Origin of the sequence: Enterobacter cloacae complex sp. FDA-CDC-AR_0132 (assembly GCF_003010695.1) — a bacterium.
GTDB classification, from domain to species: domain Bacteria; phylum Pseudomonadota; class Gammaproteobacteria; order Enterobacterales; family Enterobacteriaceae; genus Enterobacter; species Enterobacter ludwigii.
Genome location: NZ_CP027618.1, coordinates 2,243,761 through 2,705,133, shown reverse-complemented (window position 1 = coordinate 2,705,133; position 461,373 = coordinate 2,243,761). Strand labels below are relative to the sequence as shown.

Sequence of the window (461,373 nt, the reverse complement as noted above, 5' to 3'; positions counted from 1 at the left end):
GGCAGTCTTCCTGAGCAATGCGCTCTTTGACCAGAGCGATAACCAGCTCGTCGGTCACCAGCTTGCCTGCGTCCATGATGTCTTTCGCTTGTTTACCCAGCTCGGAGCCAGATTTAACAGCGGCGCGCAGCATATCACCGGTGGAGATTTGCGGAATACCGTATTTCTCCATGATGAACTGAGCCTGAGTTCCTTTACCCGCGCCCGGAGCGCCAAGCAGAATAATACGCATTGCGAAAATCCCCTCAAAAGTCGATTCAATTTTTCAAAAGCGCTAAACAATACCACCAGAACGGATATGGCTCAAGGAAGGCAGGCGGGCTGAAACGGTTAATGAAGGGAGATTAACGGGAAGGAGCGGTCTGGTGCCCTCCCCCGGTCCTCTCCCATAGGAGAGGGAGAAGACCAGGGGGAGGCGGGTCAATTACGCCAGCAGCAGCGCATTCACACGTTTAATGAACAGGTTAGGATCTTCCAGCGTGCCGCGCTCGGCCAGCAGAGACTGATCCAGCAGGAGCTCAACCCACTCGGCAAAGCGTGCTTCGTCCTGCGTATCCGCCGCGCGTTTCACCAGCGGATGATCCGGGTTCAGCTCGAAGATATATTTCACTTCTGGCATCGCCTGGCCCGCCGCAGCGAACAGTTTCGCCATCTGGGTGCTCATTTCATCCGCATCCGTGGTGACAATGGCCGGGGTATCGGTCAGACGGTGAGTGAAACGCACCTCTTTCACGCGATCGCCCAGCAGCGTTTTCACGCGCTCAACGAAAGGCTCCAGCGCCTTCTCCGCTTCTTTCGCGCTTTCGTCCACTTCATCGGCCAGTTTATCGATCGACTCATCGGCTTTGGCGACGGACTGGAACGCCTTACCGTCGAACTCGGTCAGGTAGTTCATCATCCATTCGTCGATGCGGTCAGAGAGCAGCAGTACTTCGATGCCTTTCTTACGCAGCAGCTCGAGGTGTGGGCTGCTCTTCGCCGCGGCGTAGCTGTCGGCGGTGATGTAGTAGATCTTCTCCTGCCCTTCTTTCATGCGGGAGACGTACTCTTCCAGCGACACGGTCTGCGCAGAGGAGTCGGTGTGAGTGGAAGCGAAACGCAGCAGTTTAGCAATGGCTTCTACGTTGGATGTATCTTCCGCAGGGCCCTCTTTCAGCACCAGACCGAACTGTTTCCAGAAGGTCTGGTATTTTTCTGCATCGTCTTTCGCCAGTTTTTCCAGCATCTGCAGCGCACGTTTGGTCAGTGCATTACGCAGGTTGCGGGTGACGGTGCTGTCCTGCAGAATTTCACGGGAGACGTTCAGCGGCAGATCGTTGGAGTCAATGAGACCACGCACAAAGCGCAGGTAGTTCGGCATGAACTGCTCGGCGTCATCCATGATAAACACGCGCTGGACGTACAGCTTCAGACCGTGCTTGTGATCGCGGTTCCACATATCCCACGGCGCCTGAGACGGGATATACAGCAGGCTGGTGTACTCCTGCTTACCTTCCACACGGTTGTGGCTCCAGGTGAGCGGATCGGTAAAGTCGTGGGCGATGTGTTTGTAGAATTCGTTGTATTCGTCGTCTTTAATTTCAGACTTATTGCGCGTCCACAGCGCCTGCGCCTTGTTGATTTTCTCCCAGGACACCACGGTTTCACCGTCTTTCTCTTCCTGTTTTTCAATCTCAACCGGCAGGGCAATATGGTCGGAGTATTTGCTGATGATGGAGCGCACGCGCCAGTCATTCAGGAAATCGTCTTCGCCTTCACGCAGGTGAAGGGTGATTTCGGTACCGCGGTCCGCTTTGGTGATGTCATCAACGGTGTATTCGCCTTCGCCTTTAGATTCCCAGAAGACGCCGTGATCCGCACTGTCGCCTGCTGCACGGGTACGTACGGTAACTTTGTCCGCAACGATGAACGCCGAGTAGAAGCCCACACCGAACTGGCCGATCAGCTGGCTGTCTTTCGCCTGATCGGAGCCCATTGATTCGAGGAACGCTTTGGTACCGGATTTAGCAATGGTCCCGAGATGGTCGATGACCTCGTCGCGGTTCATACCAATGCCGTTATCGGCGATAGTCAGGGTACGGTTCTCTTTATCAAAAGAGACGCGCACGCGCAGCTCTCCGTCGCCTTCGTACAGATCCGGGTTAGACAGGGCGCGGAAGCGCAGCTTGTCCGCCGCATCGGAGGCGTTGGAAATCAGCTCACGCAGGAAGATTTCTTTGTTGGAATACAGGGAATGGATCATCAGGTGCAGAAGCTGTTTTACTTCTGACTGGAAACCACGGGTTTCTTGTCCTTTCATCTATGTCGACCTCAACAATGCCATTTAATGGGGTTTTAAAACGTTGAGGGAGAGATGGGGATAAGAGGGGAGAATTTCAAGCGGAGGCCGCGATTGCAGCCTCCGTTTGGTCAGAAAATAATCTTGTGACGTCCAGCCAGAGAGTGGGACAGCGTGGTGCCGTCCACCATCTCCAGCTCACCGCCCACTGGCACGCCGTGAGCGATGCGGCTGGCGTCAACGCCATACTGTGCGCACAATTCGGCGATGTAGTTAGCCGTAGCTTCCCCTTCCACCGTTGGGTTGGTGGCGAGGATCACCTCTTTGATCGTTTCGGACTCAAGACGCTGTTCAAGGCGATCGAGACCGATATCGTCCGGGCCAATACCGTCCAGTGGGGAGAGATGCCCCATCAGCACAAAATAGCGGCCAGAAAACTGCCCGGTCTGTTCGATGGCGTAGATGTCCGCCGGACTCTCCACCACGCAAATCTGACCATTTTCCTGACGACGCGGATTAGTGCAGATGTTACACACGTCCTGCTCGGTAAAGGTACGGCAATCCGCACAGTGACCAATTTCTGACATGGCACGGGTCAAAGCCTGCGCCAGGCGCATCCCGCCGCTGCGGTCGCGCTGCAATAGCGTAAACGCCATGCGCTGCGCCGACTTCGGGCCGACACCCGGCAGACAGCGCAGTGCTTCCATTAACTGCGTGAGCAGCGGACTGGTTTGCATCAGAATGGCATCTTGAAGCCAGGCGGCAGTTGCATACCGCTGGAAACAGAGGCCATTTTCTCTTTCTGAGTTTCATCGATACGGCGCGCAGCATCGTTAAACGCGGCTGCAACCAGATCTTCCAGCATGTCTTTGTCGTCTTCGAGCAGGCTTGGGTCGATTTCAACGCGACGGCAGTTATGCGCACCGTTGATGGTCACCTTGACCAGACCGGCACCGGATTCACCCGTGACTTCCAGCTGAGCGATCTCTTCCTGCATCTTCTGCATTTTTTCCTGCATCTGCTGAGCCTGCTTCATCAGGCCACCCAGACCGCCTTTTCCACCAAACATAGGCTTCTCTCTTCTTTCACGTTTAAGGATTACAACCGTAAGTCAGACTCACGATCAAATGGGGCGAATACTCTCTTCATCCAGATCGGCGTCGAAGAACCGGCGCAGAGTCTGGATATTGTTATCCGCGATAATCGACTCGCGCGCTTGCGCGAGCTTCTCTTCATAAATCGCCTGACGCCATTCCAGTGGCGTTCGCACCGCCGGATTATCATCTTCAATGATAGTCAATTCAACCGGTGCACCGTGTAATGCGGTGAGCGCCTCGGCCAGCGCTTTTTGCGCGCCAGGGGAATTCAGGTGCCGCTGACCCGGTCGCAGGTGTAAACGTACCTGATGACCGTCCTGCTCTTTCCAGGCATTCAGCGCGACCTGCTCAACCAACTTCGGCAACTGCAGTTTACTGACCTCTGCGGCCCACGCGTCACGCTCAATAGACTCTTCGGCAAGTTTCGCGGAAAGCTCAGGTGTTTTTTCATGCTCCAGCGCCTTTTTTAGCGCTTTCGGTGTGGCAACTTCTTCTTTCACCTCTTCAACGAGGGTTGTTGCCTTCCAGCGGTAAGCCTCTTCTTTCACCGGGGCTTTTTGCTCGAGCGCGGACGGTGCAGGGCGCGACTGAACGCGCTCCGTAACCGAAGCCAGTCGTTCAAGCGCGGCGTTGTTCACCGGCCGCGCTCTTCCTGGCGCTGCCGGTTCACTCTTTTTTGGTTTGGTTGCTCCCTGAGCACGTTGCAACTGACTTCGTGCGGCAAGCACCGAACTGGTGGCCTCCGGCAGCGGTACGTTCTGCTGCGGGGGAGCCGTCGGCTGCGGTGGCACCTGCTGAGGCGACATCACCGCAGTGGGGGCGACCGGAGCAAAAGACTGTCGGGGCACTTCCGGCTCCGGCAGAGGCATGCGCGGATGGAACGCCAGCGCACGCAGCAGGGTCATTTCAACGCCCATCCGGGGATCCGGCGCAAACGGCAGCTCTTTGCGGCCAATCAGCAGCGTCTGGTAATAAAGCTGCACGTCAGCCGGTGGGACGGTGCGCGCAAGTTCACGCATCCGGTGTTCAATAACCGCCATATCGGCACCGATGGCGGACGGAGAAAGCTGCAGCATCGCCACGCGGTGCAGCAGACTCAGCATCTCAACCAGCAGCGCTTCCCATTCAATGCCCCGGGCAGCCGCGGCGTTCACCAGCGACATGACGCGTTCACCGTTGGCGGCGATCATCGCTTCGATGAGAGAGAGCGCCTGATCGTCATCCAGCGTGCCGAGCATGGTGCTGACCGCGTCGGTCGAGAGTTTACCGTCACCGCTGGCAATCGCCTGGTCGGTGAGACTTAAGGCATCACGAAGGCTGCCGTCTGCCGCGCGGGCCAGCAGCTGCAGGGCGCGCGGTTCGTGGACAATCTTCTCTTCATCAAGAATATGTTCAAGCTGAGCGCGGATCTGCTCGACGTCCAGCGCCTTCAGATGGAACTGCAGGCAACGCGACAAAATAGTGACCGGCAGCTTTTGCGGATCGGTGGTCGCCAGCAGGAATTTCACATGCGCGGGCGGCTCTTCCAGCGTTTTCAGCAGGGCGTTGAAGCTGTGGCGTGACAGCATGTGCACTTCATCGATCAGGTAGACCTTGAAGCGGCCACGCGCCGGCGCGTACTGCACGTTGTCGAGCAGATCGCGGGTATCTTCCACTTTCGTGCGCGAGGCGGCGTCGATCTCAATCAGATCGACAAAGCGCCCCTGCTCAATTTCACGGCAGTTGTCACACACGCCGCACGGCGTGGCGGTGATCCCGGTTTCGCAGTTGAGACCTTTTGCCAGCAAACGGGCAATAGAGGTCTTACCGACGCCGCGGGTGCCGGAGAAAAGATAAGCGTGATGGATGCGACCTAGCGACAAGCCGTTCGCCAGGGCCGTCAGCACATGCTCCTGACCGACAACGTCAGCAAAGGTTTGTGGTCGCCATTTACGGGCTAACACCTGATAACTCATGGGCAGGCTCTGCAACGCTGGAAGGTGAATTTATGGAGGGGAATGCTATCACAACCTCACCCATTGAGCGAGGTTGTGAAAACCGGGATTAATGACCCGGGAAAGGCACCAGGCTGTAGCTGGTAATGCCCTGTTTTTCCAGGCGCTGTTCGCCACCCAGATCGAACAGGTTAATGATGAATGCCGCGTCGGTCACTTCACCACCCAGACGACGGATCAGCTTCACGGTCGCTTCAATCGTGCCGCCGGTCGCCAGCAGATCGTCAACCACCAGCACTTTATCGCCAGGCTTGATCGCATCAACGTGGATTTCCAGCTGATCGGTGCCGTACTCCAGTTCGTAGCTCTCTGCGATGGTTTCACGCGGCAGTTTGCGCGGTTTACGTACCGGCACAAAGCCAACACCCATTGCCAGCGCGACCGGCGCGCCAAACAGGAATCCACGGGCTTCGGTACCCACTACTTTGGTGATCCCGACGTTTTTATAACGCTCGACCAGCAGTTCAATGCTGAGCGCGTACGCTTTCGGGTCTTCCAGCAAGCTGGTGACATCACGGAAAAGAATGCCAGGCTTTGGATAGTCCTGGATACTTTTGATGCTGTTTTTCAGATATTCAAGCTGCTGTGCAGTTGCGGTCATCGGTTTGTGCCTAAATGAAACAGTGTTACTCACAGCGCGCAACGAGTCGGCCAGGGTAACAATTGTTTAACCTTTGACCAGGCGCAGCTGTGCTCGAAAACGGTCGAATTTACTGGCTGCGCGCAATAATTGCAACAGCCATTATAAGGCTTCAGTGCTTTTGTTGCTTTTCATCAACCACGGGGATCCGCCACATAAAGAAAAGCAGACAGGCGAGGATCGTCAGCAACAGAATGCGCACCCACATCATTTTCACCAGCCATAATGAAATGGCAAAGGTAATCAGGATCACCGCGATCGCACGCGGCTTCGCACCGGGCGGCATTGCCCGATGTTTTTGCCAGTGGCGCAAATAGCCGCCAAACCAGGAGCGGTACAGCAGCCAGTGGTGAAAGCGCGGCGATGAACGGGCGAAGCACCAGGCTGCCAGCAGGATAAAAGGTGTGGTGGGCAATAAGGGCAAAACCACGCCCAGCGTGCCTAACACTACCGCGAGCCAGCCAATGATGATTAAAATAGTACGCTGCATAATGCGAATCGTTATCAAACTGAACGGCTACTTTACCACTGGAGAGCGTATTGAAAACAGCCCTGCTTCTGGAGACGCTGCAAAATCAGCTGTCCACCCTGCGCGCGCAGGCTACGCCGTTAATGGGGCATGCTACGCTGAAGCCGCGCTTTGACCGGCAGCTTTTTCGTACCCGCAGCACGCGCATCCAGGATTATGTTGCTGAGGCGCAGACGAATCTTGATGAGTTGCGCCACGCGGTTGAGAACAATCAACAGCAACAGGTCGCCTGGCTTGCGGAACATCTCACCGAGCAGATCACCGCCCTGCACCGTGAAATGACCGCCTGGCCGCTACGCGTCTGGGACAGCGCGTCGCCGGGTCTCGGTAAATGGCAGCGCAAGCGGCTGGAGAACCAGGAGTTTGCGCGCCGTCTGTTTGAGATGAAGCAGGAGCGGGAAACGCGCCTGAACGCAAGCGAGACGCTGGAAGAGCAGCAGTTATTAATGCGAGAGATTAGCGCCCTCGAGGGCCGCATCGTTCGTTGCCGTCAGGCACTGGATGAAATTGAACGCGTCATTGAACGTCTGACCCGTTAACAGGAGCCGTAAATGTCACTGGAAAATGCACCCGATGAGGTCAAGCTGGCCGTCGATTTGATTATGCTGCTGGAGAATCATGACATCCCTGCCCAGACGGTGCTGAAAGCACTTGAGATAGTGAAGACGGATTTTGAAGGCAAGATGAAGGCCAGTCGCCTTCACCCTGCCCCTCTCCCACCGGGAGAGGGAACCTGAATTACGCCGGGGTAGGATCGTCACCCTGAATCTCGCGCTTCACTTCCGTATGCTCGTCACCTTTCTCGTTACGCAGGTGAACTTCAAGCTGGTTGAAGGCGATGTTAATGTTGTTTTCACGGCACAGACGATCGATAGTGCGGTTCAGCTCATCCACGGTGTAGCTGCGATCGCGCAGCTCACGCACGTATAACCGCAGCTCGTGATCCAGCGTGCTCGGCCCGAAGGTGGTGAAGAACACATCTGGGGCGGGCTCGTGCATCACCTTAGGATGCGATTTCGCGGCTTTTAACAACACCTCTTTCACTTTATCCAGATCGGAGCCGTAGGCTACGCCCAGTCGAATGACGACGCGCGTTGTGGTGTCGGAGAGCGACCAGTTGATCAGTCGCTCGGTGACGAACGCTTTGTTCGGGATGATCACCTCTTTGCGATCGAAGTCGGTGATGGTGGTAGCACGAATACGGATCTTGCTGACCGTTCCCGAGAAGGTGCCGATGGTGACGGTATCACCGATACGCACCGGACGTTCGAAGAGAATGATCAGGCCGGAAACAAAGTTACCGAAGATCTCCTGCAAGCCAAAACCGAGACCGACAGAGAGCGCGGCCGCCAGCCACTGCAGCTTATCCCATGAGACGCCAAGCGATCCAAAGACCGTCATCGCCCCGACAATAATAATGACGTAGTTGAGGATGGTGGTGATGGCATACGACGCCCCCTGACGCAGGTTCAGACGCGACAGCACCAGCACCTCAAGCAGGCCTGGCAGGTTTCGAATCAACGCCCAGGCCACCACTGACGATACCAGGGCAAAGAGCAGGCTGCCCATGGTCACGCTTTTCATTACCGCGGCGCCCGCTTCGGTGCCGTTGTATTGCCAGAGGGTGATACTGTCGAGGTAGGCGAAGACGGTGATTAAATCAGACCAGATCGCCCAGAACATCACCGCAAACAGCGCGATCATCACCAGCATGGTGATACGCAGTGTCTGCTGGTTAACCTGCTCCAGCGCGATGGTTGGCTCTTCCTGTGGCTCCGCGCCTTCAGCCCCCTCTTTCACCTGATGCTGGCGACGCGCGATGGCACGACGATAAGCGATGCGGCGAGCCGCCACGCTCAGGCCGCGCAGTACGGTCTGATAGAGCAGGTTCCAGACGATCACCAGATAGACGGTTTCAATCCAGCGTCCGGACAGGCGCAACGTGGTATAGAAGTACCCCGTCGCCGTGAGCACCATCAGTGCCAGCGGAATAATCGCCAGTACCGTCACGGTGGCCAGACGAATGTTGTGAGACTCTTTATCCCGCCAGCTGTCGCGGCACATCGGCCACATCAGGATGGCAATGAGCAGCAGGTTCAGCAAAATAACCAGCTGGCCCATGACATCGTCCATCAGGTGCAGCGGAGACAGCTCAGCGACAACGGACCAGAAGTGCAGCGGCAACAGCGCCAGGCTGACGCGTACAATCTGACGACGCCAGTGGCTGGTCAGTTGCGCAGGCATGTTGAAATGACGCACCGCAACGCCGTCTTTTTCCAGCACTTTCCAGCACACGCCAAACACCAGCCAGAACAGGGCCAGTTTTTTACTGAACGCCCACAGCAGGTCGCTGATGTTGAGCTGCATCGTCAGCAGGATAAGCCCCACCGCCAGAATAATCAGGCAGACCGGCAGCGCGCGGATCAGATCGATCAGAATCGCTTTTGGCGTGTGCAGCTGACTGTCGTTACGCAGTTGCCCCACTTCAGACGCCAGCTTATCCTGGTATTTCTTCAGCCAGCCCAGACGCCAGCGGATCAGGCCGGCAATCAGCAGCAGCGGGAGCCCCGCCAGGAAGGCAATCATCACCGCAGGCCAGGCTTTCTCCCAGTTTACGGTGATTTTCATGCTCTTAATCTGCGCCTTCAGCGTTTCAGGGAAGGATTTAATCCAGTCCCAGTCCATCGGCTTATTGCTGTTAACCCAGAAAATCTGCTGGGTCAGGATCTCCTGCAGACTTTTCGACACGCTCACCAGCTGTTGCTGGTTGATCTGCAGGTTAATCGCCATCATCAGCTGGTTGCCGAGCTGTTTGTTGAGCTGGTCGAGCAGCTCGCGGCGCATATCCACAACCTGCAGCAGGGCGTCGTGAACTTCCGGGTTCACTTCACTGGAATGGCCCTCTTCCAATTTGGCGACAAACGTATCGCTCTGGAAAAGGGCGTCGCGCTGCTGGTTCACATCGAATTGTTCCAGACGCAAATCCGCAATGCGGTTGGTCATGTCCTCGAGCTCATCGGCGGACGGCAGCGTCTGCTGTTGCTGGTAGAGAATACGCGACAGCAGCAGGCTGCCTTTCAGAACCGCAATCTGCTCTTTAATGTTGCGTTCAGCCTGCAGCGCGCGGTCCAGCCAGTTTTTCACTCTGATATTTTGCTGAACCAGCGAGTTCCCGCTTTCTGTTGCCAGTATCAGGCGCTGGCTCAGCTGATGGTTAGCCTCGAGCTCCTGTTTCACCAGCGGGTTCGCCTGAATGCGGGCAGTTTCGTCCGGTGAGACGGCTTCCTGAGCCGTTTTCTCCGTCAGCGTAAGGCGCTTACTGTTAACCGCCTCCTGCAACAGCTGAAGCTGATGTTCCAGACGATTAATGTTCGCCGTTACGTAGTCGCGCTGCTTCTGGAGCGTATCCTGCAGCACCGTATTCCCTTCCAGGCTTTTACGCTGCTGTTCGATTTGCGCATTCAGTAAGGCCTGCTGCACCAGCAGCAGCGTTTGCTGCGTTGGGCGCAGGGTGCCTTCGCCAACCGACGTACCGTTCAGACGGTTGCGGATCTGCTGCAGCTGCTGAGAGGCGGCGTACATCGCATTTTGCACGCGCTCGGGCTGGGTTTGCAGGGAGACAAGCTGGCTGTTGTACGTGCCGAGATCGGACTGCGCCGTTTGCAGATCGTCGAGCAGCTGTGCGACGCGCGATTCCAGCTGACGCAATGACAGGGTCGCGAGCGTTTTACGGGTTTCGTCGTCATTATCCACATCGCTCAGGGCATTCAGCGATTCCGTGGCCTTACGCATGTTTTCAGGCGCCTGCGCCACTTTCTGCCGAAGCTGTGTGGTTTCCGCTTTAACACGCTCAATTTTATCAAGCGTTTCCAGCGTCTCCGTCAGATCCTGCTGAACGAGCTTATCCAGAGCAGAGAGATCTTTTTGTTTATTCAGGGTGTCGAGTTGCGACTGAACATCACTGCGTGAAGGGATGTCATTGTTGTTATCGGCGCGGGCCCAGGAAAGCGGTGCCGTTGCGAAGAAAAACAGCGTCGCCAATAAAAATACAAGAACAGGATGTTGCGAGCGATTGGTGTGCAGCATAGTTGTGAATGATGTCAGAAGATGACCGAAAATAGTCCGGCGTGCAGGATATCACGCTCGCCTGAAGCAGAATAGCGCGAACGTGAGCCTCTAAGAGAAATCCTGGAATCGCGTCAGGCTGTTAGCGAGCCTGACTTGCCATGCAGCGTCGGGGAGAGCTGGCACATCTCCAGGAAAATAGCGACATAGCTGCGGGCTTCGTTCTTCAGGTCAAAGGAGTCCGGGGCGAAAAGCCAGTTTTCCATCAGGCCGGAAATATAACTGCGCATCAGGACTGCCGCCCGTCGGGTCATTAACGTCGCCGGCAGCTGGTTCGCCTGCATGCACTGGGTGAGGACCTGTTCAATGCGATCGTAGCTTTCCAGACACAGGCTGCGCTGCGCCTGCTGGACGACCGCCATCTCTCCGACCAACTCGCATTTATGGTAGATGATTTCCATCATTAACCTGCGACGTTCTTCAACTACCGTTGCTTCAAGGATATATACTAATATTTCTCTTAATACTGAGAGTGGATCCTCGGGGAATTTTGCCCGATACTCAGTCTCAAGATCGCTAATGCTGGACTCTGAGAGTTGCCAGATTTCACTGAACAGATCTGTCTTGTCTTTAAAATGCCAGTAAATCGCTCCCCGCGTGACGCCCGCGGCCTGAGCAATCTGCGCCAGCGAGGTTGACGAAACACCCTGCTGAGAAAACAAACGCATAGCCACATCCAGAATGTGTTGTCGGGTTTCAAGCGCTTGTTGTTTGGTTTTTCGTGCCATACGTTAGTGAATTTACAGGAGTCAGATTTACATACATTTGTGAATGTATGTACCATAGCATGACGATAATATAAACGCAGCAATGGGTTTTTGGACTCAGGACCATTGATCAATTTGAAATCGGACACTCGAGGTTTACATATGAACAAAAACAGAGGGTTAACGCCTCTGGCGGTCGTTCTGATGCTCTCAGGCAGCTTAGCGCTAACAGGATGTGACGACAAACAGGCTCAACAAGGAGCTCAGCAGGTGCCAGAAGTTGGCGTGGTGACGCTCAAGTCCGAACCTCTCCAGATAACGACAGAATTACCGGGCCGTACCAGCGCATACCGCATCGCAGAAGTGCGTCCTCAGGTGAGTGGTATCATCCTGAAACGTAACTTCACCGAGGGTGGTGAAGTGAAAGCTGGCGAGTCTCTGTATCAGATTGATCCGGCAACCTACCAGGCCTCCTATGAGAGCGCGAAAGGCGATCTGGCGAAAGCAGAAGCTGCAGCCAAAATCTCCCAACTGACGCTGAACCGTTACAAAAAACTGCTCGGTACCAAGTACATCAGTCAACAGGATTATGACACTGCCCTGTCTGATGCACAGCAGACCAACGCCGCCGTGATTGCCGCGAAAGCTGCAGTGGAAACAGCGCGTATCAACCTCGCCTATACCAAAGTGACCTCCCCCATCAGCGGTCGCATCGGTAAATCTTCCGTCACGGAAGGGGCGCTGGTGCAGAACGGTCAGACCAACGCGTTGGCCACCGTGCAGCAGCTTGATCCGATTTACGTTGACGTGACCCAGTCCAGCAACGATTTCCTGCGCCTGAAACAAGAGCTGGCAAACGGCACGCTGAAGCAGGAAAACGGTAAAGCCAAAGTGGAGCTCGTGACCAATGACGGTATCAAGTTCCCGCAGGCAGGCACACTGGAATTCTCCGATGTGACGGTCGACCAAACTACCGGTTCCATCACCTTACGTGCGATTTTCCCGAACCCGGATAAGACACTCTTACCTGGTATGTTCGTTCGCGCGCGTCTGGAAGAAGGCACCAACCCAACCGCACTTCTGGTGCCTCAGCAGGGTGTCACCCGTACGCCACGTGGCGACGCGAGTGCACTGGTTGTCGGGGCTGATGACAAAGTCGAAACGCGCAACATCACTGCCACGCAGGCGATTGGCGATAAATGGCTGGTGACGGAAGGTCTGAAAGATGGCGATCGCGTGATTATTACTGGTTTGCAAAAAGTTCGTCCTGGCGCGCAGGTCAAAGCACAGGAAGTGAAATCTGACGATAAACAACAAGCTTCGGCCGCTGGCCAGTCAGAACAAACCAAGTCTTAACTTAAACAGGAGCCGTTAAGACATGCCTAATTTCTTTATCGATCGCCCCATATTTGCATGGGTGATCGCCATCATCATCATGCTGGCTGGGGGACTTGCGATCCTGAAGCTGCCTGTCGCGCAATATCCAACGATTGCGCCACCGGCGGTAACAATTTCCGCAACCTACCCCGGGGCTGATGCAAAAACGGTGCAGGACACCGTGACACAGGTTATCGAACAGAACATGAACGGTATCGATAACCTGATGTACATGTCCTCAAACAGTGACTCAACCGGTACGGTACAGATCACCCTGACCTTCCAGTCAGGTACTGATGCTGACATCGCGCAGGTTCAGGTCCAGAACAAACTGCAGCTCGCCATGCCGTTGCTGCCACAAGAAGTACAACAGCAGGGTGTGAGCGTCGAGAAATCGTCCAGTAGCTTCCTGATGGTTGTTGGCGTTATCAACACCAACGGCACCATGACGCAGGAGGATATTTCCGACTACGTGGGCGCCAACATGAAGGACGCCATCAGCCGTACGTCTGGTGTGGGTGACGTTCAGCTTTTCGGTTCTCAGTACGCGATGCGTATCTGGATGGATCCGAACAAACTGAACAACTTCCAACTGACGCCGGTGGACGTGATCAACGCCATCAAAGCGCAGAACGCCCAGGTTGCCGCCGGTCAGTTAGGCGGTACCCCGCCGGTGAAAGGCCAGCAGCTTAACGCCTCGATCATCGCACAGACCCGTCTGACCTCCGCCGATGAGTTCAGCAAAATTCTGCTGAAGGTGAATCAGGACGGTTCGCAGGTTCGTCTGCGCGACGTGGCGAAAGTGGAACTGGGTGGCGAAAACTACGACATCATTGCGAAGTTTAACGGCAAGCCGGCTTCCGGTCTCGGGATCAAACTGGCGACAGGTGCTAACGCCCTGGACACCGCAACGGCTATCCGTGCGGAACTGAAGAAGATGGAACCGTTCTTCCCGTCAGGCCTGAAGATCGTTTATCCGTATGACACCACGCCGTTCGTAAAAATCTCGATTCACGAAGTGGTTAAAACCCTGGCAGAAGCGATCATTCTGGTATTCCTGGTCATGTATCTGTTCCTGCAAAACTTCCGCGCGACGCTGATCCCAACCATCGCCGTACCGGTCGTATTGCTCGGGACCTTCGCCATACTGGCCATCTTTGGCTACTCGATAAACACCCTGACGATGTTCGGGATGGTGCTCGCCATCGGCTTGCTTGTGGATGACGCCATCGTGGTGGTAGAAAACGTCGAGCGTGTCATGGCGGAAGAAGGTCTCCCGCCGAAGGAAGCAACCCGTAAATCCATGGGCCAGATCCAGGGCGCGCTGGTCGGTATCGCGATGGTACTGTCTGCGGTATTTATCCCAATGGCCTTCTTTGGCGGCTCTACCGGTGCAATTTATCGTCAGTTCTCCATCACCATCGTCTCGGCGATGGCGCTGTCAGTACTGGTTGCATTGATCCTGACGCCTGCACTGTGTGCCACCATGCTGAAACCTGTTCAGAAAGGCGGTCACGGCGAGCATAAAGGGTTCTTCGGCTGGTTTAACCGCATGTTTGATAAGAGCACGCATCACTACACCGATAGCGTGGGTAACATCCTGCGCAGCACCGGTCGTTACCTGCTGCTCTATATCATCATCGTGGTGGGTATGGCCTATCTGTTCGTTCGTCTGCCAAGCTCGTTCCTGCCAGATGAAGACCAGGGCGTGTTCCTGACGATGGCACAGCTGCCGGCGGGTGCCTCGCAAGAACGTACCCAGAAGGTGCTGGATGAAGTGACGGATTACTACCTCACCAAAGAGAAAGCTAACGTTGAATCCGTGTTTGCGGTTAACGGCTTTGGCTTTGCGGGTCGTGGTCAGAACACCGGTATTGCCTTCGTTTCTCTGAAAGACTGGTCAGAACGTCCGGGCGAAGAGAACAAAGTTGAGGCGATTACTGGCCGTGCAATGGGCACGTTCTCACAGATTAAAGATGCGATGGTCTTCGCCTTTAACCTGCCAGCGATTGTTGAACTGGGGACAGCGACAGGTTTCGACTTCCAGCTGATTGACCAGGGCGGTCTGGGTCATGAAAAACTGACGCAGGCACGTAACCAGTTGTTCGGTGAAGTGGCGAAACACCCTGACCTTCTGGTCGGCGTGCGTCCTAACGGTCTGGAAGATACGCCTCAGTACAAAATCGACATCGATCAGGAGAAAGCACAGGCACTGGGCGTTTCCATCAGTGACATCAATACCACGCTGGGCGCGGCCTGGGGCGGTAGCTACGTCAACGACTTCATCGACCGTGGTCGTGTGAAGAAAGTGTACGTGATGTCAGAAGCGCAATACCGTATGTTACCGAACGATATCAACAACTGGTACGTTCGCGGCAACAACGGTCAGATGGTGCCGTTCTCATCCTTCTCTACGTCGCACTGGGAATACGGTTCGCCGCGTCTGGAACGTTATAACGGGCTGCCATCCATGGAGATCCTGGGTCAGGCCGCACCAGGCCGAAGCACCGGTGAAGCCATGAACCTGATGGAAGAGCTGGCAGGTAAACTGCCTGCGGGTATCGGCTATGACTGGACCGGTATGTCCTACCAGGAACGTCTGTCCGGTAACCAGGCCCCTGCCCTGTACGCCATTTCACTGATTGTGGTCTTCCTGTGTCTGGCGGCACTGTATGAGAGCTGGTCGATTCCGTTCTCCGTTATGCTGGTGGTGCCACTGGGGGTTATCGGTGCGCTGCTTGCGGCAACGTTCCGTGGATTAACCAACGACGTGTACTTCCAGGTGGGCCTGCTGACAACCATTGGCTTGTCGGCGAAGAACGCGATACTTATCGTTGAATTCGCCAAAGATCTGATGGAGAAAGAAGGTAAAGGCCTGATTGAGGCGACCCTTGACGCGGTGCGTATGCGTCTGCGCCCAATCCTGATGACATCACTGGCATTTATCCTCGGGGTAATGCCGCTGGTTATCAGTACCGGTGCGGGTTCCGGTGCACAGAACGCCGTCGGTACAGGCGTTATGGGGGGTATGGTTACCGCAACCGTACTTGCTATCTTCTTCGTTCCGGTATTCTTCGTGGTGGTTCGCCGCCGCTTTAGCCGCAAGAATGAAGATATTGAGCACAGTCATTCGGTAGAACCGCACTGATACCGGTTTCACATGATAAAAAGGCCGCATTAGCGGCCTTTTTCTTTTTCAGAAAAAAATCATAAAATAGGCTTATTGTGCTTCTATTTATTTCCTGCCGCCTACAATGACATATCATAATTAACTGATAACGTAATCGCTGAATTCAGGATTTTTTTAATTTCATTTCCCTGCTTAAGTGATTAGGAATATTCCTAACCATATCTTCAGACAAAGAGAACTCCGGATTTGGACATCTTAGGATTGTTTACGCTAAGCCAATGAAACGTAAGGGAGCGAAAAAAGTTCCGCGTTAATCTGGATAAAAATGTTTAGTTCTGAAGGCACATTTGCGTAAAGGCTCGCAGTCAGTGCTTTTATTTGTAATTTTTCGTAATAGCGCGGTGAAATCTTGATCAGAGTGGATTATAGTTAGAGTAATCAGGAACACAGCACCCGTGCGGCTAAGTATGTTGTATCCATCCCGACATGATGTTCGGTGAGTAAGAAATCACTCAGAAGGGGATGCGCTATGGACGAGTACTCGCCAAAAAGGCATGATATCGCGCAGTTGAAATTTCTCTGCGAATCCTTGTACCATGACTGCCTTGCCAATCTTGATGAAAGTAACCATGGCTGGGTAAACGACCCAACGTCTGCCATCAATTTACAGTTAAACGAGTTGATCGAGCATATTGCAACCTTCGCACTTAATTATAAAATTAAGTACAATGAAGATAATAAGCTGATTGAGCAAATTGATGAATACCTGGATGACACCTTTATGTTGTTCAGCAGCTACGGCATTAATGCGCAAGATTTGCAGAAATGGCGTAAATCGGGCAACCGACTATTTCGTTGCTTCATCAACGTGAGCAGAGCTAACCCCGTTAGTCTTTCCTGTTAAAATTATTACAATTAGTAAGGTAAATTTATGTCTGAAAAACCACTCACAAAAATCGATTATTTGATGCGTTTGCGACGCTGTCAGTCAATAGACACGCTTGAACGTGTAATTGAAAAGAATAAATACGAGCTTTCTGATAATGAACTGGCGGTATTTTATTCAGCGGCTGACCACCGTCTTGCTGAACTGACCATGAATAAGCTGTATGACAAAATCCCAACGTCCGTGTGGAGATTTGTCCGTTAATCTTTGAAGTGTGTCTGTAGAGGTTCTACGCCACTTTCTCAGCTGTATTCAACTTTCTGGCTATACCCTCCTGCCCCAGTGCAGGTCTCCGTGTAAAACGTGCTCATCCGCAATATTATTGTGATTATAGTCACAGTGGTTTTCCGGGAACGTTCCCCTGTTATCCTGTTCCGATTACCCTACGGTAAAGACGACCAGTGAGGTTCCCAATGAGCATAGAAAAGCAGAAGATGATTGCAGGTGAACATTACCGCCCTGGTGATGAAACATTACGGGCCGACCGATTACGCGCCCGACACCTGGTTCACCGTTATAACCACACTGCACCTGATGAGAAACTCGAACGCCAGAACATTCTGGCGGAACTCCTCGGGCAAAGCGAAGGGGCCTATATTGAGCCGAGCTTCCGCTGTGACTATGGATATAACATTTATCTGGGCAAAGAATTTTACGCCAATTTCGATTGCGTTATGTTGGATGTCTGCCCGATACATATTGGCGACAACTGCATGCTCGCGCCAGGGGTGCATATTTACACGGCAACCCATCCGCTGGACGCCGACGCGCGTAATAGCGGCGTGGAGTTTGGCAAGCCGGTGACCATCGGCAACAACGTCTGGATTGGCGGACGTGCGGTTATTAACCCGGGCGTTACGCTGGGTGATAATGTGGTGGTGGCCTCCGGCGCTATCGTAACGAAAGACGTCCCGGCGAATGTCGTCGTCGGCGGCAATCCGGCAACAATCATTAAACGGCTGTAAAGTGACGGGGAGTCAACTGTTATGGTCTTTTAGCGCCTGACTGTTACTTTTTTCAGCCAAATGGCTCCCCTAAAATTGGCAGACATCCTGTATTGTCAATTCTCATAAAGGCAAAAAATGACCGAGATACAGCGCCTGCTTACTGCCACCATCGACGATCTTAATCACCGCGAAAAGCGCGACAATCGCCCGCGCTTTAGCATCAGCTTTATTCGCAAACACCCTGGACTGTTTGTCGCAATGTATGCCGCCTGGCTGGCGACACTGATTGTGATGCTGAAGTCCGAAACTCTGGTGGACTCCGTCTGGCTGCTTGTCATTCTGTTTGTGGTGTTTAACGCCTTTTTCTTTTTTGACGTTAATCCCCGCTACCGCTACGAAGATATCGACGTCCTTGATTTCCGGGTTTGCTATAACGGTGAATGGTATAACACGCGTTACGTGCCGCCGGAGCTGATAGAAAGCATCATGCACTCCCCCGCGGTTGAAACAGTGCAAAAAGAGAAGCTGCAGAAGATGGTATCCACCAAAGGTCAGCTCTCTTTTTATGATGTCTTTACCCTTTCCCGTCCTGCTGCTGTGTGATTAAAGCCTGTATGCGTCGGATACCCGACACAAACTGAGAAGCAGAGGTATTGCCGTAACCTAACACCAGACCGGTTTGCCCCTGCTTCGGCTCCAGGTAATACCCGCTCAGTGCAGCGGGTGCCAGCTGAAACGCCCTCGCCTGCTCGACCACTTTTTGGTCGTCGATGCCGTCTATTGACAGCGTCAGATGCATCCCCCCTTCACCCGCCAGAATGCGATGCGGAGTATGAAGCTCAGCACTCAGCACCTCACGCAGCTGTCGGTAGCGCTTACGGTAGAGCCGGCGCATGGCGGCAAGGTGGCGGGCATAATGTCCTTCCTCAATAAACAGCGCCAGGGTTCGCTGTTCGGCGCGATGCCCGCCACGCAGCAACGCGCCAATGGCCGGACGGGCCGCGTTTGCCAGCGCCGGGGGTAACACCATGAACCCCATTCTCAGCGACGGAAAGAGGGTTTTGCTGAAGGTACCGAGATAGACAACCGGCGCATTGTTGACCATTCCCAGCATTGCGGGCACGGGCTCACCGGAATAACGAAACTCGCTGTCGTAATCATCTTCAATAATCCAGGCGTTATGCTGCCGGGCCAGATCCAGCAGCGCCAGGCGTCGCCGCGCACTGAGCACGCTTCCGTACGGAAACTGGTGCGAAGGTGAGGTGAAAATAAGCGCAGGGGACGGCGTATCCAGCCCTTCCCAGAACATGCCTTCGTCATCAACCGGCATCCCCGTCATGACTAAGCCCGCTTTGGCAAAGGCGCTTTTAGCCCCACCATAGCCAGGATCTTCCACCCACGCGACGCTGCCGGGTTCGCTCAGCAGCATCGTGCAAAGGTTTACCCCCTCAAGCGCACCTTCGGTCATTACTATCTGACTGGCATCGCAGTCAATGCCGCGCGAAAGGGCAAGGTGGCGAGCAATGGCCGCCCGCAGCGACGGCTCTCCGGCAGGATCGCCATACCCTAACAGCGCGCTGCCCTCTTCGCGCAGAACCCGGTCGTACAAGCGCCGCCACAGCGGCAGGGGAAAGTAGTTGATGGCCGGTGTTCCCGGCGTAAATGCCGGAACCGGGGTATCACGCGGCACCGGCGCAGGCAGCGAGGCGACCCGGCTGCCGAGCGCGACGGCAGAGTCCGGCAATGCCTGAACGAGCGTACGCTGCGCCAGCTGCGCCACCCGCGTCCCCTGGCGGTTACGCAGCAGATACCCTTCGAGCGTCAGCTGTTCCAGCGCCGCATTGACGGTATTCCGTGAAAGCGAGAGCTGCTGAGCCAGCATTCGCGAACCGGGAAGCCGGCTCCCGGCGTGTAGCCGGCCGCACAGTATCGCCTCACGCAATGCATGATACAGCGCGCGCTGCAGCGTCTCTTCCCCCCGCGCTTTCAACGCGGCATTCAGCAAAGTATAAAATTCATCGCCCGGTATGTTCATCTCGCCTCCCGTGGTACCACCAAAACATAGCTGAGTGGCACTTTTTAAGGAACCAGTAATTCACTAGTCTGGCGTTCTTATCAACGTCACGGACAGTAAAATGAAAACATTCAATGAGTTTGGACAGCCAGTAGGCGAAGCACTTATCGACTGGCAACCCCGCCAGCACCCTTCACGTGTGGTGCTTCAGGGCCACTATTGTCGCCTTGAGCCGCTGCGGGTGGAGCACGCTGAGGCGTTGTTCAGCGCGTATTCTCTGGCCGAAGATACCCGCAGCTGGACGTGGCTGTTGCGTGAGCCGGATGCCAGCGCAGAGGCGTTTGCAGGGTGGGTAGAGAGCGTGCGTGACTTATCCGATCCGATTCACTTTAGCGTTATCGACAACCAGACCCAGTCTCCGGTCGGCACGCTGGCTCTGATGCGGATCGATCCAACCAACGGCGTTGTGGAGGTGGGACATGTTCATTTCTCCCCGCTGCTCAGCCGCACGCCGATGTCGACGGAAGCGCAATATCTGCTGATGCGATACGTGTTCGACACCCTTGGGTATCGTCGATACGAGTGGAAGTGCAACAGCCTGAACGCGCCTTCGCGCAAGGCGGCACTGCGTCTTGGCTTTCAGTTTGAGGGGCGTTTTCGTCAGGCGCTGGTCACGAAAGGTCATAACCGGGATACCGACTGGTTTTCAATTCTCGACAAAGAGTGGCCGGCGCTGGCGAGTGCCTTTGAAGGCTGGCTTGCCACCGACAATTTTACTGCCGATGGCAACCAAAAAAGATCCCTGGAAAGCTGGCGCGAAACACGCGTCTAGCGTCTTTTCTTACGTCCCTGAACCGCCTTAAAGCGCGGATTGGATTTGCAAATCACGTATAAGCGTCCCTTGCGTTTGACTATCTGGCAATCCGGGTGACGCTGTTTTGCACTGCGCAATGAGTTAAGTACCTGCATGGTTATCCCCGCTTCGCATTAAGAAAGCCGCCGAAACGCTTACGGAAGCGCGCCGCACTGCCATCCGTCGAGAACGTTTTCTGCTTGCCGGTGTAGAACGGGTGCGATTTTGAAGAGACCTCGATGGTGATATACGGATATGTTTCACCGTCGAGTTCAATTTCGCGGTCGGTCTTAATGGTTGAGCCGACTTTAAAGTATTCATTAGCACTGGTGTCGTGGAACACCACGGTGCGATAGGCTGGGTGGATATCTGGTTTCATCGTAAACTCTTTATGTTTTGTTATAACATAACAAAATAATATCTAACCCCTGCTGAAAAAACAACCCCTCTGCCCCGACGATATTTTCTGTTGTGCCGTAAATCATGACCTGCGCGTGCTATAACTTTATCATTTAGCGGTAAAATCTTTCTCCTCTGGCAGGTTTTTCAGCGCCCAGGAGCGGGCATAAGAGGAAGGAAACAGCACCATGAAAACCCGACATCTGGTCAGTCTGGTGACCGGCGTACTTATCATTGCGGTGCTGGTTCCGATTAGCCTGAGCATCTGGCTGGCACATCGCCAGGCGGAAGATAAGTTTGTCGATGCGCTGGATAGCTATGCCTCACGCGTGCTGATACGTACCGCCAGGGTGGTGGATGATGCTAAAGAAGCGCTCAACAGCCTGCAGACCTTTAAAGGGATCCCCTGTAGCGTTATGCATTTAAGGGAGATGCGGCGGGTCGCTTTTTCATGGCGTTATGTTCAGGAAGTTATTTATATCAACAATCTTGAACCCCTTTGCTCGTCCCTGGAACAAACCAGTCAGTCGGCCCCTTTCCCGCCGCCCATGCGAATCACGGAAGATGGTTATGGCGCATGGCTCACCACGCAAAACGATCTCGGTTTTAGCCGCTACATGGCGGTCCTGGGTCGGGGCCACTATCTGGTGCTGGTGGATCCTGCCTCGCTTGTCGATGTGATCCCTTTTGGTGAGATCGCCACAGATGCCGCCCTGGTGGGCAGCAAATCACATCTCATTTTTGCCAGCAGCAGCAAGCTCGATCCGCATATCCGCAATCTGGTTAAGGACCAGGGCGTCACCCGTATTCAGTACAACGGCTCGATATACATCATGAAGCCTGTTCCTGAACTGGGGTTTACGGTGGTCGCCTGGGCGGCGTTAAAACCGCTGGCTGAAACCTGGCACAAGCAACTTCTTATCTGGCTGCCGTTCGGCATACTGATAAGCCTGCTTGCCGCACTCTTTGTTTTGCGACTGCTGCGTCGCATCCAGTCGCCACGCAACCGCCTGCTTGACGCCATCAATAACCGGGAATTTGTGGTGCATTACCAGCCCATTATTGAACTCTCTAGCGGGAAGATTGTGGGCGCAGAGGCGCTAACCCGCTGGCCCCAGCCTGACGGGAGCAGCCTTTCACCGGATATTTTTGTGCCGCTTGCTGAGCAAACGGGGCTCATCTCGCAGCTGACGCATTTGGTCATTGAAAAGGTGTTTGAGGATATGGGCTACTGGCTGCACCTTCACGCCGGGCAGCATATTTCCATTAACCTCGCGCCGGCCGATTTGACCTCGGGAAAACTCCCGCCACTGCTGAGTCACTTAATGAATAAGTGGAAAGTCCATCCGCAACAGATCGCCCTTGAGTTAACCGAGCGCGGCTTTGCCGATCCTAAAATCAGCGCACCGGCCATCGCCGCCTTTCGTCATTCAGGCCACGCAATCTATATTGATGATTTCGGTACGGGCTATTCCAGCCTGAGCTACCTGCAGGATCTGGATGTCGACACGCTAAAAATTGATAAAGCGTTTGTGGATGCACTGGAATATAAAAACGTGACGCCACACATTATTGAAATGGCAAAATCGCTGAAGCTGGCGATGGTTGCGGAAGGCGTGGAGACCGAAGGGCAACTCGCCTGGCTACGTCGTCACGGCGTGCAGTATGGGCAGGGTTGGTACTACAGCAAGGCGTTGCCGAAAGCGGACTTTATTCTTTGGGCGGAAGATAACCTCAAAACACATCCTACTTAAGATAGGATTTGATCACCTGTAACACGACGCCAAGATCGGCTTCGCGCTGAGCTTCTTCAGGCTCTTTCACCACATGATCGGTGAGATGACCTTCGATCACCTGCATCATCATGCCGTTTACCGCGCCGCGGATCGCCGCCAGCTGTTGTAACACGTCGGCGCATTCGTGGTCGCTATTGAGCATTTTTTCCAGGGCAGCGCTTTGCCCCTGAATTTTCTTCAGGCGAGTCAATAACATCTTCTTGTCGCGAACCGTATGTGACATCTCTGTCTCCCTCATCGTATGGCTTTTAAAGCATATCATGCTCTACTCCCCCTGAGTATTTTTCTACTGGGGGGTAGTATTAGACTACTGGGGGGGAGTAGTATCTGAACACGCTTTCCACTCCGGAATTTTCCATGAACGATTTTGCTTCACTCCTCCAGCAGGGCAATGCCTGGCTGTTTGTACCCAGCGCTATCCTCCTCGGCGCGCTGCATGGCCTGGAGCCGGGCCACTCCAAAACGATGATGGCCGCGTTTATTGTGGCTATTCGCGGTACGCTGAAACAGGCGGTGTTGCTTGGTCTGGCGGCAACGCTTTCCCATACGGCGGTGGTCTGGATCATTGCCATGGCAGGATTATGGTTTGGCCGGGGCTGGGATGCGCATACGTCTGAGCCCTGGTTCCAGCTGGTCTCGGGGATACTGATCGTGCTGATCGCCCTGTGGATGGCCTGGCGAACCTGGAAGGAGAGTCGGCCACACGATCACCACCATCATCACGATCACCATGACCACCATCATGATCATCACGACCATGGGCATCCACTGGTTGAAGAAGAGTGGCAGGACGCCCACCAGCGCGCGCATGCGCAGGATATTAACCGCCGCTTCAACGGCCAGAACGTTACCACCGGACAAATTGCACTGTTTGGTCTGACCGGAGGGCTTATCCCCTGCCCGGCCTCAATCACGGTCCTGCTCATCTGCCTGCAGCTGAAGCATTTTGCCCTCGGCGCAACGCTGGTATTCAGCTTCAGTATTGGTCTGGCGTTAACGCTGGTCGCTTCCGGTGCGATTGCCGCTCTGAGCCTTAAGCATGCGACAAAACGCTGGCCGGGTTTCAGCGAGTTTTCACGAAAAGCACCGTGGATCTCCGCTGCCCTGATTACTGTGGTCGGGATTTACATGAGCCTGCACGGCCTGAGCGGTATCCTGGCGTAAGCGAGGCGGCCACTGCTGTGGCCGCCTCTTTGCTCAGTCAGGGTTCTGCTGCCAGCTGAAGGTATAGCGAAGCTGGCGTTTCTGCAGAATAAATTCCGGCGAGACGCTGGGGCTCCACGAGTCATCACCGCCCACGCCCATATGGAACGCGTCCAGGTTAAGCCAACACCCCGGCTCCTCGCGCAACAGATGATGGTGAGTTGTCTCATGCAACTGCTGCTGGCTGTAGCGGCTGACGGAGAAATGGAACAGGCCATTCAGCCGATGCGCGCCCAGCAGCAGTTCACGGGTATCACAGCGCAGACCATTTTCTGTCGGGAAGATGTAAGGCGTGTGCATGGCTTCCAGCGGTAATGTCCAGCGCCCCTGCTGAGCCGCCAGCGTTCTGTCCGGGTAATTTTCATGTGGCCCAAGCCCCAGCCACTGAACCGTTTCCGGCGTTGCGGCAAGGTGAACACTCAGGCCTACGCGTGCCGGTTCCGGGATATCAGACGCAATATCGACCTGAATATCGCCATGCAAAACGCCCCTATCGTCCACCCGCCAGACTTTACGGCTCAGGAACAGCGCCTTACCGCGATACTCCCAGACATGCAGGGTTTTCACCACCGCCTCGGCTGCATGCTGCTCTCCTTCACAGTGCAGTAATCGCGAGGTGAGCTCGTACATGCCTGCCGCTTTCCAGCGCTCCACCCACGCATTCGGATCGATTCGCGTGGCCTCGCTCACGCCAATATCATTGTCCAGCGGTGCGCGGCTGACGTTATCCGTCAGCGGTGAGAGCAGCGTTTCAACGCCATTGCGCCACCATTGCGTCAGGTGTCCTGACGCGCGGTTGAACTGCCAGCGTTGCTGCTGATGCACCAGCTCAAGCACGTCGCCAGTTTGCGTTAACACCGGCGGTACACCTTCCGGTGCTGGCGGGGCGATATACAGGGGAGTCGGAACCGGCCACTGCTCCCACGCGCAGCGATGGTTTGCCGGTGACCACGGCGTCGCCCGCGGCTGGTGCACTTCAACGTTCAGCCAGACGTCACCCGCTTCAGGCGCCAGCGCTGGCAGGTCGATGTCCAGACGCTGTGTGCCCTGGGGAGCAATGGAGAGCGTCACGTCCCCCCTGGCCAGCACGCTGCCGTCACGGACAAGGGTCCAGCGCAGCACCTCGTTATCGGTATGACGGAACAGGTAATCGCTGTGGACTTCAAGCACCAACGGAGACGTACTTATCCGCGTAAACGTGAAAAACTGCTGAGCGCGCTGGGCTTCATACAGTGCCGGATGCGGTGTGCGATCGGGAAAAACCAGCCCGTTAAGGCAGAACTGGCGGTCATTGGGCGTGTCGCCAAAGTCTCCCCCGTAGGCCCAGAACGGTGTGCCATTTTCGTCTTTTCTGGTCAGCGCCTGGTCAACCCAGTCCCAGACAAATCCCCCCTGCAGGCGAGGATGGCGGCGAAACGCCTGCCAGTATTTGGCAAAACCACCGAAGCTGTTCCCCATCGCGTGGGCGTATTCACAGAGAATAAGCGGACGCGTTTCATCCGGCATGCCGATCCATTTTTTAACAGACCATTTCGGTACCGCCGGGAAGGGCTGATCCTGATCGACCCGGGCATACATCGGGCACACGATATCGGTCGCTGCCGTATTCGCCCCACCGCCTTCGTACTGCACCGGACGCGTCGGATCGGTGGTTTTCAGCCAGCGATACAGTGCGTCATGGTTCGCGCCATGGCCGGACTCATTCCCCAGCGACCAGATGATAATCGAAGGATGATTGCGGTCGCGCTGCACCATGCGGGTGACGCGTTCGCTCATGGCAGGGAGCCAGCGCGGATCGTCAGCAAGGCGACTCATCGGCACCATGCCGTGGGTTTCAATATTGGCTTCGTCGACGACATACAAACCATAGCGGTCGCAAAGCGTGTACCACAGCGGATGGTTCGGATAGTGCGAGCAACGCACGGCGTTGAAGTTATGCTGCTTCATGAGTTCGATATCGCGGCGCATCGTCGCTTCATCCATCACCTGACCGTTTTCCGGGTGATGCTCATGCCGGTTAACGCCGCGGATCAGCAGGGGTTTACCGTTGAGCTTCAGCAGGCCATTGCTGATCTCTATGCGGCGGAACCCCACATCGCAGGCCTCCGTTTCCAGCACCTCACCCTGCGCGTTCAGAAGGGTCATCGTCAGGCGATAAAGTTCCGGCGTTTCCGCACTCCACAAGGCGGGCGCTTCAACGGGGAGCGTCACCGTTAGCCGCTCGGCCCAGCCGCCGCGCTCATCGACAACGGCAGTGCCCGCCCGCCCGGTGGCACTGGCGCATTTTTCGCCGTTGCGCCACAGGGTAAACGCCACCTCACACTCCGCAAACTGTGCGCCTGCGAGCGCGAGATCCACCTTCAGCACCGCGCGATCCCGCTCCGCATTCAGGTCAGTCACAACCTGATAATCGGCAATGTGCGTCTCTGGCTTATGCAGCAGCGACACATCGCGGAAAATCCCGCTCATGCGCCACATGTCCTGATCTTCCAGATAGCTCCCGTCGCACCAGCGCAACACCATGACCGCAATGCGGTTCTGGCCAGGACGCAGCACCGTAGAAAGATCGAATTCGGCGGGCAGTCGGCTGTCCTGTGAATAACCGATCCACTGACCGTTACACCACAGATGAAACGCCGAATTCACGCCATCGAAGATAATGCGGGTTTGGCCGCTCAGCAGCCAGGCATCATCCATCTCAAATGTGAGCGAGTAACAACCTGTTGGGTTTTCTTGCGGCACAAACGGTGGGTTTACGGGGATCGGATAGGTCACGTTGGTGTAGATGGGCGTGTCGAACCCCTGCATCTGCCAGTTAGAGGGCAGGGGCATCAGCACGGCATCGGCGCAATCTTCACTGACCCATACCGAAGGAACCTGCTCTGGTGCAGGAAAGAAGCTAAAACGCCACTCCCCGTTAAGGAGGCGCCGGCTGACGGTTCCCCCGTCTTCTCTGGCGGAGTGTTCGTCACGCCAGCTGTGCAAGGGAGCATGTGCTGCCAGGCGGTTCCACTGGGTGACTCCGGGATTTTCCCAGTCCCGACGAGCCAGAAGTGCGCTGAGAGTCAGCGATGGAGTATTGGACATATTAACCTCTTTGCGAAGCGCTCACAATTTTAGCTAACATGCCCTGGCTACCGGGTGCGGTAAAGCGTCGGATCGCGGGGTAGCGAGTCAGATCACAAAAGTCTTACCGGCGGGCAAGTTGCTCAGCCGCTAACGCCAGGCTCCTGAGCTGCTGTGCCAGTTCCTCGCGTTCGATCTGCTGCGGATCGTGGCGAGCGGTAGAATGGCGGGTCACCAGCGTCACCGGAAGCTGAACCTGCCAGCATGCGTCACCCTCAACTGGCGCCAGCAGCCACTCCACGCTTCGCTCGCCGGCCTCGCGAAAAGCCTGGCGAATAGTGGTCAGTGGGGGAGAAAACCAGGCGCTGTCTGCCGTATCGTCGAACCCGACAACCGACATCTGGCCCGGGATCGCAGTCCCTTTTTCAGCACAGGCGCGCATCACCCCCAGCGCCATTTGGTCGTTCGCGACCACTATCGCATCCGGGAGTTGCGCGGCAGATAACAGCAAATGTCCTTTCTCATAGCCGCTTGCCGCACTCCAGTCGCCGTGCGCCACCGCGACAGCCTCAAGCCCGGCCTGTGCCAGCGTGGCGTTCCAGCCTGCGAGACGTGCCCGGGCAGAGACAGAGCTCTCCGGTCCGCTCAGCAGCGCTATACGCTCATGCCCCAGCGAAAGCAGATGCTCAATCCCGAGACGAGCCCCCTGCTCTGCATTAAACACAAGGCTGTTTACCTGAGCCGAGGGCGAGACATCCAGAAACAGCACCGGAATGGGCGATGCGAGGGCTTTCAGCGCTTCAGCATGAGGATCCTCCAGCGGCACATTCACCAGCAGAGCTTCCACACGCTGCGCCAGCAACGCCTGAAGGGCAGACTGGCACTGCTGTGGATGTTCCACCATTGAGATAAGCACGCTCGCCCCCTGCTCAACCGCCCGGGATTTTACCGCCGAAACAATTTGCGAAGGGGCGTGCAGCGCCAGATCGGTAGTAATAAGACCAAGCGTACGGGTACGTTTACCCGCCAGCTGTTGTGCCCTGAGATTGGGGACGTAGTGCAGTTCCGCCATCGCCTGCTGCACCTTTTCCCGCGTGCGGGCAGAGACATGCTCCGCGTCGTTAATCACACGGGAAACGGTCTGATAAGAAACCCCCGCAAGGAGGGCAACATCATAAAGAGTGATTGCTTTCATGCATTCTGGCATCGCGTTATTCGAAGGCCACTATTCTGACACAGCGACGCCATGAAAACATGTGAGCGCTTCGCAGAATTAAACAACCCGCTCCGGCTGGGGAGTCTTCTCAACGCGCGGCTTATAACGGAACAGAGGCAAGCAGATCTGGATAAGCGGGCCAATGGTCAGAGCATACGCGACGGTGCCTATCCCGAACGTTCCGCCCAGCATGCACCCAATCAGCAGCACGGACACTTCAATCGAGGTACGTACACTGCGGATGGACCATCCCATACGGGCATGGATCCCGGTCATGAGACCGTCGCGCGGGCCCGCCCCGAAACCGGCACCGATATACATACCGGTGGCTATCGCGTTCACGACAATTCCGGCCACCAGCAGCGCGATACGCAGGGGCAGCGAGGTCACCTCGGGGATCAGGGCCATGGAGGCATCAGCCGCCAGGCCAATAATAATCACGTTACTGAGGGTTCCCAGACCAGGCATCTGACGCAGCGGGATCCACAGCAGGAGTACCGCCGCACCGGTTAAAATAATCACCATCCCAATGCTCAACCCCAGCTGGATCGCCACGCCCAGGTGGAAGACGTCCCACGGATCGAGCCCCAGATCCGATCGAATAAACATCGTGGTTGAAAGCCCATACAGCCCTAAACCGACATACAGTTGTAGCAGACGACGTACCATTTTTTATCTTCTCCAGTGAACCAGGCTTTCATCTTGAGCGAAAATGGCATTATGATTAATGTCCAGTTTTCAAATAGTGGACTGCACATGTCATCTCGCCGCTTCGGAAGCCAGTCATTGGTACGCCTGTTAGGCCACTGGCAACAAACCTCGTCCCGAACCCCGCTCTGGCGTCAGCTGGCGGATGCGTTACGCCTGTTAATTCTTGATGGCCGGCTGGCGCTTAACACCCGTCTACCCGGCGAGCGGGAGCTGGCCACTGCGCTGGATGTGAGCCGGACCACCATCAGCAGCGCGCTCGCCCATCTGCGTGAGGAAGGTTATCTTGAAAGCCGCCACGGCAGCGGTTCACGCGTGATCCTGCCCGACACACGCGCCGTGCCAACCCTTTCAGCAGCCAGTGCCGCGCTGGATCTCTCCACCGCGGCGCTCAATGCCGGGCCTGAGATCCACCAGGCCTATACCCATGCGCTCACGGCCATTACGCAACATCTCTCGCTTACGGGTTACGATCAGCTTGGGTTGCCGGCGCTGCGGGAAGCCATCGCCGCACGCTATACCGCGCGGGGGCTTCCGACCCGGACAGACGAGGTAATGGTGGTCAATGGCGCGGTCAGCGGTTTTGCGCTGGTCCTGCGGATGATGACCGGCCCGGGGGATCGCGTCGTGGTCGATCATCCCACTTACCCGCTGGCGATCGCCGCCATTCAGGGGGCGCAGTGCCGTCCAGTGGGCGTGTCGCTGCCGGAAACGGGCTGGGATACCCATGGGTTTGCCGCAACGCTTGCCCAGACAGCGCCGCGCCTGGCCTACCTGATGCCCGATTTTCATAACCCTACCGGGCGATGCATGGATATTCCCACCCGTCAGGCAATCACCGAGATTGCCGCGCAAACCCGCACGACGCTGGTAGTAGATGAAACGATGGTGGATCTGTGGTTTGACTCGCCCCCGCCGCCGCCGCTGGCGTCATTCAACCCGCAGGCCACCGTGATAACGTTAGGCTCTGCCGGAAAAAGTTTCTGGGGCGGCCTTCGTCTTGGCTGGATCCGTGCCTCCTCGCGCACCATCGCTACGCTTGCCCAGACGCGGGATACCCTGGATTTAGGATCGCCCATGCTCGAACAGCTGGCGACGCTGTGGCTTATCAATAACAGCGAAACGTTTTTGCCCGCTCGCCGGAAGATGCTGGCAGAACGGCGAGATCAATGCGGCGCGCTGTTGCGCGAGCACTTCCCTGAATGGACATTCCATGAAGCGGAAGGCGGGCTTTCCTACTGGATTGAACTGCCGGGGATGCTGGCAACACAACTTGCTGCACGCGCAGAGATACTGGGAATCAACCTGGGGACCGGCACGCGGTTTGGTTTATCGGGTGCGTTTGATCGGTATTTACGTATGCCCTTTTCACTCGATCCGGCTGAGCTTGAACAGGCGTTTCTGAGAATTAAACCCTTGTGGCTCGCCCTGAATAAAAACGTGCCATCAATAAAAAGAAGTCTGGTTTGATATAAAAAATTTGAAGTGGATCATAAAATAAAAACTGCTGACTGTCACAGATACAGTCAGCAGTTTTCACAATTCAGGATTTAGTGCTGAGGAGGAATAGGAAAACCTTTCAGTGAAATAACGAAATTTTCACCGTCTTTCTTTATTTTTGCGCCGGTATCACACCAGTCAGACGCAATACGAAAGAACTCATCACTTCCTACATTCCAGCCAAGACGTACATGCTTCACGTAGCCTGAACGCAACAGATCGCAGGCCTCGTTGTAGTCACTGGCAGTTGACAGTTGTTGTTTCATTTTCTCTTCTTAAGAATTTTACGTAGAGCCTTGATTTCTTTAGGAGTAAATGGAGAAACACTCTCTTCTTCCGTATGCTGGTTATCAATATCCTCTTCCGATACTCCCGCCTCTTCTACCGCTTCGAATGCCAGCAGCAGCAGTTTCTCTGTCGTCACGCTTAAATTCTCGTTATTAACTTCAGCATAGTGGCGAAGTCTTTCTTTTAGCGCTTGATCAATCTTAACGTTTAACACCGCAGTAGCCATGTTTGTCACTTCCCTTCGGAATAAGTACTTTATTTAATACACGAACTTACCAATGTTATCCAGATATATATTTTTAAGTTATGACAGAAAAAAGACATCCGATATTAAAATGACAGTCTATTATTACAGGTTTATGACAGTAATATTTCAATGCAATGAAATATATATTACATGCAGTCAGTAAAGTCCTAATAACGTTGTGGATTAAAGGCTATTCGAAGCGAAGAGAAACAGGGAGAGTGTTGATGAGAGCAGAAATGGGTGGGGGCCCTGCCAGCTACATCCCGGCACACACGTCGTCTGCCCTGGCTGCTTCCTTCCGGACCTGACCTGGTGAACAGAGTAGCGTTGCGGGAGAACCAACAGAGCCCCCATTGAGAGCGTTGATAACCAACGCGCTGGCGCATTATCTCTGTGCTTACCGCCAATTGCAAGCGACCCGCAACTGGATGCTGGTTTCTTGCGCAAACTGGCGCAGCAATTGGGTTTATCTTCGTTTAACATGACTGTCCAGACATTCCCCACAGGTAGACGTATGGACGAACATGACTCCTTTCCACAACGCGTATGGCAAATTGTGGCCTCTGTGCCGGAAGGTTATGTCACCACCTATGGCGACGTAGCGCGTCTGGCCGGTTCCCCGCGTGCGGCGCGGCAGGTCGGTGGCGTACTGAAAAGGTTGCCGGAAGGAAGCACCCTGCCCTGGCATCGGGTGGTAAATCGTCATGGGGCGATCTCGTTGACCGGGCCGGATTTGCAGCGCCAGCGTCAGGCGTTACTGTCAGAAGGGGTGCAGGTGTCGGGATCAGGGCAGATTGATTTGCAAAAGTACCGCTGGGTGTATTAAACCCTCTCCCGAAGGAGAGGGTTTAAAGCGTTACATCTGGGTCGGAGGGGTTGGCAGAGACGGTTGGTTAGTCTGTGGCGCAACCGGCACTTCGGTTTGCTGTACCGGAACCAGGTTCAGGTCAACTTTTGTCCCGCCGTGGTTAATCGCTTCCTGCACCGTATCGGTGATAAACACCAGTTTATCGTTGATCGTTACTGCTGCGCTCAGGAGGATACGGGCATTAGGCTGCACGTCTGATGGGTTATACGGCAACACGAAGCTAAACGGTGCCTGCTTACCTTCCGTACGCACGGCACGCTGGGCCAATACTTTAGACGGCGCGTCTGCCAGGGAAGCATCAGACAGGGTTACCGTTAATACCGCATCTGGCGGTAACGCGACTTTCTGTTTAATCCAGATAGTCCCGGAAACGTTAGGCTGCTGAATGGACTGCTGTGAGAGTGTATTAATCCCGTTTGGATCTGCTGCTGGCACCGGCACCTGGGCGCTCTTTCCTGCACAGGCGGACAACGCCACCGCAATTGCTACACCACTTAGCATGGGCACGAGTTTCATTGAAGTCTCCTTATCATCAATGCACCAGCGGGATCGATCCCATCCGATGTCGTTTCAATCACATAACACAGGTAAGTTTGGCACAGATCACTGATTTATGCCTAAAATCGTCCAGATATTCAGATTATTCTACCCATCGGACCACTTTCATTTCTGCGTTATACTCTGCCTATCTTTCGCTACGGCGTTTATTGAGGACAACTATGAGTCAGGCACTGAACAATCTGCTGACATTACTGAATCTGGAAAAAATTGAGGAAGGACTCTTTCGCGGACAGAGCGAAGATCTCGGCTTACGCCAGGTCTTCGGCGGGCAAGTCGTAGGACAAGCGCTCTACGCAGCAAAGGAGACCGTCCCTGCAGACCGTCTGGTGCACTCATTTCACAGCTACTTCTTACGCCCTGGTGATAGCGCGAAACCCATCGTATATGACGTTGAGGTATTGCGGGATGGCAACAGCTTTAGCGCGCGTCGTGTCGCGGCGGTTCAGAATGGCAAGCCTATCTTTTACATGACCGCCTCGTTCCAGGCGCCGGAACCGGGTTATGAGCATCAGAAAACGATGCCACCCGCGCCGTCGCCAGACGATCTCAAATCCGAGACCGATATCGCTCGTGCGCTGGCGCATCTGCTTCCACCGCAGGTAAAGGAGAAGTTTCTCTGCGATAAACCACTTGAGATCCGCCCTGTCGAATTCCATAACCCGATGAAAGGCCACACGGCCGAGCCAAAGCGCCAGGTCTGGATCCGCGCTAACGGTACCGTACCCGCGGATTTCCGCGTTCATCAGTATTTGCTGGGTTATGCTTCAGATTTCAACTTCCTGCCGGTGGCGCTGCAGCCGCACGGCGTGGGCTTCCTTGAAAAAGGGATGCAGGTGGCCACCATCGATCACTCCATGTGGTTCCATCGTCCGTTCGACATGAACGAGTGGCTGCTCTACAGCGTGGAGAGTACCTCGGCGTCAAGCGCGCGCGGCTTTGTGCGCGGTGAGTTTTACACTCAGGATGGCGTGCTGGTCGCGTCGACGGTGCAGGAAGGGGTAATGCGTAACCGCGGGTGATGCTGTACTGCGGCCCTCTCCCGACGGGAGAGGGAACAAAACGAAAACGGCAACCCTGGGTTGCCGTTTTGCTTATCAGGCGTTGTACGCATTCTCGCCGTGGCTGTTGACGTCCAGACCTTCGCGTTCCTGCTCTTCCGGAACACGCAGACCGACGGTCATATCCGCCAGCTTATAGCCGATGAAGGCCACAACGGCAGACCATACGACGGTGATGGCAATACTTTCCAGCTGCACCAGCACCTGGTGAACCATGGTGACGCCTTCTGCGTAACCCACGCCGCCCAGCGATTTCGCCGCGAAGATACCGGTCATGATACAACCGACGATGCCGCAGACGCCGTGTACACCGAAGACATCGCACGGGTCATCGACGCGCAGAACACGTTTCAGCGCCGTCACACCCCACAGACCCGCCAGACCAGCAACCAGCCCGACAAGCAGCGCGCCGCCAACACCAACGTAGCCACAAGCTGGCGTGATACCAACCAGACCGGCAATTGCACCTGAACAGGCACCCAGCAGTGAAGGCTTACCGCGTACCGCCCACTCACCAAACACCCATGAGAGGATCGCACCCGCCGTGGCCACAACCGTGTTCACGAAGGCCAGCGCGGCGATTTCGTTTGCTGCGCTTGCTGAACCGGCGTTGAAGCCGAACCAGCCAAAGTAAAGGATCGCTGTACCGGTAAAGACCATCGGCAGGTTGTGCGGTTTGAACGCTTCTTTACCGAAGCCCACGCGTTTGCCAATCAGGTATGCCCCTACCAGGCCCGCCACCGCGGCGTTGATGTGTACAACAGTACCGCCTGCGAAGTCCAGCGCGCCATGGCTCGCCAGCAGACCGCCACCCCAGACCATGTGCGCAATCGGCACATAGGAGAGCGTCAGCCAGACCACCACGAAGATCAGTACGGCGGAGAAGCGAATACGCTCAGCCAGCGCCCCGACGATCAGCCCGACGGTGATACAGGCGAACGAGCCCTGGAAGGCAACGTGAATATATTGATAGAAACTGCCCATCAGTGCGGTCAGTTCGATGTTTTTCAGCATGACCCAGTCAAAGTTTCCGAAGAACGCATTGCCCGTGCCGAAGGCCAGAGAGTAACCGTAGACCACCCACAACACGCAAACCAGCGCGAACGTGACGGCAACCTGCGTCAGCATGGAGAGAACGTTTTTGCCACGGATCAGGCCGCCATAGAACAGCGCAATGCCCGGAATGGACATGAACAGCACCAGCGCGGTGCTGATCATCATAAAGGCGTTATCGGCTTTGTCTGCCACCGCAGGGGCAGCCAGTGCCAGGCCCGGCAGCAGTGCCAGCGAACCCAGACCCGTTTTGATTGTTGCTATCTTCATTTTCTCGATCCCTATCACTGTGTGCCAGGAGTTACTTACAGTGCCGCTTCGTCAGATTCGCCGGTACGGATGCGAATGACGCGCTGCAATTCGGCAACGAAAATTTTGCCGTCGCCAATTTTGCCGGTGTAGGCCGCTTTGCTAATGACATCAATAACTTCATCAAGCTGGTCATCAGCAATCGCGACATCAATTTTTACTTTTGGCAGGAAGTTAACGCTGTATTCTGCCCCGCGGTAAAGCTCGGCATGACCCTTCTGACGACCAAAGCCTTTCACTTCGGTGACAGTCAGTCCCTGAATACCCATGGAAGACAATGCTTCACGCACGTCTTCGAGTTTGAATGGTTTGATTACAACCGTAACCAGCTTCATAGATCCCCTCCAGTCAGAATTCGGTAATGGCCGCCGCTAATACGCAGAAGACATTGCAAGGGGTGTGCCAGAAATGAAAACCTGAGGGAAACGCGCTGCAATGAGCATTACACGAGCATGTTTAACGAACCGGTGAAAAAAAACGCACCATGACAGTGCACGGTGCGTTTCAGTTTTGCACCAACAGTAATGACTGTTAGCGCGCTGCCTTATTTTGGTGCATCAGGCGCTGAGGGATTCGTCCTCACGCACGCTGGCGGCCAGCTCTTCACCGGCCAGCTGCAGCTGATACATCTGCCAGTAGCGCCCTTTTGCTTCGAGCAGCTCCCGGTGCGTACCGCGTTCAACGGCCTGACCACGGTGCAGCACCAGGATGGTGTCTGCGTCGACAATCGTTGAAAGACGGTGTGCGATAACCACCAGCGTCGTGTGGTCACGCACCGCGGCCAGCGCCAGCTGGATAGCCTGCTCAGTACCAGAGTCGATGCTGGCGGTCGCTTCGTCGAGTATCAGCACCTGCGGCGTTTCAATCAGCACCCGCGCCAGGGCCAGAAGCTGCTTTTGTCCCACCGAGAGGTTATTCCCCTGCTCACCAAGCCGGGTATTGATCCCATCGCTAAAGCCGCGCGCCAGCTCTGCCAGCTGCACGGTTTCCAGCACATCCCACACCTGTTGCTGGGTATAGTCCCGACCGAGAGTGACGTTGGCGTAAAAGGTATCGGCCATGACTACCGGGTCTTGCTGCACCATTGCAACGCCTTTGCGCAACACATTGTGGCTCAGTGATGCGAGCGGACGACCATCAATGCGGATTTCACCCTGACTGACCGGGTAATAGCCCATCAACAGGCTGGCGAGGGTACTTTTGCCGCTACCGGTGTGCCCCACCAGCGCCACAAAGCCGCGCGACGGCACATCAAGAGAGATGTCCTGCAACACCAGACGGTCTTCACGGTAAGCAAACGAGACCTTATCAAACGTAATCTCTCCGCTTTGCAAAGGACGCTCGTCATCGCCGTAGGTCTGACGTGGCCGGTCCATCAGTTCGAACACGCGCTCCCCCGCCACCACGGCCTGTTGCAACATAGATTGCTGGGTGGTGAGTTCTATCAACGGTTCATTAAGGCGTCCCAGATAGCTGATAAAAGCGTACAGAACCCCAACTTCAATTGTTCCGTTCGCGCTCATCCCGAAAAGCATCAGCAGGCCACAGAGAACCAACGCCGAGAAGAGGCTCAGCAGCGGACGCAGCAGGAAACCGTCCAGTCGCAGCGTCTGCATACGCGCCATATAGTGCGACCGGCTGGCTTCCCCCATGCGTTCACCAAAGCGAGCCTGCTGGCGGAACTGCTGAATGACGCTCATGCCGTTGATCACTTCGTTGAAGCCATCGTTGATATCGGCCAGATAGGCGCGCACCCGACGCACAATCGGCGTGCTGTAGCGTTGATAGATGACCATTACAATCAATACGGCCGGGAAGATGGTGATCGCCACCAGAGCCATACGCCAGTTGAGGCTGAACATCGCCACCAGCATGGCGCCAATCAGCGCTGCGCTGCGCAGCACGGTTGCCACGACGGTGACATACAGATCGCGGATCACCTCGGTATCGTTGGTCACCCGGGATATCACCTGCCCAACCGGCTGGGTATCAAACTCGCTCAACGGCTGGCGCAGTGCCGCATCCATCACATCCGTACGTAACTTCTGCACCACGCCCACGGCCGCCCGGTTAAAGAGCAGAGACTGGGCGTAATGCAGTGACGCCGCAGTCAGCTGTAGCCCAACGTAGGCCACACCTAACCCCGCGACGAGCCCCAGCGGCAAATAGCTTTTCGCCACCATATTGTCGATAAAGTAGCTGATGAGCAGCGGACCGCTCACTTCTGCAATCGCGGCAATCCACAGCAACAGCACGGCAAGTGAAAGCGGTTTTCGCCACGGAGAACCATAGGCCAGCAGGCGTTTTAGCGTCGGCCACTGCGTCACGGTCTTACGCATTAGCGTTCTCCTCATCCTGTTCCGGGGCGTCGTCTAGCGCCGCTTCAAGCTGCTGATAACGATACATATCGCGATACCAGCCCGGTTGCTCCGCAAGCTGTTCATGCTGTCCGCGCTGGGCAATGTGCCCGTGCTGTAATACCAGAATTTCATTGGCTTCCGTCAGCGCCGACAACCGGTGTGCACTGATGATCACCGTCCTTCCATCCCCCCACTGTCGCAGGTTATGCAGGATCTGGTGCTCGGTGCGGCCATCGACGGCGGAGAGCGCATCATCAAGGATTAGGATTTCGGCATTCAGCAGCAGCGCGCGGGCAATCGAGAGACGCTGTTTTTGCCCGCCGGAAAGCATAACGCCACGCTCACCCACTTCCGTTTCATAGCCCTGTGGCAGACGCAGAATATCGTCATGGACGCTGGCCAGGCGCGCGACGTGCTCAATCTCTTCCTGAGTCGCCGCCGGGCGTCCGAGGGCAATGTTATTCGCCACGGTGTCAGAAAAGAGAAACGGCGTCTGGCTGACCACCGCCAGACGACCGCGCCAGTCATCGAGCAGCAGGTTCGTCAACGGAATATCATGGAAGCGAATATCGCCCTGCGTGACGTCAAAGTGACGTTGAATCAGGGAGAGTACGGTACTTTTCCCGGCGCCTGTCGGACCGCAGATACCGAGCATCTGACCCGGTTTGAGCGTAAAGCTGACGTTCTCCAGTACCGTATGTTCCGTTTGCGGATACACAAACTTACGGACGTCGACATTCATCACGCCGCGCCCTTCCGGTACCGATTCGCTACCGTCATTCACCACTGGCGCTTCGGCAAGCATCGCGCGAATACGGCTGTAGGCGGCGCTGCCGCGCTCTACAATGTTAAACATCCAGGCCAGTGCCAGCATCGGCCATATCATCAGCCCCAGGTACATGGCAAAGCTGGTCAATTGCCCGAGGGTTAGCGAGCCCTGCACCACCATCCAGCTCCCGCCACCAATGGCCAGCAGGTTTGCCATGCCAATCGCGACATAGATTGTCGGGTCAAACCGCGCATCGATACGCGCAACGCGCATGTTCTTCGCACCCGTGTCGGCGGCATCGGCTGCAAACAGCGCGGATTGTCGATCTTCCAGGCCAAACGCTTTGATCATGCGGATGCTGGTCATGCTCTCCTGCGTACGGTCATTCAGCGAGGAAAACGCCGCCTGCGCCAGCTTGAAGCGCTCATGAAGCTGTTCGCCATAGCGGTTGATCGCCAGCGCCATCAGCGGCATAGGCAGCAACGCCAGCAGCGTGAGCTGCCAGCTTATCTGGGTGGACATCACAATCAGAACCGCACAGCCCATCACCAGAGAGTCCACCAGCGTTAACACCCCTTCCCCGGCGGCAAACACGACGCGGTCAACGTCATTGGTGGCGCGAGCGATAAGATCCCCGGTGCGATGACGCAGGTAGAACTCGGGATGCTGGCGGCTCAGCTGACGATAAAAATCTTCACGCAGTTCGACGGCCAGCTGATAGGACGCGCCAAACAGCAGTACCCGCCAGACGTAGCGCAGCAGATAGACAATGATGGCCGTCAGCACCAGCGTGCCGACCCACATCAACACCCGTGCGGTGGTGTAATGCTGTTCTGTAACGCCATCCACCACGTATCCCACCACTTTCGGTGGAATTAACTGCAGGATAGCAATGATAATAAGCAGGGCCACAGCGCCGAGGTAGCGTTGCCACTCCCGACGAAAGTACCAGCTTAATTGGGCAAATAATCGCACGCGGTTTGTTCCTGAAGGTATGGATCCGGCTAGGCCGGGAAGTTATTCAATTAATCAATGGGTAGAGCTGTGGTGTATTTAATCTGTTCCATGGCGAAGCTCGAGGTGACGTCCGACAAGCCCGGTACGCTGTTCACCAGCCGCTTGTAAAAATCATCATAACGCTTCATGTCTGCCACCTGGACGCGCATCAGATAGTCATACTCTCCCGCCATGCGCCAGAAACCGAGCACCTCCGGCATCTCGGAGACCTGTGTTACGAAGCGGCTGTACCACTCGCTGCTGTGATGTTGGGTTTTTATCAGGACAAATGCCGTCAACCCAAGCCCCAGTTTTTCGGGATCTAAAAGCGCGACTCGCCCCAGAAGGATGCCGTCATCTTCAAGCTTCTTGAGGCGCTTCCAGCACGGCGTGGTGGTCAGATTAACGGCATCTGCCAGTGCCTGCAAAGAGAGGGTACAGTCACTTTGCAGTAAAGAAAGCAGCTTACGGTCTATTTTATCTAGCATACCCACCTCACAGAGAAAAATTTTCTCCCTTCATTCTATTTTAAAGGCCATATAGCAACAATTTTTTCTGTGCTTTTCGCTATGCTGGGCACAAAATGACAAACGGATAAATACGATGAGTAGCGCCTGGGTTAAACATGCCATCAGCGAAATCAATGCCGACTATCAGCGCTCGGCGGACACCCATCTCATTCGCCTGGCTCTGCCGGGTTTTGCTGGCATCCAGCTGTACCTGAAAGATGAAAGCACCCATCCCACCGGTAGCCTGAAGCATCGCCTGGCGCGTTCGCTCTTTTTATACGGTTTGTGTAACGGCTGGATTAAGGAGGGAACCACGATTATTGAATCCTCCTCCGGTTCAACCGCCGTATCCGAAGCCTACTTTGCCCGCCTGCTGGGCCTGCCGTTTATCGCCGTGATGCCCTCCTGCACCGCGAAACGAAAAATTGAGCAGATCGAATTTTACGGTGGACGCTGCCACTTTGTGGAAAGCGCCTGCGAAATTTACGCCGCGTCTGAAATGCTGGCCCGTGAGCTGAATGGCCACTATATGGACCAGTTCACCTTTGCGGAGCGAGCCACAGACTGGCGCGGCAATAACAACATTGCCGACAGTATTTTCCGCCAGATGACCCACGAACCTCACCCTGTTCCGTCGTACATCGTGATGAGCGCCGGTACTGGCGGCACCTCAGCCACCCTGGGGCGTTACATCCGCTGTCAGGGCTATGATACGCAGCTGATGGTGGTTGATCCGCAGAACTCGGTGTTCCTGGACTACTGGCAAAGCCGCAATGCGGATCTGCGCAGCCCGGTGGGCAGTAAGATTGAAGGAATTGGCCGCCCGCGCGTGGAGCCTTCATTCATTCCGGACGTGGTGGATGAAATGCTCCGCGTGGCGGATGCCGCCAGCGTGGCAACCGCGCACTGGCTGGAGACACAGATTGGCCGTAAAGTCGGTGCATCTACCGGCACCAACATGTGGGGAGCCCTGCAGCTTGCGGCTCGCATGCGTGAAGAGGGGCGCACCGGCTCTATCGTCACCCTACTCTGCGACAGCGGTGAGCGCTATCTTGAGACCTATTACAATGCGCAGTGGGTTCAGGCAAACATCGGCGATATTGAGCCGTGGAAAGCGCAGATTACGCAGCTGGTGAAATAAAAAAAAGCCAGACCGGGGTCTGGCTTGCTGGAAGGGTCTCACTATTCGGGGGAATATGGGAGGTTGTTGTTGTCCAGCCAATGCGTCAAAAAATGAGACACTGCTTCATTACCGCAGTGCCCGATAACCGGTAGATGGGGAAGCTCTGCCTTCAACTGCGGCATCGCATTTCCCATAATCAGACCGCGACCAACGCTGCCCAGCATTTCGCGGTCGTTCATGGCGTCGCCAAACGCCATACATTCCTGCATCGTTAAGCCTAAGTGATCGCTCAGTACCGCCAGCGCCGATCCTTTATTACACCCAACCGGCAAAACCTCGAGACAGTCCACCGCTGAAAAGGTCAGGTGCGCCCGGTCGCCTAACGCGTCATTCAGCTGAATGCGTAAGCGACAAAGATCGTCATGATCGCCGCAGAAACAGATCTTCGTCACCGCGTGAGCCGGAATACGGCGCAGATCGATAAGCTGATAGCGGAAACCACTGTAGACATGGGCGTGCAGCAATGCCGGAATGTCATGCCCGGTAAACCAGCCGTTATCGTTAAAGACATGAACGCTGGCCCGGGTGTCCCAGGTGCTGTGCAGGACGATATCTGCCACTTCCGGGTTGAGATCCTGACGGTGGAGAACATCGCCTTCGACAGAGTGAATGCGCGTCCCATTGCCGGTAATAAGAAAAGCATCCAGGGAAAATGCCCCCAGCAAATGGCGCATCTCCAGCACATGACGGCCGGTGGCAAACGTCAGGGTGACATCACGTTCATGCAGGCGCTTCAGGGTACTCAGGGTTTTCTCACCCAGACGGTGATCCGGCATTAACAACGTACCGTCCATATCAAACGCAGCGAGACGAGCCATGATTACTCCTGAAATGTGATGCGGTTAACTTGTGCATCAGTATTGCGTGAGATATACGGAAGTAATAGTGAATAGATGACAATTATTGTTCAGGGTTTCTCATGCGCCAGCTTAACCGACTCAACCAGTACCACCGTTTGTGGCAGCCTTCCGCTGGCGCGACGCAGCAGGCCACCATCAGCGAGCTGGCCGCCCGCTGTTTTTGCAGCGAACGGCATGTCCGTACGTTACTGCGTCAGGCGCAGGAGGCGGGCTGGCTTAGCTGGCGAGCGCAGTCTGGCCGCGGTAAGCGTGGGGAGCTGACTTTCCACGTCACCCCGGAGTCACTGCGCAATGCGATGATGGAAGAGGCGCTGAAGCGTGGGCAGCAGCATAACGCGCTTGAGCTGGCCCAGCTGGCACCGGAGGAGCTGCGGTCACTGCTTCATCCGTTTTTAGGCGGCCAGTGGCAAAACGATACGCCGACGCTGCGCATTCCCTATTACCGCTCACTGGATCCACTGCATCCCGGCTTTTTACCCGGTCGGGCGGAACAGCATCTGGCAGGACAGGTCTTTTCCGGGCTGACGCGTTTTCACGGTAACAGCAGCGAACCGACGGGCGATCTTGCCCATCACTGGGACGTGTCGGAGGACGGGCTGCGCTGGCATTTTTATATTCGCTCCACGCTTCACTGGCATAACGGTGATAAAGTCGAAACGGTCCAGTTACAGGAGAGTCTGAATGCGATGTTGACGCTCCCGGCCATGCACAGGCTTTTTCAGAGCGTGCTGCGCATTGAAGTTACCCATCCGCAGTGTCTGACGTTTATTTTACACAAGCCCGACTACTGGCTGGCACATCGGCTGGCAACCTATTGCAGCCGTGTGGCGCACCCGGCACAACCGATGACAGGCTGCGGACCTTTCAGGCTCACCGCGTATAAGCCGGACCTGGTTCGTCTGGAAAGCCATGAGCAGTATCACCTTAGCCACCCGCTACTGAAGGCCATCGAGTTCTGGATCACCCCTCAGCTATTTGATCAGGGGCTTGGAACCAGCTGCCGGCATCCGGTACAAATCGCCATCGGAGAGCCTGACGAACTGACCCGTTTGCGGCTGGTGAGTAACAGCATCAGCCTGGGGTTTTGCTACCTCACGCTGAAGCGCAGCCCGCGTCTTAGCGAAATGCAGGCAAGACGCCTTATCAACATCATTCACCTCTCAACGCTTCTGCATACTCTTCCTCTGGATGAGGGGCTTATCACCCCAACGCAGGAGTTGCTGCCGGGCTGGCGTATTCCTGAGTGGCTTGATCTCACGGATGTCCCTTTGCCTGAGACGCTGACCCTGATTTACCATCTGCCCGTCGAGTTACATACCATGGCAAGTCAGCTAAAAGCGTATCTTTCCCGCCAGGGCTGCGCGTTAACGGTCATCTTTCACAATGCCAAAACGTGGGACGGATGTCAGCATCTTGCCGACGCGGACCTCATGATGGGAGACAGGCTGATTGGCGAAGCACCGGAATACACCCTTGAGCAGTGGCTTCGCTGCGATGCGCTATGGCCGCACTTGCTGAGCGCGCCGCAATATGCCCATCTGCAGGCGACACTCGATGCCGTTCAGACTCAGGCTGACGAGCATGCCCGGCATCGCGGGCTGAAAGCTATTTTCACCCAACTCATGGAGAGCGCGGTGCTGACGCCGTTGTTTAACTACCAGTACCAAATCAGCGCGCCCCCGGGAGTCAATGGCATACGGCTTAACACCCGCGGCTGGTTCGATTTCACCGAAGCCTGGCTCCCGGCCCCCAAATCGTGAAGAAGCTGGTCGTCGCCGTAGTCAGACGGTAACATGATGTTTTTACCGTAACTGTCGAGATGATTTATGAAACGTGCCGTCGTCGTGTTCAGCGGAGGACAAGATTCCACTACCTGCCTGGTTCAGGCGCTTCATCAGTACGATGAAGTTCACTGTGTCACTTTCGATTATGGTCAGCGACATCGCGCTGAAATTGACGTCGCCCGTGAACTGGCGCTGAAACTGGGCGCGCGCGCGCATAAGGTGCTGGACGTTACGCTGTTAAATGAACTGGCCGTCAGTAGCCTCACCCGCGACAGTATTCCCGTTCCTGACTATGAACCTGATGCCAGCGGCATTCCGAACACCTTTGTGCCAGGCCGCAACATTCTCTTCCTGACGCTGACGGCGATCTACGCCTACCAGGTGAAAGCCGAAGCGGTGATCACGGGCGTGTGTGAAACCGACTTCTCCGGGTACCCTGACTGCCGTGACGAGTTCGTGAAGGCTCTCAACCACGCCGTGAATCTGGGGATGGCAAAAGAGACGCGCTTTGAAACGCCACTGATGTGGCTTGATAAAGCGGAAACCTGGGCACTGGCAGACTACTGGGGCAAACTGGACATGGTTCGCAGCGAAACCCTTACCTGCTACAACGGCATTAAAGGTGATGGTTGTGGTCAGTGTGCGGCCTGTAATCTGCGCGCAAACGGACTGAATCACTATCTGGCCGATAAAGCGGGCGTGATGTCGGCGATGAAGAAAAAAACCGGGCTCAAATAAGCCTCTTTGACCGTGCTGGCGAACAGAATATCGACAGCACGGGTCATGAACACAACGCGCTTAGACGATCATCAACTGCAGTTTTTCCCGCAACTCCCCTTCCAGCGGCAACGCTTTCTGGGTTTTCAGATCGATACAGACAAAGGTGATCAGCGCGTCGGCAACGGCCTGGCCTTCAGGATCCAGCGTCACCGCCTGGGTTAACACGCCGCTCTTGCCGTTTAACTGTTGAAGCTGGCTGGTGATGGTCAGCACATCTCCCAGCACGGCCGGGCGACGGTAGTTGATATTGATGTTGACGACCACGAACGCGATGTTGTGCGCGGTCATCCACTGAAAGCTTTCGCTGCTTTCCAGACCGTCCCAGCGCGCTTCTTCAAGAAACTCAAGATAACGGGCGTTGTTGACGTGCTGGTAAACATCGATGTGGTAGCCGCGTACTTTGATTTTTGTCTGCATAGCGCAATAGCCTTTACTGTTGTTATAGGATAAGAGGTCATGACTGGTATGACCTCTTTATCCTGGCAAAATTTTGCCGCCGTGCAAGTAATTATGTGATTACAACGTCAGGTGTGAGAGGTTGCGCTCAACCAGCGCCCCGCCCATACCGGGCACTTGCTTAAGATCGTCAACCGTTTTGAAAGGACCGTACTCTTCGCGATAGCTGACTATCGCCTGCGCTTTTTTTAGCCCTACGCCATTCATCACCCGGGCGAGATCCTCTGCCGATGCCGAATTGATACTGACTCGCGTACCGTCATCATCCGCGCTTTTTACGGCATCCGTGGCTTTCGTCTGGCCAGCTGCGGGTGCCGCTGCGTCAGGCCTGGTTTGCACCGCCGGTGTTTTCGCCGCAGGTGTCGTCGCCAGCGCACCTGTGCTCATCCCGGTGGTGGCAATCGCCAGAGTAATGAACAGAGCCTTGATTCCACATTTCATGCTGTTATCTCCTTGTTTGTTGACAGCCAGGCCACAATATCCAGCGTTATAACCCGGCACAAACGGCAGATTGCAGAAATGGAAAAGGCCGCGAAAGCGGCCTTTAGTTATTGCAGAGCGTTACGAAAATATGCGAGCAAATACGTAATTATTGCTGCTGAGTCATCACGTCACCGAGCTTGATTTTGGCTTCTGTGCGCAGGTTGCTCATCATCGCTTCGAAAGCAATCTGGGCATTGTTCTGGGTAATACCCTGCACCATCGCTTTCTTCTGCTCTTCAGGCATCGTGCCTGCTTTCACGTCGTCCAGTGCGAGCAGAACGACGTTACCCTGCATATCGGTAGTGGTACCGAAGCTTGGTTTGTCCTTCGCAGGCAGGCTCAGACCGAACGCTGCCTGACTGACAGGATCCTGACCGGTACGGCTCAGCGTTTTTGGCTCACCGAAGCTCAGACCTGCCGCTTTCAGCGCATCCTGTTTACCCGCTTTCAGGTCAACCAGAATCTTCTCAGCATCCAGTTTTGCCTGCTGTTCCGCTTTGTTGTGCTTAACCTGAGCAACCACCTGATCTTTCACTTCTGCCAGCGGTTTAATCGCTTCTGGTTTGTGCTCGCTGACGCGAAGAACAAACGCACGATCGCCGTCGACGGTAATGATGTCAGAGTTGCTGCCCGGCGTGCCGTTCTCGCCAACCAGACCACCGTTGAAGATGGCATCAGCAACCGGTTTGAAATTCAGCTCTTCCGGCAGGTTGTTACGACCGAACCAGCCGGTCTCAACCGCTTTCACCCCTGCAGCCTGCTCAGCACCCGCCAGAGATTCGTTGTCGTTGCTGGCAGCATCACTGACTTTCTGTTGCAGCGCGTAGTAAGCATCCAGCGCTTTTTCCTGCTTCACTTTCGCTGCGATATCATCGCGAACGTCAGCCAGCGGCTTGGTTTTCGCGGCCTCGATGTCATCCAGACGCGCCACCAGGAAACCAACGGAAGATTTAATGACACCCGAAAGCTGGCCTTTGTCTTTCAGACCGGCATTTTTCAGTTCGTCAGGCGTGGTGCTCTCTTCCAGCCAGCCCATATCACCGCCGTTTTTAGCAGAGATAATATCGGTGGATTTTGCTTTCGCGAGGGAGGCGAAATCAGCGCCCTTATTCAGCTCATCCAGCACGGCTTTGGCGTCTGCCTCAGTTTTGGTCTGGATCACGCTGTAGCGGTTACGCTGCGGCTGAGTGAACTGATCCTGATGCTGATCGTAATAAGACTGAATTTCCGCGTCAGAGGCTGTTTCCTGCAGCGCGGCAGCATCCAGCTTGATGTAGCTCACACGGAACTGTTCTGGAGCAACGAAGTTATTCTTGTTCTGCTCGTAATAGGCGTTAATGTCCGCGTCGCTAACCTGCTGCTTCGCCGCCAGAGCATTCACATCGATGGTCGCTTCACGTACTACGCGCTGCTGTGCAACCAGGGCTGCTAACTCTTCCGTCTCACCTTTGAGCATGAAATCAGTGCCAACAACGGCATTGATAAGCTGTTGGGTTGTCAGTTGATTACGCAGAGCCTGAGCGTATTGATCGGCAGTCATGCCCATCTGATTAATGATGCCGTTGTAACGCGCATTGTCGAATTTGCCGTTAGACTGGAAAGCCTGAGTCGATAAGATGGCTTTTTTAACCTGCTCATCGCTGATGCCCAGGCCCAGTTTTTTCGCGTATTGATCCAGCAGCGCTTCGTCGATCAGACGGTTCAGGGTCTGTTGGCGCAGGGATTTCATATACCCTTCGTTTGCCGCGAGTTCAGAGAATTGGTCGCCCAGCTGTTGCTGCATACGGTTACGTTCACCGGCAAAAGCATTCTCGAACTGACCGCGGCTGATCTCCTGGCCATTCACTTTTGCGGCATAGTTCGCGCCACCGCCGATAAGGTAACTGCTCACGCCGGTCAATATGAACGACACGATAATGATACCGAAAATAATCTTGAGCACGAGACTGTTAGCAGCCGTGCGTAAGCTGTCCATCATGGTGTAACAACACTCCGCTGTAGGTGACTGGTTACCTGACGCTAACGGAAAATCCTGCCCGTCGCGCGTAAAGGCGTATTGTGACAAGAAAACGGTGCGATTGTCAGCCCACAACTCGCATAAACTCGCACAAATCAGGCCTGGACAAACAAAAAAGGCACATCAAATGATGCGCCCTTGTACTATTCGGCTTCCCTGAGATGGGAAAGCAATCAGTTTACTGCGTCTTTCAGCGCTTTACCTGCACGGAAACCCGGCACTTTAGCGGCAGCAATGGTGATCTCTTTACCGGTTTGAGGGTTGCGGCCAGTACGGGCAGCACGCTCTTTAACAGCAAAAGTACCGAAGCCTACCAGTGCAACGTCGTCCCCAGCCTGCAGAGATTCAGTAACAGAAGCAATTAATGCATCTAACGCACGTCCAGCTGCAGCTTTAGAAATATCAGCACCAGCAGCAATTTTGTCAATCAGTTGAGATTTATTCACTGTTCTCTTCCTCTCTTTATAATTTATATCGCGCCTGAATCCTTCACAACGCGACCGCGCAGCAGTTATATCAGGCCTGCCATGACCTTACAACACCCGTTGTTGATGGCTGGCCTAATCAGCAATCTAAATTAGCTATACAAAAAAAGGCTGGCAAGTGCGAAATGACTTACCAGCCTTACTTTTATTGACGCTCTTTGCGCGAGGTCACTATTTTGCGGTTACAACCTGCATTCCGGAAGGTTCATTCTGCAGGGCGAGAGTCAGAACTTCCTCAATTCGCTTCACAGGATGAATCTGCAGATCGGCAATCACGTTGTCCGGAATCTCTTCCAGATCGCGTTTATTTTCGTAAGGGATCAATACGGTTTTGATCCCACCACGGTGTGCCGCCAGCAGTTTTTCTTTTAACCCACCGATTGGCAGCACCTGGCCACGCAACGTGATCTCACCGGTCATTGCCACATCGGCACGCACCGGGTTGCCGGTAAGGCAGGATACCAGTGCGGTACACATGGCGATACCTGCGCTTGGGCCATCTTTCGGCGTTGCCCCTTCAGGCACGTGCACGTGGATATCGCGTTTCTCGTAGAAATCAGGGTTGATGCCCAATTTCTCCGCGCGCGCGCGTACCACGGTCAGCGCGGCCTGAATCGACTCCTGCATCACTTCACCCAGAGAGCCGGTGTAGGTCAGCTTGCCTTTACCCGGGACACAGGCGGTTTCAATGGTCAGCAGATCGCCACCCACTTCCGTCCATGCCAGACCGGTGACCTGGCCCACGCGGTTTTCATTGTCCGCGCGACCATAGTCAAAGCGCTGAACGCCCAGATAGGCATGCAGGTTGTCGCCATTGATCACGATGTGTTTCAGGCTCTTATCCAGCAGCAGCTGTTTAACCGCCTTACGGCACAGTTTAGAGATTTCGCGCTCAAGGCTACGCACGCCCGCTTCACGGGTGTAGTAGCGGATGATGCCAATAATCGCGCTGTCCTCAACGGTCAGCTCGTTGGCTTTCAGCGCGTTACGCTCAATCTGCTTCGGCAGCAGGTGCCGTTTCGCAATGTTCAGTTTTTCGTCTTCGGTATAACCGGAGAGACGAATCACTTCCATACGGTCCAGCAGCGGCGCCGGAATGTTCATGGAGTTCGAGGTCGCGACAAACATTACATCGCTCAGGTCGTAATCCACTTCGAGGTAGTGATCGCTGAACGCCACGTTCTGTTCTGGATCAAGAACTTCCAGCAAAGCAGACGCCGGATCGCCACGCATGTCCGAAGACATTTTGTCGATTTCATCGAGCAGGAACAGCGGGTTTTTAACGCCCACTTTCGCCATCTTCTGGATCAGTTTACCCGGCATAGAACCGATGTAGGTACGACGGTGACCGCGGATCTCCGCTTCATCGCGTACGCCACCCAGCGCCATACGGATATACTTACGTCCGGTCGCTTTGGCGATGGACTGACCCAGAGAGGTTTTCCCTACCCCCGGTGGTCCCACCAGGCACAGAATCGGGCCTTTGATTTTGTTCACACGGCTCTGGACTGCGAGGTACTCAAGAATGCGGTCTTTCACGCGCTCAAGGCCGTAGTGGTCGGTATCCAGGATCTCCTGCGCCTGACGCAGGTCTTTTTTGACCTTGCTGCGGGCATTCCAGGGAACCTGAACCATCCATTCGATATAGCCGCGCACGACGGTCGCTTCAGCCGACATTGGAGACATCATTTTCAGCTTCTGCAGTTCTGCTTCGGCTTTCTCTTTGGCCTCTTTCGGCATTTTCGCCGCGTCGATCTTACGCTTCAGCGCTTCGTTTTCGTCCGGCGCGTCATCCATCTCGCCGAGCTCTTTCTGAATGGCTTTCATTTGCTCATTCAGATAGTACTCACGCTGAGATTTCTCCATCTGCTTTTTAACGCGGTTACGAATACGCTTCTCAACCTGCAGCAGATCGATTTCAGACTCCATCATCGCCATCAGATATTCCAGACGTTCGTTAACGTCGGACATCTCCAGCACGGACTGTTTGTCTGCCAGCTTCAGCGGCATGTGTGCAGCGATGGTGTCCGCCAGGCGCGCAGGATCGTCGATGCTGTTCAGCGACGTCAGCACTTCTGGTGGGATTTTCTTGTTCAGCTTGATATAGCCTTCGAACTGGCTAATCGCGGTGCGCACCAGCACTTCCTGCTCGCGCTCATCCAGCTGAGGTGATTCAAGGTACTCTGCCTTGGCAGAGAAATGCTCGCCATCGTCAGACAGGGTGGTAATACGCGCACGCTGCAAGCCTTCTACCAGCACCTTAACGGTGCCGTCAGGCAGCTTCAGCATCTGCAAAATAGAGGCCACGGTCCCGACGGTGAAAAGATCGTTTACACCCGGCTCATCCGTTGATGCTTCTTTCTGAGCCACCAGCATGATTTTTTTATCATGATCCATGGCGGCTTCGAGGCAACGGATAGATTTTTCCCGCCCTACAAATAAGGGTATGACCATGTGCGGATAAACCACCACATCGCGCAACGGCAATACGGGGATTTCAATGCGTTCAGAACGCTCAGGATTCATAGAGCTCTCTCTTAGTTTAGTGTCCGCCAGGTAAACTGGTCATGTCACTGTGCTTCACATAACCATTAACATGTATCCAGTATATGGGGATGTTTCCCACACATTCAACGCCGCGTATACGGAAAAATAAAAGGGGAGATAAAATCCCCCCTTTTTGATTAACTGCTTGTATGATTTGGTGAATTATTCGCCAGATGCCTGTTGCGCTTCCGGCTTGCCATAAATCAGCAATGGCTTGGTCTGGCCGCTAATGACCGACTCATCAATCACCACTTTCTCAACATCTTCCATCGACGGCAGATCGTACATGGTGTCAAGCAGCGCCGCTTCCACGATAGAACGCAGGCCACGTGCACCGGTTTTACGGATCATCGCTTTCTTGGCAATCGCGTCCAGCGCTTCGTCACGGAATTCCAGCTCAACGCCTTCCAGATTGAACAGCGCCTGATACTGCTTGGTCAGCGCATTTTTCGGCTCTTTCAGGATCTGGATCAGCGCGTCTTCACTCAGTTCGTTCAGCGTTGCCACAACAGGCAGACGGCCAATGAACTCAGGAATCAGACCAAACTTGATCAAGTCTTCTGGCTCAACCTGTGACAGCAGCTCGCCTTCGTTCGGCTTTTCGGACGAGGCTTTCACCGTCGCGCCAAAACCAATGCCGGAGCCGGTTTCAACACGGTGAGAGATCACTTTATCCAGACCGGCAAACGCACCACCACAGATGAACAGGATCTTGGACGTATCAACCTGCAGGAACTCCTGCTGAGGATGTTTACGGCCACCCTGCGGTGGAACGGCTGCAACCGTACCTTCAATCAGCTTCAGCAGCGCCTGCTGCACGCCCTCACCCGATACGTCACGGGTAATGGACGGGTTGTCAGATTTACGGGAGATCTTGTCGATCTCATCGATGTAAACAATCCCGCGCTGCGCTTTCTGTACATCGTAATCGCATTTCTGCAGCAGTTTCTGGATGATGTTTTCTACGTCCTCGCCCACATAACCGGCTTCGGTCAGGGTGGTGGCATCGGCCATTGTGAACGGAACATCCAGCAGACGCGCCAGCGTTTCAGCCAGCAGCGTTTTACCGGAACCGGTTGGACCGATCAGCAGAATATTACTTTTACCCAGTTCTACGCCATTGCTGGTATCACCGTTACGCAGGCGTTTGTAGTGGTTGTATACCGCCACGGCGAGCACTTTTTTCGCCTGCTCCTGACCGATGACATAGTCGTCAAGATGATGACGAATTTCATGCGGCGTTGGCAGCGCGCTGCGCTCGCGGTGAGGTGCTACTTCTTTAATCTCTTCGCGAATAATGTCGTTACATAAGTCAACACATTCGTCGCAGATATACACGGACGGCCCGGCAATCAGTTTACGCACTTCATGCTGGCTTTTGCCGCAAAAAGAGCAGTACAGCAGTTTGCCCGAACCATCTTTGCGTTTATCTGTCATGAGTCCAAACCTCTTTTTAAGTTCTTTGTGCCGCACATGACGACGCAAATGCCATTTTCAGACGCAAGCTGCTTTTAGCAACATGCCGCCCTACCTGAGTATAGCGGCACACTCGCGTCACGGGCATCAATTACGATGGGTCAAAACGGAGTCGACTAAGCCGTACTCAACAGCCTCAGAGGCAGAGAGGAAACGATCGCGCTCGGTATCGCGCTCGATCTGCTCAAGAGATTGACCCGTATGCTGCGCCATAAGTTCATTCATGCGCGCTTTTACTTTCAGAATTTCGCGGGCGTGGATTTCAATATCCGTCGCCTGCCCCTGATAACCCCCCAGCGGCTGGTGAATCATCACGCGGGAATTTGGCAGGCAGAAACGCTTACCTTTAGCCCCTGCGGTTAACAGGAACGCACCCATAGATGCAGCCTGACCCATACAGATAGTGCTGACATCTGGCTTGATGAATTGCATGGTGTCATAAATGGACATACCTGCCGTGATCACGCCGCCCGGGGAGTTAATGTACAGGTAAATGTCTTTTTCCGGGTTTTCCGCTTCCAGAAACAGCATCTGCGCCACGATCAGGTTAGCCATGTGGTCTTCCACCTGGCCGGTCAAAAAGATAACGCGCTCCTTGAGCAGACGGGAATAGATATCAAAAGAACGCTCACCACGTGAGGTCTGTTCAATAACCATTGGCACCAGAGCCATATGGGGTGCAAAGTTATCTCGTTCGCCACTGTATGACATTTCCGTCTCCTGGATCAAAATTGAAAACACCTGCTGTACTGATTGTAACCTTACGGACGGATTATCAGCCAGTCTCAATCATCGTGATTACACACTTATGGGGTTCATACTGCCCTATTTCAAGCATAACAACCTTTTGTTGTTACGCTAACACTGAAAGGGCGTTTTAGCACTCTTCCTGGGGTAAAGCCGTGATAAAAAAAACCCGTCGCCGGAAGGCAACGGGTTTTTTGTTCAAACTTTAAACCCTGGGGGCGAAATTACGCCTGCTGGTTCATCAGTTCGTTGAAAGAGGTCGCTTTTTCGGTCACTTTCGCTTTCGCCAGTACCGCTTCAACAGCCTGCTCTTCCAGGGCAACATTGCGCATGTTGTCCATCAGCTCTTTGTTCTTACCGTAGAACTCGATCACTTCTGATGGATCTTCGTATGCAGAAGCCATCTCTTCGATCAGGCCTTTCACACGCTCTTCGTCAGCTTTCAGCTCGTGGGTACGAATCACTTCGCCCAGCAGCAGGCCAACAACAACGCGGCGTTTAGCTTGCTCTTCGAACAGCTCGCGTGGCAGTTCCATCGCTTGCTGCTGGTTGCCACCGAAACGCTGTGCAGCCTGACGGCGCAGAACGTCGATTTCGCTGTCAATCAGGGCAGCCGGAACGTCGATTTCGTTCGCTTTTACCAGACCATCGATCGCCTGAGATTTCACACGGTTACGTACAGCGCCGTTCAGCTCACGTTCCATGTTTTTACGCACTTCGGTACGCAGACCGGCTACAGAACCATCTTCCACGCCGAAACGCTTGATGAATTCTTCAGTCAGTTCAGGCAGTTCGCGCTCTTCAACTTTCTTCAGGTTGATAACGAACTTCGCTGCTTTACCTTTCAGGTTTTCAGCGTGGTACTCTTCCGGGAAGGTCACGTCGATGGTGAATTCTTCGCCCGCTTTGTGACCTTTGATACCGTCTTCGAAGCCTGGGATCATACGACCCTGGCCCATTGCCAGTACGAAGTCAGACGCTTTACCGCCTTCGAACTCTTCGCCGTCTACAGAACCGGTGAAGTCGATGGTCACACGGTCTTCCGCGTCAACAGCACCTTCTTTCTCTTTCCAGTTCGCCTGCTGCTTACGCAGAGTGTCCAGCATGCCGTCAACGTCTTCGTCAGTCACGGAAACAACAGGTTTTTCAACTTCGATAGATTCCAGACCTTTCAGCTCAACTTCCGGGTACACTTCGAACTCTACGGAGTAGGTGAAGTCTTCGCCCTGTTTGTATTCGCCTGGAACGTAATTCGGCGCACCGGCCGGATTAATTTTTTCTTTGATGATCGCATCAATAAAGTTGCGGCTCATCAGTTCACCCAGCACATCCTGACGCACGGAAGCGCCATAACGCTGAGCAACAACATTCATCGGTACTTTGCCCTTACGGAAGCCGTCAATACGTACTTTTTTTGCTACGTTGACCAGCTCGCTTTTCACAGCAGTTTCGATGCTGTCAGCAGCGATAGTAATCGTTACACGGCGGCCAAGGCCTTGAGTGGTTTCAACTGAAACTTGCATCTTGTTACCTCAAAAAAATCACAGTGCTCGGTCAACTCTGAATCTGTCTGTTATACCGGGATGCTCTCTTAGTGCAGATTCACATTCCCTGTCGCCAGAATCATCCCGAAGACATTCATTAAGACGCGGCATTATAGCGGCATCACTTAGGTGAGTCGAGAACGGTTGGGGCATGTTGCTGCGGCTTTTTTCACACTTTAAGGCTATTTTTAGCCTTAAAAACGCACCATCCGCTCAAAACTCAGACAAAACAAAACGGCCCGGAGGCCGTTTTGAGGAAATCTGTATGCAACATACTGGAAAAGCTCCAGCCGTTGCAAATCCGATTTATCAGGCGATGGTGCCTGCGCCGCGACACGGCGGCGATGCAAATACCGTATCCTGCAAGCCTTCCCATTCCTTAATGGTATAGGTGTGCAATGCCAGCGCATGTACGGTTGTGGAGAGTTCTTCCGTCAAGGTGCTGTAGATCAAGCGATGTCGGTTCAGGAAACGTTCTCCCGTGAAGCGATCGCTGACCAGAACCACTTTAAAGTGGCTTTCAGAACCTGCCGGCACGTTATGACGATAGCTTTCGTCGACGACTTCGAGGAACACAGGGTTGAACGCTGCCCTTAATTTATCTTCTATCTGTTCACGTATCATCATGAAATCACTCCTCCGACAACGCCAGGATGTCACCCATCCCTTTAAATATTAGCCGCTTTTACCGTTTCCATTACAACAAGACAACAAATATTTAGCTTTCGTCTTATTTTCTCATTCAGACGAATGAAGTTCACTGTGAGACTCATACCTTTTGACCTTCGCGCGTGGAGAAAAAGGCGGGGCTGGTCAGTTTTCGGACAAGGCGATGAATTTACATGCGTTGACCACTTCCCCTGGCCGTTAGCGATGTTATGATGGCGGCAATTTTTCTCTGTAATGCTTACGATTCGTTGAGAACCTGAAAATGTTAAAAAAACTCTTCTTTCCGTTGGTAGCACTTTTTATGCTGGCAGGCTGCGCTACCCCGCCTACAACCATTGATGTCTCCCCTAAGATTACCCTGCCTCAGCAGGATCCTAGCCTGATGGGCGTAACCGTGAGCATTAACGGTGCCGATCAGCGTCAGGATCAAGCCCTGGCTAAAGTGACCCGCGACAACCAGCAGGTGACGTTGACCGCCTCACGCGACCTGCGCTTCCTGCTGCAGGAAGTGCTCGAGAAACAGATGACTTCCCGCGGCTATATGATTGGCCCAAGCGGTGCGGTTGATCTGCAGATCATCGTGAACAACCTGTACGCTGACGTGTCCCAGGGTAACGTTCGCTACAACATCTCCACCAAAGCGGATATCGCCATCATCGCGACCGCGAAGAACGGTAACAAGATGACCAAAAACTACCGTGCGAGCTACTCTGTTGAAGGCGCGTTCCAGGCGTCCAACAAAAATATTGCTAACGCGGTTAACAGCGTGCTGACTGACACCATTTCCGATATGGCGCAGGACACCAGCATCCACGACTTCATCAAGCAAAACGCGCGTTAATCCCGCTTCCTGACCCGGTGTTTCACCGGGTCAGCTTTATATGAACATGTCGAGTCATTACTTACGCATTTTCCAGCAACCTAAATCAGCCATCCTGCTGATCCTTGGTTTCGCCTCCGGTTTACCTCTCGCCCTCACCTCCGGCACGCTGCAGGCCTGGATGACCGTCGAGAATATCGATCTCAAAACCATTGGTTTCTTCTCCCTCGTCGGCCAGGCTTACGTCTTTAAGTTCCTGTGGTCGCCGGTGATGGACCGTTATACCCCGCCGTTCCTGGGCCGTCGTCGCGGCTGGTTAGTGATGACCCAGGTCCTGTTGCTGATCGCAATCGCGGCGATGGGCTTTCTTGAACCCACGACGCAGCTTCGCTGGATGGCCGCCCTTGCGGTGGTAATCGCCTTCTGTTCTGCCTCGCAGGATATCGTTTTTGATGCCTGGAAGACGGACGTGTTGCCTGCAGAAGAGCGGGGAGCCGGCGCAGCCATTAGCGTGCTGGGCTATCGTCTGGGGATGCTGGTATCCGGTGGTCTGGCGCTGTGGGTGGCCGACCGTTATCTCGGCTGGCAGGGCATGTACTGGCTGATGGCCGCCCTGTTGATCCCCTGTATTATTGCCACCCTGCTCGCCCCCGAACCGAGCGATGTGATCCCGGTTCCACGTTCTCTGGAGCAGGCCGTTGCCGAACCTCTTCGCGACTTCTTTGGCCGCAACAACGCCTGGCTTATCCTGCTGTTAATCGTCCTTTATAAGCTCGGCGATGCCTTCGCGATGAGCCTGACCACCACCTTCCTTATTCGCGGGGTCGGGTTTGATGCTGGCGAAGTCGGCGTAGTGAACAAAACGCTCGGGTTGTTTGCGACTATTGTCGGGGCCCTGTACGGCGGCGTATTAATGCAGCGTCTGACGCTCTTTCGCGCACTGCTGATCTTCGGCATCCTGCAGGGGGCATCGAACGCCGGTTACTGGCTGCTGTCGGTGACGGATAAGCATATGATCAGCATGGGCGCCGCGGTGTTTTTTGAAAACCTGTGCGGCGGTATGGGGACAGCAGCGTTTGTTGCCCTGCTGATGACCCTGTGCAACAAATCGTTTTCCGCGACGCAGTTCGCTCTGCTCTCGGCGCTTTCCGCCGTTGGTCGCGTGTATGTCGGGCCGATTGCCGGCTGGTTTGTTGAAGCCCATGGCTGGCCAACGTTCTACCTCTTCTCCGTGGTAGCGGCAGTGCCTGGGCTCTTATTGTTACTGGTCTGTCGCCAGACGCTGGAATATACCCAGCGAACAGAACACTTTATGCCACGCACGGAATATCATCGCGCTTACCGTTTTGCGTTACGACTGTTAATGGCGGGTTGCTTTGCCCTGGTGCTGTGGCTCGTGGTGCTCATTATTAATGCCACCACCTCTCTGGTACTGCCTCTCGAAGCGATTCTGCTGGATGCAGGCGCGCTGCTGGCGGTTGCCGGGATCCTGACTGGCGGGCTGCTCGATTTCATGGCGCTGCGTAAAACGCAGTTAACCTGAAGTAAAATCCGAAAGGTTATTTCCCGTTGTAATCACGAACCGAAATTATAACGGTGAAATAGCCGCCAGCCGCTAAAAAAAATATTTGTTGTTTTGTGCGGGATAGGATTCGGAAATTATTGGAGTCAATTGCAGAACGCTATTTTTCATTAAACGATTCAGCATCAGAGAGTTTGATTTTTCGTTTTTTAGTTGTCTTTTTATTGATAATTAATTGTTAATTTTTTGTTTATTTTTCACAATGGTTATACCAATTGCCCCTTTTAGGGTATGCTTGGGGGTCCTTTCGTTATAAAGCCCATGCCATGCGGCTTACGTCTTAAAAAGCGACATAATTTGCAACACTTGTGACATGTGCGGCAGAACCCGGTAACACCTTCCTGACACAGGTCTAATGATGTTTACAGTAATGTAACCTTCCCGTAAAATGCCCCCACACTTTAAACGCCACCAGACTCCCGTGGAATTGAGGTCGTTAAATGAGACTCAGGAAATACAATAAAAGTTTGGGATGGTTGTCATTATTCGCAGGCACTGTATTACTCAGTGGCTGCGATTCTGCACTACTTGACCCCAAAGGACAGATTGGACTGGAACAACGTTCACTGATATTGACGGCTTTTGGCCTGATGTTGATTGTGGTTATTCCAGCCATTTTGATGGCTGTTGGTTTCGCCTGGAAGTATCGTGCGAGCAATAAAGATGCGAAGTATAGCCCTAACTGGTCACACTCCAATAAAGTGGAAGCTGTGGTCTGGACGGTACCTATCCTGATCATCCTGTTCCTTGCCGTACTGACATGGAAAACCACTCACGCACTTGAGCCAAGCAAGCCGCTGGTTCACGATGAAAAACCGATTACCATTGAAGTGGTCTCCATGGACTGGAAATGGTTCTTCATCTATCCGGAACAGGGCATTGCCACCGTGAATGAAATCGCCTTCCCGGCGAACACTCCGGTTCAGTTCAAAGTGACCTCCAACTCCGTAATGAACTCCTTCTTCATCCCACGTCTGGGTAGCCAGATTTACGCGATGGCCGGTATGCAGACTAACCTGCACCTGATCGCGAATGAAGCAGGCACCTATGATGGTATCTCCGCCAGCTATAGCGGCCCGGGCTTCTCAGGTATGAAGTTCAAAGCTATCGCGACGCCAGACCGTGCCGCTTTCGACCAGTGGGTTGAAAAAGCGAAGCAGTCTCCAAACACCATGTCTGACATGGCGGCGTTCGAAAAAGTGGCAGCACCTAGCGAATATAACAAGGTGGAGTACTTCTCTAACGTGAAACCCGATTTGTTCAAAGACGTTATTGGCAAATTTATGGATCACGGCAAGAGCATGGACATGACCCAGCCTGAAGGTGAGCATAGCGCACACGAAGGTATGGAAGGCATGGACATGAGCCACGCGGAAACCGCTCACTAAGGGGCCGAGGAAGAAAATGTTCGGAAAATTGACACTGGATGCAGTGCCCTACCATGAACCCATTATCGTGGTTACGGTTGCTGCAATTATCATCGGTGGCGCAGCCTTACTGGCCTTGATCACTTACTTCGGTAAGTGGAGCTACCTGTGGAACGAGTGGCTGACTTCGGTTGACCACAAAAAACTGGGTATCATGTACTGCATCGTCGGTATCGTCATGTTAATTCGTGGCTTTGCGGATGCGATCATGATGCGTAGCCAGCAGGCACTCGCGTCTGCGGGTGAAGCCGGCTTCCTGCCGCCGCATCACTACGACCAGATCTTTACCGCCCACGGCGTTATCATGATCTTCTTCGTGGCGATGCCGCTGGTTATCGGTCTGATGAACGTTGTCGTTCCGCTGCAAATCGGCGCGCGCGACGTAGCGTTCCCGTTCCTGAACAACCTGAGCTTCTGGTTCACGGTTGTCGGCGTTATCCTGGTTAACCTGTCACTGGGTGTGGGCGAATTTGCTCAGACCGGCTGGCTGGCTTACCCGCCGCTTTCGGGAATTGAGTACAGTCCGGGCGTTGGCGTCGATTACTGGATTTGGGCACTTCAGCTCTCCGGTGTCGGTACAACCCTGACCGGTATCAACTTCTTCGTGACCATTATCAAGATGCGTGCCCCTGGCATGACCATGTTCAAGATGCCGGTATTTACCTGGGCATCTCTGTGCGCCAACATCCTGATTATTGCATCATTCCCAATTCTGACCGTCACCATCGCGCTGCTGACCCTGGACCGCTACCTGGGCACCCATTTCTTTACCAACGATATGGGTGGCAACATGATGATGTACATCAACCTGATTTGGGCCTGGGGTCACCCGGAAGTGTACATCCTGGTTCTGCCGGTCTTCGGTGTGTTCTCCGAAATCGCAGCAACCTTCTCGCGTAAACGTCTGTTTGGTTACACCTCTCTGGTGTGGGCAACCGTGTGTATTACCGTTCTGTCGTTCATCGTTTGGCTGCACCACTTCTTCACCATGGGTGCTGGCGCGAACGTAAACGCCTTCTTCGGTATTACAACCATGATTATCGCAATCCCTACCGGGGTTAAGATCTTCAACTGGCTGTTCACCATGTACCAGGGCCGTATCGTGTTCCACTCAGCAATGCTGTGGACTATCGGCTTCATCGTCACCTTCTCCGTGGGTGGGATGACCGGTGTACTGCTGGCGGTACCGGGTGCTGACTTCGTTCTGCACAACAGTCTGTTCCTGATTGCGCACTTCCATAACGTTATCATCGGTGGTGTGGTCTTCGGCTGCTTCGCTGGCGTAACCTACTGGTGGCCAAAAGCGTTCGGTTTCACCCTGAACGAAAAATGGGGTAAACGCGCATTCTGGTTCTGGATCATCGGCTTCTTCGTTGCATTTATGCCGCTGTACGTGCTGGGCTTCATGGGTATGACCCGTCGTCTGAGCCAGCAGATTGATCCACAGTTCCACCCAATGCTGATGGTTGCAGCGGGCGGTGCCGTGCTGATTGCTTGTGGTATCGCGTCTCAGCTGATTCAGTTCTACGTTTCTATTCGCGACCGCGATCAGAACCGTGACCTGACCGGTGACCCATGGGGTGGCCGTACGCTGGAGTGGGCAACCTCTTCTCCACCACCGTTCTATAACTTCGCTATTGTGCCGCAGGTCCATGAACGCGACGCATTCTGGGAAATGAAAGAAAAAGGTGAAGCGTACAAGCAACCTGCTCATTACGAAGAGATCCACATGCCGAAAAACAGCGGTGCGGGCATTGTTATTGCCGCCTTCGCAACGGTATTTGGCTTCGCAATGATCTGGCACATCTGGTGGATGGCGATTGTTGGCTTCGCCGGCATCGTAATCAGCTGGATTGTGAAGAGCTTTGACGAGGACGTAGACTACTACGTACCAGTCCGTGAAGTCGAAAAACTGGAAAACCAGCATTTCGATGAGATTTCTAAAGCGGGGCTGAAAAATGGCAACTGATACTTTGGCGCACTCTACTGCCCACGCGCATGAACATGCGCACCACGATACAGGACCGACAAAAGTCTTCGGTTTCTGGATCTACCTGATGAGCGACTGCATTCTGTTCTGCTGTCTGTTCGCAACGTATGCCGTTCTGGTGAACGGCACTGCGGGCGGCCCGGCTGGCAAGGACATCTTTGAACTGCCGTTCGTTCTGGTAGAAACCGCGCTGCTGCTGTTCAGCTCCATCACCTACGGCATGGCGGCTATCGCCATGTACAAAAACAACAAGAGCCAGGTTGTCTCCTGGCTGGCGTTGACCTGGCTGTTTGGTGCTGGCTTTATCGGGATGGAAATCTATGAATTCCATCACCTGATTATGGAAGGCTTCGGGCCGGATCGTAGTGGCTTCCTGTCTGCGTTCTTCGCACTGGTAGGGACCCACGGTCTGCACGTAACGTCTGGTCTGATCTGGATGGCAGTACTGATGTTCCAGATCTCCCGTCGTGGCCTGACCAGCACTAACCGCACGCGTATCCTGTGCCTGAGCCTGTTCTGGCACTTCCTGGACGTTGTGTGGATCTGTGTGTTCTCTGTTGTATATCTGATGGGGGCGATGTAATGAGTCATTCAAACGATCATGGCGCTTCCCACGGTAGCGTAAAAACCTATATGACAGGTTTCATCCTGTCGATCATTCTGACGGTGATCCCGTTCTGGATGGTGATGAGCGGTTCTGCGTCTAAGCCGGTTATTCTGGGTGCAATCCTGGTAACCGCGGTGATTCAGATTCTGGTGCATCTGGTTTGCTTCCTGCACATGAACACCAAGTCCGATGAAGGCTGGAACATGACGGCTTTCATCTTTACCGTGATTATCATCGCTATCCTGGTAGTCGGTTCCATCTGGATTATGTGGAACCTTAACTACAACATGATGGTTCACTAAGAGCGGCGAGTATGTTTAAGCAATACCTGCAAGTCACGAAACCAGGCATCATCTTTGGCAACCTGATCTCCGTAATTGGGGGGTTCCTGCTGGCCTCTAAAGGCAGCATCGATTACACCCTCTTTATCGCTACGCTGGTCGGTGTGTCGCTGGTTGTTGCATCCGGTTGTGTATTTAACAACTACATCGACATGGATATCGACAAGAAGATGGAAAGGACTAAAAATCGGGTGCTGGTTAAAGGCCTGATCGCCCCTTCCGTCTCGCTGGTGTACGCCACCTTGCTGGGTATTGCTGGCTTTATGCTGCTGTGGTTTGGCGCTAATCCTCTGGCCTGTTGGCTGGGGGTGATGGGGTTCGTCGTCTATGTGGGCGTTTACAGCCTGTATATGAAACGCCACTCCGTCTACGGAACGCTGATTGGTTCTCTCTCCGGCGCTGCGCCGCCGGTGATTGGCTACTGCGCCGTCACGAACGAGTTCGACAGCGGTGCGCTGATCCTGCTGGCTATCTTTAGCCTGTGGCAGATGCCGCACTCCTATGCCATCGCGATTTTCCGCTTTAAGGATTATCAGGCAGCGAACATCCCGGTTCTGCCGGTCGTGAAGGGCATTTCCGTGGCTAAAAACCACATCACGCTGTACATCATCGCCTTTGCCGTGGCAACGCTGATGCTCTCTCTGGGCGGTTACGCCGGGTACAAATACCTGGCGGTAGCGGCTGCGGTGAGCGTCTGGTGGCTCGGCATGGCCCTGCGTGGCTACAAAGTGGAAGATGACAAGGTCTGGGCACGTAAGCTGTTCGTGTTCTCCATTGTCGCTATCACTTCGCTGTCGGTGATGATGTCCGTGGATTTCATGGTGCCTGATTCACACAACCTGCTGACTTACGTCTGGTAAGTCACACCAGGTGAATAAAAGGGTGCTTCGGCACCCTTTTTTATTCATCGAATCCATTAATAACGCATGTAATATTTGTTAAATAACCCTTTATTTACCCCGCCCCTTCCCCGCACTACACTATGGCCTGCTTTTGAATTGAGGTGGTAATGAACGATTATAAAATGACGCCAGGCGAATTGCGCGCGACCTGGGGTTTAGGGACTGTTTTCTCGCTACGGATGCTTGGCATGTTTATGGTCCTGCCTGTTCTGACCACGTACGGCATGGCGCTACAGGGTGCCAGCGAAGCGCTGATTGGCCTGGCGATTGGCATCTACGGTCTGGCTCAGGCGGTATTTCAGATCCCATTTGGCCTGCTCTCGGATCGGGTTGGTCGTAAACCGCTGATTGTCGGCGGCCTGCTTATTTTTGTGCTCGGCAGCGTGATAGCCGCCCTCTCCCACTCCATCTGGGGAATTATTCTTGGTCGCGCCCTGCAGGGCTCTGGCGCGATTGCCGCCGCCGTGATGGCGCTGCTGTCAGACTTAACGCGTGAGCAGAATCGCACCAAAGCGATGGCGTTTATCGGGGTGAGCTTTGGCGTCACTTTTGCGATTGCAATGGTGCTCGGGCCTATCATCACGCATAAACTCGGTCTGCATGCGCTGTTCTGGATGATTGCCGTGCTGGCGACCGTCGGTATTGCGCTGACCCTTTGGGTGGTGCCGGACAGCAAAAACCACGTCCTTAACCGTGAATCCGGGATGGTGAAAGGCTGCTTCAGCAAAGTGCTGGTGGAACCGCGCCTGCTTAAACTTAACTTCGGCATTATGTGTCTGCACATCCTGCTGATGTCGACCTTTGTCGCCCTTCCCGGTCAGCTTGCCGCCGCGGGCTTCCCTGCCGCGGAGCACTGGAAAATCTATCTGGTGACCATGCTGATTTCGTTCGTTTCGGTCGTGCCGTTCATCATCTACGCCGAAGTGAAACGCAAGATGAAGCGCGTCTTCATTGGCTGCGTGGCGGTGCTGCTGATTGCCGAGATTGTGCTCTGGGGCTCCGGCCCGCACTTCTGGGAACTGGTGGCCGGCGTGCAGCTCTTCTTCCTGGCCTTTAACCTGATGGAAGCCCTGCTGCCATCGCTGATTAGCAAGGAGTCCCCGGCCGGCTATAAAGGCACAGCAATGGGGATCTACTCCACCAGCCAGTTTATCGGCGTGGCTATCGGGGGCTCGCTCGGCGGCTGGGTGGACGGCCTGTTTGATTCGCAAACCGTGTTCCTCGCAGGCGCACTGCTGGCGATGGTCTGGCTGCTGGTCGCCAGCAGCATGAAAGAGCCGCGCTACGTCAGCAGTCTGCGGGTCGAAATTCCTGAGGATGTTGAGATTACCGACGCGCTAAAACAGCGTCTTGAAGCAACGGAGGGGGTAAGTGAAGTGCTTATTGCCCCACAAGAGCGCAGCGCTTACGTCAAAATAGACAGTAAAGTGACTAACCGCTTCGAAATCGAGCAGGCTCTCAAAGCCTGAAAAAATGCCCGGTAAAACCGGGCATTTTTGTCTTAATCGCGGAAGTTCTTGAACTGGAACGGCTGCCCCAGATCGCCGCCACGTACCAGCGCCATAACGGCCTGCAGGTCATCGCGGGATTTACCGGTCACACGAATTTCTTCACCCTGGATTTGCGCCTGAACCTTCAGCTTGCTGTCCTTGATGAGCTTAACGATCTTCTTCTGAACCGCGCTCTCAATACCCTGCTTCAGTTTGGCTTCGACAAACCAGTTTTTACCGCTATGCACAAACTCGTCTGGTACATCCAGTGAGGTGCCTTCAATACCGCGTTTAAGCAGCTTGGCGCGCAGAATATCCAGCAGCTGGTTAACCTGGAAATCAGATTCGCTCAGGACCTTAATGGTCTTATTCGCATCGTTCAGCTCGAAAGTTGCCTCAACGCCACGAAAGTCGAAACGTGACTCAACTTCACGGCTTGCGTTTTCAACGCCGTTGCGGACTTCCTGGATATCAACTTCGGAAACAATATCGAAAGATGGCATCTTTTCTTCTCCCTTCATTTTTGTTGCGTTGCATAATACCCGCTACAAGGCAGATACCCCAAATAATTCGAGTTGCAGCTATCCCTGGCCGTTCACGTGAGGAAACACCGCACAGATGTCACAGGGTTTACTCAACAGAAGCTTAGCTGACGGCGCTATACTTAGGCCGTAACACCTGGCGCAGTTGCAGGTGAGGAGGAACAATGAAAATTACAGTGCTCGGATGCGGAGCCCTTGGACAGCTATGGCTGACCGCGCTTTGCAAGCACGGACATGAGGTACAGGGCTGGCTGCGCGTGCCCCAGCCCTATTGCAGTGTGAACCTGATTGACGAAGACGGAAGTATATTCAACGAATCACTCACCGCGAACGATCCGGATTTTCTGGCGCAAAGCGATCTGCTGCTGGTCACGCTCAAAGCATGGCAGGTTTCAGATGCGGTAAAGACGCTGGCCGCGCAACTTCCCCCAGACTCCCCCATTCTGCTGCTGCATAACGGCATGGGAACCATTGATGAGCTGAAAAGCATCACGCATCCCTTGTTGATGGCGACCACCACGCACGCTGCACGCCGCGATGGCAACATTATCGTGCATGTCGCCAGCGGCGTAACGCACATGGGCCCCGCCCGTACGCAGGATGGTGACTACAGCTATCTGGCGGATGTTCTGCAGAAGGTGCTGCCGGACGTGGCCTGGCATGACACTATCCGCCCGCAGCTGTGGCGCAAGCTGGCGGTTAACTGCGTGATCAATCCGCTGACGGCGCTGTGGAACTGCCCGAACGGGGAACTGAAAAATCATCCGCAGGAAATTGCCACCCTGTGCGCGGAGGTCGCCTCGGTTATCGAACGTGAAGGCCTGCATACCTCGGCGGAGGATTTACGCTATTATGTTGAGCAGGTAATTGAAAGTACTGCAGAAAATATCTCCTCGATGTTGCAGGACATTCGGGCGTTACGCCACACAGAGATTGATTACATCACGGGCTATTTGCTTAAACGCGCCCGCGCCCACGGCATTGCCGTGCCGGAAAATGCCCGTCTGTATGACCTGGTTAAACGTAAGGAGAGTGAATATGAGCGCGTCAGCACTGATCTGCCTCGCCCCTGGTAGCGAAGAGACAGAAGCCGTCACCACCATTGATTTGATGGTGCGCGGCGGCATTAACGTGACCACCGCCAGCGTCGCCAGCGACGGTAATCTGACCATCACCTGTTCACGCGGCGTAAAAATCCTCGCCGATGCACCGCTTGTGCAGGTGGCCGACGGGGATTACGACATCATCGTACTGCCGGGCGGCCTGAAGGGCGCGGAGTATTTTCGCGACAGCCCGCTCCTGGTCGAAACCGTCAGGCAATTCCATCTGTCGGGGCGCATCGTTGCGGCAATTTGTGCCGCAGCCGGCACGGTTCTGGTGCCGCATAACATTTTCCCGATCGGGAATATGACCGGTTTCCCGGGACTGAAAGAGACCATTCCTGAAGAGCAATGGGTGGATAAACGTGTGGTCTGGGATCCACGCGTCAATCTGCTCACCAGCCAGGGGCCGGGTACCGCGATCGATTTTGGACTGAAGATTATCGACCTGCTGGTCGGGCGTGAGAAAGCCTACGAGGTGGCGTCGTCGTTAGTAATGGCAGCGGGGATTTATAATTTTTACGAAGCGTAGCGTGTAAAGAAAGCCGGGTAAGCGAAGCCGCCACCCGGCAAACGGTTAAGGGCGATAGACCTTCACATTTGCAAAGCCCTGCTCGCGCAGATACAGTGCCTGCAGACGGCTCATCACCCCGCGCTCGCACCACAGCAGATACGTTTTGCTCTGGTCGAGATCGCCGAATTTGGTGCTCAGCTTGTAGAACGGCAGGGAAACCACGTCCACGCCTTCAACCTGCAGCGGTTTGTCATCCTGTTCATCAATGGAACGGATATCCAGAATCGCATCGTTGGCACCGAAACCGCTGACGGTTTCAACTTCAACCACTTCCTGCTCGGTCTGCTGGGCGATCTCGCGGATATCGATGTTGGTCGCTTCCGCCACCACCTTCTCCAGAATGCCGAAATCGAAGTTCTCTTCTTCGGCTTCGATTTTCGCCTTCACCGCTTTGACGGTCGGGCTTTTTGAGATCACACCGCAGTATTCCGGCATGGTGCGGGCAAAATCTTCGGTACCGATTTTACGCGCCAGATCGATGATGTGCTCTTTATCGTAGGAGATCAGCGGACGCAGGATCAGGGTATCCGATACGTTGTCGATAAGACGCAGGTTGGTCAGGGTCTGGCTGGAGACCTGGCCCAGCGCTTCACCGGTGACCAGCGCCTGCACGCCGTAGCGCTCTGCCACTTTGGACGCTGCACGCACCATCATGCGCTTCAGCACCACGCCCATCTGACCGTCGTCCACTTTTTCAAGGATTTCGCCGACCACTGGCTCAAAGTTGATCGCCACAAAACGCACGCGGTGGGAGCTGCCGAAGCGGTTCCACAGATAGTGCGCAACCTGACGTACGCCGATTTCATGCGCCGCACCGCCCAGGTTAAAGAAGCAATAGTGTACGCGGCAGCCGCGGCGCATCAGCATATAGCTGGAAACACCGGAGTCGAAACCGCCGGAGATCAGCGACAGGACATCTTCCTGCGTGCCGATTGGGAAACCGCCGATACCTTCATAACGGCCTTTCACCAGCAGCAGGCGATCGTTTTCGATCTCCAGATTAACGGTCACGTCCGGGTTAGTCAGGCGCACGCGGGCGCTCTCAACGTGCTGATTGAGGCCGCCACCCACATAGCGCTCCACTTCAATGGAGCTAAACTCATGCTTACCACGACGCTTCACGCGCACGCAGAAGGTTTTGCCTTCAATCTGATCGCGGTACTGCACCAGCGCTTTTTCAAAAATGTCATGCAGGGAGGTGTAAGGAACGTCTTCCACTTCCAGAATATGGTGAATGCCCGGAATACGGGTCAGCGCGTCGCGAATATCCTGACGTTTGTTTTCATCTTTCGCGCGAACCTCAACGTGGTCCCAGTGACGCACCACGGCGAGCGTTTCGTCGTAGTGTTTTAATACGTTACGAATGTTCCCGGTGAGAATTTTAATAAAGCGCAAACGCACAGATTGGCTTTTGATGGTGATTTCAGGGAACAATTTAATGATAAACTTCATGGCGGCAATGTTTCTTAGGCAAGCTTAAGGCTTGTAATGGAAAATGAAATATACACAAAATCATTCAGGTGGCATCAACGCGGCGAGTTACAGCCCCCCGCAAGCTTACGCGAGTAAGTAACGGAAAGGCGCAAACGTAGCCCAAACAGAGACAACCTGAAGGATGACGTGTATAGCAGCCCACACCCGTGGCTGCATCCAGGCGCGCAAGTATATCATCTTCACGCCGCTCCTGTGCACATTGCGCGTTATTTGATAATTGCCCCGAGTCCGTTACCATGTCGGGGCTGAGAATATAAGAGTCAATTCACTATGCCGAAGAAGAACGACGCACCGGCCAGTTTTGAAACTGCGCTGAGTGAGCTGGAGCAGATTGTCACCCGCCTTGAGAGCGGCGATTTACCGCTGGAAGAGGCGCTCAATGAATTCGAGCGCGGCGTGCAGCTGGCGCGCCAGGGGCAGGTCAAACTGCAGCAGGCCGAGCAGCGCGTGCAGATCCTGCTGTCCGACAGCGAAGATGCTAAAACTACGCCATTCACACCGGACGCCGAGTAAATGGATTTCGCCAACGAGCTTCAGGCATGCGTCGCGCGTGCCAACGATGCGCTGCGCCGTTTTATTGAGCCACAGCCTTTTCAGAACACTCCACTGGTTGAAGCCATGCACTATGGCGCACTCTTGGGTGGAAAGCGCCTGCGTCCGTTTCTGGTCTACGCCACGGGCAATATGTTTGGCATCAGCGCTAACACGCTGGACGCCCCGGCGGCGGCCGTTGAGTGCATCCATGCCTACTCGCTGATCCATGATGATTTGCCAGCCATGGACGACGACGATCTGCGTCGTGGCCAGCCTACCTGCCACATCAAGTTTGGCGAAGCGAATGCCATTCTGGCGGGGGATGCCCTGCAAACCCTGGCGTTCTCGATTTTGAGCGATGCGCCGATGGCCGAAGTGGCCGACCGTGACCGTCTGTCGATGATCTCTGAACTGGCAATGGCCAGCGGCGTCGCCGGTATGTGTGGCGGTCAGGCACTGGATCTGGAAGCGGAAGGACGTCAGGTTAATCTGGAACAGCTGGAGCGTATTCATCGCCATAAAACGGGCGCATTGATTCGTGCAGCCGTTCGTCTGGGCGCCCTGAGCGCGGGTGAACAGGGGCGCAAAGCCCTGCCGATACTGGACAGATACGCAGAAAGTATCGGTCTGGCATTCCAGGTTCAGGATGACATTCTGGATGTGGTGGGCGATACTGCAACATTGGGTAAACGTCAGGGTGCGGATCAGCAGCTTGGCAAAAGTACCTACCCCGCCCTGCTGGGTCTTGAGCAAGCCCAACGTAAAGCCCGGGATCTGATAGAGGATGCCCGCCAGTCGCTGAATCAGCTGGCCGCGCAATCACTGGATACTTCGGCACTGGAAGCGCTAGCGGACTATATAATCCAGCGTGATAAATAAACACACTATCTCGATGAGCCTTTGATGAGTTTTGATATTGCCAAATACCCGACACTGGCGTTAGTTGACTCCACCCAGGAGTTACGCCTGTTGCCGAAAGAGAGCCTGCCGAAGCTGTGCGATGAGCTGCGTCGCTACCTGCTCGACAGCGTAAGCCGCTCCAGCGGCCATTTCGCCTCCGGGCTTGGCACGGTAGAGCTGACCGTGGCGCTGCATTATGTCTATAACACGCCGTTCGATCAGCTCATCTGGGATGTCGGCCACCAGGCCTATCCGCATAAAATTCTGACCGGACGTCGCGATAAAATTGGCACCATTCGTCAGAAAGGCGGCCTGCATCCGTTCCCATGGCGTGGCGAGAGCGAGTACGACGTATTAAGCGTTGGGCACTCCTCCACCTCGATTTCTGCGGGTATCGGTATTGCGGTGGCAGCCGAAAAAGAGAATAAACAACGTCGTACCGTCTGCGTCATTGGCGACGGGGCGATCACTGCCGGTATGGCCTTTGAGGCCATGAATCACGCGGGCGATATCAAGCCAGACATGCTGGTTATCCTTAATGATAACGAAATGTCGATTTCCGAAAACGTGGGCGCGCTGAACAACCATCTGGCGCAGCTGCTCTCCGGCAAGCTTTACTCCTCGCTGCGCGAAGGCGGCAAAAAAGTCTTCTCCGGCGTACCGCCAATCAAAGAACTGCTTAAACGCACCGAAGAACACATCAAAGGCATGGTCGTGCCGGGTACGCTGTTTGAAGAGCTGGGCTTTAATTATATTGGTCCGGTGGATGGGCATGACGTTCTGGGACTTGTCACCACGCTGAAAAACATGCGTGACCTGAAAGGCCCACAGTTCCTGCATATCATGACCAAAAAAGGCCGCGGATACGAACCGGCGGAAAAAGATCCCATCACCTTCCACGCGGTACCGAAATTCGACCCGAGCAGCGGTTGCCTGCCTAAAAGCAGCGGCGGCATGCCGAGCTATTCAAAAATCTTTGGCGACTGGCTGTGTGAAACCGCCGCTAAAGACAATAAGCTCATGGCGATCACCCCGGCCATGCGTGAAGGTTCTGGCATGGTGGAGTTCTCCAAAAAATACCCGGACCAGTATTTTGACGTTGCCATTGCCGAGCAGCACGCGGTGACCTTTGCGGCAGGCCTGGCGATTGGCGGTTATAACCCGGTTGTCGCCATTTATTCCACCTTCCTGCAACGCGCCTACGACCAGGTGATCCATGACGTTGCCATCCAGAAGCTGCCGGTCCTGTTTGCTATCGACCGCGCAGGCATTGTGGGTGCTGACGGCCAGACGCACCAGGGGGCATTTGACCTGTCGTTCCTGCGCTGCGTCCCGGATATGGTCATCATGACGCCAAGCGATGAGAACGAATGTCGTCAGATGCTGTTTACCGGCTACCACTATCAGGATGGCCCTAGTGCGGTGCGCTACCCGCGCGGCAATGCCGTCGGCGTTGAACTGCAGCCGCTGGAAAAACTGCCAATAGGTAAAGGTCTGGTGAAGCGTCGCGGTGAGAAAGTGGCGATCCTGAACTTTGGTACGCTGATGCCGGAGGCCGCGAAAGTGGCTGAAGCGCTGAATGCGACCCTCGTGGATATGCGCTTTGTGAAACCGCTCGACGAGGCCCTGATCCTGAGCATGGCGGAATCTCATGACGTGCTGGTCACGCTGGAAGAAAACGCCATCATGGGCGGTGCGGGCACCGGCGTAAACGAAGTGCTGATGGCTAACCGTAAAGCCGTGCCGGTACTGAACCTTGGTCTGCCGGATCATTTCATTCCGCAAGGTACGCAGGACGAAGCCCGTGCGGCGATTGGCCTGGATGCGGCCGGCATTGAGTCGAAAATCCGTTCCTGGCTTGCCTGATCCCTCCCCTTTTCCGCTCCTGCTATGCTTAAACGTATTGTTTAAAAAAGCAGGAGCGGAACCATGCAATACACGACATTAGGAAAAACAGACCTTCAGGTTTCCCGACTTTGCCTGGGATGCATGACCTTTGGCGAGCCAGACCGGGGAAATCACGCCTGGACGCTGCCGGAAGAGAGCAGCCGCCTTATCATCAAACGCGCACTCGACGGCGGGATTAACTTTTTTGATACTGCCAACAGTTACTCCGACGGCAGCAGCGAAGAGATTGTCGGCCGCGCCCTGCGCGATTTTGCCCGCCGTGACGATGTGGTCGTCGCCACCAAGGTATATCACCAGGTGGGTGATTTGCCTGAAGGCCTTTCCCGTGCGCAAATCCTGCGATCCATTGATGACAGCCTCCGGCGCCTGAATATGGATTATGTCGACCTGCTACAAATCCACCGCTGGGATTACAACACGCCGATTGAAGAGACGCTGGAAGCCCTTAACGATGTGGTTAAGGCCGGGAAGGCACGTTACATCGGTGCATCGTCTATGCACGCTTCGCAGTTTGCCTCAGCGCTTGACCTTCAGGCGCAGCACGGCTGGGCACGGTTTGTCACCATGCAGGATCACTACAACCTTATCTATCGCGAAGAAGAGCGCGAGATGCTGCCGCTCTGCTATCAGGAAGGCGTAGCGGTGATCCCATGGAGCCCTCTGGCGCGCGGACGCCTCACCCGACCTTGGGGAGAGACCACTGCCCGCTCGGTGTCGGATGCGTTCGGTAAAACCTTGTACGAAGGTACGGAAGCCAGCGATGCGTTGATCGCCGAACGTTTAGCGGGGATTGCCGATGATACCGGTGCCACGCGTGCGCAGGTAGCGCTGGCGTGGTTGCTGAGCAAACGCGGAGTCGCGGCACCGATTATCGGTACATCGCGGGAAGAACAGCTGGATGAGTTGTTGAGTGCCGTTGATTTAACGCTGACGCCTGAGCAAGTCGCCGAGCTGGAAACGCCGTACCAGCAGCATCCGGTGGTCGGGTTTAAGTAAGCCCTCGCCCTGCCCCTCTCCCAAAAGGAGAGAGAACAAAACCCATCGGCCGGGTAAGCGCAGCGCTACCCGGCAGACGAATCACGCAAAGTGGTCGTAACCCTTCCAGTCAAGCGTAACCGGCGCGCCATCACGCACAAATTTCAGCCCTTCGCTTTCCGGCATAATCTGTCCGATACAGGTAAACTTCGCCCCAAGGTGAGCTAGCGCCACGTCCAGCGTTCCCCGGTTCAGCTCCGGTACGGTAAAGCACAGCTCATAATCTTCGCCGCCGGAGAGCGCCCAGCGCAGAGCCTGCTCGGGTTCCACATGGCGAAGCAATGGCTCTGACAGCGGGAACAGATCCAGATCTACGCGCGCGCCCACACCGCTGGCCTTCAGAATATGGCCGAGATCGGAGATAAGCCCGTCAGAGAGGTCGATAGCCGAGCTTGCCCGCTCGCGCAGCGCCTGGCCGTGCAAAATACGCGGCGTTGGGCGCAGATGGCGTTTCACCAGATATGCCGCATCGTCGGCATCCTTGACGCGTAAGCGGTCCTGGAGGATCGCCAGCCCTGCGGCGCTGTCGCCCGGCGTGCCGGTCACGTAGATCCAGTCACCCGGCTTTGCGCCCGAGCGTTTCAGCGCCCGGCCCAGCGGGACATAGCCGTGGATCGCAAGCGTCATCGACAGTGGCCCGGCAGTGGTGTCACCGCCAATCAGCTGCATATCGTAGTAGTTGAGCTGATCAAACAGCGCATCGCTAAAGGCTTCAAGCCAGTCTTCATCCACCTCGGGCAACGTCAACGCCAGCGTCAGCCACGCGGGATCGGCGCCCATGGCCGCTAAATCGCTTACGTTGACCGCCAGCGCTTTATACGCCAGATCGGCGGGATCGATATCAGGTAAAAAATGACGTCCGCACACTAAGGTGTCGGTGCTGATTGCCAGCGTCTGTTTTTCGGGAATATTGAGAAGTGCGCAGTCATCGCCAATGCCGGTTTCAACATCAAGACGAGAGGTTCTGACACGGTCGAAATAACGGGCAATCAGGGAGAATTCGCCGCATGCCATACGTTATGCCTCAGCAAATTAAATAAAAAAACCGGAGCCGCACTGCCCGGCAGGCAATGCAAAACTCCGGTTTGCGGATCACTTTTTGTGGGGACGGATCGCAGGTGCGGCTTTATCCAGCACGCCGTTTACAAATTTATGGCTGTCTTCAGCGCCGAAGGTTTTCGCCAGTTCGATCGCTTCGTTGATGGCCACTTTGTACGGCACATCATCACGTTTAGACAACTCAAACAGCGCGATACGCAACACTGCTTTCTCAACCTGACCCAGCTCTTCGAGCAGACGGGACAGGTATGGCTTCATCAGACCATCGAGATACGCGCTATTAGTCGCCACTCCCGACAGCAGTTCACGGAAGTACAGAACGTCAACGTCTTTCACGTCCTGTTCTGACAGGAACTGGTATTCAACATCAGCGATGTCGTTCTGGGACAACTGCCAGGAGTAAAGTGCCTGGACGGCACATTCACGGGCGCGGCGACGAGCAGCAGGTTTCACGGAATTCCCCTTACAAAAAAATCAGGCCTTAATGGCTTTCAACACATTGATCATTTCAAGCGCGGTCAGTGCAGCTTCTGCACCTTTGTTACCGGCTTTGGTACCAGCGCGCTCAATGGCTTGTTCAATACTTTCGGTAGTCAGCACGCCAAACGCGACAGGAATTTCTGCATCCTGCGCAACGTGTGCCAGACCATTGCTTGCACCGCCTGCAACGTATTCGAAGTGTGCAGTGCCGCCACGAATAACGGTACCCAGCGCAATCACCGCGTCGTATTTACCGGTTTTCGCCAGCGCGCCCGCTGCCAGTGGCAGTTCATAAGCACCTGGAACCCAAACAACGGTAATGTTGTCATCTTTAACCTGGCCGATACGTTTCAGGGCGTCAATGGCGCCTTCCAGCAGGCTGTCGTTGATGAAGTTGTTGAAACGCGCAATGGTGATGGCGACGCGAGCGTCCGGGGTAGCTACAGCAGCTTCAATAATGTTCATACTCTTCCTTTACGGGTTCATTTGGCCCCGCAGGGGGGCGGATTTTATCATAATACTTTGCGCACTGCTTCCCTATTTCAGGAGCAATTACGCTGGCGTTAAATGGAGGCAGACATCCGGGCCCACCGGACGAATCTCGCTAAATTTGAGTTGCGGTGCATCACCAAGTTTTTCAAGACCCGGCAGCACAAACAGACCACGCGCATCGTTACCCAACAGTTTAGGTGCTACGTAGACAATCAGCTCATCCACCAGCCCGGCCTGCAGCAGCGCGCCGGCCAGCGTCGGCCCCGCTTCTACCCAGATACTGTTCACCTGTTGCTTACCAAGCAGCATCATCAGCACCACTAAGTCGAGGTGCCCGTTATGCTCTGGCACCATGATGCTGCGTACGCCTTGCGGCCATTCACGCGCATCGTCCTGCGTGCGTGCAATCCAGGTTTCGCCCGGCTGTTGCACGATGCGGTGCGCAGGCGTGATGCGATTCTGGCTATCGATGACAATACGCAGCGGCTGACGCAGGTTTTCCTGCGGGTAGCACGCCTGGGTATCGGCATTCAGTTCATCCCAGCGCACGGTCATGGCAGGATTATCAGCCAGAACCGTTTCACTGCTGGTGAGGATAGCATGGCTTTGCGCGCGCAGACGTTGCACATCGCGCCTTGCCTGCGCAGAGGTGATCCACTGGCTCTCGCCGTTCGCCATCGCCGTACGACCATCCAGTGAGGCCCCAAGCTTAAGCTGAATGTACGGGAACCCGGTGCGCATGCGCTTCAGGAAGCCTTTGTTGATCGCTTCTGCATCCTGCATCATCAGACCGTGACTGACATCAACTCCTTCCTGCTGCAGTCGATACAGGCCGCGTCCGGCAACCTGCGGATTGGGATCCTGCATCGCCGCGACAACGCGCGCGACACCCGCCGCAATGAGTGCTTCGCAGCACGGCGGGGTACGGCCGTGGTGGCTGCAGGGTTCCAGCGTCACGTAGGCCGTTGCACCGCGCGCCTTTTCGCCGGCCATGCGCAGGGCATGAACTTCGGCATGGGGCTCACCGGCGCGGTAGTGAAACCCTTCGCCCACAATCTCGCCATCGTTGACAATGACGCACCCGACGTTAGGGTTGGGATGGGTGGTAAAACGACCGCGCTGCGCCAGCTTCATGGCTCGCGCCATGTAAATCTCATCCTGCATGAGCTTAATCCTGTAAGCGGGCGATCTCTTCGCCAAACTCTTTGATATCTTCGAAACTGCGGTACACAGAGGCGAAGCGGATATAGGCGACCTTATCGAGCTTTTTCAGTTGCTCCATCACCAGGTTGCCAATCATCTTGCTTGGCACCTCGCGCTCACCCAAACCACGAAGGTAAGATTTTATGTGGTTTAACGCCATTTCGACGTCATCTGCACTGACAGGGCGTTTTTCCAGCGCCTTGAGCATCCCGCTGCGCAGTTTCTCTTCGTTAAACGGCTCACGCACGTCGTTACTTTTTACCACGCGCGGCATTACCAGCTCTGCAACCTCAAAGGTCGTGAAACGCTCGTTGCACACCAGACATTGCCGGCGGCGGCGTACGGAAGACCCTTCGCCCACAAGGCGAGAGTCGATAACTTTGGTATCCACAGCGGAGCAGAATGGGCAATGCATACGGTATCCCTGATATGTGGTTAACTGATTTTCATTTTACCCTGATCTGGCCTGACAACAAAGGAAGAGCTTTTTGAGACAAAGGATCTATGCCTGTTGATGCGATGCTGGCTACCATTACGGAGATCCGTTATTTCAAGGAAATAAACGCAATGACAAGACGTTACCTGAAAATATTGCTGGTGGGGAGTCTGTTTACCCTTAGCGCCTGTGCACAGCAAACCGAAGTCCGTCAAATGAAACAAAGCGTGAATACGCTCAATACCGCGATGGACAAACTGAACAAAGAAACCGTGAAGATCACCCAGCAAAACGCGCTGAATGCCAAATCCAGTAGCGGGGTTTATCTGCTGCCCGGGTCTAACACCCCGGCGCGCCTTAACAGCCAGATTGGCACGCTGAAAATGTCGCTGGTTAACGTGGCGGCCAATGCGGATGGTACTCGCGCAACATTACGCATTCAGGGGGAATCCAACGATCCTCTGCCAGCCTTTAGCGGCACCGTAGAGTGGGGGCAGATTCAGGGCACCACCGAGAACTATCAGGAAGTGAACGTGAAGAGCCAGCTGTTCACCGCTCCCGCCAGCGTGCTGGCCCCGAGCGATGTTGACATTCCGATCCAGCTGAACGGACTTACGCCGGATCAGTTAGGTTTCATCCGCATTCACGATATCCAGCCCGCCGCGCAATAATCCCCTTTCAGCGGAGTGCAATGTCACTCCGCTAACATTTACAATCCGCAAAGATTGGCAACAGAAATCATTGCCGCTACAATCCCCGCCGTTTAAAGTACGCAAACGTGAACGCAATCGATTACGCGTGTGAGAGATATGTGAAACAACACATATTTTTGTGAGCAAGGATTCCTATAATAGGCTCCGCAGAAACACGAAATATTTAGAAACGCAATTCGCGCATTTTTCACTCCCGGAAGGGAATTTCAATCAGTGGCATGATTATGAAAAAAACATTACTCGCGGCTGGCGCCGTGCTGGCACTCTCCTCCACTTTCACTGTTAACGCAGCGGAAAACGATAAACCACAATACCTCTCCGACTGGTGGCACCAGAGCGTTAACGTGGTCGGCAGCTATCACACCCGTTTCGGACCACAGATCCGCAACGATACCTACCTGGAGTACGAAGCCTTCGCCAAGAAAGACTGGTTCGATTTCTACGGCTATATGGATGCACCGGTCTTCTTCGGCGGTAACACCGATGCGAAAGGTATCTGGAACCACGGTTCACCCCTGTTCATGGAGATCGAACCCCGCTTCTCCATTGATAAGCTGACGGGCACCAGCCTGGCGTTTGGTCCATTCAAAGAGTGGTACTTCGCGAACAACTACATCTACGACATGGGCCGTAACGCGTCCGGTCGTCAGAGTACCTGGTATATGGGTCTGGGTACCGACATCGACACCGGTCTGCCAATGAGCCTGTCCCTGAACGTCTATGCGAAATACCAGTGGCAGAACTACGGTGCCGCGAACGAAAACGAGTGGGATGGCTACCGTTTCAAAGTGAAATACTTTGTGCCAATTACCCAGCTGTGGGGCGGTAACCTGAGCTATATCGGTTTCACCAACTTTGACTGGGGTTCAGACCTGGGCGACAACGACTTCCGTGACCTGAACGGTAAGAAAGCGCGTACCAACGACTCCATCGCCTCCAGCCACATCCTGGCGCTGAACTACGATCACTGGCACTACTCCGTTGTTGCGCGTTACTGGCATAACGGCGGTCAGTGGAACGATGACGCAAGCCTGAACTTCGGCAATGGCGACTTCAGCGTACGTTCTACCGGCTGGGGTGGTTACCTGGTTGTCGGTTACAACTTCTGATGTGAAAGAAGGCAAAAACGGACAAAGCCAGCTGATATGCTGGCTTTTTTATTGCTTCACCTTGCGCAGAAAATCCGCCAGCGATCGCTCCGCGCTTTCGCTAAAACGCCTCTGCGTGAGCGTAATATTCAGACACCTGTCGAGCCGGAAGCAACGGTAGTCATCACGCCGTTCACACCACGCGGCCAGCAGCCAGTGTTCTCCCCAAAAGAACAGCCCCAGCGGCTGAATGTCGCGCCATGTCAGATGCCCGGCTTCATCACGATAATGCAGCGCCAGTACGCACTGGGCAGAAATAGCCTGATGAATAATATCAAAGTCGCTGCGCGAATGCGGCTGAAGCGCAATATCCGGCGCATATATCCGCGTCTGCTCCGCCTTACGTCGGCTCTCCTCGGGCAGGATCGCCAGTACCTTCTCCTGCGCCGACTCAAGCTCACGCGAGAGCGAGTCGCCCCCCCAGGTTTTCAGCAGACGGATGGCGACCATCAGCGCTTCAGATTCTTTGTTCGTCAGCATCAGCGGAGGTAAGTCAAAACCCGACATCAGTCGATAGCCGCTTCCCGCCTCCCCTTCCACCGGCACGCCGGAAAGCGACAGGTCGCGGATATCACGGTATACGGTCCGTTCCGATACGCTCAACCTGTCCGCCAGATGCGCTGCCGTTGTCAGACGCCTGCCTCTCAGGATCTGCACAATCTGAAACAAACGGTCAGCGCGTCGGGTCATATCGTATTCAGCTCTCAGGCAGGTTGATGGAGGCCGACGCGATTACCTTCGCTGTCGGTAAACAAGGCTATGGTGCCAATGCCACGCGGCAATTCCAGCGGACCAAACACGCACTCGCCACCCGCAGACGCGATGCGATCGAGCGTTGCCGCCAGGTTGTCAGTATGCAGGTAAATAATAGCGCCCTGTACGGACGGTGTAATGCCCTCAAATTTTGCCAGCGCGCCGCCGGTGGCCGGATCGTCATGCGGGAAAACGGCTAACTCAGCCACATCCATTTTCTCTCGTCTCAGCTGTACCTGCATCACGGGTTCATAAAATTTGATAGCGCGATCCATATCGGCGACCGGAATTTCAAACCAGTTAATCACACTTTTCATACATCCTCCTGCCTGTTGTTTGGGTTCGAAAAGAGTCTACGACAGGGCTCCTGACAGCATACTGTCAGGAGTGTTTGGCAGGAGCAGATAAAAAAAATCCCGGTCAACAGACCGGGATTTCGGGAACGAACGACACGTCGTCTTACGGCAGAATAGACGGCTGATCCGCCCCTTCTTTCTCGACTTTCTGCTGGAGCAGGTGCTCGCGCTTCATGCCAAGTTTCAGAGCCAGTGCGGAGGCGACGTAGATAGACGAAGCCGTACCGATAGAGACACCGATCAGCATGGTCAGCGAGAAGCCTTCCAGTACCGGGCCACCGAAGAGGAACAGCATCAGGATCACCATCAAGGTGGTTCCGGATGTGATCAACGTACGGTGCAGCGTCTGTGTCAACGACACGTTAAAGATTTCGTACGGCGTACCGCGACGGATCTTACGGAAGTTTTCACGAATACGGTCAGATACCACGATACTGTCGTTCAGTGAGTAACCGATAACGGACATCAGGGATGCCACGATTGTCAGGTCAATCTCAATGTGGAACAGAGACAGTATGCCCATGGTGATCACCACGTCGTGCGCCAGGGCGATAACCACACCCGCCGCCAGTCGCCACTCAAAGCGGAAACCGACGTACACCAGAATGGAGATCAGAGCCACCAGCAGCGCCATCGCACCGGTTTGCGCCAGGTCAGCACCTATGCTTGGCCCGACGAACTCGATACGCTTAACCGTCGCATTCTGGTTGGTTGTTTCGTTAACCACGTTAACAACCTTGCTGCCCAGCTCCTGGCTGCCGTTCGCATCGTGCACCGGCGGCATACGCACCATGATGTCACGGCTGCTGCCGAAGTTCTGCAGCAACGGCTCTTCAAAGCCCGCTTTCTGCAGAGACTGGCGCATCTGGTCCATATCGACCGGTTTTTCCAGGGAGATCTCAATTACCGTACCACCGGTGAAATCAAGACCCCAGTTAAAGCCTTTCACGCCCATCACGATAAGGGAGAGGATCAGCAGTAAACCTGAAATGCCGAAAGCCCAGTAGTCCCAGCGCATAAAGTCCCAGACTTTACGGCCGTGGTTCAATTGTTCAACAGTATATTCCTGTGCCACAACGCACTCCTCAGATAGACAGCTTTTTGACGCGCTTGCCGCCATACAGCAGGTTCACGATGGCACGGGTGCCGACAATAGCGGTAAACATTGACGTTGCAACACCGATACCGGTGGTGATCGCAAAGCCTTTGATAGCGCCAGTCCCCACTGCATACAGGATAAGAACCTTAATCAGTGTTGTTACGTTCGCATCGAAGATGGAGCTGAATGCCCCTTTGTAGCCTTCGTCAATCGCCTGCTGAACAGAGCGACCGTTGCTTAACTCTTCTTTGATACGTTCGTTTATCAGTACGTTGGCGTCGACCGCCACCGCAAGGGTTAAGACGATACCGGCAATCCCCGGCATGGTCAGCGTCGCCCCCGGCAACAGAGACATGATGCCGATAATCAGCACCAGGTTCGCAACCAGTGCGCTTGTCGCAATCAGACCAAACTTCTTATAGAAGAAGATCATGAAGAGGATGGAGACCACCAGACCGGCCAGACACGCTTCCAGACCCTGCTTGATGTTTTGCATCCCCAGCGTTGGACCAATGGTACGTTCTTCAACAATCTGAATCGGTGCAATCAGCGCACCGGCACGCAGCAGCAGTGAAAGCTGACGCGCTTCGTTCGGGTTGTTGATACCGGTGATGCGGAAGCTGTTACCCAGACGAGACTGGATGTTGGCGATGTTAATCACCTCTTCCTCTTTCACCAGCACCGCGCGGCCGTTTGCGTCTTTCTTACCGCTGTCTTTGTACTCCACGAACAGGGTTGCCATCGGTTTACCGATGTTGTCCTTGGTGAAGTTAGACATGATGTTACCACCCGCGCTATCCAGCGAGATGTTAACCTGCGGCTGGTTGTATTCGTCCTGGCTGGATGTGGAGTCGGTGATGTGGTCACCGGTCAGGATCACGCGTTTGTACAGCACAACTGGCTGACCTTCGCGGGTCTGTTTCACTTCCGAATCGCCCGGAATACGGCCAGCGGCGGCAGCGGACTGATCGACGTTGGAGTTAACCAGACGGAATTCCAGCGTGGCAGTTGCCCCCAGAATCTCTTTCGCACGTGCCGTGTCCTGAATCCCCGGGAGTTCCACCACGATACGGTCAGCACCCTGACGCTGTACCAGTGGCTCAGCAACACCCAGCTGGTTTACACGGTTACGCAGAATATTGATGTTCTGCTGAACGGCGTATTCACGGGCTTCTTTCAGGCGAGCATCGGTCATCACCGCGCGCAGCTGGTTGCTGCCCTGAGAGGTGATCACGAGGTCACGGTGACGTTGAGTCAGGTAATCTACAGCCTGATCGCGCGCCGCGCTGTCGCGGAACGTGATGCTCATACCGTAGTTATCTTCTTTACGAACGGTAGTGTAAGCGATGCCTTTTTCGCGCAGATCGCTGCGCAGGCTGTCAATGTTTTGTTCCTGCAGTTTGCCGAGCGCGGTATCCATATCCACTTCCATCAGGAAGTGAACACCGCCACGCAGGTCAAGACCGAGTTTCATTGGCTCTGCATTCAACGCAGCCAGCCAACGCGGGGTTGCAGGAGCAAGGTTAAGCGCCACGACGTATTTATCACCCAGCACGCCCATCAGCACTTCGCGAGCGCGGAGCTGCGTGTCGGTGGTGTCGAAGCGAGCAAGAATTGCGCCCTCTTCCAGAGCCACAGACTTAGCGGTAATTTTTTCTTCTTGTAACGATTTCTGGACCTGGATCAGCGTTTGCTCACTGGCGGCGACACCGCGCGCGCCAGTGATTTGAACAGCCGGATCCTCACCATACAGGTTGGGAAGCGCGTACAGCAGGCCGACGAGAATCACGGCGACCAGCATGATGTACTTCCACAAAGGATAACGGTTTAACACGGCAGTTCCCTTTGGGAAAAGTTGGGATTACAGCGCCTTCATGGTGCCTTTCGGCAGAACGGCAGCTACGAAGTCACGTTTGATAACCACTTCAGTGGTGTCGTTCAGGGCAATAGCAATGTAGCCACTTTCAGCCACTTTGGTTACGCGACCGACCAGACCACCGTTGGTCAGCACTTCATCACCTTTGGCAATGGAGTCCATCAGCTTTTTGTGCTCTTTGGTACGCTTCTGCTGTGGGCGCAGGATCATGAAGTAGAAGATCAGACCGAACACAACCAGCATCAGAATCAGAGACATCGGGCTGCCCTGCGCCGGAGCACCTGTTGCCGCTACCGCATCAGAAATAAAAAAGCTCATTCAAATTCCCTCATTATTAAAATTAATCAACGTTCAAAGGTGGAACGGTTCGACCCTGACGTTGGTAAAAATCGGTCACGAAGCTCTCTAATTTACCCTCTTCAATAGCCTTGCGTAAACCAGCCATTAAGCGCTGATAATAACGAAGATTATGAATGGTATTGAGACGCGCGCCCAAAATCTCATTGCAACGATCAAGATGATGCAGGTACGCGCGAGAATAATTGCGACAGGTGTAGCAATCGCACTCGGAATCGAGCGGGCTGGTGTCACTCTTATGCTTCGCGTTACGGATTTTCACCACGCCATCGGTCACAAACAGATGACCGTTACGCGCGTTGCGGGTTGGCATAACGCAGTCGAACATATCAATGCCGCGGCGCACACCTTCAACCAGGTCCTCAGGTTTACCCACACCCATCAGGTAACGGGGTTTATCTGCCGGGATTTGTGGGCAGACATGTTCCAGAATGCGATGCATGTCTTCCTTCGGTTCACCCACAGCCAAACCGCCGACAGCGTAGCCATCAAAACCTATCTCTACCAGACCTTTAACAGAGATATCGCGTAAATCTTCGTAAACGCTGCCCTGGATAATACCGAACAGCGCATTTTTGTTCTGCAGGGAGTCAAAGCGGTCACGGCTACGCTTCGCCCAGCGCAACGACATCTCCATGGAGCGTTTCGCGTAATCCCAGTCGGCCGGGTATGGCGTACATTCGTCGAAGATCATCACGATATCAGAGCCGAGATCGTACTGAATCTCCATAGACTTTTCAGGATCGAGGAAAATCGGATCGCCGTTGATCGGGTTACGGAAGTGTACGCCCTGCTCGGTGATCTTACGGATGTCGCCCAGGCTGAAGACCTGGAAACCACCGGAGTCGGTCAGGATCGGGCCTTTCCACTGCATGAAGTCATGCAAATCGCCGTGCAGCTTCATGATCTCCTGACCAGGACGCAGCCACAGGTGGAAGGTATTGCCGAGGATAATCTGTGCGCCAGTGGCTTCCACTTCTTCCGGCGTCATCCCTTTTACGGTGCCGTAGGTGCCCACAGGCATAAACGCGGGGGTTTCCACCACGCCGCGATCAAACACCAGGCGGCCGCGACGTGCGCGACCATCGGTGGTATCGAGTTCAAATTTCATTTTTTCTCCGACGTCAGAAAAACAGTCCAACGTTGTAAAACGGTGCCGCGGACTTATTCCCCGACACGCTCATTCAAAGCCTGCGGATTGTACGTGATAAACATCGCGTCCCCGTAGCTAAAAAAGCGATATTTTTGTTCTACCGCAGACTTGTACGCCGTCATGGTGTGCTGATAACCCGCAAAAGCGGACACCAGCATAATCAGCGTTGATTCAGGCAGATGGAAGTTGGTTACCAGGGCATCAATCACGTTGTACTGATAGCCCGGGTAGATAAAGATCTGCGTATCGCCAAAGAAAGGCTCAATCAGGTCATTTTTGGCGGCCTGCGCGGCGCTCTCAAGGGAGCGTACCGACGTGGTGCCCACTGCCACAACGCGGTTACCGCGTGCTTTGGCGGCCAGAACAGCATCTACCACCTCTTGCGGCACTTCGGCATATTCGGAGTGCATGATGTGGTCTTCGATGCTGTCCACGCGCACCGGCTGGAACGTACCCGCACCGACATGCAGGGTCACGAAGGCCATCTCGATACCTTTCGCGCGCAATTTTTCCAGCAGCGGTTCATCAAAATGCAGACCCGCCGTCGGCGCGGCGACCGCGCCAGGTTTCTGGCTATAGACGGTCTGGTACAGCTCGCGGTCAGCCTCTTCGTCCGGGCGCTCGATGTAAGGGGGCAGCGGCATATGGCCGATCGCATTCAGAATGTCGAGCACCGTGCGCTCGTCATTGAACGCCACCTCAAACAGCGCATCGTGACGCGCGGTCATGGTTGCACGGATGCTCTCATCATCGCCAAGCAGCAGCTCTGCACCCGGCTTCGGCGCTTTAGAGGCGCGAATATGTGCCAGAATACGTTTATCATCAAGCATACGTTCGACCAGCACTTCAATCTTGCCGCCGCTGGCTTTACGGCCAAACAGACGCGCCGGGATCACGCGGGTATTGTTAAAGACCAGCAGATCGCCAGGGTTGAGCTTGTCGAGCAAATCGGTGAAAGTACCGTGCGTCAGCTCGCCCGTCGGCCCATCCAGTGACAGCAAACGACAGCTACTGCGCTCAGGCATTGGGTAGTGAGCAATCAGGGATTCAGGTAGTTCAAAGGAGAAATCGGCGACGCGCATGACGTATACTCGTGACTTAAAAACAGGCGGCATAGTCTAGTGCTCACACCCTTTTGCTGCAACAACTAGCCGCCCCTGGACAAATAAAACGCATGAATTTTCTCGCTCACCTGCATCTTGCTCATCTCGCTGACAGCTCTCTTTCCGGCAATCTGCTGGCCGATTTCGTGCGCGGTAATCCCGCCGACGCGTACTCCGCAGAGGTTGTCGACGGGATTTTTATGCATCGCCGTATCGACGTACTGACCGATAACCTGCCAGAAGTCCATGAAGCCAAAGCGTGGTTCCGCCCTGAAACGCGGCGCGTTGCGCCAATCACGCTCGATGTGATGTGGGACCATTTCCTCTCGCGGCACTGGGAAACACTCTCTCCTGAGATGCCCCTAAACGCGTTCGTGCGTTATGCCCACCAGCAGGTGTCCATTATTTTGCCGGACTCGCCGCCGCGCTTTGTGAATCTGAATAACTATCTCTGGTCAGAACGCTGGCTTGAGCGCTATCGCGAGATGGACTTTATACAGAATGTGTTAAACGGGATGGCGAGTCGTCGACCGCGACTCGACGCGCTGCGCGACTCCTGGCATGACCTGGACGCCCACTACGAGGCGCTGGAGACGCGGTTCTGGCAGTTCTACCCGCGTATGATGACCCAGGCGAAAAACAAACAGCTATAACAGAAATGCCATTGATAGGTGAAAGCTTGCTGAACGATTGTTAGCGCCTCTTTGTCTTATCAATGAACACTCTCTATACTGGGCGGCGTTGCGTTCCAAATAACCTTAGTATCTACAGGAGAATCACATGGTTCTGGTAACTCGTCCGGCTCCGGATTTTACAGCTGCAGCAGTTCTGGGCAACGGTGAAATCGTTGAAAACTTCAACTTCAAACAGCACACCAACGGTAAAGCGACCGTTCTGTTCTTCTGGCCAATGGACTTCACTTTCGTTTGCCCGTCTGAGCTGATCGCATTCGACAAACGTTACGAAGAATTCCAGAAGCGTGGCGTAGAAGTTGTAGGCGTCTCCTTCGACTCTGAATTTGTACACAACGCATGGCGTAACACCCCTGTCGACAAAGGCGGCATCGGTGCGGTGAAATACGCAATGGTTGCGGACATCAAACGCGAAATCCAGCAGGCTTACGGTATCGAACATCCGGACGCTGGTGTTGCACTGCGCGGTTCTTTCCTGATCGACGCAAACGGCATCGTTCGTCACCAGGTTGTTAACGATCTGCCACTGGGTCGTAACATCGACGAAATGCTGCGCATGGTTGACGCGCTGCAGTTCCACGAAGAGCACGGTGAAGTGTGCCCGGCTCAGTGGGAAAAAGGTAAAGAAGGTATGAACGCGTCTCCGGACGGCGTTGCTAAATACCTGTCTGAGAACGTATCCAGCCTGTAATCGGCACGGTTTACGGAAAAGGCCCGCATCAGCGGGCCTTTTTGTTTTGTACGATCTCACTCTTCACATGTTAAAACGCGAAGCACGAACACCCCAGCACGCCCCAGAATGCCTGGTCATCAGATACCGGGATATCCGATTGCCGCGCAATGCCGTGCGCATGGCCATGCACTCCGCAGCTACCAATGCACTGGTGCATCTGTACCACCGCCCCCACTTTACTGGCTGCAGGCGGCGCAGAGCGGTAATGCCCCGGGACTTTCACGACCGGTGACCACGACGGCACAACCGGGATCGGCGGCGGTGACAGCGGACTGAAATGACCGGCGGCATACACGACCTTGCCATCCACAACGGTCAGCACCGATTCAATGCCCTTGATCTCCTCTTCCGTCACGCTGAAGTAATCTTTCGACAGCACCACAAGGTCCGCAAGCTGCCCTTCAACCAGACGGCCTTTTTTACCCTGCTCGCTGGAAAACCACGCGCTGCCTGCGGTCCACAGCTCCAGCGCTACCTCACGCGGCAGGCGGTTATTGTCGTCATACATCGCCAGGCCGCCGACGGTTCGCCCGGAGACCAGCCAGTAGAGCGCCGTCCACGGGTTATAGCTCGCCACACGGGTTGCGTCGGTTCCTAACCCAACCGGCACGTCCAGTTCCAGCATTTTCGCCACCGGCGGCGTGTGTTTCACCGCCTCTTTGCCGTAGCGGTCGACGAAATATTCGCCCTGGAACGCCATACGGTGCTGCACCGCAATACCGCCCCCCAACGCTTTGACGCGCTCGATATTACGCTCGGTAATGGTCTCCGCATGGTCAAAGAACCAGTGCAGGCCGTTAAACGGAATCTCACGGTTCACCTTCTCAAAGACATCCAGCATCCGGCTGATGGATTCGTCATAGGTGGCATGCAACCGGAACGGCCAGCGGTTTTCCACCAGGTGGCGCACCACGCGTTCCAGCTCGTCTTCCATCCCTTGCGGCAGATCCGGGCGCGGCTGGAGGAAATCTTCAAAATCCGCCGCCGAGAAGACCAGCATCTCTCCTGCCCCGTTCGCACGATAAAAGTCTGTGCCCTGCCCCGGTTTGAGCATATCGGTCCAGCGCTCAAAATCCTCCAGCTCCTGTTTAGGGCGCTGGGTGAAGAGGTTGTAGGCAATACGCACCGTCATCTGTTCTTTGGCGTGCAGTTCGGCAATTACCTCGTAATCTTCCGGGTAGTTCTGGAAGCCGCCGCCGGCATCAATGGCGCTGGTCAGCCCCAGACGGTTAAGCTCACGCATAAACTGGCGCGTGGAGTTAACCTGCTGCTCCATAGGGAGTTTCGGTCCTTTTGCCAGCGTGGCGTAGAGGATCATCGCGTTAGGTTTAGCGATCAGCAGCCCGGTCGGGTTGCCGTGGTTATCACGCACAATCTCCCCGCCCGGCGGGTTTGGCGTCTCTTTGGTGTAGCCGACAGCTTTCAACGCGGCGCGGTTAAGCAGGGCACGATCGTAGAGGTGCAGGACAAACACTGGCGTATCCGGTGCCGCCTCGTTAAGCTCTTCGATGGTCGGCATCCGGCGTTCGGCGAACTGAAACTCGCTCCAGCCGCCCACCACCCGAACCCACTGAGGTGAAGGTGTACGATCGGCCTGATCTTTCAACATCCTTAGCGCATCCGCCAGCGACGGTACGCCTTCCCAGCGCAGCTCGAGGTTGTAGTTCAGCCCGCCGCGGATCAGGTGCAGGTGCGAATCGTTAAGCCCGGGGATCACCGTACTTCCCTTCAGATCGACAATCTGCGTTCCCTGCGTCGCATAGCTCATAATGCGATCGTGGTTGCCCGTCGCCAGGATCTTGCCGTTAGCAATAGCCACCGCTTCCGTGAGCGGGTTTTCGCGATCGAGGGTATGGATCTTACCTTTGGTTAAGATCAGTGTGGCAGTTTGAGACATAACGTACTCCTTTCAGCCGAATCAGGCTTTTTTGAGCCATCCGGCAAACAGACGGGTCACGATGGGCATCCACAGCCAGACCACCAGCGCGACCACACAGGCATCGTTAATCAGATGCAGCAACAACGTACCTTTCAGGCCAGGAAGCAACGCACCGGTCACCAGCGGCACCAGGTTGGTACTGGGGAAGATAACCAGCAGGGTAATGAGAAACTGTTTCCACTGTTTAGGCTTACGCACATGAGGCTCCGGTGGAGTAAACCAGAACGCCGCCTCGGTACGCACTTCGGTTTTATCGCCTTCCGCCAGCAGCGGTTCAATCTCTTTTACCAGCGCATTACGGGTATCGGACTGGGTCCATGCAGAAAGGTGTTCGAGGGTGTCGAAACGGATTATCACCGTCCACAGATGTTGTCCGTCGGTCGGGCGGATGACGTTCGCGCCAAGATGCCCCGGAAATTCCGCCGCGATGGGCATGATCTTACCCAGCCACTGTTCGTATCGCTCAGCCTGACCCGGCAGCAAGGTGTGGGTGATCACCAGCGTGACATGCGATGTGTGCGCCATAATAGTTTCCTGGTCATTAATGGGCGGGAGAACCCCGCCCTGAAAGGTTTACGCTTTGCGTTCTGGCGCGCCGTGAACGAGGGTGTAGGCATAGTCAACGCCCATGCCATAAGCACCGCTGTGCTCACGGACCAGGTCCATGACCGCGTCGTAAGTGCCTTTGCGAGACCAGTCGCGCTGATACTCAAGCAGCACCTGCTGCCAGGTCACAGGAACCGCGCCCGCTTGAACCATACGGTCAATCGCACGTTCATGGGCATCTACGGAGGTACCGCCGGAAGTATCGGTCACTACATAAACTTCAAACCCTTCATCCAGAGCCATCAGCGCCGGGAAGGTCAGGCAAACTTCGGTCCACAGGGCTGAGATGATAAGTTTCTTGCGGCCCGTTGCTTTCACTGCCGCAACAAACGCATCGTCTTCCCAGGAGTTCATAGAGGTACGTTCAATCGGTTTAACCTCCGGGTGAACCGCCAGCAATTCTGGCCAGATGTATCCGCTAAAGCTTTTTGTTTCGACAGAGGTGTAGATAACCGGAACATCAAAAATTTTGCCTGCTTTTGCCAGAGCCACCGTATTATTCTTTAATAACTGACGGTCAATATTTGCCACGCCAAAAGACATTTGCGGTTGGTGATCGATAAAAATCAGTACGGAATTGGACGGGTCAATCAGTTCACGAATAGACATAAAAGTACCTTTTAATCAATGTGTTAAAAGCCAACGTTTTGGTGTGCTATATGAGAAAGGGCCCTGACTGATAAAGCAATTTGAGTATAGCGAGAATTGATTGAGCGGATAGTAAAGATATTTGTCCCCTCTGTTGAAATTAACCGAACAACTTAGGGGAATTTTCAGCAACCGGGAAATAAACCGGTTGCTGATGACGATTAATTTCCGAACCAGACGGAGGCGGAAATGGCCGGTAAGGAGAGAATGCCTTCCTGAATCGTGCCTTTACCCTCTTTGCGTTGCCACGCCTTCACGTGCAGCAACGGAGAGTCATCCAGCACCACTTCACAGGCTTCTCCGCGGTTGATGGCGACCAGCACGCGTTGCTGGTTGTAGACGCGGGCAAACACCACCACGTTATCGTGGGCATACACCACCTGACAGCCACCGTAACGTAGCGCCTGGTTCTGTTTACGAAGCTTAGCCAGACGCTGGTACAGGGTGAGCAGCGCCTTGTCCTGCTTCGCCGGATCCCAGGGGAAGGTTTTGCGGCAGAAGGGATCGTTGTTCCCCTCCAGCCCCACCTCATCACCGTAGTAAATGCACGGCACGCCAGGCCAGGTGAAGAGCCAGGTAACGGCCAGCGGCAGACGTGCCACATCCTTGCCAAGCAGGGATTTAAAACGTGCGGTATCGTGGCTGTCCAGCTGGTTAAACATCCGCAACTGCTGCTGATGCGACAGGCTGGCGCGGTAGTTATCCATCCATGCCATACAGGTTTCGGCGTCGATATGCTGCGGATCGTAAGAGATATCGGTGTTCGCCAGAAATCCCCATAGCGGGAAGGTAAAACCGCGGTAGTTCATGGCCGAATCTTCTGCATCGGCTTGCAGCCACTGGCGTGCATCGCCAAAATGCTCGCCAAAGACAAAGGCCTCCGGCTGCGCGGCTTTCGCTGAGCGGGTGATACCTGCAACGTGCTGAAGGTTATTACGCGCTCCGCCCGCTTCACCCAGCATATGCACCACGTCAAGACGCCAGCCGTCCATGTTCCATGGCGCCTTAAGCCAGTGGCGGACAACGCTGTCTTCACCGCCGTAGATTTCGTTGACCAGAGAAGGCGACTGGAAATCCAGCTTCGGCAGGCTTGGGTAGCCCAGCCAGTCCAGCGCGTAGCCCTCTTCATTAAAGCTGTACCAGTTACGCTGCGGCGAATCCGGGTTATGGCATGCCCCGCTCATCGACTGGTTATGACGGTCAAACCACGCGTGCGAATCCCCGCTGTGGTTGAACACGCCGTCCAGAATCAGGCGCATCCCTTCGTTTTTAGTGTTCTGTCGCAGGCGCAGCAGCGCGGCATCGCCGCCAAACTGCTCATCAACATGACGATAATCTTCGGTGTCGTATTTATGCACGCTCGGGGCTTTAAACACCGGGTTAAGGTACAGCGCCGTCACGCCCAGTTTTTTCAGGTACGGGAGTTTTTCGCTGATCCCGTCGAGATCGCCACCGTAAAACGTCGAGCCACCTGCCTGCGCGGTCAGCGGTTCATCCCATGCTTTGAGGATAATGTCGTGACCTGCTGCGTGGTGGTAATAAACCTTGTCCTGGTCTGCAGTGCGCTTTTCGCTGCGGGCAAAGCGGTCCGGGAAAATCTGGTAAAACACCTGATCGTTAACCCATTGCGGGCCATTGTCCGGGTAATCGACGGCAAATTGCTCCAGCCGGGCCGGCGGAAAACGGCTAAACCCCTGCGGGGTAAACCACAGCTGGCGGTTATTCCACAGCAGTTTAAAACTGTAGCGACGACGCGGCTGTCCACGGGTTAAATCGATGTTTGCCCGCCACGCCGTGATCCCGGGCTGCGGCTGGCTGCGCTGCTTATGCATTTTCAGCGCGGTCTCTTCGTTATCAATTTCGGCGCGTAGCGTCACGCGTTCAGGCTGATTTTCCCCCGCCAGCCAGAGCGTAATCACAAGGTTGTCTTTGTTTTGCTTAACAAATGGGGCAACCGGAAGGTGCCAGGCGTTTAACATCACGAATCCCCTTTGATGAAATTGACGTCACCTTGCCACAGGGGGGTTAAGGTTAGCTCATCATGACGAGGTTTATTGAGGGAGGAGGACGGGGGAGGAGGCATCAGCGAGAGCGGATGCCTCCTTCCAGTCCCTCTGCGGGGAGAGGGAAGATTACTGTGCCTGCGCCAGCTGACGGTCGCGGCGGCATTTAAACATCCAGCCCAGCAGCAGCAGGACGATCCACGCGCAGCCCACATAAAGGGAGATACGGGTATCCGGATGATAGCCAATCAGGGCGATGATAAAGACCAGGAAGACCAGACCGACAGCGGTTGTCACCACCCCACCCGGCACTTTGAACTTCAGCGCTTTCGCCTCTTCCGGTGACAGACGGCGACGGAACGCAATCTGCGACAATAGGATCATGATCCACACCCACACGGTCGCGAAGGTCGCCAGCGACGCAATCACCAGGAACACATTCTCCGGCATGATGTAGTTCAGGTAGACCGACAGCAGCAGGGCTACGGTCATTACCATTACCGTCACCCACGGCGTGCCGCGACGAGAGGTTTTGGCAAACACCTTAGGCGCACTGCCCTGCTCCGCCATTCCGTGCAGCATGCGGCCCACGCCAAAGACGTCACTGTTGATTGCCGAAAGCGAGGCGGTCAGCACCACAAAGTTCAGGATGCTGGCGGCAAACGCGATGCCCATATGCTGGAAGGTCAGCACAAACGGGCTGCCGTTAGTGCCCACCTGGTTCCACGGGTAGATGGACATAATGACGAACAGCGTCCCCACATAGAACACCAGAATACGCATTGGCACTGAGTTGATGGCGCGCGGAATGGATTTCTCCGGGTCTTTCGCTTCCCCGGCGGTAATGCCGATAATCTCGATCCCGCCGTAGGCAAACATGACCATCTGCAGCGACATCACCATGCCGAGCCAGCCGTTGCTAAAGAAGCCGCCGTTGCTCCAGAGGTTATGGATCCCCGTTGGCTGACCGCCGTTGCCGATACCCCAGATGATGATCCCGAAGCCCGCGATAATCATGATGATAATGGTGGCAACTTTGAAGAAGGAGAACCAGAACTCCAGTTCGCCAAACACCTTCACGCTCATCAGGTTGACGGCACAGATGATCAGCACCACGCTCAGCACCCAGATCCAGTGCGGAACCGCGGGGAACCAGACGCCCATGTAGATGCCAAAGGCGGTAACGTCGGCAATAGCCACAATCAGAATTTCGAAGCAGTAGGTCCAGCCGGTGATGAAGCCCGCCAGCGGGCCTAAGTTTTCCTGCGCATAGCGCGAGAACGAACTGGCAGACGGATTGTGAACCGACATCTCCCCGAGGGCGCGCATGATGATATACGCGGCCACGCCACCGATGATGTAGGCCAGCAGAACGCTGGGACCGGCCATTTTAATGGCATCTGCCGAGCCATAAAAAAGACCGGTACCGATAGCGGATCCCAGCGCCATAAAGCGAATGTGGCGGGTACTGAGTCCACGTTTGAGTTTGTTAGTGCTTTCCATTTAAATCTTGCCATTCAACTCGAAAAAAACAAAAAACCACGGGGCCTTAAGCCCCGTGGTTAAACAGTTTGTTGCCGTTGATTAATGGGCGTTCGATGCGACCTGACGCCCTGCAGCACGATCCCAGATAATGGCCAGAACCAGTGCAACAACGGTAGGCATCAACCAGGCCAGGCCTTGCTCGGACAGCGGCAGACGCTGTGTCCAGGCTGGCAGTATTTGCGCAAAGGCGGATGCTTTAATCCCGTCAAGGATACCAAAAATCAGGCTGATAAACATGGCTGGCGCAATAATTCGCGACGAGTTGTTCCACCACGGGCGGGTGAAGCTCAGCACCACCAGCACGATACACGGCGGATAGATGGCCGTCAGCACCGGGATAGAGACCTGAATCAGGTGGCTCAGACCGAGGTTTGACACCGCCATGGAGAAGATGCCCAGGATAAAGACCAGCGTACGGTAAGAGAGCGGCAGATACTGAGCAAAGAACTCAGCGCAGGCGCAGGTCAGCCCCACGGCGGTGACAAGGCACGCCAGGAAAATCAGTACCGCCAGCAGCAGGCTACCCGCACCACCAAAGGTGTGCTGTACGTAAGCATGGAGGATCGCCGCGCCGTTGGCATTTTGATCGACCAGTATGGCGCTATCTGAGCCCAGGCGGAACAGCGCCAGGTACAGCAGCGTCAGCCCTACACCGGCCATCAGGCCAGCCCAGATGGTGTAGCGAGTCAGCAGACGCGCTTCCGTCACGCCGCGGGAACGTGCGGCATTCACGATAACAATACCAAACACCATTGCGCCCAGCGTATCCATCGTCAGGTAGCCGTTCACAAAGCCGTTGGAGAACGCGGCGTTTTTATAGGCGTCCATCGCATCGCTAATCGGGCCTGCGGGCCAGACGATGGCTGCAACCGCCAGCACAATCAGCGCCACGATTTTCAGCGGAGCCAGGAAGTTACCCACGGTATCCAGCAGCTTGCCCGGATAGAGGGAAACCAGAATCACAATCGCGAAGTAGATCAGGCTGTAGATAAACAGCGGCATCGCGCCATCGCCAGTGAGCGGGGCAATCCCCACTTCGAAGGATACGGTCGCGGTACGCGGGGTCGCAAACAGCGGGCCAACGGCCAGATAGCAGACGGTCGCCAGCAGAATGCCGGCCACTTTGCCAATCGGGGTGCTGAGGCTATCAACGCCACCACCGACTTTCGCCAGCGCGACGACGGTCAGTACCGGCAGACCCACAGCAGTAATCAGGAAACCAAACGCAGCGGTCCAGACGTGTTCACCCGCCTGTAAGCCAACCATTGGGGGGAAAATGATGTTGCCTGCGCCAACGAACAGCGCAAATGTCATAAAGCCCAGCGCGATGATGTCACGCGATTTTAAGTGATGGGTCATAAAACCTTACTGCCTGTGGATGTGGTGTTGAAAACATTGAGATTTTCGCTATCCCTGACGGGACGATACAGCGGAAAATTTGCTCAATTTCAGCGGGATATGCTCCCGTCCTGGCGTGGAGAAGAATAGTTTTTCGATTTACCACGCAAATACAGTCGGTATGACAGTATCTGGGGCGCAATTTAAACGCTTATAACGTTTAAAGGCAAGATGGGATCGTGAAACCAGAACAATATGCCAGCATCAAAAATCAGACCAGCACAATACGCTAATTATAAGAAAAACCCATGGCTAATCATGCGAACAAAAAACAGCCAGCCGTATAATATTCAGCCGCGTTTCGCTTGACTGCAAAGCAAACGGGCCAGCAAACGCTGGCCCGTGGAAAGGTAAACTGACACGCCTGTCGTCAGGCGATCTTTTTGGCAATTAATCGTTCCGGGATAACGAAACTGAAGCGGGTTCCCTTACCCAGCGTGCTTTGAATATCGAGACGGCTTTCATGATGATTTACTGCATGTTTCACAATAGCCAGCCCCAGACCGCTGCCGCCGGTTTGCCGTGAGCGCGCTTTATCCACCCGGTAGAATCGCTCGGTCAGACGCGGGATGTGCTCAGGCGCGATCCCCGGCCCGTTATCCTCTACGCTGAACTCAGCGCCCGTTGGCGTGTGCTGCCAGCGCACCACGATCTCCGTCCCCGCTGGCGTATGATTCACCGCGTTATACACCAGATTAGAAATGGCGCTGCGCAGCTCATCTTCGCTGCCAAGCACCTTGAGCGTGTTGTCGACCTCGAAGGTCAGCTGATGCATTTTATGGCTTAACGTCTGCGCTTCGCGCTCCACCACCCGCAGCATCATCGGAACATCAATGGTGTCATTCAACGCCAGCGAGGGGGCGGCCTCAATTTTCGAGAGCGTCAGCAGCTGTTTCACCAGCCCTTCCATACGGTGCGTTTGTTCACGCATCGTATGCAACGCTTTCTCGCGCGGCGCGCCTTCCAGCGTTTGCTCCTGCATCATCTCCAGGTACCCCTGAAGCACCGTCAGCGGAGTGCGTAATTCGTGGCTGACGTTGGCAAAGAAGTTGCGTCGCGCCCCTTCCAGCTGGTGCATCTGGGTGACATCACGGGCAACCATCAGCCACTGCTGGTCGCTGTAAGGCATCACACGGATTTCCAGATGGCGCCCATTATTGAGCTTCAGGTTGTGGGGGCGGGTAAAATCACGCTTTTTCAGGTACAGCGTGAACTCGGGATAACGCAGAAGGTTGAGGATGTTCTGGCCATTATCGTCCGGCCAGCGCAGGCCCAGCAGCTGTTGCGCGAGGCCGTTACACCAGAAGATCGTCCCTTCTTCGGTCGTCAGGATGACAGCATCCGGCAGCGACTCAGCGCCGCTACGGAAGCGTTTGATCAGGCTTCCCAGTTCGCGACGCCGCTTTTTGTTACGCATCTGCATCTGGTGCAGACCGTACAGCAGCGGCTCCCAGCTTCCGCTTCCCGGCGGAGGCGTCATACTTCGGTCAACCCACAGCCACCATGAGAGGCGCAGCAAATTCCAGAAATGCCAGATCAGAAGCCCGGTAACCGACGCCAGCAGAAACCACGGCAAATATCCAAGAAAGGCCCCCAGAATGAAGGCCGGAATACAGCATAAGATCAGTTCAAAGACGAGCCTTTTCCATGACAGACGTTCCAGCACGCGTCACACTCCTGTCATTGTTCAGAAACGGGTTGAAAAACGATAACCCGTGCCGCGGACCGTCTGCACCATGCGATCGTGGCCGCTCAGTTCCAGCGCTTTTCGCAGGCGGCGGATATGTACGTCAACCGTCCGGTCTTCGACATACACGTTAGTTCCCCAGACGTTATTCAGCAACTGTTCGCGGCTGTATACGCGCTCCGGGTGAGTCATAAAGAAATGCAGAAGTTTAAATTCGGTAGGCCCCATATCGAGGGGATTTTCACCGGTCATGACGCGGTGTGAGGTAGGGTCAAGGCTCAGTCCCTGCATCTCAATCACCTCTTCCACCGCCATCGGTGAAATGCGGCGCATCACGGCTTTAATGCGGGCAACCAGCTCTTTCGGTGAGAATGGTTTGGTAATGTAATCGTCCGCCCCCGTTTCCAGACCGCGTACGCGATCCTCTTCTTCACCGCGCGCCGTGAGCATCACAACCGGTATGTCGCGGGTTAGCGCTTCACGTTTCAGGTGTTTGATAAACTGCAGCCCGGAGCCGCCAGGCAACATCCAGTCGAGCAGAATCAGATCGGGCCAGGGTTCATTCAGCTGGTTCACCGCGCTGTCATAATCTTCCGCCTCAACCGGCTGGAAGCCATTTTGCTCGAGCACGAAGCACACCATTTCACGAATCGGAGCTTCATCTTCTACGACCAGAATACGTCTCGCCATACTTTGCCCTGTTTTATCTTATTTAAGTTACAAGTTTGTAATGCGGCGTCATTATGCGTCAGATTTATGACAGATTTATGAAAAACAGTACCACTATAAAGGGCAAACTGTTGTTTTATTACAGCGGTTATTTTCTGTTCCCTGACAGTTTATAATCCTGCTTTCTCTTTTTCGCCACGGATCAGCAATGCGCATACTACACACCTCTGACTGGCATCTGGGTCAAAATTTTTACAGCAAAAGCCGGGCGGCTGAACACGAAGCGTTCCTGAACTGGCTGCTGGATACGGCCCGCTCTCATGAGGTGGACGCCATTATTGTGGCGGGCGACATCTTCGATACCGGCTCGCCCCCCAGCTATGCGCGCGAGTTATATAACCGTTTTGTCGTCAATCTGCAGCAAACGGGCTGTCATCTGGTGATTGTTGCCGGCAACCATGATTCCGTCGCAACGTTAAATGAATCCCGCGATATTCTGGCGTTTCTCAATACTACCGTGGTGGCCAGCGCAGGACATGCGCCGCAGATCCTGAAAAAGCGCGACGGGACGCCGGGTGCGGTACTGTGTCCGATCCCATTTTTACGCCCGCGCGATATTGTCCAAAGCCAGGCGGGGCTTTCCGGCGCTGAAAAACAGCAGCATTTGCTGCAGGCTATCACCGACTATTACCACCAGCAGCATGCCCAGGCCTGTGCCCTTCGCGGTGACCAGGCGATTCCGGTGATTGCCACCGGGCACCTCACCACCGTTGGGGCCAGCAAAAGCGACGCGGTGCGTGACATTTATATTGGCACGCTGGATGCTTTCCCGGCACAAAACTTCCCGCCCGCAGATTATATTGCCCTCGGGCATATCCACCGGGCGCAGGTTATCGGCGGCTGCGAGCACATTCGCTACTGCGGCTCGCCCATCTCGCTGAGTTTTGATGAGACCGGCAAAGCCAAAAGTGTCCATCTGGTGAGCTTTAGCGACGGCAAGCTCAGCGCCGTCGACACGCTGGAAGTGCCCGTCACCCAGCCGCTGGCGGTGCTGAAAGGCGATCTGGACGCCATCACCGCCCAACTTGAACAGTGGCGCGGCGTGGAACAAAACCCGCCGGTCTGGCTGGATATTGAGATCGCCAGCGGCGACTACCTGCATGATGTGCAGCGAAAAATTCAGGTGCTCACGGAAAACCTGCCGGTAGAGGTACTGCTGGTGCGCCGCAGCCGCGAGCAGCGCGAGAAAATTCTGCTCGGCGCTCAGCGCGAAACGCTCAGCGAACTCAGGGTGGAAGAGGTCTTTGAACGCCGGCTCTCCCACGAGGAGATTGACGACGCGAAACGCGCACGGCTGAACGAGCTGTTTACGCACACCCTGCATGCCCTGAACGATGAGGAAGAAAACGCATGAAAATCCTCAGCCTGCGCCTGAAAAACCTCAACTCACTGAAGGGTGAGTGGAAAATCGATTTTACCGCGGAGCCGTTTGCCAGCAACGGACTGTTTGCGATTACCGGGGCTACCGGCGCAGGAAAAACGACCCTGCTCGACGCCATTTGTCTGGCGCTGTATCACGAAACGCCGCGTCTGCAGAAAGTCTCCCAGGCACAAAACGATTTGATGACGCGCGACACGGCCGAATGCCTTGCTGAAGTTGAGTTTGAAGTCAAAGGTATTGCCTATCGCGCTTTCTGGAGTCAGAACCGCGCGCGAAATCAGCCCGACGGTAATCTTCAGGCCCCACGCGTCGAGCTGGTACGCTGTGAGGACGGTAAAATTCTGGCCGACAAAGTGTCGGATAAACTGGAACAAACGGCTGCCCTCACCGGGCTGGATTATGGCCGTTTTACCCGCTCAATGCTGCTCTCTCAGGGGCAATTTGCCGCCTTCCTCAATGCCAGACCTTCCGACCGCGCCGAACTCCTGGAAGAACTGACCGGAACCGAGATCTACGGTCAGATTTCCGCCATGGTGTTTGAGAAACACAAAGCCGCACGTAACGCCCTTGAGGTGTATGAAGCACAGGCTGCAGGCGTCGTGTTGTTGAGTGAAGAACAACAGCAGCAGTTACAGCAAAGTTTGCAGGCACTTACTGACGAAGAAAAAACGCTGCTGGCGCAACAGCAGAATCAACAGAAAGATTTTCAGTGGCTTACGCGCAATGACGAGCTTATACGTGAGCAGCAGCGCGTTGCCACCTTGCAGCAACAGGCGCAACAGGCACTGACCGAGGCTGCGCCCGAGCTGGCAACGCTCCAGCTTGCTCACCCCGCCGCCCAGCTGCGACCATTGTGGGACAGCCAGCAAGAGCAAACCACCCGGCTGGGGCAAACGAAGCAGCGCATTGTTGAAGTAAATGCTCGCTTACAAGCAAAAACCGCGCTGCGCTCGCGTATCCGTAATACGGCCCTGCGTAGCCATGCGCAACTGCAGACCGACCTTACGGCGCTGGCACAGTGGCTGGCAGAGCACGAGCGGTATCGTCAGAGGGGCCAGGAGATAGCAGGCTGGCGCGCCCATTTTGCACAGCTGAATCGCGATAAACATCAGATCGCCACGCTTTCCACGCGCATTGCTGAATTACGCCAGAAGCTGGCAGAGATGCCAGAAAACGCCCTGACGCTCACGGCTGACGAGGTCAGCGTGGCGATGGATCAACAGGCTCAGTCACGGACTTTCCGCCAGCGGCTGATGTCGCTTCAGGCCCGTTATCTGCCGCTGCAACAGCGTCTGCGCCAGAACGGTGAAAGCCTGCAGAAAGCCCAGGCAGAGCAGGTAAAACTCAATGAAACGCTGACGCTGCGCCGCCAGCAGTACAAGGAGAAAAACCAACATTATCTGGATCTTGAAACGCTCTGCAGACAGGAAGAGAAGATTAAAAGTCTGGAGGCAGAGCGTGCGCAGCTGCAGGCGGGACAGCCCTGCCCGCTGTGCGGCTCAACCTCGCACCCGGCGGTCACTGCCTATCAGGCGCTGGAGCTGAGTGCCAACCAGCAGCGTCGCGACCAGTTAGCCAAAGAGGTCGCTGCGCTTAAAGAGGAAGGATTGTTAGTTCTCGGCCAGGTGAATGCCCTGACCCGGCAGATCCAGCGTGAGACAGACGACGCTCAGACGCTCTCTCAGGAGGAGCAAGCGCTCACTAAAGAGTGGCAATCCGTTTGCGCGTCCCTGAATATCACTCTGAATATTCAGGAAGATATTGCCCCGTGGATGAACGAACAAGAGCAGTATGAGCGTCAGCTTTACCAGCTGAGCCAGCGTCTGACGCTGCAGCAACAGCTGAATGAACAGGACGCGCAGGCGCGTCAGTATCAACAGCAGCTGACGGCCACGCGCCAGGGGCTGGAAACAACTCTGCTTACGCTGTCACTCAACGTCCCGGAGGAAGGCACAGAGGCTGCCTGGCTGAACGAACGTGAAACCGAGTTCGCACAGTGGCAGGAAAAACAGACACAGCATAGCGTCATGCAGGAACGCATGACGGCTCTGATGCCGCTGCTCGACACCCTGCCCGCCACAAACGACACAGAAACCGAACCGGCCATTCCTGATAACTGGCGCGAAACGCACGACGAATGCGTTTCTCTTCAGAGCCAGCTTGCCACATTGCAACAGCAGGAGAACCTTGAAAGCGAGCGGCTGCAGCACGCCACGACGCATTTTACCGCCGCATTGACCGCAAGCTGCTTCGCCGATCGGGAGGCCTTTCTGGCTGCACTGCTTGATGAAGAGACTATCCGCCGTCTTGAACACCGTAAGCAGACCCTGGAAAACCAGCTTCAGCAGGCAACCGCGCTGTTCGCACAGGCAAACCAGCAGCTGCAGGCTCATCAGACGCAGCGACCGGAAGGGCTGGAACTCGACGCGCCAACCCTGCAGTTGCAGCTACAGCAACTCGGGCAACAGCTTCGGGAGAACACCACTCATCAGGGTGAGATCCGCCAGCAGCTTAAACAGGACAGCGATAACCGTCAGCACCAGCTGGCGCTCATGCAGCATATTGAAGAGGCCGCGCGGCTGGCCGATGACTGGAGCTATCTGAATTCGCTGATAGGTTCCAGCACCGGCGACAAGTTCCGTAAGTTTGCCCAGGGGCTCACGCTGGATAATCTGGTCTGGCTTGCCAACCAGCAGCTAAATCGCCTGCACGGGCGCTATTTGCTGCAGCGCAAGGTCAGCGATGCGCTGGAACTCGAAGTGGTGGATACCTGGCAGGCGGACGCGGTGCGCGATACCCGTACCCTCTCCGGCGGCGAAAGCTTCCTTGTTAGCCTGGCACTGGCGCTGGCGCTTTCCGATCTGGTGAGCCACAAGACACGCATCGATTCGCTGTTCCTGGATGAAGGCTTCGGCACGCTCGACAGCGAAACGCTGGATACCGCCCTGGATGCGCTCGACGCGCTGAACGCCACCGGGAAAACCATTGGCGTGATTAGCCACGTCGAGGCGATGAAAGAGCGGATCCCGGTGCAGATCAAAGTGAAGAAGATTAACGGGCTGGGGTATAGCAAGCTGGATAAGGTGTTTGCGGTGGAGTGAGGGTGCCCTGCGTTAGGGCACCCTCATCCCGCCCCTCTCACGTAGGGAGAGGGAGAATGGCTATAGCGGCCAGAGCCACGCGGCGCCGCGCACGCCGCTGGAGTCCCCGTGCACCGCTTTGCGGATCGGGGTTTCACACTCACCCCCGAAGACCCACTGCTTCACCAGATTCGGCACCGTGGCATATAAACGGTCGACGTTGCTCATCCCGCCGCCGAGCACAATCACGTCAGGGTCAAGGATATTCACCACGTGCGCCAGGGATTTCGCCAGCCGCATTTCATAGCGGCTGAGAGCCAGCTCAGCCACCGGATCGTGTTCCCCGACCCGGCGCATAATTTCGTTCCCCTTGAGTGGCTGGCCACTCAGGCGGTGGTAATCGGTGGCAAAACCGGTGCCGGAGATAAACGTCTCAATACAGCCCTGCTTGCCGCAATAGCACGGCACCTCGGCGCGGTATTTAAGTTCATCTTCATCCATCCACGGCAAGGGGTTATGTCCCCACTCGCCCGCCGTACCGTTGCCGCCAATATGGGCACGCCCGCCCAGGGCCACGCCTGCGCCACAGCCGGTCCCGATAATGACCGCAAAAACGGTCTGGGCCCCTGCGGCGGCACCGTCAATGGCTTCGGAGACGGCCAGACAGTTGGCGTCATTTGCCAGACGCACTTCCCGGTTCAGGCGCTGACTTAAATCTTTATCAAAAGGCTGACCGTTGAGCCAGGTGGAGTTGGCGTTTTTAACCACCCCGGTATAGGGCGAGATTGAGCCCGGGATCCCCATCCCAACGGTGCCGGTCTGCCCTGTCGCCTGCTCAGCCATGTCGACCAGCCGGGCAATCGTCTCGATAGTCTGGTGATAATCATCGCGCGGCGTAGGCAGACGGTGGCGGAACAGTTGCTCCCCCAGCTCGCTCAGTGCGATGACTTCTGTTTTGGTGCCGCCCAAATCAATCCCAATACGCACAAGACACTCCTCATTATTTTGATTATCAACAGAGTAGAAGCCCGCTTCCCGATTAGCAATGCAAGCGATGCGACAATTCGTTATCATGCCCGCTGATTTAACGACAAGGCCGTGGAAATTATCATGCTGTGGTTCAAAAATTTGATGGTTTACCGTCTCAGCCGCGACGTTTCGCTGCGTGCAGAAGAGATGGAAAAACAGTTAGCCGCTTATAGCTTTTCCCCTTGCGGTAGCCAGGATATGGCAAAAACCGGTTGGGTTCCTCCAATGGGTTCACAAAGCGATGCATTGACCCACGCCAGCAGCACGGGTCAAATCATCGTCTGCGCCCGCAAAGAAGAAAAAATTCTGCCCACGCCGGTGGTCAAGCAGGCGCTCGAAGCGAAAATTTTCAAGCTTGAAGCCGAACAGGGTCGCAAGCTGAAAAAAACCGAAAAAGATTCGCTGAAAGACGAAGTTCTTCACTCTCTGCTGCCGCGCGCCTTTAGCCGTTTCAGCCAGACAATGATGTGGATCGATACCGTTAACGGGCTGATCATGGTGGACTGCGCCAGCGCCAAAAAAGCGGAAGATACGCTGGCCCTGCTGCGCAAAAGCATCGGATCGTTACCGGTCGTTCCGCTGGCGCTGGAAACGCCGATTGAACTGACCCTGACCGAATGGGTGCGCAGCGGTACAGCGGCCCAGGGCTTCCAGATCCTTGATGAAGCTGAGCTCAAAGCCCTGCTCGAAGATGGCGGCGTGATCCGCGCGAAAAAGCAGGATCTGGTGAGCGACGAGATCGCCGTACACATTGAAGCGGGCAAAGTGGTGACCAAACTGGCACTCGACTGGCAGCAGCGTATTCAGTTTGTGATGTGCGATGACGGCTCGGTGAAGCGTCTGAAATTCTGCGATGAGCTGCGCGATCAGAACGAAGATATCGATCGTGAAGATTACGCACAGCGCTTTGACGCGGACTTTATCCTGATGACCGGAGAGCTGGCAGCGTTAATTCAGAATCTGGTAGAAGGCCTCGGCGGCGAAGCGCAGCGGTAATGCCTGCAGTGACCCTCTCCCGACAGGGAGAGGGAATAAAACGTTTTATTTCAGGTAGCGGCACAGATAAGAGGTCGGTTCAGCAACCTGCAGATGGAATTCGCTGTGGCCAGGGACGTTGAACGCTTGTCCGGCAGAGTAAACTTTCCATTCTGTTTCCCCCGGCAGTAAGACGTTGAGCGCACCGCTGATCACCGTCATCTCTTCAGCTTCGGCTGTACCAAAGGTGTATTCCCCTTCAGCCATAACGCCGACACTGGCGCGGCCAGTGCTGCTGCTGGTAAAACCAATGGATTTCACTTTACCGGAAAAGTATTCGTTACTTTGAAGCATGAACTGGCCCTTATATTTTTAGATAAAAATTCACTATAGGGGCCATGATCATCACCTGTCACGCAAAATCATTAGATCAACAGCTCTGCGGCCAGCCGGGCCATCAGAACATTGGACAACAGCACCGGGACATCCAGCGCCTTTTGCAGTAAGTCACGGTGGTGCTGGTGGAATCCAAGGCAGTCCAGAATCAACACATCGGCCCCTCTCTCCAGCAGTTCCCGTCCTGCCTCAATCAGCGCAGCCTCGCTATCCCAGAAGGGATTGGCCAGCGCATACAAAGGCATTTTTTCGAGTACGTGCCATTTTGCCGTCTGGTTGTCCATGAGCTCTTCAATGGGAACAATGACCCCCACCTGATGCCCGTCAACAATGGAGGCCACCAGCGGCGGAATGATCCGCATCGGCTCCAGCAAAATCGCATTACGCGCGATGAGTCCCTTAACAGGTGCAGTACTCATCAGTAAAATAACGTCATAGCCTTGATTATCGAGCACTTCTATTACGCTCTGCAGCGAGCGCTCGATTTTCTGACGCGAAACATGCGCCAGTTTACCGTCACTTAATAACGTCGCCAGGGGATCCTCCCCCGCCTCTACAGCGTAGTCTTCCATGACCTCTTCCCGACTCATCTTCCCCAGCAGGCTTAGATGCGTTATCTGTTGTTCAGATACATGCTCGGTTAAGAGCGGTAACACTTCGCTTACAGGGACCACACCAATAGTGAGGATCGCCAACGTCGCCTTCATCTTCATCGCCTTCCATTACCGCTAAATCTTTCACACAGGTACAGGCTCACTACGCTGCACAGTTCGTTTTTTCAACAAAACAGCACCAAGCGTAGCAGGTGATCCCCATCGCGAAATGTAAAGATCGCCTGCCCGTTACGGAGTTACCTGTAATAACTAAATATTAACCCCTGCTTAACATTTGCGATGAGTAAAAAGTGTGATTCAGGCACGGTATTTAGCCCTTTAGGAATTCATTCACGACTTATCAGGATCTTCGTAGCGCCGTTTGGCATCCAGCGCTTCCTGTTCAGTTTCATGTTCACTGATCAGAGAGTCTGGTTTGGGGTGATCGGCACGCAGCTGATACCAGGTGACGGTTTGATCGCCATTGCCTTTTTCAACGGTAACGATGCGTGCTTCACGTGGATAGGGAGGTCTGGTTGGCATAGCTCATCCTTTTTTTATGTCTGAGCTATAAGTATAGACGCCGCTTAGCTGGCACAAGCCAAACGCAGGGCGGTAATAATCTGAATTACCACGTCCTCGGGTGAAGCGGAAGCATCCACAACGTGGTGTGCCGCTTCGCGGTATAACGCATCGCGCTCGGCCAGCACTTCGCTCACCTCTTCGCTGAGCGGCCGGGAGGTCAGCGCAGGACGTTGTCCCTCTTCCGGAAATGCTTCCAGCCGCCTTACCAGGGCCGAAACGGGTGCGCTGAGGTAGATGACAATCCCTTTTTCGCGCATAAAGCGACGGTTACACTCGGCGAGAACAATGCCGCCACCGGTTGCGATAACAGCAGACGGCGTGGTGACCGCCTTCAGCGCGGCCGTTTCACGGGCGCGAAAGCTCTCCCACCCCTCTTGCTCAACGATTTCCGCGATGCTTTTCCCGGCTTCGGTTTGCAGCCAGTGGTCGGTATCAACAAACTGACGATCGCACGCGCGTGCCAGTTCCAGGCCAACGGTGGTTTTCCCACAGCCGCGGGGGCCAACTAAAAAGATGGGTTGGGTCATAACCAGGTGTTCCCCTTGATGCCGGATGGCCGAAGAGCGTAAAGAAATAATTGCAGAAGATGTTGCGTTTACTTTACTGCAAAGCGGTACGGGATGACAACCCTGCGGAGGCCATACTGTACCACAAAGTGACAATGGTTATCATTACGCAGTGCGACGCTTGACTTCGAGTAGCCACTTATCAAGCTCTGCGGCGAACTGCTGGCGATCGCGCTGGGACAGGCTGTCTGGCCCGCCGGTCTGCACGCCGCTGGCGCGAAGCGTATCCATAAAATCACGCATGGTGAGTCTTTCACGAATGGTCGCCGACGAATAACGCTCCCCTCTCGGGTTCAGCGCCGCCGCTCCCTTTTCAATCACTTCCGCGGCCAGCGGGATATCCGCCGTGATCACCAGATCCTCAGGGCTACACAGACGCACAATCTCGTTATCCGCCACGTCAAAGCCGGCCGGAACCCGCAACGCGCGAATAAATCGGGAAGGTGGTACGCGAATATTCTGGTTCGCCACCAGCGTAAGCGGCATCTGCACGCGCTCGGCCGCGCGGAATAAAATCTCTTTAATCACATTCGGACACGCGTCCGCATCAACCCAAATCGCCATATTGTCTCCCCATAATGATTCTGCCGACTATTGTCGCCTGCATTTCGTTGTTAAGCTATCAATCAGAGAAAACAACGCATAATGACGGAGAATCGTGATGGATAAGAAAATCGGGTTTATCGGCTGCGGTAACATGGGCAAAGCCATCCTGGGTGGCCTGATCGCCAGCGGACAGGTGCTGCCGGGTCAGATTTGGGTCTACACCCCATCACCGGACAACGTCGCCGCGTTACGCGATCGGTACGGGATCAACGCAGCCGAAAGCGCCCAGGAAGTGGCTCAGGTAGCCGATATTGTCTTTGGCGCCGTCAAGCCGAACATCATGATCAAAGTGCTGAGCGACATCACCACCAGCCTGAACAAAGAGACGCTGGTCGTATCGATTGCCGCGGGCGTCACGCTCGATCAGCTGGCGCGCGCGCTGGGTCATGACCGTAAAATCGTACGCGCTATGCCGAATACCCCGTCACTGGTCAACGCCGGCATGACCTCCGTCACGCCTAACGCGCTGGTGACGTCGGAAGACGTGGCGGATGTCCTGAACATCTTCCGCTGCTTCGGTGAAGCGGAAGTCATTGCCGAATCCATGATCCATCCGGTAGTGGGAGTGAGCGGTTCAGCGCCTGCGTATGTCTTTATGTTTTTAGAAGCGATGGCCGACGCCGCGGTGCTTGGCGGCATGCCACGAGCGCAGGCGTATAAATTTGCTGCGCAGGCCGTGATGGGCTCTGCCAAAATGGTGCTGGAGACCGGTAAGCATCCGGGTGAACTGAAAGATATGGTCTGCTCGCCTGGCGGAACCACTATCGAGGCGGTGCGGGTGCTGGAAGAGCGCGGCTTCCGTTCGGCCGTTATTGAAGCGATGACAAAATGCATGGAAAAATCAGAGAAACTGAGTAAATCCTGATTATCTGCGCCGGGCGTCAGGCAGCCACCTCGGTGCGGCCGCGTCCGGCATTTTTCGCTTTATACAGCGCCACATCGGCCGCTTTTAACCACTCCCGATAGTGCCCGAACTGCGGTCCCCAGGGCGCGACACCGACGCTAATACGCAGAGATTCCTTGGGCGCACACGGTAACGACAGCGTTTCCAGCCGCTCATGCACGCGTGACATCACGGCGATGGCACTGTCTGCCGCCGTCCGGGACATGATCACCGCGAACTCATCCCCGCCGAAACGGCCTATCGCATCCCCGGAACGCACCGTTAGCTGCAGTTGCCGCGTCAGGGCAATGATCGCTTCATCACCCACATCGTGGCCCCAGGTGTCATTGATATTCTTAAAATGATCGATATCGATAAGCAAAATCGTGGCGGTGCAGTGGTTGCGGCGACAGTGTTCAAATTCATTTCTCAGCAGCACTTCCCAGTGCCGGCGATTAAAGACGCCGGTCATGCCGTCGCGAGTACTCATCAGCTCCAGCCGCCGTTTATGCTCTGCAAGCCTGATGGCAGTACGATGGCTGAGCCAGGCAAAAAGCATCGGATATAACACCAGCACGGGAAGCGTTAAGCCCCATGCCAGAGGCTCCGGGTTAAAGACAGCCACCCGGCCCACGACGGGGAGCGTCACCAGGGAAGACAGAAGGGTTAACATCATGCCGGTAAAAAACAGCCGACAGCCGCCGGCCCCCATCATGTTCATTCCCACCATCATCAGCAGCGCTGCCGTAGGTAGCGCATTGATCCCCATCATGCCGATCCAAAGCCCGGCAATAATGGCATCAATCTTCAGATTAAAATGTTCCTGCTGATGAGGAGAAGCAGCGCGGCAGGACCACTGCCAGGCGAAATGGGGCCAGATAAATGCCCACCCCACTAGGAACAACCACCAGACGCCGGATACAGAAAAGGTGACCAGCACGCCAGAGAGGGGGAAGAACATCGCTGCCAGTCCGACAACACGCGCCAGCCGGGCTCGCCGGGCAAACGGGATCCCGGTACGGTGTGGGTCATCCTGAGAAAGGGTCATATTCCACTCTTCCCGAATGCGCTTTATATTGTAATAAGATTCATCATTCATCATTTTTGGGAATATTCTGAAATATTTCCCAAATTATAGAGAGGGGGCTTACGGGGAAAGTATGAAATTTCGGGTGAGCCGCCGGGGCCACTCACCCGATAGGACTACACGTTTTTCTTCAGACAGGCACTCATGAACTTGCTGCGATCGTCGCCTTTCAGGGACTGTTCGGTCGCTTTCGCATTACACTCGCGCATTTTTTGCTGCTGCGGCGTCAGGCTTTTCTCACCCGGTTTCGCGGCACCGTTTTTGAGGCAACCGCTCATGTAGGTCTTACGGGCATCGCCCTTCAGGCTCTGTGCGGTCGCCTGTTGATTACAGGTGGTCATGCGTTGCTGCTGCGGCGTTAATGTTTTCTCTTCCGCGTTCGCCGATGAGATCAGGAACAGACCCGAGAGCAGAGTAACCAGTAATGTTGTTTTCATTGCACCATCCTTTTGTGAACATTCACTGTAAGTCTGGTTCGTGACAGGAAAAAAACCACCCGGCAGATGTGATTTCCGCCGGGCTTTTATTATTTCAGCCCTAAAGCCGCTTTCATGGTGTAGAACAGATCCGTTTGATCGGTCAGCCCTACCACGTTTGCCGCATGCGGACCGTATGCTGCGATGCGCAGCTGGGTTCCGGTATGCTCCATGGACTCTTCTTCAGAGTTGCCATAGCTCAACACCATCACCGCGCCATCTTTGGTGTTCAGCGCCTGCGTCAGGCCCGGTGCTTTGGTATCCGCTGGGATGATCTGGCTGGCGTGCGCATGGTCTGCAGTAACGACCACCAGGGTATTGCCGTCTTTCTTCGCGAACTCAAGTGCCTTCTGCACTGCTTCGTCCAGATCGACCGTCTCGCCAATCTGACCGCACGGGTTAGCCGCATGATCCTGTTTATCGATCGACGCGCCTTCCACCTGCAGGAAGAAGCCCTTTTCACTCTTGCTCAGCAATGAGATCGCTTTATCGGTCATCGCCGCCAGCGTCGGGATGCTGTCGGTACGTTTTGGGTTTGGCGCACAGGTTACGGCAGGTTTATCAATGTTGCCGTGGTAGGACGCTTTTGGCCCTTCCCAGCGCACCGGCATGTTGCCATCAGAGAAAAGACCCAGCAGCGGTTTATCCTGGCTTGCTTCGGTGATCGCCGCCAGAGAAGATGCATCACTCACCAGCTGATAGCCGCGAGCCTGCGCCTGCTCACGCAGCGTTTTGCCCTGCCATTCGCCCGCCGTTGCGGTTTCCGCGAAGGTTTTCGCCCCGCCGCCCAGCGTCACGTCAGGACGTGTGTTCAACAGTTGTTCCGTAATCGAGCCTTTACCGCCCTTTTCCAGCGCGTTAGTGGGGCATTTTTCGCTGGTCACAGACGGGCCGTAGCATTTACGCGAGGTGACATGCGCTACCAGCGCCGCTGGCGTTGCATCCTGAAGTTCAGCCGTAGAGACGTTGCCGGTAGCCAGTCCCGCCGCTTTAGCCATCTCCAGAATGGTCTGGTGATCTTTTTCGTGAATATCTACACCCAGCGCACCATTATAGGTTTTCACACCGGTGGACCACGCAGTGGCAGAGGCAGCAGAATCCGTCACGTAATCGGGTTTACAGGTTTTTTTATCCAGCGCGTAATGGGTATATTGTCCGGTGAGAGGCAGTGCGTCGATACCTTTAAAAAAGCCGCCCGCGCCTTCGGCATAATTTCGTGCTGCCGTTATTTCGGAATCGCCCATCCCGTCGCCAATCAGCAGAATAATGTTTTTAGCGGGTTTCTCATTCAGCGAAGCGCGAATGGCGGCGGTTTGATCTTCAGTCAACCGACGCGCGCCGCCTGGCTGGGTGATATCCCCTTTGGCCGCACGATTATCCAGCACGCTGGTATTGTGAGTGTCGGCATAAATAGCGGGTGACATTAACAGGGGAAGTAATGCGATGAAAAGTGCGCTCTGTTTCAATTTATTTTCTCCATGTACAAATACATAAAAAATAAAACAGAGCGACTATAGGCATCCTGCATGACAATTCTATGACACGCCGTCAGGTTCCGTGATGGTTTAGTTGCGAGGATGCCTTAACAGCTTTTTTACGTACTGGCGGAGCATTTCAGCATCCTCAACCGGCACCTGGGAATCGGGTCTGACGCTTTCCAGCGCGCCTTCAACGTTCTCAATCAACGTCTGTTGTTCGTTTTTCGCCATTTGTCGCAGCAGCGCGGTGACCACAATTTCCAGCGCTTCAACCTGGGCGACCAACTCTTTTGACTCTTCTTCCTTTTGTGCAAGCTTGACCAACAACTCAGCAATGAGATTTTTCATGGTGCTATTTCCTTATCCGTTTTGTCTGAACTTAGCATTCTGAATCCATTATGCAAAGAGAAGAAATTTATTATGTTATGCAAAAGTGATGCGGCAGGAAAAATAGATTCCTCGCGGCTTTCAGCGAAACGTTTTTCTATAAAAAACGCCGCATTTAGTTATATAAAAATGCGGCGACCATAAGAATATATAATACATCTACGAAACGGCTATCGCGCCGACTTCGCCTCTGCCATTTGTCTGCGGCGACGCAGTGCAATAGCCAGTTGAATTATATTTATCAGCACCACAATAGCGGTAGCAGCAAATACCCAACGGAAACCGGCCATTGCCGAAACAGCGGCTCCCATAAGCGGACCGGCAACGTTACCTAAATACATAAACGACTGGTTATAGCCAAAAATACGGCCCGTTACCTGGTCACTGGAATATTTCACCAGCAATGTTTGCACCGCGGGTAACATCGCACCATCGGCAAAGCCCAGCAGAAACCGCAGCACGCCAAGCTGAAGCGGAGAAGTGACAAACGACATTGCGAAAAAGAGCACCACCGCAAAAATCAGCGTGGCCATCAGGATACGCGCCGTGCCGATCCTGTCGCCCAGTTTTCCAAGACGTGGTGCCGAAATGAGGGCTGATACACCCGGGACGGCGGCAATCATCCCGCTGAGGAAAGCAATATTATTGCTGTCTGGCTCCATCGACTTAATAAACAGCGCCAGAATCGGGCCGACCGAACCGTTGCAAAGCTGGATCACCATGGTGGTCACAAACAGGCTGATCATCAGGCCCGGATAGGGCAGCGAGGCGAAGACGGCCTTGCCGCTCAGGCGTTCAGCTTTGCTGATGACGGGGCGTCCTCCCTCTTTAATGAGGAAGAGCGTGACCAGAAAACTGACCACCAGCAGGATGGCCGTAATGATAAACACCGCGCGCAGCCCCACATGATCGGCGAGGAAGCCCCCTAGCAGCGGGCCGCCAATGACCCCGCTTATCTGAGCAGTAGAGAGCGTACTCAGCGCCCAGCCGCTGCGTTCACGGGGCACCTGCGAGGCCACCAGCGCCATGGCATTCGGAATATACCCGGACGTCAGCCCCATCACCGCTCGCAGGAAAAAGAGCTGCCATACGTTAGTGGCAAAGGCCTGCAGCAGAATGGCTATCGCCATCCCCAGCGATGCGCGCAGCAGCATCAGCTTGCGCCCTTTGCGGTCGGCCAGACTGCCCCACATCGGCGAGACAATGGCAGAGACCAGAAACGTGACGCTGAACGTCAGACCTGACCACATGGAGAGCGCTTCATGGGAGGTAACGCCCAGCTGCGACACGTACAGCGGCAGGAAGGGCAATATCTGGCTGATGGCCAGCCCGGTAAAGAAGCACCCGAACCAGACCGAGATGAGATTAACTTTCCAGGATTCCATAAAAGAAATAGTCTTCATTTTTAGGCGAATTCGCCGACAGATTAGCAAGTTACGCGTTATGACGTCGCACCAGAGATGCGCCCTTGCCGACTTTGGTGTTTTATCTTCCCAGTCATCATATTTGTGAAATAAGTCACAAATCATCCATTTTCTGACGGAATATTATGCTTCAGCGGCAGAGACCAAAACCGCGCATCCCCAGGTGAAAGTGGCTGGCATGGGCAGCGTTATACTCTGGCCCCAGGCTGTTGCCGTAATAGCTGCAGCTCGCCGCCAGCATGCCTTTCAGCCATGGCTGCGTTTTGGTCGCCTTCCAGCCGTTTTGTACCGTGACCTTCTCACCGTTCGCCAGCACAAACGCCGTGATATCCAGTGCCTCTGCCGTGGCATGTTCACTGCGTCGCGCGTCGGGGCGATGGTAAATGTTGCGGCAGGCAAAGCTGCCGAGATGCTCAATACGCGTCAGCTCACTTCCCGTATAGCTTCTGGTGAGTGGCCGGGCCTGCTGGCTGATAAACAAGGCAGAACTGAGCGCCAGCGGGCAGCTCGCAAGGAAACTGCTGTTCAGGCTGACCGGACCGAAGTTACGTACCCGGACGACGTTACGGAGTGGACACTCCCCACCGCTGTCTGCGACCGGTTGTGTGCGGATAAGCGCGCGTTGATTGGCCTGTGATAACAGGCTCGTGCACGCCTGGGGCGTTAAGTTCCGAAGCTTATACTGGGTAATGCGGCCTGGCGGGTCGTCGAGATGTAGCGGCGTGAAAGGGTTGTAGTAAGACGGCAACCAGCGATACCCCACCGTTGCGACAGCCGCAATAATGAAAACGGTCAGCAGAGTTTTTCCTTTCACGCTCCCCCCTTAACATTCCCCAAAACATTATGGCAGAAGGCCGCGAAACCCGCTGGGCATCGTGGTATGTTATTGGTTTTTCGTCAGACTGGAAGAGAGTGAGATGGCAAAGCAGCGCGTAGGTATTGTCTTTGGAGGAAAATCAGCGGAGCACGAGGTTTCATTGCAATCGGCCAAAAATATCGTCGATGCAATCGATAAAAGCCGTTTCGACGTGGTGCTGCTGGGCATAGATAAACAGGGGCAATGGCATGTCAACGATGCCAGCCAGTATCTGTTAAATGCTGACGATCCGGCGCATATCGCTCTGAATCCTTCTGCAATCAGCGTCGCGACCGTACCCGGCGTGGTGCAAGGGCAACTCATCGACGCCGGTAATGCGCAGTCTCTCGCCCAGATTGACGTGGTCTTCCCTATCGTTCATGGCACCCTTGGCGAAGATGGTTCGCTGCAGGGGATGCTGCGCATGGCCAACCTGCCGTTTGTCGGTTCTGATGTGCTGGGTTCCGCTGCCTGCATGGATAAAGATGTCACCAAGCGCCTGCTGCGTGATGCAGGGCTGAATATTGCGCCGTTTGTCACCCTCACCCGCGCCAACCGTGACCAACACAGCTTCGCTCAGATTTCTGGTCAGCTGGGCCTGCCGCTGTTTGTGAAACCTGCAAACCAGGGTTCTTCCGTCGGGGTCAGCAAGGTGACAAGCGAAGCGCAGTTCACACAAGCGGTCAGCCTGGCGTTTGAGTTTGACCATAAAGTGGTGGTCGAGCAGGGCATCAAAGGCCGCGAAATTGAGTGCGCCGTGTTGGGCAACGATTTCCCACAGGCAAGCACCTGCGGAGAAGTGGTGTTAAACAGTGATTTCTACTCTTACGACACCAAATACATTGATGATAAAGGCGCCCAGGTTGTTGTGCCTGCGAATATCGATCCGGCAATCAACGATAAGATCCGCGCGATCGCGATTAACGCTTATCAGACGCTCGGCTGCAGCGGCATGGCGCGCGTGGATGTGTTCCTGACGCCTGAAAACGAGGTGGTGATTAATGAAATCAACACTCTGCCGGGCTTCACCAACATCAGCATGTATCCCAAGCTGTGGCAGGCCAGCGGGCTTAGCTACTCAGCACTCATCACCCGCCTGATTGAACTGGCGCTGGAGCGTCATGCTGCGGACAGCGCCCTGAAAAGCTCCGTAAACGGTTAATCGGGACTCTTCGCCGTTTCCGTCTCATCCGCTGTCGTCTCTTCAGGACGACGGCGGATAATCATCCCCGCCAGCCAGAAGCTGATAACCCAGGTCACCAGACCCACGGCATACGTTTGCCACCCTTTTGCTTCAAATCCCAACAGCCCCACGACACCGTTAAGAATAAAGATCAGCCCGATAGCAAAGGCGTAGTAATGCCAGTCACGGCGTAGTTTGGAAGTGAGCTTCATGACAACTCCGGCAGGAAAAAAAGATATCCTCTCACAGATTTATGACGAGGTCTGTGGCTGATGCGGAAATTCTGAAACACGCTGTTGTTTCAATTAAGTTAAGAAATTGTGATGCGCTGCAGAATTCGACAATCCAGGAGAATTCCTTAGGGTAAATTAACACGATTCTGATATTGACAAATGCTATGACCTGTCAAACTCACCTTGTAAGACGCATATAAAACAGAGTGATTTATCGGGAGGTCGTGATGGCTGACTTTACATTGTCGAAACCGATTTTTGGCGGTAAACAACCAAAAACCTCCACGGCGGGTAATATCGCTTATGCCCTGTTCGTCTTGTTCTGTTTCTGGGCGGGTTCGCAGCTACTCAATATGCTGGTTCATGCACCAGGAGTCTATGAACACCTGATGCAGGTGCAGGATAACGGACGCCCGCGAGTGGAAATTGGCTTTGGCGTAAGCACCCTGTTTGGCCTGATTCCTTTCCTCGCAGGGTGTATGATTTTAGGCGTTGTGGCATTAGTACTGCGTTTTCGCCGTCGCTTTTAAAGCCCCATACAGCGAGCCCGGCGGTCATCCACGCGTTTTGCGAACCAGGCGGTTGTCAGGTTACGCGTGATCTTCGGGCTTTCCAGCTGAATACCCGGCAGGATTGCCCTCGGTAACGTTTTCCCATTTTTCTGTTCTGCAAGCGTAAAGACTTTCTTGTAGAGATCGGTTTTCTCAAACGCCAGACTATCGCCTTTCTCAAGCTGATGGCGAATGTCGCTGTCACTCATGCCAAGCCTGTTCGATAATTTCCGCACCGCCCGCTCCGTGGTGCCAGCCTCGCTGCTGCCGTAGGCAATAAGATCGCCATCCAGTGCCAGCTTCACGCCGCTCGCGCGGCTGACCGCATTCTGAAACGCCGCGTTACGGCTGGCATACCAGCCTGCGTTAAAGTCCGCAAAGCGGTACAGCGGCTCACTGTAATTCGCCGGATAGTTCAGCAGATGATAAGTGCCGAACCACAAGCCGCCACGCAGGGAGAAGACCTCCTGACGCACCGTACCGTCGATTTTCCACGGGTAGCCGTCGGTATGCTTTTCCGCAAAGGCAATGCTGACCTGCATCGGCCCGCCGGTGTGTACCGGGTTAAGTGAGCCAAACAGTGTCTGCCCCATCGGCACCATGCTGATGAAATCATCAAAGATGGCGCTGAGCTGTTTCTCGGTTTTTACCGTGTCCAGCCGTTCGCTGTAGCTTTTTCCATTTGGCGAGGTGATCTTAAACGCGGTATGCACGAGAAATACCGGGATATGCATCGATTCCGCACGGCGGTCGATCTCTTTCCAGGCTATTTTGTTCAGACCCGGCACGACCGGGTCTGACTGGTACATTGATTCCTGCTGCGCCACCGCCAGTACCGAGCAGATATTCTCCTCGGTAGGGGCAATCTTCTGGCTTTCAAAGGTTTTTGCCAGCGCATCCGCCCATGCATTGCGATCTTTCACGCTGGCGGGCATTTTTTGCCGCACAACGCTTGCCACATCAACAGGCTTCTCCCCTTCTTTAAGCGGAGCGGCCCCTTTTTCGGCACACCCCACCAGCACCAGAGCGGCCAGTAAGGACAACGGTAACGCACGCGGTACGGCAAAGGTCATAGCAACTCCCTGTATTAGCTAAATGTATTGGTGACTTCCTGCAGTTCCTGGCCGTCCAGCTCACGCTCAAAACTGCGTAAACGTTTATAGATGGACATCAGTTCCACCAGCGTGGTCCAGGAGCTGATCAGGTACTGAAATGAGCCACGCACCTGACCAAAAACGTTTGTTATCTGGGTCATCAGACCGAGCGTAATCGTACCCGCAACGATGGACGGGAACAGCAGGAACAAACCGAAAACGTTATCGACCTGCAGATACAAAATGCGCGCAATATTGAAATACATATAGTGGAAGTAGAGACGGAAGTAGTTGCGACGCACGGCACCAAACAGCTCGCGTACGGTTGGTGGCGAGGCACGATTAGCATCATCTTCACCGTAGACCAGCTCTTTACGATAAGCCGCTTCCACGCGTTGATTTTTAAACTCCAGCCCCGGCAGCTTAATCCCGACCACCGCCAGCAGCCCCGTCCCCATCAGAGACCAGACAATCGCCGCAATCACCAGCCCATACGGCAGATGACCGACAACAGGCAGATCCGGCACGTGAGCCGAGAGCGTCACCAGCACCGGCAGGAAGGCAATCAGCGTCATGATGGCGTTGATAAAGCTGACGCCCATGTCTTCAAGGGTGGAGGCAAAACGCATGGTGTCTTCCTGCACACGCTGTGCTGCACCTTCGATATGACGCAGGTGTTGCCAGTGCGCCATATAGTGTTCGTTCATCGCGGTACGCCAGCGGAAAACGTAGTGGCTGACGAAGAAATTGTTCATCACCCCGATCACCACCGCAATCAACGCGATACCGAGGAAAATGCCCACCTCATGGTAAAACTGGTTAATGGTTACCTTATGCGGCGAACTCAGCGCGGTCTGGATAAGGTCGTAGAACGGGGCATACCAGGCGTTTACTGCCACCCCCACTTCCACCAGAAACCAGGTCACAAAGATAATCAGCGAGGTTCCCAGAATCGACCAGTATTGCCAGCGGTGCGGCGCATAGACAAACCAGAACAGGGCAAACAGGCCAACGCATACCATGTAGTAGGCGTAAAACAGCAAATAGCTAAGCGACCAGAAGCGAGCGGCGCTGATCGGGACGTCACCCGTTGCACCCGTTATGCGGGCCAGCCACGCCCCGCCGCCAGCCTGCCAGAAAATGACAGCGATCAGTGCCCAAATAAATGCCGACAGGAAAAAAGGCCCCGGCTTTGGGAAAAAAGACTTAAACATAATGCTTCCTTCTTGTTGTTATGGCTGTTGCTGTGCTCAACACATCACCACACGAAAATCTCGCCTGAGCCAGACGGCGCAGGCAAAAAGGTCAGACCCGAGGGTTAATTATTAGTTCGCTTTCCAGTTTTCGAGAATTGTTTCGGTGCGTTTCACCGCGAGAGGATTAGCCGGCGCAATAAAGTCACGCCAGACGTCGTTGTAATGATTAATCAGAATGGGCGCGTCGGCTGCCGGACGATTAGCCGTGGTATGGGCATCTTCCGCCACGGTAATGTGATAGCCACGGCTGACCCCGTTCTTGATGGTCGCGTCGACACAGTAATCGGTGGCACAGCCGCAGATGACAAACTCGCGAATACCTTGCTCGCGTAACACCGCTTCAAGTGCGGTGTTATAAAATGCATCGCAGGCAGTCTTGGTGACGTAAAGCGCGTCAGCGGGCTGATGGAGTTCAGGCAGCAGCGCAAACCCTTCGCTCCCCTCTTCCAGACCGCCTTCACCGGTATGCTGAATAAAAATCACCCGTTCGGCGGCCTGCGTGAGCTGATTGATAAGCGAAACACATTTTTCGCGCTGGTAACGCGGCGTTGCAAACACCCCTTGCTGCATATCGACAACCATAACCACACGCTTCACTGACATATCGTTCTCCGCAAGATTGAGTGACACTGGCCTCTATCATACGGCCGATGTCACAAAATGGGAGACTGGTCGCCAGGAAATTATGCTTATTTACCCATGGTTACGTTTTTCTCGCTATCGTTATGCAATTCGGGGCATTGCACCGTGCGCTTTAGTAGTATAAATACCCATTACTTTTCTCATTCAATTCATGGATGCTTTTCGTTGAAACGTTGTCTGCTCTCTTTTGCCGCGCTGTGTGCGGTGAGCTTCTCCACCGCCCAGGCAGCTCAGCCGCTGACGGCCCCCGTTTTGGCTTCAGATATTGCCGATCGCTACGCGAACCTTATCTATTACGGCAGTGGCGCGACCGGGATGGCGATGGTGGTCATCGATGGCAACCAGCGCGTATTTCGCAGCTTTGGCGAAACGCGACCGGGAAATAACGTTCACCCGCAGCTGGATTCCGTGATCCGCATTGCGTCCTTAACCAAGCTGATGACCAGCGAAATGCTGGTGAAATTACTCGATCAGGGCGTGGTCAAGCTCGACGATCCGCTCAGCAAATATGCGCCGCCAGGCGCACGCGTTCCAACCTATCAGGGCACGCCCATCACGCTGGTAAACCTTGCCACCCATACCAGCGCGCTGCCTCGCGAACAACCCGGCGGCGCGGCGCACCGTGACGTTTTTGTCTGGCCAACGCGCGAACAGCGCTGGAACTACCTGAGCACCGCCACGCTGAAATCGGCCCCGGGTTCACAGGCATCTTACTCAAACCTGGCGTTTGACCTGCTGGCAGATGCGCTCTCGACGGCAGCAGGCAAACCTTACCCGCAGCTCTTTGAAGAGCAGATAACGCGCCCGCTCGGCATGAAGGACACCACCTTTACCCCTTCTCCGGATCAGTGCCGACGCCTGATGGTGGCAGAGAAAGGCGCAAGCCCGTGTAATAACACCCTGGCAGCCATCGGCAGTGGCGGGGTCTATTCAACGCCAGGCGACATGATGCGCTGGATGCAGCAGTTCCTCTCATCAGATTTCTATGCGCGCAGTCACCAGGCCGATCGTATGCAGACCCTGATTTACCAGCGTAGCCAGTTGCACCGCGTGATCGGCATGGACGTACCGGGTAAAGCCGACGCGCTGGGCATGGGCTGGGTCTATATGGCACCCAAAAATGGCCGACCGGGCATTATTCAGAAAACCGGTGGCGGCGGTGGATTCATCACCTATATGGCGATGATCCCGCAGTCCAACGTGGGCGCGTTTGTGGTCGTCACCCGCTCTCCAAATACGCGTTTCGTCAATATGAGCGATGGCATCAATAACCTGGTGGCTGAGCTGAGCGCCAATAAAGCCCAGGTGCTCACCGCCTCCATCCAGCCTTAATATTCCGTGGGCAAACGGTTGATACTGACCAGTTTGCCCCGGCTCATATTGATGTAGTTGCCTTGTCGCAAAGCGGCGAGCACTTCGGCAACGACAGAGCGTGAAATACGCGTGCTTTGCTGTATATGATTCATCACACCAATTTTTGAACGCAGTGTTTCATCCCACTCGGCCATATTCAGCAGCATTGCGCGGATCTGGTGATAGGAGTTATTTCCCACCAGCTGTCTGTCGCGTTTGCCCAGAATGTAATTTATCCAGGATAACCAGCAAAACGCGTCTTTCCAGAGCGAATGCTGTTGAATGAGTTGACGGGTGGTCGCCGCGGGCAAATAAAAACCGGTACAGGCCGTTTTGGCAGTGACTCTGTATTCCTGACTGTGATTAATCACTACGGCAGACAGGCCAAAAATAAAAGGGGCTGACGCAATGCCAACCAGCAGATCGTCTGAATGACGATAAACTTCAATAACGCCGGTCTGGAATACGTAGGTACAAGGCTCACTCCCCTTGCCCGAGGTAATTAATTGCTGTGGAGCAGATTTAAACGGGGTACTGGCTGCTATCAAACATGCTTCGAGCCGGCTTAATTCAGAAAGTGGTTTCGCATTAACGTTCATGCAGACCTCAAGACATCCGTATTTGTCGGTTCACTATTATTTTTTATTGTCATCTATAAAAAAGCGGGGGCTTATCCCCCGCTTTTATTCATTACCAGGTATATTTCACACCCAGATTTGCGCCCCAGTTCTGGTCAACGTCACCGCCGCCCAGATAAGTGGCATCAGTGTAAGCACTGAAGTTCTTCGTAAAGCTAAACTGGGTACCCAGACCAACCCGCACTGCGGAGCCTTTCACGCCATTATCAATGCTGTCACCGTTAACATCGGCATCGTTACCAGCGTCGTCATAGACATAAGCGAGTTTGAAGTAAGGCGTAAGCGCCTGGTCACCGCCGTAGTTAAAGGTGTAACCGGCATCCACACCCGCTTCGTAACGCAGGCTGTCATAGGATTGACTATCCATGCGCATGTCGTTGCTGAGGCGATAGTCATCACCGGACTGGAACAGACCCGACACGGCCGCGTATGGCGTCACATAACCAGAGAGGTTTGGTTTCCAGTCATAGCCCAGTTTCAAGCCAAAACCAACGGCGTCGGTGGTGGTGTTACCGTCAACATACTGACCATTGCTCATGGTCGCGGAGAGATCGTTGTTGAATCGGGTGTAGCTCAGGGAACTGTCGATGAACAGATCGTTCGCAAACTTCGCGGACGCGTACATCATTGCCGTCTGGCTGTCCTGATCCACCTGACCGGTGCGATCGCTGATATCGCCTTTGGCGAAACCTGCCGCGCCACCGACGATCCACTTCGCATTATTACCGTCAATCAGGGTATCCAGACCAACCATGATACCGCTCACGTCCTGATCGTAGCTGATAACGCCATTATCGCCGTCGAAGTTGCCGCCAACGTAGCTTACCCATGCGCCGCCGTTATCCGCCAGGCCATGACGGCTGTTGGTCAGACGCGCACTAACTGCATCCTGCTGCAGATTCCAGATGTTGGTGTTGGCAGACGGGATGCTCAGCGCCATGTTGGCATAATCGGTCAGCGCTTGCTGTTGTAGAACAACAGTGTCGCCTTTCTGCTGCGCCTGATAAGTATATGCGCCTAAATCGGCTTTATTTGCCGCAGTGAAGCTGGCGCGGGTCTCCGTGTTGTTGTCATAAACACGGATAATCTCCTGGCCTTTATAGTCAGCAACAGAGCCGGCGCCGGTGGCGTTGTCGATACGCACGGCGTAATTCCCTGCCACGTCACCATTCACGGCCAGATGGCCGTCAGCGTTGAGTGCCACAACGCCGTAGTCGTAATCGGCTTTGCTCATATCATTGGTGATATAGCGGGCGTTGTTCAGATCGCTGTTCAACACGTAATCACGGCTGGCCACGTTCAGCACGCCGCCATCCGTCAACACCATATTGTGCGTATCCACCTGGCCGAGGCCGAGAGACAGCTCCGCACCGTTGTCCACGGTAATGGTATTGGCATACAGCTCCGCGGTTTCCTCTGTCAGGGCCGCACGGCTGTCGCTGTCCAGATAGAGGCTGTCGGTTGCCACGGCACCCTTGTCACCGATGTTCAGAGATGAAGCATTGGACAGGGTGATGGAATCAGCCAGCAGGCCCGAGTTTTCAACATTGACCTGCGAATGATTATTCACCGTCAGCGTGTCGATGTTAGAGAGCTTACGGGTATCCCACTCAGAGCCGTTATCCAGCGTGACGTTGAACAGACCGCTCTGATAGACCGCTTCACCCGCGACATGTCCATTATTGTCGAACGTGGAATCCGGCCAGATGCTATCTGGAGAGAGGGTGCGCCAGTCAACGTCACTGTAGCCCTGGCCATACATCTGCGCGGTGCCGATGGCCTCAACGCTGGACTGCGCTGCGCCGACCCATTTGCTGCCATTGGTCAGCGTGACGTCCAGCTTATCGGTGTCATCCCAGCCGTTGGTGGTTGGGTTGTATATACCGTCAGCCGTCGTATCGGTTGCCGGATCGCCGTTCGGGTAGAAGTTGTTATCGAAGGTACTGGAGAACAGGATATCGCCGGTGATCGTGGAGTGATCGAACATGGCGGTGGTCTGCATCGCGTTGTCAGACGCGCTGGCAGCAACAATCAGCGCCGCGTCGTCAGCCGCAGTGGCATTGGTTTCACCGTAATCACTCGGCTTCGCGGTTTGACCATAGAACCCGCTGGTGCCCAGGTCACTGTATGCGCCAGAGGTCAGCACCGAGTCTTTCACCAGCAGCGTGTCGGTAAAGACATTGCTGCTGTTCGCCACACCTTCCACACCGTCATACGGGGTATTATCCCGTTCCTGATACCCCTGAGTCAGGGTAATGCCGGCGATGTGAGAGTTATTCTGAATAACAATATCCGATTCCACATCCAGGGTAATTGCATTGCCCAGCGCATAGGTGTCCAGATAGTGCGTTTCCGTATTTTCCCCGTTCACAACGTTATACGCATAATGCTCGTAAGTATCATTGATCGTGGAGTTATCGACGGTCAGGCTAAAACGGTCGTATTGAGAATGGGTTGTGCCGTCCGTATCCACGCCATCAGCACATGACGCGGTCATGCATTCTGAAGTGATCATGCCATTAATGGTGCTGTTGGAAATGCTCAGCGCATTCGCCCGCCCATTGATACCATCATCCAAATAATAGGTTGATATAACACCATTCACGGTGGATTTATTAATCACCGGATAAATATCACCATCGTGCGTCGCATCAGAGTAATCCCAGTCAGCGTAACCATAATACCAGGGAGCAGCTGCCGTATTATCATATCCGAAGGTATTATATGTCGTACCAGAAATATCCTTCGCATTGGCCTGAGAAGCGATAGCCAGGGTGCAGGCTAATGCAAGTTGTGATACAACCAGTTTCTTTTTCCATGTTTGCATTGGGTCATCCCTCCTCAGGGACGTAAGCAAGTTTGTCCATCTAACGATTTTGCAATACTTAATTGCGGAGGGAATTATGCATTTTCAATCTGAAAAGGTTCAATGAATCATTCCATTAAGTCCGCATTCAGACAAACAACATGAAAATAATGCAGAAGCGATACAATGCCATCAATAATCATTATAAAACAGGCAGTTAAAACACCCCTTATAAAGATAAAAAATATAATAAAAATAAATAGATCATTTTCAATGATATATTTACTTCATCATAGAAATAAAACCAATATTTCGTGAACAATTAACGCAGTGGAAGGGAGGATATTATTGATCGCGTGACGCGTTGGCATCGGGATTTCCCCCTCGACAAAATGCCCACTTTGGTAAAACACCTTCTTTCACTTTGAGGTACACTAACCCTCTTTGTTCCACAAACCTCAGGCATACCATGACCGATTTAATTGCTCGTCCCCGTCGCCTGCGCAAGTCACCCGCACTACGCGCTATGTTTGAAGAGACAACACTGACCTTAAACGATCTGGTGTTGCCGATTTTTGTTGAAGAAGAGATTGACGACTACAAGGCCATCGAAGCCATGCCTGGCGTGATGCGCATTCCTGAAAAGCATCTGGCGCGTGAAATCGAACGTATCGCCAATGCAGGGATCCGCTCGGTGATGACCTTCGGCATCTCCCATCATACCGACGCCACCGGCAGCGATGCCTGGAAAGAGGACGGTCTGGTCGCCCGTATGTCGCGCATTTGCAAAGAGACCGTGCCGGAAATGGTCGTGATGTCCGACACCTGTTTCTGCGAATACACCTCTCACGGCCACTGCGGCGTGCTGTGCGATCACGGTGTGGATAACGATGCTACCCTGCTGAATCTTGGTAAGCAGGCGGTGGTTGCTGCTGCTGCGGGTGCTGATTTCATCGCGCCATCGGCTGCGATGGACGGGCAGGTGCAGGCTATCCGCCAGGCGCTGGATGCTGCCGGTTTTACCGACACGGCCATCATGTCCTACTCCACCAAATTTGCCTCCTCTTTCTACGGCCCGTTCCGTGAAGCAGCCGGTACGGCGCTGAAAGGCGATCGTAAAACGTATCAGATGAACCCACTCAACCGTCGGGAAGCTATCCGTGAATCCCTGCTCGATGAAGCCCAGGGCGCAGACGCCCTGATGGTTAAACCAGCGGGAGCCTATCTCGACATCCTGCGTGATATTCGCGAACGCACCTCGCTGCCGCTGGGCGCGTACCAGGTCAGCGGCGAGTACGCGATGATCAAATTCGCCGCCATGGCGGGTGCGATCGATGAAGAGAAAGTGATCCTGGAAAGCCTGGGTGCGATCAAACGCGCGGGTGCGGATCTGATCTTCAGCTACTTTGCGCTGGATCTGGCTGAGAAGAAAATTCTGCGCTAAGGCGCAACGGTGCCGGGGGGCGGTTTCGCCTGACCCGGCCTGCTCTCCCTGCCTCACGAAACTTCACCAAACTGCAATACAACCGACATCTCCCCCTTCTACTGTCATCGCAAGACGGCAGGAGGAGTGATCATGTTTAGTCTCGATAGCGTTCTCGATGACCTTTGGCCTCAGGCGAGGCCGGCACCCTGGCAAAAAAGTCTGTTAAAAAGGCTGTTTTACGAAGAAGAATTCCAGCAATTTGCCGCAGCACACCGCCACCTGAAAGGACTGGATATGGTGGAGCAAGTTCTGGAGCACCTTGATATTCTCTGCACCGTTTCCGCCCGCGATCTCGAACAAATCCCCGAACATGGCCCTCTGGTTATCATTGCCAATCACCCGACAGGTACTCTGGACGGGCTGGCGCTGATGTACGCCGTCTCGCGCGTGCGACGCGATGTCAAAGTCGTGACCAACCGGATGCTGACCCACCTGGAGCCGCTAAGCTCGCTGTTTATCCCGGTCGATAATATGGGCGGCAGAACGGCAAAAACGTCGCTGGTACAGATGGAACAACATCTGCAAAACGCGGGCGTGCTGATCTTCTTCCCGGCGGGTGAAGTTTCCCGGCCGACGCGAAAAGGCATTCGCGATAAAAAATGGCACTCGGGATTTATCAAACTCGCCACCAAACTGCGCGCCCCGCTGCTGCCGGTACATATTCAGGCGCACAACAGCCTCCTCTTTTATGCCAGCACGCTGGTATCGCCGACGTTATCCATGCTGCTGCTGATGCAGCAGATGTTCCGCCGTCGCCATAGCCAGCTGCCGATTACAATCGGTCAGCAGATTGCCTGGAGTGACTGGTATAGCGCCACCCTTTCGTCGCGTGAGATGGCCGAAAAGTGCCGTCAGCACGTGATACGTCTTGGCAAGGGAGTGCCTGGCGTCTTTAAAACCCAGTGCGCCATTGCCCGTCCGGAAGACCGGGCTACGCTAAAACGCGAGCTGGCGCAGGCTGAATGTCTGGGCAAAACCGGCGATGGAAAATCCATCTATCTCTGGCAGCGTAACGGCCAGGAAGAGGCGCCACTGCTACGCGAACTGGGCCGCCTGCGTGAAATTGCGTTTCGCGCGGTGGAAGAAGGGAGCGGTAAGCGCCGGGACACTGACAGCTACGATGATGATTATCTGCATCTGATCTTATGGGACGATGAAGATCTGGAGATTGTCGGTGCGTATCGCTTTATGCCCACCGCCAGACAAGTGGAGCGTCGGGGGCCGGAAGGACTGTACAGCTACAGCCTGTTCCACTACGACGACAAAATGCAGGATGTGCTGGAGCACGGCATTGAGCTCGGGCGCAGCTTTATTCAGCCTCGCTACTGGGGACGCCGCGGTCTGGACTATCTGTGGTCAGGCATTGGTGCCTATCTGGCGCGTTATCCCCGCTACCGCTATCTGTTTGGTCCGGTCTCAATTTCCGGAGGCTTACCGCCTGCCGCGCGGGATCTGCTGGTGGCGTTCTACCGCCTCTGGTTCCCGGCAAGCCATCCGCTCGCGGCGTCACGCCAGCCCTACCCGGCATCGCTTCCGGACGTGCTGGCGCAGTTTGGCGGCGTGGATTATGTCGACGATCTGACGAAGCTAAAATCCCTGCTCGGCAATCTGGGCTGCGGCATTCCGCCGCTCTACAAGCAGTATTCCGAGCTGTGTGAACCGGGTGGCGTACAGTTTATTGATTTCGGGAGCGACCCGGCATTCAACAACTGCGTTGACGGCCTGGTGCTGGTGGATTTGTGTTATCTGAAGGCGAACCGCTATCAGCGCTATATTGAGGCGCATTTGTAACCCTGCTTTCCCCTCTCCCGTCGGGAGAGGGTCAGGTGAAGGCATCAGCCCGCACGGTAAAACGGTTTATCCCCTAAAATCGTCGCCCGCTGCATAATCCGACGCTGCGGCAGATAATCCGCGTTCGCATAGTGTTGCGTCACGCGATTGTCCCAGATCGCCAGATCGTTCTCCTGCCAGCGCCAGCGCACCTGAAATTCCGGCCTGGTGATATGGGCAAACAGGAAGCTTAGCAGCGCATCGCTCTCTTTTTCCGTCACGTCTACGATCCGCGTCGTAAAGCCTTCGTTCACAAATAATGCCTGCTTACCGGTCACCGGGTGCGTACGCACTACCGGATGCAGCAGCGGCGGATGTTTCGCGACCGCGTCCTGCCAGCGCAGATGTTCCTCTTCGCTTTTCCGGTACTTGTACTCCTGGAAGGATTTTTTGAAGTCATGTTCGGCCCGCAAGCCGCTCAGCAGCGTCCGGAACGGCACGGACAGCGCCTCGAAGGCGGCGATACCGCTGGCCCACAGCGTATCTCCACCGGTGTCCGGCAACAGTTTCGCCGCCAGTATCGCCCCGGCAGGTGGCGTTTCGATAAACGTCACGTCGGTGTGCCAGTTGTCGTTGTCCGGCGGATTATCGTTATGGGTATCCAGCACGATGATCTCCTCCACGCCTTCCGCATGGGGATAGACCGGGTGGATATGCAGATCGCCGAAGCGCAGGGCCAGCGCACGCTGCTGCTGCGGGGTGATCGCCTGTTCGCGCAGGAACACCACCTGATGGCGCAGCACCGCGTGGTACAACTGCTCGAACTGGTTATCGCTCAGTGGACGGGTCACGTCCAGGCCGGAGACCTGCGCACCAATATATGGCCCCAGCGGGGTGATGGTCAGACGTTCACTCATTGTATTTCTCCATGCCAGGGCGTCAGACGTCGCTGTAGCGCGCGCAACCCCAGTTCTAATCCAAAGGCGATCACGGCGATCACCGCGATCCCTGCCAGCACGACGTCAGTCGCCAGAAACTCTCCCGCCGACTGCACCATAAACCCTAATCCGCGCGTGGCGGCGATCAGCTCAGCCGCCACCAGCGTTGACCAGCCCACCCCGAGGCCAATGCGCAACCCGGTTAAAATCTCCGGCAGCGCGCCCGGTAAAATCACAAACAGCAGCACCTGAAGACGGCTGGCACCAAGCGACTGCGCCGCGCGGATACGCACCTGCTGTGCACTCTTCACCCCAGCCAATGCCGACATAGCAACCGGGGCAAAAATCGCCAGATAAATCAGCAAGATTTTCGAGGTTTCCCCGATGCCAAACCAGATCACCATCAGCGGCAGATAGGCCAGCGGTGGAACCGGACGGTAAAGCTCAATCAGCGGGTCGAGAATACCGCGCACCGTAGGGCTCAGCCCCATCGCGATACCCACCGGGATGCCAATCACTACCGCCGCCAGCAGCGCCACCAGAATACGCGCCAGACTGGCACCTAAATGCTGCCAGAGCGTGGCATCCATAAAACCCTGCGGCCCGGCGATAGTGATGAGTTTCGCCAGCACCTGTCCCGGTGGCGGAAGGAACAACGGGCTAACCCACTGTTGCGCTGCCACCGCCCACCAGACCGCGAGCAATACCAGCAACGTGCCCGCACTCAGCGTGATCTGGCGAGAGAACGGCCAGCGTAACGCGAGACGAGGGCGGCGCGTTTTTTCACTGAAGACAATGCTCATGAGAATGCCTCCCGTTGTTCAAATACGCGGCTTAAAACATATTCGCGCTGTTCAATAAACAGCGGATCGGATTTGATACTGCGGACCGGTTCACCGGCCACATAGCGACGGGCAAAGCTGAGCGGCAACCGCTCCAGCACACGACCCGGCCCCGGCGAAAGCAACACCAGTTCGGTCGCCATAAACACCGCCTCTTCGATATCGTGGGTAATCAGCAGTACCTGCTTGCCCGTTTCGTGCCACAGGCGCAAAAGCAGCGTTTGCATCTGCTCACGGGTAAAGGCGTCCAGCGCACCAAACGGCTCATCCAGCAGCAACAGCTGTGGGTTTGCCGCCAGCGCGCGGGCAATCCCGACCCGTTGACGCTGGCCACCGGAAAGCTGCCAGATAAAACGTTTTTCAGCGCCCTCCAGCCCCACCTTTTTTAGCATCTCACGCGCGGTCGCCAGCCGTTGTTCACGGTGAATCCCCGCAAGCTGCAGGCCGAAGGCGACGTTTTCCTGCACGTTGCGCCACGGAAGCAGCCCTTCACTCTGAAAGACCACGCCGCGCTCTGCACCCGGACCCTCGACCCGTTTCCCTTCCAGCTGGATGGAACCCTGCTGATACGGTACAAACCCGGCGATCAGATTCAGCAGCGTGGTTTTGCCGCACCCGGACGGACCCAGCACGACCAGCAATTCACCGCTGTCCAGCGTCAGGTTGATCTCCTCCAGCACAGGTTTACCGCCGTAATCAGCAGACAGATTTGTAATATTCAGCATCGCTTCCCCCTTATTTCACAAAGCGATCGGTCACGTACTGGCTGTAATCTGTCGCCACCGCAGGCACTTTGCCCTGCTCTTTCAGAAACGTAGCGGTATCGACAATCGCTTTATTGACCGGCCCATTGAGCTGCTGGACCTGTTGTGCAGGCGTGAGATAGGTATTGCCTTTCACCAGCCCCGGCACGTCCGCTTCCGGAACGCCGCTCAGGCGCGACAGTTTTTCCAGATTGCCCGTCTCTTTCAGCCACGCATCGGGGTTGCTGAGATAAGGCTGTTGGGCGTCAATGGCGCTTTTAGCAAACGCCTTCACCACGTCAGGGTGTTTCTCCGCGAAGTCTTTACGCACGACCCACACGTCAAGCGTCGGCGCGCCCCACTGCCCCACCTGTTCGGAATCGGTCAGCACGGTGCCGTCTTTTTCCAGCTCATTCACGGCAGGTGCCCAGACGTAAGCGCCGTCGATATCCCCACGCTGCCAGGCGGCAATAATTGCGGGTGGCTGCAGGTTGATGATCTGCACCTGGCCCGGCTTGATGCCCCAGTGTTTGAGCGCCGCCAGCAGGCTGTAATGGGTGGTGGAGATAAACGGCACGGCGATGCGCTTGCCAATCAGATCTTCCGGCCGGGTGATGTTTTTCTTCACGACCAGGGCTTCAGAATTCCCGAGCTGTGACGCCAGCAGGAAAACCTCAACAGGCACCTGCTGGCTGGCAGCCACTGCCAGCGGGCTGGAACCGATATTGCCAATCTGCACATCGCCGGACGCTAATGCGCGCACGACGGCCGCCCCGCTGTCGAATTTACGCCAGTCCACCTTCGCGCCGCTTTCTTTGGCGAAGGTGTTATCCGCCTGCGCAACTTTTGCCGGTTCCGCAGAGGTTTGATACGCGACGGTAACGTCTACCGCCTGTGCCTGAAATGCCCACAGCGCCAGCGCGCCGAGAAGTGTAATTCGCGATGAAATTGCCATTGTGACTGCTCCCCTTGTTGTTATGAGGGCAGTATTTCCGGCGCAGGAATTTTGATAAAGGAATAAAAAAGAATCGTTAATTCCGATTCGTTTTTAGAAAAAAAGTGGCAAAGGATAGTGAATTTTGTGAGGTTTATTCTGGCTCCCTCTCCCGACGGGAGAGGGATGAGGTGAATGCATCAGACGACACACGGCATCAGCGCTGCGCCTTTAGCTCCGCAATGTCTTTCGGCGTGGTCCGGCAACATCCTCCAATCAACTTCGCCCCGGCCGCCAGCCACTGGGGTAAATAGCCCGCCAGCGTTTCGCAGGCTTCGCCATGGTGATGCCAGGTTTTGGTCACGGCGTCATAATGCTCCCCCGAATTCGGGTAGACCACCAGCGGCAGTGCGGTGAGGCTGTGAAGATGTTTCAGTGCCGCGGTGGTATTTTCCAGCGCGATACAGTTGATCCCCAGCGCCACAATTTGCGGATAGCGTTCCAGCGCAGAAATCACCTCGCGCAGCGGCGTGCCGTCGCTGAGGTGCTCGCTGTCACGCAGGGTAAACGAGAACCATCCCCGGGCCCGGGGATACTCGGCAAGAAGCGCCGCCAGCGCCTTGATTTCAGCAAAGGATGGCAGCGTTTCGCAGGCCAGCAGATCTGCCCCGGCATCCAGCAGCGCTTCCACGCGCGGGCGATGGAAATCGGTAAACGCTTCTGCGCTTCGCACGTAGTCACCGCGATACTCAGAACCATCCGCCAGGTATGCACCATACGGCCCAACCGATCCCGCGACCAGCAGCGTGCCTGCATGAGGGTTTTCCGCGAGATACGCTTCGCGCGCCTTACGCGCCAGCTCCACGCTTTTGCCAATCAGCGCACGGGATTGCGCCTCATCCAGGCCTCGTGCGGCAAACCCCGCAGGCGTGGCCTGATAGCTGGCGGTGATCGCCACCTGCGCGCCCGCCCGGTAGTAGTCCAGATGAACGTCGCGGATAAGATCCGGGTTTTCAACCAGCACTTTGGCAGACCACAGGCTGTCTGCAAGATTACAACCGCGCGCTTCCAGTTCCGTCGCCATCGCGCCATCCAGCACCACAAATGGCTGTTTTTCAAGGATGGCGGTAAGCGGATTATTCTGCGACATGTTCAGGCTCCTGCGATGTCATGTTTCGGGTCAGGTAGTAGGCACCATAACACAGGGCAACAAACGGAAGCCCGCAATAAAGGGCAATACGCTGACTCGGGTCAAACGCCAGACCAACACAGGCCACCACGCAGAGGATAAAGCCGAGCACCGGCACCAGCGGATACCACGGCGCGCGATACTGCAGAGCGGAAAGCGGCTGACCAGACTGAAGATGGCGACGACGGAAGACAAAATGCGACGCGCAGATGCTGATCCAGACCGCCACCACAGCAAAGCCTGAGATGGCGGACAGTGCGACAAACACCGTGTCCGGTGCCACCACGCTTGAGAACAGCGCCAGTACGCCGCCAAGCATTGAAACAGAAATCGCCGTCATGGGTACACCGTTTTTATTAACGCGCGCAAAGCAACGCGGCAGCGTTTTTTCATTCGAGAGTGACCAGAGCATGCGGCCAGAAGCGTACAGGCCCGAGTTCGCCGCCGACAGGATGGCCGTCAGGATCACGAAGTTAAAAATATCAGCCGCGTACGGAATACCGACCTTTTCGAACACCAGTACAAACGGACTTTTTTCCACGCCCGCCTGATGCATCGGGATCAGCGCGGCCAGCACAAACACGGTACCAATAAAGAAGATGATCAGCCGGGCAATGGTGGTACGAATGGCAACCGGAATCACCTTGTGCGGGTTTTCCGTCTCACCCGCCGCGATACCGATAAGCTCTGTCCCGGAGAAGGCGAAGTTCACCGCGACCATGGTCATCAGGATGGGCAGGCCGCCGTGCGGGAACCAGCCTTCGGCGGTAAGGTTGGTTAAGCCCGGCGCGGGAGAACCGTCCTGCATCGGGATAAAGCCAAACACCGCAGCGCCGCCAAGAATAATAAAGGCAATAATGGTGATGACTTTCACCAGCGAGAACCAGAACTCGCCTTCGGCAAAGAAGCGCGTGGAGATGACGTTAAGGCCGAAGATCACCACGCAGAACACCACGCACCACGTCCAGACGGGCACCTGCGGGAACCAGTACTGCATACAGAACCCGGCGGCGGTAAAGCTCGACCCGAGCGCCACCGTCCAGGTAAGCCAGTAAAGCCACGCCACGGTATAGCCTGTTGCCGGGCCAAGATAGCGGGCGGCATAGACGTGAAACGCGCCGGTTTCCGGCATCGCAACGGAAAGTTCGCCCAGACACTGCATCACCAGCCAGACCACCAGCGCGCCAATCAGGTACGCCAGCAGCGTTCCCGCGGCCCCGGTCGTTGAAATGATATAACCAGTATTGAAGAATAGCCCTGTCCCAATGACCCCACCCAGCGAGAGCATAATCAGGTGGCGTGTTTTCATGGTGCGCTTAAGCTGCCCATTTTCTTGTTGTGTTTGCATATTACCTTCTATACGTATGGACATCTAAACATCCAAAGAAGGTGTGTTATACCGCGATTGTTAAGAAAAAGCTAGACGACCAGACGTAATCGGGCGCGCCGCGCGCTGAGTCTGGGGTGGGTTGTGAGGATCACATACAGGAACGGACGCCAGGCCATAAGCACCTCCGCAAGCAGATACTTACAGCATGGCGCGGCCCCTGGCGTTCTTCGGTCAGTCGAAAGTGGTATCCGTAAGGAGCGGGTTCATACGCGGGATTTTACAGTGGCGCAATTCTTGGTAAATCCCTCAATCAGTTCTATAGTCGACACAGTTTCATCGTTACAGGATCAACTGATGCGCTTTAACGGACTGACCAAAGGTTTCTTTATCTTCATACTCGCCCTTGTCACCTGGGCTTTCTTCGACGTGCTCTCCCCCTACTTCTCCGCGATTTTATGGGCCGCCATTCTTACCGTTATCTTTAACCCGGTAAAAAACAAGCTGCGCGCGGCGATGGGCGATCGCAACGGACTGGCTTCGCTGTTAACCATCGGCATTATCTGCCTCATCGTCTTTATCCCGTTGATGGTGATCTTTTCATCGCTCGCCATTGAACTGAACGTGGTGTACACCAAGCTGCAAGCGAACAACACCCAATTCCCGGAAGTGGTGGCGAGCATCTTTAACCACCTGCCAGGCTGGGCCAGCGGCTTCCTTGCGGACCACAACCTGACGAACGCGGCGCAAATCCAGAAAAAACTCTCTGATGTAGCACTGCAGGGCGGACAGTATCTGGCCGGCAGCGCGTTTCTGATTGGTAAAGGGACGTTTGGCTTTGCGATCAGCTTTGGCATCATGCTTTATCTGCTGTTCTTCCTGCTAAAAGATGGCCCGTATCTGGTACGCCAGATCCTTGATTCGCTTCCTCTGTCTGATTTTGCCAAACAGCATCTGTTCGCCAAATTCGTCGGCGTCTCGCGGGCAACGGTAAAAGGTACGGCGGTAGTGGCGGTGGTTCAGGGCACGCTCGGCGGGATTGCATTTGCCATCGCTGGTATTGACGGTAGCGTACTCTGGGGCGCGCTGATGGCGTTCCTTTCGCTGGTTCCGGCCGTCGGCTCGGCCATTGTCTGGGTGCCGGCCGCCATCTTCCTGTTCGCCACGCATCAGCTCTGGCAGGGTCTCTTTATCGTTGGCTTCTTCGTCATCATTGTCGGGCTGGTGGACAATATCCTGCGTCCATTGCTGGTGGGGAAAGACACCAAAATGCCGGACTACCTGATCCTCATCTCAACCCTTGGCGGGATGGAGCTGTACGGCATTAATGGCTTTGTGATTGGGCCGCTGATCGCCGCGCTGTTCATCGCCTGCTGGAACCTGTTCTCCGGTCGCGATCACGCGGGTAACGCCGAAGAGCTGGATGCGGATTTCATCGAGGAAGGAAAAAACCCTCCAGATTTGTGATGATATGACGATAAAGACCACACCAGGCGGCACTGTGCCGCCTTTTTTTTCGCCTTAAATCAAACGTTTTCTATAATTTGAAAGAACGCCATCCTTCTCATGTCGTAAAAGGATCCACAGGTGCGAATCGCAACGATAACTAACTGGGCCTATGGTGCCACGGTCTGCCTGACCCTTGTCTCAGGCATCATCATGCTGATGGCATCCAATGCCGACACCGTGGAACGTCACGCCGTTGAACAGCGGCAGCGCTTTGATGAGCTGACGGAGGATATTGAAACCGACGCCTGGGCGCAGTCCGATTTAGCCCGCCTGTACGTGATAAAAAAAGATCCGCAAACCCTCAGACAATACAGCCAGTCAGAAAACAACCTGAAAAATGTCGAGCTGAGGCTGGATAAACTGCGCGATAACGGCGCGTCTGATGAGGAGCTGGCCCTGCTGCGGGAAGGTCTCAAGATTATCGATGCGCTACAGGATGAACAGCAGACGGCCCTCACCAATACAGAACGGGGAGAAGGTGCCCAGGCCATTGCCCTGCTTTATGGTGCCCCCTATGAGCAGGCGCTGGAACGCGCGCAAAACCAGATTGATCACTTTCGCCAGATCCTCGACAAGCGGGTGATTGCGTCCGTGCAGGATGCCACCAAAAAATCGAAAGCGCTGCGTACGGCCTCTGAACTGATGGTTGGCCTGACCGCCCTGCTGTTTCTGTTTGTCCTGGGCTTTATCCTGAAACGCCGCGTGCTGCGCCCCGTGGTGCGTCTGAGCGACGTGGTACACCGTCTGGCGTCGCAGGATTACGCCGTCGAAACGCCGAATTTTAATCAGATTGATGAGATTGGCGATATGGCGCAGGCGATCCGTATTTTTCGTGAAAACGGCCTTGCCCGGCAACGGCTGGAAAAAGAGCGCGACGCCGACTGGGCTGTCCGCGAACTGCTGGCCCGCATGACGCAGCGGCTGCAAGGGTGTGAGAACTTTACCGATGTTATCAACGTGGCGGAGCTGTTTGCCCCCAATATCGCCCCGGGGGTCCCTGGCCGGCTCTATGTCCTTGACCGCGATCCCTGGCAGATGCGCTGCGTTGCCCAGTGGCTCTCCCCCACGGGAGAGGAGATGACGTTTCATCCTGACGAATGCTGGGCAGTAAGGCGTGGTCAGAGCCATCCCCCGTTCAGCGGTAAGCCGGATATCGCCTGCTATCATCTGCCAGAATCACTGGCGTATCGTTCGCTGTGCGTGCCGCTCATTGCCCAGGGCGAGGCCATTGGTCTGCTCTCATTCCAGAATATCACCGCGGAAAATGCCCCTGCCCGTGCTTATCTCGAACTGATGGCCGAAGCACTCGGTCTGGCGCTGGCAAACCAGCGGCTACGCGATGCGTTGCTTGAAAAAGCATTGTTCGACCCGCTGACCGGCTTGCGTAATCGCCATCATCTGGAAGATACGCTTCATACCCAAATGACACAGGCCATTCGTAACGGCGAACCACTGAGTTGCATGATGATCGATATCGATCACTTCAAGAGCATTAATGACCGGTTTGGCCATGAAGCGGGTGATCAGGTTATTAAAAGCGTAGCGACGATTGTTCAGCGGGCTACCCATGACAACGGAATGGCTTTCCGCTACGGCGGGGAGGAGTTTTTAGTACTGCTTTCCGGTGCTGATGAAGAAGAAGCGCATGACTGTGCTCAACAGATTTACAACGGCGTACAAGGGTTGTCGCTACGTTATGGACTCACGGAGATTGGGCCAGTCGATGTTTCGATTGGTATCGCCAGCTATCCGCAGCACGCCCAGAGTGACAACCTGCTGCGTGCAGCCGATGTGGCTTTGTACCGGGCTAAAGAACTGGGCCGATCGCGGATTGTAAGTTTTGGGATGCTGGAGGCGGGCTAGACGTCATGTTGCGCCACTGATGCTTTCCCCTGTTCATGAGCGCGTGATAGCCCAAAGCACCACGATACCCAGCGCATTACTGCGTTTTTCAACATATAAGGTGTTATCGAGTTGATAGTCGCCCATCGGGTGACAAATACGTATCTTCTCTTTCAGTTCAGGTTCATATACTTCAGCCCCTTCACAATTATATCTGCCTACAGATTTATATTTGTAAGGAGCACTCCAGGACGACACTTTCCCATCCAGTAAATAAACCGCCGTAAAGACGACGAAAATGGCGAGAGGCATGCTGATAATAAAGGTGCCAATGAACACTTTTAGACGCTCAGAAAACGGCCAACCTTTCAACCGTCCCTTCCAGATAAAAATGACCATCAAAGCCAGCGACAAGAGCAATGAGCCGGTCGCGATGTATTGCATTGCGAGAGCGTTAATAAATGTCACACGGTAAATTTCTACGCGCCAGGTAATAAAACAAATTACCAGCGTCAATACCCCAACAATCGCTGGAATCAAAAACGAATAAGACGTTTTTTTCATATTGCACCCTTCCCTTGTCGTTATTGCGTGGTCAGGAGATCAATCATCGCGCGGGTGGCAGCGGACTGGCGCCGGTGTGGCGCGAAGATCACCGAGAACGGCCGCGAGCGTCCGCGAAGGTGAGGAAGCACCTCCACCAGCTGACCGCGCTGTATCCTGTCCCGAACGATAAATTCATAGCTCTGGCAAATCCCCATACCGTGTTCAGCCAGGGAGACGACGCCAAGCACATCATCCGATGTTTCGATAGGTGAAACGGGTAGCCAGTCCACATCGCGTTCGTCTTCCCGAAACACCCACGGAGCGATGCGACCGGTGCGCGGCAAAATAAACGGCAGACACATGTGTCGGTGCAAATCATCCAGCGTTTGCGGAGTCCCCATCCTGTGAAGGTACGCGGGTGATGCGACCAGCAGCAAAGCGGCATCCTCCAGTTTACGCGCGACTAAACCACTGTCGGGCATCTGACCCAAACGAATCGCCAGATCGAACCCTTCAGCAATCAGGTCGACGTTGCGGTTGGTGATGTTCAGATCCACCTGAACGCGCGGGTAGTGTTGGGAGAATCGCGCCAGCAAGGGCGGCAGGCGATAGTGCCCGTAGGTAGTCGGTACACTCATGCGCACGCGTCCGGTCAGGTCGCCTTCCTGGCCCTGCCCATCACGTTCGGCTTCATCCAGCAGGGAAAAAGCAGAGCGCGCCTGCTCCAGATAGACTCTCCCTGCCTCGGTCAGGCCTACCCGACGGGTGGTTCGCTGTAAAAGCTGTCGTCCCAGACGCGTCTCAAGGCGCGAAACTGCACGACTCAACACCGAGGGCGTGGTGGACAGGGCGACGGCAGCAGCAGTAAATGAGCCGTGTTCTACGACAGCGATGAAGACCTCAACATCGCCAAGATAATCGAATTTTCTGCTCATTATGCTCTTTCAGGAACAAATGTTTTTCAATTCCGCTAATTTATCTCCAGTTGGGCGATGAGTAAAGTGTGCGCATTCATCACCAGAGGGTAAAATCATGGATCTTCAACTCACCGGTAAGACAGCACTCGTTACTGGCGCAACCGCGGGGATTGGTCTGGCCATCGCCCGCACGCTGGCGCGCGAAGGCGTGGCCGTCACCATTACTGGTCGTGACCACGCGAAATTGCAAAACGCCGTGGCAGACATTACCGCCGCTCAGCCTCAGGCGCAGGTCACCGCCATCGTTGCCGACCTGGCAAGCGCTGAGGGGGCAAAAGCCCTGATCGCGGCCTGCCCTGACACCGATATTCTCATCAACAACCTGGGCTTTTATGAAGCCCGAGACTTCGCCGACATCACCGATGATGAGTGGCTGAACATGTTCAACATCAATGTCATGTCCGGCGTTCGCCTGTCACGGCATTACTTCCCGCGCATGCTGGAACGCAACTGGGGCCGGGTGATATTTATGTCGAGCGAAGTCGGCGCGTTCACGCCGCCAGACATGGTGCATTACGGCGTCAGTAAGTCGGCGCAACTCGCCGTTTCGCGCGGTATGGCCGAACTCACGAAGGGGACGGGCGTTACGGTCAACAGCGTACTGCCTTCAGCGACCCGCTCCGACGGCATTATCGAATACCTGCGCCAGACCGCGCCTGCACCGGGTATGACCGACCAGGAGATCGAAGCGAATTTCTTCCAGACCTACCGCCCCAGCTCTCTTATCGCGCGAATGATCGATGCTGATGAGATAGCCGCGATGGTCGCGTTGCTGGCAAGCCCGTTGGGCGCTGCCTCTAACGGTGCTGCGGTGCGCGTCGAAGGCGGCACCTTCCGCTCCATTCTTTAATGCAGCAGCCGTCATGACCTGAGGGGAATCAGTGTCCCCTGCTTTCCCCTATTTACCGGAGCATAGAAATGTTCAAACGTACCCGTAATATGTCCGCCATCGCGATGGCAATGTTGTTCTCTTTTGCGAGCGGAGTCAGCGCAGCAAACCAGGCCCCTCTTGAGCGCTGGCGCAGCTATACCGGCGTAACCTGGAATACGCCTGAGAAGGGGGAAACGCCGACGCCGTTTTCCGGCTCGGTTAACGCGCCCATCGCAGGCATCCACTTTGATACAAAGGGAAGAGCCTTTGTCAGTACCCCTCGACTGGTTTCAGCCGGTGCGCCCGCGACGTTAAGTATTCTTGATACGACCGTGCAGACCGGACCGGCGCGCCTCACGGCATTTCCGTCCCGCGAGGGTAATGCGGTGGAAACCGCTCCCGACCAGAACCTGCGTAACGTGCTTGGCTTCTATATTGACCGTAAGAATGGCTGGTTGTGGGCCCTGGATATGGGGTTCGTCGCGGGAGAAGCGGAATCCCCCGTGGGTTCGCAGAAACTGATGGTGCTGGATCTGAATACCGGCCGCACGATCAAACGCATTCCACTGGATGGCGTGGCAGACCGCAAGGCGAGTTTCCTCAATGATGTGGTTGTTGATGAAACGCGCCGTGTCGCTTACATCTCCGACAGCGGCTCGCGCAGTGCGCCTGAGAACCGCGTCGGTCTTATCATCGCCGATTTCGCAACCGGCACTGCCCGACGTGTGCTCGACCGTCATCCAGACCTGCAGATTGAGCCGGGTGTGAAAGTCGTCTCGCACGGGGCTGAAGTCTGGCCAGGTCATCCATTACTGATTGGCATCAACGGTATTGCGCTGTCTCCGGATACCGGCACGCTCTACTGGACGGTGACAACAGGGACCCATGCGTTTGCGGTACCGACTGACGTTTTGCGAAAGCCTGGTGCTGACGATACACAGATTGCGGCGCAGATCCGGGATCTTGGTTCGGTGGGAGGCAATACCGACGGTATCGTGACCGATGCCGAAGGCAACCTCTATATCACCGATGTGACACACAACGGTATTGTCAGGTATGAACCGAAGAGCGGCTCAATGACCCTGATGGCGTCAAACGACGGCGTACACTGGCCGGACACGCCGGCCATCAATCCGAACGGGGATCTGATCTTTACCTCCAGCAGCCTGAACGACCATTTTGCTGGCGCGGTCAAACCTGGCCAGGAGCGCTATGACGTATGGCGTTTACCCCTGAAGGCGTTGCAGGATAAGCACCAGTAACGCGACTGCGCATGCTCAGCACTGGAAACACTACACGCTCACAGGGACTCTCCTTGTGGGCGTGTACATTACTGACGCCGGTGTATGCGAGATAACCGGTGCAGCCAGAAGCAAACGGGCAATGACAGCAACAGAAAAAGGCAAAATGCGGCCAGGAATGCATCCGTTGTAGTAAAATGCAGGACTGAAGCCGCCAGTCCCCCTGCGATTCCACTGAGCACTATCAGGCCAAAAAACACCCACCCGGTAGAGTACCAGAGAATATTGTTGATTAGTCTTCTTATCATCTGCTGAGTTCTGCGAATAATATTGGAATGAATAAGATATCGGTTTGAGAACGCCGGACATAATCCCTGCCGCCATATCAATGGGGCTGAAATCGCTGTATCCGAAACGACCCGTTCTTACCGGTATACATTGACGCTGAAACTGCCGGTATTATCAGAGTATCCAGCCTCTGTATCGGCAATATACAGATGTAGGGTACCGCTCTGGGGAGTCGCCCATTTGTATACTCCACCGCCTATATCATAACCTTTTCCAGAGGTATCAAATCTCGCCTTCAGCACCTTATCATTGCAGGTAATGAGTCCTTCTTTCACCCTGCCATCCGGCACCGCCAGCGCAAATTCTTCTTTACCGTATTTAATCCAGCCAGAGGCCATTATCGTTATCTCATCACCGGCATTCAGTTGCAGGCCTGTATTAATACCGGCAGGAATATTTGCAGGAACTTCTCCGGACCATTCTGGCTTAGCCGTCATGCTATTCTCCTTTATCAAACTTCATTAACATTACATTTGATGCGTGCTTTGCATCAATCAAAGACAAAACTCCCCTGCATGTGACAGACATCACATTTATTATTCATAACATTTCATCATGGATGCATATGAATATATTTATCTTTTCCAGAGTTATGTCGAAAGAATAATGCGATTTCTTTTTTTACGCCGCGATTTATATAAACACACCAACACAACCAACCACTAACACATTGATTTGTAGTTGATTTTAATGTTAACTATAGGAGTAATCGCACTTTTAATCATGACTGTAATTATACCTTTAGTAAATTAATTACCATGCCTGACTGGCGGTAATAATAGGTACGCGAAGCAGTGAAAGGGCGCCTTACAGCACAGCCTACTGCGATATCCGCCCAATAAAAAACCTCTACTTCTCCACTTAATTTCTCGCCTCCCCGACGGAAAAGGAATGGGTTAACAAATATCCACTTAGTTACCCTGTGTATTACTTTTTTGGTTTCAACATATACCTCTCACGCGGACGCATTACCGCTCTGGAGTAACAAAACACAGCATGAGATTAATCCTAATATTTAATTCGCAGAACTGCAGCAGACGGGAGACGAACGGAAATCATCAGCATCATTTCCAGAATATTATTTGCTGAGTGGCATATCTGTTTATATTCTGATTGTGAATGCCGTACCCCTTAGTAACAAAAAACATTATCTGTAGGCTATTTATTACCTCATACCACTGACAAGTTGGACGCTCTACGCTGTCACGATTACGGAGAATTATATGACTGTTTCACCTGCATGGTCGGGCAATATTGATGCAACTGCTGACACGGGCATTAATACCGGACTTAAAATAAAAGCCGGGCAAAAAATCAGTATTATTGCGGAAGGATGGATTAAATACGGTAAGGAAGACTACGCCCTGGCATCGCCATACGGCAGGCTAAAAGAGGGCTTTGTCTTACGGAACGATAAGGTGCTGAAAGCCCGATTCAGTGCATCCGGAAAAAGCTATGACGTTGGCAGTGGTGTTTACCAGTGGTCGGTACCGGAAGACGGTGAGCTGATTCTCGTGGTCAGTGACTCTTCACATCGCGACAACAGCGGCGCTTTCAGCGCGGTTGTGTATATCGCTGAAGACGAAAAGAAAGCGGCGGCTCAAAAGGCGGACTGGAAAGGTCATGTTCCCGCAACGCGCAGTGACTGGACCCACACCGGCGTATCCGTGAGCAAAGGGGACAAGGTGATGCTGATTGCTGCCGGTACTGCTCAGTACGACAGCCGCGGTCGCAGCTTTGGACCTGACGGCGACAGCCAGCATCCGTCAGCGCAAAAACCGGATCCCACTTTTGTCCTGCCAGAAGCACTGGCGGGGAAATTACTGATCAAAGCGGGTGAGCATATTTACGGTATCGGAAGCGGCGGTAGCGACTGGGAAGTCCCTGCTGATGGCGAAATTTCATTCATTTTTAACGATACAAATGTTGCGTCTGAATACGCCAATAATACGGGAGGCTATGACGTCAGGTTTGTTGTGCTCGGTTGAAATGCCCGCAGGGAGGCAACATGCCATCCACTGCCTTCCCTGCCGGTTCACTGGAAAACAAAAATGAACATTAATGGAGCCCCTGATATGAGCATTATGGACAATAAAAAAGTTGATTTGGTTTTCATCATCGACAGCAGTCTTTCAATGAAGGATGAAGCGGAAGCGCTCTGTGCAAAACTTGAGAGCGCCATTGAGGAGGCCAGAAAAGCCTGCCCTTCGGATTTACGAACTGATTTTCTGGGTATCGAAGGCGTTTTTGCCGGCACCAAATTTAATAAAACGGTCCGTCAGTTCCTGACGAGCGAGGCCGGAGCTAACCCGTCCGCCCTGAAAGGCAGAGAGTATGTCAAAGAGGGGAACCCCGCTCAGGAAGATGTGGCGCCTGCTGCGGAGGACGTTATCCGTCATTACAACTGGCGTGACGGCGCTGAAAAGAATGTTTTTGTGCTGGGAGACGAAAGTCTGAAAGGCGGGGAGATGACCCTGGATGCGGGCCGCATCAAAGCCTGCGATGATGCCATTGCCACCGCCCTGGAGTACGGCGTCAAAATCCACTCCTATCTGGGCACGCCTCATGTCTCATTACCTTATCCCACCCCGGATGATGAGAAAGCCATGGTTCGGGAATACAAGCGCCTGGCGCTTCGTACGGGTGGTGAGCATTATATCTACACCTCCGGCATTGCCGATTTTGCCTCGGTTTTAAAAAGCACCATTTGCGCCAGTAAGGCCACGCAACAGGACAGCGTGGCGAACAAAAAAGAAGAAGCAGATGCGCTGGAAGGTAAAACGCCAGCGAAGACGCCTGGTAATGGCAGCGATCTGTGCGCACAGGCCCCTGAAATTGTCCGGGCGGTGAATACGCTTGCTGATGTACTTAAGAACCTGATTGACGCTTGCGCCAGCGACTGTCGTTGCAAAGAGAAAACGCCCCCTTGCCCGTGTCAGGAACATCACAACAAACCGGTGCCCCCCTCCCCCCCCGCTGCGCCGGACACTTCCCCTGTCAGTCCCGAGCCGCCAGCAAAACCATTCCTGGATGAGAGTAAGTTTACGAATAATCATCTGAATCACTGGCAATTCGGACCGGCAACGCCTGAGCATGAGTTTTACTCAGAAGGTGGCGCGACCATGATTCGTTTTCCGACCACCAATGTTAAAGGCCGGACACACAATGGTGTGCTGCTTTATAAACATTATTCGGAACTCCAGCCGGGGAAACGCTATCGCTTCAGCCTTCAGGCTCGCAGGGACAATGACTATAAGGTGATACCCGAACTGTCACTGCGGGTGGCAGGCCAGGATATTACCTCGGTTACAGCACTTGCCGTGAAAGGCGAGTGGGTCACGCTGTCAGGTGAGTTTACGGCGGCACAGGGCGATAATGTGCTGGAAATTTTCAGCCATAAAGCCAGCGGCGATGGTAACGATTTCAGCATAACTGGAATCACAGTAAAATCAGACGATTGATTTTGTTACGCTGACTTCATTTCAGATATGAAGTGATGCCGGTTTGGCTACGCGTTGGTTAAACCAGGCATCACTGCTTAGCCAGTGTGCGTCACGCTTGAGATAACATTGGTCTGGCCCGGTAATACACGGTGGGCATGATTACCCTCGTCGACAGGTTTACCTGAGCAGTTAAACCCGCGTGTTACCAGGGAAGCGCAATTTTCTCATCATTCGCTTTCTCGCCGTAATACAGAGAAGGCAGGAAACGAGACAAGAACGTGAACTCTGTATAACAGTGTCGCATAAGCGCTAATCCAACGTCATCGGCAGGTTCAGCGTGGTCGTCATTACTCATACCCAGAATAAACCGGCTACGCAGCACACACCCAAAAGGCGTATCCCGGACAACATGTAGCATTTGTCCGTCCAGCGGGTCGCCCTGACTATCCAGTTCAGTTTTTTCACCGAAGCCTATCCTTGCGGCAATGATTGCCGAGACACTCCCATCCGCCATTGCCTTGTCGACAGCCATTTCGCCAAATACCGATGCAGGGTGATGGAATTTAAGGCGCGCGGGAATGGGAGGAATTTCAGCTAATGATTCAACGGCATGGATGCTTGCGCCGTAAAAACTTTCCCCACGCTTCCAGTTGGCGTCCCATCCACGATGTTCAACATGATCAACGGGATGCCACCATTTTATATGCTGCGTCGTTTCAAAGAAGGTAAACCACCAGTTAATCATACGTCCTTTGCAGCCATGTAAATCAGTGCGTACGGCGACCAGCAGACTCCCGTCATCCAGACGTTTAATACCTGTCTCCAGCGGCATGGGAGAAGGATCAAGCAATGCCGAATAATCCAGCCAGGGCCTGGCAATATCGTGTTGTCGCATTTTTTTCTCCATTAGGATCGGGAAGTTCGCACCATTTAAGAAACGAAGTGCGTTTCCTAAACATTACCGATAGAATGGTCATATGACAAGCGAAAAGGAATCTCAAGGATGACCTCACCAACTAAACCACGCGGACGTCCATCAGTCCCTGAAGAAGAGGTGAAGAAACAAATCATTGGTAGCGCGATGGCCTTGCTCTTTGATAAAGGCTATGACGCCACAACAATTGAGGCGGTTGCATCGCATGCAGGCGTTGCCAAAAAGACCGTCTATCGCTTTGCGAAAAACAGGGAGGAATTGCTTGGCCTTTCGGTTCGAAACTGGACGGATAACTACGCCCCACTCCTGCAGAGCGATCCGACAGATAAGAATGACGTTTTACCGGCGCTAAGAAAATTACTGGCTGCGATTTGTGGTCAGGCGCTATCAGTAACCGCCGTGAAAATGTTTCGTCTTCTCAATACTGAATTTCCTGGTAAAGATGATCTTCTCAAGAAATACAATGAAAATGGCATAGCGCGCGGCCAACAATTACTCACTGAGTGGATTACACGACAGCAAAAACAGGGCTGGTTGCCGATGTTACCTGCAGATACCAGTGCCAAAGTCATACTCGCCATGTGTGTCGCCGAACCTCTTCGGCAGGCGGCGATTGGTTTAACTCATCCCATTGAGAAAGCAGATATTGAGGCACATTTGGATTCTTGTATGCCTTTTATTTTACTTATATTCAGGCAAGGTGATGAATGACATAGTACCTGGCGATTCGATAATAGGAATGAATCACACCTAGCAAATCATTGATTTATAAATGAATTATATAATTCATACCTTGAGATACCCCCATAAGTACCCCCACCTACTTGTATCGATATACTTTCAATGAATTTGAACGCAAATGTTATTACCATTTCCTGGATTAATGAAATCAGTTGGAATCACAGAGGTATGAGTCCTTAAGGGTAATATTACGATACAGTTTAGCTTATAGTATAATACCAGATGAACGTTATTTAAGATAAACATAAGCTGATGAGAACCACTTCACTGGCTTCCCATCATATGTTTTATTGATAAGATTACCACTACTGTCCATTGCACTAGCTGTGAATGTAATGTAATACATACCAGGATAGTTTGTTTGCACAAGGTAATTAAATTTACGCTCTGCACCTATAGGAATTGTTATATTTGAAAGAGGGGCTTTACCGTCTTTAGTAATTGTTTGATAAAAAATTGGATTGAATGTTTCTAAGGGGATAGGTTGATCTCCCTTAGCAACCACTCTCGTTACAGATAATGAGTCTTGGTCAAGCTTAACATATATAGCGGTATTGCTATTATTTTTTACTGTCACAGTCGGTGTAATATAAAAAAAACCATCACCTTTTATAAACGGAGCTTCAACTTCAAATGAGGTTGATTCTGTATCTTTTATGCGGTTCTTTAAATCAATAAGCTCAGCTTTGGCCTTATCTCTTTGTTCTAATGCCCCGTAGGTGAACAAACCCCATGCAACAGTCGCAATAGCACCAAGCGCCACAGCTATCTTATTGAAATCATCAGCTGAAATTTTTCTAGCTGAATTTGAATTTACTGAATTTGAACACAATATTCCTATTATGAAAATAGCCCCTAGGGATAATATAATAAATGCAACAACCTCTATTATTGTCATAAACATTTTAATTACTCACTATAGGAGGATCGATATCCTTAGGAATATCTCCTTCATCATAATCATTGGGATTTGCCTCAACGAATTTGTTGTTCTGCTTTTTAGTTTCAAGCATTAACTGGGATTTCATTTTATCAATATTAATCCCTTTCATAATAACATCTGAATGTTTCGCGATTATAGCCTGTGCTACTGGAACCTCTGCTTTATAAGCTTCACTTGCGAATGCAACATTGTCTATTTCTCCAACAATCATTGCCATTAGCAACAAGAATATTACACCAGATCTTTTTGATTTTGTCTTTAATCCAAGCCAGAAATCCCCAGGAGACATCAACATTTGTTGAGCAGTAAGAGTTAGCTTACCTTCTTCATACATCTTTTCCATTTGCTCTTGCAGATACTCAAGAGAAATATCATCGTTCAATTCGCTATTTTCAGCTAATAATGATATTACTTGAATCCTATCAATTACTTCGGATAATGTTTTTAAAGCATGATGATTGATTGAATCTTTCTGCTCGATCCTCAAACTACTATAGTAACCATCTTCATTAATAAAGAATGAAGAAAGCCAGTGGAAAACCTCTGTTGAGTAATCACCTAATGAGAATACGGCCTGGTATGCAAGAAAACTTCTAGAAATTGTGAGAGGAACATCCTTTCTGTCTATTATAGAGCCCCACTCAACATCTCTTCTAATTGAAAATGTTTCGTCAGTGTTTTGTTGGAATCTAATAGTAGTAGGATCAAAATATGCTTCAGACTTAATAACACCAGGAATGATCTGATTGGATGTCATTGTGAAAATGACATCTCCAACGTTCATATCATCTATAAAATTAAGCACTTGCGACTTTACATTTCTTGTAAACCTAGGGGAGTTAATGACTTCATCAATTGTTTGAAGATCTTGAGCAGATGAAATTTCCCTTTTCTCTCCAAACAAATATCCATCTAAATGGCCTATTGCAACAAAACTTTCTGAAATAAACTCTTTAGCAAACTTATAACGCGTCCCCGGGCGCACAACCCAGCATTTAGCATTGAGGTTAACTGACTCAACTCTTATCTTCCGTTGCATTGTAGTTTCCAATAGTTTTTTTCTTTTTATAGTACATAAACTGCAAAAAAGAAAGAAATTAAAAACTACCTAAAATCATAGTATTAGTACATTACTATTATTAGCCATACAATATTTAATGTTATCAAAGCAATAACTGCGGTTAAAAAAAACTTTGTTATTTCCCACCCTATGCTTGAGAGCTAACTTGTAGAAGTTAGACATAACGCAAATCCTACGATTTAACTCCCTAGATCAACTGTAAATTAAAGCTTTAACAGCCAAAAACTCTCACTGACGGTGCCGGTTGGTGAAAAATTTTGACAACTCAATCTGAACGCCAGCTTCCGGGCAAACCAGAACAGCGATCTGAAAGAGGCTCGAGGATGGTTGCAAAGGGGGAGTGCTAAACACCTCCCCTCCTGTGTTCCCGCAGCTGAAGCTTTCTGAAGCAGTAGCAGTTGACACTTTCCCCTAGTAAGGCATAACAAACCATAACAGGCTGACACCTGCCCTGCTTCGCATCAGCCCTTTACGCGTTGGCTGCAGCTGTTGTGCGTGAGCGTTAGGATCCGTTAGGTTGGGTTGACACTTTTCCCTGTTTTTCACGAAAAAGTGTCAAGTTAGAGGAGCTAGGTTTGGCCGGGGGTTTACAGTTTTTCACCTGCCAGCAGACAGAGTGCCTTTAATCCTGTTTCGCTCCAGTCATCCTGGGTGTCGGGATGCATTGCGGCCACATAGGCCAGCTCGGAACGCAGGAAACGCAGACCACCAGCCATGTGATCTTTGCCATAGAAGCTGTGGGTTTCTTCATCCGGCCGGAAGAGAATCAGTAGTTGCTCTTCCGGCTCGTGCTAAACATCAAAACCCAGCTCAGCGGCAGCTGCCTCTATCCGCTGGCCAGCATCCATATCTGCCAGCAGCGCTTTCCCGCCGTCATGCTCCCATACCCATGCGGCGACCTGCGCCCACGTCATTTCAGTCAGGTCTTCGCCAGCACCGGCGGGATTTTGTTTAGTCTGCGATGCTTCGACATCCACTTTATCGCCTGAAATAACAATTTCACCGCGGGATATCCAGCTGTAAATCTTCTGCCGACTAACCCAGCTTCTCTATACTGGCTACATGATATTTTAAGCGCCAGTATTTGCCGCCATAAGGTTTGATCAGAAAATACCGACCATCACCATCGGACAACTTGTAGGCCTTCTCTTAGTGGCATTTAGTTTCACCTGGAGATACCTACTTAAGACCGAACTACAAGTACCCTTGTACCAACTGACCATTGATTATCAGGGGATTTTAGTAGACGTGGAGATACTAAAAGGGTTTCAAAGCGCAGGATATAAGGGATTTTGGTGAACTTTAGTAGACTTGGGGAGACGTTAGAATGGTGCCGATAATAGGAGTCGAACCTACGACCTTCGCATTACGAATGCGCTGCTCTACCAACTGAGCTATATCGGCCCTGAAAGGCCGGTTACGAGCGTAACCACGGGGCAAAAGGTTAGATCTAACCGGGTGATGCGTCAATGCCCTTTTGAATCAAACGGCTATTTTTGCATCACCCGTGATTATTTACGCACGAATCGTATCATCACCGAAGCCGATCCACTTGTAAGTGGTCAGTGCTTCCAGGCCCATCGGGCCTCTTGCATGCAGTTTTTGCGTGCTGACAGCAACTTCTGCGCCCAGGCCGAACTGGCCACCGTCGGTGAAGCGGGTTGAGGCATTCACGTACACGGCGGAGGAGTCCACCTCATTCACAAAGCGATCGGCATTGCGCAGGGTACGCGTCAGAATCGCATCCGAGTGCTGGGTACCATGTTCACGGATGTGAGCAATGGCATCGTCAAGACTCGCAACCACCTTCACGTTCAAATCCAGCGACAGAAACTCGTCGTCATACTGTTCTGCTTTCACCGGTACCACCGTCGCCGGGCCGTCTTTCAGCAATGCCAGCGCATTGGCATCCGCATGCAGCGTCACGCCGCTTTCGGCCATCTGTTTGCTCAGAGCAGGCAGGAAGGTATTGGCGATGCCCTGATGCACCAGCAGCGTTTCAACCGTATTACAGGTGCTTGGACGCTGGGTTTTGGCATTGACGATAATCTTCAGCGCCGGTTCAATCTCGGCACTGTCATCGACCACGATATGGCACACGCCGATACCGCCCGTGATCACAGGAATGGTCGACTGCTCACGGCACAGCTTGTGCAGGCCCGCGCCACCGCGTGGGATCAGCATGTCGATGTATTTATCCATACGCAGCATCTCGTTCACCAGCGCACGGTCCGGGCTCTCGATTGCCTGTACGGCACCTGCCGGCAGGCCGCACTCCTCCAGCGCCTGCTGGATAACGTTTACGGTCGCGGCGTTGGTACGCCAGGTCTCTTTCCCGCCACGCAGAATGGCGGCGTTGCCGGTCTTCAGGCACAGGGAAGCGACATCAACCGTAACGTTGGGACGGGCTTCATAGATCACGCCAATCACGCCCAGCGGCACGCGACGACGCTCAAGGCGCAGCCCGCTGTCGAGCAGCCCACCGTCAATGACCTGACCTACCGGATCGGCAAGATTGCAGACCTGGCGGACATCGTCAGAGATGCCTTTCAGACGTGCCGGGGTCAGCGCCAGGCGGTCAAGCATTGCTTCGCTCAGGCCATTGCGACGCGCTTCCAGCAGATCCTGCTCGTTGGCGAGCAGAATCTCCTGCGACTGCGATTCCAGATAATCAGCGATTTTTTCCAGCACGCGGTTTTTATCGCGGCTGGAAAGGAGCGCCAGTTTGTAAGAGGCGGCCTTCGCGGCTGCGCCCATTTGTTCCAGCATTTTCTGGCTCCTTAACGAATAATCATGTCATCACGATGCACGGCAACCGGGCCATATTCATAACCCAGAATGGCGTCGATCTGCTGCGAATGGTGACCCGCAATACGGCGCAGGGCATCGCTGTTGTAGCGGCTTACGCCGTGGGCGATGTCACGACCTTCGAGATTACGGATACGGATCACTTCACCACGTGAGAAGTTGCCTGTCACGCTTTTAATTCCTTTAGGAAGTAATGAGCTCCCTCTTTCCAGAATTGCGGCGGTCGCCCCTTCATCAACGGTGAGTTCGCCTGCCGGCGGTGCGCCAAAGATCCAGCGTTTGCGGTTCTCCAGCGGGGAGGCCTGCGCGTGGAAGCGGGTTCCCACGGAGATGCCTTCCATCACGTCGCCAATCACGCCAGGACGGCTGCCCGCGGCAATGATGGTGTCGATACCGGCACGGCATGCCACGTCTGCAGCCTGCAGTTTGGTCCCCATCCCGCCGGTCCCGAGGCCTGAAACGCTGTCACCTGCGATGGCGCGTAGCGCATCGTCGATACCGTGTACATCGGTAATCAGTTCAGCGTCCGGATTTGAACGCGGGTCGGCGGTGAAGAGCCCCTGCTGGTCGGTCAGGAGCAGTAATTTATCAGCGCCTGCCAGAATCGCGGCCAGCGCCGAGAGGTTATCGTTATCACCCACTTTGATTTCAGCGGTGGCAACGGCATCGTTTTCGTTAATGACGGGAACGATGTTGTTATCCAGCAGCGCGCGCAGCGTATCGCGCGCGTTCAGGAAACGCTCCCGGTCTTCCATATCCGCACGCGTCAGCAGCATCTGCCCGACGTGGATGCCATAGATAGAAAATAGCTGTTCCCAGAGTTGAATGAGTCGGCTTTGTCCCACGGCGGCCAGCAGCTGTTTCGAGGCGATCGTCGCGGGGAGTTCGGGGTAACCCAGGTGTTCACGCCCGGCGGCAATCGCCCCGGAGGTCACAATTACAATACGATGCCCTGCGGCATGCAACTGAGCGCACTGACGTACAAGCTCAACAATGTGGGCGCGATTAAGGCGGCGCGATCCGCCTGTTAAAACACTGGTACCGAGTTTTACCACCAGCGTCTGGCTGTCACTCATGATTCTCTGCCGTTCAACGATAAGGGAAAATGATGTCAAACGAACGTTTTAACAGGTGTCAGCCCCGTTGCCAACTGCCTTAGCACATCGCGAAACACTTTGTTGCGCGGGATCAGGAAGCGTAGCGGCAAAATTTGACAGTTTTATTACCGAAATAATAAATCACAGTTTTTTAAAATTATTCTTAATTTGTCATAAAAGTTTCATTGCGTAACGTTAAAACCCTTTCTGTTTTTTCACGGGACTTAAGCATGAGCTTATCGTCCAGCGAATTTTTTTAGCGCGTTTATAAGACAGGATCGAAAATGAAAAAGAGCACACTGGCATTAGTGGTAATGGGCGTTGTGGCTTCCGCATCTGTACACGCAGCCGAAGTTTATAATAAAAACGGTAATAAACTGGACGTATACGGCAAAGTTAAAGCAATGCACTACATCAGCGATGATGACACTAAAGATGGTGACCAGACTTACGTCCGTTTCGGTTTTAAAGGCGAAACACAGATTAACGATCAGCTGACGGGCTATGGCCGTTGGGAAGCTGAATTTGCCGGTAACAAAGCCGAAAGCGACTCTACACAGAAAACCCGTCTGGCGTTTGCTGGTCTGAAACTGAAAGACATTGGCTCTCTGGATTACGGTCGTAACCTGGGCGCACTGTACGACGTTGAAGCCTGGACCGATATGTTCCCTGAGTTCGGTGGTGACTCTTCAGCCCAGACTGATAACTTCATGACCAAACGTGCGAGCGGTCTTGCCACCTACCGTAACACCGACTTCTTCGGTGCGGTTGATGGCCTGGATATGACCCTGCAGTATCAGGGCAAAAACGAAAACCGCGATGTCAAAAAACAGAACGGTGACGGTTTCGGTACCTCTCTGACCTATGACTTCGGTGGCAGCGACTTCGCCGTCAGCGGTGCCTACACCAACTCTGACCGTACTAACGCACAAAACCTGCTGACGCGCGGTGAAGGTAAAAAAGCGGAAGCATGGGCAACCGGTCTGAAATATGACGCTAACGATATTTATCTGGCAGCGATGTACTCTGAAACCCGTAATATGACCCCAATTTCGGGTGGTTTTGCGAATAAGGCTCAGAACTTTGAAGTTGTTGCACAATACCAGTTCGATTTCGGTCTGCGTCCGTCCCTGGGTTATGTCCAGTCTAAAGGCAAGGATATCGAAGGTGTGGGTGACGAAGATCTGGTGAAATACATCGACGTGGGCGCGACCTATTATTTCAACAAGAATATGTCCGCGTTTGTTGATTATAAAATCAACCAGATTGATGACGACAATAAACTGGGCGTGAGCAGCGATGACATCGTTGCTCTGGGTATGACCTACCAGTTCTGATATTGTTGAAATAAAAAATCCCGGCGCAAATGCCGGGATTTTTTTTGCCTGGAGGGGGTCGGCTTTACTGCCCTCACCCCATCCCTCGCGAAGAGAGAGGGAGAAATATCGCGATTACGCCGTCAGCTTAACCGCTTCGCTGGAAAAGTTATCCGCGGGTTCAAGCTTCAGATCCAGGGTGGCCAGCAGTGCTCTTGCCTTTTCGAGGTACTCTTTCAAAGTATGCTCCAGGCGGTCGATCACTTCCTGGTCTTTGATGGGGGCTGTTTGCCAGTAGCCGTCTTTATTAAACAGGCCGAACTGGTAGCTATACGTAAAACGTTTTTCTTCCGCTTCCATTTCCATCCACCAGCCCCAGAATTCACGTTTTTCGGGTGCAGGCTTCACGTTGACGCATACAGCCAGGCAGTCGAAAAAAAAGCGATTTTCTTCACACTGCTCTTCTCGAATATACGGGCCGAGAGCCATAAACTTCTTGATCAGTCTACTTTTCGGGTGTCCACTCGGTAACGTCATTGCGATCTCCTTTTGTGAAGCCACTGTTTTACCAAACCAGCAAAATTTAGCAATCTATTAACACAATCTCTGCGCGATCCAGCGTGTGATCTCTCTCAATGCTTTGTCAAAATTCTGGTACACCGGGCTGAACGGTACCTCAAGCAATTTGCCATCCGCAGATGACGAAGTGATTAAGCGTGACTCCTCTTCGGGACTGAAGGGATCGTTTTTCCAGTACCCTGACATCATCGGCGTAGGGCAACGCCGTCCCAGCAACCCCTGCGTTTTTAGCGAGTAACGATTGAGTTCAACGCGCAGCGCTTCGTCTGATGCATCATGCATGCCAAGGCGACTGGCCAGCACATCAAGGTACATTTCCGGCACGCGGCCCTGCCGGGTCGGATCGCTGAGCAGAGCGTGCACCACCGGACCGAGACAGGCGACGGCCTTCAGGCGTGAAGCTTCAAGGTAAGCCAGACGCACGGCGACGTTGGCGCCAAAGCGGAAGCCAAATGCAGCAACACGCGTGTGGTCAACCCATGGAATGTTTTCCAGCGCTTTTAATGCATGCTGGTGCAGAAGACTCGAGTCCTGAGTCAGTTTCCATTTGGATGAAAAGCCAATTGAGGGCATATCCAGCGTCAGCATCGCGATCCCTTTTGGTGCGAAGTAACGCTCATACAGGCTGTAATAGTCGATTTGCAGTGAATCCAGCCCGCCGCACATCAGAACGGTCGGGAACGGGCCTTCGCCTTCTGGCATATGCAGGAACCCGGTGACGGGCGCGCCACCCGGGATGGTAAACTCCAGCTCGCGCATCCGGCCCGGCAAGCGTTGAGCGGCCTCTTCGTAGGCGCGATTCGCCAGCGCCTGAGCCTGCTCGGCCAGCTCATCACCTTTCAAATGCGGGTATGCGGCAATAGCATAGAGGTTGGCCGCATGCAGCCAGTGTTTGCCGCTGAGCGTGGCATCCTCTTCCTGGCTGGCTTTTTGCTGCCAGAGCATCGCCTGTTTAGACCATTCGTAGATCCAGTTTCCCCCGCGATAACCCACGACCGTATCGTAGAGTTCACTGTCGGTGCGCTCGGCTTCGCTCATCACGATACGCGCCTGCACATCAAGGATTTCACGGGGATCAATACCGCGCCAGATCCACATCAGACGGTTAATCATGCGGTACCAGTGGGGCACGTTTTTACCGTCTAATGCAGACTGGACGGCAGGCATGGTCCCCGGATTAAACCGGCGCACCAGCGTCGACGTTTCAGGATGTTTGAAACGGGGTTTGAAGAGAGTCTCGGTGAGATTCGCCTGCGTCATTACGTTGCCTCCATGAATACGTCATATAGAGACCATTGTAACGCGCGTCAGACTAAAAAAAACAACGCCCGGTATCACCGGGCGTTAAATAAGTGCGTAAGAGAATTAACGACCAGAGATTGGCGGTACGAATACCACGCCCATATCCCATGGCTGTTCAATCCAGGTATCCTGAGGGATATCAATCACGTAATCGTCAACCAGCGGACGGCCTGCTGGCTTCGCGAAGATGGTGACGAAGTGGGCTTTTGGATACATTTCGCGGATAGCCACCGCGGTACCGCCGGTATCAACCAGGTCGTCGATAACGATGAAGCCTTCACCGTCACCTTCCGCACGTTTCAGCACGGTCAGCTCACGCTGGTTGTCATGGTCATAGCTGGAGATGCATACGGTATCGACATGACGAATACCCAGCTCACGTGCCAGCAACGCCCCCGGTACCAGACCGCCACGGCTGACGGCAATAATGCCTTTCCACTGTTCTGAAGGCATCAGACGCGCAGCCAGTTTGCGTGCGTGAATCTGCAACATGTCCCAGGTGACGACGTATTTTTCGCTCATGTGAAGTGTCCCAGCCTGTTTGTATACGGCTTAAAAAGTGTTCGAGGGGGAAATAGGTTGCGCGAGATTATAGAGATCTGGCGCACTAAAAACCAGTGTTTAGCGCCCGGAGCCTGAGTTTTTACATGCTTTATGCTACCAGCCACCGGAGAAAGTGGTATTCTCAGTTGCATCTCGCAAGCCTGTCTTGTGGTAACTATTAACCTGCTAACCCTGTGACCTGCAACTCGCTTTGCAGGGCATCGACAAGGAGACTTATCGTGTCTGAACTGTCTCAATTATCTCCACAGCCACTGTGGGATATTTTTGCCAAAATCTGTTCCATTCCCCACCCTTCCTACCATGAAGAACAGCTTGCCGAACATATTATGGGCTGGGCGAAGGAAAAAGGTCTGCATGCTGAACGCGACCAGGTTGGCAACATTCTGATCCGCAAACCGGCGACCGCAGGCATGGAAAACCGTAAACCGGTTGTGCTGCAGGCGCACCTGGACATGGTTCCACAGAAAAACAACGACACCGTTCACGACTTCACCAAAGACCCTATCCAGCCTTACATCGATGGCGACTGGGTGAAAGCGCGCGGCACGACCCTTGGTGCAGATAACGGCATTGGCATGGCGTCTGCTCTGGCGGTCCTGGCGGACGACAGCGTTGAGCACGGTCCGCTGGAAGTGCTGCTGACCATGACGGAAGAAGCAGGCATGGACGGCGCGTTCGGTCTGCAGGCGAACTGGCTGCAGGCGGACATTCTGATCAACACCGACTCTGAAGAAGAGGGTGAGATCTACATGGGCTGCGCCGGCGGGATTGATTTCATCACGACCCTGCCACTGTCCCGCGAAGCGATCCCTGCTGGTTTCCAGACCTTCAAGCTGACGCTGAAAGGGCTGAAAGGCGGTCACTCCGGTGGTGATATTCACCTGGGTCTGGGCAACGCCAACAAACTGCTGGCACGCTTCCTGGCTGGCCACGCGGCTGAGCTGGATCTGCGTCTGGTGGATTTCAACGGCGGCACACTGCGCAATGCCATTCCGCGTGAAGCCTTCACGACCGTGGCAGTACCCGCTGCAAAAGCTGACGAGCTGAAAAAGCTTTCCAGCGTGTACCTGGATATCCTGAAAAACGAACTGTCAGCGAAAGAGAAGAACCTGACCGTGGTGCTCGAGTCCGTGACTACCGACAAAGCGGCGCTGACCTCCCCGTCTCGTGACGCCTTCGTTCAGCTGCTGAACGCGACGCCAAACGGCGTGATTCGTAACTCAGACGTCGCGAAAGGCGTGGTTGAAACCTCCCTGAACGTGGGCGTGGTCACCATGAGCGATGACAGCGCGGAGATCATCTGCCTGATCCGCTCGCTTATCGACAGCGGTAAAGAGTATGTGGTGAGCATGCTGGAGTCTCTGGGTAAACTGGCGGGTGCACGCACCTCCGCAAAAGGTAGCTACCCAGGCTGGCAGCCGGATGCCAGTTCGCCGGTGATGGCGCTGGTGCGTGAAACTTACCAACGTCTGTTCAACAGTACCCCGAACATTCAGGTGATCCACGCCGGTCTGGAGTGTGGTCTGTTCAAGAAACCGTATCCGAACATGGACATGGTGTCTATCGGGCCAACCATTACCGGTCCGCACTCGCCGGATGAGCAGGTTCATATTGAAAGCGTGGGTCATTACTGGACTCTGCTGACTGAACTGCTGAAAGCGATCCCTGCTAAGTAATTCGCCGTATGATGCCCGGTAGCACGTTGCCTGCCGGGCTGACAAATCCGCCTGCTATAACCCCAATACCAGCTGCCGCTCCAGTTGCGGGTCCAGCAGCGTCACGTGTAACCCCACCAGCCTCACTCCCCGCCCTGCCCGCCGCTCTTCCCAGGCTTTTCTCGCGGTGGCGATAAGATCGTCTTTATTCAGTCGCGGCCAGACATGCTCCTGCGTCGTCTGCTGGAAATCATTAAACTTCAGCTTAACGCCCTGACGGGCAATCAGCAGATCGGGTTTTACTTTCGCTAACCGCCGCTCCAGTTCGGGATAAAGTTGGTCAGTGATAATGACTTCACACTCGGACCAGTCATGGATATCTTCCATCAGCGTGCGTTCAACCCCGACCGATTTACGCAGCCGCTCACTGCTCACGCTGCGCTCATCAATTCCCTGACTGCGCTCCCACAGCACGCGACCAAACTTACCGAAACGCTTAAGCAGCATGGCCAGATCGCTTCGCTGTACATCTTCACAGGTCCGTAATCCCATACTTTCCAGCTTTGCAGCAGACACTTTCCCCACGCCGGGGATTTTGCCGAGCGGCAGCGTTTTTAAAAACGCCGGAACCTCTTCCGGAGTGATGACGTACTGACCATCGGGTTTATTCAAATCAGACGCTATTTTGGCGAGAAATTTCACCGGTGCGACGCCCGCGGAAGCGGTCAGATTGAGCTCGTTAAAGATAGTCCGGCGGATCTCCTGCGCCATTAACGTTGCGGAGCCGTGGCAGTGCAGGCTGTCAGTGACATCCAGGTAGGCTTCGTCCAGTGACAGAGGTTCAATCAGCGAGGTATAGCGAGAGAAGATCTCGCGGATATGCAGGGAGGCTTCTTTGTAGGCTTCAAATCGGCCGGGCAACAGCGTGAGATGAGGGCACAGCTTTAGCGCCATGGCAGTTGGCATAGCGCTGCGCACGCCAAATTTGCGCGCAGGGTAGTTGGCGGTGCTGATCACACCGCGCTGGACACGGCTACCGCCAATCGCAATAGGTATATCCCGCAGCGCCGGATTGTCACGCATTTCCACTGCGGCAAAAAAGCAGTCCATATCGACATGGATAATTTTGCGCATAGTAAGCCCTCACTCATCACTGGATAAGTATACAGTAAAGAAATGAGAGTTGAGAAGTGTGTTTCCCCTCTCCTCCAGGAAGAGGGGAAACACCGGACTCACTACAGGATCCGCCGGGCCTCGCGCGCCATGCGTTTTTTACGGGCGTCGCAGGGTTCGGGGCAGTCGCACACTTTTTCCATCCCGAGCGCGGAGATACCACCACAGCTGCCCTGAATGCTTTTACGCTTTATGATCCAGCCCAGAGACATGCCGAGTACAACAAGCAAAAAAACCGCGAAAGTTGCCAGAAACGTCAGCATCATCACCCCCCGAAGTCATCCAGCAGGATGTTCTCATCTTCCACACCCAGATCTTTTAGCATCTTAATGACTGCAGCGTTCATCACTGGCGGCCCACACATGTAAAATTCGCAATCCTCTGGCGCAGGATGCTGCTTGAGGTAGTTTTCATAAAGCACGTTGTGGATGAACCCCGTGTGGCCGGTCCAGTTATCTTCCGGTTGCGGATCGGAGAGGGCCACATGGAAGGTGAAGTTTGGGTTTTCACGCGCCAGTTGCTCAAACTCATCATCATAGAACATCTCTCGCAGCGAGCGTGCCCCGTACCAGAAGCTGATTTTGCGCTTGCTTCCGAGGCGCTTGAGCTGGTCAAAAATGTGCGAACGCATCGGTGCCATGCCCGCGCCACCACCGATAAAGACCATTTCAGCCTCGGTCTCTTTAGCAAAGAACTCGCCAAACGGACCGGAGATGGTCACCTTATCTCCCGGTTTCAGGGACCAGATATACGACGACATCACGCCCGGGGGTGCATCAGGCACATTCGGCGGCGGCGTGGCGATACGCACGTTGAGCATAATGATGCCCTTCTCGTCCGGGTAGTTGGCCATTGAGTAGGCGCGAAGCGTCGGTTCTTTAACGTCAGACACAAAACGGAAAAGATTGAATTTGTCCCAGTCGGCACGGTACTCATCCGGAACGTCGAAGTCCGTATACGCCACGGTGTGCTCCGGGCACTCAATCTGGATGTATCCCCCAGCCCGGAACGGAACATCTTCCCCTTCCGGCACGCGCAGCTTCAGCTCTTTAATGAAAGTCGCTTTGTTATCGTTAGAGATAACTTCGCACTCCCATTTTTTGACCCCGAAGATCTCTTCCGGCAGCTCAATTTTCATGTCCTGGCGCACCGCGACCTGGCAGGCCAGACGGCAGCCCTCTTTCGCCTCACGCTTCGTGATATGCGCCAGCTCAGTGGGCAGAATATCCCCGCCCCCCTCTTTCACCGTGACGCGGCACTGACCGCAGGAGCCACCGCCACCGCAGGCTGAGGAGACAAAGATTCCGTTACCGGAGAGCGTATTGAGCAGTTTATCCCCCGCCGGCGTGCGGATCTGGTTTTGCGGCTCACCGTTGATATCAATCACCACGTCGCCGGAATTCACCAGCTTCGCGCGTGCCGCCAGAATCAGCCCTGACAACACCAGTACAATCAGCGTGAACATCACCACGCCAAGAATAATTTCCATCTGTTAGCCCTTATAGCTGCACACCGGAGAAGGACATAAAGCCCAGCGCCATCAGGCCGGTGGTGATAAAGGTGATCCCTAAGCCACGTAACCCCGCAGGCACATTGGCATATTTCATTTTTTCGCGGATCCCCGCCATGGTGACGATAGCCAGCATCCAGCCGATGCCGGAGCCGAAACCATACACAACGGATTCACTGAAGTTGTAATCACGCTGAACCATAAACGAGACGCCACCAAAGATGGCGCAGTTCACCGCGATCAACGGCAGAAAAATCCCCAGCGCGTTGTATAGCGACGGGAAATACCTGTCGAGGATCATCTCCAGGATTTGTACCAGCGCCGCAATCACACCGATAAAGGTGATGAAGTTCAGGAAGCTGAGATCGACACCGTCTACCAGCGCACCGTCGCGCAGCACAAAGTTGTACACCAGGTTGTTAATCGGTACAGATAAGCCGAGCACCACCGTGACCGCAACACCCAAACCAAATGCCGTCGATACCTTTTTGGAAACGGCAAGAAACGTACACATGCCCAGGAAAAACGCGAGTGCCATGTTTTCAACAAACACCGCGCGCACAAATAAACTCAGATAATGAGCCATCGTCGGTTACTCCTTTTCCTGCTGTTCTGGCTTCAGGGTACGAATCAGCCAGATCAGCAAACCGATAATGAAAAATGCGCTTGGGGCCAGCAGGAAGAGTCCGTTTGGCAGATACCAGCCGCCGTTTTGTACCGTGTCCAGCACCGTGACGCCAAACAGCTTACCGCTGCCAATCAGCTCGCGCAGGAACCCAACGGTCAGCAGGATAACGCCGTAACCGAGACCGTTACCGATCCCGTCCATAAAGCTCGCCAGCGGAGGCATTTTCATTGCATAAGCTTCGGCACGCCCCATCACGATGCAGTTGGTGATAATCAGGCCGACAAACACCGAGAGCTGTTTTGACGTTTCATACGCGAAAGCACGCAGTAGCTGATCGACCACGATCACCAGCGACGCGATGATCGCCATCTGCACAATGATCCTCACGCTATTCGGGATGTGGTGGCGGATCATGGAGATAAACATGCTGGAAAATGCCGTCACCAGCGTGACCGCGACGGTCATAACCAGCGCGGTTTCCAGTTTTGTCGTAACCGCCAGCGCCGAACAGACGCCCAGCACCTGTAAGGTAATAGGGTTATTCGCCAGCAGCGGGCCAATGAGCACCTTTTTGACTTCTTTCAGTTCACCCGTATCAGCCATTGTTCAGCGCTCCTTCACGTACGTTTTTCAGGAAAGGACCAAAGCCCAGCTCGCCCATCCAGAAATCAAAACTGTGCTGCACCCCTTTTGACGTGAGCGTTGCCCCGGAAAGTCCGTCTACGGCGTATTCGTCACCCGGACGCGCAGCCCCTTTCATCACCTTCAGGGCAGGCAGGCCGTTATCGTCGAGCACTTTCTTGCCGACAAACTGCGCGCGCCAGTTAGGGTTTTCAACCTCACCGCCGAGCCCCGGCGTTTCGCCCTGGTCATAATAGGTAATCCCTTTCACCGTGCGGCCATCCGTATCGAGTGCCACAAAGGCGTACATCATCGACCACAGCCCGTTACCGTATATCGGCAGCACGACCTCCTGCACCCGCTTCTGCTCATCGCGCACAAGGTAAATTTCGGCGAGGTTACTGCGACGCTTGATGCCAGCGGGATCTTGCGATGCCTCCAGCGTCAGGCTCATCTCAGGGTCTTTCAGTGCCAGCGCCTGGTTAAATTTCGTCGGGTCTTTATCCAGCAACTGGCCGGTTTTTAAATCCACCAGACGCGCAGAAATTCGCTCCGCGAAGAGTTCAGCCACGTCGTCTGTACTCATCCCTTCCTGCATTAACCCGGCCACAGCCAGGATGTTGCGTTGTTTATCCAGCGCACGCTGCTCCTGTTGCCGTGGTTTTAATCCCACGGCAGAGCCAGCCACGACAATGGAACAGACCAGGCAAAGGACCAGCACCACCAGCAGCGTTTTGCCGATGCTGTCGTTATTCTTGCTTTCAGCCACGCGCTTTCCTCCGCTTAATGTTGGCGCGCACGACCAGATAGTCGAAGAGCGGCGCAAACAGATTGGCAAACAGAATGGCCAACATCATCCCTTCCGGATAAGCCGGGTTGACCACACGAATCAGGACACACATCGCACCAATGAGCACGCCATAGCTCCATTTACCTTTGTCGGTAAAGGACGCAGAGACAGGATCGGTGGCCATGAACATCATGCCGAAAGCGAACCCACCCAGCACCAGATGCCAGTACCAGGGCATGGAGAACATCGGGTTGGTGGCGGAACCGATGAAATTAAACATCGTGGCTGTTAATACCATGCCAATCATTACCCCTGCGACAATGCGCCACGACGCAACACGTCCGAAGAGAATGATGGCCCCACCGAGTAAAATCATCAGCGTGGAAACTTCCCCAACAGAGCCGGGAATGTTGCCAATAAAGGCATCCAGCCAGGTCACGGGTTGACCCGTGGCGTTGTTAACCAGCGTTTCGCCCCCGTGCGCGGCCCACTGCGAAAGCGGCGTCGCACCCGAGAACCCATCCGCGGCCGTCCACACCAGGTCGCCCGAGATTTGCGCCGGATACGCAAAGAACAGGAAAGCTCGCCCGGCCAGTGCCGGGTTGAGGAAGTTGCGCCCGGTGCCACCGAAGATCTCCTTGGCAATCACCACGCCAAAACTGATCCCCAGTGCCGCCTGCCAAAGCGGCAGCGTTGGTGGAACAATCAGGGCAAACAGAATCGACGTCACGAAGAAGCCTTCGTTGATCTCATGTTTGCGAATGATGGCGAACAGCACTTCCCAGAAGCCCCCCACGATAAACACCGTGATGTAGATTGGCAGGAAGAATACGGCTCCCAGCGTCATCATGCTTATCCAGCCGGCATCGGCTGCAAAGCTGACCCCCAATGTCTGAGCCAGTCGGTAGTGCCAGTCCGACTGGATAACCTGAGCCAGCTGTGGGGCATCATATAAATGATGCAGCGCCGGAATGGTCTGCAGGCCAACGTTGTACATACCCCAGAACATGGCCGGGAAGACCGCAAACCAGACCAGAATCATCATTCGTTTGAGGTCGATAGCATCGCGGACGTGTGCCGCCCCTTTTGTGACCAGCCCCGGCGTGTAGAAAATGGTCGCCGTTGCTTCATACAGCGGGTAGTACTTCCTGAGCTTCCCGTGCGTAAAGTGCGGCTCTATTTTTTCAAAGAGGTGTTTTAAGCCCATCAGTTATCCTTCCTGCTCAATGCGGGTTAACACCTCGCGCAATACCGGTCCATATTCGTATTTTCCCGGACAGACATAGGTACAGAGCGCCAGATCTTCTTCGTCAAGCTCGAGGCACCCCAGCGCCTGGGCACTGTCGGTGTCGCCGGCCAGTAGATCGCGCAGTAGCAGAGTTGGCAGAATATCCAGCGGCATAACGCGCTCGTAGTTGCCAATCGGAACCATGGCGCGCTCTCCGCCGTGGGTGCTGGTCGAGAAATTAAAGAGTTTGCGACGCAGGAAGTGCCCAAGGGTAGTGCGGGTCACGGAATACTTCTCAGCGCCCGGCAGAACCCAGCCGAACAGCTCTTTCTCGCGACCTTCCAGAACCACACTGACCTGCAAGTGGAAGCGCCCAAGATACGCCTGCGCGCCATCCGCATGACGGCCACTGAGCACCGAGCCGGAAATCAGGCGGTTTTCACCCTCTTTCGTTTCACCGGCAAGCAGTTCATTAATGTCCGCACCCAGCAGCGTTTTCACCAGGCGTGGATTTGCTGCCTGTGGCCCGCCGAGGGCGATCACCCGTTCAGCGCACAGTTCACCGGTGGTAAAGAGCTTACCAATGGCAATCACGTCCTGATAATTCAGATGCCAGACCTGTTTCGTCAGGCTCACCGGCTCCAGGAAGTGGATATGCGTTCCGACTAACCCCGCCGGGTGCGGGCCTGCAAACGCATTAAACGTAACTTGCCCCTGCGGATGGCCCCCGAGTTTGCCGCCGCCCGCCTGACAGACGTGGACCTTCCCCGAGGTCAGACGGGTTAACACGGTTAGCCCGGCATCAAACGCGTTACGCTGCGCCAGAATAATGGGCTCCGGGTCCGCGCTGAGCGGGTTGGTATCAATGGCAGTGACGAAAATAGCGGCCGGAAGCGTATCCGGAACAGGCGATTTGCTGAAAGGTCGCGTGCGAAACGCCGTCCACAAGCCGGACGCCAGCAGTTGTGCCTGAACGGCTTCCCGGCTCAGGGCGGGGAGGTCTGCTGCGTCGAAACGGGAAAACTCACGTTGTTCGTCGCCTTCAATACGGATAACCACCGACTGCAGGACGCGACGTTCACCGCGATTGATTGCCACCACGGTACCGCTCGCGGGGGCCGTAAACATAACGCCAGGATTTTTTTTGTCCTCGAAGAGCGCCTGTCCTTTAATGACGCGATCGCCTTCCTGCACCAGCATTGAGGGACGCATTCCCAGGTAGTCGTCGCCCAAAATGGCGACATGGCGGACACTTGCGCCAGGCGAAACGTGCGGCTCGGGCACGCCTGCAATCGGCAGATCAAGTCCTTTTCTGATTTTAAACATGTGGTTAGCAAGCTTCCATGAACTTCAATCCAGAGGGGGCGAAGTGTACCATTTTCGCTGTTTTTCGGGCACCAAAACCTCGGTTGCAGGCGCTAAAGTGCGAGGTATTACGCAAAGTTCCTGGAGCCAACGCGATTTTGATGGTTTATAAAGTAAAACTAATTTGTAAACTCACCGTCCGGCTCTTGCGAAAATCTATGGCGGTGCTAATGTGAGCGCACCTAACAGAATAATCTGATTTCGGGTCTCTTTTGCCGTCCTGGCAATTTGGTCTTAGTTTTATCAAGGAACTAGTAGTATGCGTAAAATCGCATTGTTCATTGCGATGCTCCTGATTCCGTGCGTATCGTTTGCCGGGCTGCTCAGCAGCAATAGCTCAACCACGCCGGTCAGCAAAGAATATAAACAGCAGTTAATGGGATCACCGGTTTATATTCAAATCTTCAAGGAAGAACGCACACTCGATCTGTTTGTAAAAATGGGCGAGACATATCAGCTGCTTGATAGTTACAAGATTTGTAACTACTCCGGTGGTCTGGGGCCAAAACAGCGTCAGGGCGATTTCAAAAGTCCGGAAGGGTTTTACAACGTTCAGCGTAGCCAGCTAAAACCTGACAGCCGCTTCTATAAAGCCATTAACATTGGCTTCCCGAACGCCTATGACCGTGCCCACGGTTATGAAGGCAAATACCTGATGATCCACGGTGCATGCGTGTCTATCGGCTGTTATGCGATGACCGATACCGGCATTGATGAGATTTTCCAGTTTGTCACCGGCGCACTGGTCTTTGGTCAGCCGAACGTTCAGGTCAGCATCTACCCGTTCCGCATGACCGATGCCAACATGGCGCGTCACAAGTACTCCTACTACGCGGATTTCTGGAAACAGCTGAAACCGGGTTACGACTACTTTGAGCAGACGCACAAGCCGCCGGTTGTCTCGGTTGTCGATGGCCGCTATGTGGTCAGCAAGCCGCTGAGCCACGAAGTCGTCCAGCCACAGCTGGCATCAAACTACTCGGTCCCCGAGACAAAATAAGACCCACTCGCCTGGCATAATCTTTTGCCAGGTTTCGTTGCCCGTCAGTGGCTGGGTCGCGATCACTGTGACCACATCATTCGGTGTGGTCTCTCGTTGAAAATCAATTTCCACATCCTGATCGAGCAGCTTGGCGACGCCAAACGGCGCGCGGCGCGTAATCCAGAACAGATTGGTCGAACAGAACGCCATCACATAACGCCCGTCAGACAGCAGCATGTTGAACACGCCCTTCTCACGCAGTTCTGATGCCAGCGACGCAATGTATTTGAAGACGGCGGTCATGTTGCCGGGCGTGCGCGGATAACGCTGCGTCAGCTTGTGCAGCAGCCAGCAAAACGCTTTTTCGCTGTCGGTCTCACCGACCGGACGGAAATTGTCCGTCTCCAGCGACTTATAGCCGGAGAGCTGGCCATTGTGCGCGTAGGTCCAGTGACGGCCCCACAGCTCGCGGGTGAACGGGTGGGTATTTTCCAGCGCCACTTCCCCACGGTTTGCCTGACGGATGTGGGCAATCACCGAGCGGGACTTAATGGGATAGTCCTGCACCAGTCTGGCAATCGGGGAATTAAAGCTGGGCTGGGGATCTTTGAATGTGCGACATCCTTTGCCTTCGTAGAAGGTAATGCCCCAGCCGTCTTTATGCGGCCCGGTGCCCCCGCCGCGCTGAACGAGCCCGGTGAAGCTAAAGCAGATATCGGTTGGCACATTGGCGCTCATCCCGAGCAATTCGCACATACATCACCTCCACAACAGCGGGGGCAATCATGCCCCCAGCGAAGTCTTACTTAACCATCTCTTTTTCGATCAGCTGGATCAGGATGTGGATCACTTTGATGTGAATTTCCTGAATGCGGTCAGCATAACCGAAGTGTGGAACACGGATTTCGATATCCGCCGTACCGTCCATCTTACCGCCATCTTTACCGGTCAGGGTGATGACTTTCATCCCTTTTTCACGCGCTGCGGCAATCGCTTTGATCACGTTAGCCGAGTTTCCGGACGTCGAAATACCCAGCAGCACGTCACCTTCACGGCCCACGGCTTCAACGTAGCGAGAGAAGATATAGTCATAACCAAAATCGTTACTGACGCAGGAAATGTGGCTCACATCGGAAATCGCAATCGCCGGGTAGCCCGGACGGTTTTCACGATAACGCCCGGTCAGCTCTTCTGCAAAGTGCATCGCATCACAGTGGGAACCACCGTTACCACAGGAGAGCACTTTACCGCCGGCTTTGAAACTGTCGGCCAGCAGGACCGCTGCGCGCTGAATAGCGTGAATATTGGCATCATCTTTCAGAAAGTTAGCCAGCGTTTCCGCCGCTTCGTTCAGTTCGTTACGAATAAGATCCTGGTACATGAGGATAATCCTTCAGTATTGATGAAATAACACAGTGGAGTGTACCGGATAGCGGGAAAAGCGAGAAGCTAAAGCCATGCGAATCGTCTGGCGTTTTGCGTTTTCGTGCCGGCTTAAACCTGAACAATGTGAACCAGGTTGTAATTATTTTGTAAACACATTGCTAAAGGAAATAACATCAACTACAACCATATCATCACAAGTGGTCAGACCTCCTACAAGCAAGGGAGCTTTTCTTTATGATGATTTTGAGCATTCTCGCAACCGTTGTTCTGCTCGGTGTGCTGTTCTATCACCGGGTGAGTTTATTCCTGAGCAGTCTGATTCTGCTGGCCTGGACGGCTGCGCTTGGCGTCGCTGGCCTGTGGAATATCTGGCTTTTAGTCCCGCTGGCTATCATTCTTCTGCCGTTTAACTTTACGCCGATGCGTAAATCGATGATCTCCGCGCCGGTGTTCAAAGGCTTCCGCAAAGTGATGCCGCCCATGTCGCGTACGGAGAAAGAAGCGATTGATGCCGGTACCACCTGGTGGGAAGGCGACCTGTTCCAGGGCAACCCGGACTGGAAAAAGCTGCACAACTATCCGCAACCGCGTCTGACCGCTGAAGAACAGGCCTTTATTGATGGTCCGGTGGAAGAAGCGTGCCGCATGGCAAATGACTTCGCGATTACCCATGAAATGGCGGACCTGCCGCCAGAACTGTGGGCGTATCTGAAAGAACACCGCTTCTTCGCGATGATCATTAAGAAAGAGTACGGCGGTCTGGAGTTCTCCGCTTACGCTCAGGCACGCGTCCTGCAAAAACTGGCAGGCGTTTCCGGGATCCTGGCGATCACCGTTGGCGTGCCGAACTCGTTAGGCCCGGGTGAACTGCTGCAACACTACGGTACCGAAGAGCAGAAAGATCACTACCTGCCGCGTCTGGCACGTGGCCAGGAAATTCCGTGCTTCGCGCTGACCAGCCCGGAAGCGGGCTCCGATGCGGGTGCGATCCCGGATACCGGCGTCGTCTGCATGGGTGAATGGCAGGGTCAACAGGTGCTGGGTATGCGCCTGACCTGGAACAAACGTTATATTACGCTCGCCCCTATCGCGACCGTGCTGGGCCTGGCCTTTAAGCTCTCCGATCCGGAAAAACTGCTGGGCGGTGAAGAAGATCTGGGCATTACCTGTGCGCTGATCCCAACCTCCACCCCAGGCGTTGAAATTGGTCGTCGCCACTTCCCGCTGAACGTACCGTTCCAGAACGGCCCAACCCGCGGCAAGGATATCTTTGTACCGATTGACTACATCATCGGTGGTCCGAAAATGGCCGGTCAGGGCTGGCGCATGCTGGTGGAATGTCTGTCGGTTGGCCGCGGTATTACCCTGCCGTCGAACTCGACCGGTGGTTTGAAATCTGTCGCGATGGGGATTGGTGCATACGCCCATATCCGCCGTCAGTTCAAAATCTCTATCGGCAAGATGGAAGGGATCGAAGAGCCGCTGGCACGTATCGCAGGCAACGCCTACGTGATGGATGCTGCCGCCTCCCTGATTACCTACGGCATTATGCTGGGCGAAAAACCGGCCGTGCTGTCAGCTATCGTGAAGTATCACTGTACCCACCGCGCACAGCAGTCAATCATTGATGCAATGGATATCGCGGGCGGTAAAGGTATTATGCTCGGCGAGGGGAACTTCCTGGCGCGCGGCTACCAGGGCGCACCGATTGCCATCACCGTTGAAGGGGCAAACATCCTGACCCGCAGCATGATGATCTTCGGCCAGGGTGCAATCCGTTGCCATCCTTATGTTCTGGAAGAGATGGCCGCCGCGCAGAATAACGACGTGGATGCCTTCGACAAGCTGCTGTTCAAACATATCGGTCACGTGGGCAGTAATAAGGTGCGCAGCTTCTGGCTGGGTCTGACGCGCGGTCTTACCAGCGCCACGCCAACCGGTGATGCGACCAAACGTTATTACCAGCATCTTAACCGCCTGAGCGCCAACCTCGCTCTGCTGTCAGATGTTTCTATGGCGGTGCTGGGCGGTAGCCTGAAGCGTCGTGAGCGTATCTCTGCCCGTCTGGGTGATGTGCTGAGCCAAATCTTCCTGGCCTCTGCGGTCCTCAAACGCTACGACGATGAAGGCCGTCAGGAAGCCGATCTGCCGCTGGTTCACTGGGGTGTTCAGGATGCGATGTATCAGGCGGAACAGGCCATTGACGATCTGCTGGCGAACTTCCCGAACCGCTTTGTTGCAGGCGCCCTTCGCGTGGTGATCTTCCCGACCGGTCGTCATCATCTGGCGCCGTCTGACAAACTGGATCACAAAGTGGCGAAGATCCTGCAGGTACCGAGCGCAACCCGTTCCCGTATCGGCCGCGGTCAGTATCTGGCTCCCACGCCGCATAACCCGGTTGGTCTGCTGGAAGAAGCGCTGCTGGACGTGATGGCTGCCGATCCCATCCACCAGAAGATCTGCAAACAGCTGGGCAAAAACCTGCCGTTCACCCGCCTGGATGAACTGGCGAAACAGGCCCTGACGGGCGGGATCATCAACAATGATGAAGCCGCTCTGCTGGTGAAAGCCGAAGAGAGCCGTCTGCGCAGCATTAACGTGGATGATTTCGACCCGGATGAGCTGGCGACACAGCCGGTAAAGCTGCCGGAGAAGGTCCGCAAACCTGAAGCTGCATAACGCGTTTCGCTTCTACAAACCCCGCCACGCGCGGGGTTTTTTATTGCCACATTTTCTCTTTATGTCGTGCTACAGTGTCAAAAAGTGGTCGTTTGAGGAGTCTGAATTGTGCCTGGTCTGAAGATTTCGATTTTGCAGCAACCTTTAGTGTGGATGGACGGCCCTGCCAACCTGCGCCACTTTGATCGTCAACTGGAAGGCATTACCGGGCGTGATGTGATTGTCCTGCCGGAGATGTTCACTACCGGCTTCGCCATGGAAGCGGCGCAACAGTCAATGCCACAGCAAGAGGTGGTCGCCTGGATGCACGCCAAAGCACAGCAAACCAATGCGCTGATTGCCGGCAGCGCTGCGCTGCAAACCGAACGCGGGCCGGTCAACCGCTTCCTGCTGGTCGAGCCGGAAGGGAAAGTGCATTTCTATGATAAACGCCATCTGTTCCGCATGGCAGATGAACATCATCACTATGAAGCGGGTGATGCGCGCGTGGTGTTCGAATGGCGCGGCTGGCGTATTCTGCCGCTGGTTTGCTACGACCTGCGCTTCCCGGTGTGGTCACGCAACCGCAACGATTACGACCTGGCGCTGTATGTCGCCAACTGGCCTGCCCCGCGCTCCCTGCACTGGCAGTCGCTGCTGGTCGCACGCGCCATTGAAAACCAGGCGTATGTGGTCGGCTGTAACCGCGTGGGGACCGATGGCAACGGGCATCATTATCGGGGGGATAGCCGGGTGGTGAACCCGCAGGGTGAAATTATTGCCACCGCCGAGCCGCATCAGGCAACGCGCATTGATGCTGAGTTGTCACTGACGGCCCTGAAGGAATATCGCGAGAAGTTTCCGGCCTGGCAGGATGCGGATCCCTTTAGCATTGGATAACGGTTTCCCCTCCCTCTCACAGGTAGAGGGAGGGGACATCATTAACTCACCAGCGCCTGCCCGTCTTTGCGGCTCTCTGTCGCCGCCACATAATGCCCTTCCGGCATACGATAAATCACCTGCGCGCCGCCGAAGTTGTAATCCTGGAGCGGATCTTCCACCACGATCTGGTGCCCGCGCTCACGCAGTGCGGCGATAGTATTGCGATCGAACGTCGATTCGACGATCACTTCCCTGCCCTGCACCACGCGCCAGCGAGGCGCATCAATTGCCGCCTGTGGGTTTTGCCCGTGCAGCATGATGCGCAGCGCCATCTGCATATGCCCCTGCGCCTGCATTGGCCCGCCCATGACGCCAAAGGACATCAGCGGTTTACCGTTGCCGTCCATCGCAAAGCCCGGAATGATGGTGTGGAACGGACGCTTACTGCCCGCCAGCGCATTCGGATGGTTTGGATCCAGCACAAAGCCACAGCCGCGGTTTTGCAGACTGATCCCGGTCTCCGGCACCACAATCCCGGATCCAAAGCCCATATAGTTGGACTGAATAAAGGAGATCATCATACCGCTGGAATCTGCAGCGCTCAGGTAGACCGTGCCGCTCTGCGTCGGCGAACCGTAGACGAAATCGGAGGCGTTATCGGGGTCGATAAGCGCCGCGCGCGACGCCAGATAACGATCGCTCAGCAACGCCTGGGCCGCGAATTCCATGTGTTCTTCATCAGCGACGTAGCGATCGAGATCCGCCAGCGCCAGTTTCATCGCTTCAATAGACAGATGAAGCGACTGCACGGAATCCGGATGATGTTTTTCAATTCCACACTGCTCCAGAATACCGAGCGCAATCAGCGTGGCGATGCCCTGCCCGTTTGGCGGCAGCTCCTGCACTGAACCACCGGCAAAATCACGCGACAGCAGTTCTACCCAGTCCACACGATGATTGGCCAAATCCTCTGCCGTCAGGTGCGCACCATGCTCTTTCGCGAAAGCGGCAATTTTCTGCGCCAGCTCGCCGCGGTAAAATGCTTCACCGTTGGTTCTGGCAATCAGCTCCAGCGAATGAGCCTGCGCCGGGTTACGGAAGATCTCGCCAACCCGGGGAGCACGCCCTTCCGGTGCAAAGCAGGCGCTAAAGCCTGGTTGATCTTTGAGCTTGTTATAACCCCGCTGCCAGAGATGGCCAATCAACGGGGAGACCGGAAAACCGTTACGCGCATACTCAATGGCCGGTTGCGCCAGCGTAGTGAGCGGCAGCGTGCCAAAACGTTCTGCCAGCGCCACCCAGCCCGATACCGCACCCGGCACGGTGACGGCATCCCAGCCAATTTCTGGCACCGCGGTTTTACCGGCAAACAGATCCGCGTGCCAGCTGGCAGGCGAGCGGCCTGAGGCGTTCAGGCCGTGGAGTTTTTCACCATCCCAGACGATGGCAAAGGCATCGCTGCCAATACCGTTGCCGGTGGGTTCAACCACCGTCAACGCCATGGCGGTTGCAACCGCCGCATCAACCGCGTTCCCGCCGAGCTGCAGCATTTTCATTCCCGCCTGGGCCGCCAGCGGCTGAGATGTCGCCACGGCGTTGTGGCCCATCATCGGCGGGCGTCGTGAATCGTAACCGGAAGTGAAATCAAGCGCTTTGGTCATCATGACTCCTTAGTCATGGCGCGGATCGAGCGCATCGCGCAGCCCGTCGCCGAGTAAATTAAAGCCCTGCACGGCAAGAAAAATCGCCACACCGGGGAATACAGACATCCATGGAGCCTGCTCAAGGAAACCTTTCGCGGTATTAAGCATTGAGCCCCAAGACGGGTTCGGCGGCTGCTGGCCTAACCCCAGAAACGACAGGCTGGCTTCAGCAATGATTGCCGAGGCAATGGCCAGCGTGGCCTGCACCAGAATCGGAGACATCACATTGGGCAGCACATACTTAATGATGATCCAGCGATCCGGCAGGCCAATCGCCCTCGCGCCGTCGATGTACTCTTCGTTGCTAATGGCGATCACCTGGCCGCGCGTCAGGCGGGCGAAGATCGGCATTGCGGAGAGGCCAATGGCGATCATGGCGTTGGTCAGGCTTGGGCCCAGAAACGCCCCGAGCGCGATCGCCATGATCAGGAACGGACAGGCCAGCAGCGCTTCAATAAAACGCGAGATCACGCCGTCCCACATCTTCTGGAAGTAACCCGCCACCAGCCCCAGCGGAACGCCAATGACCACGGCGATCACCACCGACATACAGCCAGCCATCAACGACGTTCTCGCCCCCCAGATAATGCGGGACAAAATATCGCGGCCCAGTTCATCGGTCCCAAACCAGTACATCGCCGAAGGCGCTTTACGCACCGCCAGGAAATTGGCTTTCACCGGATCAAAAGGCGCGATCCACGGCGCCAGCAGTGCCACCAGCACAAAAAAGCCCACCACTACGGCACCCATCACCGCGCTTTTATTGGCGAGAAATTTCTTCAGCACCCGGTTCTGCGCACGGGGCTGAACCGCGGCAATGGTTTGAGTTGTCAGTTCCGCCATGCTTAACCTCGCATTTTCGGGTTGATAAGAACGTAAAGCACGTCGGCCAGCAGGTTCAGCAGCAGGAAACCGATCGCCACGATAAGCACCACCCCCTGCACCACCGCATAGTCACGGTTAAAGACCGAATCGACGATCATCTTGCCGAACCCTGGAATGGTGAAGACCTGTTCGGTCAGTACCGCGCCCCCCAACAGTTCGCCGAACAGCAGCGTGGTCAGGGTGATCACCGGAACCAGCGCATTGCGAAACGCATGCTTTAAAATCACCGCCTTTGGCAACAGCCCTTTAGCCCGTGCGGTGCGGATGTAATCGGCCTTCATTACCGCGATCATGGAGGCGCGGGTATGGCGCATCAGCGTGGCCGCCAGCCCCGTTCCCAGTACCGACGCAGGCAACAACAGCGTACGCAGGTTCTGGATCGGATCTTCACTAAACGGCACGAACCCCGACGCTGGCAGCCATTGCAGATTAACCGAGAAGACCAGAATCAACAGGATCCCGAGCCAGAAATGCGGTATCGAGATCCCCGAGATCGCCACAAAGTTGGCACCGTGATCGACCCAGCTGTTTTTATTGACCGCCGCGAGGATCCCCATGCTGATGCCAAACACCAGCGCGATGATCATCGCCAGCAGCGATAGCTCCAGCGTCACCGCCAGTTTGCTGGCAATGAGCTGGGTGACCGGCTCGTGAGTGCGTAAGGAGACACCAAGATCGCCCTGCAGCGCGCGCGTCAGCCAGTTGAAGTACTGCACCGGGATGGGCGCATCGAGATTGAGCTCAGCACGCAGCTGGGCGATCACCGCCGGATCGCGCTCCTCCCCGGCCATGGCGATCAGCGGATCGCCGGGCAGCAGTTTTTGCAGGCCAAACACCATCATGCTCACCAGCAGTAAGGTCGGGATGGCCAGCAGCAGACGTTTGCAAATCAGTTCCAGCATGGGTTCTCCTCAGGCCAGTTATTTCGCCAGCGTCAGGCCAGCCAGACGCACAATGCCGTCCGGATACGGTTTAAAGCCCTGCACGCTCTTGTTCAGACCAAAAATACGCGGTTCAAAATAGAGGTAGGCAATAGGCATATCCGTCTGCAGCTGTTTCACCACCTTGTCGTACAGCGGCTGACGGACGGCTTTGTCGTTGCTCAGGCGCGCCTGCGTCAGCCATTCATCCACCTGCGCGTTACTGTAACGACCGTCGTTAAGGGTGCCTTTGCTGTTAATGAAGCCGTAGATGCTGCCATCCGGATCCGGACGACCCGACCAGCCAGAGAAGCTCAGCTGATAATCACCGCTTTGCTGGCGGTCGAGCAGCGTGGCGAACTCGGTCATTTGCAGGTTCAGGTTAAAGCCAGCCTCTGCGACCATCGCCTGCAGTACCTGACCGACCTGCTGTGAAGTTGGGTTGTTGGGCACCAGCAGATTGACGTTCAGCGGCGTAGTGACGCCTGCCGCTTTCAACAGCGCTTTGGCTTTGTCGACATCGCGTGGTGGCACCGGCAGGTTAACGTGATACGGACTTACGGTAGAAAACGCCTGGTTTGCCGGGGTGTACAGCCCCTCGAAGACCACCTGATTTAACGCATCGCGATCGATTGCCTGAGAAAATGCCTCACGCACGCGGGCATCCTTAAACGGATCGTTCGCCGGGACCTTGCCGTTATTGATATTGAAGGTAATGCCCTGATAACCCAGACCGGTCACCTTCGCCAGCGCCAGTTTGCTGTCGGCTTCTACGGTTTTAACGTCGCTTGCGGCAATGCCTTCCGTCAGATCAAGATCCCCTGCACGCAGGTTAGCCAGACGCACGGAGGCATCCGGGATCGGCAGATAAATAATTTTATCGAAGTGGTAAGCGCCTTTGTTCCAGTAGTTGTCAAAACGCGTCAGAACGATACGGTCCTGCGAGACGCGGCTGTCGAACTTATAGGGGCCAGAGCAGACCGGATGGGCGGCAAAGTCAGGCTTTTTCGCGGCGTCGGGTGCCATCATCGCCCCGGCGCGATCGGTAAGCTGCATCAGCAGTGCGGCATCAGGTGTTTTCAGATGCAGGGCAATCTGCATCGGGCCTGTCACCTCAACGGACTCAACGGACGAGATTTCACTTTTACGCAGCGAACCTTTTAACGTTAGCGCGCGGTCGAGGTTGTATTTTGCCGCGGCGGCGTCAAATTTTTCACCGTCATGGAAGGTCACACCTTCACGCAGATCCATGGTCAGCGTTTTGCCGTCGTCACTCCAGGCCCACGATTTCGCCAGCCCGGGAACCACTTTCAGATGCTCATCCACGTCCACCAGCCGGTCGCACAGAGACGCAAAGACGAAACGGCCATAATAGGTGCGCGCCAGATGCGGATCGAGCATGTCCGGATCCGCCCCCAGACCAATTCGCAGTACGCTTTCAGAATGGGCGGGCAGCGCCGCGCCAAGCAACATAACACTTCCCAGTACGGTCAAAAGAGAATTACGCATTGTCATTATCATGAGTTCCTTGAAGGAAGGGAGGAGTGAGTGGCCGCGTGTTCAAACAGCGCGCGGCGGCGCAGAAAGGCTGCAGATGGCGGTGCTATCTGGATAACACTGCGATCGCGGTTAATCTCCTGCCAGCGATGGCAGGCAATCTGGCGTCCCCCGTCCAGCACCTGATTGATCGGCTCGACCTGGCGACATTCATCCGTGGCATACGGACAACGGGTATGGAAACGGCAGCCTGACGGTGGGCTGGCCGGGTTCGGTAAATCCCCCTGCAGCAGAGGTGCCACGCGCGGCGCGCCTGGCTGCATCTGGGGGGCGGAGGCGATTAACGCCTGCGTATAGGGGTGTAGCGGGGCATCAAAGATTTCGTCGACGGTCGCAAGCTCAACAATTTGCCCGAGATACATCACCGCCACGCGGTCACTCATATGGCGGATAACCGCCAGGCCATGGGCAACAATCACCATTGTCAGCCCCAGCTGATGCTTCAGACTTTCCAGCAGGTTGACCACCTGCGCCTGAACCGAGACATCCAGCGCGGAGACCGGCTCGTCCCCCAGCAACAGCTTTGGCCCGGAGGCCAGTGCACGCGCAATACCGATTCGCTGACGCTGCCCTCCGGAAAATTCGTGCGGATAACGTTGCGCCCAGGCCGCTGGCAGCCCTACGGTTTTAAGCAGCTCCGCCACCCGATATTGCCTGTCGGCTTTCTTCATCGACTGGTGTAGCCACAGCGGCTCACCGACGATCTGCTCGACCGTCATGCGCGGGTTTAACGATGCGAAAGGATCCTGAAAGATGATCTGCAGCTCCCGCCGCAGCTGGTTCAGACGCGCTCCCGAGGCATGAGTGATCTCTTCACCCTGATAAAATACGCGTCCTTCGCTGGCCGCCAGCAGCCGCAGAAGAAGACGGCCCAGCGTCGATTTTCCGGATCCGGACTCACCCACAATCGCCAGCGTTTCACCAGGCATGACGGAGAGGGAGACGCGATCGACCGCGGTGACAAAACGTGCTGGAGTAAACAGTTTTTTAGGGCCGGGAAAAAGTTTGCTCAGGTCCCGGGCTTCAAGAATGGGCGTCGTCATGCAATTTCTCCCAGCGCAATATGTTGTTCCAGCGGCACGCGGAAGCAGGCCACCTGATGGTCGGTCTCCATCGCCGTCAGCGACGGCTTTTCGTCATGACACCGCGCTTGCGCGAAGGGGCAGCGGGTAGCGAACCGGCACCCCTTGGGCATGGATTCCGGCAGCGGAACGGCACCGGGAATAGTGGAAAGCACGCCTTTACGCGCGCCGAGGGACGGAATAGAGCCCATCAGCCCAATGGTGTACGGGTGTTGCGGGTCGGCAAAAATGGCCTCCACGCTCCCCTGCTCTACCACCTGTCCGGCATACATTACCGCCACCTGCTGCGCGACTTCCGCCACCACGCCCAGATCGTGGGTGATCATTAACACCGCCGTACCGGTCTCTTCTTTGAGGGTATTAAGCAGCGCGAGGATCTGCGCCTGAATGGTCACATCCAGCGCGGTTGTCGGCTCGTCGGCAATCAGCAAACGTGGATGGTTAATCAGCGCCATCGCAATCATCACGCGCTGACGCATCCCCCCGGAAAGCTGGTGCGGATACGCTTTCAGGCGCATTTCTGCTGCCGGGATCTGCACCTTCTCCAGAATCTGCAGCGCAACCTTCATCGCCTCTGCACGAGAAAGTTTCTGATGGCGCATCACCGCTTCACTGAGCTGGTCTCCCAGCGTGAAGGCAGGGTTGAGCGAGGTCATTGGCTCCTGGAAAATCATTGCCAGTTCGCTGCCGCGAAGATCGGCATATTCCCGCGGTGAAAGCTTTCGTAAGTCGTGACGACGGAACTGCATCTCGCCGCTGACGATCTGTGCGCTGGCGGGCAGTAAGCCCATCAGCGCTAATGAGGTGATACTTTTCCCGCAGCCGGATTCCCCCACCAGCGCCAGCGTTTCTCCCGCGTTGACCGTCAGTGAAATACCATCAAGCACGCTCACCGGAGAGCCGGCGAACGTTACGTTAAGATTTTGCAGCCGCAGTACAGGCGTGGGGTCCTTAAACGGGATCGTCGTCATAGCGTGAAGTCGTCCTCAAGGTGAATAGCCTGAATCAGGGCTGACTGCAGGCTAAGCAGGTGTTCGCGCATGGCGGCCGCTGCTTCATTAGGCTGGCGATGGATAATCGCAGACATGATTTTTTGATGGTGGTCGTTGTAGTGATCAACCCGCTCGGGTGTACGGGCTAATTCGCGCAAATGCTGCCAGCCCGGTTCACGTCTGACGGCATCAATGGCATCAAACAGGCCAAGCATCAGGCGATTACCGGCAGCCTCGGCAATGGCGCGGTGAAATGCGCTATCCCAGAGTTCGTTGAGATCGCGGTCGTCCGGGCTGACCTTATCAATGCGTTCCAGCATGCGCTGCATAAGCGCGAGGTTTTCCCTGGTGGCACGCAGTGCCGCAAGCCGGGCTAAGCCGGGTTCGAGCTGAAGACGAGCTTCCATGACTTCCAGAAGGTTGGTTTGCTGAACCAATCCCTGAAGGGCCAGAGGTTCAACAGGTGCAGACGGGCCTATAAAGGTCCCTTTGCCCTGTTTACGCCAGATCCGCCCCTCCTCTTCCAGCACATCCAGCGCACGACGTACTTCACGTCGTCCTACGCCGAGAGTCTCCGACAGCTCACGTTCAGTGGGCAGCGGAGTGCCTGGTGTTGACTCATGCTGGTTGATCAGTCCGCGCAGCTGCTCAAGCGCGGTGCTGGAATTGGCCAGAAACCGTGACGGTTTTTCCATATTGGTTCGCTCGCTATCATCATTACTTTATTTTTATTAACGATAAGTTATTGATATGACGTGCTACTTACCGTGCTAATGATTAAGCAATAAACGAACCAATAAAGCATTGGTTCATGAACTTTCTGAAGGGATGGAGATAAGCGAATGATTTTCTGTGAATTATTTTTTACAAAATTACACATCTGCTCCGCTGCCAAAAAGACAATCGGTGGCAAAATGCACAAATACGGTGCAAATTGTGCACCATCATTGATCAAATGTTAATTAATTGCACCACAGATATTAATTTTTTGTTAATAAAGACAGGGGGGGCAGATAAAGAAGATTTGCAGACGCAGAAACGACGAAGGCCTGAATCATTTCTGATTCAGGCCTTCTGAATAGTGGCGGAACGGACGGGACTCGAACCCGCGACCCCCTGCGTGACAGGCAGGTATTCTAACCGACTGAACTACCGCTCCACTGTTCCCGCTGGGGGAACGAGGCGCATATTACGGTTTGCCTCTGGACTCGTCAACGCTTTTTCTCACGTTTTGAATCGTTTGCTGCAAAATTCACCCAAACGATGATTTTACAGGCATTCCGGCCCTTTTTCAGGCCCGCCACATGCAGCTTCCGCCTTTCTTCTGCACTAAATCAAGACGGGATTCATGGTTAAGTAACTCTTCATCACTGGCTAAAACCACCCGCAAACGACTGGCCTGGCGAACAACACGTTGAATCCCCGCTTCCCCCTGCGTCTGCTGCGATTCATTTTCCATGCTGAATTTCATGGACGTCTGACCACCGGTCATCGCCAGGTAGACATCCGCCAGGATCTGGGCATCGAGCAATGCGCCGTGCAGCGTTCGCTTGGTGTTATCTATTTCATAGCGAGAACAGAGCGCATCCAGGCTGTTACGCTTGCCAGGAAACATTTTCCTCGCCAGCGCCAGGCTATCGGTCACCTTACAGAACGTGTTCGTTTTCGGAATATCACGATGGAGCTTACTGAACTCATAGTCCATAAAGCCGATATCGAACGACGCGTTGTGAATGATAAGCTCGGCGCCTTTGATATATTCCAGAAATTCGTCTGCCACCTCCGCGAAGGTCGGTTTATCCAGCAAGAACTCATCGGCGATACCGTGCACGCCGAACGCTTCTGGGTCCACCAGCCGGTCGGGTTTGAGGTAGACATGGAAGTTGTTCCCCGTAAGACGACGGTTCACCACTTCAACGGCACCGATCTCGATGATCTTGTGCCCTTCGTAGTGCGCGCCGATCTGGTTCATACCGGTGGTTTCGGTATCGAGGACAATCTGGCGAGTAATTGCAGTGCTCATAGCGGTCATTTATGTCAGACTTATCGTTTAACTGAACGTTTCAAATACAGGAAGTCTACCAGAGATGCGTAAACAGGTAGAAATTTTCACCGATGGATCTTGCCTTGGCAACCCAGGGCCTGGCGGTTATGGCGCGATTATGCGCTATCGTGAGCATGAAAAAACTTTTAGCGAAGGCTATTTTCTGACCACCAACAACCGCATGGAGTTGATGGCCGCCATTGTGGCGCTGGAAGCGCTAAAAGAACACTGCGATGTGGTGTTGAGCACTGACAGTCAGTATGTACGCCAGGGGATCACCCAGTGGATCCACAACTGGAAAAAACGCGGCTGGAAGACGGCAGACAAAAAGCCGGTCAAAAACGTCGATCTCTGGAAACGTCTTGATGCTGCGCTGGGCCAGCACGAGATTAAATGGGAATGGGTTAAAGGTCACGCAGGCCACCCCGAAAACGAACGTTGTGACGAACTGGCACGGGCAGCGGCATCCAACCCCGCTCATGAAGACACAGGCTATCAGCCCGAATCCTGATCAGGGTTTTCTGTACTGCCGCGTGGCGCCCACGGTCTGGCGAATGGGCGATTTCGATTTACTCTGCTTCATCGGATTAAGCGTAAGGGGGATGGTCCGCTTACGCGCGACAATAAACTGCATGCAGCCTAATGCCGGCAGATGGGTGCTCAGAACAACGCCCCCCTGCCGCGCCCAGGGAAGTACCTGAAAACCGCCCGAGCAGAGCACCTCAAAATTCAGCAGTGAAAGCCAGTCAAGCTGGCGCATCATCGTGAACATCCTGCTGTTATACGGCGGTGTCCGGCGAAGCACCGGAACCAGCTTGCGCAGCCCCATCAGACTCAGCGGATTGAACCCGCTGAGTATCAGCCAGCCATCATCAATCAGGACGCGATCGGCCTCGCGCAGCAGGCGATGAGGATCGCTGCACCAGGGCAACGTGTGTGCCAGCAGGCAGGCATCAACGGACTTTTCCGCAAACGGCAGATGCAAAGGATCCGCTTTCACCTGAACCGGTGATGCGCCAAGAGAGACATTAACCTGATGTGAGATAGCGCAGCTTTCGGTATTGATTTCCGCGCTGAGATTGCCAATCTTAAGCAAGTGAAAACCATACATTTTCGCGAGCCAGGGTTTAAGCTGCTGTTCCAGGTTCTCGCGATAGTATTCACCCCAGGGCAATTCGGCCCAACGTTCAGGTGCCGGGACAATCTGAGGTATCCTTGCCGGTTTCATCAACACACCCACCACGCTATAAGAGGTAATTTATGAATCTTATCAGTATTCCCGCCTTTCAGGACAATTACATCTGGGTTTTAGTCGATGACGAGCGTCGGTGCGTCATTGTCGATCCTGGAGAATCGGCTCCTGTATCAGACGCGATAAAAGAGAACGGCTGGCAACCAGAGGCCATCCTTCTGACCCATCATCATAACGATCACACCGGCGGCGTTGCTGACCTTCGTGCCCAATTCCCGCATCTGGTGGTTTACGGATCGGCAGAGACACAAGATAAGGGAACAACGCAGGTAGTCGAAGAAGGTGAAAATATCCTCATACGCGAGTGGGAGTTTTCTGTATTTGCTACACCAGGTCACACTTTGGGACATCTTTGTTTCTACAACAAACCTTATCTTTTTTGCGGCGACACGCTGTTCTCCGGAGGCTGTGGAAGGCTTTTTGAGGGCACCCCAGCCCAGATGTACCAGTCATTACAGAAGATTAGCGCATTACCTGACGATACCCTTATTTGTTGCGCACATGAGTATACATTAGGAAATATGAAGTTTGCGGCGAGCATCTTGCCAGAGGATCGGGCGATTCAAGATTATTATCACAAAGTGAAGGAGTTACGTGCAAAAAACCAAAAAACACTCCCCGTAACTCTGAAAAATGAGCGTAAAACTAATTTATTTTTACGAACAGATGATATTGATTTAATTGATAAAATTAACAAAGAAACAAATTTGTCACAACCAGAACAACGATTTGCATGGTTAAGGTCAAAGAAAGATAACTTCAGATAATTGCGGGTTGCCTTTTCAAAATTTCGCCGTTATCATCGCTCGTCTTTTAAGCAACTATTGACACACACATGAAGGCAAAAGCGATATTACTCGCCTCTGTCCTGCTTGTAGGTTGCCAGTCGCAGAACGGCAGCAACGTACAACAGCACGCACAGAGCCTTTCTGCAGCTGGTCAAGGGGAAGCAGGGAAGTTTACAAGTTCAGCGCGATGGATGGACGATGGGACGTCTTTCGCACAGGATGAAGACTTGTGGACCTCTATTGGCGACGAGCTAAAGATGGGAATTCCGGAAAACAACCGGATTCGCGAACAGAAGCAAAAGTATTTAAGAAATAAGAGCTATCTCCACGATGTAACTTTACGGGCAGAGCCGTATATGTACTGGATAGCCGGGCAAGTTAAAAAACGTAACATGCCGATGGAGCTGGTACTCCTACCCATAGTGGAGAGCGCTTTTGACCCACACGCGACGTCTGGCGCCAATGCCGCAGGCATTTGGCAGATCATTCCGAGCACCGGGCGAAACTATGGTTTGAAACAGACCCGCAACTATGATGCGCGTCGTGATGTTGTCGCTTCAACGACAGCCGCTCTCGACATGATGGAACGTCTTAATAAGATGTTCGACGGCGACTGGCTGTTAACGGTCGCAGCGTATAACAGTGGCGAAGGTCGTGTACTGAAGGCAATGAAAGCGAATAAAGCACGGGGTAAATCCACCGATTTTTGGTCGCTCTCACTGCCACAGGAAACGAAGATTTACGTACCGAAAATGCTGGCATTGAGCGATATTCTCAAGAACAGCAAGCGTTACGGTGTACAACTGCCAACACCAGACGAAAGTCGTGCACTGGCGCGTGTTCGCCTCAGCAATCCGGTTGATATTCAACAGGTTGCTGATATGACGGGTATGTCGGTAAGTAAACTGAAAACCTTTAATGCTGGCGTTAAAGGCTCAACGCTGGGGGCCAGTGGTCCGCAGTATGTAATGGTTCCGCAGAAACATGCTGAGCAGTTACGTGAGTCTTTAGCATCGGGTGAAATTGCCGCTGTTCAGTCAACGCTGATCGCGGATGCATCATCCGTGAACAGCCGCAGCTATAAGGTTCGGTCAGGTGATACACTTTCGGGCATTGCCTCACGTCTTGGCGTGACGGCAAACGATCTGCAGCAGTGGAATAATCTGCGCAGCTCAGGCCTGAAAGTGGGTCAGACTCTGACGGTGGGTGCAGGTAACAGTGCACAGCGTCTCGCCAGCAACAGCGATAGCATTACCTATCGTGTGCGTAAAGGTGATTCACTGTCCAGTATCGCAAAACGACACGGCGTAAATATCAAGGATGTGATGCGCTGGAACAATGATACTGACAATCTGAAACCAGGCGACCAGCTGACGTTGTTTGTGAAAAATAGCGCCACGCCAGACTCCTGATGACACGACCTAACGATAAAAAGGCACCGATTCCCCTCGGTGCCTTTTTTCTTTACGCTGCTTTTTGCGCTTCAGCCATGATGGTATCGCTGGTAAATGATCCATCATCCTGCAATTCAAAGTACGCCTTCACTTCCGCCGACGCGCTATCCTGATACAATCGAATGGCCTGGCTTAACGCTTCCGGCGTGCGCATACGGGCAATCCACGAGCTGAACTCCAGCGGCAAGCGGTCCGTTATCAATGCACGTGTGATCAGCCCCGCTTCAGTAATCAGCGCTAACCACTCCCCGCTGGAGTAGTTTTGCACATGCGAGGTGTCGCGCAGCGCTTCAACCGTCTGCAGCCAGATATTACGCACCGGATGTCCCGGCGACATCACATCCATAATGATAAAGACCCCGCCCGGCTTCAGAACGCGTTTAACTTCACGTAATGCCTGGCCGACGTCATGCCAGTGATGCGCAGAATAACGGCTGATAACAACTTCAAATGAGGCATCTTCAAAGGGTAAGGATTCGGCATAGCCCTGACGCGTCGTGATGTTGTTCAGCCCTTTGACTTGTGCAGCCTCTGCAACCACCTCCAGCATCTGCCTGGATAAATCATAGGCCGTGACCTGCGCCACCTGCTGTGCTGCCGTGAAGCTGGCATGCCCGGCACCACAGCCTAAGTCCAGGACGTGCGCGTGCGGCACTGCCGCCAGGCGTTCACCAAGACGGACCAGATCACGGCCAGACGCGTGCACGGCACTGCTCAGATAAGCATTTGCCTGGGAGCCAAACTGTTTTTCTACGTTGTCATGATGGGAGTGTGTTGTTGTCATCGTACTGTCCTTTTGTTGTTTAAAATAAAGGGCAGCACCCGAATGGCCTGCCCCACGGCAGACCTGACATACCATTATTTATCAGGTTTGCCGGGACTGAATTCAACGAGTAGAGGATTGTGATCGGAGGCACGCGTCACCAGAACAGAGGCGTCGTGAACGTTCAGACCACGATAGAAGACAAAATCGAGAGGACGACCAAACGCTTTCTTGCGCTGGTCATCGCTAAAACGAACTTCACGCAGCGACATTTCGCGTGCAAAGCGATACAGCGCATTCATGCGCGGACGGCTCCAGGCATTAAAATCCCCGGCCATAATGATGGGCCCGCTGTGATGGGCGATCTGGTCACCGATCGGAAGTAACTGCTTACTATACACATCCACGCCCAGGCTGAAGTTGACCGCGTGGATATTCACAACCATCAGCATGCGCGTGTCCGGCAGCGGGTAGACCGTTACCAGCGCTGATTTCGCCAGACGCAGAATCGGCTCGCGCTCGCGCAGCGGGCAGCAATAGACCGGATGAGCCGAAGAGAGGGTCATCACGCCAGAAGGATGTTGCGGCAAGACAAACGCGGGAACCTGGTCAGCAGCAAGGTAGTGAGTCGTAGCAAACCTTACCAGCTCGGGGGTGGTTTGCGCCTCCTGCAACAGCACCAGATGGGCGTCTTTCCCAAAATTCTTGAGTACCGATAACCACTCAGCGCGCTGTTGTTTAAAGATGTTCCACACCAGCACCCGGATTTTTTCATCGCTGCTTAAGGGTGTCCCGGCAGGTAATGCCTGACTTATGCTCGCAAACGACCCCGGAGGCAAGATCCTCTCCGCGGGCATTCCGGCAACATAACGCATGGCATAGGTATTTTTTCGCACTTTTGGAAACGGCCTCTGTAACATGAACCAGCCCGGAAAACGGACTGGTTCTAATGTTATAGGGACTTTAGGTTACACTTTCAACGCAATTTCAGATAAACCGCTTTCCAGTTTTGTAAGCAAGCACTTACTGATGTTATCCCAGTACTACACGAGCGGGTTTATCAAGGCGCCCACTCAGGCTAATCAGCAGGAAAGCGACCAGAACAATCACCGCACCAATCCATGGCGTTTGGGTTAATCCGAAATGTTCAACGGTTTGCCCACCAATGATGGAACCCAGCGCAATCCCAATATTGAACGCGGCAATATTCAGGCCCGATGCGACATCTACCGCGTTGGGTGTATAAAGTTCGGCTTTTTGTACCACGTAAACCTGCAGGCCTGGCACGTTACCAAAGGCGAAGACCCCCATCACCAGTACCGTTATCAGCGCGGCGTATTGCATCGATGCCGTGAACTGGAAAATCATCAGCAGAACAACCAGTGCTGCGAAGATAAACTTCAGGGCCGGCACTGCACCATGTTTGTCCGCAAGCTTCCCTCCCCAGATATTACCGATGGCGACGGAGATACCATAACCCAGCAAAATCCAGCTCACGGCACTCGGTGAGAAGCCTGCCAGGTCCTGCATCATCGGAGCCAGGAAGGTGAAAGCCGTGAATACCCCCCCATAGCCGAGCGCTGTGACGGCGTAGATGATCAGCAAACGCGGATGCGTGAGTACCTTGAGCTGATCGCTCAGGCTGGCACTCGCACGTCCTGCAATTGTCGACGGTACCAATAGCAAGCTGGCAACCAGGGCAATCACCCCCAGTAAAGAGACGGCAAGGAAGGTTTCGCGCCAGCCAAAGTGCTGTCCGATAAACGTTCCTAACGGTACACCGGTGACAAGAGCGACAGTCAGACCACCGAACATAATCGCGATGGCGGATGCTGCTTTCTCTTTTGGTACCAGGCCGGTTGCAATAGTTGAACCAATGGAGAAGAACACACCGTGAGCGAGACCGGTCAGCAGCCGGGCAATCACCAGCGTGGTGTAGTCCGGCGCCTGCCAGGCCAGAATATTGCCAGCGGTGAATAACACCATCAGCGCAACCAACAGCGGCTTACGCGGGAAACGTCCCGTCAACGCGGTCAGGACGGGGGCGCCGATGGCAACCCCGAGCGCATAGATAGAAACCAACAGGCCGGCAGAAGGCAGCGAGATTGAAAGCTGGTTAGCTATCGTAGGCACCAGTCCTACGATAACAAATTCGGTCGTGCCAATTGCAAAGGCACTGATCGTCAGGGCAAGTAGCGCCAGTGGCATAAATAACTCCATATCATCAGGATTAAGATGACAGGCAGTATGCGCCAGTGCTTAAATAACAAAAATGGTCAAAATATCAATAGAATTTTGCAGGTGGTGCAACAATGAAAGCAACGTCGGAAGAGCTGACAATTTTTGTCGCCGTCGTCGAAAGCGGCAGTTTTAGCCGTGCGGCCGAGCAGCTGGGGCAGGCTAATTCAGCCATCAGCCGCTCGGTGAAAAAACTGGAGATGAAGCTCGGCGTCAGTCTTCTCAACCGAACGACGCGTCAGCTGAGCCTGACGGAGGAAGGCGAGCGTTATTTCCGCCGTGTGCAGTCCGTCCTTCAGGAGATGGCGGCGGCAGAAACAGAGATTATGGAAACCCGTAGTACGCCGCGCGGATTGCTGCGCATTGATGCGGCAACACCGGTTGTTCTTCATTTTCTGATGCCGCTGATCAAGCCTTTCCGCGAACGCTATCCGGAGATGACGCTCTCGTTAGTTTCCTCAGAGACGTTTATCAATCTCATCGAGCGGAAAGTGGATGTGGCGATCCGTGCCGGCACCCTGACCGACTCGAGCTTGCGGGCCCGCCCTCTTTTTGCCAGCTACCGCAAGATAGTCGCGTCACCGCAATACATCGCAGAGCATGGCAAACCAGAGACGGTTGAAGAACTGAAGCAGCACCTGTGCCTGGGCTTCACGGAGCCCGTATCGCTGAACACCTGGCCTGTGGCCTGTCATGATGGTCAACTGCATGAAATCACCAGTGGGTTATCGTCCAACAGTGGAGAAACGCTGAAGCAGCTTTGCCTCGAAGGAAATGGGATCGCCTGTTTGTCGGACTATATGATTGATAAAGAAATTGCACGCGGTGAGCTTGTAGAGCTGATGGCAGATAAACGTCTGCCTGTGGAGATGCCTTTTAGTGCAGTTTATTACAGTGACAGAGCGGTAAGTACGCGCATACGCGCCTTTATCGATTTCCTGAGCGAACATATAAAAACAGCTCCCGGGGGAGCTGTGTGAGGGTTTCAGGCTACAGAGGAAAGGGTCAATATTAATCCCAGTCAGGTGCCAGACCTTCAGGGCTGACCAGACGATCGTTGCATTCCAGGGCAGCGATCGCTTTTTTGTCTTCGTCGTCCAGCTGGAGATCCCTCGCTAACAGGTTGCTGGCCAGGTTTTCACGTCGGGTTGAAGAGGGGATCACGGCGTAACCTTCACCCATCGCCCATGCCAGAATCACCTGTGCAGCCGTTGCGCTATGTTTTTCTGCGATACGATTAATCACGTCATCTTTCAGTGCCTTACCGTAGGCCAGGGTCATATATGAGGTAATGTGGATGCCGTGCTGTTTTGCCCAGTCCACGACTTTGCGGTTTTGCAGGTAGGGAGAGAGTTCAATCTGATTGGTTGCAATGTTTTCTGCCCCCACGGCGGCTATGGCTTTTTCCATCAGCGGTATGGTGAAATTAGAAATACCTATTTCACGCGTTAAGCCCTGCTCTTTCGCTTCAAGCAATGCCTGCATGAACTCCTCGACTGACACAGCATCGTTCGGTGATGGCCAGTGGATCAACGTCAGATCCACATAGTCGGTACGCAGTTTTTCCAGGCTCTCTTTCAGGCTGGGGATCAATTTGTCTTTGCTGAGGTTTTCAGTCCAGATTTTGGTGGTGATGAAAAGCTCGCTGCGCGCTACGCCGCTCTCTTCGATAGCCTGACCAACGGCAGCTTCGTTATCATAAATCTGCGCCGTATCAATTGCGCGATAGCCAAGTTCAAGTGCAGTTTTAACAGATGCGATAACAACGTCGTCTTTCAGGCGGAAAGTGCCCAGACCCAGTGCAGGGATAGTCATGTAATCCTCGTTATTCATAATGATTGTTAACTGAGGAGGATTATCGCTGCTGCCGTTATGCAGAAAAAGAGCGTTTAACGCAGAGGATTTTTGCTGATTTGGCAATAATGATACGACAGATATGAAAAAAGCCCTGAGCGTTAACTCAGGGCTTTTAATAAGTGGCGGAACGGACGGGACTCGAACCCGCGACCCCCTGCGTGACAGGCAGGTATTCTAACCGACTGAACTACCGCTCCACCGAAGACTGCTGTAACCACCGGATTTATGCACCGGCTTACTACGTAATTTGATGCCTGGCAGTTCCCTACTCTCACATGGGGAGACCCCACACTACCATCGGCGCTACGGCGTTTCACTTCTGAGTTCGGCATGGGGTCAGGTGGGACCACCGCGCTAAAGCCGCCAGGCAAATTCTGTAATCTGTATCAGCTGAAAATCGTCTCTCACCGCCAAAACATCTTCGGCGTTGTAAGGTTAAGCCTCACGGTTCATTAGTATCGGTTAGCTCAACGCATCGCTGCGCTTACACACCCGACCTATCAACGTCGTAGTCTTCAACGTTCCTTCAGGAGACTTAAAGTCTCAGGGAGAACTCATCTCGGGGCAAGTTTCGTGCTTAGATGCTTTCAGCACTTATCTCTTCCGCATTTAGCTACCGGGCAGTGCCATTGGCATGACAACCCGAACACCAGTGATGCGTCCACTCCGGTCCTCTCGTACTAGGAGCAGCCCCCCTCAATTCTCCAGCGCCCACGGCAGATAGGGACCGAACTGTCTCACGACGTTCTAAACCCAGCTCGCGTACCACTTTAAATGGCGAACAGCCATACCCTTGGGACCTACTTCAGCCCCAGGATGTGATGAGCCGACATCGAGGTGCCAAACACCGCCGTCGATATGAACTCTTGGGCGGTATCAGCCTGTTATCCCCGGAGTACCTTTTATCCGTTGAGCGATGGCCCTTCCATTCAGAACCACCGGATCACTATGACCTGCTTTCGCACCTGCTCGAGCCGTCACTCTCGCAGTCAAGCTAGCTTATGCCATTGCACTAACCTCCTGATGTCCGACCAGGATTAGCTAACCTTCGTGCTCCTCCGTTACTCTTTGGGAGGAGACCGCCCCAGTCAAACTACCCACCAGACACTGTCCGCAACCCGGATCACGGGTCTACGTTAGAACACCAGCCATTAAAGGGTGGTATTTCAAGGTTGGCTCCACGCAGACTGGCGTCCACGCTTCAAAGCCTCCCACCTATCCTACACATCAAGGACCAGTGTTCAGTGTCAAGCTATAGTAAAGGTTCACGGGGTCTTTCCGTCTTGCCGCGGGTACACTGCATCTTCACAGCGAGTTCAATTTCACTGAGTCTCGGGTGGAGACAGCCTGGCCATCATTACGCCATTCGTGCAGGTCGGAACTTACCCGACAAGGAATTTCGCTACCTTAGGACCGTTATAGTTACGGCCGCCGTTTACCGGGGCTTCGATCAAGAGCTTCGCGTTACCGCTAACCCCATCAATTAACCTTCCGGCACCGGGCAGGCGTCACACCGTATACGTCCACTTTCGTGTTTGCACAGTGCTGTGTTTTTAATAAACAGTTGCAGCCAGCTGGTATCTTCGACTGATTTCAGCTCCATCCGCAGGGACTTCACCTACATATCAGCGTGCCTTCTCCCGAAGTTACGGCACCATTTTGCCTAGTTCCTTCACCCGAGTTCTCTCAAGCGCCTTGGTATTCTCTACCTGACCACCTGTGTCGGTTTGGGGTACGATTTGATGTTACCTGATGCTTAGAGGCTTTTCCTGGAAGCAGGGCATTTGTTACTTCAGCACCGTAGTGCCTCGTCATCACACCTCAGCGTTAACAAGGAACCGGATTTACCTGGAACCTCCGCCTACATGCTTAAACCGGGACAACCGTCGCCCGGCTAACATAGCCTTCTCCGTCCCCCCTTCGCAGTAACACCAAGTACAGGAATATTAACCTGTTTCCCATCGACTACGCCTTTCGGCCTCGCCTTAGGGGTCGACTCACCCTGCCCCGATTAACGTTGGACAGGAACCCTTGGTCTTCCGGCGAGCGGGCTTTTCACCCGCTTTATCGTTACTTATGTCAGCATTCGCACTTCTGATACCTCCAGCACCCCTCACAGGACACCTTCAACGGCTTACAGAACGCTCCCCTACCCAACAACGCATAAGCGTCGCTGCCGCAGCTTCGGTGCATGGTTTAGCCCCGTTACATCTTCCGCGCAGGCCGACTCGACCAGTGAGCTATTACGCTTTCTTTAAATGATGGCTGCTTCTAAGCCAACATCCTGGCTGTCTGTGCCTTCCCACATCGTTTCCCACTTAACCATGACTTTGGGACCTTAGCTGGCGGTCTGGGTTGTTTCCCTCTTCACGACGGACGTTAGCACCCGCCGTGTGTCTCCCGTGATAACATTCTTCGGTATTCGTAGTTTGCATCGGGTTGGTAAGCCGGGATGGCCCCCTAGCCGAAACAGTGCTCTACCCCCGAAGATGAGTTCACGAGGCGCTACCTAAATAGCTTTCGGGGAGAACCAGCTATCTCCCGGTTTGATTGGCCTTTCACCCCCAGCCACAAGTCATCCGCTAATTTTTCAACATTAGTCGGTTCGGTCCTCCAGTTAGTGTTACCCAACCTTCAACCTGCCCATGGCTAGATCACCGGGTTTCGGGTCTATACCCTGCAACTTAACGCCCAGTTAAGACTCGGTTTCCCTTCGGCTCCCCTATACGGTTAACCTTGCTACAGAATATAAGTCGCTGACCCATTATACAAAAGGTACGCAGTCACCCCATAAAAGAGGCTCCCACTGCTTGTACGTACACGGTTTCAGGTTCTTTTTCACTCCCCTCGCCGGGGTTCTTTTCGCCTTTCCCTCACGGTACTGGTTCACTATCGGTCAGTCAGGAGTATTTAGCCTTGGAGGATGGTCCCCCCATATTCAGACAGGATACCACGTGTCCCGCCCTACTCTTCGAGTTCACAGCCTGTGTGCTTTCGTGTACGGGACTTTCACCCTGTACCGTGCGACTTTCCAGACGCTTCCACTAACACACAAGCTGATTCAGACTCTGGGCTGCTCCCCGTTCGCTCGCCGCTACTGGGGGAATCTCGGTTGATTTCTTTTCCTCGGGGTACTTAGATGTTTCAGTTCCCCCGGTTCGCCTCGTTAACCTATGTATTCAGTTAACGATAGTGTGTCGGAACACACTGGGTTTCCCCATTCGGACATCGCCGGGTCAAAGGTTCATATCACCTCGCCGGCGCTTTTCGCAGATTAGCACGTCCTTCATCGCCTCTGACTGCCAGGGCATCCACCGTGTACGCTTAGTCGCTTAACCTCACAACCCGAAGATGTTTCTTTCGATTCATCACCGGCTTGCGAAAATTTGAGAGACTCGAACACACATAACATGTGTGTCGTTTCAATTTTCAGCTTGATCCAGATTTTTAAAGAGCAAAACTTCGCAGTGCACCTTTTCAGGTTCACTCTGAAGTTTTCTTGTTTTCGCAGTAAAAGATGGTGGAGCTATGCGGGATCGAACCGCAGACCTCCTGCGTGCAAAGCAGGCGCTCTCCCAGCTGAGCTATAGCCCCATCGTATGACCAACCTCTTCAAATCTGCATGACAGATTTGGTAGGCCTGAGTGGACTTGAACCACCGACCTCACCCTTATCAGGGGTGCGCTCTAACCACCTGAGCTACAAGCCTGTAGAGGTTTTTTACTGCTGTTTTTCATCAGACAATCTGTGTGAGCACTACAAAGGCAGGTTCTTTAAGGTAAGGAGGTGATCCAACCGCAGGTTCCCCTACGGTTACCTTGTTACGACTTCACCCCAGTCATGAATCACAAAGTGGTAAGCGCCCTCCCGAAGGTTAAGCTACCTACTTCTTTTGCAACCCACTCCCATGGTGTGACGGGCGGTGTGTACAAGGCCCGGGAACGTATTCACCGTAGCATTCTGATCTACGATTACTAGCGATTCCGACTTCATGGAGTCGAGTTGCAGACTCCAATCCGGACTACGACGCACTTTATGAGGTCCGCTTGCTCTCGCGAGTTTGCTTCTCTTTGTATGCGCCATTGTAGCACGTGTGTAGCCCTACTCGTAAGGGCCATGATGACTTGACGTCATCCCCACCTTCCTCCAGTTTATCACTGGCAGTCTCCTTTGAGTTCCCGGCCGGACCGCTGGCAACAAAGGATAAGGGTTGCGCTCGTTGCGGGACTTAACCCAACATTTCACAACACGAGCTGACGACAGCCATGCAGCACCTGTCTCAGAGTTCCCGAAGGCACCAAAGCATCTCTGCTAAGTTCTCTGGATGTCAAGAGTAGGTAAGGTTCTTCGCGTTGCATCGAATTAAACCACATGCTCCACCGCTTGTGCGGGCCCCCGTCAATTCATTTGAGTTTTAACCTTGCGGCCGTACTCCCCAGGCGGTCGACTTAACGCGTTAGCTCCGGAAGCCACGCCTCAAGGGCACAACCTCCAAGTCGACATCGTTTACGGCGTGGACTACCAGGGTATCTAATCCTGTTTGCTCCCCACGCTTTCGCACCTGAGCGTCAGTCTTTGTCCAGGGGGCCGCCTTCGCCACCGGTATTCCTCCAGATCTCTACGCATTTCACCGCTACACCTGGAATTCTACCCCCCTCTACAAGACTCTAGCCTGCCAGTTTCGAATGCAGTTCCCAGGTTGAGCCCGGGGATTTCACATCCGACTTGACAGACCGCCTGCGTGCGCTTTACGCCCAGTAATTCCGATTAACGCTTGCACCCTCCGTATTACCGCGGCTGCTGGCACGGAGTTAGCCGGTGCTTCTTCTGCGGGTAACGTCAATTGCTGCGGTTATTAACCACAACACCTTCCTCCCCGCTGAAAGTACTTTACAACCCGAAGGCCTTCTTCATACACGCGGCATGGCTGCATCAGGCTTGCGCCCATTGTGCAATATTCCCCACTGCTGCCTCCCGTAGGAGTCTGGACCGTGTCTCAGTTCCAGTGTGGCTGGTCATCCTCTCAGACCAGCTAGGGATCGTCGCCTAGGTGAGCCGTTACCCCACCTACTAGCTAATCCCATCTGGGCACATCTGATGGCAAGAGGCCCGAAGGTCCCCCTCTTTGGTCTTGCGACGTTATGCGGTATTAGCTACCGTTTCCAGTAGTTATCCCCCTCCATCAGGCAGTTTCCCAGACATTACTCACCCGTCCGCCACTCGTCACCCGAGAGCAAGCTCTCTGTGCTACCGTTCGACTTGCATGTGTTAGGCCTGCCGCCAGCGTTCAATCTGAGCCATGATCAAACTCTTCAATTTAAGTTTGATGCTCGTGAATTAAACTTCGTAATGAATTACGTATGTTCACTCAGAGACTTTGGTATTCATTTTTTGTCCGAAGACATTAAGAATCCATGTCACTTTGAGTGCCCACACAGATTGTCTGATAAATTGTTAAAGAGCAGTTGCGACGCGGCTTACAGCTCACCGTCGCGAGGTGGCGTATATTACGCTTTCCTCTTTCAGAGTCAACCCTGAAGTTCAGGATTTTTTCTCTTCAACCGACCGGGTTAACTGTGAAGTGATTCACATCTGCCGTGTCGATGGAGGCGCATTATAGGGTGCCACCGAGGAATGACAAGCGGAAATATGCATTTTTATTTCGACCGCTCACCTTTTCACCAAAAAGGCTATTTTTGGTGCTTTTTAATCTCTTTTGGCAGCTCTGCCAGGCTATTAATCACCCAATCCGCGGCACTCTCTGCTTCAGGGGTCACAGGTTTGCCGGTGCGCACAAGTATTTTAGTCCCCACACCTGCGGCGATTGCTGCCTGCATATCTTCCAGTTTATCGCCCACCATATAAGAAGCAGCCATATCGATATGCAGGAATTCCTGCGCAGAGATAAACATTCCCGGATGCGGCTTGCGGCAATCACACGTCTGGCGAAACTCTTCTACAGTTCCCTGCGGGTGGTGCGGGCAATAGTAAATGCCATCAAGTTCGACACCGCGGTCAGCCAGCGACCAGTCCATCCATTCCGTCAGCGTCTCGAATTGCGCCTCGGTGAATTTTCCACGTGCGATACCGGACTGGTTGGTCACGACCACCAGCGCATAGCCCATCTCTTTCAGCTGGCGCATGGCATCGATAACGCCCTCGATAAACTCGAACTCATCAATCTCGTGGACATAACCGTGATCCACATTGATAGTGCCATCACGATCGAGAAAAATTGCGGGTACTGATTTTGCCACCGGTTTGCTCCTGAAAAAGGCATGTACAGCTAGTATCTCATGAATCGCAGCGCAATAAAGTGCTCATCGTACAGAGTTGGATTGATTTAGACGTCTGGATGCCTTAACATCCGTTTTGTTTACGGTCATCACCCGTATCTGGCAGAAGAAAATGCCACGGCTAACTTACATACGATAAAAATAATCTAATGATTAAACTTTCCAATATCACCAAAGTGTTCCAGCAGGGGAACCGAACCATTCAGGCGCTGAACAATGTCAGCCTGCATGTTCCTGCTGGTCAAATTTATGGCGTCATTGGCGCATCGGGTGCAGGTAAAAGTACGCTGATCCGTTGTGTTAACCTGCTTGAGCGCCCAACCCAGGGTCGTGTAGAAGTAGGCGGGCAGGAACTGACCGCCCTTTCAGAGAAAGAACTGACGAAAGCACGCCGCCAGATTGGCATGATCTTCCAGCACTTTAACCTGCTGGCCTCCCGTACGGTGTTTGGCAACGTTGCCTTGCCGCTGGAACTGGACAACACGCCAAAAGAAGAAGTTAAGCGTCGCGTAACCGAACTGCTGGATCTCGTTGGACTGGGTGATAAACACGATAGCTACCCGGCAAACCTGTCCGGTGGACAAAAACAGCGTGTGGCCATTGCCCGCGCGCTGGCAAGTAACCCGAAAGTGCTGCTGTGCGATGAAGCCACCAGCGCATTAGATCCCGCCACTACGCGTTCCATTCTGGAGCTGCTGAAGGACATCAACCGTCGCCTCGGCCTGACCATTCTCCTTATTACACATGAAATGGACGTGGTGAAACGCATCTGTGATTGCGTCGCGGTAATCAGCAACGGTGAGTTGATTGAGCAAGACACGGTCAGCGAAGTGTTTTCCCATCCGAAAACCCCACTGGCACAACAGTTTATTCAGTCCACGCTGCACCTGGATATTCCGGAAGATTATCTGGAGCGTTTAAAAACAGAATCGACCGCGGACAGCGTCCCGATGCTGCGTATGGAGTTCACTGGCCAGTCCGTCGATGCACCGCTGCTGTCCGAAACCGCGCGCCGCTTTAATGTGAATAACAACATCATCAGCGCGCAAATGGATTACGCCGGTGGCGTGAAGTTCGGCATCATGCTGACGGAAATGCACGGCACACAAGCAGAAACCCAGGCGGCCATTGCCTGGCTGCAAGAACATCACGTAAAAGTAGAGGTACTGGGTTATGTCTGAGCCGATGATGTGGCTGCTGGTTCGCGGCGTTTGGGAAACGCTGGCAATGACCTTTGTATCAGGCTTCTTTGGTTTTGTGATTGGTCTGCCGGTCGGCGTGCTGTTGTATGTGACGCGCCCGGGACAAATCATTGAGAACGCGAAGCTGTATCGCACCCTGTCTGCACTGGTGAATATCTTCCGTTCTATCCCGTTCATTATTCTGCTGGTGTGGATGATTCCATTTACCCGTGTGATCGTGGGAACGTCTATCGGTTTGCAGGCAGCCATCGTTCCGCTGACCGTAGGAGCTGCGCCGTTTATCGCCCGTATGGTGGAAAACGCCCTGCTGGAAATTCCGACCGGTTTGATCGAGGCTTCCCGCGCGATGGGGGCAACGCCAATGCAGATCGTGCGTAAAGTCCTGCTACCTGAAGCGCTGCCAGGGCTGGTGAATGCGGCAACCATTACGTTGATTACTCTGGTGGGTTATTCCGCGATGGGCGGTGCCGTTGGCGCCGGCGGTTTAGGCCAGATTGGCTACCAGTACGGCTATATTGGTTATAACGCTACCGTAATGAATACCGTTCTGGTATTGCTGGTTGTGCTGGTTTACTTAATCCAGTTCTCTGGCGATCGCATCGTCCGGACTGTTACTCACAAATAACGTTACACACAACACAAACTCGACGAGTTAAGGATATAACATGGCGTTTAAATTAAAGACCTTTGCAGCGGTAGGCGCGCTGATCGGCTCTCTGGCACTGGTGGGTTGCGGTCAGGACGAAAAAGATCCAAACCACATCAAAGTGGGCGTTATCGTGGGTGCAGAACAGCAGGTTGCTGAAGTCGCGCAGAAAGTCGCGAAAGAGAAGTATGGTCTGGACGTTGAGCTGGTGACCTTTAACGATTACGTTCTGCCGAACGAAGCGCTGAGCAAAGGCGATATCGACGCCAACGCCTTCCAGCACAAACCTTACCTGGATCAGCAGATCAAGGATCGCGGCTATAAACTGGTGGGTGTGGGTAACACCTTTGTTTACCCTATTGCCGGTTACTCCAAGAAAATTAAATCTCTGGACGAACTGCAGCCAGGCTCTCAGGTTGCCGTCCCTAACGACCCAACCAACCTTGGCCGTTCCCTGCTGCTGCTGCAGAAAGTGGGCCTGATTAAACTGAAAGACGGTGTTGGCCTGCTGCCAACCGTTCTGGATGTCACCGAGAACCCGAAAAATCTGAAAATCGTTGAGCTGGAAGCCCCACAGCTGCCACGTTCTCTCGACGACGCGCAGATTGCCCTGGCCGTTATCAACACCACGTACGCCAGCCAGATTGGCCTGACGCCAGCGAAAGACGGTATCTTCGTTGAAGACAAAGACTCCCCGTATGTAAACCTGATCGTGACTCGCGAAGACAACAAAGATGCGGAAAACGTGAAGAAGTTCGTACAGGCTTATCAGTCTGACGAAGTTTACCAGGAAGCCAACAAAGTGTTTAACGGCGGCGCTGTTAAGGGCTGGTAATCTCACCTCAGTGTAATATCATCAAGACGGGCTTATGCCCGTCTTGTCATTTGTGCAGTCAACTGATTCAATATCTGACGTTTTGATTATCCATTGAGGAATTATTATGCGTGCTTTACCGATCTGTCTTTTAGCACTCATGCTGAGCGGCTGTTCTATGCTAAGCAGATCTCCTGTTGAACCTGTCCAAAGCACGGCAACCCCGCCAAAAGCAGAACCCGTAAAACCGAAAGCGCCTCGCCCTGCGCCGGTTCGCATTATTACCAAAGCTGACGAACTCGTGGGTAAACCTTTCCGTGAACTGGGTGAAGTAAGCGGCGAATCCTGTCAGGCTACCAATCAGGACTCTCCACCGAATATCCCAACAGCGCGTAAACGCATGCAGATCAACGCGGCAAAAATGAAAGCCAACGCGGTTCTGCTGCATAGCTGCGAAGTGACCAGTGGAACACCGGGTTGCTACCGTCAGGCGGTTTGCATCGGCTCGGCGCTGAACATTACGGCGAAATGAGTTCATTTCAGTTCGAACAGATAGGCGTTATTCGCTCTCCCTATAAAGAGAAGTTCGCCGTGCCACGCCAGCCAGGTCTGGTCACCAGCGGTGGCGAGCTTCACTTGATCGCGCCCTACAATCAGGCCGATGCCGTACGCGGGCTCGAAGCATTCAGCCACTTATGGATTGTGTTTGTGTTTCACCAGACGATGGAAGGTGGCTGGCGTCCGACCGTACGCCCTCCTCGCCTGGGAGGCAACGCCAGGATGGGCGTGTTTGCGACGCGCTCAACCTTCCGTCCAAACCCTGTCGGGATGTCGCTGGTCGAACTGAAAGGTATACGCTGTCAAAAGGATCAGGTCATACTGGAATTAGGCAGCCTTGACCTGGTTGATGGCACGCCGGTTATCGATATCAAGCCGTATCTCCCCTTTGCCGAAGCGTTACCCGACGCCCGCGCAAGCTATGCACAGGAAGCACCGCAGGCAGATATGCCTGTTCACTTCACGGCTGAGATAACCACGCAGCTTGAGCAGCTGGAAACACGCTATCCCCGCCTTCGTGACTTTATCACCGAAGTGCTGGCTCAGGACCCCCGTCCGGCCTATCGTAAAGAAGAGGACGCCGGGAAAACCTACGCCGTCTGGCTGCTGGATTTTAACGTTCGCTGGCGCGTGACCGGGGCAGGTTTTGAAGTGTTTGCCCTTGAACCAAGGTAATTTTGTCCTCCTCTCTTTTGGCATCTTTGCCACACTGGTAAACTAAACCACTTTTTTTGTCTCAGGCTGGTGTTTCAGCCTGTTCCAATCGTCGAAATGGAACCGTAACAACATGCGTACTAGCCAATATCTGCTCTCCACTCTGAAGGAGACGCCTGCCGACGCCGAAGTGATCAGCCATCAGCTGATGCTGCGCGCCGGGATGATCCGCAAGCTGGCCTCCGGGTTATATACCTGGCTGCCGACCGGCGTGCGCGTCCTGAAAAAAGTCGAAAACATCGTGCGTGAAGAGATGAACAACGCCGGTGCTATCGAGGTGTCCATGCCTGTGGTTCAGCCCGCTGACCTGTGGCAGGAGAGCGGCCGTTGGGAGCAATATGGCCCTGAGCTGCTGCGTTTCGTTGATCGTGGCGAGCGTCCATTCGTCCTCGGCCCAACGCATGAAGAAGTCATTACCGACCTGATTCGTAATGAGCTGAGCTCTTACAAACAGCTGCCGCTGAACTTCTTCCAGATCCAGACCAAGTTCCGTGATGAAGTTCGCCCACGTTTCGGCGTCATGCGCTCACGCGAATTCCTGATGAAAGATGCTTACTCTTTCCATACGTCTCAGGAATCGCTGCAAGAGACCTACGACAAAATGTACGAGGCTTACAGCAAAATCTTCTCCCGTATGGGGCTGGATTTCCGTGCTGTGCAGGCTGATACCGGTTCTATCGGCGGAAGCGCGTCTCATGAGTTCCAGGTTCTGGCTCAGAGCGGCGAAGACGATGTGATCTTCTCTGACTCTTCTGATTACGCCGCGAACATCGAGTTTGCAGAAGCGCTGGCCCCTAAAGCGCCACGTGCTGCTGCAACCGAAGAGATGACGCTGGTTGATACACCTCACGCAAAAACCATTGCCGAGCTGGTTGAGCAGTTCAACCTGCCCGTCGAAAAAACGGTAAAAACCCTGCTGGTGAAATCCACCGAAGGTAGCGCGTACCCGCTGGTTGCCCTGCTGGTGCGTGGCGATCACGAACTGAACGAAGTGAAAGCTGAGAAGCTGCCTCAGGTTGCCAGCCCGCTGACGTTCGCAACGGAAGCGGAAATCCGTGCCGTCGTGAACGCAGGTCCTGGCTCTCTGGGCCCGGTGAATATGCCGGTTCCGGTGGTTATTGACCGTACGGTAGCCGCAATGAGCGACTTCGCCGCTGGCGCTAACATCGACGGTAAACATTACTTCGGCATCAACTGGGATCGCGATGTCGCGACGCCGGAAGTCGCTGATATCCGTAACGTGGTGGCAGGCGATCCAAGCCCGGACGGCCAGGGCACCCTGATGATCAAACGCGGTATCGAAGTGGGCCACATCTTCCAGCTGGGGGATAAATATTCCCGCGCGCTGAATGCCGCCGTTCAGGGGGAAGATGGCCGCAACCAGATCCTGACCATGGGTTGCTACGGTATCGGTGTGACGCGTGTGGTTGCAGCCGCCATTGAGCAAAACTACGACGAACGTGGCATCGTCTGGCCAGACAATATCGCCCCGTTCCAGGTGGCTATTCTGCCAATGAACATGCACAAGTCTTACCGCGTGCAGGAGCTGGCCGAAAAACTTTACTCCGAGCTGCGCGCTCAGGGTATCGAAGTGCTGATGGATGACCGTAAAGAGCGTCCAGGCGTGATGTTTGCCGATATGGAACTGATCGGTATCCCGCACACCGTAGTCATCGGCGACCGTAACCTCGACAGCGACGACATTGAATACAAATACCGTCGCAGTGGTGAAAAGCAGATGATCAAGACTGGCGACATTCTTGATTACCTGGTGAAAGCCATCAAAGGTTAACGTTAAACAAAAAACCCCGCTCAGGCGGGGTTTTTTAATGGGCCGATATCGGCTTATTTGCTGTTACAGTCTTTGCCCGCAACAAACTTCGCGTCTTTATCTGCCACCAGCGTTTTCACCAGCTCTCCGCTGTCCGGGTTCGGCTCCAGCGTAAAGTGACCATCTACCGTCAGCAGGACTGGCTTGCTGTCATTGCCACGCGCAACAGCGTAATCACGCTCCAGCTGCGCATTGTTCGCCACGCTGATTTTCTTGCCGGTGGCGCAGTCGGTAAAGATCGCCGCATCCGCCATATAGAAATACATCCCACGCATTGGCATTGGCGTTGCAGGCAGGGCCGCTTTCACCGGGGCCAGCGTATAGTTGAACTGGGACTCAATCGGATTGCCTTCGCGGTCGAGCATCTCCATCCCTTCACCTTTGGCGCGGAAATAGGTTTTCTCACCGGTGGTATCCGTCAGTACCAGCTTCTCAGCCGTACGCGCCCATGTCCCGTAGCTCGCAAAGGAAGATGGTTCTTTCGCCCCCTGATAACGCTGGTTCATAACCCAGGTACCGTCTTTCTGCAGGAACAGTGACGTTTCAATGCCCTCGCAGTCGGCACACGGTAAAACGCCGCGCCAGCTCTGCTGCATTGGTTTTAACTCTTCATTCTGCGCAGGCTGCACGACCTGCGTTTCAGAACGGTTGTTACACCCGAAAAGCGCAAACAGCGTACTCACTGCCAGCGCTGACAATAATGCTTTTTTCACAATGAATTCCTTATGAAATTGTGTTCCTTTTCGTCACTCCGTAGGGCGACGAACTTTACCGCGTAGTGCTTTCACTGTGGATTTTTGGGCCTTCGACGATAGCCGACGCTCTTTCGATGCGCGGGTCGGTCGCGTTGCCCGACGGCTTTTTTGCACTGCCGTTAGTTCTTTAATCATCGACACCAGTCTGGCAATCGCCGCTTCGCGGTTCAACTCCTGGCTGCGGTACTCCTGCGCTTTAATCACAATCACGCCATCACTGGTGATCAGATGATGGCTGGCAGCGAGCAGGCTTTCTTTGTAATACTCTGGCAGGCTGGAGGCCCGAATGTCAAAGCGCAAATGGATAGCCGTTGAAGCCTTGTTAACGTGCTGTCCACCCGCCCCCTGAGCACGGATGGCGGTGATCTCCAGCTCATTGTCAGGGATGCTAACGTTTCGGGACAAGACAATCATGGCGCTGGCTGCCACGCCGTCAAATGAATTTCCAGATTATTCTGAGAATCAGAAAGCCAGATAGCGCCGTCCTGAATTGTGGCCTGCAGGACCATCGTCCGGCTGGCAAACTCGCTCAGCTTCGCCAGCTGCTCATCGTCCAGATACCAGACGGTAAGGTTGGCAAACTGCCCGCACTTGCTCTTGCTTTGCTGCCACCAGATTTCCGCAGCACGTTGATTATACGCGAATAACGCCACGTTAGCGGACTGCGTGCAGGCCTTTTTAATGCGGCGCTCATCCGGCAGACCGAGTTCAATCCATAAATCGATACCCAGATGATCGTTGTGCAGCCAGGCCTCTGGCTCGTCCTCAGCGCTTAAGCCACGGCTAAATTGCAGACGCTCGTCAGCATACTTTATCCACGCCAGCAGGCGCAGCATCATGCGCTCCTGGGTTTCAGAGGGGTGGCGTGCCAGAGTGAGTGACGCATCCAGGAACTGGTTGCGGTCAAGATCTGCCACATTGACCACAGCTTTATAAATTGTCGCTTTCAGCGCCATGAGAGAACTCCTTTCGAATCAGGCGCACATTGTAGCGAAAAAGGAATAAAAAGGCTGTTCCCGGGTGAACATTCACCGGCTATCAAGGCGCTGATATTGCTTAAATGAGTATGGTATAGTCACCTTGCTAAACCGAGTTTATCTTCGTAGGCTTAATGATATCTCACAGTAAGTCAGTGCGCTGGCGGGAGGGGATGTGAATAATTATTGTGAGTTAATTCGCAAACGGTATGCGGAAATCGCCAGCGGAGATCTGGGGTATGTCCCGGACGCGTTGGGCTGTGTATTGAAAGTGCTTAATGAAGTGGCCTCTGATGAGGGCCTTTCAGAATCGGTCAGGGAAAAAGCAGCGTATGCTGCGGCGAATTTACTGGTGAGCGATTATGTCAATGAATGAAACTTATCAACCCATCAATTGTGATGACTATGACAACCTCGAACTCGCCTGCCAGCATCATTTAATACTGACGCTGGAGTTAAAAGATGGCGAAGTGTTGAAGGCAAAAGCCAGCGACCTGGTTTCGCGAAAGAATGTGGAATATCTGATAGTGGAAGATGCCGGGGCGACGCGTGAGCTACGTCTGGACAAAATTGCCAGTTTCAGCCACCCGCAAATCGGCACCGTTGTGGTGAGCGAATCCTGATGACACTAACGGGCAGCCCGGCTGCCCGTTACGCTTTCCACTCAAACTGCATGCCCGTTTCTGCCCACCCCTCTTGCGTAATGAATACCCCTGCTGCAGCAATCAGCGTTTCACCGTAGAAAAGTAGCGGCGTGGTATCGCGTCGCCAGGGCGGCACATTGCTCTCCTGCCAGATTTTCTTCAGCTTCCGCCCTCCGTTGCGCCCGACAATATGCAGCAGACCGCCCGCCTTAAAGCGCACGGTGACCGGCTCCCCGGGTTCAGGCAGACGTACATGGCCGGTTGGCACCAAAGACACACGACCGGCATCACAGGGCAACAGCAGCGGTTCCGCAAGCGACGGCCAGTCGAGTACCCTGTCGGCGAGCGAGGGAGATGATTTAACCCACCAGAGCGCCCCTTTATAGCGTCTGACGTCGAAACCGTTCAGGTGCACACACGGCGTAGCATCTTCCCGCGCCAGGGCGACTTCATCCCAGAAACGAGCCAGCATTGCCCGCGACGGCATAGCGGCACCGTGAGAGGCCAGCCAGCGTCGTAACAATGCGGCCCGACGCGCCGGGCTCATCGCTTCCAGCGGTGCGATGGTAAGCGATCCCTGCGCGGAAATCAGTTCCGCCAGCTCTTCGCTCAGCAGCTCATCCAGCAGACTCTCCTGTTCAGCGCACAGCATGGCGCTGCGTGCTGCCGCTTCTGCAAAGTGCGGCCAGCGTTCGCTCAGAAGCGGTACGACACGCAGACGCAGGAAGTTACGGTCATAGCGGTCATCCTGGTTGCTTTCATCTTCAATCCAGCTCAGCTCGTGTTCCCGTGCCCACGTTTCCAGCGAGGCTCGCGTCTCGCCAAGCAGTGGGCGAAGGAGGTGCGATCCGGCGAAATCAGCCCGTTCTGGCATCGCGGATAATCCCGCCGGGCCGCTTCCTCGTTTGAGGGCCAGTAATAACGTCTCGCACTGGTCATCGAGATGCTGCGCCGTGACCAGCGCTTCGTCAGGCTGTAATTCAGCGGCAAAAGCGGCATAGCGTGCTTTACGCGCCTGCGCCTCAATGCCCAGCCCCTCATCCTGGAGATGTACACGTTCAACAGTCAGCGGGATCGCCCATGCCGCACACACCGCCTCGCAGTGTGCCACCCACGCATCCGCGTGCGGGCTTAACCCGTGATGAATGTGCATCGCCCGAAGCTGAATATCAGGCTCGTTGTCACGCCAGAGTTTGAGACGGTGGAGCAAAACGGTGGAATCCAGGCCACCGCTAAACCCCACCAGCAGCTGGCGGTACGGTGAAACGGCTTGAGCAATCGCGGGTAGGGTCATAGAAAATCACATATAAAAATGCCCGAACTGAGCGGGCATTATCACACAGGGTGGAAATTACTGCTGGTAAAGCTCCAGCGGAAGGCCATCCGGATCGTTGAAAAAGGTAAAACGCTTGTCGGTGAACGGGTCGATACGAATCGCTTCGCACTTCACGCCGTGGGTTTCCAGATGTTTTACGGCGCGATCAATGTCGTCGACGCTAAAGGCAAGGTGGCGCAGGCCGCAAGCTTCCGGGCGGGACGGACGTGCTGGCGGAAAAGGAAAAGAGAACAGCTCAATCACATATTGCCCGTTTAAAGCGAGATCGCCTTTCCAGGAGTCACGCTCCTCACGATACGCCTCGCTTAACAACGTAAAGCCCAGAATATCGCAGTAGAAGGCCTTACTTTTTGCGTAATCGGTGGCAATGATCGCAATATGGTGAACCTGTTTTAAACCCAGCATAGCTTCTCCTTTTTATGATGCCTGAACGTTACAACCGACAACCCGGGCCTGGCAAGCTGTCGCCCTTATTTTAGGACTCGCACCCAGTAAACCCCTTGCTCATCGCGCTTCGCCCCGTGAATATCAGTCTCAAAGCCCGGATAGTGGCGCCCCACTGAGCAGAGCATCAGCAGAAAATCGAGCACCGCCCGACTCTCTTCGGTGATCATCTCCCCCGGCATCAACAACGGTACGCCCGGCGGATAAGGCAGGATCATGTTAGCCGACACGCGCCCGACCAGATTTTCCAGCTCAACGGTTTCAACCTCCCCTTTCACCTGACGTTGCCAGGCCTTGTGTGGGGTCAACTTCATCTCCGGCAGCACGTCAAACGCCTGCAGCATCAGGCGCGGCAGATCGTGCTGACGGATCAGCCGATGGATCCCCTGAGCCAGATCCTGAATGCGCATATTGCGGTAGAAGTCAGGATCTTCAGCATAAAGATCCGGCAGCATATTTTTCACCCGCAGGTTGAGATCGTAAGCGCGCTTAAACTCCATCAGTCCGCGCAATAAGCCCATCGCACGGGTTTTATCTATCCCAATACTGAACAGGAACAAGAGGTTATACGGGCCGGTTTTCTCCACCACTACGCCACGTTCATCAAGGAATTTTGCCACCAGAGCAGCAGGAATGCCTTCGTCACTCATCGTGCCTTGTTCGTCCATCCCCGGAGTCAGGATCGTTACCTTCACCGGGTCGAGGAACATATGGTCGGCGTCGGCATCGCGAAAACCGTGCCAGCTCTCGCCAGGTGAGACAGGCCAGCACTCGGCCTCATCAATCTCTTCGGGTTGCCAGATATCGAAGAACCAGCCGTCTGCTTCATCTTTAAGCCGCTGGACTTCTTTACGGAAATGCAGCGCCCGCTCCACAGACCGATTGATCAGACGCTTGCCCGGATTCCCGCGCAGCATTGCCGCCGCCGTTTCAATAGAGGCCACCAGCGGATAGCTTGGCGAGGTGGTGGTGTGCATCATAAAGGCTTCGTTAAACGTCTCTTCGTCGTACTCGCCTTTGATGTGAATAAGCGAGGCCTGAGAAAACGCGGCCAGCATTTTGTGCGTCGACTGCGTTTCGAAAAACACTTTGCCCGGCACGCGCTCACCGCTCATGCCGCTTTTTCCCGCGTAAATCGGGTGAAAGTTGGTGTATGGCACCCACGCGGAGTCAAAGTGGATCGACGGGACATCCAGCGTCTGCTTAATCCAGTTGGTGTTATAGAGCAGACCGTCATAGGTGGAGTTAGTGATGACCGCATGGATCGGCCAGCTTGCCCCCGGGATCGCCGCGACCTTATGTTCAATCGCGGCGTGGCTAAATTCACGACGCGGGATCCCGCCGAGGATCCCAAGCGCGTTTCGCGTCGGGGAGAGCCATAACGGCACGACATCGCTCATCATCAGCAGATGAGCCAGCGACTTGTGGCAGTTACGGTCAATCAGCAAGGTGCTACCGGCGGGTGCGGCGTACATTCCGACGATTTTGTTTGATGTCGAGGTGCCGTTGGTCACCATATAACTCTGCTCGGCCCCAAAAGTCCGGGCAATGTATTCTTCAGCTTCCAGGTGCGGTCCGGTGTGATCGAGCAGCGATCCGAGTTCAGTGACGGAAATCGACACGTCCGCTTTGAGCGTGTTGCCCCCGAAGAAATCATAGAACAAACAACCCACCGGGCTTTTTTGATAGGCCGTCCCTGCCATATGGCCTGGCGTGCAGAAGGTGTATTTGCCTTCTTTGACGTAAGTAAACAGCGCGCGGGTAAACGGTGGCGTGATGTTATCGAGATATTCACCGGTGTACTGTTGAATACGGGTCGCAATATCTTCCGCGACACCGAGTGAGTATTCAAAGAACCACAGCGCCATTCGCATATCATGAGCGCTCACGTCCATTGTCGAGTGGGTATTAATAAAAGCGTACAGCGGGAGATATTCGTTCAGCTTATTGATATCGCTGCACAACTCCATGTCGTACTCGTCCCAGTCGAAGATCACGCCACAGATGCGAGGGTTGTGCTCGATAAATTTCAGCAGGTCGGCGCTATTGTGCGGCCAAATCAGCTGGTACCCACGGGACTGAAGGGCGTGCTCCAGCTCCTTAATGGGCTCGTCTTTATAAAAGACGCCGTGCGGCCCCATAATGGCGATGATGTTCACGGTTTACCTCCTTGAAAAACATTAGCTAAGCATAGTTAAGGTAAACGGCAGGCATAAAAAAAGCCGCAACAATGTGCGGCTTTTAGGATAATTGTGAAGCTTACGCGTAACCGTAGGTCATCAGACGCTGGTAACGACGGTTGAGCAGATCTTCTGTGCTCAGGACATCCAGGTCCGCCAGGTCTGCCAGCAGCTGCGCTTTCAGGGAAGCCGCCATCACTTCCGGCTTACGATGCGCGCCACCCAGAGGTTCAGGGATCACGGAGTCGATCAGCTTCAGCTCTTTCAGACGTGGGGCAATGATGCCCATCGCTTCTGCAGCCAGAGGCGCTTTATCGGCGCTCTTCCACAGAATAGAGGCACAACCTTCCGGGGAGATAACGGAATAGGTGCTGTACTGCAGCATATTCACTTTATCGCCCACGCCAATCGCCAGCGCACCACCGGAACCCCCTTCACCGATAACGGTACAGATGACCGGCACCTTCAGGCGAGACATCTCGCGAAGGTTGCGTGCGATGGCTTCTGACTGGCCACGCTCTTCCGCGCCCACGCCAGGATACGCACCCGGGGTGTCGATGAAGGTGATGATTGGCATCTTGAAACGCTCAGCCATCTCCATCAGACGCAGGGCTTTACGGTAGCCTTCTGGTGCCGGCATACCAAAGTTACGGCGAATTTTCTCTTTGGTTTCACGACCTTTCTGATGACCAATGATCATCACCGGGCGCCCGTCCAGACGTGCGATGCCGCCGACGATAGCTTTGTCGTCAGCGTAAGCGCGATCGCCTGCCAGTTCGTCAAATTCGTCAAACGCCAGGCGGACATAATCCAGGGTGTACGGACGCTGTGGATGACGCGCCAGCTGGGCGATCTGCCATGCGCCGAGATCGGCAAAGATTTTGCGCGTCAGTTCTACGCTTTTCTCACGCAGACGATGCACTTCTTCATCGATGTTAATATCCAGTTTTTCATCCTGACGGCTTACCGCTGTCAGAGAATCGATTTTCGCTTCCAGCTCAGCAATCGGCTGTTCGAAATCAAGGAAATTCAGACTCATAGTATTCCTGTATTAGTCAAACTCCAGTTCCACCTGCTCCGAACCAATGAGGCCACGGAGATCGTTAAGTAAACGATCGCTCGGAGAGACACGCCACGTTGCACCAAAGCGCAACCGCGCACGTGCATCCGCCCTCTGATAGTAGAGATGTACTGGAATTGTCCCCGAGCGGTGGGGTTCCAGAGACTGACGGAGTCGGTTTAAAAGCTGGTCATCAATTTGCCTGTCCGTCAGCGAGATAGCAAGCCCGCGAGCATATTTTTCCCGGGCTTCGTCAATGTCCATCACTTCGCGGGCGGTCATTTTAAGCCCCCCACTGAAGTCATCAAAGCTGACCTGTCCGCTGACGATAAGTATGCGGTCTTTTTCCAGCAAATGCTGGTATTTATCCAGCGCGTCGGTGAACAACATCACCTCCAGACGCCCGGAACGGTCATCCAACGTACAGATGCCGATACGATTGCCGCGCTTGGTGACCATAACCCTTGCAGCAATCACGAGCCCCGCAGCCGTGGTGATTTTACCACGTTCTGTCGGATGCATGTCTTTCAGCCTGTAGCCTCCGACATAGCGCTCAATTTCTTTGATGTACTGGGTGATGGGGTGCCCCGTCAGGTATAAGCCTAACGTTTCACGCTCTCCATCCAGCACCACCTGTTCTGGCCACGGCTGGCAGCTGGCATAAGACTGCTCTATCTGCTCTGGCTCTTCCGCCAGTACGCCAAACATATCCGCCTGACCGATCGCTTCCGCTTTGGCGTGCTGATCAGCCGCTTTCAGCGCATCGCCGAGAGAGTTCATCAGCGCGGCGCGATGCGGCCCCAGCCTGTCGAACGCGCCGGACATGATCAGTTTTTCGAGCACGCGTCGGTTCAGTTTTTTGGTGTCCGTACGGGCGCAAAGATCGAACAACTCGCGGAAATAACCGCCGTTGTTACGCGCTTCGAGGATTGCCTCAATCGGGCCTTCACCCACGCCTTTTATCGCGCCAATCCCGTAAACAATTTCCCCGTGCTCGTTGACGTGGAAATGATAGAGACCGGAGTTGATATCCGGCGGCAGGATCTTAAGCCCCATGCGCCAGCACTCATCGACCAGACCAACCACCTTCTCGGTGTTGTCCATATCGGCAGTCATAACCGCCGCCATAAATTCAGCAGGATAGTGCGCTTTCAGCCACAGCGTCTGGTAAGAGACCAAAGCATAGGCAGCAGAGTGGGATTTGTTAAATCCGTACCCGGCGAATTTCTCTACCAGGTCAAAGATTTTGATCGCCAGCTCGCCATCAATACCGTTTTTTCTTGCGCCTTCTTCGAAAGTGCCGCGCTGCTTGGCCATCTCTTCCGGCTTTTTCTTACCCATCGCACGACGCAGCATGTCCGCGCCGCCAAGGGTGTAGCCAGAGAGCACCTGGGCAATCTGCATAACCTGTTCCTGGTACAGGATAATGCCGTAGGTTGGCTCCAGAACGGGCTTCAGGCACTCGTGCTGCCACTGCACATCCGGATAGGAAATCTCTTCACGCCCGTGCTTACGGTCGATAAAGTTATCTACCATCCCTGACTGTAGCGGGCCCGGACGGAACAGGGCCACCAGTGCGATCATATCTTCGAAGCAGTCAGGCTGCAGGCGCTTAATCAAATCTTTCATGCCGCGGGATTCAAGCTGGAAGACGGCGGTGGTCTCCGAGCGCTGCAGCATGTCGAAACTTTTCTTATCATCAAGCGGGATGGCCGCGATATCCAGCGGCGGCTCGCCATTCTTCTCGCGACGGGCGTTGATCATCTCCAGCGCCCAGTTGATGATGGTGAGCGTACGCAGACCGAGGAAGTCAAACTTCACCAGCCCGGCGTATTCGACGTCGTTCTTGTCAAACTGGGTGACCGGATGCTGGCCCGTTTCATCGCAGTATAGCGGCGCAAAATCGGTGATTTTGGTCGGCGCGATAACTACCCCACCCGCATGCTTACCGGCGTTACGCGTGACGCCTTCCAGCTTACGGGCCATGTCGATCAGCGCTTTAACTTCTTCATCGGCTTCGTAGATTTCTGGCAGCTGTGGTTCAGCTTCAAACGCTTTTGCCAGCGTCATACCTGGGTCAGGTGGAACCAGTTTAGAGATACGATCGACAAAACCGTACGGATGCCCCAGTACACGGCCAACGTCGCGAATAACCGCTTTCGCTGCCATCGTACCGAAGGTAATAATCTGCGATACCGCGTCGCGGCCGTACATGTCCGCCACGTGTTCAATAACCTGGTCGCGTTTCTCCATGCAGAAGTCGACGTCAAAGTCGGGCATCGAGACACGTTCCGGGTTAAGGAAACGTTCGAACAGCAGGTCAAATTCCAGCGGGTCGAGGTCGGTAATTTTGAGTGCATAGGCCACCAGCGAGCCCGCACCGGAGCCACGCCCCGGTCCAACCGGTACGCCGTTATCCTTCGACCACTGGATAAACTCCATAACGATCAGGAAGTAGCCCGGAAAACCCATCTGGTTGATCACCTGGAGTTCAATATCCAGGCGCTCGTCATATTCTGGACGACGCTTTTTACGCTCTTCTTCATCCGGGAAGAGGAATTCCAGACGCTCTTCGAGGCCTTCTTTTGACTTCATGACCAGGAAGTCTTCCGTGGTCATGTCCCCGGTCGGGAACTGCGGCAGGAAGTATTCGCCAAGGCGCACGGTGACGTTACAGCGTTTGGCTATCTCTACGCTGTTCTCCAGCGCTTCCGGGATATCGGAGAAGAGTTCGCACATCTCCTCTTCATTGCGCATGTACTGCTGCGTCGAGTAGTTGCGCGGACGTTTCGGATCGTCAAGCGTGAAGCCATCATGAATCGCGACGCGAATCTCATGCGCGTCAAAATCGCCAGGCTCAAGGAAACGCACGTCATTGGTTGCCACCACGGGCAGGCCGCGTTCTTCAGCCAGCGCAACCGCGGCGTGCAGGTAACTCTCTTCGTCCTGCCGACCGGTGCGGATCAGCTCAAGGTAGTAACGATCCGGGAAATGTTCTTCATAGAACGACACGCACTGATCCACCAGCGCACTGTTGCCACGCAGCAGACATTTGCCGACATCACCCATACGGCCGCCGGAGATCAGCAGCAGCCCGTCGTTCAGCTCAGCCAGCCAGTCCCGGTCAATCCACGGCCCCAGTGCGCCATAGCCGCGCTGATAGGCTTTGGAGATAAGCAGAGTCAGGTTTTGATACCCTACGTTATTCATCGCTAACACGGAGATTTGCGTCAATTCATCGCCGATAAGATCGCTTTGGACGTGAAAATCCGCGCCAACGATGGGTTTCATCCCCGCGCCATGTGCCGCTCCGTAGAACTTCACCAGGCCACACAGGTTGGTAAAATCGGTGATCGCCAGCGCAGGCATGCCAAGCGAGGCCGCCTTTTTTACCAGCGGCCCGGTCTTCGCCAGCCCATCGATCATGGAGTAGTCGCTATGCACCCGCAGGTGTACGAAACGTGGTTCAGCCATCTTCAGATTCCGCGTTACTTAATTGCTTGCGTATTGATTCAGGACACCAGTCCCAGCGCGCGTTTCACCGGGCCAAAGCTGCGTCGGTGATGTTCAGTTGCGCCATGTTCAGCCAGCCTTTCCAGATGAAAGGCCGTTGGATAACCCTTATGCTGGGCGAAGCCATACTGAGGGTAAGTGAGGTCCAGCGCGGCCATTTCGGCATCACGCGTCACTTTGGCAATGATAGAAGCCGCACTGATTTCTGCGACCCGGCTATCGCCTTTCACCACCGCCATTGACGGCATCGGCAACGCAGGGCAGCGGTTTCCGTCAATCAGGACATACTCCGGGGCAATTTTCAGACCCGCCACTGCACGCTGCATCGCCAGCATAGTGGCATGCAAAATATTGAGTTCGTCGATCTCATGCGGCTCTGCACGCCCCAGGCTCCAGGCCAGCGCCTTTTCCTGAATCTCACTAAACAGCGCCAGACGGCGCTTTTCAGACAATTTTTTAGAGTCGTTTAACCCGATAATCGGGCGAGCAGGATCGAGGATCACCGCAGCGGTCACCACTGCACCCACTAACGGGCCACGACCGACTTCGTCCACACCCGCCACGAGGTGGGTGTGAGGATAAATAAATTCCATCATTTTGCTAACTCCAGCACCGCTTCAGCCGCTTGTTCATCGGCATTACAGCGGATCTGCTGATGCAGTTCGCGGAACGTATCATGCATCTGGTGGCTGGTTTTGCCGTCGGCCAGTAGCGGTAACAACGCATCGGCCAACGCCTGCGGCTCGCACTCATCCTGCAGAAGCTCTTTCACCAGCTCGCGCCCGGCAAGCAGGTTTGGCAGAGAGACATAGTCCGTTTTCACCAGACGTTTCGCCAGCCAGAAGGTGAACGGCTTCATGCGATAGCCTACCACCATCGGGCATTTCGCCAGCATACACTCCAGCGCAGCGGTGCCCGAGGCCAGCAGTGCGGCGTCGCTTGCGACCATCGCCTCACGGCCCTTCCCGTCCAGCAGATGAACATGGAGATCCGGAGCAACCTCCGCCTTGATGCGCTCAAACTGCTCGCGACGTTTTGCATTCACCAGCGGCACAACCACTTCGAGGTCAGGATAGGTCTTGCGAAGGATTTGCGCCGTTTTCAGGAAGTCCGCGCTGAGCATCTCGACTTCTGCACCACGGCTACCAGGCAGCAGTGCCAGACAGTGCGCATCATGAGAAATACCCAGCACATCGCGCGCCGCGTTTTTATCCGGATCCAGCGGCATTGCATCCGCCATGGTATGACCGATAAAACGGCACGGGACATTAAATTTGTCGTAAAACGCTTTTTCGAAAGGCAGAAAAGCCAGCACCAGGTTGGTTGACCGTCCGATTTTGAAAACGCGTTTCTGTCGCCACGCCCAGACAGACGGACTGACATAATGAATGGTTTTGATGCCCTTCTGCTTCAGATTCCCTTCGAGGGTAATGTTGAAATCCGGTGCATCGATACCGACAAACACATCGGGTTTGAGTTCGGTAAAGCGACGGGTGAGATCGGCACGAATGTGCAGCAGACGACGCAGGCGACCCAGCACCTCAACGATGCCCATCACAGCCAGCTCTTCCATTTCATACCAGGCTTCACAGCCTTCGGCCTGCATCAGCGGGCCAGCAACGCCTACAAAGCGCGCATTGGGTACCCGGGCCTTGAGCGCACGGATAAGACCTGCACCAAGAATATCGCCGGAGGTTTCTCCGGCGACCAGGGCTATCGTAAGCGGACGACTGTCGACCATTAACGAATCAGACCCCTTGTGGAACGGTCAAAGAACGTCATGAACTCGTTCACTTCAGGGTGCTTTTCCGCCAGCTCGACAATTTCCGGCTTCGCCTCTTCCAGCGTTTTACCGCTACGGTACAACAGTTTGTACGCGTTGCGGATTGCAGTAATCGCTTCGCGGCTAAAGCCACGACGCTTGAGGCCTTCGATGTTCACGCCAAACGGCGTGGCATGGTTACCCTGCGCAATGACGAACGGTGGGACATCCTGCGCCACACCGGAGCATCCGCCGACCATCACGTGTGCACCAATGATGCAGAACTGATGGACTGCGGTCATGCCGCCAATAATTGCGAAATCATCTACCGATACGTGTCCTGCCAGCGTTGCGTTGTTGGCAAGAATACAGCGGTTACCTACCGTACAGTCGTGCGCGATATGCGCATTAACCATAAACAGGTTGTCGCTGCCCACCTTCGTCAATCCACCACCCTGTACTGTTCCACGATGAATGGTGACGCTTTCGCGAATGCGGTTACGATCGCCGATTTCCAGACGGGTCGACTCACCAGCATATTTAAGATCCTGGTTTACTTCGCCGATGGAAGCGAACTGATAGATCTCGTTATTGCAGCCAATAGTCGTATGACCATTCACGACAACGTGAGATTTCAGTACTGTACCCTCACCAATTTCGACATGGGGTCCAACAATACAAAATGGGCCAATATGGACGTTAGCACCAATGATGGCACCGACTTCCACAATGGCGGTAGGATGAATAAAGGCGGATTTATCAATCACGTATCAAGACTCCCGGCTACGAGCACACATCATAGTCGCTTCGCAAACAACTTTGCCATCAACCAGAGCTACGCCTTTGAAGCGAGTCAGGCCGCGACGCGTTTTTTCAAAAGTGACTTCCATGATCATCTGATCACCAGGCACGACAGGACGCTTGAAGCGCGCTTCATCGATACCCGCGAAGTAGTACAGCTCACCCGGCTCCAGTTTGCCCACGCTTTTAAACGCAAGAATACCGGTAGCCTGTGCCATCGCTTCCAGAATCAACACACCCGGGAAGATAGGTTTACCCGGGAAGTGTCCCTGGAAGAACGGCTCGTTCACGGAAACATTTTTCACTGCGCGCAGAAAACGACCTTCTTCAAAATCCAGCACACGGTCTACCAGCAAAAACGGGTAGCGGTGCGGCAGAAGTTCTAAAATCTCTTCAATATGCAGAGTATGAGTGTCAGTAGTCAAAATACTCTTCCTGTCAAAATGTACTGATAAAAATAATAACACGGCCTGCCGGTTTATAAGAAAGCCGACAGGCCGGGGAATATAGCATTAAACGGATGAACGCTTAGTCTTGTTGATCGATTTTGCGCTCAAGAGACTTGAGTCGCTTGCTCATATCATCAATATTCATCACCAGAGCAGCTGTTTTACGCCATACCTTGTTGGGTTGCAGCGGGATGCCAGAGGAATAGACGCCAGGTTCGGTGATAGGACGCATTACCATGCCCATTCCTGTCACGGTCACCTTGTCGCATATTTCCATATGGCCATTAATCACGCTCGCACCGCCGATCATGCAGTAACGGCCAATTTTCAGGCTGCCCGCCATGATAACGCCACCCGCAACCGCGGTATTGTCGCCAATCACAACGTTATGCGCAATCTGGCACTGGTTATCGATGATAACACCATTGCCAATAATCGTATCGTCAAGTGCACCACGGTCAATGGTGGTACAAGCACCGATCTCAACACGATCGCCGATAATCACGCGACCAAGCTGTGGGATCTTAACCCAATTACCACGATCGTTAGCGTAGCCAAAGCCATCAGAACCAATCACTGTGCTGGACTGAATGAGGCAATTTTCGCCAATTTCTACTTCATGGTAAACAGACACGTTGGCCCATAAACGGGTCCCGGCGCCGATTTTCGTATTTTTCCCAACGAAGCAGCCTGGGCCAATGACAACGTTATCGCCCAGCACCACGCCAGATTCGATAACGGCATTTGCGCCAACTGCCACGTTGTGACCAAGCTGAGCCGTCGGATCAATCGCTGCACTGGCAGCAATGTCCTGCGCCGGCTGCGGCGTGGAATCAAGAATTTGTGCCATGCGTGCATACGTCAGGTAGGGATTTTTCACTACCAACGCGCTTCCAGTGGCAAACGGAAGATCGTCCTGCGTCAGAACAACAGCTGACGCCTGGCATTGAGCCAGTTGCTCACGGTACTTAGGGCTTACCATGAAGGTAATAGTGCCGGCTTTAGCAGATTGCATGGACGCAACAGCGGTGATGACGAGATCGCCATCACCGTGTAATTCTGCATCCAACTGCTGAGCTAAATCAGCCAGTCGAATTGAAGGCATTACTTATTTAACCTGTTTCAGAACATCAGCGGTGATGTCTTTAACATCGCTGCTGTTGAAAGCAACGGCATTCGCATCAACAACCAGATCGATGCTCTGATCGGCAGCAACTGCTTTAACAGCAGTCTGAATGCGAGTCACCAGCTTGCCACGCTCTTCGTTAGAACGACGCTGACGATCCTGCTCGAAAGCCTGCGCTTTCTGGGAGAATGTCTGACGCTGAGCCATTACGTCTTTTTCCAGCTTGCTACGGTCGCTCGCTTTCATGGTAGAACCATCACGCTGCAGACGCTGCATTTTGGACTGAAGATCGTTTTCCATACCCTGCAGTTCGCTTGCACGGCCTTTGAATTCGTTTTCCAGCGTCGCAGAAACACCAGTTTTCTGTGCAACCTGCTGGAACAAATTACCCATGTTGACGATTGCAATTTTGTCTGCTGCCTGAGCAGAGGTTGCCATCGCTAAACCGAGACCTGCAGCTAATAACCACTTTTTCACAATTAACTCCTTACCATCCCATTGGCACCAGAAGGTACCGTTCTTTGCGTGGCAAGGCGATCGTGTTACCGATCGCCAGTTGTCAGCGCTACACTGCCAACGCATTCCATTGCAGCGGATTATTACCAGGTTTTACCAATGTTAAACTGGAATTGCTCCGCTTTGTCTCCATCGTATTTCTTAAACGGCTGGGCGTAAGAGAAGACCAACGGCCCCAGCGGTGACATCCATTGTAATGCGATACCTGCAGACATGCGAATATTGCTCGGATCGCTGTAGTCTGGTACGCCTGCCGCACGCATCTGGGCAGTATTCTCCCAGTTGGTATCCCATACAGTACCGGCATCCCAGAAGATGGATGTACGGACTGAGTTTGCGTATTTATCACTGATGAACGGCGTTGGTGTGATGAACTCCAGGCTGGCAACGGCCATGGCGTTACCGCCCACCGCATCATCAGAGCTACAGACTTCAGAAGACGACGATTTATTACAGTTATCGGTGTCGTTACCGCCGTAATAGACCGCTTTCGGACCAATGTTGTTGGACTGGAAGCCACGGACGGTGCTGGAACCACCGGCGTAGAAGTTCTCATAGAATGGCAGTTCTTTGCCACCTAAACCATCGCCATAGCCCCAACGGGTACGACCCAGGACGACCCACTTGTGGTCGTCATCAATTGGGAAGTAGGACGCGGTGTCCAGCGTTACCTTGTAGAACTCGTTATCAGAACCCGGAACGGTCACTTTACCGTTCAGGTTGACACGAGAACCTTCCGTCGGGAAGTAACCGCGGTCGAGACGGTTATAGGTCCAGCCATAGTTGAAGGTGAAGTCATCAGCAGCAAAGCCGTTGTTGTCCCCATTTTTACTGGTTGACTGGCCAATAGAGTCCAGATAACGCCACATCGCCACCTGCGGTTGCATGTTGGACAGGTCGTTATGCACATAACCTAAACCAGCGCGCAGCGAGTTGTATTCGTTAACCGGGAAGCCGAGCGTGCCATCTACACCGTAGCTCTTGTTGGTGTAAGAAGACAGATCCGCGTCATCTGCTTTAAAGTCGTTATAGAAGATACGACCGCCCAGGCTCACACCATCTACGGTGAAGTATGGGTTGGTAACAGAGAACTCAGAGTAGGTCTGGTAGTCGTTTTTGGTACCGTTGATACCTACGGAGTAACCCGTACCCAGCCAGTTATCCTGCTGTACGCCGACCTGGAAGCTGACGCCACTTTCAGTACCGTAGCCCACACCGAAGTTAAAGCTACCGGTGTTACGCTCTTTGACTTTATAAACGACATCAACCTGATCCGGGCTGCCCGGAACACGCTGGGTATCGGTATCAACCGTTTCGAAATAGCCCAGACGGTTCAGACGCTCTTTACCCTGGTCAACAAGGTCGCTACCTAACCATGCGCCTTCCATCTGACGCATCTCGCGACGCAGGACAGAATCTTTAGAGGTGTCGTTACCTTCGAAGCGGATCTTACGCACGTAGAAACGGTTACCCGCATCAACGTTAACGTGAAGCTTCACAGTTTTATCCGCGTCGTTGATTTCAGGCTGAGTTTGTACACGCGGATAAGCATAACCATAGCGGCCGAGCAGCTTCTTAATGCTGTCTTCCATTTTGGTCACTTTAGACCCGCTATACAGCTCGCCCGGCTGAATTTTGGTCAGCGATTCGATCTCAGCAGAATGGCCTGCCAGGTTACCACTCACGTCAACACCAGAAAGCTTGTACTGATCGCCTTCTGTGATGTTAATCGTAATGTAGATGCCTTTCTTGTCTGGCGTCAGACTGACCTGAGTCGAGTCGATGTTGAAACGGGCATAACCGCGATCCAGATAGTAGCTGCGCAGGGTTTCAAGGTCGCCCGCCAGTTTCTGCTTCTGGTATTTACGATCGCCCACCACGTTCCACCATGGCACTTCGTCGCGCAGCTGGAACGTAGAGATCAGTTCATCGGTGCTGAACGCGTGGTTACCCACGATGTTGATCTGTTGGATCTTCGCAGAAACACCTTCCTGGAAGACCAGTTTCAGGTCAACACGGTTACGTGGCAACGGCGTCACAACCGCTTTCACGCTGGCACTGTATTTACCCACGCTGTAATAGAAATCTTCCAGACCTTTTTCTATGTCTGAAAGGGTTGTGCGGTCCAGGGATTCCCCCACACGTACGCCAGATGCTTCAAGGTTCTGCTTGAGCATGTCATCTTTCACCGACTTGTTACCGGAGAAGGTGATACTGGCGATCGTCGGACGTTCTTTTACCTGAACCAGAAGCGTATCACCATCGCGCAGGACGCGGACATCCTCGAAGTTGCCAGTGGCAAACAGAGCACGGATGGTGTTACTGATGTCATCATCATTAACCGTATCGCCGGGGCGCACAGGCATACTGAGGAGGGCCGCACCAACGGCGACACGCTGAAGGCCTTCGAAATGAATGTCTTTCACTACGAACCCGTCAGCACCGTATACGGTGGCGCTGCTAAACAGCAGCGACGCTATGAGCAACTTTTTCATCGCCATCGTTATTATGCGTTCTTCCTAACTAACTCTCTTACAACCGAGAGAAATCATTGAAAAGTGCAAGCCCCATTAACAGCACCAGCAAAATCGAGCCAATGCGATAACTAAAGTCTTGAACTCGCTCGGATACCGGCCCGCCTTTTAGCTTTTCAATCGCCAAAAACAGCAGATGACCCCCGTCTAAAACGGGAAGCGGGAACAGGTTGATTATCCCAAGGTTCACGCTAATGAGCGCAAGAAACATGAGATAGTAAATCACCCCGAACTCCGCTGACATCCCAGCCCCCTGAGCTATTGAAATTGGCCCACTGAGGTTGTTCAGTTTCACATCACCGGTTATCAATTTCCCCAACATGTTTACCGTCAGCTTCATCAGTTGCCATGTTTTATCCGTGGCTTCAAGGATGGCGCTGAACGGCCCATACTGGCGTATTGTCTTGTACTCATCTGGCAGCGGGATGACTTTTGGCACAACGCCTGCAAACCCTTCTGCCTTTTTGCCGACCGACTTCGTATCCGGAGTCAGCGTCAGCGAAAGCGGACTGCCCTGCCTTTCAACTTTCAGCGCGAGCGACGTGCCCGGATTATCGCGCACCAGAGTAACAAAGGTCATCCACTCTGTTAATGGTTGACCATCGACTTTAACGATCCTGTCGCCCGCTTGCAAACCTGCTTTGCTGGCAGCCGAGTTTGCCTGTACTTCGGCTAATACCGGCTCAATCTGCGCACCGCGTGGACGAATGCCCAGCGCAGAGACGGGATCTTCTTTGTCTGGCTCGAAACGCCAGTGACGTAAATCGAGCACTTTGTCCTGCCGCTGGTCAGAACCAAACGGCGACACGCTGAATGTTGTCTGCCGATCGCCAATTTTGGCTACCAGCTGCAGACGCACGGCATCCCAATCAGGGGTTTCGATGCCATCAATCGCTTTAAGTTCCATCCCCGGCGTAATTTGCGCACTCGCCGCGATGGAATCAGGCGCAATTTCACCCACAACCGGACGCACGCCAGGCACGCCGATGATAAACACCAGCCAGTAGGCGAAAACAGCAAAGATGAAGTTGGCTACCGGCCCGGCAGCGATGATGGCGGCGCGTTGTCCAACGGTTTTGTTGTTGAATGCGCTGTGTCGTAGCTCAGGGGCAACAGGCTCAACGCGTTCGTCGAGCATCTTAACGTAGCCGCCAAGCGGGATAAGAGCGATGACAAATTCTGTGCCGTGGCGGTCAGTGCGCGTCCAGAGTGATTTACCAAAACCGATGGAAAACCGCTCTACCCGCACACCGCAACGGCGAGCAACCCAGAAATGGCCAAATTCATGCACGGTAATCAGTACACCCAGTGCAACAATGAACGCCGCCAGATTCCAGAGAATGCTCAGCATAAAACCTTCCGTTAAATCGTCCCGAATACCAGTAAAAGCAAGCACGCAAACACTGGAACAGCCGCTGTCAGGCTATCAATGCGATCCAGTATACCGCCATGTCCTGGAATCAGGTGTCCGCTGTCTTTAATCCCTGCTTCACGCTTAAACATACTTTCGGTTAAATCACCGAGTACCGAGGCCAGCGCAGCAAAAATAGAGCACACCAGCAGTATTGACGGTGCCACTTCCAGATTCGCCCAGACGCCATAGCCCCAGGAAATGATTGCTGCCGTAAACAGGCCGCCGATGAATCCTTGCCAGGTTTTGCCCGGAGACACTTTTGGCGCCAGTTTATGTTTGCCAAACAGTTTACCAAACATATAGGCCCCAGAGTCAGCCCCCCAGACGAGAATCATCACATAAAGCAGCCAGATCGCGCCGCTGTAGTGGTTTTCGTCATAGTGCCAGGCGCGCAGTGCGACCATACCCCAGAAAAAAGGAACAATTGTGAGCAGGCCAAAAATAAGACGCAACACTTTTGAATTACGCCAGAATGCCGCGGAACCTGGGTAAAAAAGCACCAGCAGCAGCGCGGCAACCCACCAGCCCAGCGATACCCAAAGGGAACCGGCTACCAGCGGTTGATGAATATCATGGTGATATTCAGGCAAGGTAAACAGCATCAGGGCCAGGATAAAGCCACAGAGTACCGCCAGCCATACCCGCTGAGTGCGTGAGGTAAAGCCGCTAAACTGACCCCATTCCCACGCGGCGAGCATGCAGACCACCAGCGTCAAAATAGCGAATCCCACCGGGGGCAGTAAAAACAGCGCCGCAATGACAATGGGTATTAATACAAAAGCGGAAATCAGGCGATACTTCAGCAAAAGCTACCCCCATCAGGCTTTGTCGCCACCTGGCTCGGTGCCGCCGAAACGACGCTCTCGATTGGCAAAGGCATGCAGCGCACCTTCAAAGTCTTGTTCATCAAAATCGGGCCAAAGAACATCAGTAAAGTAAAGTTCGGCGTAGGCAATTTGCCACAGCAAAAAGTTACTGATGCGATGTTCTCCCCCTGTCCTAATTACCAAATCCACAGGTGCCAGTTCATTCATGCAGATTTGCTTACTCAGCGCCTCTTCATCAATTTGGTCGGGTCTCAACAGCCCTTCCTGAACCTGTTCGGCCAGATGCCGAACGCCCTGGATAATATCCCAGCGTCCACCGTAATTCGCCGCGATATTGAGCGTCAGACCGGTATTATTTTCAGTCAGCGCTTCTGCTTTACGAATCCGTTCCTGCAAACGTGAGTTAAAACGACTGGTTTCACCGATAATACGCAGACGGACGTTGTGGCGGTGCAGGCTTTTTACTTCGCTATCGAGCGCCCACACAAACAATTCCATCAACGCGGTCACTTCCTGCGGCGGTCGATTCCAGTTTTCACTGCTAAAAGCATAGAGCGTTAACGCATCAATGCCGTTATTGGCGGCAAAAGAAACGGCGCGGCGAACAGATTTCGCCCCAGCTTTATGCCCAAAGGCTCGTATCTTCCCTTGTCTTTTCGCCCAGCGGCCGTTGCCATCCATAATGATTGCTACATGACGGCAGCCATGAGCTGGCAAGTTTTCGCTTATTGGTTGATTCGCAGACAACATAACGCGTTTTTGGTCCCTGAAAAGGATTTAACGGTACTCAGGAATACTGAAGCCTATACGTAAAAAAGCCGTGTCAAACCACGGCTTACCTGACCACGTAAAGTCAAATACCTGCGATCAGGTGGCGCAGACTATATCACTGAAGCCCAACGCTAACAAATAGCACAACCACTAGTGCTTGCTTTATCACCAGCTTGCGAGGCGTGTCACCTGCTTACGTGCAATAACGCGAGCCTGTGCATCCACCGCCAGCACCTCTTCCACGCTTTGTGGTTCGCGCAAATCCATCATTTCCAGTACCGATAAATTCAACGTCGCAATATCGGTAAAGCGGATCTGCTGATTCAGAAATGCCTCAACGGTAATTTCATTAGCTGCATTAAGTGCCGTCGTCGCCGCCTGCCCCTGGTCAAAGGCTTTCATCGCAAGCTTCAGACACGGATAACGATCGTAGTCCGGTTCGCTAAAGGTCAGTGAACTCAGCTTGCAAAAATCGAGCGGTTTCGCCCCGGACTTCACCCGATTCGGCCACGCCATGGCATGCGCGATAGGCGTGCGCATGTCCGGTTCGCCCAGTTGCGCAAGGACGCTGCCATCCTGATAGCGCACCATCGAGTGAATCACCGATTGCGGGTGGATCAGCACTTCCATCTGTTTCGCCGACGCATTGAACAGCCAGCGCGCTTCAATGTATTCCAGACCTTTGTTCATCATGGTGGCGGAGTCAACGGAGATTTTACGCCCCATTGACCAGTTCGGATGACGGCACGCCTGCTCAGGCGTCATTGCGCTCAGTTCAGACAGTGGCGTTTCACGGAACGGGCCACCTGACCCGGTAAGCAAAATCGATACAACGCCATTCTGCTCCAGGTCAGCGTACCCCAGGTTCTGTTGAAAAGGTTGCGGTAAACTCTGAAAAATCGCGTTGTGCTCGCTGTCGACCGGTAAAAGACGCGCCCCGCGCTGCTTCACCGCCTCCATAAAGAGACGTCCGCAGGTCACCAGCGACTCTTTGTTAGCCAGCAGAACCTCTTTACCGCCATCAATAGCGGCAAGCGTCGGTAGCAGCCCTGCAGCCCCGACGATTGCCGCCATGACCTGATCAACCTCATCCAGCGCAGCCATGTCGCAGGCCGCCTGCTGGCCACTCAGGACCTCGGTACGACAGCCTTTCTCACGCAACTGCGCGGTGAGCAGGCGGGCGCTCTCTTCGTCATCCATAACCGCATAGCGAGGCGTAAACTCCAGGCACTGTTCGATCATACGCTGCACATTCTTACCGGCCACCAGCGCGGTCACGGTGTAATGTTCAGGATTATGGCGAACAACGTCGAGAGTGCTGCAACCGATAGAGCCGGTTGAGCCAAGGAGTGTTAAATGCTTCATGAGATGCCCGAAAAAAGTTAGACCAGATAAAAGCAAAACGCCGCCAGCAAGACCCGAAGTCCTTCTGAACGGCGTTTATCAGTGTACGACAGAAATCAGAACTGCATCAGTTCCGCTTCTTTATCTGCCAGCGCCGCATCAATTTTCTTGATCGCAGCATCCGTCATCTTCTGAATGTCGTCCTGAGAACGACGATCGTCATCTTCACTGATCTCTTTTTCTTTCAGCAGCGCTTTGAGTTTATCGTTCGCATCACGACGTACGTTACGCACGGATACGCGACCCTGCTCAGCTTCACCACGAACGACTTTGATCAGGTCTTTACGACGTTCTTCCGTCAGTGGAGGCAGTGGAACGCGAATGTCAGCGCCCGCAGAGCTTGGGTTCAGACCCAGGTCAGACGCCATGATCGCTTTCTCAACCGCTGGGCTCATAGAACGATCGAAGACGTTGATTTTCAGCGTACGGGTATCTTCAACGGTAACACTCGCCAGTTGACGCAGTGGCGTTGGCGTGCCGTAGTATTCTACGATGATGCCATCCAGCAGGCTTGGGGAAGCACGGCCAGTACGGATTTTGCTGATTTGGGTTTTGAACGCTTCTACGCATTTTTCCATGCGTACTTCAGCATCTTTTCTGATTTCGTTAATCACGTTACGAATCCTTGAAAACTTGTCTCAGGCAGACTATCCGCCAGCACAGCGCTACAGGTGTGCTAAGTATAGTCGCGTTTAATTCTGACAACGCCAAAGGCGCGCCCAGGTAAGATACCACTACAAAATAAAGCGGAATCTTACCTGTATTTATCGCCGACGGAAATTATTCCGTGATCAAAGTGCCTTCTTTTTCACCCATGACCACGCGACGCAGTGCGCCAGGTTTGTTCATGTTGAAGACACGGATCGGCAGTTTGTGGTCACGAGCAAGCGTAAAGGCGGCAAGATCCATCACTTTCAGCTCTTTTTCCAGCACTTCGCTGTAGCTCAGCTGATCGTACATGGTGGCAGACGGATCTTTTGCCGGGTCGGCAGTAAACACGCCATCCACTTTGGTCGCTTTCAGAACCACATCGGCTTCGATCTCGATACCGCGCAGGCAGGCAGCGGAATCGGTAGTAAAGAACGGGTTACCCGTACCGGCGGAGAGGATCACCACGCGGTTGTTGCGCAGCAGGCTAATCGCCTCTGCCCAGCTGTAGTTATCGCAGACGCCATTCAATGGGATTGCGGACATCAGGCGGGCGTTCACATAGGCGCGATGAAGCGCATCACGCATTGCCAGGCCATTCATCACGGTTGCCAGCATACCCATGTGGTCGCCCACAACGCGGTTCATCCCCGCTTTCGCCAGACCAGCGCCACGGAAAAGGTTGCCACCGCCAATGACCACGCCAACCTGAATACCCAGTTCGACCAGTTCTTTGATTTCCTGTGCCATGCGGTCAAGGATGCTTGCGTCAATACCGAAGCCTTCCGATCCCTGCAGCGCTTCGCCACTCAGCTTAAGCAGAATGCGTTTGTACACGGGTTTTGCATTGGTAGCCATGTTTCTTTCCTGAGACTGTCAACGATTAAGATGGGGGTTAATTCTGGCGACATGATATGTCGCATATCAGCACAGGGATACTGGAGCCTGTCTGATTTCGTGTGACGGGTGACAAAAAGAAGCCGCCCTCAGGCGGCTCCTTTTCAATCATTAAGACTGCTTGGACATTGCAGCAACTTCTGCTGCGAAGTCAGTCTCAACTTTCTCGATGCCTTCGCCCACTTCGAAGCGGATGAAGCCAGTCACGTCAGCGTTGTGCTCTTTCAGCAGCTGAGCAACAGACTTGCTTGGATCCATAACGAATGGCTGGCCAGTCAGAGAAACTTCGCCGGTGAATTTCTTCATGCGGCCTTCAACCATTTTCTCTGCGATTTCTTTTGGCTTACCAGACTGCATCGCGATGTCCAGCTGAACCTGGTACTCTTTCTCTACCACTTCAGCAGACACGTCTTCTGGCTTAACGAATTCTGGTTTGCTTGCAGCGATGTGCATAGCCAGCTGTTTAACCAGCTCTTCATCAGCGCCTTTAGCCGCAACCAGAACACCGATACGTGCACCGTGCTGGTATGAACCCAGAACGTCGCCTTCCAGAGAAGCAACACGACGGATGTTGATGTTCTCACCGATTTTAGCAACCAGAGCAACACGTTCTTCTTCGAACTGTGCTTTCAGAACTTCAACGTCAGTGATTTTGCCCGCAACAGCTGCGTCCAGAACTTTGTTAGCAAATGCCTGGAAACCACCATCTTTAGCAACGAAGTCAGTCTGGCAGTTAACTTCCAGGATGATGCCGTAGTTGCCGTCGATCTTAGTGATGATCACGCCGTCAGCAGCAACGTTGCCTGCTTTTTTAGCTGCTTTGATCGCACCGGATTTACGCATGTTTTCGATTGCCAGCTCGATGTCGCCGTTCGCTTCAGTCAGCGCTTTTTTGCAATCCATCATGCCTGCGCCAGTACGCTCGCGCAGCTCTTTTACCAGGGATGCGGTAATTTCAGCCATTCTTAAATCCTCGGGAGATGTGAACTGCCCGGCCTGAGGCCAAACAGTGTAAATTGAAAAAAGGGGCCGATAATTGGCCCCTATTCATACACGGTACTAATAAGGGGTGAAACCTTATTATTCAGCTTCTACGAAGCTTTCTTCCGCCTGAGAAGCCAGATCCTGGGAACGGCCTTCACGAACGGTAGCAGCTACAGCGCTCAGGTACAGGCTAACAGCACGGATTGCGTCGTCGTTACCCGGGATAACGAAGTCAACACCGTCCGGATCGGAGTTGGTATCAACGATAGCGAATACCGGGATACCTAGGTTGTTAGCTTCTTTGATTGCGATGTGCTCGTGGTCTGCATCGATTACGAACAGCGCGTCTGGCAGGCCGCCCATATCTTTGATACCGCCCAGGCTGTTTTCCAGCTTGTCCAGTTCACGAGTGCGCATCAGCGCTTCTTTCTTAGTCAGCTTGTCGAAAGTACCGTCCTGAGACTGGGTTTCCAGATCTTTCAGGCGCTTGATGGACTGACGAACGGTTTTCCAGTTAGTCAGCATGCCGCCCAACCAGCGATGGTTCACGAAGAACTGATCGCAGCTGTTAGCAGCATCTTTCACAGCTTCGCTTGCAGCGCGCTTAGTACCAACGAACAGAATCTTACCTTTACGGGAAGAGATCTTGTTCAGCTCAGCCAGGGCTTCGTTGAACATTGGTACAGTTTTCTCAAGGTTGATGATGTGAACTTTGTTACGTGCGCCGAAGATGAAAGGCTTCATTTTCGGGTTCCAGTAACGGGTCTGGTGACCGAAGTGAACACCAGCCTTGAGCATGTCGCGCATGGAAACAGTTGCCATGTTTAAAACCTCTATATTAAAAGTTGGGGTTATGCCTCCACGTATCCCATATTACCGACCCCGAAGGGCACCCCGGAATATGTGCCGATACGTGTGTGTTGTTACACAAAGTGAGATTTGTCGCTTCCGTCCAGCCTGTGTATCTGAAATGGATCGGAAGTCCGGCGCGCTTTATACCACAAAACACGACCAGAAACCAACAGTTGTTGGCCGAGTGTGCTGTTAATGATTCTCAATTTGGCACGGGGTGCGCCTGACTGATACCATTAACGACACTTAGACTAGTATTGTCGAAAAAATCGACACTGATGGACAGATTACATGGCTATCTCTATTAAGACACCTGAAGAAATTGAAAAGATGCGCGTCGCCGGTCGTCTGGCCGCAGACGTGCTGGAAATGATCGAGCCGTACGTGAAGCCGGGCGTGAGCACGGGTGAACTGGACCGCATTTGTAACGACTATATCGTCAATGAGCAGCACGCGGTCTCCGCCTGCCTTGGCTATCATGGTTTCCCGAAATCCGTCTGCATTTCGATTAACGAAGTGGTTTGTCACGGTATTCCGGACAACGAAAAACTGCTTAAAGATGGCGACATCGTCAACATCGACGTGACGGTCATTAAAGATGACTACCACGGTGACACCTCTAAGATGTTCATCGTGGGCAAGCCGACGATTCTGGGCGAGCGTCTGTGCAAAGTGACGCAAGAAAGCCTCTACCTGGCGCTGAAAATGGTTAAACCCGGCATTCGCCTGCGCACCATCGGGGCCGCTATCCAGAAATTCGTTGAAGCGGAAGGTTTCTCCGTTGTGCGTGAATACTGCGGCCACGGCATTGGCCGTGTCTTCCACGAAGAGCCACAGGTTCTGCACTATGATGCGGATGACGGCGGCGTGGTACTGCAAAAAGGCATGACCTTCACCATCGAGCCAATGGTCAACGCCGGTGATTACCGCATCCGCACCATGAAAGATGGCTGGACGGTGAAAACCAAAGACAGAAGCTTGTCTGCGCAGTACGAGCATACTATTGTGGTAACAGACAACGGCTGCGAAATTATGACGTTGCGCAAGGATGACACCATCCCGGCGATACTCACGCACGATGAATGATAAAAAAGCCGGCAGATGCCGGCTTTTTTAATGGCTATAGCTTTTTCTTATGGGTGGCGCACGATGAGTAATCTTTTACCCGAACAGTATGCTAACACAGCACTTCCCACCCTACCCGACCAGCCCGATAACCCGGGCGTCTGGCCCCAGCAGGATCTGACCTGCGCCGGTATCAAGGCGCATATGGATGTCTTCCAGCGCTGGCTCGGAAGCGCATTTGATGCCGGCATCTCCGCGGAGCAGCTTATTGAAGCACGCACCGAGTTTATCGACCAGCTCCTGCAGCGTCTGTGGATTGATTACGGGTTTGGGCAGATCAGTGACGTGGCACTGGTCGCCGTCGGGGGCTATGGCCGCGGTGAGCTTCATCCGCTTTCCGATATCGACTTACTGATTTTAAGCCGCAAAAAGCTGCCGGATGAACAGGCGCAGAAAATTGGCGAACTGCTGACGCTGCTGTGGGATGTGAAGCTTGAAGTGGGCCACAGCGTGCGCACGCTGGAAGAGTGCCTGCTTGAAGGATTATCTGACCTGACCGTCGCCACCAACCTGATTGAAACCCGCCTGTTGATTGGCGACGTCGCGTTGTTCCTGGAACTGCAAAAACACATTTTCAGCGACGGCTTCTGGCCTTCAGAAAAATTCTTCGCCGCGAAGGTCGAGGAGCAGAATCAGCGTCACCAGCGCTACCACGGCACCAGCTATAACCTGGAGCCGGATATAAAAAGCAGTCCGGGTGGACTGCGCGACATTCACACGCTGCAGTGGGTGGCCCGCCGCCACTTTGGCGCCACCTCAATGGACGAGATGGTTGGCTTCGGCTTTTTAACCGAGGCTGAGCGAAACGAGCTGAATGAGTGTCTGCACCTGCTCTGGCGGATCCGTTTTGCCCTGCATCTCGAGCTTAGCCGCTACGATAACCGTCTGCTGTTTGACCGTCAGCTCAGCGTGGCGCAGCGCCTCAACTCCCGCGGTGAAGGTAACGAACCGGTTGAGCACATGATGAAGGATTTCTTCCGCGTTACCCGTCGCGTCACTGAACTGAACCAGATGCTGCTGCAGCTGTTCGACGAAGCGATCCTGGCCCTGACGGCGGACGAAAAACCGCGGCCGATCGATGATGAATTCCAGCTGCGCGGCACGCTTATCGATCTGCGCGACGAAACGCTGTTTATTCGTGAGCCGGAAGCGATCCTGCGGATGTTCTACACCATGGTTCGCAACAGCACGATCACCGGGATCTACTCTACAACGCTGCGTCATCTGCGCCATGCGCGCCGTCATCTGACGCAGCCACTGTGCTATATCCCGGAAGCCCGATCCCTTTTTCTCAGTATGTTGCGCCATCCGGGTGCCGTCAGCCGTGGGCTTCTGCCGATGCATCGCCACAGCGTGCTGTGGGCCTATATGCCACAGTGGTCACATATCGTCGGGCAGATGCAGTTCGATCTGTTCCACGCCTATACGGTGGATGAACACACGATCCGCGTCATGCTCAAGCTGGAGAGCTTTGCCAGAGAAGAGACACGCTCACGTCACCCACTGTGCGTCGAACTGTGGCCACGTCTTACCCACCCGGAACTGATCCTGATTGCCGCCCTGTTCCACGACATCGCCAAAGGTCGCGGCGGTGACCACTCGGTGCTCGGCGCACAGGACGTGCTGAAATTTGCCGAACTGCATGGACTGAACTCTCGCGAGACGCAGCTGGTTGCCTGGCTGGTACGCCATCACCTGCTGATGTCCGTCACCGCGCAGCGTCGTGACATTCAGGATCCGGAGGTCATCAAGCAGTTTGCAGAAGAGGTTCAGACGGAAAACCGCCTGCGCTATCTGGTCTGCCTTACGGTAGCCGATATTTGTGCCACCAACGAAACGCTGTGGAACAGCTGGAAGCAAAGCCTGTTGCGCGAGTTGTACTTTGCCACCGAAAAACAGCTGCGCCGCGGGATGCAAAACACCCCAGACATGCGCGAGCGTGTACGCCATCATCAGCTGCAGGCGCTGGCGCTGTTGCGGATGGATAACATTGATGAAGAGGCGCTGCATCAGATTTGGGCGCGCTGTCGTGCCAACTATTTTGTCCGCCACAGCCCAAACCAGCTTGCCTGGCATGCGCGACATCTGCTTCAGCATGATTTATCGCAGCCGATGATCCTCCTCAGTCCGCAGGCCACGCGCGGCGGTACCGAGATCTTTATCTGGAGCCCGGATCGGCCTTATCTGTTTGCTGCGGTTTGTGCCGAACTGGACAGGCGTAATCTGAGCGTTCACGACGCGCAGATTTTCACCACCCGGGACGGCATGGCGATGGACACCTTTATTGTACTGGAGCCAGACGGAAGCCCGCTGTCGTCGGACCGCCATGAAGGGATACGTTTTGGCCTGGAACAGGCGATCACCCAGCGCAGCTGGCAGCCACCGCAGCCGCGTCGTCAGCCGTCGAAATTACGCCACTTTACCGTCGATACCGAGGTCAATTTCCTGCCGACCCACACCGATCGTAAATCGTTCCTGGAGCTGATCGCGCTCGACCAGCCTGGGCTGCTCGCCCGCGTCGGCCAGGTTTTTGCCGATCTGGGAATTTCGCTTCACGGGGCCAGAATTACAACCATTGGCGAACGAGTAGAAGATTTATTTATAATCGCCACCGCCGACCGGCGTGCCCTTAATAATGACCTGCAACTTGAAGTGCAACAACGGTTGACAGCAGCCCTCAATCCAAACGATAAAGGGTGACGTGTTTTTTAGTGAAATGGAAAGAGTAAACAATGCAGCAGTTACAGAACGTTATTGAGTCCGCTTTTGAGCGTCGCGCCGAGATTACTCCGGCAAATGTGGATACCGTTACCCGTGAAGCGGTTAATCAGGTTATTTCTCTGCTGGATTCCGGCGCGCTACGTGTAGCAGAAAAAATCGACGGTCAGTGGGTAACTCATCAATGGCTGAAGAAAGCCGTGCTGCTCTCTTTCCGTATCAATGATAACCAGGTTATCGACGGAGCAGAAAGCCGCTATTTCGATAAAGTCCCTATGAAATTCGCTGACTACGACGAAGCTCGCTTCCAGAAAGAAGGCTTCCGCGTAGTACCGCCAGCGGCCGTGCGTCAGGGTGCGTTCATCGCGCGTAACACCGTGCTGATGCCCTCCTACGTTAACATCGGTGCTTACGTAGACGAAGGCTCCATGGTGGATACCTGGGCAACCGTCGGCTCCTGCGCGCAGATCGGTAAAAACGTTCACCTGTCCGGCGGCGTGGGTATCGGTGGTGTACTGGAGCCACTGCAGGCTAATCCAACCATCATCGAAGATAACTGCTTCATCGGCGCGCGCTCTGAAGTGGTGGAAGGCGTGATCGTTGAGGAAGGCTCCGTTATCTCGATGGGCGTTTACATCGGTCAGAGCACCCGTATTTACGATCGTGAGACCGGTGAAATTCACTACGGTCGCGTGCCGGCCGGTTCCGTTGTGGTCTCCGGCAACCTGCCGTCAAAAGATGGCAAGTACAGCCTGTACTGTGCGGTTATCGTGAAGAAAGTTGATGCGAAAACCCGCGGTAAGGTGGGCATCAATGAGTTGCTGCGCACCATCGATTAATCGGATATAACAAAAAGCGGGGGCCACCCCGCTTTTTTCATATCTGAGGGTGGCGAAAATAGATTTTTTCGTTAATTATTCAAAGGTTATGTTGAGATCAAGGGTACCGCTATGTACGATAATCTGAAAAGTCTGGGCATTACCAATCCTGATGAAATTGATCGTTACAGCCTTCGCCAGGAAGCTAATAACGACATTCTGAAAATCTATTTTCACAAGGACAAAGGAGAGTTTTTCGCCAAGAGCGTGAAGTTTAAATATCCACGCCAGCGTAAGACCGTCGTCGCTGACGGTGTAGGACAGGGATACAAAGAAGTTCAGGAAATCAGCCCTAATCTGCGCTATGTGATCGATGAACTCGATCAGATCTGTCAGCGCGACCGCACTGAAGTCGATCTCAAACGTAAGATCCTCGACGATCTGCGTCACCTTGAAAGCGTTGTCACCAACAAGATTAGCGAAATCGAAGCGGATCTTGAAAAGCTTACCCGGAAATAAACACTAAAACGGCAATCTTTGATTGCCGTTTTAGTGTTTGCGCCCTCTCCCGTGGAAAGGGATGGCGTAAGGGCATCAGGCCGTATTTCACTCATCTCTGCTCATCGAGCTGTAACGCCACATAAAGCAGCAGCCTGTCGTCAAAGCTCCCCAGATCCAGTCCTGTCAGCTCCGAAATCCGGTTCAGTCGATATTCCAGCGTATTGCGATGTATAAACAGCGCTTTCGACGTTGCCAGCGGCTGTACGTTATGACGGAACCACGCCTGCAGCGTCCGACGCAGCAGACCGTTGTTGTCCATCGCCTTGAGGCGCGCTAACGGACGTGCCAGCTCATTGGCCTGCCAGCCACCGCGCAGGCTGTCGAGCAGCACCGGCAGCATCAGATCCTGGTAGAAATAACTGCGGCTTTCCGGCATCCGCTGCTTACCCACCATCATGGTGGTGCGGGCAGTACGCCAGGAACGGGCAATACTGCCCGGACCGGTGAAGTAATTGCCCAGCGCGACGCGAAAACGAAGCTGTCCATTCTCCTTCATGCGGGCAATCAACTGCTCCACGCGACGACGATGATCTTCTGCATCCCAGCGCCCGAACGCGTTCAGCGCGGGCTTGAGCACCACCATTTCCGTCAGAGAGACAATCGCCACCAGGTTATCGCGTTCCGGTGTCGCCAGCGCATTTTGCAGCTGCTGCAGCTCAGCCATCGCACTGTCGACGCCAAGCTGGCCGCTGTCCACCTCAATTACCGCCACGACGCGCGGTTGATTCAGATCGATTCCCAGGCGCTGCGCCCATTCATTGAGTGCAGGGGTATGCTCATCCGCCTGAATCAGGTTCATCACCAGCTCTTCACGCAGACGGCTGTCCTGGGCGAGCAGATGCATCAGGCGCGACTGCTCAAGCATCATCTCCGCCGTCATACAGACCAGTTCGCCATATTTTCGCAGCGACTCCGGCTCGCCGGTCAGGCCGATAACGCCAACAATTTCCCCCTCAAGACGCAGCGGTAAATTGATGCCCTGACGGACACCGTGCAGGTGTTTCGCCACCGCATCGTCGATGTCCACCACCCGCCCCTGGGAGAGCACCAGCAGCGCCCCTTCGTGCAATTCCCCAATACGCTCACGATCGCCACTGCCAATAATGCGCCCACGGGCATCCATTACGTTGATATTGGTATCAATGATGCGCATGGTGCGTGCCACAATATCCTGCGCCATTTTGGTATCGAGATGCCAGCCAGCCATGTAACCCTCCTGTGAGCAGAGCTCAAGCATAGGGAAGTTCAGCTACCGCTGCATTGTGCGAATGCACAAAGTGAAAGGGAGAAGTATGGAGTTGTGGAAAAGGTCACAGAAAGGTGAAAAGCCCCTGCTCATCTGAAACAGGGGCTTGAGAGGATTACTGCATCAGCAGGTAAATTGAGGTATCACCACGCTGAATATTCAACGCCAGCACGGAAGGTTTGCTGTCCAGAATTTTGCGCAGTTCAGCGATGTTTTTCACTGGCTGCTGGTTCGCACCCATGATCACATCGCCTTTTTTCAGGCCAATGCGCGCAGCCGGGCTGTTCGCTTTAACGTTGTTTACCACAACACCTTTGTCCTGACCTTTATTGCTCATCTCGGCGCCTTCAATGCCGCTGAAGATGGTGCTGGAATCAACCTGATTCTGGCTGCTCTGCTGCAGTTCCAGGCTCACGTTAACCGGTTTACCGTCACGCAGCAGGCCGAGGGTCACTTTGCTGCCAATCGGCATGGAGCCCACTTCAGCACGCAGCGCGGCAAAGCTGCTGATCGGTTTCCCGTTCAGGGAGGTGATGACATCACCCGCTTTAATGCCCGCTTTCGCCGCGGAGGAGTTCGGCATCACCTGGCTGACAAATGCGCCGCGCTGGGCGTCAACTTTCATCGCCTTAGCCAGTTCGGAATTCAGTTCGGTACCCAGAATCCCCAGTTCACCGCGTTTCACCTGGCCATACTGCACCATCTGCGCGGTCAGGTTTTTCACCATGTTACTTGGGATAGCAAAGCCGATCCCGATATTGCCGCCGTCTGGTGCAAGGATCGCGGTGTTGATACCAATCAGCTCACCGTTCAGGTTCACCAGCGCACCGCCGGAGTTACCCCGGTTGATGGCGGCATCCGTCTGGATGAAGTTTTCATAGTTTTCGGCGTTGAGGCCGCTACGACCCAGCGCGGAAACAATCCCCGAGGTTACGGTTTCACCCAGACCGAACGGGTTACCGATAGCGACGGTATAATCACCGACACGCAGCGCATCGGAGTCGGCAATTTTAATCGCCGTCAGGTTTTTCGGATCCTGAATCTGGATCAGCGCGATATCGGAGCGCGGGTCTTTCCCGACCACTTTGGCATCAAATTTACGCCCGTCGCTCAGCTGAACCTTAATGCTGTTGGCGTTATCAACAACGTGGTTGTTGGTCACGACGTAGCCTTTCGCCGCATCGATAATCACACCCGAGCCAAGCGCCATGAATTTCTGCTGCTGGCCACCCCCCTGGGTGTCATCCCCAGCACCACCGCCCTGACAGAACGGGGAGCTCTGGAATGGCGAACCGTCCTGGCAGAAAGGTGAGTTATCACCAAAGAACTGCTGGAAGTTACGCGGCATACGCGGCGTATTGACGGTTGTGCTGCCCTCAACGTTAATACTCACCACCGATGGCATCACTTTTTCGAGCATCGGTGCCAGGCTTGGCATCTGCTGCGCGGTCGCTGCCGACGATGCGGTCTCAGCTGCAGTAGCAGTCAGAGGAGACAGCGCTAAACCTAAACTCAGAGCCAGTGCACTCATTGCTAATGTGGTTTTTTTCATGTGTCTTAATCTCGATTTACAGATAACGCAAAATTGCTGTGTAACTCAGATTCATTTTATACCGCTTAGTTCCGGCCATAAGTTTATGGAAAAGGTAAAAATTTATTGGCCGTCTTTACAAAACTCCGTGCTTATTCCACCGCCATGAGCTTGCGGTATTCATCCCAGGCATACAAATCTGTCATCCCGCTGATATAGTCCTGGATAAGACGGCAGCGATAATAATATTCCAGCACCGGCCACTGGGGCGACTGACGATCCACCTTGCCGATGGCTTCGACATAAGCCAGACGGTGGCGGGTTGAAAGTTTCTGATAAAGCCGGGATTCGATCGGTATTCGCCGCACGCGCTCTTTTTCCACCAGCTCGCTGAACTCGTCGACGGATAATTGCAGCAGAGGCCGATAGATTTCGAGTAACCCACTGATAACCCTGTATCCCTGCAGCTCAAGCTGTTCGACATCCGGATGGCTGAAAACATGACGCACGGCCACGTTTTTATAGAGCTCAAGAAGCTGGCTAAAGCTGCTGTCATCTTCCAGCAACGCATGGTTGAATTCGCCGCTATAAATTAACGGCAGGTTGTCAATAAAGCGCGAGGCGGCATAAGGCACCAGTTTATTTAATGTATTGACCCGTAAATACATAAAGAACTGATCTTCCGTGCTGCGGCTTAATGTATTTGAACGCGATTTCTCCCAGGCATTTTCGACAACCTGAGCAAACAGCGAGCCTTTTTCATGCGTTCCCCAGGCCTCATAAAGATGCTGATAAAGTTCTTCAACGCTGAATATTCTTTTCTCAACGGCGTCTTCCAGGTCGGCAACACAATATGAAATGTCGTCGGCAGCTTCCATAATCCAGGTTAAGGGGAAACGGCCGTTTGGTGTCAGAGAAAGTTCTTTACGCAGGCGCTCAATATAGGCTTCTTCAGAAAGATAATAGCCCGGCTTTTTCATCAAATAACTGTGCGACGCGGGCGTCTCGCCCATCCACCAGGCCGGTCGCGTATATTTCAGGATGCACCCCACCTGTGCCCAGGTCAGGTTCATACGCATCAGGGAGTGGACCAGCCGGATCCCCTGCGCATTGCCTTCGAAGTGACAGAGATCGTGACGGACTTTACGCCGCAGGTCGTTCAGCGCGTCTTCACCTTCGCGCAGGCGTAAATCCCGCACCAGGCAGCGGTCATCGCTCAGAGGCTGGCTTACCGCATCAGCAGGATAAAGCCGCTGTTTAAACCAGTCATTTATGGCGGCTTCGCCAAAATGACCAAAGGGCGGGTTACCGATGTCATGCATCAGGCAGGCCATCTCAACAATGCTCTCAAACGGCCCGGTCAGCTCATTCAGCCCATAGGTTTCGAGAAGCTGCTGCTCTTTAAGACGGCTTAAAATCTCTTTGGCAATGTAGCGGCCAACCTGCTGAACTTCCATAGAATGCGTTAAGCGCGTGCGCACCGCAGCGTTACGTTCAAGCGGAAACACCTGGGTTTTTTGCTGTAACCGACGGATTGCCGGCGAGTTTATGATCCGCCCACGATCGCTTTCGAAGATACGCAGGATCTCATGCTCGCTCTTGTCGCCCTGCGGCGAACGGAAACGTCGGTGCCAGTTAATTTTGGTGCGAAAATCGATTGGTGACATGTGCTCCCCCGCGTGAGAATGCGTTTCCTCTTAACCGCATGATAGACTATGCATCTTAACAAGGCACATCGCGAGTAAATCTATGAAAATCGGCATTATTGGTGCAATGGAAGAAGAAGTTACGCTGCTGCGTGACAAAATTGAGAACCGTCAGACTCTCTCCCTCGGTGGCTGTGAGATCTATACCGGCCAGTTGAATGGCGTTGACGTCGCTCTGCTGAAATCAGGCATCGGTAAGGTTGCTGCTGCGCTGGGCGCGACCCTGCTGCTCGAACGCTGCAAGCCGGACGTTATCATTAACACCGGTTCTGCAGGCGGCCTGGCGTCGACGCTGAAAGTCGGTGATATCGTTGTTTCCGATGAAGCGCGTTACCACGATGCAGACGTTACCGCATTCGGCTACGAATACGGTCAGCTTCCGGGTTGCCCGGCCGGGTTTAAAGCCGATGATAAACTGATTGCGGCGGCTGAAAGCTGCATCGCTGAGCTGAACCTCAACGCGGTACGCGGCCTGATCGTCAGCGGTGATGCGTTCATCAATGGCTCCGTCGGCCTGGCGAAAATTCGTCATAACTTCCCTCAGGCCGTTGCCGTTGAGATGGAAGCGACCGCCATTGCTCACGTTTGCCATAACTTCAACGTTCCGTTCGTGGTGGTTCGCGCCATCTCCGACGTGGCTGACCAGCAGTCTCATATCAGCTTCGACGAGTTCCTGACCGTTGCGGCAAAACAGTCCACCGTGATGGTGGAGCGCCTGGTGCAGAAACTGGCTCGTGGGTAACCCATACATCAGGGCGTTGGTCGCCCTGCTTTTTCTCGCACCGGCATGGCTATTTGCCACGCCGCGTGTGATTACGCTCTCTCCGGCAAACACCGAACTGGCCTTTGCCGCAGGGATCACGCCTGTCGGCGTGAGCAGCTTTTCGGATTACCCTCCGCAAGCGGCCCATATTGAACAGGTAGCGACCTGGCAAGGGATGAACATTGAGCGCATCGTGGCGCTTAAACCCGATCTCGTGCTCGCCTGGCGCGGCGGTAACGCCGAGCGGCAGGTCAACCAGCTCTCCTCGCTTGGGATCAAGGTGATGTGGATTGATGCGGTGAGCATTGAGCAGGTCGCTCAGGCACTGCGTTCTCTGGCCCCCTACAGCCCAACCCCAGCAAAAGCCGAGAATGCCGCGAAACAGATGCTCAGCGACTATGCCGCGCTGAAATCCCGCTACGATACCCCCGTCAAAAAACGCATCTTCCTGCAGTTTGGCAGCCAGCCGCTGTTCACCACCGGGAAAGGATCCATTCAGAATCAGGTGCTGGAAATCTGCGGCGGTGAAAACATCTTTGCAGCCAGCCGGGTGCCGTGGCCTCAGGTCAGCCGGGAACAGGTGCTCGCACGCCAGCCACAGGCCATCGTGGTGGTCGGAAATGCGAGCGAGATTCCTAAAATTGAACAATTCTGGCAACGTCAGCTAAAAATACCGGTGATCCCCCTCACCAGTGACTGGTTTGAACGCGCCAGCCCGCGTATTATCCTCGCCGCAAAACAGCTCTGTGCCGCGCTGGCAGAGAGTCACTAACAACATACCCCGCTCGAGGATTTAACGATGCTCGTTTATTGGCTGGATATTCTTGGCACAGCCGTTTTTGCTATCTCCGGCGTTTTACTCGCCGGAAAACTGCGCATGGATCCGTTTGGCGTGCTGGTGCTGGGCGTGGTCACCGCCGTGGGTGGCGGGACGATACGTGATATGGCCCTGGCGAATGGCCCGGTATTTTGGGTAAAAGATCCAACCGATCTGGTGGTGGCGATGGTCACCTGTCTGTTGACCATTGTGTTGGTTCGCCAACCCCGCCGGTTACCGAAATGGATACTCCCGGTACTGGATGCCGTCGGTCTGGCCGTCTTTGTGGGCATCGGGGTCAACAAAGCCTTCAATGCGGGAACGGGCCCGATGGTGGCCATCTGCATGGGCGTGTTAACCGGGGTCGGCGGCGGGATTATTCGCGACATTCTTGCGCGTGAAGTTCCCATGATCCTGCGTACCGAAATCTATGCCACGGCGTGTATTATTGGTGGGATTGTTCACGCGACGGCGTATTACACCTTTGCGATGCCGCTAGAAAATGCAGCCATGCTGGGTATGGTGGTCACGCTGGGGATACGGTTAGCGGCGATACGCTGGCATCTGAAGCTGCCGACGTTTGCGCTGGATGATAATGCACGATAAGCGTTGTTTATAAGCCCGGTGGCGCTACGCTTACCGGGCTTACGACTGCATCCCTGTCAGATGCTGAACGAAGAGCCACATCCACAGGTACTTGTCGCGTTCGGGTTAGTCACAACGAAGCGCGAACCTTCCAGGCCTTCAGTGTAATCCACCGAACCACCCACCAGGTACTGCAGGCTCATCGGGTCAACCACCAGCGCAACGCCCTGCTTCTCGATAGTCATATCGCCGTCGTTGACCTGATCGTCAAAGGTAAAGCCATACTGGAAGCCGCTGCAGCCGCCACCGGTAATATAGACACGCAGTTTCAGATCCGGATTGTCCTCGTCGGCAATCAGGGTTTTCACTTTGTTGGCTGCTGCTTCGGTAAATTCCAGCGGCAACGCTACGTCATCACTCATCTTATGCTCCCATGAATACTGCTACTGCTATTGGGTAAAATTCACCCAATTCTTTATGTCATTATCTAATACCCTGGTAATTCATTCAAGTATTCTGCGTCGGGGCCCGCTCGGCCTCTTGTTTTGCCAGGGTACGAGCAAGAATGGTGGAGTATAGCGGTTTTCCACCCAGGAATTGGGCTAATAGTGTCGCGCCGAGACAGGTAATGATCATTGGCAAAATGAGCTGGTAATTATCCGTCATCTCCAGAACCAGCACGATGCCGGTCAACGGCGCGCGCAGGGACGCCGCCAGCAGCGCGCCCATTCCGGCAATAGCAAAGGTCCCGGCGTCCAGATGATAGGCCGGGAATCCGGCAGCAGCGACCATGCCAAACGCGGTTCCCAGAAGCGTACCCAGCGCCAGCATCGGGGCAAAAATACCGCCAGGCGCACCGGAGGAGAAGCACAATACGGTGGTAATCACCCGCGAAATAAACATGAACAGCAACAGACCAATGCTGAAATTACCCGCTGCGGCAATCGGTATCAGCCCGAAGCCACCGCCTGCGGCATTGGGCTCAATGAAGCCGAGCACGCCGCAGCCGCCGCCCAGCAGTCCGCCGATCAATACCCAGCGGGTAGTATTCCCACCGTGAAGGCGCTGGAACATATCCTGAGCGCGTAAGATAAGCGTGTTAAACAGCGGGCCGACCACGCCAAAAATCATGCCGAGAATCAGGTACAGCCACAGCGTATTCACCGGCGCATTGGTCAGTTTCCCCACCTCAATCACCGCACCTTCGCCATTAAAAATGCGAAAGACAATGCTCGACATAATGACGCCGGTGAATACCGCTTTTATCGAGATCAGGTTGTAGCGAAACTGTGCCCGCATCTCTTCAATAATGAACAGGATCCCCGCGAGCGGTGCGTTGAACGCCGCCGAAAGGCCGGCCGCCGCCCCCGTTGCCAGTAGCGTATGTCGCGCCTCCGCGCTGCGCATGCGAAACAGATCGCCGACCATGCGCCCAACGTTTCCGCCCAGCTGCACCGTTGGCCCTTCGCGCCCGAGCACCATGCCTGCCCCGAGCGTTCCCATGCCACCGATAAATTTTACCGGGATGACGCGCCACCAGCGAACCGGCCTCAGCTCTTCCAGTGCGCCTTCTATTTCAGGGATCCCGGAACCGCCCGCTTCCGGCGCAAATTTACGGACCAGGAAATAGCCCACCATGGCAAACAGCGCAGATAAGCCAAAGGCCCACACCCATACCCATCCACCGCTATAGGCAAAACCCGCCACGGTTCCAATTCGCCAGTTCATTATCGCGTTAACCGCTTTTTCGAAGGCGATACCCACCAGCCCGGCAACGGCGCCGACCACGGCAGCAGCCAGCAGGATAGCCAGCGGCGTTTTATCACGATTAAGCAAGCGCCGGATGCTGATACGGTGCTGTGCACGTCTGAACTGCTGTTCAGTATAAGAATGAGTGTCTGCTTTCATTACCGTTTCTTTTCGTCATACAAATAACCGCAGGGATTTTACCAGAGTGCGTAATATCATCCCGTGAAAAATACTTAACAATTGTTTGGGCATGAAAGGGGGCAAAAATTTCATTACCTTCCGAGGATCACTTAGAATAGTGTGCTTAATCATTTTATACGAACCAGGAACGACGCCATGAGCAAGTCTGAAAACCTCTACAGTGCAGCCCGCGAGCTTATCCCAGGTGGCGTGAATTCGCCTGTTCGCGCCTTTACCGGCGTAGGCGGTACGCCGCTGTTTATCGAACGTGCTGACGGCGCGTATCTGTATGATGTCGATGGCAAAGCCTATATCGATTATGTCGGCTCCTGGGGTCCGATGGTGCTGGGTCACAACCATCCTGCTATCCGCAATGCGGTGATCGAAGCCGCCCAGCGCGGCCTGAGCTTCGGCGCGCCAACCGAGATGGAAGTGAAAATGGCGGAACTGGTCACCGAACTGGTCCCGACAATGGACATGGTGCGTATGGTGAACTCCGGTACCGAGGCCACCATGAGCGCGATCCGCCTGGCACGTGGTTTTACCGGCCGTGACAAGATCATCAAATTTGAAGGCTGCTACCACGGTCATGCGGACTGCCTGCTGGTAAAAGCCGGCTCCGGCGCGCTGACCCTCGGTCAGCCGAACTCACCGGGCGTACCGGCTGACTTTGCGAAGCATACCCTGACCTGCACCTATAACGATCTGAACACCGTTCGGGCAGCCTTCGAGCAGTATCCGCAGGAGATTGCCTGTATCATCGTTGAACCTGTCGCAGGCAACATGAACTGCATTCCACCGCAGCCGGAGTTCCTGCCGGGTCTGCGCGCTCTGTGCGATGAGTTTGGCGCTCTGCTGATCATCGACGAAGTGATGACCGGCTTCCGCGTCGCGCTGGCGGGGGCACAGTCTTACTACGGCGTAGAGCCGGACCTGACGTGCCTTGGCAAAATCATCGGCGGCGGCATGCCTGTCGGTGCATTCGGGGGACGTAAAGAGGTGATGGAAGCGCTGGCGCCGACTGGCCCGGTCTACCAGGCGGGAACCCTTTCCGGCAACCCGATTGCGATGGCCGCAGGTTTCGCCTGTCTGACCGAAGTCGCGCAGCCGGGTATTCACGAAACCCTGACCGATCTGACAACTCAACTGGCCAACGGCCTGCTGGAGGCCGCGCAAGAAACCGGTATTCCTCTGGTGGTAAACCACGTTGGTGGGATGTTCGGGATTTTCTTCACCGATGCGAAAACCGTGACCTGCTATCAGGATGTGGTGAAGTGTGACGTTGAACGCTTCAAGCGCTTCTTCCATCTGATGCTGGAAGAAGGCGTCTACCTGGCACCATCCGCGTTTGAAGCAGGCTTTATGTCCGTCGCGCACAGCGAAGACGATATCAATAAGACTATCGATGCTGCGCGCAGGGTCTTTGCGAAGTTGTAAGACAGAAACGAACTGCTGCCCTCTCCACCCGGAGAGGGCAATACCCCACCGCCCTTCTACCTGCTTTGCTTTCTCAACAAATAGATAAAGTACGGCGCCCCGATAAACGTCGACAGCAACCCGGCAGGTATCTGGTACGGGAACAGCACCATCCGCCCCAGCCAGTCAGCCACCACCAGTATTACGCCCCCCGTCAGCGCCGACATCACAATGTGCGGCATCGTGCGACGAAAGCCCATCATTCTGGCAATGTGCGGCGCCATTAAGCCGACAAAGCTCAGCGGGCCGATGGTCATGGTGGCCGTTGCCGTGAGGCATGCGGCCAGCAGCAGTAACCCGATACGGGACGGCGCCAGGGCCATCCCCACCGCACGCGCGGTCTCGCCGCCCAGCGGCAGAATGGTCATCCAGCGACGGCACAGCGGCACCATCGCCAGCAATACGATCATTGCAATCCCGGAATGCACGACCTGGCTGCCGGTGGCGCTGTACGTTGAACCGGAGATCCAGGTCAGGATCTTGGCCATACGCGGATCGCCACTCGCCTGCAGCATCATCAGCAGCATAGTAAATGCCGTGCTGAGCGCCATCCCGGCAAGCAGCATCCGGTGAGGGGAAAACCCACCACGCCCGGAGGCAATGAGGATGATCAGCAGCGTCACCGCCGCGCCAACGCTCCCGGCAGGCATCAACCAGCCGAAGGCATTTCCCGGCACCAGGAACAGCATCAGGACCACGCCAAAGGCGGCACCAGAACTGATACCCAGAACCTCCGGGCTGGCCATCGGATTACCGGTCAGACGCTGGATAATACAGCCCGCCACCGCCAGCATGACCCCGGCGATTAACGCCGAGAGAATGCGCGGCCAGCGCCACTGCATGAGTTCGTTAAGCAGATCCCCAGACGCCCAGTGCCAGCCCACCGCATCGCGTCCGAAAGCGAGCGCGGCAAATGAGATAACAATCAGCACTGCCAGCCCGGCAAGGCTGAACCCCAGCACTGACTGGCGCTCAGCATAGACCTTATCGCCAGCATCCATCGCTGGCGCGCTGATACTGCGCAGACGCGGCAGCAGCCACAGCAGCAGCGGTGCACCGATAAGCGCCGTCATCGAACCGGTAGACACTTCCATCCAGACGCGTGCCAGCCAGAGAATGATTTGATCGGAAAGCCAGAGGATCAACGCGCCAATCAGCGGGGCTAACATCAGGCGCGCCAGCAGGCGGCGCGCACCGAGCATTTTTGCCAGCAGCGGCGCAAATAGCCCGATAAACCCGATGATGCCTACCGCATTAACCAGCAGGGCACTGAGCACAATCGCCAGCGTCAGCGCCCCCAGACGGGCCAGCGACAGCGCCAGCCCCAGATTACGCGCAACGCCATCATCAAGACCCATTAACGTCAGCGGGCGCAAGAGCAGCAGCGTCAACACGACGCCACCGACGAGCTGCGGCCACAGACGCTGCACGACGCTCCAGTCGGTCTGGGTGAGCGTACCGGTGCTCCAGAGGAACATGCTCTGCAGCTGATCGTGATGGAACAGCACCAGCAGCTGATTAATCGCGCCGCAGTACAGGCTCACCACCAGCCCCGCAAGAATAAGCGTGACGGGGGAGAGACGTTTGCCCCAGGCGACGCCGAATACCAGCGCGCCCACCACACACGCACCGGCGAGGGCAGCAAACTGCGAGGTCAATGCCCCAGGAAACGCCCAGAGTGTGGTAATCGTGATCCCAAGCTGTGCCCCGGTCGCCACGCCAAGCGTCGTCGGCTCGGCCAGTGGGTTACGCAGTACCTGCTGGAATAAAACGCCCACCAACCCTAATCCCGCACCGACCAGCAGCGAAATCGCAAGGCGCGGCAACAGACTGTAGTGGAACAGCATTTGCTGAATATTATCGATATCTGGCGTCACTAGCGCCGCACGCCACTGGTCGCGCGGTAAGGCCGTCGACAGATTGAACCAGGTCAATGCCAGCGCGCACAGGAAAAGGAGGCAAAGTAACAGTGCCGGGAAACGGGCAATACGCTTACTCATGCCTGGCCTCCCAGCGCGTTGTCCAACACGCGGGCAAAGTGCATGGCAGAAAGCGTCGCGCCGTAGAACCATACCGCAGGTGCGCGCAGGAACCGTTTTTCACGCACAAACGGCATTGCCTGCCAGAGCGGCGTCGCCATCAGGGTTTGCATCTCCCGCTCGTTGCCGTGGTCAAAGCACAACACATCCACATCGCGAAATGCCGCAAGACGGTCAATCCCCACGGCGGTGCTGCCCCAGAAGGTCATCTCCCCTTCCCAGGCATTACGAATACCAAAACTGTCGAGCACGTCCTGGAACAGGCAGTTTTTCCCAAAGACCAGCATATGGCGGGCATCCAGCAGCGTCACCATCAGCAGCGGGCGATCGCCCCGGTGAGCAAAACGCGGCTTCAGGGCGTTAATCAGGGCATCAAAATCGTCGAGATGTTTTTTGGCCTCAACCTCACGGTTAAGGAACTGTGCCATCTCGTGGAGGGAGTTTTTCGCCATCGCCAGCGGATTTTTACCGTCGCTGAAGGAGAAACCACGGCCGGGCGCAATCCGTGCCATTGTCTCTTCTGACGGGCCGTAACCTGCAGACCAGAACAGGAATGACGGCTTCATCTGGGTGAGCAGTTCGAGATTTGGCTCGGTGCGCAGGCCGATGTCGATTACCGAGTCCGGTAGCCTCGGCTCATTCACCCATAGCCTGTAGTTGGGAATATCCGCCACACCATAGGGCGTAACGCCCAGCGCCATCATCAGCTCTACCGGCAACCATTCCAGCGCCACAATGCGGTGTGGATCGACCGCAGCCGCACGCGCGGTATTCATTTTTAACAGCAGCGGTGAAAGCGCCATTGCCGTCAGCAGACGACGGCGACTCATCAACATAGAATCCAGCATCAGTACACAAAGCTCACCGGTGCAGCCCCGGCAGGGTGAGGCAAAATCCCCATTGGAATACCGTAAATGTGTTCCAGCGTTTCACTGCGCATCAGTTCAGACGGCGTCCCCTGGGCGATCATCTCACCGCCGCGCAGGGCAACGAGGTAATCGCAGTAACGCGCGGCCATGTTGATATCATGCAGGACCGCGATAACCGTCAGACCGCGCTGCTGGCTTAAACGATGCACCAGCGCAAGCACGTCGACCTGATGGGCAATGTCCAGCGCAGAGGTCGGTTCGTCGAGCAGCAGGCAGCGGCTGTCCTGGGCCACCAGCATTGCTATCCACGCGCGCTGACGCTCCCCTCCTGACAGGCTGTCTACCAGACGGTGGGCCAGTGGTTTTAGCCCCACCAGCGCAATCGCCTCTTCCACTTTCTCTCTGTCGGCCACGCCGAAACGGCCAAGCGCGCCGTGCCACGGATAACGCCCAATCGCCACCAGTTCACGCACGGTCATCCCCTCCGCCTGCGGCAACTGCTGCGGCAGATACGCCACTTTGCGGGCAAAGGCTTTACTGCTCCAGCTCTCCAGCGGCTGACCGTCCAGCAGGATATCGCCTTCTGACGGCGGCTGATGGCGGCCAAGCATTTTGAGCAGCGTTGATTTACCAGAGCCGTTGTGACCAATCAGGCCTGTCACTTTACCTGCCGGGAAGGTCAAAGAGAGCGGATGCAGCAGGGTGCGTCCGGGCACGCGAAAGGAGAGATTATTGAGCGTGAAGGTGGTGTCGGATTGCGTTTGATTATCCTGCATATCGGCCAACTTAAATAAAAAGGGCACGGCGAACCGTGCCCGAAGAGAGATTAGAAGCGGAAGGTCGCGGTGGCGACAACCTGACGTTCAGCACCCCAGTAGCATGCATAATCCTTGTAGCAGCTGGAGACATATTCCCGATCGAACAGGTTATTCACGTTCACCGCCACAGATGACCCCGGCAGACCCAGACGGGCCAGATCGTATTTCACCATCGCATCGGCAAGGGTGTAGCTCGCGACGTTAAACGGCTGATCTTTTTTGTCGCCGCTTGAGTAGTAGCTCACCGTGTTACCGATGTAACGGGTACCGGCACCAATCGTCAGGCCGCTTAAGGCCGTGTCGGTGAAGGTGTAATCTGCCCACAATGACGCCTGATTACGCGGCACTTCCGCCGGACGTTTACCTTCAAAGGTGCTGTCATGGGTGTACTCAGCATCAATAAAGCTGTACGCCGCGGTCACGTTGATATTGGCGTTAACCGCTGCCTTCGCTTCCAGTTCGAAACCGCGAGAACGGATCTCACCGGTCTGGATACTGTGAGTATTCGTTGGATCGTTCGGATCCGCCGTCAGGTTCTTATCTTTCGTCAGCTGGAACAGCGACGCGGTGACCACAACCGGCAGGTCTTTCGGCGCGTATTTCACACCCGTTTCATACTGCTTACCGCGGGAGGGGTCGAACGGTGTGCCGTTACGATCGGCGCCCGATACCGGCTCAAACGACTCGCTGTAGCTGAAGTAAGGCGAGATACCGTTATCAAAGAGATAGTTAATCCCCCCGCGCCAGGTGAAAGCCTGGTCGTGGTTTTCAGCCAGCGAATCGGCCGTACCGCGCGTCAGCGTTGAGGCCATCACGTAGTCGTAGCGTCCGCCCAGCGTCAGCACCCACTTATCCCACTCCGCCTGATCCTGAGCATAGAGCCCGGTCTGTTCATTACGGTTAACGACGGAATAGTTAGACCATGGCAGGTTGGTGTTGATATTCGCGTTGCCGTAATCCGGGTTCTGGATATCAATAGGGTCGGCGGAACCGTACAGCGCATTGATATCATTACGCATACGCGAGTAATCAACGCCCGTCAGCAACGTGTGGTCTACGGCGCCCGTCGCGAATGTCGACTGCAGCTGAGTATCCACGGTAAACATATTCAGATCTTCATCTGAACGCACGTAAGCGCGGTTAATCTTGCCAGGCTCAGCGTAGCCATTGCCGTAAACAGAGCGGTAGAGCGTATGCACTTTTGCGTAACGCAGATTCTGACGCACGGTGAACGTGTCATCAAACTGATGCGAGAAGCTGTAACCAATCAACTGCTGGCGACGAGCCATCTTATTATCCGCTTCACCTTCGTTGAAATCGGTTGGGATCTTATGCTCATTGCCGTTTGCGTCACGGTATGGCACTACCGTCCCTTCCCGTGGCAACCAGCCGTAGTAGCCCGCTTCCGGATCGTTCTGGAAATTGCTCAGGAAGGTGAAATCGGTTTTGTCATCCGGACGCCAGCTAAAGGAGGGCGCAACCGCATAGCGGGTTGATTTTGACATCTCCTGCTGTGCGTTCTGACTACTGCCAAGACCGGTCAGGCGGTACGACCACACGCCATCTTCATCGATTGCATCACTGAAATCGAAGCCCGTTTGCCACAGGTTATTGGTCCCCATTTTAAACTGGACTTCTTTCAGCGGCTCGGTCAGTGGGCGTTTGCTCACCATACTGACGATACCGCCTGGATTGCTGTTGCCGTAGAGCACAGACGTAGGTCCGCGCATCACTTCTACGCGCTCAAGGAAGTACGGATCCATGGAAGCTTCGGAGTAGTTATTCCCCATCAGCTTCATGCCATCGAGATACTGGTTGGTGTTTACCGTCGAAGGCGCGGTAAAACCACGAATTGAGACCACATCATAGGTGGTGGAACTGCCGCGGGTCGCAAACACGCTCGGCGTATAGCCCAGCGCCTCTTTGACGGTCGCTGGCTGGCGGCGTTCCATTTCATCACGCGTTACCACGGAAATAGACTGCGGGGTCTTTTCAATCGCGGTATCGGTTTTGGTCGCCGTTGCCGTGCGTTTTGCTGCGATCGTTGGCGCAGGCCCCCACGGACTTTCCTGGGCGGCAGGCGCGGCAGTGACGGTGATGGTTTCTTCTTTTTTCTGGGTTTCAGCCGCATGTGCATACGTAGACATGCCGGCAACCGCTGTGGCTACGACGACCGCGATTTTTCGCAGCGACGTGTGAATTGGCTGAGCAGTATTGGAAAGCGCCATGTTTATCTCTGATGGAAAAGTGAATGATAACGTAAACGAGAATTATTATTATGACCGCAGAATAATATGCGAAACGCTGGCTGCATAGCAAGCAGTAAGCAGCCCTACGAGAATTAAGGGTTTAAGAAATAAACAAGAGAAAACGAAGGGTTAATCAGAATGAAAACGAGGGTTAAGGAAATGGAAAGTACAGGTAAAAAAATCCCCCCTTTCGGGGGGATGTGAAGCGTTAGTTACCGCCGAACATATCTTTAATCCAGCCCGCGACACCGTCGCTGTCTTTTTTCTCATTCTGCTGCTGCGGCTGTTGTTGCGGCTGCTGCTGAGGCTGAGAAGACTGCTCGAACGGATTACCCGTCGGTTGCTCTGGCTGGCTTTGCTGGCACAGCGAATCCGGGTTGGTGGTCCAGACAGGCAAGGTACGCATACCGCCGCCACAGACAAAGTTACCGGAACCGTCCACGCCCATATCGACGATATCTTCCGGCGCCACCAGATTCAGCGGTACCGGAGACTGATTCGCCAGATAGCGCTGGTAAATCGACATCGCCCCGCTTGCACCGTACAGTTTGGTTGGCTGGTTGTTATCGCGGCCTACCCAGGTGATCACCACTTCACGGCCATCGATACCGGCGAACCAGGTATCCACGTTGTTGTTGGTGGTCCCGGTTTTACCTGCCAGATGCAGGCCCGGATACTTCGCACCCAGTTGACGTCCGGTCCCCCGCTGCACAACCTGCTGCATCGTCCACAACGTCATATAGGCCGCCTGCGCTGGCACGGCACGTTCCGCTTGCGGGAAGCTCTGATACAACACGGAGCCGTCCTCAGCAATCACTGAACGCAGAGCAGAGAGCTGTGCACGGTTACCCCCGCTGGCAATGGTCTGGAACGCCTGAGCCACTTCGATCGGCGTCAGGTTAAGCGCCCCCAGGATCATCGCCGGAACAGGATGGAGCTGATCTTTCGGCACACCCAGTTTCTGCCAGGTGTCGACAATCGCCGGCAGACCGAGCGCCATACCCAGGTTCACCGTTGGCACGTTCATCGAGCGGGTCAACGCATCCACCAGCATGACCTGGCCGCTGAACTGTTTATCGTCGTTCTGCGGAGACCATACCTGGCCGTTAGGCTGGCGCAGGGAAATCGGCGCATCGGCAATCCAGGTATTCAGGCGATACTGGTTAGGCTGACTCAGGGCGGTAAGATAGGTTGCCGGTTTTGCCAGTGAACCAATCGAACGTCGCGCCTGCATTGCACGGTTGTAGCCTGCGAACTGCGGCTCAGCACCGCCCACCATGGCGCGAACTTCGCCGGTGTTACGGTCAACCACCACCATCGCGGTTTCAAGATCGCTCAGCTTACGCTGTTTCTTCAGCGCCGGGATGCCTTCCACCGCAGCTTTTTCAGCGGCTTCCTGCGCCACGGAATCGAAGGTGGTAAAGATCTTCACGCCGGAGAGATCTTTCACCTTATCACCGAGCTTGCTTTGCAGCTCCTGACGCACCAGCTGCATAAACGCAGGCTGAGGCGAGATCACGCCACCGCGCGGCTGAACGCCGAGTGGACGTGCGCTCAGCATGTCGTACAGCTCCTGGTCAATCACCTGCTGTTGTTGCAGCAGACGCAGCACCAGGTTACGACGTTCCAGCGCCAGTTTCGGGTTACGCCACGGGTTATAAATGGACGCCCCTTTCACCATGCCCACCAGCAGCGCCTGCTGGTCAAGACTCAGCTCTTCCACCGGACGACCAAAGTAGTACAGACTTGCCAGCGGGAAGCCGCGGATTTCGTTATCCCCGCTCTGACCGAGGTACACCTCGTTCATGTACAGCTCAAGAATACGATCCTTGCTGTAACGCGCATCCATCAGTACGGCCATGTACGCTTCGTTGGCTTTACGCCAGTAAGAGCGCTCACTGGAGAGGAACAGGTTCTTCACCAGCTGCTGGGTCAGCGTACTCGCCCCCTGTACCGTCCGTCCGGCGGTCAGGTTAGCCAGCACCGCACGGCCAATTGAGTAAAGGCTGATGCCATCATGCTCATAGAAGTGACGGTCTTCGGTTGCCAGCAGGGTATCAACCAGCAGGTCCGGGAAGCCGTTACGGGCAACGAACAGACGTTGTTCGCCGTTCGCCGACGAGAGCATGGTGATCAGACGCGGATCGAGACGGAAGAAACCGAACTGACGGTTGTTATCCATGTTCTCGATGGTATCCAGACGATCGCCGTCAAAGGTCAGACGCGCACGCACCTGGCCCTCTTTGCTGTCCGGGAAATCAAACGGACGGCGGATCATCTCAATGCTTTTCGCCTGCACGGTAAATTCGCCAGGACGCGTCATTTTCGACACCTGACGATACTGGGTGGCTTCCAGCAGTTTCACCATCTCGTTCTTGCTGATGGACATATCTGGCTCAAGGTTCACCATGCGGCCATACACCGCCGCAGGCAGTTGCCAGACTTTTCCGTCGATACGGCTACGGATCTTCTGATCCAGATAGACGCCGTAAATCGCCATCAGCACAACAAATACAATGAACAGCTTCAGCAGCAGCCAGAACCAGCCGCGCTTGCCCCGAGGCTTACGCCCTTTGCCTTTCCCTTTACGCGGCATCGGTTCTTCATCCTCATAATCGTCTTCATAGTCATCGTCATAATCCTCATCTCTGAGGCGACGACGGCTTACCTTTTCTTTCGCCGGACGCGTTGGTTTTCCCTTACGTCCTATTGGCTCGCGGTCATTCCCCGCCATGCTTTTTCTCCGCAACTTTCAGGCGCAAGGGCCCGATTCTCTTTTCTTCCACTGGCCTGTGAAAGAAGAAATCTCTCAAAGTAAACAGCAAGACCTTCCAGACAGGAACGTCTTTAGTATTTTCTCCCGCACCCTGCGGGTGAGGGCATCAAGCCGCACGTTCCCAGCCACCCCCGTCACGAATACTTCTTCGTCCGTCGTGTCGGTGCCGTATTTGCCGGATCGTCCGGCCAGACATGTTTGGGATACCGCCCCTTCATCTCTTTTTGCACGTCACGGTAGCTCCCCGCCCAGAATGCCCCCAGGTCGCGGGTAATCTGTAACGGGCGATGGGCTGGCGACAACAGCTCCAGCACCAGAGAGACGCGCCCTTGCGCCACAGAAGGCGTGGTGGCCTCTCCAAACATTTCCTGCATACGTACCGCCAGCGCCGGAGGATTATCCTCGTGATAACGAATGGCAATCCGGCTTCCGGTCGGCACAGTGTAATGCCCTGGCAGTTCACTATCCAGACGTTGACGTAATGACCAGTCCAGTAAATTCTGTAACGCGACCTTAACATCAAGCGCTTTTAGCGCACGCAGCGAGTGTACACCGTGCATTTGCGGCAGCAGCCAGCGTTCCAGCGAGCCCAGCAATGTCTCATCATCGACCGCGGGCCAGTCATACTCCGGTAGCCAGCGCGCGGCACAGTGCAGACGAATACGGTACTGTTCCGCCTCTGGCGTCCAGTTCAACACCCCTAACCCTTTGTCCCGGATGCCGTTCAGCATGGCCAGATGCAGCACCTCTTCCGACGGTTTTGCCAGCGGCGTGGTGCCGAGGATCAGTTTACCTGTCTGGCTGCGACGAAACGCCTTCAGCGTGCCCTGAGCCTCATCCCATTCCACGGTATCGGATTGCTGGACCAACTGCGGACAGGCACGCGTCAGGGCGTCAATATCCACCGCGATAGCCTGTAAAATACGCGCGTCCGGGGAGTGGCTACCCTGTAACAGTAACGGCGCAATCAGCCATTCGTGACGCGTCATGGCGTCATCGCTGTCCAGCATCGCACCCATGCCATTGGCCAGTTGATATCGCCCGTCCAGACCGCGACGACGTGCGATCCTGTCGGGAAACGCCTGCGCTAACAGAGGCGCGATAGCCGCGCTGTCTGGCGACCCGGCTTTGCCGTTAAGTCGCCGGCAAAGCTGCTGCGCCCGCTGCTGCCAGTTCCCCTGATTGCGGGAAAAGGCCTGCGCCAGATCGCTGCTGCCACCGCGTGGTGGCTCCTCAAGAATAGCCGCCAGTTTCGCCGCCGTAGCAATTTCATCTTCCCCCTGCGCGGTCACCAGCATCGCCGCCAGGCGAGGGTCATTGCCCAGCGCGGCCATTTTTTGCCCGCGGGATGACAATCGCTCACCATCAAGCGCCCCCAGGCGGTTCAGTAAGGTCCGGGCAGCAGCAAGGTTCGCGGCGGGTGGAGGATTAAGCCAGGTCAGCTGTGCCGGATCCGGGCATCCCCACTGCAGAAGATCCATCACCAGCCCCGCCAGATCGCTGTGTAAAATTTCCGGCGTGCTTTGCTGTGCAGCGCGCTCAGCCTGCTCTGCGCTGGTCAAATGCAGGCAGATACCGGGCTCAAGACGTCCCGCACGGCCTGCACGCTGGACCATCGACGCCTGGCTTATGCGCTGCGTCAGCAGTTTAGTCAGCCCGGTGCGCGCGTCAAAGCTCGCCACCCTCTCCTGCGCACTGTCCACCACCAGGCGAATGCCTTCAATGGTTAAACTGGTTTCGGCAATATTGGTTGCCAGCACCACTTTACGCTGCCCCGCGGGCGCGGGCAGAATCGCTTTACGCTGATCCGCCAGTGACAGCGCGCCGTAGAGCGGGCAAAGCAGCACGTCACTTCCCACCCGGGAAGCCAGTTGGTCCTGCACGCGCTGGATCTCGCCTACGCCTGGCAAAAACAGCAATAGCGATCCCGATTCCTGGCGGAGCAATTCGGCGGTTGCGATGGCTACCGCGTCGTCAAAACGCTGATGGGCAGGCAATGGTTGATAGCGACGCTCAACGGGAAATGCTCTGCCTTCGGAGGCGATAACCGGCGCGTCGGGCAACGTCTGCTGCAGTCGCTCGTTATCCAGCGTAGCGGACATGATAAGCAACCGGAGGTCGTCGCGTAGTCCTTGCTGAACATCAAGTAACAGCGCCAGTGCCAGATCTGCCTGCAGGCTACGTTCGTGGAATTCATCCAGAATCACCAATCCGACGCCGTTTAACTCCGGATCGTTTTGCAGCATGCGGGTCAGGATCCCTTCGGTCACCACCTCAAGGCGCGTGGACGGGCCAACACAGGTTTCGGCGCGCATACGGTAACCCACCGTCTCGCCCGGCTTTTCACCAAGCAGTTCCGCCAGGCGATGCGCCACGTTCCGTGCGGCCAGCCTGCGCGGCTCCAGCAGGATAATTTTCCCGCGGACAGTGCCCTCTTTGAGGATCTGCAGCGGCAGCCAGGTGGATTTACCTGCGCCTGTCGGGGCGTTAAGTAAAACCTGCGGGGCATGGTGTAAGGCAGCAAGAAGCTCAGGAAGGACGACGGCGACCGGCAATGAGGACACTAACAGCTCCAGAGGGTTAACATTAGTCGGCGTACATTGTAGCATCGGCGCATACCATTACCGAGTCCCCTGTATGTCTGAGTCGAAACGGCTGTTTTTTGCCATAGAATTGCCCTCCACGCTGCAGCGAAAAATCGTTCGCTGGCGAGCCAGCCATTTTCCCCAGGACGCAGGGCGTCCGATCGCGGCGGCAAACCTGCACCTGACGCTGGCCTTTCTGGGCGACGTCAGCGCCGAAAAACAGCGCGCGCTGGCAGCAATGGCTGGCCGCATTTCTCAGCCGGCGTTTACGCTGCACCTCGACGACGCGGGCCAGTGGCTGCGCTCACGTGTGGTCTGGCTGGGCACGCGCCAGCCACCCCGCGGGCTTTTACAGCTTGCCAGTATGTTGCGCGCCCAGGCGGCTCGCAGCGGGTGTTACCAGAGTCCGCAGCCGTTTCATCCGCATATCACCCTGCTGCGCGATGCCGGTCAGGCCGTTGCCATTCCGCCACCCGGCTTTCACTGGGACGTTGAGGTCAATACCTTCGCGCTTTACGAATCGGTCTTTACCCAAGGACGCACCCGTTATACGCCGCTACAGCGCTGGTCGCTGGGCGATACCCTAAGGAATTCTGATGAAGTTTAGTCCTGCCCTGCAGCACGCCACGCTGGTTCAACGCTACAAACGCTTTCTCGCTGATGTGATCACCCCCGAAGGTGAACAGCTCACGCTGCACTGCCCGAACACCGGTGCCATGACCGGCTGTGCAACGCCGGGTGACACGGTCTGGTATTCCACTTCAGAAAATACTAAACGCAAATACGCCCATACCTGGGAAATGACCGAGACGCAAAACGGGGCATTTATTTGCGTGAATACCCTGCGCGCCAATCAATTAGTTAAGGAAGCATTGACCCTTGGCACCCTGCCCGAACTGGTGGGGTATGGCACGCACAAAAGTGAAGTTAAATATGGCGATGAAAGCAGCAGAATTGACTTCATGTTACAGGCGGAAGACCGGCCCGAGTGCTATATTGAAGTAAAATCAGTGACGTTAGCGGAACAGGAAAACGGCTACTTCCCGGATGCGGTCACGCTACGGGGGCAGAAGCATCTGCGGGAGCTGATGAGTGTTGCGGCGGCGGGCAAACGCGCCGTATTGCTGTTTGCGGTTTTACATTCAGCCATTGAACGATTTTCTCCAGCCCGCCATATTGATCTCAAATACGCGCAATTGTTGAATGAGGCACAAAAGCAGGGGGTGGAGGTTTTGGCTTATAAAGCGGAACTTTCTGCCGATAATATGACTCTGAGATCCTCTCTTCCCATTGTCTTATAAGGGATTAGACGATTGACTATTAAGTGTTCTGGCCGCGTGCGCAAATACGCTTTTCCTCACAGGCTTGTCAAGTGTTACGTTTAGATAATTGCCATACGGAAAAGCATCTGCTATTTATAGCGACCTGATTTTTCCCCCAACACGGGGATCGATAGTGCGTGTTAAGGAGAAGCAACATGCAAGAAGGGCAAAACCGTAAAACATCGTCCCTGAGTATTCTCGCCATCGCTGGGGTGGAGCCGTATCAAGAGAAGCCGGGCGAAGAGTATATGAACGAAGCCCAGCTGTCGCACTTCAAGCGTATTCTTGAAGCATGGCGTAATCAACTCAGGGATGAAGTCGATCGCACCGTTACTCATATGCAGGATGAAGCTGCTAACTTCCCGGACCCGGTAGACCGTGCCGCTCAGGAAGAAGAGTTCAGCCTCGAACTGCGTAACCGTGACCGCGAACGCAAACTGATCAAAAAGATCGAAAAAACGCTGAAAAAAGTCGAAGACGAAGATTTTGGCTACTGCGAATCCTGCGGTGTTGAAATCGGAATTCGTCGCCTGGAAGCGCGTCCAACCGCCGATCTGTGCATCGACTGTAAAACGCTGGCAGAAATCCGCGAAAAACAGATGGCCGGTTAATACCAGCGCTGTTTACACACTCTAAAGGCGGGAGTTTCTCCCGCCTTGTTACTGTTGATATGTCTGAATCACACTATATTGGGCGCTTCGCGCCATCCCCTTCTGGTGAATTACACTTCGGCTCATTAATTGCCGCCCTCGGCAGCTACCTGCAGGCTCGCGCCCGTCACGGTAAATGGCTGGTCCGCATTGAAGATATTGATCCTCCGCGTGAAGTTCCCGGTGCAGCAGATACCATTCTGCGTCAGCTGGAACATTACGGTCTTCACTGGGACGGTGACGTCCTCTGGCAGTCAAGGCGACATGATGCCTACCGGGAACGCCTGGCGTGGCTCCACGCACAAGGGCTCTCCTACTACTGCACCTGCACCCGCGCGCGTATTCAGAGCGTGGGTGGCGTCTATGACGGCCACTGCCGCACGCGCAATAACGGCCCAGAACTGGCCGCCGTGCGCATAAAGCAGCATGCCCCGGTGACGCACTTTACTGATTTACTCTCCGGCGAAATCCATGCGGATGAACGTCTTGCACGCGAAGATTTTATTATCCACCGCCGTGACGGCTTGTTCGCCTATAACCTGGCGGTTGTGGTTGATGACCATTTCCAGGGCGTGACGGAAATTGTGCGCGGGGCTGACCTGGTGGAACCTACCGTGCGACAAATATCGCTCTATCACCAGTTTGGCTGGAACGCGCCGGATTACATTCATCTGCCGCTGGCGGTCAATGAACAGGGCTTTAAACTGTCAAAACAAAATCATGCGCCCGCCCTGCCAGACGGCGATCCGCGCCCTGTTTTGATCGACGCGCTGCGATTTCTCAACCAGAATGTAACCAACGAATGGCAGGATTTGCGAATTGACGAACTGCTGAAAATGGCGATCGCCAACTGGACGCTGACGACCGTGCCAAAAATCCAGCATTCTCAAATGCGTTGCGCTGAGCTATGATTAGCCGCTTTTTTCATAACAAAACACACTACGAGGTGTACTATTTTTACCCGAGTCGCTAATTTTTGCCGTAAAGTGCTAAGCCGCGAAGAGAGCATGGCGAACGACGCTATTGCGCAAAACCGCATGTCGGTTATTCCACGTGAGCAGCACAATATTTCCCGCAAAGATATCAGTGAAAATGCCCTCAAGGTGCTCTATCGTCTGAATAAAGCAGGCTACGAGGCCTATCTCGTTGGCGGTGGGGTGCGTGATTTACTGCTGGGCAAAAAACCAAAAGATTTCGACGTGACGACCAGCGCCACGCCAGAGCAGGTGCGCAAATTATTCCGTAACTGTCGCCTTGTTGGCCGTCGTTTTCGTCTTGCTCACGTCATGTTTGGGCCGGAAATTATTGAAGTGGCGACCTTCCGCGGTCACCACGAGGCGGGCGAATCCGATCGCACCACCTCCCAGCGCGGCCAGAACGGCATGCTGCTGCGGGACAATATCTTCGGCTCTATCGAAGAAGATGCCCAGCGTCGCGATTTCACGATCAACAGCCTTTACTACAGCGTGGCAGATTTCACCGTCCGTGATTACGTCGGTGGCATGCAGGACCTGAAAGACGGTCTGATTCGCCTGATCGGCACGCCGGAAACGCGTTATCGTGAAGACCCGGTGCGTATGCTGCGCGCCGTACGTTTCGCCGCCAAACTCTCAATGCGCATCAGCCCGGAAACCGCAGAGCCGATACCGCGTCTGGCGACGCTGATTAACGACGTGCCGCCAGCCCGTCTGTTTGAAGAGGCGCTGAAGCTGCTGCAGGCCGGTTACGGCTACGAAACCTACAAGCTGCTACGCGAATACAGCCTTTTCCAGCCCCTGTTCCCGACCATTACGCGCTGCTTTACCGAAAACGGTGACAGCCCAATGGAACGCATGATTGCGCAGGTGCTGAAGAATACCGATACCCGCATTCACAACGATATGCGTGTGAACCCGGCGTTCCTGTTTGCCGCGATGTTCTGGTATCCGCTGCTGGAAGCAGCGCAGAGAATTGCGCAGGAAAGCGGTCTGGCCTACTACGATGCGTTTGCGCTGGCCGCAAATGACGTGCTGGATGAAGCCTGCCGCACGCTCGCCATTCCAAAACGTATTACGACGCTGGTGCGTGATATCTGGCAGCTTCAGCTGCGCATGTCTCGTCGTCAGGGTAAACGCGCCTGGAAGCTGATGGAGCATCCTAAATTCCGCGCCGCGTTCGATTTACTGTCGCTGCGTGCTGAAATTGAACGGAACCAGGAACTGCAGCGTCTGGCGCAGTGGTGGGGAGAATTCCAGGTTTCAGCACCGCCAGAGCAGAAAGATATGCTCGTCGACCTCGATGACGAACCGACGCCGCGTCGTCGCCACCGTCGTCCGCGCAAACGTGCGCCGCGCCGTGAAGGTACGGCATGACCCTGGCGTACATTGCCATCGGCAGCAATCTGGCCTCTCCGCTGGAGCAGGTTAATGCTGCCGTTCAGGCGCTGGGTGAAATCCCACAAAGCCGTATTGTGGCGGTCTCTTCTTTCTACCGGACACCGCCGCTGGGGCCACAGGATCAGCCTGATTACCTGAATGCCGCCGTGGTGCTGGACACTGCGCTGGATGCCGACACGCTGCTGGATAATACTCAGCGAATCGAACTGCAGCAGGGCCGCGTACGCAAAGCCGAACGCTGGGGGCCGCGCACCCTCGATCTCGACATTATGCTGTTTGGCCACGAGGTGATTAACACCCCCCGTCTCACCGTTCCGCACTACGACATGAAAAATCGCGGCTTTATGCTCTGGCCGCTGTTCGACGTTGCCCCTGACCTCACCTTCCCTGACGGCCTCTCGCTGAAGGCAGTGCTGGATAGCCTCGACGCAGAAAAACCAGCCCGCTGGTGATCCGCGTTTTTACCGGTTAACCCTCACTGAATTGTGGTTAATCGGTTGCCTAAAATCATTGTTCCCTCAAATGTTACTGTTAGAATGCGCAAAGATTCGCTTTTGGGCTATCAGGAAACAGTATGAAACCAACCACCATCTCCTTACTGCAGAAATGCAAACAGGAAAAGAGACGCTTCGCCACCATTACTGCGTATGACTACAGCTTCGCTAAGCTTTTTGCCGAAGAGGGTATCACTGTCATGCTGGTCGGAGATTCGTTAGGGATGACGGTACAAGGCCATGATTCCACCCTGCCGGTGACGGTCGAAGATATTGCCTACCATACCCGTGCCGTGCGCCGCGGAGCACCTGCCTGTCTGCTGCTTTCCGATCTGCCTTTTATGGCCTACGCGACGCCAGAGCAAGCGTTCGAGAATGCGGCAACCGTCATGCGTGCCGGGGCCAATATGGTCAAAATCGAAGGCGGAGCCTGGCTTGCAGAGACCGTGAAAATGCTCACCGAACGTGCCGTGCCGGTCTGTGGTCATCTGGGTCTGACGCCGCAATCCGTCAATATTTTTGGCGGCTATAAGGTGCAGGGCCGCGGTGACGCGGCACAGACACTGTTTGAGGATGCCCTGGCGCTGGAAGCCGCTGGCGCACAGCTGCTGGTGCTGGAGTGTGTGCCGGTTGAACTGGCGAAACGCATCACCGAGGCGCTGTCGATTCCGGTGATTGGTATTGGCGCAGGCAACGTTACCGACGGTCAGATTTTAGTGATGCACGACGCCTTTGGTATTACCGGCGGTCATATCCCTAAATTCGCCAAAAATTTCCTGGCAGAAGCAGGCGACATGCGTGCTGCTGTGCGGCAGTATATTGCCGACGTTGAATCCGGTGTTTACCCGGGTGAAGAACACAGTTTCCATTAAGGAGTCTTGTTGTGCTAATCATTGAAACCCTGCCGCTGCTTCGCCAGCATATCCGTCGTGCACGTCAGGAAGGTAAACGTATCGCACTGGTTCCCACGATGGGTAACCTGCATGACGGCCATATGAAGCTTGTTGATGAAGCCAGAGCGCGTGCAGATATCGTGGTGGTCAGTATCTTCGTGAACCCCATGCAGTTTGACCGTGCCGACGACCTGGCGCGCTATCCGCGCACCCTGCAGGAAGATTGCGAAAAACTCAAAAAACGCCACGCCGACATTGTCTTCTCTCCGGCACCTGCAGACGTCTACCCGCAGGGGACCGAGGACGCGACCTACGTGGACGTGCCGGGCATTTCAACCATGCTGGAAGGCGCCAGCCGTCCGGGCCATTTCCGCGGCGTTTCAACCATCGTCAGCAAGCTGTTTAACCTGGTGCAGCCGGACGTTGCCTGCTTCGGTGAGAAGGACTTCCAGCAGCTGGCGTTGATCCGTAAGATGGTCGCCGACATGGGTTATGATATTGAGATCGTGGGCGTGCCGATTGTGCGTGCCAAAGACGGTCTGGCGCTCAGTTCCCGTAACGGGTACCTTACCGCGGATGAGCGTAAAATCGCGCCGGGATTGAGCAAGGTCATGAATACCATGGCGGAACAGCTTGTGGCTAAAGAGCTGAGTGCAGAAGAGATCGTTGCCCTCGCCGAACAGGCGCTGAACGACAAAGGCTTCCGCGCTGACGATATCCAAATCCGTGATGCCGATACGCTGCTTGAGCTGACCGATACCAGCAAGCGCGCGGTGCTTCTGGTGGCTGCATGGCTCGGTCAGGCACGCCTTATCGACAATAAAGTGGTTGAGCTGGCATAACTCTCTACCTCCCCTCGTTCGCGGGGGGTTAACGCATGATGATTAAAGGTAAACGTAATGATTCGCAAAATGCTGCAAGGTAAGCTTCACCGTGTGAAAGTCACTCAGGCCGACCTGCACTATGAAGGCTCCTGCGCCATTGATCAGGATTTTCTTGATGCAGCGGGCATCCTTGAAAACGAAGCCATTGATATCTGGAACGTGAATAACGGTAAGCGCTTCTCTACCTATGCGATCGCGGCGGAACGCGGCTCCAGAATTATCTCCGTGAATGGCGCTGCCGCTCACTGTGCCGACGTCGGTGATATCGTTATCATCGCCAGCTTCGTGATGATGTCTGACGAAGAAGCCCGTCGCTGGCAGCCAAAAGTGGCGTACTTCGAAGGCGACAACGAAATGAAACGCACCGCGAAAGCCATTCCGGTCCAGGTTGCCTGATATCCTGAAGGCTGTGAACCGTTCACAGCCTTCTCTCACCTCATCCCTGCGGCTGATTACTGATAAGCCGCGACATCGTCTCCAGCGAATCCGTCCTTAAAATATACAGTCGCTTAAGCAGGAACGGATTGTCCCCGGGCTTCACTTTGCCTTTTACCGTTGTCACCGCCAGGTGGAACCCTGCGTCATTCGCTGCTTTTACCGCTTTGTCATCATAGGCGCCAAACGGATAAGAGAGATAGAGCACGTGCGGGTTAAATTGCGCCAGCGCCCGGCGTGAACGCGCGAAATCGAACAAAATCACGTGATGGCTACGGCTCAGTAAGATCGGGTGTTTATTGCCGTCCACCCGATGCAAGAAGTGAGTATGGGACTGGATATCAAACACATCCTGGATCTGCTCAAGCTCAGAGACACTCATAAACTGCAGGTATTTCGGCGCCCACTTCTGCGGATGACGTTTTATACGCGACGAGATGATAAACGCCGTCGCCTTGAATCCATACGCTTTGAGGACGGGATACGCATAGCGGCTCACCGACTTCAGCCCGTCATCAAAGGTGATCACCACAGACTTCGCCGGCAGGTTCATTTTGTTACGCACATACCCTTCAAGCTGAGCCATCGTCAGCGTGGTATAGCCCTGATCGCGAAGCCAGGTCATCTGGTTGCTGAACGCACGCACGCTGGTGGTCGTAGAGGTATGCCGGAAACGGGTGTTCTCCTCATCACGCAGGATATGGTGATAGGTCAGGACCGGGATGCCGTTATCTTCCTGCGCATCCAGGCTGCTGATCCACGCCAGACGATTGCCGATGCGGATCTGATACCAGGTCTGGTTCAGACGGTCTTTAAGTTTATTCAGAATGGGGTAGCGAAGGTTAGCGCTCATCGTGCCGAAAGGGGCGCTTCCGCTGCTGGGGGCGTTAAAGACAGGCGTGTCTTTCCAGGTTATCAGGTTCTGGTTACTCAGCGGTTTATTCAAATCACCAAGGCTGTCTTCCACGCGCTGTTTGCCCTGCACGTCTTCCAGGTGCTCTTTATCAATAAAGCCCGTGCCGAAGCCAAAACGAAACTCGTAGTAATCAGCGGATGTGGGGACGACGGCCAGGATTTGCCCGGCACGGATATTGCCGACATTGACCACATTGTTACCTACTTGCGCCCAGATAGCCGCATCTTCGGTGGTTTGCATATATCGGGCGGGAAGCCCTTGCTGAGCGATCAGGCTGGCAGATGCGCCGCCGGAAACCAGCAGCAACAGAAGGAATACAACGCGCATGAACATGGAATATTAATCGACACGAAAAATCAGCCACCATTGTAACAAAAGCAGCATCAATACCAATGTTTAATTCTTATACAAATCATGGAGCAAGACAAAGGGAGGATTTTTTTGCTGCTGATGCCACAGGCTGCTGACGCCGGCCACTTTTTTGTCGACGATCGCATGACGGAATTCAGCGCTGCTTAAGGTTTCCCGAAAGGGATACATGGATTCCAGCAGCAAAGAGTTAATGCCTGATATCACTTCACAGTTGTCGTGCTTGTGGCTCAACAATGCCGCAGAGCGATAAGGTGCCGCGCCGGATTTATCGGTCAGGAAGATGACGCCGTCACCGGTGTCGGTTTCATGCAGGGCATCGCACATCATTCGGCTGAGCATGTTGGTGCTCAATCCACGCCAGTAGTTAACCGCACGGCATTGCGCCAGCGGACCAAATCTGGCCTCCAGTTTATCCAGCATATCCTGCGCCTGTTCATCATGGCAGGCGATCACCCATCCCAGCATCACTCTCTCCTTAGCAGGCAAGTAGTTTAGCGGAGTGAAGGTTAGCGTACGGTGATAACAATCAAAGAAAAGCACCCGGCAAACAGAATGTCGCCGGGCGGAAGATTAGCTGCGCAGACCGCGTCCACGCTGAATCAGAGACCAGCACAGCAGGTAGAAGGCGATAATAAACACCACCAGCACCGCAACCGTGGTAATCAGTGGCACATCCGTAATGCCGAGGAAACCAAAGCGGAAGCCGCTGATCATATAAACAATCGGGTTCAGGTGTGACAGCGCCTGCCAGAACGGCGGCAGCAGCGTCAGGGAGTAGAACACCCCGCCAAGATAGGTCAGTGGCGTCAGCACAAAGGTCGGGATCAGGCTGATATCATCGAACGTTTTAGCAAACACCGCGTTCAGCAGACCGGCCAGCGAGAACAAGATGGCCGTCAACAGTAACGTGAGCGCCACGAACAGCCATGAATGCACCTGGAACGGCACAAAGAACAGGGAGATCGCCGTCACCAGAATCCCCACGCAGAGACCGCGCGCCACGCCGCCGCCCACATAACCCGCAATGATCACATGCGTTGGTACCGGCGCGACCAGCAGCTCTTCAATGTTACGCTGGAACTTGGCGCTAAAGAATGATGATGCCACGTTAGCATAGGCGTTGGTGATCACCGCCATCATGATCAGGCCCGGCACAATAAACTGCATATAGGTAAAGCCGTGCATTTCACCAATGCGGGAACCGATGAGGTTACCGAAGATGATGAAGTAGAGCGTCATGGTGATCACCGGCGGTACCAGAGTTTGCACCCAGATACGCATAAAGCGGTTAATCTCTTTCGCCCAGATGCTTTTCAGCGCGACCCAGTAAAGATGCGTCATGCCTTGTCTCCTTGTTTATCCTGCACCAGAGAGACAAACAGCTCTTCCAGTCGGTTCGCTTTGTTACGCATACTTAATACCTGAACACCCTGCGCGCTCAGCTGTGAGAACACGCTGTTGATGCCCTGCTCGCGCAGCACTTCCACTTCCAGCGTTGAGGTATCCACCAGACGATAGTTATAGCCTTCCAGCGTCGGCAGCGGGCTTTTCGCCGCCAGGTCGAGAATGAAGGTTTCGGATTTTAGCTTGGCGAGCAGGCTCTTCATCGAGGTGTTTTCCACCAGCTCACCGTTCTGAATGATGCCGATATTGCGACACAGCATCTCCGCCTCTTCGAGGTAGTGCGTGGTCAAAATAATGGTCGTGCCTTTGTCGTTGAGGTCCTTCAGGAAGCCCCACATTGAACGACGCAGTTCGATATCCACGCCCGCGGTGGGCTCATCAAGGATCAGCAGCTTTGGCTCATGCATCAGCGCACGGGCAATCATCAGACGGCGCTTCATCCCGCCAGACAACATGCGCGCACGTTCATTGCGTTTTTCCCACAGATCGAGCTGTTTGAGGTACTTTTCGCTGCGCTCAACCGCTTCTTTGCGCTCAACACCGTAGTAACCCGCCTGATTAACCACGATTTGCTGCACTGTCTCGAACGGGTTGAAGTTGAACTCCTGCGGTACCAGTCCGAGCTGGCGCTTGGCATTCACCACATCTTTTTGCAGGTCGTAACCAAACACGCTCACCCGGCCGGACGTTTTATTGACCAGAGAACTGATAATGCCAATGGTGGTGGATTTCCCCGCCCCATTCGGCCCCAGAAGCGCGTAGAAATCCCCCGCTTCCACTTTGAGATCTATCCCACGCAGCGCCTGAACGCCGCCTGGATAGGTTTTTTTGAGCTGCTCAAGCTCCAGTGCAATCGCCATGAATTAAACTTACCTTAGGTTCTGACACACGTTGTGTGGTTTCATTAAAAGTCGAGTTACCCTATATTAGCGCAACGCAATCACTCGGTTACAGGTCGCTAACCTCCATGAACGACATAGATACACTCATCAGCAACAATGCACTATGGTCAAAAATGCTGGTGGAGGAAGACCCCGGATTTTTTGGAAAGCTCGCGCAGGCGCAAAACCCACGCTTTCTCTGGATTGGATGTTCCGACAGCCGCGTTCCGGCAGAGCGCCTGACAGGTCTCGAGCCTGGCGAACTGTTTGTGCACCGTAATGTTGCCAACCTGGTGATCCATACCGACCTCAACTGCCTTTCGGTTGTTCAGTACGCCGTTGACGTTCTGGAGGTCGAGCACATCATTATTTGTGGCCACTATGGCTGCGGCGGTGTGCAGGCCGCGATTGAAAATACCGAACTCGGGTTAATCGATAACTGGCTGCTGCATATCCGCGATATCTGGTTCAAACATAGCTCACTGTTGGGTGAAATGCCGCAGGAGCGTCGTCTCGATACCCTTTGCGAGCTGAACGTGATGGAGCAGGTTTATAACCTTGGCCATTCCACCATCATGCAATCGGCGTGGAAACGCGGGCAAAAAGTCTCGATCCACGGCTGGGCATACGGTATTCACGATGGTCTGCTTCGTAACCTGGAAGTGACCGCCACCAACCGTGAAACGCTGGAGCAGCGCTATCGTTCCGGGATAGCTAACCTGAAGCTTAAGCACGTCAACCATAAATAGCTGCCTGTAAGCGGTTCAGATAAAAACAAAACGGCAACCCGGGTTGCCGTTTTTACTGTGTGTTCCCTCGTCAGAGGGCAACAGGCCGTACGTCACAAACCTTACTCGTCGAGCAGGATCACTTTACCCACATACGGCAGATGACGGTAACGCTGCGCGTAGTCAATGCCATAGCCCACGACGAACTCGTCAGGGATAGAGAAGCCGACAAACTCTACCGGCACCTGCACTTCACGGCGGCTGGGTTTATCCAGCAGGGTGCAGATCGCCAGGGATTTTGGCTCACGCAGGCTCAGGATCTCGCGCACTTTAGAGAGCGTGTTGCCGGAGTCGATGATGTCCTCAACGATCAACACATCTTTGCCACGAATATCTTCATCCAGATCTTTCAGGATTTTCACATCACGGGTTGTGGACATGCCGCTGCCGTAGCTGGAGGCGGTCATAAAATCGACCTCATGGGACACCTGCACTTCACGGCACAGGTCTGCCATGAACATGAAAGAGCCACGTAAAAGACCGACCAGCACCATTTCGCTGCCGCTGTCCTTGTAATGTTCGGTGATTTGACGACCCAGTTCGGCGATACGCGCTTTGATCTCGGCTTCCGGGATCATCACTTCAACAGTATGTTTCATATTACTAACCATATGATTTTAATGAAAATCTCTCAATGCGGATGAATGTTACTCCGGCATCGATACGCAAGCCAGCCATTATATCAGTAAATGGATACACCTGGCGCATGAGTTATAAAAAGCAAATATTGTGATTCCGATCACACTTGTTAATACCTATAATTAGTTGCTAGCAAATAATTAACAAAACTGACGAGTACACTTTCTATGGCTGAAATAAAAACTCAACAGCCACGTCTACTGGTGACATTAACAGCGCTATTCGCCGCCTTCTGCGGCCTGTATCTGTTAATCGGTGGCGTCTGGCTGGCCGCAATTGGCGGCTCCTGGTACTACCCTATTGCGGGTCTGGTTATGCTTGGCGTAACCGTCCTGTTGTGGCGTAGAAAACAATCCGCGCTATGGCTTTATGCTGCTTTACTCCTCGCAACCATGATCTGGGGCGTCTGGGAAGTCGGTTTCGACTTCTGGGCACTGACGCCGCGCAGTGACATCCTGGTCTTCTTTGGTATCTGGCTGATCCTGCCGTTCGTGTGGCGTCGCCTGATTGTTCCTTCAAGCGGTGCCGTTGCGGCGCTGGTGGTTGCCCTGCTGATCAGCGGCGGCATTCTCACCTGGGCCGGTTTTAACGACCCGCAGGAGATTAACGGCACGCTGAATGCCGAATCCACCCCAGCTGCGGCTATCTCGCAGGTCGCGGATGGCGACTGGCCAGCTTATGGCAGTAATCAGGAAGGTCAGCGCTACTCCCCGCTCAAGCAGATCAACGCGGACAACGTTAAGAACCTGAAGGAAGCCTGGGTATTCCGTACCGGCGACCTGAAGATGCCAAACGATCCAGGTGAACTGACCAACGAAGTGACGCCGATTAAAGTCGGTAACATGCTTTATCTGTGCACCGCGCACCAGCGTCTGTTCGCGCTTGATGCGGCCACCGGTAAAGAGAAATGGCACTTCGATCCACAGCTGAACTCCAACCCGTCGTTCCAGCACATCACCTGCCGTGGCGTCTCTTACCACGAAGCGCGTGCTGATAATGCGAGCCCTGAAGTCATTGCCGACTGTCCTCGCCGCATCATGCTGCCGGTAAACGATGGCCGCCTGTTCGCGATCAATGCCGAAACCGGTAAGCTGTGTGAGACCTTTGCCAACAAAGGTATCCTGAATCTGCAGACCAACATGCCGGACACCACGCCGGGTCTGTATGAGCCAACCTCACCGCCGATCATCACCGATAAAACTATCGTGATTGCCGGCTCGGTAACCGATAACTTCTCCACCCGCGAAACCTCTGGCGTTATCCGTGGTTTTGACGTGAACACCGGTAAACTGCTGTGGGCCTTCGACCCGGGCGCGAAAGATCCAAATGCGATCCCATCGGACGAACACACCTTTACCTTTAACTCACCTAACTCCTGGGCACCGGCGGCGTATGACGCGAAGCTGGACCTGGTCTACCTGCCGATGGGCGTCACCACGCCAGATATCTGGGGGGGTAACCGTACGCCTGAGCAAGAGCGTTATGCCAGCTCTATTGTGGCGCTGAACGCGACCACCGGTAAACTGGCCTGGAGCTACCAGACTGTTCACCACGACCTGTGGGATATGGACATGCCGTCCCAGCCGACGCTGGCAGACATTACCGTTAACGGCAAAACCGTTCCGGTGATTTATGCACCCGCGAAAACGGGCAACATCTTTGTGCTGGATCGCAGCAACGGTAAGCTGGTTGTCCCGGCACCCGAAAAACCCGTTCCGCAGGGCGCTGCCAAAGGCGACTATGTCACCAAAACACAGCCGTTCTCTGACCTGAGCTTCCGTCCGAAGAAAGATCTCAGCGGTGCAGACATGTGGGGTGCCACAATGTTTGACCAGCTGGTGTGCCGCGTGATGTTCCATCAGCTGCGCTATGAAGGTATCTTCACGCCACCTTCTGAGCAGGGCACGCTGGTCTTCCCGGGTAACCTGGGCATGTTCGAATGGGGTGGGATCTCCGTTGACCCTAACCGTCAGGTGGCGATTGCCAACCCGATGGCCCTGCCGTTTGTTTCTAAGCTTATTCCACGCGGTCCAGGCAACCCAATGGAGCAGCCTAAAGATGCTAAAGGCAGCGGTACTGAAGCGGGTATTCAGCCGCAGTATGGCGTGCCATACGGCGTCACGCTGAACCCGTTCCTGTCGCCGTTTGGTCTGCCGTGTAAACAGCCTGCCTGGGGTTATATCTCCGGCCTGGATCTGAAAACTAACCAGATCGTCTGGAAAAAACGTATTGGTACGCCTCAGGACAGCATGCCGTTCCCGATGCCAGTTCCTGTCCCGTTCAATATGGGTATGCCAATGCTGGGTGGTCCAATTTCTACCGCCGGTAACGTGCTGTTCATCGCGGCAACCGCCGATAACTACCTGCGCGCGTACAACATGACCAACGGTGAAAAACTGTGGCAAGGCCGTCTGCCAGCAGGTGGACAGGCAACGCCGATGACCTATGAAGTGAATGGCAAGCAGTACGTTGTCATCTCTGCGGGTGGTCATGGTTCGTTTGGTACGAAGATGGGCGACTACATTGTGGCTTATGCTTTACCCGACGACGCTAAATAATTAACACCGCCAACGGTAAAAAAAACGGCAACTTCGGTTGCCGTTTTTATTGTTTATCCCCTCTGGACCGGGGTCTGGGCATCAGGCCACACGATATTAAACCGTGAACCCCAGCATCATGCCCGTATCTTCATGCTCCAGCAGATGGCAGTGCGCCATATAGGCAAACGCCTTCGGTGCCTCGTGGTCAAATTTCACCAGCACCTCACTGACGCCACCTTCAACCCTGACGGTGTCTTTCCATCCCGCGCGATGCGCCTGTGGCGCGTTACCGTTTTCAGAAAGGATGCGGAACTGGGTGCCGTGAATATGGAATGGGTGCAGCATCATGTCGCCTTCGCCTGAAATCACCCAGCGTTCAAACTGCCCTTTTGTGGCAGCAAACATTGGCGTGTTCATGTCGAACGCTTTGCCGTTGATCATGTTGGCATTGTGGAAATCGAAATCGTGGCCACCGTGCCCCATGCCGCCCATTTTACCGTGGTCCATATTCATATGGCCCATCATCTCTCCGTGGTGCATACCCGCCATCGCCTGATTGCCATATTTCGCCATCAGTGCCTGCATGCCCATCATGTCGAGCATCGGGTTCATGGACAGTTGCAGCTTGCGTTGGATCAGGCCCTCGAGAGAAGGTAGCGCCGGGAGCGTGGTCAGGGTATCCGGCAGCATGCCCGAGGCCGTGACCTGCAGCGGCTGGATCTGCAGCACCGGGTGCGGCTTATCAAAGGGTGCAACCGCCATTCCCATCTGACTGACCGGTAGCGTGACCAGGTCAAACGGTTTGCCGTCGCTGATATCCACCAGCACCTCAAAACGCTCCCCCATCAGCATCGGTAGCGTATCCATCTTCACCGGTTCAGGCAGCAGCCCCCCGTCGCTTGCGACCACGTACAGAGGGCGTTTATCGCTGGTGGCGAAATTCAGTGAGCGGGCGTTACAGCCGTTGAGCAGGCGTAAGCGCAGCCAGCCTTTCGGTGCCGCATGCTGCGGGTAAATGGCACCGTTGGTCAGCAGGGTGTCGCCAAACCAGCCTACCGCCGCGCTCATGACGTCCAGCTGATAATCAATTTGCCCGTCAGCGGTGAATTTTTTGTCCTGCACAATGACCGGCACATCGTCGATGCCCCACTGTTTGGGCAGGCGCAGCAAACGGCTTTCGTCATCTTCGATCAGCACCAGCCCCGCCAGCCCCATCGCCACCTGATGGCCCGTTTTGCCATGCTGATGGGGGTGGAACCAGCAGGTCGCGGCGCGCTGGTCCGGGGTAAAAGTCACGCTTCGCTTACCGCCCGGTTTTATGATGCCCTGCGGCCCCCCGTCCACCTCGCCCGGCACTTCCAGTCCGTGCCAGTGCAACGTGGTCTCCTCAGCCAGCGTGTTATGGATATCCACCGTCACCGCTTTCCCTTTACGTAACTGAAGTGCCGGGCCGAGAAGATTGCCGTTATAACCCCACGTTGTCGCACTGTGTGCGCCGAAGGTCGTTTTACCGGACTGGACAACTAGCTGGATGCGGCTACGGGCATCCGCGGTGAGTAAATCAGGGATCGGTAAGGCAGGTCTGTCGGCCGCAAAAGCCACGCGGCTCCACAGCGGTAAAGCGCTGGCTACGCCAAGCGCAACGGAATATTTTAAAAAATCACGGCGTTGCATGTTCATTTCCTTATTTCCAGCAGGCGATCTTTTGAGCATAAACCCTCCCCTTACCGGAAGGTCAAGTGAAGCGGCAATAATAAAGATCGTCGGCCTGGCATCAAGTATGCTAACGTTAATTTTCCGTGATGCAGTGGTAGAAGCAATGAAGACGTTTTTCAGAACAATTTTGTTCGGTAGCCTGATGGCGATGTGTGCGAACAGTTACGCGCTGAGTGAAAATGAAGCGGAAGATATGGCCGATTTGACGGCAGTTTTTGTCTTTCTGAAAAACGATTGTGGTTACCAGAATTTGCCCAACGGGCAGATTCGTCGCGCACTGGTCTTTTTTGCCCAGCAAAACCAATGGGATCTCAGCAACTACGATAGCTTCGACATGAAGGCGCTCGGCGAAGACAGCTACCGCGATTTAAGCGGTATTGGTATCCCTACCGCCAAAAAATGCAAAGCGCTGGCTCGCGATTCACTCAGCCTGCTCGCCTACGTGAAATAACCTTCCCGACGCCCCCTTGTTGAACCTATAGCCGTGCAACCACGGTTATAGTTAGCTATCATGTTTCGCTCATTTTTTGTGAGCGTAACGGATGTTAACAAAGGAGGAGTCCGCGTATGGCCGACCACACGTTGTGGCATGAAACACTGCATGACCAGTTTGGTCAGTACTTTGCCGTTGATAACGTGCTCTATCATGAGAAAACCGATCACCAGGATCTGATCATCTTCGAGAATGCCGCCTTTGGCCGCGTGATGGCGCTGGATGGTGTCGTGCAAACGACCGAGCGCGACGAGTTTATCTATCATGAGATGATGACCCACGTTCCGCTGCTGGCACACGGGCATGCGAAGCATGTTCTGATTATCGGTGGTGGTGATGGCGCAATGCTGCGTGAAGTCTCCCGCCATCAATCCATCGAAACCATTACGATGGTGGAAATTGATGCCGGCGTGGTCTCTTTCTGTCGTCAGTACCTGCCGAACCATAACGCCGGTAGCTATGACGATCCGCGCTTCAGTCTGGTCATTGATGATGGGGTTAACTTCGTTAATCAGACGACCCAGACCTTCGACGTTATTATCTCCGACTGTACCGACCCGATCGGTCCCGGCGCATCGCTGTTTACCTCCGATTTCTACGAAGGCTGCAAGCGCTGCCTGAAGCCGGGCGGGATTTTCGTGGCACAAAACGGCGTCTGCTTCCTGCAACAGGATGAAGCCCTCGACAGCCACCGCAAGCTGAGCACCTATTTTGGCGATGTCAGCTTCTATCAGGCCGCTATTCCGACGTACTACGGCGGGATCATGACCTTTGCCTGGGCGACGGATAACGACGTACTGCGCCATCTTTCCACCGAAATTATTCAGGCCCGCTTCCACCAGGCCGGTCTTACGTGCCGTTACTACAATCCGGCAGTTCATACCGCAGCGTTTGCCTTACCGCAGTACCTGCAAGACGCATTATCCACTAAGGGGGTGAGCTAATTGAAAAAGCTTAAACTGCATGGCTTTAACAACCTGACCAAAAGCCTGAGTTTTTGTATTTACGATATCTGCTATGCCAAAACAGCGGAAGAACGCGATGGTTACATCGCCTATATCGATGAACTCTACAATGCCAACCGTCTGACCGAGATCCTGTCAGAAACCTGTTCGATTATCGGCGCGAATATCCTGAATATCGCCCGTCAGGATTATGAACCTCAGGGTGCCAGCGTCACGATTCTGGTCAGCGAAGAGCCGGTCGACCCTCAACTTATCGATAAAACAGAACATCCGGGCCCGCTGCCGGAAGTGGTCGTCGCCCATCTTGATAAAAGCCACATCTGCGTGCACACCTACCCGGAGAGCCATCCTGAAGGCGGTCTGTGTACCTTCCGTGCCGATATCGAAGTGTCGACCTGCGGCGTGATCTCCCCGCTGAACGCGCTGAACTATTTAATCCACCAGCTGGAATCCGATATCGTGACGATTGATTATCGCGTGCGAGGCTTTACCCGTGACATTAACGGCATGAAGCACTTTATCGATCACGAGATCAATTCCATTCAGAACTTTATGTCCGACGACATGAAGTCGCTGTATGACATGATGGATGTGAACGTGTATCAGGAAAATATCTTCCATACCAAGATGTTACTTAAGGAGTTCGACCTTAAGCACTACATGTTCCATACCCGACCAGAAGATTTAAGCGAAGAAGAGCGCAAGGCCATTACTGACCTGCTCTGGAAAGAGATGCGCGAAATCTACTACGGCCGCAATATTCCGACCGTGTAAGCCGCGCTGGGAGCAAGGACGCTCCGGTGTGCTATTTCTGTTTCATGAACGCCCGGTACGCCGTCACGACTTGCAAAAAGTCTTCTACGCCGCACAGCGACAGACTCTCTTCATCGTAGTAGCTCATCCCCTCTTCCATCTCATCACCGGAGAATTCAAGCTGGTTGGCACGCACCATCACCTCTTCGCCATCCATCCACAGCGTGTATTCGTGCCCGGCACGTTGCCAGGAGCGTTCACTGCCTTTCACCGTATTTGCCGCCTGTTCAACTTCGTCCAGAAGGGCGAGATTCTCTTTCACCTCTTCGTTGAACCAGTGTCCAACAGCTTCGTGGCCCATCGACATACGCACTTTCACCACTCCGGTGATGTCGCGCAGAAATTCGTAATCCATAGTATTTTCCTCTGCAAAGCCATTACGCTAATTATCGCAGCAGAGAGGAAGAAAAAAAGCGTGGGAGGCAGGAGGAATGAAAATAAAAAGGTGAGAGCAAGACCTTGCGGTCTGATGCCTTCACCTCGTCCCTCTCCACAGGAGAGGGTGCAAACACAAAACCGCCTCCGTGAAGACGGTTTAGCTGTTTATACCGCCGTCTGGAAGATAACCCCGTCAGCCTTCTCGGTGTACTGAGAGAGCTGGTCGAAGTTCAGATAGCGATAGGTATCTACCGCCGTCTTATCCACCTGAGCCACAAAGGTCTGGTACTCTTCCGGCGTTGGCAGTTTACCAATCAGTGCCGCAACCGCCGCCAGCTCCGCAGAGGCCAGGTAGACGTTAGCACCGGTACCTAAACGGTTCGGGAAGTTACGGGTAGAGGTGGAAACCACCGTCGCACCGTCAGCCACACGCGCCTGGTTACCCATACACAGGGAACAGCCAGGAATTTCGATACGCGCACCGCTCTTACCGAACACGCTGTAGTAGCCCTCTTCGGTCAGCTGAGCCGCATCCATACGGGTTGGCGGAGCCACCCACAGACGCGTTGGCAGCTGGCCTTTGTGGGTATCCAGCAGCTTACCGGCGGCACGGAAGTGGCCGATGTTGGTCATACAGGATCCGATGAACACTTCGTCGATCTTGTCGCCCTGAACGTCTGAAAGCAGACGCGCATCGTCCGGATCGTTCGGTGCACACAGGATTGGCTCTTTGATATCCGCCAGATCGATGTCGATCACTGCCGCGTATTCTGCGTCAGCATCGGCTTCCAGCAGCTGTGGATCCGCCAGCCATTTTTCCATGCCCTGAATACGGCGCTCCAGCGTACGACGGTCGCCGTAGCCTTCTGCAATCATCCACTTCAGCAGCACGATGTTAGAGGTCAGATACTCAATAATCGGTTCTTTGTTCAGCTTGATGGTACAGCCAGCAGCAGAACGCTCCGCGGACGCATCGGTCAGTTCGAATGCCTGCTCGACTTTCAGATCCGGCAGACCTTCAATTTCCAGAATACGGCCAGAGAAGATGTTTTTCTTCCCTTTCTTCTCAACGGTCAGCAGACCCTGTTTGATGGCATACAGAGGGATAGCATGCACGAGGTCACGCAGGGTGATACCCGGCTGCATTTTGCCCTTGAAGCGCACCAGAACCGATTCTGGCATATCCAGCGGCATCACGCCGGTCGCAGCAGCAAACGCCACCAGCCCCGAGCCCGCCGGGAAGGAGATACCGATTGGGAAACGGGTATGGGAATCACCACCGGTACCGACGGTATCAGGCAGCAGCATACGGTTCAGCCAAGAGTGAATAACACCGTCACCCGGACGCAGCGACACACCGCCACGGTTCATGATGAAGTCAGGCAGCGTGTGGTGCGTGGTCACGTCAACCGGCTTCGGATACGCGGCAGTGTGACAGAAGCTCTGCATCACCAGGTCAGAAGAGAAGCCCAGGCACGCCAGGTCTTTCAATTCATCACGGGTCATTGGGCCAGTGGTGTCCTGAGACCCCACGGAGGTCATCTTCGGTTCGCAGTACGCGCCAGGACGGACACCGGCGACGCCGCAGGCGCGACCCACCATTTTCTGCGCCAGGGAGTAACCACGATTGCTTTCCGCCACATCCTTCGCATGACGGAACACGTCGCTGTGCGGCAGACCCAGCGCTTCACGCGCTTTGGTCGTCAGGCCACGACCGATGATCAGCGGAATACGGCCACCGGCACGCACTTCGTCAATCAGCACGTCGGTTTTCAGCTCAAAACTCGCCAGCAGTTCGTTGGTTTCGTGGTTGCGCACTTCACCTTTGAACGGGTAAACGTCAATCACGTCGCCCATATTCAGGTTAGAGACATCCACTTCGATCGGCAGTGCGCCCGCATCTTCCATGGTATTGAAGAAGATTGGCGCAATTTTGCCGCCCAGCACCAGTCCGCCGCCACGTTTGTTAGGCACATGAGGGATGTCATCGCCCATGAACCACAGTACGGAGTTGGTCGCGGACTTACGGGACGAACCGGTACCCACTACGTCACCGACGTATGCCAGCGGGAAACCTTTTTCCTGCAGAGCTTCGATCTGTTTTATCGGGCCAACGCTGCCCGGCTGATCCGGCTCAATACCTTCACGGGCGTTTTTCAGCATCGCCAGCGCGTGCAGAGGAATATCAGGACGAGACCACGCATCCGGTGCCGGAGAGAGGTCATCGGTGTTAGTTTCACCGGTCACTTTGAAGACGGTAACGGTGATTTTTTCAGCCAGTGCAGGACGGTTCAGGAACCATTCGGCATCGGCCCAGGATTGCATAACCTGTTTCGCGTAGGCGTTGCCGGCTTTGGCTTTTTCTTCCACATCGTAGAAGTTATCGAACATCAGCAGCGTTGAGGAGAGCGCTTTGGCGGCAATCGGTGCCAGCGTGTCGTTATCCAGTGCGTCAATCAGCGGATGAATGTTGTAGCCACCCTGCATGGTACCGAGCAGTTCAATAGCTTTTTCAGGAGTAACCAGTGGGGAGGTTGCTTCGCCTTTGGCGACGGCGGCAAGGAATCCGGCTTTTACGTAGGCAGCTTCATCTACGCCAGGCGGTACACGGTTGATCAACAGATCTAACAGGAATTCTTCTTCGCCCTTAGGCGGGTTCTTCAGCAGCTCGACGAGCGCGGCCATTTGGGTTGCATCTAAAGGTTTGGGTACAATTCCCTCGGCGGCACGTTCTGCTACGTGCTTACGGTATTCTTCTAGCACGACGGTTCTCCTCGCTCTCATTGTCATATGCGGCGGGCGTTCTCTTCACGCTCCTGTGAGACAGCAGTTTGTAGGGTAAATGCCCGATACCGCGTCGGGCAGCATAGCAGGATTTCTGCACAGTGTTAATCCGTTTACAAAAAAGCAACATTAAAAAATTTGCTGAATCGTTAAGCATGGTGTAGCGGGCAGGTGCAACGAATTCTGACTGCAAAAACCGTGAGTGCGACCTTCTGAATATTCCGGCGGCATTTCAGCCATCCGATATAATTGTGTAATAAATACTCACACTCTTTATCCGGACGTACCGGATGATTCCCCACAAAAGTCAAAACAGTAAAAGACGGGTGATTGATACTCACGCCAACCGTAACGCCTCACGGCACAGCGCTTGTCTCGTTGGAGTCATTTTATGAAGTTGCCCTTTAAGCCACAACTGCTTGTCCTTCTGTGCAGTGCCGGGCTGTTTGCCGCCTCAGGCGTCATGTTCGTTAAAAGCCGCGCAACGGAGCCTGTGGCTCCTGCCCCCGTCGCACAACAACCGGCTGCGCCGCCTGCCGCTCAGCCAGCACCGGTCGTCGCGCCAGCCTACACGGCCGCGCAAATTGATCAGTGGGTTGCCCCCATCGCGCTCTACCCGGATGCCCTGCTATCGCAAATTTTGATGGCTTCGACTTACCCGGCCAACGTCATCCAGGCGGCACAGTGGTCAAAAGACAACCCTAAACTGCAGGGCGATGCCGCCATTCAGGCCGTGGCGAATCAACCCTGGGATCCGAGCGTGAAATCACTGGTGGCGTTTCCTCAGTTGATGTCCCTGATGGGCGAAAATCCACCCTGGGTGCAGAGCCTGGGCGACGCGTTTCTCGCGCAGCCGAAAGATGTGATGGATTCCGTGCAACGTCTGCGTTTGCTGGCGCAGCAAACCGGTGCATTGCAATCAACACCGCAGCAAACGGTCACCACCGAGACAAAACCGGCCCCGGCGAAAACGGCCACCGGCCAGACAACAAGCACCGCCACGACGTCAGCCCCGACGGTCATTAAAATTGAGTCCGCCGACCCGCAGGTGGTTTACGTTCCCACCTACAACCCGAATACCGTGTATGGCACCTGGCCGAACACCGCTTATCCGCCCGTCTATTTACCGCCCTCCCCGGGAGAGCAGTTTACGGACAGCCTGGTCAAAGGCTTAGGGTTCAGCCTGGGCGTGGCGACCACCTACGCTATTTTCAGCAACATCGACTGGGATGATGACGATGACTGGGATCACCACCATGATGACGACTGGGATCACCACGGCGGTTATAACCGCAACGGTGATAACAACATCAATATCAACGTTGAGAACTTTAATAAAATCAGTGGCCAGCGCCTGACGGACGCCAACCGCACCTGGCAGCATAACCCGGCCTATCGTGAAGGAGTGCCCTATCCCACCAACACGCTCAACAATCGCTTCCACTCAACGAACACGGCAACGGGGCTAAGCGCAACGCAGCAAAAACCGATCAACCGGGACAGCCAACGGCAGGCTGCGCTGAGCCAGATGGAGAAATCAACGGGAAAAACCTTCCCGCAGACCGCGCGTCCGGGCACCAAAGATGCACAGCGTCAGGCGTCAACCGCCCAGCTGAAGCAAATTTCCCAGCGCAACAACTACCGGGGCTACGACACCAAACCGCAAACGGCACAGCGGACAGCCGCTAAGACGCGAGACAGCCGCCCGACCACCACGCAAAGGCAAGAGAAACGGGTTTCGCAGCCTGCGCGGAGTAGCCAGCCGCGCGCCAATGCGCTCAGCGGTAACGACAGTCGTTCCGCCAACTGGCAAGCCCAGCAGCAGCGAGGTGCCCAGAGCCGGCAACAGGCTGCCCGCCATCAGCAACCGCGCCAGATGTCTACCGGGCGTGCTGAACACCGTGAATTCCGTCACCGTTAAGGAAGCCGACATGAAAAGCAAATTACTCAGTGGGATCGCGTTATTCATGCTGTCGGCCGCCGCAATGGCGCAGCAATCTTTCAGCACGCCAGACCAGGCAACCGATGCGCTGGCCAGCGCCATCAGTGAGCAAAATGAAAGCGCGATGAACACCCTGCTCGGTGAGAACTGGCGTGATTTCCTGCCGCCGGAAGGGGTGGATCCTGATGCCGTGGATCGCTTCCTGCGCGACTGGAAAGTGCGGCACAATACGGTCGTTGACGGGAATAAGGCACATCTTGTGGTCGGTGACAGCGACTGGCAGCTACCGATTCCGGTGATCAAAACCGCCTCTGGCTGGCAATTTGATATCAAAGAAGGGGCGGAAGAGATCCTGACCCGCGAGATTGGCCGCAACGAGCTCGCCGCCATCGAGGCGCTGCACGCGTATGTGGATGCACAGCAAAGCTATTTTGCGCTGAACCAGAAATATGCGCAGAAGATTGTCAGCTCAGCCGGCAAAAAAGACGGCTTATACTGGCCGGCCTCGCCCGGCGAAGCCCCCAGCCCACTCGGTCCGGCCTTCAGCCCGAAAGAACCCGGCACTGGCTATCACGGCTACCGTTTTCGCATCCTGCCGGATAAAAATGGTTTTGCCATGGTGGCCTGGCCAGTCAGCTACGGCCAGACGGGCGTGATGAGCTTTGTAATAAACCAGACCGACAAGGTGTACCAGTCGGACCTCGGCAGCGAGTCAGAGAAGAAAGCGCAGGCGTTACCTGCTTATCACCTGGATCACACCTGGCAACCGGTCGCCCCATAACGCAGGCAAAAAAAACGCCTCCGGAGGAGGCGTTTCGCAATCATGAAGAAACTTATTTCTTCTTCGCTTTCGCGTTAGGCAGGTCGGTGATGCTACCTTCGAACACTTCTGCCGCCAGGCCAACAGACTCGTGCAGAGTCGGGTGAGCGTGGATAGTCAGCGCGATGTCTTCAGCGTCACAACCCATTTCGATAGCCAGACCGATTTCACCCAGCAGCTCGCCGCCGTTGGTACCGACAATCGCACCACCGATCACACGGTGAGTCTCTTTGTCGAAGATCAGTTTGGTCATACCGTCTGCGCAGTCGGAAGCGATAGCACGGCCAGAAGCAGCCCACGGGAAGGTGGCGGTTTCGTAGCTGATGCCTTTCTCTTTCGCTTCTTTCTCAGTCAGACCCACCCATGCCACTTCTGGCTCGGTGTAAGCGATAGATGGGATCACTTTCGGATCGAAGTAGTGTTTCATGCCGGCGATAACTTCAGCGGCAACGTGACCTTCGTGAACACCTTTGTGCGCCAGCATTGGCTGACCGACGATATCGCCGATAGCAAAGATGTGCGGCACGTTGGTGCGCAGCTGTTTGTCAACGCGGATGAAGCCACGGTCGTCCACTTCCACGCCTGCTTTGCCCGCGTCGAGGTTTTTACCGTTCGGCACACGGCCGATAGCCACCAGCACTGCGTCGTAACGCTGTGGTTCGGCAGGGGCTTTTTTGCCTTCCATGGAAACGTAAATACCGTCTTCTTTTGCTTCAACGGCAGTCACTTTGGTTTCCAGCATCAGGTTGAATTTCTTGCTGATACGTTTGGTGAAGACTTTAACGATGTCTTTATCGGCAGCCGGGATAACCTGGTCGAACATTTCAACCACGTCGATCTCTGAACCCAGCGCATGGTACACGGTACCCATTTCCAGACCGATGATACCGCCACCCATAACCAGCATACGCTTAGGTACGGATTTCAGCTCCAGCGCATCGGTGGAATCCCACACGCGTGGATCTTCATGTGGAATGAATGGCAGCTGAATTGGACGGGAACCCGCAGCGATGATCGCGTTGTCGAAGTTGATAACGGTTTTGCCGTTTTCGCCTTCCACTTCCAGGGTGTTCGCGCCGGTGAATTTACCCAGACCGTTTACCACTTTCACTTTACGGCCTTTGGCCATACCTGCCAGACCACCGGTCAGCTGAGTGATAACTTTCTCTTTCCAGGTACGAATCTTGTCGATATCGGTTTTCGGCTCGCCGAAGACGATACCGTGTTCAGCCAGTGCTTTGGCTTCTTCGATAACTTTCGCAACGTGCAGCAGAGCTTTAGAAGGGATACAGCCTACGTTCAGGCAAACACCACCGAGGGTGTTGTAGCGTTCTACGATTACGGTTTCCAGACCTAAATCAGCGCAACGGAAGGCAGCAGAGTAACCCGCCGGGCCTGCCCCAAGTACCACGACCTGAGTTTTGATTTCAGTACTCATCATGACCTCTTATTGATTTCCGGCGGTCCAGGTACTTGTCGCCCTTCATCCACCGGGACGTTCTATCCGCCCGCAGTTTACAAAATTGTTAACAATTTTGAAACAACAAACGGCTCACGAATTGTCGCTTTTCGCCAATAACCTCACAGACCACATGAGATTAACAGAAAAAAGCCGGCCGACTGGCCGGCTTTTCGATTACATCACCAGGCGGCGAATGTCGCTCAGGGTGTTGTTGATGATGGTGATGAAACGCGCACCATCAGCACCGTCGATCACGCGGTGGTCGAAGGACAGAGAGATTGGCATCATCAGACGCGGCACGAACTCTTTGCCATTCCATACCGGTTCCATCGCGGACTTGGACACACCGAGGATAGCCACTTCCGGCGCGTTAACAATCGGTGCGAAGTGGGTAGTACCCAGGCCGCCGATGCTGGAGATAGTGAAGCAGCCGCCCTGCATTTCGCCGGCAGTCAGCTTACCATCACGCGCTTTTTTGGAGATGGTGGTCAGTTCACGGGACAGCTCAGTGATGCTCTTCTTGTTCACGTCTTTGAAGACCGGAACAACCAGACCATTTGGCGTATCAACCGCAACACCGATGTTGATGTATTTCTTCAGCGTCAGCTTCTGGCCATCTTCGGACAGGGAGCTGTTGAAGCGTGGCATCTGCTCAAGCGCCGCAGCAACGGCTTTCATGATGAAGACGACTGGGGTGAATTTCACATCCAGTTTACGCTTCTCAGCTTCGGCATTCTGCTGTTTACGGAACGCTTCCAGATCGGTGATATCCGTTTTGTCGAAGTGCGTAACGTGCGGGATCATCACCCAGTTACGGCTCAGGTTGGCACCAGAGATTTTCTGGATACGACCCAGTTCCACTTCTTCGATTTCACCGAACTTGCTGAAGTCCACTTTCGGCCATGGCAGCATGCCCGGGATACCGCCGCCAGCGGCAGCAGCAGGGGCAGCTTCAGCGCGTTTCACCGCGTCTTTCACATAGGCCTGAACGTCTTCGCGCAGGATACGACCTTTACGGCCAGTCCCTTTCACTTTCGCCAGGTTTACACCGAATTCGCGCGCCAGGCGACGAATCAGTGGCGTAGCGTGAACGTAAGCGTCGTTCTCAGCGAACTCAGATTTACCTTCTGCTTTTGCAGCAGGGGCAGCAGCAGGTTTAGCCGCCTGAGCCGGTGCAGCGGCAGGTGCTGGTGCAGCAGCGGCTGCCGGAGCAGCAGCTGGCGCAGCGCCTTCCACTTCGAAGACCATGATCAGAGAGCCCGTAGACACTTTGTCGCCGGTGCTGATTTTGATCTCTTTAACGGTACCCGCGAATGGCGCGGGTACTTCCATAGACGCTTTGTCGCCTTCAACGGTGATCAGTGACTGTTCAGCAGCAACTTTGTCGCCCACTTTTACCATCACTTCGGTGACTTCAACTTCGTCACCACCGATGTCAGGTACGTTGACATCTTTCGCACCGCCAGCAGCAGGTGCAGCGGCCGGCGCTGGCGCAGCAGCCTGAGCAGGCGCGGCAGCAGGTGCAGCACCTGCCACTTCGAAGATCATGATCAGAGAGCCGGTAGAAACTTTGTCACCGGTGTTGATCTTGATCTCTTTAACCGTACCCGCGAATGGCGCCGGCACTTCCATAGAGGCTTTGTCGCCTTCTACGGTGATCAGGGACTGCTCAGCCGTAACGGTATCGCCCACTTTCACCAGGATTTCAGTGACTTCTACTTCGTCACCGCCGATGTCAGGCACGTTGACTTCTTTTGCCGCAGCAGCTGCTGGTGCAGCAGCCGCAGGAGCAGCTTCTTTCTTCTCTTCCTGCGCAGGTGCAGCAGCTGCTGCACCGTCGGCGGAATCGAAAATCATGATCAGTTTGCCAGTCTCGGTTTTATCGCCAACAGAGACTTTGATCTCTTTAACGATGCCAGCCTGAGGAGACGGAACTTCCATAGAGGCTTTATCGCCTTCTACAGTGATCAGCGACTGTTCAGCTTCAACTTTGTCGCCCACTTTGACCAGGATCTCGGTGATTTCAACTTCATCAGCCCCGATGTCCGGTACTTTGATTTCGATAGCCATTCTTCTTTTACCTCTTACGCCAGACGCGGGTTAACTTTATCTGCATCGATGTTGAATTTGGTGATTGCGTCCGCAACCACTTTCTTATCGATTTCGCCACGTTTAGCCAGTTCGCCCAGTGCTGCTACAACCACGTAAGATGCATCCACTTCGAAGTGGTGACGCAGGTTTTCGCGGCTGTCAGAACGACCGAAGCCGTCAGTACCCAGTACGCGGTAATCATCAGCCGGTACGTAAGTACGAACCTGCTCAGCGAACAGTTTCATATAGTCAGTAGACGCAACCGCAGGCGCGTCGTTCATCACCTGAGCGATGTATGGAACGCGTGGCGTTTCCATTGGGTGCAGCATGTTCCAGCGCTCACAATCCTGGCCATCACGCGCCAGTTCAGTGAAGGACGTTACGCTGTACACGTCAGAGCCAACGCCGTAGTCGTTCGCCAGGATCTGTGCCGCTTCACGTACGTGACGCAGGATAGAACCGGAGCCCAGCAGCTGAACTTTACCTTTGCTACCTGCAACGGTTTCGAGTTTGTAGATACCTTTACGGATACCTTCCTCGGCACCTGCTGGCATGGCCGGCATGTGGTAGTTTTCGTTCAGCGTGGTGATGTAGTAGTAAATGTTCTCTTGCGCTTCACCGTACATGCGCTGCAGACCGTCATGCATGATGACTGCCACTTCGTACGCGTAAGACGGGTCGTAAGAGATACAGTTAGGGATAGTCAGAGACTGAATATGGCTGTGACCATCTTCGTGCTGCAGACCTTCACCGTTCAGGGTCGTACGACCAGAAGTACCACCGATCAGGAAGCCGCGAGCCTGCTGGTCGCCTGCCTGCCAGCACAGGTCACCGATACGCTGGAACCCGAACATGGAGTAGTAAATGTAGAACGGGATCATCGGCAGGTTGTTGGTGCTGTAAGAGGTCGCAGCAGCCAGCCAGGATGCGCCGGCGCCCAGCTCGTTGATACCTTCCTGCAGGATCTGACCTTTCTCGTCTTCTTTGTAGTAAGCAACCTGTTCACGGTCCTGCGGGGTGTACTGCTGGCCGTTCGGGCTGTAAATACCGATCTGACGGAACAGACCTTCCATACCGAAAGTACGCGCTTCGTCGGCAATGATTGGAACCAGACGATCTTTGATCGACTTGTTCTTCAGCATCACGTTCAGGGCACGAACGAAAGCGATAGTGGTAGAGATCTCTTTGTTCTGCTCTTCCAGCAGCTGAGAGAAATCTTCCAGCGCTGGCAGTTCCAGCTTCTCGGTGAAGTTAGGCTGACGAGCTGGCAGGTAGCCTTTCAGCGCCTGACGACGTTCGTGCAGGTACTTATGCTCTTCAGAACCTTCAGGGAAGGTGATGTAAGACAGGTTTTCTACCTGCTCATCGGTCACTGGAACGTTGAAACGGTCGCGGATATAACGCACGCCGTCCATGTTCATTTTCTTAACCTGGTGAGCGATGTTTTTACCTTCTGCGGTATCACCCATGCCGTAACCTTTGATGGTATGGGCCAGGATTACAGTCGCTTTACCTTTGGTTTCACGCGCTTTTTTCAGTGCAGCGTAAATTTTCTTCGGATCGTGGCCGCCACGGTTCAGAGCCCAGATCTGTTCGTCAGTCCAGTCTGCAACCAGTGCTGCGGTTTCAGGATATTTACCGAAGAAGTGCTCACGAACGTAGGCACCGTCTTTGGATTTGAAGGTCTGGTAGTCACCGTCAACGGTTTCGTTCATCAGCTGGATCAGTTTACCGCTGGTGTCTTTACGCAGCAGTTCGTCCCAACGGGAACCCCACATCACTTTGATCACGTTCCAGCCAGCACCGGCGAAGATGCCTTCCAGTTCGTTGATGATCTTGCCGTTACCGGTTACCGGACCATCCAGACGCTGCAGGTTACAGTTGATGATGAAGCACAGGTTGTCCAGTTTCTCACGGGTCGCAATGGTGATTGCGCCTTTCGATTCTGGCTCATCCATCTCGCCATCGCCCAGGAAGGCGTAGACGGTCTGTTCAGAGGTGTCTTTCAGACCACGGTGTTCCAGATATTTCAGGAATTTAGCCTGATAGATAGCACCGATTGGGCCCAGACCCATGGATACTGTCGGGAACTGCCAGAATTCTGGCATCAGTTTAGGGTGTGGGTAAGAAGACAGACCTTTACCGTGAACTTCCTGACGGAAGTTGTTCATCTGCTCTTCAGTCAGACGACCTTCCAGGAATGCACGTGCATAGATGCCCGGAGAGATGTGGCCCTGGAAGTACACCAGATCGCCGCCGTCTTTCTCGTTAGCTGCACGGAAGAAGTGGTTGAAACACACTTCGTAAACGGTCGCAGAAGACTGGAAGGACGCCATGTGGCCACCCAGCTCCAGGTCTTTCTTGGACGCGCGCAGAACGGTCATGATGGCGTTCCAGCGGATTGCAGAACGGATACGGCGTTCCAGATCCAGATTGCCCGGGTATTCCGGTTCGTCTTCAACGGCAATCGTGTTTACGTAGTTGCTAGCCCCTGCACCTGAAGCAACCTTCACACCGCCTTTGCGGGCTTCAGAAAGCAGCTGATCAATCAGATACTGAGCACGCTCAACACCTTCTTCACGGATGACCGATTCGATCGCCTGTAGCCAGTCGCGAGTTTCGATCGGATCCACGTCATTTTGGAGACGTTCTGACATGGGGGTATTCCTTATCTATCTAATACGTTGATTTGTCTGGAACCTGTCCCATTGTGCTCTTGGGCAAGAACACAATAAGACAGGTTCTGCGTTTAGTTGCCGCGCTCTAAAAAACCCTGGCGCTTAATCCTTTCGTTGCTGTATGCGGCGTAATGAACGTTCGCGACGCGATTGTTCACGGCTGCGGTCCAGCAAGATTTCCTCAATGAAAGCCAGATGTCGGTGCGACGCTTCGCGCGCCTGCTCCGGTTCCCCGGCCATTATCGCCTCGAATACTCGGGTGCGATGGTTGCTTACCAATGGGAGCATGTCCCGACGGGCATACAACAATTCAAAATTCTGACGAACGTTCTGGGCCAGCATCGGCTCCATGCAGCGTAGCAGATGGAGGAGCACAACATTGTGTGCAGCTTCGGTGACGGCGATTTGATACTGGACAACGGCATTGGACTCGGCGTCTAAATCGCCGGATTGCTGTGCCCGTTCAATGGCCTGATGAAGTTCGCGGATACGCACGCGATCTTCATCAGTGCTACGAAGTGCGGCGTAATAGGCCGCGATACCTTCTAGCGCGTGACGGGTCTCAAGCAGATCAAACTGGGATTCTGGGTGGTCAGAGAGAAGTTCTACCAGCGGATCGCTGAAGCTCTGCCACAGGCTGTTTTGCACAAAGGTTCCGCCGCCCTGGCGACGAAGCAGCAAGCCCTTTGCTTCGAGACGTTGAATCGCCTCACGCAGAGAGGGACGTGAAACGTCGAACTGTTTTGCCAGCTCGCGTTCTGGCGGAAGTTTCTCACCCGGGCGCAGTGTCCCTTCGAGGATTAAAAACTCCAGCTGCTGCTCAATCACATCAGATAGTTTTGGTTGGCGAATTTTGCTGTAGGCCATATTCCCTGTCTTACGCCTTTTTGCCCGGAGTCAATTGGTCTTACCAATTTCAAGTTCGTATCGCTAAAGTAACAAAGTATTCACCTTCTGTCCATATTGGTTTTGATTGAAATCAGTAAACCCTGCACATTTTAACAACCTTACAGAAATAACGTTTCAGAAATGTAACTTCGCACAAATGAGTTAGTTACTCCCTTAGTGGGAGTTTTAACCTTAATGAAACGAGGGTTTTTGCAGTCTGAAGCGATTCAACAACGCAAAATATGAAATTTTGCCCACTTACGGAGCATTTCTATTCTATAGGTTGGGGTAAGAAGGGTTAGCGGGGTGATTTACAAATGCTTTCTTTTTATTCAACTCGTCATCGCCCCGTCATAAAGCAGGTGCAATCGCTGGCGCTTACCACTATTCTGGCGCTTACGGAAGACATCTCCGCTTTTTTCGGTCTCATTGACTGTAAAGAAATAAATACAGAAAACGGATATTCATAATTACACACGCGTCGCGTGAACATAACAACCACACACGAGGTTTCAAATGGAAGCTCAACAGCACGGCGATCAGCTAAAGCGCGGTCTGAAGAACCGCCATATACAGCTAATCGCACTGGGCGGTGCTATTGGCACTGGACTGTTTCTGGGAAGTGCATCCGTTATCCAGTCTGCCGGTCCCGGCATTATTTTGGGTTACGCCATTGCCGGTTTTATCGCTTTTCTGATTATGCGCCAGTTAGGTGAAATGGTCGTTGAAGAGCCGGTTGCGGGCTCTTTCAGCCACTTTGCCTATAAGTACTGGGGCAGTTTCGCCGGTTTCGCGTCAGGCTGGAACTACTGGGTGTTGTACGTTCTGGTTGCCATGGCTGAACTGACCGCCGTCGGGAAATACATTCAGTTCTGGTACCCGGAGATCCCCACCTGGGCTTCTGCTGCGGCCTTCTTCGTCATTATTAACGCCATCAACCTCACCAACGTTAAAGTCTTCGGTGAGATGGAGTTCTGGTTTGCCATCATCAAAGTGGTTGCCGTCGTGGCGATGATCATCTTTGGCGGCTGGCTGCTATTTAGCGGCAACGGTGGCCCGCAGGCCACGGTACGCAACCTCTGGGAACAGGGCGGCTTCCTGCCTCACGGCATGACGGGCCTCGTGATGATGATGGCAATCATTATGTTCTCCTTTGGTGGTCTGGAGCTGGTCGGCATCACCGCAGCTGAAGCTGACAACCCGGAACAGAGCATCCCGAAAGCGACCAACCAGGTTATCTACCGTATTCTGATTTTCTATGTGGGCTCACTGGCCGTTCTGCTCTCTCTGCTGCCGTGGACGCGCGTTACTGCAGACACCAGCCCGTTTGTCCTGATTTTCCACGAGCTGGGCGATACCGTCGTGGCGAATGCGCTCAACATCGTGGTGCTGACGGCGGCGCTGTCGGTCTATAACAGCTGCGTATACTGCAACAGCCGTATGCTGTTCGGCCTGGCCCAGCAGGGTAACGCGCCGAAGATGCTGCTCAACGTCGATAAGCGTGGCGTTCCGGTGAACACCATCATCGTTTCGGCGATCGTAACGGCGCTGTGTGTCCTGATTAACTATCTGGCACCGGAATCGGCGTTTGGCCTGCTGATGGCGCTGGTGGTCTCTGCCCTGGTTATCAACTGGGCGATGATCAGCCTGGCACACATCAAGTTCCGCCGTGCCAAGCATCAGCAGGGCGTGAAGACTCGCTTCCCTGCCCTGCTCTATCCGCTGGGCAACTGGATCTGCCTGCTGTTTATGGCGGGAGTGCTGGTCATCATGCTGCTGACCCCGGGTATGGCAATCTCGGTGTACCTGATCCCAGTCTGGGTTGCCGTTCTTGGTATCGGCTATCTGTTTAGCCAGAAAAGCCGCAACGCCCTGAAAGCTCACTAAGTCTCCCCCGCGGTATCTGCGTTTTGCAGGTACCGCGTGTTGTTACCTCCCTCACAGTTTCACGCCAACAGCGCATTTATCCATATCACCGCCCTGATACTGCAACGCATATATTCGTTTGCCAGCAAATAATTCTCTCCATACCGTAACCCGGAGAGCAGTCTATGGATAACGCTAAACTGTCAGTAAAAGAAAAGATCGGCTATGGGATGGGCGATGCAGGTTGCAACATCATCTTTGGCGCCATCATGTTGTTTGTTAATTATTTTTATACCGATATTTTTGGTCTGGCGCCTGCACTGGTCGGCGTACTGCTGCTGTCTGTCCGCGTAATTGATGCCGTAACGGATCCGATTATGGGGGCCATCGCCGACCGTACCCGCAGTAAATATGGCCGGTTTCGTCCATGGCTGCTGTGGATTGCCTTTCCCTATGCGCTGTTCAGCATCCTGATGTTCACCACACCAGAGTGGAGCTACAACAGCAAAGTTATCTATGCCTTCGTCACCTATTTCCTGCTCTCTTTAACCTATACGGCAATCAACATTCCTTACTGCTCGTTAGGCGGCGTGATTACCAACGATCCGCAGGAACGTGTTGCCTGCCAGTCCTATCGCTTTGTGCTGGTAGGTATCGCCACGCTGCTGCTGTCGCTGACGCTGTTACCGATGGCCGACTGGTTTGGTGGTGACAACAAAGCCAAAGGCTACCAGATGGCAATGACCGTGCTGGCGCTGATTGGTACCGGTATGTTCCTGTTCTGCTTCTATACCGTTCGCGAGCGTGTACGCCCGGCGGTACAGACTCATGACGAGCTGAAAAACGACCTGAAAGACGTGTGGAAGAACGACCAGTGGGTGCGCATTCTGCTGCTGACCCTGTGCAACGTGTGCCCGGGCTTTATCCGCATGGCGGCCACGATGTACTACGTGACCTGGGTTATGGGCCAGAGTACCCATTTCGCCACGCTGTTTATTAGCCTGGGCGTGGTTGGCATGATGCTCGGCAGTATGCTGGCGAAAGTCCTCACCGACCGCTGGTGTAAGCTGAAAGTGTTCTTCTGGACCAACATCGTGCTGGCGATTTTCTCCTGCGCCTTCTATTTCTTCGATCCGAAAGCCACGGTCACCATTGTGGTGCTCTACTTCCTGCTGAACATCCTGCACCAGATCCCGTCTCCGCTGCACTGGTCGCTGATGGCCGACGTCGATGACTACGGTGAGTGGAAAACCGGTAAGCGCATCACCGGGATCAGCTTCTCCGGTAACATCTTCTTCCTCAAACTGGGGCTGGCGATTGCCGGTGCGATGGTTGGTTTCCTGCTCTCCTGGTACGGTTATGACGCGGGGGCGAAAGCGCAAAGTCCGGATGCCATCAACGGCATTGTATTGCTGTTTACCGTGATTCCGGGCGTCGGGTATCTCATTACCGCAGGCGTGGTACGTCTGCTGAAGGTTGACCGCGAAACGATGAAGCAGATCCAGGAAGACCTCGAGAAGCGTCGCAACAATTATCGCGAGCTGAATAATTATCAGGAACTCAAAGCCGCTGAGACGAAATAAGGAAAGCCGAATGCACACCTGGCCAAACCCGTTTATTGAACAACGTGCCGACCCCTACATTCTGCACCACGAGGGGCTGTACTACTTTATCGCCTCCGTGCCGCAGTACGACAGGCTCGAGATCCGCCGCGCCGACTCCCTGGAAGGACTACGCGATGCCGAAGAGGTCGTGGTCTGGCGTAAACCGGAGACCGGGCCGATGAGCCAGTTGATCTGGGCACCGGAACTGCACCACATTGACGGTAAGTGGTATATCTATTTTGCCGCCACCCATACCCAGGCGCTGGACAGCCTCGGTATGTTCCAGCACCGTATGTTTGCGCTGGAGTGTGCGGACCACGATCCCCTCACCGGGACGTGGATCGAGAAAGGCCAGATTACCACCCCGTTCGATACCTTCGCACTGGACGCCACCACGTTCGTTCATCAGGGAAAACGCTGGTATTTGTGGGCACAAAAAGCCCCGGATATCGCCGGAAACTCCAACCTCTATCTGTGCGAAATGGCGAATCCGTGGACGCTCAAAGGCGAGCCGGTGATGCTCAGTAAACCGGAGTATGACTGGGAGTGCCGCGGATTTTGGGTCAACGAAGGTCCGGCAGTGCTGTTTCACGAAGATAAGCTGTTTATCAGCTACTCCGCCAGCGCTACGGATGAGAACTATTGCATGGGGTTACTGTGGATAGACATGAATGCCGATCCGCAAAATCCGGCGAACTGGCATAAAGCGTCGCGTCCGGTTTTCCGAACCAGCGTCGAGAATCGTCAGTTTGGGCCCGGGCATAACAGCTTTACGCAAACGCCGGAGGGAGAGGACGTGCTGGTCTACCACGCGCGAAACTACACCGAGATTGAAGGCGACCCGCTCTATGACCCGAATCGTCACACGCGTCTGAAACACGTGCGCTGGGACGAAAACGGGATGCCTGACTTTGGCATCCCGCCTGCTGATACGCTCTGACCGGTACGGCGCGCTGGCTTAGACCAGCGTGCCGTAAATGGTCAGCAACGCCACGACCACGACCACCACAAACGACGTTTTCTTCGCCATGGAGACGGCCGCTTTCGGCGTTTCAATCTTGTCGGTATGCGGCTCACGCGCCAGCGAGAACTGCGCCAGACGTGTTAACACCTGATACTGAGACGTGTGGCGGTCAGCAAGCGAAGCAAACCATGCTGGCAGCGCTTTTTCACCGTGGCCAATTAACGCATAAACGACGCCCACCAGACGTACCGGGAGCCAGTCCAGCACATGCAGAATGGCATCGATTCCCGACAATAAACGTTCATGCGGGGTAAGGTAACGGGCAAGCCAGGTCTGCCAGGCGCGCAGAAACGCATAGCCCATCAGCAGTACCGGTCCCCACGGACCACCCACCACAAACCAGAACAGCGGTGCCAGGTAGTAACGGAAGTTGATCCACAGCAGCGCATTTTGCAGTTCGCGCAAAAATTCACGCTCATCGCAATCCGGCGGCACGCCGTGGATCATCGTCAGCTCGCTCGCCATGGCGCCCCGCGCATGGGCATCGTCACGGGATGCGGCTTTCAGATAGGCGTGGTAGTGCATACGCACTTTGCCCGCGCCAATACAGAGCACGCCAAGCAGGATCCACACCACCAGCAGCGGCACGTTGAAAAAGAGGCCGTAAAGCGAACGCAGCAGTAAAAACGTTATAACCATCACGCCAGCGGTCATCAGCAGCGTGCGCAGCATGGAAAAATGTTTAATCCGGCGGAAAAGCACCTCCAGCCGGTGATCCAGATGCCAGTGCTCACCGAGTTTGAACAGGCGTTCAGCGATGATAACCAGCAGCATGGTAAACAACGTCATGTTATCTCCTTATTCTGACGACGCGGTAAGCATGGCGCGAAACCGGGGCCAGTCAAAAGCCGGGCCGGGATCGGTTTTTCTCGCCGGAGCAATATCGCTGTGTCCCGTAATATTCCCGGCTATCGCGGGATAGAGCCCAATCAGCGTTTGGGTTACAGCCACCAACTGTTGATACTGTGAATCGGTGTAGGGGGTGGTGTCAGTGCCTTCCAGCTCAATCCCGATGGAAAAATCATTGCAGCGTTCGCGTCCCTGGTACAGGGACACGCCGGCATGCCAGGCACGCTTATCAAAAGGGACGTACTGAACCACTTCGCCGTCTCGACGGATCAGACAGTGAGCCGACACGCGCAGATGCGCAATCTCAGCAAAGAAAGGATGGGCATCAGGATCCAGGGTCCCCGTGAATAATGCGTCGATCCACGGGCCGCCAAACTCACCCGGCGGGAGACTGATATTATGAACAACCAGCAGTGTGGGCTTTTCATCCTCCGGGCGGCAGTCGTGGTGCGGCGAGGGCACATGCCGCGCATCCACCAGCCATCCGTTTTCTAACAACATGCTGGAACTCCTTATGTATGGTGCTGTTACTCGGTTCAGAGTAGCATGTTTCAATATTATGATTCGTTACCAATTTGGAGTTTTATCATGCCGCCTCGCCGTTACAACCCCGACAACCGACGTGAAGCGCTTCTGGAACGTATTAATATGGATATTCCGGCAAGCGTTGCCCATGCCCTGAAAGAAGATCTGGGTGGTGACGTCAGCGCCGACAGGGATATTACCGCACAATTATTGCCAAAAGAGACTCGCTCACATGCGGTCATTATTACGCGCGAAGAGGGTATTTTTTGCGGTAAGCGTTGGGTTGAAGAGGTCTTTACCCAACTGGCAGGCGATGAGGTGCAGATCACCTGGCATGTCGACGACGGTGATGCGATTACGGCAAATCAGCCGCTGTTCGAACTTGATGGACCTTCCCGCGTACTGCTGACCGGCGAACGAACTGCGCTGAACTTTGTGCAGACGTTGTCCGGCGTGGCAAGCGAAGTGCGTCGCTACGTTGACCTGCTGGCGGGTACCCGCACGCAGTTGCTGGATACCCGCAAAACGCTACCGGGTCTGCGCACTGCGTTGAAATACGCGGTGCTCTGTGGCGGCGGTGCAAACCATCGTCTGGGGTTGTCTGACGCGTTCCTGATTAAAGAGAACCATATCATTGCCTCAGGATCCGTGCGTCAGGCGGTCGAAAAAGCCTTCTGGCTGCATCCGGATGTGCCCGTCGAAGTGGAAGTCGAAAACCTGGAGGAGCTGGAGCAGGCTATCAAGGCCGGCGCCGATATCATCATGCTTGATAACTTCGAAACCGGGCAGATGCGCGAGGCGGTAAAACTGACTAACGGCAAAGCCCAGCTTGAAGTATCCGGCAACGTGACGTTTGATACGATCCGTGAATTCGCCGAGACCGGCGTTGATTTCATCTCCGTTGGGGCGCTGACCAAGCACGTTCGCGCCCTCGACCTCTCGATGCGCTTCAAATAATGATCCTCCCCTCTCGTTGCGGAGAGGGGAAATTCACTCCCGCTCGCAAAACCATTGCCCTACCCTGCAACACGCCACGAATTCCCTGAAAGCCCCTTCACGTTCCTTTTTTTGCCCCTCGTTTCTGCGCTGTCTCACTGCCAGAGTAGCCCTACTTAACGTAAGGAGCAGACATGGACAGACAACAAGGATTCACACTCATTGAGCTGATGGTGGTGATCGGCATTATTGCCATTCTGAGCGCCATCGGCGTTCCCGCGTACCAGAACTACCTGCGAAAAGCAGCGTTGACCGATATGCTGCAAACCTTCATTCCCTACCGTACCGCCATTGAGCTTTGCGCCCTGGATCACGGCGGCGTGGAGAGCTGTGACGGAGGCAGTAATGGCATCCCGTCCCCCACCACTACCCGCTACGTTTCAGGCATGAACGTGGCGAAAGGCGTCGTGACCTTAACCGGCCAGGAGAGCCTTAACGGGCTGGAGGTGGTCATGACGCCACAATGGAGTGACGGCAACGGCATGACGGGGTGGACGCGTGACTGCAACATCGGTACCGACAGCGCGCTCAAGCAGGCCTGTGAAGACGTTTTCCGCTTCGACACCCACTGAGGAGCGGATGATGAATACCGATCAGCTTGTCGCACTTTGTCTGCGTCACCACGCCCTTCTGCTGAGTAGCGATAGCGACATGATTAGCATTGCCGTCGTGGGATACCCCGGCCCTGAACTGATGGAAGCCCTGCGTTTCGCTACCCAGAAACGGATTGATATCGAGTGCTGGAGCGCCGAGCGCATGGAAAAGCACCGGCAGTTAACCACACAAACGCATCTGCCCGTCGTTACGCCGACACACTCAGCGGTGGATATTCTTAACCACACGCTGCAGCAGGCGATAAACCAACGCGCTTCTGATATTCATATTGAACCGATGGAGCAGACTTGCCAGATTCGCCTGCGCATCGACGGCGTGCTTTGCCCGCAGCCCCCACTTTCAGCCGCGCTGGCCACCATGCTCAGCGCCCGGTTAAAAGTGCTGGGTAACCTCGATATTGCGGAGCGCCGCTTACCGCAGGACGGTCAGTTTACGATTGAGCTGGCAAACGAGCCGGTCTCATTTCGCATCGCCACGCTTCCCTGCAGCGGCGGTGAAAAAATTGTACTGCGCCTGCTGCATCAGGTTCAGCAATCTCTTGAGCCGGAAACGTTGGGGATGAATGCTAAACAGCTGGCCGGCTTTAGCGAAGTGCTCCACCAGCCGCAGGGGCTGATTCTGGTTACCGGCCCCACCGGCAGCGGTAAAACCGTGACGCTGTACAGCGCGCTGCAGGCTCGAAACACGCCGGATGTGAACATCTGTAGCGTGGAAGACCCGATAGAGATCCCGCTTGCAGGATTAAACCAGACGCAGATAAACCCGCGTGCGGGCCTTACCTTCCAGACGGTGCTGAGAGCGCTGCTACGTCAGGATCCTGACATCATTATGGTCGGCGAAATTCGTGATGGCGAAACGGCAGGGATTGCCATTAATGCCGCACAAACCGGGCATCTGGTGTTGTCGACGCTACACACCAACTCGACGGCGGAAACCCTGATCCGCCTGCAGCAGATGGGGGTGGCGCGATGGATGATCTCTTCCGCCCTCTCGCTGGTCATCGCCCAGCGGCTGGTGCGCCGTTTATGCCCCCATTGCCGTCAGGAAACCGACAAGCGGGCAGAACTGCCTCGCTCCGTTTGGCCCCGGCCGCTACCGCGCTGGCAACCCACCGGCTGTGAGCGCTGTTATCACGGTTTTTATGGTCGCGTCGCCATTTTTGAAGTGCTCGTCATTGACCAGACACTCCGGCAGGCCATTGCCAGCGGAGCGGGGTCTGAGGTGATTGAGGCCAGCGCCCGTCAGGCAGGAATGACATCCCTTTTCGAACATGGCTGTATGGCTGTTGAACAGGGACTGACCACGCTCGAAGAGTTGCTGCGTATCCTGGGAATGCCCGATGGCTGCTAATCACCTCTGGCGCTGGCGTGCGCTATCCGTTGAAGGAGAGCCCCGAAGCGGGGCTCTGTGGGCAACTGACCGCAATGCGGCTTTAGACAGGCTGATGCGCAAAGCGCTGCATCCTCTGACAATCACCCGCTGCACGCAGAGGTATCGCTGGCGACCACATCACCGCTACGAGGTATTTCACCAGCTCGCCACGCTTTTGCAGGCGGGCCTGACATTGTCTGACAGCCTGCAGATGCTGGCGGACCAGCATCCGATAACACCCTGGCAGGCACTCCTGCAAAGCCTTGCCGATGAGCTGAGTGAAGGATGCCCTTTTTCTGAGGCGCTGAAGCGCTGGCCCGCGGTATTTAGCCCACTGTATGTGTCGATGGTGAAGACCGGCGAGCTAACCGGAAAACTGGAAACGTGCTGCCGTGAGCTTGCCCAGCAACAAAAATCGCAGCAGCAACTCAGTGCGAAGGTGAAAAAGGCACTGCGTTACCCGATGGTAATTCTGGCTCTGGCAGTATTCGTGGTGCTGGCCATGGTCACTCTGGTCTTGCCAGAATTCGCCGCCATCTACAAAACGTTTAATACCCCGCTCCCGATGCTGACACAAATAGTCATGGGAATGGCAACGTTTATACAGTCCTATGCCCTCGCGCTGTTCGCGGGGCTACTCCTTCCCGTGCTCATCGCCTGGGGTTTGCGGCAGGATCCGCGCTGGCAACACGTACTGCTGCATATCCCCGTCATGGGCGCGCTGGCTAAAGGACAAAAGCTGGGGCAAATTTTTACCGTACTGTCGCTCACGCAGCAGGCGGGCATCGCTTTTTTAAAGGGTCTGGAGAGTGCAGAAGAGACGGTTGAGAGCAGGTACTGGCAGGGGATACTCCGCGCCATCCGGGAAGACATTGAAAAGGGTTATCCCCTTTGGGCATCCTTTCAAAAGGCGGCAGTTTTTACTCCGCTGTGTATTCAGCTATTGCGAACCGGCGAAACGTCAGGTGCGCTCGATATCATGCTGGTAAACCTGGCGCGTCACCACACAGAGCAAACCTTTCAGTCAGCAGATAACCTGGCTGCCGTGCTGGAGCCTGTACTGCTGATCGTGACGGGTGTGATTATCGGCACGCTGGTGGTGGCAATGTATCTGCCTATCTTCCATCTCGGGGATGCGATGAGTGCGGGATAACGCTGGCACACGGATGTGCGCCAGCTTACGCGATTACAGGCTGTTGAAAACGCGGTTTTCCTGTTCCTGAACGCGGATAAAGGTCGTGCGTTTCGTCAACTCTTTCAGGCGGGATGCCCCCACATAGGTGCAGGCCGAACGCAGGCCACCAAGAATGTCACGTGCGGTATTCTCAACCGGGCCGCGCAGCGGCAGCTTCACGGTTTTGCCTTCTGCCGCACGGTATTTTGCAACGCCACCCACGTGACGGGTCATCGCCGATTCAGAGCTCATACCGTAGAACAGCATAAATTTCTCACCGTTCTCTTCCACCACGGTACCGCCACTCTCTTCGTGACCTGCCAGCATACCGCCAAGCATCACGAAGTCTGCGCCGCCGCCGAAAGCTTTCGCGACATCACCCGGGGTAGTACAACCGCCGTCACTGATGATCTGGCCGCCCAGGCCGTGCGCGGCATCGGCACATTCAATAACCGCAGAAAGCTGCGGATAACCGACACCGGTTTTCACACGCGTGGTGCACACGGAACCCGGGCCAATGCCCACTTTGACGATATCTGCGCCAGAGAGGATCAGCTCCTCACACATCTCGCCGGTCACTACGTTACCCGCAATGATGGTTTTGTTCGGCCAGGCTTCACGCGCCTTGCTCACGAACTGCACGAAGTGTTCGGAATAACCATTCGCTACATCAATACAGACGAAGTTCAGCGCGGGGTTACTCTTGAGGATTTGTTTGGTCTTTTCGAAATCGGTATCTGAGGTTCCGGTAGAGACCATCACATGCTTCACGACCTCAGCAGAAGCGGATGCCACAAAGGCGTTCCACTCTTCAGGGCTGTAGTGTTTGTGAACTGCCGTGAGGATGTCGAACTGTGCCAGCGCGGTTGCCATCTCGAAGGTTCCTACGGTATCCATATTGGCAGCGATGATCGGCACGCCAGACCAGGTCTGACCGGAATGTTTAAAGGTGAATTGACGTTCGAGTTCAACGTCTGAGCGACTTTTCAGTGTAGAGCGTTTAGGGCGGATAAGAACGTCTTTGAAACCTAACTTCAGATCTTCTTCGATACGCATGTGCGGATTCCTGGGGTTAGAGGCAAATATGTTAAAAGCACAACTCCAGTGACGTTATCATACGCACTAATACCTGCTCCGCAAGACTGCGAAATTCTCTTTTTTTACGCTACAATCCTATAAATTTACCTGGTAAAAAGCCGGTAAAGAGAGCTAAACATTGGCTGGCATACGTTTGAATTTCAACCAACTGATTTTAATAATGAATAATTCCCAGGATTTGATTTAATGGGGTATACCGTCGCATTAACCGGCGGCATCGGTAGTGGCAAAAGTACCGTTGCGGACGCTTTCGCTCGCCTGGGTATCGCGATTATCGATGCCGATATCATTGCCCGTCAGGTGGTAGAACCGAATACACCCGCGTTAAAGGCCATTGAAGAACATTTTGGTCCGGCCATCATCAATGCAGACGGCACGCTAAATCGCCGGCAGCTTCGCGAATGCATTTTTTCCGATTCTGCGGAAAAGGTCTGGCTTAATGCCCTGCTCCACCCCATTATCCACCAGGAAACTCAGCGTCAGATTGCCGCCGCCCGCTCACCGTATGTGCTGTGGGTAGTTCCGTTGCTGGTAGAAAATCAGCTGCAGAAGAAAGCCGATCGGGTTCTGGTCATTGATGTCCTTCCCGAAACGCAAATCCAGCGAACCATGACGCGCGATCGCGTCTCGCGCGAACATGCCGAACAAATTCTTGCCGCTCAGGCCACGCGCGATCAGCGCCTGGCCGTTGCGGATGATGTTATTGATAATAACGGCGCACCAGATGCCATTGCATCGGATGTTGCCCGTCTGCACGCGCAGTATTTGACCTTCGCCGCGCAGGCCGTTGCACAGGAAAAACCATAATGTCGACTCACATCCTTTTTGAGCATCCACTTAACGAAAAAATGCGTACCTGGCTGCGTATCGAATTTCTTATTCAACAACTCTCGCAACACCTGCCTGTCAACGATCACGCCACTGCGTTGCACTTCTTCCGCAATGTGGGCGACCTGCTGGATGTGATTGAGCGTGGAGATGTTCGCACCGAATTACTGAAAGAACTTGAGCGTCAGCAGCGTAAACTGCAGGCATGGGCGGAAGTCCCGGGTGTTGATCAAAGCCGTATCGATTCCCTGCGTCAGCAGTTAAAAAGCAGTAGCAGCACGTTAATGGCTGCCCCTCGCGTTGGCCAGTTTTTGCGTGAAGATCGCTTGATTGCCCTGGTACGCCAGCGTCTGAGTATTCCCGGTGGATGCTGCAGCTTTGACCTGCCGACGCTTCATATGTGGCTGCACATGCCGCAAACGCAGCGTGATGCGCAGGTGAATATCTGGCTGGAAAGCCTGGAGCCGATGCACCGGACGTTATCGCTGATCCTCGATCTTATCCGTAACTCTGCGCCGTTCCGCAAGCAGACCAGCCTGAACGGTTTTTACCAGGATAACGGGGACGATGCCGATCTGCTGCGACTGAACCTTTCGCTCGACGTGCAGCTTTACCCGCAAATTTCCGGGCATAAGAGCCGTTTTGCGATTCGCTTTATGCCGCTGGACAGTGAAAATGGCACCGTGCCGGAACGCCTCGATTTTGAACTGGCCTGTTGTTAAGGAGTGCCAATGTCTGACGTAACCATCGTAAACTGCCCAACCTGTGGCAAAAGTGTTGTCTGGGGCGAAGTGAGCCCATACCGCCCATTCTGCTGTAAACGCTGTCAGTTAATTGACCTGGGCGAATGGGCGGCGGAAGAGAAACGCATTCCGAGTGAAGGCACTCTTTCGGACAGCGATGACTGGAGTGAAGAACAGCAGTAAATTAAACTCCCTGCACTAACCGGGTAATCACAGGCTCATTTGCCGGCGGGAATTTGTCGGCATCGCTTGCCTGCAGTTCAACCCAGTTACCCGGTTGCCCCTCTTTGCCCCAAGGATCCCCCTCCCAGTTTTCCACCAGCCAGAACCAAAGCGTAATGTGACGATCGGGAAACTGGTATTCGAGCTTGTCAAACAGCGTTGCGCCAAGCGGGGTGATCCCCACTTCTTCCTGAAGCTCACGGATCAGCGCCTGTTCCGGCGTTTCGCCTGACTCGATTTTCCCGCCCGGAAACTCCCATTTGTTCGCCATATGGGCGTCGGCGGCGCGCTGGGTGATAAAGAACTGGTTTTGCGGGTTGCGAATAATCCCGACGGCAATTTGCAGTATTTTCATATTGTCACTTCCATAAAAAAGGCGCAGATTTCTGCGCCTTTTTGTTTTGTTATGAATTTAGCTCAGACGACCGTGGCACGCCTTGTATTTTTTACCGGAACCACACGGGCACGGATCGTTGCGGCCAACTTTACGATCGCCGGTCTGGGCCGCGATCGCTGCCGCAGCTTCGCTCTCGTCAGTCTGGTGGCTCAGCTGCTGCATCTGTGCCAGACGCTCAGCTTCTTCACGGCGCTGTTGCTCCATTGCTTCCACTTCTTCCGGCATGCGTACCTGAACTTTGCTCAGGGTGCTGATCACTTCATACTTCAGTGACTCCAGCATGGACGCAAACATGGCGAAGGATTCACGCTTGTACTCCTGCTTCGGATCTTTCTGCGCGTAACCACGCAGGTGAATACCCTGACGCAGGTAGTCCATCGCCGCCAGGTGCTCTTTCCACAGGGAGTCCAGCGTTTGCAGCATCACGCCTTTTTCGAAGTGACGCATCATCTCAGCGCCAACGACTTCTTCCTTACGCTTGTATACGTCCAGCGCGGTTTCGAAAATACGTTCACGCAGGGTCTCTTCGTGCAGCTCAGGCTCTTTGTCCAGCCACTCTTTGATTGGCAGTTCGAGGTCGAAGTCGTTTTTCAGGCGTTCCTGCAGACCTTCGATATCCCACATTTCTTCCAGAGACTGCGGTGGAATATGCGCGTCGATAGTCGCTTTGAATACGTCTTCGCGAATGCTGTTGATGGTGTCGCTCACGTCGGACACGTCCAGCAGCTCGTTACGCTGGGTATAGATGGCACGACGCTGGTCGTTGGCCACATCATCATATTCCAGCAGCTGCTTACGAATATCGAAGTTGCGGCTTTCTACTTTACGCTGGGCGTTAGCAATCGCTTTAGTGACCCACGGGTGTTCAATGGCTTCGCCAGGTTTCATACCCAGTTTACGCATCATGCCGGAAACACGGTCAGAGGCGAAAATACGCATCAGCGCATCTTCCATAGACAGGTAGAAGCGGGAAGAACCGGCATCGCCCTGACGACCCGCACGGCCGCGCAGCTGGTTATCGATACGACGAGATTCATGACGTTCGGTACCAATGATATGCAAACCACCGGATGCCAGCACCGCGTCATGGCGTACCTGCCAGTCCGCTTTAATCTGAGCAATCTGCTCCGGCGTTGGGTTTTCCAGCTCGGCAATCTCTGCCTGCCAGCTACCACCCAGCATAATGTCGGTACCACGACCCGCCATGTTGGTGGCGATTGTTACCGCTGCCGGGTAACCCGCCTGCGCAACGATATCCGCCTCTTTGGCGTGGAATTTGGCGTTCAGTACGTTGTGTTTGATGCCCGCTTTGGTCAGCTCATTGGAAACCACTTCGGATTTCTCGATGGAGATTGTCCCCACCAGCACCGGCTGGCCATTAGCGGTACGATCGCGAATATCTTCAATGATCGCCTGAATTTTTTCCGCTTCGGTCATGTACACCAGGTCCGGCATATCCTTACGGATCATTGGACGGTTGGTTGGAACGACCACGGTATCCAGTTTGTAGATGGAGCTGAATTCAAATGCTTCGGTATCTGCAGTACCGGTCATCCCCGCCAGCTTCTCGTACAAACGGAAGTAGTTCTGGAAGGTAATAGAGGCCAGCGTCTGGTTTTCATTTTGAATATCAACGCCTTCTTTGGCCTCAACGGCCTGGTGCAGACCGTCAGACCAGCGACGACCCTGCATGGTACGGCCGGTGTGCTCATCAACGATGATAACTTCACCGTCTTTCACGATGTAGTCGACATCGCGGGTGAACAGCGCGTGGGCACGCAACGCGGCAGTGACGTGGTGCATCAGCATAATGTTCGTCGGAGAGTACAGAGACTCGCCCTCTTCCATGATGCCTTCAGCCACCAGCAGCTCTTCAATTTTCACCAGACCGCGTTCGGTCAGGTTCACCTGCCGCGCTTTTTCATCGACAGAGAAGTGACCTTCACCCTGGAAGGTGTCGGAATCTTCTTTCTCCTGACGCAGCAGGTGCGGAATGATTTTATCGACTTTACGGTACATCTCGGAGCTGTCTTCGGCCGGGCCGGAGATGATCAGCGGGGTACGCGCTTCATCGATCAGGATGGAGTCCACCTCATCCACCAGCGCATAGTGCAATTTACGCTGCACGCGCTCTTCAGGGCTAAACGCCATGTTGTCACGCAGGTAGTCGAAGCCGTATTCGTTGTTGGTACCGTAGGTGATATCCGCGTTATAGGCTTCACGTTTGGCGGGTGCCGGCAGACCGGACATGTTGATGCCAACGGTCATGCCCAGGAATTCAAACAGGGGACGGTTGTTTTCGGCATCACGCTGTGCCAGATAGTCGTTGACGGTAACGACGTGAACGCCTTTACCGGTCAGTGCGTTCAGGTAGGCGGGCAACGTTGCGGTCAGGGTTTTACCTTCACCGGTACGCATTTCCGCGATGCAGCGCTCGTTAAGCACCATACCACCCAGCAGCTGAACGTCGAAGTGACGCATGCCAAACACACGTTTACTGGCCTCACGCACAACGGCGAAGGCTTCCGGGATCAGGCTTTCCAGCGTTTCGCCTTTTTCAAGACGCGCGCGGAATTCTACGGTTTTCGCTTTCAGCTCGTCATCAGAGAGCTTCTCCATCGCCGGCTCCATGCCATTGATGACGGTAACAGCTTTGCGCATACGGCGCAGGGTACGATCGTTACGACTACCAAAAACTTTTGTTAACAATTTGATTAGCATAATAAATTCTCAAACGCCCCAGGTTGGGCAGATAAATTAAGGTATTGAAAAAAGGTTAATTTAGCTGAGGCGTTGAGGCCCGGCGCGGATGCCGTGAACCTGGCTAATCCATGTCGAAACGGAGAAGGTCGCAGGAGGAACGTGCGCGATTTGTGTGGTCTGACGCACCATGACGGGTGGCTGACTGTCCTGCGTAAGCAGCGCGTTAAGCGTGTCCAGCAGAGCAAGATGCTGCGCCTGTACCGGCAGCGTCTCTTCAGCAACAGGCAGTGCCTGCGGAGCCATCGCAAATGACAGATGGCGAATAACGGTACGGATCGCATGCTGGTGCCAGTAATCCACCGAGAAATTCGGGCGGCGATTGGCTTCAAGCCACGCCAGGTTAGTAAAATTAACCCGCGTGTTGAGATCGTGTTTGGTTGTGGAGGTCTTCGTCGGCGTCGCCGCTTCCGCACTGTTGCTGAGCGCAGGCAAGCCGAAACTCGCCGCGACCATCCCTAATAAGAGATGCGGCCAGAAGTAACGTCTGCCAAATTGTCGCCAGCGCGTCAGTATTCCGCTCAATTGCTCCACCACATTAAGCCAGCCTTCAACAGGCTGAATTCAATTATTCTTTTAAGCGCCCAGATATTACCACTAAAGCCAATACACAGCAGCAGGAATGACGTATTGCTGCGGGGAAAAACGGTCAAGAATGCAGCTAACGCACAGATTTTCTGCACCGGGCAAACGAGAAGTGACGCTGGGGCAAATAAATGAAGAGGGGTAAAAATAAAAACGACTGGTCTCCCTGGTCGGAGAGAGTACCAGGTTAACCAGTCGATTTTTTACGAAACGGCTTTAACCGTTACGCCAGTACCGTGTTTGGTGCTTTGAAGGCCAGCGGCAGCTCAGCTTCGTCTTCAAAGGTCACATATTCCCAAGCTTCCTGTTTTGCCAGGACTGCCTGCAACAGTTTGTTGTTCAGTGCATGACCGGATTTAAACGCGGTAAATGCACCAATGATGTTGTGACCACACATAAACAGGTCGCCGATAGCATCCAGCATTTTGTGACGAACGAATTCATCTTCAAAACGCAGACCGTCTTCGTTCAGTACGCGATAATCGTCAACAACGATGGCACAATCGAAGCTGCCGCCCAGGCACAGGCCGCGGGACTGCAGATATTCGATATCACGCATGAAGCCAAACGTACGGGCACGGCTGATCTGGCGCATAAACGCATCAGCAGAGAAGTTCATCGCATAGCGTTGGGTGCTGGCATCAATCGCCGGATGGTTAAAATCGATGGTAAAGTCCAACGAGAAACCATTGTACGGTTTGAATTCAGCCCATTTGTCGCCATCTTCGACGCGAACGGTCTCTTTGATACGAACAAATTTTTTCGCGCAGTTCAGTTCTTCGATGCCGGCATCCAGCAACAGATAGACGAACGGAGCAGCACTACCATCCATGATCGGGATTTCTGGCGCATCGACTTCAACCATAATGTTGTCGATACCCAGACCCGCCAGGGCGGCGTTCAGGTGCTCTACGGTAGAAATCCGCACGTCATGCTCGTTCACCAGACAAGTACAGAGCATAGTATCACGCACAGATTTGGCATCGGCCGGAAAGTCTACCGGTGGATTCAAGTCGGTGCGACGATAGATGACCCCGGTATTGGCCGGCGCAGGGCGTAACGTCAGTGTGACTTTCTTGCCGGTATGTAAACCGACACCAGTCGCCTGAACGATACGTTTAAGTGTCCTTTGTTTGATCATCGTATAATCTCGCCAAATTAACTATCCAACCGAAAGTGTATATCACTGACGGTGGGCCAGTTTAGCACAAAGAGCGAAAATCCCCAAATTCCAGCCAATTCTTAGTCAGCTTGCTTGCGCAGGAACGCCGGGATATCCAGATAATCTGGCTCTTTCGCCGTTTGCGGAGTGGGGTCGTTAACCACTTTCGCGGCCGGTTTCTGCTCCTGAGTCAGAGGAGACATACCGTGCTGCTGGTAACGATCCATAACCGGCTGCTGAGTCTGTTTGTTGGTCACCAGGGTGATCTCAGGACGCTTGTCCATACCGATACCGGTAGCAACAACAGTAACACGCAGCTCGTCGTTCATTTCCGGGTCAAGGGAAGTACCGATTACCACGGTAGCGTTGTCAGAGGCGAACGCACGGATAGTGTTACCCACGGTTTCAAACTCATCCAGACGCAGGTCGAAGCCAGCGGTAATGTTGACCAGCACGCCGCGCGCACCAGACAGGTCGATATCTTCCAGCAGTGGAGAAGAGATAGCCATTTCAGCCGCTTCTTCTGCACGGTCTTCACCGCTTGCCACGCCAGAGCCCATCATCGCGTAGCCCATTTCGGACATCACGGTACGAACGTCTGCAAAGTCAACGTTCATCAGACCAGGACGAGTAATCAGTTCAGCGATACCCTGCACCGCGCCTTTCAGCACGTCGTTGGCTGCGCCAAAAGCGTCCAGCAGAGAGATACCGCGACCCAGAACTTTCAACAGTTTGTCGTTCGGGATGGTAATCAACGAGTCCACGTGCTTGGACAGTTCAGTGATACCCTGCTCCGCGAAAGCCATACGCTTCTTGCCTTCAAAGTTGAAAGGCTTGGTCACGACAGCAACGGTCAGGATACCTAAATCTTTCGCTACTTCAGCCACAACAGGTGCTGCGCCGGTACCCGTACCGCCACCCATACCCGCTGCGATAAAGACCATGTCCGCACCTTCCAGTGCAGCGCGCAGGGCCTCACGATCTTCTTCAGCCGCATTACGACCGACTTCCGGGTTAGCCCCAGCGCCCAGCCCTTTGGTGATGCCACCGCCGATCTGGATAGTCTGGCCTACAGCCGTCTTACGCAGTGCCTGTGCATCGGTGTTAACTGCAAAGAACTCAACACCTTCAATGCGTTCACGCACCATATGCTCTACGGCGTTACCGCCGCCGCCACCGACGCCGATGACTTTAATCACCGCGTCGTTGGTCAGTTCCATAGGTTCAAACATAATTTCTCTCTCCGTTGTGCCTGTCGCCCGAGACCGCTAATTCTCTCCGGTCTCTTAAAAAAATTAAAACTCTTTTCGCAACCAGTTGTTCAGTCGTTTGACCCACGACCCAACTGAGACGCGTTTTTCCACTTCTGCTTCACCACTGAGATGAGATTCTTTCCCGTAGTGGAGCAGGCCCACGGCCGTTGAATAGTACGGCTCCTGAGCATAATCCGTTAAACCGGTGATATTCAGCGGAGCACCGATACGCACTTGCGTATGGAACACGCGCTGAGCGCAGGCCGCAAGACCTTCAATTTGCGCTGCCCCGCCGGTTAATACAATCCCCGCTGCAAGATGATGTTTCACGCCCTGCTGGCGAAGCTGTTCCTGTAACTGCAAAATCTCTTCGTTGACCAGGTTAAGCAGCTCGGTATAACGCGGCTCAATGACCTCTGCCAACGTCTGGCGCTGCAGGCTGCGCGGTGGACGTCCGCCCACACTCGGCACTTCAACGCTCTCATCTTTGCCAACGATAGACCCCAGCGCACAGCCGTGGCGTACTTTAATCGCTTCTGCATCACTCGGTGGCGTACCAAAAGCGTAAGCAATATCGCTGGTCACAACGTTCCCGGCATACGGGATCACTTTGGTGTGGCGCAGCGCACCGCCGGTATACACGGCCATGTCCATTGTACCACCACCAATATCGACCACACAGACACCCAGTTCACGTTCATCTTCGGTCAGCACGGAATAGCTCGCTGCAAGACCGGCGAAAATGAGTTGGTCAACTTTCAGGCCACAACGTTCAACGGCTTTTACAATGTTCTTCGCCATATCGTTGTGACATGTGATCAAGTGCACTTTTGCCTGCATACGTACGCCGGAAAGACCGACCGGGTTTTTGATCCCTTCCTGGTAGTCAATCGCATACTCCTGCGGGATCACGTGCAGCACGCGATGCTCATCGCGAACGCGCACGGATTTCGCCGTATGCACAACGTTTTCAACGTCTTCCTGCGTCACTTCTTCTTCGGAAATCGGCACCATGCCGATTTCGTTCTGGCAGCTAATGTGCTTACCCGAAAGCGCCAGATAAACAGAGGAAATCTGGCAATCTGCCATCAATTCAGCCTGATCGATGGCGCGCTGTACGCACTTCACCACCGACTCAAGATCGTTAACCCCACCTTTATCCATACCACGGGACGGGCAACTGCCCACGCCAATGATATTGACCATACCGTCGGGCAGAACTTCCCCTACTAAAGCGGCAACCTTCGCGGTGCCAATCTCCAGTCCAACTACCAGTTTTCTGTCCGTCGCCTTGATCATTGTTGTTCTGCCTGTACCTGTGCCTGATTCTGTTGCTGATTAGGTTCCTCGACCGGAGCCGGTTCCCAACCGACTGCTGCGCCTGAGTCATAGCGCAAATCAACGTAGCTTATCCGTTTGCCGTCAGTCTGTGCCTGCTGCTGTAAAACCGGGTAAAGTTCTACAAATCGCGCCAGACGTTTCATTGTGTCCCCGCGACCCAGGTTGAGCTTAATGCCATTCGTTAACGTCAGTTGCCAGGAGCGGCGCGCCGTCATTGCAGCATCTTTTAGCGTAAACCTGTCCTTCGCCAGCACCTGCCCCATTTCACGAAAACCTTGTAACACTTCGTTTTCGCTACCTTCCGGGCCATACAACATCGGTAAATTTTGCTTGTTGACACGATCGGCCGGGACGCTGAAGGAATTTCCGTCTACGTCAACCATGTGCTGATCATTCCAACGCGCAATGGGCACATATTCAACCAGATGAATCTTCAATTCATCAGGCCATTGCTTTCTGACACTCGCCTGTTTTATCCATGGCAGACGTTCAATCTGACTCTGGATAATATTGACGTCCTGCGTCATAAAGGTGCCAGGCGATCCCAGTGCCAGAATTGTCTGGCGAATGTCATCGTTACGGGTGTAATGACGCTCACCGGTGACCACCAGCTTCGAAAGCGGCAACCGTTGCGCATCTTCCATCCAGCCCAGAACCATCCAGCCGCTGATAAACACGGTGCACAGCACCCCGAGCAGGAAAATAATACCTGCAAGACGCGTTCCATTACTCCGGCGTGAAGAAGAGTATTCTTCTTCGTCATCGCGGTTGCGCGTGTTCAATGCAGCCTGAGACATATCAGCCCGCCTGGTCCAGAATACGTACGACTAATTGCGAGAAGCTCATCCCCGCCTGACGCGCTGCCATCGGCACAAGGCTGTGGCTGGTCATTCCCGGAGAAGTATTTGCTTCCAGCAGATAAAATTGTCCATCACTGTCGAGCATCACGTCGATGCGGCCCCATCCACGGCAACCCAGAACATGCCAGGCTTTAACCACCAGGGACTGTAAATCGGTTTCACGCTCAGCTTCAAGACCACTTGGGCAGAAATATTGCGTCTCATCAGAGAGATACTTCGCCTCATAATCATAGAAGGTTCCGGCCGGTTGGATACGAATTGACGGTAAAATTTCTTCGCCAAGCATCGCGACGGTAAATTCCGGCCCGCTGAGCCATTTTTCAATCAGAACTTCTTCATCATGTTGAAATGCCAGGGCTAAAGCGGAAGATAAATCCTCAGCTTTATCAACTTTGGACATGCCAACGCTCGACCCTTCGCGGCTGGGCTTTACAATAACCGGTAAGCCCAGCTCAGCAATGCGTGCATTAACGCTATCGGAGAGGCCCATTTCAAATTCGCGACGCGTCAGGGCAACCCAGGGGGCAACGGGTAAACCCGCGCCCTGCCACAGCAGTTTACTGCGCAGTTTATCCATAGAAATGGCGGAGGCCATCACACCGCTGCCGGTGTACGGCATGCCGGTGAGTTCCAGCAGCCCCTGAAGGGTGCCGTCTTCGCCACCACGGCCATGTAACGCGATAAAGACTTTATCGAAGCCCATCGCCTTTAACTGGGTTACGTCAGTCTCTTTCGGATCGACCAGGTGCGCATCCACACCCCCTTCACGCAGGCCCGCCAGTACAGCGGCACCTGAATTCAGGGAAACCTCGCGCTCGGCGGATGTGCCGCCAGACAGGACAGCAATCTTATCAGCCATGATGCTCATCCTCCTGAGTTTGCGGCTTCAGTTTGATTTCAGCTAAGGTACGGGCGATTTTGCCGATATTTCCCGCGCCCTGAATCAGAATTAGATCGTTGCCGGTCAGCACCGGGGCCAGAATTTCAGCCACCTGGGCAGGATCGGAAACCAAAATAGGGTCTACTTTACCGCGTCCGCGGATGGTACGACATAAAGAACGGCTGTCTGCACCAGGAATAGGAGTTTCGCCCGCTGCATAAACATCCAGCATCAGGAGCGTATCCACCTGTGACAGGACGCTGGCGAAATCGTCATACAGGTCACGGGTACGCGTGAAACGGTGCGGCTGGAAGATCATGACCAGTTTTTTTTCTGGCCAGCCTGCACGCGCGGCTTTGATCGTTGCGTCCACTTCCGTCGGGTGGTGACCGTAGTCATCAACCAGCATGGCAGTACCGGGTTTACCGTTCACCGCCTCCAGCGGGTATTCACCGAGGAAGTCGAAGCGACGCCCGGTTCCCTGGAAGCTTTCCAGTGCACGAAGAATGGCTTCGTCATCAATGCCTTCTTCTGTCGCCACGGCCACTGCCGCTGCGGCATTCAGGGCGTTGTGACCCCCTGGTGCATTCAGGGTGACATGCAGCAGTTCTTTGTCCTGACGCGCCAGGGTGAAATGCCCCTGCGCACCCAGCTGTTTGTAATCTTCCACGCGGACATCAGCGTCTTCGCTGAAGCCGTAAGTCGTGATTTGACGTCCGACGCGCGGCAACAGCTCGCGAATCACCGGATCGTCTACACACATTACCGCGCGTCCATAGAACGGCAGGTTGTGCAGGAAATTAATAAAGGTCTGCTTTAAGTTCTCGAAGTCGCCCTGGTAAGTATCCATATGGTCGGCTTCGATATTGGTGACGATGGCGACCATCGGCTGCAGATGCAGGAACGACGCATCGCTCTCATCCGCTTCGGCAATTAAATAACGGCTGTGTCCGAGACGTGCATGCACGCCTGCCGCTTTTACCAGACCACCATTGACGAACGTCGGGTCGAGGCCCGCTTCTGCATAAATGCTGGAGACCATCGCCGTGGTGGTGGTTTTGCCGTGGGTTCCGGCAATCGCAATGCCATGACGAAAACGCATCAACTCCGCCAGCATTTCCGCACGGCGGATCACCGGAATACGCGCTTCGTGCGCGGCCACGATTTCCGGGTTATCAGAGGAGATGGCGCTCGACACGACCACCACGCTCGCATCGCGCACGTTTTCCGGGCGATGATTGAAATAGATAGTCGCCCCAAGCGACGCCAGCTGCTGCGTAACAGGGTTTGGCGCCAGGTCAGACCCGCTGATCTGATAGCCTTCGTTAGCTAACACTTCGGCAATACCGCCCATGCCAGCACCACCGATGCCAACAAAGTGAATGTGCCGGACGCGACGCATCTCGGGCACGATAGAACGCAGTTTTGCCAGTTGTTGTGTATTCATTCTCTAAACGCCATCGACTACTTAAAAAATTCGTGCAGCGCAACACGCGCTGCGAGGGTTAAGCCTGGGCTGCCAGGCTCACTTCTTTTGCCACCCGTTCCGTGGCATCAGGAATAGCGGTCGCGCGTGCGCGTTGCGCCATCTCCAGTAATGCCTCTCTGTTCCAGCCCGCCAGGGTGGTGGCGACCGCATCGGCGGTAAATTGTGGCTGTTCAAATATTTTCGCGGCGCCGGCTTTCTCAAGCGGCAGCGCATTCCAGTACTGCTGTCTGTCTTTGTGCTGGAACGGCACAAACAGAGCCGGCAACCCGGCGGCGGCAATTTCGCTCACCGTCAATGCGCCAGAGCGGCAGACCACGACATCGGCCCAGGCATACGCTGCGGCCATGTCGTCGATAAATTCCGTCACTTTATGCTGCAGCTGGCCTTCATCGGCGTAAGCCTGCTCAACCATCTGCTGAGCACCTTTTCCGCTTTGGTGCCAGATTGTCACCGCATCCCCCAGCTTTGCTGCAACCTGCGGCATCGTCTGGTTTAAAATGCGTGCGCCCTGAGAACCGCCAACGACCAGCACACGAACCGGCCCTTCACGACCAGGCAGGCGCGCATCCGGTAATGGCAGCGCCAGCACGTCTACGCGCACCGGGTTACCCACCACGTCCGCCTTCGGGAAGGCTCCCGGGAAAGCCTGCATCACTTTGGTGGCAATTTTCGCCAGCCATTTATTGGTCAGACCGGCAATGCCGTTCTGCTCATGCAGCACCACGGGGATGCCCAATGACCAGGCCGCCAGCCCACCCGGGCCAGAAACATAGCCGCCCATCCCCAGCACCACATCAGGCTTAAAACGCTTCATGATGGCGCGCGCCTGACGCCAGGCGTTGAAAATACGCACCGGTGCCAGAAGCTGGGCCGTAATGCCTTTTCCGCGTAAGCCGGAAATGCGAATAAAGTCGATCTCGATACCGTGCTTCGGTACCAGGTCGGCTTCCATGCGGTCCGCGGTTCCCAGCCAGCGTACCTGCCAGCCCTGTTCCATTAAATGGTGCGCAACTGCGAGCCCCGGGAACACATGTCCACCGGTACCGCCTGCCATCACCATTAACCGCTTCGGTTGATTCATCGTGAACCTCGTGTAAACGCCTGGGCTTTTTCCAGACGCGTTTCATAATCTATGCGTAACAACATCATGATGGCCGTCGACATAATCAGCAGACTGGAACCACCATAACTGATCAACGGCAACGTCAGGCCTTTGGTCGGCAGCATACCCGCTGCGGCCCCGACGTTAACCAATGCCTGGAAACTAAACCAGATACCTATTGAGCAGGCTAAGAAACCTGAAAAGCGGTGATCGATCTCCAGCGCTTTCCGCCCAATCGACATGGCGCGGAAAGCGACGAAGAATACCATTAATAGCGCTAATACCACACCGATATAACCCAGTTCTTCCCCAATAATGGAGAAGATGAAGTCAGTGTGCGCTTCGGGTAAATACTCCAGTTTTTGTACCGAGTTGCCCAGGCCCTGACCCCAGACTTCACCGCGACCAAAAGCCATCAGCGACTGCGTCAGCTGATAACCGCTGCCAAACGGGTCTTCCCACGGGTTCCAGAATGAGGTCACACGGCGGATACGGTAAGGCTCGGCGAGGATCAGCAGCACAACCGCTGAGATACCCATTCCGATGATGGCGATGAACTGCCACAGCTTCGCACCGGCCAGGAACAGCATTGCCAGCGTGGTGACAAACAGCACGACCACGGTACCAAGGTCAGGCTGCGCCAGCAGTAAGACCGCCAGCACCAGAATAACGCCCATGGGTTTTAAGAAGCCGCGCAGGTTATTACGCACTTCATCCACTTTACGTACCAGGTAGTTAGCCAGGTAGCAGAACAGAGAGAGCTTGGTAAATTCCGCGGGCTGAATACGCAGTGGGCCAAAGGCAATCCAGCGCGATGCCCCGTTTACGGAGCTCCCCACCACCAGTACGATCAGCAGCATAATGATGGAGGCGATCAGCATCGTGGTACTGTGCCGCTGCCAGAACTCCATCGGCAGACGTAATGTCACCAGCGCCAGACAGAACGCCAGGATGATGTACAGGCCATCACGTTTCGCAAACAGGAACGGATCGTTCGCCAGTCGCTGCCCGACAGGCATTGACGCCGAGGTCACCATGATAAAACCAACCGCCGCCAGTCCCAGCGTGAGCCAGAAGAGCGTACGGTCGTACATAACCAGGCTGTCGTTATCTTTTTGACGAGAGCCCATCACCCAGCCTTTGAGTGCCGCAAACACCCACGCCAGAACGCCAAATCCTGGCAGGCGCGGCATTTTCAGGCGAGGGAGAGATAAACGCATCAGCCTAACTCCTTCGCCAGACGGGTAAAGAGATCGCCACGCTGTTCGAAATTCTTGAATTGATCGAGGCTGGCGCAGGCCGGAGAGAGCAGCACCATATCACCCGGCTTCACGCGAGGGGCAATCAGCCGCATCGCCTGCTCCATGGTCTCGGTTTGCTCGGCAATGTCAGGACGCAGCTCAGCCAGCTCACTGCCGTCGCGACCAAAGCAGTACAAGCGGATATTATTCCCGGCGAGATACGGTTTCAGCGTGGAGAAATCCGCCGATTTACCGTCGCCGCCCAGCAGTAAATGCAGGGTCCCTTCAACGTGCAGGCCGTTCAGGGCGGCCTCGGTACTGCCGACGTTGGTGGCTTTTGAGTCGTTAATCCAGCGCACACCGTTGTGCTCCAGCGCCAGCTGGAAACGGTGCGCCAGGCCGGTAAAGGTGGTCAATGCTTGCAGGCTGGACGAACGCGGCAGCCCTACGGCATCCGCCAGCGCCAGCGCTGCCAGAGCATTGGTGTAGTTATGCTGGCCGGTAAGCTTCATCTCTTTCACGTTCAGCACTTTCTCACCCTTCACGCGCAGCCAGGTTTCGCCCAGCTGACGGTTAAGATGATAGTCACCCATGGTGATGCCAAAGCTAATGCAGCGATCGTCCGCCCCGCGCACCGGCATGGTCAGGGCGTCATCCGCGTTGACGACGCAGACCTTCGCATTTTCATAAATGCGCAGTTTGGCGGCACGGTACTGCTGCAGACCAAACGGATAGCGATCCATATGATCTTCAGTAACGTTAAGGATCGTCGCCGCGGCCGCACGAAGGCTGGAGGTCGTTTCCAGCTGGAAGCTGGAAAGCTCGAGGACGTACAATTCACAGCCCTTATCCAGCAGCATTAGCGCTGGCAGGCCAATATTGCCTCCCACGCCCACGTTCATGCCCGCCGCTTTCGCCATCTCACCCACAAGGGTGGTGACGGTGCTTTTACCGTTAGAGCCGGTAATCGCGATAACGGGTGCCTGCGCTTCACGGCAGAACAACTCAATATCACCGACAATCTCAACGCCCGCATCGGCCGCGGCGCTGAGTGAAGGATGCGCCAGCGCCATACCGGGGCTGGCGACAATCAGATCGGCTGCCAGCAGCCAGTCATCATTCAGACCACCAAGGTGGCGTTCAACCTGTTCCGGCAGTTTATCCAGACCCGGCGGAGAAACACGCGTATCCATTACGCGCGGCGTCACGCCGCGCGCGAGGAAAAAGTCCACGCAGGAGAGGCCTGTCAGCCCCAACCCGATGATAACGACTTTTTTGCCCTGGTAATCTGCCATGATTAACGTACCTTCAGCGTTGCCAGGCCAATCAGCACCAGCATCAGCGAAATAATCCAGAAGCGCACAATCACGCGCGGTTCCGGCCAGCCTTTCAGTTCATAGTGATGGTGAATCGGTGCCATACGGAAGATGCGCTGACCGCGCAGCTTGAAGGACCCGACCTGCAAAATCACTGAAAGGGTTTCAACCACAAATACCCCACCCATAATCACCAGCAGGAACTCCTGGCGCAGCAGTACGGCAATAATGCCCAGCGCGCCGCCCAGAGCCAGTGAACCGACGTCACCCATAAAGACCTGCGCCGGGTAGGTGTTGAACCACAGGAAGCCCAGTCCCGCCCCGACAATCGCCGTACAGACGATAACCAGTTCGCCTGCGTGTCGCAGGTATGGAATGTGCAAATAGTTAGCAAAGTTCATGTTACCGGTGGCCCACGCCACCAGCGCAAAACCGGCGGCGACGAAGACGGTTGGCATAATCGCCAGGCCATCCAGACCGTCGGTCAGGTTTACGGCGTTACCGGTGCCCACGATGACGAAGTAGGCCAGCAGAATGTAGAACAGCCCCAGTTGCGGCATCACATCTTTAAAGAACGGCACCACCAGCTCGGTGGCGGGTGTGTCTTTTCCTGCCAGATACAGCGCGAAGGCCACACCCAGCGCAATCACCGACATCCAGAAGTATTTCCAGCGGGCGATCAGACCTTTGGTGTCTTTACGCACGACCTTGCGGTAATCATCAACAAACCCAATGATGCCGTAGCCCACCAGCACGGTAAGTACGCACCAGACGTACGGGTTAGAGGGATAAGCCCACAGCAGTACGGAAACAACGATCGCGGTCAGGATCATGATCCCGCCCATGGTCGGCGTACCCCGCTTGCTGAAGTGCGACTCCGGACCGTCGTTACGCACAACCTGACCGAAGGAGAGTTTTTGCAGACGGGCAATCATGCGCGGGCCCATCCACAAAGAGATGAACAGCGCAGTCAGCAGGCTGACAATGGCGCGAAACGTCAGATAGGAAAAGACGTTAAAGCCTGAATAATATTTGACCAAATGTTCGGCCAGCCAAACTAACATGTCCCGTTCTCCTGTAATGCGTGCACAACCTCTTCCATGGCGGCACTACGTGAACCTTTCACTAACACAGTCACAATTTGTTTTTCTGTCATCAATGCCTTAAGGCGTTCAATCAGCGCGGCTTTATCGGCAAAGTGCTCGCCAACACCGCTGGCATGGCTAATCGCCTGGCTCAGTTTTCCGGCGCTCAGCACGCAATCAATACCTGCCGCTTTCGCCGCGTCCCCCACCTGGACATGACACGCTTCGCTTTCATCACCCAGCTCAGCCATATCGCCCACCACCAGCACGCGATAACCTGGCATCTCAGACAACACCTGCACCGCCGCGGTCATTGAGCCGACGTTCGCGTTATAGGAGTCATCCAGAAGCAGTTTGTTTTCCGCAAGCTGGATCGGGAACAGACGCCCCGGCACGGCTTTTAAATTTGCCAGACCGGTTTTAATCGCCTGATGCGACGCACCAACCGCCATCGACAGCGCCGCTGCCGCGAGCGCATTGGCGATATTATGACGACCCGGCAATGGCAGAAGCACCTCAATGCCCCCGGTTGGGGTATTAAGGGTGAATTCCGTGCCATGCGAAGTCACATGAATATTGGTCGCGGTAAAATCACTGTTGGCCGCATTCGGCGAGAAGCGCCAGGTCTTGCGGGAACCAATGATCTGTTGCCAGTTCAGCCAGTCATTGTTGTCGGCATTCATAATGGCGATACCGTCTTCCGGCAGGCCGGTATAGATCTCGCCTTTAGCTTTCGCCACGCCTTCCAGCGAACCAAAACCTTCCAGATGTGCAGCGGCCAGGTTATTCACCAGCGCTGCTTCCGGGCGCGTCAGGCTCACGGTCCAGGCGATTTCGCCCTGGTGGTTTGCCCCTAACTCGATCACGGCAAATTCATGCTCTTTGGTCAGGCGAAGTAATGTCATCGGCACGCCGATATCATTGTTAAGGTTGCCTGCCGTATAAAGCGTATTTCCGCACTGGCTCAGGATGGCCGCAGTCATCTCTTTCACAGAGGTTTTGCCTGATGAACCGGTCAGCGCGACGACGCGCGTCGGTACCTGCTGACGAACCCAGGCCGCCAGCTCGCCGAATGCCAGACGGGTATCTTTCACCACGATCTGCGGCAGATCGACAGCGAGTTTACGGCTGACCAGCAGCGCCCCTGCACCATTCTCCCTGGCCTGTTGTGCAAAATCATGCGCGTCAAAACGTTCGCCCTTCAGCGCCACAAACAGACAACCCGGGGTCACTTTGCGGGTATCGGTCGTCACGGCCTCGATGGTCAGATCGTGACCCAGCAGCTCGCCCTGCAGTACCGCAGCGGCCTGACTTAAGGTGATGCTAATCATGCCACGACTCCCAGCAGACGCGCGGCCGTGACGCGGTCCGAATAATCGAGACGACGGTTGCCAACAATCTGATAATCCTCATGGCCTTTCCCGGCCAGCAGCACAACGTCGTTTTCCTGAGCCTGCATGATGGCGTTGGTCACGGCTTCCGCACGGCCTTCCACCACGCGGGCGCGGCCTGCATCCAGCATGCCCGACAGAATGTCGTTAATAATGGCGCGCGGCTCTTCAGTACGCGGGTTGTCATCGGTCACAACTGGAATATCCGCGAACTGTTCAGCAATGGCACCCATCAGTGGACGTTTGCCCTTATCACGGTCGCCACCGCAGCCAAACACACACCAGAGCTTACCGGTGCAGTGCAGACGCGCCGCTTCCAGCGCTTTTTCCAGTGCGTCCGGCGTGTGGGCATAATCGACCACCACGGTCGGTTTGCCCGGTGCGCTGAACACTTCCATACGGCCACATACCGGCTGCAGACGCTCGGCCGTTTCCAGCAGCGCGTTCATCGGATAACCCAGCGCCAGCAGCGTCGCCAGCGCCAGCAGCAGGTTGCTGACGTTAAACGCGCCCATCAGGCGGCTTTCAATTTCACCGTCACCCCATGAGGAGGTAAAACGAATGGTGGCGCCACTGTCGTGATAATCCACCGCAACCGCCTTCAGCCAGCGGCCGTGGCAGTTCGGGTTGATATGGTCTTCCATCGACACCGCAACCGCATCCGGCAGCTTCGCCAGCCAGCGGCGACCGACTTCGTCGTCAGCGTTGATGATGGCCTGTCCGCTATGGTGGGTGGAGTAGAGCAGCCATTTCGCCGCTTCGTAATGCTCCATATCACCATGATAATCAAGGTGATCGCGGCTCAGGTTAGTGAATACCGAGGCGGCAAACTTCAGCGCCGCCACGCGGTGCTGCACCAGACCGTGGGAAGAGACTTCCATCGCGGCAAAGGTTGCCCCCTGCCCTGCCAGGCCGGCCAGCACATGCTGTACGTCGACTGCGGAGCCGGTGGTGTTTTCGGTCGGGCTCACTTTGCCCAACAGACCGTTACCGACAGTTCCCATGACCGCACCGGTTTCACCCAGCAGCTGCGCCCACTGCGCCATGAGCTGCGTGGTCGTGGTTTTGCCGTTTGTACCTGTCACGCCCACCAGACGCAGCCGATCGGACGGTTCGTGATAGAAACGTCCGGCCAGCGCAGAAAGACGCTCGTTTAACTGGCTGAGATAGATGACCGGCACCCCGTGCATTTCACGGATTTCACCGTCGGTTGCCTCATCTTTGGCCTCAGCAATAATGGCAGCAACACCTTGCGCAATCGCCTGCGGGATATAACGACGCCCGTCCGCCTGATGACCGACCACCGCCACAAAAAGATCGCCAGAAGCAGCCGCACGGCTGTCCAGTACCATCTCTCGCAGTGCTCGCTCCGGTGCATTAGGCACCCACGGAGCGAGAAGGTCGCGCAAATTACGATCTGCCACCTGTACCCTCGCCTTGATTAATTACAAATTCACTTTTCTCGCCCGTTGCCAGCGCATCCGGTTCGATGTTCATGGTGCGCAACACGCCGCCCATGATGGCCCCGAACACAGGCGCGGAAACGGCGCCGCCGTAGTATTTACCCGCCTGTGGATCGTTAATGACGACCACCAGCGCAAAACGCGGATTACTGGCAGGCGCAACGCCTGCGGTATAGGCAATGTATTTGTTGATGTAACGGCCGTCTGGCCCCACTTTTTTCGCGGTACCGGTTTTGATGGCGATGCGATAGCCTTTGATCGCTGCCTTCACGCCGCCGCCGCCAGGCAGCGCCACGCTTTCCATCATATGAACGACGGTACGAACGATGGATTCCGGGAAGATACGCTCACCCGGAACCGGTGGATCAACTTTGGTAATGGACAGCGGACGATAGACGCCATAGCTGCCAATCGTTGCGTAGACTCGCGCTAACTGTAACGGCGTTACCATTAGCCCGTAGCCGAAAGAGAAGGTGGCCCTCTCTATGTCAGACCACCGTTGTTTTTGAGGATATAAGCCACTGCGTTCTCCGACCAACCCCAAATTGGTCGCCTTTCCAAGCCCAAAACGTGAGTAAGTCTCTACTAACGCTGAGGACGGCATCGCTAACGCCAGCTTTGAAACGCCAACGTTACTCGACTTCTGTAAAACCCCGGTCAGGGTCAATTCGCTGTAGCGCGCCACGTCTTTAATCTCGTGGCCGTTAATACGGTAAGGGATCGTGTTCAGAACCGTGTTTTCATTGACGATGCCACGCTGGAGCGCCGTCATGACCACCATCGGTTTCACCGTGGAGCCCGGTTCGAACACGTCGGTAATCGCCCGGTTACGCATTGCATCTTTTGCGGTGCCGGTAAAGTTGTTCGGGTTATAGGACGGGCTGTTGGCCATCGCCAGCACTTCGCCCGTACTGACGTCCACCAGCACGGCGCTGCCGGATTCCGCCTTGTTGAAGGCGACGGCGTTGTTCAGCTCGCGGTAGACCAATGCCTGCAGACGCTCATCAATACTCAGCGCCAGGTTGTGTGCCGCCTGACTGTCCGTGGAAGAGATATCTTCGATAACGCGGCCGTAGCGGTCTTTACGAACAATTCGCTCGCCAGGCTGGCCGGTGAGCCATTTATCGAAGCTTTTTTCAACGCCCTCAATCCCCTGGCTATCAACGTTGGTAAAGCCAATGAGGTGAGCGGTTACTTCGCCGGAAGGATAGTAGCGGCGGGATTCTTCACGAAGGTGAATACCCGGCAGCTTCAGCTTACGAATGTAGTCCGCCATGTCAGGGTTGACCTGACGCGCCAGATAGATAAAACGCCCTTTTGGATTGGCGTTGACGCGGGAAGCGAGCTGATCCAGCGGCATTTTCAGGGCATCCGAGAGCGCCTTCCAGCGGTTATCAAGCGTAATGCCACCCGCATCGTGCAGCTCTTTCGGATCGGCCCAGATGGCTTTAACCGGTACGCTCACGGCCAGTGGACGGCCTGAGCGGTCGGTGATCATCCCGCGGGACGTCGACACTTCCTGAACGCGAAGGGAACGCATGTCGCCCTGTCGAACCAGCATGTCAGGGGCGATGATTTGCAACCATGCCACGCGTCCCAGCAGGAAACCCAGCGCCAGTAAAATGCAGCCGCAAAGCAACGCAAAACGCCAACTGATAAAGTTGGCCTGTTCTTCCTGACGTTTTGGTTTAAGCGTTTTTGCCGCTGCTCTCATGCGTCGCGTTTTCCCTTATTTTTGTACTACAATATTTTCCTGAGAAGGATCAACATGCTGCAATTGCAGCTTTTCCGTTGCGATCCGTTCAACCCGGCTGTGATCGCCGAGCGCATTTTCTTCAAGGATCAGGTTTCGCCATTCAATATCCAGCGCATCGCGTTCCAGTACCATCTGCTCGCGTTGCGCAGTTAATAAGCGTGTGTGGTGGGCAGTCGTGACCACCGTGACGGCCGTGACAATGATGCAAATGAACAGACAGAGTGGCAGTTTCCCAAACCGCAAAAGATCGTCGCCGATCACGCCAGGCAAGGCATGGCGCTCGTTGCTTCCTAACGAATCCTTAACTTTGCTTAGGGTCTCTGTCACTCTGCCGATCATGCGTTCGTCCTCTCTGCAACACGCAGCACTGAACTACGGGCGCGTGGATTCTGTGCCACTTCTTCTTCGCCCGGCATCAACTTGCCTAATGCTCGCAACTGACGGCCACCCAGCTTCCTGAGTTGTTCTTCCGTCATCGGCAGCCCCGCTGGAACCTGTGGACCGCGGCTTTGTTCACGCATAAAGCGCTTCACAATGCGGTCTTCCAGCGAATGGAAGCTGATGATGGATAACCGCCCACCCGGGGCCAGCACGTCGAGCGAGCTTTTTAGCGCCAGCTCTATTTCCTCCAGTTCACTGTTTACCCAGATACGAACCGCCTGGAAGGTACGGGTCGCGGGATGTTTGTGCTTATCCTTCACCGGCGTCGCCGCCGCGATCACCTCGGCCAGCTCTTTCGTGCGGGTCATCGGCTCGATGCGGTTACGCTCAACGATGGCGCGCGCGATACGCTTGCCAAAACGCTCCTCGCCGAAGGTTTTGATCACCCAGGCAATATCCGCTTCGTCCGCGGTCTGTAACCACTCGGCGGCAGACTGACCGCGAGTAGGATCCATGCGCATGTCCAGTGGACCATCGCGCATAAAGGAGAAGCCCCGTTCAGCATCATCAAGCTGGGGTGAAGAGACGCCAAGATCGAGAAGGATTCCGTCGATCTTGCCCGTCAGGCCACGCTCGGCAACATAATCAGCGAGCGCAGAGAAAGGTCCATGCACGATGGAAAAGCGTGGGTCATCGATGGTTTGCGCAACGGCAATCGCCTGCGGATCGCGATCGATTGCCAGCAGACGCCCTTCCGCTCCAAGCTGGGAGAGGATTAAGCGCGAGTGGCCACCGCGACCAAAAGTGCCATCAATGTAGATGCCGTCCGGACGAATATTCAGGCCGTTAACGGCCTCATCCAGCAGCACCGTTTTATGTTTGTAATTTTCCATCATATTTATAGAGACAAGTCCTGCAGCCGTTCCGATAATGTCGCGGAATCAGACTGCTCAGCGTCGATATCTTCCTTGACCTGTTGATACCAGGTCGTTTCATCCCACAGTTCAAACTTGTTGAACTGCCCGACCAGCATCACTTCTTTGGTCAGACCGGCATGTTGCCGTAACACAGGGGCAATCAGTAACCGGCCTGCGCTATCCATCTGACATTCACTGGCATGTCCCAATAACAACCGCTGCACGCGGCGTTCCTGCGGGTTCATGCTCGACAGTCGCGACAGCTTTTGCTCAATAATTTCCCATTCAGGTAAGGGGTAAAGCAGCAGGCAGGGGGAGTTGATGTCAATGGTGCAAACCATTTGACCCGTAGCATTCTCAATCAGCTGGTCGCGGTATCGGGTTGGTACCGATAAACGCCCTTTGCTGTCGAGATTGACTAACGTAGCTCCACGGAACATGCCAGTCTCACCCCTCCTCACCACTTTAACCCACAAATTCCCACCTAAAGGAGTTTACGGAGCGAGGGAAAAGCTTGTCAAGCCAGGACTCTCCCTATACAGGCCCGAAAGGCCTCTATTTACAGAGATAAACAGTCCTGGTTAATAACTGCACAACTGGCGAGGCAAAATTAACGTTATGAATATTTGTAAGAAAAAAACCGAATATGCACACTAGCGTTAAGGCTCACTCAATATCATCGCAGATAAATATAAAGTGTCAGTTTGCGACGCGGGCAGCATTTTATGACAGATTCTCAGGGGATAACAGCGCCAGATTCACCCCAGGGCTCGCGAAACGCGGCGGTTGCCGTGCAAGCTGGCACAGGAGAAGGAAAAACGTCTGAATATTCATCGCCGGAAGAGGGTTTGTAACAAAATAATACAAAGACAGGCATTTAAAATCGTTTAAACGTCCTTTAAAGGAACCATTAAACGCCAAAATGAATTAAGAAAAATAGCAGAAGGTAAATTCGCAAGAATTATCCTAATTTCTCTACGGGAATTATCCCGGCGAATTATTTCGTCAAAAGGGGGCAGATTTCTCCGCCCCGTCATTTCATTTATGGCGGCTCAAAATTCCGCGATGGTAAAGATTACGTTTAATACGCGTCAGACCCGGCTTCGGTTTACGCGGCTCGTCCAGACTTGCCAGCACAATTTCCAGCACGCGTTCAGCCACATCACGATGGCGTTGAGCCACCGCCAGAACCGGGCACTGGAGGAAGTCGAGCAGCTCGTTATCACCGAAGGTCGCGATGGCCAGGTCGGAAGGCAGTTTACCCTCACGGCGTAAGGTCACATCCATCACCCCCTGCAGCAGAGCAAATGAGGTGGTGAATAGCGCCTGCGGCATCGGGTGCGTTTCCAGCCATTTCTCGAAAAGCTGTGCGGCCGCTTCACGTTCATAGCTGTTGGCATAGAGGTAGTGCACCTCACGGGGATCGTCTTTCCAGGCGGTTCTGAACCCCTGTTCACGCAGGAAGCTGACTGACAGTTCAGGCAGCGCCCCCAGATACAGCACCGTTTCAGCCGGGAAGGTTCTCAGCTCTGCCGCCAGCATCTCGGCATCATCCTGATCGGCACCGACGACGCTCGTGAAATGCTCCCTGTCGAGCGCACGATCCAGCGCCACAATCGGGAATGGGTCGTTCGCCCAGCGTTGATAGAATGGGTGTTCAGGCGGTAAAGAGGTGGAGACGATGATGGCATCGACCTGACGCTGGAGCAGATGCTCAATACAGCGCATCTCGTTGTCGGGCTGGTCTTCCGAGCAGGCAATCAGCAACTGATAGCCACGCTGGCGCGCCTGACGTTCAAGATAGTTGGCGATACGGGTATAGCTGGTGTTTTCCAGATCCGGGATCACCAGGCCAATAGAGCGGGTGCGTCCGGCACGCAGGCCAGCTGCGACAGCATTCGGATGGTAGTTATGTTCACGAACCACCGCCATAACTTTTTCAACGGTCTTATCGCTGACACGGTACTGCTTTGCTTTACCGTTAATCACATAGCTGGCCGTTGTTCGTGACACGCCGGCTAGCCGGGCGATTTCATCCAGTTTCACAATTGCCCCTTAAAAAATGAAAAGAGTCCATGGCCTTGGCAAGGTTATGGTTAAATCTTTTAACATCTAAACGCAGAATAGCCTTCGCGGCAACCGCTTTTATCTCTGTTGTCGGCTGATTACACAAAAAAAAGCCCGGCTTTGGTGACCGGGCAGAAAGAGGCGAACCTTTTAGACAACTAACGCATGATCTTATCGCCGCGTGACAGGCCAACAACGCCCGATCTCGCAACCTCAACAATTTTTGCCACATCCCGTACAGATGCCAGGAAGGCATCCAGCTTGTCACTCGTTCCGGCCAGCTGAACCGTATATATAGAAGGCGTGACGTCTATAATCTGCCCACGGAAGATATCCGTGTTACGTTTCACTTCCTCGCGCCCGTAACCGCTGGCCTGGATTTTCACCAGCATGACCTCTCGCTCAACGTAGGCACCCTGCCCCAGCTCGCTGACGCGCAGAACATCGACCAGCTTATGCAGCTGTTTCTCGATCTGCTCAAGCACTTTGGCATCGCCGACGGTCTGGATGGTCATGCGCGACAGCGTCGGATCGTCAGTCGGCGCAACGGTCAGGCTTTCAATGTTATAGCCGCGCTGTGCAAAAAGGCCAATGACGCGCGACAGTGCGCCAGACTCGTTTTCCAGTAAAACAGATAATATCCGGCGCATATCAGGTTCTCTCCGTTTTGCTTAACCACATTTCATCCATACCACCACCGCGAATATGCATCGGGTATACGTGCTCGGTGCCATCAACAATGACATCCATAAAAACGAGGCGGTTATTTTTAACGTGCTCAAGCGCTTCACCGAGCTTCGTTTCCAGCTCTGCCGGATCGGTCACTCGCATCCCAATATGGCCGTAGGCTTCAGCCAGACGAACAAAGTCCGGCAGTGACGTCATGTAGGACTGAGAGTGACGACCAGAGTAGATCATGTCCTGCCACTGCTTCACCATCCCGAGATAACCATTATTCAGGTTCAGCACCAGTACCGGCAGCTCATACTGAAGGGCCGTCGACAGCTCCTGGATGTTCATCTGAATACTGCCGTCTCCCGTCACGCAGACGACGGTTTCGTCAGGCAGAGCCAGCTTGACGCCCAGTGCGGCAGGCAAGCCAAAGCCCATCGTTCCTAACCCTCCGGAGTTAATCCAGTGGCGCGGTTTATCAAACGGATAATAAAGGGCGGCAAACATCTGATGCTGACCCACGTCAGACGTCACGTATGCCTCGCCTTTCGTCAGCCGCCAGATAGTTTCGATCACCGCCTGCGGCTTAATGCTGTCGCTTTGCGTGTCATACTTCAGGCACTGACGCGCGCGCCATTGTTCGATCTGCTGCCACCAGTCACGGATCTCATCCAGCGGCTGGGAAGGCGGCTCCTGTGCCAGCAGATCCAGCATTTGCTCCAGCACCTGGCGGGCATCACCGACGATCGGCACATCCGCAGACACCGTTTTCGAAATAGAGGTGGGATCGATATCAATATGAAGCACGGTGGCGTTCGGGCAGTATTTCGCCAGATTGTTGGTGGTGCGATCGTCAAAGCGCACGCCGACGGCAAAGATCACATCGGAATGGTGCATCGTCATGTTGGCTTCATAGGTGCCGTGCATACCCAGCATCCCCAGAGCCTGACGGTGAGTTGCCGGGAAAGCGCCCAGCCCCATCAGCGACGACGCAACGGGAAGATTGAGTTTCTCGATAAGCTCCCGAAGCTGCCCTTCACAGGCAGAATTGATTGCCCCACCACCGACATAGACTACCGGTTTTTTGGCGGCCAGCAGCGTTTGCAAGGCACGTTTGATCTGCCCCTTGTGGCCCTGCGTCGTTGGGTTGTATGAGCGCATGCTCACCGACTCCGGCCAGACATAAGGAAGCTTGTTCGCCGGGTTCAAGATATCTTTCGGCAGATCGACCACCACCGGGCCGGGACGCCCGCTTGCTGCCAGCCAGAAGGCTTTTTTCAATATCCCCGGGATGTCTTCAGTTTGCTTAACCAGGAAGCTGTGCTTCACAACGGGACGCGAAATTCCCACCATGTCGCACTCCTGAAACGCGTCGTAGCCAATCAGTGACGTCGCCACCTGGCCGGAAAGAATAACCAGCGGGATAGAGTCCATATACGCCGTGGCAATGCCGGTGATGGCGTTTGTCGCGCCGGGACCGGACGTCACTAATACCACGCCTACTTCACCTGTCGCGCGGGCCAGCCCGTCAGCCATATGCACCGCCGCCTGCTCGTGGCGTACTAAAACATGGTCAATGCCGCCTACCGTATGAAGCGCATCATAAATATCCAGGACTGCGCCTCCGGGATAACCGAACACTTGCTTCACGCCCTGATCGATTAACGATCGGACGACCATTTCCGCGCCAGACAACATCTCCATGCTTTGCCTCCAGGCATTTTGTTATAGACGAGCTGCAGAATTCATTTCCGCACCGTCTTACGACTGGGTTAAACCAATCTTATATTTTGCAGAGTGATCGTTACCTTAACCGCTCGTTATGAGGCAGGCAATTAGCAGACCGGGTGAGCTAAACGGTTCGCAAAGCAGAAAAAACAGGTATTAAGGAAGGATATGGTCAATTCATCTGGTATTAGAGGATGAGATGATTAATCATCGCTGAAAAGCGCGTCGATTCAGGAAATCATCTATTTTTGCGAGCCAGAGAGCAGTAAGAAAAAATTCACAACAGAATAAAATAACAATAACAGAGAAAAAACCAGGATAAATCACACGCGAAGATGCAATTTATCCTGATGCGCTTATCGACGGCAAATACTGATCAGCAACTCTTCCATCCACTGATGCCCTTTATCCCGACCGGCGGCTTCATGCCAGGAGAGATAGCAGGTACGGCTATTCAGCTTGAGCGGCAACGGCAACATTTGCAGTTGTAGTTGACCGGAAAACTCTTCAGCCAGCCAGCGTGGTGCAATAGCCACCAGATGTGTCTGCGAGACCACGTTTAATACGCTGACCATTGCCATTCCCTGATAAGCAACGCTTGCCTGTTTATCCGCCGTGTCATACCACGGCAGGCTAAAGGAAGCATATCTGTCGAGCGCAACAACAGCATGCTGCTCGCTATAAACGTCACTTTCCCGAAGCGGAGAATTGAGTCGGGGGTGTTTTTTACTGGCGACCAACACCATTTCATCTTTAAACAGCGGAACGCAAGAAAATTCAGGACGTCGAAATTCTTCATATCCCAGAACGAACTCGGTCTCCTGGTAGCGTAACTGATGCTCTGTGTTTTGATTTAAGGATGATTTAAAAACCAGATGGATATTGGGAGCGATCTCTTCAACTTTATTATAAATAATCGACGTCAAATAATTATCTAACGGACTGCAAACACAAAGATTGAATACACGCTCACTGCTTAAAGGTTCAAAGCCTGACCCTGGCAGCTCGTTCTGAACCAGCTGCAACGCCTGACGGATAGAGCCGAATAACTGGAATGCCCGTGCGGTAGGCTGTATTCCTCTCCCGTAACGAACGAATAACTCGTCGTTAAACATAACCTTAAGTCTGGCGACAGCATTACTGACCGCGGGCTGAGACATCCCCAACGTATGGGCCGCCCGGGTGATATTCTGCTCCTGCATGACAGCATCAAATACCGTGAGCAGATTAAGGTCCACTGTACGTAACTGCGGTTTAATCCCATCAGTAGTTTGAGGTTGTTTAATATTAATTTCTGGCACTTCTGACTCCACTGTCACGCTACACTCCCTTTGCCAACGTACTGTAATAATTCCGAAGAATATGATTTACCATGCATATACGATCAGCGAAAGAGAATTATTTTAAATTCGGAAAATATAAAGAACAGTTTAGCGAAAATGACTTTTCGCCACTGACAAACGATAAAATAAACACCACTGCAAATGATATGCTTCACTTTAGGATTTGAATGAAACCATAAACTAGACCAATATACAATCGCCAGCGGGTTAATGATGTCTTAAGTATTATTAAACTGTTATTGCAACCCCGATTAAATAAGTTAACAATCTGTAATAACCATTAGACATCCGAAGTGATAAAAAACATTCACCGCATTTATAACTTAATGATATCAAACCCATTTGCGTCCCATACAATTGGGTAGCGAACTTTTAATTTATTCATCACAATTATATTCAATTATTTCTGCAACCTTTTTCTCAGTCCAAAATTAGACAATTTGTAGGGTCGGAAAAGCAAAACCCAGCACAATTAGCTAAAGCACATATCCTGTCAACCAGGCCAGCCGGGTGCGTTTTTGCCTGCAGGGGTTGACATGCACAGTCGTATCCAGTACCACTAAAAGCATATTGAATTTAACGGAGCACGATTCATGATTCGCACCATTCGTTTCACCGGTCTACTACTACTAAACGCATCCACTGTGCGCGGTAGACTGGCGGGCGAAATTCAGCGTTGAATCGTCACCAGTAAGACTAAAAACCCGCGCCACTGCGCGGGTTTTTTTATGCTCGTAGCAAGGCGCCCTAAGACTGACAAGGACCTAACCCATGAGCCAGCAAGTCATTATTTTCGATACAACTTTACGTGACGGTGAACAGGCATTACAGGCAAGCCTGAGTGTGAAAGAGAAACTGCAGATCGCGCTGGCTCTCGAACGTATGGGTGTCGACGTGATGGAGGTCGGTTTCCCTGTCTCTTCTCCGGGTGACTTCGAATCCGTGCAGACCATTGCGCGTACCATTAAGAACAGCCGCGTCTGTGGCCTGGCACGCTGTGTGGAAAAAGATATCGATGTTGCGGCCGAGTCGTTGAAGGTTGCCGAAGCATTCCGTATTCATACCTTTATTGCAACCTCTCCTATGCACATTGCCACCAAGCTGCGCAGCACGCTGGATGAGGTCATTGAGCGCGCGGTCTACATGGTCAAACGTGCCCGTAACTACACGGATGACGTTGAATTCTCCTGTGAAGATGCTGGCCGTACGCCGATTGAAGATTTGGCGCGCGTGGTGGAAGCTGCCATCAATGCGGGCGCTAAAACCATCAACATCCCGGACACTGTCGGCTACACCATGCCGTTTGAGTTCTCCAACATCATTACCGGTCTGTATGAACGCGTACCAAACATTGATCAAGCGATTATCTCCGTACATACCCACGACGACCTGGGGCTGGCCGTTGGCAACGCCATCGCGGCGGTGCACGCCGGTGCACGTCAGGTAGAAGGCGCGATGAACGGCATCGGTGAACGTGCAGGTAACTGTTCACTGGAAGAAGTGATCATGGCGATCAAAGTGCGCAAAGACATCATGAATGTGCATACCCGCATCAATCACAACGAAATCTGGCGTACCAGCCAGACCGTCAGCCAGATCTGCAACATGCCCATCCCGGCTAACAAGGCGATTGTGGGTACCGGCGCCTTTGCGCACTCCTCCGGTATTCATCAGGATGGCGTGCTGAAAAACCGTGAAAACTACGAAATCATGACCCCGGAATCCATCGGCCTGAACCAGGTTCAGTTGAACCTGACCTCCCGTTCCGGTCGTGCGGCGGTGAAACACCGTATGGAAGAGATGGGTTATAAGGACAGCGATTACAACATGGATCAGCTGTACGACGCCTTCCTGAAGCTGGCCGATAAAAAAGGTCAGGTATTCGACTATGACCTGGAAGCGCTGGCCTTCATCAATAAACAGCAGGAAGAGCCTGAGCACTTCCGCCTCGATTACTTCAGCGTGCAGTCAGGCTCCAGCGACATTGCGACTGCCTCGGTCAAACTGGCCTGTGGCGAAGACATTAAGGCCGAAGCGGCAAACGGCAATGGCCCGGTTGATGCCATTTACCGCGCAATTAACCGCGTCACCGAATACGACGTAGAGCTGGTGAAATATGACCTGACGGCCAAGGGCCACGGTGAGAATGCCCTGGGTCAGGTTGATATCGTGGTCACCCATAATGGCCGTCGTTTCCACGGTGTGGGCCTGGCGACGGATATTGTTGAATCCTCCGCGAAGGCGATGGTCCACGTGCTGAACAATATCTGGCGCGCCGCTGAAGTTGAAAAAGAGTTGCAACGCAAAGCTCAGAATAAAGAGAACAACAAGGAAACCGTGTAATGTCGAAGAATTACCATATTGCTGTGTTACCGGGTGACGGTATTGGCCCGGAAGTGATGGCACAGGCGCTGAAAGTACTGGAAGCCGTTCGTTCGCGTTTTGCGATGAAAATCTCCACCAGCCACTATGATGTGGGCGGTATCGCCATCGATAATCACGGTACTCCGCTGCCAAAAGCGACCGTTGAAGGGTGTGAAAATGCGGATGCAGTGCTGTTTGGCTCCGTGGGTGGCCCTAAATGGGAACACCTGCCGCCCGCCGAGCAGCCTGAGCGCGGCGCGCTGCTGCCACTGCGTAAACATTTTAAATTGTTCAGCAACCTGCGTCCGGCGAAGCTGTACCAGGGGCTGGAAACGTTCTGTCCGCTGCGTGCAGATATCGCGGCTAACGGCTTTGACATCCTGTGCGTGCGTGAACTGACCGGCGGGATCTACTTCGGGCAGCCTAAAGGGCGCGAAGGCAGCGGTCAGCATGAAAAAGCCTTTGATACTGAGGTCTATCACCGTTTTGAAATTGAACGTATCGCCCATATCGCCTTTGAGTCGGCGCGCAAACGTCGTCATAAAGTGACGTCTATCGATAAAGCGAACGTTCTGCAGTCTTCTATTTTGTGGCGTGAAATCGTCAGTGAAGTCGCGAAACAGTATCCGGATGTCGAACTGTCCCATATGTACATCGACAACGCGACCATGCAGCTGATTAAAGATCCGTCGCAGTTTGACGTTCTGCTGTGTTCCAACCTGTTCGGCGATATTCTCTCGGACGAGTGCGCAATGATCACAGGCTCTATGGGGATGTTGCCATCAGCCAGCCTCAATGAAGAGGGATTTGGCCTGTACGAACCTGCTGGCGGCTCCGCGCCCGATATCGCCGGCAAAAACATTGCCAACCCGATTGCGCAGATCCTCTCCCTGGCCTTGCTGTTGCGCTACAGCCTTGATGCCGGTGATGCAGCAACCGCAATTGAAAACGCCATTAACCGTGCGTTAGAAGAAGGTGTCCGTACCGGTGATTTAGCACGCGGCACGGCGGCAGTCAGTACCGATGAAATGGGCGACATTATTGCCCGCTATGTCGCTGAAGGGGTGTAATCATGGCGAAAACGTTATATGAAAAATTGTTTGATGCGCACGTAGTTTACGAGGCACCAAACGAAACCCCACTGTTGTATATCGATCGCCATCTGGTGCACGAGGTTACCTCCCCTCAGGCATTCGACGGACTGCGTGCGCATAAGCGCCCGGTGCGCCAGCCAGGTAAAACCTTCGCGACAATGGATCACAACGTCTCCACGCAAACCAAAGATATCAATGCGTCGGGTGAAATGGCGCGTATCCAGATGCAGGAGCTGATCAAAAACTGCAATGAATTTGGCGTCGAGCTCTACGATCTGAACCACCCGTATCAGGGTATCGTCCACGTGATGGGGCCAGAACAGGGCATCACCCTGCCAGGCATGACCATCGTCTGCGGTGACTCCCACACGGCCACCCACGGCGCGTTTGGGGCCCTGGCGTTCGGTATTGGTACCTCTGAAGTTGAACATGTTCTGGCGACGCAGACCCTGAAACAGGACCGCGCCAAAACCATGAAGATTGAAGTGAAAGGCAAAGCGGCCCCGGGCATTACCGCCAAAGACATCGTGCTGGCCATCATCGGTAAAACCGGCAGCGCAGGCGGCACCGGTCACGTGGTTGAATTCTGCGGTGAAGCCATCCAGGCACTGAGCATGGAGGGCCGTATGACGCTCTGCAACATGGCCATTGAGATGGGGGCAAAAGCGGGCCTGGTTGCGCCAGACGAAACAACCTTCAGCTATGTGAAGGGCCGTCTGCACGCGCCGAAAGACCAGGATTTTATTGAGGCAGTTGCGTACTGGAAAACCCTGAAAACCGACGATGGTGCGACGTTTGATACCGTGGTTACGCTGCAGGCGGAAGACATTGCGCCACAGGTGACCTGGGGAACCAACCCGGGCCAGGTGATTTCCGTTAACGATAATATTCCTGACCCGGCCTCTTTCAGCGATCCGGTCGAGCGCGCCAGTGCGGAAAAAGCGCTGGCCTATATGGGTCTGAAGCCAGGCATTCCGTTGACTGACGTGACCATTGATAAAGTGTTTATCGGCTCCTGCACCAACTCCCGTATCGAAGATTTACGCGCGGCGGCCGAGATTGCCAAAGGCCGTAAAGTGGCACCGGGCGTTCAGGCGCTGGTCGTGCCGGGTTCCGGCCCGGTGAAAGCCCAGGCGGAAGCCGAAGGCCTGGATAAGATCTTTATCGAAGCGGGCTTCGAATGGCGCCTGCCTGGCTGCTCCATGTGCCTGGCCATGAACAATGACCGCCTGAATCCTGGCGAGCGTTGTGCCTCCACCAGTAACCGTAACTTTGAAGGCCGTCAGGGCCGCGGTGGGCGTACTCACCTGGTCAGCCCGGCAATGGCCGCCGCTGCGGCAGTGACCGGTCATTTCGCCGATATTCGCAGCCTGAAATAAGGAGACAATCATGGCAGAGAAATTTACCCAACATACGGGCCGGGTTGTCCCACTGGACGCCGCTAACGTCGACACTGACGCCATCATTCCAAAGCAGTTTTTGCAGAAGGTGACCCGTACCGGGTTTGGCGCGCATCTGTTTAACGACTGGCGCTTCCTGGACGACAAAGGCGAAGTGCCCAATCCCGAGTTCGTGCTGAACTTCCCGGAATTTAAAGGCGCATCGATTCTGCTGGCGCGTGAAAACTTTGGCTGCGGCTCTTCCCGTGAACATGCACCCTGGGCGCTCACCGACTACGGGTTCAAAGTGGTTATCGCCCCAAGCTTTGCCGATATCTTCTACGGCAACAGCTTCAATAACCAGCTGCTGCCGGTGACGCTGAGCGATGCGCAGGTGGACGAATTGTTCACCCTGGTGAAGGCAAATCCTGGGATTTCGTTTGAAGTGGATCTGGAAGCGGAAGTGGTGAAAGCGGGTGATAAATCCTACAGCTTCAGCATTGACGCCTTTCGTCGTCACTGCATGCTGAATGGCCTGGACAGTATTGGCCTGACGCTGCAGCACGAAGATGCCATCTCCGCCTATGAGCAAAAACAGCCTGCGTTTATGGGGTAGGCTGCGTACCATCCCGGTGAAGATCAACATCGTCCAACAAAATGGTGCAGTACACCATCAGTGTTAATTGATGTGGGCCTCATCACTGTTTGCCTCTTGCGTCAGCCTGAGGCAAACAGCCTCGGCTCCCGCCACGCACTTTATGCGCCTTCTCAGACCCTGTCAGAAAATCGTTTTATTGCGTGAAGCCGCCTTTCAGAATCACACATCTTTTACCCGGCAGGTTAGCACCAGCGTCACCACGGAAATGGCCGCAATCATCCAGTACACTGACGCGTGGCCGTAGGTTTGCGACAACGCCCCCTGAATCACCCCTGCCAGAATAACGCCCGTTGAAATGCTGTTGGTAAAGAGCGTAGTGGCAGAGCCTGCCCGTCCCGGCATTAAGTCCTGGAACCAGAGCATCCCAATCCCGGCCACGATGCCAATAAACACGGCGTTAAACAGCTGCAGTGCAAGCAGTGCTTCGCGCGAATGGAAGACGATCAGCCCCAGATAAAAAAGCACTCCTGCCGCCACGGCGACGATCATCATGCGGCGCTTTCCAAAACGCTTAACGTAATAACCCGCCAGGATCATCGCCGGAATTTCCAGGCCGGCAGCCGTCCCCATCAGGATCCCCGCAAGCTTGTCCGGCAACCCCAGATCGCTGCTGATCCACAGCGGCATATCAATGATGTACATGGTGTTGCAGGTCCACATCAGCATGGACGCGATAAACAGCATGCGGACGTTTTTATCCTGCCAGCCGCTCACCTGGGTGATGGGTTTATCCGTCGTCAGCTCCACTCGCGCCACTGAGGGTAGCGCAAAGGCAATCAGTATCAGGCTGATGACAAAAATGCCGGCAGCGATGGAAAACATGGTGGTAAAGCCATAGTTCAGCGCCAGCATAAACGCCAGCGGCGGGCCGATCACCCAGGCCAGAGAGAGCTGCGCACGCATGACCGAGCTGAACATCACCACTTCCCGCGCCGAGTTATCCGCGTATTCACGGGCCAGCGCGAACAGCTGCGGCATGGCGGTATTGGCGAGCGACGCCAGAAGCACGCCGCAGGTAATCAGCGTCAGGTAATGGCGATTGAAGGCAAACAGCAGCGCGTTACCCACGGCCATGGCGCAGCAAAAGAGGATCAGTTTGCGACGATCGCCCCGATTGTCCGATCGTTTTGCCAGTGCCAGACTGACCAGGATCCCGGCGATGGCGTTCACGGTATAAAACAGCCCCACCCAAAACGGCTGCGCCCCCACCTCACGGCTGAGAAACAGACTCAGCGTCGGAGCCTGCAATGCCCCCGCCACGCCCATCATAAAGGCCACCAGCATAAAAGCGGCATACACGCCGTTCAGGCGTCGCCCCATCGTCATCAACCAGAGCATGCGCAAGTCCTTGTGAAAGCGAATCGAAAGTGGGTGAATAGTAAACGAAAAAAGCCAGCAAAAACATTTTGCTGGCGGGTGATAAGCACCAATACTCAGTCACACATGATCGAGGCGAGTTAGCAAGAAGAGGTCGGTTTTGTAACGTCCCACTGCATCAGATCTTCCAGGATTTTCAACCGTTGCTCTGCACACTGGCGGGCCAGCCAGGACGCTCCCTGCGTCGCTGAAAAATAACGCTGATAAAACTGACGTGCGGTAGACCTCTTCATAATTTACCTCCTCACTTCATCGGGAAGAATTATTGGCCTAATATAGGGATTAATAAATTGCTGGTTTTTTGTCAGGAGTTCCCCTTTTATGCCCTCTGGTCGTCTGCAACAACAATTTATCCGCCTCTGGCAATGCTGCGAGGGGCGATCGCAGGAGACCACGCTGAACGAGCTGGCGGACCTGCTCAGCTGTTCGCGCCGGCACATGCGCACGCTGCTTAATACCATGCAGCAGCAGGGCTGGCTCAACTGGGAGGCCGAGGCGGGTCGCGGAAAACGCTCGCGCCTGACCTTCCTGTATACCGGGCTGGCGTTGCAGCAGCAGCGGGCGGAAGACCTGCTGGAACAGGACCGCATCGACCAGCTGGTGCAGCTGGTGGGGGACAAAGCGGCAGTACGCCAGATGCTGGTGTCGCATCTCGGGCGCAGCTTTCGTCAGGGTCGCCACATTCTGCGGGTGCTCTACTATCGACCGATGAAAAACCTGTTACCCGGCACGGCGTTACGCCGCTCTGAAACCCATATGGCCCGACAAATATTCAGCGGCCTGACGCGCATAAATGAGGAAAATGGGGAACTGGAAGCGGATATTGCGCACCACTGGCAGCAACTTTCTCCTCTTCACTGGCGCTTTTTTCTACGTCCTGGTATTCATTTCCACCACGGCCGCGAGCTGGAGATGGTCGATGTGATTGCCTCTTTAGAGCGCGCCTGCACGCTACCGCTCTATTCCCATATTTCACGCGTTCACTCCCCTACGGCATGGACACTGGATGTTGAACTGTCTCAGCCGGACAAATGGCTTCCGTGGCTGCTGGGCTATGTGCCGTCGATGATTTTGCCCGGTGAATGGGAGTCGATGAATAATTTTGCCAGCCTGCCGATTGGCACCGGCCCCTACTCTGTATCGCGCAATAACAACAACCAGCTGAAAATCCGCGCTTTTGATGACTATTTTGGCTACCGGGCGCTGATCGACGAAGTGAACGTGTGGGTATTACCGGATCTCAACGAAGAGCTGAGCGCCGGGCTGACGCTGGAAGGGCCCACCACGGGCGAAAAGGCCGTGGAGAGCCGGCTCGAAGAAGGGTGCTACTACCTGCTGTTCGACAGCCGTACCCATCGCGGGGCAAACCATGAGGTGCGCAAATGGATAAGCCACGTGTTGTCGCCCTCCAGCCTGATTTATCATGCGGAGGAGCAGTACCAGACCTACTGGTTCCCGGCGTATGGTCTGCTTCCTCGCTGGCATCACGCCCGCCCGACATACTGCGACAAGCCCGCCGGGCTGGAGTCCATCACCCTGACCTACTATCGCGAGCACGTTGAACACCGCTTTATCGCCAGAATCATGACCCGACTGCTGGCCGCCGTTGGGGTGAGGCTGGATGTCAAAGAGGTGGATTACGATGAATGGCATCAGGGGGAGATCGTCAGCGACATCTGGCTCAACAGCGCCAACTTTACCCTGCCGCTTGATTTCTCGCTCTTCTCTCACCTGTATGAGGTCCCGCTTATCCAGCACTGCATAGACCGGGACTGGCAGCAGGACGCGGCCCGCTGGCGCGCCGGCGACATGAATCTGGCCTCATGGTGCCAGCAGTTGCTGGCTGAACAAGCGATCGTGCCGTTGATCCATCACTGGCTGATGATCCAGGGGCAGCGTAGTATGCGCGGTGTCAGAATGAATACGCTGGGCTGGTTTGATTTTAAATCCGCCTGGTTTTCCCCGCCGGAGCCATAACACTTTCGTAATATTTGCCAAATCATTACAATAGCGCCGTTCTCAACGGGGTGCTGCATCACTGATGTGCGCTGAGATAATACCCGTCGAACCTGATCCGGATAACGCCGGCGAAGGGATTTGAGGCTGTCACTCAAAATCCTTTGCCACTCAACCTTGAGGTGCAAAGTGTTAAAAAAAGTTCTCCCCCTTCTGGCGCTGTTTGCGCTGCCTGCCGTCGCGAAGCCCGTCCTGACGGTCTACACCTACGACTCCTTCTCAGCCGACTGGGGTCCGGGTCCGGTGGTGAAAAAAGCCTTTGAAGCTGACTGTCAGTGCGAACTGAAGTTCGTGGCGCTAGAAGATGGCGTCTCTCTGCTTAACCGCCTGCGCATGGAAGGCAAAAACAGTAAAGCCGATGTGGTGCTTGGGCTGGATAACAACCTGCTGGAGGCCGCCTCGAAAACCAAACTGTTTGCCAAAAGCGGCGTCGCCACCGATGCCGTCAGCGTCCCGGGCGGCTGGCAGAACGACACCTTTGTGCCGTTCGATTACGGTTACTTCGCGTTTGTTTACGACAAAAACAAGCTTAAAAACCCGCCGAAAAGCCTGAAGGAACTGGTCGAAAGCGAGCAGAAATGGCGCGTTATTTATGAAGATCCTCGCACCAGTACGCCAGGCCTGGGGCTGCTGCTGTGGATGCAGAAAGTCTACGGCGATGACGCTCCGCAAGCGTGGCAGAAGCTGGCCGCCAAAACCGTCACCGTGACAAAAGGCTGGAGCGAAGCCTACGGTCTGTTCCTGAAAGGGGAAAGTGATCTGGTTCTGAGCTACACCACCTCCCCGGCTTATCACATCATCGCCGAGAAAAAAGACAATTACGCCGCCGCCAGTTTTGCTGAAGGGCACTATCTGCAGGTCGAAGTGGCAGCCCGCACGGCATCCAGCAAACAGCCCGAACTGGCCGAGAAGTTCCTGAAATTTATGGTCTCCCCGGCATTCCAGAACGCGATTCCAGCGGGTAACTGGATGTACCCCGTGACCAGCGTGGCGTTGCCAGCGGGCTTTGAGAAACTGACCAAACCGCAAACCTCGCTGGAGTTTACGCCTCAGCAGGTTGCCGCGCAGCGAGCAGCATGGGTAAGTGAATGGCAACGCGCCGTCAGCCGTTAATTCCCGGCTGGTTAATTCCTGGGCTGCTCGCCGCCGTATTGATGGTGGCGGTCAGTCTGGGCGCATTCCTTGCCTTGTGGTTTAACGCGCCAGAGAGCGACCTGTTCGCGCTCTGGCACGACAGTTATCTCTGGCACGTTATCCGTTTCTCTTTCTGGCAGGCCTTTCTCTCTGCGCTGCTGTCGGTTATCCCCGCCATTTTCCTGGCTCGCGCGCTTTATCGCCGCCGTTTCCCCGGCAGGCAGGCCCTGCTGCGCCTGTGCGCCATGACGCTGATCCTGCCGGTCCTGGTGGCCGTGTTTGGCATCCTGAGCGTCTATGGTCGTCAGGGGTGGCTGGCTTCACTTTTCAGCCTGCTGGGTCTGGAGTGGCGCTTCTCGCCCTACGGACTGAAGGGCATTCTGCTGGCGCACGTCTTTTTCAATATGCCGATGGCGACCAGACTCTTTCTACAGGCACTGGAAAACATCCCCGGTGAACAGCGCCAGCTTGCCGCCCAGTTGGGCATGCGCGGCGTATCCTTCTTCCGCCTGGTCGAATGGCCGTGGCTGCGTCGTCAGATCCCGCCGGTTGCGGCTCTGATCTTTATGCTCTGTTTCGCCAGTTTTGCCACCGTGCTTTCACTCGGCGGCGGCCCGCAGGCCACCACCATAGAACTGGCAATTTACCAGGCGCTCAGTTACGACTATGACCCCGGCCGCGCCGCGCTGCTGGCGATGGTGCAGATGGTTTGCTGCCTGTGCCTTGTGCTGCTGAGCCAGCGTCTGAGCAAAGCCATCCCGCCGGGCAGTAATCAGATAACCGGCTGGCGCGACCCGCAGGACAGCATGCATAGCCGGATCGCTGACCTGCTGCTTATCACGCTGGCGCTGCTGCTGCTGCTTCCGCCGCTGATGGCCGTCATCGTCGATGGCCTGAACCTGAATCTCGTTACCGTGTTGCAGCAGCCCGTTCTCTGGCAGGCAACGTGGACCTCGTTACGGATCGCGCTGGCCGCCGGGCTGCTGTGTGTCATGCTGACCATGATGCTTTTATGGAGCAGCCGCGAGCTTTACGCGCGTCAGACCCGTAAAGCCGGGCATGCCCTGGAGCTGACAGGCATGCTGATCCTGGCGATGCCCGGCATTGTACTGGCGACGGGGTTCTTTTTACTGTTCAACAGCACTATTGGCCTGCCGGAAAACGCTGACGGCATCGTGATTTTCACCAATGCCCTGATGGCGATCCCCTACGCGCTGAAGGTGCTGGAAAATCCGATGCGAGACATCAACAGCCGCTACGCGCTGCTGTGCCAGTCGCTCGGTCTGCAGGGCTGGCAGCGGCTAAAGATTATCGAACTGCGTGCGCTGAAACGCCCGCTGGCCCAGGCCCTGGCCTTCGCCTGTGTGCTCTCAATTGGTGATTTTGGTGTCGTGGCGCTCTTCGGTAATGAAGATTTCCGCACCCTGCCGTACTGGCTGTACCAGCAAATTGGCTCCTATCGTAGCCAGGAGGGAGCCGTCACGGCGCTGCTGTTACTGATGCTCTGCTTTGCCTTATTTACCGTTATCGAAAAACTTCCGGGGCGTAATGTTAAAACTGACTGATGTAACCTGGCTCTACCAGCATCTGCCAATGCGCTTCTCCCTTTCGGTTCGTCAGGGAGAGATGATTGCGGTTCTGGGTCCGAGCGGGGCCGGAAAGAGTACTTTGCTCAATCTGATTGCCGGTTTTCTGCAACCGGCGAGCGGGTCGATAGTGATTGAAAACCGCGACCATACGCGCACGCCACCCGCCCGACGTCCGGTGTCGATGCTGTTCCAGGAAAATAATCTGTTCATGCATCTTACGGTGCGGCAAAACATCGCCCTGGGTATGGATCCTGGCCTGAAACTCAACGGCGGTCAGCGCCAGAAGCTGGAGCTGATTGCCGCTCAGATGGGCATTACCGCGTTTATTGACCGCCTCCCTGAAGCCCTCTCCGGTGGGCAGCGTCAGCGGGTGGCGCTGGCGCGCTGCCTGGTGCGTGAGCAGCCCATACTGCTTCTGGATGAGCCCTTCTCTGCACTCGATCCTGCCTTGCGTCAGGAGATGCTTACCCTGGTGCAGGACGTGTGCCAGCGTCAGCAGCTGACAATGCTGATGGTTTCGCACAGCATTGAGGATGCCGCGCGGATTGCGCCACGATCGGTGGTCATTGCAGAAGGGCGAATTGCCTGGGATGGCGGCACAGAGGAACTGCTCAGCGGTCACGCAGGGGCGTCTTCATTGTTAGGCATCAGTGCGGGCTGACCCTCTCCCACGGGAGAGGGAAACAGATTAACGGCTCACCACCTTCAAGAGGATTTCACCGTACACCGGCATCAGCGGGTGGCGAATCAGGGCGACCAGCGCCACCACGGCAACCCCCAGCATTAACGGCGCGAGCCACAGCAGGCGCGAGCGTGGCAGATAACGCGTCAGGCGATCAACATTCGCTTTCGCGCTGCGCCACAGTCGCCAGCACAACCAGGCAGCGATCCACAACAGCAGGGCCGTAGCCAGCAACAACCACTTAAACTCGCCACTTTGCATTCCGTCAGGAATATCAACGGTGGCCCCTGCCAGGATCCCCGGCAGAAAGTAGAACGGCGGCCAGAAAACACAGCCGATGATGTTCGGCACCACGAATTTCGCAACAGGCAGATCCAGCATCCCCGCGACCATCGGCACCAGCGGACGCGTTGGTCCAACAAAGCGACCGACGAGGATCGTGAACATGCTGTGCTGATGCAGCGCATGTTCGGTTTTATCCAGCAAGGCTTTGTTCTTTTTCATGAACGACCAGCGGTGCAGCGGTTTCTTAAAGCGCCAGCCCAGCCAGAAGGAGATCCAGTCGCCAAGTAAACAGCCGATAATCCCCGCCATCCACGCCTGCCAGAAATTCACTTCACCGCTGCCAATCAACGCGCCCAGCCCCGCCATCATCACCGTGCCGGGGAGGATCAACCCAACAAGTGCAAGCGATTCCAGAAACGCCACCAGCGCAACGGCGATAAGCGAATACATAACGGACTGGGTGATAAAATGTTCCAGCAATGCCTGCATAACTATTCCGGTCAGAAAACGAATCAGGGATTCTGCTTAGCGCCCTGCACCGCGTCAAGACAACAATTGTCTGAATAGTTTACAGGTTGCTTCCACAGTTCACCTGCTTGTTTATCTTTTTTTACCGTTTATTCACATCCTGCCCGGAATTCACTGGGGCTGGCACCGGTGCATTTTTTAAATACCCGGGAGAAATAGAGCTGATCTTCAAAGCCCACATTGCGCCCCACGGTGGCAATGGGCATGCGGGTGGTGCTGAGCAGGAGCTTCGCCTGGCTGATACGCTGGTCCTCACGCCAGCTCAGGACGCTAACGCCCAGCTGCTGACGGAACAGATGTGACAGCCGCGACGGTGAGAGACACACATGCTGGGCGACGCTGGCGATATCGAACTGGCTGTCGGCCAGATGGTCGCTGATGTACTGGCAGGCGTCGCGCACGCGGTTGTCCAGCGGAGGATTAAGTGACGCGTTTATCGCCTCCATCCGGCGCAACAGCACCTGTTCAAGCAGGTTAATCGCCAGCAGTTCGGCATACCGGCCACCCGCCTGCCCCGCTTCAATAATTTGGGCAAAGAGTTCGCGGAACTGAGACAGATGAACCTCGTCCGGGCGATAAAAACCGGTGTGCGCAAAAATTGCCGGCCACGAGAGCCACTCCTGCCAGTAGGCGCGCGGGCGGAAGTAGACCCACTGGTGATACCACTCTTTGGCCTCCGGGTGGCGCCCGTAGTGGTGGATCTCCCCCGGCGGAAACAGCAGCATATCGCCCGGACGGCAGACAAACTGCTGATCGTTATTTTTGATAATCCCTTCCCCACGCACCGTCAGGTTCAGAATATACCCTTTCATCCCGAGCGGTCGGTCGACGTAAAAATCGAGATATCCCTCAGCCTCGATAGGGGTCAGCCCCGCCACCAGGTGAGCATTAAACGAGTAGCCCGGTAATAAGGGATCGTTTTGCGTTTCGGCCATAGATTCAGTTCTCCCAAGGGTCCTGAAGGAAACCAATTGTCCATATCGATAAAAGCAGTATAAAAATGGCCCGCGAAAAGATCCAAAAAGCATCACGCCTCTTTTACGTCCGCCATGTTTCAGCCTTTCCCCCTGATTTATCCGCCCACGGGGGCAGATCAGCAGTAACAAAAGTGTCTATAAGTGCGGCAGAAATGTCCACATTGATTATTTGCACGGCGTCACACTTTCTATTGCAACAGCAATTTAGTCCATAAGATTAGCGGATCCTGCCTGACGATTTTCGCCTCCAGTCTCTAATGTTCTCTCATACCTGTTTTTTGATGGAGCAACACCATGGCAATTGCGATTGGCCTCGATTTTGGCAGCGACTCGGTTCGCGCTCTGGCAGTGGACTGTACAAGCGGCCAGGAAATAGCAACCAGCGTTGAGTGGTACCCGCGCTGGCAAGAGGGGCGCTACTGCGATGCGCCAAATAACCAGTTCCGTCACCATCCACGTGACTACATTGAGTCGATGGAAGCGGCAATCAAAACCGTACTGACTGAACTGACCGACGCCCAGCGGGCAGAAATCGTCGGGATTGGCGTCGACAGTACCGGCTCAACGCCTGCCCCTGTGGATGCCGAAGGCCATGTTCTGGCGCTGCGTCCGGAGTTTGCTGATAACCCGAACGCCATGTTCGTGCTGTGGAAAGATCACACCGCCGTTGAAGAGGCCGAGGCCATTACCCGCTTGTGTCACCAGCCCGGTAAAACGGACTACTCGCGCTACATCGGCGGTATTTACTCCAGTGAATGGTTCTGGGCAAAGATCCTTCACGTAACCCGCGCGGACGCATCCGTTGCGCAGGCCGCGGTATCGTGGATTGAACTGTGCGACTGGGTACCAGCCCTGCTCTCCGGTACCACGCGTCCGCAGGATATCCGCCGCGGACGCTGCAGCGCCGGACACAAATCCCTGTGGCATGAAAGCTGGGGTGGCCTGCCACCGGCGGCGTTCTTCGATGAACTCGATCCCGTCATCAACACGAGTCTGCAATACCCGCTGTTTACCGACACTTTCACCGCCGATATTCCGGTGGGTACGCTTTGTGAAGAGTGGGCGACGCGCCTGGGTCTGCCGCAAAACGTGGCCATCTCCGGCGGGGCGTTTGACTGTCACATGGGCGCGGTGGGTGCCGGTGCCCAGCCAAACACGCTGGTGAAGGTTATCGGCACCTCCACCTGCGACATTCTCACCGCGGATAAAGCCAGCGTAGGCGATCGGGCGGTAAAAGGCATCTGCGGCCAGGTTGACGGCAGCGTCGTACCGGAGTTTATCGGTCTGGAAGCGGGTCAGTCCGCCTTTGGCGATATCTATGCCTGGTTTGGCCGTGTGCTGGGCTGGCCGCTGGATCAGCTGGCCGCGGCGCATCCTGAGCTGAAGACCCAGATTGCCGAAAGTAAAAAGCAGCTTTTGCCGCAGCTCACCGCCGCGTGGGCAAAGAATCCTTCTCTCGATCACCTGCCGGTGGTGCTCGACTGGTTCAACGGTCGCCGTACGCCATTTGCCAACCAGCGCCTGAAAGGGGTGATCACCGATCTTAACCTCGCCACCGACGCGCCAGCGCTGTTTGGCGGCCTGATTGCCGCAACTGCCTTTGGGGCGCGCGCCATTATGGAGTGCTTCACCGAGCAGGGCATCGACGTCAACAACGTGATGGCACTGGGCGGCATCGCCCGTAAAAACCCGGTAATCATGCAGGCCTGTTGTGACGTGCTGAACCGTCCGCTGCAGATTGTCGCCTCCGATCAGTGTTGTGCCCTCGGTGCAGCGATCTTCGCGGCCGTTGCGGCAGGCGTTCATGCCGATATCCCGACCGCGCAGCAGCACATGGCGAGCGCTGTCGAAAATACCCTCCAGCCGCGTGCTCAGCAGGCGCAGCGTTTTGAACAGCTTTATCAGCGCTATCAGCAATGGGCAAAAAGCGCCGAACTTCACTATCTCCCTGTCGCCGCCCCGGCCAAACACACCGCGGACACTACGGCAACCCTGACACATTAAGGACACAATAATGACCATTTTTAATAATTATGAAGTGTGGTTTGTCATTGGCAGCCAACATCTGTACGGGCCGGAAGCGCTGCAACAGGTGACGAAACATGCTGAGCACGTGGTCAACGCGCTCAATGCAGAGGCTAAACTGCCGTGCAAACTGGTGCTCAAACCGCTCGGCACGACCCCGGATGAGATCACGAACATCTGCCGCGACGCGAACTACGACGATAAATGCGCCGGCATGGTGGTGTGGCTGCACACCTTCTCACCGGCCAAAATGTGGATCAACGGTCTGGCCATCCTCAATAAACCACTGATGCAGTTCCATACCCAGTTCAACGCGTCCCTGCCGTGGGACAGCATTGATATGGACTTTATGAACCTGAACCAGACCGCGCACGGCGGCCGCGAGTTCGGCTTTATCGGCGCACGTATGCGCCAGCAGCATGCGGTCGTCACCGGCCACTGGCAGGATCAGCATGCGCAAAAACGTATCGGCTCCTGGATGCGCCAGGCGGTGTCCCGACAAGATACTCGCCACCTGAAAGTGGTGCGCTTCGGCGACAACATGCGTGAAGTGGCGGTCACCGACGGCGATAAAGTTGCCGCACAAATTAAATTTGGTTTCTCGGTGAATACCTGGGCCGTGGGCGACCTGGTGCAGGTGGTGAATGAAATCAGCGATGGCGACGTAAGCGCGCTGGTCGACGAATACGAAAGCAGCTACCGTCTGACCCCTGCGGCACAAATTCACGGTGACAAACGCCAGAACGTGCTGGATGCAGCACGTATCGAACTGGGCATGAAACGCTTCCTGGAACAGGGTGGCTTCCATGCTTTTACCACCACCTTTGAAGACCTCCACGGTCTGAAACAACTGCCCGGCCTGGCGGTACAACGTCTGATGCAGCAGGGCTACGGCTTTGCCGGCGAAGGCGACTGGAAAACTGCCGCTCTGCTTCGCATTATGAAAGTGATGTCAACCGGTCTGCAGGGCGGCACCTCCTTTATGGAGGACTACACCTACCACTTCGAAAACGGCAACGACCTGGTACTGGGCTCGCATATGCTGGAAGTGTGTCCTTCCATTGCCGTTGAAGAGAAACCGATCCTCGACGTGCAGTACCTTGGCATTGGCGGAAAAGCCGACCCGGCACGTCTGATCTTCAACACCCGTACCGGCCCTGCCATCAACGCCAGTCTGATTGACCTGGGCGACCGTTTCCGCCTGCTGGTGAACTGTGTGGATGCGGTTGAAACCCCGCATTCTCTGCCAAAACTGCCGGTCGCCAACGCCCTGTGGAAAGCGCAGCCTGACCTGCCAACCGCCTCGGAAGCCTGGATCCTGGCCGGTGGCGCGCACCACACCGTCTTCAGCCACGCGCTGGATCTGAACGACATGCGTCAGTTCGCCGAACTGCACGACATCGAACTGACCGTCATTGATAACGATACCCGCCTGCCCGCGTTCAAAGACGCGCTGCGCTGGAACGAAGTCTATTACGGTTCAAAACGTTAACAGGGGAACCTTTGGCCTGCCGCAGGGCGGGCCTCTTTTCCTGGAGGATTGCATGTTAGAAGATCTCAAACGTCAGGTACTGGAAGCCAACCTGGCGCTGCCCAAACACAATCTGGTGACGCTGACCTGGGGCAACGTCAGCGCCGTTGACCGCGAGCACGGCGTCTTCGTGATAAAGCCGTCAGGGGTGGATTACACGGTAATGACCGCAGAAGATATGGTTGTCGTCAGCATCGCCACGGGCGAAGTGGTGGAAGGAAAGAAAAAACCCTCCTCCGACACGCCAACGCATCGCCTGCTCTACCAGGCCTTCCCGACCATTGGCGGTATTGTGCATACCCATTCGCGTCATGCGACCATCTGGGCGCAGGCCGGCCAGTCCATTCCAGCGACCGGAACCACGCACGCAGACTACTTTTACGGCACCATTCCCTGCACCCGTTTGATGACTGATGAAGAGATCAACGGCGAGTATGAGTGGGAAACCGGCAACGTTATCGTCGAAACGTTTGAAAAACAGGGTATCGACGCTGCGCAAATGCCCGGCGTGCTGGTGCACTCCCATGGACCTTTTGCCTGGGGCAAAAACGCCGAAGATGCGGTACATAACGCGATTGTGCTGGAAGAGGTCGCGTATATGGGCATCTTCTGCCGCCAGCTGGCACCGCAGCTTCCGGATATGCAGCCAACCCTGCTGGATAAACACTACCTGCGTAAACATGGCGCAAAAGCCTATTACGGGCAGTAAACTGTATATATACCCAGCATAAAATATTCAACCAGGCTATAATCAAGCCTGGTTTTGTTTTATGGGATAGCGGCGTGGCGCAGGCGCAAGAAGGTTTTTTACTTACCCGACACTGGCGGGATACTCCTCAGGGCACCGAGGTGGCATTCTGGCTGGCGACGGACAACGGCCCGCTGCACGTGACCCTGCCGCCGCAGGAGTCCGTGGCTTTTATCCCGAACGATCATGTTGAGAAAGTAAAGCAACTGCTGCGCGGTGAAAATGGCTGGCGCCTGACGCCGCTTGAACTGAAAGATTTCCACCGTCAGCCCGTACATGGCCTCTACTGCCGCGCCCATCGCCAGCTGATGCGTTATGAAAAACTGCTGCGCGACGCTGGCGTGACGCTGTACGAAGCCGATATCCGCCCGCCAGAACGTTTTCTGATGGAGCGGTTTATTACCGCCCCCGTCTGGGTCGACGGCACCGCGCAAAACGGCAGCCTTATTAACGCCCGTCTCAAACCCAACCCTACCTACCGGCCGCCGTTGAAATGGGTCTCGCTGGATATCGAAACCACTCGCCACGGTGAGCTGTACTGTATCGGCCTTGAAGGCTGCGGGGATCGGGTTGTTTATATGCTTGGCCCCCCGAATGGCAACGCGTCCGCGCTGGATTTCCGGCTGGAGTATGTCAACAGCCGGCCACAGCTTCTGGAAAAGCTAAACCAGTGGTTTGCCGATCGCGATCCCGATGTGTTGATCGGCTGGAACGTGGTGCAGTTCGATCTGCGCGTGCTGCAAAAACATGCTGAACGTTACCGCATCCCCCTGATGCTGGGGCGCGGAAACAGCGAGCTGGAATGGCGCGAGCACGGTTTTAAAAACGGTGTGTTTTTCGCGCAGGCCAATGGCCGCCTGATTATCGATGGCATTGAGGCGCTCAAATCTGCCTTCTGGAATTTTTCCTCTTTCTCTCTGGAAGCAGTGGCGCAGGAGCTGCTCGGCGAAGGGAAATCCATCGACAATCCGTGGGACAGGATGGATGAAATCGACCGGCGTTTTAACGAAGACAAACCGGCGCTCGCCACCTACAACCTGAAAGATTGTGAACTGGTGACGCAGATTTTCCATAAAACGGAGATCATGCCCTTCCTGCTCGAGCGCGCGACGGTGAACGGCCTCGCCGCTGACCGGCACGGTGGCTCCGTGGCCGCCTTTAGCCACCTCTATTTCCCGCGTATGCACCGGGCGGGCTATGTCGCCCCTAACCTCGGTGACGTGCCGCCACAGGCAAGCCCAGGCGGTTACGTGATGGATTCCCGGCCCGGGTTGTATGACTCCGTGCTGGTGCTGGACTACAAAAGCCTCTATCCGTCCATTATTCGCACCTTCCTGATCGATCCCGTCGGGCTGGTGGAAGGGATGGCGCAGCCTGACGATTTGCACAGCACAGAAGGTTTTCTTGGGGCCCGCTTCTCACGGGAAAAGCACTGTCTGCCGGAAATTGTGGGAAACATCTGGCACGGTCGCGACGAGGCTAAGCGTCATGGCAACAAGCCCCTTTCTCAGGCGCTGAAAATTATCATGAACGCGTTTTACGGGGTTCTGGGGACCAGCGCCTGCCGCTTCTTCGACCCACGACTGGCGTCATCTATCACCATGCGCGGGCACGACATCATGCGCCAGACCAAAGCGTTGATTGAATCCCAGGGTTATGACGTTATTTATGGCGATACGGATTCCACCTTTGTCTGGCTTAAGGGCGCGCATTCAGAAGAGGATGCTGCGCGAATCGGCAAATCGCTGGTGACTTTTGTGAACGCCTGGTGGCAGGAAAGTTTGCAAAAAGAGCGGTTAAGCAGCGCGTTAGAACTGGAGTTTGAAACCCATTTCAGCCGCTTTTTAATGCCCACCATTCGCGGTACCGACCAGGGCAGTAAGAAGCGCTACGCCGGTCTTATTCAGGAAGGTGATAAGCAGCGAATGGTCTTTAAAGGGCTGGAAACCGTGCGCACCGACTGGACGCCGCTGGCACAGCAGTTTCAGCAAACGCTTTATCTGCGTATCTTTCGCAACGAGCCTTATCAGGACTACGTGCGTGAAACAATTGCCAGCCTGATGGCCGGTGAACTCGACGCCCAGCTGGTGTACCGCAAGCGCCTGCGCCGCCCACTGGCGGAATACCAGCGCAACGTTCCGCCGCACGTCCGCGCCGCGCGTCTGGCGGATGAGGAGAACGTGCGCCGGGGGCGTGCCCCGCAGTATCAGAACCGGGGAACCATCAAATACCTCTGGACCACCAACGGCCCGGAACCCGTGGATTACCAGCACTCGCCTCTGGATTACGAGCACTATCTTACGCGTCAGCTTCAGCCGGTCGCGGACGGAATTTTGCCCTTCATCGACGACGACTTTGCTACACTAGTGACAGGGCAACTTGGCCTATTTTGACACGTGACGAAATGGCTGCCATCCAGTACCATAGCGCCCTTTCCATTCCCGGACCCATTTTTCAATGACTGTCTTTTTTGACGGTGGTTGAACTATTGCCTGCAATTTACGATTAGAGCCGAACAAATATGCCTTTTACACTTGGTCAACGCTGGATCAGCGATACAGAAAGCGAACTTGGATTAGGAACCGTGGTTGCCGTGGATGCACGAATGGTTACCCTCCTTTTCCCTGCTACCGGTGAAAACCGCCTGTACGCCCGCAATGATTCCCCTGTGACCCGCGTGATGTTCAACCCGGGTGACACCGTGACCAGCCACGACGGCTGGCAGCTAAAGGTCGAAGACGTAAAAGAAGAGAATGGACTGCTCGCCTACATCGGGACTCGCCTGGACACCGACGAGACCAATGTCATTCTGCGTGAGGTACTGCTCGACAGCAAACTGGTATTCAGTAAGCCGCAGGATCGCCTGTTTGCCGGGCAAATCGACCGTATGGATCGCTTCTCCCTGCGCTATCGCGCACGCAAGTTCCAGAGTGAACAGTACCGTATGCCGTGGAGCGGCCTGCGCGGTCAGCGTACCAGCCTTATTCCCCACCAGCTGAACATCGCCCATGACGTGGGCCGCCGTCACGCACCTCGCGTTCTGCTGGCAGATGAAGTGGGCCTGGGGAAAACCATTGAAGCGGGCATGATCCTGCATCAACAGCTGCTTTCCGGCGCAGCCGAACGCGTACTGATTGTGGTACCCGAAACCCTGCAGCACCAATGGCTGGTTGAGATGCTGCGCCGCTTCAACCTGCGTTTCGCTCTGTTTGATGACGAGCGCTATGCAGAAGCCCAGCACGATGCGGACAACCCGTTTGAAACGGAACAGCTGGTGATCTGCTCTCTGGATTTCGTACGCCGCAGCAAGCAGCGTCTTGAGCATCTGTGCGACGCCGAATGGGACGTGATGGTGGTCGATGAAGCGCACCATCTGGTCTGGAGCGAAGACGCACCAAGCCGGGAATACATGGCTATCGAACAGCTTGCCGAGCGCGTGCCAGGCGTCCTGCTGCTGACCGCAACGCCGGAGCAATTAGGTCTGGAGAGCCACTTCGCCCGTTTGCGCCTGCTCGATCCAAACCGCTTCCATGACTTTGAGCAGTTCGTTGAAGAGCAAAATAACTACCGTCCGGTCGCCGATGCCGTTGCCCTGCTGCTGGCGGGTAAACATCTCTCGAATGACGAGCTCAACACCCTGAGCGATCTGATTGGCGAGCAGGATATTGAGCCTCTGCTGCAGGCGGCCAACAGCGACAGTGACAACGCGGATTCCGCGCGTAAAGAACTGATCGATATGCTGATGGATCGCCACGGCACCAGCCGCGTCCTGTTCCGTAACACCCGTAACGGGGTGAAAGGTTTCCCGAAACGCGAACTGCATACCATCAAATTGCCACTGCCGACGCAGTACCAGACGGCCATTAAAGTTTCCGGCATTATGGGCGCGCGCAAAACTGCAGAAGAGCGTGCACGCGACATGCTCTACCCGGAACAGATTTACCAGGAATTTGAAGGCGATACTGGCACCTGGTGGAACTTCGACCCGCGTGTTGAGTGGCTGATGGGCTATTTGACCGCGCACCGTTCTCAGAAAGTGCTGGTGATCTGCGCCAAAGCAGCCACCGCACTGCAGCTGGAGCAGGTCCTGCGCGAACGCGAAGGTATTCGCGCCGCCGTGTTCCACGAAGGGATGTCCATCGTCGAGCGTGACCGTGCCGCGGCATGGTTTGCAGAAGAGGACAGCGGTGCCCAGGTTCTGCTGTGCTCTGAAATCGGGTCTGAAGGCCGTAACTTCCAGTTTGCCAGCAACCTGGTGATGTTCGATTTGCCGTTCAACCCGGATCTGCTGGAACAGCGTATCGGTCGTCTGGATCGTATTGGCCAGGCGCATGATATTCAGATCCACGTTCCTTACCTGGAAAAAACCGCCCAGTCCGTTCTGGTGCGTTGGTTCCACGAAGGTCTGGATGCGTTTGAGCATACCTGTCCGACCGGCCGCCCGATTTACGATCAGGTGCACGCCGATCTGATCGGCTATCTGGCCGCGCCAGAGAACACCGACGGGTTTGATGAACTGATCAAAGCCTGCCGTGATAAGCATGAAGCGCTGAAATCTCAGCTGGAACAGGGTCGTGACCGCCTGCTGGAGATCCACTCCAACGGCGGTGAAAAAGCCCAGGCGCTCGCTGAAAGCATTGAAGAGCAGGATGATGACACCAGCCTGATCAGCTTCTCCATGAACCTGTTCGACATCGTTGGCATAAACCAGGACGATCGTGGCGAGAATTTGATTGTCCTGACCCCGTCCGACCATATGCTGGTCCCGGATTTCCCTGGCCTGCCGGAAGATGGATGCACCATCACCTTTGAACGTGATGTGGCGCTGTCGCGCGAAGATGCGCAGTTCATCACCTGGGAGCACCCGCTGATCCGCAACGGTCTGGATTTGATCCTCTCAGGCGATACCGGCAGCAGCACCATCTCGTTGTTGAAAAACAAAGCGCTGCCAGTGGGTACCCTGTTGCTGGAACTGATTTACGTTGTCGAAGCGCAGGCGCCGAAACAGCTGCAGCTCAACCGCTTCCTGCCGTCAACGCCTGTGCGTCTGCTGCTGGACAAAAACGGCACGAACCTCGCCGCTCAGGTTGAATTCGAGAGCTTTAACCGCCAGCTGAGCGCGGTGAACCGCCATACCGGCAGTAAGCTTGTCAACGCGGTACAGCAGGATGTGCACGCTATTCTGCAACTGGGTGAAACGCAGATCGAAAAAGCGGCCCGGGCGCTGATTGATGCCGCACGTCAAGAAGCCGACGACAAACTGTCCGCGGAACTCTCCCGTCTGGAAGCGTTGAAAGCGGTAAACCCAAACATCCGCGATGACGAGCTGGCAGCGATCGAGAGCAACCGTCAGCAGGTGCTGGAAAGCCTTAATCAGGCAGGCTGGCGTCTGGATGCCTTGCGTCTTATCGTTGTGACGCATCAGTAAACGGAGCGCAAGATGGTGATGGAGCCTTACAATCCACCTCAGGATCCCTGGCTGGTGGTGCTTTATCAGGATGAGCACATTATGGTGGTCAACAAGCCCAGCGGCTTGTTGTCCGTGCCAGGGCGTCTGGATGAGCACAAAGACAGTGTGATGACGCGTATTCAGCGTGATTATCCTCAGGCGGAGTCCGTCCATCGTCTGGACATGGCCACCAGCGGTGTGATTGTAGTGGCGCTGAATAAAGCGGCGGAACGCGAGCTGAAACGCCAGTTCCGCGATCGCGAGCCGAAAAAGCAGTATGTCGCACGTGTCTGGGGGCATCCTCAGCCGGCGGAAGGGCTGGTGGATTTACCGCTGATCTGCGACTGGCCGAACCGACCAAAACAAAAGGTCTGTTACGAAACCGGCAAAGCAGCGCAAACTGAGTATGAAGTGCTGGAGTACGCGCCAGATAACACTGCGCGCGTACTGCTTAAACCGATTACCGGGCGCTCGCACCAGCTGCGTGTCCATATGCTTGCGCTAGGGCACCCGATACTGGGGGACAGATTTTACGCGCCGCCCGATGCACTGGCGCTGGCGCCACGCCTGCAGCTGCATGCGCAGACGCTCACCATCACCCATCCGGTTTTTGGCAATGCAATGACGTTTAAAGCCCCAGTCGACTTCTGAAAAAAAGGCCCGACAGTGTCGGGCCTTTTTTTATTTGAAACTTTTCTTCTCTTTAATCAACTCGTACGCTTTCTGAATTTCCTGCGCTTTTTGCTTCGCCATCTCCATCATCTCCGGCGGTAAACCTTTCGCGACCAGTTTGTCCGGGTGGTGCTCACTCATCAGCTTACGATAGGCACGCTTGATGGTGGTTACATCGTCCGATGGCTTCACCCCCAGCACGTTACAGGCATCCTCCAGCGTCGGACCCCGCTGCGCCTGCTGCCAGGCACCGCCAGAGGACTGCTGGTGATAGCCGCCGCCAAACTGCGCACCGCCCTGCATCATGCGCAGGAACTGGTCGAACTGCTTACGGGAGATGCCCAGTTCTTCCGCAATAACATATAAAACATCGCGTTCATTAGGATGAAGTGAACCATCGGCAAACGCCGCCTGGATTTGGATCTCCAGAAACATCCGAATTAAATCAAAACGGCCGAAGCAGATGCTGCGGAACTGACGCATTTTATCACGCAGCGGATAGTTATCCGCTTTGCCGATGCGAAACGCATTTTGTGCCGCGAGACGGGAGTCACCATGCAGATTCATGCGGTCCATAAAGACGCTGGCTATCTGAATATCGGCTTCCGTCACACGCCCTTTTGATTTGGTTAAGTGCCCCATCACCTCAAACGTGGTGGAGAAAAAGAGGGACTGGCGCTCACGCTGATTGGCAAACCAGGCCATTTTGCGGCTGCGAGCCTTATCAAACATATGGCCGATAATAAGCCCCAGTACGATCCCCCAGAACCCGGCACCCATGATGATGGCGAACGCAACGCCGATTATTTTACCCCAATACTGCATATACTCCCCGGTTAGTCATGTTCCTGGCCGACGCAACGTCATCATCACAGTGTTCAAGCCACGGTCAATTGAAGGACATCGCCTATAATTTGCTTTATCATACTCGTCATTCGATAGCGAGCCTAACACTCTGGCGCGCAAACGGGCAGGATTAACGCTGGTACTGCGCTGATGAGTAAGATAGTCTCTGAGCGTTTGTAAGCCGTAGCCACTGATGACGGAACAATAAAATACAACGTATGAAAAAACGTATCCCCACCCTCCTGGCCACAATGATTGGCACCGCCCTGTACAGCCAACAGGGACTGGCGGCCGATCTCGCCTCGCAGTGTATGCTTGGCGTCCCAAGTTATAATCGTCCACTGGTAAAGGGCGATACGAATAGCTTGCCGGTAACCATTACTGCCGATAGCTCTAAAGGCACATATCCTGACAATGCGACATTTACTGGCAATGTGGATATTAACCAGGGCAACAGCCGTCTGCAGGCAGATGAAGTGCAATTACACCAGAAGCAGCCGGAAGGTGCGGCCGAGCCGGTACGAACGGTGGATGCGTTGGGTAATGTGCACTATGACGACAATCAGGTCATCCTGAAAGGTCCGAAAGCCTGGTCAAACCTGAATACCAAAGACACTAACGTCTGGGAAGGTGATTACCAGATGGTAGGTCGCCAGGGGCGCGGTGATGCAGACCTGATGAAACAGCGCGGTGAAAACCGCTATACGATTCTCGAAAACGGCTCTTTCACGTCCTGTCTGCCCGGGTCTAATACCTGGAGCGTGGTCGGAAGTGAAGTCATCCATGACCGTGAAGAGCAGGTTGCCGAGATCTGGAACGCCCGCTTCAAGCTCGGTCCGGTGCCTGTTTTCTACAGCCCTTATCTGCAGCTTCCTGTGGGTGACAAACGCCGCTCAGGTTTCCTGATCCCGAATGCCAAATACAGCACCACGAACTACTTTGAGTTCTATCTGCCGTATTACTGGAACATCGCGCCCAACATGGACGCCACGATCACGCCGCACTATATCCATAAGCGCGGCAACGTTATGTGGGAAAACGAGTTCCGCTACCTGACGCAGGCGGGCGCTGGCCTGATGGAACTGGATTATCTGCCGTCGGATAAAGTCTTCCAGGATGAACATCCAACAGAAGGTGATAAACACCGCTGGTTGTTCTACTGGCAACATGCCGGGGTAATGGACCAGGTCTGGCGGTTTAACGTTAACTACACCAAGGTTAGTGACCCATACTATTTTAACGATTTCTCGTCAAAATACGGTTCGAGTACCGATGGCTATGCCACGCAGATCTTCAGTGTGGGCTATGCGCTACAAAACTTTGATGCAACGGTCTCGACCAAGCAGTTCCAGGTTTTCTCTAACCAAACGGCAAGTACGTACGGTGCAGAACCGCAGCTGGACGTTAACTGGTATCAGAATGATGTAGGTCCATTCGACACCCGAATTTATGGTCAGGCGGTCCACTTCGTTAACACTAATTCGAATATGCCAGAAGCGACACGTGTCCATCTGGAGCCAACCATCAATTTGCCATGGTCTAACGACTGGGCAAGTTTGAATACTGAAGCCAAGCTGATGGCGACACACTATCAGCAAAAAAATATTGATGATTATAATTCCAGTAACAATAAGCATCTTGAGGAATCAGTAAATCGTACGCTTCCACAGTTCAAAATGGACGGCAAACTGATCTTCGAACGCGATATGGGTCTTCTGGCGGAGGGTTATACCCAGACGCTTGAGCCACGTATGCAGTATCTGTACGTGCCGTATCGCGATCAAAGCAACATTCAGAACTATGACTCCTCATTCCTGCAGTCTGACTACAGCGGCCTGTTCCGCGACCGTACCTACGGTGGCCTCGACCGTATTGCGTCAGCAAACCAGTTAACGACCGGCGTCACAACACGCGTTTATGATGATGCCGCCGTTGAACGTTTTAACGTTTCTGTTGGTCAAATCTACTATTTCACCGAGTCCCGGACCGGTGATGACAACATTAACTGGGAGAAAGACAACAAAACGGGTTCTCTGGTGTGGGCGGGTGATACCTACTGGCGTATGACCGATCGCTGGGGTTTACGCGGGGGTGTGCAGTACGATACGCGTCTCAACAATGTTGCAACAAGCAGTGCGGCGATTGAATACCGTCGTGATGAAGACCGTATGCTGCAGTTGACCTATCGTTACGCCAGCCCTGAATATATTCAGGCCACGTTGCCAGACTATGCAACCGCGGAACAGTACAAAGACGGCATCTCGCAGGTGGGTGGCGCAGCGAGCTGGCCAATCGCCGATCGCTGGTCAATCGTCGGTGCTTACTACTTTGACACCAACACCAGTAAACCTGCTGACCAGATGGTTGGTCTGCAATATAACTCCTGCTGCTACGCGCTGCGTGTCGGTTACGAACGTAAGCTTAACGGCTGGAATACTGAGAATAATCAGAGCAAATACGATAACGTGATTGGCTTTAATGTCGAACTGCGCGGCCTGAGCTCCAACTACGGCCTGGGCACGCAGCAGATGCTGCGCTCGAACATTCTGCCGTACCGCAGTTCCTTGTAATGTGCTTAATTTGCAACGTAATCCGCTTTGCGGTTAATTGAAATGGAAAAAGTATGAAGAACTGGAAAACGCTGCTGCTCGGTGTCGCTATGGTTGCGAATACCAGCTTCGCGGCCCCCCAGGTTGTTGATAAGGTCGCCGCTGTGGTTAACAACGGCGTCGTGCTCGAAAGCGACGTTGACGGTTTGATGAAATCTGTGAAGCTCAATTCGGGTGAAGCAGGTCAGCAACTTCCGGATGACGCAACCCTGCGCCATCAGATCCTGGAACGTCTGATCATGGATCAGATTGTCCTGCAAATGGGTCAGAAAATGGGTGTGAAGGTCACTGACGAGCAGCTCGATCAGGCCATTGCTAACATCGCGAAGCAAAACAACATGAGCCTGGACCAGATGCGCAGCCGTCTGGCCTATGATGGCATCAGCTATGCAACGTACCGTAATCAGATCCGTAAAGAGATGCTGATTTCGGAAGTGCGTAACAATGAAGTCCGTCGCCGCGTCACGATCCTGCCTCAGGAAGTGGACGCGCTGGCAAAACAGGTGGGTAACCAGAACGACGCCAGCACCGAACTAAACCTGAGCCACATTCTGATCCCGCTGCCAGAGAACCCAACCTCCGACCAGGCTGCGGAAGCTGAAAGCCAGGCGCGTTCGATTGTCGAGCAGGCACGTAACGGCGGTGACTTTGGCAAACTGGCCATCACCTACTCCGCTGACCAACAGGCGCTGAAAGGCGGCCAGATGGGCTGGGGACGTATCCAGGAGCTACCTTCCATCTTTGCCCAGGCGCTGAGCACGGCGAAGAAAGGTGACATCGTGGGTCCCATCCGTTCAGGCGTGGGCTTCCACATCCTGAAAGTGAACGATCTGCGCGGTCAGAGTCAGAACATTTCGGTTACCGAAGTTCACGCTCGCCATATTCTCCTCAAGCCGTCACCTATCATGACTGACGATCAGGCGCGCGTGAAACTGCAACAGATTGCTGCAGACATCAAGAGCGGAAAAACCTCGTTTGCGAATGCCGCGAAAGAGTTCTCTCAGGATCCCGGCTCTGCTAATCAGGGCGGCGATCTGGGCTGGGCGGCCGCAGATATCTACGATCCTGCGTTCCGTGACGCACTGATGAAGCTGAACAAAGGCCAGATGAGCGCCCCGGTGCACTCCTCCTTCGGCTGGCATCTGATCGAACTGTTGGATACCCGCAATGTTGATAAAACGGACGCGGCGCAGAAAGACAGAGCCTACCGCATGCTGTTTAACCGTAAGTTCTCTGAAGAAGCAGCAACCTGGATGCAGGAACAACGCGCCAGCGCTTATGTGAAAGTACTGAGTAACTAATGAAACAGCATCGTGTTGTGATCACTCCCGGCGAACCTGCCGGGATTGGGCCTGACCTCGTTGTCCAGCTCGCCCAGCGCAGCTGGCCGGTGGAACTGGTTGTCTGCGCTGATGCAACACTGTTACAAGACCGGGCAACGCTGCTCGGTCTGCCTTTAACGCTCATCCCCTACGTTGAAGGCCAGCAGCCTGCACCACAGCAAGCCGGCACGCTTACGCTTCTTCCTGTTCCACTTCGTACTCCCGTCATCCCGGGTCAGCTCAGTACCGAAAACGGCCACTATGTTGTAGAGACGCTGGCGCGTGCCTGCGACGGTTGCCTGAAGGGTGAATTTGCCGCCCTGATCACCGGTCCCGTGCACAAAGGCGTTATCAACGAGGCGGGGATACCGTTTACCGGGCACACGGAGTTCTTTGAAGAGCGCTCGCACAGCCCGAAAGTGGTCATGATGCTGGCGACAGAAGCAATGCGCGTTGCCCTCGTGACGACCCATCTGCCCATCAGGGCCATTCCGGATGCCATTACTCCGTCTCTTTTACGGGAGATCATCGGGATCCTGCATCACGACCTGCAAACCAAATTCGGCATCAAACAGCCGCATGTGCTGGTCTGCGGCCTGAACCCGCACGCCGGTGAAGGCGGACATATGGGTACCGAAGAGATCGACACCATTATTCCGGTGCTTGAAGAAATGCGGGCAAAAGGGATGAACTTAAGCGGGCCGTTGCCTGCCGATACCCTTTTCCAGCCAAAATACCTGGATAATGCGGACGCCGTGCTCGCGATGTACCACGATCAAGGCCTGCCCGTGCTAAAATACCAGGGCTTTGGCCGCGGGGTGAATATCACCCTCGGTTTACCTTTTATTCGAACGTCCGTTGACCACGGTACTGCGCTGGATCTGGCAGGCCAGGGGAAAGCGGATGTCGGCAGTTTTATTACGGCGCTTAATCTCGCCATCAAAATGATTGTTAATACTCAATGACTAATCGAGTCCATCAGGGCCACTTAGCCCGAAAACGCTTCGGGCAAAACTTCCTCAACGATCAGTTCGTGATCGACAGTATCGTGTCTGCCATTAATCCGCAGAAAGGTCAGGCTATGGTCGAAATCGGCCCGGGTCTTGCCGCTCTGACTGAACCCGTAGGCGAACGCCTGGACGAACTGACCGTTATCGAACTCGACCGCGATCTCGCCGCACGCCTGCAAACTCACCCGTTCCTGGGGCCAAAGCTGACGATTTATCAGCAGGATGCCATGACCATGAACTTTGGTGAGCTGTCGGAAAAAATGGGCCAACCGCTGCGCGTGTTCGGTAACCTGCCGTACAACATTTCCACACCGCTAATGTTCCACCTGTTTAGCTATACTGATGCCATTGCCGACATGCACTTCATGTTGCAAAAAGAGGTGGTTAACCGTCTGGTTGCAGGGCCGAACAGTAAAGCGTATGGTCGTTTGAGTGTGATGGCGCAATATTTCTGCAACGTGATCCCGGTGCTCGAAGTACCGCCAACCGCCTTTACGCCGCCACCAAAAGTGGACTCTGCGGTAGTGCGTCTTGTACCGCATAAAATAATGCCGTACCCGGTGAAAGACCTGCGCGTGCTGAGCCGCATTACTACGGAAGCGTTTAACCAGCGCCGTAAAACGATCCGTAACAGCCTGGGCAATCTGTTTACCGTTGAAGTGCTGACTGAGTTGGGTATTGACCCGGCAATGCGTGCAGAAAATATTTCCGTAGAACAGTACTGCAAGCTGGCTAATTACATCAGCGAAAATGCGCCGCCGAAGGAGAGTTAAGCCATGATTGATTCGCCCCGCGTATGTGTCCATGTACAAAGCGTTTATGTTGAATCCCAGTCTTCACCGGATGAAGAACGTTTTGTCTTCGCTTACACCGTGACCATTCGCAATCTGGGGCGGATGCCTGTGCAACTGCTTGGGCGCTACTGGCTTATCACCAACGGCAACGGCCGCGAAATCGAAGTTCAGGGTGAAGGTGTGGTTGGTGAACAGCCCCACATCGACCCTGGCGAAGAGTATCAATATACCAGCGGTGCCGTGATCGAAACGCCGCTGGGTACCATGCAGGGCCATTACGAAATGGTCGACGTCGATGGCAATGTGTTCCGCGTTGCTATTCCTGTGTTCCGTCTCGCCGTTACAACACTCATTCATTAATCTAATGTCTACATATCTGATTGGCGACGTTCACGGTTGCTACGATGAACTGATCGCATTGTTAAAACAGGTCGACTTTACGCCTGGACAAGATACGCTCTGGCTGACGGGCGATTTAGTGGCGCGTGGCCCTGGCTCGCTGGACGTTCTACGCTTCGTCAAATCACTGGGCGACAGCGTGCGCATGGTACTGGGCAACCACGATCTGCATTTGCTGGCCGTCTTTGCCGGGATCAGTCGCAACAAACCCAAAGATCGTCTCTCGCCTTTGCTGGATGCCCCGGACGCGGATGTTCTCATCAACTGGCTACGCCGCCAGCCGCTGCTGCAGATCGATGAAGAGAAAAAACTGGTCATGGCGCATGCCGGGATCACCCCTCAGTGGGATCTTGAGACGGCGAAAACCTGTGCGCGTGACGTTGAAGCGGTGCTGGCAAGCGACTCGTATCCTTTCTTCCTCGACGCGATGTACGGCGATATGCCGAATCACTGGAGCGAAGATCTTAGCGGTCTGGCCCGCCTGCGCTTTATTACGAACGCTTTCACCCGCATGCGTTTTTGCTTCCCGAACGGGCAGCTGGATATGTATTGCAAAGAGACACCGGAAAGCGCCCCTGCGCCTCTTAAACCGTGGTTTGCCATTCCCGGTCCGGTGACCAACGCCTATAACGTGGTGTTTGGCCACTGGGCGTCGCTTGAAGGAAAAGGCACACCGGAGGGGATCTACGGTCTCGATACCGGCTGCTGCTGGGGTGGAGAGTTAACCTGCTTGCGCTGGGAAGATAAAACGTATTTTGTTCAGCCATCCAACCGACAGCTGGACTTAGGGGAAGACGAGGCCGTTGCTTCCTGATGAGGATGTCCCTCCCCCAGACGGGAGAGGGACATTCACTTAGCGACGTTCCAGAATTTCGAAGCAGTAGCTGTGGGAGTTCTGCGCATCCGCGTCGTGGAATTCACTGAAGACAGATTCCCACTCATCAGGATCGTAGTCCGGGAAATGCGTATCCCCTTCCACTTCAGCATCAATGTGGGTCAGATACAGCTTCTGTGCTTTAGGCAGGAACTGTTCGTACACACGCCCACCGCCAATCACCATGATCTCCTCGGCATTACCGCATGCGGCAATGGCCTCGTCTACGGACTTCACCCATTCGACGCGATCGTCAGTGCCAGGCTGGCTACTGATAACGATATTTTTACGGCCCGGTAATGGACGACCAATCGACTCCCAGGTCAGGCGGCCCATCACTACCGGCTTGTTTAACGTAGTACGTTTAAACCATGCGAGATCGGCAGGCAGGTTCCACGGCATGGCATTTTCCATACCGATAACACGGTCCACCGCCAGCGCTGCAATCAGACTGATCATTGAAAATTTCCCGGATGCAAAAAATTGCCGCCACTATACGGAAAGCTTAATCTTTCGTCGACTGGCGGCTGAGTAAAGATAGAGAAATTTTTTAATATTGCTGGCAACTCCACTTCACGCGGAAGGTTTACTCTCCGGTTCGTCCGCCGGATCGCCGGTATGCTTGCCCTCTTCCGTGCCCTGCCAGCCGTGACGCTGGATAAGCGATAGGTGATTGCGGTCCTCGTTAATGATTTCCGTTAGCATCGCGCTGGTGCGTTTAAACACCGCTGCACGCTCGGTGGCTGTGCTGCCCGCCATCGCCACCATCTCTTCCACCATCTCGGTGTTAAAGCGGCGGAACAGGTCCGCACGTTCACGGGCTTCATAGGCCCCTAGCCCCAGATTTTCCAGCGCCATCCGGCCAGACTTGAGCGCACCTTCGAACGTTTCACGCTCTGGCGCCTCCACACCTGCCTGACGCAGCCGGATGTAGTGATCCACATCGCGGGCGCGAGAGATAATGGTCAGCTCAGGGAAATGTTCCTTGACCAGCTCCACCATCTGCATGCTGGTCTCCGGATCGTCGATTGCGTTAATCAACACTTCGGCTTTCGCCGCCCCGGCGGACTCCAGCAGATCGACACGCGTTGCATCCCCGTAAAACACTTTCATGTCGAATTTCCGCAGGGTCTCAACATGGTCGGGATCGTGGTCGAGGATCACCATTTTGACCCCGCTCGACAACAGCAAACGGCCCACGATCTGCCCGAAGCGACCAAACCCGGCGATGATCACCCGCGGCTGCTCCTCGTCGATCTCGTCGGCTTCGCGTTCTTGCTCGCTCCCCGTTTTTTCCAGACGCGCCAGCACCACCAGCAGAACAGGCGTTGCGGCCATCGACAGTGCGACCGCAAGCGTCAGCGCTTTCGCCCACTCAGCATCCAGTACGTTGGCCATCTGCGCCGCGCCAAAGACCACGAATGCAAACTCACTCCCCTGCCCCAGCAGTACGGCAAACCAACGACGCTGCTTGTTGGGCACCTTTAATGGACGCGCTATCAGCCACAACATGCCCATCTTAATGACCAGGAAACCGACCAGCAGGATGAGGATCCGCAGCGGATGCGTTACCAGCGTGCCAAAGTCGATAGACATCCCCACGCCGATGAAAAACAGCCCCAGCAATAATCCCTTAAACGGCTCGATATCACTTTCCAGCGCATGGCGATATTCAGAGCTGGCCAGCAGCACCCCGGCCAGGAACGCCCCCATAGCCATCGATAGGCCGGCTTCCTCGAGCAGCAAACCAAAGCCAAACACCAGGAACAGCGCAACGGCACTGAAAACTTCACGCAGGCCGGAGCGAGCGACAAAGCGCAGCAACGGACGGGTCACGTAGCGGCCAAGCAGAATAACCAGCGCCAGGGCACCAACCACTTTCAGCGCAGAAAGCGCAAAAGCTCCCATGGTCGTTGAGGCACCGCTTGCGGCCAGCAGCGGGATCATCGCCACCAGCGGGATGGCTGCAATATCCTGGAACAGCAGCACCGAAAACGCGCTGCGCCCCATCTGAGAGACCGTCAGGTTACGCTCGTTCATTGCCTGCATGGCAATGGCCGTTGAGGAGAGTGCCAGCGTCAGGCCGATGAGTGTCGCAACTTTCCAGTCCATGCCCAGCAGGATACAGAACCCACCCAGCAGCAGACCACAGGCCACCATCTGCAACGCTCCCCCACCAAATACCGAAGCACGCAGTTTCCATAACCGCCGGGGATCCAGCTCCAGGCCAATTACAAACAGCATCAGCACGACGCCGATCTCAGCGAAATGGAGAATCGCCTCGGCATCGGTCACCAGACGGAAGCCCCACGGTCCAATGACACAGCCGGCAATGAGGTAACCCAGCACCGAACCCAGCCCCAGACGTACCGCCACGGGTACAATCAGCGCAGCCGCGCCGAGGTAAATCAGCGCCTGTATCAGCGTATGGCTATCCATTGTTCGCCTCCTGCCACTCAAGTAACCGTTGTTTATAATGGCGTGCCTGCGCCTGCAACGTCTCATCATCGCAAACGAACGTACAGTGCATCGCAAAAGGAGGGAGCCAGTTCAGCCCACAATAGAGCGCCGTCGCCTGCAGCGGCTGTGACAGCACCTCAAAGCCCGGGAAAGCACCAATATCGAAGTGGCTTTCTCCCCCGCCGGTGGTCACGGCCCATATCAGGCTTTTGCCTTTAAGCGCGTGACCGTTGTGGCCATACGCCCAGCCGTGGGAAAAGACTTTATCGATCCACAGTTTGAGGAGCGGAGGGGTGCTGTACCATTGCATCGGATGCTGCCAGATAATTAAATCGGCACGAGAGAGCGCCTCCTGTTCGGCGGCGATATCGATATTAAAATCGGGATAAAGTTGATAGAGGGAACGTATCTCTACGTTATCAAGCGTCCTTACCTGCTCAAGCATCCGTTTATTTGCATGCGAATGATGCGGATACGGATGTGCGTAAATTATCAGAATCATTAATTAGCCTGTTGTTTTACTGCCTTCTTTTACCAAAAGAGTGTAGTCAGTAATTCAACAGGCTAATAGTGAATATTATTGACGGGCTAACGTCAGAAATCTGAACTAGTTATCCAGTTCGCCCATGGATTTCACCTGGTCACGGTTGATCTGTTCAGTTTGACCCGTTTCGGCGTTTTTATAGGAAACCAGACCGGTGTCATCATCGACCTGCGGCTTACCGTCAGTCACTATCGTACGGCCATCCGTGGTTTTTACTGCCTGATTAGATGAACAGCCCGCAACGGTAAACATGGCGGTGGCAGCCAGAACGGACGCGATCAGTAGTTTATTTTGCATGGTGTTTTCCCCTGCTCTCAGTTGAATTTCGTTATCGACCTAACCATTTTAGGCTAACTGACTGAATGCGGTTGGAAAACCAGAAGGTTCTGAAGGTGGGAATAATACCCGGCAGCGAATACTGCCGGGTATGTTGGCTTACTTGTTAATCTGGGCGTGCATTTCCTGAACGGAAATCACCTTCTCGGTGGCATCAGCGTTCAGTGCCATCGCGGTGGCGAAACCACCGTTCAGGGTGGTGTCGTAATGCACTTTGTACTGCAGCGCGCTGCGGCGAATCAGCTTGGAGTCTTCAATCGCCTGACGACCTGCGGTGGTGTTAATGATGTAGGTGTATTCGCCATTCTTGATGCGATCCTGAATGTGCGGACGACCTTCATGCACCTTGTTCACCAGACGCGGATTAATGCCCGCTTCACCCAGCACAATGGCCGTGCCGTGGGTGGCATCCAGCTCGAAGCCCTGTTTCAGCAGCTTAGCCGCCAGGTCAACCACGCGCTCTTTATCGCCTTCGCGAACAGAGAGCAGCGCACGGCCAGATTTTTTCATGGTGGAGTTACTGCCTAACTGCGCCTTCGCGAACGCTTCTGCGAAGGTGCGGCCCACGCCCATCACTTCCCCGGTAGAACGCATTTCTGGCCCTAACAGCGGGTCGACGCCCGGGAATTTGTTGAACGGCAGTACCACTTCTTTCACCGAGTAGTACGGTGGGATAATTTCTTTCGTCACGCCCTGCTGTGCCAGCGTCTGGCCCGCCATCACGCGCGCCGCCACTTTCGCCAGCGGAACACCGGTAGCTTTAGAGACAAACGGTACGGTACGTGCTGCACGCGGGTTCACTTCAATCAGGTAGACTTCGTTGTCTTTGACAGCGAACTGGACGTTCATCAGACCGCGAACCTGCAGTTCGAAGGCCAGCTTCTGCACCTGCTGGCGCATCACGTCCTGAATTTCCTGGCTCAGGGTGTACGCTGGCAGGGAACATGCGGAGTCACCGGAGTGAACGCCTGCCTGTTCGATGTGCTCCATGATACCGCCAATCAGCACCATTTCGCCGTCACAGATGGCATCCACATCCACTTCGACGGCATCGTCGAGGAAGCGGTCGAGCAGAACCGGTGCATCGTTGGACACGCTCACTGCCGTCTGGAAGTAACGACGCAGGTCAGCTTCGTCGTAGACGATTTCCATCGCGCGGCCGCCCAGCACGTACGAAGGACGTACCACCAGCGGGTAGCCAATCTCTTTCGCCTTCTCAACAGCCATCTCGATAGCGGTGACGGTGGCATTGGCCGGCTGTTTCAGCTTCAGACGGTCAACCGCCTGCTGGAAACGTTCACGGTCTTCTGCACGGTCGATTGCATCCGGGCTGGTACCGATTACCGGCACACCAGCGGCTTCCAGCGCGCGCGCCAGTTTCAGTGGGGTCTGGCCACCGTATTGCACGATTACGCCTTTAGGCTTCTCGATACGCACGATTTCCAGCACATCTTCCAGCGTTACCGGCTCAAAGTAGAGGCGGTCGGAGGTATCGTAGTCGGTCGACACGGTTTCCGGGTTACAGTTGACCATGATGGTCTCGTAACCGTCTTCGCGCAGTGCCAGGGAGGCGTGAACGCAGCAGTAGTCAAACTCGATGCCCTGGCCGATACGGTTAGGACCGCCGCCCAGCACCATAATCTTGTCGCGGTCGACGGACGGGTTCGCTTCACACTCATCTTCATACGTGGAGTACATGTAAGCGGTGTCGGTCGCAAACTCCGCTGCACAGGTATCCACGCGTTTGTAGACCGGGTGCAGGTCATACTGGTCACGCAGCTTGCGGATTTCCGCTTCACGTACGCCCGCCAGTTTGGCCAGACGCGCATCGGCGAAGCCTTTACGCTTCAGTACGCGCAGGAAGTCAGCGTCCAGGCCATTGATGCCCAGGTCCGCGACTCTTTCTTCCAGACGTACCAGCTCTTCAATCTGCACCAGGAACCAGCGGTCGATGTTGGTCAGGTTGAACACGCCATCAACAGAGAGGCCCGCACGGAACGCATCTGCGATGTACCAGATACGCTCTGCGCCTGCGTCTTTCAGCTCGCGGCGAATTTTGGTCAGCGCTTCAGGGTCTTCCAGGCTCACTTTCGGGTCAAAACCCGTGGCACCCACTTCCAGGCCACGCAGCGCTTTCTGCAGGGATTCCTGCTGAGTACGCCCAATCGCCATCACTTCGCCAACAGATTTCATCTGCGTGGTCAGACGGTCGTTTGCGCCGGCGAACTTCTCGAAGTTAAAGCGAGGGATCTTGGTCACAACGTAGTCGATGGACGGCTCGAAGGACGCTGGAGTGCGGCCACCGGTGATGTCGTTCATCAGCTCATCGAGGGTATATCCCACCGCCAGTTTCGCGGCCACTTTCGCAATCGGGAAGCCGGTGGCTTTCGAGGCCAGCGCGGAGGAGCGAGAAACACGCGGGTTCATTTCGATAACAATCAGGCGACCGTTTTTCGGGTTCACGGCAAACTGAACGTTAGAGCCACCCGTTTCTACGCCGATTTCACGCAGTACCGCCATCGAGGCGTTACGCATGATTTGATACTCTTTGTCGGTCAGCGTCTGGGCTGGCGCTACGGTGATGGAGTCGCCGGTGTGGATACCCATCGCATCGAAGTTTTCGATGGAGCAGACGATGATGCAGTTGTCGTTTTTATCACGCACCACTTCCATCTCGTACTCTTTCCAGCCAATCAGCGATTCATCAATCAGCAGCTCTTTGGTGGGGGAGAGATCCAGACCGCGTTCACAAATCTCTTCGAACTCTTCGCGGTTGTAGGCAATACCGCCGCCGGTGCCACCCATGGTGAAGGATGGACGGATAATGCACGGATAACCAACGTCAGCCGCCACGGCCAGCGCTTCTTCCATGGTATGTGCAATACCGGAACGCGCGGTGTCGAGGCCGATTTTCTTCATCGCCACGTCGAAGCGACGGCGGTCTTCAGCTTTATCAATGGCATCGGCTGTCGCACCAATCATGGTCACGCCGAACTCTTCCAGCACGCCCTGACGTTCCAGCTCCAGCGCACAGTTCAGCGCCGTCTGGCCGCCCATGGTAGGCAGAACCGCGTCCGGACGCTCTTTTTCGATGATTTTGCGTACCACTTCCCAGTGAATCGGCTCGATGTAGGTTGCATCAGCCATTTCCGGGTCGGTCATAATGGTGGCCGGGTTAGAGTTCACCAGAATAACGCGGTAACCCTCTTCGCGCAGGGCTTTACACGCCTGGGCACCGGAGTAGTCGAATTCGCAGGCCTGGCCGATCACAATCGGGCCAGCGCCAAGGATCAGGATGCTTTTTATGTCTGTACGTTTTGGCATGGTCTTCTCGGCTCCTGATTATTTAGCGGTCTTACGGTATTGCTCAATAAGTTCGATGAAATGATCGAACAGCGGCGCGGCATCGTGCGGGCCCGGGCTGGCTTCAGGGTGACCCTGGAAGCTGAACGCTGGCTTATCGGTACGATGAATCCCCTGCAGGGTGCCATCGAACAGAGACTTGTGGGTCACGCGCAGGTTAGCCGGCATTGACGCCTCATCCACTGCGAAGCCGTGGTTCTGTGCCGTAATCATTACCGTGTTGTTATCGATATCTTTCACCGGGTGGTTCCCACCGTGGTGACCGAACTTCATCTTCACGGTGTTGGCACCGCTCGCCAGCGCCAGCAGCTGATGACCCAGACAGATGCCGAATACCGGGATATCGGTTTCCAGGAAGGATTTGATGGCGTCGATAGCGTAATCGCACGGTGCCGGGTCGCCAGGACCGTTGGACAGGAAAATACCGTCCGGATTCATCTTCAGTACCTCTTCAGCAGAGGTTTTCGCCGGGACAACCGTCAGGCGGCAGCCGCGGTCGACCAGCATACGCAGGATGTTGCGCTTGGCACCAAAATCGTACGCCACCACGTGGAATGGCAGGTCGCTCTCTTTTTTCGCTTCCGGCAGGTCTCCCGCCAGCGTCCAGCTTCCCTGCGTCCAGCTATAGGCTTCTGCTGTGGTCACTTCTTTCGCCAGGTCCATGCCGTTCAGACCCGGGAAAGCTTTCGCTTTTTCCAGCGCCAGGGCTGCATCGAGGTTATCCCCTGCGATGATACAACCGTTTTGTGCACCCTTCTCGCGCAGCAGACGCGTCAGCTTACGGGTATCGATATCAGCAATCGCCACGATGTTATGGCGCTTCAGGTAGGAAGAGAGGTCCTCGGTATTGCGGTAGTTGCTGGCAATCAGCGGCAGGTCGCGAATGACCAGGCCTTGCGCATGTACCTGAGAGGATTCTTCGTCAGCAGCATTGGTGCCGACATTGCCGATATGAGGATAAGTAAGAGTAACGATTTGGCGAGAATAGGAAGGATCAGTGAGGATTTCTTGATAACCGGTCATTGAAGTATTGAAAACGACTTCCCCAACCGCCGAACCCGTTGCCCCTATGGCCCGACCGATAAACTGGGTTCCGTCTTCCAGAACCAATAGCGCTGACTTAATCAAAACACCCTCCAGAGAATATTCACTCACTTTATTTGCATATTAATTCATAACCGCGTCATGAATCAATGCAAATGTGTTGCCAGCGGATTTTTGGCAAACGGCGGCATTCTGGGGATTTGGTGGCTAAAAGTCAACTTAAAACGGAGATTTGTCATATTCTTTTGCGAGCCTGAGAGAGCCAGGAGAGCTTAAGCGGCAAAAAGATCAGGTAAATCACTGCGGGAAACGCTTGCGCGGCAAGTTTAATGGGAAAGACTGCTTCGTGGCATCAAAAAGTGGACCAGACGGTCAAAATTTACATTCAGATAACACAAAACACGTGGAAGAGATGAACTTTAGTGTGCAAATTAATAAAATTACTATGAAACACATAAAATAAAAGGGCAATAAAATATTGCCCTATGCAATCAAAGCATTACGACTGCAATAACCACATCACGATGGGTAATAACGGTTACAAATTGTTGAGATCGAGCACATCTCGCATATCAAAAAGACCATTTCCCTTGCCTTTTAACCACAAGGCGGAGCGTACAGCGCCATTTGCAAACGTCATCCGGCTGGATGCCTTATGTGTAATCTCGACGCGTTCCCCAATATCGGCGAACATCGCCGTATGTTCGCCGACGATATCGCCCGCGCGGACGGTAGCAAAACCAATCGTGCCGGGAACACGTTCACCGGTGTGCCCTTCACGGGTGTAGACCGCGCAGTCTTTCAAATCTTTATCCAGTGCATGAGCAATCGCTTCCCCCATCGCCAGCGCCGTACCGGATGGCGCGTCGACTTTATAACGATGGTGCGCTTCAACAATCTCAATGTCGGTATAACTGCCCATGACCTTCGCTGCCTTCTCCAGCAGCTTCAGCATGACGTTCACCCCCACGCTAAAGTTTGCGGCGAAGACAATCGCAATCTCGTGTGAGGCATCCTGAATGGCCTGCTTCCCGGCATCATCAAAACCGGTGGTGCCGATCACCATTCCTTTACCGTGCTGACGGCAAAATGCCAGATGCGTGAGCGTGCCTTCCGGACGGGTAAAATCGATGAACACATCAAAGTCATCTTTTACCGCCTCCAGGCTGCTCTGCACGGTAACGCCTGTCTTACCCGCGCCCGCCAGCTCACCCGCGTCAGCGCCAAGCAACGATGAGCCGTCACGCTCCAGCGCCGCGCCCAGTGCCACGCCATCCATCTGTAGTGCCGCCTGAATCAGCTGGCGACCCATACGTCCACCCGCGCCCGCAATGGCGACACGGATCTGTGCATCATGCATAGTTATTCTCTTACGTTAAAATGATGTAAACCGTTTTCAGATTAACCAGCCTTTGCAGATGCTGCCAACTGAAAACGACGATAATTAGAATTTAATGATAAACAGGAAGAAATATCAGCAAAAGGCATAATCTTCAGCGAAAACCGCACGATTCGCGGACCACCAGCGCGGGCGGTAAAATAATGCGTTTCGCCGGCTCCCGGTTCCCCTGTATCCGGCTGAAAAGCAGCTCGCCGGCCTTACGCCCTATCTCCTTCGCGGCAACGGAGACGGTAGTCAGTGCAGGCTGTACCAGCCCGGCCTCGGTAATATCGTCAAAGCCCACCAGGGCAAAATGGCGTCCCGGCTCGCGTCCCATTTTGCGTAAACACTGCATAACGCCAAGAGCAACAATGTCCTGGTAACACACTGCAGCGGTAATCTGCGGATGGTTCATCAACAACGCTTCCGCCACGCGTGCGCCATCACTCTGGCTTGCCTGTGAGGTGACGATCCATTCGGGATTCGGCGTCACACCATACTCCAGTAATTTACTGGTAAATCCGCCGATACGCTGAGCGCGGGACCCCGAATTCAGGCTACCGCCGATAAAGGCAATCTGACGATGCCCCATCCTCAGAAGATGCTCTGTCGCCATTTGCGTGCCAAGGAAGTTATCGGTTCCCACAAAATCAAAGTCCGGATCGTTTAGCGGTCGCACGACCATAATTGCCGGAATATTGCGTCGCTTAAGACCATCGAAAAAGGCCTGCGGGGTTTCTCGCGCGGCACACAGCACCATGCCACAGACGTTGTTACGCATCAGCGAATCCACAAACTTTTGCTGTCGCTCGGACGACTCTTCGCTATTTGCCAGAAACAGCAGAAGGTCGTGGCGTTCCATCTCATGGCTTAGACCTGCCGTCATTTCGCCATAAAAAGGGTTCGTGATGTCATGCAACAGGAGCCCCACCTGATTACTGCTGCGGTTTCGCAGGTTGGCTGCCGTCTGATTGTAAACATAGCCCGATTCATCCAGCGCCTGAAGTACGCGCTCCCGGGTCCGTTGCGAGATCCGCCCTTTATTACACAGCACCATTGATACGGTGGCGGTTGAAACCCCGGCGCGTTTTGCCACATCAGCCAGCGTGATACCCGTCATGATCGCTCCTTGTCGTTCACATCAGATTAATCGAATAACCTCAATTTTGCACTTTTGCGCGTGAGCCTCTTCACATAATGGCCGCCTTTTCGCCACTTATCGCCAGAACTGGCGGGTTAATCGCGTTAATCACCCTTCCCAAATAAGGTTAATCGAATAACCTTAAGCAACGAAGACGGAGAGAAAAGATGGCAACTTACGATAAATTCCCGGAAGTCGCAGTAGAGGGGTATGACGATTGTGCCTGGCAGGGCTGGGACGCGATTGTGCGCGAGCTTACCCACAGAGCGGGTCAATATACACGCACCGTGCTGGTCATTGACTGCTACCCCGGCGTCAGGCTGGAGGAACTGGAGACAAAACTGCTGCCAGCATTGGGGGTTACGCTGACGCTCAATGCCGAACAGATGCGTCTCGACGAACACGCTTTAAGCCGGCTGCTGGCCCGACATCTCACTGACGACCGCGTCTTCGGCGTGCTCTCCTGCCACCAGCTCGAGGAATTCATCGACCCGGTGAAACGCGAGGCGTTGCAGGCGCAGGTCGAACGGTGCCGCGAAGGGATAATCGTTATTTACGGGCCGGGTGCCGCGCTGGTTAATGCAGGCGATATTCTGGTCTACGCCGATTTACCGCGCTGGGAGATCCAGCAGCGCATGCGCAGCGGTGAACTGGCTAACTGGGGCGCGGCGAACCAACACGAGGATATTCTGCGTCGCTACAAACGCGCCTTTTTCATTGAATGGCGCGTATTCGATCGTCACAAAACCCCGCTGCTACGGCGTACTGATTATCTCCTGGATACCACCCAGGCGGATAATCCGGCGATGGTCGGCGGCGATGCACTGCGCGCCGGGTTGCAACACACCACCCAACGTCCTTTTCGTGTAGTGCCCTTTTTCGACCCCGGCGTCTGGGGCGGACAATGGATGAAACAGAAATTCGATCTCGATCCCTCTGCGCCTAACTACGCATGGTGTTTTGACTGCGTGCCCGAGGAAAACAGCCTGTTGCTTCGTTACGGCGCGGTGCGGATCGAGATCCCCTCTCAGGATTTGGTGCTGCTGCATCCCCGGGCGCTGCTGGGTGAAAAAGTGCATGCCCGTTTTGGTGCGGAATTTCCCATCCGCTTTGATCTGCTAGATACCCTCGCCGGGCAGAACCTGAGTTTTCAGGTGCATCCGACCACGGAGTACATACAGCAGCATTTTGGTATGCATTACACCCAGGATGAGAGTTATTACATCCTTGAGGCAGAGCCAGGGGCTCAGGTGTATCTGGGGACCCGAACGGGTACCCGGCCCGAAGCGATGATGGACGACCTCAGACGGGCCAGCCGCGGTGAAAAGCCGTTCGACGACGCCCGCTTCGTCAATCATCTTGCGGCGAACAAGCACGATCATTTTTTGATCCCCGCCGGTACGGTTCACTGTTCTGGAGCAGGAACCGTGGTACTTGAGATCAGCGCCACGCCTTACATTTTCACCTTCAAGCTCTGGGACTGGGGACGACTGGGAATGGATGGGCAACCCCGCCCGGTTCATCTGGCGCATGGCGAAAAGGTGATCGACTGGCAACGCGATACGCAGTGGGTCGAACAGCATCTTGTGAATCAGTGTGAACCCCTCGGTGAAGGCACCGGCTGGCGCGAAGAGCGGACCGGGCTTCACGAGCGTGAATTCATCGAAACGCGTCGCCACTGGTTCAGTGAACCGGTGACGCACTTCCCCCACGGAGGCGTGAATGTCCTTAATCTTGTTGAAGGTGAAGAGGCGACGGTAGACAGCCCCGGCGGCGCATTCGCCCCGTTCGTCGTGCACTACGCAGAAACGTTTATCGTCCCCGCTGACGCAGGCGAATACCGTATTTCTCCGTCAGGGCCGAGCTGCGGTAAATCCATTGCCACCATTAAAGCCTGGGTAAGAGGTTAACCATGATTCACATTATTGTGGCGACACACGGCCCGCTGGCCACCGCCCTGCTGGAAAGCGGAAAAATGGTGTATGGCGATCTTCCTCATCGACAGGCGGTATGTCTGAACGCACAGGCTGGCATAGCGGGGTTTCGCCGTGATTTCGCTGCGGCATACCACCGCGCAGGTGCGGGCGCAGACGGCATCGTCGTCCTGTGCGATATGCAGAGTGGAACACCGTGGAATGTGGCCTGCGAATACGCGTTTAATCCCCAGACGCATCCGCTGGTCGCCGTGGTGGCAGGAGTCAACTTCCCCATGCTCTTGCTCACCGACGACATTCTGATGGCCCGGGATGTCCATGCCGCCGCCGCGCAGCTCATCGAATTAACGCAGCCCACCCTGGTTCAGGCAAAACGGGTGGAATCCGCCCAGAACGACGATTTCTAAGGAGCTTATATGAGCATTTCGTTTGTACGTATTGACGACCGGGTGATCCACGGGCAGCTCGTCACGCGCTGGGCCAAAGAGCTGCCCTGTGATGGCATCGTGGCAATTGACGATGCCGTCGCGGCCGATCCGCTGCTCTCGTCGGTAATGAAAGGCGCGGTGTCAGATACCAGAGTGTGGCTGTTCGATACCCTGACCGCCATCGAAAAGCTGCCGAAAGTGATTGCCAGCGATAAGCGCTACTTCGTGATTGGCAAATCGCCTGTCACCCTGCAACGCCTTGAACAGGCAGGCATAAGCCTGAAGAACGGCAATGGCAAAATTAACGTCGGGCCAATGAGTGCCCGCGCCAACACCATCACCATTGGCCCTAATCAGTCCGTAACGCCAGAGGAGGCAGCAGCCTTTGACTGGCTGACTGAACAGGGGCATGCCATCGAGTTTCGTCTGGTGCCCGATGCCAGTTTTTACAGCTGGCAGGACGCCCGGCAAAAACTGAAATAAGGAGCGCATGATGATTTTCGAAGCTTCTCTCATCGGTCTGCTTTGCTATCTCGGTGCACTCAGTAGTCCCTGGCTGTTTGGCCTGACGGGCGGCTGGTATCTCATCTCCCGCCCGCTGGTTTCGGGGATGCTGGTGGGCCTGATTCTGGGCGACGTTAAAACCGGGATCATGATTGGTGTGGCGGTGCAGGCCGTTTATATCGCGATGGTCACCCCCGGCGGTTCAATGCCTGCCGACCTCAATTTTGTCGCTTATCCTGCTATCGCGCTGGGGATTCTGTCGGGCAAAGGGCCAGAGGTGGCCGTGGCGCTGGCGGCGACCATTGGCATTGCCGGAACGATACTGTTTAACGCCATGATGGTATTGAACTCGTTCTGGAACCACCGCGCCGACGTGGCGCTTGAGCTCGGGGATGAGCGCGGAATTTATCTTAACAGCGCGGTCTGGCCGCAGGTGATGAACTTTGTTCTGCGCTTTGTGCCGACGTTTATCGCCGTCTATTTTGGCGCGCAGTACATCAGCGGGTTTATGGACAGTCTGCCCGGCATCGTGCTTTCGACCATGAACGTGCTGGGGGGCATCTTACCGGCCGTTGGGATCGCCATCCTGCTTAAGCAGATCATCAAAAGCTACAGCATGCTGATCTACTTCCTGGTGGGCTTCATATGCATTGTGTTCCTGAAGCTCAACATGGTGGCGCTGGTGATTGTGGGCGCCCTGCTGGCGTTAATTCATTACAACTACAAGCCGGAAGCGCCGCAGGCTGTCACGCCGGGTAGGCCCGCCGACGATGAGGATGAATTCTGATGGAAGACCGTAAACTGACCCGAAAAGATCTGCGCCGCTGCTGGCGAGCGTGGATGATGCATAACCTCTCTTCGATGAGCTTCGAGCGTCTGGAATCGTTCGGCTTCTGTCTGAGCATGTTACCGGTCGCCAAAAAACTCTACCCGGATGCCGCCCAGCGCACCGAGATGCTGCGCCGACACGCCTCGTTTTACAACACGGAGCCGCAGATCGGTGCCATCGTAAATGGTATGGCGCTTGGGCTGGAAGAGAAAAAAGCCAACGGCGAGCCCATTGATGGCGAAACGATCAATACCCTGAAGGTGGGGCTGATGGGACCAATCGCGGGGATTGGTGACTCAATGATCCCCGGCATGCTGATCCCCATTTTGCTGAGCATCGGTATGGCACTTGCCGCCGGAGGAAATGTTCTTGGCCCGTTGTTCTACACCGTCGCCTGGCTGGCCATCATTATCCCGGGATCCTGGTTTCTGTTTCTGAAAGGCTACCAGATGGGCTCAGGATCGGTCGAGATGCTGGTGAGCAGCAAGTCAACGCGACTGCGCGAAGCTTTGTCTCTGCTGGGTGTATTTGTGATGGGCGGCGTGGCGGCAAGCTACGTTAAGCTGGGCACCGGACTGGAATTTATCACCCGCGACGGGGTTAACATCCATGTTCAGCAGATGCTTGATGGTATCTTCCCGCAGCTATTACCGCTTCTGGTGGTTCTGGGCACCTGGTATCTGATGGCAAAACGTGGCGTCTCCCCGGTCAGGGCCATGATTGTGCTGCTTGCGCTGGCGGCACTGGGCGTCGCGTCAGGTCTGTTTGCCGGATAAGACAGCCGGGGCAATGCCCCGGTTTTTTATGGGTGGAAGTTATGCCACAGTTCGGCCACTTTATCCGGGCGAGAGATAAACTGAAAGCGAGCAGGATCGGCAATAAATTGCGTATAGACAGGCTCATCCGTCAGGCCGAATTCGCTGTAGCGACGCGGTGTGATCATCTGTAGCCGCCCCGGCAGATAATGCGTGTTGTGCTGCCAGATGATATGGCTCCCCTGCAGCAGCGGATACCAGGCCAGTCCTTTACGCGCCCGCACGGCATCATATTCAAAACCATATTCCCTGTCGCACCACGCACCGAAGGTCAGCGGTTCATCCGGCGAGGCAGAGATAGTGGCATGCCCCCAGCCGGGCGGAACCAGCACCTTTTCGCCCGGCCCGGCCAGTACGGCGAAACAGCGCCCGGGATCGTCCGCAACATACTCCTGCATATAGATAATGGCGCGCCCCTGCCAGATTTCATACAGCTCGGGCGGAGACCAGCCGCTGTGACGGCTTTTACGGTGAACATGCCCCTGGCTGCGGATCGGCTCTTCACCCAGCGTTCCCGTCGCGTAGGTCACGACCCCAAACAGCAGCATGCGTTTTTTCAGCTCCTGCCGGTCTGCCAGACGGGCGACATCCATCGCGATAGCATAAACGTCTTCCGGCCCTGAGCAGTCAGGATCCCGCAACGACGCGCGAATCTCATCAAGCGTACGGATCTCTGGCATCGGGCCAGTGACGTCCTCACCGTAGCTGAACCCCAGCGGGTGCTGGCTGATGGTCATGTCCAGCCCAAAGTTATCCATTCTGAACCTCCCAGCCACCGTCAGTGGCCAATACCCGCACGGCAAAACCATCGGGTAACGCGGCATAGTCGTGTCCGGCGACGGCGGGCCAGACCGCGAGTGAAGAGAGCGTGGTCTCACCGGTATTGATTAAACGGTGGGCGGTAAAAGGCGCAATAATATGGACGGATCCCGGCATCACGCACTCCAGACGGGTTTCGCCGGATGTCGTCTGGAGTAAAAGCAGGCCACTTCCCCGCAGTCCAAAATAGACTTCGCCCTGTTCACGACGCTGATGAAAATGGCCGCGGGTCATAAAGAATTCCCGGCCAATTTTACCTGCATGTAAATGGGTAACGCCGACAAACAACGCCCCTTCCTGTGCAGGCGATTCCAGCATTTCGACGTCATACACCGTCTGATGCGGATCGCATTGTGCCCAGGCGTCTCGATCGGCAAACAAACCATTGAGATCGGCAAGGCGTGTGGATTTGATAATAAGCGCGCCGCGGGCAAGTGTACCACTGGCCCAGGCCACCAGAGGCGGCAGGATAATATCTGAAGTCATCGTCTTCTCCGGCCCGAGGAGAACAACCCGCCCAGCATAACAATTTAAACGATTAACCTGCGCATCAAAGGCGCAATGTGTCAGGTGAATCACAGTTAATCAGCAATAAAAATGCCGGCCACTGACGTGGCCGGCATTCGGGTCATGCGCGAGGAAACTTACTCGACTTCGCGTGCGTCGATACGCAGCTCTTTCGGGACCTCGAAAACAATGTTCTCTTCGCGTCCTTCCAGCGGGACCGCTTCGCCGCCGCCCAGTTCCTGCAGACGGGAAATCACGTTCTGCACCAGGATATCAGGTGCCGAGGCGCCGGCGGTTACCCCGACACAGGCCACGTTTTTCACCCACGCTTCCTGGATATCGCTGGAATCATCAATCAGATAGGCCGCTTTCCCCATTCGCTGCGCAAGTTCAGCCAGACGGTTGGAGTTAGAGGAATTTTTCGAACCGACAACCAGCACCACGTCCGCCTGTTCAGCAAGAGCACGCACCGCTTCCTGACGATTGGTGGTGGCGTAGCAAATGTCGTCCTTACGCGGGCCGACGATTTTCGGGAAGCGCTGGCGCAGGGCGTCAATCACGTCCGACGTATCGTCAACGGAGAGCGTCGTCTGGGTCATAAACGAGAGACGCGTTTCATTTTTGACGTTCAGCGTAAACACATCTTCCGGCGACTCCACGAGGTACATCCCCCCTTCCGGGTTGCTGTACTGGCCCATGGTACCTTCGACTTCCGGGTGGCCAGCATGGCCAATCAGGATCGACTCTTCACCACGACGGCTGGCGCGCGCCACTTCCATGTGCACTTTGGTCACTAATGGGCAGGTGGCGTCGAACACGGTCAGATCGCGGCTTTTCGCTTCGTTACGCACCGCCTGAGAAACCCCGTGCGCGGAGAAAATCAGGATCGCGCCGTCAGGCACTTCGCTGATCTGCTCAATGAAGATCGCGCCACGCTCGCGCAGGCTGTCGACGACATAACGGTTATGCACCACTTCGTGACGCACATAAATCGGCGCGCCGTAAATCTCGAGCGCGTTTTCAACAATGCTGATAGCGCGGTCTACACCGGCGCAAAAGCCGCGCGGGTTAGCCAACAGGATCTGCATTTCAGGCCTCCAGTACCGGATCGATCTCCAGCACTTCAATATCAAAATGGACGGTGCGCCCGGCAAGCGGATGGTTGAAGTCAACGGTGATGGAGTCACCATTGATTTCGCGGATCACGCCAGGCATTTCGCTGCCATCCATAGCGGTAAAGAGCATGATCGCCCCGATTTCCGGCTCACCTGCATCCATAAACTCGCGGCGCGAGAAGTACTGAACAAGGTCCGGGCTTGGCACGCCAAACGCGGCATCCGGCTCCAGCGAAAATGCCTTTTTCTCGCCTTCTTTCAGGCCAAGCAGCTGTTGCTCAAGACCTTCAGACAGGGAGGTGTCACCGAGACGAAACAGGGCGGGTTTGCCGTTATTGCGGGTGGATTCAGCCGTGGAGCCATCATCCAGTTTCAGCGTGAAATGAACGAGAACCGCGCTGTTGCTCTGTACGGATTTAGACATGCAAATTGCTCGCTTGTTTTGACCCACCGGTGAGAGACGGGAGGCCAGACATTCTGTAGGCCGGGGGCGCATGCGCCACCCGGCATTTACATTTAAGCCTGTTTCTTCGCGGCCGCGTTCGGCAAGAAGCCTTCCAGCACGATTAACGCCGCGCCGATGCAAATTGCGCTGTCGGCGAGGTTAAAGGTCGCGAAGTGCCAGTCGCCGACATAGAAGTCGATCATATCGACCACAAAGCCGTGCCACAGGCGGTCAAACAGGTTGCCCAGCGCGCCACCGATAATCAGCGCATAGGCGATGTTATTTAGCTTTTGTGTTGCCTTCGAACGGTACATCAGCAGCGATAGCACCACACAGATACCGATAGCGATACCTGCAAAGAACCAACGCTGCCAGCCACCGCTGTCAGCAAGGAAACTAAACGCCGCACCGTAGTTACGTGCGTAATGCAGGTTAAGCGACGGGAACAGCGACACCGTCTCCCCCAGAGCAAAATTCTGGAGGATCAGGAACTTGCTGCCCAGATCGATAATCAGCACTACCACCACCAGCCACAGCCAGCGCAGTCCTGTTGAACAGAGAGTTTTACTCATCAGGCAAACTTACGTTTCTCGCCGTCACCGGCGACGTTGCTGACACAGCGTCCGCAGATATCTGCGTGTTCCGCCACCTGGCCGACATCAGTGGTGTAATGCCAGCAACGCGGGCATTTATCACCTTCGGCTTTGCTCAGTGCGACTTTCAGTCCTTTGAGCAGTTCGCTCTGCTGTGCATCAGCAGACGCCTGGGCATAATCCGCAACTTTCGCACCGGAGGTCAACAGGACAAATCGTAATTCATCGCCCAGCGCCGTCAGTTTCGCCGCCAGCTCTGGCTCGGCGTACAGGGTAACTGCCGCTTCCAGCGAGCCGCCGACTTTCTTGTCAGCACGCGCCTGCTCGATGACCTTGTTCACTTCGCCACGCACTTTCAGCAGCTCGTCCCAGAAGGCATCGTTCATCGCTTCGGTGCTGGAGAGATCGAACAGACCTTCATACCACTCGCCGGTGAAGACATACTTCTCACGGTCGCCTGGCAGGTAACCCCAGATTTCATCTGCGGTGAAGGACATGATCGGTGCCATCCAGCGAACCAGCGCTTCTGCGATGTGGAACAGCGCAGTCTGGCAGCTACGACGCGCCACGCTGTCCGCTTTCGCGGTGTACTGGCGGTCTTTGATGATGTCGAGGTAGAACGAGCCCATCTCGATGGAGCAGAAGCGCATCAGGCGCTGCACCACTTCGTGGAAATCGTAAGATTCGTAAGCCTTCAGGATATCTTCCTGTGCCGCTTTCGCGCAGCCTACTGCCCAGCGATCCAGCACCACCATCTCTTCCGGTTTCACCATATCTTTTAGCGGATCGAACCCGTTCAGGTTCGCCAGCAGGAAGCGCGCGGTGTTACGGATACGACGATAGCTGTCGGCAGCACGTTTCAGGATCTCGTCCGACACCGCCATTTCGCCGGTATAGTCGGTAGAAGCAACCCACAGACGCAGAATGTCCGCGCCCAGTTTGTTCATCACGTCCTGCGGAGAGACGGTGTTACCGATCGATTTAGACATCTTACGACCCTGACCATCCACGGTGAAACCGTGGGTCAGCACCTGGCGATACGGTGCTTTACCTTTCATGGCGGTGGAAATCATCAGCGATGACATGAACCAGCCGCGGTGTTGGTCAGAACCTTCCAGATACATATCTGCCGCGTGGCCGGCAAATTCCGGACGCACGTCAACAACAGACGCGTGTGTTGAACCGGAGTCAAACCACACGTCCAGGGTATCAGGCACTTTCTCGTAGTTGTCTGCATCAGCGCCCAGGATGTCGCGGGAATCGAGATCCCACCATGCCTGAATGCCGTCAACTTCTACACGCTTCGCGACTTCTTCCATCAGCGCCAGGGTGTTCGGGTGCAGTTCCTGTGTCTCTTTGTGCACGAACAGAGACATTGGTACGCCCCAGGTACGCTGACGGGAGATACACCAGTCAGGACGGTTAGCGACCATGGATTCGATACGCGCCTGACCCCAGTCCGGGATCCACTGCACGCCTTTGATCTCTTTCAGGGACTGCTCGCGCAGGCCTTTCTGATCCATGCTAATGAACCACTGTGGGGTCGCACGGAAGATGATCGGAGATTTGTGACGCCAGCAGCACGGATAGCTGTGTTGCATTTTCTCAACGTGCAGCAGCGCGCCGCTGGTGCGCAACATGTCAACGATGATGTCGTTTGCTTTGAAGACGTTGATACCGTCCAGCGCCGGGTAGGTGCCTGGCAGGTAAGAACCATCAGGACCCACCGGGTTCGCGATTTCAAGACCGTATTTCAGGCTGATGCTGTAGTCGTCAGGACCGTGGCCACCGGCGGTATGTACCGCACCGGTACCCGCATCCAGCGTCACGTGATCGCCCAGAATCGCCGGCACATCAAAGTCCAGGAACGGGTGTTTGAAGCGCATCAGCTCCAGCGCGTCACCTTTCACGGTGCCCAGCACGGTGTAGTCGGCGATGTCCGCGCGTTTCAGCACGCTTTCGACCAGATCTTTCGCCAGGATCAGCGCCTGACCGTCAACCTGCACCAGCGCGTACTCGAACTCACCGGACAGGGAGATCGCGCGGTTTGCTGGCAGCGTCCACGGGGTGGTGGTCCAGATAACCAGCGAGATGGGGCCGTTGACAGAGGTCACGCCAAATTTGGCTTTCACCGCCTCCTGATCGACCGCGTGGAAAGCCACGTCGATAGACGGAGAGGTTTTGTCGTAATACTCCACTTCCGCTTCTGCCAGCGCAGAACGGCAGTCCACGCACCAGTGCACCGGCTTCGCGCCTTTGTGCAGATGGCCGTTACCGATGATTTTACCCAGCGCACGGATGATGTTGGCTTCGGTTTTGAAGTCCATGGTCAGGTACGGACGTGACCAGTCACCCAGCACGCCCAGGCGGATAAAGTCCTGACGCTGACCGTCAACCTGCGTAGCCGCGTATTCGCGACATTTTGCGCGGAATTCTGCCGCGGTGAACTTCTCACCCGGCTTACCAAACTCTTGCTCAACTTTCAGTTCGATTGGCAGACCATGGCAGTCCCAGCCCGGAACGTAAGGCGAGTCATATCCCGCGAGGCCTTTGGACTTCACGATAATGTCTTTCAGAATCTTGTTTACAGAGTGACCAATATGAATGCTGCCATTCGCATATGGAGGGCCATCATGCAGAATGAAGGTTTTTTTGCCTTTTTTGGCTGCACGGATGATGCCGTACAGGTCATCATCGGTCCAACGCGCCAGCATTCCCGGTTCGCGCTTGGCGAGATCGCCGCGCATCGGGAACCCTGTTTCCGGCAAATTCAGGGTTGATTTATAGTCACTCATCAGATTCTCGGTTCCGTATTTTTCACGTAGGCATTTAAGCCGGGTTTACTCGCCCAAAAAACTCGCGGGCCGTTAATTCATCTCGCGCGATTTGCGCCTTTAGTTCATCCAGCGAAGCAAATCGCTGCTCATTGCGTATTTTTTTACGCAGTATCACATCTATATGGCGACCATAAAGGTCCATTACAACGTCCAGCAGGTGCACTTCTAATTGTTGACGGACACCGGCGACTGTAGGACGTGTGCCAATATTGGCGACACCGAAATACGGTTTATCGCCCAGACCAGCCACTTCCACCGCATATACCCCTTTAACCGGGGAGACCTGACGACGTAGCGGTATATTCGCCGTCGGGAAACCTATGGTGCGGCCCAGCGCATCGCCATGGACCACACGGCCTGAAATGCTAAACGGATGTCCCAGCAGCGTTTCCGCCGTATCCAGTTCATCGTTGGCCAGCGCCTGACGCACCGCAGTGCTGCTAACCCGGACGCCGCCTTCGCAAAAGGTCATTGCGCTGGTGACATCAAAGCCGTACTCGAGGCCAGCCTTCTGTAATAGCAAGAAATCGCCCTGACGACCAGCGCCAAAGCGGAAATCATCACCCACGGCCAGAAACTGCACGCCAAGGCGCCTGACCAGCAGGTCACTGACGAAATTTTGTGCTGTGAGCGCGGCAAAGCGGCGATCGAAACGCACGCACAATACGTAGTCCACCCCGGACTCTGCCAGGTAGCGCAACTTCTCGCGCAGGCGAGTGAGGCGAGCCGGTGATTTATCGCCGGCAAACAGCTCCAGCGGCTGCGGCTCAAAAATCATCACTACAACGGGCAGGCCACGCGCCTCCCCTTCTTTACGCAATCCCTGCAGCAGCGCCTGATGACCACGATGCACGCCGTCGAAATTACCAATGGTCAGCACGCACCCGTGCGGTGCTCTGCTGAGATTATGTATGCCGCGTATCAGCTTCATGTCTGGCTCAAAACAGTGAAAATCGCCAAAGTATACCTTGTACAGCGGTTAAGGTTAACCGCCGATTGTTCGCGCAAAACAGAAAGCCGTAATGATTTCATCAGGCTGACCTTTCACAGCAAAAAAATCTGCCCGTGAACTGCGTTTTTTGTGCCGAAAAGCTGTATTCACGAGCGACAAGCTGGTAGAATCCTGCGCCATCACTACGTAACGTAGCGTCGCCAATCAACGGCGCTTATTTGCACAAATCCATTGACAAAAGAAGGTATAGAGGGCATATTCCTCGGCCTTTGAATTGTCCACATAGATCATATTTGGGAGTTGGACCTTGGCTAATATCAAATCAGCTAAGAAACGTGCTATCCAGTCTGAAAAGGCTCGTAAGCACAATGCAAGCCGTCGCTCTATGATGCGTACTTTCATCAAGAAAGTATACGCAGCTATCGAAGCTGGCGACAAAGCTGCTGCGCAGAACGCATTTAATGAAATGCAACCAATCGTGGATCGTCAGGCTGCTAAAGGTCTGATCCACAAAAACAAAGCAGCGCGTCATAAAGCAAACCTGACCGCGCAGATCAACAAACTGGCTTAATCGCCACTTGTTGTTGCTTGTTTTAAAAGAACCCGCTTAACGCGGGTTTTTTTATATCTTCAGATTGCCGGTGGCGTAAACAGCGCCGAGTAGTCGCGGTTACAGATGCGCTGTACCGCTGGGTGTTGAATCATCCTTTCTGCAAATATCGCGTGATACTCCTCCATCACGTTATCGACCCGGCCAATCTCCGTAATCTTGTTATCTGAATAGAGATCGTGCACGTACAGCGTCGGTGCAACGAAGATGGCGTTATGCGCCTCACCAAAGGCTTTCATTAGCGCCGCATCGTCAAACTCGCCGAGGATCTCCACCTTCAGTCCCTGAGAGTTAAACCAGTTCAGCAGTTTGCGCCCAAGCATGGAGCGCCGGCCTGGCACCAGCAAACGACGCTCTTCCAGACAGGCTGGAAACGGTTTTTCCGGCGGCGGGTTAATGCACCAGAAGCTGACCCCGCATTCGCCAATCTTCACCGAGAACAGCCCTTCCTGCTGCGTAGAGTCAATCGGGCAGTCCGAGATAATCATATCCAGCTTATGCTGGCTCAGCTGCTCCAGCAGCATCTCGTGCGTGGATTCAAAACAGCGCAGATGGATTTGCTCATCTTCGACCACCGCCGCATCCAGCACGCCGCTGACCAGCCGTTTTGACAACGCATCCGCCACGCCGACGTCAAAGAGCAGGTTTGACTCTTTGCGGTAGTTAACAATATCCAGCATCTCCTGGCTTAAGGTGAACATCTTATCCGCGTAGCGGAAAACCAGTTCGCCCAGCTCACTTGGCTCAATCCCACGGCCCTTGCGCTTAAAGAGCTTGCCCTGCAGCCGCTCTTCCAGCGCTTTGATTTGCCCGGTGATGGTCTGCGGCGTCAGGTAGAGCGCCTCTGCCGCCCCCACGACCGAGCCCTGCTTATAGACGTGCCAGAAGTAGTAAAGGTGGTTGTAATTCAAATGAGACATCGTGTCTTCGCTCCCTGATCGTGTAGCGGGAGAAGGTGTTCTTCTCCCGGTTTCCTGTTATGCCTGAACGACCGGTCCGGACAGTTTGACCTTCAATAAGGTATAGCCAGTGACTGCGGCCAGTAACGATCCGATAAGGATACCCAGCTTCGCCCAGACGATAAGCTCAGGCGCATGGGCACCAAAAGCCAGCGTTGAGATAAAGATCGACATGGTAAACCCAATGCCACACAGCACGCCCACCGCCATGATCTGCTTAAACGTGGTGCCGTGCGGCAGTGACGCCAGCTTCAGCTTCAGCGCCAGCCAGCAGAACAGGCTAATACCCAGCGGCTTACCAATAAACAGTCCGGCAATAATGCCCAGCGGCAACATTGAGGTCAGTCCCTCAAGGGTTACCCCTTCCAGCGAAACGCCTGCATTAGCGAAAGCAAACAGCGGCAGGATCATAAAGGCGACCCACGGGTGCAGTACATGCTCCAGCTGTTTGGCAGGCGATTTCCCCTCCTGCGGCTTAAGCGGAACGAAGAAGCCGACGATGACCCCGGCGAGCGTAGCGTGCACGCCTGATTTCAGTACCGCGGTCCACAGCACCATCCCCACCAGCACGTAGATCCCGATGCGGCGCACGTTGCAAATGTTCAACAGCGCCAGTACCGCAATCGCTCCTGCGGCAACGCTCAACGACAGGATCGACAGGTCGCTGGTGTAGAACAGCGCAATAATGACAATCGCGCCCAGGTCATCAATGATCGCCAGCGCCATCAGGAAGATTTTCAGTGCCACCGGCACGCGGCTTCCCAGCAAGGCCAGCACACCCAGGGCAAACGCGATATCCGTTGCCGCCGGAATGGCCCAGCCATGACGCGATACCGGATCCTGCCAGGTGAACGCTAGGAAGAGCAACGCCGGAATGACCATCCCCCCGAATGCGGCAATCACAGGGAACGCGGCACGCTGACGGCTGGCAAGCGAGCCCAGGACCAGCTCACGCTTAACCTCCAGTCCTACCAGCAGGAAAAACACGGCCATCAGTGCATCGTTGATCCACAGCAGCATGTTCTTGTTAATTTCCAGCGCCCCGACTTTCAGCTCGACGGGAGTTTCCAGAAACGCGTGGTAAAAGTCGCGTGTGAAACCCATATTGGCCAGCGCCATCGCGGCCGCAGCGGCAATAATCAGGATGATGCCGCCTGATGCTTCACTGCTAAAAAAACGGTGTATTAATTTCACGTAGGCTCTCTCTTACAGCAATACTTCGGTAAAACCATAATACCAGGCCAAACAGCTCGGCAAAAGCAGATTAATGTTGAGTATATATTCAGTTTTACCGAGTGATAGCCATGAGGACAGCTACAAAAAGAAAAAGCCCGAAATCGCTTCCGGGCTTTTTGAGATGAACACCAGCTAACGGATCAGCGGGTCAAATCGTCGAAGAATTTTTTGACGCCATCGAAGAAGCTTTTGGAGCGCGGGCTGTTTTTCTCACCCGTCGGGCCGCCAAAACTTTCCTGCAGCTCTTTCAGCAGCTGTTTCTGCTTGTCGTTCAGGCCAACCGGAGTTTCAACCACCACGCGGCACAGCAGGTCGCCCTGCGCACCACCGCGAACGGATTTAACACCTTTACCACGCATGCGGAACAGCTTGCCGGTCTGGGTTTCGCCTGGAACCTTCAGATTGACGCGACCATCAAGCGTTGGCACTTCAATTTCGCCACCGAGTGCCGCCATGGCGAAGTTGATGGGCACTTCACAGTACAGGTTGTTGCCTTCACGCTCAAAGATGGCGTGCTGCTTGACCTGAACCTGAACGTACAGATCGCCTGCCGGTGCGCCGTGCTCGCCGGCCTCACCTTCACCTGCCAGACGGATACGGTCGCCCGTGTCCACGCCTGCCGGGATTTTAACGGACAGCGTCTTGGTTTTCTCAACGCGACCATGACCGTGGCATTTTGTGCAGGGGTCTTTAATCAGCGTACCGCGACCATGACAGTGCGGACACGCCTGCTGCACGGCGAAGAAGCCCTGACGCATCTGCACCTGACCGGAACCGTGACAGGTTGGACAGGTTTGCGGCTGGGTGCCTGCTTTCGCGCCGCTGCCGTGGCAAACGTCGCACTCTTCCAGCGTCGGAATACGGATCTCTTTGGTGACGCCGCGTACGGCCTCTTCCAGCGTCAGATCCATGTTGTAGCGCAGGTCGGCGCCGCGCGCCGCGCGCTGACGGCCACGACCGCCGCCAAAAATGTCGCCGAAAACATCGCCAAAGATATCGCTGAAGTCAGCGCCGCCGCCAAAGCCGCCGCCACCGAATCCACCGCCGCCCATGCCGCCTTGTTCGAAGGCTGCGTGACCGTACTGGTCATAGGCCGCACGTTTCTGTGCATCGGTCAGGACTTCGTAGGCTTCTTTGATCTCTTTAAATTTGGCTTCAGCCTCTTTGTCACCCTGGTTGCGGTCCGGGTGGAATTTCATGGCCAGGCGCTTATACGCCTTTTTGATTTCACGCTCTTCCGCAGTTTTCGGAACGCCTAAAATCTCGTAATAGTCTTGCTTTGCCATTGGTTTTTTTAAGCCCCTTAACATGCGAGCACGGGCGTGGAGAGTTCTCCTACGCCCGTGCCGATTAATTACCCTGCATCAGGGCGATTATTTTTTGTCTTTCACTTCTTCGAACTCAGCGTCGACAACGTCGTCGTCTTTCGCGTTGTTCTGAGAAGCGTCAGCGCCAGCCTGCTGTTGGGCGTGCTGCTGCTGAGCGATTTCCATCAGCTTCTGAGAAGCCTGTGCCAGCTCCTGCATCTTCGCTTCGATATCCGCTTTGTCTTCGCCTTTCAGAGACGTTTCCAGCGCGCTCAGTGCAGCTTCGATAGCCGTTTTGTCTTCAGCTGGCAGTTTATCGCCGGCTTCTTCAACCTGCTTACGGGTGCTGTGCAGCAGATGGTCGCCCTGGTTGCGGGTCTGAACCAGCTCTTCGAACTTACGGTCAGATTCCGCGTTCGCTTCTGCTTCACGAACCATTTTCTGGATCTCTTCTTCGTTCAGACCGGAAGAGGCCTTAATGGTGATCTTCTGCTCTTTACCGCTGTTTTTGTCTTTCGCGGAAACGTGCAGGATACCGTCAGCATCGATATCGAACGTTACTTCGATCTGCGGCATACCACGTGGCGCCGGGTTGATGCCATCCAGGTTGAACTGACCCAGTGACTTGTTATCCGCCGCACGCTTACGCTCACCCTGCAGCACATGGATGGTTACTGCAGACTGGTTGTCTTCAGCAGTAGAGAACACCTGGCTGTGCTTAGTAGGGATAGTGGTATTTTTGGTGATAAGCGCCGTCATCACACCGCCCATGGTTTCGATACCCAGAGACAGCGGGGTAACGTCCAGCAGCAGAACGTCTTTCACATCACCTGTCAACACACCACCCTGAACGGCAGCACCGATAGCCACTGCTTCGTCCGGGTTAACGTCTTTACGTGGCTCTTTACCAAAGAATTCAGCCACTTTCTTCTGAACCATTGGCATACGGGTCTGGCCACCAACGAGGATAACGTCGTTGATATCAGACACGGACAGACCAGCATCCTGCAGAGCGACTTTCAGTGGCTCGATGGAACGGTTCACCAGGTCTTCTACCAGGCTTTCCAGTTTCGCACGGGTCACTTTAATGTTCATGTGTTTAGGACCGGTCGCGTCTGCAGTGATATACGGCAGGTTCACGTCGGTCTGCTGAGCGGAAGACAGTTCGATCTTCGCTTTCTCAGCGGCTTCTTTCAGGCGCTGCATTGCCAGCGGGTCGTTACGCAGGTCAATGCCCTGATCTTTCTTGAACTCGTCAACGAGGTAGTTGATCAGACGGGTATCGAAGTCTTCACCACCCAGGTGGGTATCACCGTTGGTTGCCAGAACTTCGAAGGTTTTTTCGCCATCAACTTCGTCGATTTCGATAATAGAGATATCGAAAGTACCACCACCCAGGTCGTAAACCGCGATAGTACGGTTGCCAACTTCTTTATCCAGACCGTAAGCCAGTGCCGCTGCGGTTGGTTCGTTGATGATACGTTTTACTTCCAGACCTGCGATACGGCCAGCATCTTTCGTTGCCTGACGCTGAGCATCGTTGAAGTAAGCAGGAACGGTGATAACAGCTTCAGTTACCGGTTCACCCAGGTAATCTTCTGCGGTTTTCTTCATTTTTTTCAGCACTTCAGCAGAGATCTGCGGTGGTGCCGTTTTGGTGCCTTTCACATCAAGCCATGCATCGCCGTTATCTGCTGCGATGATTTTGTAAGGCATGATAGAAACGTCACGCTGAACTTCTTCGTCCTGGAAGCGGCGGCCAATCAGGCGTTTAATCGCAAACAGGGTATTTTGCGGGTTTGTCACTGCCTGACGTTTAGCCGGCTGACCAACCAGAGTTTCACCATCCTGGGTATAAGCAATGATAGAAGGCGTGGTGCGATCGCCCTCGGCGTTCTCCAGCACGCGTGCGGTAGTGCCATCCATAATCGCTACACAAGAGTTGGTAGTACCCAGGTCGATACCAATAATTTTACCCATCTAAACGTCTCCACTTAAAATTCAGTCAACATGTGGTTGTGTACCTGTAATAAGGGCAGAACGTGCTTTTTCAACTGCCCACAATTGATTTTTTTCAGGTCCACACACTGCGGTTGACTACAAGATGGGGTCGCGCCAGCGTCCATCAAGGGGGAACGGTAAAAAAAATTTTTAATTTCACCCTGATGAGATCATAGACGGCATTGATTGCGCCCATTATGATGCCGCGCCCCGTCAGGGAGAACTGACGCGGGTTTAACCATTTCACCATATTAATGATGATTTTTTTGAGGACTTATGGGCAACACTAAGTTGGCTAATCCGGCTCCGCTGGGCCTGATGGGTTTTGGCATGACCACTATCCTGCTGAACCTGCACAACATCGGGATGTTCCCGATGGATGGCATTATCCTGGCGATGGGCATTTTTTACGGCGGTATCGCGCAAATCTTCGCGGGCCTGCTGGAATATAAGAAAGGCAACACCTTCGGCTTAACCGCATTCACCTCTTATGGTTCTTTCTGGCTGACCCTGGTCGCGATCCTGCTGATGCCTAAAATGGGCCTGGCAGACGCGGCAAACGCACATTTCCTGGGCGTTTACCTCGGTCTGTGGGGCGTCTTCACGCTGTTTATGTTCTTCGGCACCCTGAAAGGCAACCGCGCACTGCAGTTTGTTTTCCTGAGCCTGACCGTGCTGTTCGCCCTGCTGGCGATCGGCCACCTCGTGGATAACGAAAGCATCGTGCATATTGCCGGCTGGATTGGTCTGGTGTGCGGCGCAAGCGCTATCTACCTGGCAATGGGTGAAGTGCTGAACGAGCAGTTTGACCGCACCATCCTACCGATTGGTGAAAAACACTGATCCATCTGTCGTGTCCGCCTCGCGGGCACGACATCCCTGTTTCTGCCGAAGCCAAATGCCTAACACCAGCCCCATCACCGACAGCGCGAGCACATACCAGGCGGGTGCCATCGGGGATACTCCCATCAACACCGTGACCGCAATCGGCGTCAGCCCGCCAAAGATGGCGTAAGAGACGTTATAGGAAAAAGAGATCCCGGTGAAGCGGACCTCTGGCGGAAAAGCTCGCACCATCACATACGGCACTGCACCGACAACCCCCACGCACAGCCCGACCGTACCGTAGAGCAGGAACAGCTGTTCAGGATGGCTGCCTGCCAGGTGGTAAAACGCCCAGCTCGACGCAGCCAGCAGCAGACTGCCGATGATGAAAGTCAGGCCGGCACCGATACGATCAACGGCCAGCCCCGCGGCCAGACAGCCAAAGCAGAGCATAATGGTAGCGATACTGTTTGCCTGCAACGTTACCGCCGGCGCAAAACCGTACTGCTTTTGCAGCCATACCGGAGACATTAAGATAACGACCACGATGCCCGCCGACAGCAGCCAGGTGAGCAGCATCGACACCACAACCGCGCTCCGGTGGCGCACCACCACGGCTTTTACCGGCAACTCCTGTGCCAGCGCCTTGCGCTGCTGCATCTCAAGGAAAATAGGTGTCTCCTGCAGCCAGCGGCGAAGATACATCGCCACCAGGCCAAACGCCCCGCCGAGCAGGAACGGTACGCGCCATCCCCAGTCGTGAACCGCCTGTTGCGTCATGCTGGTATTCACGATAGTGGCCACCACTGAACCGAGGAGGATACCGACAGTCAGCCCCGCCGTTAAGGTTCCACAGGCGATGCCGATGCGGCGCGCCGGCACATGCTCCGCCACAAACACCCAGGCCCCCGGCACTTCGCCGCCAATTGCCGCCCCCTGAAGAATGCGCATCAGCAACAGCAGCAGCGGAGCAACAATGCCCATTGAGGCGTAAGTGGGCAGCAGACCAATGGCCAGCGTCGGCACGGCCATCAGTAAAATGCTGAGCGTGAACATCTTCTTACGCCCGACCAGGTCACCAAAGTGGGCCATCACAATGCCACCCAGCGGTCGTGCCAGATACCCGGCGGCAAAAATGCCGAAGGTTTGCACCTGGCGCAACCACTCCGGGATATCTGCCGGGAAGAAAAGTTCCCCCACCACGGCGGCGAAGAAGACGAAGATGATGAAGTCGTAAAACTCCAGCGCACCGCCTAAGGCCGCGAGCGTGAGGGTTTTATAGTCCTGTCGATTCAGAGGTCGGGTGTTATGTGACATAGCGAACCATTTGGCTTGTATTGTGGATTTATTTTTACAGCAAACGTAAAGAAAAAATTACTATACCGTAAAACCCTTACCACGCCACCGTCGCTTCAGCTAATGTCACATATTGATTAATTTCAGGAGATTGTCTCGCGACGGGCGTTTTTAGGACGAAAAGCTGCTACCACTTTCTCATCGGTTTCCACATACGGGCCGTCAAGCAACTGTATACAATACGGTACACTTGCAAAAATCCCGTGCACGATCACGTTGCCATCTTCCGCTTTCAGTCCTTCAAGCGTCTCTTTGATGGACTTCGGCTGGCCCGGCAAATTCAGAATCAATGCCTGCTTGCGGATTACCCCGACCTGACGGGAGAGGATCGCCGTCGGGACAAAGTGTAGACTGATCTGGCGCATCTGCTCACCGAAGCCAGGCATCTCACGATCGGCAACCGCCAGCGTGGCATCCGGAGTGACGTCCCGGCGCGCAGGCCCGGTGCCTCCCGTGGTCAATACCAGGTGGCAGCTCATCTCATCCACCAGCTCACAGAGTGTCTGTTCGATAATTGGCTGTTCGTCAGGGATCAGGCGGGTCTGGATCTCAAAGGGGGTTGTCAACGCACTGCCCAGCCATTCTTCCAGCGCGGGGATGCCTTTATCCTGATAAACACCGCTGGAGGCGCGGTCAGAAATCGACACTAAGCCGATGCGTAAGGTATTCATATCCATTCCATTCAAAAAAGTACTGATTAAAGGGAATGATACACGCAGAGGGGAAATTCAAACAGAGTACGAAAGAAGTAGCGTGACCGGAGACCCGGTCACGCAGAATGATTACAGCAGGTCGCCGATCATTTTTTCCAGTTTTTCCTGGTCGATAGCAAACTTACGGATACCGTCCGCCAGTTTATCTACAGCCATTGGATCCTGGTTATGCTGCCACAGGAACTCAGATTCAGTGATGCGCTCCGGACGCGCTTTCACTTCACCGGTGTAGGACAGTTTACGCTCGATAGCACCTTCGCTTTCAGCCAGCTCTTTCAGCAGTGCCGGGGCGATGGTCAGGCGGTCACAGCCAGCCAGTTCGATGATTTCACCTACGTTACGGAAGCTTGCGCCCATCACCACAGTCTCATAACCGTGCTGTTTGTAGTATTCGTAGATTTCGGTCACGGAAACGACGCCTGGATCTTCAGATGCCGCGTACTCTTTCTTATCCGTGTTGGCTTTGTACCAGTCCAGAATACGGCCAACGAATGGAGAAATCAGGTATACGCCGGCTTCCGCACATGCACGCGCCTGTGCGAAGGAGAACAGCAGCGTCAGGTTACAGTTGATACCGTCTTTTTCCAGCTGTTCAGCTGCACGAATACCCTGCCAGGTTGACGCCAGTTTGATCAGGATGCGGTCATTGCTGATACCAGCATCGTTGTACATTTTGATCAGACGTTTTGCTTTGGCGATAGACGCTTCGGTGTCGTAGGAGAGACGTGCGTCAACTTCGGTAGAGATGCGGCCAGGAACCAGTTTCAGAATTTCCAGACCAATGTTCACGGCCAGTTTATCAGTGGCATCAACAACCTGCTGCGCGCGGTCGTTGCTCTGTGCTTTCGCCCAGGTCACTGCGTCGTCAATCAGTTTGCGATACTCAGGGATCTGTGCGGCGTTAAGGATCAGAGAAGGGTTGGTGGTGGCATCCTGCGGCTGGTACAGCTTCATTGCCGCGATATCTCCGGTGTCAGCTACGACAGTGGTGAACTGACGAAGGGAGGTCAATTTATCCGTCATGATAGTGTTTCTCTTTTAACGTGCCCTGGATAATTCACGCTACCGACAGCATGCCTGCAGCGGAAAAATGACAGGTTTACTTGTTAGGGGGATGTAACCGGTCTGCCCTGATGATAACACGACGGAGGGGTAGCGCAACCGCAGACAGTGCGCTTAGACAGAGTATGATAAACTCAGAATATTAACAGGCTGCTAAGTAACAGCATGTCCAATCAGTGGTAGCGCTTACATATTCATTTTGGCATCAACAAGAGGGACGTTAATGCCTGATTTCCTTTTCTTTATTAATGAAGTCCTTTGGGGTTCGATAATGATATACCTGCTGCTGGGTGCAGGTATTTGGTTTACGCTACGCAGCGGGTTTATCCAGTTTCGTTATATTCGCAAATTTGGCAGAAGTCTGAAAAACAGCGTCACGCCCCAGCCGGGCGGATTAACCTCTTTCCAGGCCCTCTGCACCAGCATTGCAGCACGCCTCGGCAGCGGTAATATGGCAGGGGTGGCACTGGCCATCAGCGCCGGTGGCCCGGGCGCTGTTTTCTGGATGTGGGTCACGGCCCTTATCGGGATGGCCACCTCCTTTGCCGAAAGCGCCCTCGCCCAACTCTACAAAGAAAAAGATAAAAACGGACAGTTTCGCGGCGGCCCGGCCTGGTACATGGCGCGTGGCTTAGGAATGCGCTGGATGGGCGTGCTGTTTTCGCTGTTTTTACTGCTCGCCTACGGTCTGATTTTCAATACCGTTCAGGCGAATTCTGTCGCCCATGCCTTGCGCTATGCCTTTGCGTGTCCGGAGTGGATCACCGGGCTTGTTTTAGCCCTCTGTATCCTGCTGACCATTTCGACCGGCCTAAAAGGTGTCGCCCGCCTGATGCAGTGGTTGGTACCGGTCATGGCGCTGCTGTGGGTTGCCGCCAGCCTGTTCGTCGCCGCACGGCATATCGAGCAGGTGCCGGAAGTGATTGCAACCATCTTCAAAAGCGCATTTGGCTGGCGCGAGGCGGCATCGGGCGCACTGGGCTATACGTTCAGCCAGGCGCTGATGTCGGGCTTTCAGCGCGGAATGTTCTCCAATGAAGCCGGTATGGGATCAACGCCCAATGCCGCAGCCGCCGCCGCGTCCTGGCCGCCCCACCCGGCGGCACAAGGCATTGTTCAGATGATTGGCGTTTTTACGGACACCATTATTATCTGTTCCGCCAGCGCCATGATCCTGCTGCTGGCTGGCCCGGTACCTCACTCATCGGAAACAGCCGGCATACAACTGCTTCAGCAGGCACTCGTGAATCTGACGGGCGGCTGGGGAGCCGGGTTTGTCTCGCTCATCCTGCTGTTATTCGCCTTCAGCTCGATTGTTGTGAATTACCTCTACGCCGAAAATAACCTTATTTTCCTGAAAGTGGACTCCCGCCGTATGATCACGCTGCTGCGCCTCGGGGTGATACTGATGGTGTTAGCAGGTTCGCTGCTCAGCATGCCGCTGGTCTGGCAACTGGCGGATGTCTTTATGGCGCTCATGGCCATCACTAACCTGACGGCGATCCTGCTGCTCTCACCCGTGGTTACGCTTATCGCACGGGACTATCTTCGTCAGCGCAAACTGGGCGTACCGCCGGTCTTTGATGCCTCGCGTTATCCCGACATCCAGGCGCAAATTGCGCCCGGCACCTGGGATGATTTGCCACGGCAATAACAGCTATCGATCAATTGAGGGCGATTTTTTGCTAAAGTCGCTCTAAATTTCCTGCAAGGACTGGATATGCTGATTCTGATTTCACCTGCTAAAACGCTCGATTACCAGAGCCCGCTCGCCACCGAGCGCTATACCCAGCCTGAACTGCTGGACTATTCGCAACAGCTGATTCACGTCGCGCGTAAGCTCTCTGCGCCACAAATTGCCTCGCTGATGAGCATCAGCGACAAACTGGCGGATCTTAACGCGACCCGTTTCCACGAGTGGCACCCGGACTTCACGCCGAACAACGCCCGCCAGGCGCTTCTGGCGTTTAAAGGTGATGTGTATACCGGCCTGCAGGCGGAAGATTTTAGCGAAGCCGATTTCGACTTCGCCCAGCAGCATCTGCGCATGTTGTCAGGTCTGTACGGCGTGCTGCGCCCGTTGGACCTGATGCAGCCATATCGTCTGGAGATGGGTATCCGCCTGGAAAACCCTAAAGGCAAGGATCTGTACCATTTCTGGGGCGATATCATCACCGACAAACTGAACGCTGCGCTGCGTGCTCAGGGCGATAATGTGGTGATCAATCTGGCCTCCGATGAATACTACAAATCGGTGAAGCCGAAAAAGCTGGATGCGGAAATTATTAAGCCCGTTTTCCTCGATGAGAAAAACGGCAAGTTCAAGGTCATCAGCTTCTACGCCAAAAAAGCGCGTGGGTTGATGAGCCGCTACATCATTCAGAACCGCCTGACGAAGCCGGAGCAACTGACCGGCTTCAACAGCGAAGGCTACTTCTTCGACGAAGAAGCGTCAGGGAAAGGCGAACTGGTGTTTAAGCGCCACGAGCAGTAAAACAAACCCCGCCAGATGGCGGGGTTTTGCATTAATGGTGTTTCCAGTCCGGGCCAGGACGCGGGTCGTCGTGACGATCGTGATGGTGGTCATCATGATGACGATCGTGATGCTCGTCATGTGGGCGCCAGTGATTATCGCGCCAGTCATAGTGAGCCTTCCACCAGTCATGGTCGCGCCAGCGGCCACCATCCCAGTAGTGACCACGATTATCCTGATCGCCAATCTGCAGTTTTACCGCAGGGACGAGGGTGATTTCAGAGGCCTGAACCGCCATCGGAGCGACCAGCATCATTGAAAGCACCAGCAGAGCAGGTTTCAGTTTAGACATAGGTGACTCCTTATTCATTTACCCGATGTGGGCCGATGTAAGGAGAATACGTGAGGAGGACGGGGGATGTTATTCTCTGCAATCCTAATCGCTAAGTGACCGCATTTATTGGGAATTTCTGCTTTTTTACTGCTATTTTTCTCCTTAATTTCTCCATAAAAAAAGCCGGGTAAGTTTCACCTTACCCGGCCTGCATAGGGTGACAGAACCGTTATCCGCGCGTCATCATCAACTTACGCAGCGCGGCGAAATCCGCGGGCAGTTCATGCGAAAGCAGCGGCAGGTCCGCACGCTCGGCCAGCTCTTTTGGCAGCGGCAGCGTTTCACCCAGAATCACTTCCACGCTCTCTTTGAACTTCGCCGGATGAGCCGTTCCCAGGAACAGGCCATACTCCCCCGGATTCAGCTGATCGCGCAGCGCACGGTAAGCGATCGCCGCATGCGGTTCAGAGGTGTACCCCACCGCTTTCAGCTCACGCAGGGTGGCTTTGGTGGTCTCATCCGTCACCGCGGCGTAACCCAGATCGCCCAGACGCCAGACCTTACGGCGGAACAGCTCTTCCACACGCGGCCAGTTGTTCGGCTGGCTTACGTCCATCGCATTCGAAAGCGTCGCCTGCGTGGCGTTCGGCGCCCATTTACCGTCTTTCAGGAAGCGCGGCACGGTGTCGTTGGCGTTGGTGGCGGCGATAAAGCGTTTTACCGGCAGGCCGAGCGATTTCGCCAGCAGGCCCGCCGTCAGGTCACCAAAGTTGCCGCTTGGTACGGAGACGACCAGCTGATTGCGCGCCTCCTGTGGCAGCTGTGCAACCGCTTCGAAGTAGTAGCAGATCTGCGCCAGCAGACGGCTGATGTTAATGGAGTTCGCCGAGTTCAGACCCAGCGCCACTTTCAGCTCTTCATCATCGAAGGCCTGCTTGACCAGCGCCTGACAGGCATCGAAATCGCCGTCAATCGCCACGGTTTCAATGTTGCCCCCGAGCGTACAGAACAGTTTTTCCTGCAGCGGACTGATTTTGCCTTTCGGGTAGAGGATCACCACGCGAACGTTCTTCAGACCATAGAACGCATGGGCAACGGCCGCACCGGTATCACCGGAGGTCGCTGTCAGAATCGTTACCGGTTTGTCGCCGCTGATGTGGGTCAGCATCTGCGCCATAAAGCGGCCACCGAAGTCTTTAAACGCCAGGGTTGGACCGTGGAACAGCTCAAGGCAGCCGACATCCGGCTCAACCTGCTTAACCGGTGCCGGGAAAGCGAACGCTGCACGCACGCGCTCTTCCAGCAGCTCCTGCGGGATTTCATCGCCGATAAAGGCAGAGAGAATTTTAGTGCTGCGGGTGACAAAGTCCTGCTTCAGCAGTTCATCAATGTCGGTCAGCTGAAATTCCGGCAGGTCATGGGGGAAGAACAGCCCCTGATTTTTGCCCAGTCCCTGAGTCACCGCCTGTGCGAAGCTGACCTGCTCGTTATGATCTTTAAGGTTGTAGAGTTTCATTCGTTATCCCAGTACTCGTGCGCCAGCCGTGTCCAGACGGCAAATATGAACAAAGCCTTCCTGATTTTGCAGGTAGTGTTTAGAGAGCCAGTCCGCCACGCGCTGCGCCGTGTCTGGCTTATCGCACAGGGCGAACAGCGTCGGGCCGGAGCCGGAGATACCGCACGCCAGTGCGCCGGTATCCATTGACGCCTGTCGCGCCTCGTTAAAGCCAGGCAGCAGCTTAGTGCGGTACGGCTCGGCGATAACGTCTTTCATTAATTTTGCTGCCAGCTGCGGCTGACGGGTGTAGCAGGCGTGAATAAAGCCGGCCAGATGACGTCCGTGAGCGATACAGTCCTGACGACGATACTGCGCAGGCAGGATCGCACGCGCTTCAGCGGTAGATACCTTAATGCCGGGATAGGCCAGCACCCACAGCCACTCATCAAACCCTGGCACCTGCTGGCTGATGATGCCATTTTCTTCAATCATCAGCTGCATACCGCCGAGGAAGCAGGGGGCGACGTTGTCATAATGAATGCTGCCGGAGATGCGCCCTTCCAGCTCGCCCATTAACCCGAGCAGACGGTTATTATTCAGCGGCTTGCCGCAGTGCTCATTCATAGCCACCAGTCCGGCGACCACGGAGCAGGCGCTGGAACCCAGACCAGAGCCAATCGGCATACTTTTCTCCAGCGTCATGGCGACCGGCACATTTTTGCCGATCTCCTGACAGAACCGCTCCCAGCACTGATAAACGATATTCTCGCGCGGGTCTGTCGGCAGTTTGCTGGCGAAGCGGCCCACGTTATTCAGGCTAAAGCTCTCTGCCGCTTCAACCGTTACCGTATCGCCCAGCAGCGAACCATCCACCGGCGTCACCGCCGCACCCAGCACATCAAATCCGACGCTCATATTGGCGCTGGAAGCCGGGGCATAAACTTTCACCATGTTAAACTCCTAACTTCCATGACAGGGTACGCAGCAAATCGGCAAATACACCCGCCGCGGTAACATCATTCCCTGCGCCATAGCCGCGAAGCACCAGCGGCAGTGGCTGATAATAGTGGCTGTAAAACGCGAGGGCGTTTTCGCCGTTTTTTACTTTGAACAGCGGGTCGTTGCCATCCACTTCAGCAATCTTCACGCGGCACATACCATCGTCTTCAATATTGCCAACATAGCGCAATACCTTACCTTCATCACGGGCTTTCGCAACGCGTGCGGCAAAGGCGTCGTCTAGCTGCGCTAAATTGGCCATAAAGGTGTTCACGTCACCGCTGTCGTCAAACCCGGCAGGCAGAACAGGCTCAATCACGATATCGGAAAGCTCCAGCTCACGGCCCGTTTCACGCACCAGTATGAGCAACTTACGCGCCACATCCATACCGGAGAGATCGTCTCGCGGATCCGGCTCGGTGTACCCCAGTTCACGCGCGGCACGGGTCGCTTCCGACAGGCTCATGCCCTCATCCAGCTTGCCGAAGATAAACGACAACGAGCCGGAAAGAATGCCGGAGAAACGCTGCAGTTCATCCCCCGCGTTCAGCAGGTTTTGCAGGTTCTCGATCACCGGCAGGCCCGCGCCCACGTTGGTGTCGTAGAGGAACTTACGCCGTGACTTGCTCGCCGCCAGACGCAGCTGGTGATAGTAATCCATCGACGAGGTGTTGGCCTTTTTGTTTGGCGTCACCACGTGGAAACCTTCGCGCAGGAAATCGGCGTACTGATCGGCCACCGCCTGGTTCGAGGTACAGTCGACAATGACCGGGTTAAGCAGGTGATACTCTTTCACCAGACGGATTAACCGGCCCAGATTAAAGGGCTCTTTGGCATCATTCAGCTCAGTCTGCCAGTTTTCCAGGTTCAGACCATGAACGTTGGTCAGCAGCGCTTTTGAGTTCGCGATACCGCACACGCGCAGATCAATGTGCTTTTTCTTCAACCACTCCTGCTGACGCTTCACCTGCTCCAGCAGCGCGCCACCCACACCGCCCACGCCAATCAGGAACAGCTCAATCACCTGATCGGTGTTGAACAGCATCTGATGAACCACGCGAACGCCGGTTGTTGCATCGTCGTTATCAACAACCACCGAGATTGAACGCTCAGATGATCCCTGGGCAATGGCCACAATGTTGATGTTGGCCCTGGCCAGCGCGGCAAAGAATTTGGCCGAGATACCGCGCAGCGTACGCATACCGTCGCCCACCACCGAGATGACTGCCAGGCGTTCCTGGATAGAAAGCGGCTCCAGCAGCTCTTCTTTCAGCTCAAGGTAAAACTCTTCTTCCAGCGCACGACGGGCGCGCAGACAATCCCCCTGCGGTACGCAGAAGCTGATGCTGTATTCAGAAGAGGACTGAGTGATCAGCACAACCGAGATACCGTTGCGGGACATGGCCGCGAAAACGCGGGCCGCCATACCGACCATGCCTTTCATTCCCGGGCCGGAAACGCTGAACATGGCCATATTGTTCAGGTTAGAAATGCCTTTCACCGGCAGGCCGTCTTCATCGGTACTGGCGCCAATCAGCGTGCCCGGCGCTTGCGGGTTACCGGTGTTTTTAATCAGGCAAGGGATCTGGAACTGGGCAATGGGAGAGATGGTGCGAGGGTGAAGAACTTTAGCGCCGAAGTAGGAAAGCTCCATCGCTTCCTGGTATGACATCGACTTCAGCAGCCTGGCGTCCGGCACCTGGCGCGGATCGCAGGTGTATACACCGTCGACGTCAGTCCAGATCTCACAACAGTCGGCGCGTAAACAGGCTGCCAGCACGGCAGCAGAGTAGTCGGAGCCGTTACGGCCCAGTACGACAAGTTCACCCTTCTCGTTTCCGGCGGTGAAGCCCGCCATCAGGATCATATGGTCAGACGGAATTTTGCTCGCGGCAATGCGACGGGTTGATTCGGCTATATCAACGGTAGACTCGAGGTAGTGACCCACTGCCAGCAGTTTTTCAACGGGATCGATAACCGACACATTGTGGCCACGCGCTTCCAGCAGGCCCGCCATGATGGCAATCGACAATTTTTCACCACGGCAGATTAACGCCGCGTTGATGCTGTCCGGGCACTGACCTAAAAGGCTGATACCGTGCAGCACGTGTTTGATTTGGGCGAACTCTTGCTCAACAAAGGATTTCAGCTGTGCGAGCGGGAAACCCGGCTGCGCCTCCGCCAGTCCCTGCAGCAGCTCAGCGAAGATACGCTCGGCGTCGCTCAAGTTCGGGAGTGCATCCTGGCCACCGATGGTCTTTTCAATCATCGCCACCAGGTGGTTGGTGATTTTTGCCGGGGCAGAGAGCACGGTCGCGACCTGCCCCTGCCTGGCGTTGCTCTCCAGGATATCGGCAACACGCAGAAAACGTTCTGCATTTGCCACTGATGTACCGCCGAACTTCAACACTCGCATGGTTCTACCTCGTTTCCTTTAGCCGAAAAAAAAGCCCGCACTGTTTGGGTGCGGGCTTTTTTCTGTTTTTCCTGTACGCGTCAGCCCGCATCATTTCCTGTGGTAATGATGATGGTTGTTGTAATGGTGGTGATGCTGATGCGTTTCATGGATGTTGTGTACTCTGTCATTATTATCTGTCTGTGCTGTATTCTTTTAGGGTTAAAGGATTGGGCACCTTAAGTCAATGAATTTTTAATTTGATCACAATTCGGGACGCTCTCACGTCCCGCTGCTTGCAGATTTATTTTCATCCGATTCCCCCAGACGCACCCCACCCAGACAGACGGATACGCCATAGTAAAAACTTATGACAGCATTTTACTCGGCCAATTTTTTTTCAATATCATGCAGCAAACGGTGCAACATTGCCGTGTCTCGCTGCTCAAGACGCCCAAGTCGCTGATGCAACCAGTCCGCCATTTTTTGATCTTCCGCGACACCGAGTTGTAATAACAGATGGTCAACGCGAGCGCGCAGCGCGGCCAGCTGGTTTTCATCTGCCCCTTCAGCCTGGGGTTGAGGAATTTGTATTAGGGAGGCTAATTGATAGCAATACACCATTACCGCCTGGCCTAAATTCAGCGACGGATAATCCGCCACCATCGGCGCACCGGTCAGGACGTCCGCCAACGCCAGCTCCTCGTTCGTCAGACCGGAATCTTCCCGCCCAAAGACCAGCGCGGCCTTCGTCAGCCACTGGCTTTTCTCCGTTAACATCGGCACCAGTTCCGCCGGCGTGGCGTAATAGTGGAACTTTGCCCGGCTGCGTGCCGTGGTCGCCACGGTAAAAGAAATGTCGTGCAGCGCAGCGGCGAGCGTGTCGTAAGTGGTTATATTATCGAGAATATCCCCTGAACCGTGCGCCACCCAACGGGCCGCGGGCTCGAGGTGCGCCTGGCTGTCCACGATGCGAAGATCGGTAAACCCCATGGTCTTCATGGCACGCGCCGCAGCGCCTATATTTTCGGCTCTGGCTGGGGCGACCAGTACAATCGACAGATGCATTTATGCTCTCTTTTTAATCAGTTAGCGGGTAAAAATGTGATGCACTTCAACATATTACGCGGCGCGAATTTACAAAAATGCAACACAAATCACCGAAATAGCGTTTCAGAACAAATTAAAAACGCTAAACTATTTTGTGGCTGAACAATCAGTTAGAATGTTAACAGAAGGCTATTATCCTTATGTTTTATAATGGTAATGACCTCATGAATACTCTTTTCTGATTGGATTCGTATCGTTTATAAATCAAGGTACGCAACTAGTTGGTTTATTGAAAAATTGTGACAAAGGCTAGCATTCGGCTACGATGATTTCATCAAACTGTTAACGTGCTACAATTGAACTTGATATATGTCAACGAAGCGTAGTTTTATTGGGTGTCTGGTGTCACTTAGCCTGTTATGTTGCTGTTAAAATGGTTAGGATGACAGCCGTTTTTGACACTGTCGGGTCCAAAGGGAAAGTACCCACGACCAAGCTAATGATGTTGTTGACGTTGATGGAAAGTGCATCAAGAACGCAATTACGTACTTTAGTCACGTTAGGCCGGTCATGTTAATTTGCGACATGCATCAGGCAGGTCAGGGACTTTTGTACTTCCTGTTTCGATTTAGTTGGCAATTTAGGTAGCAAACATGCAGACCCCGCACATTCTTATCGTTGAAGACGAGTTGGTAACACGCAACACGTTAAAGAGCATTTTCGAAGCAGAAGGCTACGATGTCTTTGAAGCGACCGATGGCGCAGAGATGCATCAGATCCTTTCTGAAAATGATATCAACCTGGTGATCATGGATATCAACCTGCCGGGCAAAAACGGCCTTCTTCTGGCGCGCGAACTGCGTGAACAGGCGAACGTCGCGTTAATGTTCCTGACAGGCCGTGATAACGAAGTTGATAAAATCCTTGGACTGGAAATCGGTGCGGATGACTACATCACTAAACCGTTTAATCCACGCGAGTTAACCATTCGTGCACGCAACCTGCTGTCCCGCACCATGAACCTGGGCACGGTCAGCGAAGAGCGTCGTAGCGTAGACAGCTACAAGTTCAACGGCTGGGAACTTGATATCAATAGCCGTTCACTGATTAGCCCGAACGGTGAGCAGTATAAACTGCCGCGCAGTGAATTCCGCGCGATGCTGCACTTCTGTGAAAATCCGGGCAAAATTCAGTCCCGTGCAGAACTGCTGAAGAAAATGACCGGCCGTGAGCTGAAGCCGCACGACCGTACCGTAGACGTGACCATCCGTCGTATCCGTAAACATTTCGAATCTACGCCTGATACGCCGGAAATTATCGCCACTATTCACGGTGAAGGTTATCGTTTCTGCGGCGACCTGCAGGAGTAATCCGGCAACTGAAGTAAAAAAACGGCGCTTTCGCGCCGTTTTTTATTTCCAGACTCGCATCGTATCCGCATCAGGTTCTACGGGGGGGACGGGACGCTTCGGCTGAGAGAGTGAATACCAGTCAAGGTGACGCGTCAGGTACATGACCGCAAACAGTGCCATCGCCAGTACGGCAGCTCCCAGCAGCAACGCGCTGTCCTCCGAACGCAGCAGGAACCACATCACGACATCCAGCCCCAGCAGCGCCAGAATAAACACCCCGCTTCGCCTCCAGCTTTTCAGTACCGCCTGCAGGTACACACCATTCATCATCGCGCCGACAAGGCTTGCAATAATCCAGGCCGGCGTAAACCCAACATGCTCAGACAGGGCAAGTAAGACGAGATAGAAAAGGACCAGCGACAACCCCACCAGCAGATACTGCATTGGGTGCAGACGCAATCCGGTGAGGGTTTCGAACACGAAGAAGGCCATAAACGTCAGGGCAATCAGTAAAATAGCGTATTTGATAGCGCGGTCTGTCAGCTGGTACTGATCCGCTGGCGTGGCAACCGTCACGCTAAAGGCCGGGATAGAACTCCACTCCGGTGACTCGCCCTCGGCGAACCAGCTTTGCATGTTGTTAGCAAACCAGCTGCTCTGCCAGTTTGCCTGGAAACCAGACTCGCTAATCTGATGTTTAACAGGCAAGTAGTATCCCATAAATCCCGGGTGCGGCCAGTTACTGCTCAGCGTCATTTCGCTGTTACGCCCGACCGGCACCACCGCAAAACTGCCCGTTCCCGCCAGGTTAAACGACATATCAAGGGCGAGCGTTTTCGGCTCAAGGGCTTTATCACTCAGCGGAATATGAATACCGGCAAGTGTGCCATACACGCCGGTTCCCGGTTCTACGCTGAACGTCTCACCGTTGATTTTTGCGACCTTCACCGTACCAATGCCCCGGGCATCACCCACGCCAATCACCAGGAATGGCTGCCCCAGCGTCATGGTTTCGCCCTTCAGCTGCGCCATTTTCTCCGTCGAAAACTGCGCTTTTATTTTGAGATCGGTGTTCCAGATTTGTCCGTCATAAATACCGATGCTTCTGGACTCCACGCGCTGATTTCCCTCAACGAGCAGAGATTCCGGCAGGATAAAGTGCAGGTAGCTTTTTTTGTATTCGACCTTTTTTTCATCTTCTAGTTTGTAAAAAACCTCGGTGACAGGAATGGCAATCAGCGGTCCTACCAGCTTTTGCGGCCCGCTGGTGCTTTGGCGAAGCGAGTGTTCAACATCGTTACGGTAGCTCTCACGCTCCGAAATCAGGTTACTGACCATAAAGAGCGGGACTAACAACAGCAGAATGCACCCCAGCAGGGTGCTTACTTTCCAGAACAGGGGGGATTTCATCATTACGTCTCCTTTGTGATGAGGAGAGCGTACCGGGGCTATGTGGGGCCAGTTTGAAGTTATGTGAAGTGACGGTGAAGTGTCAGCGTGGCTTTCACGCCGCCTTCTGGCTGGTTATGCAGAGCAATGTCCCCCTGATGCAGACGCGCCACCTCCTGCACGAATGCCAGACCCAGCCCGCTGCTTTTCAACCCGTTCTCGCGGGGGAGCGAGTAAAAACGTTCAAAAATACGCGCCATGGCATAGTCCGGGATCCCGCTTCCGCTGTCGCTTACGGTAAGCCGGATCTCGGTTGGCGTCTCCTCGGCAGCCAGCTGAAGCGTCCCGCCCTGCGGAGTAAAATCGATGGCATTATCCAGCAAATTGCCCAGCGCCTGTTCAAGCAGCTCGGGGTCGCCCTGCACCTGCAGCGACGTGGGCTGGCAGGTCAGGATGATATTTTTCGCCGTGATAACGGCGGAGCGTGAATCCGCAAGCCGTGAAAACAGCGTGCTGATACTCACGCTCACCGGCTCTATCTCTACCCGGTTTTCAAGACGCGCCTGAGAGAGCAGTTTTTCCACCAGCGACTGCATACGCGCGTTTTGCACCAGAATATTATCGATAAACCGCGCGGCCACCGCCGGCGGCGGCTGCTCATTAAGGATCTCTGCCGCGCCGCGGATTGCCGCCAGCGGGCTTTTGAGCTCGTGGGTTAGCGCATGCACATAATGCTCGATGTAATTCTTACCCTCGAGGCGAATGCGCATATTTTCCAGCGCCTGCGCCAGCTTTCGTAGCTCACTGCTGCCGGGGTTAGGCAGCGGGAGAGGCGTGTCCGTGGTCACCGCATCGGCGTAGCGCGACAATCTGCCAATGGAACGATTGATCCATCCCGCCACCAGCAGACCAATCAGCAGGGCAATCCCGAGCAGCGCCCCACCCGCCCACAGGATCCGCCGCTCGCTACGGTGAATAACCGGCGCCATGGCGCTGTTAGGTTTTCCGACCGACAGCACGCCGATAATGTTGCCCCTGTCCATGACCGGTGCGGCAACATACATCACCGTACTTTCCGGATCGTCAGGATTGCTCTGGGTGCTTCGCGCGCCATATTCCCCGCGAAGCGTCAGCCAGACGTCATTCCAGCGGGAGTAGTCTTTTCCTACCGCCAGGCCCGCCGAATCAAACACCACCTTGCCCGTGGCGTCGGTCATGTAGACGTGGTACTCGTTGCGGACTTTATGAATGCCGCCAATGTTGGCGCGAAACGGCCGCTGATGGAGCCGAGAAAAAGCCTGAGCCAGCTGGCCCTGCTGCGGATTGCCTGCGAGCAGGTCGTCTCGCCCCACTTCCGCCAGAAGGGTCGCGGTGTCAATCAGCGTGCCTTCGGTGGCTCTGCGCACGCCGGGCTTGACCTCCTGCACGAAGATAGACAGCACAAACCACGCGGCGATAGCGACAATCAGGAAATAGCCCAGCAGCAGACGCATGCCAATACGCATTAATAAAGCCCCAGACTGTAACCCATCCCGCGATGGGTACTGATGGGCGAAAGCCCGTCATTGACCGCGCGCAGCTTGGCGCGCAAGGTTTTGATATGCGTATCCACGGTACGATCGAAGCTATCGCCGTCTTCGCCCCACACTTTGTCCATAAGCTGCTGGCGAGAAAAGACCCTGCCCGGTGCCTGCAGCAATGTTTTGAGCAGCAGGAACTCGTAGCGCGTGAGCGGTAAAGGCTCCCCATACCAGCTGATTCTGGCGGCGGGTTCGTTCAGTTCAAACTGCCCGATACGAACGATCTCGGCAGGGGCGGTGGATTTTTGTAACCGCCGTAGAATAGTCCTCACCCGGGCACAGACTTCACGCGGGGAGAAGGGTTTGGCGACATAATCATCCGCGCCCATCTCCAGCCCGAGCAGCTTATCCACCTCGTCACTTCGCGCCGTCAGGAACAGGATCGGCAGTGACGGATGCTGCGCCAGAAGCTGACGGCAGAGTTCAAAGCCGCTGATGTCAGGCAACCCGACATCCAGAATCGCCAGCGCGGGAACCTGCCGCCGCGCCTCTTCCAGTACCGGTAACCCACGCCCGAAAGCCTTCACCGCAAACCCCTCCTGCTGAAGCATGTAGAGTAGCGTGTCGGCGATACTGATTTCGTCCTCAACCAGCCAGACCAGAGGTTGCTGCATGATTCATCCCTGAATTAGTGCCATGGCATGATCGGCACGGCGCTGATGGCGTTTTTCGGTGAGCCTTCAACCACTTTGTCGGAATAGGCCAGATAGGCGAGCGTGTTGCGTTTGGCGTCATAAAAACGCACCACCTGCAGCTTTTTAAACACCAGCGAGGTCCGTTTCTGGAACACAACGTCGCCCTGCGCTTTGCCGTTTTTGATTTTGTCACTCAGCTCCACAGGGCCGACCTGCTGGCAGGAGATTGCCGCATCGGAGGTATCTTCAGCCAGCCCAAGCCCGCCTTTAATGCCCCCGGTTTTCGCCCGACTAACGTAGCAGGTGACGTTTTTCACGTCCGGATCGTCAAACGCCTCCACCACAATCTTGTGGTCCGGGCCGAACACTTTGAAAACGGTATCGACAGAACCAATCTGTTCCGCCTGCGCGGCGTGCCCCACCGTCAACATCAGGGCAGTGAAGATCAAAGTCTTGTATTTCATATTGTTACCATTTTTAAGAATTACGCTGAGCGATTATTCAACACTGTAGACAAAAATGTAGCAAGATCACAGGATTAGAATATATTCACCCAAAACGAGGAACAAAAGGCATTAATGAGCAAAAAAAACACTGAATGCTAAAACATCAAAAAATGCTATTATCCGCTAACCTGTTATCAGGCACCTGCTGTTTTAAGGATGAGGATAGTATATGGATCAGGCTGGAATTATTCGCGACCTGCTCACCTGGCTGGAAGGTCATCTCGACCAGCCTTTGTCACTGGATAATGTGGCGGCTAAAGCAGGCTATTCCAAGTGGCATCTGCAAAGGATGTTCAAGGATGTCACCGGTCATGCTATCGGGGCCTATATCCGCGCACGTCGTCTGTCAAAATCAGCGGTGGCATTACGCCTGACCGCGCGGCCGATTCTGGATATTGCACTGCAATATCGTTTCGACTCGCAGCAAACCTTTACCCGCGCCTTTAAAAAACAGTTCTCGTTAACGCCAGCGCTCTATCGCCGCTCGCCTGACTGGAGCTCGTTTGGCATGCGTCCGCCGCTGCGTCTGGGCGAGTTTGCAATGCCGAAATATGAATTTATCACCCTGCCAGAAACGCACCTGATTGGTACGACGCAAAGCTACTCCTGTTCGCTGGAGCAGATTTCCGAATTCCGTCATCAGATGCGCGTTCAGTTCTGGCGCGACTTCCTGAGCCATGCACCGGCGATCCCGCCCATCCTGTATGGTCTCAACGAAACGCACCCAAGCCAGGAAAAAGACGACGAGCAGGAGGTGTTCTACACCACCGCGTTAACGCCAGAGCTGGCGAATGGCTATATTCAGGGTTCAAAGCCCGTGGTGCTGGAAGGCGGCGAATACGTGATGTTCGCTTATGAAGGACTGGGAACGGGTGTACAGGAATTTATCCTGACCGTTTACGGAACCTGCATGCCAATGCTGAACCTGAATCGCCGTAAAGGTCAGGATATTGAGCGCTACTATCCGGCAAGCGATGCTAAACCGGAAGAAGGCCCAATCAATCTGCGTATGGAATTCTTAATTCCGATACGTCGTTAACGCTGAAGTTCGTCAAGTGCAGGGGCATCAAGATGCGAAATGTCCCCTGCCATCTCTACGACCCAACCTGACGCCAGCCACGCGCTTTCCTGATAGTCGATACGGGAAATAGAGCAGTTGCGCAGACGCAAACGGCGCTCTGCATACGCGGGTAACCCCAGAATCGTGCTCACCAGACAGCCCAGCGCAATACCGTGACTCACCAGCAGCGGACGGCTCCCGGCAGGAAGCTTCAGGCATTCCGCCAGCGCGGCATGCATGCGCACGCTCAGCTCCTGCATGGATTCGCCTTCCGGAATACGGCCATCTTCGGTGCCGTTGACCAGCGTGCGACGCCAGCCCTCTTCCGTTTCCGTCAGCGTATCAATATGCCGTTTTTCTAGCACGCCCATATCCAGCTCGCGCAGACGCGGCTCGATCATGACATCACAACCACAGGCATCGGCAATGATGCGCGCCGTCTGCTGTGTGCGACCTAAGTCGCTGGTGATAACATGCGTAATGCCCAGCGTTCTGGCGCGTTCTGCCACCTGCCACGCCTGCTGCACACCCTTTTCAGTAAGAGGACTGTCTGACTGGCCTTGAATACGTCGCTCGGCGTTCCACTGCGTCTCACCGTGGCGAACAAGGTATACCTGTAACATGCTTTTTTTCCGTTATACTGCGATGAGTTTTTTTTGAATCGAGCTTAATTATGCACCATGTTGTCTCTGCTACCACCAATCCTGCCAAAATTCAGGCAATTCTAAGGGCATTCGAAGAGATTTTCGGCGAAGGATCCTGCCATATTGATGCCATCGGCGTCGAGAGCGGCGTGCCTGAACAGCCGTTTGGCAGCGAGGAAACGCGCGCTGGCGCACGAAATCGCGTGGCAAACGCCAGGGCTGCCGCACCGGATGCTGACTTCTGGGTGGCAATTGAAGCGGGTATCGACGAAGGCGCGACGTTCAGCTGGGTGGTCATCGAGAACCGTGAACAGCGTGGAGAAGCGCGTTCAGCAACTCTGCCGCTGCCAAAAATCATTCTGGGAAAAGTGTCCGCGGGTGAAGCGCTCGGGCCGGTGATGTCTCAGTACACCGGCATCGATGAAATTGGCCGCAAAGAAGGCGCGATTGGCGTCTTTACCGCTGGCGCGTTGACGCGTTCAGGCGTTTACCACCAGGCGGTGATTCTGGCCCTGAGCCCGTTCCATAACGCGATTTATCGCTGAGCGCCCAGCAGCACAGACTCCAGCCACTGACGCAGCTCCACCGGCGCGGATTTCAGGCTGTTCGATCCGCGGGTGATCGTCGCGATACCCGCGCCCAGCTCATTTTTGAGCTCACGCTGGCTCATCTCACCGCGCAACAGCTCTTCGATGATCCGCACGCGTGTGCCCAGGGCTTCACGCTCATCCGGCGTCAGCATCAGCTGCAATAAAGGCAAATGCAGATCCTGGTCGTAAGACTGGCGGAGCAACTCCACAAAACGAAGCCACTCCTGATGACGTTGTTCGGCCATTGCCGAGGAATACGGGGAATGCTGGGTCATGTTATGCCGCCTGTTGTACTCATTAACGAGTACAGCATAACACAACCCGCCCCATCAGTAACGTCTCTGCCACTCAGCATCGCTCATCAGGGTATCTTTTTGTCCCATGAAATAGCGATAGTAGGCGTCATAAGCCAATACGTTCTTCACATAGCCGCGGGTTTCCGAGAACGGAATACTTTCCACAAACGCGACGGCGTCAATGCGCCCGGCGCTGTTGCCAAGCCAGGTGCGCACGCGGCCCGGGCCTGCGTTATACGCCGCCGAGGAGAAGATGCGGTTATTGCCGAACTGCTGATAAACATACTGCAGGTAGCTGGTACCGATATTGATGTTGGTCTCCGGATCCAGCAGCTGCGACGGACTGCTGTATCCCGGGATGTTAAACATCTTCACCGTGTGCGTCGCGGTTCCCGGCATCACCTGCATCAGGCCGCTGGCCCCAACCGGAGAACGGACTTTCGGGTTCCACGCACTCTCCTGACGGGCAATGGCCATGGCGTAGCTTTGCGGAATGTCTTTACCGCTGGTGTAGCGCTCAAACAGATCTTTATAGGCCAGCGGGAAACGCTCTTCGAGATGATCCCACAGCTTGCCGGCGATCGTTGCCTGCACGCTCAGATCCCACCAGTGGTTATCAAAGGCATAGCGGGCAAGCTGTGCCTTCTCATCGGTCGTACGGCTGGTCACCAGATTCGCCCATTCGCTACGGGCGGTATTGTCCATGTTCCAGTACATCAGCTCGCGAACGCGCGCCATTTCTGGCCCCTGAGTCAACGCCGGGTTGGCGTTAGCAGGTGCTTTATCAATGCGGAACGTGTACTCCTCACCCAGTCGCTGCGCGGCCGCCATCGGATAGAACCCACGCTGCTGCATCAGCGCATGGAGGATCTCTTTGGCTTCATCGTCACGCCCGCGCTCCATCAGCAGATCCGCCTGCCAGTAACGCCATTCGTCTTTCTCTTTGGCATCCATTGGCAGACGCGCAAGCCAGGTATTCAGCCCCCGGCGATCGCCCGTCCCCAGCGCCATACGCACGCGGCGCTCCACCAGCGACGTGGAGTTCGAACGCATAATCGCATCGTCTCGCCAGCGCGCCTGCTCGTCGGTTACATCGGTGCTCATCAGTCGCCACGCCACAATGTCGCGCAGCTCCTGAGTTTGATCTTCATTGAGCTGCTGCGCCTGCACCAGCTGCGGGATCATCAGCCGCGCATTTTCCACGTCGTCACGCGCCACGCTGGCAAAAGCCACCGCGGCCATCTGGCGGGTAAAATCGGTCGCGCCGGTGCTGCGGGCAAAGGTCAGTACGCTGTTCGGATCGTTCGCCAGGGCGATGACGGCGGTTGAGATCGTCTGATAATCAGACGGCATTTGTCCCGCAAGCGTGGTAACCAGCCGCGTGTTTCCGGCTTTCATCGCCAGGCGAATACGTTCAAGGTACGCCAGCGGATCCTGCTTACCTGACGCACGCCATGCGCCAAAGAGGGAATCACAGGCATTTGGCTGGCTTTTTCCGGTCAACCACAGATCTTTCGCGCCCGCCCAGGCCTCTTCCTGCTGTCCGGTAACCCACTTCGCATAGTAATAGTTACACTGGGCTTCGGTGGTGTTCGGTTTTTCCGGGCTAAACGCCAGCAGCCCACGCCAGTCTTCACGACGTGCCAGCTCGTTCACAAAACGAGACTGCAGCGTCCGCGCGGGCGGCAGCGTCGGGTTCGCCTGAATAAAGTTATTCACGGTGACCGTGGGTTGATTCATGAGATCGTCAGTGATCTGCCGATACTCCAGATACGGATAGAGAGGATACGCTTTTAAGGTCGGCATCAGCGCCTGCACGGTATCCATCTGCTTATTGTCCCACGCCTGTTTAATCTGGGCGTAGCGATTACGTTGTTCATCCAGTGAATCGGCATGCACCGCCTGGCTTGCCGCCATCACGCATACGCTGGCAGCCAGCAGACGCCAGACCACCTGTTTGGCTTTTCCCACAAGCTCTTCCTCATTGTTTTTTCGTCAATTGCAGCGTCTTGCCACGTCAAAGTCTAATTAACTTATGCTAACCAGGCATCCTGCAACGCGCCACGTTGCGGACACTTTTTTACCTTTCTTGCGCGTTTTAACACTCCCGACGTTCCTGGCTGGGATTAGGACGGGAAAAAGGCTACACTTCGAGGCTGATATTCTTTCTCATCACGATAAAAGAGGCGAAGTCCAACGTGGCTCAATTCGTTTATACCATGCATCGTGTCGGCAAGGTTGTCCCGCCGAAACGTCATATTCTTAAAAATATCTCGCTGAGCTTCTTCCCGGGCGCAAAAATCGGTGTTCTGGGTCTCAACGGTGCCGGTAAGTCCACCCTGCTGCGCATCATGGCCGGCATCGATACAGACATCGAAGGTGAAGCCCGTCCGCAGCCTGGCATCAAAATTGGCTACCTGCCGCAGGAGCCTCAGCTCAACCCGGAACACACCGTTCGTGAATCCGTTGAAGAGGCGGTTTCTGACGTCGTTAACGCACTGAAAGGTCTGGATGAAGTGTATGCCAAATACGCTGAACCGGATGCGGACTTCGATAAACTGGCCGCTCAGCAAGGCAAGTTTGAAGAGATTATCCAGGCGCATGACGGCCACAACCTGAACGTGCAGCTCGAGCGTGCCGCTGACGCCCTGCGTCTGCCAGACTGGGATGCGAAAATCGCGAACCTCTCCGGGGGTGAACGCCGCCGCGTGGCGCTGTGCCGTCTGCTGCTGGAAAAACCAGACATGCTGCTGCTCGACGAACCGACCAACCACCTGGATGCGGAATCCGTGGCGTGGCTGGAGCGTTTCCTGCACGACTTCGAAGGTACCGTTGTGGCGATCACCCACGACCGTTACTTCCTCGACAACGTTGCAGGCTGGATCCTGGAGCTTGACCGTGGTGAAGGCATTCCATGGGAAGGCAACTACTCCTCCTGGCTGGAGCAGAAAGACCAGCGTCTGGCGCAGGAAGCCTCTCAGGAAGCCGCGCGTCGTAAGTCTATCGAGAAAGAGCTGGAGTGGGTTCGTCAGGGCGCTAAAGGCCGTCAGTCTAAGGGCAAAGCCCGTCTGGCACGCTTTGAAGAGCTGAACAACACCGAATACCAGAAACGTAACGAGACCAACGAACTGTTTATTCCGCCTGGTGCACGTCTGGGGGATAAAGTGGTTGAAGTCACCAATCTGCGTAAGTCTTATGGCGATCGCCTGCTGATTGACGACCTGACCTTCTCCGTACCGAAAGGTGCCATCGTGGGGATCATCGGTCCGAACGGCGCGGGTAAATCCACCCTGTTCCGCATGATGTCCGGTCAGGAACAGCCGGACAGTGGTTCAATCACTCTGGGTGAAACCGTGAAACTGGCTTCCGTTGACCAGTTCCGTGACGCCATGGATAACAGCAAAACCGTGTGGGAAGAAGTCTCCGGCGGCCTGGATATCATGCGTATCGGTAACACCGAAATGCCAAGCCGCGCTTACGTTGGCCGCTTTAACTTCAAAGGCACCGACCAGGGTAAACGCGTGGGCGAGCTCTCCGGTGGTGAACGTGGTCGTCTGCACCTGGCCAAACTGCTGCAGGTTGGCGGTAACGTGCTGCTGCTCGATGAACCGACCAACGACCTGGACATTGAAACCCTGCGCGCACTGGAAAACGCCCTGCTGGAGTTCCCGGGCTGTGCAATGGTTATCTCGCACGACCGTTGGTTCCTTGACCGTATCGCAACCCACATCCTGGACTACCAGGACGAAGGGAAAGTGGAGTTCTTCGAAGGTAACTTCACCGAATACGAAGAGTACAAGAAACGTACGCTGGGCGCGGATGCGCTGGAGCCGAAACGTATTAAGTACAAACGTATCGCGAAATAAATGTAAAACGGCAACGTCAGTTGCCGTTTTTTTTGTTTGTTCCTACACCCTGTGAGTAACGCACCGTTCACCCACCCACGTAAAACCGCTTCACCTCATCACACTGCATCGCAAAGTCGATATAACGCATCAGCGCCGGCGAGTTCAGCTTGCGGCTCGGGTAAGCCAGCCACAGATCGTTCCCCTCGACGTTCCACTCCGGCAGCACCTTCACCAGCGCGCCCTTTTCAACCTTATCCTCAAGCAAAAAAGCGGGAAGCAGCGTGATCCCGGCGCCGGCGATGGCACATTCGCGCGCATACACCAGATTATCCGTCAGATGGGCGTTATCCGGCAGATAACGGTAATCCTCACTTTCGCTTTGCAGCAGCCATTCAGACCACGCCTTGTGGGTAATACAGCGGTGTTCCACCAGCTGCCGGGGATGCGTCAGCGGCTCCCGGCGCGCCAGGTAAGCCGGTGAGGCCAGCATATAACGCGGGCAATGACCGATCATACGGCCAATCAGAGAGGAGTCCTGCGGCTTACCGGTACGCAGCGCCACGTCAAAACCTGACTCGACCAGGTCGAGCACGTCGTCAGAAATGGACACGTCAAGCGAAACGTCCGGATAGCGGAGCTGGAACTCCGCATTCAAATGCGCCAGCAGCGTCGCGCCGATCCCGGCCGGGCAGGTGATGCGCAGCCGACCGCTGGGGTTTTCACGCAGCCGCTGAATGGCGTACTCCGCCCGTTCACTTGCCGCCAGCATCTCGCGGCAGTGAACCAGATAGTGCTCGCCGGCGAACGTCAGGTTCAGCCTGCGCGTAGTACGGTTGAGCAAGCGGATCCCCACCTGCTGCTCAAGCTGACTGATTCGCTGGCTGACGCTGGATTTCGGCAGCTCAGCTTTCTGTGCCGCCGCGGTAAAGCTGCCCAACTCTGCCACCAGCGCAAACAGCGCCATATCCTGAAGTTGTTTAAACATGATTGTTCATCCTGTACGAACACTTCGTTCTTAATTGTCCATCTTATCACGCGACTGAGCACTTAATAGACTAGTCTCAACAACACGCTTTCCATAAAGGAGCTCACCATGTCAGTTAAAGCCATTGCCGTTAATCCAGACAGTCCTGCTGATTTCATTGAAATTACCCAACCGATGCCGCAGCCCGGCGAGCACGATCTGCTGGTTGAGGTAAAAGCCGTTTCCATCAACCCGGTCGATACCAAAGTTCACGCGGGCATCGTCAGAAGCGGCCTGACGGAACCACGCGTTCTCGGCTGGGACGCCAGCGGCATTGTGAAAGCCGTGGGTGCAGGCGTTAGCGGTTTTAAACCGGGTGATGAAGTGTGGTACGCGGGCGATATTACCCGCCCGGGCAGCAATACCACCCATCAGCTGATCGATGCGCGCATTGTCGGGCATAAGCCGGCAAGCCTCGGCTGGGCTGCCGCGGCCGCCTTGCCGTTAACCGCCCTCACCGCCTGGGAAGGATTGTTTGAACGGCTGAATATCCAGGATGCCGGCCCGGACAAAACACTGCTCATTATTGGCGGCGCGGGCGGCGTAGGATCGCTGGCGATCCCGTTTGCGAAACATCGCAGCAACGTGAAGATCGTCGCGACCGCCTCGCGGGAAGATTCTGCTCAGTGGTGTCGCGATCGCGGTGCCGATCACGTGGTGAATTACCGGGACCTGAAAGGTGAACTGGCTAAACAGGGCCTGACGTTTGTGGATTACATTTTCATTCTCAATGATACCGACGGCCACTGGGATGCCGTCAGTGAACTGATCGCACCGCAGGGGCATATCTGCTCCATCGTTGAGAACGCACATCCGCTGAACCAGGATAAGCTGAAATCCAAATCTGCCGCGCTGCACTGGGAGTTTATGTACACCCGCAGCATGTACCAGACCGCCGACATGGCGCGTCAGGGCGAGATCTTAAACGAGGTTGCGAAGCTGGTGGATAACGGCGTGGTGGAAAGCTCACTGAGCGAAACGCTGCACGGGCTGAGCGTCGAAAGCATCACCGAAGCGCACCGAAAAGTGCTGGACGGGCATATGCGTGGCAAAGTGGTGGTTGAGTATTGAGGGGAAGTGTCCCCCTCACACCGGCCCTCTCCCTCAGGAGAGGGTTAGGATGAGGGATTTACCCCTGCTCCCCCATCATCTCTTTCACCAGCTCTACGCAGCGCAGGAAACGGCTGTCGTAATCTGACTCCTCCACATGCACAAACTCCACGTTATTTTCGTGCAGCATGTCGATGAGCATGCTCTGGAACTCTTTTCTGTCGACGGAACTGCCGAGGCTGCGGATCCCGTCGGCAACCCACGGGGTGTTGTTTTCGAGCAAAATCACCAGGTCAAAGCGGTATTCGTCTATCAGCGCCTGCACAAACGGATGCTCGCGTCCCTCGTATTTTTTGCAGAACGCCTGGGTGGTGACGAAATCGGTATCAATGAAGGCCACTTTATTGGCGTATTTCACCGCGAAATCAATGTACTGCGCATGACCCAGCGCGATTTTATCGTAGTCGGAGTACTGCAACGCCATCTCGTCACCGCCCAGATGAGAGAAGACGTAATCACGCCCGTACTCCCACGCACTGGTAGTGTTAAAGATGTTGGCCAGCTTGTTGACCAGCGTCGATTTCCCGCTCGACTCGCCGCCCAGAATCGCAACGGTGCGCACAAAGAACGGTTTTACCTCGGTTGGGATGTAATCCCAGTAGCGGAACGGGTTTTCGCGGATCAGCGCCCCGCTGATGTTCATAAAGGTACGCTTTGGATCGATCAGCACGGTTTCAATGCCCAGATGCTCGCGGAACTGCGGCGCATCGGACTCTTCAGAGGTGTAGATCCAGTTCGGGGTGATCCCCTTTTCGTCCATGAACGCTTTGACGCCATTGCTCCACACATCCCAGCCGTGCGGATACGGCTCCATGCCCTCTTCATTAAAAGCATGAATACGAATGTTTTTCTGGTACTTAAAGGTCTGCAGCAGCCAGCGCAGGCGATCCGGCACGGTTGGCTGCTGCGACATGGCGCTGTCCTCGAACAGCTGACGGTCGCGGGTTTCATCGTAACCCATGATGATATGCAGCTCGTCCACCTGGCTACAGGCACGCTGGATCAGATAGATGTGCCCGGTATGCAGCGGGTAAAACTTGCCAAATACCACGCCGACGTTCTTTTGCATACGCGGGAATTCAAGCCCCAGAAAGCGGTGCAACGCTTCCAGCTTTTGTGCACTGGGGCTTTTGATTTTGGCGTTCAGCAGTTGGCTCAGGTAGCCTTTGGTCATGCCGCTGGCATCCGCCACCTGCTGCAGCGTGCAGCCTTTCTGGCGGATTGCGGTCTTGATGTAGTCAAATGATGACATAAATTACGGTGCCTCCTGCAAAATCGAATACGTAATTATAAGTCGTCAAAGACATTTAACGCATCTGCGAGTTTCTTCACGCCAAAGACCTGCATCCCTTCGGGGATTTTTTTCGGCACGTTGGCGGCGGGCACAATGGCGCGGCGAAAGCCGTGCTTCGCCGCCTCGGAGATGCGCTCCTGGCCGCTTGGCACCGGGCGTATCTCCCCGGCCAGACCCACTTCACCAAACACCACCAGGTCCTGCGGCAGCGGTCTGTCACGCAGGCTGGAGACCATTGCCAGCAGCAGCGCCAGATCCGCACTGGTCTCAGTGACTTTGACCCCGCCGACCACGTTGACGAACACGTCCTGATCCGCCATCTGCAGGCCGCCGTGGCGGTGCAGTACGGCCAACAGGATCGCCAGGCGGTTTTGTTCCAGGCCAACGGCCACACGCCGTGGGTTACCCATCATTGAGTGATCCACCAGCGCCTGAATTTCCACGAGCAGCGGACGCGTCCCTTCCCAGAGCACCATCACCGAGCTACCGGAGGTCACTTCATCGCCCCGGCTGAGGAAGATGGCAGACGGGTTGCTGACTTCACGTAGCCCCTGCTCGGTCATGGCAAACACGCCCAACTCGTTCACCGCACCAAAACGGTTTTTGTGGCTGCGCAACGTGCGGAAACGGGAATCGGCATCGCCGTCGAGCATAACGGAGCAGTCGATACAGTGCTCCAGCACTTTCGGCCCCGCCAGGGAACCATCTTTCGTGACGTGGCCGACCATCACAATCGCCACACCGCGCGTTTTGGCAAAGCGCGTGAGATAGGCGGCGGTTTCACGCACCTGCGCCACGCTCCCCGGTGAAGACTGGATATCCGCCATGTGCATCACCTGAATGGAGTCGATAACCATCAGCTTCGGCTGCTCTTCTTCGGCAATCATGCAGATTTGCTCGATGCTGGTTTCCGAAAGCATGTTGAGGTTGCCGGTTGGCAGGCCAAGACGGTGCGCACGCATCGCCACCTGCTGCAGGGACTCTTCACCGGTGACGTACAGGGTTTTCATCTGTTCGGCGAGCTTGCAGAGCGTTTGCAACAGCAGTGTTGATTTACCCGCTCCCGGGTTACCGCCGATCAGGATCGCACTGCCCGGCACCACTCCCCCGCCGAGCACACGGTCAAACTCTTTGAAGCCGGTCGAGAAACGCGGCAGCTCTTCGAGGCTGATATCCGAGAGCTTTTGCACTTTCGCGACACCGGCGTTGCCGGCATAACCGCTCAGGCGTTCATTGCGGGCCACGCTCGGCGAAGCCGCCACACCACGCACTTCGGTGATGGTGTTCCAGGCATGACAGGCGCTACATTGCCCCTGCCAGCGCGGATAATCCGCACCACATTCATTACAGACAAATGCGCGTTTTGGAGCTTTCGCCACGGTTTACCTCGTTATTTCTGATTCACGCTGCCGGAGAGAATGCAGAACACCCCCATCAGGTCAGCATGACGGATGGTGACTTCCGTCTTTTCATTCACTTTAGGCTTGGCATGGTAGGCAATGCCAAGGCCTGCCGCTTTGATCATCGGCAGGTCGTTCGCGCCATCACCGATGGCAACGGTCTGGACGACAGGAATTTCATATTTTTCCGCCAGACGGGTCAGGGTATTGGCTTTGTACTGGGCATCCACGATATCGCCGATCACCTGGCCGGTCAGCTTGCCGTCCATGATTTCCAGCTCATTCGCCACCACGGTGGTCAGGCGCAACGTGTCGCGAAGGTAGTCGGCGAAGAAGGTGAACCCGCCCGAGGCGATAGCCACTTTCCAGCCCAGCGTTTCTAACTTCAGCACCAGCTGCGTCAGCCCCGGCATTAACGGCAGCTCATCACGCACCTGGCGCAGGATGTTCGCGTCGGCCCCTTTCAGGGTCGCCACGCGCTGTCTCAGACTGGCGGTGAAATCCAGCTCGCCGCGCATTGCCCGTTCGGTCACATCGGCCACCAGCTCGCCGCTGCCGGCAAGCCTGGCGATCTCGTCGATGCACTCGATCTGGATGGCGGTGGAATCCATGTCCATCACCAGCAGACCCGGCGTTTTCAGGTGTGGAATTTTGCCGAGAGGCGCCACGTCCAGGCCGGCATCATGCGCCAGGCGGGTCGCGCGCTGCGTCAGGGAACCTGCCAGGCGGATGACCTGATAATCCTCTACGCACCAGGCCGCCACGATGACCATCGCTGCACCCAGTTTGGTTTGATATTGGGTCAGGCGTTGCTTGTCCAGGCCGCGTCCGTACAGCAGCCAGCCGCTACGGCCAGCGTGGTAATCCAGAGGCATCACCTCATCACCACTTAAAGAGAGCGGCAATCCTGGCCATAAAGAGACATCCGTAGGCAGGTCGCACCAGGTAATGTTCGGCATTGAAGCTCCTGTGAATTCGTTCGCGCCGGAAGGTTCCAGAGGGAAAATAACGCATGAGGCTACCTTGTAACCATCACTTCTGGCAACATTAAGCCGTAAATTTTCAGCAGGTGGAATATGGCTCGCGCAAAACTGAAATTCCGACTTCATCGTGCCGTGATTGTCCTGATATGTCTCGCACTCTTGGTCGCGCTGATGCAAGGAGCATCGTGGTTCAGCCAGAATCACCAGCGGCAACGTAACCCGCAGTTTGAGGAACTGGCGCGTACTCTGGCGCGTCAGGTCACGCTCAACATCGCCCCGGCGATGCGCACCGAAACGCCGGACGAGAAGCGCATAGGTCAGATATTACGCCAGTTAACCGAAAACAGCCGCATTCTTGATGCTGGTGTCTACGACGAACAGGGCGACTTGATCGCCCGTGCCGGTGAGCACGTTGACGTCCGTGACAGGCTGGCGCTGGACGGCAAAAAAGCCGGCGGCTATTTCAATCAGCAGATCGTCGAACCCGTGCAGGGGAAAAATGGTCCGCTCGGGTATTTGCGGCTGACGCTCGACACCCACACCCTGCCCACCGAAGCAAAACAGGTGGACAACACCACCAATATTTTGCGCCTGATGCTGCTGCTCTCGTTGGCCATCGGTGTGGTGCTGGCACGCACGCTGCTGCAGGGTAAACGCACCCGCTGGCAGCAATCGCCTTTCCTCCTGACCGCCAGTAAATCGGTGCCCGAAGAGGACGAGGGCGATAAGAAAGAATAGTGATAAAGTAGGCTTACGATTCGGAAAAGGAACTTTGCCATGACGACGTTACGCCTGCTTATCTCTGACTCTCACGATCCCTGGTTCAATCTCGCGGTAGAAGAGTGCATCTTCCGTCAGATGCCAGCCACTCAACGGGTGTTATTTTTATGGCGCAACGCCGATACGGTGGTGATTGGCCGTGCGCAGAATCCCTGGAAAGAGTGTAATACCCGGCGTATGGAAGAGGATAACGTCCGCCTGGCGCGACGCAGCAGCGGCGGCGGCGCGGTATTTCACGACCTCGGCAATACCTGCTTTACCTTTATGGCGGGCAAACCTGAATACGATAAAAGCATTTCCACCGCGATTGTGCTTAACGCCCTGACATCGCTGGGCGTGACTGCCGAAGCGTCAGGCCGCAACGATCTGGTCGTCAAAACCCCCGACGGGGATCGCAAAGTCTCCGGCTCCGCCTACCGTGAAACCCTGGACCGGGGATTCCATCACGGTACATTGTTGCTGAATGCCGACCTCAGCCGTCTTGCGAATTACCTTAATCCCGATAAGAAAAAACTGCAGGCCAAAGGTATCACCTCCGTGCGTGGCCGCGTCGCCAACCTGATCGAATTACTGCCGGGCATCACCCACGAACAGATCTGCGATGCCATCCGCGAAGCGTTTTTCGATCACTACGGTGAGCGGGTCGAAGCCGAAGTGATCTCCCCGGATAACACCCCTGACCTGCCAAACTTTGCGGAAACCTTTGCCCGTCAGAGCAGCTGGGAGTGGAACTTTGGTCAGGCGCCGGCCTTCTCGCACCTGCTGGACGAGCGCTTCACCTGGGGCGGCGTGGAGCTTCATTTTGACGTGGAAAAAGGCCACATTACCCGGGCGCAGGTCTTTACGGACAGCCTGAACCCTGCGCCGCTGGAGGCGCTGGCCAGCCGCTTACAGGGCTGCCTGTATCGGGCCGACACGGTGCAGCTGACATGTGAGGCATTACGTGGCGAGTTCCCCGATCAGGCAATCGAGCTGGGCGAGCTTTCAGCCTGGCTTTCGCAGGCCGTACGCTAAACCATGTCGCCCGGCGTGCTTCGCCGGGCGAGTGATGTAACCTGTTTACGCGATAACGTCTTATTCTTATTTTTTAAGCAGGCTTCAGGGATCCAGCCTGCCCCATCTCATTAAAAAATATTATATTATCGTCGGGAAGGGCATTGAATGCTTCCCGGCCTTACGAAAACCGCTAATAACTTTCAATAATAAATTGAACAATAAAAGCGGAAATATGCCCGTAAAATGCGTGAAAATATTCACACCATCTATGCTTTTATATTTTCATTACTGCCCGTTTAGAAATTCTAAATACACCATTTAGAGCAGCCACAATATACTACCGCCCGTGGTTACACCCATATATAAAACCTATTGATTACATTACTAGTCGACAGCTCTATAATTTCTCTTCGTTAAGGAACAACAATGAAAAAAATTCTTCTTGTCGCGGCCATCGCTGCGGCAACGTCCATGACCGCAGCCCATGCGGCTAACACCGCCGTCATGAAAGTGAAAGGCAAACTGACCAACGCGTCATGTACTCCTACAATGAGCAACGGCGGTGCAGTAGATTATGGCAAAATATCAATGGGCTCACTGAGCGCGACTGAGGATAACCAGCTCGGCCAGCGTGATATCACCATGACAATTACCTGTAATTCTGCGACCAAAGTCGGCTGGACAATGTACGACAACCGCAAAGACAGTCTGGCTGATGGCCATTATATTGAAGTCGATGATTCTGCCGTTGATGGCAGCTCGACATTCAGCCCTCAGTACACAAGCGGTTTAGGTTTTACCAAAGAAGGTCAGAAGATTGGCGGATGGGCAGTGTATACCAACCTGCCATATGTCACGGTAGACGGCGCACCTGCTGATGCGATTACCGCGGGAGGCACTAATCTGACTAAATGGAATAAAAATACGACGGGTCGTCTTGTTCTGGATGACTACGAAACCATGTCCGTCGCCAAACCGGGTGAACTCGTGCCGATGGCCTTTACCGAAGCCGTATTCCCAATGAAAGTCTCCATGGCAATCAGGAATACCAACAGACTGACCATTACCGAAGATACCGAACTGGATGGTCAGGCGACCATTACGCTGAAATACCTCTAATTAAATTATCGCTCAGGCGATAACGTATCTCTGACGGCGAATTTAATTCGCCGTTTTTTATTCCTTTATTCATACTGCATCCATCATATTATTCGCAAGACGTAAATACATACATGATTGTATTTACAGCCCTTAATTAAACTCACAACCGAGTGTAGAATTTCTCATTTCACAAATAACTCTGACCATTAATAGAATTCCCGCGCTTGTGAATCAATACGTTAATTACACGCACATAAGAAAATGTCCACTTTTTGGTTAAGGAATAACAGTGAAAAAACTTCTTCTCGCCACTCTGATTGCCGTGGCTTCGCACGCTGCGCTCGCCGACTCTACCGTTGTGATGAAGGTGAAAGGCAAAATGAATAATGCGTCCTGTACGCCTGAATTAAGCAATGGCGGTTCTATCGATTTTGGCACCATCGCCCTGGATCAACTTTCTCCTACCCAGACGAATCAGATGGGTCAAAAGGACATGTCGTTAACCATTAACTGCCCTTCAGCGACCAAAGTGGCCTGGAGCATCGCGGACAATAAAGAAGATACCAATGCGGCAAATGACCTGACGTCCAGCCAGTTCTACATCCGCGATGCGGCGGATAACGGAGGTGATGCCTGGGGCGCTGGCACCACCTATGGCGTTGGCACCACGGCTGCGGGCGAAAAGATTGGGGCGTATGCCATCGCAACGCGCGTGAATGAAGTTACCGCCAATGGTCTTCCGGCTCAGGCCATTTATGCCCCGGCGTACGTCAACAGCAATGGCGAATACATGTGGCGTAACCTGAGTACCGGTATTATTGCCAACGGTAACGCAGAAATTATGACGGCGACCACCCCAGGCAAATCTTCTCCGCTGGCGATTACCAACGTCGTCTTCCCGTTTAAAGTCTCGATGGCCATTGTGAATACCGATCGCCTGACCACGACCGATGAAGCTCAACTGAGCGGCGAAACCACCATTACGCTGGTTTATCTCTGATACGTTAAGGTCATGTTTTCTTTTCTCCGGCGGGATATCCCGCCGTTTTAAAGCAGAATATAAATCCATTCATATCTGATTGTAATGACTTAATAAAATCTCAATGTGCTCGTTAGAAAATCTAATTATTGCATTCTGTGAATCATTAATAGAATCAGCGGCGCTTGTTATTTAACACGTGTATTCATGCAAGCACTTTGCGGACTAAAAATATCTTTTTTAGTCACTCTCTTTCAGGTTAAGGAATAACAATGAAAAAGCTTCTTCTTGCCACCGTGCTATCCATGGCGGCAACAGCCGTTTGCGCAGAACCGACCGCCATGCTCAAAGTACAGGGCTCACTGACCAGCGCAGGCTGCGTGCCGGAAATCAGCAACGGGGGTCTGGCCAACTTCGGTGAAATCGGTCTGGACTCCCTCTCCTCCAGCGTGCCATATCAGGCAGGCCATAAAGATGTCACCCTGACCATCAAGTGCCAGTCCGCCACACGCGTGGGCTGGACGCTTCACGACGATCGCGCGGATTCCAACGCCGGTGCCAGCCTGCCAGCCAACCAATTCCACGTGGATAACGCTACCGCAAACGGTGGCCAGGCTTCTGGCTCCAGCCAACTGAACGGCGTAGGTAAAACCAGCGCCGGCGAGAACATCGGTGCGTATGCCATTTCTACCTACCTGACCTCCGTTACCGCAGACGGCGCGGCGGTACAGCCTATCGCGGCTACCCTGTATACCGGCGGCACGATCAGCAGCAGAAGCTGGATGAACATGTGGACCAGCGGCATCCTCTCCAACGATGGCACCGACGTCATGACCGTTTCCAAAAGCGGCCAGCGTGCACCTTTAGCCTTCATGAGCGCGGCATTCCCGCTGAAGATTGCGCTGGCCGTAGCCCCAAGCGACAAGCTGACCCTGACCGACAAAACCGAGCTTGAAGGCCAGTCAACGATCACCCTGGTTTACCTCTAATCCAGCCCCCTGACGCAAAACTCTCCAGTTACATGGGGAGTTTTTTTCCTGACCAGCGAATGAAACCCACTATGTCTACGATCCACACATCAACACGTTTGATCTGCTCACTGTGCCTCGCCCTTCCGGCTTCGCTTTTTGCCGCCGGAATGGTGCCTGAAACCACCCTGCTGCTGATTGACGAAGCGAACCACGGCGGCGTCATGAGCGTGAAAAACACCGACAGCATTCCCACCCTGCTTTACACCTCCATCCGGGATATCGGGGGCGACCAGGGGGTAAAACTCAACGTCACCCAACCGGTAGTGCGCCTTGAGCCAGGCCAGGAGCAACAGGTTCGCTTTATTCTTGAAACCGACAAACCGCTTAGCGTTGAACAGTACAAACGCGTGGTGTTCGAAGGTATTCCGCCCAAAAGCACGGATAAAAACGTGAAGGTCGGGATCAACCTGCGTCAGGATTTACCGGTCCTGATCCATCCCAAAGATCTGCCGGTGGTCACCGACGCCTGGAAATTACTGACCTGGTCAGTCACCGGGAAAGAGGTCAAGGTGCAGAATCCGTCCGCCTACGTGGTCCGTTTCTCCACCTCTGTCACCTTACTGCCTTCGCATACGGAAGGCCTGGTCAACAAGACGTTTATCCTGCCGGGAGAGACCATGACGGTGCAGACCGACACCCCGGTTAACGGCACCGATAACGCCATTGAGTTCAATCCGGCCAGCCGCTACGGGATTGAAGTTGAGAGCTTTACCGCTTCCCTGACGCGCCAGTAAGACAGGGATGTTTTGGTGATTGAGTTCTCTTTGCGTAATCAGACGCTTCGCGCCGCCATACTGGGGGCTTTGACATTGCCCGCCCAGTCGGTATCGGCGGCCGGTATGGATTTTAATACCGATATTCTGGCGACCCGCGGTATCAGCACCAACCTCGCCCACTACTTCTCCCAGGCCCAGCGATACCTGCCGGGGCCGCATGCCGTGCAGGTAAAAATTAACGGCGTCGATAAAGGCACGCTTGCGATCCGCGTGGGAGAGGAAGGGCAACTGTGTCTGGATGATGACTTTACCCGTGCGGCAGGTCTTCTCCCGCTGAATATCGATGCAAAAGAGCCCTGCCATAATCTTCTGCAAGATTACCCGACGGCCACCGTCACGCTGCTACCCAACGCGGAGTCGCTTGAGATTTATGTTCCCGCAGAGGCGATGGACAATGGTTTCTATGCCGCGAAATACTACGCGCACGGCGGTGCGGCGGGTCTTATCAATTACAGTGCGTTCAGCAACTACAACGAGTACGGCAGCGGCGGAAACAGTACCTTTTCCCAGGGCAATATTGGCGCCGGTCTCAACGTGGCGAACTGGACACTGCGCAGCAACTTTATCCTGACCGACGATAACGGAACCCGCAGCACAGAGAATCTCTATACCTACGCGGAACACGTCTTCGAAGAACGGAAGCTTCGCATTCAGGCGGGGCAGATTAACGTCAACTCGGCGCTGTTCAGTGGCGCACAAATTAATGGCGTTCAGTTCCTGCCGGAAACGGGCCTGCAACCGAATATTCCGGCGACGACTATTTCCGGCATCGCCCGCACCAACCAGGCGCGCGTTGACGTTCGTCAGTCCGGGCAGGTTATCTACTCTTCGCTGGTGAATGCCGGTCCGTTTACTCTGACCGATGTCCCGGTGGTGCGTGGCAACGTGGATTTGGACATCAGCGTGGTCGAAACCGACGGTTCCACCACGACGTTTACGGTTCCTTCCTCCTCACTGAACGTGAGCGGGATGACGCGCACCGAAGGGCTCAGCGTCTCGTTGGGTAAAGTTCGCGATACCGGGGATGAACAGGGGTCGCCCTGGGTATTTAATTTTTCTGACGGAACCCGGTTTACGCCCCAGCTCACCGGCGTCACGGCGGGCGTGCTGGCAGAGCAGTATCAGGCCCTCGGGGCGATGCTGGAATGGTCGCCAGCCGAGTACTGGCTCCTTTCTCCCAGCGTTCAGATGAGCCGCGCGCAGTTCTACGGTCAACAAAATGGCCGCAAGATAGAATTGCAAAGTCACCTTTCCCTGCCCGAGCAGCTCACGCTTGGGGTCAGCGCATCAACCTACAGCACCGGCTACCGGGAGTTAAACGAGGCGATGGACGCTGAATCCCAACGCTATCAAAGCGCCTGGAATACCAGCCTCAACTGGAACAATGCATGGGTTGGCTCGCTTTCATTCCAGTACAGCGAGAATGCCGGCGATGAAGAGAGCAGTAGCTCCCGCTACCTGATGGTCTCCTGGGGCAAGAGTCTGGGGCACACGTCGCTCTCAGTGAACTGGCAGCACGCCCTCAGCAGCAGTGAGACGGAGAAGGGCGGCACAAGTGATGGCGACCTGCTCTATCTTAATCTGGTCATTCCGTTTGGCACTGAGCGCATCAGTACCTATATGCGCAGCCAGGGTGAAAAACAAAACCTCGGTATTCAGGACAGCGGATCGTGGGGTCAAAACACCAATTACAACCTCTCGGTCGATCGCGACAATCAGGACAAGACCCAGTCGTTTAACGGCAATGTCAGCACCAACCTGCACTATGCACAGCTGGGCATGGCCGCAGGGCTGAACGACGGGAATCAGCATAATTACAGCACCTCCCTCAGCGGCGGCATCGCCCTGCATGGTCATGGCATTACGTTTGCACCCTACCCGATTAAAGACACCTTTGGCATTGCGCGATTAAGCGAGCCGGAAAGCGGTATTCAAATCACCACGCCCGATGGAACCGTCTGGACCGATGCGTGGGGACAAGCCGTGGTGCCGGGTCTGCGCGAGTGGCAAACCTCTCAGATTGTCATTGATGCCAGCTCCCTGCCACAGGGAATGGATTTATCAAACGGGATACAGACCGTTTCCGCAGCTTACGGCTCATTCGCGCAGGTGGATTTCCACGTGCTGAACACGCGTCGTCTAATGCTGACCGTGAAACGCCCTGACGGGTCATGGCTCGCCAGAGGGCTTAGCGTGGTGGATAAAGACAGCCGTTATATCGTCAGCGTAATGGATAACGGCAGCGTGTTTATTCCCGACGCCACGGATGCGCCCGCCCTGTATGTGGTGGACGACAACATGGCAAAAATTTGCCATATCACGTATTCGCTCAGCGAAGACAAAAATACCGAGTCCTATTACGAAAAAGCAGAAGGAATGTGCCAGTGAAAACCTGTTATTCCCTTTTATTCGCGGCGTTTGCCAGCATGATTTTGCTCTTCTCCGCACGCGCGTCCAGTGAAGAGTGTCAGGTTACGTTTTCGCAGCCTGTTGTCTCGTTTGGAAAACTCAAACCGTCGGATATCGCCGCCTCGCAGAAGAACTGGAACCGAATGCCGGCCAAAGAAATTACGGCCAACGTCTTCTGCCCGGAGCCGAGAGTGATGGCGCTGTTTCTGCAGTCCACTGCGGGCGTCAATGGAGGGGTTCTCTTTGGTCAGGACGGGCGACTGGCCATTATTGCCGACAATATGGTGGTTGACGGGCATGCCTGCACGCTGGCGAAAACGACGGACCGTATCGGTTTTACGCCCTCCTCCAGTCCGACGCAACGCGCGTTTATCAAAAATAATGAAGGTCTCGTTGCCCGGCAAAATGCCGTGCCGGTGCGGGGTAAACACATGAGCTTCACCCTTAAGATTGTTCCCGTCATTAATAACAGCCAGCTTCGTCATGTTGCTGACAATACCCTTCTTGAGAGCAATATGGCCTGGGAATTATTAACACAGGAATAACCCCATTCACGCGTCAGGTACCTGCCTGCGTGAAGCGTAGAAAAGCACTACCGTTACAAATACTGACGGGTTAATACCCCGCAATGTCATGCTTTTTATTTATGTTAAGGATTAACAATGAAAAAATGTTTACTCGTTGTCGCGCTGGCCCTGGCGGCCACATCCGCACACGCGGGCGATACCGCCGTGCTGAAAGTCAAAGCCTCGCTTGCCGGTGCCTCGTGTGTACCGGAGCTGAGCAATAATGGCGTGATCGATTTTGGCAGGATTCAGATTGGCGATTTGTCGCAAACCCAGGCTACGCAGCTGGGCGAAAAAGGGGTGATGCTGACGATCAACTGCCCTACGCCAACAAAGGTGGGCTGGAGCATTGCGGATAACCGTACCGATTCCAACGCCAGCACGGGCAGCAGCAGTAACCTGAAGGTGAAAAACGCCAATGCTAACGGCGGTGAACTTCGCGGTGCGATGAGCACCTTTGGGCTGGGCAAAACGCACGATGGTAAAAACATCGGCGCGTACTCCATTTACACCACGCCAGGCGATGTGACGGCGAACGGCAATAACGCTGAGCCTATCCGTACGGCCGTGACCGCGGGAGCGGGCGTGAGCCGCTGGCAGAAAGCCAACGGTGGTACCATCGCCAATAAGGATTTGGGTCTGATGAGCGTTGCACCGGCGGGCAAAAACGACCCGATGGCGGTCACCAGCGTCTCTTTCCCGCTGAACGTGTCGCTGGCGGTCGAGAATCTGAAGAATCTGTCTTTAACAGAAGATACGGAGTTTGACGGTCAGGCGACCATCAGCGTGGTGTATTTGTAACCGGGAAGAGCATGCCGGGCAGCGAACGCCGCCCGGCAGTACAACATTACTCTTTGTCGCCCAGCAGAACGGATTCCAGCGCGATTTTGATCATGTCGTTGAAGGTGGTCTGACGCTCAGCAGCGGTCGTCTGCTCGTGCGTACGGATATGGTCAGACACGGTGCAGATGGTCAGTGCTTTCGCGCCAAACTCAGCCGCGACACCGTAGATCCCTGCAGCTTCCATTTCCACACCCAGGATGCCGTACTTTTCCATCACGTCGAACATCTCGCCGCCGTCTGGTGCATAGAACAGGTCAGCTGAGAACAGGTTACCCACGCGTGCGTCTACGCCCAGCGCTTTTGCGGCGTCAACCGCGTTACGCACCATGCCGAAGTCAGCGATGGCGGCAAAGTCATGGTCTTTGAAACGCATACGGTTAACTTTAGAGTCCGTGCACGCGCCCATGCCGATAACCACATCACGCAGCTTAACGTCCATACGTACTGCACCGCAGGAGCCTACGCGAATGATTTTCTTCACGCCGAAATCGGTGATCAGCTCTTTGGTGTAGATGGAGCAGGATGGGATACCCATACCGTGACCCATCACGGAGATTTTGCGGCCTTTGTACGTACCGGTGAAGCCCAGCATGCCGCGAACGTTGTTCACTTCACGCACGTCTTCGAGGAAAGTTTCTGCAATGTGCTTCGCGCGCAGTGGGTCGCCCGGCATCAATACGACGTCAGCGAAATCACCCATTTCGGCATTAATGTGAGGAGTTGCCATCTTCAGTTCCTTTTATCGTGTTTTTGCCGGGTGGCGGCGGCGCCTGCCCGGCCTGCATGGTGTTCTCCCTCTCCCGGAGAGAGAGGGGATACGCCCGGATGTGTTTAGAACATGGCCTTGCCATATTCCATGTCGGACGTACCAAAGTATTTCGCAATAGTCTGACCGATATCGGCGAAGGTTTCACGGTGGCCCAGCGAGCCAGGTTTCACTTTCGGGCCGTACACCAGCACAGGAATGTGCTCGCGCGTGTGGTCGGTACCGGCCCAGGTTGGGTCGCAGCCGTGGTCGGCGGTCAGGATCAGAATGTCATCTTCACCCACCAGCTCCATCAGCTCCGGCAGACGGCGGTCAAACAGTTCCAGTCCCGCGGCATAACCGGCCACGTCACGACGGTGGCCCCAGGAGGAGTCGAAGTCCACGAAGTTGGTGAAGACGATAGTCTTGTCACCCGCTTCTTTCATCTCTTTGATGGTGGCGTCAAACAGCGCATCCAGACCGGTGGCTTTCACTTTTTTGGTGATACCGCAGTTGGCATAGATGTCTGCAATTTTCCCCACGGACACCACGTGGCCGCCTTTCTCGTCAACCAGCTTCTGCAGTACAGTCGGTGCCGGTGGCTCAACGGCCAGGTCATGACGGTTACCGGTACGCTGGAAGTTACCCGCTTTATCACCGATAAACGGACGTGCAATCACGCGACCGATGTTATAGCCGCCTTCGGTCAGCTCTTCACGTGCGATTTCGCACAGCTCGTAAAGCTTATCCAGGCCAAAGGTCTCTTCGTGGCAGGCAATCTGGAACACGGAGTCGGCAGAGGTGTAGAAAATCGGCTTGCCGGTTTTCATGTGCTCTTCACCGAGTTCGTCCAGAATCACGGTACCGGAAGAGTGACAGTTACCGAGGTAGCCCGGCAGATTGGCACGCTTAACCAGCTTGTCCAGCAGCTCCTGCGGGAAGCTGTTCTCGTGATCGGAGAAGTAACCCCAGTCGAAGAGAACCGGCACGCCGGCGATTTCCCAGTGGCCAGACGGAGTATCTTTACCGGAAGAGAGCTCGTGCGCCCAGGCGTACGCGCCTACCACTTCCGCATTGCCGTCCATACCGGCTGCAATTTTACCGGTAGAGCCTTCATGGGCTTTCACCAGACCCAGACGGGTCAGGTTTGGCAGAGTCAGAGGGCCTTTACGACCATTGTCCGCTTCGCCTTTCGCACAGGCTTCAGCGATGTGACCCATGGTATCGGAACCCACGTCACCAAAACGTTCTGCATCTTCGGTTGCGCCGATGCCGAATGAGTCCAGCACCATAATAAATGCACGTTTCATAATTGTTCTCCGTACGTAGTGCTTCAAAAATTATCGATCAGATCAGTATACCGCTATTCGGTGATACGGCGATAGACAGTCGGTGTGCTTTGCGGTGCTTTATCATCAAGCGTAATGGCCGCTTTCACCGCCTTCGCCGCTTCCTGCCAGCTGGCTTCATCTTTGGCGTGGATCATGGCCAGCGGACGTTGACCATCAACGCTGTCACCCAGACGCGCCATATCGGTAAAGCCGACGCTGTAATCAATGGTGTCCGAGGCCTGACGACGACCGCCGCCCATCGACACGACCGCCATGCCGAGCGCGCGCGTATCCATCGCCGAGACAAAGCCTTCGGTATCGGCGTAGACCGCTTTGCTGAGCGTCGCCGTTGGCAGGTATTTCGCGTAGTGTTCCACGAAGTCGGTCGGGCCTTTCTGCGCCGCTACCATGCGGCCGAAGATCTCTGCCGCTTTGCCGTTATCCAGCACCGCCTGAAGTTTGGCGCGTGCGTCGGCATCATCGCTGGCGAGCTTGCCGGAGATCAGCATCTCCACGCACAGGGCCATGGTGACATCAAGCAGACGCGGGTTCCGGTATTCACCGGTGAGGAACTGCACGGCTTCACGCACTTCCACGGCGTTGCCTGCGCTGGACGCCAGCACCTGGTTCATGTCCGTCAGCAGGGCGGTAGTACGCACGCCCGCTCCGTTGGAGACGCCCACAATGGCTTCTGCCAGCGCCGCGGAAAGTTCATAGGTCGGCATAAAGGCGCCGCTGCCCACTTTCACATCCATGACCAGCGCATCCAGGCCTTCTGCCAGTTTCTTGGCGAGGATAGAGGCGGTAATCAGGGGAATAGAGTCGACGGTCGCGGTGATATCGCGGGTCGCGTAGAAGCGCTTGTCTGCAGGAGCAAGAGAGCTGGTCTGGCCGATAATCGCCACACCAACGTCTTTAATAATGTCGCGGAAGCGATGGTCATCCGGGAAGATATCGAAGCCCGGGATGGCTTCCAGTTTGTCGAGCGTACCGCCGGTATGTCCCAGGCCACGCCCGGAGATCATGGGGATATAACCACCACAGGCCGCCACCATTGGGCCCAGCATCAGCGACGTCACATCACCAACACCGCCGGTTGAGTGTTTATCCACAATCGGGCCGTTGAGGTTCAGGCTTTTCCAGTCCAGAACGGTTCCTGAATCTCGCATCGCCATGGTCAGCGATACACGCTCAGGCATCGACATATCGTGGAAGAAAATGGTCATCGCCAGAGCAGCAATCTGCCCTTCAGAGATGGTGTTATCACGAATGCCATTGATAAAGAAGCGGATCTCTTCGTCGCTTAATGCATGACCATCACGTTTTTTACGAATAATTTCTTGTGCGAGAAACACGGTAACCCCCGAGAAAACAGGTTAAATGCGGCGGATGGCCCGCCGCAGGATAAAAATCAGTAGCTGCTTGCGCTCTTACCGTCGCCGTGACCCAGCGCTTTCAGCAGGCTCGCCAGCAGGCTGGATGCACCAAAGCGATAGTGACGGGAATCCGCCCACGCCGGGCCAAACAGTTCATCGGCAATCGCCAGGAACTGCTGCGCATCTTCAGCCGTGCGCACGCCGCCCGCAGGTTTGAAGCCTACGGTTTTTTCCACGCCCATATCACGGATCACTTCCATCATGATGCGCGCGCTTTCCGGCGTTGCGTTCACCGGCACTTTACCGGTAGAGGTTTTGATGAAATCCGCACCCGCGTTGATGGAGATTTCAGACGCTTTACGGATCAGCGCTTCTTCTTTCAGCTCACCGGTTTCGATGATCACTTTCAGCAGCACGTTTGCCGCAGCACAAGCGTCTTTACACGCTTTCACCAGGTCAAAACCAACCTGCTCGTTACCGGCGATCAGCGCACGGTACGGGAATACCACGTCCACTTCGTCAGCACCGTACGCGATGGCCGCGCGGGTTTCAGCCAGCGCAATCTCGATGTCGTCATTGCCGTGCGGGAAGTTAGTCACGGTTGCAATGCGTACATCCGGCGTGCCCTGCTCTTTCAGCGTCTTACGGGCAATGGGGATAAAGCGCGGGTAGATACAGACGGCTGCAGTGTTCCCGACGGGCGTTTTCGCCTGATGGCACAGGGCGATGACTTTCTCATTGGTGTCGTCATCATTCAGGGTGGTCAGGTCCATCAGTTTCAACGCGCGCAGGCTGCTTGCAGTTAAATCGGTCATAACATTCTCCAACGGCATCGCCGTATAAATTTCACCTTGCGGTCTGTGACTATTCTAACATCCAGCCGCACTTACACTTCGACATTCATCACAGTTAATGAAAACTGCGTACAAATTTGCATTACTGTAATGAGATGAACTTCAAATTTTACTGCTGTCGCTGCTGATTAAAGCAGCGATACCCGGTGTGGGATCAAAAGTCCCCCCGGGATGACTTCCTACAATTCGGTCATCATCCGCAGAACCATAAAGGAAGCGAATATGTCCCACGCCAGCCCTCACGCACTGCAACAACGTTGCCAGCAAATTGTGACAAGCCCGGTATTGACCCCCGAGCAAAAACGTCATTTTCTGGCGCTGGAGGCGGAGAACCATCTTCCCTACCCCGCGCTGCCTCAGGCCGCTCGCACCGCGCTGGAAGAGGGATTTATCTGCGACATGTTCGAAGGCCATGCGCCTTATAAACCGCGCTATGTTCTGCCTGATTACGCCAGATTCCTCGCCAACGGCTCAGCATGGCTGGAACTGGAAGGGGCAAAGGATCTGGATGACGCGCTCTCACTGCTGACCATCCTGTACCACCATGTTCCTTCTGTCACATCGATGCCGGTCTTCCTCGGTCATCTTGATGCATTACTGCAACCGTATGTTAGGATTCTAACACAAGAAGAAATCGATAGCCGAATAAAACGTTTCTGGCGCTATCTCGACAGAACGCTTCCGGATGCGTTTATGCATGCCAATATTGGTCCGGCGGACACGCCCGTTACCCGCGCGATTTTACGCGCTGATGCAGAGCTGAAGCAGGTCGCACCGAATCTGACCTTTATTTATGATCCCGATATCACGCCAGATTCGCTGCTGCTCAGGGTGGCCGAAAACCTCTGTGAATGCAGCAAACCCCATATTTCTAACGGCCCGGTAAATGATAAAATTTTCACAAAAGGCCGTTATGGCATCGTGAGTTGTTACAACTCCCTGCCGCTGGCAGGCGGTGGCAGCACGCTGGTGCGCCTGAACCTGAAGGCCATTGCCGAACATAGCGACTCGCCCGAAGACTTTTTTACCCGTACGTTGCCCCACTACTGCCAGCAGCAACTGGCCGTCATCAATGCCCGCTGCGAGTTCCTGTATCAAAAATCCGGCTTCTTTGAGAATAGCTTCCTCGTCAAAGAGGGGCTGATTGATCCCGACCGCTTTGTGCCGATGTTCGGCATGTACGGCCTGGCCGAAGCGGTGAACGTGCTGTGTGAGAAAGCGGGTTCACCGGGCCGTTACGGTAAAGACGACCAGGCCAACGCGCTGGGGTATCGGATCAGCGAACAGCTCGCGGCGTTTGTTGAAAACACGCCGGTGAAATACGGCTGGAAACAGCGTGCGATGCTGCATGCCCAGTCCGGAATAAGCTCTGATATCGGTACGACGCCGGGCGCGCGGTTGCCTTACGGGGAGGAGCCAGACCCGATTAGCCACCTGCTGAGCGTGGCGCCACACCACAAGCACTATCACGCCGGGATTAGCGACATCCTGACGCTGGACGAGACGGTCAAACGCAACCCGCAGGCTGTGGTGCAACTGTGTCTGGGTGCGTTCAATGCCGGAATGCGGGAGTTCACCGCCAACGTGGCCGGTAACGATCTGGTACGCGTGACCGGATATATGGTGCGGTTGTCCGACCTGGAGAAATACCGTGAAGCAGGGTCACGCACTAACACCACCTGGCTTGGAGAAGAAGCCGCCCGACACACCCGCATCCTGGAGCGCCAGCCACGCGTGATAAGCCATGAACAGCAGATGCGCTTTAGTTAGTCAGGTGATCCCCTTCTCCTGCGTGGACGGGCCGGGCAGCCGCCTGGCTCTGTTTCTCCAGGGCTGCAACCTGCGCTGCAAAACCTGCCACAATCCGTGGACCATCGGACGCTGCAACGACTGTGGCGACTGCGTACCCCACTGCCCGCACGATGCGCTGAACATACAGGCCGGGCGAGTCTGGTGGCAGGAGAGTCAGTGTCAGCAGTGTGATACCTGCCTGCAGTTGTGCCAGCAGCAGGCAACGCCAATGGCACACCGTTTTAGCGTCGACGAGATCCTCATTCAGCTCTCTAAATCCGCACCCTTTATTGAAGGCATTACCGTGAGCGGCGGTGAAGCGACAACGCAGCTACCGTTCCTGGTGGCGCTCTTCACGGCGATCAAAACCGATCCCGCCCTGCAACACCTGACGTGTCTGGTGGACAGCAACGGTCTGTTAGGGGAAACCGGCTGGCAAAAACTGCTGCCGGTATTCGACGGGGCAATGGTGGATTTGAAGGCATGGGGGAACGAACACCATCGCTTCCTGACCGGACGCGAAAATCCGCAGATTAAGCACAGTATCCGCTGGCTGGCACACCACCAGCGGCTGGCGGAACTGCGGTTACTGGTGATCCCGGAGCAGTGTGATTATCTGGAGCATCTCAAAGCGCTGACGGCGTTTATCCACACATTGGGCAATGTCCCGGTACGCATTAACGCCTTTCATGCTCACGGCGTTTACGGTGAAGCGGCGTCCTGGCGCAGCGCCACGCCGGAAGATATTGAGCCGCTGGCGCAGGCGCTGGAACAACAGCAGATCGTGGTGATCCGACCAGCGCTTTATCTATAACGTAATACCAAATACCGCGCGGGTATTCTCCAGCAGGGCACGCGCAATCACCTCTTCCGGCTCCTCGCGCAGCTCACAAAGCGTGTCAAAGACCCGAGCGGCCTGCTCCGGGCGATTTGGCTGCCCCTGAAAACCGTTGAGCGGCATATCCGGTGCGTCGGTTTCCAGTAATAATGCTTCGAGCGGCAGCTGCGCCATCACATCGCGGGTTTTACTGGCGCGTGGATAGGTGATGGTACCCCCGACGCCAATTTTATAGCCCAGCGCAATAAAGCGCTGCGCCTGCTGCAGGCTCCCTGAAAAGCCGTGCACAACGCCCCTTCGCGGAAGATCGATACGCTTCAGATGCATTGCCAGTTTGTCATGGGTTCGGCGGGAGTGAAGGATCACCGGCAGATCGTGGCGCTTCGCCAGCCGCAGCTGCGCATCAAGGATCGTCTGCTGGCGCGCAAACTGCGGATCGTCGCGATAGAGATCGAGGCCGATCTCACCGATGGCGACAAGTTTGTCGCCAGCCGTCTGCACAATGGCGTCCAGCGCGTCGATATGCTCATCAAGATGGTGTTCAATCACAATGGGATGCAGGCCGAGCGCGGCGTACAGCGCCTGGTGCCGCCTTGAAAGATCCAGTACCCGCTCAAAATATGCCGCTTCAACCGCCGGCACAATTATCGCCTCTACGCCGGCATGTGCAGCTCGCGTGATGCTTTGCTCTTCATCCCCCGTAAACGGTGGAAAATCAAAATGACAGTGGGTATCGATAAACCGGTACGTCACGCCAGATCCTCATTATCTAACAATGCGTCATTCGCCTGCGGAGCATCCACCAGTGGCATCGCCAGCGCATCATTCGCCACCACTGCCGGTGGGGTAATAATGGCTTTATGACGATGTATAGGCGGTTGTTCAGCCAGCAGTTTGCCTATTGTCGCCAGGAAGTAACGCCCGCACAGGCGCCCCGTTTTGTAATCGGTACGCAGCGCAGGAACGCGGCTGCCCAGCGCCATGCTGACCAGCGGTTTAGGCGGGTAAATTTCAAATATACGCAGCTTACCCGGCGGTTTTTCAATAAAGCGCTGCATGGCGCCGTAGGTCGTTTCATGCTGCTTCGCGATATTGACCAGATGTTGCAGGCTGCTGTCACCTAACCAGCGCTCCATGCGTTTAAACCATTGCGGGGTATAGTACATTTGCGACGGGACGGTGCGGATCACCACAATGGTGTTTGCCCCGCGTCGCGCAGCTTCCTGTACCGGCACCGCGTCACTGATGCCGCCGTCCAGATAGCTGATGCCGTCCAGCAGCGCACCGGAACGATAGAAACCAGGAATGGCGCTGGAGGCGCGAATGATATCCAGCCAGTTCTCTTTTTGAGGAGAGAAATAGCCCGGCGTGTAGTCATCACCACGGCTGGCGCACATCCAGAACTCTTTTCCGCTGTCGAACAGGCGCGCCGCCGTATCCATTGCCAGCGGCATCTGGCTTGAGGTCGAATCCAGCAGCCAGTCGAGGTCAATCAGGTTCCCGCCGCGCACAAAGCGCACCGGGTTGAAAAATTCTTTCGCCGTGGTGTAGCGCATGATCACTTTTCGCGCGTAGCCGGGCTGGTTACAGACATAAGCAGAGAGGTTTTGCGCCCCGGCAGAGGTCCCGAAGTACAGGTCAAACGGGTTGAATTGCGCGCGCATAAACTCGTCCAGCACACCGGCCGTAAAAATGCCGCGCTGTCCGCCACCTTCACACACCAGCGCAAGCGGGCCTGCGCGAAACGGCTTTAACGCCAGCGGCGCAATATTGCCGAGCGTAACGGGAATTCGTTGCCCCACCTCTGCTTTCCTGTTTTCATTTTTCTGTTATGACACAGTAGCGCACCCGACCAGCGACTGAAACAAGAAAAAGCCAGTCACGAGGACTGGCTTTTTTTTGTTGAAGGAATATTGCGTTTGCTACGGACGTCGACGACCCGTAAACAGGCTGACCAGGAACAGAATAATACCCACGACGAAGACAATTTTTGCTGCCCATGCCGCTGTACCTGCCAGACCACCAAAGCCCAATGCGGCGGCAATTAACGCGATAACCAGAAATATAATGCCCCAACGAAACATAAGCTTCTCCTTTACCATAGTTAATGTCGGCCGCTAAATGTGAGCGCGCTCAGGTCACTCACCGGCGATTTTCCAGAGTCATTTTTATTTCGCCCGCTGACGTTAGCCAGACGGGCGAATGGTGCAGATTTACTTCGTTTTCAGATCGTTTTTAACGCTTTTAACACCATCGATCGCTTTCGCGATGGACTCGGCGCGCTCACTTTGCGCCTGAGAATCGACCGTACCGGAAAGCTGAACCACGCCATCGGTGGTTTCCACTTTCACTTTACGAGATGGCACGATGTCATCTGCTAAAAGTTTAGCTTTGATTTCGCTGGTGGTGGCTGCATCTCCGGCATACCCTTTCACCGACGCGTTTTTGCTGTCCCGAACGTGCAGTTTGTCGCTCACGGACGCTACACCTTCAACACCCTTCGCCACTTTTACCGCCTGTTCGGCCTGGGCCTGGCTTTCTACAAAACCACTCAGGGTGACAACTTTCTTGTCAGTTTTAACGGAAATATCGGTGCTCTTGATAGCTTCATCATCCACCAGTGCGGCTTTCACTTTTGCTGTGATTGAGCTGTCATCCATGAAATTACCGACTTTATTCATAGAGCTATCGATTTTTTGCCCTGCGGTATCGGCGGTGGACTGCGCTTTATCCATAGTGCTGGTTTCAGCCAGAGCAGAACCACTTACCAGGATGCTACCCAGTGTCACAGCCAGCAGAGTTTTAGAAATCTTCAGTCTTGTCATATTCATCGATGTATTCCTGTGTATACCCGTCATTCGGGCGACATACTTCCCTAATTGCTAGTTTTATATATTGCGAATGAACACACGGGCAAAATGGAGAACCCAAAGTCATGCATTGAACAGTTAATTCATCCACGCCCGGTGTTAAACACTGAGTTAAATATAGATCACTCTCACAGTGCCGCTTTCAGATTTGGGTAAAAAACGAACAAAAGACGCGAAATAATGTTGAATTAAGAACATTCCGCAAGAGATTAATAAGACAGGAAATAAAGAAGAGCACGGCGATTGCCGTGCTCTGAGAGGGGATCAGTGTTCGCGCGTTTTGCGGAACTGGACATCAGGATAACGTTCCTGAGTCAGGTTCAGGTTGACCATGGTTGGGGCGATATACGTCAGGTTATCACCGCCATCCAGCGCCAGCTGCACTTCGTTCTTACGTTTAAATTCTTCAAATTTCTTCACGTCAGAACACTCTACCCAGCGCGCGGTCGCCACGTTAACCGATTCATAGATCGCTTCCACGTTGTACTCGCTCTTCAGACGCGCAACGACCACGTCGAACTGCAGCACACCGACAGCGCCTACGATCAGATCGTTGTTAGCGATTGGGCGGAACACCTGGACAGCGCCCTCTTCGGAAAGCTGAACCAGCCCTTTCAGCAGCTGTTTCTGCTTCAGCGGATCGCGCAGGCGAATACGACGGAACAGTTCCGGTGCGAAGTTCGGAATACCGGTGAATTTCATCATTTCACCCTGGGTGAAGGTATCGCCGATCTGAATCGTACCGTGGTTGTGCAGACCGATGATGTCGCCCGGATAGGCCTCTTCAACGTGCGAACGGTCGCCCGCCATAAAGGTCAGCGCGTCGGAGATCACCACATCTTTACCGATACGTACCTGACGCAGCTTCATGCCCTTTTCATACTTACCGGACACCACGCGCATAAAGGCGACGCGGTCACGGTGTTTCGGGTCCATGTTGGCCTGAATTTTAAAGACGAAACCGGTGAACTTCTCTTCTTTCGCTTCCACTTCACGGGTGTCAGTTTTACGTGACATCGGTTGTGGCGCCCACTCCACCAGGCCATCAAGCATATGGTCAACGCCGAAGTTACCCAGCGCGGTACCAAAGAAGACCGGGGTGATTTCACCGCTCAGGAACAGCTCTCTGTCGAATTCGTGAGATGCACCTTGAACCAGCTCCAGCTCGTCACGCAGCTGCGCGGCCAGCTCTTCACCCACAGCCGCATCCAGCTCCGGGTTATCCAGACCTTTTACGATACGGACTTCCTGAATGGTATGGCCTTTGCCGGTCTGGTAAAGATAGGTTTCGTCTTTATAAAGGTGATAGACACCCTTGAACAGCTTGCCGCAGCCAATGGGCCAGGTGATAGGCGCACAGGCAATTTTCAGCTCGTTTTCCACTTCATCCATCAGCTCCATCGGGTCGCGGATGTCACGGTCGAGTTTGTTCATAAAGGTGAGGATCGGCGTATCGCGCAGACGGGTAACTTCCATCAGCTTACGGGTACGATCTTCTACCCCTTTTGCGGCGTCGATGACCATCAGACAGCAGTCCACCGCCGTCAGCGTACGGTAGGTATCTTCCGAGAAGTCTTCGTGCCCTGGGGTATCCAGCAGGTTGACCAGGCAATCATGATACGGGAACTGCATCACGGAGGTGGTAATGGAAATACCACGCTGCTTTTCCATCTCCATCCAGTCAGATTTTGCATGCTGGTTGGAACCACGGCCTTTTACGGTACCCGCAGTCTGAATCGCCTGTCCGAACAGTAACACCTTCTCGGTGATGGTCGTTTTACCGGCATCCGGGTGAGAGATAATGGCAAAAGTACGGCGCCTGGCCACCTCTTGCAGATAAGGAGACAACGTCATAATAAAATCTTCTATATAAGCGCGGCGTCAGGCCGCGCATCATGGGATACGAAAAATGCGGCTATTTTACCCATCAATGGGGGGCAGGCAATCATTGTTTACACAGGAGCTGCTCCAGTTCGTTCAATGACGTGACGGTCCAGGTCGGCTGGATACCTTCTGGCAACGTGCGACCGTGTGCATTCAGCCAGACGGTCGACAGGCCGGCGTTCATCCCGCCACGAATATCCGACTCCGCGGTGTCCCCGACCATCAGCACTCGTTCACGATCGGGATTGCCCGCTTGTTCCAGCGCATAATCAAAAATACGCGGATCCGGCTTAGGTACGCCCACCTCTTCAGAGATCACCAGCGCGTCAAAATGATCGCGCAGGCCCGTACGCTCAAGGCGGATCTGCTGCAGGGCGGTAAACCCGTTGGTAATAATGCCCAGCTTCGCCTTGCCCTTCAGGGCGTCCAGCAGGGAAACCGCGCCCGGCAACGGCGCGCAGATATCCGCCATGGCATTAAGGAAGGCATCGTTAAGCGCACCCGGGCTGACGTTTAACCGCTCGGCCCAGACATCAAAGCGCTGGTGCTGCAGCTGTAACGCGGTGATGGCACCGTTCTGGTAATCCACCCACAGCGGTTTGTTTACCGCCTGATAGTCCTGAAAGTCTTCAGCGGTGAAGGTAACGCTATAATCGAGAAACATCCGCTGTAGGCCGCCAAACGAGTCAAACGTAAACAGCGTTTCGTCGGCATCAAAGAAAATCCAGTCCCATTTCATCGTTACAACCTTATTTTAGTTATCCAAGCGGCAGAGCCATTATGATGGCGTCTTCACGTCCCTCTGCGGTGGGGTAGTAGTTACGGCGGATAGTCGCCTCGTTAAAGCCTAAGCTTTCATAGAGTGCGATGGCGGCGACATTCGACGCGCGCACCTCCAGCCACAGGGTGAAAACGTCACGGGTTTCGAGCTCGCGAATGAGATGCTCAAGCAGTTCTCTTCCCAGCCCCCGGCGCTGATACGCGGGATCAACCGCGATATTAAACAGCGTCGCTTCGTCCAGAACGACCTGCGTGATGGCAAAAGCGGCCATCGTGCCGTCGACGTCCAGACGGTAATTCAGATACCGCTCGCCCTGATTGCTGGCGAGGGTTTTTTCGCTCCATGGAAAAGCATGGGCGCGCGTTTCAATCGCGTACGCCGCGGTCAGATCAGGCGTCGTGAGGGAAGAAATCGTGTTCATATTCGCAGATTTGTTGCCATAGCGCGCTGCGCGCTTTTGGGTTGGCTTTCAGTTCGTCCAGCGCTGGCGAGCAGATCTGGCTCCCTTCCAGGGAGACCTCATCGATGTCTCCCATACGCCAGCTGTTGCAGCGGCTGTCGGATGGCAGCATGGTGACCCTGTCTGGCGTAAGCTGTAAAACCTGTTCAGTGGTCAGCTTCAGGCTACGAAGGACATCACCAATAAGGGGTTCATTCAGGGCAGGCAGTTCCTCCGCCACCATCACCAGCCGGACGTGCGCAGGGATGGAGATGGCGATTTCGCCCTTCAACGCCGTCGGGCGACGCAAGGCCCACTGGGTGATGCCCAGTTGCTGCAACTGCCAGTCTCGTCGGGATGTCATAGGGAAAACTCCTGTCTCTCAGGCGCGCAAATATAGCAAATGTGTCGAAACTGCGCCATCTACCTACTATAATCCCCGCCTGAGTTAATTGAGGAACAATTCATGTCTGCATTTACCCCGGCAAGTGAAGTCTTGCTGCGTCACAGTGATGATTTCGAAGAAAGCCGTATTCTGTTTGCCGGAGATATGCAGGATGACCTGCCCGCACGTTTCGACTGTGCTGAAAGCCGTGCCCACACCCAATACTACCACCACTGGCAGGTACTGAGCCGCCAGATGGACGACCGCGCGCGCTTTAGCCTGGTCGCTGAACAGAGCGACATCGCCGACTGCGACACGCTCATCTACTACTGGCCGAAGAACAAGCCAGAAGCCCAGTTCCAGCTGATGAACCTGCTTTCTCTGCTGCCCGTTGGCTGCGATATTTTCGTGGTCGGTGAGAACCGCAGCGGCGTTCGTAGCGCAGAACAGATGCTGGAAGGCTATGCGCAGCTGAATAAAATCGACAGCGCCCGTCGCTGTGGCCTGTATCACGGCCGTCTGGAAAAACAGGCGACCTTTGATGCTGAGAAATTCTGGGATGAATATCAGCTTGACGGTCTGACCATTAAAACTCTGCCAGGCGTCTTCAGCCGCGACGGTCTGGACGTGGGCAGCCAGCTGCTGCTCTCCACCCTGACGCCGCATACGAAAGGCAAAGTGCTGGATGTCGGCTGTGGCGCGGGTGTACTGGCGACCGTACTGGCGAGCCATTCGCCAAAAGTGCGCTTAACCCTGTGCGATGTGAGCGCCCCGGCGGTTGAAGCAAGCCGCGCAACGCTTGCTGCAAACGGCCTGGAAGGCGACGTGTTTGCCAGCAACGTCTTCTCTGATGTGAATGGCCGTTTCGACATGATCATCTCCAACCCGCCGTTCCACGATGGTATGGAAACCAGCCTTGAAGCGGCGCAAACGCTGATCCGTGGTGCAGTACGTCATCTGAACAGCGGGGGTGAACTGCGTATTGTGGCTAACGCCTTCTTGCCGTACCCGAAAGTGCTGGATGAAACCTTTGGCTTCCATGAAGTCATCGCCCAGACGGGTCGCTTTAAGGTTTACCGCACCGTGATGACGCGTCAGGCTAAGAAGTAATCCCCTTATCTGGCAGGCCGGATAGGCGTAACCGCTATCCGGCAAAACCGGGCGCTACCATCGGCCATTTTTGCAGCAATCAAAACAGCGTGCGCATTTTTCTGTTGACGTAAAGCTGAAAACATCTAGAATGCGCCTCCGTGGTTACGATACTTTTACAGTGTCGATGGTATGCGAAGGTGGCGGAATTGGTAGACGCGCTAGCTTCAGGTGTTAGTGTCCTTACGGACGTGGGGGTTCAAGTCCCCCCCCTCGCACCATAAATCACGTTGATATTGCTCGCACTGGGCGAAGGTGGCGGAATTGGTAGACGCGCTAGCTTCAGGTGTTAGTGTTCTTACGGACGTGGGGGTTCAAGTCCCCCCCCTCGCACCAACGAGGCGATATCAAAAAAAGTAAGATGACTGTGCGAAGGTGGCGGAATTGGTAGACGCGCTAGCTTCAGGTGTTAGTGTCCTTACGGACGTGGGGGTTCAAGTCCCCCCCCTCGCACCAATTATCTTACATCCTTTCTGACGTTCTTCTCGCTTTCCGCTTATTTCAAACTCATCAGTATCACCAGAATTCCACTGACCAGTGCTACGCATGACGGCAGTAACACAAAGTGGCGCAGCTGTTTATGCCAGATCATCCCTGACGTCACTAACAGTCCTGACACAATGAGGGCTTTCCAGACATCAATGGAGAGATCGGCAAACATCAGACCGCCAAGAATCGCCCCCGGCAGTAACACTCCCCAACCACTTCCCAGCGCCCTGTTCAACATGGTTCGCCCTCTCACACTGATAATGATAACCAATATCATATGATATCAATTATCATTTGTCAGCACGATTAATCAAAAACTCTCCCCCTTTACCTTTCCTGTAATGACAGGAAATGCCTAAGGTGATAAATTGCTCACCTGTTAACTAGACCTAAAGTTTTTCTGATAATTACTCTTTGAGTTTTTTGCATCTTTCATTGCGAAACAACACCTATTTACCTGTTTTAATTAAATATTAATAAAAACGCACTACTATGACATCACAATCCTGGCGGTCTTTGGTCCACAGTAAATATCAATTATCGTTACGTTTATTTTTATTTCTGAACGCGACCTCAGCTGTGTTCTCGGTAACAAACCCGCTCTATTCTATTCGCCTGTTATCAGTCCCTCTGATTTCTATTTTTGTTATCAGCACCGGGCTGCTCGTCTGGCACTGGAAAAAGAGAACCCGCAAGGTAAATATTCCTGCCGTTTCAGCGATCTTCGGTATTTTATGGGCGTGGCAGGTGGCCTCGAAATTTTCGTTAATTACCCACGATCAGGCGACCTATTTGATCATGGCATTATTAACGGTACTGTTTATTGGTACGCTGGCCTTCGCCAGTAATATCAAAGCATTTACGCTGCACTCCTTCCCCACATTTATTGTCTGCCTGTGGTTAAGTAATCATGATATATGGCTGAGAATGACCTATTCTTTCGCACTTCCTGTGGTAGCAATTGCGATTCATAACATTTTGCAAAGACGTAACGATCGCTTCGCGCAGGAACTGCTCTCCCGTTTGCTGGAGGAGCGTGAGACCCTCACCGATCTGAGCATGATGGACCCGCTTACCGGCCTTTATAACCGTCGCGGACTGCAAAGCCGGCTGGAGAATCTTCCGGCAGTGGAGAACGGCGAGCACTTTGTCCTGCTGATGGATATCGACCACTTTAAGGCCTACAACGACCACTACGGCCATATGATGGGCGACCAGGCGCTGATCCGGGTCTCTGCTGCCATCCGTGATGCCGTGCGTTCACGTGATATTGTGGCGCGCTTCGGCGGGGAAGAATTTATGGTTCTGCTGACCAATATTTCTCTCGAGCATGCCCGTCAGACGGCAGAGCGGATCCGCCAGAAAGTCTACGATTTAAAAATCCCGCATATGTTCAATGAAAGCGTGGCGACAAACGTCACCATCAGCATTGGGATTGCCATTTTTGAGGATGAAGACGCCGAAGGTGCACTGGAGAAAGCGGACAAAGCCCTCTACGAAGCAAAGCATATGGGGCGCAATAACATCCTGCTGAGCGAAGAGCTTCAGACCGCGTAAGCGCGGCGTCATATAACGCGGACAAAAGTCTTGCCATCGGTATGAGCAATAGTTAGGATTGGCAATCATTATCATTTAGATTTGTATCTCTACTATGGCCACTCATACCGCACAAATCGTTGAACCCCTTCTCTGGAGAGCCCGCCTCCCCACCGGGAATGTTTCGCTTGCGGATGCCATCAGGGATAAGATCGCTAAAACCCGCGCCCACCTGCTGGACTTTATCAGGCTGGATGAAGCGCACCCGCACCACGCCATGACGCTGGAAGAGTGGCGACAGCCGTCGACACTGCAGTCGTTGCTGGCAACCTATTCCGACCATATCTATCGCAATCAACCGACCCTTACGCGGGAAAATAAACCCCTGCTCTCCCTCTGGGCGCAGTGGTATATCGGGCTGATGGTGCCCCCACTCATGCTGGCGCTGCTCACACAAAAGGGCATGCTGGAACTCTCCCCGGAATATTTTCATGTCGAGTTCCACGAGACCGGCCGTGCGGCCTGTTTCTGGATTGATCTCCACGAAGACCAGAACGCAGAGCACCTCTCTGCTCAGGAACGTATGGAGCAACTCATAACTCGCGCCCTGATCCCGGTAGTGGATGCGCTGGAAGAGACGGGGGAAATCAATGGGAAGCTTATCTGGAGCAATACCGGGTATTTAATCCACTGGTATTTGACGGAAATGAAACCTCTGCTCGGTGATGAGAAGGTCGAGGCCCTGCGCCAGTCCTGTTTCTTTGCAAAACAGCTTTCCGATGGCCGCGATAACCCGTTATTCCGCACCGTGGTCCTTCGTGACGGGCTTCTGGTTCGCCGCACCTGCTGCCAGCGTTATCGCCTGCCGGACGTTCAGCAGTGTGGAGATTGTACGCTCAAGTAAGGTCAGGTGTTGCCGGGCCGCATTAACGCTGACCCGGCATCCGTTTCTCACGCTACCTGCTGATTTTCCTCTTCCGCATTACGTTGCGCTTCTTCCGCTTCCTGCTCCAGCAGTTGCTTCTCGTACACTTTAAAGAACGGGAAGTAGATGATGGCCGATACGCACGCCAGGACCACCACCAGAATGGCTGCACGGAAATCCCAGCCCAGCGCCCATGCGGCACCTACCGGTGCAGGTGCCGTCCACGGCACAACGGAGATCACGCGGCCAATCAGATCGAACTTCATCGCCGACCAGGCCAGCACGGCGTTAACCATGGGTGCCAGCAGGAACGGAATAAAGAACACCGGGTTCATGACAATCGGCGTACCGAAAATAACGGGTTCGTTGATGTTAAAGAGGCTTGGCACCACGCTCAGACGGCCGATAGAACGCAGATGAGCGGAGCGGCTGCGCAGGTAGCAGAACACCAGCCCCATCGTGGCACCTGACCCCCCGATGACGATAAAGAACGTCCAGAACGCTTCCATAAAAATATGCGGCAGCGGCTGGCTGGCGGCCAGCGCGGTCTGGTTAGCGCCCAGGTTGGTCAGCCAGAACATCTGCAACATCCCGGAGACAATCGCGGCACCGTGGATCCCGGCGAACCACAGCAAATGCCCAATCAACACCGCCAGCAGGATTGCCGGCAGGGAGTCTGCGGCGGAAACCAGCGGTTTGAAGACAGACATAATCGCCTGCGGGATCAGCATGCCAAACTCAGACTGAATCACCAGACTCAGCGGGTAAAGCGTCAACACCACCACCAGCACCGGGATCAACAGATCAAAGGAGTTTTTGATCATCGGCGGAACCTGGTCCGGCAGACGGATCCCGATGTTATGCGCTTTGAGAAAACGCATCATCTCAACGCAGTAGATAGCCACCAGAATCGCGGTAAAAATGCCTGTCCCGCCGAGGCTGTCGACCGGAAGCGTGCCTTTGGTTTTCGGCGCCGCGACCAGCAGAAACGCCATCAGCGACAGCATGGCGCACATAAACGGATCTAACTGATGCGATTTGACATAGTGTTTGCCAAGGTTATAGGCAATGGCCGCGCAGATATACAGGGACATAACGCCCATGGTCATATCAAACGGCGTGAGGATCTGACCTTCAAATTGCTTCGCCATGTCCAGCCAGGCGCGCGCGAAACCCCAGGTGGTATCAGGCGAAAACGGTGGATACGCGAAGACGAGTAAAAATGAACCCACAATCATGAACGGCATCGCGGAGATAAAGCCATCACGAATAGCCATAACATGACGCTGGGAGGAGATCCGCCCGGCAATCGGGCTGACGTAATTTTCTACAAAACGAAATATCAGATTAAACGCAGCATGGTTGGCAGACATAGCAGATCTCCTTTCAGACGTTTATGACGGGCGCATACACGCCATACGTTGGTCCATACATCACCTTCACAACCTTGCCGGCGCGTTTACCAGCGGTACTGCTCAGACGGAATGGTTTCATATTTAGCTCTTATTATTGGATACAGGGGACGTTACACAGTCAGTATTAATCTCTCACTCACGGTCTGCAACCGGTTACTGTAACCGGTTTCTGTGAATGTGAAGGCGATCCAGAAATCGGCCGTGTGGGATATTTGTTACTGAAGAGATATTTACAGAGCATAAATTCTTATGACAGATTACGCGGGATATTTGTCAGGAGGAAACAATGAGTTTGCAGTCTGTACAGCAGTTTTTTGCCGACAACGCTCCGGATATAGAGGTCATCGAACTCAGCCAGAGTACCGCAACCGTTGCGTTGGCTGCTGCCGCCCATCGTGTTGAGCCGGGACAAATCGCCAAGACGCTGTCGTTGAAGGTTAAAAATGACGTCATTCTGGTGGTCGCGAAAGGTGATGCGCGTCTGGATAATAAAAAACTGAAAGACACGTTTGGCGCAAAAGCACGCATGCTCAGTTGTGATGAAGTGGTCACCATCACGGGTCATCCTGTTGGCGGCGTGTGCCCGTTTGGGCTGGAAAATCCGCTCGCGGTTTATTGCGATATTTCACTGAAACAGTATGCTGAAGTGCTGCCGGCCGCGGGTGCAATTCACAGTGCCGTGCGTATTTCACCAGACAGAATGGCAGAACTGACGTCCGCAAAATGGGTAGATGTTTGCATCTGAATGAGGCGCCAGAGCCTGTCTGGCGCACAGATATCAGCTTATAAAAATGTCGGCTGGCTTAATACTGATGTTCGCGGATCCCGGGCCGGGAGATGAGTCAGAATATCTGCCGCATCAAGCAGCCCCACGTCAGAATTGACCCCAAGCTTCACCATCGCATTAAACTTGTGCGCCCGGATGGTCTTAATATTGCGCTCAAGCTGCGCGGCGATTTCAGGAATAGAAAACCCGCAGGACATATACCGCAAAATCGCCCGCTCCGTTGGGCTTAACATCCTGTTTTGACTCTTGTACCAGTGGTTGAGCATATTGTCATTGATGTGCAGCGTTTCACTCAGCAACACCAGTAACTCCTCCTGCAGGCGGTCGAGCGACACCGATTTACTGACGACACCGTGAAGGCGTGAAGGGGAAAGATGGCTGATTAACCGCGCTTCCATTTCATCTGCCGCCAGGATGATGCGCTGAATATGATTATGCGTAAACGCGAGATCCCGCAGGGATGCCAGACAGTTTCGACGCTCTTCTCGCGCATCAGAAAGTGAATAGATCAGCGAGAAAAAAGAGACATGAGGAAGCGCCTTCTTAAAGCTGTCAAATTCACTGAACATGTGCAGTTGATAATGGCTGAGCGTGGGCAGTGCAAACAGGTGCTCCAGCCCGACGGCACTCATCGCGCAATTTTCGATGACGGCAATATGTCTTGTTGAACCGGTTTTATCCATTCCTCGAACTCTCCATAGGCTGACATTAAACTCAGCTCTCTCAATCCCTGAGTACTGTTGATCCAGGCGTACAGATCGGCATTACTCCGTAATGACAACCGTCGCATCGCACTGTTTTTCTGTGCACTGATCGTTTTATTGCTCTTCTTGAGCAAAGTGGCAATTTGGTTAATCCCCCAGCCCTTGCCTAACAGACGCAATACCTTGCGTTCAGAGTGGGTGAGCGCAATGACGCGGTCGTCTTCATCATCGTTACAGGCAGGTTCGGGCGTTAATAACGTCTGGCTTATCCGCTCTGCCCGTTCACTGCCTGCACGGATGGCGTTAATTACGCCTTCTATCGGCTCCATATCAGAAAGCAACGTGCTTTCCGGACGCATAAGCAGCTCAACGGCAATAGGATAAAGCGGCCGGGAGACTAAAAAAATCCAGTGAATATCCCGATATTGATTTAATAAACCGTAATATTCTTCGAGCGTGCCCCGGGGATTCCTGTATTCACCTGAAATATCAGCGATAATGACGTCTGCACGCCGTAACTGCAGCAGGGTTAATTCCTGCAGCGAACGGCAAAACGTTAAATCAAAATCGGCAAAATGGCGTGTCATTACGCCCCCCAACCCGTTTTGCATTACGGGTATCCTGCTAATGACGACGCCATGTTTACCATTCAATGACGACATAGACCCTCCGTGTCCATTTTCATATGATGAGTAACGTTAAAACGCATCAAGGTATAAGTGTATTCGTCCCTGAGTGTAAAACTGATTAATACAAGCAGAAGATGAGATGTGTGCTTCATTTAAGAAATGCCTAAAACAGCGGTAATATCTCACAAAGCACAGATAAATTTAATTATAAAGGCCTTAAAATAATTAAAATATAAACTTAGTAAAACTAAATATAAATATCTTATATTTCCCAATTAATAATTCATCATGTTTATGGTCCAAAACCGCATCCCGCCGCCAGACAGCCCGCAACTGTTTGCATAAATCTTGATCTGACCCACAGCTAGAGGCACTGCAGTTTGTGCTAAAAGTAAGCATGACGGGCCAACAGGCAAGCTATTCACCTTCTCTTCAGGACATGACATGCAGGCAGATCGATCAACGCAGCGTGCCATCACGCGGCTCTGTATTCAGTGCGGTCTTTTTCTGCTCCAGCACGGGGCGGAAAGCGCGCTGGTCGAGGAACTTTCCACCCGGTTGGGGCTGGCGCTGGGTATGGACAGCGTTGAGAGCGCCATTTCATCCAATGCTATCGTGTTGACCACCATAAAAGACGGTCAGTGCCTGACCTCCACCCGCAAAAACCACGACCGCGGCATCAATATGCACGTTGTAACCGAGGTCCAGCATATTGTCATTCTTGCTGAGCATAAGCTTCTCGACCTGCACGACATTGAAAAACGGTTCAACCAGATTAAGCCCTTACGTTATCCCCGCTGGCTGGTGGTGTTAATGGTCGGGCTGTCCTGCGCCTGTTTTTGTAAGCTCAACAAAGGCGGCTGGGACGGCGCGGTCATCACCTTTTTCGCCAGCAGTATCGCCATGTACGTGCGCCAGCTCCTGACGCACCGCCAACTCCACCCGCAAATTAATTTCTGCATTACCGCTTTTGTCGCCACCACGGTTTCTGGCCTGCTGCTTCGTCTGCCGCAGTTTGCCAACACGCCGACGATTGCCATGGCGGCCAGCGTGCTTCTGCTGGTGCCCGGCTTCCCGTTGATTAACGCCGTAGCCGATATGTTTAAGGGTCACATCAATACCGGTCTGGCACGCTGGGCGATTGCCAGCCTGCTGACGCTTGCAACCTGCATTGGTGTGGTAATGGCCATGACACTCTGGGGGTTACGCGGATGGGCGTGATCGATTTTCTGCTGGCGCTGGCGCAGAATATGCTACTGGCCGCGATCCCTGCCGTCGGTTTTGCGATGGTCTTTAACGTTCCGCAACGCGCGTTACCGTGGTGCGCGCTGTTGGGTGCTATTGGTCATGGCTCGCGAATGGTGATGATGACGGCGGGATTCAACATTGAATGGTCAACATTTATGGCCTCAATGCTGGTCGGTAGCATCGGAATTCAGTGGTCGCGCTGGTATCTGGCGCATCCAAAGGTATTCACCGTCGCCGCCGTTATCCCGATGTTCCCCGGCATATCTGCCTATACGGCCATGATTTCCGCGGTGAAAATCAGCCATTTCGGCTACACCGAACCGCAAATGATCCTCCTTCTGAGCAACTTTCTTAAGGCTTCGTCCATTGTCGGTGCGCTCTCTATCGGACTGTCGATCCCCGGACTGTGGCTGTACCGCAAACGTCCACGGGTTTGAGATTTGTGTTATTACGCTGCCGTGAGGATAATCACTCCCATCCGTTTGGTGACGATAAGGAAAGGATGTGGCTAACCCAGGCAGCGAACTCCCCGAGCACAATGAAGAATCCAGCCTGAAAGAGAAAATCTTTCAGAGCGCTATCACGCTGTTTGCCGAATACGGGTTGAACGGTGCCCGCATGGAACAAATTGCGGAGAAAGCCGGCACCACCAAACGCATGGTTGTTTACCACTTCAAAAACAAAGAGAACCTGTATCTTCTCGTACTGGAGTATGTTTACACCCAGATCCGCGCCAGTGAACAGGCGCTCAGCCTGGCGGGAATGCCCCCTGTCGAAGCGCTGGTTCATCTGGTTGAAGCCACCTTTGACTACCATGCCGACCACCCGGATTACATCCGCATTATCTGCATGGAAAACATGCAGCGTGGCCGTTTTATGCAGCAGTCCAGCTACCTCCGCCAGGTCAACCGCAGCGCACTTGATCTGCTGGAAGCGATCCTCCGTCGCGGGAAAGAAAAGCAGTTGTTCAATCAGAAGGTTGAAGCCCGCGATCTGCATCGTTTGATCAGCAGTTTCAGCTTCCACTACGTTGCCAACAGCTACACCTTCACCCTGCTGTTTGAAGAGGGTGCGGACGAACAGGCACAGCGCCAGCACTACCGCAAAATGGCCGTTCAGGTGGCGCTCCGCTATACCTGCCCATAAAGTAGCTTGCAATTAAATCGTACACTATCTATATTCATCTCATGAACGCGAAAACGAACGACACGACCGCTGCGCTCCTGCTGGATAACCAGCTCTGCTTTGCTCTCTATTCAGCAAATCTGGCGCTGAACAAGCTGTACCGGCAACTGCTGGCACCGCTGAACCTGACTTACCCGCAATACCTGGTGATGCTGGTGCTGTGGGAGCAGGATGACATTACGGTGTCGGACATCGGTGAACGGTTGTTCCTTGACTCTGCCACGCTGACGCCGCTGTTGAAGCGTCTGGAAAGCGCGGGGCTGATAAATCGCCACCGCTCACGTAAAGACGAGCGTCAGGTCGCCGTCACCCTGAGCGATGCGGGACGTCATCTCCAGCAGCAGGCTTCCGGGATCCCCCATGCAGTGGGATGCGCCGCCCAGTGTGATACTGAGACCATGCTGTCACTTAAGCAGCAGCTGGAACGTTTGCGACAACAGATCCAACGCGCGTAAGGCTATACTTTACGCGTATTTATTTACCCATATATATCGCACGCTATTTAATAGCGCACATTAATGTAAGATGAGGAATCTGCCATGTCTTTAGAAAAAGTTGTCTACACTGCCAAAGCAAAAGCAACCGGAGGCCGTGATGGCCGTGCGACCTCTTCCGACGGCGTACTGGATGTTAAACTCGGCGTGCCAAAAGAGATGGGCGGCATGGGCGGTGACGTCACCAACCCTGAGCAGCTGTTTGCTGCCGGCTACTCTGCCTGCTTCCTGGGTGCCATGAAGTTTGTAGCCGCGCGCGACAAATTTACCCTGCCGAAAGAGGCCTTTATAGAAGGCGAAGTGGGGATTGGGCCGCTGCCAACCGGTTTTGGTATCGAAGCAAAACTGAACATCCACGTTGAAGGTATGGATCCTGCAGAAGCCAAAAAACTGGTCGATGCAGCACACATTGTGTGTCCGTACTCTAACGCGACCCGCGGTAACATCGACGTAACGCTGAACATTATCGCCTGATAACTGCCTGATGGCGTTACGCTTATCAGGCCAGCCGTTGTCGCCCCGGCAGGCATCGCGCCGCCGGGGAAAACCCTCCTTCCCTTCCCGCTCTCTGTGCTACCATAAGCCCATATCACGCCCGTAGTTATCAGTAGAGTAAGCGTTATGTCCTCCAGAATTCTGACCACCAGCATTGCTGGTATTGATGCCTTTATGCGCGATCCCCGCGGTGTGCTGACCCACGCCGAAGGCGGCACGGTTGCGGTATTTGCTGACAACGCTCCGGCGTTTTATGCCATCACACCAGAACGTCTGGCACAGCTTCTGGAGATTGAAGCGCAGTTGTCCCGCCCGGCGAGCGACGTAACCCTCGATAACCAGTTCTTTGACGAGCCGGTTAGCGTCCCCGTGGCCGTTCCCATGGGTAAATTTGCCCTGTATGCGGGCTGGCAACCTGATGCTGATTTTCAACGGCAGGCGGCATTGTGGGGCATAGCGTTAACGCAACCGGCTACCCCCGAAGAGCTGGCCGCGTTTACCGCGTGGTGGCAGGCGGAAGGCAAAGTATTCACTCATATTCAGTGGCAACAGAAGCTCGCGCGTCATCTGCAAATTAATCGCGCCAGCAATAACGGCCAGCCAAAACGTGATATCAACGCGTTTTCCGAACCGGATAAACAGATCCCAAATGGATTCCGAGGTGCGAAATGAAGAACGTCGGCGACCTGATGAAACGTCTGCAAAAGATGATGCCAGCCAACGTGAAGCCCGCCTTCACGACGGGTGAAGAACTCCTGGCGTGGCAAAAAGAGCAGGGTAAGATCCGCGCCGCCGCGCTGGCCCGCGAAAACCGGGCGATGAAAATGCAGCGCACCTTTAACCGTTCCGGTATTCGCCCCCTGCACCAGAACTGCTCATTTGATAACTATAAAATTGAGACCAACGGGCAGATGAATGCACTCGCTGCCGCGCGTCAGTACGTGGATGAATTCGACGGCAATATCGCCAGCTTCATTTTTAGCGGCAAGCCTGGCACGGGGAAAAACCACCTGGCGGCCGCTATCTGTAACGAGCTGCTGCTGCGCGGGAAATCGGTGCTGATCATCACCGTGGCCGATATCATGTCCGCCATGAAAGACACCTTCAGCAACCGCGAAACCAGCGAAGAGCAACTGCTTAATGACCTGAGTAATGTCGATTTACTGGTTATTGATGAGATTGGCGTCCAGACCGAATCCCGCTATGAAAAAGTGATCATTAACCAGATTGTCGATCGCCGCTCTTCCTCCAAACGCCCCACCGGCATGCTGACTAACCACAACATCGACGAAATGACCCGCTTGCTGGGCGAACGCGTCATGGATCGCATGAAGCTCGGGAACAGTCTGTATGTCATCTTCGACTGGGAAAGTTACCGCAGCCGTGTCACCGGTAAAGAGTATTAAGATATTTCCAGGAAAGACCGGTGGCCCGGAGGTATATACTGACTCCACTTTCGCCCCAAAACGGACCTTTTTTGAGTAAGCCATTATGAAAAAACAGTTTCTTTTCAGCACCGTATTAGGCGCCCTGCTGGTTACCGGCGCGGCACAGGCCGCATCCTGGCAGGATTCGCTGTCCAGCGCAGCGAGCGAACTGACCAAAGAGAGCAGCAGCACCCAGGGCGGGCTGTCAGCCTCTTCCCTTACCGGCCTGCTGGGTAACAGCACCCAGAGCCTTAGCGCAGGCACAATGAACAACGCCGCGGGGATTCTGGAATATTGCGCGAAGCAAAAACTGGCCTCCGTGACCGACGCGCAAAACGTGAAAAATCAGGTGCTGGGCAAACTCGGTCTGGATACACAGGAGCAGAAACAGGACACCAACTATATGGATGGTATTCAGGGCCTGCTGAATGCGCAAAACGGTCAACAGCTCAACCTGAGCACCATCGGCAACTCCTCGCTGGCGAAACAGGTGAAAACCAAAGCCTGCGATCTGGTGCTGAAACAAGGCGTTAATTTCATCTCCTGATCCCCGCCTGTATTGCCATTACACGCCGCGTTTAAGACGTTACTCTTTTAACGCGGCGTTAAAGCCGTCTTTTTCCTGCCTGCCACCGTCTGAGCGTCCGTATGTCAGGATGCGACCCCCTTCAAAAAAACGATTTTCTAAACCAAATCCTAACAACAGCACACTTTCGTGACACTAAAATTGCAGCTACACGACAACGCAATTACATTGTATAACCCAAAAAATAATCAGTTAGCCAGCTAAGCGCCTGGCGTCATGAGGATAGACTGTTGTCAGAGTTAATGTCCCTTGTCCTTTTTCTGGCCTCTGTCGGCGTTTACGCCTGCAAAGCGGGCCGTAACACCTGGTGGTTTATCGCCACGCTGGTGGTGCTCGGCATTTTTATTATTTTAAACATTACCTTATACGCCAGCGATTACTTTACCGGTGACGGCATTAACGATGCGGTGCTCTACACGCTGACGAATAGCCTGACAGGCGCGGGCGTGGGTAAATACATTCTTCCCGGGCTTGGCCTAATTGCGGCGCTGGTGATTATTTTTGGTGCCCTGGCCTGGGTGCTGCGCCGCCGTCGACATCTTCCGCATCATGGCGGCTACAGCCTGCTGGCACTCTGTCTGGCGCTGGCGTCCGTGGATGCCAGCCCGGCGTTTCATCAGATAACCGAGCTGGTAAAGTCACAGTCGCGCGACGGCGACCCGGATTTCATGGCCTGGTATAAAGAGCCGTCCAAAAAAATAGCCAACCCGAAGCTTAACCTGGTGTATATCTACGGCGAGAGTCTGGAACGCACCTGGTTTGATAACAATGCCTTCCCGAACCTGACGCCAGAGCTGGGCGCGCTGAAAAACGAAAGTCTTGATTTCAGCCATACCGCGCAGCTGCCCGGTACGGATTACACCATCGCCGGGATGGTTGCCTCGCAGTGCGGTATCCCGCTCTTCGCCCCCTTTGAGGGTAATGCCTCGGCCTCAATGTCGAGCTTCTTCCCGCAGAACGTTTGCCTCGGCGATATCCTGAAAAACTCCGGCTACGAAAACTACTTCGTACAGGGGGCTAACCTGCGCTTTGCCGGAAAAGATGTGTTCCTGAAATCCCACGGTTTTGACCATCTGTATGGCTCAGAAGAGTTAAAAACGACCGTTGCCGACCCGCATTACCGCAACGACTGGGGCTTTTACGACGACACGGTACTGGACGAAACCTGGAAAAAGTTCGAGGAACTGTCCCGCGCCGGCAAGCGTTTCTCCCTCTTTGCCCTGACGGTAGATACCCACCATCCGGACGGGTTTGTCTCGCGCACCTGTAAGCGCAAACGCTATGAGATTGACGGCAAAAACAACACGTCGTTCAGCGCGGTAACCTGCAGTCAGGAGCATATCGCCGCCCTGGTCGAGAAAATCAAAGCCTCGCCGTATTTTAAAAACACGGTCATCGTCGTCTCATCTGACCATCTGGCGATGAAAAACAGCGCCTGGGATCAGCTCAGCAAACAGGATCGCAGCAATCTGTTCTTCATTCTGCGCGGCGACCAGCCGCAACAGGACGTGATCGCCACCAAACGCAACTCCATGGATAACGGCGCAACCGTGCTGGATATTCTGGGCGGGGATAACTTTATTGGCCTTGGCCGCAGTACGCTCTCGGGGCAGTCACTGTCGGAAGTGTTCCTCAACATGAAGGAGAAAATCCTCGCGTGGAAGCCGGACATCATCCGCCTGTGGAACTTCCCGAAAGAGATGAAAGACTTCACCATCGATCAGGATAAAAACACCATCGCCTTCTCCGGCAGCCATTTCCGTCTGCCGCTGCTGCTGCGCGTGTCGGATACGCGCGTAGAACCGCTGCCGGAAAGCGAATACTCTGCGCCGCTGCGTTTCCAGCTGGCCGACTTCGCCCCTCGCGATAATTTTGTCTGGGTCGACAGGTGCTACAAAATGGGCCAGCTCTGGTCCCAGCCACTGGCTCTCTCAACCGACTGGTGCGTTTCTCAGGGACAGCTTGGCGGGGAGCAAACCGTGCAGCATGTCGATAAAGCGCAGTGGAAAGGCAAAACCGCATTCAACGATACGGTCATCGATACCGCGCGCTATCAGCGAAATGTCGACATGCTGAAAATCGTGGATAACGATATTCGCTATAAAGCAGACAGCTTTATCTTCAACGTGGCCGGGGCACCGGAAGAGGTCAAACAGTTCAGCGGCATCTCGCGTCCGGAATCCTGGGGGCGCTGGTCTAATGCGCAGCTGGGCAGTGAAGTGAAGATTGAGTACGCACATCCTCTGCCGGAAAAATTCGACCTGGTGATCACCGCCCGGGCCTATGGTCCAAACGCGAACCGTCCCATCCCGGTTCGCGTGGGCGATAAAGAGCAAACGCTGACGCTGGGAAATGACGTCACCACCACCACGCTGCATTTTGATAATCCTTCCCGCAGCAATACGCTGGTGATTGTTCCGCCGGACCCGCAGCCGACGAATGAGGGAAATATTCTTGGCCATTCACCGCGCGAGCTCGGCATCGGGATGGTAGAGATTAAAATTGTCAGTAAAGAGAGCTGATCCCTTCTGCGCCCGGCGTTCTGCCGGGCGCTTTATGTAAATATATAATCCTATAAAACCATTAAAAATAAGACAGAGATACCATATATCTCTCATTTTTATTTATAAATTCACCAGAAAAGAAATCATATCCCAGAATGTGTAACTCCTTACACCCTGAGAGAGTTACCCACTTTTTATCATGCTAACCGGCCATACGTTCGAATCCACCCTGGCACAGCGCAGCGGAGTACGACCAGCGCTATCAGGGGAAAAAACCCTGATGCCGCAGACACTGAATGCCGACTATAAGGTCATCGTTTTAAGCGGCAATGCCTTCTTGTGGCTGGGCCTGAAGACGTTCATCTCGCAGAGTGTGGACCCCTGCCCTGAAATTTTCTGGATTAACGACGTGAGCCCTGAGGGGATCCTGCCCCTGCGGCAACTGATGTTGAATATCCGCGTCAAAAAAGGGTGGCTGGTATTCACCGATGCGTCCCGCGTCAACGATATTAAAATCATTCTGGGGGGTGAGCGTGTCCACGTGGTGGCGGGAAACCTGTCACTCGCGCAGCTCAGCCGCTGTTTTCAGAACACGCCGTTCGCAAGCGTAAAAAACGCCACGCTCACCTGCCAGGAGCTTCGGGTTTGCATGCTGTTCCGCAACGGCTTCAGCCCGGTTCGCATCGCGCAGATCCTGAATAAATCCCCGAAAACGATCTACACCCACAAGCGTAACGCGATGAACAAATTTCACTGCCAGAACCTGGCGGAATTCCATCGCAAACTCTTCCTGCTCGACTACCCGGCATCGTGTTTGTCACTGCACGGCTAATCACGTCGGGAAATAAGATCATGCGGCGTCATCTTCCCTGTCTCATTCTCTGGCTGTTGATGCTGGCGCTGCTGTCTCGCTATGCCCTTCCCGCCACGTTGGGATGACGTGGTAATCCGACTGCACGAGTAAATTGCTTTAAATCTTGTCTGGATCAATGTTATCGGTAACAATGGCGTTAAAATAGCCAGCGTGTTATGTCCGACAAGGCACAGCCTTATCTTCTTTTTTGTTATTTTTTCTGTATTACAATAACTTATGAAATACCTGCTTGCTGACGCCATCGTCTATAACGACGAAGACGGTTCTGTTTCTCTTATCAATGCACCCGATCTGGACAGACAAATCCTCACCTGTACCGCCAACGCCATCATGAAGCTGCTGGTTCAGCATCACGGCAACGTCGTCGAACGTGACACCTTTCTGAGTGATGTCTGGGATCAACGTGGGCTCCAGGGGTCCAACAATTCGTTAAATCAATACATCAGTATTGTGCGCAAAATGCTGTCGAGCCTGCTGCCCGACACCCTGTTTATCGTCACCGTGCCGAAAACGGGCTTTATGCTCAGTGCTGATATCGCGGTAACGCCCCTGGAGGACGATTTTCCCGTCGTGGAGTCGGTCCCGGCCTCACGACGCATTCAGCCAGAATGGCTATTCTGCGGTGTACTCACGCTGATGGTCGTGGCGCTGTGCATCGGCGCCTGTTTGACGAAACAGGCGCACCAGTACAGTGACACTCATCTGCTCACCCACATTGGCACCTGTCCGGTCTACACCTTCGCCCCGCTGGCAGATGTGTTTCACACTAAGGCTATGGCGCTGGCGCAGACGCTTCAGCGCGAAGGTAATCTGCCCTGCCTGAAAAACTCTATTTTCTATATGCACATCCAGAGAACACTTTTCTATGGCCACGAAGGGCGGCTGGTCCTTTCCCAGTGTTCTCTCACGGACGGTAAAGCCAGCGCCTGCCGAACGCTTTACTTTTACGAGTGGTGATATGAAACAAAAAAAAGTGTGGCTTATTCTGGCGCTCAATCTGTTGCTGATTGGTGTGACGCTGGCGTGGTACGTCTACACGCCTCCGCTGTCCGGAACCTGTGCAGGAAACCTGACATTTTCAGCCCGACATGACGATCATGATTTCTCCTTTGAAGGGGAGGTTACGCTGCGCTTTCAGCCCGACAACACAGGGTACCTTACGCTTAACGGCGACGTGGTTAACGAGCCACATCACTGGGATGTTTCCCGCCAGGAGATGTTCACGTGGCGGCACGTTGAGGGTTCACTCTATGAAATATTCATACAAAGCGTGGCGCGCTTTAGCCATGACACCCTGCCACCGGGGGTCTTTGAAAAGTACGTCGCCGGCCTGACGCCGGGGAACAAAAGACTTCTGAAGATTGAACGCACGCCGGAAGACGCGCTGGTGATCAGCAATTTCTATGCGCCGGTCCTGATTTGTTCAGAATAGGCGCGGCTGGTCGGGGTATACTTTCCGCCATGAACATTCTCTTTCGACCGACGACGCCCAAAGATGTTGCTGCCCTGCCCGCCATCGAGCGCGCGGCAGGCGAGCATTTTCGGGACGTCCCCGAACTGGCCTGGCTTGCAGACGGCGACGTCATTTGCGCGGAACATCATCTTGATTACGCGAAACGCGGGTTAAGCTGGCTGGCGCTGGCAAACGACCTGCCCGTCGGGTTTATCCTTGCAGAAGCCCATCCGTCATCGCTGTTTATTGTCGAACTCTCGGTTCATCGGGAGTGGCAGGGAAGAGGAATAGGTCGGCGACTTATCGCCTGCGCCGCAGACCATGCCCGCACGCTGGGGCTGACATCGCTGACGCTGACCACCTTTTGCGAGGTGCCGTGGAATGCGCCGTTTTATGCGCGACTCGGGTTTGAAACGGTGACGATGCTAACGCCTGAACTGCGTCAGAAAAGAGAGGAAGAAGCGGCGCACGGTTTCGCGTATGACTCCCGCTGTGCCATGCGCCTGCCTCTGTGATATCGGCCTGCAAAACGCCCCATCACAGGCCGGGTCAGGCGTAGCCGCCCCCCGGCACTGTGGCAGGATTAAAACGTTTCCCAGTTTTCGCCCGCATCGGTGGTCGCGGCTTTACGCGCCATCACAGGGGCCGCAGCGGTTTTCGCTGAGGCCTGCTCGCGGGCTTTCATCTGCTCCTGCTGAATGCGGAACACGGCCACGGCCTGAGTCAGACGGCTCGCCTGCTCTTCCAGTGCCGCTGCCGCCGCGGCAGACTCTTCCACCAGCGAGGCGTTCTGCTGGGTCACGCGATCCATCTCAGCCACCGCCAGACCCACCTGATCGATACCGCGGCTCTGCTCATCAGACGCAGAGGCGATTTCACCCATGATGTCCGTCACGCGGGTTACCGCATTAACGATTTCACCCATGGTTTCGCCGGCGCTTTCTACCAGGGTAGACCCGACTTCCACGCGGCCAACAGAGTCTTCAATCAGGCTCTTGATCTCACGTGCTGCCTGGGCGCTGCGCTGTGCCAGGTTACGGACTTCACCCGCAACAACGGCAAATCCGCGGCCCTGCTCGCCCGCACGTGCCGCTTCTACCGCGGCGTTCAGTGCCAGGATGTTGGTCTGGAACGCGATGCCGTCGATCACGCTGATAATGTCGGCAATTTTCTGCGAACTGCCCGCGATGTCACGCATGGTTTGCACCACGTTATCCACCACTTTACCGCCCTTCTGCGCGGTTTCAGACGCGCTCAGCGCCAGGTTGCTCGCCTGACGGGCGTTCTCGGCGTTCTGCTTAACGGTCGCCGTCAGCTGCTCCATGCTGGCAGCGGTCTCTTCCAGGGATGCGGCCTGCTGTTCCGTACGGGAAGAGAGATCGTTGTTACCCATCGCGATTTCGCTCGCGCCGCTGTAGATGGCATTAGCACCGTTACGCACATCGCCAACGGTACGGACCAGCTCGCCCTGCATATGACGCAGCGAGTCGGCCAGTTCACCCATCTCGTTAGCGCCCTGCACCTCGATGCGCTTCACCAGATCGCCGCTGGCGATATGACGAATGTTGTCGATAAGACGGGTAAGTGGCGAAATCAGCGCCTGCTTGATACCCAGCCACACGGCCACGATCACCACCAGCACCGCAATCAGTACGCTAATCAGCACCCAGATTGCCTGGCTGTAGGAGCTATTGCTGTTTTCCACCGCCATCTGATACAGCTTGTCGTTCTGCTGCAGATAGTTCACGTACTGCTTCTCAAAACCATCCTGATAGCTCTGGGTAGGTTGATCGAAGAAGGCGTTGATTTTGCCCGCGCCCAGCAGCTGGATCAGCTCCGCCAGTGCACCGTGGTAGATATCGTAGTTACGTTTGATCTCCGTCGCGTCGGCGTCGTTTTGACGCGGATCGCGTGGCAGGGCTTCGTATTCAGCCCAGTTTTTTTCTGCCTGTTTCAGAGAAGCCGCCGCAATTTGCATCAGATCGTTCACGGTCGCGCCGCTGCCGATATTGCTCTGATCCATCATGTAGCGGATACCCGCACGGTTCAGGGTATTACGGGTTTGCAGCAGGGCAACCCAGCTGGCGTTCAGCGTGGACTGTTGCTGGCGAATGGTTTGCAGGACGGTGAAATTCTCTTTGTCATGCTTGAGGGCATTGAAGAAAAGACCACCGGATGTGAGTTGTAAAAGGCCAAATATCGCTAATACCAGCATTAAGCTGGTGACAATCTTGATACGGTTTAACATGTTTTCGCTTTCCATCAGACAGATAACAGGATTTTCGGCCTGGAAAGGGAAAACTTTACGAAAATCATCCTTAAATTTGTGGTTTTTACTCTTCTTCGCGCGCTGTGATATGCCGGTTCCCCAGTTCAATAAACTCTTCCAGCAGCGCTGTCAGCTGTTGCATCTTCGCTGGCGTATATTCGGCCTCGATTTGCTGATACGCCTCTTCCACCTGCGCCTGGGCACGCTCGTATAGCCTGTTCCCCTCTTTGGTCAGCGATACGTACAGCTTGCGCTGATCGTTTACGGGCTTAAGGCGCAGCACCAGACCGTCACGCTCCATGCGCGTCAGAATGCCCGTCAGGCTGGGACGCAAGATACAGGTGCGAAACGCCAGATCGTGAAAATCCATCGACGGATGTTCGGCCAGCACGCGCACGATGCGCCACTGCTGCTCGGTCAGGTTATGCCGTTTCACAATCGGGCGGAAGTAAGACATCGCCGCTTCCCGCGCCTGTAACAGGGCGATCGTTAATGAATCATGCATAGCCTCTCCCGGTAATCATTAACACATGAACAATTCAGTTCTGCTGGTTTTACAAACAACGCGTTTTACGACAAAAAGTCTAACAGAAACAAGCCTGATTTATTAACGCAATGATAAATATAGCCTTTAATCTCTTTATGTAAATTTATTGTTATTCATATCACAAATTATTCACTTCTGGTTGCGAAATAAACAGCAAAGGCATACAACCAGATCATTAACATATTAATGAAATCACAGGCCGGACGTCCGGCCTGAGGAGTAAGTGAATGAAAGGTACTGTTTTTGCCGTAGCGCTGAACCACCAGAGCCAGCGCGATGCCTGGCGCAACGCGTTTGAAAAAGCCCCCTACAACACGCCACCAAAAACCGCCGTGTGGTTTATCAAACCGCATAACACCGTGATCCGCACGGGCGACCCCATTCCCTTCCCGCAGGGAGAAACCGTGTTAAGCGGTGCCACGGTAGCGCTGGTTGTGGGTAAAACGGCGCGTAACGTTCCCGTGGACGAGGCGGCGGAGTACATCGCCGGTTACGCGCTTGCCAACGAAGTGAGCCTGCCGGAAGAGAGTTTTTATCGCCCGGCGATCAAGGCCAAATGCCGCGACGGCTTTTGTCCGCTGGGAGAGCTGGCCGCCGTCGACCACGTTGATAACCTGACCATCGTCACCGAAATTAACGGCCGGGAAGCGGACCACTGGAACACCGCTGACCTGCAGCGCAATGCCGCCGAACTGCTGAGCGCCCTGAGCGAGTTCGCCACCCTCAGTCCGGGCGATGCCATTCTGCTCGGCACCCCACACTCGCGCGTCCCGCTGCAGCCGGGCGATCGCGTACGCATTCTGGCGAAAGGCTTCCCGTCCCTGGAAAACCCGGTGGTTGATGAACGCGAGGTCGCCCATGCGCAAGGCCCACATCCGCACGCCACGCTGTTCGCGCTTGGTCTGAACTACGCCGATCACGCCAGCGAGCTGGCGTTTACGCCGCCAACGGAACCGCTGGTGTTTATCAAAGCCCCCAACACCGTGACCGGCGATAACCAGACCTCGGTCCGCCCGAACAACATTGAGTACATGCACTACGAGGCGGAGCTGGTGGTGGTCATCGGCAAAACGGCGCACAAGGTCAGTGAGCGCGAGGCGATGGACTATGTCGCGGGCTATACCGTCTGCAACGATTACGCCATCCGTGACTACCTGGAAAACTACTACCGCCCGAACCTGCGGGTGAAAAGCCGCGACGGGTTGACCCCCCTCAGCCCGCATATCGTGCCGAAAGAGGCCATTCCCGACCCGCATAACTTAACCCTGCGCACCTTCGTGAACGGTGAATTGCGCCAGCAAGGGACCACTGCCGATCTGATCTTCAGCATCCCGTTTCTGATTGCCTATCTCAGCGAGTTTATGACCCTGCAGCCCGGCGACATGATTGCCACCGGCACGCCAAAGGGTCTGTCTGACGTACAGCCTGGCGACGAAGTGGTCGTGGAAGTAGAGGGCGTGGGCCGCCTGGTGAACCGCATTGTCAGTGAGGAGACTGCAAAATGAAAAAAATAAACCATTGGATTAACGGTAAAAACGTCGCAGGAAGTGATTACTTCCACACCACTAACCCGGCCACCGGAGAGGTGCTGGCGGAGGTCGCGTCCGGCGGTGAAGCTGAAATTCATCAGGCCGTGGCGGCGGCCAAAGAGGCATTCCCGACGTGGGCTAACCTGCCGATGAAAGAGCGCGCACGCCTGATGCGTCGCCTCGGGGATCTTATCGATCAACACGTTCCGGAGATTGCGGCCCTCGAGACCGCCGACACCGGCCTGCCGATCCACCAGACCAAAAACGTGCTTATACCACGCGCGTCGCACAACTTCGCGTTCTTCGCCGAAGTGTGCCAGCAGATGAACGGTAAAACCTACCCGGTCGACGACAAGATGCTCAACTACACCCTGGTGCAGCCGGTGGGGGTCTGCGCGCTGGTGTCGCCGTGGAACGTGCCGTTTATGACCGCCACCTGGAAGGTTGCGCCGTGCCTGGCGCTGGGCAACACCGCGGTGCTGAAGATGTCTGAGCTCTCCCCGCTGACCGCCGACCGTCTGGGCGAGCTGGCGCTGGAGGCCGGTATTCCGGCGGGCGTGCTGAACGTGGTGCAGGGCTATGGCGCAACGGCGGGCGATGCGCTGGTACGTCACCACGACGTGCGCGCCGTCTCCTTTACCGGCGGCACCGCCACCGGGCGCAACATCATGAAAAACGCCGGACTGAAGAAATACTCCATGGAGCTGGGAGGGAAATCTCCGGTGCTGATTTTTGAAGATGCGGATATCGAACGCGCGCTGGATGCCGCCCTGTTCACCATCTTCTCCATCAACGGCGAGCGTTGCACCGCTGGCTCACGCATTTTCATTCAGCAGAGCATCTACCCGGAATTCGTCAGGCGCTTTGCCGAGCGCGCGAACCGTCTGCGCGTGGGTGACCCGACCGATCCGAACACTCAGGTTGGCGCGCTGATCAGCCAGCAGCACTGGGAAAAAGTCTCCGGCTATATCCGTCTTGGCATTGAAGAGGGTGCGACCCTGCTGGCGGGCGGCCCTGACAAACCCACCGATCTCCCTGCTCACCTGAAAAACGGCAAATTCCTGCGCCCGACCGTGCTGGCAGACGTCGACAACCGGATGCGCGTGGCCCAGGAAGAGATCTTCGGGCCGGTTGCCTGCCTGCTGCCGTTTAAGGACGAAGCCGAAGGGTTGCGTCTGGCTAACGACGTGGAGTACGGCCTGGCGTCATACATCTGGACCCAGGACGTCAGCAAAGTGCTGCGCCTGGCGCGCAATATCGAAGCCGGAATGGTGTTTGTAAACACCCAGAACGTGCGCGACCTGCGTCAGCCGTTTGGCGGCGTGAAGGCTTCCGGTACCGGGCGCGAAGGGGGCGAATACAGCTTCGAGGTGTTCGCTGAAATGAAAAACGTCTGCATCTCCATGGGCGACCATCCGATTCCAAAATGGGGGATCTGAGTATGGGCAAGTTAGCGTTAGCGGCAAAAATTACCCACGTTCCATCAATGTACCTCTCTGAGTTACCGGGAAAAAACCACGGCTGCCGCCAGTCCGCCATCGACGGACATAAAGAAATCAGCAAGCGCTGTCGGGAGCTGGGCGTCGACACCATTATTGTGTTCGATACCCACTGGCTGGTGAACAGCGCCTACCACATCAACTGTGCGGATCATTTCTCCGGCATCTACACCAGCAACGAGCTGCCGCATTTTATCCGCGACATGACCTACGACTACGACGGTAACCCGGCGCTCGGCCAGCTTATCGCCGACGAAGCGGTGAAACTCGGTGTACGTGCCAAAGCGCACAACATCCCGAGCCTCAAGCTGGAGTACGGCACGCTGGTACCGATGCGCTACATGAACAGCGATAAGCACTTCAAAGTGATCTCTATCGCCGCGTTCTGCACCGTCCACGACTTCGCCGACAGCCGCAGGCTGGGCGAGGCCATCGTCAGCGCGATTCAGAAATATGACGGCACCGTGGCGGTGCTCGCCAGCGGTTCGCTGTCGCACCGTTTTATCGACGACCAGCGCGCCGAAGAGGGAATGAACAGCTACACCCGCGAGTTCGACCGTCAGATGGACGAACGCGTGGTGAAGCTGTGGCGTGAAGGCAAGTTCAGGGAGTTCTGCAGCATGTTGCCGGAGTATGCCCACTACTGCTACGGCGAGGGCAACATGCACGACACGGTGATGCTGCTGGGGATGCTCGGCTGGGACACATACGACGGCAAGGTGGAGTTCCTCACCGAGCTGTTCCCCAGCTCCGGCACCGGCCAGGTTAACGCCGTTTTCCCCCTGCCCGCGTCCGCGTAAGGAGCCACCATGCCGCACTTTATTGCTGAATGCACTGACAACATCCGCGAGCAGGCGGACCTGCCAGCACTGTTCGCCAAAGTGAACGACGCGCTTGCCGCCACGGGAATCTTCCCACTCGGCGGTATCCGTAGCCGCGCGCACTGGCTGGACACCTGGCAGATGGCCGACGGTAAGCATGATTACGCCTTTGTGCATATGACGCTGAAGATTGGCGCCGGGCGCAGTCTGGAGAGCCGGGAGGCGGTGGGAAAGGCACTGTTTGAGCTGATTAAAACCCACTTCGCCGACCTGATGGCATCGCGCTATCTGGCGCTCTCTTTTGAAATAGACGAGCTGCACCCGACGCTCAATTACAAGCAGAACAACGTGCACGCTTTGTTTAAGTAGCGCCCTTACCGGGCCGACAACGGCTTTGAACGCAAGCCGGGTGAGCAGCACGCCACCCGGCAACAACAGGAAATCGCCATGCTCGATAAACACACCCATACCCTGATCGCCCATCGTCTGCATCAGGCGGAGCAGTCCCGGGAGCAGATCCGCCAGATCTCGCTCGACTACCCGACGATCACCCTTGACGACGCCTACGCCGTACAGCGCGAATGGGTGAGCCTGAAAATCGCCGAAGGTCGCGTGCTGAAAGGCCACAAGATTGGCCTCACCTCCAAAGCGATGCAGGCCAGCTCGCAGATTAGCGAGCCGGACTACGGCGCTCTGCTCGACGACATGTTCTTCCACGACGGCGGCGATATCCCTGCCGACCGCTTTATCGTCCCGCGCATCGAAGTGGAGCTGGCCTTCGTGCTGGCAAAACCCCTGCGCGGCCCAAACTGCACCCTGTTCGATGTCTACAACGCCACGGATTACGTCATCCCCGCGCTGGAGCTGATCGACGCCCGCTGCCACAACATCGATCCCGAGACCCAGCGTCCACGCAAGGTGTTCGATACCATCTCCGATAACGCCGCCAACGCAGGTGTGATCCTTGGCGGTCGCCCGATTAAACCCGACGAGCTGGATCTGCGCTGGATCTCCGCGCTGCTCTACCGCAACGGCGTCATTGAAGAGACCGGGGTCGCCGCGGGCGTGCTCAACCACCCGGCCAACGGTGTGGCATGGCTTGCCAATAAACTCGCGCCGTACGACGTTCAGCTGGAGCCTGGCCAAATCATCCTCGGCGGTTCGTTTACCCGCCCGGTGCCGGCCAGCAAGGGCGATACCTTCCACGTGGACTACGGCAAGATGGGCTCCATCAGCTGCCGTTTTGTTTAGGAGACCACCATGGAAAACAGATTCAAAGCGGCGCTCAGCGCCGGAAAACCGCAAATCGGCCTCTGGCTGGGGCTGACCAGCAGTTACAGCGCCGAGCTGCTGGCCGGTGCGGGTTTCGACTGGCTGCTGATCGACGCAGAGCACGCGCCCAATAACGTGCAAACCGTCCTGACCCAGCTGC

423 protein-coding genes, 8 tRNA genes, 3 rRNA genes, 1 other RNA gene, 2 pseudogenes, 1 riboswitch and 2 other annotated features (2 of these 440 cut by a window edge) are annotated in these 461,373 nt (G+C 54.8%); of the genes and pseudogenes, 174 read left to right on the top strand and 263 right to left on the bottom strand.

All coding sequences use genetic code 11. The features are described 5' to 3' along the window. The 7 genes from adk to AM379_RS13030 form a co-directional block, all read right to left on the bottom strand. Nucleotides 1-232: the 5' portion of an adenylate kinase gene (adk, locus tag AM379_RS13060; RefSeq protein WP_006809841.1), read on the bottom strand. 413 nt of this gene lie to the left of the window's left edge; 232 of the gene's 645 nt are visible here — the first part of the coding sequence; it begins with the start codon at nucleotides 230-232; its stop codon lies off the left edge, out of view. Nucleotides 233-424: 192 nt separating this feature from the next. Then, nucleotides 425-2,299, bottom strand: a complete 1,875-nt coding sequence (gene htpG, locus AM379_RS13055) for a molecular chaperone HtpG (protein ID WP_014168914.1) — start codon at nucleotides 2,297-2,299, stop codon at nucleotides 425-427. Between the two features lie 110 nt (nucleotides 2,300-2,409). Continuing rightward, the gene (gene recR, locus AM379_RS13050; RefSeq protein ID WP_006809843.1) at nucleotides 2,410-3,015 is read right to left on the bottom strand and encodes a recombination mediator RecR; all 606 of its coding nucleotides are present in this window, start codon (nucleotides 3,013-3,015) and stop codon (nucleotides 2,410-2,412) included. Next, a complete protein-coding gene (locus AM379_RS13045) occupies nucleotides 3,015-3,347 on the bottom strand; it encodes a YbaB/EbfC family nucleoid-associated protein (RefSeq protein WP_010428194.1) in 333 nt (110 codons plus the stop codon). Before AM379_RS13045 ends, recR begins: the two co-directional genes overlap by 1 nt. A gap of 54 nt (nucleotides 3,348-3,401) precedes the next feature. Next, the gene (dnaX, locus tag AM379_RS13040) at nucleotides 3,402-5,330 is read right to left on the bottom strand and encodes a DNA polymerase III subunit gamma/tau (protein WP_020885181.1); all 1,929 of its coding nucleotides are present in this window, start codon (nucleotides 5,328-5,330) and stop codon (nucleotides 3,402-3,404) included. Continuing rightward, nucleotides 4,008-4,072 (bottom strand) — a sequence feature (DnaX frameshifting element). (Overlaps the previous gene by 65 nt.) Nucleotides 5,331-5,418: 88 nt before the next feature. Beyond that, complete coding sequence (apt, locus tag AM379_RS13035) at nucleotides 5,419-5,970, bottom strand: adenine phosphoribosyltransferase (protein WP_106503775.1); 552 nt, start codon at nucleotides 5,968-5,970, stop codon at nucleotides 5,419-5,421. 151 nt (nucleotides 5,971-6,121) lie between these two features. Then, nucleotides 6,122-6,499, bottom strand: coding sequence for a DUF454 family protein (locus AM379_RS13030; protein ID WP_020885182.1), 378 nt, complete (start codon nucleotides 6,497-6,499; stop codon nucleotides 6,122-6,124). Nucleotides 6,500-6,549: 50 nt separating this feature from the next. Between AM379_RS13030 and priC the strand changes: the two genes are divergently transcribed. Together priC and rsmS are read left to right on the top strand one after the other, a co-directional pair. Then, on the top strand, nucleotides 6,550-7,077 hold the full coding sequence (gene priC / locus AM379_RS13025) for a primosomal replication protein N'' (RefSeq protein ID WP_032677540.1): 528 nt from the start codon (nucleotides 6,550-6,552) through the stop codon (nucleotides 7,075-7,077). Between the two features lie 12 nt (nucleotides 7,078-7,089). Further along, nucleotides 7,090-7,275, top strand: a complete 186-nt coding sequence (gene rsmS / locus AM379_RS13020; protein ID WP_106503774.1) for a pleiotropic regulatory protein RsmS — start codon at nucleotides 7,090-7,092, stop codon at nucleotides 7,273-7,275. 1 nt (nucleotide 7,276) lies between these two features. Here rsmS and mscK read toward each other — a convergent pair whose 3' ends face one another. Then, nucleotides 7,277-10,624, bottom strand: a complete 3,348-nt coding sequence (mscK, locus tag AM379_RS13015) for a mechanosensitive channel MscK (protein WP_014168907.1) — start codon at nucleotides 10,622-10,624, stop codon at nucleotides 7,277-7,279. A gap of 113 nt (nucleotides 10,625-10,737) precedes the next feature. Continuing rightward, nucleotides 10,738-11,391 carry a multidrug efflux transporter transcriptional repressor AcrR gene (gene acrR, locus AM379_RS13010; RefSeq protein ID WP_014168906.1) on the bottom strand — a complete coding sequence of 218 codons (654 nt, stop codon included), beginning with the start codon at nucleotides 11,389-11,391 and terminating at the stop codon, nucleotides 10,738-10,740. Nucleotides 11,392-11,532: 141 nt separating this feature from the next. On the opposite strand from acrR, the gene acrA reads away from it, so the two are divergent. From acrA to AM379_RS12980, 6 genes are all read left to right on the top strand, one after another. Continuing rightward, complete coding sequence (acrA, locus tag AM379_RS13005) at nucleotides 11,533-12,726, top strand: multidrug efflux RND transporter periplasmic adaptor subunit AcrA (protein ID WP_020885186.1); 1,194 nt, start codon at nucleotides 11,533-11,535, stop codon at nucleotides 12,724-12,726. Nucleotides 12,727-12,748: 22 nt separating this feature from the next. Continuing rightward, complete coding sequence (gene acrB / locus AM379_RS13000) at nucleotides 12,749-15,895, top strand: multidrug efflux RND transporter permease subunit AcrB (protein ID WP_014168904.1); 3,147 nt, start codon at nucleotides 12,749-12,751, stop codon at nucleotides 15,893-15,895. 511 nt (nucleotides 15,896-16,406) lie between these two features. Beyond that, nucleotides 16,407-16,781 carry an Hha toxicity modulator TomB gene (gene tomB / locus AM379_RS12995; protein WP_020885187.1) on the top strand — a complete coding sequence of 125 codons (375 nt, stop codon included), beginning with the start codon at nucleotides 16,407-16,409 and terminating at the stop codon, nucleotides 16,779-16,781. Nucleotides 16,782-16,808: 27 nt separating this feature from the next. Next, nucleotides 16,809-17,027, top strand: coding sequence for an HHA domain-containing protein (locus AM379_RS12990; RefSeq protein WP_014168902.1), 219 nt, complete (start codon nucleotides 16,809-16,811; stop codon nucleotides 17,025-17,027). A 209-nt stretch (nucleotides 17,028-17,236) separates the two neighbouring features. Next, a complete protein-coding gene (gene maa, locus AM379_RS12985) occupies nucleotides 17,237-17,788 on the top strand; it encodes a maltose O-acetyltransferase (RefSeq protein WP_020885188.1) in 552 nt (183 codons plus the stop codon). Nucleotides 17,789-17,905: 117 nt separating this feature from the next. Further along, complete coding sequence (locus tag AM379_RS12980; protein WP_020885189.1) at nucleotides 17,906-18,373, top strand: YlaC family protein; 468 nt, start codon at nucleotides 17,906-17,908, stop codon at nucleotides 18,371-18,373. On the opposite strand, the gene pdxR is transcribed toward AM379_RS12980, so the two are convergent. Further along, complete coding sequence (gene pdxR / locus AM379_RS12975) at nucleotides 18,345-19,805, bottom strand: MocR-like pyridoxine biosynthesis transcription factor PdxR (protein WP_106503773.1); 1,461 nt, start codon at nucleotides 19,803-19,805, stop codon at nucleotides 18,345-18,347. The genes AM379_RS12980 and pdxR overlap by 29 nt on opposite strands. A gap of 100 nt (nucleotides 19,806-19,905) precedes the next feature. On the opposite strand from pdxR, the gene AM379_RS12970 reads away from it, so the two are divergent. Continuing rightward, the gene (locus AM379_RS12970; protein ID WP_020885191.1) at nucleotides 19,906-20,616 is read left to right on the top strand and encodes a GNAT family N-acetyltransferase; all 711 of its coding nucleotides are present in this window, start codon (nucleotides 19,906-19,908) and stop codon (nucleotides 20,614-20,616) included. On the opposite strand, the gene ykgO is transcribed toward AM379_RS12970, so the two are convergent. Further along, complete coding sequence (ykgO, locus tag AM379_RS12965; RefSeq protein WP_003859006.1) at nucleotides 20,613-20,753, bottom strand: type B 50S ribosomal protein L36; 141 nt, start codon at nucleotides 20,751-20,753, stop codon at nucleotides 20,613-20,615. The two genes, AM379_RS12970 and ykgO, sit on opposite strands and share 4 nt — an antisense overlap. A gap of 2 nt (nucleotides 20,754-20,755) precedes the next feature. Next, nucleotides 20,756-21,016 carry a type B 50S ribosomal protein L31 gene (locus AM379_RS12960; RefSeq protein WP_010428154.1) on the bottom strand — a complete coding sequence of 87 codons (261 nt, stop codon included), beginning with the start codon at nucleotides 21,014-21,016 and terminating at the stop codon, nucleotides 20,756-20,758. Nucleotides 21,017-21,224: 208 nt separating this feature from the next. Between AM379_RS12960 and AM379_RS12955 the strand changes: the two genes are divergently transcribed. After that, entirely contained in the window at nucleotides 21,225-22,790 is a 1,566-nt protein-coding gene (locus AM379_RS12955; protein ID WP_047355651.1) for an EAL domain-containing protein, read from the top strand. Here the strand turns inward: AM379_RS12955 and AM379_RS12950 are convergent. Continuing rightward, nucleotides 22,783-23,055, bottom strand: a complete 273-nt coding sequence (locus tag AM379_RS12950) for a metal/formaldehyde-sensitive transcriptional repressor (protein WP_020885193.1) — start codon at nucleotides 23,053-23,055, stop codon at nucleotides 22,783-22,785. The two genes, AM379_RS12955 and AM379_RS12950, sit on opposite strands and share 8 nt — an antisense overlap. 134 nt (nucleotides 23,056-23,189) lie before the next feature. Here AM379_RS12950 and AM379_RS12945 point away from each other — a divergent pair, with 134 nt between their 5' ends. After that, nucleotides 23,190-23,996, top strand: a complete 807-nt coding sequence (locus AM379_RS12945; protein WP_106503772.1) for a nickel/cobalt efflux protein RcnA — start codon at nucleotides 23,190-23,192, stop codon at nucleotides 23,994-23,996. Between the two features lie 33 nt (nucleotides 23,997-24,029). Here AM379_RS12945 and AM379_RS12940 read toward each other — a convergent pair whose 3' ends face one another. From AM379_RS12940 to yczE, 3 genes are all read right to left on the bottom strand, one after another. Beyond that, entirely contained in the window at nucleotides 24,030-27,122 is a 3,093-nt protein-coding gene (locus tag AM379_RS12940; RefSeq protein WP_106503771.1) for a beta-galactosidase, read from the bottom strand. A 103-nt stretch (nucleotides 27,123-27,225) separates the two neighbouring features. Further along, nucleotides 27,226-28,296 carry a LacI family DNA-binding transcriptional regulator gene (locus tag AM379_RS12935; protein ID WP_106503770.1) on the bottom strand — a complete coding sequence of 357 codons (1,071 nt, stop codon included), beginning with the start codon at nucleotides 28,294-28,296 and terminating at the stop codon, nucleotides 27,226-27,228. Between the two features lie 78 nt (nucleotides 28,297-28,374). After that, nucleotides 28,375-28,986 (bottom strand): membrane protein YczE, encoded by a 612-nt coding sequence (yczE, locus tag AM379_RS12930; protein WP_032677524.1) that lies wholly within the window; start codon nucleotides 28,984-28,986, stop codon nucleotides 28,375-28,377. An 87-nt stretch (nucleotides 28,987-29,073) separates the two neighbouring features. On the opposite strand from yczE, the gene yczR reads away from it, so the two are divergent. Next, on the top strand, nucleotides 29,074-30,495 hold the full coding sequence (gene yczR / locus AM379_RS12925) for a MocR-like transcription factor YczR (protein WP_106503769.1): 1,422 nt from the start codon (nucleotides 29,074-29,076) through the stop codon (nucleotides 30,493-30,495). Nucleotides 30,496-30,575: 80 nt separating this feature from the next. Here yczR and AM379_RS12920 read toward each other — a convergent pair whose 3' ends face one another. The 3 genes from AM379_RS12920 to ffs all read right to left on the bottom strand — a co-directional run bounded on the left by AM379_RS12920 (nucleotide 30,576) and on the right by ffs (nucleotide 31,404). Continuing rightward, on the bottom strand, nucleotides 30,576-30,791 hold the full coding sequence (locus AM379_RS12920; RefSeq protein WP_014168888.1) for a hypothetical protein: 216 nt from the start codon (nucleotides 30,789-30,791) through the stop codon (nucleotides 30,576-30,578). Then, entirely contained in the window at nucleotides 30,788-31,039 is a 252-nt protein-coding gene (locus tag AM379_RS12915) for a hypothetical protein (RefSeq protein ID WP_020885198.1), read from the bottom strand. Before AM379_RS12915 ends, AM379_RS12920 begins: the two co-directional genes overlap by 4 nt. Nucleotides 31,040-31,307: 268 nt before the next feature. Continuing rightward, nucleotides 31,308-31,404: signal recognition particle sRNA small type (ffs, locus tag AM379_RS12910), an RNA gene on the bottom strand. A gap of 170 nt (nucleotides 31,405-31,574) precedes the next feature. On the opposite strand from ffs, the gene AM379_RS12905 reads away from it, so the two are divergent. Continuing rightward, a complete protein-coding gene (locus tag AM379_RS12905; RefSeq protein WP_025204849.1) occupies nucleotides 31,575-31,886 on the top strand; it encodes an MGMT family protein in 312 nt (103 codons plus the stop codon). Between the two features lie 30 nt (nucleotides 31,887-31,916). Here AM379_RS12905 and AM379_RS12900 read toward each other — a convergent pair whose 3' ends face one another. Further along, on the bottom strand, nucleotides 31,917-32,444 hold the full coding sequence (locus AM379_RS12900) for a YbaY family lipoprotein (protein WP_014168885.1): 528 nt from the start codon (nucleotides 32,442-32,444) through the stop codon (nucleotides 31,917-31,919). A gap of 203 nt (nucleotides 32,445-32,647) precedes the next feature. On the opposite strand from AM379_RS12900, the gene tesB reads away from it, so the two are divergent. Next, entirely contained in the window at nucleotides 32,648-33,508 is an 861-nt protein-coding gene (gene tesB, locus AM379_RS12895; protein ID WP_020885200.1) for an acyl-CoA thioesterase II, read from the top strand. Between the two features lie 75 nt (nucleotides 33,509-33,583). On the opposite strand, the gene amtB is transcribed toward tesB, so the two are convergent. The 5 genes from amtB to AM379_RS12870 all read right to left on the bottom strand — a co-directional run bounded on the left by amtB (nucleotide 33,584) and on the right by AM379_RS12870 (nucleotide 39,522). Beyond that, entirely contained in the window at nucleotides 33,584-34,870 is a 1,287-nt protein-coding gene (amtB, locus tag AM379_RS12890) for an ammonium transporter AmtB (RefSeq protein ID WP_020885201.1), read from the bottom strand. A 35-nt stretch (nucleotides 34,871-34,905) separates the two neighbouring features. Continuing rightward, entirely contained in the window at nucleotides 34,906-35,244 is a 339-nt protein-coding gene (gene glnK, locus AM379_RS12885) for a P-II family nitrogen regulator (RefSeq protein ID WP_008503304.1), read from the bottom strand. Between the two features lie 222 nt (nucleotides 35,245-35,466). Continuing rightward, nucleotides 35,467-37,248 (bottom strand): SmdB family multidrug efflux ABC transporter permease/ATP-binding protein, encoded by a 1,782-nt coding sequence (locus tag AM379_RS12880; protein WP_020885202.1) that lies wholly within the window; start codon nucleotides 37,246-37,248, stop codon nucleotides 35,467-35,469. Continuing rightward, entirely contained in the window at nucleotides 37,241-39,013 is a 1,773-nt protein-coding gene (locus tag AM379_RS12875; protein ID WP_032681552.1) for a SmdA family multidrug ABC transporter permease/ATP-binding protein, read from the bottom strand. The genes AM379_RS12880 and AM379_RS12875 overlap by 8 nt, the downstream gene beginning before the upstream one ends. 50 nt (nucleotides 39,014-39,063) lie before the next feature. Then, nucleotides 39,064-39,522: an Lrp/AsnC family transcriptional regulator gene (locus AM379_RS12870; protein WP_020885204.1), complete on the bottom strand. Its 459-nt coding sequence runs from the start codon at nucleotides 39,520-39,522 to the stop codon at nucleotides 39,064-39,066. A 115-nt stretch (nucleotides 39,523-39,637) separates the two neighbouring features. On the opposite strand from AM379_RS12870, the gene AM379_RS12865 reads away from it, so the two are divergent. After that, complete coding sequence (locus AM379_RS12865; protein WP_106503768.1) at nucleotides 39,638-40,684, top strand: PLP-dependent cysteine synthase family protein; 1,047 nt, start codon at nucleotides 39,638-39,640, stop codon at nucleotides 40,682-40,684. Nucleotides 40,685-40,725: 41 nt separating this feature from the next. Here AM379_RS12865 and cof read toward each other — a convergent pair whose 3' ends face one another. Beyond that, nucleotides 40,726-41,544, bottom strand: coding sequence for an HMP-PP phosphatase (gene cof / locus AM379_RS12860; protein ID WP_014168878.1), 819 nt, complete (start codon nucleotides 41,542-41,544; stop codon nucleotides 40,726-40,728). Between the two features lie 101 nt (nucleotides 41,545-41,645). Here cof and AM379_RS12855 point away from each other — a divergent pair, with 101 nt between their 5' ends. After that, nucleotides 41,646-43,346 carry an SgrR family transcriptional regulator gene (locus tag AM379_RS12855; RefSeq protein WP_106503767.1) on the top strand — a complete coding sequence of 567 codons (1,701 nt, stop codon included), beginning with the start codon at nucleotides 41,646-41,648 and terminating at the stop codon, nucleotides 43,344-43,346. A 66-nt stretch (nucleotides 43,347-43,412) separates the two neighbouring features. Next, on the top strand, nucleotides 43,413-44,108 hold the full coding sequence (gene queC, locus AM379_RS12850; RefSeq protein WP_014168876.1) for a 7-cyano-7-deazaguanine synthase QueC: 696 nt from the start codon (nucleotides 43,413-43,415) through the stop codon (nucleotides 44,106-44,108). Between the two features lie 60 nt (nucleotides 44,109-44,168). Here queC and AM379_RS12845 read toward each other — a convergent pair whose 3' ends face one another. The 9 genes from AM379_RS12845 to bolA all read right to left on the bottom strand — a co-directional run bounded on the left by AM379_RS12845 (nucleotide 44,169) and on the right by bolA (nucleotide 54,532). Beyond that, on the bottom strand, nucleotides 44,169-44,567 hold the full coding sequence (locus tag AM379_RS12845) for a YbgC/FadM family acyl-CoA thioesterase (protein WP_014168875.1): 399 nt from the start codon (nucleotides 44,565-44,567) through the stop codon (nucleotides 44,169-44,171). Between the two features lie 99 nt (nucleotides 44,568-44,666). After that, the gene (locus AM379_RS12840) at nucleotides 44,667-45,047 is read right to left on the bottom strand and encodes a helix-hairpin-helix domain-containing protein (protein ID WP_106503766.1); all 381 of its coding nucleotides are present in this window, start codon (nucleotides 45,045-45,047) and stop codon (nucleotides 44,667-44,669) included. Nucleotides 45,048-45,195: 148 nt separating this feature from the next. Beyond that, a complete protein-coding gene (ppiD, locus tag AM379_RS12835) occupies nucleotides 45,196-47,067 on the bottom strand; it encodes a peptidylprolyl isomerase (protein WP_025204855.1) in 1,872 nt (623 codons plus the stop codon). Nucleotides 47,068-47,279: 212 nt separating this feature from the next. Next, the gene (gene hupB / locus AM379_RS12830) at nucleotides 47,280-47,552 is read right to left on the bottom strand and encodes a nucleoid-associated protein HU-beta (protein WP_002444653.1); all 273 of its coding nucleotides are present in this window, start codon (nucleotides 47,550-47,552) and stop codon (nucleotides 47,280-47,282) included. 210 nt (nucleotides 47,553-47,762) lie between these two features. After that, the gene (gene lon, locus AM379_RS12825; RefSeq protein WP_014168872.1) at nucleotides 47,763-50,117 is read right to left on the bottom strand and encodes an endopeptidase La; all 2,355 of its coding nucleotides are present in this window, start codon (nucleotides 50,115-50,117) and stop codon (nucleotides 47,763-47,765) included. A 183-nt stretch (nucleotides 50,118-50,300) separates the two neighbouring features. Then, nucleotides 50,301-51,575 (bottom strand): ATP-dependent protease ATP-binding subunit ClpX, encoded by a 1,275-nt coding sequence (gene clpX / locus AM379_RS12820; protein WP_020885209.1) that lies wholly within the window; start codon nucleotides 51,573-51,575, stop codon nucleotides 50,301-50,303. A 126-nt stretch (nucleotides 51,576-51,701) separates the two neighbouring features. After that, on the bottom strand, nucleotides 51,702-52,325 hold the full coding sequence (gene clpP / locus AM379_RS12815; protein WP_020885210.1) for an ATP-dependent Clp endopeptidase proteolytic subunit ClpP: 624 nt from the start codon (nucleotides 52,323-52,325) through the stop codon (nucleotides 51,702-51,704). A gap of 260 nt (nucleotides 52,326-52,585) precedes the next feature. After that, nucleotides 52,586-53,884, bottom strand: coding sequence for a trigger factor (tig, locus tag AM379_RS12810; protein ID WP_014168868.1), 1,299 nt, complete (start codon nucleotides 53,882-53,884; stop codon nucleotides 52,586-52,588). A gap of 330 nt (nucleotides 53,885-54,214) precedes the next feature. Beyond that, nucleotides 54,215-54,532 (bottom strand): transcriptional regulator BolA, encoded by a 318-nt coding sequence (gene bolA, locus AM379_RS12805; RefSeq protein WP_013095855.1) that lies wholly within the window; start codon nucleotides 54,530-54,532, stop codon nucleotides 54,215-54,217. Between the two features lie 304 nt (nucleotides 54,533-54,836). Between bolA and AM379_RS12800 the strand changes: the two genes are divergently transcribed. From AM379_RS12800 to AM379_RS12765, 8 genes are all read left to right on the top strand, one after another. Further along, on the top strand, nucleotides 54,837-55,415 hold the full coding sequence (locus tag AM379_RS12800) for a lipoprotein (protein ID WP_014168866.1): 579 nt from the start codon (nucleotides 54,837-54,839) through the stop codon (nucleotides 55,413-55,415). 46 nt (nucleotides 55,416-55,461) lie between these two features. Then, a complete protein-coding gene (ampG, locus tag AM379_RS12795; RefSeq protein ID WP_106504353.1) occupies nucleotides 55,462-56,937 on the top strand; it encodes a muropeptide MFS transporter AmpG in 1,476 nt (491 codons plus the stop codon). 479 nt (nucleotides 56,938-57,416) lie between these two features. Beyond that, entirely contained in the window at nucleotides 57,417-58,364 is a 948-nt protein-coding gene (gene cyoA / locus AM379_RS12790; protein WP_008503322.1) for a cytochrome o ubiquinol oxidase subunit II, read from the top strand. A gap of 16 nt (nucleotides 58,365-58,380) precedes the next feature. Then, entirely contained in the window at nucleotides 58,381-60,372 is a 1,992-nt protein-coding gene (gene cyoB, locus AM379_RS12785) for a cytochrome o ubiquinol oxidase subunit I (RefSeq protein ID WP_014168864.1), read from the top strand. Next, nucleotides 60,362-60,976 (top strand): cytochrome o ubiquinol oxidase subunit III, encoded by a 615-nt coding sequence (locus tag AM379_RS12780; RefSeq protein WP_014168863.1) that lies wholly within the window; start codon nucleotides 60,362-60,364, stop codon nucleotides 60,974-60,976. Before cyoB ends, AM379_RS12780 begins: the two co-directional genes overlap by 11 nt. After that, nucleotides 60,976-61,302, top strand: a complete 327-nt coding sequence (locus AM379_RS12775; RefSeq protein ID WP_006176899.1) for a cytochrome o ubiquinol oxidase subunit IV — start codon at nucleotides 60,976-60,978, stop codon at nucleotides 61,300-61,302. The genes AM379_RS12780 and AM379_RS12775 overlap by 1 nt, the downstream gene beginning before the upstream one ends. Before the next feature lie 11 nt (nucleotides 61,303-61,313). Beyond that, a complete protein-coding gene (cyoE, locus tag AM379_RS12770) occupies nucleotides 61,314-62,201 on the top strand; it encodes a heme o synthase (protein WP_014168862.1) in 888 nt (295 codons plus the stop codon). 149 nt (nucleotides 62,202-62,350) lie between these two features. After that, complete coding sequence (locus AM379_RS12765; RefSeq protein WP_032681561.1) at nucleotides 62,351-63,712, top strand: MFS transporter; 1,362 nt, start codon at nucleotides 62,351-62,353, stop codon at nucleotides 63,710-63,712. Nucleotides 63,713-63,744: 32 nt separating this feature from the next. On the opposite strand, the gene AM379_RS12760 is transcribed toward AM379_RS12765, so the two are convergent. Next, nucleotides 63,745-64,236, bottom strand: a complete 492-nt coding sequence (locus tag AM379_RS12760) for a YajQ family cyclic di-GMP-binding protein (protein ID WP_020885215.1) — start codon at nucleotides 64,234-64,236, stop codon at nucleotides 63,745-63,747. A 203-nt stretch (nucleotides 64,237-64,439) separates the two neighbouring features. Between AM379_RS12760 and panE the strand changes: the two genes are divergently transcribed. Next, nucleotides 64,440-65,351 carry a 2-dehydropantoate 2-reductase gene (gene panE, locus AM379_RS12755; protein WP_106503765.1) on the top strand — a complete coding sequence of 304 codons (912 nt, stop codon included), beginning with the start codon at nucleotides 64,440-64,442 and terminating at the stop codon, nucleotides 65,349-65,351. Continuing rightward, entirely contained in the window at nucleotides 65,314-65,907 is a 594-nt protein-coding gene (gene yajL, locus AM379_RS12750) for a protein deglycase YajL (protein WP_020885217.1), read from the top strand. The genes panE and yajL overlap by 38 nt, the downstream gene beginning before the upstream one ends. Before the next feature lie 45 nt (nucleotides 65,908-65,952). Here yajL and thiI read toward each other — a convergent pair whose 3' ends face one another. Further along, complete coding sequence (thiI, locus tag AM379_RS12745; RefSeq protein WP_014168857.1) at nucleotides 65,953-67,401, bottom strand: tRNA uracil 4-sulfurtransferase ThiI; 1,449 nt, start codon at nucleotides 67,399-67,401, stop codon at nucleotides 65,953-65,955. 312 nt (nucleotides 67,402-67,713) lie between these two features. Between thiI and xseB the strand changes: the two genes are divergently transcribed. From xseB to AM379_RS12725, 4 genes are all read left to right on the top strand, one after another. After that, the gene (gene xseB, locus AM379_RS12740; RefSeq protein WP_008503331.1) at nucleotides 67,714-67,956 is read left to right on the top strand and encodes an exodeoxyribonuclease VII small subunit; all 243 of its coding nucleotides are present in this window, start codon (nucleotides 67,714-67,716) and stop codon (nucleotides 67,954-67,956) included. Continuing rightward, nucleotides 67,957-68,856 carry a (2E,6E)-farnesyl diphosphate synthase gene (ispA, locus tag AM379_RS12735; protein WP_014168855.1) on the top strand — a complete coding sequence of 300 codons (900 nt, stop codon included), beginning with the start codon at nucleotides 67,957-67,959 and terminating at the stop codon, nucleotides 68,854-68,856. It begins immediately after the preceding gene. 24 nt (nucleotides 68,857-68,880) lie between these two features. Next, a complete protein-coding gene (gene dxs, locus AM379_RS12730; protein ID WP_106503764.1) occupies nucleotides 68,881-70,743 on the top strand; it encodes a 1-deoxy-D-xylulose-5-phosphate synthase in 1,863 nt (620 codons plus the stop codon). A 63-nt stretch (nucleotides 70,744-70,806) separates the two neighbouring features. Further along, nucleotides 70,807-71,781 carry an aldo/keto reductase gene (locus AM379_RS12725; RefSeq protein ID WP_014168853.1) on the top strand — a complete coding sequence of 325 codons (975 nt, stop codon included), beginning with the start codon at nucleotides 70,807-70,809 and terminating at the stop codon, nucleotides 71,779-71,781. A gap of 81 nt (nucleotides 71,782-71,862) precedes the next feature. Here AM379_RS12725 and thiL read toward each other — a convergent pair whose 3' ends face one another. The 5 genes from thiL to nrdR form a co-directional block, all read right to left on the bottom strand. Continuing rightward, nucleotides 71,863-72,834 (bottom strand): thiamine-phosphate kinase, encoded by a 972-nt coding sequence (gene thiL / locus AM379_RS12720; protein WP_020885221.1) that lies wholly within the window; start codon nucleotides 72,832-72,834, stop codon nucleotides 71,863-71,865. A 78-nt stretch (nucleotides 72,835-72,912) separates the two neighbouring features. Then, nucleotides 72,913-73,332: a transcription antitermination factor NusB gene (gene nusB / locus AM379_RS12715; protein ID WP_006809908.1), complete on the bottom strand. Its 420-nt coding sequence runs from the start codon at nucleotides 73,330-73,332 to the stop codon at nucleotides 72,913-72,915. 21 nt (nucleotides 73,333-73,353) lie between these two features. Continuing rightward, nucleotides 73,354-73,824, bottom strand: a complete 471-nt coding sequence (gene ribH / locus AM379_RS12710; protein ID WP_006176874.1) for a 6,7-dimethyl-8-ribityllumazine synthase — start codon at nucleotides 73,822-73,824, stop codon at nucleotides 73,354-73,356. Nucleotides 73,825-73,911: 87 nt separating this feature from the next. Continuing rightward, nucleotides 73,912-75,015: a bifunctional diaminohydroxyphosphoribosylaminopyrimidine deaminase/5-amino-6-(5-phosphoribosylamino)uracil reductase RibD gene (ribD, locus tag AM379_RS12705; protein WP_020885222.1), complete on the bottom strand. Its 1,104-nt coding sequence runs from the start codon at nucleotides 75,013-75,015 to the stop codon at nucleotides 73,912-73,914. 4 nt (nucleotides 75,016-75,019) lie between these two features. Next, on the bottom strand, nucleotides 75,020-75,469 hold the full coding sequence (gene nrdR, locus AM379_RS12700) for a transcriptional regulator NrdR (RefSeq protein ID WP_008503337.1): 450 nt from the start codon (nucleotides 75,467-75,469) through the stop codon (nucleotides 75,020-75,022). 152 nt (nucleotides 75,470-75,621) lie between these two features. Between nrdR and AM379_RS12695 the strand changes: the two genes are divergently transcribed. Further along, on the top strand, nucleotides 75,622-76,161 hold the full coding sequence (locus tag AM379_RS12695) for a DUF3251 domain-containing protein (RefSeq protein ID WP_025204974.1): 540 nt from the start codon (nucleotides 75,622-75,624) through the stop codon (nucleotides 76,159-76,161). Nucleotides 76,162-76,427: 266 nt separating this feature from the next. After that, on the top strand, nucleotides 76,428-77,312 hold the full coding sequence (locus AM379_RS12690) for a nucleoside-specific channel-forming protein Tsx (RefSeq protein WP_025204975.1): 885 nt from the start codon (nucleotides 76,428-76,430) through the stop codon (nucleotides 77,310-77,312). 48 nt (nucleotides 77,313-77,360) lie between these two features. Here AM379_RS12690 and AM379_RS12685 read toward each other — a convergent pair whose 3' ends face one another. The 7 genes from AM379_RS12685 to queA form a co-directional block, all read right to left on the bottom strand. Then, nucleotides 77,361-78,041 (bottom strand): helix-turn-helix transcriptional regulator, encoded by a 681-nt coding sequence (locus AM379_RS12685; protein ID WP_032677509.1) that lies wholly within the window; start codon nucleotides 78,039-78,041, stop codon nucleotides 77,361-77,363. A 14-nt stretch (nucleotides 78,042-78,055) separates the two neighbouring features. After that, entirely contained in the window at nucleotides 78,056-78,421 is a 366-nt protein-coding gene (locus tag AM379_RS12680; protein WP_020885224.1) for a VOC family protein, read from the bottom strand. A 142-nt stretch (nucleotides 78,422-78,563) separates the two neighbouring features. Beyond that, nucleotides 78,564-79,535: a protein translocase subunit SecF gene (secF, locus tag AM379_RS12675; protein ID WP_106503763.1), complete on the bottom strand. Its 972-nt coding sequence runs from the start codon at nucleotides 79,533-79,535 to the stop codon at nucleotides 78,564-78,566. Nucleotides 79,536-79,545: 10 nt separating this feature from the next. After that, nucleotides 79,546-81,393 carry a protein translocase subunit SecD gene (gene secD / locus AM379_RS12670; protein WP_014168844.1) on the bottom strand — a complete coding sequence of 616 codons (1,848 nt, stop codon included), beginning with the start codon at nucleotides 81,391-81,393 and terminating at the stop codon, nucleotides 79,546-79,548. Between the two features lie 27 nt (nucleotides 81,394-81,420). Continuing rightward, nucleotides 81,421-81,753: a preprotein translocase subunit YajC gene (gene yajC / locus AM379_RS12665; RefSeq protein ID WP_000007630.1), complete on the bottom strand. Its 333-nt coding sequence runs from the start codon at nucleotides 81,751-81,753 to the stop codon at nucleotides 81,421-81,423. 22 nt (nucleotides 81,754-81,775) lie between these two features. Beyond that, a complete protein-coding gene (tgt, locus tag AM379_RS12660) occupies nucleotides 81,776-82,903 on the bottom strand; it encodes a tRNA guanosine(34) transglycosylase Tgt (protein WP_020885227.1) in 1,128 nt (375 codons plus the stop codon). Nucleotides 82,904-82,956: 53 nt separating this feature from the next. Further along, nucleotides 82,957-84,027, bottom strand: a complete 1,071-nt coding sequence (gene queA, locus AM379_RS12655) for a tRNA preQ1(34) S-adenosylmethionine ribosyltransferase-isomerase QueA (protein WP_025204981.1) — start codon at nucleotides 84,025-84,027, stop codon at nucleotides 82,957-82,959. A 92-nt stretch (nucleotides 84,028-84,119) separates the two neighbouring features. Between queA and acpH the strand changes: the two genes are divergently transcribed. Continuing rightward, nucleotides 84,120-84,701, top strand: coding sequence for an ACP phosphodiesterase (acpH, locus tag AM379_RS12650; RefSeq protein WP_020885229.1), 582 nt, complete (start codon nucleotides 84,120-84,122; stop codon nucleotides 84,699-84,701). A gap of 127 nt (nucleotides 84,702-84,828) precedes the next feature. Then, nucleotides 84,829-85,431: a peroxiredoxin gene (locus AM379_RS12645; RefSeq protein ID WP_014168840.1), complete on the top strand. Its 603-nt coding sequence runs from the start codon at nucleotides 84,829-84,831 to the stop codon at nucleotides 85,429-85,431. A 70-nt stretch (nucleotides 85,432-85,501) separates the two neighbouring features. Here the strand turns inward: AM379_RS12645 and AM379_RS12640 are convergent, their stop codons facing one another. The 8 genes from AM379_RS12640 to phoB all read right to left on the bottom strand — a co-directional run bounded on the left by AM379_RS12640 (nucleotide 85,502) and on the right by phoB (nucleotide 95,989). Continuing rightward, a complete protein-coding gene (locus tag AM379_RS12640) occupies nucleotides 85,502-87,370 on the bottom strand; it encodes an amidohydrolase (RefSeq protein WP_106503762.1) in 1,869 nt (622 codons plus the stop codon). 21 nt (nucleotides 87,371-87,391) lie between these two features. Beyond that, nucleotides 87,392-87,937, bottom strand: coding sequence for an antibiotic biosynthesis monooxygenase (locus AM379_RS12635; protein WP_014168838.1), 546 nt, complete (start codon nucleotides 87,935-87,937; stop codon nucleotides 87,392-87,394). Between the two features lie 48 nt (nucleotides 87,938-87,985). Beyond that, nucleotides 87,986-88,627: a hydrolase gene (locus AM379_RS12630; RefSeq protein WP_020885231.1), complete on the bottom strand. Its 642-nt coding sequence runs from the start codon at nucleotides 88,625-88,627 to the stop codon at nucleotides 87,986-87,988. 200 nt (nucleotides 88,628-88,827) lie between these two features. Next, entirely contained in the window at nucleotides 88,828-90,645 is a 1,818-nt protein-coding gene (gene malZ / locus AM379_RS12625) for a maltodextrin glucosidase (protein WP_106503761.1), read from the bottom strand. A gap of 153 nt (nucleotides 90,646-90,798) precedes the next feature. Beyond that, the gene (gene proY, locus AM379_RS12620; RefSeq protein WP_014168835.1) at nucleotides 90,799-92,172 is read right to left on the bottom strand and encodes a proline-specific permease ProY; all 1,374 of its coding nucleotides are present in this window, start codon (nucleotides 92,170-92,172) and stop codon (nucleotides 90,799-90,801) included. Nucleotides 92,173-92,253: 81 nt separating this feature from the next. Continuing rightward, nucleotides 92,254-93,573, bottom strand: a complete 1,320-nt coding sequence (brnQ, locus tag AM379_RS12615) for a branched-chain amino acid transporter carrier protein BrnQ (RefSeq protein ID WP_014168834.1) — start codon at nucleotides 93,571-93,573, stop codon at nucleotides 92,254-92,256. A gap of 409 nt (nucleotides 93,574-93,982) precedes the next feature. Then, complete coding sequence (gene phoR / locus AM379_RS12610) at nucleotides 93,983-95,278, bottom strand: phosphate regulon sensor histidine kinase PhoR (RefSeq protein ID WP_106503760.1); 1,296 nt, start codon at nucleotides 95,276-95,278, stop codon at nucleotides 93,983-93,985. 21 nt (nucleotides 95,279-95,299) lie between these two features. Beyond that, entirely contained in the window at nucleotides 95,300-95,989 is a 690-nt protein-coding gene (gene phoB, locus AM379_RS12605) for a phosphate response regulator transcription factor PhoB (RefSeq protein ID WP_008503265.1), read from the bottom strand. Nucleotides 95,990-96,176: 187 nt separating this feature from the next. Between phoB and sbcD the strand changes: the two genes are divergently transcribed. Both sbcD and sbcC read left to right on the top strand, forming a co-directional pair. Further along, on the top strand, nucleotides 96,177-97,382 hold the full coding sequence (gene sbcD, locus AM379_RS12600; RefSeq protein ID WP_106503759.1) for an exonuclease subunit SbcD: 1,206 nt from the start codon (nucleotides 96,177-96,179) through the stop codon (nucleotides 97,380-97,382). Continuing rightward, on the top strand, nucleotides 97,379-100,510 hold the full coding sequence (sbcC, locus tag AM379_RS12595) for an exonuclease subunit SbcC (protein ID WP_106503758.1): 3,132 nt from the start codon (nucleotides 97,379-97,381) through the stop codon (nucleotides 100,508-100,510). The genes sbcD and sbcC overlap by 4 nt, the downstream gene beginning before the upstream one ends. 60 nt (nucleotides 100,511-100,570) lie before the next feature. Here the strand turns inward: sbcC and mak are convergent, their stop codons facing one another. After that, nucleotides 100,571-101,476 carry a fructokinase gene (gene mak / locus AM379_RS12590; protein WP_106503757.1) on the bottom strand — a complete coding sequence of 302 codons (906 nt, stop codon included), beginning with the start codon at nucleotides 101,474-101,476 and terminating at the stop codon, nucleotides 100,571-100,573. A 123-nt stretch (nucleotides 101,477-101,599) separates the two neighbouring features. On the opposite strand from mak, the gene rdgC reads away from it, so the two are divergent. Further along, complete coding sequence (rdgC, locus tag AM379_RS12585; RefSeq protein WP_014882739.1) at nucleotides 101,600-102,514, top strand: recombination-associated protein RdgC; 915 nt, start codon at nucleotides 101,600-101,602, stop codon at nucleotides 102,512-102,514. A 45-nt stretch (nucleotides 102,515-102,559) separates the two neighbouring features. Here the strand turns inward: rdgC and ppnP are convergent, their stop codons facing one another. The 5 genes from ppnP to AM379_RS12560 form a co-directional block, all read right to left on the bottom strand. Continuing rightward, on the bottom strand, nucleotides 102,560-102,847 hold the full coding sequence (ppnP, locus tag AM379_RS12580) for a pyrimidine/purine nucleoside phosphorylase (protein ID WP_014168827.1): 288 nt from the start codon (nucleotides 102,845-102,847) through the stop codon (nucleotides 102,560-102,562). A 71-nt stretch (nucleotides 102,848-102,918) separates the two neighbouring features. Next, on the bottom strand, nucleotides 102,919-103,596 hold the full coding sequence (locus AM379_RS12575) for an AroM family protein (protein WP_025204994.1): 678 nt from the start codon (nucleotides 103,594-103,596) through the stop codon (nucleotides 102,919-102,921). Nucleotides 103,597-103,833: 237 nt separating this feature from the next. Next, the gene (yaiA, locus tag AM379_RS12570; protein ID WP_013095817.1) at nucleotides 103,834-104,025 is read right to left on the bottom strand and encodes a protein YaiA; all 192 of its coding nucleotides are present in this window, start codon (nucleotides 104,023-104,025) and stop codon (nucleotides 103,834-103,836) included. Nucleotides 104,026-104,069: 44 nt separating this feature from the next. Further along, nucleotides 104,070-104,594: a shikimate kinase AroL gene (gene aroL, locus AM379_RS12565; RefSeq protein ID WP_079231363.1), complete on the bottom strand. Its 525-nt coding sequence runs from the start codon at nucleotides 104,592-104,594 to the stop codon at nucleotides 104,070-104,072. Nucleotides 104,595-104,738: 144 nt separating this feature from the next. Beyond that, on the bottom strand, nucleotides 104,739-105,197 hold the full coding sequence (locus AM379_RS12560; RefSeq protein ID WP_106503756.1) for a YaiI/YqxD family protein: 459 nt from the start codon (nucleotides 105,195-105,197) through the stop codon (nucleotides 104,739-104,741). Between the two features lie 97 nt (nucleotides 105,198-105,294). On the opposite strand from AM379_RS12560, the gene proC reads away from it, so the two are divergent. Then, complete coding sequence (proC, locus tag AM379_RS12555) at nucleotides 105,295-106,104, top strand: pyrroline-5-carboxylate reductase (RefSeq protein WP_020885239.1); 810 nt, start codon at nucleotides 105,295-105,297, stop codon at nucleotides 106,102-106,104. 16 nt (nucleotides 106,105-106,120) lie between these two features. Here proC and adrA read toward each other — a convergent pair whose 3' ends face one another. The 6 genes from adrA to AM379_RS12525 all read right to left on the bottom strand — a co-directional run bounded on the left by adrA (nucleotide 106,121) and on the right by AM379_RS12525 (nucleotide 111,788). Then, on the bottom strand, nucleotides 106,121-107,224 hold the full coding sequence (adrA, locus tag AM379_RS12550) for a diguanylate cyclase AdrA (protein ID WP_106503755.1): 1,104 nt from the start codon (nucleotides 107,222-107,224) through the stop codon (nucleotides 106,121-106,123). A gap of 101 nt (nucleotides 107,225-107,325) precedes the next feature. Further along, a complete protein-coding gene (psiF, locus tag AM379_RS12545) occupies nucleotides 107,326-107,646 on the bottom strand; it encodes a phosphate starvation-inducible protein PsiF (protein ID WP_014168820.1) in 321 nt (106 codons plus the stop codon). 89 nt (nucleotides 107,647-107,735) lie between these two features. Beyond that, on the bottom strand, nucleotides 107,736-109,151 hold the full coding sequence (gene phoA, locus AM379_RS12540; RefSeq protein ID WP_106503754.1) for an alkaline phosphatase: 1,416 nt from the start codon (nucleotides 109,149-109,151) through the stop codon (nucleotides 107,736-107,738). Between the two features lie 99 nt (nucleotides 109,152-109,250). After that, the gene (gene iraP / locus AM379_RS12535) at nucleotides 109,251-109,511 is read right to left on the bottom strand and encodes an anti-adapter protein IraP (RefSeq protein ID WP_014168818.1); all 261 of its coding nucleotides are present in this window, start codon (nucleotides 109,509-109,511) and stop codon (nucleotides 109,251-109,253) included. A gap of 209 nt (nucleotides 109,512-109,720) precedes the next feature. Next, nucleotides 109,721-110,935 (bottom strand): multidrug efflux MFS transporter, encoded by a 1,215-nt coding sequence (locus AM379_RS12530; RefSeq protein WP_025204998.1) that lies wholly within the window; start codon nucleotides 110,933-110,935, stop codon nucleotides 109,721-109,723. Between the two features lie 169 nt (nucleotides 110,936-111,104). Beyond that, complete coding sequence (locus tag AM379_RS12525) at nucleotides 111,105-111,788, bottom strand: extensin-like domain-containing protein (RefSeq protein WP_020885243.1); 684 nt, start codon at nucleotides 111,786-111,788, stop codon at nucleotides 111,105-111,107. 103 nt (nucleotides 111,789-111,891) lie between these two features. Between AM379_RS12525 and ddlA the strand changes: the two genes are divergently transcribed. After that, the gene (ddlA, locus tag AM379_RS12520) at nucleotides 111,892-112,992 is read left to right on the top strand and encodes a D-alanine--D-alanine ligase (RefSeq protein WP_020885244.1); all 1,101 of its coding nucleotides are present in this window, start codon (nucleotides 111,892-111,894) and stop codon (nucleotides 112,990-112,992) included. Here the strand turns inward: ddlA and AM379_RS12515 are convergent. Beyond that, on the bottom strand, nucleotides 112,989-113,225 hold the full coding sequence (locus tag AM379_RS12515) for a DUF2754 family protein (protein WP_020885245.1): 237 nt from the start codon (nucleotides 113,223-113,225) through the stop codon (nucleotides 112,989-112,991). The genes ddlA and AM379_RS12515 overlap by 4 nt on opposite strands. 248 nt (nucleotides 113,226-113,473) lie before the next feature. Between AM379_RS12515 and AM379_RS12510 the strand changes: the two genes are divergently transcribed. Continuing rightward, on the top strand, nucleotides 113,474-113,776 hold the full coding sequence (locus AM379_RS12510; RefSeq protein ID WP_020885246.1) for a DUF2755 family protein: 303 nt from the start codon (nucleotides 113,474-113,476) through the stop codon (nucleotides 113,774-113,776). On the opposite strand, the gene AM379_RS12505 is transcribed toward AM379_RS12510, so the two are convergent. From AM379_RS12505 to AM379_RS12495, 3 genes are all read right to left on the bottom strand, one after another. Next, nucleotides 113,773-114,870, bottom strand: coding sequence for a DUF1615 domain-containing protein (locus AM379_RS12505; protein WP_073395596.1), 1,098 nt, complete (start codon nucleotides 114,868-114,870; stop codon nucleotides 113,773-113,775). The genes AM379_RS12510 and AM379_RS12505 overlap by 4 nt on opposite strands. A gap of 14 nt (nucleotides 114,871-114,884) precedes the next feature. Then, complete coding sequence (gene sbmA, locus AM379_RS12500; protein WP_025205008.1) at nucleotides 114,885-116,105, bottom strand: peptide antibiotic transporter SbmA; 1,221 nt, start codon at nucleotides 116,103-116,105, stop codon at nucleotides 114,885-114,887. A gap of 111 nt (nucleotides 116,106-116,216) precedes the next feature. Further along, nucleotides 116,217-116,750: an isochorismatase family protein gene (locus tag AM379_RS12495; protein ID WP_025205011.1), complete on the bottom strand. Its 534-nt coding sequence runs from the start codon at nucleotides 116,748-116,750 to the stop codon at nucleotides 116,217-116,219. Between the two features lie 204 nt (nucleotides 116,751-116,954). On the opposite strand from AM379_RS12495, the gene ampH reads away from it, so the two are divergent. Next, nucleotides 116,955-118,121 carry a D-alanyl-D-alanine-carboxypeptidase/endopeptidase AmpH gene (gene ampH, locus AM379_RS12490; RefSeq protein WP_020885249.1) on the top strand — a complete coding sequence of 389 codons (1,167 nt, stop codon included), beginning with the start codon at nucleotides 116,955-116,957 and terminating at the stop codon, nucleotides 118,119-118,121. Here the strand turns inward: ampH and AM379_RS12485 are convergent. Beyond that, complete coding sequence (locus AM379_RS12485) at nucleotides 118,118-118,741, bottom strand: helix-turn-helix domain-containing protein (RefSeq protein ID WP_014168808.1); 624 nt, start codon at nucleotides 118,739-118,741, stop codon at nucleotides 118,118-118,120. The two genes, ampH and AM379_RS12485, sit on opposite strands and share 4 nt — an antisense overlap. Before the next feature lie 91 nt (nucleotides 118,742-118,832). Continuing rightward, nucleotides 118,833-121,607 (bottom strand): autotransporter outer membrane beta-barrel domain-containing protein, encoded by a 2,775-nt coding sequence (locus tag AM379_RS12480; RefSeq protein WP_106503753.1) that lies wholly within the window; start codon nucleotides 121,605-121,607, stop codon nucleotides 118,833-118,835. 448 nt (nucleotides 121,608-122,055) lie between these two features. Here AM379_RS12480 and hemB point away from each other — a divergent pair, with 448 nt between their 5' ends. Together hemB and AM379_RS12470 are read left to right on the top strand one after the other, a co-directional pair. Beyond that, nucleotides 122,056-123,030 (top strand): porphobilinogen synthase, encoded by a 975-nt coding sequence (hemB, locus tag AM379_RS12475; RefSeq protein WP_020885251.1) that lies wholly within the window; start codon nucleotides 122,056-122,058, stop codon nucleotides 123,028-123,030. Nucleotides 123,031-123,162: 132 nt separating this feature from the next. After that, the gene (locus AM379_RS12470) at nucleotides 123,163-124,863 is read left to right on the top strand and encodes a lysophospholipid acyltransferase family protein (RefSeq protein ID WP_106503752.1); all 1,701 of its coding nucleotides are present in this window, start codon (nucleotides 123,163-123,165) and stop codon (nucleotides 124,861-124,863) included. Between the two features lie 44 nt (nucleotides 124,864-124,907). On the opposite strand, the gene tauD is transcribed toward AM379_RS12470, so the two are convergent. From tauD to mmuP, 6 genes are all read right to left on the bottom strand, one after another. After that, entirely contained in the window at nucleotides 124,908-125,759 is an 852-nt protein-coding gene (gene tauD, locus AM379_RS12465; RefSeq protein ID WP_014168804.1) for a taurine dioxygenase, read from the bottom strand. Next, a complete protein-coding gene (gene tauC / locus AM379_RS12460) occupies nucleotides 125,756-126,583 on the bottom strand; it encodes a taurine ABC transporter permease TauC (protein ID WP_014168802.1) in 828 nt (275 codons plus the stop codon). The genes tauD and tauC overlap by 4 nt, the downstream gene beginning before the upstream one ends. Next, the gene (gene tauB, locus AM379_RS12455; protein WP_047355624.1) at nucleotides 126,580-127,347 is read right to left on the bottom strand and encodes a taurine ABC transporter ATP-binding subunit; all 768 of its coding nucleotides are present in this window, start codon (nucleotides 127,345-127,347) and stop codon (nucleotides 126,580-126,582) included. The genes tauC and tauB overlap by 4 nt, the downstream gene beginning before the upstream one ends. 10 nt (nucleotides 127,348-127,357) lie before the next feature. Further along, the gene (tauA, locus tag AM379_RS12450) at nucleotides 127,358-128,320 is read right to left on the bottom strand and encodes a taurine ABC transporter substrate-binding protein (RefSeq protein WP_014168800.1); all 963 of its coding nucleotides are present in this window, start codon (nucleotides 128,318-128,320) and stop codon (nucleotides 127,358-127,360) included. A gap of 196 nt (nucleotides 128,321-128,516) precedes the next feature. Beyond that, a complete protein-coding gene (gene mmuM / locus AM379_RS12445) occupies nucleotides 128,517-129,449 on the bottom strand; it encodes a homocysteine S-methyltransferase (RefSeq protein ID WP_050737469.1) in 933 nt (310 codons plus the stop codon). After that, nucleotides 129,436-130,836: an S-methylmethionine permease gene (gene mmuP, locus AM379_RS12440; RefSeq protein ID WP_025205021.1), complete on the bottom strand. Its 1,401-nt coding sequence runs from the start codon at nucleotides 130,834-130,836 to the stop codon at nucleotides 129,436-129,438. Before mmuP ends, mmuM begins: the two co-directional genes overlap by 14 nt. A gap of 336 nt (nucleotides 130,837-131,172) precedes the next feature. On the opposite strand from mmuP, the gene AM379_RS12435 reads away from it, so the two are divergent. Together AM379_RS12435 and AM379_RS12430 are read left to right on the top strand one after the other, a co-directional pair. Next, on the top strand, nucleotides 131,173-132,282 hold the full coding sequence (locus AM379_RS12435; RefSeq protein WP_020885256.1) for an AI-2E family transporter: 1,110 nt from the start codon (nucleotides 131,173-131,175) through the stop codon (nucleotides 132,280-132,282). A gap of 120 nt (nucleotides 132,283-132,402) precedes the next feature. After that, nucleotides 132,403-134,187 carry a diguanylate cyclase gene (locus AM379_RS12430; RefSeq protein ID WP_106503751.1) on the top strand — a complete coding sequence of 595 codons (1,785 nt, stop codon included), beginning with the start codon at nucleotides 132,403-132,405 and terminating at the stop codon, nucleotides 134,185-134,187. 33 nt (nucleotides 134,188-134,220) lie between these two features. On the opposite strand, the gene AM379_RS12425 is transcribed toward AM379_RS12430, so the two are convergent. Further along, the gene (locus tag AM379_RS12425) at nucleotides 134,221-134,730 is read right to left on the bottom strand and encodes a hypothetical protein (RefSeq protein WP_020885258.1); all 510 of its coding nucleotides are present in this window, start codon (nucleotides 134,728-134,730) and stop codon (nucleotides 134,221-134,223) included. A gap of 20 nt (nucleotides 134,731-134,750) precedes the next feature. After that, nucleotides 134,751-135,647, bottom strand: a complete 897-nt coding sequence (locus AM379_RS12420) for a LysR family transcriptional regulator (RefSeq protein WP_086532891.1) — start codon at nucleotides 135,645-135,647, stop codon at nucleotides 134,751-134,753. A 97-nt stretch (nucleotides 135,648-135,744) separates the two neighbouring features. Here AM379_RS12420 and AM379_RS12415 point away from each other — a divergent pair, with 97 nt between their 5' ends. Both AM379_RS12415 and AM379_RS12410 read left to right on the top strand, forming a co-directional pair. Then, entirely contained in the window at nucleotides 135,745-136,539 is a 795-nt protein-coding gene (locus AM379_RS12415; protein ID WP_020885260.1) for an SDR family NAD(P)-dependent oxidoreductase, read from the top strand. Nucleotides 136,540-136,607: 68 nt separating this feature from the next. Then, nucleotides 136,608-137,822: an L-dopachrome tautomerase-related protein gene (locus tag AM379_RS12410; protein ID WP_106503750.1), complete on the top strand. Its 1,215-nt coding sequence runs from the start codon at nucleotides 136,608-136,610 to the stop codon at nucleotides 137,820-137,822. Between the two features lie 404 nt (nucleotides 137,823-138,226). Here AM379_RS12410 and AM379_RS12405 read toward each other — a convergent pair whose 3' ends face one another. Further along, nucleotides 138,227-138,586: a LecA/PA-IL family lectin gene (locus AM379_RS12405; protein ID WP_032681601.1), complete on the bottom strand. Its 360-nt coding sequence runs from the start codon at nucleotides 138,584-138,586 to the stop codon at nucleotides 138,227-138,229. A 786-nt stretch (nucleotides 138,587-139,372) separates the two neighbouring features. Between AM379_RS12405 and AM379_RS12400 the strand changes: the two genes are divergently transcribed. Together AM379_RS12400 and AM379_RS12395 are read left to right on the top strand one after the other, a co-directional pair. Further along, nucleotides 139,373-140,137 carry a LecA/PA-IL family lectin gene (locus AM379_RS12400; protein WP_106503749.1) on the top strand — a complete coding sequence of 255 codons (765 nt, stop codon included), beginning with the start codon at nucleotides 139,373-139,375 and terminating at the stop codon, nucleotides 140,135-140,137. 87 nt (nucleotides 140,138-140,224) lie between these two features. Then, nucleotides 140,225-141,610, top strand: a complete 1,386-nt coding sequence (locus tag AM379_RS12395) for a carbohydrate binding domain-containing protein (RefSeq protein ID WP_236900297.1) — start codon at nucleotides 140,225-140,227, stop codon at nucleotides 141,608-141,610. 184 nt (nucleotides 141,611-141,794) lie between these two features. On the opposite strand, the gene AM379_RS12390 is transcribed toward AM379_RS12395, so the two are convergent. After that, complete coding sequence (locus tag AM379_RS12390) at nucleotides 141,795-142,487, bottom strand: DAPG hydrolase family protein (RefSeq protein WP_020885264.1); 693 nt, start codon at nucleotides 142,485-142,487, stop codon at nucleotides 141,795-141,797. Between the two features lie 108 nt (nucleotides 142,488-142,595). Between AM379_RS12390 and AM379_RS12385 the strand changes: the two genes are divergently transcribed. Further along, nucleotides 142,596-143,237, top strand: a complete 642-nt coding sequence (locus AM379_RS12385; protein WP_106503747.1) for a TetR/AcrR family transcriptional regulator — start codon at nucleotides 142,596-142,598, stop codon at nucleotides 143,235-143,237. Between the two features lie 259 nt (nucleotides 143,238-143,496). Here the strand turns inward: AM379_RS12385 and AM379_RS12380 are convergent, their stop codons facing one another. The 8 genes and pseudogenes from AM379_RS12380 to proB all read right to left on the bottom strand — a co-directional run bounded on the left by AM379_RS12380 (nucleotide 143,497) and on the right by proB (nucleotide 149,175). Next, nucleotides 143,497-144,171 carry a hypothetical protein gene (locus AM379_RS12380; protein WP_032681606.1) on the bottom strand — a complete coding sequence of 225 codons (675 nt, stop codon included), beginning with the start codon at nucleotides 144,169-144,171 and terminating at the stop codon, nucleotides 143,497-143,499. Nucleotide 144,172: 1 nt separating this feature from the next. Then, nucleotides 144,173-145,261: a hypothetical protein gene (locus AM379_RS12375; RefSeq protein WP_155962781.1), complete on the bottom strand. Its 1,089-nt coding sequence runs from the start codon at nucleotides 145,259-145,261 to the stop codon at nucleotides 144,173-144,175. A gap of 617 nt (nucleotides 145,262-145,878) precedes the next feature. Further along, entirely contained in the window at nucleotides 145,879-146,007 is a 129-nt protein-coding gene (locus AM379_RS24500) for a hypothetical protein (protein WP_255320672.1), read from the bottom strand. 75 nt (nucleotides 146,008-146,082) lie between these two features. Continuing rightward, a complete protein-coding gene (locus AM379_RS24350) occupies nucleotides 146,083-146,268 on the bottom strand; it encodes a hypothetical protein (RefSeq protein WP_236900296.1) in 186 nt (61 codons plus the stop codon). A gap of 64 nt (nucleotides 146,269-146,332) precedes the next feature. Next, nucleotides 146,333-146,425, bottom strand: a pseudogene (locus AM379_RS24345) (Arm DNA-binding domain-containing protein); the annotation flags it as partial. Nucleotides 146,426-146,619: 194 nt separating this feature from the next. Beyond that, a tRNA-Thr gene (locus tag AM379_RS12365) sits at nucleotides 146,620-146,695 on the bottom strand. Between the two features lie 111 nt (nucleotides 146,696-146,806). Beyond that, nucleotides 146,807-148,060, bottom strand: a complete 1,254-nt coding sequence (gene proA, locus AM379_RS12360) for a glutamate-5-semialdehyde dehydrogenase (protein ID WP_106503746.1) — start codon at nucleotides 148,058-148,060, stop codon at nucleotides 146,807-146,809. An 11-nt stretch (nucleotides 148,061-148,071) separates the two neighbouring features. After that, nucleotides 148,072-149,175, bottom strand: coding sequence for a glutamate 5-kinase (proB, locus tag AM379_RS12355; protein ID WP_020882782.1), 1,104 nt, complete (start codon nucleotides 149,173-149,175; stop codon nucleotides 148,072-148,074). Between the two features lie 305 nt (nucleotides 149,176-149,480). Here proB and phoE point away from each other — a divergent pair, with 305 nt between their 5' ends. Then, nucleotides 149,481-150,533, top strand: coding sequence for a phosphoporin PhoE (gene phoE / locus AM379_RS12350; RefSeq protein WP_014168769.1), 1,053 nt, complete (start codon nucleotides 149,481-149,483; stop codon nucleotides 150,531-150,533). Between the two features lie 114 nt (nucleotides 150,534-150,647). Here the strand turns inward: phoE and crl are convergent, their stop codons facing one another. The 3 genes from crl to gpt all read right to left on the bottom strand — a co-directional run bounded on the left by crl (nucleotide 150,648) and on the right by gpt (nucleotide 152,915). Continuing rightward, nucleotides 150,648-151,049, bottom strand: coding sequence for a sigma factor-binding protein Crl (gene crl / locus AM379_RS12345; RefSeq protein ID WP_020882784.1), 402 nt, complete (start codon nucleotides 151,047-151,049; stop codon nucleotides 150,648-150,650). 57 nt (nucleotides 151,050-151,106) lie between these two features. Then, on the bottom strand, nucleotides 151,107-152,351 hold the full coding sequence (frsA, locus tag AM379_RS12340) for an esterase FrsA (protein ID WP_014168767.1): 1,245 nt from the start codon (nucleotides 152,349-152,351) through the stop codon (nucleotides 151,107-151,109). 105 nt (nucleotides 152,352-152,456) lie between these two features. Beyond that, the gene (gene gpt / locus AM379_RS12335) at nucleotides 152,457-152,915 is read right to left on the bottom strand and encodes a xanthine phosphoribosyltransferase (RefSeq protein ID WP_010427903.1); all 459 of its coding nucleotides are present in this window, start codon (nucleotides 152,913-152,915) and stop codon (nucleotides 152,457-152,459) included. Between the two features lie 260 nt (nucleotides 152,916-153,175). Here gpt and pepD point away from each other — a divergent pair, with 260 nt between their 5' ends. Then, nucleotides 153,176-154,633: a cytosol nonspecific dipeptidase gene (gene pepD, locus AM379_RS12330; RefSeq protein ID WP_025205094.1), complete on the top strand. Its 1,458-nt coding sequence runs from the start codon at nucleotides 153,176-153,178 to the stop codon at nucleotides 154,631-154,633. Between the two features lie 54 nt (nucleotides 154,634-154,687). On the opposite strand, the gene dinB is transcribed toward pepD, so the two are convergent. The 8 genes from dinB to AM379_RS12290 all read right to left on the bottom strand — a co-directional run bounded on the left by dinB (nucleotide 154,688) and on the right by AM379_RS12290 (nucleotide 161,888). Then, nucleotides 154,688-155,746, bottom strand: a complete 1,059-nt coding sequence (gene dinB, locus AM379_RS12325) for a DNA polymerase IV (protein WP_014168765.1) — start codon at nucleotides 155,744-155,746, stop codon at nucleotides 154,688-154,690. A 101-nt stretch (nucleotides 155,747-155,847) separates the two neighbouring features. Next, the gene (gene nqrM / locus AM379_RS12320; protein ID WP_020882787.1) at nucleotides 155,848-156,051 is read right to left on the bottom strand and encodes a (Na+)-NQR maturation NqrM; all 204 of its coding nucleotides are present in this window, start codon (nucleotides 156,049-156,051) and stop codon (nucleotides 155,848-155,850) included. After that, nucleotides 156,051-157,274, bottom strand: a complete 1,224-nt coding sequence (gene nqrF / locus AM379_RS12315; RefSeq protein ID WP_025205098.1) for an NADH:ubiquinone reductase (Na(+)-transporting) subunit F — start codon at nucleotides 157,272-157,274, stop codon at nucleotides 156,051-156,053. Before nqrF ends, nqrM begins: the two co-directional genes overlap by 1 nt. A 10-nt stretch (nucleotides 157,275-157,284) precedes the next feature. Then, nucleotides 157,285-157,881: an NADH:ubiquinone reductase (Na(+)-transporting) subunit E gene (gene nqrE, locus AM379_RS12310; RefSeq protein ID WP_014168762.1), complete on the bottom strand. Its 597-nt coding sequence runs from the start codon at nucleotides 157,879-157,881 to the stop codon at nucleotides 157,285-157,287. Between the two features lie 6 nt (nucleotides 157,882-157,887). Then, a complete protein-coding gene (locus AM379_RS12305; RefSeq protein WP_025205100.1) occupies nucleotides 157,888-158,526 on the bottom strand; it encodes an NADH:ubiquinone reductase (Na(+)-transporting) subunit D in 639 nt (212 codons plus the stop codon). Next, nucleotides 158,519-159,313: a Na(+)-translocating NADH-quinone reductase subunit C gene (locus AM379_RS12300; RefSeq protein WP_020882789.1), complete on the bottom strand. Its 795-nt coding sequence runs from the start codon at nucleotides 159,311-159,313 to the stop codon at nucleotides 158,519-158,521. The genes AM379_RS12305 and AM379_RS12300 overlap by 8 nt, the downstream gene beginning before the upstream one ends. Beyond that, nucleotides 159,306-160,541, bottom strand: coding sequence for an NADH:ubiquinone reductase (Na(+)-transporting) subunit B (locus tag AM379_RS12295; protein WP_020882790.1), 1,236 nt, complete (start codon nucleotides 160,539-160,541; stop codon nucleotides 159,306-159,308). The genes AM379_RS12300 and AM379_RS12295 overlap by 8 nt, the downstream gene beginning before the upstream one ends. 3 nt (nucleotides 160,542-160,544) lie before the next feature. Further along, nucleotides 160,545-161,888 carry a Na(+)-translocating NADH-quinone reductase subunit A gene (locus AM379_RS12290; RefSeq protein ID WP_106503745.1) on the bottom strand — a complete coding sequence of 448 codons (1,344 nt, stop codon included), beginning with the start codon at nucleotides 161,886-161,888 and terminating at the stop codon, nucleotides 160,545-160,547. Nucleotides 161,889-162,186: 298 nt separating this feature from the next. Between AM379_RS12290 and dpaA the strand changes: the two genes are divergently transcribed. Continuing rightward, on the top strand, nucleotides 162,187-162,927 hold the full coding sequence (dpaA, locus tag AM379_RS12285; protein WP_014168757.1) for a peptidoglycan meso-diaminopimelic acid protein amidase: 741 nt from the start codon (nucleotides 162,187-162,189) through the stop codon (nucleotides 162,925-162,927). Here the strand turns inward: dpaA and AM379_RS12280 are convergent. Together AM379_RS12280 and lpcA are read right to left on the bottom strand one after the other, a co-directional pair. Then, nucleotides 162,898-163,665: a class II glutamine amidotransferase gene (locus tag AM379_RS12280; protein WP_106503744.1), complete on the bottom strand. Its 768-nt coding sequence runs from the start codon at nucleotides 163,663-163,665 to the stop codon at nucleotides 162,898-162,900. The genes dpaA and AM379_RS12280 overlap by 30 nt on opposite strands. Nucleotides 163,666-163,711: 46 nt before the next feature. Next, nucleotides 163,712-164,290 carry a D-sedoheptulose 7-phosphate isomerase gene (gene lpcA, locus AM379_RS12275; protein WP_014168755.1) on the bottom strand — a complete coding sequence of 193 codons (579 nt, stop codon included), beginning with the start codon at nucleotides 164,288-164,290 and terminating at the stop codon, nucleotides 163,712-163,714. Between the two features lie 239 nt (nucleotides 164,291-164,529). Between lpcA and fadE the strand changes: the two genes are divergently transcribed. Next, nucleotides 164,530-166,974, top strand: a complete 2,445-nt coding sequence (gene fadE / locus AM379_RS12270; RefSeq protein ID WP_014168754.1) for an acyl-CoA dehydrogenase FadE — start codon at nucleotides 164,530-164,532, stop codon at nucleotides 166,972-166,974. 108 nt (nucleotides 166,975-167,082) lie between these two features. Beyond that, nucleotides 167,083-167,853: an amidohydrolase gene (locus AM379_RS12265; protein WP_014168753.1), complete on the top strand. Its 771-nt coding sequence runs from the start codon at nucleotides 167,083-167,085 to the stop codon at nucleotides 167,851-167,853. 41 nt (nucleotides 167,854-167,894) lie between these two features. On the opposite strand, the gene AM379_RS12260 is transcribed toward AM379_RS12265, so the two are convergent. The 9 genes from AM379_RS12260 to dnaQ form a co-directional block, all read right to left on the bottom strand. Continuing rightward, nucleotides 167,895-169,496 carry a gamma-glutamyltransferase family protein gene (locus AM379_RS12260; protein ID WP_020882793.1) on the bottom strand — a complete coding sequence of 534 codons (1,602 nt, stop codon included), beginning with the start codon at nucleotides 169,494-169,496 and terminating at the stop codon, nucleotides 167,895-167,897. Between the two features lie 9 nt (nucleotides 169,497-169,505). Further along, nucleotides 169,506-170,381: an ABC transporter permease gene (locus AM379_RS12255; protein ID WP_106503743.1), complete on the bottom strand. Its 876-nt coding sequence runs from the start codon at nucleotides 170,379-170,381 to the stop codon at nucleotides 169,506-169,508. A 2-nt stretch (nucleotides 170,382-170,383) separates the two neighbouring features. After that, entirely contained in the window at nucleotides 170,384-171,325 is a 942-nt protein-coding gene (locus AM379_RS12250) for an ABC transporter permease (RefSeq protein WP_106503742.1), read from the bottom strand. 18 nt (nucleotides 171,326-171,343) lie between these two features. Beyond that, on the bottom strand, nucleotides 171,344-172,858 hold the full coding sequence (locus tag AM379_RS12245; protein WP_020882796.1) for an ABC transporter substrate-binding protein: 1,515 nt from the start codon (nucleotides 172,856-172,858) through the stop codon (nucleotides 171,344-171,346). 2 nt (nucleotides 172,859-172,860) lie between these two features. After that, a complete protein-coding gene (locus AM379_RS12240) occupies nucleotides 172,861-173,943 on the bottom strand; it encodes an ABC transporter ATP-binding protein (RefSeq protein ID WP_014168748.1) in 1,083 nt (360 codons plus the stop codon). Then, nucleotides 173,940-174,953, bottom strand: coding sequence for an ABC transporter ATP-binding protein (locus AM379_RS12235; RefSeq protein ID WP_106503741.1), 1,014 nt, complete (start codon nucleotides 174,951-174,953; stop codon nucleotides 173,940-173,942). Before AM379_RS12235 ends, AM379_RS12240 begins: the two co-directional genes overlap by 4 nt. Further along, the gene (locus tag AM379_RS12230; protein ID WP_014168746.1) at nucleotides 174,950-175,669 is read right to left on the bottom strand and encodes a FadR/GntR family transcriptional regulator; all 720 of its coding nucleotides are present in this window, start codon (nucleotides 175,667-175,669) and stop codon (nucleotides 174,950-174,952) included. The genes AM379_RS12235 and AM379_RS12230 overlap by 4 nt, the downstream gene beginning before the upstream one ends. A gap of 387 nt (nucleotides 175,670-176,056) precedes the next feature. Continuing rightward, nucleotides 176,057-176,133: transfer RNA gene (locus tag AM379_RS12225), tRNA-Asp, on the bottom strand. Nucleotides 176,134-176,265: 132 nt separating this feature from the next. Beyond that, nucleotides 176,266-176,997: a DNA polymerase III subunit epsilon gene (dnaQ, locus tag AM379_RS12220; RefSeq protein WP_032677465.1), complete on the bottom strand. Its 732-nt coding sequence runs from the start codon at nucleotides 176,995-176,997 to the stop codon at nucleotides 176,266-176,268. Between the two features lie 64 nt (nucleotides 176,998-177,061). Here dnaQ and rnhA point away from each other — a divergent pair, with 64 nt between their 5' ends. Further along, nucleotides 177,062-177,529: a ribonuclease HI gene (rnhA, locus tag AM379_RS12215; RefSeq protein WP_014168741.1), complete on the top strand. Its 468-nt coding sequence runs from the start codon at nucleotides 177,062-177,064 to the stop codon at nucleotides 177,527-177,529. Here the strand turns inward: rnhA and AM379_RS12210 are convergent, their stop codons facing one another. Next, nucleotides 177,530-178,246, bottom strand: a complete 717-nt coding sequence (locus tag AM379_RS12210) for a class I SAM-dependent methyltransferase (RefSeq protein WP_020882800.1) — start codon at nucleotides 178,244-178,246, stop codon at nucleotides 177,530-177,532. Nucleotides 178,247-178,278: 32 nt separating this feature from the next. Between AM379_RS12210 and gloB the strand changes: the two genes are divergently transcribed. Both gloB and mltD read left to right on the top strand, forming a co-directional pair. After that, the gene (gloB, locus tag AM379_RS12205; protein ID WP_032677463.1) at nucleotides 178,279-179,037 is read left to right on the top strand and encodes a hydroxyacylglutathione hydrolase; all 759 of its coding nucleotides are present in this window, start codon (nucleotides 178,279-178,281) and stop codon (nucleotides 179,035-179,037) included. Between the two features lie 68 nt (nucleotides 179,038-179,105). Beyond that, nucleotides 179,106-180,470 (top strand): murein transglycosylase D, encoded by a 1,365-nt coding sequence (gene mltD / locus AM379_RS12200; RefSeq protein ID WP_014168738.1) that lies wholly within the window; start codon nucleotides 179,106-179,108, stop codon nucleotides 180,468-180,470. Between the two features lie 52 nt (nucleotides 180,471-180,522). On the opposite strand, the gene AM379_RS12195 is transcribed toward mltD, so the two are convergent. From AM379_RS12195 to AM379_RS12185, 3 genes are all read right to left on the bottom strand, one after another. Further along, the gene (locus tag AM379_RS12195) at nucleotides 180,523-181,296 is read right to left on the bottom strand and encodes a class I SAM-dependent methyltransferase (RefSeq protein WP_020882802.1); all 774 of its coding nucleotides are present in this window, start codon (nucleotides 181,294-181,296) and stop codon (nucleotides 180,523-180,525) included. A gap of 74 nt (nucleotides 181,297-181,370) precedes the next feature. Then, the gene (locus AM379_RS12190; protein ID WP_025205128.1) at nucleotides 181,371-182,171 is read right to left on the bottom strand and encodes an endonuclease/exonuclease/phosphatase family protein; all 801 of its coding nucleotides are present in this window, start codon (nucleotides 182,169-182,171) and stop codon (nucleotides 181,371-181,373) included. Between the two features lie 136 nt (nucleotides 182,172-182,307). Then, nucleotides 182,308-183,483 carry an MFS transporter gene (locus AM379_RS12185; RefSeq protein ID WP_032677462.1) on the bottom strand — a complete coding sequence of 392 codons (1,176 nt, stop codon included), beginning with the start codon at nucleotides 183,481-183,483 and terminating at the stop codon, nucleotides 182,308-182,310. 104 nt (nucleotides 183,484-183,587) lie between these two features. Between AM379_RS12185 and yafC the strand changes: the two genes are divergently transcribed. Beyond that, entirely contained in the window at nucleotides 183,588-184,493 is a 906-nt protein-coding gene (yafC, locus tag AM379_RS12180; protein ID WP_014168734.1) for a DNA-binding transcriptional regulator YafC, read from the top strand. Nucleotides 184,494-184,524: 31 nt separating this feature from the next. On the opposite strand, the gene dkgB is transcribed toward yafC, so the two are convergent. The 8 genes from dkgB to gmhB form a co-directional block, all read right to left on the bottom strand. Continuing rightward, nucleotides 184,525-185,328 carry a 2,5-didehydrogluconate reductase DkgB gene (gene dkgB, locus AM379_RS12175; protein WP_032679648.1) on the bottom strand — a complete coding sequence of 268 codons (804 nt, stop codon included), beginning with the start codon at nucleotides 185,326-185,328 and terminating at the stop codon, nucleotides 184,525-184,527. 162 nt (nucleotides 185,329-185,490) lie between these two features. Then, nucleotides 185,491-185,567 (bottom strand) — tRNA-Asp (locus AM379_RS12170). Nucleotides 185,568-185,622: 55 nt separating this feature from the next. Continuing rightward, nucleotides 185,623-185,738, bottom strand: a 5S ribosomal RNA gene (gene rrf, locus AM379_RS12165). A gap of 63 nt (nucleotides 185,739-185,801) precedes the next feature. Continuing rightward, nucleotides 185,802-188,708, bottom strand: a 23S ribosomal RNA gene (locus AM379_RS12160). 180 nt (nucleotides 188,709-188,888) lie between these two features. Continuing rightward, nucleotides 188,889-188,964, bottom strand: a tRNA-Ala gene (locus AM379_RS12155). 38 nt (nucleotides 188,965-189,002) lie between these two features. Then, nucleotides 189,003-189,079 (bottom strand) — tRNA-Ile (locus AM379_RS12150). Between the two features lie 70 nt (nucleotides 189,080-189,149). Next, nucleotides 189,150-190,689 (bottom strand): 16S ribosomal RNA (locus AM379_RS12145). Together the 16S, 23S and 5S rRNA genes with 3 tRNA genes alongside form the textbook arrangement of a ribosomal RNA operon. Before the next feature lie 371 nt (nucleotides 190,690-191,060). After that, nucleotides 191,061-191,627: a D-glycero-beta-D-manno-heptose 1,7-bisphosphate 7-phosphatase gene (gmhB, locus tag AM379_RS12140; protein WP_032679647.1), complete on the bottom strand. Its 567-nt coding sequence runs from the start codon at nucleotides 191,625-191,627 to the stop codon at nucleotides 191,061-191,063. A 188-nt stretch (nucleotides 191,628-191,815) separates the two neighbouring features. Here gmhB and metN point away from each other — a divergent pair, with 188 nt between their 5' ends. From metN to proS, 6 genes are all read left to right on the top strand, one after another. Then, entirely contained in the window at nucleotides 191,816-192,847 is a 1,032-nt protein-coding gene (metN, locus tag AM379_RS12135) for a methionine ABC transporter ATP-binding protein MetN (RefSeq protein WP_014168731.1), read from the top strand. Beyond that, complete coding sequence (locus AM379_RS12130; protein ID WP_014168730.1) at nucleotides 192,840-193,493, top strand: methionine ABC transporter permease MetI; 654 nt, start codon at nucleotides 192,840-192,842, stop codon at nucleotides 193,491-193,493. The genes metN and AM379_RS12130 overlap by 8 nt, the downstream gene beginning before the upstream one ends. Before the next feature lie 40 nt (nucleotides 193,494-193,533). Continuing rightward, on the top strand, nucleotides 193,534-194,349 hold the full coding sequence (metQ, locus tag AM379_RS12125) for a methionine ABC transporter substrate-binding lipoprotein MetQ (RefSeq protein WP_014168729.1): 816 nt from the start codon (nucleotides 193,534-193,536) through the stop codon (nucleotides 194,347-194,349). 106 nt (nucleotides 194,350-194,455) lie between these two features. After that, a complete protein-coding gene (gene rcsF, locus AM379_RS12120) occupies nucleotides 194,456-194,860 on the top strand; it encodes an Rcs stress response system protein RcsF (RefSeq protein ID WP_014168727.1) in 405 nt (134 codons plus the stop codon). After that, nucleotides 194,857-195,561: a tRNA (N6-threonylcarbamoyladenosine(37)-N6)-methyltransferase TrmO gene (gene tsaA / locus AM379_RS12115; RefSeq protein WP_032679646.1), complete on the top strand. Its 705-nt coding sequence runs from the start codon at nucleotides 194,857-194,859 to the stop codon at nucleotides 195,559-195,561. Before rcsF ends, tsaA begins: the two co-directional genes overlap by 4 nt. A gap of 112 nt (nucleotides 195,562-195,673) precedes the next feature. Next, nucleotides 195,674-197,392, top strand: a complete 1,719-nt coding sequence (gene proS, locus AM379_RS12110; protein WP_014168725.1) for a proline--tRNA ligase — start codon at nucleotides 195,674-195,676, stop codon at nucleotides 197,390-197,392. Nucleotides 197,393-197,445: 53 nt separating this feature from the next. On the opposite strand, the gene nlpE is transcribed toward proS, so the two are convergent. From nlpE to AM379_RS12095, 3 genes are read right to left on the bottom strand one after another with little or no spacing between them, the layout of a single operon-like run. Beyond that, a complete protein-coding gene (gene nlpE / locus AM379_RS12105) occupies nucleotides 197,446-198,144 on the bottom strand; it encodes an envelope stress response activation lipoprotein NlpE (RefSeq protein WP_014168724.1) in 699 nt (232 codons plus the stop codon). Nucleotides 198,145-198,177: 33 nt separating this feature from the next. Next, nucleotides 198,178-198,600, bottom strand: a complete 423-nt coding sequence (gene arfB, locus AM379_RS12100) for an alternative ribosome rescue aminoacyl-tRNA hydrolase ArfB (RefSeq protein WP_020882624.1) — start codon at nucleotides 198,598-198,600, stop codon at nucleotides 198,178-198,180. Continuing rightward, nucleotides 198,597-199,142, bottom strand: coding sequence for a YaeQ family protein (locus AM379_RS12095; RefSeq protein ID WP_014168722.1), 546 nt, complete (start codon nucleotides 199,140-199,142; stop codon nucleotides 198,597-198,599). The genes arfB and AM379_RS12095 overlap by 4 nt, the downstream gene beginning before the upstream one ends. A gap of 196 nt (nucleotides 199,143-199,338) precedes the next feature. Between AM379_RS12095 and AM379_RS12090 the strand changes: the two genes are divergently transcribed. Together AM379_RS12090 and rof are read left to right on the top strand one after the other, a co-directional pair. Continuing rightward, nucleotides 199,339-199,539, top strand: a complete 201-nt coding sequence (locus AM379_RS12090; RefSeq protein ID WP_014168721.1) for a YaeP family protein — start codon at nucleotides 199,339-199,341, stop codon at nucleotides 199,537-199,539. Continuing rightward, on the top strand, nucleotides 199,526-199,786 hold the full coding sequence (rof, locus tag AM379_RS12085; protein ID WP_014168720.1) for a Rho-binding antiterminator: 261 nt from the start codon (nucleotides 199,526-199,528) through the stop codon (nucleotides 199,784-199,786). The genes AM379_RS12090 and rof overlap by 14 nt, the downstream gene beginning before the upstream one ends. 28 nt (nucleotides 199,787-199,814) lie before the next feature. On the opposite strand, the gene tilS is transcribed toward rof, so the two are convergent. The 20 genes from tilS to rpsB form a co-directional block, all read right to left on the bottom strand. Then, nucleotides 199,815-201,101, bottom strand: a complete 1,287-nt coding sequence (tilS, locus tag AM379_RS12080; RefSeq protein ID WP_032679645.1) for a tRNA lysidine(34) synthetase TilS — start codon at nucleotides 201,099-201,101, stop codon at nucleotides 199,815-199,817. Between the two features lie 57 nt (nucleotides 201,102-201,158). Continuing rightward, nucleotides 201,159-201,548: a VOC family protein gene (locus tag AM379_RS12075; protein ID WP_014168718.1), complete on the bottom strand. Its 390-nt coding sequence runs from the start codon at nucleotides 201,546-201,548 to the stop codon at nucleotides 201,159-201,161. A gap of 65 nt (nucleotides 201,549-201,613) precedes the next feature. After that, entirely contained in the window at nucleotides 201,614-203,746 is a 2,133-nt protein-coding gene (locus tag AM379_RS12070) for a lysine decarboxylase LdcC (RefSeq protein WP_014168717.1), read from the bottom strand. Between the two features lie 100 nt (nucleotides 203,747-203,846). Beyond that, on the bottom strand, nucleotides 203,847-204,806 hold the full coding sequence (accA, locus tag AM379_RS12065) for an acetyl-CoA carboxylase carboxyl transferase subunit alpha (RefSeq protein WP_014168716.1): 960 nt from the start codon (nucleotides 204,804-204,806) through the stop codon (nucleotides 203,847-203,849). A 12-nt stretch (nucleotides 204,807-204,818) separates the two neighbouring features. Then, nucleotides 204,819-208,301 (bottom strand): DNA polymerase III subunit alpha, encoded by a 3,483-nt coding sequence (dnaE, locus tag AM379_RS12060; RefSeq protein ID WP_032679644.1) that lies wholly within the window; start codon nucleotides 208,299-208,301, stop codon nucleotides 204,819-204,821. Nucleotides 208,302-208,339: 38 nt separating this feature from the next. After that, nucleotides 208,340-208,936, bottom strand: coding sequence for a ribonuclease HII (gene rnhB / locus AM379_RS12055; RefSeq protein WP_032679643.1), 597 nt, complete (start codon nucleotides 208,934-208,936; stop codon nucleotides 208,340-208,342). Beyond that, a complete protein-coding gene (gene lpxB / locus AM379_RS12050) occupies nucleotides 208,933-210,081 on the bottom strand; it encodes a lipid-A-disaccharide synthase (RefSeq protein WP_014168713.1) in 1,149 nt (382 codons plus the stop codon). The genes rnhB and lpxB overlap by 4 nt, the downstream gene beginning before the upstream one ends. Then, nucleotides 210,081-210,869 (bottom strand): acyl-ACP--UDP-N-acetylglucosamine O-acyltransferase, encoded by a 789-nt coding sequence (lpxA, locus tag AM379_RS12045; protein WP_032679642.1) that lies wholly within the window; start codon nucleotides 210,867-210,869, stop codon nucleotides 210,081-210,083. The genes lpxB and lpxA overlap by 1 nt, the downstream gene beginning before the upstream one ends. Before the next feature lie 3 nt (nucleotides 210,870-210,872). Beyond that, nucleotides 210,873-211,328 carry a 3-hydroxyacyl-ACP dehydratase FabZ gene (fabZ, locus tag AM379_RS12040; RefSeq protein ID WP_010426706.1) on the bottom strand — a complete coding sequence of 152 codons (456 nt, stop codon included), beginning with the start codon at nucleotides 211,326-211,328 and terminating at the stop codon, nucleotides 210,873-210,875. A 103-nt stretch (nucleotides 211,329-211,431) separates the two neighbouring features. Beyond that, nucleotides 211,432-212,457 carry a UDP-3-O-(3-hydroxymyristoyl)glucosamine N-acyltransferase gene (gene lpxD / locus AM379_RS12035; RefSeq protein ID WP_014168709.1) on the bottom strand — a complete coding sequence of 342 codons (1,026 nt, stop codon included), beginning with the start codon at nucleotides 212,455-212,457 and terminating at the stop codon, nucleotides 211,432-211,434. Nucleotides 212,458-212,460: 3 nt separating this feature from the next. Next, nucleotides 212,461-212,955, bottom strand: a complete 495-nt coding sequence (gene skp, locus AM379_RS12030) for a molecular chaperone Skp (protein ID WP_020882619.1) — start codon at nucleotides 212,953-212,955, stop codon at nucleotides 212,461-212,463. 122 nt (nucleotides 212,956-213,077) lie between these two features. After that, nucleotides 213,078-215,495 carry an outer membrane protein assembly factor BamA gene (bamA, locus tag AM379_RS12025; RefSeq protein ID WP_014168707.1) on the bottom strand — a complete coding sequence of 806 codons (2,418 nt, stop codon included), beginning with the start codon at nucleotides 215,493-215,495 and terminating at the stop codon, nucleotides 213,078-213,080. 31 nt (nucleotides 215,496-215,526) lie between these two features. Then, nucleotides 215,527-216,879, bottom strand: coding sequence for a sigma E protease regulator RseP (gene rseP / locus AM379_RS12020; RefSeq protein ID WP_032679641.1), 1,353 nt, complete (start codon nucleotides 216,877-216,879; stop codon nucleotides 215,527-215,529). 11 nt (nucleotides 216,880-216,890) lie between these two features. Continuing rightward, nucleotides 216,891-217,748, bottom strand: a complete 858-nt coding sequence (cdsA, locus tag AM379_RS12015; protein ID WP_032679640.1) for a phosphatidate cytidylyltransferase — start codon at nucleotides 217,746-217,748, stop codon at nucleotides 216,891-216,893. A 12-nt stretch (nucleotides 217,749-217,760) separates the two neighbouring features. Further along, nucleotides 217,761-218,519 (bottom strand): (2E,6E)-farnesyl-diphosphate-specific ditrans,polycis-undecaprenyl-diphosphate synthase, encoded by a 759-nt coding sequence (gene ispU, locus AM379_RS12010; protein WP_014168704.1) that lies wholly within the window; start codon nucleotides 218,517-218,519, stop codon nucleotides 217,761-217,763. A gap of 186 nt (nucleotides 218,520-218,705) precedes the next feature. Beyond that, complete coding sequence (gene ispC, locus AM379_RS12005) at nucleotides 218,706-219,905, bottom strand: 1-deoxy-D-xylulose-5-phosphate reductoisomerase (protein WP_032679639.1); 1,200 nt, start codon at nucleotides 219,903-219,905, stop codon at nucleotides 218,706-218,708. Between the two features lie 95 nt (nucleotides 219,906-220,000). Next, complete coding sequence (frr, locus tag AM379_RS12000) at nucleotides 220,001-220,558, bottom strand: ribosome recycling factor (RefSeq protein ID WP_014168702.1); 558 nt, start codon at nucleotides 220,556-220,558, stop codon at nucleotides 220,001-220,003. A gap of 166 nt (nucleotides 220,559-220,724) precedes the next feature. Next, nucleotides 220,725-221,450: a UMP kinase gene (gene pyrH, locus AM379_RS11995; protein WP_003856194.1), complete on the bottom strand. Its 726-nt coding sequence runs from the start codon at nucleotides 221,448-221,450 to the stop codon at nucleotides 220,725-220,727. A gap of 150 nt (nucleotides 221,451-221,600) precedes the next feature. Further along, nucleotides 221,601-222,452, bottom strand: coding sequence for a translation elongation factor Ts (gene tsf, locus AM379_RS11990; protein ID WP_008501911.1), 852 nt, complete (start codon nucleotides 222,450-222,452; stop codon nucleotides 221,601-221,603). A gap of 117 nt (nucleotides 222,453-222,569) precedes the next feature. Next, nucleotides 222,570-223,295, bottom strand: coding sequence for a 30S ribosomal protein S2 (gene rpsB, locus AM379_RS11985; RefSeq protein WP_003856207.1), 726 nt, complete (start codon nucleotides 223,293-223,295; stop codon nucleotides 222,570-222,572). Between the two features lie 321 nt (nucleotides 223,296-223,616). Between rpsB and map the strand changes: the two genes are divergently transcribed. The 4 genes from map to AM379_RS11965 all read left to right on the top strand — a co-directional run bounded on the left by map (nucleotide 223,617) and on the right by AM379_RS11965 (nucleotide 228,505). Next, on the top strand, nucleotides 223,617-224,411 hold the full coding sequence (map, locus tag AM379_RS11980) for a type I methionyl aminopeptidase (protein WP_014168699.1): 795 nt from the start codon (nucleotides 223,617-223,619) through the stop codon (nucleotides 224,409-224,411). A gap of 63 nt (nucleotides 224,412-224,474) precedes the next feature. Then, nucleotides 224,475-227,150, top strand: coding sequence for a bifunctional uridylyltransferase/uridylyl-removing protein GlnD (gene glnD / locus AM379_RS11975; RefSeq protein WP_106503740.1), 2,676 nt, complete (start codon nucleotides 224,475-224,477; stop codon nucleotides 227,148-227,150). A 32-nt stretch (nucleotides 227,151-227,182) separates the two neighbouring features. Further along, nucleotides 227,183-228,007 carry a 2,3,4,5-tetrahydropyridine-2,6-dicarboxylate N-succinyltransferase gene (gene dapD / locus AM379_RS11970; protein ID WP_020882614.1) on the top strand — a complete coding sequence of 275 codons (825 nt, stop codon included), beginning with the start codon at nucleotides 227,183-227,185 and terminating at the stop codon, nucleotides 228,005-228,007. A 111-nt stretch (nucleotides 228,008-228,118) separates the two neighbouring features. After that, entirely contained in the window at nucleotides 228,119-228,505 is a 387-nt protein-coding gene (locus tag AM379_RS11965; protein ID WP_014168696.1) for a DUF3461 family protein, read from the top strand. A gap of 91 nt (nucleotides 228,506-228,596) precedes the next feature. Here AM379_RS11965 and cdaR read toward each other — a convergent pair whose 3' ends face one another. The 3 genes from cdaR to dgt all read right to left on the bottom strand — a co-directional run bounded on the left by cdaR (nucleotide 228,597) and on the right by dgt (nucleotide 232,991). Then, on the bottom strand, nucleotides 228,597-229,754 hold the full coding sequence (gene cdaR, locus AM379_RS11960) for a DNA-binding transcriptional regulator CdaR (RefSeq protein ID WP_020882613.1): 1,158 nt from the start codon (nucleotides 229,752-229,754) through the stop codon (nucleotides 228,597-228,599). 154 nt (nucleotides 229,755-229,908) lie between these two features. After that, nucleotides 229,909-231,345, bottom strand: coding sequence for a serine endoprotease DegP (gene degP, locus AM379_RS11955; protein WP_032679638.1), 1,437 nt, complete (start codon nucleotides 231,343-231,345; stop codon nucleotides 229,909-229,911). Nucleotides 231,346-231,476: 131 nt separating this feature from the next. Beyond that, nucleotides 231,477-232,991: a dGTPase gene (gene dgt / locus AM379_RS11950; RefSeq protein WP_068795199.1), complete on the bottom strand. Its 1,515-nt coding sequence runs from the start codon at nucleotides 232,989-232,991 to the stop codon at nucleotides 231,477-231,479. Nucleotides 232,992-233,073: 82 nt separating this feature from the next. On the opposite strand from dgt, the gene mtnN reads away from it, so the two are divergent. From mtnN to AM379_RS11935, 3 genes are read left to right on the top strand one after another with little or no spacing between them, the layout of a single operon-like run. Further along, a complete protein-coding gene (gene mtnN, locus AM379_RS11945) occupies nucleotides 233,074-233,772 on the top strand; it encodes a 5'-methylthioadenosine/S-adenosylhomocysteine nucleosidase (protein ID WP_014168692.1) in 699 nt (232 codons plus the stop codon). Then, nucleotides 233,765-234,565, top strand: coding sequence for a vitamin B12 ABC transporter substrate-binding protein BtuF (gene btuF / locus AM379_RS11940; RefSeq protein WP_106503739.1), 801 nt, complete (start codon nucleotides 233,765-233,767; stop codon nucleotides 234,563-234,565). Before mtnN ends, btuF begins: the two co-directional genes overlap by 8 nt. Nucleotides 234,566-234,592: 27 nt before the next feature. Next, entirely contained in the window at nucleotides 234,593-235,216 is a 624-nt protein-coding gene (locus tag AM379_RS11935; protein WP_014168690.1) for a TRIC cation channel family protein, read from the top strand. A gap of 56 nt (nucleotides 235,217-235,272) precedes the next feature. On the opposite strand, the gene erpA is transcribed toward AM379_RS11935, so the two are convergent. Further along, nucleotides 235,273-235,617, bottom strand: a complete 345-nt coding sequence (erpA, locus tag AM379_RS11930; protein WP_013095643.1) for an iron-sulfur cluster insertion protein ErpA — start codon at nucleotides 235,615-235,617, stop codon at nucleotides 235,273-235,275. A gap of 85 nt (nucleotides 235,618-235,702) precedes the next feature. Further along, on the bottom strand, nucleotides 235,703-237,103 hold the full coding sequence (clcA, locus tag AM379_RS11925; RefSeq protein WP_032681634.1) for a H(+)/Cl(-) exchange transporter ClcA: 1,401 nt from the start codon (nucleotides 237,101-237,103) through the stop codon (nucleotides 235,703-235,705). 177 nt (nucleotides 237,104-237,280) lie between these two features. Between clcA and hemL the strand changes: the two genes are divergently transcribed. After that, a complete protein-coding gene (gene hemL / locus AM379_RS11920; RefSeq protein ID WP_041162433.1) occupies nucleotides 237,281-238,561 on the top strand; it encodes a glutamate-1-semialdehyde 2,1-aminomutase in 1,281 nt (426 codons plus the stop codon). A 56-nt stretch (nucleotides 238,562-238,617) separates the two neighbouring features. Here hemL and fhuB read toward each other — a convergent pair whose 3' ends face one another. The 6 genes from fhuB to hrpB all read right to left on the bottom strand — a co-directional run bounded on the left by fhuB (nucleotide 238,618) and on the right by hrpB (nucleotide 249,915). Continuing rightward, nucleotides 238,618-240,600 carry a Fe(3+)-hydroxamate ABC transporter permease FhuB gene (fhuB, locus tag AM379_RS11915; RefSeq protein WP_106503738.1) on the bottom strand — a complete coding sequence of 661 codons (1,983 nt, stop codon included), beginning with the start codon at nucleotides 240,598-240,600 and terminating at the stop codon, nucleotides 238,618-238,620. Then, complete coding sequence (gene fhuD / locus AM379_RS11910; RefSeq protein WP_040018653.1) at nucleotides 240,597-241,487, bottom strand: Fe(3+)-hydroxamate ABC transporter substrate-binding protein FhuD; 891 nt, start codon at nucleotides 241,485-241,487, stop codon at nucleotides 240,597-240,599. Before fhuD ends, fhuB begins: the two co-directional genes overlap by 4 nt. Continuing rightward, nucleotides 241,487-242,284 (bottom strand): Fe3+-hydroxamate ABC transporter ATP-binding protein FhuC, encoded by a 798-nt coding sequence (gene fhuC / locus AM379_RS11905; RefSeq protein ID WP_020882606.1) that lies wholly within the window; start codon nucleotides 242,282-242,284, stop codon nucleotides 241,487-241,489. The genes fhuD and fhuC overlap by 1 nt, the downstream gene beginning before the upstream one ends. 50 nt (nucleotides 242,285-242,334) lie before the next feature. Continuing rightward, the gene (gene fhuA / locus AM379_RS11900) at nucleotides 242,335-244,554 is read right to left on the bottom strand and encodes a ferrichrome porin FhuA (protein WP_020882605.1); all 2,220 of its coding nucleotides are present in this window, start codon (nucleotides 244,552-244,554) and stop codon (nucleotides 242,335-242,337) included. Between the two features lie 229 nt (nucleotides 244,555-244,783). Continuing rightward, nucleotides 244,784-247,309 carry a bifunctional glycosyl transferase/transpeptidase gene (gene mrcB, locus AM379_RS11895; protein ID WP_020882604.1) on the bottom strand — a complete coding sequence of 842 codons (2,526 nt, stop codon included), beginning with the start codon at nucleotides 247,307-247,309 and terminating at the stop codon, nucleotides 244,784-244,786. 176 nt (nucleotides 247,310-247,485) lie between these two features. Next, nucleotides 247,486-249,915, bottom strand: a complete 2,430-nt coding sequence (gene hrpB, locus AM379_RS11890; protein ID WP_106503737.1) for an ATP-dependent helicase HrpB — start codon at nucleotides 249,913-249,915, stop codon at nucleotides 247,486-247,488. A gap of 73 nt (nucleotides 249,916-249,988) precedes the next feature. Here hrpB and thpR point away from each other — a divergent pair, with 73 nt between their 5' ends. The 9 genes from thpR (at nucleotide 249,989) to panD (ending at nucleotide 256,950) form a co-directional block, all read left to right on the top strand. Then, nucleotides 249,989-250,543 carry an RNA 2',3'-cyclic phosphodiesterase gene (thpR, locus tag AM379_RS11885; RefSeq protein ID WP_014168680.1) on the top strand — a complete coding sequence of 185 codons (555 nt, stop codon included), beginning with the start codon at nucleotides 249,989-249,991 and terminating at the stop codon, nucleotides 250,541-250,543. Next, on the top strand, nucleotides 250,533-251,237 hold the full coding sequence (gene sfsA, locus AM379_RS11880; protein WP_014168679.1) for a DNA/RNA nuclease SfsA: 705 nt from the start codon (nucleotides 250,533-250,535) through the stop codon (nucleotides 251,235-251,237). The genes thpR and sfsA overlap by 11 nt, the downstream gene beginning before the upstream one ends. A gap of 176 nt (nucleotides 251,238-251,413) precedes the next feature. Further along, a complete protein-coding gene (gene dksA / locus AM379_RS11875) occupies nucleotides 251,414-251,869 on the top strand; it encodes an RNA polymerase-binding protein DksA (protein WP_001155232.1) in 456 nt (151 codons plus the stop codon). Nucleotides 251,870-251,928: 59 nt separating this feature from the next. Next, a complete protein-coding gene (gene gluQRS / locus AM379_RS11870; RefSeq protein ID WP_014168677.1) occupies nucleotides 251,929-252,819 on the top strand; it encodes a tRNA glutamyl-Q(34) synthetase GluQRS in 891 nt (296 codons plus the stop codon). Between the two features lie 42 nt (nucleotides 252,820-252,861). Beyond that, complete coding sequence (gene pcnB, locus AM379_RS11865; protein WP_071605427.1) at nucleotides 252,862-254,259, top strand: polynucleotide adenylyltransferase PcnB; 1,398 nt, start codon at nucleotides 252,862-252,864, stop codon at nucleotides 254,257-254,259. Beyond that, nucleotides 254,256-254,735, top strand: coding sequence for a 2-amino-4-hydroxy-6-hydroxymethyldihydropteridine diphosphokinase (gene folK, locus AM379_RS11860; protein ID WP_032679634.1), 480 nt, complete (start codon nucleotides 254,256-254,258; stop codon nucleotides 254,733-254,735). The genes pcnB and folK overlap by 4 nt, the downstream gene beginning before the upstream one ends. A gap of 122 nt (nucleotides 254,736-254,857) precedes the next feature. Beyond that, the gene (gene panB / locus AM379_RS11855; protein WP_014168674.1) at nucleotides 254,858-255,649 is read left to right on the top strand and encodes a 3-methyl-2-oxobutanoate hydroxymethyltransferase; all 792 of its coding nucleotides are present in this window, start codon (nucleotides 254,858-254,860) and stop codon (nucleotides 255,647-255,649) included. 11 nt (nucleotides 255,650-255,660) lie between these two features. Continuing rightward, nucleotides 255,661-256,512 carry a pantoate--beta-alanine ligase gene (gene panC, locus AM379_RS11850; protein ID WP_025205376.1) on the top strand — a complete coding sequence of 284 codons (852 nt, stop codon included), beginning with the start codon at nucleotides 255,661-255,663 and terminating at the stop codon, nucleotides 256,510-256,512. A 57-nt stretch (nucleotides 256,513-256,569) separates the two neighbouring features. After that, nucleotides 256,570-256,950 carry an aspartate 1-decarboxylase gene (gene panD / locus AM379_RS11845; RefSeq protein ID WP_014168672.1) on the top strand — a complete coding sequence of 127 codons (381 nt, stop codon included), beginning with the start codon at nucleotides 256,570-256,572 and terminating at the stop codon, nucleotides 256,948-256,950. A 40-nt stretch (nucleotides 256,951-256,990) separates the two neighbouring features. Here the strand turns inward: panD and AM379_RS11840 are convergent, their stop codons facing one another. The 4 genes from AM379_RS11840 to AM379_RS11825 form a co-directional block, all read right to left on the bottom strand. Then, entirely contained in the window at nucleotides 256,991-258,238 is a 1,248-nt protein-coding gene (locus tag AM379_RS11840) for a polysaccharide deacetylase family protein (protein ID WP_014168671.1), read from the bottom strand. 63 nt (nucleotides 258,239-258,301) lie between these two features. Next, nucleotides 258,302-258,742, bottom strand: a complete 441-nt coding sequence (locus AM379_RS11835; protein ID WP_020882597.1) for a PTS sugar transporter subunit IIA — start codon at nucleotides 258,740-258,742, stop codon at nucleotides 258,302-258,304. A gap of 105 nt (nucleotides 258,743-258,847) precedes the next feature. Continuing rightward, a complete protein-coding gene (locus AM379_RS11830) occupies nucleotides 258,848-259,618 on the bottom strand; it encodes an ABC transporter permease (protein ID WP_014168669.1) in 771 nt (256 codons plus the stop codon). Continuing rightward, nucleotides 259,615-260,541, bottom strand: coding sequence for an ABC transporter ATP-binding protein (locus tag AM379_RS11825; protein WP_014168668.1), 927 nt, complete (start codon nucleotides 260,539-260,541; stop codon nucleotides 259,615-259,617). Before AM379_RS11825 ends, AM379_RS11830 begins: the two co-directional genes overlap by 4 nt. Nucleotides 260,542-260,648: 107 nt before the next feature. Here AM379_RS11825 and can point away from each other — a divergent pair, with 107 nt between their 5' ends. Next, nucleotides 260,649-261,311 carry a carbonate dehydratase gene (gene can / locus AM379_RS11820; RefSeq protein WP_020882596.1) on the top strand — a complete coding sequence of 221 codons (663 nt, stop codon included), beginning with the start codon at nucleotides 260,649-260,651 and terminating at the stop codon, nucleotides 261,309-261,311. Between the two features lie 101 nt (nucleotides 261,312-261,412). Here can and hpt read toward each other — a convergent pair whose 3' ends face one another. Continuing rightward, entirely contained in the window at nucleotides 261,413-261,949 is a 537-nt protein-coding gene (gene hpt, locus AM379_RS11815; protein ID WP_025205381.1) for a hypoxanthine phosphoribosyltransferase, read from the bottom strand. Between the two features lie 207 nt (nucleotides 261,950-262,156). Between hpt and AM379_RS11810 the strand changes: the two genes are divergently transcribed. Beyond that, the gene (locus tag AM379_RS11810; protein WP_106503736.1) at nucleotides 262,157-264,547 is read left to right on the top strand and encodes a glucose/quinate/shikimate family membrane-bound PQQ-dependent dehydrogenase; all 2,391 of its coding nucleotides are present in this window, start codon (nucleotides 262,157-262,159) and stop codon (nucleotides 264,545-264,547) included. A gap of 96 nt (nucleotides 264,548-264,643) precedes the next feature. Here the strand turns inward: AM379_RS11810 and cueO are convergent, their stop codons facing one another. Continuing rightward, nucleotides 264,644-266,203: a multicopper oxidase CueO gene (cueO, locus tag AM379_RS11805; RefSeq protein ID WP_106503735.1), complete on the bottom strand. Its 1,560-nt coding sequence runs from the start codon at nucleotides 266,201-266,203 to the stop codon at nucleotides 264,644-264,646. Nucleotides 266,204-266,348: 145 nt separating this feature from the next. On the opposite strand from cueO, the gene AM379_RS11800 reads away from it, so the two are divergent. From AM379_RS11800 to speD, 3 genes are all read left to right on the top strand, one after another. Further along, a complete protein-coding gene (locus AM379_RS11800; protein WP_014882582.1) occupies nucleotides 266,349-266,696 on the top strand; it encodes a YacC family pilotin-like protein in 348 nt (115 codons plus the stop codon). 116 nt (nucleotides 266,697-266,812) lie between these two features. Next, on the top strand, nucleotides 266,813-267,682 hold the full coding sequence (speE, locus tag AM379_RS11795; RefSeq protein WP_014168661.1) for a polyamine aminopropyltransferase: 870 nt from the start codon (nucleotides 266,813-266,815) through the stop codon (nucleotides 267,680-267,682). Then, the gene (gene speD / locus AM379_RS11790) at nucleotides 267,683-268,477 is read left to right on the top strand and encodes an adenosylmethionine decarboxylase (protein ID WP_014168660.1); all 795 of its coding nucleotides are present in this window, start codon (nucleotides 267,683-267,685) and stop codon (nucleotides 268,475-268,477) included. 31 nt (nucleotides 268,478-268,508) lie between these two features. Here the strand turns inward: speD and yacL are convergent, their stop codons facing one another. Beyond that, entirely contained in the window at nucleotides 268,509-268,871 is a 363-nt protein-coding gene (gene yacL, locus AM379_RS11785; RefSeq protein ID WP_014168659.1) for a protein YacL, read from the bottom strand. Nucleotides 268,872-269,059: 188 nt separating this feature from the next. Further along, on the bottom strand, nucleotides 269,060-271,657 hold the full coding sequence (acnB, locus tag AM379_RS11780) for a bifunctional aconitate hydratase 2/2-methylisocitrate dehydratase (RefSeq protein WP_020882592.1): 2,598 nt from the start codon (nucleotides 271,655-271,657) through the stop codon (nucleotides 269,060-269,062). Nucleotides 271,658-272,069: 412 nt separating this feature from the next. Here acnB and AM379_RS11765 point away from each other — a divergent pair, with 412 nt between their 5' ends. Further along, nucleotides 272,070-273,599 carry a DUF3300 domain-containing protein gene (locus tag AM379_RS11765; RefSeq protein WP_106503734.1) on the top strand — a complete coding sequence of 510 codons (1,530 nt, stop codon included), beginning with the start codon at nucleotides 272,070-272,072 and terminating at the stop codon, nucleotides 273,597-273,599. Nucleotides 273,600-273,609: 10 nt separating this feature from the next. Next, entirely contained in the window at nucleotides 273,610-274,401 is a 792-nt protein-coding gene (locus AM379_RS11760) for a DUF2950 family protein (RefSeq protein ID WP_020882590.1), read from the top strand. A 52-nt stretch (nucleotides 274,402-274,453) separates the two neighbouring features. Here the strand turns inward: AM379_RS11760 and lpdA are convergent, their stop codons facing one another. From lpdA to pdhR, 4 genes are all read right to left on the bottom strand, one after another. After that, the gene (gene lpdA / locus AM379_RS11755) at nucleotides 274,454-275,878 is read right to left on the bottom strand and encodes a dihydrolipoyl dehydrogenase (protein ID WP_020882589.1); all 1,425 of its coding nucleotides are present in this window, start codon (nucleotides 275,876-275,878) and stop codon (nucleotides 274,454-274,456) included. Nucleotides 275,879-276,076: 198 nt separating this feature from the next. After that, nucleotides 276,077-277,972 carry a pyruvate dehydrogenase complex dihydrolipoyllysine-residue acetyltransferase gene (aceF, locus tag AM379_RS11750; RefSeq protein ID WP_025205387.1) on the bottom strand — a complete coding sequence of 632 codons (1,896 nt, stop codon included), beginning with the start codon at nucleotides 277,970-277,972 and terminating at the stop codon, nucleotides 276,077-276,079. 14 nt (nucleotides 277,973-277,986) lie between these two features. Further along, nucleotides 277,987-280,650, bottom strand: a complete 2,664-nt coding sequence (aceE, locus tag AM379_RS11745; protein ID WP_014168653.1) for a pyruvate dehydrogenase (acetyl-transferring), homodimeric type — start codon at nucleotides 280,648-280,650, stop codon at nucleotides 277,987-277,989. Nucleotides 280,651-280,773: 123 nt separating this feature from the next. Then, nucleotides 280,774-281,538 (bottom strand): pyruvate dehydrogenase complex transcriptional repressor PdhR, encoded by a 765-nt coding sequence (pdhR, locus tag AM379_RS11740; RefSeq protein WP_013095596.1) that lies wholly within the window; start codon nucleotides 281,536-281,538, stop codon nucleotides 280,774-280,776. 537 nt (nucleotides 281,539-282,075) lie between these two features. Between pdhR and aroP the strand changes: the two genes are divergently transcribed. The 3 genes from aroP to AM379_RS11725 all read left to right on the top strand — a co-directional run bounded on the left by aroP (nucleotide 282,076) and on the right by AM379_RS11725 (nucleotide 285,969). Next, a complete protein-coding gene (gene aroP / locus AM379_RS11735) occupies nucleotides 282,076-283,446 on the top strand; it encodes an aromatic amino acid transporter AroP (protein ID WP_014168651.1) in 1,371 nt (456 codons plus the stop codon). Between the two features lie 164 nt (nucleotides 283,447-283,610). Beyond that, nucleotides 283,611-285,008: a glycoside-pentoside-hexuronide (GPH):cation symporter gene (locus AM379_RS11730; RefSeq protein WP_014168649.1), complete on the top strand. Its 1,398-nt coding sequence runs from the start codon at nucleotides 283,611-283,613 to the stop codon at nucleotides 285,006-285,008. A 10-nt stretch (nucleotides 285,009-285,018) separates the two neighbouring features. Further along, nucleotides 285,019-285,969 carry a glycoside hydrolase family 43 protein gene (locus tag AM379_RS11725; RefSeq protein WP_014168648.1) on the top strand — a complete coding sequence of 317 codons (951 nt, stop codon included), beginning with the start codon at nucleotides 285,019-285,021 and terminating at the stop codon, nucleotides 285,967-285,969. 18 nt (nucleotides 285,970-285,987) lie between these two features. On the opposite strand, the gene ampE is transcribed toward AM379_RS11725, so the two are convergent. Both ampE and ampD read right to left on the bottom strand, forming a co-directional pair. After that, nucleotides 285,988-286,842, bottom strand: coding sequence for a beta-lactamase regulator AmpE (ampE, locus tag AM379_RS11720; protein WP_025205391.1), 855 nt, complete (start codon nucleotides 286,840-286,842; stop codon nucleotides 285,988-285,990). Between the two features lie 9 nt (nucleotides 286,843-286,851). Then, nucleotides 286,852-287,403 carry a 1,6-anhydro-N-acetylmuramyl-L-alanine amidase AmpD gene (gene ampD / locus AM379_RS11715; protein WP_032679629.1) on the bottom strand — a complete coding sequence of 184 codons (552 nt, stop codon included), beginning with the start codon at nucleotides 287,401-287,403 and terminating at the stop codon, nucleotides 286,852-286,854. A gap of 87 nt (nucleotides 287,404-287,490) precedes the next feature. On the opposite strand from ampD, the gene nadC reads away from it, so the two are divergent. From nadC to hofC, 4 genes are all read left to right on the top strand, one after another. Then, a complete protein-coding gene (gene nadC / locus AM379_RS11710) occupies nucleotides 287,491-288,384 on the top strand; it encodes a carboxylating nicotinate-nucleotide diphosphorylase (protein ID WP_032679628.1) in 894 nt (297 codons plus the stop codon). 173 nt (nucleotides 288,385-288,557) lie between these two features. Continuing rightward, a complete protein-coding gene (gene ppdD, locus AM379_RS11705) occupies nucleotides 288,558-288,995 on the top strand; it encodes a prepilin peptidase-dependent pilin (protein ID WP_014168644.1) in 438 nt (145 codons plus the stop codon). Between the two features lie 10 nt (nucleotides 288,996-289,005). Further along, on the top strand, nucleotides 289,006-290,388 hold the full coding sequence (gene gspE, locus AM379_RS11700) for a type II secretion system protein GspE (protein WP_106503733.1): 1,383 nt from the start codon (nucleotides 289,006-289,008) through the stop codon (nucleotides 290,386-290,388). Then, nucleotides 290,378-291,562 (top strand): protein transport protein HofC, encoded by a 1,185-nt coding sequence (hofC, locus tag AM379_RS11695; RefSeq protein ID WP_032679626.1) that lies wholly within the window; start codon nucleotides 290,378-290,380, stop codon nucleotides 291,560-291,562. Before gspE ends, hofC begins: the two co-directional genes overlap by 11 nt. A gap of 33 nt (nucleotides 291,563-291,595) precedes the next feature. On the opposite strand, the gene AM379_RS11690 is transcribed toward hofC, so the two are convergent. Then, nucleotides 291,596-292,639 carry a GMP reductase gene (locus AM379_RS11690; protein ID WP_032679625.1) on the bottom strand — a complete coding sequence of 348 codons (1,044 nt, stop codon included), beginning with the start codon at nucleotides 292,637-292,639 and terminating at the stop codon, nucleotides 291,596-291,598. Nucleotides 292,640-292,867: 228 nt separating this feature from the next. Here AM379_RS11690 and coaE point away from each other — a divergent pair, with 228 nt between their 5' ends. The 3 genes from coaE to yacG are packed head-to-tail and all read left to right on the top strand — an operon-like array spanning nucleotide 292,868 to nucleotide 294,435. Continuing rightward, nucleotides 292,868-293,488 (top strand): dephospho-CoA kinase, encoded by a 621-nt coding sequence (coaE, locus tag AM379_RS11685; protein WP_014168640.1) that lies wholly within the window; start codon nucleotides 292,868-292,870, stop codon nucleotides 293,486-293,488. Further along, nucleotides 293,488-294,231, top strand: coding sequence for a cell division protein ZapD (zapD, locus tag AM379_RS11680; protein WP_014168639.1), 744 nt, complete (start codon nucleotides 293,488-293,490; stop codon nucleotides 294,229-294,231). The genes coaE and zapD overlap by 1 nt, the downstream gene beginning before the upstream one ends. Before the next feature lie 9 nt (nucleotides 294,232-294,240). Beyond that, nucleotides 294,241-294,435 carry a DNA gyrase inhibitor YacG gene (gene yacG, locus AM379_RS11675; RefSeq protein ID WP_020882580.1) on the top strand — a complete coding sequence of 65 codons (195 nt, stop codon included), beginning with the start codon at nucleotides 294,241-294,243 and terminating at the stop codon, nucleotides 294,433-294,435. A gap of 1 nt (nucleotide 294,436) precedes the next feature. Here the strand turns inward: yacG and mutT are convergent, their stop codons facing one another. From mutT to leuO, 23 genes are all read right to left on the bottom strand, one after another. After that, complete coding sequence (gene mutT / locus AM379_RS11670; RefSeq protein ID WP_014168637.1) at nucleotides 294,437-294,829, bottom strand: 8-oxo-dGTP diphosphatase MutT; 393 nt, start codon at nucleotides 294,827-294,829, stop codon at nucleotides 294,437-294,439. 57 nt (nucleotides 294,830-294,886) lie between these two features. Further along, a complete protein-coding gene (gene secA / locus AM379_RS11665) occupies nucleotides 294,887-297,592 on the bottom strand; it encodes a preprotein translocase subunit SecA (protein ID WP_014168636.1) in 2,706 nt (901 codons plus the stop codon). Between the two features lie 60 nt (nucleotides 297,593-297,652). Beyond that, the gene (gene secM / locus AM379_RS11660; RefSeq protein WP_072255744.1) at nucleotides 297,653-298,156 is read right to left on the bottom strand and encodes a secA translation cis-regulator SecM; all 504 of its coding nucleotides are present in this window, start codon (nucleotides 298,154-298,156) and stop codon (nucleotides 297,653-297,655) included. Nucleotides 298,157-298,439: 283 nt separating this feature from the next. Continuing rightward, on the bottom strand, nucleotides 298,440-299,357 hold the full coding sequence (lpxC, locus tag AM379_RS11655; RefSeq protein ID WP_014168633.1) for a UDP-3-O-acyl-N-acetylglucosamine deacetylase: 918 nt from the start codon (nucleotides 299,355-299,357) through the stop codon (nucleotides 298,440-298,442). 101 nt (nucleotides 299,358-299,458) lie between these two features. Next, nucleotides 299,459-300,610, bottom strand: coding sequence for a cell division protein FtsZ (gene ftsZ / locus AM379_RS11650; protein ID WP_008501978.1), 1,152 nt, complete (start codon nucleotides 300,608-300,610; stop codon nucleotides 299,459-299,461). Between the two features lie 63 nt (nucleotides 300,611-300,673). Continuing rightward, nucleotides 300,674-301,930 carry a cell division protein FtsA gene (gene ftsA / locus AM379_RS11645; protein ID WP_006173845.1) on the bottom strand — a complete coding sequence of 419 codons (1,257 nt, stop codon included), beginning with the start codon at nucleotides 301,928-301,930 and terminating at the stop codon, nucleotides 300,674-300,676. Continuing rightward, nucleotides 301,927-302,769, bottom strand: a complete 843-nt coding sequence (ftsQ, locus tag AM379_RS11640) for a cell division protein FtsQ (RefSeq protein WP_014168632.1) — start codon at nucleotides 302,767-302,769, stop codon at nucleotides 301,927-301,929. Before ftsQ ends, ftsA begins: the two co-directional genes overlap by 4 nt. A 1-nt stretch (nucleotide 302,770) precedes the next feature. Next, entirely contained in the window at nucleotides 302,771-303,691 is a 921-nt protein-coding gene (locus AM379_RS11635; protein ID WP_025205414.1) for a D-alanine--D-alanine ligase, read from the bottom strand. After that, a complete protein-coding gene (gene murC / locus AM379_RS11630) occupies nucleotides 303,684-305,159 on the bottom strand; it encodes a UDP-N-acetylmuramate--L-alanine ligase (protein WP_106503732.1) in 1,476 nt (491 codons plus the stop codon). Before murC ends, AM379_RS11635 begins: the two co-directional genes overlap by 8 nt. Before the next feature lie 58 nt (nucleotides 305,160-305,217). Next, a complete protein-coding gene (gene murG, locus AM379_RS11625; RefSeq protein ID WP_106503731.1) occupies nucleotides 305,218-306,282 on the bottom strand; it encodes an undecaprenyldiphospho-muramoylpentapeptide beta-N-acetylglucosaminyltransferase in 1,065 nt (354 codons plus the stop codon). Further along, nucleotides 306,279-307,523, bottom strand: a complete 1,245-nt coding sequence (gene ftsW, locus AM379_RS11620) for a cell division protein FtsW (protein ID WP_106503730.1) — start codon at nucleotides 307,521-307,523, stop codon at nucleotides 306,279-306,281. Before ftsW ends, murG begins: the two co-directional genes overlap by 4 nt. After that, entirely contained in the window at nucleotides 307,523-308,839 is a 1,317-nt protein-coding gene (gene murD, locus AM379_RS11615; RefSeq protein WP_025205419.1) for a UDP-N-acetylmuramoyl-L-alanine--D-glutamate ligase, read from the bottom strand. The genes ftsW and murD overlap by 1 nt, the downstream gene beginning before the upstream one ends. A 2-nt stretch (nucleotides 308,840-308,841) precedes the next feature. Beyond that, nucleotides 308,842-309,924 (bottom strand): phospho-N-acetylmuramoyl-pentapeptide-transferase, encoded by a 1,083-nt coding sequence (gene mraY / locus AM379_RS11610; protein ID WP_008501985.1) that lies wholly within the window; start codon nucleotides 309,922-309,924, stop codon nucleotides 308,842-308,844. Further along, complete coding sequence (gene murF / locus AM379_RS11605; protein WP_025205424.1) at nucleotides 309,918-311,276, bottom strand: UDP-N-acetylmuramoyl-tripeptide--D-alanyl-D-alanine ligase; 1,359 nt, start codon at nucleotides 311,274-311,276, stop codon at nucleotides 309,918-309,920. Before murF ends, mraY begins: the two co-directional genes overlap by 7 nt. Beyond that, entirely contained in the window at nucleotides 311,273-312,760 is a 1,488-nt protein-coding gene (murE, locus tag AM379_RS11600) for a UDP-N-acetylmuramoyl-L-alanyl-D-glutamate--2,6-diaminopimelate ligase (RefSeq protein WP_032679622.1), read from the bottom strand. Before murE ends, murF begins: the two co-directional genes overlap by 4 nt. Next, nucleotides 312,747-314,513: a peptidoglycan glycosyltransferase FtsI gene (locus AM379_RS11595; RefSeq protein ID WP_014168624.1), complete on the bottom strand. Its 1,767-nt coding sequence runs from the start codon at nucleotides 314,511-314,513 to the stop codon at nucleotides 312,747-312,749. The genes murE and AM379_RS11595 overlap by 14 nt, the downstream gene beginning before the upstream one ends. A gap of 15 nt (nucleotides 314,514-314,528) precedes the next feature. Next, nucleotides 314,529-314,894, bottom strand: a complete 366-nt coding sequence (gene ftsL, locus AM379_RS11590) for a cell division protein FtsL (protein ID WP_008501989.1) — start codon at nucleotides 314,892-314,894, stop codon at nucleotides 314,529-314,531. After that, nucleotides 314,891-315,832 (bottom strand): 16S rRNA (cytosine(1402)-N(4))-methyltransferase RsmH, encoded by a 942-nt coding sequence (rsmH, locus tag AM379_RS11585; protein ID WP_014168623.1) that lies wholly within the window; start codon nucleotides 315,830-315,832, stop codon nucleotides 314,891-314,893. The genes ftsL and rsmH overlap by 4 nt, the downstream gene beginning before the upstream one ends. Nucleotides 315,833-315,834: 2 nt before the next feature. After that, nucleotides 315,835-316,293: a division/cell wall cluster transcriptional repressor MraZ gene (gene mraZ / locus AM379_RS11580; protein WP_025205427.1), complete on the bottom strand. Its 459-nt coding sequence runs from the start codon at nucleotides 316,291-316,293 to the stop codon at nucleotides 315,835-315,837. A 598-nt stretch (nucleotides 316,294-316,891) separates the two neighbouring features. After that, a complete protein-coding gene (gene cra, locus AM379_RS11575; protein ID WP_014168621.1) occupies nucleotides 316,892-317,899 on the bottom strand; it encodes a catabolite repressor/activator in 1,008 nt (335 codons plus the stop codon). Nucleotides 317,900-318,078: 179 nt separating this feature from the next. Continuing rightward, a complete protein-coding gene (ilvN, locus tag AM379_RS11570; RefSeq protein ID WP_003856371.1) occupies nucleotides 318,079-318,570 on the bottom strand; it encodes an acetolactate synthase small subunit in 492 nt (163 codons plus the stop codon). A gap of 1 nt (nucleotide 318,571) precedes the next feature. After that, nucleotides 318,572-320,296 (bottom strand): acetolactate synthase 3 large subunit, encoded by a 1,725-nt coding sequence (ilvI, locus tag AM379_RS11565; protein WP_014168620.1) that lies wholly within the window; start codon nucleotides 320,294-320,296, stop codon nucleotides 318,572-318,574. A gap of 380 nt (nucleotides 320,297-320,676) precedes the next feature. Next, the gene (gene leuO / locus AM379_RS11560) at nucleotides 320,677-321,621 is read right to left on the bottom strand and encodes a transcriptional regulator LeuO (RefSeq protein ID WP_032669418.1); all 945 of its coding nucleotides are present in this window, start codon (nucleotides 321,619-321,621) and stop codon (nucleotides 320,677-320,679) included. 635 nt (nucleotides 321,622-322,256) lie between these two features. Here leuO and leuL point away from each other — a divergent pair. From leuL to leuD, 5 genes are all read left to right on the top strand, one after another. After that, a complete protein-coding gene (gene leuL / locus AM379_RS24630; RefSeq protein ID WP_071530973.1) occupies nucleotides 322,257-322,343 on the top strand; it encodes a leu operon leader peptide in 87 nt (28 codons plus the stop codon). A 91-nt stretch (nucleotides 322,344-322,434) separates the two neighbouring features. Then, entirely contained in the window at nucleotides 322,435-324,006 is a 1,572-nt protein-coding gene (leuA, locus tag AM379_RS11550) for a 2-isopropylmalate synthase (protein ID WP_014168617.1), read from the top strand. Further along, nucleotides 324,006-325,097: a 3-isopropylmalate dehydrogenase gene (gene leuB / locus AM379_RS11545; RefSeq protein ID WP_032679621.1), complete on the top strand. Its 1,092-nt coding sequence runs from the start codon at nucleotides 324,006-324,008 to the stop codon at nucleotides 325,095-325,097. The genes leuA and leuB overlap by 1 nt, the downstream gene beginning before the upstream one ends. Before the next feature lie 2 nt (nucleotides 325,098-325,099). Continuing rightward, nucleotides 325,100-326,500, top strand: coding sequence for a 3-isopropylmalate dehydratase large subunit (gene leuC, locus AM379_RS11540; protein WP_106503729.1), 1,401 nt, complete (start codon nucleotides 325,100-325,102; stop codon nucleotides 326,498-326,500). Between the two features lie 10 nt (nucleotides 326,501-326,510). Further along, entirely contained in the window at nucleotides 326,511-327,116 is a 606-nt protein-coding gene (gene leuD, locus AM379_RS11535) for a 3-isopropylmalate dehydratase small subunit (RefSeq protein ID WP_032679620.1), read from the top strand. A gap of 201 nt (nucleotides 327,117-327,317) precedes the next feature. Here the strand turns inward: leuD and AM379_RS11530 are convergent, their stop codons facing one another. Next, nucleotides 327,318-328,496, bottom strand: a complete 1,179-nt coding sequence (locus tag AM379_RS11530) for a sugar efflux transporter (RefSeq protein WP_032679619.1) — start codon at nucleotides 328,494-328,496, stop codon at nucleotides 327,318-327,320. A 119-nt stretch (nucleotides 328,497-328,615) separates the two neighbouring features. Next, complete coding sequence (gene sgrT / locus AM379_RS11525; protein ID WP_014168612.1) at nucleotides 328,616-328,768, bottom strand: glucose uptake inhibitor SgrT; 153 nt, start codon at nucleotides 328,766-328,768, stop codon at nucleotides 328,616-328,618. Between the two features lie 88 nt (nucleotides 328,769-328,856). Here sgrT and sgrR point away from each other — a divergent pair, with 88 nt between their 5' ends. From sgrR to thiQ, 4 genes are all read left to right on the top strand, one after another. Continuing rightward, nucleotides 328,857-330,512 (top strand): HTH-type transcriptional regulator SgrR, encoded by a 1,656-nt coding sequence (gene sgrR / locus AM379_RS11520; protein ID WP_014168611.1) that lies wholly within the window; start codon nucleotides 328,857-328,859, stop codon nucleotides 330,510-330,512. 36 nt (nucleotides 330,513-330,548) lie between these two features. Then, nucleotides 330,549-330,649: riboswitch (TPP riboswitch) on the top strand. Nucleotides 330,650-330,680: 31 nt separating this feature from the next. After that, nucleotides 330,681-331,664 carry a thiamine ABC transporter substrate binding subunit gene (thiB, locus tag AM379_RS11515; RefSeq protein ID WP_032679618.1) on the top strand — a complete coding sequence of 328 codons (984 nt, stop codon included), beginning with the start codon at nucleotides 330,681-330,683 and terminating at the stop codon, nucleotides 331,662-331,664. Then, nucleotides 331,640-333,250, top strand: a complete 1,611-nt coding sequence (gene thiP / locus AM379_RS11510; RefSeq protein ID WP_106503728.1) for a thiamine/thiamine pyrophosphate ABC transporter permease ThiP — start codon at nucleotides 331,640-331,642, stop codon at nucleotides 333,248-333,250. Before thiB ends, thiP begins: the two co-directional genes overlap by 25 nt. Next, nucleotides 333,234-333,935 carry a thiamine ABC transporter ATP-binding protein ThiQ gene (gene thiQ / locus AM379_RS11505; protein WP_106503727.1) on the top strand — a complete coding sequence of 234 codons (702 nt, stop codon included), beginning with the start codon at nucleotides 333,234-333,236 and terminating at the stop codon, nucleotides 333,933-333,935. The genes thiP and thiQ overlap by 17 nt, the downstream gene beginning before the upstream one ends. 27 nt (nucleotides 333,936-333,962) lie before the next feature. Here the strand turns inward: thiQ and AM379_RS11500 are convergent, their stop codons facing one another. After that, nucleotides 333,963-334,730 carry a DedA family protein gene (locus AM379_RS11500; protein WP_014168607.1) on the bottom strand — a complete coding sequence of 256 codons (768 nt, stop codon included), beginning with the start codon at nucleotides 334,728-334,730 and terminating at the stop codon, nucleotides 333,963-333,965. Nucleotides 334,731-334,858: 128 nt separating this feature from the next. Beyond that, entirely contained in the window at nucleotides 334,859-335,704 is an 846-nt protein-coding gene (gene araC, locus AM379_RS11495; protein ID WP_106503726.1) for an arabinose operon transcriptional regulator AraC, read from the bottom strand. Between the two features lie 336 nt (nucleotides 335,705-336,040). Between araC and araB the strand changes: the two genes are divergently transcribed. The 6 genes from araB (at nucleotide 336,041) to rluA (ending at nucleotide 346,150) form a co-directional block, all read left to right on the top strand. Beyond that, the gene (gene araB, locus AM379_RS11490; RefSeq protein ID WP_025205438.1) at nucleotides 336,041-337,750 is read left to right on the top strand and encodes a ribulokinase; all 1,710 of its coding nucleotides are present in this window, start codon (nucleotides 336,041-336,043) and stop codon (nucleotides 337,748-337,750) included. Nucleotides 337,751-337,760: 10 nt separating this feature from the next. Further along, nucleotides 337,761-339,263 carry an L-arabinose isomerase gene (gene araA / locus AM379_RS11485; RefSeq protein WP_014168604.1) on the top strand — a complete coding sequence of 501 codons (1,503 nt, stop codon included), beginning with the start codon at nucleotides 337,761-337,763 and terminating at the stop codon, nucleotides 339,261-339,263. A 52-nt stretch (nucleotides 339,264-339,315) separates the two neighbouring features. Then, a complete protein-coding gene (gene araD / locus AM379_RS11480) occupies nucleotides 339,316-340,011 on the top strand; it encodes an L-ribulose-5-phosphate 4-epimerase (RefSeq protein WP_032679615.1) in 696 nt (231 codons plus the stop codon). Between the two features lie 74 nt (nucleotides 340,012-340,085). After that, nucleotides 340,086-342,443, top strand: coding sequence for a DNA polymerase II (polB, locus tag AM379_RS11475; RefSeq protein ID WP_106503725.1), 2,358 nt, complete (start codon nucleotides 340,086-340,088; stop codon nucleotides 342,441-342,443). 128 nt (nucleotides 342,444-342,571) lie between these two features. After that, nucleotides 342,572-345,478, top strand: a complete 2,907-nt coding sequence (gene rapA / locus AM379_RS11470) for an RNA polymerase-associated protein RapA (RefSeq protein WP_025205441.1) — start codon at nucleotides 342,572-342,574, stop codon at nucleotides 345,476-345,478. A gap of 12 nt (nucleotides 345,479-345,490) precedes the next feature. Further along, nucleotides 345,491-346,150: a bifunctional tRNA pseudouridine(32) synthase/23S rRNA pseudouridine(746) synthase RluA gene (gene rluA, locus AM379_RS11465; RefSeq protein ID WP_014168600.1), complete on the top strand. Its 660-nt coding sequence runs from the start codon at nucleotides 345,491-345,493 to the stop codon at nucleotides 346,148-346,150. Nucleotides 346,151-346,180: 30 nt separating this feature from the next. Here rluA and djlA read toward each other — a convergent pair whose 3' ends face one another. After that, nucleotides 346,181-346,996: a co-chaperone DjlA gene (gene djlA / locus AM379_RS11460; protein ID WP_106503724.1), complete on the bottom strand. Its 816-nt coding sequence runs from the start codon at nucleotides 346,994-346,996 to the stop codon at nucleotides 346,181-346,183. Between the two features lie 239 nt (nucleotides 346,997-347,235). Between djlA and lptD the strand changes: the two genes are divergently transcribed. The 6 genes from lptD to apaH are packed head-to-tail and all read left to right on the top strand — an operon-like array spanning nucleotide 347,236 to nucleotide 353,965. Next, entirely contained in the window at nucleotides 347,236-349,587 is a 2,352-nt protein-coding gene (gene lptD, locus AM379_RS11455; RefSeq protein WP_032679612.1) for an LPS assembly protein LptD, read from the top strand. Nucleotides 349,588-349,640: 53 nt separating this feature from the next. Further along, complete coding sequence (gene surA / locus AM379_RS11450) at nucleotides 349,641-350,927, top strand: peptidylprolyl isomerase SurA (protein WP_014168597.1); 1,287 nt, start codon at nucleotides 349,641-349,643, stop codon at nucleotides 350,925-350,927. After that, nucleotides 350,927-351,913, top strand: coding sequence for a 4-hydroxythreonine-4-phosphate dehydrogenase PdxA (gene pdxA, locus AM379_RS11445; protein ID WP_020882559.1), 987 nt, complete (start codon nucleotides 350,927-350,929; stop codon nucleotides 351,911-351,913). The genes surA and pdxA overlap by 1 nt, the downstream gene beginning before the upstream one ends. Further along, nucleotides 351,910-352,731 (top strand): 16S rRNA (adenine(1518)-N(6)/adenine(1519)-N(6))-dimethyltransferase RsmA, encoded by an 822-nt coding sequence (rsmA, locus tag AM379_RS11440; RefSeq protein WP_014168595.1) that lies wholly within the window; start codon nucleotides 351,910-351,912, stop codon nucleotides 352,729-352,731. Before pdxA ends, rsmA begins: the two co-directional genes overlap by 4 nt. Before the next feature lie 3 nt (nucleotides 352,732-352,734). Next, on the top strand, nucleotides 352,735-353,112 hold the full coding sequence (gene apaG / locus AM379_RS11435) for a Co2+/Mg2+ efflux protein ApaG (protein ID WP_014168594.1): 378 nt from the start codon (nucleotides 352,735-352,737) through the stop codon (nucleotides 353,110-353,112). Nucleotides 353,113-353,116: 4 nt separating this feature from the next. After that, the gene (gene apaH / locus AM379_RS11430; protein ID WP_014168593.1) at nucleotides 353,117-353,965 is read left to right on the top strand and encodes a bis(5'-nucleosyl)-tetraphosphatase (symmetrical) ApaH; all 849 of its coding nucleotides are present in this window, start codon (nucleotides 353,117-353,119) and stop codon (nucleotides 353,963-353,965) included. A gap of 39 nt (nucleotides 353,966-354,004) precedes the next feature. Here the strand turns inward: apaH and folA are convergent, their stop codons facing one another. The 8 genes from folA to AM379_RS11385 form a co-directional block, all read right to left on the bottom strand. Next, entirely contained in the window at nucleotides 354,005-354,484 is a 480-nt protein-coding gene (gene folA, locus AM379_RS11425) for a type 3 dihydrofolate reductase (RefSeq protein ID WP_008502023.1), read from the bottom strand. Nucleotides 354,485-354,598: 114 nt separating this feature from the next. Further along, on the bottom strand, nucleotides 354,599-356,464 hold the full coding sequence (gene kefC, locus AM379_RS11415) for a glutathione-regulated potassium-efflux system protein KefC (protein WP_040018605.1): 1,866 nt from the start codon (nucleotides 356,462-356,464) through the stop codon (nucleotides 354,599-354,601). After that, a complete protein-coding gene (kefF, locus tag AM379_RS11410; protein WP_106503723.1) occupies nucleotides 356,457-356,987 on the bottom strand; it encodes a glutathione-regulated potassium-efflux system oxidoreductase KefF in 531 nt (176 codons plus the stop codon). The genes kefC and kefF overlap by 8 nt, the downstream gene beginning before the upstream one ends. A gap of 105 nt (nucleotides 356,988-357,092) precedes the next feature. Then, nucleotides 357,093-357,326 carry a YgdI/YgdR family lipoprotein gene (locus tag AM379_RS11405; RefSeq protein ID WP_010427047.1) on the bottom strand — a complete coding sequence of 78 codons (234 nt, stop codon included), beginning with the start codon at nucleotides 357,324-357,326 and terminating at the stop codon, nucleotides 357,093-357,095. 138 nt (nucleotides 357,327-357,464) lie between these two features. Beyond that, the gene (carB, locus tag AM379_RS11400; protein ID WP_014168589.1) at nucleotides 357,465-360,689 is read right to left on the bottom strand and encodes a carbamoyl-phosphate synthase large subunit; all 3,225 of its coding nucleotides are present in this window, start codon (nucleotides 360,687-360,689) and stop codon (nucleotides 357,465-357,467) included. A gap of 18 nt (nucleotides 360,690-360,707) precedes the next feature. Next, on the bottom strand, nucleotides 360,708-361,856 hold the full coding sequence (gene carA / locus AM379_RS11395; protein WP_020882556.1) for a glutamine-hydrolyzing carbamoyl-phosphate synthase small subunit: 1,149 nt from the start codon (nucleotides 361,854-361,856) through the stop codon (nucleotides 360,708-360,710). Nucleotides 361,857-362,310: 454 nt separating this feature from the next. Beyond that, nucleotides 362,311-363,132, bottom strand: a complete 822-nt coding sequence (dapB, locus tag AM379_RS11390) for a 4-hydroxy-tetrahydrodipicolinate reductase (RefSeq protein WP_047955034.1) — start codon at nucleotides 363,130-363,132, stop codon at nucleotides 362,311-362,313. 133 nt (nucleotides 363,133-363,265) lie between these two features. Further along, nucleotides 363,266-364,273, bottom strand: coding sequence for a LacI family DNA-binding transcriptional regulator (locus tag AM379_RS11385; RefSeq protein ID WP_020882554.1), 1,008 nt, complete (start codon nucleotides 364,271-364,273; stop codon nucleotides 363,266-363,268). 188 nt (nucleotides 364,274-364,461) lie between these two features. On the opposite strand from AM379_RS11385, the gene AM379_RS11380 reads away from it, so the two are divergent. Genes AM379_RS11380 through AM379_RS11360 form a run of 5 tightly spaced genes read left to right on the top strand, consistent with a single transcriptional unit; the run spans nucleotide 364,462 to nucleotide 368,765 of the window. Beyond that, entirely contained in the window at nucleotides 364,462-366,204 is a 1,743-nt protein-coding gene (locus tag AM379_RS11380; protein WP_106503722.1) for a class I mannose-6-phosphate isomerase, read from the top strand. 2 nt (nucleotides 366,205-366,206) lie between these two features. Beyond that, nucleotides 366,207-366,635, top strand: coding sequence for a PTS sugar transporter subunit IIA (locus AM379_RS11375; protein WP_106503721.1), 429 nt, complete (start codon nucleotides 366,207-366,209; stop codon nucleotides 366,633-366,635). A 9-nt stretch (nucleotides 366,636-366,644) separates the two neighbouring features. Further along, on the top strand, nucleotides 366,645-367,139 hold the full coding sequence (locus AM379_RS11370; protein WP_020882551.1) for a PTS system mannose/fructose/N-acetylgalactosamine-transporter subunit IIB: 495 nt from the start codon (nucleotides 366,645-366,647) through the stop codon (nucleotides 367,137-367,139). Nucleotides 367,140-367,149: 10 nt separating this feature from the next. Further along, the gene (locus AM379_RS11365; RefSeq protein WP_025205460.1) at nucleotides 367,150-367,947 is read left to right on the top strand and encodes a PTS mannose/fructose/sorbose/N-acetylgalactosamine transporter subunit IIC; all 798 of its coding nucleotides are present in this window, start codon (nucleotides 367,150-367,152) and stop codon (nucleotides 367,945-367,947) included. Then, the gene (locus tag AM379_RS11360; RefSeq protein WP_040018597.1) at nucleotides 367,947-368,765 is read left to right on the top strand and encodes a PTS system mannose/fructose/sorbose family transporter subunit IID; all 819 of its coding nucleotides are present in this window, start codon (nucleotides 367,947-367,949) and stop codon (nucleotides 368,763-368,765) included. The genes AM379_RS11365 and AM379_RS11360 overlap by 1 nt, the downstream gene beginning before the upstream one ends. 26 nt (nucleotides 368,766-368,791) lie before the next feature. On the opposite strand, the gene AM379_RS11355 is transcribed toward AM379_RS11360, so the two are convergent. The 8 genes and pseudogenes from AM379_RS11355 to AM379_RS24340 form a co-directional block, all read right to left on the bottom strand. Next, nucleotides 368,792-369,562: a glucose-6-phosphate isomerase family protein gene (locus tag AM379_RS11355; protein WP_106503720.1), complete on the bottom strand. Its 771-nt coding sequence runs from the start codon at nucleotides 369,560-369,562 to the stop codon at nucleotides 368,792-368,794. Continuing rightward, nucleotides 369,555-370,109 (bottom strand): glucose-6-phosphate isomerase family protein, encoded by a 555-nt coding sequence (locus tag AM379_RS11350; RefSeq protein ID WP_106503719.1) that lies wholly within the window; start codon nucleotides 370,107-370,109, stop codon nucleotides 369,555-369,557. The genes AM379_RS11355 and AM379_RS11350 overlap by 8 nt, the downstream gene beginning before the upstream one ends. A gap of 158 nt (nucleotides 370,110-370,267) precedes the next feature. Continuing rightward, on the bottom strand, nucleotides 370,268-371,218 hold the full coding sequence (gene ispH, locus AM379_RS11345; RefSeq protein WP_020882547.1) for a 4-hydroxy-3-methylbut-2-enyl diphosphate reductase: 951 nt from the start codon (nucleotides 371,216-371,218) through the stop codon (nucleotides 370,268-370,270). A 1-nt stretch (nucleotide 371,219) separates the two neighbouring features. Next, entirely contained in the window at nucleotides 371,220-371,669 is a 450-nt protein-coding gene (gene fkpB / locus AM379_RS11340; protein WP_020882546.1) for an FKBP-type peptidyl-prolyl cis-trans isomerase, read from the bottom strand. A 92-nt stretch (nucleotides 371,670-371,761) separates the two neighbouring features. Further along, entirely contained in the window at nucleotides 371,762-372,262 is a 501-nt protein-coding gene (lspA, locus tag AM379_RS11335; protein WP_020882545.1) for a signal peptidase II, read from the bottom strand. Next, entirely contained in the window at nucleotides 372,262-375,078 is a 2,817-nt protein-coding gene (gene ileS / locus AM379_RS11330) for an isoleucine--tRNA ligase (RefSeq protein WP_106503718.1), read from the bottom strand. Before ileS ends, lspA begins: the two co-directional genes overlap by 1 nt. Nucleotides 375,079-375,112: 34 nt before the next feature. Then, a complete protein-coding gene (gene ribF / locus AM379_RS11325; RefSeq protein ID WP_014168574.1) occupies nucleotides 375,113-376,051 on the bottom strand; it encodes a bifunctional riboflavin kinase/FAD synthetase in 939 nt (312 codons plus the stop codon). A 7-nt stretch (nucleotides 376,052-376,058) separates the two neighbouring features. After that, a pseudogene (locus tag AM379_RS24340) lies at nucleotides 376,059-376,277 on the bottom strand (DUF2575 domain-containing protein). Nucleotides 376,278-376,379: 102 nt separating this feature from the next. Here AM379_RS24340 and rpsT point away from each other — a divergent pair. Next, entirely contained in the window at nucleotides 376,380-376,643 is a 264-nt protein-coding gene (rpsT, locus tag AM379_RS11315; RefSeq protein ID WP_008502037.1) for a 30S ribosomal protein S20, read from the top strand. Between the two features lie 59 nt (nucleotides 376,644-376,702). Here rpsT and nhaR read toward each other — a convergent pair whose 3' ends face one another. From nhaR to dnaK, 4 genes are all read right to left on the bottom strand, one after another. Further along, complete coding sequence (nhaR, locus tag AM379_RS11310) at nucleotides 376,703-377,602, bottom strand: transcriptional activator NhaR (protein WP_014168572.1); 900 nt, start codon at nucleotides 377,600-377,602, stop codon at nucleotides 376,703-376,705. A gap of 57 nt (nucleotides 377,603-377,659) precedes the next feature. Continuing rightward, a complete protein-coding gene (gene nhaA / locus AM379_RS11305; protein ID WP_014168571.1) occupies nucleotides 377,660-378,835 on the bottom strand; it encodes a Na+/H+ antiporter NhaA in 1,176 nt (391 codons plus the stop codon). Between the two features lie 182 nt (nucleotides 378,836-379,017). Then, nucleotides 379,018-380,163 (bottom strand): molecular chaperone DnaJ, encoded by a 1,146-nt coding sequence (gene dnaJ, locus AM379_RS11300; protein ID WP_020882543.1) that lies wholly within the window; start codon nucleotides 380,161-380,163, stop codon nucleotides 379,018-379,020. Nucleotides 380,164-380,250: 87 nt separating this feature from the next. Further along, nucleotides 380,251-382,164 (bottom strand): molecular chaperone DnaK, encoded by a 1,914-nt coding sequence (dnaK, locus tag AM379_RS11295; protein WP_014168568.1) that lies wholly within the window; start codon nucleotides 382,162-382,164, stop codon nucleotides 380,251-380,253. 297 nt (nucleotides 382,165-382,461) lie between these two features. Between dnaK and satP the strand changes: the two genes are divergently transcribed. Then, nucleotides 382,462-383,028, top strand: coding sequence for an acetate uptake transporter (gene satP, locus AM379_RS11290; protein WP_020882542.1), 567 nt, complete (start codon nucleotides 382,462-382,464; stop codon nucleotides 383,026-383,028). Here the strand turns inward: satP and AM379_RS11285 are convergent. The 3 genes from AM379_RS11285 to tal form a co-directional block, all read right to left on the bottom strand. Next, on the bottom strand, nucleotides 383,005-384,327 hold the full coding sequence (locus AM379_RS11285) for an MFS transporter (RefSeq protein WP_032681686.1): 1,323 nt from the start codon (nucleotides 384,325-384,327) through the stop codon (nucleotides 383,005-383,007). The genes satP and AM379_RS11285 overlap by 24 nt on opposite strands. A 122-nt stretch (nucleotides 384,328-384,449) precedes the next feature. Further along, nucleotides 384,450-385,037, bottom strand: coding sequence for a molybdopterin adenylyltransferase (mog, locus tag AM379_RS11280; RefSeq protein ID WP_047955027.1), 588 nt, complete (start codon nucleotides 385,035-385,037; stop codon nucleotides 384,450-384,452). Nucleotides 385,038-385,148: 111 nt separating this feature from the next. After that, nucleotides 385,149-386,102, bottom strand: coding sequence for a transaldolase (tal, locus tag AM379_RS11275; RefSeq protein WP_014168563.1), 954 nt, complete (start codon nucleotides 386,100-386,102; stop codon nucleotides 385,149-385,151). 262 nt (nucleotides 386,103-386,364) lie between these two features. On the opposite strand from tal, the gene AM379_RS11270 reads away from it, so the two are divergent. Then, the gene (locus AM379_RS11270) at nucleotides 386,365-387,795 is read left to right on the top strand and encodes an alanine/glycine:cation symporter family protein (RefSeq protein WP_032681687.1); all 1,431 of its coding nucleotides are present in this window, start codon (nucleotides 386,365-386,367) and stop codon (nucleotides 387,793-387,795) included. Nucleotides 387,796-387,861: 66 nt separating this feature from the next. Continuing rightward, on the top strand, nucleotides 387,862-388,635 hold the full coding sequence (yaaA, locus tag AM379_RS11265; RefSeq protein WP_025205476.1) for a peroxide stress protein YaaA: 774 nt from the start codon (nucleotides 387,862-387,864) through the stop codon (nucleotides 388,633-388,635). A gap of 31 nt (nucleotides 388,636-388,666) precedes the next feature. On the opposite strand, the gene AM379_RS11260 is transcribed toward yaaA, so the two are convergent. The 7 genes from AM379_RS11260 to yjjY all read right to left on the bottom strand — a co-directional run bounded on the left by AM379_RS11260 (nucleotide 388,667) and on the right by yjjY (nucleotide 395,448). Then, nucleotides 388,667-388,966 (bottom strand): DUF2502 domain-containing protein, encoded by a 300-nt coding sequence (locus tag AM379_RS11260; protein ID WP_020882537.1) that lies wholly within the window; start codon nucleotides 388,964-388,966, stop codon nucleotides 388,667-388,669. A gap of 211 nt (nucleotides 388,967-389,177) precedes the next feature. Continuing rightward, nucleotides 389,178-390,464, bottom strand: coding sequence for a threonine synthase (gene thrC / locus AM379_RS11255; RefSeq protein ID WP_020882536.1), 1,287 nt, complete (start codon nucleotides 390,462-390,464; stop codon nucleotides 389,178-389,180). A gap of 3 nt (nucleotides 390,465-390,467) precedes the next feature. Further along, nucleotides 390,468-391,397 carry a homoserine kinase gene (gene thrB, locus AM379_RS11250; protein ID WP_014168558.1) on the bottom strand — a complete coding sequence of 310 codons (930 nt, stop codon included), beginning with the start codon at nucleotides 391,395-391,397 and terminating at the stop codon, nucleotides 390,468-390,470. A gap of 1 nt (nucleotide 391,398) precedes the next feature. Next, nucleotides 391,399-393,861 (bottom strand): bifunctional aspartate kinase/homoserine dehydrogenase I, encoded by a 2,463-nt coding sequence (gene thrA, locus AM379_RS11245; RefSeq protein ID WP_032679597.1) that lies wholly within the window; start codon nucleotides 393,859-393,861, stop codon nucleotides 391,399-391,401. A 24-nt stretch (nucleotides 393,862-393,885) separates the two neighbouring features. Then, nucleotides 393,886-394,003 (bottom strand) — a sequence feature (Thr leader region). Further along, nucleotides 393,942-394,010, bottom strand: coding sequence for a thr operon leader peptide (thrL, locus tag AM379_RS11240; protein ID WP_015572623.1), 69 nt, complete (start codon nucleotides 394,008-394,010; stop codon nucleotides 393,942-393,944). It overlaps the preceding feature by 62 nt. A 211-nt stretch (nucleotides 394,011-394,221) precedes the next feature. Then, a complete protein-coding gene (locus AM379_RS11235) occupies nucleotides 394,222-394,908 on the bottom strand; it encodes a tRNA/rRNA methyltransferase (RefSeq protein WP_032679596.1) in 687 nt (228 codons plus the stop codon). Between the two features lie 399 nt (nucleotides 394,909-395,307). Continuing rightward, the gene (yjjY, locus tag AM379_RS11230) at nucleotides 395,308-395,448 is read right to left on the bottom strand and encodes a protein YjjY (RefSeq protein WP_001541509.1); all 141 of its coding nucleotides are present in this window, start codon (nucleotides 395,446-395,448) and stop codon (nucleotides 395,308-395,310) included. 95 nt (nucleotides 395,449-395,543) lie between these two features. Here yjjY and arcA point away from each other — a divergent pair, with 95 nt between their 5' ends. After that, the gene (gene arcA / locus AM379_RS11225; RefSeq protein WP_003856501.1) at nucleotides 395,544-396,260 is read left to right on the top strand and encodes a two-component system response regulator ArcA; all 717 of its coding nucleotides are present in this window, start codon (nucleotides 395,544-395,546) and stop codon (nucleotides 396,258-396,260) included. A 42-nt stretch (nucleotides 396,261-396,302) separates the two neighbouring features. Here arcA and creD read toward each other — a convergent pair whose 3' ends face one another. Genes creD through creA form a run of 4 tightly spaced genes read right to left on the bottom strand, consistent with a single transcriptional unit; the run spans nucleotide 396,303 to nucleotide 400,310 of the window. Next, nucleotides 396,303-397,655 (bottom strand): cell envelope integrity protein CreD, encoded by a 1,353-nt coding sequence (gene creD / locus AM379_RS11220; protein ID WP_106503717.1) that lies wholly within the window; start codon nucleotides 397,653-397,655, stop codon nucleotides 396,303-396,305. A gap of 56 nt (nucleotides 397,656-397,711) precedes the next feature. After that, a complete protein-coding gene (gene creC / locus AM379_RS11215; RefSeq protein WP_014168554.1) occupies nucleotides 397,712-399,136 on the bottom strand; it encodes a two-component system sensor histidine kinase CreC in 1,425 nt (474 codons plus the stop codon). Then, the gene (creB, locus tag AM379_RS11210; protein ID WP_014168553.1) at nucleotides 399,136-399,825 is read right to left on the bottom strand and encodes a two-component system response regulator CreB; all 690 of its coding nucleotides are present in this window, start codon (nucleotides 399,823-399,825) and stop codon (nucleotides 399,136-399,138) included. Before creB ends, creC begins: the two co-directional genes overlap by 1 nt. A 14-nt stretch (nucleotides 399,826-399,839) precedes the next feature. Then, nucleotides 399,840-400,310, bottom strand: coding sequence for a protein CreA (gene creA, locus AM379_RS11205; protein WP_014168552.1), 471 nt, complete (start codon nucleotides 400,308-400,310; stop codon nucleotides 399,840-399,842). A 211-nt stretch (nucleotides 400,311-400,521) separates the two neighbouring features. On the opposite strand from creA, the gene robA reads away from it, so the two are divergent. Further along, nucleotides 400,522-401,391 (top strand): MDR efflux pump AcrAB transcriptional activator RobA, encoded by an 870-nt coding sequence (gene robA, locus AM379_RS11200; RefSeq protein WP_014168551.1) that lies wholly within the window; start codon nucleotides 400,522-400,524, stop codon nucleotides 401,389-401,391. On the opposite strand, the gene gpmB is transcribed toward robA, so the two are convergent. Beyond that, nucleotides 401,388-402,035 carry a 2,3-diphosphoglycerate-dependent phosphoglycerate mutase GpmB gene (gene gpmB, locus AM379_RS11195; RefSeq protein ID WP_014168550.1) on the bottom strand — a complete coding sequence of 216 codons (648 nt, stop codon included), beginning with the start codon at nucleotides 402,033-402,035 and terminating at the stop codon, nucleotides 401,388-401,390. The genes robA and gpmB overlap by 4 nt on opposite strands. Before the next feature lie 50 nt (nucleotides 402,036-402,085). Here gpmB and yjjX point away from each other — a divergent pair, with 50 nt between their 5' ends. Beyond that, the gene (gene yjjX, locus AM379_RS11190; protein ID WP_106503716.1) at nucleotides 402,086-402,601 is read left to right on the top strand and encodes an inosine/xanthosine triphosphatase; all 516 of its coding nucleotides are present in this window, start codon (nucleotides 402,086-402,088) and stop codon (nucleotides 402,599-402,601) included. On the opposite strand, the gene trpR is transcribed toward yjjX, so the two are convergent. Together trpR and sltY are read right to left on the bottom strand one after the other, a co-directional pair. Then, nucleotides 402,592-402,921 (bottom strand): trp operon repressor, encoded by a 330-nt coding sequence (gene trpR / locus AM379_RS11185; protein ID WP_020885267.1) that lies wholly within the window; start codon nucleotides 402,919-402,921, stop codon nucleotides 402,592-402,594. The two genes, yjjX and trpR, sit on opposite strands and share 10 nt — an antisense overlap. Nucleotides 402,922-402,975: 54 nt before the next feature. Then, nucleotides 402,976-404,913, bottom strand: a complete 1,938-nt coding sequence (gene sltY, locus AM379_RS11180; protein ID WP_014168547.1) for a murein transglycosylase — start codon at nucleotides 404,911-404,913, stop codon at nucleotides 402,976-402,978. Nucleotides 404,914-405,140: 227 nt separating this feature from the next. Here sltY and ettA point away from each other — a divergent pair, with 227 nt between their 5' ends. After that, a complete protein-coding gene (gene ettA / locus AM379_RS11170) occupies nucleotides 405,141-406,808 on the top strand; it encodes an energy-dependent translational throttle protein EttA (RefSeq protein WP_014168546.1) in 1,668 nt (555 codons plus the stop codon). Between the two features lie 67 nt (nucleotides 406,809-406,875). Here ettA and AM379_RS11165 read toward each other — a convergent pair whose 3' ends face one another. Then, entirely contained in the window at nucleotides 406,876-407,775 is a 900-nt protein-coding gene (locus AM379_RS11165; protein WP_020885269.1) for a LysR family transcriptional regulator, read from the bottom strand. Nucleotides 407,776-407,883: 108 nt separating this feature from the next. Here AM379_RS11165 and AM379_RS11160 point away from each other — a divergent pair, with 108 nt between their 5' ends. Next, on the top strand, nucleotides 407,884-408,885 hold the full coding sequence (locus AM379_RS11160; RefSeq protein WP_032679592.1) for a zinc-binding alcohol dehydrogenase family protein: 1,002 nt from the start codon (nucleotides 407,884-407,886) through the stop codon (nucleotides 408,883-408,885). Nucleotides 408,886-408,943: 58 nt separating this feature from the next. Here AM379_RS11160 and nadR read toward each other — a convergent pair whose 3' ends face one another. The 3 genes from nadR to serB are packed head-to-tail and all read right to left on the bottom strand — an operon-like array spanning nucleotide 408,944 to nucleotide 412,577. After that, nucleotides 408,944-410,176 carry a multifunctional transcriptional regulator/nicotinamide-nucleotide adenylyltransferase/ribosylnicotinamide kinase NadR gene (nadR, locus tag AM379_RS11155; RefSeq protein WP_014168543.1) on the bottom strand — a complete coding sequence of 411 codons (1,233 nt, stop codon included), beginning with the start codon at nucleotides 410,174-410,176 and terminating at the stop codon, nucleotides 408,944-408,946. 35 nt (nucleotides 410,177-410,211) lie between these two features. After that, nucleotides 410,212-411,597 (bottom strand): DNA repair protein RadA, encoded by a 1,386-nt coding sequence (gene radA, locus AM379_RS11150; RefSeq protein ID WP_014168542.1) that lies wholly within the window; start codon nucleotides 411,595-411,597, stop codon nucleotides 410,212-410,214. 11 nt (nucleotides 411,598-411,608) lie between these two features. Next, nucleotides 411,609-412,577, bottom strand: a complete 969-nt coding sequence (serB, locus tag AM379_RS11145; protein ID WP_020885272.1) for a phosphoserine phosphatase — start codon at nucleotides 412,575-412,577, stop codon at nucleotides 411,609-411,611. A gap of 117 nt (nucleotides 412,578-412,694) precedes the next feature. Between serB and AM379_RS11140 the strand changes: the two genes are divergently transcribed. The 9 genes from AM379_RS11140 (at nucleotide 412,695) to AM379_RS11100 (ending at nucleotide 422,040) form a co-directional block, all read left to right on the top strand. Then, nucleotides 412,695-413,339, top strand: a complete 645-nt coding sequence (locus AM379_RS11140; protein ID WP_020885273.1) for a YtjB family periplasmic protein — start codon at nucleotides 412,695-412,697, stop codon at nucleotides 413,337-413,339. A gap of 39 nt (nucleotides 413,340-413,378) precedes the next feature. Further along, the gene (gene lplA / locus AM379_RS11135; protein ID WP_106503715.1) at nucleotides 413,379-414,395 is read left to right on the top strand and encodes a lipoate--protein ligase LplA; all 1,017 of its coding nucleotides are present in this window, start codon (nucleotides 413,379-413,381) and stop codon (nucleotides 414,393-414,395) included. A 408-nt stretch (nucleotides 414,396-414,803) separates the two neighbouring features. Further along, a complete protein-coding gene (locus AM379_RS11130) occupies nucleotides 414,804-415,496 on the top strand; it encodes a DUF1120 domain-containing protein (RefSeq protein ID WP_068795229.1) in 693 nt (230 codons plus the stop codon). Between the two features lie 271 nt (nucleotides 415,497-415,767). After that, complete coding sequence (locus AM379_RS11125) at nucleotides 415,768-416,478, top strand: DUF1120 domain-containing protein (RefSeq protein WP_014168535.1); 711 nt, start codon at nucleotides 415,768-415,770, stop codon at nucleotides 416,476-416,478. Nucleotides 416,479-416,729: 251 nt separating this feature from the next. Continuing rightward, nucleotides 416,730-417,446: a DUF1120 domain-containing protein gene (locus tag AM379_RS11120; RefSeq protein WP_014168534.1), complete on the top strand. Its 717-nt coding sequence runs from the start codon at nucleotides 416,730-416,732 to the stop codon at nucleotides 417,444-417,446. Between the two features lie 71 nt (nucleotides 417,447-417,517). Next, a complete protein-coding gene (locus tag AM379_RS11115; protein ID WP_044867940.1) occupies nucleotides 417,518-418,222 on the top strand; it encodes a fimbria/pilus chaperone family protein in 705 nt (234 codons plus the stop codon). A 15-nt stretch (nucleotides 418,223-418,237) separates the two neighbouring features. Beyond that, the gene (locus tag AM379_RS11110; protein WP_106503714.1) at nucleotides 418,238-420,652 is read left to right on the top strand and encodes a fimbrial biogenesis usher protein; all 2,415 of its coding nucleotides are present in this window, start codon (nucleotides 418,238-418,240) and stop codon (nucleotides 420,650-420,652) included. After that, nucleotides 420,649-421,218, top strand: a complete 570-nt coding sequence (locus AM379_RS11105; RefSeq protein ID WP_223398459.1) for a hypothetical protein — start codon at nucleotides 420,649-420,651, stop codon at nucleotides 421,216-421,218. Before AM379_RS11110 ends, AM379_RS11105 begins: the two co-directional genes overlap by 4 nt. Nucleotides 421,219-421,335: 117 nt before the next feature. Continuing rightward, entirely contained in the window at nucleotides 421,336-422,040 is a 705-nt protein-coding gene (locus AM379_RS11100; RefSeq protein ID WP_068795231.1) for a DUF1120 domain-containing protein, read from the top strand. A gap of 46 nt (nucleotides 422,041-422,086) precedes the next feature. On the opposite strand, the gene deoD is transcribed toward AM379_RS11100, so the two are convergent. The 4 genes from deoD to deoC form a co-directional block, all read right to left on the bottom strand. After that, nucleotides 422,087-422,809 carry a purine-nucleoside phosphorylase gene (gene deoD / locus AM379_RS11095; protein WP_013095492.1) on the bottom strand — a complete coding sequence of 241 codons (723 nt, stop codon included), beginning with the start codon at nucleotides 422,807-422,809 and terminating at the stop codon, nucleotides 422,087-422,089. A gap of 104 nt (nucleotides 422,810-422,913) precedes the next feature. Further along, nucleotides 422,914-424,137: a phosphopentomutase gene (deoB, locus tag AM379_RS11090; RefSeq protein ID WP_106503713.1), complete on the bottom strand. Its 1,224-nt coding sequence runs from the start codon at nucleotides 424,135-424,137 to the stop codon at nucleotides 422,914-422,916. 53 nt (nucleotides 424,138-424,190) lie between these two features. Continuing rightward, nucleotides 424,191-425,513, bottom strand: a complete 1,323-nt coding sequence (deoA, locus tag AM379_RS11085) for a thymidine phosphorylase (RefSeq protein ID WP_106503712.1) — start codon at nucleotides 425,511-425,513, stop codon at nucleotides 424,191-424,193. A 56-nt stretch (nucleotides 425,514-425,569) separates the two neighbouring features. Continuing rightward, entirely contained in the window at nucleotides 425,570-426,349 is a 780-nt protein-coding gene (deoC, locus tag AM379_RS11080; RefSeq protein WP_020885282.1) for a deoxyribose-phosphate aldolase, read from the bottom strand. Between the two features lie 261 nt (nucleotides 426,350-426,610). Here deoC and AM379_RS11075 point away from each other — a divergent pair, with 261 nt between their 5' ends. Further along, entirely contained in the window at nucleotides 426,611-428,158 is a 1,548-nt protein-coding gene (locus AM379_RS11075; RefSeq protein ID WP_106503711.1) for a YjjI family glycine radical enzyme, read from the top strand. Further along, the gene (locus tag AM379_RS11070; RefSeq protein ID WP_106503710.1) at nucleotides 428,133-428,993 is read left to right on the top strand and encodes a YjjW family glycine radical enzyme activase; all 861 of its coding nucleotides are present in this window, start codon (nucleotides 428,133-428,135) and stop codon (nucleotides 428,991-428,993) included. Before AM379_RS11075 ends, AM379_RS11070 begins: the two co-directional genes overlap by 26 nt. Here AM379_RS11070 and AM379_RS11065 read toward each other — a convergent pair. The 8 genes from AM379_RS11065 to AM379_RS11030 form a co-directional block, all read right to left on the bottom strand. After that, complete coding sequence (locus AM379_RS11065) at nucleotides 428,988-429,770, bottom strand: TatD family hydrolase (protein WP_106503709.1); 783 nt, start codon at nucleotides 429,768-429,770, stop codon at nucleotides 428,988-428,990. The two genes, AM379_RS11070 and AM379_RS11065, sit on opposite strands and share 6 nt — an antisense overlap. Then, complete coding sequence (locus tag AM379_RS11060; RefSeq protein WP_020885286.1) at nucleotides 429,767-430,819, bottom strand: patatin-like phospholipase family protein; 1,053 nt, start codon at nucleotides 430,817-430,819, stop codon at nucleotides 429,767-429,769. Before AM379_RS11060 ends, AM379_RS11065 begins: the two co-directional genes overlap by 4 nt. A gap of 120 nt (nucleotides 430,820-430,939) precedes the next feature. Continuing rightward, nucleotides 430,940-431,101: a DUF1328 domain-containing protein gene (locus AM379_RS11055; protein WP_003856556.1), complete on the bottom strand. Its 162-nt coding sequence runs from the start codon at nucleotides 431,099-431,101 to the stop codon at nucleotides 430,940-430,942. A gap of 129 nt (nucleotides 431,102-431,230) precedes the next feature. Next, a complete protein-coding gene (osmY, locus tag AM379_RS11050; protein WP_020885287.1) occupies nucleotides 431,231-431,848 on the bottom strand; it encodes a molecular chaperone OsmY in 618 nt (205 codons plus the stop codon). Nucleotides 431,849-432,151: 303 nt separating this feature from the next. Beyond that, nucleotides 432,152-433,741 (bottom strand): peptide chain release factor 3, encoded by a 1,590-nt coding sequence (gene prfC, locus AM379_RS11045; protein WP_014168520.1) that lies wholly within the window; start codon nucleotides 433,739-433,741, stop codon nucleotides 432,152-432,154. A gap of 91 nt (nucleotides 433,742-433,832) precedes the next feature. Further along, a complete protein-coding gene (gene yjjG / locus AM379_RS11040; protein ID WP_014168519.1) occupies nucleotides 433,833-434,510 on the bottom strand; it encodes a pyrimidine 5'-nucleotidase in 678 nt (225 codons plus the stop codon). Nucleotides 434,511-434,529: 19 nt separating this feature from the next. Then, nucleotides 434,530-434,973, bottom strand: coding sequence for a ribosomal protein S18-alanine N-acetyltransferase (rimI, locus tag AM379_RS11035; RefSeq protein ID WP_020885288.1), 444 nt, complete (start codon nucleotides 434,971-434,973; stop codon nucleotides 434,530-434,532). Continuing rightward, entirely contained in the window at nucleotides 434,942-435,355 is a 414-nt protein-coding gene (locus tag AM379_RS11030; protein ID WP_106503708.1) for a DNA polymerase III subunit psi, read from the bottom strand. The genes rimI and AM379_RS11030 overlap by 32 nt, the downstream gene beginning before the upstream one ends. A 102-nt stretch (nucleotides 435,356-435,457) precedes the next feature. Here AM379_RS11030 and rsmC point away from each other — a divergent pair, with 102 nt between their 5' ends. The 4 genes from rsmC to AM379_RS11010 all read left to right on the top strand — a co-directional run bounded on the left by rsmC (nucleotide 435,458) and on the right by AM379_RS11010 (nucleotide 436,981). After that, nucleotides 435,458-436,486 (top strand): 16S rRNA (guanine(1207)-N(2))-methyltransferase RsmC, encoded by a 1,029-nt coding sequence (rsmC, locus tag AM379_RS11025; RefSeq protein WP_014168516.1) that lies wholly within the window; start codon nucleotides 435,458-435,460, stop codon nucleotides 436,484-436,486. Between the two features lie 173 nt (nucleotides 436,487-436,659). Then, nucleotides 436,660-436,746, top strand: a tRNA-Leu gene (locus AM379_RS11020). 28 nt (nucleotides 436,747-436,774) lie between these two features. Beyond that, nucleotides 436,775-436,861, top strand: a tRNA-Leu gene (locus AM379_RS11015). A 33-nt stretch (nucleotides 436,862-436,894) separates the two neighbouring features. Beyond that, a tRNA-Leu gene (locus AM379_RS11010) sits at nucleotides 436,895-436,981 on the top strand. Between the two features lie 40 nt (nucleotides 436,982-437,021). On the opposite strand, the gene AM379_RS11005 is transcribed toward AM379_RS11010, so the two are convergent. Further along, on the bottom strand, nucleotides 437,022-437,291 hold the full coding sequence (locus AM379_RS11005; protein WP_062777987.1) for a DUF1435 domain-containing protein: 270 nt from the start codon (nucleotides 437,289-437,291) through the stop codon (nucleotides 437,022-437,024). A 215-nt stretch (nucleotides 437,292-437,506) separates the two neighbouring features. On the opposite strand from AM379_RS11005, the gene AM379_RS11000 reads away from it, so the two are divergent. Continuing rightward, nucleotides 437,507-438,571 (top strand): GGDEF domain-containing protein, encoded by a 1,065-nt coding sequence (locus AM379_RS11000; RefSeq protein WP_025205608.1) that lies wholly within the window; start codon nucleotides 437,507-437,509, stop codon nucleotides 438,569-438,571. A 94-nt stretch (nucleotides 438,572-438,665) separates the two neighbouring features. Beyond that, nucleotides 438,666-439,454, top strand: coding sequence for a siderophore-iron reductase FhuF (gene fhuF, locus AM379_RS10995; RefSeq protein ID WP_020885292.1), 789 nt, complete (start codon nucleotides 438,666-438,668; stop codon nucleotides 439,452-439,454). Nucleotides 439,455-439,501: 47 nt separating this feature from the next. On the opposite strand, the gene AM379_RS10990 is transcribed toward fhuF, so the two are convergent. Continuing rightward, the gene (locus AM379_RS10990) at nucleotides 439,502-440,848 is read right to left on the bottom strand and encodes a PTS sugar transporter subunit IIC (RefSeq protein WP_025205610.1); all 1,347 of its coding nucleotides are present in this window, start codon (nucleotides 440,846-440,848) and stop codon (nucleotides 439,502-439,504) included. A gap of 328 nt (nucleotides 440,849-441,176) precedes the next feature. On the opposite strand from AM379_RS10990, the gene AM379_RS10985 reads away from it, so the two are divergent. Next, a complete protein-coding gene (locus tag AM379_RS10985; protein WP_014168511.1) occupies nucleotides 441,177-441,635 on the top strand; it encodes a YbaK/EbsC family protein in 459 nt (152 codons plus the stop codon). 38 nt (nucleotides 441,636-441,673) lie between these two features. On the opposite strand, the gene bglJ is transcribed toward AM379_RS10985, so the two are convergent. Together bglJ and AM379_RS10975 are read right to left on the bottom strand one after the other, a co-directional pair. Next, nucleotides 441,674-442,309: a DNA-binding transcriptional activator BglJ gene (gene bglJ, locus AM379_RS10980; protein ID WP_032681707.1), complete on the bottom strand. Its 636-nt coding sequence runs from the start codon at nucleotides 442,307-442,309 to the stop codon at nucleotides 441,674-441,676. Further along, a complete protein-coding gene (locus AM379_RS10975) occupies nucleotides 442,306-443,043 on the bottom strand; it encodes a helix-turn-helix transcriptional regulator (RefSeq protein WP_014168509.1) in 738 nt (245 codons plus the stop codon). The genes bglJ and AM379_RS10975 overlap by 4 nt, the downstream gene beginning before the upstream one ends. Before the next feature lie 411 nt (nucleotides 443,044-443,454). On the opposite strand from AM379_RS10975, the gene AM379_RS10970 reads away from it, so the two are divergent. The 13 genes from AM379_RS10970 to AM379_RS10905 all read left to right on the top strand — a co-directional run bounded on the left by AM379_RS10970 (nucleotide 443,455) and on the right by AM379_RS10905 (nucleotide 453,791). Further along, the gene (locus AM379_RS10970) at nucleotides 443,455-444,231 is read left to right on the top strand and encodes a threonine/serine ThrE exporter family protein (protein WP_014168508.1); all 777 of its coding nucleotides are present in this window, start codon (nucleotides 443,455-443,457) and stop codon (nucleotides 444,229-444,231) included. Beyond that, nucleotides 444,222-444,695 (top strand): threonine/serine exporter, encoded by a 474-nt coding sequence (locus AM379_RS10965; protein ID WP_106503707.1) that lies wholly within the window; start codon nucleotides 444,222-444,224, stop codon nucleotides 444,693-444,695. Before AM379_RS10970 ends, AM379_RS10965 begins: the two co-directional genes overlap by 10 nt. Before the next feature lie 67 nt (nucleotides 444,696-444,762). Further along, the gene (locus AM379_RS10960) at nucleotides 444,763-445,404 is read left to right on the top strand and encodes a TetR family transcriptional regulator (RefSeq protein ID WP_106503706.1); all 642 of its coding nucleotides are present in this window, start codon (nucleotides 444,763-444,765) and stop codon (nucleotides 445,402-445,404) included. A 41-nt stretch (nucleotides 445,405-445,445) separates the two neighbouring features. Then, nucleotides 445,446-445,898 (top strand): MarR family winged helix-turn-helix transcriptional regulator, encoded by a 453-nt coding sequence (locus AM379_RS10955; protein WP_014168505.1) that lies wholly within the window; start codon nucleotides 445,446-445,448, stop codon nucleotides 445,896-445,898. 84 nt (nucleotides 445,899-445,982) lie between these two features. After that, entirely contained in the window at nucleotides 445,983-446,411 is a 429-nt protein-coding gene (locus AM379_RS10950) for an organic hydroperoxide resistance protein (protein WP_006174091.1), read from the top strand. A gap of 147 nt (nucleotides 446,412-446,558) precedes the next feature. Then, nucleotides 446,559-447,104 (top strand): primosomal protein DnaT, encoded by a 546-nt coding sequence (gene dnaT / locus AM379_RS10945; RefSeq protein ID WP_106503705.1) that lies wholly within the window; start codon nucleotides 446,559-446,561, stop codon nucleotides 447,102-447,104. After that, nucleotides 447,101-447,838: a DNA replication protein DnaC gene (gene dnaC, locus AM379_RS10940; protein WP_014168503.1), complete on the top strand. Its 738-nt coding sequence runs from the start codon at nucleotides 447,101-447,103 to the stop codon at nucleotides 447,836-447,838. Before dnaT ends, dnaC begins: the two co-directional genes overlap by 4 nt. An 85-nt stretch (nucleotides 447,839-447,923) precedes the next feature. Next, nucleotides 447,924-448,406 carry a DUF2501 domain-containing protein gene (locus AM379_RS10935; RefSeq protein ID WP_020885299.1) on the top strand — a complete coding sequence of 161 codons (483 nt, stop codon included), beginning with the start codon at nucleotides 447,924-447,926 and terminating at the stop codon, nucleotides 448,404-448,406. Between the two features lie 269 nt (nucleotides 448,407-448,675). Further along, nucleotides 448,676-450,967: a phosphatidylglycerol--membrane-oligosaccharide glycerophosphotransferase gene (gene opgB, locus AM379_RS10930; RefSeq protein ID WP_014168500.1), complete on the top strand. Its 2,292-nt coding sequence runs from the start codon at nucleotides 448,676-448,678 to the stop codon at nucleotides 450,965-450,967. A 262-nt stretch (nucleotides 450,968-451,229) separates the two neighbouring features. Beyond that, nucleotides 451,230-451,781 (top strand): helix-turn-helix transcriptional regulator, encoded by a 552-nt coding sequence (locus AM379_RS10925; protein WP_025205614.1) that lies wholly within the window; start codon nucleotides 451,230-451,232, stop codon nucleotides 451,779-451,781. Nucleotides 451,782-452,039: 258 nt separating this feature from the next. Next, nucleotides 452,040-452,780 carry a winged helix-turn-helix domain-containing protein gene (locus AM379_RS10915; RefSeq protein ID WP_032679574.1) on the top strand — a complete coding sequence of 247 codons (741 nt, stop codon included), beginning with the start codon at nucleotides 452,040-452,042 and terminating at the stop codon, nucleotides 452,778-452,780. 1 nt (nucleotide 452,781) lies between these two features. Next, nucleotides 452,782-453,255: a hypothetical protein gene (locus AM379_RS10910; RefSeq protein ID WP_020885303.1), complete on the top strand. Its 474-nt coding sequence runs from the start codon at nucleotides 452,782-452,784 to the stop codon at nucleotides 453,253-453,255. Between the two features lie 29 nt (nucleotides 453,256-453,284). Continuing rightward, nucleotides 453,285-453,791, top strand: a complete 507-nt coding sequence (locus AM379_RS10905; protein ID WP_032679573.1) for a GNAT family N-acetyltransferase — start codon at nucleotides 453,285-453,287, stop codon at nucleotides 453,789-453,791. 68 nt (nucleotides 453,792-453,859) lie between these two features. On the opposite strand, the gene tsr is transcribed toward AM379_RS10905, so the two are convergent. Together tsr and hpaR are read right to left on the bottom strand one after the other, a co-directional pair. Next, nucleotides 453,860-455,524, bottom strand: coding sequence for a methyl-accepting chemotaxis protein (tsr, locus tag AM379_RS10900; RefSeq protein ID WP_025205618.1), 1,665 nt, complete (start codon nucleotides 455,522-455,524; stop codon nucleotides 453,860-453,862). A gap of 85 nt (nucleotides 455,525-455,609) precedes the next feature. Next, nucleotides 455,610-456,050, bottom strand: a complete 441-nt coding sequence (gene hpaR / locus AM379_RS10895; protein WP_014168494.1) for a homoprotocatechuate degradation operon regulator HpaR — start codon at nucleotides 456,048-456,050, stop codon at nucleotides 455,610-455,612. A gap of 269 nt (nucleotides 456,051-456,319) precedes the next feature. Between hpaR and hpaG the strand changes: the two genes are divergently transcribed. The 6 genes from hpaG to hpaI all read left to right on the top strand — a co-directional run. After that, nucleotides 456,320-457,597, top strand: a complete 1,278-nt coding sequence (gene hpaG / locus AM379_RS10890) for a 4-hydroxyphenylacetate degradation bifunctional isomerase/decarboxylase (RefSeq protein ID WP_063156966.1) — start codon at nucleotides 456,320-456,322, stop codon at nucleotides 457,595-457,597. Further along, complete coding sequence (gene hpaE, locus AM379_RS10885; RefSeq protein ID WP_106503704.1) at nucleotides 457,594-459,060, top strand: 5-carboxymethyl-2-hydroxymuconate semialdehyde dehydrogenase; 1,467 nt, start codon at nucleotides 457,594-457,596, stop codon at nucleotides 459,058-459,060. Before hpaG ends, hpaE begins: the two co-directional genes overlap by 4 nt. 2 nt (nucleotides 459,061-459,062) lie before the next feature. Further along, a complete protein-coding gene (hpaD, locus tag AM379_RS10880) occupies nucleotides 459,063-459,920 on the top strand; it encodes a 3,4-dihydroxyphenylacetate 2,3-dioxygenase (RefSeq protein WP_020885307.1) in 858 nt (285 codons plus the stop codon). Nucleotides 459,921-459,929: 9 nt separating this feature from the next. Then, complete coding sequence (locus tag AM379_RS10875) at nucleotides 459,930-460,310, top strand: 5-carboxymethyl-2-hydroxymuconate Delta-isomerase (RefSeq protein ID WP_020885308.1); 381 nt, start codon at nucleotides 459,930-459,932, stop codon at nucleotides 460,308-460,310. Between the two features lie 78 nt (nucleotides 460,311-460,388). Further along, on the top strand, nucleotides 460,389-461,192 hold the full coding sequence (gene hpaH / locus AM379_RS10870; protein WP_020885309.1) for a 2-oxo-hept-4-ene-1,7-dioate hydratase: 804 nt from the start codon (nucleotides 460,389-460,391) through the stop codon (nucleotides 461,190-461,192). 9 nt (nucleotides 461,193-461,201) lie between these two features. Further along, nucleotides 461,202-461,373 carry the 5' portion of a 4-hydroxy-2-oxoheptanedioate aldolase gene (hpaI, locus tag AM379_RS10865; protein ID WP_106503703.1) on the top strand. The gene runs 626 nt beyond the window's last position, so only the first 172 of its 798 coding nucleotides appear in the window; its start codon is at nucleotides 461,202-461,204; the stop codon falls past the right edge of the window.

Excerpts from the sequence above, each read along its gene's own strand:
- bamA (WP_014168707.1), bottom strand. The coding sequence starts at position 215,495 with ATGGCGATGAAAAAGTTGCTCATAGCGTCGCTGCTGTTTAGCAGCGCC.
- rapA (WP_025205441.1), top strand. The coding sequence starts at position 342,572 with ATGCCTTTTACACTTGGTCAACGCTGGATCAGCGATACAGAAAGCGAA.
- AM379_RS11380 (WP_106503722.1), top strand. The coding sequence starts at position 364,462 with ATGGCAACTTACGATAAATTCCCGGAAGTCGCAGTAGAGGGGTATGAC.
- dnaT (WP_106503705.1), top strand. The coding sequence starts at position 446,559 with ATGTCCTCCAGAATTCTGACCACCAGCATTGCTGGTATTGATGCCTTT.
- clpX (WP_020885209.1), bottom strand. The coding sequence starts at position 51,575 with ATGACAGATAAACGCAAAGATGGTTCGGGCAAACTGCTGTACTGCTCT.
- AM379_RS12980 (WP_020885189.1), top strand. The coding sequence starts at position 17,906 with ATGACCGAGATACAGCGCCTGCTTACTGCCACCATCGACGATCTTAAT.
- cueO (WP_106503735.1), bottom strand. The coding sequence starts at position 266,203 with ATGCAACGCCGTGATTTTTTAAAATATTCCGTTGCGCTTGGCGTAGCC.
- phoB (WP_008503265.1), bottom strand. The coding sequence starts at position 95,989 with ATGGCGAGACGTATTCTGGTCGTAGAAGATGAAGCTCCGATTCGTGAA.
- leuC (WP_106503729.1), top strand. The coding sequence starts at position 325,100 with ATGGCGAAAACGTTATATGAAAAATTGTTTGATGCGCACGTAGTTTAC.
- pdxR (WP_106503773.1), bottom strand. The coding sequence starts at position 19,805 with ATGAACATACCGGGCGATGAATTTTATACTTTGCTGAATGCCGCGTTG.
- dnaE (WP_032679644.1), bottom strand. The coding sequence starts at position 208,301 with ATGGCTGAACCACGTTTCGTACACCTGCGGGTGCATAGCGACTACTCC.
- adrA (WP_106503755.1), bottom strand. The coding sequence starts at position 107,224 with ATGATGAATGATGAATCTTATTACAATATAAAGCGCATTCGGGAAGAG.
- AM379_RS10910 (WP_020885303.1), top strand. The coding sequence starts at position 452,782 with ATGAAACAAAAAAAAGTGTGGCTTATTCTGGCGCTCAATCTGTTGCTG.
- queA (WP_025204981.1), bottom strand. The coding sequence starts at position 84,027 with ATGCGCGTCGCCGATTTCTCCTTTGAACTACCTGAATCCCTGATTGCT.
- nqrF (WP_025205098.1), bottom strand. The coding sequence starts at position 157,274 with ATGGAAATTATTCTTGGCGTGGTGATGTTCACGCTGATTGTACTGGTG.
- AM379_RS11730 (WP_014168649.1), top strand. The coding sequence starts at position 283,611 with ATGGATAACGCTAAACTGTCAGTAAAAGAAAAGATCGGCTATGGGATG.
- deoC (WP_020885282.1), bottom strand. The coding sequence starts at position 426,349 with ATGACCGATTTAACTGCAAGCAGCCTGCGCGCGTTGAAACTGATGGAC.
- glnK (WP_008503304.1), bottom strand. The coding sequence starts at position 35,244 with ATGAAGCTGGTTACGGTTGTAATCAAACCATTCAAACTCGAAGACGTG.
- sbcD (WP_106503759.1), top strand. The coding sequence starts at position 96,177 with ATGCGCATACTACACACCTCTGACTGGCATCTGGGTCAAAATTTTTAC.
- osmY (WP_020885287.1), bottom strand. The coding sequence starts at position 431,848 with ATGAATATGACAAGACTGAAGATTTCTAAAACTCTGCTGGCTGTGACA.
- leuA (WP_014168617.1), top strand. The coding sequence starts at position 322,435 with ATGAGCCAGCAAGTCATTATTTTCGATACAACTTTACGTGACGGTGAA.
- ftsA (WP_006173845.1), bottom strand. The coding sequence starts at position 301,930 with ATGATCAAGGCGACGGACAGAAAACTGGTAGTTGGACTGGAGATTGGC.
- arcA (WP_003856501.1), top strand. The coding sequence starts at position 395,544 with ATGCAGACCCCGCACATTCTTATCGTTGAAGACGAGTTGGTAACACGC.
- rsmC (WP_014168516.1), top strand. The coding sequence starts at position 435,458 with ATGTCTGCATTTACCCCGGCAAGTGAAGTCTTGCTGCGTCACAGTGAT.
- AM379_RS11285 (WP_032681686.1), bottom strand. The coding sequence starts at position 384,327 with ATGTCACATAACACCCGACCTCTGAATCGACAGGACTATAAAACCCTC.
- AM379_RS12950 (WP_020885193.1), bottom strand. The coding sequence starts at position 23,055 with ATGTCACATACGGTTCGCGACAAGAAGATGTTATTGACTCGCCTGAAG.
- AM379_RS12510 (WP_020885246.1), top strand. The coding sequence starts at position 113,474 with ATGGCTGACTTTACATTGTCGAAACCGATTTTTGGCGGTAAACAACCA.
- can (WP_020882596.1), top strand. The coding sequence starts at position 260,649 with ATGAACGACATAGATACACTCATCAGCAACAATGCACTATGGTCAAAA.
- kefC (WP_040018605.1), bottom strand. The coding sequence starts at position 356,464 with ATGGATAGCCATACGCTGATACAGGCGCTGATTTACCTCGGCGCGGCT.
- tsaA (WP_032679646.1), top strand. The coding sequence starts at position 194,857 with ATGAGTTCATTTCAGTTCGAACAGATAGGCGTTATTCGCTCTCCCTAT.
- AM379_RS11965 (WP_014168696.1), top strand. The coding sequence starts at position 228,119 with ATGTACGATAATCTGAAAAGTCTGGGCATTACCAATCCTGATGAAATT.
- AM379_RS12970 (WP_020885191.1), top strand. The coding sequence starts at position 19,906 with ATGAAAACATTCAATGAGTTTGGACAGCCAGTAGGCGAAGCACTTATC.
- fhuB (WP_106503738.1), bottom strand. The coding sequence starts at position 240,600 with ATGAGTAAGCGTATTGCCCGTTTCCCGGCACTGTTACTTTGCCTCCTT.
- tauD (WP_014168804.1), bottom strand. The coding sequence starts at position 125,759 with ATGAGTGAACGTCTGACCATCACCCCGCTGGGGCCATATATTGGTGCG.
- AM379_RS12870 (WP_020885204.1), bottom strand. The coding sequence starts at position 39,522 with ATGCTAGATAAAATAGACCGTAAGCTGCTTTCTTTACTGCAAAGTGAC.
- murF (WP_025205424.1), bottom strand. The coding sequence starts at position 311,276 with ATGATTAGCATCACCTTAAGTCAGGCCGCTGCGGTACTGCAGGGCGAG.
- mog (WP_047955027.1), bottom strand. The coding sequence starts at position 385,037 with ATGAATACCTTACGCATCGGCTTAGTGTCGATTTCTGACCGCGCCTCC.
- glnD (WP_106503740.1), top strand. The coding sequence starts at position 224,475 with ATGAGTAATCTTTTACCCGAACAGTATGCTAACACAGCACTTCCCACC.
- lpxC (WP_014168633.1), bottom strand. The coding sequence starts at position 299,357 with ATGATCAAACAAAGGACACTTAAACGTATCGTTCAGGCGACTGGTGTC.
- trpR (WP_020885267.1), bottom strand. The coding sequence starts at position 402,921 with ATGACCCAGCATTCCCCGTATTCCTCGGCAATGGCCGAACAACGTCAT.
- rpsB (WP_003856207.1), bottom strand. The coding sequence starts at position 223,295 with ATGGCAACTGTTTCCATGCGCGACATGCTCAAGGCTGGTGTTCACTTC.
- carB (WP_014168589.1), bottom strand. The coding sequence starts at position 360,689 with ATGCCAAAACGTACAGACATAAAAAGCATCCTGATCCTTGGCGCTGGC.
- arfB (WP_020882624.1), bottom strand. The coding sequence starts at position 198,600 with ATGATTGTCTTGTCCCGAAACGTTAGCATCCCTGACAATGAGCTGGAG.
- proS (WP_014168725.1), top strand. The coding sequence starts at position 195,674 with ATGCGTACTAGCCAATATCTGCTCTCCACTCTGAAGGAGACGCCTGCC.
- lon (WP_014168872.1), bottom strand. The coding sequence starts at position 50,117 with ATGAATCCTGAGCGTTCTGAACGCATTGAAATCCCCGTATTGCCGTTG.
- aroP (WP_014168651.1), top strand. The coding sequence starts at position 282,076 with ATGGAAGCTCAACAGCACGGCGATCAGCTAAAGCGCGGTCTGAAGAAC.
- AM379_RS13045 (WP_010428194.1), bottom strand. The coding sequence starts at position 3,347 with ATGTTTGGTGGAAAAGGCGGTCTGGGTGGCCTGATGAAGCAGGCTCAG.
- AM379_RS11830 (WP_014168669.1), bottom strand. The coding sequence starts at position 259,618 with ATGACGCATCTTTACTGGGTCGCGCTGAAAAGCATCTGGGCGAAAGAG.
- AM379_RS12260 (WP_020882793.1), bottom strand. The coding sequence starts at position 169,496 with ATGACCAAAGCGCTTGATTTCACTTCCGGTTACGATTCACGACGCCCG.
- phoE (WP_014168769.1), top strand. The coding sequence starts at position 149,481 with ATGAAAAAGAGCACACTGGCATTAGTGGTAATGGGCGTTGTGGCTTCC.
- yczE (WP_032677524.1), bottom strand. The coding sequence starts at position 28,986 with ATGGTACGTCGTCTGCTACAACTGTATGTCGGTTTAGGGCTGTATGGG.
- ddlA (WP_020885244.1), top strand. The coding sequence starts at position 111,892 with ATGGCAAAGCAGCGCGTAGGTATTGTCTTTGGAGGAAAATCAGCGGAG.
- AM379_RS12915 (WP_020885198.1), bottom strand. The coding sequence starts at position 31,039 with ATGGCTACTGCGGTGTTAAACGTTAAGATTGATCAAGCGCTAAAAGAA.
- dpaA (WP_014168757.1), top strand. The coding sequence starts at position 162,187 with ATGCGTAAAATCGCATTGTTCATTGCGATGCTCCTGATTCCGTGCGTA.
- nadC (WP_032679628.1), top strand. The coding sequence starts at position 287,491 with ATGCCGCCTCGCCGTTACAACCCCGACAACCGACGTGAAGCGCTTCTG.
- AM379_RS12905 (WP_025204849.1), top strand. The coding sequence starts at position 31,575 with ATGGACGAACATGACTCCTTTCCACAACGCGTATGGCAAATTGTGGCC.
- AM379_RS10970 (WP_014168508.1), top strand. The coding sequence starts at position 443,455 with ATGCAGGCAGATCGATCAACGCAGCGTGCCATCACGCGGCTCTGTATT.
- sbmA (WP_025205008.1), bottom strand. The coding sequence starts at position 116,105 with ATGTTTAAGTCTTTTTTCCCAAAGCCGGGGCCTTTTTTCCTGTCGGCA.
- hpaR (WP_014168494.1), bottom strand. The coding sequence starts at position 456,050 with ATGCATGATTCATTAACGATCGCCCTGTTACAGGCGCGGGAAGCGGCG.
- hpaD (WP_020885307.1), top strand. The coding sequence starts at position 459,063 with ATGGGCAAGTTAGCGTTAGCGGCAAAAATTACCCACGTTCCATCAATG.
- AM379_RS10915 (WP_032679574.1), top strand. The coding sequence starts at position 452,040 with ATGAAATACCTGCTTGCTGACGCCATCGTCTATAACGACGAAGACGGT.
- hpaE (WP_106503704.1), top strand. The coding sequence starts at position 457,594 with ATGAAAAAAATAAACCATTGGATTAACGGTAAAAACGTCGCAGGAAGT.
- pyrH (WP_003856194.1), bottom strand. The coding sequence starts at position 221,450 with ATGGCTACCAATGCAAAACCCGTGTACAAACGCATTCTGCTTAAGCTG.
- AM379_RS12305 (WP_025205100.1), bottom strand. The coding sequence starts at position 158,526 with ATGGCTGATACGGGTGAACTGAAAGAAGTCAAAAAGGTGCTCATTGGC.
- AM379_RS12640 (WP_106503762.1), bottom strand. The coding sequence starts at position 87,370 with ATGTCTCAAACTGCCACACTGATCTTAACCAAAGGTAAGATCCATACC.
- proA (WP_106503746.1), bottom strand. The coding sequence starts at position 148,060 with ATGCTGGAACAAATGGGCGCAGCCGCGAAGGCCGCCTCTTACAAACTG.
- rcsF (WP_014168727.1), top strand. The coding sequence starts at position 194,456 with ATGCGTGCTTTACCGATCTGTCTTTTAGCACTCATGCTGAGCGGCTGT.
- AM379_RS12420 (WP_086532891.1), bottom strand. The coding sequence starts at position 135,647 with ATGAGCAGAAAATTCGATTATCTTGGCGATGTTGAGGTCTTCATCGCT.
- AM379_RS12505 (WP_073395596.1), bottom strand. The coding sequence starts at position 114,870 with ATGACCTTTGCCGTACCGCGTGCGTTACCGTTGTCCTTACTGGCCGCT.
- mraZ (WP_025205427.1), bottom strand. The coding sequence starts at position 316,293 with ATGTTCCGTGGAGCTACGTTAGTCAATCTCGACAGCAAAGGGCGTTTA.
- apaH (WP_014168593.1), top strand. The coding sequence starts at position 353,117 with ATGTCTACATATCTGATTGGCGACGTTCACGGTTGCTACGATGAACTG.
- AM379_RS12900 (WP_014168885.1), bottom strand. The coding sequence starts at position 32,444 with ATGAAACTCGTGCCCATGCTAAGTGGTGTAGCAATTGCGGTGGCGTTG.
- AM379_RS11840 (WP_014168671.1), bottom strand. The coding sequence starts at position 258,238 with ATGTTCATGCGCGTTGTATTCCTTCTGTTGCTGCTGGTTTCCGGCGGC.
- AM379_RS12575 (WP_025204994.1), bottom strand. The coding sequence starts at position 103,596 with ATGAAGGCGACGTTGGCGATCCTCACTATTGGTGTGGTCCCTGTAAGC.
- nqrM (WP_020882787.1), bottom strand. The coding sequence starts at position 156,051 with ATGATGCTGACGTTTCTGGCAACTTTCGCGGTTTTTTTGCTTGTTGTA.
- dnaJ (WP_020882543.1), bottom strand. The coding sequence starts at position 380,163 with ATGGCAAAGCAAGACTATTACGAGATTTTAGGCGTTCCGAAAACTGCG.
- psiF (WP_014168820.1), bottom strand. The coding sequence starts at position 107,646 with ATGAAAACAACATTACTGGTTACTCTGCTCTCGGGTCTGTTCCTGATC.
- AM379_RS12425 (WP_020885258.1), bottom strand. The coding sequence starts at position 134,730 with ATGAAAAAAACGTCTTATTCGTTTTTGATTCCAGCGATTGTTGGGGTA.
- maa (WP_020885188.1), top strand. The coding sequence starts at position 17,237 with ATGAGCATAGAAAAGCAGAAGATGATTGCAGGTGAACATTACCGCCCT.
- lpcA (WP_014168755.1), bottom strand. The coding sequence starts at position 164,290 with ATGTACCAGGATCTTATTCGTAACGAACTGAACGAAGCGGCGGAAACG.
- AM379_RS11100 (WP_068795231.1), top strand. The coding sequence starts at position 421,336 with ATGAAAAAATGTTTACTCGTTGTCGCGCTGGCCCTGGCGGCCACATCC.
- dnaQ (WP_032677465.1), bottom strand. The coding sequence starts at position 176,997 with ATGAGCACTGCAATTACTCGCCAGATTGTCCTCGATACCGAAACCACC.
- AM379_RS11000 (WP_025205608.1), top strand. The coding sequence starts at position 437,507 with ATGACATCACAATCCTGGCGGTCTTTGGTCCACAGTAAATATCAATTA.
- nadR (WP_014168543.1), bottom strand. The coding sequence starts at position 410,176 with ATGTCATCATTTGACTACATCAAGACCGCAATCCGCCAGAAAGGCTGC.
- AM379_RS12295 (WP_020882790.1), bottom strand. The coding sequence starts at position 160,541 with ATGGGCTTAAAACACCTCTTTGAAAAAATAGAGCCGCACTTTACGCAC.
- tig (WP_014168868.1), bottom strand. The coding sequence starts at position 53,884 with ATGCAAGTTTCAGTTGAAACCACTCAAGGCCTTGGCCGCCGTGTAACG.
- proC (WP_020885239.1), top strand. The coding sequence starts at position 105,295 with ATGGATAAGAAAATCGGGTTTATCGGCTGCGGTAACATGGGCAAAGCC.
- AM379_RS12495 (WP_025205011.1), bottom strand. The coding sequence starts at position 116,750 with ATGTCAGTGAAGCGTGTGGTTATGGTTGTCGATATGCAGCAAGGGGTG.
- rsmS (WP_106503774.1), top strand. The coding sequence starts at position 7,090 with ATGTCACTGGAAAATGCACCCGATGAGGTCAAGCTGGCCGTCGATTTG.
- AM379_RS12515 (WP_020885245.1), bottom strand. The coding sequence starts at position 113,225 with ATGAAGCTCACTTCCAAACTACGCCGTGACTGGCATTACTACGCCTTT.
- AM379_RS12235 (WP_106503741.1), bottom strand. The coding sequence starts at position 174,953 with ATGACGACGATCCCGTTTAAGGACCCCACGCCTGTACTGCGGCTGCAA.
- tomB (WP_020885187.1), top strand. The coding sequence starts at position 16,407 with ATGGACGAGTACTCGCCAAAAAGGCATGATATCGCGCAGTTGAAATTT.
- nqrE (WP_014168762.1), bottom strand. The coding sequence starts at position 157,881 with ATGGCTCATTATCTGAGTTTATTTGTGCGCGCGGTGTTTGTTGAAAAC.
- AM379_RS12635 (WP_014168838.1), bottom strand. The coding sequence starts at position 87,937 with ATGGCGCACACATCGCATGTCACGCTGGTGATCACCCACACCTTGCTG.
- cyoA (WP_008503322.1), top strand. The coding sequence starts at position 57,417 with ATGAGACTCAGGAAATACAATAAAAGTTTGGGATGGTTGTCATTATTC.
- tauB (WP_047355624.1), bottom strand. The coding sequence starts at position 127,347 with ATGCTGAATATTACAAATCTGTCTGCTGATTACGGCGGTAAACCTGTG.
- apaG (WP_014168594.1), top strand. The coding sequence starts at position 352,735 with ATGATTGATTCGCCCCGCGTATGTGTCCATGTACAAAGCGTTTATGTT.
- ftsW (WP_106503730.1), bottom strand. The coding sequence starts at position 307,523 with ATGCGTTTATCTCTCCCTCGCCTGAAAATGCCGCGCCTGCCAGGATTT.
- hpaH (WP_020885309.1), top strand. The coding sequence starts at position 460,389 with ATGCTCGATAAACACACCCATACCCTGATCGCCCATCGTCTGCATCAG.
- tsr (WP_025205618.1), bottom strand. The coding sequence starts at position 455,524 with ATGTTAAACCGTATCAAGATTGTCACCAGCTTAATGCTGGTATTAGCG.
- AM379_RS12130 (WP_014168730.1), top strand. The coding sequence starts at position 192,840 with ATGTCTGAGCCGATGATGTGGCTGCTGGTTCGCGGCGTTTGGGAAACG.
- ampG (WP_106504353.1), top strand. The coding sequence starts at position 55,462 with ATGTCGAGTCATTACTTACGCATTTTCCAGCAACCTAAATCAGCCATC.
- ppnP (WP_014168827.1), bottom strand. The coding sequence starts at position 102,847 with ATGCTTCAAAGTAACGAATACTTTTCCGGTAAAGTGAAATCCATTGGT.
- clpP (WP_020885210.1), bottom strand. The coding sequence starts at position 52,325 with ATGTCATACAGTGGCGAACGAGATAACTTTGCACCCCATATGGCTCTG.
- tesB (WP_020885200.1), top strand. The coding sequence starts at position 32,648 with ATGAGTCAGGCACTGAACAATCTGCTGACATTACTGAATCTGGAAAAA.
- AM379_RS13030 (WP_020885182.1), bottom strand. The coding sequence starts at position 6,499 with ATGCAGCGTACTATTTTAATCATCATTGGCTGGCTCGCGGTAGTGTTA.
- AM379_RS11350 (WP_106503719.1), bottom strand. The coding sequence starts at position 370,109 with ATGACTTCAGATATTATCCTGCCGCCTCTGGTGGCCTGGGCCAGTGGT.
- AM379_RS11800 (WP_014882582.1), top strand. The coding sequence starts at position 266,349 with ATGAAGACGTTTTTCAGAACAATTTTGTTCGGTAGCCTGATGGCGATG.
- dgt (WP_068795199.1), bottom strand. The coding sequence starts at position 232,991 with ATGTCACCAATCGATTTTCGCACCAAAATTAACTGGCACCGACGTTTC.
- thiI (WP_014168857.1), bottom strand. The coding sequence starts at position 67,401 with ATGAAGTTTATCATTAAATTGTTCCCTGAAATCACCATCAAAAGCCAA.
- AM379_RS11075 (WP_106503711.1), top strand. The coding sequence starts at position 426,611 with ATGTCCCACGCCAGCCCTCACGCACTGCAACAACGTTGCCAGCAAATT.
- AM379_RS12645 (WP_014168840.1), top strand. The coding sequence starts at position 84,829 with ATGGTTCTGGTAACTCGTCCGGCTCCGGATTTTACAGCTGCAGCAGTT.
- AM379_RS11365 (WP_025205460.1), top strand. The coding sequence starts at position 367,150 with ATGATTTTCGAAGCTTCTCTCATCGGTCTGCTTTGCTATCTCGGTGCA.
- AM379_RS12230 (WP_014168746.1), bottom strand. The coding sequence starts at position 175,669 with ATGGAAAAACCGTCACGGTTTCTGGCCAATTCCAGCACCGCGCTTGAG.
- AM379_RS12435 (WP_020885256.1), top strand. The coding sequence starts at position 131,173 with ATGCGCTTTAACGGACTGACCAAAGGTTTCTTTATCTTCATACTCGCC.
- gluQRS (WP_014168677.1), top strand. The coding sequence starts at position 251,929 with ATGTCTGAATCACACTATATTGGGCGCTTCGCGCCATCCCCTTCTGGT.
- dapD (WP_020882614.1), top strand. The coding sequence starts at position 227,183 with ATGCAGCAGTTACAGAACGTTATTGAGTCCGCTTTTGAGCGTCGCGCC.
- malZ (WP_106503761.1), bottom strand. The coding sequence starts at position 90,645 with ATGTTAAACGCCTGGCACCTTCCGGTTGCCCCATTTGTTAAGCAAAAC.
- thrC (WP_020882536.1), bottom strand. The coding sequence starts at position 390,464 with ATGAAACTCTACAACCTTAAAGATCATAACGAGCAGGTCAGCTTCGCA.
- htpG (WP_014168914.1), bottom strand. The coding sequence starts at position 2,299 with ATGAAAGGACAAGAAACCCGTGGTTTCCAGTCAGAAGTAAAACAGCTT.
- AM379_RS12245 (WP_020882796.1), bottom strand. The coding sequence starts at position 172,858 with ATGACAATGCGTAATTCTCTTTTGACCGTACTGGGAAGTGTTATGTTG.
- AM379_RS11370 (WP_020882551.1), top strand. The coding sequence starts at position 366,645 with ATGAGCATTTCGTTTGTACGTATTGACGACCGGGTGATCCACGGGCAG.
- aceF (WP_025205387.1), bottom strand. The coding sequence starts at position 277,972 with ATGGCTATCGAAATCAAAGTACCGGACATCGGGGCTGATGAAGTTGAA.
- bolA (WP_013095855.1), bottom strand. The coding sequence starts at position 54,532 with ATGATGATACGTGAACAGATAGAAGATAAATTAAGGGCAGCGTTCAAC.
- accA (WP_014168716.1), bottom strand. The coding sequence starts at position 204,806 with ATGAGTCTGAATTTCCTTGATTTCGAACAGCCGATTGCTGAGCTGGAA.
- AM379_RS12095 (WP_014168722.1), bottom strand. The coding sequence starts at position 199,142 with ATGGCGCTGAAAGCGACAATTTATAAAGCTGTGGTCAATGTGGCAGAT.
- yacG (WP_020882580.1), top strand. The coding sequence starts at position 294,241 with ATGTCTGACGTAACCATCGTAAACTGCCCAACCTGTGGCAAAAGTGTT.
- AM379_RS12865 (WP_106503768.1), top strand. The coding sequence starts at position 39,638 with ATGAGTAGCGCCTGGGTTAAACATGCCATCAGCGAAATCAATGCCGAC.
- murG (WP_106503731.1), bottom strand. The coding sequence starts at position 306,282 with ATGAATCAACCGAAGCGGTTAATGGTGATGGCAGGCGGTACCGGTGGA.
- mtnN (WP_014168692.1), top strand. The coding sequence starts at position 233,074 with ATGAAAATCGGCATTATTGGTGCAATGGAAGAAGAAGTTACGCTGCTG.
- xseB (WP_008503331.1), top strand. The coding sequence starts at position 67,714 with ATGCCGAAGAAGAACGACGCACCGGCCAGTTTTGAAACTGCGCTGAGT.
- mltD (WP_014168738.1), top strand. The coding sequence starts at position 179,106 with ATGAAGGCAAAAGCGATATTACTCGCCTCTGTCCTGCTTGTAGGTTGC.
- AM379_RS11270 (WP_032681687.1), top strand. The coding sequence starts at position 386,365 with ATGCCTGATTTCCTTTTCTTTATTAATGAAGTCCTTTGGGGTTCGATA.
- dkgB (WP_032679648.1), bottom strand. The coding sequence starts at position 185,328 with ATGACTATCCCTGCACTGGGTCTGGGCACTTTCCGCCTGAAAGACGAC.
- lplA (WP_106503715.1), top strand. The coding sequence starts at position 413,379 with ATGACGACGTTACGCCTGCTTATCTCTGACTCTCACGATCCCTGGTTC.
- yajL (WP_020885217.1), top strand. The coding sequence starts at position 65,314 with ATGAGCGCGTCAGCACTGATCTGCCTCGCCCCTGGTAGCGAAGAGACA.
- tgt (WP_020885227.1), bottom strand. The coding sequence starts at position 82,903 with ATGAAATTTGAACTCGATACCACCGATGGTCGCGCACGTCGCGGCCGC.
- dapB (WP_047955034.1), bottom strand. The coding sequence starts at position 363,132 with ATGCATGATGCACAGATCCGTGTCGCCATTGCGGGCGCGGGTGGACGT.
- rseP (WP_032679641.1), bottom strand. The coding sequence starts at position 216,879 with ATGCTGAGCATTCTCTGGAATCTGGCGGCGTTCATTGTTGCACTGGGT.
- tauC (WP_014168802.1), bottom strand. The coding sequence starts at position 126,583 with ATGAGCATTGTCTTCAGTGAAAAAACGCGCCGCCCTCGTCTCGCGTTA.
- mutT (WP_014168637.1), bottom strand. The coding sequence starts at position 294,829 with ATGAAAATACTGCAAATTGCCGTCGGGATTATTCGCAACCCGCAAAAC.
- AM379_RS12385 (WP_106503747.1), top strand. The coding sequence starts at position 142,596 with ATGACCTCACCAACTAAACCACGCGGACGTCCATCAGTCCCTGAAGAA.
- rdgC (WP_014882739.1), top strand. The coding sequence starts at position 101,600 with ATGCTGTGGTTCAAAAATTTGATGGTTTACCGTCTCAGCCGCGACGTT.
- AM379_RS12415 (WP_020885260.1), top strand. The coding sequence starts at position 135,745 with ATGGATCTTCAACTCACCGGTAAGACAGCACTCGTTACTGGCGCAACC.
- AM379_RS12685 (WP_032677509.1), bottom strand. The coding sequence starts at position 78,041 with ATGACCCGACGCGCTGACCGTTTGTTTCAGATTGTGCAGATCCTGAGA.
- AM379_RS11725 (WP_014168648.1), top strand. The coding sequence starts at position 285,019 with ATGCACACCTGGCCAAACCCGTTTATTGAACAACGTGCCGACCCCTAC.
- ftsZ (WP_008501978.1), bottom strand. The coding sequence starts at position 300,610 with ATGTTTGAACCTATGGAACTGACCAACGACGCGGTGATTAAAGTCATC.
- mraY (WP_008501985.1), bottom strand. The coding sequence starts at position 309,924 with ATGTTAGTTTGGCTGGCCGAACATTTGGTCAAATATTATTCAGGCTTT.
- speE (WP_014168661.1), top strand. The coding sequence starts at position 266,813 with ATGGCCGACCACACGTTGTGGCATGAAACACTGCATGACCAGTTTGGT.
- crl (WP_020882784.1), bottom strand. The coding sequence starts at position 151,049 with ATGACGTTACCGAGTGGACACCCGAAAAGTAGACTGATCAAGAAGTTT.
- fadE (WP_014168754.1), top strand. The coding sequence starts at position 164,530 with ATGATGATTTTGAGCATTCTCGCAACCGTTGTTCTGCTCGGTGTGCTG.
- AM379_RS11120 (WP_014168534.1), top strand. The coding sequence starts at position 416,730 with ATGAAAAAGCTTCTTCTTGCCACCGTGCTATCCATGGCGGCAACAGCC.
- hpaG (WP_063156966.1), top strand. The coding sequence starts at position 456,320 with ATGAAAGGTACTGTTTTTGCCGTAGCGCTGAACCACCAGAGCCAGCGC.
- coaE (WP_014168640.1), top strand. The coding sequence starts at position 292,868 with ATGGGGTATACCGTCGCATTAACCGGCGGCATCGGTAGTGGCAAAAGT.
- tilS (WP_032679645.1), bottom strand. The coding sequence starts at position 201,101 with ATGACCCTACCCGCGATTGCTCAAGCCGTTTCACCGTACCGCCAGCTG.
- ribH (WP_006176874.1), bottom strand. The coding sequence starts at position 73,824 with ATGAACATTATTGAAGCTGCTGTAGCTACCCCGGACGCTCGCGTCGCC.
- AM379_RS12775 (WP_006176899.1), top strand. The coding sequence starts at position 60,976 with ATGAGTCATTCAAACGATCATGGCGCTTCCCACGGTAGCGTAAAAACC.
- AM379_RS12210 (WP_020882800.1), bottom strand. The coding sequence starts at position 178,246 with ATGAAACCGGCAAGGATACCTCAGATTGTCCCGGCACCTGAACGTTGG.
- hpt (WP_025205381.1), bottom strand. The coding sequence starts at position 261,949 with ATGAAACATACTGTTGAAGTGATGATCCCGGAAGCCGAGATCAAAGCG.
- tal (WP_014168563.1), bottom strand. The coding sequence starts at position 386,102 with ATGACGGATAAATTGACCTCCCTTCGTCAGTTCACCACTGTCGTAGCT.
- AM379_RS11005 (WP_062777987.1), bottom strand. The coding sequence starts at position 437,291 with ATGATATTGGTTATCATTATCAGTGTGAGAGGGCGAACCATGTTGAAC.
- ppdD (WP_014168644.1), top strand. The coding sequence starts at position 288,558 with ATGGACAGACAACAAGGATTCACACTCATTGAGCTGATGGTGGTGATC.
- dinB (WP_014168765.1), bottom strand. The coding sequence starts at position 155,746 with ATGCGCAAAATTATCCATGTCGATATGGACTGCTTTTTTGCCGCAGTG.
- AM379_RS11765 (WP_106503734.1), top strand. The coding sequence starts at position 272,070 with ATGAAGTTGCCCTTTAAGCCACAACTGCTTGTCCTTCTGTGCAGTGCC.
- AM379_RS12945 (WP_106503772.1), top strand. The coding sequence starts at position 23,190 with ATGAACGATTTTGCTTCACTCCTCCAGCAGGGCAATGCCTGGCTGTTT.
- AM379_RS12405 (WP_032681601.1), bottom strand. The coding sequence starts at position 138,586 with ATGACGGCTAAGCCAGAATGGTCCGGAGAAGTTCCTGCAAATATTCCT.
- AM379_RS11360 (WP_040018597.1), top strand. The coding sequence starts at position 367,947 with ATGGAAGACCGTAAACTGACCCGAAAAGATCTGCGCCGCTGCTGGCGA.
- AM379_RS10965 (WP_106503707.1), top strand. The coding sequence starts at position 444,222 with ATGGGCGTGATCGATTTTCTGCTGGCGCTGGCGCAGAATATGCTACTG.
- map (WP_014168699.1), top strand. The coding sequence starts at position 223,617 with ATGGCTATCTCTATTAAGACACCTGAAGAAATTGAAAAGATGCGCGTC.
- proY (WP_014168835.1), bottom strand. The coding sequence starts at position 92,172 with ATGGAAAGCACTAACAAACTCAAACGTGGACTCAGTACCCGCCACATT.
- mmuM (WP_050737469.1), bottom strand. The coding sequence starts at position 129,449 with ATGTCGCAGAATAATCCGCTTACCGCCATCCTTGAAAAACAGCCATTT.
- creB (WP_014168553.1), bottom strand. The coding sequence starts at position 399,825 with ATGCAGCAACCTCTGGTCTGGCTGGTTGAGGACGAAATCAGTATCGCC.
- AM379_RS12725 (WP_014168853.1), top strand. The coding sequence starts at position 70,807 with ATGCAATACACGACATTAGGAAAAACAGACCTTCAGGTTTCCCGACTT.
- ampD (WP_032679629.1), bottom strand. The coding sequence starts at position 287,403 with ATGTTGTTAGAAAACGGATGGCTGGTGGATGCGCGGCATGTGCCCTCG.
- AM379_RS12940 (WP_106503771.1), bottom strand. The coding sequence starts at position 27,122 with ATGTCCAATACTCCATCGCTGACTCTCAGCGCACTTCTGGCTCGTCGG.
- hofC (WP_032679626.1), top strand. The coding sequence starts at position 290,378 with ATGGCTGCTAATCACCTCTGGCGCTGGCGTGCGCTATCCGTTGAAGGA.
- AM379_RS12470 (WP_106503752.1), top strand. The coding sequence starts at position 123,163 with ATGTTTAGTCTCGATAGCGTTCTCGATGACCTTTGGCCTCAGGCGAGG.
- cyoE (WP_014168862.1), top strand. The coding sequence starts at position 61,314 with ATGTTTAAGCAATACCTGCAAGTCACGAAACCAGGCATCATCTTTGGC.
- AM379_RS10950 (WP_006174091.1), top strand. The coding sequence starts at position 445,983 with ATGTCTTTAGAAAAAGTTGTCTACACTGCCAAAGCAAAAGCAACCGGA.
- gspE (WP_106503733.1), top strand. The coding sequence starts at position 289,006 with ATGAATACCGATCAGCTTGTCGCACTTTGTCTGCGTCACCACGCCCTT.
- ribD (WP_020885222.1), bottom strand. The coding sequence starts at position 75,015 with ATGCAGGATGAGATTTACATGGCGCGAGCCATGAAGCTGGCGCAGCGC.
- lpdA (WP_020882589.1), bottom strand. The coding sequence starts at position 275,878 with ATGAGTACTGAAATCAAAACTCAGGTCGTGGTACTTGGGGCAGGCCCG.
- yjjX (WP_106503716.1), top strand. The coding sequence starts at position 402,086 with ATGCACCATGTTGTCTCTGCTACCACCAATCCTGCCAAAATTCAGGCA.
- lpxB (WP_014168713.1), bottom strand. The coding sequence starts at position 210,081 with ATGGTCGACAGTCGTCCGCTTACGATAGCCCTGGTCGCCGGAGAAACC.
- frsA (WP_014168767.1), bottom strand. The coding sequence starts at position 152,351 with ATGACGCAGGCGAATCTCACCGAGACTCTCTTCAAACCCCGTTTCAAA.
- leuD (WP_032679620.1), top strand. The coding sequence starts at position 326,511 with ATGGCAGAGAAATTTACCCAACATACGGGCCGGGTTGTCCCACTGGAC.
- tauA (WP_014168800.1), bottom strand. The coding sequence starts at position 128,320 with ATGGCAATTTCATCGCGAATTACACTTCTCGGCGCGCTGGCGCTGTGG.
- creC (WP_014168554.1), bottom strand. The coding sequence starts at position 399,136 with ATGCGTATTGGCATGCGTCTGCTGCTGGGCTATTTCCTGATTGTCGCT.
- AM379_RS11690 (WP_032679625.1), bottom strand. The coding sequence starts at position 292,639 with ATGCGTATCGAAGAAGATCTGAAGTTAGGTTTCAAAGACGTTCTTATC.
- ilvN (WP_003856371.1), bottom strand. The coding sequence starts at position 318,570 with ATGCGCCGGATATTATCTGTTTTACTGGAAAACGAGTCTGGCGCACTG.
- dnaX (WP_020885181.1), bottom strand. The coding sequence starts at position 5,330 with ATGAGTTATCAGGTGTTAGCCCGTAAATGGCGACCACAAACCTTTGCT.
- dnaC (WP_014168503.1), top strand. The coding sequence starts at position 447,101 with ATGAAGAACGTCGGCGACCTGATGAAACGTCTGCAAAAGATGATGCCA.
- ispA (WP_014168855.1), top strand. The coding sequence starts at position 67,957 with ATGGATTTCGCCAACGAGCTTCAGGCATGCGTCGCGCGTGCCAACGAT.
- AM379_RS12240 (WP_014168748.1), bottom strand. The coding sequence starts at position 173,943 with ATGACGACGCCCATTCTTGAAGCCCGGGACCTGAGCAAACTTTTTCCC.
- degP (WP_032679638.1), bottom strand. The coding sequence starts at position 231,345 with ATGAAAAAAACCACATTAGCAATGAGTGCACTGGCTCTGAGTTTAGGT.
- recR (WP_006809843.1), bottom strand. The coding sequence starts at position 3,015 with ATGCAAACCAGTCCGCTGCTCACGCAGTTAATGGAAGCACTGCGCTGT.
- yjjG (WP_014168519.1), bottom strand. The coding sequence starts at position 434,510 with ATGAAATGGGACTGGATTTTCTTTGATGCCGACGAAACGCTGTTTACG.
- pdhR (WP_013095596.1), bottom strand. The coding sequence starts at position 281,538 with ATGGCCTACAGCAAAATTCGCCAACCAAAACTATCTGATGTGATTGAG.
- ykgO (WP_003859006.1), bottom strand. The coding sequence starts at position 20,753 with ATGCAGGTACTTAACTCATTGCGCAGTGCAAAACAGCGTCACCCGGAT.
- AM379_RS11070 (WP_106503710.1), top strand. The coding sequence starts at position 428,133 with ATGAACAGCAGATGCGCTTTAGTTAGTCAGGTGATCCCCTTCTCCTGC.
- AM379_RS10975 (WP_014168509.1), bottom strand. The coding sequence starts at position 443,043 with ATGTCGTCATTGAATGGTAAACATGGCGTCGTCATTAGCAGGATACCC.
- leuL (WP_071530973.1), top strand. The coding sequence starts at position 322,257 with ATGATTCGCACCATTCGTTTCACCGGTCTACTACTACTAAACGCATCC.
- rsmH (WP_014168623.1), bottom strand. The coding sequence starts at position 315,832 with ATGATGGAAAATTACAAACATAAAACGGTGCTGCTGGATGAGGCCGTT.
- yaaA (WP_025205476.1), top strand. The coding sequence starts at position 387,862 with ATGCTGATTCTGATTTCACCTGCTAAAACGCTCGATTACCAGAGCCCG.
- acpH (WP_020885229.1), top strand. The coding sequence starts at position 84,120 with ATGAATTTTCTCGCTCACCTGCATCTTGCTCATCTCGCTGACAGCTCT.
- folK (WP_032679634.1), top strand. The coding sequence starts at position 254,256 with ATGACCCTGGCGTACATTGCCATCGGCAGCAATCTGGCCTCTCCGCTG.
- AM379_RS12400 (WP_106503749.1), top strand. The coding sequence starts at position 139,373 with ATGACTGTTTCACCTGCATGGTCGGGCAATATTGATGCAACTGCTGAC.
- rnhB (WP_032679643.1), bottom strand. The coding sequence starts at position 208,936 with ATGATGGAATTTATTTATCCTCACACCCACCTCGTGGCGGGTGTGGAC.
- sbcC (WP_106503758.1), top strand. The coding sequence starts at position 97,379 with ATGAAAATCCTCAGCCTGCGCCTGAAAAACCTCAACTCACTGAAGGGT.
- bglJ (WP_032681707.1), bottom strand. The coding sequence starts at position 442,309 with ATGAGTGCCGTCGGGCTGGAGCACCTGTTTGCACTGCCCACGCTCAGC.
- AM379_RS24500 (WP_255320672.1), bottom strand. The coding sequence starts at position 146,007 with ATGGCTGGTGGTCTGCGTTTCCTGCGTTCCGAGCTGGCCTATGTGGCC.
- AM379_RS11935 (WP_014168690.1), top strand. The coding sequence starts at position 234,593 with ATGCTCGTTTATTGGCTGGATATTCTTGGCACAGCCGTTTTTGCTATC.
- AM379_RS11165 (WP_020885269.1), bottom strand. The coding sequence starts at position 407,775 with ATGTTTAAACAACTTCAGGATATGGCGCTGTTTGCGCTGGTGGCAGAG.
- yaiA (WP_013095817.1), bottom strand. The coding sequence starts at position 104,025 with ATGCCAACCAGACCTCCCTATCCACGTGAAGCACGCATCGTTACCGTT.
- thiP (WP_106503728.1), top strand. The coding sequence starts at position 331,640 with ATGGCAACGCGCCGTCAGCCGTTAATTCCCGGCTGGTTAATTCCTGGG.
- clcA (WP_032681634.1), bottom strand. The coding sequence starts at position 237,103 with ATGAAAGCAGACACTCATTCTTATACTGAACAGCAGTTCAGACGTGCA.
- AM379_RS11115 (WP_044867940.1), top strand. The coding sequence starts at position 417,518 with ATGTCTACGATCCACACATCAACACGTTTGATCTGCTCACTGTGCCTC.
- deoD (WP_013095492.1), bottom strand. The coding sequence starts at position 422,809 with ATGGCAACTCCTCACATTAATGCCGAAATGGGTGATTTCGCTGACGTC.
- AM379_RS12920 (WP_014168888.1), bottom strand. The coding sequence starts at position 30,791 with ATGAAACAACAACTGTCAACTGCCAGTGACTACAACGAGGCCTGCGAT.
- ftsL (WP_008501989.1), bottom strand. The coding sequence starts at position 314,894 with ATGATCGGCAGAGTGACAGAGACCCTAAGCAAAGTTAAGGATTCGTTA.
- rsmA (WP_014168595.1), top strand. The coding sequence starts at position 351,910 with ATGACTAATCGAGTCCATCAGGGCCACTTAGCCCGAAAACGCTTCGGG.
- AM379_RS12410 (WP_106503750.1), top strand. The coding sequence starts at position 136,608 with ATGTTCAAACGTACCCGTAATATGTCCGCCATCGCGATGGCAATGTTG.
- AM379_RS12990 (WP_014168902.1), top strand. The coding sequence starts at position 16,809 with ATGTCTGAAAAACCACTCACAAAAATCGATTATTTGATGCGTTTGCGA.
- proB (WP_020882782.1), bottom strand. The coding sequence starts at position 149,175 with ATGAGTGACAGCCAGACGCTGGTGGTAAAACTCGGTACCAGTGTTTTA.
- folA (WP_008502023.1), bottom strand. The coding sequence starts at position 354,484 with ATGATCAGTCTGATTGCAGCGCTGGCGGTGGACCGTGTTATCGGTATG.
- AM379_RS12780 (WP_014168863.1), top strand. The coding sequence starts at position 60,362 with ATGGCAACTGATACTTTGGCGCACTCTACTGCCCACGCGCATGAACAT.
- dnaK (WP_014168568.1), bottom strand. The coding sequence starts at position 382,164 with ATGGGTAAAATTATTGGTATCGACCTGGGTACTACCAACTCTTGTGTA.
- AM379_RS10985 (WP_014168511.1), top strand. The coding sequence starts at position 441,177 with ATGAGTTTGCAGTCTGTACAGCAGTTTTTTGCCGACAACGCTCCGGAT.
- ppiD (WP_025204855.1), bottom strand. The coding sequence starts at position 47,067 with ATGATGGACAGCTTACGCACGGCTGCTAACAGTCTCGTGCTCAAGATT.
- AM379_RS11530 (WP_032679619.1), bottom strand. The coding sequence starts at position 328,496 with ATGCTCTGGTTGATGACGATGGGGCGACGCCTGAACGGCGTGTATGCC.
- fhuC (WP_020882606.1), bottom strand. The coding sequence starts at position 242,284 with ATGCAGGATAATCAAACGCAATCCGACACCACCTTCACGCTCAATAAT.
- pdxA (WP_020882559.1), top strand. The coding sequence starts at position 350,927 with ATGAAACAGCATCGTGTTGTGATCACTCCCGGCGAACCTGCCGGGATT.
- creD (WP_106503717.1), bottom strand. The coding sequence starts at position 397,655 with ATGATGAAATCCCCCCTGTTCTGGAAAGTAAGCACCCTGCTGGGGTGC.
- ilvI (WP_014168620.1), bottom strand. The coding sequence starts at position 320,296 with ATGGAGATGTTGTCTGGCGCGGAAATGGTCGTCCGATCGTTAATCGAT.
- AM379_RS11835 (WP_020882597.1), bottom strand. The coding sequence starts at position 258,742 with ATGCTGGGATGGGTGATCGCCTGCCATGATGAACAGGCGCAGGATATG.
- panD (WP_014168672.1), top strand. The coding sequence starts at position 256,570 with ATGATTCGCAAAATGCTGCAAGGTAAGCTTCACCGTGTGAAAGTCACT.
- AM379_RS12195 (WP_020882802.1), bottom strand. The coding sequence starts at position 181,296 with ATGACAACAACACACTCCCATCATGACAACGTAGAAAAACAGTTTGGC.
- AM379_RS12935 (WP_106503770.1), bottom strand. The coding sequence starts at position 28,296 with ATGAAAGCAATCACTCTTTATGATGTTGCCCTCCTTGCGGGGGTTTCT.
- rnhA (WP_014168741.1), top strand. The coding sequence starts at position 177,062 with ATGCGTAAACAGGTAGAAATTTTCACCGATGGATCTTGCCTTGGCAAC.
- AM379_RS12290 (WP_106503745.1), bottom strand. The coding sequence starts at position 161,888 with ATGTTTAAAATCAGAAAAGGACTTGATCTGCCGATTGCAGGCGTGCCC.
- AM379_RS11355 (WP_106503720.1), bottom strand. The coding sequence starts at position 369,562 with ATGGATAACTTTGGGCTGGACATGACCATCAGCCAGCACCCGCTGGGG.
- AM379_RS11375 (WP_106503721.1), top strand. The coding sequence starts at position 366,207 with ATGATTCACATTATTGTGGCGACACACGGCCCGCTGGCCACCGCCCTG.
- rluA (WP_014168600.1), top strand. The coding sequence starts at position 345,491 with ATGGTGATGGAGCCTTACAATCCACCTCAGGATCCCTGGCTGGTGGTG.
- thiQ (WP_106503727.1), top strand. The coding sequence starts at position 333,234 with ATGTTAAAACTGACTGATGTAACCTGGCTCTACCAGCATCTGCCAATG.
- AM379_RS11130 (WP_068795229.1), top strand. The coding sequence starts at position 414,804 with ATGAAAAAAATTCTTCTTGTCGCGGCCATCGCTGCGGCAACGTCCATG.
- ribF (WP_014168574.1), bottom strand. The coding sequence starts at position 376,051 with ATGAAGCTGATACGCGGCATACATAATCTCAGCAGAGCACCGCACGGG.
- AM379_RS12255 (WP_106503743.1), bottom strand. The coding sequence starts at position 170,381 with ATGGCGGAACTGACAACTCAAACCATTGCCGCGGTTCAGCCCCGTGCG.
- nhaR (WP_014168572.1), bottom strand. The coding sequence starts at position 377,602 with ATGTCTCATTTGAATTACAACCACCTTTACTACTTCTGGCACGTCTAT.
- AM379_RS12380 (WP_032681606.1), bottom strand. The coding sequence starts at position 144,171 with ATGTTTATGACAATAATAGAGGTTGTTGCATTTATTATATTATCCCTA.
- AM379_RS11235 (WP_032679596.1), bottom strand. The coding sequence starts at position 394,908 with ATGCATCTGTCGATTGTACTGGTCGCCCCAGCCAGAGCCGAAAATATA.
- AM379_RS11595 (WP_014168624.1), bottom strand. The coding sequence starts at position 314,513 with ATGAGAGCAGCGGCAAAAACGCTTAAACCAAAACGTCAGGAAGAACAG.
- ispU (WP_014168704.1), bottom strand. The coding sequence starts at position 218,519 with ATGTTGTCTGCGAATCAACCAATAAGCGAAAACTTGCCAGCTCATGGC.
- sgrR (WP_014168611.1), top strand. The coding sequence starts at position 328,857 with ATGCCCTCTGGTCGTCTGCAACAACAATTTATCCGCCTCTGGCAATGC.
- ampE (WP_025205391.1), bottom strand. The coding sequence starts at position 286,842 with ATGACGTTGTTTACCATGCTGCTGGTTATCATCGCTGAACGCCTGTTC.
- AM379_RS12560 (WP_106503756.1), bottom strand. The coding sequence starts at position 105,197 with ATGGCGATTTGGGTTGATGCGGACGCGTGTCCGAATGTGATTAAAGAG.
- lpxD (WP_014168709.1), bottom strand. The coding sequence starts at position 212,457 with ATGCCTTCAATTCGACTGGCTGATTTAGCTCAGCAGTTGGATGCAGAA.
- panE (WP_106503765.1), top strand. The coding sequence starts at position 64,440 with ATGAAAATTACAGTGCTCGGATGCGGAGCCCTTGGACAGCTATGGCTG.
- AM379_RS12280 (WP_106503744.1), bottom strand. The coding sequence starts at position 163,665 with ATGTGCGAATTGCTCGGGATGAGCGCCAATGTGCCAACCGATATCTGC.
- rof (WP_014168720.1), top strand. The coding sequence starts at position 199,526 with ATGTCAATGAATGAAACTTATCAACCCATCAATTGTGATGACTATGAC.
- ftsQ (WP_014168632.1), bottom strand. The coding sequence starts at position 302,769 with ATGTCTCAGGCTGCATTGAACACGCGCAACCGCGATGACGAAGAAGAA.
- gloB (WP_032677463.1), top strand. The coding sequence starts at position 178,279 with ATGAATCTTATCAGTATTCCCGCCTTTCAGGACAATTACATCTGGGTT.
- dksA (WP_001155232.1), top strand. The coding sequence starts at position 251,414 with ATGCAAGAAGGGCAAAACCGTAAAACATCGTCCCTGAGTATTCTCGCC.
- cyoB (WP_014168864.1), top strand. The coding sequence starts at position 58,381 with ATGTTCGGAAAATTGACACTGGATGCAGTGCCCTACCATGAACCCATT.
- AM379_RS11810 (WP_106503736.1), top strand. The coding sequence starts at position 262,157 with ATGGCTGAAATAAAAACTCAACAGCCACGTCTACTGGTGACATTAACA.
- secA (WP_014168636.1), bottom strand. The coding sequence starts at position 297,592 with ATGCTAATCAAATTGTTAACAAAAGTTTTTGGTAGTCGTAACGATCGT.
- lspA (WP_020882545.1), bottom strand. The coding sequence starts at position 372,262 with ATGAGTAAAACTCTCTGTTCAACAGGACTGCGCTGGCTGTGGCTGGTG.
- amtB (WP_020885201.1), bottom strand. The coding sequence starts at position 34,870 with ATGAAGATAGCAACAATCAAAACGGGTCTGGGTTCGCTGGCACTGCTG.
- AM379_RS12880 (WP_020885202.1), bottom strand. The coding sequence starts at position 37,248 with ATGCGTAAGACCGTGACGCAGTGGCCGACGCTAAAACGCCTGCTGGCC.
- hemL (WP_041162433.1), top strand. The coding sequence starts at position 237,281 with ATGAGCAAGTCTGAAAACCTCTACAGTGCAGCCCGCGAGCTTATCCCA.
- AM379_RS12845 (WP_014168875.1), bottom strand. The coding sequence starts at position 44,567 with ATGCAGACAAAAATCAAAGTACGCGGCTACCACATCGATGTTTACCAG.
- yajC (WP_000007630.1), bottom strand. The coding sequence starts at position 81,753 with ATGAGCTTTTTTATTTCTGATGCGGTAGCGGCAACAGGTGCTCCGGCG.
- AM379_RS12955 (WP_047355651.1), top strand. The coding sequence starts at position 21,225 with ATGAAAACCCGACATCTGGTCAGTCTGGTGACCGGCGTACTTATCATT.
- araB (WP_025205438.1), top strand. The coding sequence starts at position 336,041 with ATGGCAATTGCGATTGGCCTCGATTTTGGCAGCGACTCGGTTCGCGCT.
- leuB (WP_032679621.1), top strand. The coding sequence starts at position 324,006 with ATGTCGAAGAATTACCATATTGCTGTGTTACCGGGTGACGGTATTGGC.
- tsf (WP_008501911.1), bottom strand. The coding sequence starts at position 222,452 with ATGGCTGAAATTACCGCATCCCTGGTAAAAGAGCTGCGCGAGCGTACT.
- AM379_RS10925 (WP_025205614.1), top strand. The coding sequence starts at position 451,230 with ATGCCGCAGACACTGAATGCCGACTATAAGGTCATCGTTTTAAGCGGC.
- AM379_RS12480 (WP_106503753.1), bottom strand. The coding sequence starts at position 121,607 with ATGCAAACATGGAAAAAGAAACTGGTTGTATCACAACTTGCATTAGCC.
- murC (WP_106503732.1), bottom strand. The coding sequence starts at position 305,159 with ATGAATACACAACAACTGGCAAAACTGCGTTCTATCGTGCCCGAGATG.
- AM379_RS12250 (WP_106503742.1), bottom strand. The coding sequence starts at position 171,325 with ATGCTGGAACTGATTTGCAAACGTCTGCTGCTGGCCATCCCGACCTTA.
- djlA (WP_106503724.1), bottom strand. The coding sequence starts at position 346,996 with ATGCAGTATTGGGGTAAAATAATCGGCGTTGCGTTCGCCATCATCATG.
- AM379_RS12680 (WP_020885224.1), bottom strand. The coding sequence starts at position 78,421 with ATGAAAAGTGTGATTAACTGGTTTGAAATTCCGGTCGCCGATATGGAT.
- AM379_RS11500 (WP_014168607.1), bottom strand. The coding sequence starts at position 334,730 with ATGCAGGCATTGCTGGAACATTTTATCACCCAGTCCGTTATGTATTCG.
- araD (WP_032679615.1), top strand. The coding sequence starts at position 339,316 with ATGTTAGAAGATCTCAAACGTCAGGTACTGGAAGCCAACCTGGCGCTG.
- AM379_RS11055 (WP_003856556.1), bottom strand. The coding sequence starts at position 431,101 with ATGTTTCGTTGGGGCATTATATTTCTGGTTATCGCGTTAATTGCCGCC.
- AM379_RS11405 (WP_010427047.1), bottom strand. The coding sequence starts at position 357,326 with ATGCAAAATAAACTACTGATCGCGTCCGTTCTGGCTGCCACCGCCATG.
- mrcB (WP_020882604.1), bottom strand. The coding sequence starts at position 247,309 with ATGGCGGGGAATGACCGCGAGCCAATAGGACGTAAGGGAAAACCAACG.
- AM379_RS10955 (WP_014168505.1), top strand. The coding sequence starts at position 445,446 with ATGAACGCGAAAACGAACGACACGACCGCTGCGCTCCTGCTGGATAAC.
- araC (WP_106503726.1), bottom strand. The coding sequence starts at position 335,704 with ATGGCCGAAACGCAAAACGATCCCTTATTACCGGGCTACTCGTTTAAT.
- AM379_RS12840 (WP_106503766.1), bottom strand. The coding sequence starts at position 45,047 with ATGAAATGTGGAATCAAGGCTCTGTTCATTACTCTGGCGATTGCCACC.
- apt (WP_106503775.1), bottom strand. The coding sequence starts at position 5,970 with ATGACCGCAACTGCACAGCAGCTTGAATATCTGAAAAACAGCATCAAA.
- AM379_RS11160 (WP_032679592.1), top strand. The coding sequence starts at position 407,884 with ATGTCAGTTAAAGCCATTGCCGTTAATCCAGACAGTCCTGCTGATTTC.
- AM379_RS12765 (WP_032681561.1), top strand. The coding sequence starts at position 62,351 with ATGAACGATTATAAAATGACGCCAGGCGAATTGCGCGCGACCTGGGGT.
- dxs (WP_106503764.1), top strand. The coding sequence starts at position 68,881 with ATGAGTTTTGATATTGCCAAATACCCGACACTGGCGTTAGTTGACTCC.
- AM379_RS10990 (WP_025205610.1), bottom strand. The coding sequence starts at position 440,848 with ATGTCTGCCAACCATGCTGCGTTTAATCTGATATTTCGTTTTGTAGAA.
- AM379_RS12390 (WP_020885264.1), bottom strand. The coding sequence starts at position 142,487 with ATGCGACAACACGATATTGCCAGGCCCTGGCTGGATTATTCGGCATTG.
- AM379_RS12185 (WP_032677462.1), bottom strand. The coding sequence starts at position 183,483 with ATGCCACTGGCGCTACTTGCCCTGACGATCAGTGCCTTTGCAATTGGC.
- thrA (WP_032679597.1), bottom strand. The coding sequence starts at position 393,861 with ATGCGAGTGTTGAAGTTCGGCGGTACATCAGTGGCAAATGCAGAACGT.
- mmuP (WP_025205021.1), bottom strand. The coding sequence starts at position 130,836 with ATGCAAACACAACAAGAAAATGGGCAGCTTAAGCGCACCATGAAAACA.
- aceE (WP_014168653.1), bottom strand. The coding sequence starts at position 280,650 with ATGTCAGAACGTCTCCAAAATGACGTGGATCCGATCGAAACTCGCGAC.
- thpR (WP_014168680.1), top strand. The coding sequence starts at position 249,989 with ATGTCTGAGTCGAAACGGCTGTTTTTTGCCATAGAATTGCCCTCCACG.
- acrB (WP_014168904.1), top strand. The coding sequence starts at position 12,749 with ATGCCTAATTTCTTTATCGATCGCCCCATATTTGCATGGGTGATCGCC.
- AM379_RS11140 (WP_020885273.1), top strand. The coding sequence starts at position 412,695 with ATGGCTCGCGCAAAACTGAAATTCCGACTTCATCGTGCCGTGATTGTC.
- iraP (WP_014168818.1), bottom strand. The coding sequence starts at position 109,511 with ATGAAAAATCTCATTGCTGAGTTGTTGGTCAAGCTTGCACAAAAGGAA.
- yafC (WP_014168734.1), top strand. The coding sequence starts at position 183,588 with ATGAAAGCAACGTCGGAAGAGCTGACAATTTTTGTCGCCGTCGTCGAA.
- gpt (WP_010427903.1), bottom strand. The coding sequence starts at position 152,915 with ATGAGCGAAAAATACGTCGTCACCTGGGACATGTTGCAGATTCACGCA.
- AM379_RS12800 (WP_014168866.1), top strand. The coding sequence starts at position 54,837 with ATGTTAAAAAAACTCTTCTTTCCGTTGGTAGCACTTTTTATGCTGGCA.
- gpmB (WP_014168550.1), bottom strand. The coding sequence starts at position 402,035 with ATGTTACAGGTATACCTTGTTCGCCACGGTGAGACGCAGTGGAACGCC.
- prfC (WP_014168520.1), bottom strand. The coding sequence starts at position 433,741 with ATGACGTTGTCTCCTTATCTGCAAGAGGTGGCCAGGCGCCGTACTTTT.
- cof (WP_014168878.1), bottom strand. The coding sequence starts at position 41,544 with ATGGCTCGTCTCGCTGCGTTTGATATGGACGGTACGTTGTTAATGCCG.
- AM379_RS11030 (WP_106503708.1), bottom strand. The coding sequence starts at position 435,355 with ATGACATCCCGACGAGACTGGCAGTTGCAGCAACTGGGCATCACCCAG.
- lptD (WP_032679612.1), top strand. The coding sequence starts at position 347,236 with ATGAAAAAACGTATCCCCACCCTCCTGGCCACAATGATTGGCACCGCC.
- satP (WP_020882542.1), top strand. The coding sequence starts at position 382,462 with ATGGGCAACACTAAGTTGGCTAATCCGGCTCCGCTGGGCCTGATGGGT.
- AM379_RS12695 (WP_025204974.1), top strand. The coding sequence starts at position 75,622 with ATGACAAGACGTTACCTGAAAATATTGCTGGTGGGGAGTCTGTTTACC.
- sfsA (WP_014168679.1), top strand. The coding sequence starts at position 250,533 with ATGAAGTTTAGTCCTGCCCTGCAGCACGCCACGCTGGTTCAACGCTAC.
- metN (WP_014168731.1), top strand. The coding sequence starts at position 191,816 with ATGATTAAACTTTCCAATATCACCAAAGTGTTCCAGCAGGGGAACCGA.
- acrR (WP_014168906.1), bottom strand. The coding sequence starts at position 11,391 with ATGGCACGAAAAACCAAACAACAAGCGCTTGAAACCCGACAACACATT.
- ispH (WP_020882547.1), bottom strand. The coding sequence starts at position 371,218 with ATGCAGATCCTGTTGGCTAACCCGCGCGGCTTTTGCGCCGGTGTAGAC.
- sgrT (WP_014168612.1), bottom strand. The coding sequence starts at position 328,768 with ATGAAGAGGTCTACCGCACGTCAGTTTTATCAGCGTTATTTTTCAGCG.
- brnQ (WP_014168834.1), bottom strand. The coding sequence starts at position 93,573 with ATGACCCATCACTTAAAATCGCGTGACATCATCGCGCTGGGCTTTATG.
- thrB (WP_014168558.1), bottom strand. The coding sequence starts at position 391,397 with ATGGTGAAAGTTTATGCCCCGGCTTCCAGCGCCAATATGAGCGTCGGA.
- AM379_RS11760 (WP_020882590.1), top strand. The coding sequence starts at position 273,610 with ATGAAAAGCAAATTACTCAGTGGGATCGCGTTATTCATGCTGTCGGCC.
- AM379_RS12690 (WP_025204975.1), top strand. The coding sequence starts at position 76,428 with ATGAAAAAAACATTACTCGCGGCTGGCGCCGTGCTGGCACTCTCCTCC.
- AM379_RS10905 (WP_032679573.1), top strand. The coding sequence starts at position 453,285 with ATGAACATTCTCTTTCGACCGACGACGCCCAAAGATGTTGCTGCCCTG.
- surA (WP_014168597.1), top strand. The coding sequence starts at position 349,641 with ATGAAGAACTGGAAAACGCTGCTGCTCGGTGTCGCTATGGTTGCGAAT.
- murD (WP_025205419.1), bottom strand. The coding sequence starts at position 308,839 with ATGGCAGATTACCAGGGCAAAAAAGTCGTTATCATCGGGTTGGGGCTG.
- AM379_RS10935 (WP_020885299.1), top strand. The coding sequence starts at position 447,924 with ATGAAAAAACAGTTTCTTTTCAGCACCGTATTAGGCGCCCTGCTGGTT.
- creA (WP_014168552.1), bottom strand. The coding sequence starts at position 400,310 with ATGAAATACAAGACTTTGATCTTCACTGCCCTGATGTTGACGGTGGGG.
- rimI (WP_020885288.1), bottom strand. The coding sequence starts at position 434,973 with ATGAACACGATTTCTTCCCTCACGACGCCTGATCTGACCGCGGCGTAC.
- deoB (WP_106503713.1), bottom strand. The coding sequence starts at position 424,137 with ATGAAACGTGCATTTATTATGGTGCTGGACTCATTCGGCATCGGCGCA.
- serB (WP_020885272.1), bottom strand. The coding sequence starts at position 412,577 with ATGCCGAACATTACCTGGTGCGACCTGCCTACGGATGTCTCTTTATGG.
- robA (WP_014168551.1), top strand. The coding sequence starts at position 400,522 with ATGGATCAGGCTGGAATTATTCGCGACCTGCTCACCTGGCTGGAAGGT.
- AM379_RS10875 (WP_020885308.1), top strand. The coding sequence starts at position 459,930 with ATGCCGCACTTTATTGCTGAATGCACTGACAACATCCGCGAGCAGGCG.
- AM379_RS12075 (WP_014168718.1), bottom strand. The coding sequence starts at position 201,548 with ATGCTGGGTTTAAAACAGGTTCACCATATTGCGATCATTGCCACCGAT.
- metQ (WP_014168729.1), top strand. The coding sequence starts at position 193,534 with ATGGCGTTTAAATTAAAGACCTTTGCAGCGGTAGGCGCGCTGATCGGC.
- araA (WP_014168604.1), top strand. The coding sequence starts at position 337,761 with ATGACCATTTTTAATAATTATGAAGTGTGGTTTGTCATTGGCAGCCAA.
- AM379_RS12855 (WP_106503767.1), top strand. The coding sequence starts at position 41,646 with ATGCGCCAGCTTAACCGACTCAACCAGTACCACCGTTTGTGGCAGCCT.
- AM379_RS12530 (WP_025204998.1), bottom strand. The coding sequence starts at position 110,935 with ATGGAATCCTGGAAAGTTAATCTCATCTCGGTCTGGTTCGGGTGCTTC.
- fhuD (WP_040018653.1), bottom strand. The coding sequence starts at position 241,487 with ATGCTGGATTCTATGTTGATGAGTCGCCGTCGTCTGCTGACGGCAATG.
- thiL (WP_020885221.1), bottom strand. The coding sequence starts at position 72,834 with ATGGCATGCGGCGAATTCTCCCTGATTGCCCGTTATTTCGACCGTGTC.
- AM379_RS11385 (WP_020882554.1), bottom strand. The coding sequence starts at position 364,273 with ATGACGGGTATCACGCTGGCTGATGTGGCAAAACGCGCCGGGGTTTCA.
- AM379_RS12395 (WP_236900297.1), top strand. The coding sequence starts at position 140,225 with ATGAGCATTATGGACAATAAAAAAGTTGATTTGGTTTTCATCATCGAC.
- AM379_RS11260 (WP_020882537.1), bottom strand. The coding sequence starts at position 388,966 with ATGTCTAAACTGAAACCTGCTCTGCTGGTGCTTTCAATGATGCTGGTC.
- AM379_RS12630 (WP_020885231.1), bottom strand. The coding sequence starts at position 88,627 with ATGTCTATTCGTGAACTGATTGACCCGTCCAATTCCGTACTGATTTTT.
- kefF (WP_106503723.1), bottom strand. The coding sequence starts at position 356,987 with ATGATTCTGATAATTTACGCACATCCGTATCCGCATCATTCGCATGCA.
- AM379_RS11825 (WP_014168668.1), bottom strand. The coding sequence starts at position 260,541 with ATGGCGATTGCACTGGAGCTTGAGCAGCTCAAAAAAACCTATCCAGGC.
- cdaR (WP_020882613.1), bottom strand. The coding sequence starts at position 229,754 with ATGGCTGGCTGGCATCTCGATACCAAAATGGCGCAGGATATTGTGGCA.
- zapD (WP_014168639.1), top strand. The coding sequence starts at position 293,488 with ATGTCGACTCACATCCTTTTTGAGCATCCACTTAACGAAAAAATGCGT.
- queC (WP_014168876.1), top strand. The coding sequence starts at position 43,413 with ATGAAACGTGCCGTCGTCGTGTTCAGCGGAGGACAAGATTCCACTACC.
- erpA (WP_013095643.1), bottom strand. The coding sequence starts at position 235,617 with ATGAGTGATGACGTAGCGTTGCCGCTGGAATTTACCGAAGCAGCAGCC.
- aroL (WP_079231363.1), bottom strand. The coding sequence starts at position 104,594 with ATGACCCAACCCATCTTTTTAGTTGGCCCCCGCGGCTGTGGGAAAACC.
- ileS (WP_106503718.1), bottom strand. The coding sequence starts at position 375,078 with ATGAGTGACTATAAATCAACCCTGAATTTGCCGGAAACAGGGTTCCCG.
- AM379_RS12760 (WP_020885215.1), bottom strand. The coding sequence starts at position 64,236 with ATGCCATCTTTCGATATTGTTTCCGAAGTTGATATCCAGGAAGTCCGC.
- hemB (WP_020885251.1), top strand. The coding sequence starts at position 122,056 with ATGACCGATTTAATTGCTCGTCCCCGTCGCCTGCGCAAGTCACCCGCA.
- panB (WP_014168674.1), top strand. The coding sequence starts at position 254,858 with ATGAAACCAACCACCATCTCCTTACTGCAGAAATGCAAACAGGAAAAG.
- fhuF (WP_020885292.1), top strand. The coding sequence starts at position 438,666 with ATGGCCACTCATACCGCACAAATCGTTGAACCCCTTCTCTGGAGAGCC.
- AM379_RS11635 (WP_025205414.1), bottom strand. The coding sequence starts at position 303,691 with ATGGCTGATAAGATTGCTGTCCTGTCTGGCGGCACATCCGCCGAGCGC.
- AM379_RS12960 (WP_010428154.1), bottom strand. The coding sequence starts at position 21,016 with ATGAAACCAGATATCCACCCAGCCTATCGCACCGTGGTGTTCCACGAC.
- nrdR (WP_008503337.1), bottom strand. The coding sequence starts at position 75,469 with ATGCATTGCCCATTCTGCTCCGCTGTGGATACCAAAGTTATCGACTCT.
- mscK (WP_014168907.1), bottom strand. The coding sequence starts at position 10,624 with ATGCTGCACACCAATCGCTCGCAACATCCTGTTCTTGTATTTTTATTG.
- AM379_RS12485 (WP_014168808.1), bottom strand. The coding sequence starts at position 118,741 with ATGAACGTTAATGCGAAACCACTTTCTGAATTAAGCCGGCTCGAAGCA.
- acrA (WP_020885186.1), top strand. The coding sequence starts at position 11,533 with ATGAACAAAAACAGAGGGTTAACGCCTCTGGCGGTCGTTCTGATGCTC.
- fhuA (WP_020882605.1), bottom strand. The coding sequence starts at position 244,554 with ATGGCGCTTTCCAATACTGCTCAGCCAATTCACACGTCGCTGCGAAAA.
- ispC (WP_032679639.1), bottom strand. The coding sequence starts at position 219,905 with ATGAAGCATTTAACACTCCTTGGCTCAACCGGCTCTATCGGTTGCAGC.
- yacL (WP_014168659.1), bottom strand. The coding sequence starts at position 268,871 with ATGGATTACGAATTTCTGCGCGACATCACCGGAGTGGTGAAAGTGCGT.
- yczR (WP_106503769.1), top strand. The coding sequence starts at position 29,074 with ATGTCATCTCGCCGCTTCGGAAGCCAGTCATTGGTACGCCTGTTAGGC.
- fkpB (WP_020882546.1), bottom strand. The coding sequence starts at position 371,669 with ATGTCTAAATCCGTACAGAGCAACAGCGCGGTTCTCGTTCATTTCACG.